Source organism: Streptomyces varsoviensis, assembly GCF_000718635.1.
Taxonomy (GTDB): Bacteria; Actinomycetota; Actinomycetes; order Streptomycetales; family Streptomycetaceae; genus Streptomyces; species Streptomyces varsoviensis.
In genome coordinates, this window is sequence record NZ_JOBF01000002.1 from 1 (window position 1) to 453,250 (window position 453,250).

A 453,250-nucleotide genomic window follows, 5' to 3' on the forward strand; every position below is an offset into this window, starting at 1 on the left:
GCCTTTCAGCGCCGATGGTACTGCAGGGGGGACCCTGTGGGAGAGTAGGACGCCGCCGAACAATTTTTAGCCGGTGTCCCGGACCAGTGATGGTCCGGGACACCGGCATTTTTGCGTTCACGGGAATTCCGTAATCGGCCCTTCGGGCCGTTCTGTCCGACCCCGCTGTTCGCCCCCGTGATGACTCCGGGTAAGGTCAGCACGCAACGTCGGCACGGTTCCCACAGGAGGCCCCCGGGTGGAGGTCCAGGAGACGCGCGTTCAGACAGATCGCGTGCTCACCATCCCGAACATCCTCAGCATGGCGCGCCTGGTCGGCGTACCCGTCTTCCTGTGGCTGATCCTCTGGCCGGAATTCGGGGGGCCGAAGCACGACGTCTGGGCGCTGGTTGTGCTGGCCCTGAGCGGAGTGAGCGACTACCTCGACGGGAAGCTCGCCAGGCGCTGGAATCAGATCAGCAGCCTCGGCCGGCTGCTCGACCCGGCCGCCGACCGGCTTTACATCCTGTCCACGCTCGTCGGCCTGACCTGGCGGGAAATTCTCCCTTACTGGCTGACCGGTGCCCTGGTGGCCCGTGAGCTGATGCTCCTGGTCATGGTGTGGATCCTGCGCCGCCACGGCTATCCGCCGCCCCAGGTGAACTTCCTCGGCAAGGCCGCGACCTTCAACCTCATGTATGCCTTTCCGTTGCTCCTTCTCAGTGAAGGAAGTACCTGGCTGCACTCGCTCGCTGCTATTTTCGGATGGGCGTTCGCCGGATGGGGTACAACGCTGTACTGGTGGGCAGGGATCCTCTACGTGGTCCAGGTCCGCCGGCTCGTGAAGGCGGACAACGCCGCGGCCGACTGAGCTTGACTCCTGTCATTGGCCTCATCGAGGCCGGATGGCCATAAGGGTTATCCATGGGCCATCCGGGCAAGCGAAGTCGGCAAAACCGTCGTCTCTTCAAGGAGGACGCTTCCGACATGAAGGCCGTCGTGATGGCCGGCGGCGAAGGCACGCGCCTTCGCCCCATGACCTCAAGCATGCCCAAGCCGCTCCTGCCGGTGGCCAACCGGCCCATCATGGAGCACGTGCTGCGCCTGCTCAAGCGGCACGGTCTCAGCGAGACCGTGGTGACTGTCCAGTTCCTCGCCTCCCTCGTCAAAAACTACTTCGGTGACGGTGAGGAACTCGGCATGGAGCTCACCTACGCGAACGAGGAAAAGCCACTCGGCACCGCAGGGAGCGTGAAGAACGCCGAAGAGGCGCTGAAGGACGATGCCTTTCTGGTCATCTCCGGCGACGCCCTCACCGATTTCGACCTCACCGATCTGATCGAATTCCACAAGGAAAAGGGCGCGCTCGTCACGGTCTGCCTGACCCGTGTGCCCAATCCGCTGGAATTCGGCATCACCATCGTCGACGAAGAGGGCAAGGTCGAGCGCTTCCTGGAGAAGCCGACCTGGGGCCAGGTCTTCTCCGACACCGTCAACACCGGCATCTACGTGATGGAGCCGGAGGTCTTCGACTATGTCGAGGCGGATGTGCCCGTCGACTGGTCGGGCGATGTCTTCCCGCAGCTCATGAAGGAGGGCAAGCCGATCTACGGCTATGTCGCCGAGGGCTACTGGGAGGACGTCGGCACGCACGAGAGCTACGTCAAGGCGCAGGCCGACGTGCTGGAGGGCAAGGTCGACGTCGAGATCGACGGCTTCGAGATCTCCCCGGGCGTATGGGTCGCCGAAGGCGCGGACGTCCACCCCGACGCCGTACTCCGCGGGCCGCTGTACATCGGCGACTACGCGAAGGTCGAAGCGGACGTCGAGATGCGCGAGCACACCGTGATCGGCTCCAACGTCGTCGTCAAGAGCGGCGCCTTCCTGCACAAGACGGTCGTCCACGACAACGTCTACATCGGACAGCAGAGCAACCTGCGCGGCTGTGTGATCGGCAAGAACACGGACATCATGCGGGCGTCCCGGATCGAGGACGGCGCGGTCATCGGGGACGAGTGCCTGGTGGGCGAGGAGTCCATCATCCAGGGCAACGTCCGCGTGTATCCGTTCAAGACCATCGAGGCGGGCGCGTTCGTCAACACGTCGGTCATCTGGGAGTCCCGGGGGCAGGCGCACCTGTTCGGCGCGCGCGGCGTGTCGGGCATCCTCAACGTCGAGATCACCCCGGAGCTCGCGGTGCGGCTCGCCGGGGCGTACGCGACGACCCTGAAGAAGGGCTCGACGGTCACCACCGCGCGTGACCACTCGCGTGGCGCCCGCGCGCTGAAACGGGCCGTGATCTCTGCCCTCCAGGCCAGCGCCATAGACGTACGGGACCTGGAGAACGTACCGCTGCCGGTGGCCCGCCAGCAGACCGCGCGGGGCAGTGCCGGCGGCATCATGGTCCGTACGACGCCGGGGGTCCCCGACTCCGTCGACATCATGTTCTTCGACGAGCGCGGCTCCGACCTCTCCGCCGGCGGCCAGCGCAAGCTGGACCGCGTGTACGCCCGCCAGGAGTACCGGCGGGCGTTCCCCGGCGAGATCGGCGACCTGCGCTTCCCGTCGAGCGTCTTCGACTCGTACACGGGGTCGCTGCTGCGGGCTGTGGACTCCTCCGGCGTCGCCGAGGCCGGGCTGAAGGTCGTCGTGGACGCCTCGAACGGCAGCGCCGGGCTGGTGCTGCCGAGCCTCCTCGGCCGGCTGGGCGTCGACGCGTTCACCATCAACCCCGGTCTCGACGAGTCGCGGCCCACGGAGAGCGCCGACGCGCGCCGGGCGGGGCTGGTGCGGCTCGGGGAGATCGTGGCGTCGGCGCGGGCGGCGTTCGGCGTGCGGTTCGACCCGGTGGGCGAGCGGCTGTCGCTGGTCGACGAGCGCGGCCGGATCATCGAGGACGACCGGGCGCTGCTGGTGATGCTCGATCTGGTCGCCGCCGAGCGGCGCAGCGGCCGGGTGGCCCTGCCGGTCACCACCACGCGTATCGCCGAGCAGGTGGCCGCGTACCACGGCACGCAGGTCGAGTGGACGACGACGTCGCCGGGCGATCTCACCAGGGTCGGCCGCGCGGACACGACGATCTTCGGCGGCGACAGCCGCGGCGGCTTCATCATCCCGGAGTTCAGCAGCGTCTTCGACGGCACGGCGGCGTTCGCGCGGCTGCTCGGGCTGGTGGCGCGGACGCAGCTCACGCTCAGTCAGATCGACGCGCGCATCCCGCGGGCCCATGTGCTCCGGCGCGACCTGGCGACGCCCTGGGCCGTCAAGGGGCTTGTGATGCGGCATGTGGTCGAGGCGGCCGGGGACCGGTCCGTGGACACGACCGACGGGGTGCGGGTCGTGGAGGCCGACGGGCGCTGGGTGATGGTGCTGCCCGACCCGGCGGAGGCGGTCACGCACCTGTGGGCGGAGGGGCCGGACGACGCGTCGGCCCAGGCGCTGCTCGACGAGTGGTCGGCGATCGTGGACAGCGCCGGCCGCTGACTCGCGCGGCGCGGTGGCGCCGCCTCCCGCCGGCGTGCCGCCTCGGACCGGCACGCCGGTGGGGCCGTTGGGAGACGACGCCACCGACGTGCGACGATGTGCGGCATGTCGCAGCAGCCCCCGTCCCGGAGCAGCGCATCGCCGCCCAAGCGTCCCGATGCCTCCATGTCGCTGCTGACCAACGTCATGGACCACAGCCTGGACGACGGCTACGCGGAGGCGGCGGCGCGCCGCCGCGCGGACGGCCAGGGCGGCCTGCCGCGCACGCTCCGCGCGAAGTTGGGGCTCGCCGCCGGGCTGGTCCTGGCCGCGGTCGTCGTCACGGTGGGGGCGGCGCAGGCGCGGATATCGGCTCCGACGCTGGCGAAGGAGCGGGAGCAGCTCATCGACCGCATCCAGCGGGAGACGTCGGCCGCGGACAAGCTGAAGTCGAGCGTCGACGCGCTGCGGGACAGCGTCGGGGCCACCCAGCGCGACGCCCTGAAGCAGCACGGCGGCGACAAGGCCGAGCTGGTCTCGCTCCTCGCGGGCGGCACGGCCGTGCACGGCCCCGGCGTCAAGCTCGTCGTCGACGACGCCAAGGAGGCCGACCAGGGGGGCGGCGGGCCGCGAGAGAGCAATGGCTTCTCCGATACGGGCCGGGTCCGCGACCGCGATATGCAGCGCGTCGTCAACGGCCTCTGGCAGTCCGGCGCGGAGGCCATCGCCGTCAACGGGCAGCGGCTCACGGCGCTGTCGGCCATCCGGGCCGCCGGCGACGCCATACTGGTCGACAACAAGCCGCTCGTACCGCCGTACACCGTGCTCGCGGTGGGGGACGGGAAGCGGCTGCGCGGCCGGTTCCAGGACAGCGCCGACGGCGCGTATCTGCACGTGCTGCAGAAGGACTACGGGGTCCGGGCGACCCTCTCCGCCGAGGACGAGGTGCGGTTGCCGGCCGCGCCGAGCCTGATAGTACGTACCGCACAACCGCAAGCCGGTGGCGCCGACAAGAGCGGCGCCGACACAGGGAAGGGCACATCGTGATCGCCGTATTGGGCCTCGTCGTGGGAGTCGTGGTCGGACTCGTGGTCCGGCCCGTCGTGCCGACTGTGGTCGAGCCCTACCTGCCGATCGCCGTCGTCGCGGCACTGGACGCGGTCTTCGGCGGCCTGCGGGCGATGCTGGACGGGATCTTCGACGACAAGGTCTTCGTCGTCTCGTTCCTGTCCAACGTCGTGGTCGCGGCGCTGATCGTCTTCCTCGGCGACAAGCTCGGCGTGGGGGCGCAGCTCTCCACCGGCGTCGTGGTCGTGCTCGGCATCCGGATCTTCTCCAACGCGGCCGCGATCCGACGGCACGTCTTCCGGGCGTGAGGCCGATGAACGCCGACGACACGCCCGAGCGGCCGAGGGAATCTCAGGAATCTCAGACGCCCCAGGACCCGCGAGAACCCCAGCCGCCTCACGAGGCGGCGCGGCCCGAGGAGAAGGGCGAAGAGGCGGCCCCCGCCCCCGCCATGACGGGCCGTCAGCGACTGAAGGCCGGGCTCTGGCCGCCCCGGGTGACGCGGGCCCAGCTCATCGTCGCCCTGCTGCTGGGCGTACTCGGGCTGGGCCTCGCCATCCAGGTCCGGTCGACCAGCGACAACAGCAATCTGCGCGGCGCCCGCCAGGAGGACCTCGTACGCATCCTGGACGAGCTCGACAACCGCACCCAGCGGCTGGAGGACGAGAAACGGGGCCTGGAGAACCAGCGCACAGAGCTGGAGAACAGCTCCAACCAGGCCGCCGAGGCCCGTAAGCAGACCGCCCAGAAGGAGCGGCAGCTCGGCGTGCTCGCGGGCACCGTGAAAGCGCATGGCCCCGGCATCGAACTCACGGTGAGCGACCCCAAGAAGGCCGTACAGTCGGACATGCTCCTCGACGCCATCCAGGAGTTGAGGGCGGCCGGCGCGGAGGCGATCCAGATCAACGGGGTGCGTGTGGCCGCGGACACCTACTTCTCGGACGCGGACCGCACCGTGGAGATCGACGGTCGGAAAGTGGCGCCGCCCTACCGGTTCAAGGTGATCGGCAAGCCGCAGGATCTGGAACCGGCCCTCAACATTCCGGGCGGGGTGGTGCAGACTCTGCAGAAGGAGCAGGCCACCGCGTCCGTCACCCGTTCTGAGAAGATCATCGTGGACGCCTTGCGGTCCGCTGAGCGGCCTGACTACGCTCGGTCGTCATCGCAGTGAGTCGTACCGGCCCGAGGGTTCCGCACCTGGGGCATGACGTTGCGGGGGGTCGGCGCACCAAGAGGGGGGTGCGTGGTGGAAACTGTCTGTTGACCACGGACGTTGTAAGGATGTCCGGGTCGGCTGGTGTGTGCATCGAGGGTTTGTCCTGCCCCACGGGCGGGTCTGTTTCGGTCAAGGGGAATCGCCCGTGAAGTTGTTTGCGAAGTTGTTCGGCAAGAGCTCGCGCCAGGAGGGCGGCAACGCCCGTCACCGCGCGCAGCGGCCGATGGAAGCCACCGAGGCGCAGGAAGAGCGCCCGCTGTTCCGGGACCAGGTGGGCGGCCCCGGCACGGCCGGCCGCATAGGTTCGCAGGGACCGTCGGCCCCAACTGCGGGTGGAGGCAACGCCTTGGTATGCACGAGGTGCGGAAACCGCAACGCGGAGTCCAGCCGGTTCTGCTCCAACTGCGGTGCGCCGCTGCGCGGCGGCGCGTCGTCCGAGCGGGCTTCGGAGACGACGTCGACCATCTCCATCTCCGGTCTTGAGGCGTACGACTCGGAGTCCACCGGCCAGACGCCGATGCCCTCGCTGTCCCCGGAGGCGCAGGCCGCCGTCGACGCGCTGCCGATGGGCTCGGCGCTGCTGGTGGTCCGCCGCGGCCCGAACTCGGGCAGCCGCTTCCTGCTGGACGGCGACCTGACCACGGCCGGCCGCCACCCGCAGGGCGACATCTTCCTCGACGACGTCACCGTCTCGCGGCGGCACGTGGAGTTCCGGCGCGGCCCGGACGGCGGCTTCACCGTCGCGGACGTCGGCAGCCTGAACGGCACGTACGTCAACCGCGAGCGGATCGAGTCGACCGCGCTGGCCAACGGCGACGAGGTGCAGATCGGCAAGTACCGACTGGTCTTCTACGCGAGCCAGCAGGGCATCTGACCCGCCAGGGAAGAGCTATGCGTCAGACACCGGCGGGTGGCGCGGACGGCGGCACCGCCACCGCGGACGGGCAGTTGGTGAGCATCGGCACGGTGCTCACCCTGCTGCGCGACGAATTCCCCGAGGTCACCGTCTCCAAGATTCGCTTCTTGGAGGCGGAGGGGCTCGTCGAGCCGCAGCGCACGCCCTCCGGGTACCGCAAGTTCAGCCAGGAGGACGTGGAACGGCTCGGGTGCGTGCTGCGCCTCCAGCGCGACCACTACCTGCCGCTGCGCGTCATCCGGGAGTACCTCGACGCGCTGGCCCGGGGGGAGCAGCTACCGCTGCCCGCGCCCGGCCAGCCGAGGGATCTGCTGGACGGGGCCGCGGAGCTGGACGCGGAGGGCCCCACGGCCGTCCAGGTGGGCCGTGAGGAGCTTCTCGGGGCCACCGGGGTCACCGAGCGTGAGCTCGACGAGTGGGAGTCGTACGGCCTGATCGAGCCGAATTCCGGCGGCGGCTACGACGTCGAGGCCGTGACGGTCGCCAAGCTCGTCGCGGACCTGGGCCGGTTCGGACTGGAGCCGAGGCATTTGCGCGCCATGAAGGCCGCCGCCGTACGCGAGGCCGGACTGGTCGAACAGGTGGTCGCGCCGTTGCGCCGCCACCGCAATCCGCAGACCAGAGCCCATGCGGAGGCCACCGCGCGGGAGCTGGCCGCACTGTCCGTACGTCTGCACGCGGCGCTCGTAGCGGCCGCGCTGCGGGCGTGACCACACCGACCGGCGGGTGCCCGACTACCCAAACCCGCCGGGCACGTCCTAGGGTTGCTGTGTGAACGAGCTCGATGTCGTGGGTGTCCGGGTGGAAATGCCCTCCAACCAGCCGATCGTGCTCCTGCGGGAAGTGGGAGGCGACCGCTACCTCCCCATTTGGATCGGCCCGGGGGAGGCGACGGCGATCGCCTTCGCCCAGCAGGGCATGGCGCCTGCCAGGCCGCTGACCCACGACCTTTTCAAGGACGTGCTGGAGGCGGTCGGCCAGCAACTGACGGAGGTCCGCATCACGGACCTGCGCGAGGGCGTGTTCTACGCCGAGCTGGTCTTCGCGAGCGGGGTGGAGGTCAGCGCCAGGCCGTCCGACGCCATAGCGCTGGCGCTGCGCACCGGGACGCCGATCTACGGCAGTGACGGCGTGCTGGACGACGCCGGCATCGCGATCCCGGACGAGCAGGAGGACGAGGTGGAGAAGTTCCGCGAGTTCCTCGATCAGATCTCGCCGGAGGACTTCGGCACCAACAGCCAGTGATCCGCCGGCCGAGGCCGTCGTAGGGCAGCGGGGCAACTAACCAGCCATTCCCCGCGGGCGGATACGCGAAACCACTCTTAGGGTGATTATCACTCGGCGTGGCGAGTGTGGCGATCGTTGACGCACCCCGGGTGACTGCCTACCGTCGAGACGGCAGGTCAAGGACGGAGGGTCGGCGTGAGAAGCACCGGCGACGGCACGGCGGCGGGCGGTCCGTATCCGCTTCATGGGGGAACGGCCGAACCGTTGCCCGGACACTCGGCGGCGCTCTCGGTGTCACCCGAGCCGGCGCCGGAGGCCATCGGTTACCGCGGTCCGACCGCCTGCGCGGCGGCCGGCATCACCTACCGGCAATTGGACTACTGGGCGCGCACGGGGCTCGTGGAGCCGTCCGTGCGGTCCGCGTACGGCTCGGGCGGCCAGCGGCTCTACAGCTTCCGCGACGTCGTCGTACTGAAGATCGTCAAGCGGCTGCTGGACACCGGGGTGTCGCTCCAGAACATCCGCGCCGCCGTGCAGCACCTGCGCTCGCGCGGCATCGGCGACCTCGGGCAGATGACGCTGATGAGCGACGGGGCGACGGTGTACGAGTGCGCGTCGCCCGACGAGGTCGTCGACCTGCTCCAGGGCGGGCAGGGCGTCTTCGGGATCGCCGTGGGGGTGGTCTGGCGGGACGTGGAGGCGGCGCTCGCGCAGCTCCACGGCGAGCGGGTGGACACCGGGGAGACCCTGATCGGCCACAACCCCGCCGACGAGCTGGCGCGCCGCCGCAACCGCGCGGGCTGACGCTCCGCTCCCGCTGCGGGGCCATTGTCAGTGGTGTGAGGCAGCATCTGTTGGTGTGAGAGGTTCACCGACGATCCTGCATCTGGACATGGACGCCTTCTACGCCGCGGCGGAACAGGCGGCCAAGCCCAGCCTGCGCGGGAAACCGGTCGTGGTCGGCGGCATCGGGCCGCGCGGGGTGGTCTCCACGGCCTCGTACGAGGCGCGGGTCTTCGGGGTGCACTCGGCGATGGCGACGGCCCAGGCGCGCCGGCTGTGTCCCAATGCCGCCTACCTGACGCCCCGGTTCACGCTGTACCGCCAAGTGAGTGAACGGGTCATGGAACTGCTCGGCGAGCTGTCGCCGCTCGTCGAGCCGCTCAGCCTCGACGAGGCGTTCGTGGACCTGGAGGCGGGCGGCTCGCTCCCGCCCGCGGCCACCTCGGCGCAGATCCGGGCCGTGGGCGAGCGGCTGCGGCGCGACATCCAGGCGGCCACGGGGCTCAGCGGGTCGGTGGGGCTCGCCGGGTCCAAGATGCTCGCCAAGATCGCCTCCGAGGCGGCCAAACCCGACGGGCTGGTCCTGATAGAGCCGGGCACGGAGCTGGAGCTGCTGGGGCCCATGCCGGTGCGCACGATCCCCGGCGTCGGACCGGCGACCGCCGAGACGCTGCGCCGGGCGGGCATCGGCACGGTCGCCGAGACCGCCGAGGCGGGGGAGGCGGAGCTGGTGCGGCTGCTGGGCAAGGCGCACGGCGCCGGGCTGTACGCGCTGGCCACGGGCCACGACGACCGGCCGGTCGTCGCCGAGCGGGACGCGAAGTCCATCTCCGTGGAGGACACCTTCCAGGAGGACGTGACCGACCGGACCCGGGTGCAACTGGAGATCATGCGCCTGGCCGACCGGTGCGTACAGCGGCTGCGGGCCGCCGGGCGGTCCGGCCGGACCGTGGTGATCAAGGTGCGGCGCTACGACTTCTCCACGCTGACCCGCTCGGAGACGCTGCGCGGGCCCACCGACGACCCGGGGGTGGTCCGGGAGGCGGCGGGGCGGCTCATCGAGGGCGTGGACACCACGGCGGGCGTGCGGCTGCTGGGCGTCGGCGTCACGGGGCTCGCCGACTACACCCAGGAGGACCTGTTCGCCCAGGCGGCCACCGCGCGCTCGGAGCGGGAGCGGGAGGAGGCCGCGGCGGCGCGCCCGGCGGGGGCTGCCGGGGAGCCGGCGGCCGCCGGGGGAGGGGCGGGCGAGGCGGAGCGGGAGGAGGCGCCGCCGCGCCGCTGGCTGCCGGGCCTGGACGTGCGCCACACCGAGTTCGGCGAGGGCTGGGTCCAGGGCAGCGGCGTCGGCCGGGTCACCGTGCGGTTCGAGACGCCCTGGTCCGCGCCGGGCCGCGTACGGACCTTCCCCGTCGACGACCCCGACCTCGAACCGGCGGAGCCACTGCCGCTCGTACGGGATGTCGAGGGCCGGCCTTCCGCCGAGGGCCGGGCTCCAGATTACCGGCCTCCCGCCGACGGTCAGCCCTCGGAGCCCGAGATCCGGCCGAAATCCGGGCCCGGGGAGGCGTCCGGGGCGGCGGGGGCCGGGGAGTCCGGGGCGGGGGACCGGCCCGGGGCGGAGGCGTCCAGGCCGTAGTGGTGGTAGAGCTGGAGCTCCTGCTCCGGGGAGAGGTGGCGGCCGACGCCGAAGTCCGGCGCGTCCTTGATCAGCGCCCGGTCGTACGGGACGCGCAGCGTGTCCGCGACGAGGTCGCTCGGTTCCAGCGGCACGAACGCGTCGCGGCTGAACAGGCCGGTGCGCACGGCGGCCCACTCGGGGGCGCCCGTGGCGTCGTCGAGGTACACCTCGTCCACCGTGCCGATCTTGGCGCCGTTGCGGTCGAACGCCTTGCGGCCGATGAGTCCGCGTGGATCGATGTCGGTCTGCAAGAGGTCCTCCAAAGTAGCCGGGCCCGGGGGCCCGCGAGATCACAACTACTGCCCGAGACCTACGAAAAGCCACATTTCGCCAACTGGCCACTTGAGGGATCAGCCGCAGATCGCGCTGGTAGGCTGGCAGGCGGCCGCAGACCCTGTGCGGGAGAGTCCTCCGAAGGCTTCGTCGGAGGCGCCGAAGGAGCAAATCCTCCCCGGAATCTCTCAGGCACACGTACCGCACGGACGAGGTCACTCTGGAAAGCAGGGCGGGCCACGCACCGGAACAGCGCCGAAGCCCCTCCTCACCGACGGTGAAAGCCGGTTCGCCCCGGGCGGCCCGGTGAAGCTCTCAGGTTGAGATGACAGAGGGGGAGGCCGTCCGGGTACCCGCGCCACGGTGCCCCTCGCAGGTCGCGACGACCAGGAGGCCCCCGCAGATGAACGACAACCGCATCCCTCTTTCCGCCCTTGAACGCGGCACGCCGTTCGAGCACCGCCACATCGGGCCGGACAGCGCCGCGCAGGCCAAGATGCTCGCCCAGGTCGGATTCGGCTCGCTCGACGAGCTCACCGCGGCCGCCGTACCCGATGTGATCAAGAGCGCCGAGGCGCTCCGGCTGCCCGAGGCCCGCGGCGAGGCCGACGTCCTCGCCGAGCTGCGCACGCTCGCCGACCGCAACCAGGTGCTCTCCCCGATGATCGGGCTCGGCTACTACGGCACGTTCACGCCGCCCGTCATCCTGCGCAACGTCATGGAGAACCCCGCCTGGTACACGGCGTACACGCCCTACCAGCCGGAGATCTCGCAGGGCCGCCTGGAGGCGCTGCTCAACTTCCAGACCGTCGTCGCCGACCTGACCGGGCTGCCCACCTCCGGCGCCTCCCTGCTCGACGAGGGCACCGCCGCCGCCGAGGCCATGGCGCTGGCCCGCCGGGTCGGCAAGGTCAAGGAGGGCGTCTTCCTCGTCGACGCCGACGCGCTGCCGCAGACCATCGCCGTCATACGCACCCGGGCCGAGCCCACCGGGGTCGAGGTCGTCGTCGCCGACCTCTCCGAGGGCATCCCGCAGGAGATCGCCGACCGCGGCGTCTTCGGCGTGCTGGTGCAGTACCCCGGCGCGTCCGGCGCCGTGCGCGACCCCCGCCCGGTCATCGAGCGGGCGCACGAGCTCGGCGCGATCGTGACGGTCGCCGCCGATCTGCTCGCCCTCACCCTGCTCACCTCGCCCGGCGAGCTCGGCGCGGACATCGCGGTCGGCACCACCCAGCGGTTCGGCGTGCCGATGGGCTTCGGCGGCCCGCACGCCGGGTTCATGGCCGTACGGGAGAAGTTCGCGCGCAGCCTGCCCGGCCGCCTCGTCGGCGTCTCCGTGGACGCGGACGGCAACAAGGCGTACCGCCTCGCCCTGCAGACGCGGGAGCAGCACATCCGCCGCGAGAAGGCCACCAGCAACATCTGCACGGCGCAGGTGCTGCTCGCCGTCATGGCCGGCATGTACGCCGTCTATCACGGCCCGGACGGCCTGGCCGCCATCGCCCGCCGTACGCACCGCTACGCCGCCGTGCTCGCCGAGGGGCTGCGCTCCGGCGGCGTCGACGTCGTGCACGGCGCGTACTTCGACACCCTCACCGCGCGAGTGCCCGGCCGCGCCGCCGACGTGGCCGCCGCCGCCCGTGAGAACGGCGTCAACCTGCGCCTCGTCGACGCCGACACCCTCTCGCTGGCCTGCGACGAGACCACCGGCCGCGCCCAGCTCGCCGCCGTGTGGGCCGCCTTCGGCGTCGACGCGAGCGCCGAGCGGATCGACGACCTGGACGCGTCTGTCGCCGACGCGCTCCCCGCCGGGCTGCTGCGCGCCGACGAGTACCTCGCCCACCCGGTCTTCCACCAGCACCGCTCCGAGACCGCGATGCTGCGCTACCTGCGCAAACTCGCCGACCGGGACTACGCGCTGGACCGCGGCATGATCCCGCTCGGCTCCTGCACCATGAAGCTCAACGCCACCACCGAGATGGAGGCGGTGACCTGGCCCGAGTTCGCCGCGCTGCATCCCTTCGCGCCGATCGACCAGGCCCAGGGCTACACCACGCTCATCACCGAGCTGGAGGAGCGCCTCGCCGAGGTGACCGGCTACGACAAGGTGTCGCTCCAGCCCAACGCCGGCTCGCAGGGCGAGCTCGCCGGGCTGCTGGCCGTACGGGCGTACCACCGGGCCAACGGCGACGACCAGCGCACCGTCTGCCTCATCCCGTCCTCCGCGCACGGCACCAACGCCGCCAGCGCGGTCATGGCCGGCATGAAGGTCGTCGTCGTCAAGACCGGCGAGGACGGCGAGGTCGACGCGGAGGACCTGCGCGCCAAGATCGAGCAGTACGGCGACGAACTGGCCGTGCTGATGGTCACCTACCCCTCCACGCACGGCGTCTTCGAGGAGCACATCAGCGAGATCTGCGCGGCCGTGCACGACGCGGGCGGCCAGGTCTACGTGGACGGCGCCAACCTCAACGCGCTCGTCGGGGTGGCCCGGCCGGGCCGGTTCGGCGGCGACGTCTCGCACCTGAACCTGCACAAGACGTTCTGCATCCCGCACGGCGGCGGCGGCCCCGGTGTCGGCCCGGTCGGCGTGCGCGCGCACCTCGCCCCGTACCTGCCCAACCACCCGCTCCAGCCGACCGCGGGCCCCGAGACCGGCGTCGGCCCGATCTCCGCCGCCCCCTGGGGCTCCGCGGGCATCCTGCCGATCTCCTGGGCGTACGTCCGGCTGATGGGCGGCGAGGGCCTCACGCACGCCACCCAGGTCGCCGTGCTCGGCGCCAACTACATCGCCAAGCGCCTGGAGCCGCACTACCCGGTGCTCTACACCGGGCCGAACGGGCTCGTCGCGCACGAGTGCATCGTGGACCTGCGGCCGCTGACCAAGGCGACGGGCGTCACCGTCGACGATGTCGCCAAGCGCCTGATCGACTACGGCTTCCACGCGCCGACGATGTCGTTCCCGGTGGCCGGGACGCTGATGATCGAGCCGACGGAGAGCGAGGACCTCGCGGAGCTGGACCGGTTCTGCGAGACGATGATCGCGATCCGGGCCGAGATCGAGCGGGTCGGTTCGGGCGAGTGGCCGAAGGACGACAACCCGCTGCGCAACGCCCCGCACACCGCGGCGGCGCTGGCCGGCGACTGGGAGCGCCCGTACCGCCGCGAGGAGGCGGTGTTCCCGGCCGGGGTGTCGGCCGCCGACAAGTACTGGCCGCCGGTCCGGCGCATCGACGGCGCCTTCGGCGACCGCAACCTCGTCTGCTCCTGCCCGCCGCTGGAGGACTACGAGGGCTGACGCCCTTCCCCTCATGAGTCGGGGCCGGTTCGGCGGGTTCGCCGGGCCGGCCCCTTCGGTTGCGCTGTGCGTCGCCTAGGCGGCGGTCATCACGTGCTCGGTGCCGAGCGGCCGGTGCGGGGCGATGATCTGCCCGTCCGGCAGCAGCTCACCGGTGTCCTCGAAGAGCAGGACGCCGTTGCACAGCAGGCTCCAGCCCTGTTCCGGGTGGTGCGCCACAAGATGGGCGGCCTCACGGTCGGTGGAGTCGGCTGTCGGGCACGGTGGCTGGTGCTGGCACATGGATGGGTTCTTTCGCTGCGGTGAGTTGAGTTCGCTGCGGCTGCTCGATGCGGTTTTCAAAGCCGCCCCCCGTTGTCAATTCAGTCGGTCAGTCCCAGTGTTGCCCTACGGGCGTGATTTCGCAGGGATTTCCCGGGAGCTCTCCTCTGCTGGAGGAAGACGCGTCACCCACGAGGACGGTTGCCGCCAACAGCCCGGTCTCTTCGGGTGGTTCGGGATGGTCATTGTGGACTAGTCCGCGTGATGGACACCCGGGGGACCGCTGGGGCGGGAGGGGCGGCGGTGCGGGCGCGACGAAGCGCCCCACGACCGAGAGCCGTGGGGCGCGCTCGTACGGGCCGGCCGTACGTCCGTTCAGGCGGGGGAGCCGAGCAGCGGCGTCGGGGTGAGCCGGTGGGTGAGCACCGGCAGCAGATCGGCGACGCGGTGCGGACGGTGCGCGGCGATGCCGGGCGGCGCGGGGGCCAGCGGCACCAGCAGGTCGCCGGGGGCCGACCGGCAGCTCGACGGGTCGGCGAGGTGGTCGCCGTGCAGCCAGAGCGTGACCATGTAGAGCTCGGGTACGGACAGCAGCCGGGGCTGGTAGGCGGTGGTCAGCGACTCGGCCTGGCGCAGGGCCCGTTCGGTCGAGGCGACGTAGGGGCCCTCGAAGAAGTGCGAGAACGCCCAGCCGTCGGGGGTGAGCATCGTCTCCGCCGCTGCCGCCGCGCCCGGTTCGGCGCCCCGGATGAGGAACCGCCAGCCCGTGAGCCGGGTTCGTGGCCGGCCGCCGAGCGCGGTGATCTGGTCCAGGACGTACACCGGGAGCGGGGAGACCGGGGTGGGCTGGCCCTGGAGGGCCTTGAGGGACGGGGTGCGCGCCGCGCGGACGGCGGTGGGGGAACCGAGGGCCGCGAGGACGCTGCGCAGTGCGGGGGCTGGGGCTGGGGGGACATGCAGCGGCATGGTGTATCGCCTCTCACTCAGGAGACACGGTGGTGCTGGGCAGGTGCGGACGGCGCTGTCAGCGTGCGGGGTCAGAGGGGGGCCGGAACCGACTGCCGGGGCGCCAACTCTCTGCCTCGTTCGCGAAGTTTATACGACAGGTGTTCATATGGTGTTTCACCTAGCCGTGTCGGGCATTGCTGACAAGGCGTATTCAGGACCGGCCTTCCAGGCGATTTCGTATATTCTGCGACCGGCCCGCGCCCGCCACCTCGTGTTATTCCTCCGGAACGGTAGGCCGGATAACGTCGGTGCTTATCGCCGAGAATGTGCGATGTCCTGGGACATGTCGCTATGCCGGTTGAATGTGCCGCCGTGCGATTCGTTGAGATCGTACCGGGCAACACATTTCGACGTAGCGTTATCGATCACATTCCTGGGCATCATCAGACGTGACACCAGCGGCTGACGTCGTGGTCGACCCAGTCGAGGAAGGACGCTTCGATGGGGGAGAAGGTCGTGGCCGCCGGGTTCGACCTGTCCGACCGGCAGCGCCACCGCGGAAAACTCCGGCAGTGTCTGGAGGGATTGGCGAGGCTGCTGGAGGACAGTCGCTTCGACCGCCCACGGAACCTCATGGGGCTGGAGATCGAGCTGAATCTCGCGGGCCCCGACGGGGCCCCGAGAATGATGAATGCCGAGGTGCTGGAGCGCATTGCGAGCCGCGATTTCCAGACCGAACTCGGTCAGTTCAACCTTGAAGTGAACGTCGTCCCCCACCGGCTGCGCGGCCGGGTTCTCGACCGGCTCGCGGAAGAGCTGGGCACCGGCCTCGGCTACGCCGACCGAAGAGCCCGGGAAATCGGCGCCGGAATAGTGATGATCGGCATCCTGCCCACCCTCGCCGCCGACGACCTCGTGCTCGGCAACCTCTCCGACGTCGACCGCTACATGCGGCTCAACGACGAGATGGTCGCCGCCCGCGGCGAGAACTTCACCATAGACATCGACGGCGTCGAACGGCTCACCTGCGCCTTCCGGTCCATCGCCCCCGAATCGGCCTGTACGTCCGTACAACTGCACCTCCAGGTGACGCCCGGCCGGTTCGCCGCCGTCTGGAACGCCGCCCAGGCGATCGCCGCCGCACAGATCGCCGTGGGCGCCAACTCGCCGTTTCTCTTCGGGCGCGAGCTGTGGCGCGAGTCCCGGCCGCCGCTGTTCGTCCAGTCCACCGACACCCGCCCGCCGGAGCTGAAGGCCCAGGGCGTACGCCCGCGCACCTGGTTCGGGGAGCGCTGGATCACCGACGCGTTCGACCTCTTCGAGGAGAACGTGCGCTACTTCCCGCCCCTGCTGCCGATCTGCGGCGACCAGGACCCGATGCGCGTGCTCGACGCCGGGGGCGTCCCCTCCCTCCAGGAACTCGTGCTGCACAACGGCACCGTCTACCGCTGGAACCGGCCGGTCTACGACGTCGCCGGCGGCGTCCCCCACCTGCGCGTCGAGAACCGCGTCCTGCCCGCCGGCCCCACCGTCGTCGACGTCATCGCCAACACCGCCTTCTACTACGGGCTGGTCCGCGCCCTCGCCGACGAGCCGCGACCGGTGTGGACGCGGCTCCCGTTCGCCGTGGCCGCCGACAACTTCGAGGCCGCCTGCCGGCACGGCATCGACGCCACGCTGCGCTGGCCGCGCCGGAGCCGGGGCGTCGGCGCGGGAATCACGGCGGTCCCGGCCGTACAACTCGTCCGCGAGGAACTGCTGCCGCTGGCCGCCGCGGGCCTCGACGCCTGGGGCGTCGAACCGGCCGACCGCGACCGCTATCTGAAGGTCATCGAGGAACGCTGCCGACGGCGCGTCAACGGCGCGTCCTGGCAGGCGGCCACCTACCACGACGCGCTGACATCGGGCCTGGAACGGGACGCCGCCCTCGCGGCCACCACGCGCCGCTACTGCGAACTGGCGCGGACGGGAGAGCCGGTGCATACGTGGCCGGTGGGGGCGGAGGGCTGAGGCCCGCGACCACCGGGCGCTGCCGCGGCGGGCGGTGTGCCCCCGTGTCGGCCGGGGCCGGGGCGTCGGGCAAGCTATGACGGTTCCCACCGTCTTATGGGGCGGGCTTACTCACGGTGCGGGACGGGGCGGGGCTTTGCGCGTGGGTCTCACGGGCGGAGGCAGGGCGCTGGTGAGATGGTGCGCGAGTGAAGCGGTTGTCGCAGAAGAGCGGTGTCGCGGAAGTGGAGCATGGTGTGCTGCGGGAGGCGCGTGACGTGGAGATGTCCCTGCCCGAACAGGGGTTGTCGCGGCGGGTCCTGCGCAACGAGACGCTCCTGGTGCTGGCCCTGTCGCTCGGCGCCAGCGGAGTATCGGCGCTGATCAGCTTCGTCGGCTCGGTCACCCGGCCCGGCGCGCTGAAGAACCAGGCCGCCACGCTCGTCGGCTCCCACGCCCCGGGCCGCCCCTGGCTGGACCTCGCGTGGCAGCTCTTCGGCATCGCCACGGCCCTGGTGCCGGTGTTCTTGGTGGCCCACCTGCTGCTGCGCGAAGGCGTGGGGCTGCGGGCGATCGGGTTCGACCGTCGACGGCCCGGTTTCGACCTGCGGTGGGGGATCGCGGTCGCCGCCGCCATCGGCGGCACCGGGCTCCTCTTCTACCTCGGCGTACGGGCCGCCGGCTTCAACCTCACGGTCGTACCGGAGTCGCTGCCCCACGTGTGGTGGAAGATCCCGGTGCTCATCGCCTCCGCCGTGCAGAACGCCGTGCTGGAAGAGGTCATCGTCGTCGGCTACCTGCTGCGCCGACTGGGACAGACGGGCTGGTCGCCGATGGCCGCCCTGGTGGCCAGCGCGGTGCTGCGCGGCTCGTACCACCTGTACCAGGGCATCGGCGGGCTGCTCGGCAACATGGCGATGGGCGTCGTCTTCGTCCTGCTCTACCGGCGGTGGGGGCGGGTCGGCCCGCTGGTCGCCGCGCACTCGCTCATCGACATCGTGGCCTTCGTCGGGTACGCGCTGCTGGCGGGGAAGGTGGGGTGGCTGCCCACCGCCTGAGCCTCGCCGCCCCCTCGTCGCGTCAGGGGCGGGGCAGCAGTTCGCCGTCGATGACGGTGACGGCCGTGCCGGTGAGGAGGGTGCGGTCGCCGCGCAGCCTGGTGCGTACGAGGCCGGTGCGGGCGGAGCCCTGAAAGCCGGTCAGGTCGCGGCGGCCGAGGCGGGCGGACCAGAAGGGGGCGAGGACGGTGTGCGCGCTGCCGGTGACGGGGTCCTCGTCGATGCCGACGTTCGGGAAGAAGCAGCGCGAGACGAAGTCGTAGCCGCGGGCCGGGTCCTCGGCGGCGGCCGTGGCGATCACGCCGCGCCGCGAGCAGCGGGCGAGCGCCGCCGAGTCCGGGGCCAGGGCCCGTACCGTCTTCTCGTCGGCCAGTTCCACCAGCAGATCGCCGACGTCCGGCCCCGAGTCGTGGACGGAAACCGGTTCGGCGCCGAGGGCCTGGGACAAGCCGGCGGGCGCCTCGAACGGCGTCACCGGCGACGTCGGAAAGTCCAGGGTGATGGACCCGTCCTCCCGCGCGGTCGCCGTGAGAACACCGCAGCGGGCCGCGAAGGAGACGGTCCCGGAGACGGCGCCCGTGGTGCGCAGGACATGCGCCGTCGCCAGCGTGGCGTGGCCGCACATATCGACCTCGGTGGCCGGAGTGAACCAGCGCAGCGCCCAGTCGGCATCGGACCCCTCGGGAAGCGGGTGGGCGAAGGCCGTCTCGGAGAGGTTGACCTCGGCGGCGACCCGCTGGAGCCAGGCGTCGTCGGGGAAGGCGTCGGCGTCGGGCAGGAACAGAACCCCGGCCGGGTTGCCGCCGAAGGCACGGTCGGTGAAGGCGTCCACGATTCGAATCCGCATGGCAGGGACCGTAGCCGCGCGAGGAACGCGCAGGCCACGGCCAATTCCCGGAAAGTGGCCCGGCTGTGCCATTGCCCTATGGGCCGCTGGGTTGCCCGGCTGCTTGGCCGTTCGTCTGCCTGGCTTCCCGGTCACCCGGTCACCTGGCCGCCTGGTGTCGGGCCCACGGTCCGTATCTGCGGAGCTACGGCGACGGCTACGGCTACGGCTGCGGCGCGGCGGCGAGTCGCTGAAGGCTACGGACGTCCACTCCGGTCGCTTCCCATACCGGGCTACGGGCCCTGCTCACCGCGAGCCGCGCCGCGGCGTGTGGTGCGACTACCGCTGCCCCGGGGACTATCGCGTGCCCGGGACTACCGCGTGCCCTGGGACGCGGCGGACTTCGCCGGGGTCGCCCGACCGCCCGTATCCGTGATCTCCCCGCCGGGGACGGCACGGGGGCGGAGGCCGCCGATCAGGCCCGCGATGACCAGGGCGATGCCGAGCCAGACCGACGGCCCCGGCATGGCGGTGCCCGTGGCGGCGCCGACGGCCGCGGCCGACAGGGGGACGACGCCGGTGAGCAGCCCCGCTCGGCCCGCTCCGACGGCGCGTACGGTCGAGTACCACAGGACGAAGGCGACGGCGGTCACCAGCAGCGCCAGGTAGCCGATGGCCGCCCACTGAGCCCCGGACAGCTCCCCGGCCGCCGTGGGCCCTTCCAGGGGGAGGGCCGAGACGGCCAGCAGTGCGCCGCCCAGCCATGTCGCGTGCACGGACACGCCCCAGGGGGAGTGGCGGCGCAGGACCGGCACCGCGAGCAGGGTGAACGCGGCCTCGCAGGCCAGGGTCAGGGCCGCCCAGGCCACCCCGGTGGCATCCGTGCGGCCGGTGCCCGCGACCAGGACCGCGCCCGCCATGACGGCGGGCGCGGCCAGCAGGACCTGGCGGCTCGGCCGACGCCCTTCCAGCAGCGGGCCCACCACCCCGAGCAGCACTGGTACGGCCGCCACCGCGACGGCGATGACCGCGGGCTCCGCGTGCGCGACGCCCTGGACCACGGCCACGTTGAACAGCACCAGGCCGGTGATCGCGAGCCCGGTCAGCCACAGCCACTCCCGTCCGCGCGGCCACGACAGCCGGGCGCGGGCGGGCCGGGCCATGGCCAGCAGGATCGCCGTGGCGGCCACGTAGCGGATGGCCTGGGCGGTGAGCAGCGGGGCGCCGACGAGCGCGTTCGAGACGGTGACGCTGCCGCCGACCAGCGCCATCCCGGCCATGCCGGGGAGGAGTGGGGTGACAGAAGTCGAGGGGTTGTCCATGCCGTCCACCCTGTCGGCACAATGGACGCCATGGACAGGTCCACAATGCCGTCGGTCGAGGGGTCCAAAACGGCGGCTCCTGGGCCGGCCGACCCGGCTTCCGTACGGGAGGGACGCGCGCTGCCCGCCGAGGCGCCGCTCCAGGCCATGGCGGAGGACGGCCCCTCGTCCCCCGGCTCGGCCATCGGCTCGGACTTCCTCCACCTGGACATCGGCGAGGCGCCGCCCGGCGGGCGCACCGCCTGGCTCGCCGACCGGTTGCGGGCGGCCATCGCCGACGGCCGGCTGCCCGTCGGCGCGCGGCTGCCCGCCAGTCGCGTGCTCGCCGCGGAGCTGCGCGTCACCCGGGGCGTGGTGACCGAGGCGTACCGGCGGCTCGCCGAGTCCGGGCAGATCGCGGGCCGCGGCCGGCTGGGCACGGTGGTCGTGGCGGCCCCGGCCGGACCTCGCGACCGGGCGCCCCGCGAAACCGCGCCTCCGTCCGCTACGGCCACAGCGGCGGCCATAGCCCCAGCGACACAGCGCGAGCCCGGCTCCGCGTCCGCGATCTTCGAGACGGCCGGCCGGGAGGACGTGGTCGACTCGCTGCGCACCCTGCCCTGCCGCATCGACCTCTCCCCGGGCGTGCCCGACCTCGCCGCTTTCCCCCGTGCCGCCTGGCTGCGTGCCGAACGCGCCGTACTCGCCGAGGCCACGCCGGCGGACTTCGGTTACGGCGACCCGCAGGGCGCCCCCGCCCTGCGCCGGGCCGTCGTCGGCTGGCTGGCCCGTAACCGCGGTATCCGCGCCGACCCGGACGAGGTGATCGTGGTCGCCGGGGTGGCGCAGGCCCTCAGCCTGCTCGGGCGGCTCCTGCGGGAGGAGGGAGTCGACCGGATCGCGGTCGAGGACCCCGGGTCGCTGGGCGGGCGCGAGCAACTGGCCTACGGCGGCCACACGATCGTGCCCGTCCCCGTGGACGAGGGCGGCCTCGATGTGGACGCGCTGCGGGCCGGCGGCGCCCGGGCGGTGGTGCTCACCCCGGCCCACCAGTTCCCGACCGGCGCCGTCCTCGACGGCCGGCGCCGCGGTTCCCTGCTGACCTGGGCGGCGGAGGGCGGGCTGGTCATCGAGGACGACTACGACGCCGAGCACCGCTACGACCGTCCGCCGGTGCCGGCGCTGCGCTCCCTGATGCCCGAGGGGGTCTGCTACACGGGGAGCGTCTCCAAACTCCTCGCGCCCGCCCTACGGATCGGCTGGCTTCTCGTGCCTCCGGACCGACACGATGCCGCGGTGAGCGCCAAACGGTACGCGGACCTCGGCAACGGCACCCTCACCCAGCTCGTCCTCGCCCGGCTGATGGACTCCGGCGAACTGGAACGGCATCTGCGCCATGTCCGGCTGCGCCACCGCAAGCGCCGGGACATGATGCTGCGGGCCATCGAGACGCGTCTGCCCGGCGCCCGCGTGCACGGCGCGGCCGCCGGCCTGCATCTGACGGTCACCTTCGACGACCGCGACGGCCGCGACGACCAGTACGGCGACCTGAGCGATGTCCGCCTGGCCACCGACGCTCTCGCCCTCGGGGTGAAGACGCACCCGCTGAGCTGGCACCGCATCACACCGGGCCCGCCCGGCCTGGTCCTCGGCTACGCGGCGGGCCCCGCCCACGAGATCGACGAGGGCATCGCCCTCATCGGCGCCGCTCTGCGCGGCCGGCGCTCCGCCACACTCCTGTAGACGGTTCCGTACGGGCCCCGCGGCATCGGCCCGGCATCGACTCGACATCGGCCGCGGCGGACCGGTCAGTCGAGGCAGAACTCGTTGCCCTCGACGTCCTGCATCACGATGCACGACTCGTTCTCCTCATCGGCCTCCAGCAGCCGCACCCGCACCGCCCCGAGCGGTACCAGCCGTGCGCACTCGGCCTCCAGCGCGGCCAGGCGCTCCTCGCCCACGAGCCCGGTCCCGACCCGTACGTCGAGATGCACCCGGTTCTTGACGACCTTCCCCTCGGGCACGCGCTGGAAGTACAGCCGCGGGCCCTCGCCCGTGGGATCGACGCAAGCGAACGCCGAACCCCGATCCTCGGGCGGCAGCGAGCGGTTGAACTCGTCCCAGGAGGCGAACCCCTCCGGCGCCGGCGGCACGGCATACCCCAGCACCTCGCACCAGAACCGAGCGACGCGCTCGGGTTCCGCACAGTCGAACGTGACCTGGAACTTCTTGATCGATGACATCGCCACACCATATGGCCACGCACCGCCCGAGGCCTCCGAATTTCCCCGCCGCCGTGCGGGCCGAGGACTCGCTTGGGGGAGGGGCTTGTCAGGCGACAGGTTCCGATATATCGTTGACGCATCGCGACTGATCGACGATAGGAGGGCGTCATGAAGCGCCATCACGGACATGAGCATGGACACGAGCACTACGGACCCGGCCAGCGTGGTCGGCGTGAGCGGGGCGAGTGGGGGGAGCGCGGGGACTTCGAAGGGCGTCGGGCGGCTTTCGGGCCGTTCGGGCCGCCGTTCGGGGAGCATGGCTTCGGCGGCGGCCGGGGGCGCGGTGGAATGCGCGGCCGGGCGCGGCGGGGTGATGTACGCGCCTCGATCCTGGCCCTGCTCAAGGACCGCCCGATGCACGGGTACGAGATGATCCAGGAGATCGCCGAGCGCAGTGGCGGGGCCTGGAAGCCGAGCCCCGGTTCGGTCTACCCCACGCTCCAGCTCCTGGAGGACGAGGGGCTGATCACCAGCGAGAGCGAAGGCGGCAAGAAGCTGTTCACGCTCACCGAGGAGGGGCGCGCCGAGGCCGACGCGGGGTCGCAGGCCCCGTGGGAAGAGGCCGGGCGCGGCATCGACTGGGAGGGCATGCAGGAGATCCGGCAGGCCGGCTTCGGTCTGATGGAAGCCTTCGGGCAGGTCTGGAAGACCGGGAGCCCCGAACAGCGCCAGAAGGCGCTCGCGGTCATCAACGAATCGCGCAAGAAGCTGTACCTGATCCTCGCCGACGAGGGCTGAGGCGCAGCGCACCGCAGATGACGGGGCCCCGCGGACATCCGCGGGGCCCCGTCGCGCGGTGGCCCCGGGGGGTCAGGCCACCAGTCCGTCGAGCTTGCGCAGCGATTCCCGCAGCGCCGCGGTCGCCGATTCCTTGAGCTTGCCCGCCATGAGCGAGACCGCCGCCCCCGTGAACTCCCCGTCGATCCGGACGGTCGTCGCGTCCCCGTCGGGCGTCAGCGCGTAGCTCATGGACAGGTTGACGCCCATCGGGCCCTTCCCCTTGGTGACGAGCAGCCGCGCGGGGTCGCAGGCCGCGACCGTCCAGGTCACCTCGGCCGGGAAGCCCATGAGCTTCATGTTCTCCTGGTACGTCGCCGCGACCGCGAGCGTTTCGGGCCCGCCGTGGGGGAAGCTGGTGTGGGTGGCGTTCCACTGCCCGTACGAGGAGAAGTCCGTGAGCCGGTCCCAGACCTTCTCGGCGGGCGCCTCGATACGTGCCTCTGCGCTGACCTCGGCCATGCGGCCACCCCTTTGGCGTCTTCGGCGTCGTCCGTGTTCCTGTGCCTATGTGTCCGTGCGCTTCCGCGGCTGTACGGGCCGTACGGTCTACGGCTGTCGGCTCTGGTGGTGCGGCGCCGGAGCCCCTGCGGTGTCGCGGAACGTAACCCCGGGGCGTCGAATATTCAATACTGATGAGCCGTCAGGTTTCCTGCGGCGCCGGGACCGGGGGTGGCGCGGCGGCGTCGGCGGGTGCGCCAGGAGGTGGTCCACATGGCCCCTGGTGAGCCCGTGACCAGGGTCGATCGGCAGAAGCAGCCGGTCGCGCCGTAGCCGCGCGCGGCGGACCAGCCGGGACGGTATGACATCGTCGATCCACGCGAAGGGGCGGCCGGCCGCGAAGCGGAGCAGAGGCGCCCATTTGCGGCCCTCGAAGAGTTCGCGGGCCGGCAGCCGCGGGTCGCCGGGCTGCGGGCGGTAGCCGGTGAACTCCACCACCGGCAGGCTCGGCAACTCCAGCAGCGGCGCGATGTGGCGGTTCGCCTCGTGTTCCCAGGTGGTGGCCCACACCAGGTCGTACGCGCCGGACAGCTCGCGCAGCCAGTCGGCGTGGTCGACGGACAGCAGCACCGTGAAGCCGAGCAGGTCGTGGGCGCTGAAGCCGGGGGTGGGTAAGACGGGGTTCAGGACCCCGTCGATGTCCAGGAAGAGCAGTGGTCTGGTGGCCATCGTTCTCCTTCTCCGCGTGGTGCGGATGGCGGTCGCCGTCGCCGGTGAGGGACGTGTGGCGTACGGGCCACGGTTGCTTCGGGAGCGCGCGCCGACGGAAGGCGCGCTCCTCGCGCGCCGTGTGCGCCGTGCGGGACCGCCGGGTGCGCCCCGGCTCGTAGCGCCGAGGCGGAACGGAACCCTGAGGCCGCGCCGGTACCGGCCCCTCAAACCTACGCTCCCGTCTCCTTCGCAGGGATGAGATCCCGGACATCTGTGCCCAACTATGGTGGGATGCGCAAATGCTCCCCGCCGGGGATGTTCCGACCGTCGGAGGCTGATGGGGTGTGAGTGTGCACAGTCGTATCCCCTCCACCGACCCCACCGGCGACGGGCGCCAGAGCCGGCTCAGCGTGGAGATGGCAGCGGTCGTCGCGGGCGCGCGCCGGCGCGCGGCGCGCGATGGTGACGCGCAGATCGATACCGCCCACCTTCTGCACGCCCTCCTCGAATCCGCGCCCGGCGCGCGCGACGCGTTCGACGGCGGGCCGCCGCAGATAGCGCGGCTGCTCGGCTATCTCGTCCAGCGCACTATCGGGTACGGGCTGCGGTGGTACGGCTCGGTCGAGGACTCCGGCGCCATCCCCGTCCTGGACGGCGCCGCCGCCCCCGGCTGGTCGCCCGCCGCCGCGGCCGCCATGGACGGCGCGATCGGCCGCGCCCACACGCGCGGCGCCGACGCCGCCACGGGCGTCGACCTCCTCGCCGCCCTCGCCCACGACCGCGAATGCCGCGCCGTGGAGGTACTGCACCGGGCGGGCGTCGACCTCGACTCATTGACCAAGCGGCTCGACGACGAAGCCGCCCACTGACCGGGGCGGTCCACTGACCGGGTGGCTCACGGACCGGGGGCGGCCCACTGGCAGGGCGGCTCACTGACCAAGCGGCTCGACGACGCGGTCCGCCGGGAGGCGGGCTGATGGCGCGCGGGCCTTGCCAGGTGGCACGCCCTGCTTGACGTTGGCGTGCCTCGCCCCTCAGGGCCCGCGCGGGCCATCAGGGCTTCTGGCCCGCGGTGACCGCGCCGGCCCCGGCGGCGGCGCGGAGTTCAGCCGTTCGCGCCCGGGACGGTGGCGCCGCGGCGCAGTTGGTGGGCGCGTGCGGCCGCGTCGCGGGGCGCGTCGCGGGCGGCGAGCGCGGCCGACATGCGCTGTCGGACCGCTTCGGGCTTGTGGCCCGCGTACTTGAACTTGGCCCGTACGTCCGTCACTTCGAGGCGCAGGCCGCGGATGCCGGAGAGCATCCGGCCGTACGGCTCCTCGCCGGCCGCCACGGGCGCGGAGACGCCCTCGGGCTGGAAGTGGCCGACCTGGGCCTCCAGCAGTTCGGCCTTCTCGTGCGGGTCGTCCACGACATGGGCGACGCAGCGCAGTTGTACGGCCGCGTAGAAGCTGGTGGGCACGCCGTGCTCGGGCGGCGCGCCCTCGGGGGCCTGCCAGGGGCCGGGGACGAAGACGTAGTCGTCGACGACGCTCAGCAGTACCCGCGGATCGGCCTGGAGCGCGGGCCAGATGGGGTTGGGGCGGGCCAGGTGGGCCAGCGCCGTGCCGAGTTCGCCGGGGGCCGGGTCGTAGGCGAAGTGCATCGGCTGTACGTGCGGGGGCTCGCCGGACAGGCCGTTGACCGCGAGCTGGCCGAAGTCGTGCCCGGCCAGCCACCGCTGCCACTCGGCGTCGTCCAGCGGGGCGTCCCAGGGGTGGATGAGCATGTCCGTGTCTCCCGTGCGCGGTGCGTCAGTGCTGTATGTGCTGCCGGATGTGGTGCAAAGGCGTCGTCTTGGCTGGTGGCGTCGGGCTCAGGCCCGACGCTTCCGCCCGAAGTCGGCCAGATAGTCCGGCACCGGGACCCCGGGCTTCAGGTCCTCGGCCGGTTCCAGCGCCCCGTAGACGGGGGCGACGGGCACGACGCCGCTCCAGTACGGCAGGTCGAGGTCCTCGGGTTCGTCATTGGGTCCGCCGGCGCGGACCTTCGCCGACACCTCCGCGAGGTCGAGGCCGAGCACGGCGGTGGCCGCCAGCTCCTTGGCGTCGGCGGGCCGGCAGTCGGCGGCGCGGCCCGGCACCACCTGGTCGACGATCGCGTCGAGGGCGGTGCGGCGCTCCCGCTCGTCGGTCACGGTCCGCGCGGTGCCGTGCACCACCACGGAGCGGTAGTTGATGGAGTGGTGGAAGCCCGAGCGGGCGAGGACGAGGCCGTCGACATGGGTGACGGTCAGGCACACCGGCATGCCGTCGTCGGCGCGCCCGGCCGCGCGCAGGGGCCGGGAGCCCGTCGAGCCGTGTACGTACAGGCGCTCGCCGATCCGCCCGTACAGCGTCGGCAGCACCACGGGCGCGCCGTCGCGGACGAAGCCGAGGTGGCAGACGTACCCCGCGTCGAGGATCGCGTGCACGGTCTCGCGGTCGTACGTGGCCCGCTCCCGGGCGCGGGCGGGGACCGCGCGGTCCGTGCGCGGGTACGCGGCGGCGGTGGCCGCCTGGTGCCCTGCGGGCTGCGGGGTGGTGGTCATGGCGCGACTCCATTGTATTAGTGCATAATGTTGTTTGTGCTAGGAGAGTATCGGATCGAAGGCCGGCGCGCAGCGGACATCTCGGCGAGCGTGGAACGGGCGGTGGGCGCCGGAGAGCTGGCCCCGGGCGAAACGCTGCCGCCCGTAAGGGAGTTGGCGGCCGAACTGGGGGTCAACCCCAATACGGTCGCCTCCGCCTACCGCGCCCTGCGCGACCGGGGCGTGATCGAGACGGCCGGACGGCGGGGGAGCAGGGTCCGCGCCCGCCCCGCCAGCGCGCCCCGCGACCTCATCCGCGTGGAGGCGCCCGAGGGCGTCCGGGACGTCGCGACGGGCAACCCCGACCCGGCCCTGCTGCCGCCGCTCGGCGCGGCGCTGGCCGCTGCCGCCGAGCGCGCCGCCGCCACGCCCACGCTGTACGGCGCGCCCGGCGTCGACCCGGAGCTGGAGCGGCTGGCCCGCGCCGCCTTCGCCGCGGACGGCGTGCCCGACGGCCCCATCGCCGTCACCTCCGGATCGCTCGACGCCATCGAGCGCGCCCTGGACGCGCACCTGAAACCCGGCGACGCGGTGGCCGTCGAAGACCCCGGCTGGGGCAGCCTCCTCGACCTGATCCCGGCCCTCGGCCTGCGCGCGGTGCCGGTCGCCCTCGACGACGACGGACCGCTGCCCGGCGAGGTGGACCGCGCGCTGCGGCAGGGCGCCCGCGCCATCGTGATCACCGCCCGCGCGCAGAACCCCACGGGCGCGGCGATCGGCGCGGCGCGCGCCCGCGAACTCCGCGCCGTCCTCTCCCGCCACCCCCAGGCGCTGCTCATCGAGGACGACCACGGCCACGGCATCGTGGACATCCCCCTCCGCCCCGTCGTCGGCGGCACGGCGCACTGGGTGCTCGTCCGCTCCGTGGCGAAGGCGTACGGGCCCGACCTGCGGCTCGCCGTGTTCACCGGCGACACCGTCACCGTGGACCGGGTGCGCGGCCGGCTCAGGCTGGGACCGGGCTGGGTCAGCCACCTGCTACAGCACGCGGTGGTGGAGCTATGGCGTACGGAGGCCGTGGACGCGCGGGCGGTCGCCGCCTCGTACGGGCGACGGCGCGACGCGCTCGTACGGGCGCTGCGCGCACGCGGCATCGAGGCGCGCGGCCGCAGCGGGATGAACGTATGGCTGCCGGTGCCGGACGAGACGGGCGTGGTGGCGCGGCTGTTGCAGGCCGGCTGGGCGGTCGCCCCCGGAGCCCGGTTCCGGCTGGCCTCGCCGCCCGGCGTGCGGGTGACGATCTCGCCCATGGGGGCGCGGGAGATGGAGCGGATCGCGGACGCACTGGCGTCCGCGACCGGATGGGTGCCTACGGGGCGTTATGACTGAGATGGTGTGGCGGGGATGGCGTGGCGGAGAGACGGCGGGCCCGGCGCGTCAGTCGGCCCCTCGCGGCCGAGGCCCCGCCGTGTCGCCCGAGCGGCGCCGGGGCGTGGTCCGGGCCGGCCGCCGCTTGCTCTGGGTGAGGGCCGCGCCCGCGAGCACGATCACCGCGCCGACCGGGGTGTTCCAGGTGAGCCGCTCGCCGAGCAGGGTGACGCCCGCGATCGTCGCGATCACCGGGGTGAAGTAGGTGACGAGCATCGCGGTGGTGGGGCCGACCTCGGTGACCAGCTCGTACTGCATCAGGAACGCGACGCCCGTGCCCAGCGCGCCGAGCGCCGCGATCGCGAGCAGCGGCACCACCGGGAACGACGTCGGGAAGGAGCTGAACAGCGGTGTCGCCACGGCCAGTTGGGCGGCGCCGGCCAGCAGTTGGGCGCCGGACAGCGAGAGGTTGGAATCGCCGGTGCCGGTGAGCGTGCGCCGGACGTAGATCCAGCCGACGGCGTAGCTGGCCGCCGCGACCAGGGCCATCGCCGTGCCCGCCGGGTCCTGGCCGGAGAACCCCTGCCACGCGCCGAGCACGGTCAGCACGCCGGCGAAGCCGAGGCCGAGCCCCGCGAAGCGGCGCCGTGTCGGCCGGTCCTCGGACAGGGCGACGAGCGAGAGGACCATGCTCCACAGCGGGGACGTGGCGTTGCAGATGCCGGCGAGGGTGGAGGAGATCGAGGTCTCGGCGTAGGCGAAGAGGCTGAACGGCAGGGCGTTGAGGAAGAAGGCCGCGACGAGCAGATGGGCCCAGGTGCGCCCGGCGCGCGGCAGCCGCTGCCGCTTGACGGCGAGCACGGTGACGACCACCGCGGAGGCGAACACCATCCGGCCGAACGAGACGTTGAGCGGCGGGTACCCCTCGGTGCCGACCTTGATGAACAGGAAGCTCAGGCCCCAGATGAGGCAGAGGACCGCGAACCGGATCCGCCAGTCGAGGGCGGCGCGGCGCGGCACGGCGGGCGAGTCCTCGGCGGGGGCCGGCGCGGCGGCGGCCGGGCCCGCGGGGCGGTCCGCGGCGGCGGCCGGGTCGGCGGCGGGGCCGGTGGGGCGGTCCGCGGCGGCCGAAGAATCCGGGGCGGGGGCGGCGGACGCCTCCCGATCGGCGTCGGTGATGCTCATGGGCTCCACGATGGTCGCCGCGATCACTTAGCACAAGCGAAAGAAAATGTGCTTTATCGCGTAGCATCACTTACATGTTGAACCTTGATCGCCTGCGGACCCTGCACGCCGTGGCCCGCCACGGCTCGGTGAGCGGCGCGGCGGACGGACTGCACGTGACGACCTCGGCCGTCTCCCAGCAACTGGCGAAGCTGGAGCGCGAGACGGGCCAGCAGCTCCTCGCCAAGAACGGCCGCGGCGTCCGCCTCACCGACGCCGGACGGCTGCTCGTCGACCACGCCTCCCGCATCCTCTCCCAGGTCGAACTCGCCCAGGCCGACCTGGAGGCGCAGCGCGGCGAGGCCGTCGGCGACCTGCTGCTCGGCGCCTTCCCGACGGCCGCCCGGGGCCTGTTCCCCGCCGCGCTCGCCGAACTGCGCCGCGAGCACCCCAAGCTCCGCAGCAAGCTGGAGGAGATGGAGCCGGACGCGGCGGTGCCGCGCGTGGTGCGCGGCGACATCGACATCGCCATCGTCCTCGACTGGTACAACAAGCCGCTGCCGCTCCCGGAAGGGCTGGCCAAGGCGCCGATCCTGGACGACCCCGCCGACGTCGCGATGCCCGCCGACCACCCGCTCGCCGACCGCGACCAGGTCGACCTGGAGGACTTCGCGCACGACGAGTGGGTCTCCTGGCCCAAGGGCGAGTTCTGCCACGACTGGCTGATGCTCACGCTGCGCGGCAAGGGCATCGAACCCCGCATCGCGCACATGGCCGAGGAGCACCACACCCAACTCGCCCTGATCGACGCCGGTCTCGGTGTCGCCGTCGCGCCGAGGCTCGGCCGGGGGCCGGTGCCGGCGGGGGTGCGCGTGGTGCCCGTACGGCACACCATGCGCCGGCACATCTACGCCATCTGGCGGGCCGACGCCGACCGCCGCCCGTCCATACGGGCGGCGGTGGCGGCGCTGCGCGCGGCGGGGGCGGCGATCGGCGACTGACGGCGGGCGTCGTTCCCGCGGTCGAGGGGCGTCATTCCGGCGGTGGGGGTGGTCATTCCCGCGGTCGGGGGGCAGTCCCGCGGCCCGGGGTGCGGCGAGGTGGAGGCCGGGGCGGTGGGCGCCACCGCAGCGGGGGCGTAGCCGAGGCGCGGGCGGGCGGGGCCGGGGGCCGGGGTCAGCGGGGCAGTTTCCGGAAGTCCCACGAGACGACGGTCTCCGGCGTCAGGCGCAGCCAGGCGTGCCGGCCGTCGTACGGCATGGCGTCCAGGCCGAAGTTCTTCGCGGCGAACAGCCGCTCCGCCGCGTCGAGTTCGGGGTGCGGCTCGCCGATGCGCGGTGCCTCGCCGACGAAGACCGCCGTGCCCGACAGCTCCACGCCGCGCAACTCGCCGTACTCCTCCCCGGCGTCGATCACCACCGCGATCCGGGCGTCCCGCCGCAGGTCGGCCCAGCGCTTGCTGCGGGTGACGGAGTACAGCCAGAGCGAGCCCTCGTGCCAGGCGAACCACAGGGTGCTGACGTGCGGCCGGCCGTCCCGGCCGACCGTCGCGACCCGGCAGGTGCGCTGCTCGGCGAGGAAGGCGTCCAGCTCCGCCTCCGACATCATGATCCGGCGGCCTCGCCGCTGCGTGAGGGCCATGTCCGCCTCCGTTTCACGTGGCCGGCTCCGTGGCCGGCCGCGCTTAGCTGACTAAGTGTCAGGAAAGCATGGGGTCTCTTCCCTCTCCGCGCAATGGCCGCTAACCTCGCCCGCTCCGGCCGGGGTCGGCGCGAAGCCCGCACACGCGGGGGAGAGTGGAGGGGCCAGTCATGGGGTCAGGGGAACGAACCGGCGAACCGCCGGCGGCCCGTCCCGACGGGCCGTCAGGTCGACGTTCCGACGAAGGGCCGGCGCGGCGCCGCGGCGAACCATCGGAGCAGCGCCCAGACGACCGGCTCGCCGCGCAGCTCGACCCCGCGACCACCGTGCTGCTCACCGTCGAATGCCAGCGCGGCGTGGTCGGCCCCGAGAGCGCGCTGCCCGAACTCGCCGACGCCGCACGGCGGTCCGGTGCGCTCGACCGGGTGGCCCGCCTCGTCTCCGGCGCGCACGCGGCGGGTGTGCAGGTGCTGCACGCCGTCGCCGAACGCCGCCCCGACGGCCGCGGCGCGAACCGCAACGCCCGCCTGTTCCGCGCCGCCGAGCGGCTGCCCGTACAGCAGCTCACCGGGACGGCGGCGGTGCGGATCGCGGAGCCGATCCCGGTCGCCGAAGCCGATCTGGTCGTACGGCGGCTGCACGGGCTGTCGCCGATCGCCGGTACGGACGTGGACGCCCTGCTCCGCAACCTCGGCTGCCGCACCCTGATCGTCACCGGCGTCTCCGCCAACGTCGCCGTCCCGGCCGCCGTCTTCGACGCCGTGAACCTCGGCTACACCGCCGTCGTCCCGGCGGACGCCATCGCCGGTGTCCCCGCCGACTACACCGCGGCGATGATCCGCAACACCCTCGCCCTCGTCGCCACGGTCACGACGGCCGACGCCGTACTCGACTGCTTCGAACGTGCGCGGAGCCGCCGCTGAGCGAGGCCGGCCAGGGGGCCGAAACCAGCAGAGGCCGAAGGCAGGTCCGGGCCCGAAAGGCCTGAATGCACGGCCGCGTCAGCCCAACTGGACCGAGTCCCCCTGGACGGAGATCCGCGTCGCGGGCAGCGGCTTGGTCGCCGGGCCGTGCCGCACGCTGCCGTCCTCGACGCTGTATTTCGAGCCGTGGCAGGGGCAGTTGATCGTCCCGTTCGACACGTCGCGCACCAGGCACCCCTGGTGCGTGCACACCGCGGAGAACGCCTTGAACTGGCCTTTCACCGGCTGTGTCACCACCACTTTCCGATCCTTGAAGACCTTTCCGCCGCCCTGCGGGATCTCCGAGGTCTTCGCCAGCGCCTGCCCGCCGCCGGGCGGGTCGGCCGCCTCGCCACCCGGGGTGGTGGCGGCGCCGTCCTTCGGCTGCTCGCTGTCCGGGGCGTCCTGGGAGTCGCTGTCCGGGGCGTCCTTGGCGTCGCTGTCCGAGCCGCCGCACGCGGTGAGCGCGGCCGCGAGCCCCATGCCGCCGACCGCGGCGATGACGGTGCGGCGGCACGGGGGAGCGGGCTCCTGGGGCTGGTGCGTCATGGTGGGCTTCCTCTTCCGTCTCTTCCGGCGCGTCCGTCGGTGGTTCACCGGTCTATACGGGCCCGGCGGCGCGGACGTTCAGCCGCCGGAGGCCGTACGGCCGTACGACGACACCCTCGTACGGGGGAGGCGGTGGGTGGCCGACGGTCAGCTGCCGAGCTGGGAAGCGAGCCAGGGGCGCAGGACGTGCAGGACGTTGGCGGGCTGCATGGCCTGGGTGTGGTCGAGCCCTTCCAGGACGCGTACGTCCCAGCCGGCGGCCTCCAGTTCGGCGCGCCGCTCCATGACCGCGCTCCCGATGCGCACGGTCACGCCGCCCCAGCGCTCGCCGTACGGGATCTCGTCCGCCGAACCCGCGAAGCACAGGCGGGGGCAGTCGACTCCGGCCTGCGCCGCCCGGTCGTCGAAGCCGCGCAGCGCTTGGTAGAGGGTGACGAACTGGCGGGTCTGCTCCGGCGTCGTCGACACCTCGACGGCCGACCAGTCGCAGCCCTCGGGGTCGTCGGTGGCGTCGGCGTTCCCGGCCGGCTGTGGAGCGCTCCCCGGCGTGCTCGGGGTCGGGGCCGGGGTCTTAACGGACATCTCGTGGGCGGCCGTGGTGACGCGGAGCATTTCGGAGTAGGGGCCGCCGATGGGCGGGAAGCCGCCCATGACGAGGGCCGAGAGGCGGTCGGTGCGCAGCGCGAGCTGGAGGCCGCTCAGGGCCAGCCACGAGTAGCCGTAGTAGGCGAACCGGTCGGCCGCCGCCGCGTCCGCGACCGCCAGCAGATCGGCGGCCACGTTATGCGGGGTGAGGGTGTCCGGCTTGGGCGCCGCCATCACGTGGCCCTCGTAGTCGAAGGCCACGACCCGGAACCGGTCGCGGAGCCCTTCGATCAGCGACCGGCCCAGCGCCGGGTCCATGCCCCACCGGCGCGCCTCCTCGGCCCGCGGACCCTCGGCCGGGCGGGGGTCGACGGGGAGCAGGACGGTGGGTCCGGCTCCGTGGATCTCCAGCGCGATGGTGTGTCCGTCGTGCAGCGTCGCCGCGGTCGTCGTCGTTGCGGGCACCGGGAACTCCTTAGGCTGTAAAATGTTATCGAGGAAGCAATACCTTACGGCATAAAGAGTTGGAAAAGTTGGAGTTGTTGTCTGTGACCGTCATCGCCGGCCAGGGGGACGCGGCCGCGTCCATGGCCCTGCTGTGGGCCGATCCGGAAGACCGGGACCGGCCCGCGCGGTCGTCCGCCAGGGGGCCGAAGCCCGCCCTGAGCGTCGATGCCATCGTGGCGGCGGCGATCGCTGTGGCCGACGCGGACTCCATGGCGGGGCTGTCGATGCGCGCGGTGGCCGAGCGGCTGGGACGCACCTCCATGGCCCTCTACACGTACGTACCGGGCAAGGCGGAACTCGTGGACCTGATGTACGACCGGGTGCACGCCGAACTGGGCCCCGGCCGCCCTTCAGACCACCTGCCCCACCCGTCCTCCGGCCAGGCTCCCGACGGCGACGACTGGCGGGCCGCGGTGATGTCATGGGCCACCCGGCTCAGGGCGTTCTACCTGCGCCACCCCTGGGTGCTCCAGGTCTCGTACGCGCGCCCGGTGCTCGGCCCGCACGAGCAGGCCGTACTGGAGTCGCTGGCGAGCCTCCTGTACGGGGCCGGGCTCCCGTCCCGGCCGCTGCGGGCCATCGTCAGCGCGCTGTTCCACTACGTCCGGGGCGCGGCGCAGACGGCCGCCGAGTCGCGGCGGGCGGCGGCCGAGACCGGCGTCTCCGACGAGGAGTGGTGGGCCGGCCGCTCGGCGCTGCTGCGGGAGGTCGCCCCCGACTTCGCGGAGCGATTCCCCATGTCCATACGGCTGGCGGCGGAGGCGACCCCCATGAGGGAGGGCGAGGGGGACGCCGACTCGGCGGCCTCGTGGGAGCGGGAGGTCGACGACACCTTCGCGGTCGGCCTGGGCGTACTCCTGGACGGGATCGCCGCCGCCCGCTGAACTGGCCGTACGCCGGGCCGCGGACGCGCTCCCGCCGCCGGGCCCGGCAGGCCCGGCGGCGGGAGCCCGGGAAACGGAACAGGGGCGGGGCGCGTCCTCAGCGAGCGGCCACGTGCCGTTCGAGGAAGATCCCGGTGAACACGGCGACTTTGGCGCGCAGCACCCACGGGTCGAACGGCTTGCCGATGTAGTCGACGGCGCCAGCGGCGTAACCGCGGGCGGAGTGCTCGGCGTCGGCCCCCATGGCGGTCAGGAAGATGATGGGGACGTCGCGGTCGCGGTTGCGGCGCTTGATGTGGGCGGCGGTCTCGTACCCGTCCATGTCGGGCATCTGGACGTCCATGATGATCACGGCGAAGTCGTCGTGGTCGAGGAGCGCCTTGAGGGCGTCGCGGCCCGAGGAGACGGCCACCACCTCCTGGTCGAGGGTGGACAGCACGGCGTTCATGGCGAGGAGGTTGTCGGCCTGGTCGTCCACGACCAGCACCTTGGGCATCCCGCGCCAGGTCGTGGCGGCGGCCGGTATCAGCGCGCGGGAGCCGTGGGCCCGCTGTGTGGCCTCGATGGTCTCCAACTGGCGCTCCAGCAGCTCGCACCGCTCCTCCGCCGCCTCGTGCAGCCGCCGGGCCTCGCACAGTTCCCCCGTCAGCTTCCGCACCTCCGTCCGCAGCGCGTCGCGCTCCCGCAGCAGCCCGTCCACGTCCGGCGCGGCCTCGGCGATGGCGTCCGCGCGGGCCCGCTCGGCGGACCACTCCGCCTCCAACTGGCTCAGCCGCACCTCCAGATCGGCGATCCGGTGCTGCCGGTCCAGCAGCGCGTCGCCCAGTACGTCCCCGTGGGCGGTGGTGCGCCGGGCCACCCGGTCGGCGTCGGCGAGCTGCTGCTCGATCAGCTCGACCGCGTGCTGCGGGGACCCGCCGTTGCGCACGGCGGTCTGGTGCAGCCCCCGTACCAGCTCGATGGCGGCCGGCGTCGCCGCCGTGCCCCGGTGCTCCGCGAGGTCGGTGAACAGGTCCATGATGACCTCCCAGGGCGGTACGCGCGTACCGCTGAGGTAGCGCGAGAAGGTCCCGGCATCCCGGTGGCGGCGGGCGGCGTAGCGGCGCACCGATACGTCCAGCCCGTCGAAGAGTTCGCGGAGCATCCGCGCCAGGGCCCGGGCGTCGCTGTTCAAGTCGTCGGCCAGGGGCCGCAGTTCAGCCACGGCGGCCCTCCGATCCCGCGCCGCGGGCCCGACCGGCCCCGCCCGCGGCCCGGCGTCCCGGCGCGGACCCGCGTCCCGGCGCAGATCCGCGTCCTGTCGCGGACCCGTGTCCCGGCGAGGACCCGCGGGCCTCCGGGCCGCCGCGGCCTCTCGCCTCCCCGCGATCTCCCGGCTCCCTGCGGCCCCCCGCCTCCCCGCGGTCTCCCGCCTCCCCGCGATCTCCCGCCTCCCCGTGGCCCTCCGCCGCGACCAGCCGGTCGAAGAACCGCACCGACACACCGGCGGCGGCCGCGCCGCACAGCACGCTCCGCGCGAGGTCGGTGCCGGCCAGGGCTGTCAGCACCCCGGCCCCTATGCCCGTCAGCACCGCCAGTGCGAGCACCAGCGCCGACCTCGGCGACAACAGTGATCGATCCACGTCATCCCTCTCGGACCGCGGCCGACCGGGCCGCGCCTCGTGCCCCGAATGGCTACTCGGGGGCACGGGACAGCATGGGGCGCTCGGCGCGCGTTGCGCCCGGCAACACCGGCACTGGCGGTTTCTGGCAACGTTCGCCCGTTGTTGCCGGGTCGCGGCAACGGGCGACGGCCGGGGGCCGCGCCGTGGCGGGGGAGGGGGGAGGTTCAGGCGGCGTCGGCGGCGGGCTCCAAGCGGACCACGACCCCCTTCGAGGTGGGGCAGTTGCTGATGTCGGCGACGCTGTCGAGCGGCACCAGGACATTGGTCTCGGGGTAGTACGCGGCGGCGGAGCCCCGGCTGGCGGGGTAAGCGACGACCGTGAAGTTCTCCGCGCGGCGCTCCTTGCCGTCCCGCCAGACGCTCACCAGGTCCACCGTGGAACGGTCGGCGACGCCCAGCGCGTCGAGGTCGGCGGGGTTGACCATGACGACCCGGCGGGCGTTGTGAATGCCGCGGTAACGGTCGTTCGGGGCGTACCAGATGGTGTTCCACTGGTCGTGCGAGCGCAGGGTCTGGAGCAGCAGATGCCCCTCGGGGACCTGCGGCATCGTGAAGTCGTTGCGGGTGAAGACGGCCTTGCCGCTCGGCGTGGGGAAGACCCCTTCGTTGGGCGGGTTGGGCAGCCGGAATCCGCCGGGCACGGCCACGCGGGCGTTGAAGTCCTCGAAGCCCGGCACGACGCGGGATATCCGGTCCCGAATGGTGCCGTAGTCCGCCTCGAATTCCTTCCAGGGAATGTGCGGCATATCGCCGAGGGTCTTCTCCGCCAGGCGGCCGATGATCGCGACCTCGCTGAGCAGATGCGGGGACGCGGGCGGCAGCTTTCCGCGGGAGGCGTGGACCTCGCTCATGGAGTCCTCGACGGTGATGAACTGCTCGCCCGTGGCCTGGAAATCCCGGTCGCTGCGGCCCAGCGTGGGCAGGATCAGGGCCGTCTCGCCGCAGACCGTGTGCGAGCGGTTGAGCTTGGTGGAGATGTGCGCGGTGAGCCGGCAGCCCCGCATCGCCTCCTCGGTGACCGCGCTGTCCGGGGTGGCCCGTACGAAATTGCCGGCGACGCCGAGGAACAGCTTCGCGCGCCCCTCGTACATGGCCCGGATGCCGTTCACCGCGTCCAGACCGTGCCGGGCGGGCGGGGTGAAGCCGAACTCCTTCTCCAGCGCGTCGAGGAACTTCTGCGGCATCCGCTCCCACACGCCCATCGTGCGGTCGCCCTGCACATTGCTGTGGCCGCGCACCGGGCACGCGCCCGAGCCGGGCTTGCCGATATTGCCGCGCAGCATCAGGAAGTTGACGATCTCGCGGATGGTGGGGACGCCGTGCTTGTGCTGGGTGAGGCCCATCGCCCAGCACACGATGATCTTCTCGCTCTTCAGGACCCGCTCGTGGACCTCCTCGATCTCCTCGCGGGACAGCCCGGTCGCTTCGAGCACGTGCTCCCAGGACAGTTGCCGGGCGTGCTCGGCGAACTCGGCGAAGCCGGTGGTGTTCCGCTCGACGAAGGAGCGGTCGAGCACGGTGCCGGGCGCGGCGTCCTCGGCTTCGAGCAGCAGCAGGTTCAGCGCCTGGAAGAGCGCGAGGTCGCCGCCCGCGCGGATGTGCAGGAACTGGTCCGCGATCTGCGTGCCGCGGCCGACCACGCCGCGCGGGCGCTGCGGGTGCTTGAACCGGTTGAGTCCGGCCTCGGGCAGCGTGTTGACCGCGACGATCCGGCCGCCGTTGCGCTTGGTCTCCTCCAGCGCCGACAGCATCCGCGGGTGGTTGGTGCCCGGGTTCTGCCCCACGACGAAGATCAGGTCGGAGTTGTGGATGTCATCGAGGGAGACGGTGCCCTTACCGGTGCCCAGGGTCTCCGACATCGCGCTGCCGCTGGACTCGTGGCACATGTTGGAGCAGTCCGGCAGGTTGTTCGTGCCGTACGCGCGGGCGAAGAGCTGGAGCAGGAAGGCGCCCTCGTTGCTGAGCCGGCCGGACACGTAGAAAAGGGCCTCGTCGGGCGAGGCCAGCGCCTTGAGCTCGCCGGCGAGCAGGTCGAGCGCCTCGTCCCAGCCGATCGGCTCGTAGTGGGTGCCGCCGGGCCGCTTGACCATGGGTTCGGTGAGCCGGCCCTGCTGGTTGAGCCAGTAGTCGGACTTGCCGTCCAGCTCGGCGATGGAGTGCTCGCGGAAGAAGTCCGGGGTGACGCGCCGCGAGGTGGCCTCGTCGTTGATGTGCTTGGCGCCGTTCTCGCAGTACTCGTTCAGGTGCCGCTTGCCCGGCGCGGGCTCCGGCCAGGCGCAGCCGGGGCAGTCGATCCCCTTGGCCTGGTTGATGTTCAGCAGCGTCAGCGCGGTGCGCCGCGGGGACGTCTGGCCCAGGGAGTACTCCAGCGCGTGCGCGACCGCCGGCACGCCCGTCGCCCAGGTCTTGGGCGGGGTGACCTTCAGGTCGTCGCTCGGGTCCTCGTTGCCGCTCATGATCTGGTCCGCCTCGTTTCCCTTTTTCGCCGGCCGGGCACTGTCCGTCGGCCGGGCCGTTTTTCGCAGGCCGTTTCGCGGGCCCGTTACGCAGGCCGGTTTCGCGGGCCGGATCGTGCGCCCGCGGATATCCGGCGCCCAGCGCGGAAGTCAGCTTCCGCCCGGCGTCCGGAGAATGTCAAAGAGGTTCGGTAAATGACTAGATAGACGCGGCTTATCAAGCGGACTTCCCGGCCGCCGGCGGGGCGCCGGCGGCGGTCTGCCCGGCACGGTCGCGGCGCTCTGCTGGTACGGTCGACGGTGCGAGGAATTCACCGAGGGCGGCACCGACGGCGGCCCGGAGGGCGGTTCGAGGGGATAACGGTGAATGTCCCGTCCCGATTCCGGAATTGTGATCGCGGAGCGAAAACAATCGGGGAACGAGTTGTCGGTGAATTCTATGGCTGGAATGGGGAGCACATGATGACCGTGGCCCACACCGCCGCACGGGCGGGCGCGACCCGCCGGACGGCCGCGGACTGGGAAGAGGCCCGGTCGGCCGCCCGGGACCACCGCGCCGTACGGCCGTTGCCGGTCGTCCACCGCGATCTCGGCGCGGCGCTCGGCCACGCGCTCGCCGAGCCGCTGGCGGCCCTCACCGACCTCCCGTCGTTCGACACGTCCGCGATGGACGGCTGGGCCGTCGCCGGGCCGGGCCCCTGGCGGCTGCGCGACGGCGGCGTACTGGCCGGCGGCGGACACCCCGAGCCGCTGAGCGACGGTACGGCCGTGCCCATCGCCACCGGCGCCCCGCTGCCGGCGGGGGCGAGCGCCGTGCTGCGCCGCGAGCACGGGGAAACCGGCGAGTACGCCGCGCACGCCGAGCACGCCGCCACGCTGTCCGACCGCTCTCCCGGCGCCGGACGGACGGTGCCGGGCCGTGATATCCGGCCCCGGGGCCAGGAGTGCCGCGCGGGCGAACTCCTGCTCCCCGCCGGTACGACCGTGACCCCCGCGGTGCTGGGCCTGGCGGCGGCCGCCGGATACGACCGGCTGCCCGTGCACCGCCGCCCCACCGTCGAACTGCTCGTCCTCGGCGACGAGTTGCTGGACTCCGGCCCGCCGCACGACGGCCGGGTCCGCGACGCGCTGGGCCCCCTCCTGCCGCCCTGGCTGCGCGACCGCGGCGCGCGGGTGACCGAACGCCGCCGCGTCTCGGACGACTTCGGACTCCTGCGGGCGGCCCTCCGCGACTCTGCCGCCGACGTCGTGGTCACCACCGGCAGCACCGCCGCCGGGCCGGTGGACTTCCTGCACGAGGCGCTCGCCGAGGCCGGCGCCCGGCTGCTGGTCGACTCCGTCGCCGTACGCCCCGGCCACCCCATGCTCCTCGCCGAACTGCCGCCGGCCGCCGACGGGCGGCCCCGCCGGCTGGTCGGCCTCCCCGGCAATCCGCTGGCCGCCGTCGCCGGTACGGCCACCCTGGCCGTACCGCTGCTGGGCCGCCTCGGCGGGCACGCGGACCCGGAACCCCTCCGGATGACCGCCGCCACGGCGCTGCCCGGACACCCCCGGGACACCCGGCTGCTCCCGGTGCGCCGCGCGCACCGGCACGCGGTGGCCCCGCTCCCGTTCGACGGCCCGGCGATGCTGCGCGGCCTGGCCCTCGCCGACGGCCTCGCGGTGGTCCCGCCCGGCGGGGCGCCCGCCGGGACCGACGTCGAGATCCTGGACGTACCGTCCGGTCGATGAGCGCGGCGCGCGTGCGCTCGTACGCGCCGCGAGGACGGTGCCCCCTCGTACGTACCGGCCGCGCCGCTGAGGGGCCGGGAAGAAACCATGCGGCACGGTGCCCGCGCGTACGTACCGCCCGCTCGACCAGCGACCTTGACGCGCCGCGCGCTCGGCCGCTCGCTCCGGGCGGTGTGGTCGACGAGCGCGCACAGCATGTTCCTCTCGGGCGTACGGCCGGCGGCGCGGCCCGCCGGGAGGGGCCGTACGGGCGGCGAGGCTGCCGTGTACCGGGGGAGCCGTGCGGAGCGGCGAGGCCGTCGCGCCGTCAGGCGGTCGGCACCGTGCGGGCCGGCTCCTCCTGCGCGACGGAGGCCGCGGCGGGGTGCGGCTCCGTGGTGCGGGGGCGGGCCCAGAAGTAGTAGACGGGGGCCGTCACGACCAGGCCGACCAGCCAGGACAGGTCCGCGCCGCCCAGCGGGGCGACCAGGGGGCCGGTGAAGAGGTCGGTGGAGACGAAGGGGAGCTGGACGACGATGCCGAGGACGTACGACGAGAGGGCCGTCCGGTTGAAGCGGCCGTAGCGGCCTCCGTCGGCGGCGAAGAAGTCCGTCATCGCGTACCGGCCGCGGTGCACGAGATAGAAGTCGATCAGGTTGATCGCGGTCCATGGGATCAGCACGATCAGCAGGACGCTCACCAGGTTCACGAACCGCGAGACGAAGTCGTCGGACACGCCGACCGCGACCAGCAGCGCGACCACCAGGACCGTCCCGGAGACCACGCCGCGCGCTGTGCGGCGCGGGGTCCAGTGGGCGCGGAAGGTCTGGCCGATCGTGATGAGGGACAGCACGGCGCCGTAGAGGTTGAGGGCGTTGTGGTTGATCACGCTGAAGAGGAACAGGACCAGCACCACGGGCCCGAACGCGCCCGCCGCGCTGTCGAAGCCCGCGACCGTGTCGTCGGCGCCCGGCGCGGCGAGCGCGACCACCGTGCCCGCCAGGAAGGACAGCGTCGAGCCGAGACACGAGCCGCCGTACGTCGCCCAGAACGTCGCGGGGGTGCGGACCGTACGCGGCAGATAGCGCGAGTAGTCCGATACGTACGGGGCGAACGCGAGCTGCCACAGCGCGCTCAGCGAGACCGTCGCCAGCCAGCCGGCGAAGGTGAAGCCGCCCCGGGTGAAGAAGTCGTCCGGCAGGCCGCGGAAGGCCACGACCGCGATGCCGACGGCGATCCCCAGGCCCAGCACCCACGTGGCGATCTTGTTGAGGGTGTGGATCAGGCGGTAGCCGACCCAACAGATCACCGCCGAGCCCAGCGCGCCCAGCACGATGCCCCCGTTGACGGGCACGGCGGGCGCGAGGCCGTGCAGCGACTTGCCGGCCAGCACGATGTTCGAGGCGAAGAACCCGACGTACATGGCCGCCGCGACGACCACGATGACCAGCGCCCCGATCACCCCGAACTGCGCCCGGCTCTGGATCATCTGCGGCACCCCGAGCTGGGGGCCCTGCGCCGAGTGCAGCGCCATGAAGATGCCGCCCACGAGCTGGCCGACGAGGATCGCCAGCACGCTCGACCAGAACGACTGATGGAAGACCTGCACCCCCATGGCGCCCGTGACCAGCGGCAACGGGGCGATGTTCGTCCCGAACCACATGGTGAACAGGTCTCTGACCCGCCCATGGCGCTCATGATCGGGGATGTGGTCGATCGTGTGCTGCTCCACCGTGGCGGGCGCGTCCACCGCGGCGGGCGCCTCGGCCGCGGCGGGGCTGTCGGGTGCGGAACCTCCGGGACCGGACATGCGGACTCCCTAGAACGTGAGGGGCGAAGAGCGGTGCGATGCTGCGGGACAGGCCGGACGAATCGGGCTGTCCGAACGAGCCGGGCGGGCCGGGCGAGCCGGGTGGGCCCGATGGGCGGGGCGGTCGGACGGGCCTGGTGGGCCGGATGAGCGGGGCGGTCGGACGGGCCGGATGGGCGGGCGGCGCGGGTAGGCCGGGTGGTTCGGAAGTCTCGAAGATTCCAAATCCCCGGTCAAACATTGTTTTCACGGGGGCTGCATCGGTTTTCCTGATGTAAAACTCCGGGCATGCCCCACGACACCAACTTCACGCTCGTACAGCTCCGCTACTTCCTCGCCGCCGCCGAGCTGGGCTCCATGACCGCCGCCGCTCAGCGCATCAACGTCTCGCAGTCCGCGGTCTCCACCGCCGTGACCCACCTGGAGCGCGAACTCGGCGTCCAGCTCCTCATCCGCAGACACGCCAAAGGGCTGGAGCTGACGGCGGCCGGCGAGCGCTTCCAGCACGAGCTGCGCGGCTTCCTCACGCACGCCGACGAGCTGGCCGAATCGGCCCGCAGCCTCGGCTCGGAACTCGTCGGCGACCTGGCCGTCGGCTGCTTCCAGACCTTCGCCCCGTTCTACCTGCCGCGCCTGCTACGTGGGTTCGCCGACCGCCATCCCGCCGTCCGCGTGGACGTGCACGAGGGCGACACGCCCGCCGTCCAGGGCCTGCTCCGCACCGGCCAGTGCGAACTGGGACTCCTCTACGACCTGGAGCTGGACGCGGACATCGAGCACGAGGTACTGGCCATGGCGCCGCCGTACGCGCTCGTGCACGAGGGGCACCGGCTCGCGGGCAGCCGCCGGGTCCGGCTCGCCGACCTCGGCGGCGAGCCCATGGTCCTGCTCGACCTGCCGGTCAGCCGCGACTACTTCCAGTCCGTGGCCGCCAAGGCCGGGGTCCGCCCGAAGATCAGCCACCGGACCACCAACTACGAGACCGTGCGCTCCATGGTCGCCGCCGGGTACGGCTGGTCGCTGCTCAACCAGCGGCCCGCGCACGACGGCACCTACGGCGGCTCCCGCGTCGTCTGCCTGCCGCTCGCCGACCAGTTGCCGGCCCTGCCCGTGGTCCTCGCCAAGCTCCGCGGCGTACGGCTGACGGGCCGTGCGCAGGCGTTCGCGGCGACCTGCCGGGAGACGCTGCGCGCATAGGCCCCGAGGCCACGAGCTCGCTGCATCTGTTCAACAGATGCAGTTGAGCGAAAACATCTGCTTTACGGAAGTACCCGGTCCGCCCATAGTGGTCGTCAGCCGAGCCCGCTCCACCGCTTCGAGCTCGCCCCACCGCACCGAGGGAGGCCGACCATGAGCATCGCCCCGGACCAACTCACCACCCCACGGCAGGACTTCATCGCGGCCATGGGCAATGCCGCCACCGGCGTCACCGTCGTCGCCACCGAAGGCCCCGCCGGCCGCTTCGCCCAGACCGTGAGCGCCATGTGCTCCGTCACCGCCGACCCGCCGTCGCTCCTCGTCTGCGTCAACGAACGCAGCCCCCTCGCCGGGGCCGCCGCCCGCAACGGCCACTTCGCCGTCAGCGTCCTGAGCGCCGAACAGGCCCACGTCTCCGACGTCTTCGCCGGCCGCCCCGCCGCCGGCGCGCCGTACGACTTCGGCTGCGCCGACTGGGACACCCTCGACACCGGCTCGCCCCTGCTGCGCGGCGCCGCCGCCGTCTTCGACTGCCGGCTCGGCGACGCCGTCGTCTCCGGCACCCACCGCGTCCTCTTCGGCACCGTCACCGCGGCCGCCGTCTCCCCGGACGCCCGCCCCCTGGTGCACCACGCCCGCACCTACGGCACCCACCGCCCCCTCTGACGGCTTGACGGCGCCCCTCCTCCCCAGGCCGGGCCTCGCCCTACGCCACAGCCCGCTTCACGGCGCCCCGCCGCCCCCTTCCCACAGCAGCCCAGGACAAGGAGTACGGACATGATCCGCACCGGTGAGCAGTACCGGGAGTCGATCCGCGACGGCCGCGAGGTCTGGATGAACGGCGAGAAGATCAAGGACGTGCCCACGCACCCCGCCTTCAAGCCGCTCGTCGACATCCGGGCCCGGATCTACGACATGGCGCACGACCCCGCGACCAGCGCCACCATGACGTACACCGACGAGGAGAGCGGCGAACTCAACGCCGTACAGCAGAAGCCGCCCCGTACCCGCCAGGACTGGGAGGACAAGCGGGCCGCCACCGACGCGGTGCTCACCGACGTCGGCGGCGTCGTCACCCGCGTCGGCGACGAGACCATCGGCGAGGTGTGGTCCCTCATCGACGGCCAGGACGTCCTCAACCAGATCAACCCGGCCTACGCCGAGAACGTCAAGCGCCATATCGACCTGGCCTGCTTCGGCGACCCGTTCCACGTCTCCGCCAACACCGACCCCAAGGGCGACCGCTCCAAGCGCCCCCAGGACCAGGACCCCGACATGCTGCTGCACGCCGTCCGCGAGACGGACCGCGGCATCGTCGTGCGGGGCGCCAAGTACGAGACCGCCGCCGCCTACTCCAACCAGGCGTTCGCCAAGCCGACCATCGCCAACTGGGGCGACTCCGAACTCTCCGACTACGCCCTCGGATTCATGCTCGACATGGGCGCGCCGGGCCTGAAGTACATCTGCCGCACCGGCTTCGCCGGCAGCGCCAAGCCCGTCGAGGACTACCCCGTCTCCAACCGCTTCGACGAGGTCGACACCCTCGTCGTCTTCGACGACGTGGAGATCCCCTGGGAGAACATCCTCTTCTACCGCGACACCAAGGCCGCCACCTTCATCCGCGCCACCCTGCACCGCTACAGCGCCTACGCCTTCACCCAGCGCAACCTGCGCCTCGCCGACCTGATGATCGGCGCCGCGCTGTGGAACGTGAAGCAGACCGGCCTGGAGAAGCAGCAGGCCGTCCAGGAGAAGCTGGCCACCCTCGCCTGCTACCGCGAGGGCATCAACGCGCACCTCACCGCCGCCATCGCCATGGCGGAGCCCAGCCCCGGCGGGCTGCTGATGCCCAACCAGTCGCTCCTCTACACCGGCCGGGTGCTGGCCTGCTCGCAGCTCCACGAGATGATGCACATCGCCCGCGAACTGTGCGGCGGCCAGATCTGCATCACCCCGGACAAGGCGTCCTTCGACGACCCCGAGACCGGGCCCTGGCTGGAGAAGTTCTACTCCGTCAACGAGCACTGGGTCGCCGAGGACCGCCGCAAACTCCTCGCGTACGCCCGTGACCTGCTCAACTCCGACTACGCGGGCCACCGGCTGACGTTCCAGCTCTTCGCCCAGTCGCCGCCCTTCGCCCACCTCGGCGCCGTCTACCGCAACTTCGGCTGGGACGGCCCGCTCGACCTGGTCAAGGACGCCGCCGGACTCTCCGACAACGTCCTCGCCACCCTGGGCAGGAAGGCCGCCAAGTGACCGTCCACGACCGCATCCGGCCCTTCGACACCGCCGTCACCTACCCCGAGCAGGACCTCTCCAACGACCTCGCGCAGGCCGTCGTGGCCGAGGGCACCGTCTATTTGCGCGGCCAGATCGGCCAGGATCTCGACACCCGCGAGAACGTCGGCGTCGGCGACGTGGCCGCCCAGGCCGAGCGGGCGATGGACAACATCGCGATGCTGCTGGGGGAGTGCGGCAGCCGCCTCGAAGAGATCGTCAAGATCACCGTCTATCTGACCGACATCCGGTTCCGCGAGGCCGTCTACCGCGTCATGGGCCGCCGGCTCAAGGGCGTCCACTACGTCTCCACCGGCCTCGTCGTCTCCGCGCTCGCCCGCCCCGAATGGCTCGTCGAGATCGACGCCACGGCCGTGATCCCCGCCGAGCGGCGCGCCGAGGCGGCCGCCGTCCGCGCCGCGGCCGTACGGGAAGGGAAGACGGCATGACCTTCTCGATCGCCGCGCGCTGCGAACGCACCGGACGGTTCGGGGTCGCCGTCACCTCCTCGTCCCCCGCCGTCGCCGCCCGCTGCGCGTACGTACGGGCCGGGGTCGGCGCGGCCTGCTCGCAGAACATCACCGACCCCCGGCTCGGCACCCATCTGCTGGACCTGATGGCCGGCGGCGCGTCCGCCGCCGCCGCGATCCACGACACCGCGCACGACCCGGCCCACCTGCCGCACATCCCCTACCGGCAGCTCACCGCCGTCGGGGCCGCCGGACCCGGCGCCGCCCACTCCGGGGCGCACACCCTGGGCCGGCACGCCCAGGCCGTCGGCCCCGACGCCGTCGCCGCCGGAAACCTCCTCGCGGACCCCGGCGTCCCACGCGCCATCCTCGACGCCTTCGCCGCCGACCCGGCCGCCCCGCTCGCCCGGCGCCTCGTCGACGCCCTCGGCGCGGGCGCGGCGGCGGGCGGCGAGGAGGGCCCCGTCCACTCGGCCGGCCTGCTCGTCGGCGGCGACGTGCCCTGGCCGGTGACCGACCTCCGCGTCGACTGGACCGACGGCGACCCGATCGCCGAACTGGCCGCGCTGTGGAAACTCTGGGAGCCGCAGGAACAGCCGTACGTCCAGCGCGCGCTCGCCCCCGGCGAGGCGCCCTCCTTCGGCGTGCCGGGGGACGCGTGAGCACCGGTACGGACCTGCGCGCCGAGGCGCGTACGAACGGAATCCGCCGGGCCGTCGCGGCGGCGGCCGACGACGTGCTGGCCCTTGGCCACCGCATCCACGCGCACCCGGAAGTCGCCTGGGAGGAGGAGAAGGCGGCCCGCTGGGTGGCCGGGGCGCTCGACGATCTCGGCTACACCGTCCGCACCGGAACCGCCGGCCTGCCCACCGCCTTCACCGCGACCACCGGAACCGGGCCGCTGCACATCGGGATCTGTGCCGAGTACGACGCGCTGCCCGGCCTCGGCCACGCCTGCGGCCACAACATCATCGCCTCGGCCGCCGTCGGCGCGGCGGCCGGGCTCGCCCCCTTCGCCGACGAACTCGGCCTGACCGTCACGGTCTTCGGCACCCCGGCGGAGGAGGGCGGCGGCGGGAAGATCCTCATGCTGGAGCGCGGCGCCTTCGACGGGGTGCACGCGGCGATGATGGTCCACCCCGGGCCCGTCGACGTGGCGGAGGCGGACCCGTTCGCCGTCGCCCACCTCAAGGTCCGCTACCACGGCAAGGCCGCGCACGCCGCCGCCTACCCGGAGCAGGGCCGCAACGCGGCGGACGCCTTCACCCTCGCCCAGGTCGCGATCGGCCTGCTGCGCCAGCAACTGCCCGGCGGCACACGGGTGCACGGCATGATGACGCGCGGCGGCGAGGCACCCAACGCCATCCCGGAGCTGACGGAGGGCCGCTGGTACGTACGCGCCGGAACCCTGGAACACCTCGACCGACTGCGCCCGCGCGTCGAGCGCTGCTTCGAGGCCGGCGCGCTGGCCACCGGCTGTGAGCTGGAGATCGAGCCGGAGAGCCCCCCGTACTCGGAGTTCCGCAACGACGCGGGACTCCTCGCCGTCTACCGGCGCACCGCCGAGGCGCTCGGCCGCCGCTTCGACACGGGGAGCCCGGCCGCCCGGATGAACCGCGCCTCGACCGACATGGGCAACGTCTCGCGCGTCCTGCCCGCCATCCACCCCTACCTCGGCATCGGCTCGCTCCCCGCCGTCAACCACCAGAAGGAGTTCGCCGCGCACTGCGTCGGCGCCGAAGCGGACCGCGCCGTCCTCGACGGGGCCGCGGCGATGGCCCTGACGACGGCCGCGGTCGCCGCGGACGCGGGGGAACGGGCACGGCTCATCGGCTGAAGGGACGGGAACGGCTCGTCGGCCGAGAGGCTGGCGGACGCGGGCCCCTGAGGGGCCGTTCGCGAGGCGGGGCCCTTCGCCGAGGGGCCCCCTCCAGCCGGCCCGCCGGGCGGCTCTACGGTGGTCCCACCGCTGAGCACGGGGGCGACCGGCCATGGCACACCGGGCCATGGCACCTCCCCGTACCGTCCACCCGGGAGGTTCCCCTTGAGCGAGCTGTATCCGCCGATCGAGCCGTACGAGACGGGGATGCTCGACGTCGGCGACGGCAACTCCGTGTACTGGGAGGTCTGCGGCAACCCGGCGGGCAAGCCCGCCCTCGTCGTCCACGGCGGCCCCGGCTCGGGGTGCTCCACCGGCGTGCGCCGGTTCTTCGACCCGGACCGGTACCGCGTGGTCCTCTTCGACCAGCGGGGCTGCGGCCGCAGCACCCCGCACGCCGCCGACCCGGCGACCGACATGCGCCACAACACCACCTGGCACCTGATCGCCGACATGGAACGGCTGCGGGAGCACCTCGGCATCGACCGCTGGCTGCTCCACGGCGGCTCGTGGGGCTCCACCCTCCTCCTCGCGTACGCGCAGCAGCACCCCGAGCGCGTATCGGAGATCGTCATCGCGAGCGTCACCACCACCCGGCGCTCCGAGATCGACTGGCTCTACCGGGGCGTGGGCCGCTTCTTCCCCGAGGAGTGGGAACGCTTTCTCGCCGGGGCCCCCGGCACCCCCCGCGACGGCGACATCGTCGGCGCGTACGCGCGGCTGATGGAGCACCCCGACGCCGCGGTGCGCGCCAAGGCCACCGCCGACTGGTGCGCCTGGGAGGACGCGGTCCTGTCGGGCGAGACGAACGGCGCCTCCCATCCGTACGGCGACCGCCCCTCGGCCGCCCGGCTGGCGCTGGTCCGCATCTGCTCCCGCTACTTCTCCCACGGCGCGTGGCTGGAGGAAGGGGCGCTGGTGCGCGACGCCGGCCGGCTCGCCGGGATTCCGGGCGTACTGGTCCACGGCCGCCTCGACATGGGCGGGCCGCTCCAGACGGCGTGGGAACTCGCCCGCGCGTGGCCGGACGCCGAGCTGATCACCGTCGAGAGCTCGGGCCACCTGGGGAACGAGACGACGCGGGGGCATGTGCTGGCGGCGCTGGACAGGTTCGGCGCGCCGGCCGCGGGCCGATCAGACGGCTGACGGGGCCGGGCGGATCAGGTGGCCGACCGACGCGGCCGGGCCGATCAGGTGGCTGACGCGGCGGGCGCGGGGCCCGTGGCAGCCGACGCGGACTCGGCGCTCGCGGCGGCCACTTCGGCCGCGGACGCGGGACGCGCGCTGACCGCCGCGGCCACGAAGGCGGCGACGAGGGGGCGGCGGTCCCGTTCGGGCCAGGCGATGGCGATCCGGCTGGGGCTCGCGTCGGTCACCGGGACGCAGACGAGACCGGCGGGGACGGGCTCGACGAGGGAGCGGGGCAGGACGGCGATCATGCGCCCGACGGTGATCAGGGGCGTCATCTGCGCCACGTCGACGACCTCCGGCCCGCTGCCGCCATCGGACACGCCCTTCCAGCGGGGCATCGTCTCGCCGGCGAGGTCGGCCATCCGCAGCTCGGCGTGGGAGGCCAGCGGGTGGTCGGCGGGGAGGATCGCGACGCGCCCCTCGACGTACAGCGTCTCGTGCGCGAGCCCGTCGAGGTCGTCGAACGGCACATAGAGCAGCGCCACGTCCGCCCGCCCGTCGCGGAGGTGGTCGACGCGGTCGGTGCCGCCGCTGAAGAGGATGTCCACCCGGCGCGCGTCGGGGCGGCGCGCGTACGCGGCGAGGATGCCGGACAGCAGATTGGCGTCGCCGCCGGGCTTGATCACCAGCCGCAGATGGGCTTCGGCGTCACCGGCCCGCTGCGCGTTGCGCACCGCGGCGCTGACCGCGTTCACCGCGTGCCGGCCGTGCTGGAGCAGCGCGGCGCCCGCCGGCGTGAGCGCGACATGACGGCTCGACCGTACGAACAGCAGCACCCCGAGCCGCGACTCGATCCGCCGGATCGCCTTGGACAGCGCCGGCTGCGCGATCGACAGCCGGACGGCGGCGCGGCCGAAGTGCAGCTCCTCGGCGACGGCGATGAAGTATTCGAGCTCTCGGGTCTCCAGTTCGGCCATGCCTACAGGCTATCGCCGTCGGTCTTGGCGCTGCGTTCTCGCTGACGCCGCTGTCCTGCTGCCCGCAGGTCGGGCGGGTCCGCGCGGCGCGCGGGGGAGCGGCTCGGCGTCTCGTCGGTCATGCCTCTCCGTCATCCGCGGCGGAGTGGCGGCTCCGGGTGAGGGCGCCCGCGCGGGCCGCGGCGAGGGTGATCCGTACGGCCCGCTCGGCGGTGTCCTCGACGGCCGGGTCGGCGCTGATCAGCAAGTGGAAGTAGACCGGCGCGGCCAGCGTGCCGAACAGCTCGGCCGGGTCGGTCTCCGCCGGGAGTTCGCCCCGCTCCACGGCGCGGACGACGACGGGCTCGGCCCGCCGGATCCGGTCGGCGAAGACCCGCCGCCGCGCCTCGGCGACCTCCGGCAGCCGGCCCGCGTCGGAGAGCATCGCGGTCTGCACGGCCTTGCCCACCGGGTCGGTCATGCTCTGGACGAGCGCCTGCGCGAGGGCCCGCAGGTCGCTTTCCAGGGCGCCGGTGTCCGGGGTGGGGATGTCGGTCGTGAAGTGCTCGGCGAGGGCGTCGACGACCAGGCTTTCCCGGGTCTTCCAGCGCCGGTAGACGGTCGTCTTGTGCACCCCGGCCCGCTGCGCCACGCCCTCGACCGTCAGCTCGGCGTACCCCCGGTCCAGCAGTTCGGCGAGGGTGGCGGCGCGCACCGCCGCCTGCGCCTTGCGGCCGCGCCCGACCGGGCGTGCGGGGGTGGAGGATGCCGACTCCATTGCAACTCCTAGTTGCGTTAGGGGGTGGTGCCGTGTCAGGCTCCAGCCTATCGCAACTTGGTGTTGCGATACGGGATCTCTGCTGGGCAGCGCACCGGGCCCTCGCCTCAGCCTGCCCCGATCACCTCGATCGCTCTGATCATCCCGATCGCCTCCACCACCTCCACCACCCCTACCGCCCCGATCATCTCGATCGACCCGAGAGAGGAAAGGCAATGCCCCCTGCCTCCCGCACCTGGACCGTTGATTCCATCCCCGACCAGTCCGGCCGCCTCGCCGTGGTGACCGGGGCCAACAGCGGCATCGGCCAGGTCACGGCGGAGACGCTCGCCCGCCGGGGCGCCCACGTCGTGCTGGCCTGCCGCAGCCCCGAACGGGGCCGGGCCGCCCTGGACCGGCTGCTCGCCGCGGCGCCCGGCGCGCGGGCCGAGGTGCGCCGGCTCGACCTGGGAGACCTCGCCTCCATCCGCGCCTTCGCCGACGGCTGGGACCACGACCGGCTCGATCTGCTGGTCAACAACGCCGGTGTCGCGATGGTGCCGTTCGCCCGGACCGCCGACGGCTTCGAGTCGCAGTTCGGCATCAACCACCTGGGCACCTTCGCCCTGACCGGGCTGCTGCTGCCCCACCTCGCCGCCTCCCCCGGCGCGCGGGTGGTGACCGTCAGCAGCGAAGGACAGCGGTTCGCCCGCCTGGACTTCGACAACCTCGACGCCGAACGCGGCTTCCGCACCACGGTCGCCTACGGGCAGTCCAAGCGCGCCAACCTGTACTTCGCCACCGAACTCCAACGCCGCGCCGACGCCGCCGGCCTGCCGCTGCGCAGCATGGCCGTCGCCCCCGGCCTCACCCGCACCAACGTCCTCACCGGCGGCGCCAACAGCCGGCGCGGCCGGCTCTACCGGACGCTGATCCGCTCGCTGATGCGCCTCGCCTTCCGCCCCACCCCCGAGGGCGCCAAGACCTCCCTGTACGCCGCGACCGTCGCCGACCTGCCCGGCGGCTCGTACGTCGTGCCCGACGGACCCTTCCAGCTACGCGGCGAGCCCGTCCCGCGCCACGGCGAGCGCGCCCAGCTCGACACCGGCACCGCCCGGCGCCTCTGGGACCTCTCCGAGAAGCTGACCGGCGTCCCCTTCCTCCCGTGGGACCACGGAGGAGCCGGGCGCCCCCTGCCGTAGGTCAGCGGGCAGCCGCCCTGGCGCCTCCGGGGACCGACGAGCTCAGCTCACCGCCTGCTTCACGAGCGCGCTGATGCGCGCCTCCACCTCGTCCGTCACCTCGGTCAGCGCGAAGGCGTTCGCCCACATCGTGCCCTCGTCGAGCTTCGCGAGGTCGCTGAAGCCGAGCGTCGCGTAGCGCGCCTTGAACTTCGCGGCGCTCTGGAAGTAGCAGAGCACCTTGTCGTCGAGCGCGTAGGCCGGCATCCCGTACCAGAGCTTCGGGGCCAGCTCGGGGGCGCTGGCCGTGACGACGGCGTGGACGCGCTCGGCCATGATCCGGTCCGAGTCCGGCATTTCGGCGATCTTCGCGAGGACGTCCCGCTTGGCCTCCGCCGCCTTCTCCGCGCGCGAGCCGCGACGGGCCGCCTTCTTCACCTCCTTGGCGTGCTCCTTCATCGCGGCCCGCTCCTCGGCGGTGAATCCCTCGTGCTTGCTGCTGTCGGCGCTGCTCATGGCGGATCTCCCCTTGAGGACTGCGGAAGCTCGATCTCGGACGCGGACGCGCCGGCGGCATGGCACACCACCCCGCCACCGGCTCGTGCCATACCGAGGGCGTCTGAAAATGGAGCGTAGCCGCGGGCACTGACAACGGCCCGTCGCGCGCCTCCGGGCAGGGGGCATAGCCGATCTTCGTGCGGGCCGTTAGCCTCGGCCTGCACGAGGAGGCCCCTCCTCGGGTGAAGAAGAGAAGAGCATCGAGCCGTACCCGCGTGTCCGCAAAACGGCGGTGGCCGCGGGGCCGTCGCGCGGGCCGGCGCGGGATGCCGGTCGGGCGCGGTCCGCGAGACCGCGGACGACCGGCCCGTATCCGCCGCGTACGTACGCCCCGTGGCGGCAGCCGCCGGCTGTCCAAGGAGTCGTACGTTGCTTCCGTTTCTCGACGTGCAGGGGATCACCGAAACCGTCTACCGGGCCATGCTCCAGCACCAGGAGCTGTCCGTCGAAGAACTCGCCGCCCACCTCTCGCTGTCCACCGACGACATTCGCGCCGCCCTGGACGAGCTCTTCGACTACCGGCTGCTCAGGGAGTCGTACGACAGCCCGGGCCGGCTCTTCGCCGTCGACCCGATCGTGGGTCTCCAGGAACTGCTGGCCAGAGAACGCCACGAACTGCACGAACGGCAGCAGCGGATCGCCGACAGCCAGCGCATGATCACCCGCATGCTCGCCGAGAGCGGGCGGCGCACCGTACGCGAGGGGGCCCTGCGCGACCGGGCCGCACGCGATCAGGCCATACCCGGCCGGGCCGTACGCGACCGGGCCGCTGACGGCCCGGCGGCCGACGGTCCAGCGGGTGACGGTCCAGCGGGTGACGGTCCAGCGGGTGGCGGCCCGGCGGACGGGGGAGGAGCGGGCGACGGCCGGGCCGCCGCCGGCGGGACCGGTGACGAGAACGGCGCCGAGCGGTTGGACGGCCTGCGAGCCGTCCGGCGACGGATCGAACGGCTCACGGGCAACGCCTCCCGCGCCGTGGTGACGTTCCTGTCCGGCGGCCCCCAGTCGGCGGCCTCCCTGGCGGCCGCGCGCCGCAATGACGAATCGGTTCTGCGGCGCGGCGCGACCGTCCGCACCATCGGTCCGGACGCCGTCCGCCGGGACCCGGCCACCCTGGAGTACGCCCGCTGGCTCACCGGCCAGGGCGGCGAGTTCCGTACGTCGGCGAGCCTGCCGCCCGCCATGGTCCTCGTGGACAGCGCCGTCGCCCTGGTCTCCATCGACCCCGCCGACACCCGCGAGGGCGCGCTCTGCCTCACCAGACCCGGCGTGGTCGCCTCCCTCGGCGCGCTCTTCGAGTGCGTCTGGGACGCCGCCACCCCCCTGGGCGCGGACCGCGCCGCCGACCGGGCCGGACTGTCCGAGCAGGAACGCGAACTGCTCCTGCTCATCGCGCAGGGCCACACCGACGAGTCCGCCGCCGCCCAGCTCTTCGTCTCGCCGCGCACCTCGCGCCGCATGATGGCCTCGATCATGGAACGCCTGGGCGCGCGCAGCCGCTTCGAAGCGGGCGTCAAGGCCGCGCGGCACGGCTGGCTCTGAGACGGCCCGGCCCCGCCCCGTACGCCGCGCGGGCGTACGGGGCAGGGCCCCGCGGTCGGAGTGATGCATGACGGGCGGACCCGTCCTGACCGGCCGTCAGAGCCGTGCGGTGATCACCTCGGCCAGCCGGTCGAGCCCCGTCTCGATCTGCTCCGTCGTCAGATAGCTGCACGACAGCCGCATCTGATGCGCCGCCGCGTCGCTGTCGTGGAAGTGGCGCATCGGCGTGAACAGCACGCCGTGTTCGTTCGCCGCGATGTCGAGCAGTGCGTCGGTGACCGGGAACGGCACCGTCAGCCCCACGAAGAAGCCGCCGGCGGGCGTGTTCCAGCGCACCCCGTCCAGACCGCCGAGGCGCGCGCCCAGCCCGCGCAGCAGGCAGTCGAGATTGCGCCGGTAGACGCCGATCTGCCGCTGGTTGGCCCGCAGCAGACTGCCCTCGTGCTCCAGCAGCATGCCGCCCACCAGGGCCTGGCTCACCGCCGGAGTGTTGACCGTGACCATGCTCTTGGCCTTCGACAGCTCATCGGCCAGCAGCCCGCCGTCCGGCCCCGCGACCCGCTGGTCCGCCACGGCGAACCCCACCCGCGCGCCGGGAAAGCAGGTCTTCGCCAGCGACCCGAGGTAGACCACGCGCTGCCCCGTGTCGAGCGCCTTGAGGGTCGGCGGCCGTTCGCCCTCCACCGCCTGGAAGAACCCGTAGGGATTGTCCTCCAGCAGGAGCAGATCCTGCTCGGCGGCGATCTCCAGCAGCCGGTGGCGGCCGCGTACGGTCATGCTGAGGCCGCTCGGATTGGAGAAGTCGGGCACGAGGTAGAGCGCCCGGGGCCGCAGCCCCTCCGCGCGGGCGGCCGCGACCACGGCGAGCAGATCGTCCGGGTCCACGCCGTCCGTTCCCTCGCCGACCGGACGGACGGGGAAGTCCAGCAGCCGCGCCGCGCCGGTCAGCCCGACGTACGTGGGCGCCACGGCCAGCAGCACATCGCGGTCCGAGGCCCGCAGCGCGCGCAGCACCAGCCACAGCGCCTCCTGGGCGCCGACCGTGACGAGGACGGCCTCCGGATCCACGGTGATCCCCTCGTCCACGGCGAGCTGCCGCGCGATGAGTTCGTGGACGATGCCCTTGGTACGTCCGTACTGGAACAGCTCCCGGTGGACCCGCGTCCGGTCGTACCCCTTCGTGTCCGTCAGATAGGCGGCGTAGGCGTCGAGATAGCGGTGCAGGTCGGCGAGGTCGAAGGTGTCCTCGCACGGCCGGCCGGGCGCGAAGGAGATCGCGTCCGGGAAGCGGTTCGCCACCTCGTTGAGGAAGTTCATCGACAGCAGTGCCGGGTCGCGCAGCGAGGCGTGCAGCTCGGCCGGGTCGAGCCGGACGGCCGCCGCGGGTTCGACCGTCGTCATCGCACACCGCCTCCGTACGTACGGGCGTCCGGGACCCGCGCCGTCAGCAGCCGGACGGCGTCGAGGTCGGCGCAGCCGGCCAGCTCCAGGGCCGAGCGCAGTTCGACGGCGAGCAAGTCGAGGACCTGGCGCACCCCCGCCTCGCCCCCGGCGGCCAGCCCCCACAGCGCGGGCCGGCCGAGCAGGACGCCGCTCGCGCCCAGCACCAGGGCCTTGAGCACGTCGGTGCCGCCGCGGACGCCGCTGTCCAGCAGGACCCGGCAGCGGGCCGGGGTCGCCTCGCGTACCGCCGGCAGCATGTCGACGGCGGCCACGGCGGAGTCGAGCTGGCGGCCCCCGTGGTTGGAGACCACCACGGCGTCCGCGCCGAGGTCGGCCGCGAGCGCGGCGTCCCGCGGGTCCAGCAGCCCCTTCACGATCAGCGGCAGCCGGGTCCGTTCCCGCAGCATGCTGATGTCGTCCCAGCTCAGCCCGGCCGCGAAGGCCCTGGCCGTGTGCTCCGCCACGGCCGAGACGCCGGGCCGCCGGTCATGCGTCTCCGCGACGCTCGCCGGGTCCAGATTGGCGGCCGCCACATCGGTCGGCAGGGCGAAGCCGTTGCGCAGGTCCCGCAGCCGCCGCGCCATCCGGGGCACGTCCACGGTGACGACGAGCGCCGCGCAGCCCGCCTCCTCGGCCCGTACGACCAGCTCGGCCGTGGCCCCGCGGTCCCGCAGGCAGTAGAGCTGGAACCACGTGATGCCGCCGAGGGCGGTGACGGACTCGATCGGCCGGCTGCTCAGCATCGACAGGGCGAACGGCACCCCGGCCGCCGCGGCGGCCCGCGCCGTCGCCAACTCGCCGTCTTCGTGCGCCAGTTGCTGATACGCCATCGGGGCCACCGCGACCGGCATGGCGGCCGTCGGGGCGCCGGGCAGCGCGGCCTCGGTGTCGCAGCCGGAGGCCCCGGCCAGGACACGGGGCACGAGGCCGATCCGGTCCAGCGCCGCCCGGTTGGCCGCGAGGGTCAGTTCGGCGCCGCTGCCGCCCGCGATGAAGTCCCACACCTCGGCGGGCAGCACCCGCTGGGCTACGGCCGCGAAGTCCGCTACGGCCATGGGCGCAGTGCCGACCGCCTCGCCGTCCGTGGCGGCGCCGGGGCCGGAGCGGGTGTCGGGATCGGGGCCGGTGCCGGCGGAGGTTCGCGTCAGGCCGCTCACCGGGCCTCCCCCGCGGGACCCGCCGAACCCGTCGGTCCCGCGAAACCGTCCGGCCCCGCGGAACCGTCCGGCCCCTCCGGCGCCTCGGCCCCCTCCGATGCCAGGCGCTCGGCCTCGACGGCCTCGTACAGGGCCTTGATGTTGCCGCTGCCGAACGTACTGGCGCCGAAGCGCTCGATCACCTCGTAGAACAGTGTGTTGCTCGGGTGCGTGGAGCGCGTGAAGATCTGGAAGAGCTGGCCGTCGTGGTCCTCGTCCACCAGCACGTTCCGCTCCCGCAGTTCCTCCGTGGTGTGCCGGGCCAGATCGAGGCGGCCCGGCAGCATCGCGTAGTAGGAGTCGGGCGCGGACAGGAAGCCGACGCCGCGCTCGGCCAGCGTGCCGACCGTCTCCACGATGTCCGCCGTGGAGAAGGCGAGATGCTGGACGCCGGCGCCGCCGTGGTCCTTGACGAAGCGGTTGATCTGGCCGGGCGCGGCGGTGGCCACCGGCTGGATCAGGGTGAAGGTGATCTCCCCGGACGGGCTCTGCACCACCTTCGACTCCATCGCCTGCGCCCCCACCGCGATGTCCTCGGTGAACGTCATCCGGAAGCCGAGCACACGGGTGTAGAACTCCACCGCCGGGTCGAGGTCGCCGGACTCCAGACAGACCGCGAAGTGGTCCACGTCCGCGAGGAGTTCGTCCGGACCGGCCGCGCCGGCCTCGGCGAGCGCGGTGAAGCCCGAGGGCACGGCGGGCCGTCCGGCCTCGGTCAGGGTGTGCACCACGTCCCCGAAGCCCGCGATCACCGCGGTGGTACGGCCGTCCGCGCGCCGCGACGGCGACGCGAGCGGCACCGCGCCGCGCTCCACGGCCCCGGCGAACGCCGCGGACACGTCGGACACGGTGAACGCGATATCCGCCACCGCGTCCCCGTGGGCCCGCACATAATCGGCCGCCGGGTGGCTGTCGGTACGGGCCTGGGTCAGTACGAGGGTGATCCGGCCCTGCTGAAGGGCGACGGATTCGCTGTCCGGTGAGTCGGCTCGGGCCACTGGGCGGAAGCCGTAGAGGTCGGTCATCTGGGCCGAGGCCGCCGCCAAGTCGGCGACGCGGAACTCGACATGGCCAAGGCCAAAATCGGGCGCGTAAGTCATGACAGAACCATTCGTCGGGCAATGGGGATGCCGGGAGGGATGAGGGGCGGTACGGGCGCCGGTGCCGGCGCCGGGAATTCGCCGGCGGAAGCGGAGAACGGCCTCCGTACTCCGGCCTCCGGACAGAACAGAGCGTCCTGCCGGGACTCGACGGCGGTCAAGGGCACCCGGCACGGGCCGGGGGCGGGTGTGGGGGATCGTCGGGCGTACGGTCGGATGGTCAGGGGGCCGGATCCAGGCCCGGATCCGGGCCCGGGCCGGGGCCTTCGGGCGCCGGCCCGAGGGCGGCCACCTCCCAGCCGCGCAGCAGAGGCGACGAGGCCAGCGCCCTGCGGCAGATCGCCGTGGTCGCCTCGGCGGCCGCCGCGCTGTCGAGGCGGCTGTAGAAACCCAGATGGATGCGGCAGGCGCCGGACCGGATGCTCACATGCTCCAGTTGGGCCTCCGGAGTGGCGAACACCCACATCACATCCGAGATCTCCGCGGCCCGCGGCTCGCCCGCCGAATACCGGCCGCGCGGGGCGAGCGTGACCATGATGAGACGCATAACGCAGCCCGGCCGAATCGGACAGCCGGATTACGCGGCGGGCGCTGCGGGTTCGCGGTCCGGGGCCACGCCGGCTTCGTCGCTCGCGCCGGCCCCGTGACGGCGGCGCATGACCGGTTCGGTGCGGGTGGTGCCAGGAATCCGAGCGGAAAGCGGCATGGAAATACCCCAGGGAATAGGCAGGTCGATGGGCCTTTCGAGAAGGGGGCTCCGGTGGTCCGGGGCCGCCGTCCCCCTTGATCAATAGTCACCGGGGCGACGGCCTCCGGGAAGACGAACCAACCGGCCGGAACCGTCCAGGCCGCTTCAGTCCACTCGGTGGGCGCCGGACCCTCGGGGCCGGGAGGCGGCTGGGCCGTTCGTCGTCCGGGGGCGGCCGTGCCGGCGCGGCAGCGTCAGCCGAGCCACTTGCGGAGCAGGGCCTCGCGTTCGGCGGGGCGCGGAGACTTGCCCTCCCAGGAGCGGCCCCAGTCGGACATCGCGGCGAGGGTGGTGGCCATCGTGGCCTCGCCCTCGGTGAGCCGGGAGAGGAGGGCGCGGGAGAGTTCGATCTCCGCTGGGGGGTAGCCGACGGCGGCCGCGACGAAGGCGGACAACGCGTGGGTGCCGGAGGGGGTTTCCACGCGCACCGTGATCAGTGGCGGGGCCTCGTCGACGTAGCCCGGGCCGTTCTGGACGACCAGGGTCAGCAAGGTGTCCAGGGCCGTGTGCCGGACGGAGTCGATCCGCCGCATGAGGGACTTCTCGGGGACGTCCGCCACGGTCAGGGCGCGCACATCCGCCCAGAGGTAGAGGCCGGACTGGTCGTCGCCGAGGGCCACCACGCCTTCTGGCGCCAGGCGCACCCCCGGCGCGGAACCGGACGGCTTCGCGCCTACGTACACGTCGCCGCCGGCGATCCAGAACAGGCCCACCATGGCCATGGGTTGCTCACTTCCCCCGGCGAACGGCACCGCCGCCGTGGCGTACATCGAATGGTCAATACATGCGGCCCGAACCGCCGAGGGGTGGCTCTCAGCGCGGCCCGTGCCGCTCAGTCTACCGTCCGCGCGAATCCCGCCGGAAAAAGGCGCGGAATTGTTGAGCGGGCATCGCCGTCCTCGTAACCTGTTGAACGAAAAGCGCGGCGCTACGGACATGGCCGCGCCCGTGTTCACCCCGGATTCCTTTCGTCCGCCTTGGGCCGGACGGCGAAGGCGCACGGATTTCCCCGTTCACCTCCGTACAACGCGCCGAATGACTTTCATCCGCTCCCAGGGGTCTTCGCGGCCCGGGAGCTCTCAGCGACGGGAGGAACCTCTCATGGTGGTGGTGATGGCCCCGGAGGCCACACAGGACGAAATCGACGCCATTGTCGGTCTGGTGCGCTCGGCGGGCGGTGACGCCTTCGTGAGCCGCGGGGTGACGCGCACGATCGTCGGGCTGGTCGGCGACGTGGACGCGTTCGAGGCGCTGAACCTGCGCAGCCGGGCCGGCGTGCTGGACGCGGTGCGGATCTCGGTGCCGTACAAGCTGATCAGCCGGGAGCATCACGCGGCCCGCTCGGTGATCAGCGTCGGCGGCGTGCCGATCGGCCCGGACACCCTGACGGTGATCGCGGGCCCGTGCGCCGTCGAATCGCCGGAGCAGACCCTGGCCGCGGCGCGGATGGCGCAGGCCGCCGGGGCGTCGCTGCTGCGCGGCGGCGCGTTCAAGCCGCGCACCTCGCCGTACGCCTACCAGGGCCTCGGCGAGGCCGGGCTGCGCGTCCTCGCGGACGTACGGGCCGAGACCGGCCTGCCGGTGGTGACCGAGGTCATCGACGCGGCCGGCGTCGACCTGGTCGCCTCCTACGCTGACATGCTCCAGGTCGGCACGCGCAACATGCACAACTTCGCGCTGCTCCAGGCGGTGGGGGCGGCGGGCCGGCCGGTGCTGCTCAAGCGGGGTTTCGGGGCGACGGTCGAGGAGTGGCTGATGGCGGCGGAGTACATCGCGCAGCGCGGCAACCTGGACATCGTGCTGTGCGAGCGGGGCATCCGCACCTTCGAGACCGCGACCCGCAACACCCTGGACATCAGCGCCGTGCCGCTGGCCCAGCGGCTGTCCCACCTCCCGGTGATCGTGGACCCGTCGCACTCCGGCGGGCGGCGGGAGCTGGTGCTGCCGCTGACCCGGGCGGCCCTCGCGGTCGGCGCGGACGGCGTGATGATCGATGTGCACCCCGAGCCCAAGAGGGCGCTGTGCGACGGCGACCAGGCGCTGGTCGACGGCGACATCGAGGACATCGCGACGGCCATCGGGGTGCTCGCGCCGCTGATGGGGCGCGTTCTGACCCGGCCCGCGGCACGGGACGGGGTGGGCGCCGCGGTCGCCCCGTAGCGACCGCTGTGCCACCTGTTCGCGCCGGCGCGGCAAGCCGCCGACGCGCGGCCCGGCAGGGGTGATTCCCTCGGCCGCGTCCGGCCCGCCGGCCCGCGCTTCCTTGGACGGGCGGGCCGCGGTTCTTCGAGGGTGCGGCCGGTACCCCTATCGGCGCGTGGCGGGCCGGGCGCGGCGGCGGCCGGGCGTACGAGGCCCCCGGTCCGCGCCCCGCCGAGCGGCACAAAGCCGTGGTGCGGGGGCGCGGCCGGGCAGGGGTCGGCCACCGCGCTCCGCCGACGGCGCCGGGCCCGGCCGTCGGCCATGTCTTACGCACAATGCAGTACCGACCCGTACCCAGCCGCGATTGCCCTCGACAGGCGAAGGGGAGCACCAGGATTTCGCCCTGTCCGGATAGGGGTCCCTGGCCGGTAAAGACGCTGTTAGAGTCGGAGCCCGAAAAAGGGGAAATTCGTCCGTCGAGTCGCGACGGAACGAGAATTGGCACGGGGGTAATTCGGCACCTTTCCGGCTTTCTCATCGCGGTCCGACCGGCTGTACGGCCCATGGCGCGTGGCCCACAGCCTTATGGCCCGGCAAACCGAACAGAGCGATATCAGGGACCGGTCCGAGCAACACCCGAGCCGCGCCCGTTCAGCGTCCAAGTGTGGAAGACGTCCGGATGGACGGCGGGGGCCGTCGACGCCGGGGCCGCCACGCCGGAGACGCCGCGGGCGCCGGGAATGCCGCGCGGGCCCGGCGGGCGCACGCGCGCCGCGGCCGCGGCCCGCCGACCTGTCGGCTCACCGGCCTGCCACATTCCAAAAAAGGGGGCAGTGGTATGGACATTCGTGCGATCGATCACGTCGAGCTCTATGTCGAGGACGCCGACGAGGCGGCCGCCTACCTGTGCGACTCCTTCGGGTTCGCCCCGCACGGCAGCGGCGGCCCCGAAACCGCCCTCGGGGCCTGCCGCACGCTGCTGCTGCGCCAGCGGGGCATCACCGTCCTCGTGACATCGGCGCTGCCGGGCGGCGGCCATCCGGCCGAGGCGTACGTGGAGCGGCACGGCGACGGGGTCGCCGTCATCGGGCTCGCCGTCGACGACGCGGACGCCGCGTTCACCGAGGCGGTCGAGCGCGGCGCCGCGCCGACCGTCCCGCCGATGGCGCTCGGCGCGGCGGGCCACCGGGTGACCTTCGCGTCGGTGCTCGGCTTCGGCGACGTGGAACACCGGTTCACCTCCCGCGAGGCGCGCGGCGCGCCGTTCGCGCCCGGTCTGATCCGGGAAGCCTCGCCGGCCCCGGCCGACGCGGGCCTGTTCGAGAGCGTGGACCACGTCGCGGTCTGCCTGCCCGCGGGCGAACTCGACGCGGCCGTCCGTCACTACCAGGAGGTCTTCGGGTTCGCCCAGACCTTCGAGGAGCGGATCGTGGTGGGGCTGCAGGCGATGGACTCGAAGGTGGTGCAGAGCGCGTCCCGGCAGGTCACCCTCACCCTCATCGAACCCGACACCACCCGCGAACTGGGGCAGATCGACGCCTTCCTCTCCGCGCACGGCGGCGCCGGCGTCCAGCACCTCGCCTTCCTCACCAAGGACATCACCACCGCCGTCCGCACGGTCGCCGACCGCGGCGCGCGCTTCCTGACCACCCCGCCCGCCTACTACGACACCCTGACCGACCGGGTGGGCGACGTGGGTGCCCCCGTCCCGACGCTGCGCGAGCTCAACATCCTCGCCGACCGGGACAGTTCGGGCGCGATGCTCCAGATCTTCACCGAGTCGCGCCACCCCCGCCGCACCCTGTTCTACGAACTCATCGACCGGCGCGGGGCCCGCACGTTCGGCAGCAACAACATCAAGGCCCTGTACGAGGCCGTGGAACGGCAGCGCCCGCTCTCCGACGCACCGGGCCCGGCGCCCTCGACCTGACCGCGGAACCGTACGGCCGGGGCCCGGATCACGCGGCCCCGGCCGTACGGCGCACGGTCCGGCCGTACGGCACGCGGCCCCGGTTGTACGGCACGCGGTCGCGGGGCGCGGAGCCCCCGGCCGCCGTGGTCGACCCCTTCGTGGCGGTACCGCCGCCGCGACGGCGCGTCAGTTCACGCCTGCTTGTTGCCTGTTGCCTGTTGCCTGACGCGGAGTCAGCCCGTACGGCCCATACCGACGTACAGCTCCCTCGCCTCCGCCACGTTCTGACACCCCGCCAGCCCCAGCGCGTCCCTCAACTCCTCGGACAGCAGGTCGAGCACCTGGCGGACGCCGTTCTCGCCGCCCGCCGCCAGACCCCATGCCGGCGGACGGCCGACCAGGACGCCGGACGCGCCGAGCGCCAGCGCCTTGAGTACGTCCGTACCGCCGCGTACCCCGCTGTCCAGCAGCACCTCGCAGCGGTCGCCCACCACCTCCACGACGCGGGCCAGCGCGTCGACGCTGGGCAGTGCGCCGTCCAACTGCCTGCCGCCGTGGTTGGACACCACGAGGGCGTCCACTCCCGACTCCAGCGCGTGCAGCGCGTCTTGTGGATCGAGCACGCCCTTGAGGACGAGCGGGAGGCGGGTATGGGCGCGCAGTTCGGCCACGTGCGACCAGGTGAGGGCGGGGGAGAGGGCCTGGCCGGTGTGGGCGGCGACCGCCGAGCCGTGGGCTGTGCCCCGGTGCGCCGTGGAGGCGGGCCCGGCGTCCAGATGGGCGGCCCGCACATGGTCCGGCAGCGCGAACCCGTTGCGTTCGTCCCGCAGCCGGCGGCCCATCCACGGCACGTCGACGGTCAGCATCAGCGCCTCGCACCCCGCGTCCTCGGCCCGGCGCGCGAGCTCCAGGGCCCGGCCGTCCTCGCGGAGCCAGTAGAGCTGGAACCACACGGACCCGCCGATCCCGGCCAGTTCCTCGACCGGCACGCTGCTCAGCGTGCTCACGGTGAACGGCACGCCCGCCGCCTTCGCCGCGCGGGCGCTCGCCGCCTCGCCGTCGGGGTGCAGCAGCCGCTGGTACGCGACGGGGGCCACGGCCACCGGCATGCGGACCGGCCGGCCCAGCAGGGTGGCGTCCGTCGTGCACCGCGAGACGTCCCGCAGGACCCGCGGCCGTACGAAGAGCCGGTCGAACGCCGCGCGGTTGGCGGCCAGCGTCCGCTCCCGGCCGCTGCCGCCCGCCACGAAATCCCACACGTCCGGGGGCAGCACCGCGGCGGCGGCCCGCTCCACGTCGTCGAGGGAGCGGGGCGGCACGGGCTCCGGCGGATTCCATTCCCGCGGGTCGACGGCCAGGCCGCGAAAGGAACTCTTCTGCTTCGGCGGGTCGGTCATGGGAGTCCTAGCGTGCGGGGAGTCCGGGGGCGAAGGGCTGCCCCCACCATGCCACCGGAGCGCTGCCGTGACTGCCCGTCAGAGCGCTGCGGCAAGTCGTTCCGGCGAGTCGCCGCGGCGAACCGCTCCAAGGCGCGTCCTTTCGGCCCCCTGCCCTTGTCGTCCGAGCTGAACGGACATTGCCGGGTGTGTGCTTCTGGGCGATGATATTGAAGCGGTGTGCTCTGCCGTGCCTTGTCCTGGCCCTGTCTCGTCCCGCCTTGTCCTGCCTCATCCTGTCGCCGCCGAGTCACCCTCCGAGTCATCCTCCGTGAGAAAGAATCGACCCATGGAAAACGTGCGATCGGAAATCGGGCAACCGGACGGCGTGCAACCGGGGCCCGCGTCCCCTGAGCCGGGCGCCACATTGGACGCGACCACGCTGCACACCTCGTTGGGCGACGCGTCGATGGAGTCCATGAATCTGCTGAACGAGATCGCCGGACGATATCCGGAGGCCATCTCGTTCGCCGCCGGCCGCCCCTTCGAGGGGTTCTACGAGGTGGACCAGGTACACGAATATCTGCGGGTCTTCTGCGACCACCTCAGAACCGAACGCGGAATGACGGACGCCCAAGTGGCCCGTACGCTCTACCAATACGGCGACACCAAGGGAATCATCACCGATCTCATCGCGCGCAGCCTCGCCGTGGACGAGGGGATCGAGGCCGCGCCCGCGTCCGTGGTCGTGACCGTCGGCTGCCAGGAGGCGATGTTCCTGGTGCTGCGCGCGCTGCGCGCCGACGACCGGGACGTCCTGCTCGCACCGAGCCCCACCTATGTCGGCCTGACCGGCGCGGCCCTCCTCGCCGACCTGCCCGTACGGACCGTGTGCACCGGCGGGACGGGGATCGATCTCGACGATCTCCTGGTCCAGTTGCGTGCCGCGCGGGCCGAGGGGAAGCGGGTGCGCGCCTGCTATGTGACGCCGGACTTCGCCAATCCGGTGGGCGTCAGCATGGAAATGCCCGACCGGCGCCGACTGCTGGACATCGCCGAGAGCGAGGACATCCTGCTCCTGGAGGACAACGCGTACGGGCTCTTTCACAGCGGCCCCGACCGGCCGGCCACGCTCAAGGCCCTGGACCGGCGACAGCGCGTCGTCTATCTGGGTTCCTTCGCCAAGACCGGTGTGCCGGGCGCGCGGGTGGGTTATGCCGTCGCGGATCAACGAGTGATCCGCGGAGCCGGGGACGGCACGGGAGGCGGGCTTTTCGCGGACGAGCTGTCGAAAATCAAGAGCATGCTCACCGTGAACACCTCGCCCATCGGCCAGGCGGTGATCGGCGGAAAGCTGCTCAGCAACGGTTGCAGCATGATCGCGGCCAATCAGCGTGAGGCGGCCGTCTACCGGGACAATCTCAATCAGGTGCTGCACGGCCTGGCCAAGCGGCTGGGCGACCGTCCCGAGATTTCCTGGAACGCGCCGACGGGCGGCTTCTTCGTGGTGGTCACCGTTCCGTTCACCGCGGACGACGAATTCCTGGAGCACGCTGCCGACCGCTATGGCGTGCTGTTCACGCCCATGCACCATTTCTACGGCAGCACGGCGGGTTTCCGGCAACTGCGCCTGTCGATCAGCACGCTCACCCCGGACCGTATCGAAGAGGGCCTGGACCGGCTCGCAGAGCTGATCCTCCAGCGGCTGCGCTGATCGTCCAGCGGCTGCGCGGATCGTCCAGCGGCTGCCGGCCTGACGCGCCGGGGCGAACAGCCCCCTTCCGCATTAGCGCCTCGGTCCCATCGGGTGTCTCGGTCCCACCGGGTGTGCGGGCCCGCGGCCGGCGAGGAGCCGTGGCACCTCGCCGGCCGCGCTCGCCTCCAGTCGGCCTCGCGGGCCCGGGGCCGGATCAGTGGACCGGCACCTGCTGGACGGTGCGGGTGTGCCGGGCCCGCTCCGCGGCGAAGGCGGCGAGGTGGCTGTTCAGGGACGCGTCCGTACCGGAACGGATCGCCTCCGGGTCGGCGGTCGCCACCGCCCGTACGAACGCGGCGACCAGCTCGATGTCGCCGCCGCCGTGCCCGTCGGCCGCGTTCGAACCACTCCCGCCGAGCTCGTGGACCTGGCTCTCGCCGGTGCGGAAGTCCTGCACGGTGACCCGTTCGCCGTCCCCGCTGAGCCAGCCGTGCGACCCGAAGATCCTGGTCTGCCGGTGGGTCTGCTCGGTGAAGGCCATCATCTGGAACGTCGCCGTGAGATTGCCGCTCAGCCGCATCGCGACCACCTGGTGGTCCACGACGTCGTTGTCGCCCGCGTACACGCACACGCCGTACGGGCCGGTGCGCAGCGCCTCCCGCAGCCCGGCCTCGTCGGTGGCGTCGGTGACATGGGTGACGGGCCACACCGAGCCCTCGTCGCGCAGGGTGGGCATGTAGAGCTTGGGCGCGCTGTACGGGCAGTCGGGTTCGACGGCGCAGTCCAGGCACCGGTCGGCGGCCCCGGCCGGCTTGTTCTCCGGCCGGAAGTGCTTGAGGCCGCCGAAGCTCGCGACCTCCTCGATCCTGGCATCGAGCACGTAGCTGATCCAGTCCAGGTCGTGGCAGGACTTGGCGAGGATCATCGGTGAGGATTCCGCTTCGCTGTGCCAGGGGCCGCGCACGAAACTGTGCGCGTAGTGCCACCAGCCGACGGGCTCCAGGTGCTCCATCGACACGAGTTCGCCCAGGACGCCCGAGGCCAGCACGCTCTTGACGAGGTCGGTGTACTCCGTGTAGCGCAGGACGTGGCACACGGCGAACAACACGCCGGCCTCGCGTACCCCCTCGACGAGCTTCCTGGTCTCCTCCTCGGTGGGGGCCAACGGCTTCTCGGCGAGGATCGCGTACCCGGCGCGCGCCAGGGCGAGGACGGGTTCGAGGTGGTCGCGGTCCTGGGTGGCGACGATGACGGCGTCGGCTATCCGCTCCTCGGCGAGGGGCCGCCAGTCCTCGAACTCCAGGGGCGCGCCCAGCGCCGCGCGGGCGCTGGGGCGCGGGTCGGCGACGGCGACGAGTTCGGCCTGCTCGGGGTGGTCCTTGATCCAGTCCGCGTAGGTGAGTCCGCGCTGGCCGGCGCCGACGACGGCGACCCGGACCGGGCGGTCGGTGATCGGACGGTGGATGGTCACGAATGCTCCAAAAAACCTTAGTCAAGCAACAATTACAAGATCCGATTGTGCACTCGGAGGCGGAGATTGCCGAGGGTGCGGGAGCCCCGGGCCTTCTCCCCGGACACCGCCGCACGGGCCGTACCGTCCTCGACGCCCCCGGTACGCACCCCCGCCGGCATGAGCGCGATGACGGCACACGCGGCCGCAGCAGAGGAGTCCTTCGGCCATGAGTCTCATCCGCACCGCCTGCCCCACCGACGATCCCGCCCTGCACGCCCTGTGGCGGGAATGCTTCGGTGCCGGTGCCGGTGCCGCCCCGCAACTCCCCGCGCTCTACGCCCTGGACCCCGACCGCCACCGGCGTACGTTCGTCGCCGTCCGCGCGGACGGCACGCTCGACGCCGTCGTCGTCTACGTGCCCCGCGCCATTCGCGACGCCCAGGGCACGCCCGTACGGGTCGGCGGGATCGGCAGCGTCGCGGCCCGCCCCGAGGCGCGCGGCCGAGGGCTCGTGCGCGCGCTGCTCGCGGAGGCGGCGGAGCTGATGCGGGCGGAGTCCTGCGCGTGGTCACTGCTGTTCACCGGAGTGCCCGGCGTCTATACGGGCTCCGGCTGGCAGACCTTCCCGACCCGGCTGCGGGCGGGCGCTCTCGGCAGCACACCGCTGGCCCGCTCCCCGTACAAGATCCGCCCCGCGCGCCCGGCCGACCTTCCGTTTCTGACTCAGCTCTCCCGCTCCGCCGCCCCCTTGAGCACGGTCCGCTCGGAGGCGGACTGGCACACCCGGCTGCCCGCCTGGTACGGGCCGCTCCGCGGCTGGCTGGTCGCCGAGGACCCGAACACCAACCGGCCGGTGGGCTGGGCGACCGCCGCACACCATGAGGGGGCCGGGAAGGCCGAAGGGGCCGTGGACGTACGCGAGTACGCGGCGACCGGGGCCGGCCCGCTGGCGGCGCTCTTCGCGGCCATCGCCGGACGCGCCCGCCGCGCGGGGCTGCGCTGGGCGCTGCTGCGGGGACCGGAGCCCGGGCCGGCCGTGCTGGAGGCGTTGCCCCACCTCATGACGGGGGCGGAGGTCCGTACCGAGCACGTGGGGATGGTCCGGCCGCTGCTGGCCGGCCCCGAGCGCGTGCACGCGGTGCCGCGTGCTCCCGGCGCTGTGCACTGGTTCGGGGATTCGTTCTGATCGGTCGCCCGTTCCTTATATTTCCTTGTGTTCGAGCCCTGTACGTCGCGCGAGAGGAACCACTACCGCATGAACACCGTTTCCGCCGCAGAGCCCGTCTGGTCCGACCGGCTCGACCTGGGCGAGGGCATCCGCTGGCTCCCCGGCGGCCCCGTTCTCGTGGACATCCTGAGCGGCCGGCTCCTGCGCGGCCCGCTCGGTCAGGAGGGCGGCCCGCTCGACGAGTTGGCGCGGCTGGACGTGCCGCTCGGCTCCGTGGCACCTATCGCGGGCCGCCCCGGCCAGTGGATCGCGGCAGCGGGCACGGGCATCTGCGTGTTCGGCACGGGCGAGTCGGACGACACGGACGCCACGGGTGGTCAGGGGGAGGCCGCGCCGCAGTGGCTCGCCCGGCCCGAGGAGGACGCGCCGGTCCCCGTCCGCATGAACGACGGCGTCGCCGACCCGCACGGCCGGTTCTGGGCGGGGAGCATGCCGTACGCCGCGGACCGGAGCGTCGGCAGCCTCTACCGCGTCGACCACGACGGCTCGGTGCACCGCGTCTTCGACGGCCTGACCGTGCCCAACGGCCCCGCCTTCACGGCGGACGGCACGGTGCTGTACCTCGCCGACAGCGTCCACGGCACGATCCTGACCTGCCGCGTCGACCCGCTCACCGGGGAACCGGCCCACCCCTTGGAGGAGTTCGCCTCGGTGCGGGCGGGCAACCCCGACGGCATGGCGGTGGACGTCGAGGGCGGGGTGTGGAGCGCGATCTGGGGCGAGGCCCGCGTCCACCACTACCGCGCCGACGGCACCCTCGACCAGGTACTGCCCCTCCCGGCCCAGCAGCCGGCCGGCCTCTGCCTCGGCGGCGACGACCTGCGCACGCTGTACATCACCTCGGCTCGAACGGACCTGACGGACCCGGGCCCGGCGGACGGAGCGGTGTTCAGCGTCCGAGTACCGGTCCCCGGCGTCCCCACGGCCGCCTTCCGCTGGAGCAAGGGCTCCTGAACGGGGCCGCCTGAAGGGGAGCGCCTATGTGAGGCGATGCGAGCGCGCCCGTTGAAGCATGGGCCGGCGCGGCGACCGTCAGTGGGACGACCGGCCGTTCGTCCCTTCCGGTGAGGGAAGCGTCACCGGGCCTGCGGCGAGCGGATGGGGGCGAGCATGGAAGGGCCGAATTCCGGTGCGATGTCCCGATGCGATACCCAGATGCGATCAGGAGCGTACGTATGACTGACGACGGAAAGCACAGCGGCCCGCCCTCCGACAAGCCGTGGACGCCGCCGCCCACCCCGCCGTCCCCCGATGGGTCGGGCGGGTCCGGTGGGGGGAAGACCACCGGGTGACCACGACCGACACCCCCGGGTGCGCGCCCCCGGGGTATGCCGCGCTCGTCCAGGCCCTGGACGGGCGCGGTCTGCTCTCCCCGGCGTGGCGCGCCGTGTGGGAGGAGTTGCCCAGGCACCGGTTCATCCCCCGGCGCGTGTGGCGGCAGGGTCCTGAGCGGTGCGAGCCGGTCACCACCGAGGGGGAGTGGTGGCGATTGGTGCACAGCGACGAACCGGTGGTGACGCAGGTCGATGACGGGCGCGAGGGCGGGCCGGGCGTCGCGACGTCCGCCAACTCGCAGCCGAGCATGGTCGCCGCCATGCTCGGCTGCCTGGACGTGCGGGGCGCCGAGCGGGTACTGGAGATCGGCACCGCGACCGGCCACGTAGCCGCCCTGCTGGCCCGCCGCCTGGGCGACGACCGCGTCGTCAGCGTGGAGATCGACCCGCTCCTGGCCGACGAGGCGGAGCGGAACCTCGCCGCCGTCGGCTCCCCTCGCGTCACGGTCGTACGGGCCGACGGGGAACACGGCTGGGCCCCTGGGGCCCCCTACGACCGCCTCCTGGCCACGTGCGCACTGCGGCACGTGCCGTACGAGCTGGTACGCCAGGTCGAGCCGGGCGGCATCCTGGTCGCCCCGATGGCCCGCGACTTCTGGAGCGGCGCCGTGCTGCGGCTCCGCGTCCACGAGGACGGCACGGCGAGCGGCCGGTTCCGGGGCGGGGCCTCGTACATGCCGATGAAGTCCCACCGCGCCGCCCCCTCCGGCCGCCCGGTGGACCAGTCGACGGCCCGCCCCGCCGACAGCGATCTCGACCCTCGCGCCCTGCTGAACCTGGGCTTCGCCCTGTACGCGGGGGCCGCGCTGCCCGGTGTGTCGATGGTCCACGCCGAGACCGGCGGCACCGACCGCGTCTGGCTGCTGGACCGCGCCGGCTCCGGCGCCATCGCGGACGCCGGCGAGCCGGTCTGGCAGTACGGCCCGCGCAGCCTGTGGACGGAGGTGGAGTCGGTCCACAGCGCCTACCGCGCCCTCGGCGAACCGCCCGCGACCGCCTTCGGCCTCACCGTCGGCCCCACCGGCCAGCACACCTGGCTGCACACCCCCGACCAGGTCATCGGAGCCTGAACTCCGCCGCCGCGCCGGGCCGGGGCCGGCCCGGCGCGGCGGCGGCCCGTCAGAGGTTCAGGGTGAGGCGGTCGGAGTGGGAGCGGGAGACGCAGGGGAAGATGCGGTCGGTGGGGGCGCCGATGTCGTCGCGGTGGTCCGGGTCGCCGTCGAGGACGGTGAGTTCGCAACTGCCGCAGACGCCTTCGCGGCAGCCGGACGGGACGGGGTAGCCGGCGTGGTTGAGGGCGTCGAGGAGGGTTTCGTCGGCCGGGACGGGGACGGTGCGGCCGGACCGGGCGCATACCGCCTCGAAGGGCGTGGCGGGGCCGTACTCCTTGGCCACGGGCTGGAATCGCTCCGCGTGCAGGCGGTCGGCGGGGAACGTGGCCTCTGCCTCGGCGAGCATGGAGGCGGGGCCGCAGCAGTAGACGAGGGCGTCGGGGCCGAGGGCGGCCGCGAGGGCGGCGAGGTCCGGCCGGCCCTGCTGCTTGGTGGCCACGATCCGTACCCGGTCGCCGTACTCGGAGCGCAGTTCGTCGGCGAAGGGCATGGTCTCGGCCGTCGCCCCCGCGTACACCAGCGAGGCGGGCCGGCCCGCGGCGGTCGCCGCGCGCAGCATGGGCAGGAGCGGGGTGATGCCGATGCCGCCGGCGAGGAACAGGTACTCGGGGGCGGGCGCGAGCGGGAAGTTGTTGCGGGGCTGCGAGACGGTCAGGGTCCGGCCCTGGCGCAGGAAGCGGTGGATGTACTCCGAGCCGCCCCTGCTGAGCGGGTCGAGCCGCACGGCGACGCGGTAGGCGTCCCGGTCCGCCGGGTCGCCGCACAGCGAGTACTGCCGGATCAGCCAGTTGGGCAGGTTCAGGTCGATGTGGGCGCCGGGCTCCCAGGGCGCCAGGGGTCCGGCGGCGCCGCGCAGGGTGAGGGCGACGACGTCCTCGGCGGCCCGCTCTATGCGCTCAATGGTGGTCTGTTGCGTCGGATGCATCGGAGGTTCCCTCGCGGCCTGGTCAGTAGAGCTTGCGGTAGACGTCTTCGAAGTCGTCGTCGATCAGCGCCGGGTCCACGTCGAGCCCGAACTGGCCGACGGCGATCTCGCCGACCGACGGCATCTCGTCGGCGAGGGCCTGGCTGGCGGGGTCCCACAGGCGGGACCGGACGAGCGCCCGCCCGCAGTGGAAGTACGCCTCCTCCACCTCCACGACGATCGCCAGCTCCGGCTGCTTGGCCTCGGTCCGCATCCGCGCGAGGACATCGGGCTCGTCGGTGACGTAGGCGCGGCCGTTGACGCGCAGCGACTCCCGCAGGCCCGGTATCAGGAAGAGCAGCCCGATGCCGTCGTTCTCGGCGATGTTGCGGAAGGAGTCGGCGAGCTTGTTGCCGGGCCGGTCCGGTATCGCGAGCGTGCGCTCGTCGAGGACCTTCGCGAAGCCCGGGTAGTCGCCGCGGGGCGAGCAGTCGACGTGTCCGGCCGAGTCCGCCGTGGCCATGGTCAGGAACGGCGAGTGGGCGATGAAGTGGTGGAAGTATTCGTCGATGTGGTCCCGGATCTTGGCCGAGGCCCTGTCGCTGGGCTCCCCGAGCCGCGCGCGGACCTCGGCTGGGGACACCCGCCGCGGGCGCGTTCCGGCAAATGTCATGGGGATACCTCCGGGAGGGTTGAGAACGGGCCTCGGGTGGCGCGGCGGACCGTGATCCACCGCTCCGCCGCAGTACAGGACACCATTGTGAGCAATTGCTCAGGTCCGCGCTACTCGTTTTCCGCCCCGCGCCGGAGCCGGCCCGCCGACCCGCCGGGGCGGGCTCCGTCCCTGGTGAGCGGCGTCGGCCGCCGGCCTACGGCCCCGCCCGGCGATATGTCCCTACAGGCGCTGCTCACATTCGTTCGTGTGCGCTCGTATTCGTGCCCGCACGGCCATCCGAGGGGTTCCGGCTCAGGATCGGTCGGCCGAGACGGGGCGAGAGACGTAGCCCGGGGCCGGCACGAGGTGGCTGGTGTCGCCGAGGGCCGCGACCTGGCGGTTGTGGAAGAAATCGTCCTCGTGCAGCGTCGTGATGCTGCCGGAAGGTGCCCGGAAACTTACGTAATCGGCCGACTCGACCGGCATCCTGATCCAGGACGCCACGACGAACGTCAGCGAGCCGCCGTGCGTCACGACGATCTGGTGGCGGACCGGGCTCCGCAGGATCTCGTCCATCGCCGCGTAGACGCGCCGCGCCCACGCCGCCTTCGTCTCCGCGCCCGGTACGCCCTCGTCGTGCTCCATCCGCTCACCGACCGCCGGCGGCCGTACGAACCGCTCGTCCAGCCATGCCTGCGGCCGCCCCTCCGCCTCGCCGTAGGACTTCTCCCGCAGCCGCCGGTCCACCACCGGCTCCACGCCGAACAATCGGGCCGCCTCCTCGGCCGTCCGCATCGTGCGCCGCAGATCCGACGAGAACAGCTCCACCTCGGCGCCCGCCGGGATACGGGACCGCAGCGCCCGGGCGATGGCACCGGCCGCACGGACGCCGGCGGACGTCAGCCGCGAGTCATGCCAGCCGCCCACGACGCCTTCGACGTGATGAGTGGCTTCGGGGTGTGTGACGACATACAGCGTGCGCATGGGTGCGGGCCTTCCTCGACGTGGCGACAACGTGGCGACAACCTGCCCGATCCGGCGGCCTCCCGCCCGATCGCGTCCGCAACTATGGGCGGGGCGGCTCGGCTTCATCAAGACAGCGGGTGAGTCGGGGAGACGCGGGCCCGGCGCGCGGCAGGCGGGGCGCCTGGCAGGCTACGGGCATGACCACGGAAGCTGCCACGGAGTTCGAGAGGCACCGGCCCCGGCTGTTCGCGCTCGCGTACCGGATGCTCGGTTCGGCGAGCGAGGCCGAGGACATCGTGCAGGACACGTATCTGCGGTGGAGCGCCGCCGACCGCGCCGCCGTCCGTACCCCCGCCGCCTGGCTGACCAAGGTCATGACGAACCTCTGCATCAATCACCTCACCTCCGCCCGCGCCCGGCGCGAACTGTACGTCGGGCCGTGGCTCCCCGAGCCGGTCCTCACGCACACCGCGACCGGACCGCTCGGGCCCCTCGGACCGCTGGGGCCGCTGGAGAGCGCCGAGCAGCGCGACTCGGTGTCGTTCGCGCTGCTCACCCTGATGGAACGGCTCACCCCGGCCGAACGCGCGGTGTTCGTCCTGCGCGAGGCGTTCGGCCACAGCCACCGGGAAGTCGCCGAAGCCGTCGGCATCGAGGAGGCCCACTCGCGCCAACTGCACCGCCGGGCCCGTACCCGCCTCGGCCATCCCCGACGCCGCTTCGACGTCGACGACGAACAGCGCAGGAAGATCGTCGAGCGCTTCTTCGCCGCCACCCTCGACGGCGATGTCGCCGGCCTCGAACGGCTGCTCGCCGACGACGTGGCCGCGTGGGCCGACGGCGGCGGCGAGGTGACCGCGGCCCGCCGGCCGATCACCGGGCGCGACAAGGTGCTCCGCTATCTGCTGGGCCTGGGCCACCGGCCCGAGGCGGCGCACATCACGGCCGAGTTCGCCGAGGTGAACGGCGAGCCGGCGGTCGTCGTACGGACCGGAGCGGCCCTGCTCGCCATCCTCGTGCCGGAGATCCGCGACGGCCGGGTCAGCGCCGTCCGTTCGGTGCTCAACCCCGGCAAGCTCGCCTTCGCCGCCCGCCAGCTCGCGTGATCCACTTCACGCCGCCGCGCGCCCCGCGCTGTCACGGAAGCGCCCGCCCGCCGGTTCAGGAGGCATGACGCATCACATCGTGGTCCTGGGAGCCGGATACGCCGGACTGTCCGCCGCCAAGGGCGCGGCCCGCCGACTGCGCGGCACCGGCGTACGCATCACCCTGGTCAACGCCGTCGGCCATTTCGTGGAGCGGGTGCGGCTGCACCAGCTCGCCGCCGGCCGGCCGCTCAAGGAACTGCCGCTCGCCCGGCTCCTCGCCGGTACGGGCATCGACCTGGTCGTCGCCCGGGTGACCGCCGTCGACGCCGCCGCCCGTACGGTCCGGCTGGACTCGGCCCCGTACGCCATCGGGTACGACACCCTCGTCTACGCCCTGGGCAGCGGGGCCGATACCGCGGCCGTCCCCGGAGCCGCCGCGCACGCGTCGGCGGTGGCCACCTACCAGGACGCGGTCCGGCTGCGCGAGCGCACGGCCGGCGCGCGGGGGGCGCTGGCCGTGGCCGGGGCGGGGCTGACCGGCATCGAGGCGGCCACCGAACTGGCCGAGAGCCACCCCGGCCTCACGGTGCACCTCGTCACCGACGGCGAGGTCGGCGCAGGGCTCTCCGAACGCGGCCGGCGCTACGTCCGCCGCGCCCTGGACCGGCGCGGCATCGCCGTCCGGGAGCACACCCGTGTCTCCGAGGTCGCCGCGCACGGCCTGGTCCTCGCCGACGGCGGCGAGATCCCGGCCGACAGCGTCGTATGGACGGCCGGGTTCCGGGTGCCCGCCCTGGCGCGCGAGGCCGGGTTCGCCGTCGACGCCCGCGGCCTGCTCACGGTCGGCCCGACGCTGCGCTCGACCTCCCACCCGGAGGTGTTCGCGGCCGGCGACGCGGTGGCGGCGTACGGGCCCGACGGCGCCCCGTCCCGCATGTCGTGCCAGACGGGGCTGCCGATGGGCGCGTACGTCGGGCGCGGCGTCGCCGCCTCGCTCACCGGCCGCGCCCTGAGGCCCCTGCGCCTGCGCTATGTCGCGCAGAACATCAGCCTCGGGCGGGACGACGGCCTCACCCAGTTCACCCGCCCCGACGACAGCCCGGTCCCCGCCATCCTCACCGGCCGCGCCTCGGCCCGCTTCAAGGAGACCGTCACACGGGGCACGGTGCTGGTCCTGCGCCGCTGACCCGGCCCGCGCCCGGCGTCCTCCCGGTAGCGCGGTTCCGGGCGTACGGGCCGGGGCTCAACGGCCGCCGGGCGGGCGTGTCCTACGCGTTCCTACGGGGTCGTCGCCATGGTCGGCGAGGTCCAGCGGGCGACCTCCTCCATGAACGCGGCCTCCTCCGCCGGCGCGTCCGCCGCCCCACCCGCCGACGTGTCCGCGCGCGTGCCGGAGACCGAGTCCGCATCCAAACCCGAACCCGAACCCGAACCCGAGGCCGCGGACCGGGCGACGGCGGCGACGTAGCCGTCCGGCCGGATCAGGGCCGCGTCCAGCGCGGACCAGGCCCCGGCACCGGGCCGGGCGTTCCGTACCGCGACGCGGCGCGCGGCGGCGCGGGCATAGCGGCCGTCGGGGGTGAAGTCGGCGAGGACGAAGGCGTCCTGGCGCAGGGCGTGCAGCAGCGACGAACCGGCGAGAGCGAGGTCGGGCGCCCTGGTGCCGACCAACGGCTGGGCGCCCTCCGGGGCCGGATAGGCGAGCCCCAGACCGGACAGCCATCCCCGCAACTCGTCGGCCGTGTCGCCGTCCTGGGCGATCAGGTCGCTGAACATCCCCCGCAGGGCCTCGCCCCCGGGCGTGAACGTGTGCATCAGGACGCCCTGCGCGAGGGTGTTGGCCGCGAGCCGCGTCGAGATCGGCCGGCGTTCGCTGTCGTAGTCGAACGGGCCGTCGGTCAGCCAGTCCGGCGCCCACCCCTGATGCTCGGCCGCCAGCTTCCAGGCCAGGTTGGCGGCGTCCTGGAGGCCGACGTTGAGGCCCTGGCCGCCCGCGGGCAGATGGATGTGCGCGGCGTCGCCGACGATGAGCGTCCGCCCGACCCGGTACCGGTCCGCGTTGCGGGTGCTGTCGGTGGCGGTCGAGGTCCAGGACATGGCGCGTATCCCGCAGTCGGTGCCGGTGATCCGCCGCACCTGGGCGACCACCTGCTCCAGCGACCGCGGCTCCGTACGCCGCGCGCGCACCTCGTCGGGGGTGAGCCCCGTGTCGACGGGCTCGGTGCCGAAGATCCGGTACTGGCCGTCGGGCAGCGGGACGATGCTCAGGCTGCCGGTCTCCAGATTCCAGCGGTGCATGGGGCCCTCGGGCGGAGCGGCGAGTTCCACGTCTGCGTTGAAGCCCACGAGCGAGGGGCCGGTGCCGGGGAACCCGATGCCCGCCAGCCGGCGGACCACGCTGCGGGCGCCGTCCGCGCCCACCAGATAGCGGGCCTCGTGCACCTCGTCCCCGGTGCGGACGCGCACCCCCGCCTCGTCCTGCTCGGCGCCGGTCACGGGCCGGCCGTAGTGCACGGGGACGCCGCGTTCGCGCAGGCAGTCGAGGAGCGCCCGCTCCGTGCGGGCCTGCGGGAGCATCAGGACGAACGGGAAGGGCGTGTCCAGGCCCGAGTAGTCCAGCATCGAGGGCAGCGCCGCGAAATGCGCGCGGGGAATCCTGCGCCCCTCGGAGACGAGGACGTCGGACAGCCGCCGGCCGCCGGACTCCAGCGCGGTGAGCACCTCCAGCGTGCGGGGGTGCACCGTGGTGGCCTTCGAGAAGACGCTGGGCCCGGCCTCGCTTTCGAAGACCCGGACGCTTAACCCCGCGCTGTCCAGCAGCGCGGCGGTCAGCAGCCCGACCGGACCGGCTCCGGCGATGATGACGTCGGAGTTCACCGGTCCGCCCCTGTGGGCCGCAGCAGCAGGATGCCGGCGGTCAGGCCGGTGGTGGAGGCGACATGGATGGCGAACGCGGCGCGGTTCGGCGCCCAGACACCGGTGGTCGGCCCGCCGGACCACATGGCGGCCGTGAACCCGGCCGCGGCGGCGGCCATGCCCCGCCACATCGTGCGCCCGCGCCCCGGCCCTGCCAGGACGCCGATCGCGAGGGTGCCCACGGCCCCGGCGGTGATCAGCGCCTCCCGCGCCATGTGGTACTGGACGTGGCCCTCGCCGTGCCGCGCCTCGGGGGCGCGGTAGGTCTCGTCCGTGATGTGGGTGACGGTCTGCCAGACGGACGGGGCGGCGGCAGCCATCCCGGCCGTCGTGATCAGGGCGCCGGCGATTTCCCGTGCGGTGCGCATGGACCCTCCAATAGGCGAACGTTAAGATAATGAACCTTACGGTAACTGATTCGACCGCATGACGAAAGGCCCCCATGTCCCAGGAACCCGCGACCGACTACGTCGACGGCGTCGTCGACGTCCTCACGCAGGTGCACACCCCCGCGGAGCTGGAGGCCAAGGCGCTCGCCTACCGCCTGCGCCGCATCGCCCACCGGCTGGAGACCGACGTCAAGCGGGAACTCGCTCCGCACGGCATCGAGTTGTGGGCGCTGGAGCTGCTGGCCTGCCTGCTCCGCGCGCCGGAGCACCGGCTGACGGCCAGTCAGCTCGCGACCGCGATGCAGCTCACCTCCGGAGCCGTCACCAACCGGGTGGCGAAACTGGAGGTCAAAGGGTGGGTCGTCCGCGACTTCACGCCGCACGACCGGCGCTCCGTCACGGTCGCCCTCACCCCGGAGGGGGCCGAACGCGCCTACGACGTCTTCGCCGTCAAGACGGAGGCCGAACTGAACCTCTTCGCCTCGCTCTCCGCGGAGGACCAGCACCGGCTCAACGGCTATCTGCGCACCGTGCTGCTCGCCTTGGGGGACCGGGAGACGTGAGGTGTGAGCCGTGAGACGGGGCTCGCATCGGTGGCGTGGCCCGGATCGGCGGCGGCGCCCGCTCGGCCATGGTTTCGGCCATAGATCGCGACACTGACTCTTATCGCTGACAGCTCTTGGACGCTATAGCCCCAGGCGATGCATGGTGAATCCCGTCGGCCGGCCCACCAGGGCCGGCCAGCACCGAAGGGAGTGATCGATGCCGGCCCTCGCCGAGGGCGTCGCCCGATTCCGGCGGGACGTCTTCCCGGCCAAGGCGGAGCTCTACGCCCGTCTGGCCACCCACCACGACCCGCACGCCCTCTTCATCGGCTGCTCCGACGCGCGCGTCGTACCCGAACTGCTCACCGGAGCCGAACCGGGCGACCTGTTCGTCATCCGCACCGCCGGAAACCTCGTGCCCGCCCACGGCCTCGCGGCCGACGGGGTGGCGGCGAGCATCGAGTACGCCGTCGCCGTGCTGGGCGTGCGGTCCATCGTCGTCTGCGGCCACTCCGCGTGCGGCGCGATGACCGCGCTGGCCGAGGGCCACGACCTCGGCGGCGCCCCGGCCGTCGCCGCCTGGCTGCGGCACGCGGACGCCTCCCGCGCCCGCGCCGCCAATGACGGCGGCGTCCCCGCCCTGGTGCGCGAGAACGTCCGCGCCCAACTGGCGAACCTGGCCACCCACCCCTCCGTCGCCCGCGCCCTGGCGGCGGGCGAGGTGGCGCTGCACGGCTGGGTCTTCGACATCGCCGCCGGCCGGGTCGAGGACCTGACCGGCGCCGACGACGGCGAAGGCCCGGCCACGCCCCAGCCCCGTCGAGCAGACCGCCGCCCCACCCCGCACCCCGGGCCGTGAAGCGGCCCAGGCCCCCTGAGAAAGGACGTACCGATCATGGTGCACGCCCAGTTCGACCCGAGCGCCCGCGAGGCCCTGGCCATCGCCGCCGTCGATGCCAAGACCCGTAAAGACCTCTCCTGGCAGGAGATCGCCGACGCCGCCGGGCTGTCGGTGGCCTTCACCACCGCCGCCGTCCTCGGCCAGCACCCGCTGCCCGAGGAGTCCGCGAAGGCGGTCGCCGAACTGCTGGGGCTGGACGAGGACGCGGCGCTGCTGCTCCAGACCGTCCCGACCCGCGGTTCGATACCCGGCGGGGTTCCCACCGACCCGACCATCTACCGCTTCTACGAGATGATCCAGGTCTACGGCACGACCCTCAAGGCGCTGATCCACGAGCAGTTCGGCGACGGCATCATCTCCGCGATCAACTTCAAGCTGGACGTGAAGAAGGTCGCCGACCCCGAGGGCGGCGAGCGCGCCGTCATCACCCTGGACGGCAAGTACCTGCCGACCAAGCCCTTCTGACCAGACGTCGGGGTCCCGCGGCCGGAGGAACGGCGGCCCGGCCCCGTACGCGCGTATCCCCGCCTCCACCCCCACACACCCGCCCCTCGCCCCTCGTCGTCCCCGGAGGACTTCCATGGACTTCGCTCAGCGCACCATCGACCTCGCCCGCCAGAACGTCGCCGAGGGCGGCCGGCCCTTCGCGACCGTCATCGTCAAGGACGGCGAGATCCTCGCCGAGAGCCCGAACCTGGTCGCCCAGACCAGCGACCCCACCGCCCACGCCGAGATCCTCGCCATCCGCGCGGCGTGTACGCAACTGGGCACCGAGCACCTGACCGGCGCCACCGTCTACGTGCTGGCCCACCCCTGCCCCATGTGCCTGGGCTCGCTGTACTACTGCTCTCCCGACGAGGTCGTCTTCCTCACCACCCGCGACGCCTACGAGCCCCACTACGTCGACGACCGCAAGTACTTCGAGCTGAACACGTTCTACGACGAGATCGGGAAGCCCTGGCAGGAGCGCCGGCTGCCCATGCGCCACGAGCCGCGCGACGCGGCCGTCGACGTATACCGCCTCTGGCAGGAGAAGAACGGCGGCGAACGCCGCGTCACCGGCGCGCCCACCGCCTGAGCCGCCCGAATTCGGGGTGCTCGGCCGGGCGCGGGGAGACGAGGTCGACGGCCTCCTCGGCGATCTCGTAGGACAGCGCGGTGTCGCCGGACAGCGTGGCCTCGCGGTACAGCACGGTGTCGCGCGGCCGCTCCACGGCGGGCCCGGTCCGTACCGCGTCGACCGTGGTGGTCACGGAGACGAGCAGCAGTACGGACAGGAGCGCCACGAGCCCGCGCAGCCGCGCGGCCTGCCGGCGGGCTCGGGCGCCGCGCGCGATCTCGGCGGCCTCGGCGGCCGAACTGGCCTCCAGGAAAGCCCGTTCGCGGACGCTCGGCCGCGCCCCGCCGGAGCGGGCGAGGCGGTGGGCCGCCGCGAGGCGGGCGCCCCGGTACAGGGCGCTGTCGTCGCGGCCCAGCTCCTCCCACTCGCGGGCGGCCTCGGCGAGCCGGCGGCGGGGCCGCAGGTCCGCGCGCTGTTCGTCGAGCCAGGCGCGCAGCCGGGGCCAGCAGTGGATCAGCGCCTCGTGGGCGAGGGCCACCCGGTCGCGGTCGAGGACCAGTAACCGTGCGCGGGCGGCGCGTTCGAGGACGGTCGCCGTGTCCTGTGGGCCGTCGTCGGGGCAGTACAGCTCCGCGCGCTCGACGCCGCCTCCGGAGCGCCCGCCGAGGGCGGCGAGGCGCAGGAAGACGTGCCGGGCGCTCTCGCGCTGCCCGCCGGTCAAGGAGGCGTAGAGGCGCTCCGCGGCCTGCGCGAGGGCCCCCTCGATGCCGCCGGCCGCCTGGAACGCGGCCAGGGTCAGCGCGTTGCCGCGTCTTCGCCGCCAGGTCTCCAGCAGCGCCTGCGAGAGCAGGGGTAACGCGCCCGCCTCGCCGCGCGCGTGCGTCAGCACCGTGGCGAGCAGGGCCCCTTCGACGCTGAGCCCGGCGCGCCGTGCCGGGCCCGTGACGGCGCTCCGCAGTTCGTCCGGGGTCATCGGCGCCACGAAGACCTCGGCGGCGGGCAGCGCCGCGCCCAGCTCGGGATGGCGGGCGCAGCGCCCGTAGAAGTCCGCCCGCACGCCCAGCACCACGCGGCAGCGGCTGTCCGGCGCGCGAAGGGCGGTGAGCAGGCCGGCGATGAAGGCGGCGCGCTGCGCGCGCGACACGCACCGCGTGAAGACCTCCTCGAACTGGTCGATCACCAGGACGACCTCGGCGCCGCCGCCTCCGGCCGCGGTGATCTGGCGTACGGCCCGGTGCAGGCCGAACCGCCCGTCCGTCAGCTCGTTCCACAGCGGGCCGGGGGTGGTGCGGGCGGCCGTGGCGAGGTGGATCGCGCACTCCTCCCAGGGGCTCGGCCCCGGCGTGAGGACGACGGCGGTACGCGCCCCCGGTGCGGCCCGCAGCCGCGGCAGCAGCCCGGCGCGCAGAACGGAGGAGGCGCCGGAGCCGGACGGCCCGAACAGGACCACGAGCCGCTGCCGCCCGAGCCGCGCGGCCAGCTCGTCGACGAGGCGTTCCCGCCCGAAGAACCAGTCGCGGTCGTCGGGCTGGTACGCCGCCGGGCCGGCGTAGGGCGGTCGCCGCTCGCCCCGCGCGCCGTCCGGCCCGGCGGCCGAGGGGCCGCCGGGCGCGGCGTCGGCGGCCGCGATCTGCGCGGCCGCCTCGTGCCATCTGCGCTCCCACTCCGGCACGTCGCCCGCGCAGGCGCGGACGTAGGCCAGGGTCACCGTCCGCGAGGGCAGCGACCGGCCCGCGGCGGCGCTCGACAGCGTCGCTATCGAATAGTGGGCGCGCTCGGACAGTTGCCGGTACGTCGGATTCCCGGCCGTTCGGCGCAGTTGTCGAAGGTCCGCTGCGAATCGCAGGGCCGGGGAGTCCCCGGCATCCAACGGGCGCTCCTTGCGGGGCACTGGCGACACCTCCCTCGTTGCCCCGAATTTTTCATCAGGGGGCACTCGGGCACCAGCGTTCTCGTTGTTTTCTTAATTCCGAAACCCCTGGCCGTCAGGCCAGTTGGCCGCCCCACAGGACGGTCTCGACCTTCTGCGTTCCCGGGTCCCAGTACCAATGGGAGAGCTCCCCGTCGGCGGCCTTGGAGAAGATGTGCTGCTGGTCGTACGGGGTGAAGGCGTAGGACGCCGGATCGGCGTGGCATTCGCCGCCCCAGTCCGCGTACGCGACGCCGCCCTGCGGGGTCCACCACCAGTGCGCCAAAGTGTTCTGGGGGGTCCGCGCGAACACGTGCTGCTGGTCGTGCCAGACGAAACCGGAGGGATTGCCGACGAACTTCTGCGGCCCCCAGCTCACCGTCTCCACGCGCTGCGTACCCGGGTCCCAGAACCAATGGAACAGCGTGTCATCCGCCGCCCGCCCGAAAATGTGCTGCTGGTTGTAGGGCGGGAACACATAGCTCACCGGATCGCTGAAGCACTGACCGCCCCAGTCCGCGTACGCGACGCCGCCCTGCGGCGTCCACCACCAGTGCGCCAGGGTGTTCTGCGGGGACCGCGCGAACACATGCTGCTGATCGACCCAGGCGAACCCCGAGGGGTTCCCGACGAACCCCTGACGGCCCCATTCGACTCGCTCCACCCGCTGCGTCGCCGGGTCCCAGTACCAGTGGAACAGCGAGTTGTTGGCGCCCTTCGCGAAGATGTGCTGCTGGTCGTACATTCCCCATACATACGTCGCCGGATCGCTGTAGCACTCGCCGGCCCAGTCCGCGTACGCGACGCCGCCCTGCGGCGTCCACCACCAGTGCGCCAGCGTATTGTCCGGGCTCCGGCCGAACGCGTGCTGCTGGTCGTGCCAGACGAACCCGTTCGGCTTGCCCACGAGCTTCTGCGGGCCCCACGTCACCAAATTGACCCCGGAATCCGGCGCCCAGTACCAGTGCGACAGCGTATTGTCCGGCGCCCGCCCGAACGCGTGCTGCTGATTGCCCCATTCATACGCCCACGACCCGGGCACCGTCGTCACCGGCGGCTGCGGGTGATTGAGCCGCGCGGCCTCGTCGATGAGCGCGCGGGCCTTGGCCGCGGACTGGTCATAGCGGTCCGGAAACGCCGACCGCTGTACGCCCTGCGCGACTTGGCCCGCGCTCCAGCCCGGATTGTTCCGGTCGACGCCGATGGCGCGGGTGAAGAAGGAATTCGAGGCGTACGCCACGTTCATGCACTGCTCGCGCGTGCCCCAGCCCTGGCTCGGCCGCTGCTGGAACACGCCGACCGAGTCGCGGTCACCGCAGCCGAGGTTGTTCATGTGCGACTCGACCCAGCCCGCCTCGAAACCGGCGAGCATGACCTTGTCGTTCACGCCCAGATCGCTGCCGACCTTGTAGACGGTCTTGATGACCTCGACATCGTGATTGGGCGGCACCGCGCAGGCTATGCGCGGGCCGAGCTCCGGCGCGGGCACGTGGTCGCCCGGCGGCGGCTTGCGAGTGCCCGCGTGCGCGATCGACGGCGCCCCGAGCGCCCACGCGCCGGCGGCGAGCCCGCCGAGCTGGAGGACGTTGCGTCTGGTGACCATGGGGAGTTCCTGCCTCTCGTGATGACGGCGACGGCCACGCCGGCGAGGGCGGGCCGCGCCGGTGAAAGACGGTCGCGCCGGTGACGGTTTCGAGTCCGCGCCGATGGCGGCCCTTCGGTTGGGTGATCGCTCAGCCGGCTGCCCCTTGCTTAGCAAAGGCGCGTTGTTCGTTGTCGGTGATCAGCACCGAACAATCAAGATCCGAACAACGCGGCGCGCACCGGGCGCTCGGCGCGCTCGAAGGCGCCCGGCGCGCCGGCTCGCGGGCGACGGTCGAGGCGTATCCGTACGGCGCCGGCAGCACCGCCATCGGCGCCGTCTTCCTCGACGACGCCGCGCCGGCGGCCCGGACGAAGGGCCGCCTCGGCATCGGCGCGGACGCCGACATCGTCCTCCTCGACCCCGCGGCCATCACCGATGCCGCCACCTACACCGACCCCACCACCGGCCCCTCCGCGGGCGTCCGGTACCTGCTTGGGCGGGGAGCCGGTGATCAGCGGGGGCGAACTGTTGCCCGACGCGCTCCCGGGGCGCCCGCTGCGCGGCGAGCCGCGGTGACGGCGGGTCAGCCGTCAGGAGCGGGGCGGTGGGGCACGGCGGCGGCCGGTGGTCGAAGCCGGTAGCAGACGGCCGCCGGCCGTATGGATCACGAGCGTCGCCGACAGTCGATAGGGGAAATCCGCACGGGCGCGGGAGGAAGTCTCGATACCGCCCGCCACCCGCCGCGCCCTAGCGTCGGGGCGGCCGGGAAATCTCCGGAGCGCCCAGGACCCGGCAGGAGCGAAGGTGGCAGACCAACCCGCCCGACTGGCCCCGACACAACGGCTGTTCCGCGACGCGATGGCGACGCTCTCCGCCGGCGTCAGCGTCGTCACCACCGACGGCCCCGGCGGCCGCGCCGGACTCACCGTGAGCGCGGTGTGCTCCGTCACGGACACCCCGCCCACCCTGCTCGTCTGCGTCAACCGGTCGAGCCGCAGCCACGGCGTCTTCCGCGCCAATGAACAGGTCTGCGTCAACGTGCTCGGCACGGGCCATGAGGACGTCGCCCTGGCCTTCGCCGGCCGCGTGTCGGCGGAGGAACGGTTCGCCGTGACCCGCGACGCGTGGGACGGCTCGTACGGCGCTCCGGTGCTGCGCGGCGCCGCGGCGTCGGTGCTGGGCCGCGTCGCGGGAGCGGTGGAACGCGGCTCGCACACCGTGATGTTCGTCGAGGTGGACCACGCCGTCCTCGGCGGGGAGGGCGAGGGCGGCCTCGTCTATCACCGGCGCCGGTTCCACCCCGTCCCCGCGCCGCCCTCGGCCAGGGAGCGGCGGCGGTAGTCGCGGGGCGTCTGCCCGTAGACGGACTTGAAGAGGCGGCTGAAGTGCCGGCCGTCGAGCAGCCCCCACCGGGCGGCGACCCTGCTGATCGGCTGGTCCGCCGCGGCCGGACTGGCCAGTTCGCGGGCGCAGTGCTCCAGGCGGCGGCAGCGGATCCAGCCCGCGACCGTCAGCCCCTCGGCGGCGAACAGTTTGAACAGGTAGCGGCGGGAGACCCCGTGGGCCGCGGCGATCGCGTCCGGCGTCAGATCCGGATGCGCCAGCCGCGCCTCGATATACGCCCTGATGCGTGCGAACATCGCGTTCTGCGGCACGGGCCGCTCCCGGGCCGCCAGCCGTTCCCAGGCCAGCGCCGTCACCAGCGACACGGCACCGTCCGTCAGACTCGTCACCGCCGCCTCGGAGCACGCCGCGCTCTGCCGGCTCAGCGACCGTACGAACGGCCCCACGACCGCCGCCACCCCGCCGTCCGCGCCGAGCCGGCGCCCCGTGATCGTGCGCATCAGCTCGGGACGGACCGGCAGCAGGGCGCGCGGCAGCAGCATGAGGACGGTACGGAAGCCGCGGTCGTACGTGAAGGAGTACGGCCGCGTGGTGTCGCACAGGGCGATGTCGCCCGGCCCCAGCGCCCCGCGCACACCGTCCTGCTCGACCAGGCACGCTCCGGCGATCTGCACGGCCACCTTGTAGTGGCCGCCGTGCCCGCCGTCGTCCCGTGCGGGCGCGGGTTCGACCCGCCGGACGGTCTGGGGCGCCGCGTCGATCTCGGCGAAGCGCAGCGGGCCCAGCGAGTCGCCGACCGCCCGCGCGTGGAAAGCGGACCGGTCCGCGCCGCCGGGGCGGCTCTCCAGCGCTCCGAATATCCTCGACACCTCGTGCGCCCAGTAGTCGAAACGCTCCGCCGCGGCGACGGATTCGGTATTCACGCTCACACGCAATCTGTGCTCCACCTGCCGGGCGCCGTTCATGTCACGAGGGCGTGCGGAAAGCCGCAGCGCGTTGGTCAATGTTTCATCCGGGATCAGTCCGCGTAAAGGCCCTGCTGCGGCACCGGGCCGTCAAGAGAAGTGCACGGGCTGGTGGTTGGCCGTGCACCGCGCCGCACATCGCGCGCGTGGCCGCCGCCTAGCGTCGGAGCCGCCGCCGCGCCGCGGAACGCGCCCCTCCGCTCGGCGTTCGCTGGAGGCGGGGCACCGGGCACGGGGCCCAGGACACAGGACACAGGACAGTGGGCGCCCGGAAGCGAGGAACGATGACCGCGACCGCGCCCGCGCAGGGCCCCCACGCCGGAGCCGCCCAGGCCGGCGAGCGACCGGCCGGCGCGGGCCGCCCGGCCGGTGCGCCGGCGGACCTCGTCTACGTCGTCGACGACGACCAGGAGCTGTGCCTCTCCCTGGCCTGGCTGCTGGAGTCGGTGCACATCCGCACCCGGTGCTTCACCGACGCCGACTCCTTCCTGGCCGCCTTCGACGCCGAACGCCCCGCCTGTCTCGTACTGGACGTACGCATGCCGGGTACCGGCGGCTTCCGCGTCCAGGAGCTGCTGAACTCCCGCGACGCCGTGCTGCCGGTGGTGTTCGTCTCCGCCCACGGCGACATCGCCATGTCGGTCAGGGCGCTGCAACGGGGCGCGGTGGACTTCCTGGAGAAGCCGTACGACCCGCAGCGCATGCTGGACGTCGTACAGGAAGCCCTGCGCACGGCGGGCCGCCGCTACGCCCGACGGGCCGAACGGCAAGCGGTCGAACGGCGGCTCTCGCGGCTGAGCCCGCGCGAACGCGAGATCCTCCGCCGGGTCATCGCCGGGGAGCCCAGCAAGCTGATCGCCCGCGGGCTCGGCATCAGCCTCAAGACGGTGGACGCCCACCGCGCCCGGATCAGGGAGAAGACCTCGGCGGACACCCTCGGCGCCCTCATCGGCGACATGATGCGCTGCGGGCTCGGCCAGTGCGAGGTGTGACGCGCGTGACCGACCTTCCCGCAGCCACCGCCGAGCACGCTGAGGCGCCCGCGTACGAGCCGTCCGGCTCGGCGCCCGCCTCCGCCCCGGCCGCTCCCTCCGCCCCGGCCGCCCCCTCCGGCCAGGCCGCCCCCTCCGGCCAGGCCCCGGACTTCGACCCGGCCGACCTGGCGCGGCTGCTCACCGCGATCGAGCACTGCGTGCTCGTACACGACGCGCGGACCAAGGACATCCTGTGGGCCAACCCGGCCGCCCGCGCGGCCCTCGGCTTCACCCTCGACGAACTGCTCCCGTTGAAGGCCCCCGACATGAGCTCCCGGGCCCGCCCCTACCGGCGCGAGGCCGGCCGGGCGTGGCTCCAGCGCGCGGTCGACGAGGGCGCCAGCGTGACGGAGTGGTGCTACCGGTCGAAAGCGGGCCACGACATCATCAGCGAGGCCCGCGCGGTGCGCGTGGACCTGGCGCGTGGCCCGGTCGTCATGGTGCAGTTCCGCGACATCGCGGAGGAGAAGGCCACACGCCGGGACCTGAGCCGCACGGAAGGCAGGCTCCAGGCGTTCCTGCGCGACCTCGACGAGGGCATCGTCGTCCTCGACGACGAGGGGCGCGCCGTGTTCGCGAGCGAGTCGGCCGGCGGGCTGCTCGGCCGGGACCCGGAGACCCTGCTGGGCACCCCGTTCGCCGCCTTCCTGGCCCCCGACTCCGCGTCCGTGCTCCGTGATCTGCTGGCCGCTTCCCGCAGCGGCGGCGGGCCCGTCGACGCCCGCTGCCGACTGGCGGCGCCCGCCGCGGCGGACGGGTCGGAGCGCTGGTTCGCCGTGCGCTGCCGCTACCTCGACATCGAGCACGACCTGCGCGGACTGCTGCTGCTCTGCCACGACGTCACCGCCGCGGTACGGGCCGAGGAGGAGCACCGGCGCGACGCGCAGTACCTCAACCACCTCGCCCGTTACAACGCCATGGGCGACATGGCCATGGCCATCGCGCACGAGGTCAGCCAGCCCATCGCCGCCGCCCACAACTTCGTGGCAGGCGTACGGAGCCGGCTCGCCGGGGACGCCGAGGGCTCCGCGCTCACCTGGGGGCTGGAGGCGGCCACCCGGCAACTGGACCGCGCGGCCCAGATCCTGCGCAGCCTGCGCGCGTACGTCGTGCGGCTGGAGCAGTCGAAGCAACGCGTCGACCTGAACGACATCGTGGCCGACTGCGCCTGCTTCATCGAGGTACGCGCCCGCGAACACGGCGTGACCCTGCGCTGGGACACCACCGACCGGCCGCTTCCGGTGCACTGCGAGAAGGTCCTGATCGGCCAGGTCGTGATGAACCTGGCCTTCAACGCCGTCGAGGAGATGGCCCGGTGGCCCGTCGAACGGCGCACCGTGGTCATCCGGACGCGGGAGCGGGCGGGCTCCGCCGAAGTCGAGGTCGTCGACGCGGGCAAGGGCCTGTCCGGCGTGCGGGTCGACCGGATCTTCGAGGGGGCGTTCAGCTCGAAGGGCGACGGGCACGGCATCGGGCTCGCCCTGAGCCACCGCATCATCAGCCGGCACGGGGGAGAGATCGAAGCCGCCGACAACGCGCCACGCGGGGCCGTCTTCCGCTTCCGGCTGCCGCTGTGCCGGCGCAGCCCGTGACGACGCGCCTTCTCGAAACCGAGGCCCGCTGAGTGACACTGCGGGACACTGCGGGCCGCCAAAGGGACACCGCGGGCCGCCAAGGGCCACCGCGAGACGGACACCGCGGGACGCCGCGGGAATCCGGAGGACGCCGCGGGAAACCGGGGGACGCTGCCGGAAACCGGGGGAAATCCCCTACACGGCGCGGCCGATTCCCGATTGTCGCGGCGCGTGACGCCCGCATAGCTTGCCGGTGAGGCGACGCACAGAAACAGTCAGGCCGCTGCCGGAGGACTTCTTCATGACGCATATGCTGGACAATTCCGTGAAATCGGCTGCCACGGCCGGGAATCCGGACGAGAAGGCATTCGACCGGGTACTGGAATCGGTGGCGCGGCGGCGCCAGGAATTCGAGGAGAAGCGGCACGTAACCCGGGACATGATCGACGAATTCAAGAAGGCGGGGCTCTACCGGGCGAGCACCCCACGGCGGTTCGGCGGCGAGCCGCTGCCCCCGGCCCGCTTCCTCCGCCGTATCGAGCGGATCTCCGAAGTCGACGCGTCGGCGGGGTGGGTCGCCAGCTTCGGCTCCTCGCTGGTCTACCTCGCCGCGCTGCCCCTGGACACACAGGCGGAGCTGTACGCGCAGGGCCCCGACGTCGCCTTCGCGGCCGGACTGTTCCCCGTCCAGCGGGCCGCGCCGGCGCCCGGCGGGGGACACCAGGTGACCGGGCGCTGGAAGTTCGCCAGCGGCTGCAAGGGCGCGGACGTGCTGGGCGTCGGCGTCACGGCCGGCGAGGACCGGGCCGGGCGGCCGCGCACCGCGCTGCTGCGGCCCGACCAGGTCGAGATCGCCGAGAACTGGAACGTCATCGGCATGCGCGGCACCGGCAGCCACGACCTCGTCGTCGAGGACGTGGTGGTCCCCGACGACTGGACCTTCGTGCGCGGCGGCCCGCCCACCGTCGACGAACCGCTCTTCCGCTACCCGGCCGTCCCCTACGCCGCGCAGGTCCTGGCGGTCGTCGGCCTCGGCGTGGCCCGTGCCGCCCTCGACCAGGTCATCTCCGAGGGCGGGCGGGCGAGTTACACCGGGGGCCCGGTCGCCGCGGACCGCGCCTCGTACCGCATCTCCGTCGGACGGGCCGAGGCGCGCCTGCGCTCGGTACGGGCCTTCTTCTACGAGGTCACCGACGAGGCGTGGCAGACCGTCGAACGCGGCGACGAGGCGACCGCCCATCAGGCGAGCCTGTTGCGGCTGGCCTCCGCCCACGCCGCGCGGGTCTCCTTCGAGGTCGTCCGGGCCGCCTACCAACTCGCGGGCATCCGCGCCATCGCCGACGACAGCACCATGCAGCGCTACCTGCGCGATGCCTCCGTGGTGCCCCAGCACGCCTTCCTCCAAGAGGGCATGTACGACGCCGCCGGCGCCGTCCTCACCGGCGTCCAGCCCTTCCCCGGCTACCTCTGACCCCCACGCGGGCCGGGCCCCTGGCCGTATACCTGGCCGTACGCCTGGGGGAGAGCCCCACCGCGCACAGTGGTGCCGGTTACACCACTGGCACGCGCCCCAGCCGGTTTCCGCGGCCGAGCCGTCCGCCGAATGATGGAGCGATCCACAGGTTCGACAACTCCCGTAACCGAAGGGTCAGTTCATGTTCCGCGCGACCATCGACCGGCGCCGCCCCGCACTCCGGGCCTCGGCGGCCCTCGCCCTGCTGGCGCTGACCGCCGGCGCCGTCACAGCCTGCGACGGCCACGGCTCCGCCGCCCGGCGCCCGCCCTCGGCGCACACCGTCTCGTCCGCGACCGGCCGGGCGGGCGCGGCGGAGTTGCACATGATCGAAAACGCCGGTCACCGGCTGGCCTTCCACGTCACGCCGGGCCGCGGAGCCACCGTCGTGCTGGACGCGGGCGGCGGCGAGGACTCCTCGTACTGGAACGGCATCGTTCCCCGGCTCCACGAGGCCACCGGCGCCACCGTCATCACCTACGACCGGGCCGGACTCGGCAAGAGCGACGCGGTGCCCGGCCCCTGGCGGGTCAAGAGCGCCGTCAGCGACCTCGAAGCGGGGCTCCGGCAGCTCGGCGTCACCGGGAACGTGACCCTGGTGTCCCACTCCCAGGCCGGCGAGATCGCGACCTACTTCGCCAGGAACAACCCGAAGCTGCTCTCGGGCGCCGTGCTCGTCGACGCCAGCCTGCCCCCGCTCTACACGGACGAGGAGATCGCCCGCCTCGTGGCCCTCAACCGGCCGCAGGTCGAGGAGGCGAGGAAGGACCCGGACGAGCCGCGGAACCGCCAGCTCCTCGCCATCGCGGCGAGCTACGTCCCGATGCACCGGGCCTACCACCGCGCCACGTGGCCGGACTCGGTGCCGGCGACCGTCCTCGTCTCGGAGAAGACACCGTTCGACGGGTCGCCCGAGGACGTACGGCGCTGGCTGGACGCCGCAGCCTCGTTCGCCCAGGACGGTCCGGGGCGAAGGCTCGTCACCGCCCGGGGCAGCTCCCACGACATCCCGAAGGACCGCCCCGGCCTCGTACTCAAGGAGGTGGAAAAGATGGTGGCCGCCCACCACTGACCCCCTTGCCCCTTCTTCGGCCGGATCGCCCGGCATCGTCCGGCGGAAGATCAAGGTGGATGATGCCGACGACGGGATCGGGGGGTCTGATGTCGTTACGAGGCCGTGGTCGCGGAGCGGTGGGCGGTGCCGTACTGGGGCTGGCCTTGGGGGTGCTGGCCGCTTGCGACGCGTCGGGTGGAGGCGAGAGCCGCACCACCGGGAGCGGACGACCGGCCGGCGCGGTGTCGAACGTGGCCCCGGTGCCCACGGGACGAGCGGCGGCGACGTGCCGGACCGTATCGCCCGACGAGAACGAGCCGCAGTCGGGCGGCGTGTACGCGGGCCCCTTCTACACCATGGACGCGGGTCTCGGCGGACCCATCAAGTTCTGGGTCGCGGTGGCGGCGGGGGAGTCCGCGCCCCAGGCCCTCCTCCGGGTCGAGGCGATCCCCAAAGGCGGGGGCGAGCCCTCGGAGCCGGCCTTCTACGTACGGACGGACAAGGCGACCCCCGTACCGGAGGACTCCACCGAGGCCGCCAGCGGGCCGACGCTCACCGCGTTCCCCGGCCAGATCTTCCTGCCCGGCAAGGGGCAGACCGTGAAGATCACCGTGACGATCGGCGACCACACGGGCTGCTTCCTCAAGGCCCTTTGAGGGCCCCTCGCCCAGGCGAGGCCCGCTGGGGCTGCCCGGCGCCCTACGTCGGCGACGGGCCGCGGTAGGTGCCGAAGGTCCACAAGTTGCCCTCCGGGTCCCGCACCGTGCACACGTACGCCGCGGCGCCCGACCCGAAGCGGGCCTCGTGCGGCGGTTCGAGAACCTCGCCGCCCGCGTCGACCACCCGCCGGTGCACCGCGTCCACGTCGTCGCTCACCACGTAGACCGCGCTGCTGCCCGCACGCATCCGCCCGTGCACGCTGTCCTTGTGCCGGGTCGAACCGAACACCAGCGCCCCGCCGCCGGGCCAGCGGAGTTCGGCGTGCCCGATCCCGCCGTGCTCGTCCGGCGCTGCGACCACCTCGGCGAAGCCGAGCACGTCGCGCAGGAACCGCAGCGCCGCCCTCGTGTCGTCGTAGTGCAGGACCGGCCATACGGAGGAGGGGGAGGCATCGCGCGACATGCGGCTCATCGTAGGCGGGGCGGGGAGGGGCCGGTCGTAGGGGATCTCTCCGAACGTCGCCGCCCCGCTCCGGCTGTTCAGCCCTCGCCGCCGGTCGGCAGGGTCTTCTCAAGGAGGGTGAACGACTTGGGCGCGCCGCCCGGTTGCGGCTTGCCCGTCTTCCGGCCGACGACCCGGTAGCCGTTGGCGACGTAGTAGGCGTTCAGCCGCGCGTTGCCGGCCAGGCAGTCCAGCCGTACGAGCGTCCGCCCCGCCTCGGCCACGCGGCGTTCCGCGGCTCGCAGCAGCCGGCGGCCGGTACCCGGCTCGGCGCTGCCGTGGTCGACCATCAGCCGGTGCACGTAACCGGCCTCCGGCGGGCGCGGCCCCCAGGCAGCCTCGTCCGACCACCACAGCTCCCACGCCCCGACCGGGCGGTCGCCGGCCTCGGCGATCCAGACCTCGCCGTGCGTCATGACGCGGCGGAAGTGGTCCTCGTCGAGCTCGCCGGGCTGCCACTGGCCGGCGACGCCCTGGGCGAGCATCCAGCGGGCGGCATCGTCGCGCAGGCGCACGAGAGCGGCTACGTCGAAGCCGTCGGCGCGGCGGAGGTGCAGATCGTTCACACGGCGATCCTCGCACAGGCGTTCGCTGGGAGGTCGCGGGCACCGGCGCCCAGCGGGACGCCGCGCTCACGGGGCCGGGCGTCAGGCGCCGGGGGCCGCGCTCACGCGGTCGGCGGCCAGGTGCCGGGGGCCGTGGTCAAGGCGGCGGCGGCCAGGCGGCGGGGGCCGCGGTCAGTTCCTCGTGCCCGGTGGAGACGTGCCGCCCAGCCCCCGAACGCGGTCCACAGCCACGGGCCCCGAGGGCGCCCTCACCAGCCCCCTCGCCCTCGCCTCCCTGGCGGCCCTGCGCTTCGACACCGCCGTCGTCGGCTGCTGCGGCCTGACCGCCGCCGACGGCCTGACCGCCTACGACCTCGACGACGCCGCGGTGAAGCAGGCGAGCATCGCCGCGGCCCGACGCGCCATCGCCGCCACGGACGGCGGAAAACTCGGCCGCACCGCCTACGCCCGCGTCGGCCCCTCCACCCTCCTGCACACCCTCGTCACCGACACCACCGCGCCCGCCGACGAGACCACGGCGCTCGAAGCCGCGGGCACCCGCGTCAGCCGCGTCTGAGGAGCCGCGGGCGACCGGCGGGCGAACCAGGCCGCCGAACCGTCAATCGCCGCGCATGAAGCGGTACATGCCGACGGAACCGTGCTCGGCGACGTCGGCGAAACCGAACTTCTCGTAGAGGAACCGCGCCGGGCCGTCCGCGATCAGCGAGACGTACGCGGTGGCGGGCGCCCGGCGCTCCAGCTCGTCGGTGAGCGCGGCCATGACGCGCCGGCCGAGACCGCGCCCCTGGTGCGCCGGGTGTACGCAGATGTCGACGATCTGGAACGCGGTACCGCCGTCGCCGACGATCCGCCCCATCCCGATGGGCTCGCCCTCGTGGTGCAGGACCACGCCGTGCCAGGTGCCGGCCAGTGCCAGGGCGACCGCCTCGGGGTCGCGGTCCGAGAGCCCGGCGTCGGTGCGCAGACGGCGGAAGGTCTCGACGGAGGGCACGCCTTCGCGCAGTTCGTACGGGTCGTTCATGTGGTTCACGTGCCTCATGGTAAGCGGGCCCGAACGGCCACCATCCGGACCTATTCGTTTTCCGCGACGTTAGCGACCGCACGCATCGGGAACCCGTCTTGTGCTGAACGGACGGAGACGTTCCGCGGTCCGCGCCGACCTGCGACGGAACTGTCCGCAGACGGAGAAAACGCAGAAGACGCAGAAGACGGCGGGTGCCGGTCGGACGAGGACGTGGTGATGGACGACGCGGGTCGCGACAGCGGAAGGCGCCGGGGAGCCGGCGGCCCGGCAGGACTGGACGTCAGAGCCCTGGAACGGGCGCTGCGCGCGCGGGTGCGCGGCGAGGTGCGCTTCGACGCCGGGAGCCGCGGGGCGTACGCGACCGACGCCTCCAACTACCGGCAGGTCCCGATCGGCGTGGTCGTCCCCCGCGACGTGGAGGCGGGCGTGGCGGCGGTGGCCGTGTGCGCCGAGTACGGCGCCCCGCTGCTGTCCCGCGGCGGCGGCACCAGCCTCGGCGGCCAGTGCACCAACGAGGCCGTCGTCATCGACTGGACGAAGTACTGCGACAAGGTCGTCTCGGTCGACGCCACGCGGCGCACCTGCGTGGTCGAGCCGGGCATCGTCCTGGACGAACTCAACCGGCGGCTCGCCGTCCACGGCCTGAAGTTCGGCCCCAAACCCTCCACGCACAGCCACTGCTCGCTGGGCGGGATGATCGGCAACAACTCGTGCGGCGCCTCGGCCCAGGCGTACGGCAAGACCGCCGACAACGTGCGGCGGCTGGAGATCCTGACCTACGACGGGGCCCGCTTCTGGGTGGGGCCGACATCGGCGGAGGCGTACGAGGAGGCGCTGGCCGCCGGGGGCCGCCGCGCGGAGATCCACCGCGGCCTGCGGGAGATCGTCGACCGCTACCTCCCGGACATCCGCACCGGCTACCCGCGCCTGCCGCGCCGGGTCTCCGGGTACAACCTCGACGCGCTGCTCCCCGAGCACGGCTTCGACCTCGCCCGCGCCCTCGTCGGCAGCGAAGGGACCCTGGTCACCGTGGTACGGGCGGAACTCGACCTGGTGCCGGTGCCGCCCGCCGACGCCATCGTGGTCCTCGGCTACCCGGACATCTGCGCCGCGGCCGACGACGTGCCGCGCCTCCTGGAGCACAGCGAGCCGACCCAACTGGAGGCCCTCGACGGGCGGATGGCGCAACTGATGCGCGAGGAGGGCGCGTACCTCGACTCCCTCGACGCGTTCCCGCGGGGCGAGAGCTGGCTGCTCCTCCAGTTCAGCGGCGCGGACCAGCAGGACGTCGACGAGCAGGGGCGCGCCCTGCTGCGCGCCCTGGGCAGGGCCGAGGACGACCCGACCGTCGCCTTCTCGGACGACACCGGGCGCGAGCAGCGCATGCTCAAGGCGCGCGAAGCCGGCCTCGGCGTCACCGCCCGGCCGCCCGACGACCGGGAGACGTGGGAGGGCTGGGAGGACTCGGCCGTGCCCCCGGAACGTCTCGGGGACTACCTGCGGGACCTCAAGAAACTGTTCGCGGAGTTCGACTACGACCACCCCGCGCTCTACGGGCACTTCGGCCAGGGGTGCGTGCACACCCGCATCCCCTTCGACCTCAAGAGCGCCGACGGGGTGGCCCGCTTCCGCGCGTTCCTCTCCCGCGCCGCCGACCTCGTGTGCTCCTACGGCGGCTCGCTCTCCGGCGAGCACGGCGACGGTCAGGCCCGCGGCGAACTCTTGCCGAAGATGTTCGGCGAGCGGCTGGTCGCCGCCTTCGGCGAACTCAAAGCGCTCTTCGACCCGGGCGACCGCATGAACCCGGGCAAGGTGACCAGCCCCTACCGCGTCGACGACAACCTCCGCCTCGGGCCGCGGTGGCAGCCCGGCGGCATAGGGGAGACGCGGTTCGGCTACCCCGACGACGACCGCTCCTTCACCGGCGCCGTGATGCGCTGCGTCGGCGTCGGCAACTGCCGCTCCCGCACCGGCGGCGTGATGTGCCCCTCCTACCGGGCCACCGGCGAGGAGGAGCACTCCACCCGCGGCCGGGCCCGGCTGCTGTTCGAGATGGTCAGCGGCCACCCGGACTCCCCGGTCACCGACGGCTGGCGCTCGACCGAGGTCCGCGACGCCCTGGACCTGTGCCTGGCGTGCAAGGGGTGCAAGTCCGACTGCCCGGTCGGCGTCGACATGGCCACGTACAAGGCGGAGTTCCTCGCCCACCACTACGCGGGCCGGCCGCGGCCCGCCGCCCACTACGCCCTGGGCTGGCTGCCGCTGTGGGCGCGGCTCTCCCGCCTCGCGCCCCGCGCGGTCAACGCATGCCTCGCCGCCCCCGGACTCGCCCGGCTCGGCAAGCGGGCGGCCGGAGTGGCGGCCGAGCGCCCCGCGCCGCCCTTCGCCCACGAGTCGTTCGTCCAGTGGTGGGAGCGGCGCGGCGGCGCCGAGCCCGACCCCGGGGACGAGCGGGCCGTGGTGCTGTGGCCAGACACCTTCAGCACGTACTTCCACCCGGGCATCGCCATCTCGGCCGTACGGGTGCTGGAGGACGCCGGGTTCCGCGTCGCGGTGCCGACACGGCCCGTGTGCTGCGCCCTGACTTGGATCTCCACCGGGCAACTGAACGTCGCGAAGCGCGTGCTCCACCGCACCCTCGACGTGCTGCGGCCGTGGATCGACGCCGGTACGCCCGTCATCGGCCTGGAACCCTCCTGCACGGCCGTCTTCCGCGCCGACGCCCCGGAACTGCTCCCCGACGACGAGGACGTGCAGCGGCTGTCCCGGCGGTTCCGCACCTTCGCGGAACAGCTCGCGGGCCACGCGCCGGAGGGCTGGCGACCGCCCGTACTCGACCGGCGGGCCACGACGCAGACCCACTGTCACCAGCACGCCGTCCTCAAGGACGACCCCGACCGCGAACTGATGCGCCGGGCCGGCATCGACGCGCGCGTCCTGGACGAGGGGTGCTGCGGCCTGGCCGGCAACTTCGGCTTCGAACGCGGCCACCACGACCTGTCGATGGACATCGCCGAACAGGGCTTCCTCCCGGCCGTACGCGACACCGCCCCCGACGCGCTCGTCCTCGCGGACGGCTTCAGTTGCCGCACCCAGATCGAACACGCCGGCACCGGCCGCCGCGCGATGCACCTCGCCGAGGCCCTGGCACTCGGCCTCGACGGCCGCGCCGGGCCGGCCGACCGCCCCGAAACGCGGACCGACAACCCCGAGTCTCGCGCCGACCACGCCGAATCGCCTGCCGCCCACCCCGAAACGCTCATCGAGCGCCCCACCGTGCCGCCCCGCGACGCCCGTCTCGCCACCGCCGCCGCGTCCCTCGCCGTCCTGGCCTCCGGGGCCGCGGCCCTGCGGACGCTGCGCCGACGCGGCGGATGAGTCCGGGCCGCGAATGAGTCCGCGCGCCGCCGCTCCGCGATCCGCCGTACGAAACCCCGACCCCGCGCCCCGTACGAAACCCCGGCCCCGCATCCCGTACGACCCGCCCCACCCCGCACCGAAAGGAAACACCATGTCGACCAAGGTCTCCGACCACCTCCTGCAGCGGCTGCGCGAGTGGGAGGTCGAGCACGTCTTCGCGTACCCGGGCGACGGCATCAACGAGTTGCTGGCCGCCTGGGAGCGCGCCGACAACACCCCCCGGTTCGTCCAGGCCCGGCACGAGGAGATGGCCGCGTTCGAAGCGGTCGGCTACGCGAAGTTCTCCGGCAAGGCCGGGGTGTGCGCGGCGACGTCCGGACCCGGCGCGATCCACCTGCTCAACGGCCTCTACGACGCGAAGCTCGACCACGTCCCGGTCGTGGCGATCGTCGGCCAGACCAACCGCAGCGCGATGGGCGGCTCCTATCAGCAGGAAGTCGACCTCATGAGCCTCTACAAGGACGTGGCGTCGGACTTCTGCGAGATGGTGACCGTACCCGAGCAGCTTCCCAACGTCCTCGACCGGGCGATGCGCACCGCGCTGTCCAGGCGGACCGTCACCGCGCTGATCATCCCCGCCGACGTGCAGGAGCTGGACTACTCGCCGCCCAAGCACGCCTTCAAGATGGTGCCCTCCAGCCTCGGCATCGCCCAGTACGCGCCGGTCCCCGCCCAGGAGGAGGTCGCCCGCGCCGCGGAAGTGCTCAACGCGGGCGAGAAGGTGGCCATCCTCATCGGCCAGGGCGCGCGCGGCGCCCGCGAAGAGGTCGAGGCCGTCGCCGACGCCCTCGGGGCCGGCGTGGCCAAGGCGCTGCTCGGCAAGGACGCCCTCTCCGACGAGCTGCCGTACGTCACCGGGGCCATCGGCCTGCTGGGCACCCGGCCCTCCTACGAGCTGATGCAGGGCTGCGACACCCTGCTCGTCATCGGCTCCAGCTTCCCCTACACGCAGTTCATGCCCGAACTCGACCAGGCGCGGGCCGTGCAGATCGACATCGACCCGCACATGATCGGGCTCCGCTACCCCTTCGAGGTCAACCTCGTGGGCGATGCCGGGGCCACCCTCCGGGCCCTCCTCCCGCAACTGAAGCGGAAGAAGCACGGGGCGTGGCGCAAGAAGATCGAGAAGGACAGCGCCCGCTGGTGGCAGGTGATGGAGCGGCGGGCGGCCGTGGACGCCGACCCGCTCAACCCCGAGTACGTCGTGCACGCCCTCGACGCGCTGCTGCCCGACGATGTCATCCTCGCCGCCGACTCCGGCTCGGCCGCCAACTGGTACGCCCGCCACCTGCGCCTGCGCGGCGCCATGCGCGGATCGCTGTCCGGCACGCTCGCCACCATGGGGCCGGGCGTCCCCTACGTCATCGGCGCCAAGTTCGCCCATCCCGAACGCCCCGCCGTGGCGATCGTCGGCGACGGCGCGATGCAGATGAACGGCATGGCCGAACTCATCACCGCCGCGAAGTACCGCAAGGACTGGCAGGACCCGCGGCTCGTCTTCGCGGTCCTCAACAACCAGGACCTCAACCAGGTCACCTGGGAGATGCGCGCCATGTCGGGCGCCCCGGAGTTCCGGGTCTCGCAGTCCATCCCGGACGTCCCGTACGCGGACTTCGCCCGCTCGATCGGGCTCGGCGGCGTACGGGTGGAGAAGACCGACGACGTGATCCCGGCCTGGCGCGAGGCGCTGGGGGCCGACCGGCCCTTCGTCATCGACTTCCGCACCGACCCCGACGTGCCGCCGATCCCCCCGCACGCCGACCTCGACCAGATCGAGGCCGCCGCCACCGCCCTCCTCAAGGGCGACCCCGACGCCGCCGGCGTGGTCCGGCAGGGGTTCAAGGCGAAGGTCCAGGAAATGCTCCCCGGCCACCGGCGGCGCGACGGGAAGGAAGGCGGCTGACCGTGCCCGCCGCCCGGCCGGCGGCGGCCGGCGAGCCGAGCGTGGACGAGATCACCTGCGCGGTCTACTCGGCGCCCACCGACGCGCCCGAAGGCGACGCCACCCTGACCTGGGACGCCACCACCCTCGTCCTCGTGCGGGCCCGCTCCGGCACCGTCACCGGGCTCGGCTACACCTACGGCGCGCCGGCCACCGCCCACGTCATCGGCGACCGCCTCGCCGGCGTGGTCACCGGCCGGTGCGCCTGGGACATCCCGGCCGCGCACGAGGCGATGAACCGGGCCGTACGCAACGAGGGGCGGCCGGGCCTCGTCGCCGGGGCGATCTCGGCGGTCGACATCGCCCTGTGGGACCTCAAGGCACGCCTCCTCGACCTCCCGCTGACCCGGCTCCTCGGCGCGGTCCGCCACGAGGTGCCCGTGTACGGCAGCGGCGGCTTCACCACGTACGGCGCCGAGCGGCAGGACGCGCAGCTCCGCGAGTGGGTGCACGGGCTGGGCATGCCCCGCGTCAAGATCAAGATCGGGGAGTCCTGGGGGACGCGCGAGCGCCGGGACCGGGAGCGCGTCGCCCAGGCGCGCCGCGGCATCGGCGCCGAGGCGGAGCTGTACGTCGACGCCAACGGCGGCTACACCCGCAAGCAGGCCGTCCGCCTCGGGCCGTTCCTCGCCGACCACGGCGTCACCTGGTTCGAGGAGCCCGTCTCCTCCGACGACTTGACGGGGCTGGCACGGGTACGGGCCGCCGTACCGGCCGATGTCACCGCCGGCGAATACGGCTACCACCTGCCCTACTTCGAGCACATGATCGCCGCCGGGGCCGTCGACTGCCTCCAGGCCGACGCCACCCGCTGCGGCGGCATCACCGCCTGGCTCCGCGTCGCCGCCCTCGCCGAGGCGTCCGGGCTCCAGATCTCCGGCCACTGCGCACCGCACGTCCACGCGCACGCCGCGGCCGCCGTCCCCAACCTCCGCCACCTGGAGTGGTTCCACGACCACGCCCGCGTCGAACACCTGCTGTTCGACGGGGCACTGGACCCCTCCGGCGGCACCATCCGCCCCGGAGCCGACGCCGCCCCGGGCCACGGACTGACCCTGCGCCCGGACAGCGAGGCGGCGCTGCGACACCGGGCGGTGACGAGCGGCGGGCCGCGGTGAACGGCTCCCTGCCGCCCCCGACGCGCCGGCCTCCCCGGCCTCCCCGGCCGCCCAGGGCGTCGATTTCTCGCGGCCCCTTGGGGAGCCGGTGGGCCGGGCGGCGGACGCCGGACGGCGGCGCGGCGCGGTTGCGGCCGCCGCCCGCAGCCGCGTGTGAGGCTGAGGGACAGGCGGCCGACGGGAGGAGGGACCACGGTGCGCATCGTGGCGGCCGTCGCCGAACTGGCGGGCTGGTGGGCGGCGCTGATGGCCCTCTGGCTCGTCCTGATCAGCAGCGTGGACACCCTGGAGGCCCTGGTCGGCGCGGCCGCCGCGCTCCTCGCCGCCTGCGCGGCCCGCGGCGCACGGCGGGCGGCACGTGGGCGGGACGCCGGATGAGGCGGGGGCGCGGAGTCCGGTGGCCCCGCCGGCCACGGCGGTTGCCCGTCTCCCGCGCCGCCGCGCTCCCGACCGCGGACGGCGAGCCATGAACGGCTGGCTCGCCGCGGCCACCGCGCTCCTGGTGTGCGGGGTCGGTCCGGCCGCGTACGGCGTGGTCACCGGGCCCGTCCACCGGCGCATCGCGGCCCAGAACCTCACGACCACCCTGGTCAGCCTGGTCCTCCTGCTGCTCGCCCAGGGCTACGCGCGCCCCGCGTACGTGGACACCGCCCTCCTCCTCGCGGTCCTCGGCCCCGCCGGCACGCTGGTCTACGTCCGGCTGCTCGCCCCCGACGTCGCCGAACGGCCGCCGCGGCCCCGCCGGCTGCGCGCGCTGACCCTGACCAACTACGTCGCCGTGGCCGCGGTGACGCTGCCGCTCTGCGCCGCCGCCGGACCCGGCCGCTCCCTGGCGAAGCTCCTGGTCATCGCCGTCCTACTGGGTCTCGGCAGCCATGTGACGGCCCGTGCGATGACGGCGGGCCCGGGCGGGCCGGCTGATGACGAGACGTCACCTGACGGGCCGGCCCCGGACGGGCCAGTTACGGGCGGGCGGGTTACGGGCGGGGCGTCCACGGACGGGCCGGTCACCGGCGCACCGGCCGATGACGGGCGGACACCCGGTGGCCCAGTCACGGACGGGCCCGTTGATGACCGACGGGCACCCGGCGATCCAGTCACGGACGGGCCCACTTATGACGGACAGCCCCCCGGTGCCCCCCTCACGAACGGGCCGGCCGCCGGCGGGCCAGGAGCGGGCCGATGACCGATCTGCCGCTGCTCGCCGGTCTCGCCCTCGTCGTCGCCGCCGCGACCGCGACGGTGCTGGTCCGCGACCCCGGCCGGCAGGCGTTCCCGCTGGCCCTGCTCGGGCTGGCGCTCGGCGTCCTCTTCCTCCTGCTCCAGGCCCCCGACGTGGCCCTGTCCCAGCTCGCGGTCGGCTGCGCCCTCACCCCGCTCATGGTCCTGCTGACCGTACGCAAGGCGCGGCGCCGAGCGCGCCCACGAGGCCGCGCCGACGCGGCGCCCGCGAGGCTCCGGCACGAGGAGGAGGACCGGGAATGAGCCGCGGACTACGGCGCTGGGTCCTGGCTCTCGGACTCCTCGGGACGGCCGTGCTCCTCGTCCTGGCCGCTCGCGGCCTGCCCGCGTTCGGCGGCTCGGCGCACCCCTACGGCGAGCGGGCGGTGCACGCCGCGCTCGACCGGCACACCGCCAACACCGTCGCCGCGGTCACCTTCGACCAGCGCTCCTTCGACACCCTGGGGGAGGAGTCGATCCTCTTCGGCGCCGTCCTCGGGACCGTCGTGCTGCTCCGCCAGACCCGCGACGAGAACCGGCTGCCGCCCCAGCCGGCGCGCGTCTCACCGCCCGTACGCCGCTACGCGCTGCTGGCGCTCCCCGTGACCCTCCTCGTCGGGCTGTATATCGTCGCGCACGGCCAGCTCAGCCCCGGCGGCGGCTTCCAGGGCGGCATCGTCGTCGCCACCGCGCTCCATCTCCTCTACATCGCCGTCGACTACCGCGCCCTGGAACGGATTCGCCCGATCGGGCTGTACGAGGCGGCCGACGCGGCGGGCGAGGCCGCGTACGTGCTCCTCGGCGCCGCCGGGCTGCTCGCGGGCACCGCCTTCCTCGCCAACGTCCTTCCGTACGGCACCCTCAACACCCTGGCCTCCGGCGGCACCGTGCCGCTGTTCAACGCCGCCATCGGGGTGGAGGTGGCCTGCGGTGTGGTCGTCCTGCTGGCCCGCTTCCTCGACCAGGCCGTGGAGATCGTGTCCACCGATGCCGATGCCGATGCCGATCCCGATGCCGACGCCGATAGCGACACCGACGCCGACGCCCGCTCCCACGACGCCGCCGGCGAGGAGGCCGACACATGACCGTTCTGCCCTACCTCGTCGCGGCATGGCTCTTCCTGATCGGCTGCTACGGGCTGGCCACCAGCCGCGACCTCATCCACGCCGTCGGCTGCCTCGCCGTCTGCCAGTCCTCGACCTATGTGCTGCTGCTGGCCGTCGGCTACCGCGACGGCGGCACCGCCCCCGTCTTCTCCGACATCGCCCCCGGCTCCCGGCCGGTGGTCGACCCCGTCGTGCAGGCCATGGTCCTCACCGATGTCGTCATCGGCGCCACGGTCACCGCGCTGCTGCTCGCCCTCGTCGTACAGATCGCCAAGCGGCACGGCACGGTGGACCCCGACGAACTGTCGGAGCTGCGCGGGTGACCGCCGGGACGCTGCTGCCGCTGATCGTGGCGGCGCCGCTGTTCGGCGCGGCGCTGCTCGTCGGCGCCGGGCGGCGGCTGCCCCGGTACGCGGCCGAGTCGCTGGGCTTCCTGTGCGCGGCGGCCGGGGCGGTCTCGGCGGTGGGCGCGCTCGGCCTGACGGGGCACCGGCCGGCCGTGGAATGGCTGGGCGGCTGGCGCCCGCACGGCGGCCCCGGCGTCGGCATCGTCCTGGTCGGCGACCGCGCGGGGCTCGGCCTCGCCGCGCTGATCTCGTTCCTGGTCCTGGCCTCCCTCGCCTATGCCTGGCGGTACTTCGACGAGCCGCCGCGCGGGCACGCGGGCTCGTTCCCGGCGCTGGTCCTGCTCTTCCAGGCGGGCATGTGCGGCTTCGTGCTCACCGGCGACCTCTTCAACGCCTTCGTCTTCTTCGAGCTGATGGGCGTGGTGGCGTACGCGCTGACCGGCTACCGGGTGGAGGAGGCCCGCGCGGTCCAGGGCGGCCTGGTCTTCGGCGTCGTCAACTCGCTCGGCGGGTACGCCACGCTGCTGGGCATCGGCCTGCTCTACGCCCGGACCGGGGAACTCGGCTTCGCGCGGATCGGCGAACGGCTCGACGCCCACCCCGGCGGCCCGGACGCCCTGGTGACGGCGGCGTTCGTGCTCATCGTCAGCGGACTGCTGGTCAAGGCGGCCGCGGTGCCGTTCCACTTCTGGCTGGCCGACGCCCACGCGGTGGCCCCCACCCCCGTATGCATGCTGATGTCGTCCGTCATGGTCGAACTCGGCCTGTACGGCACCGCCCGCGTCTACTGGACCGTCTTCGCCGGCCCCGGCGGCGTACCCGCTCCCGACGCGCACCGCGCGCTGCTGGTGCTGGGGGTCGCGACGGCCCTGCTCGGCGCCGTGATGTGTCTCCTGCAACGCCACCTGAAACGGCTGCTCGCCTACTCGACCGTCGCGCACGCCGGGCTCTTCCTCGTCGGCCTCGCGACGCTCTCCCCGGAGGCGGCCGGCGGCCTCGCCCTCTACGTGCCCGCGCACGCGGGGGCGAAGGCGGCCCTGTTCGCGTGCGCCGGCATCCTCCTGGACCGCTACGGCTGCGTCGACGTCCACCGGCTGCACGGCCGGGGGAGGGAACTCCCCTTCGTGGGCGCGCTGTTCGCGGTCGGCGGCCTCGCGATCGCCGGGCTGCCGCCGTTCGGGACGGCGACGGGCAAGGGGGCGATCGAAGAGGTGGCGGGCGGCGGGGCGACCGCCTTGTTCGTGTTCGTCTCCGCGGCCACCGGGGGAGCGGTCCTCCGGTCGGCGGGCCGCATCTTCCTCGGCCTCGGCCCTCCGCCGGAGCGCTCCTCGGACGGGTCGGCCGAGGAGACCGTGGGGGAGGAGGAGGCGCCGGAGACCCGCTGCCGTCTCACCCGCATCCCGCTGACCATGCTGGCGGTGCCCGCCGTACTCCTCGCCGGAGCCCTGGCGGCCGGCGTGCTCCCCGGCCTCGCGACGGCGGCGGGGCAGGCGGGCGCCGCCCTCACCGACCACGCCGGGTACGCCGCGTCGGTCCTGCACGACAGCGCCACCGCCGTCGCCGCGACCGCCCCGCACCCGACCGGCGCCGGTACGGCCTGGGCGCTGCTCTCCACCGCCCTGGCCCTGGCCTGCGTCCCGGCGGGCGCGTGGTCGCGGCGTCTGGCCTCGGCCCGCTGGGCCCGGTCCCTGCGCCGCCTGCACTCCGGCCATGTCGGCGACTACGTCGCGTGGTTCCTCGCCGGGGTGACCCTGCTGGCGGCGCTGATGGCGTGAGGGCTCCCCGGTGGCGTACGTACGCTCGTACCGGGACCGGCCTCACCCCGCCGCCCGCGGCCGTTCGCGTACGACCTGCTCGGCGGGCTTGTCGGTGCGCAGGCCGAGGAAGCGGGGGTGGCGCAGCTTGCCGTCCCCGGTCCACTCGGTGAAGGCGACCTCGGCGACGAGTTCGGGCCGTACCCAGTGCGCGCCGCGCTCACGGACCGCGCCGCCGGCGAACGGCTGCCGCTCGCGCTCCAGCGCGTCCATCCGCGCGCGCAGCTCGGTCAGGGTGCGGCGGTCGTACCCGGTGCCGACCTTGCCCGCGTAGCAGAGCCGGTCCCCCTGGTAATAGCCGACGAGCAGGGCCCCGAAGCCGACGCGGCTGCCCGCCGGTTCGGTGAAGCCGCCGATGACCAGCTCCTGCCCCTGGCCGCACTTGAACTTCAGCCAGTCCCTCGACCGCCTCGGCACGTACCGGCCGTCGGCCCGCTTGGCGATCAGCCCCTCCCAGCCCCACCCGCACGCCTGCCGCAGATACGCCTCGCCGCCGGCGTTGCGGTGGTTGGTGAACCGCAGCGGCGCGCGGAAGGACAGCGCTTCGCGCAGCAGCGCCTTGCGGGTGCGCAGCGGCAGGGCGGTGAGGTCGTGGCCGTCCAGGTGCAGCAGGTCGAAGACGTAGTAGACGACGGCGACCGGACTGCGCCGGGCCCGCGCGGCGTCATGGATGCCCATGCGCTGCTGCAACCGGGCGAAGCTGGTGCGGGTACCGCTGAAGGCGACCATCTCGCCGTCGACCACGAAGTCCTCGCGCTCCTGGGCGGCGAGGGCGTCGGCCACCTCGGGGTACGTATCGGTGAGGTCCTCCCCGCTGCGCGAGGTCAGCCGGGCCTCGGCACCCTTACGGAACCCCAGGCACCGCTCGCCGTCCAGCTTGCGTTCGAAGAGCCAGTCGGGGTCGGAGAAGTAGTCCTCGGTGAGCGTCGCGAGCATGGGCCGTACGGTGCGGGGCTGAGCGGCGGCGCGCAGGGCCGTGCGCTCGTCCTCGGACAGCCCGTTCCGCCAACCGGCCCCCGGCGATGCGGCGCCTTTATCGGTCATCTCTCCTGTGTACGGCCGTCCCGCCCGCCCCGCGACCGGGCGGGGGAGCGTGGACGGCGGGTTGGGATGTGTCGTCGCCGCCGGTCGGGTTACCCCTTAGGGGTACACAATTCGGGCGGAGCGGCAGGCTCGTCCGGGGCAGGAGGACGCTCATGCAGGCAATCTGGCACGCCCTGTCGATCACGGGGTCCATGGCGTGGGAGATCGCCTGGGCCCTGATCCTGGGCTTCACCCTCTCGGCCGTGGTCCAGGCCGTGGTCCGCAAGTCCACCGTCGTCTCCCTGCTGGGCGACGACCGCCCCCGCACCCTCGCCACCGCGACCGGCCTCGGCATCGCCTCCTCGTCCTGCTCGTACGCGGCAGTGGCGCTGGCCCGCTCCCTCTTCCGCAAGGGCGCGGACTTCACCGCCGCGATGGCCTTCGAGATCGCCTCCACCAACCTCGTCGTCGAACTCGGCGTGATCCTGGCCCTGCTCATGGGCTGGCAGTTCACCGCCGCCGAGTTCGCCGGCGGCGCGCTGATGATCGCCGCGCTGGCGGTGCTGTTCCGCCTACTGCTCCCCGACGCGCTGCTGCGCGGAGCGCGCGAACAGGCGGAACGCGGCGTGGCCGGCTCCATGGAGGGCCACGCCGCGATGGACATGTCCGTCAGGCGCGAGGGCTCCTTCGTCCGCAGGCTGGCCTCCCGCGAAGGCTTCACCTCCGTCTCCCACGTCTTCGTCATGGAATGGGCGGCGATCCTGCGCGACCTCGTCATCGGTCTGCTCATCGCCGGCGCGATCTCCGCGTGGGTCCCCGACTCCTTCTGGCGCGCCTTCTTCTTCGACGGCCACCCGCTGGCCGCCAAGGTGTGGGGGCCGCTGATCGGGCCCCTGGTGGCGATCGCCTCGTTCGTCTGCTCGGTGGGCAACGTGCCGCTGGCCGTCGTGCTGTGGAAGGGCGGCATCAGCTTCGGCGGCGTCGTGGCGTTCCTCTTCGCCGACCTGCTGATCCTGCCGATCCTGAACATCTACCGGAAGTACTACGGCGCCCGCATGGCGCTCTTCCTCCTTGGCACCTTCTACGCGGCCATGGTCCTGGCCGGATACGTCGTCGAGTTCGTCTTCGGCCCCCTCGGCCTCGTACCCGACCGGGCCCACGCCTCCGTCCCGGACAACGGCGTGAGCTGGAACTACACCACCTGGCTCAACATCGCCCTCCTGCTGCTGGCGGCCGCCCTGGTCGTGCGGTTCCTGCGCACCGGCGGGAAGGACATGCTCGGCATGATGGGCGGGGCGCCTGATTCCGACTCCGACTCCGACTCTGACTCCGACTCCGGTGACGGTCGCGGGCACGGCCACGGTCACGCCGGGCATGCCGGGCATGCCGGTCGCGAGGGCCGCGACGGCCGGGGGGAGGCCCGGCGCTGAGCGGGGGCGCGGAGGCGGGCGCGAGCCGGGGGCGGCGTCGTCCTCGCGGGCGCGCGTCGTGGGCTCGCGTCGTGGGCGCGCGGTCGGCGCGCTGCGGTCGCGCTCGATCGCGATGACAATGGAGCCGAGGCGTCCGGGGCCGCTGAGAACCGTCGGGCGTCCGGGCCGAGCCGGGGCGAACCGGAGCGATCGCGGGTCGCGCCCGAGCCCTGACGCTTTGCCGTTCGACGGAGTTATACGGAAGTCAACCCGGGCACCCGTGCCCCGGTGCCGAGGCCCGGCCGCGCGGGCGGAGGCCACCGGTCGCCGAGCGGCGGGCCGGTCAGGCCCGGGGAGGACCGATCCGGCCCCGGGAGGTCCGGTCAGGCCCGGAGCGGCCCGGTCGGGGCCGGCTGGAAAGAGAAACGCATCGCTTTCAAGGAGGCACACATCATGCCCGTGGCACGCGACATCATGACCCCTTCGGCCGAATGCGTCGGAGCGGAGGACAACATCCTGACCGCCGCCCGCAAACTCACCGACCTCGGCGTCGGCGCCCTGCCGATCTGCGGCACGGACAACCGGCTCAAGGGCGTGCTCACCGACCGCGACATCGTGGTGAAGGTGCTGGGGAAGGGCAAGGACCCGGAGAAGACCGTGGCCGGCGACCTCGCACAGGGCGAAGCCGTCACCATCGGCGCCGACGACGACGCGGACGAGATCTTCGCGACCATGGCGCAGCACCAGGTCCGGCGGCTCCCCGTCATCGACGGGCACACCCTCGTCGGCATGATCGCGCTGGCGGACGTCGCCCGCGCCCTCCCCGACCCGCAGACCGGCGACCTGCTCGAAGCCCTCAGCAGCAACTGACGGGACCTGCCCGGCCGCCGCCCGGCGGGGCGGGGCCGGACGCCGGTACGTTCCGGGCGCACGCGGCCGCCGTACGGACCGGAGGACCCGCTGCCGGGCGGCAGCCGGACAGGAGCCGGACAGAAGCCGGGCGGAAGCCGGACAGAAGTCGGACGGAAGCCGGGCGGCAGCCGGGCGGAGCGCCGTCGATGCGGCCCCGGCTCGGTGTGACGTCCGCGGCGGTGACCGGCCCCGTCCCACCCATGACCGACCTGAGGGGCAGACAGCCATGAAGGAGACCGTCGTCATCACCGGAGCCAGCGCCGGAGTGGGCCGGGCCACCGCTCTCGCCTTCGCGGCGCGCGGCGCGAACGTCGCGCTGGTCGCCCGCGGCCGGACCGGCCTGGAGGCGGCGGCCCGCGAGGTGGAGGCGGCGGGCGGACGCGCGCTGGTCCTCCCCGCGGACGTCGCCGACCACCGGCAGGTGGAAGCGGCGGCCATCGCCGCGGTGGAGGCGTTCGGCGGCATCGACGTCTGGGTCAACGTGGCCTTCACGTCCGTCTTCGCGCCGTTCACGGACATCGCGGCCGAGGAGTTCGAGCGGGTCACCCGAGTGGCCTATCTCGGCTTTGTGAACGGGACCCGGGCCGCGCTCGCCCGGATGCTGCCCCGCGACCACGGCACCATCGTCCAGGTGGGGTCCGCGCTCGGCGTACGCTCCATCCCGCTCCAGTCCGCCTACTGCGGCGCCAAGCACGCGATCAACGGCTTCACCTCGTCCGTACGCGTCGAACTCATGCACCGCGGCAGCAGCGTCCGCATCCCCGTCGTCCAACTGCCGGCCGTGAACACCCCGCAGTTCTCGTGGGTGCTGTCCCGGCTGCCCAGGCGTCCGCAGCCCGTGCCGCCGATCTACCAGCCCGAAGTCGCCGCCCGGGCGGTCCTCTACGCCGCCGACCACCCCGGACGCAAGCAGTACTACGTGGGCGCCAGCACGGTCGCCACGATCATGGCCGAAAAGCTCGCACCGGGGCTGCTCGACCGCTACTTGGCCCGCACCGGCTACGACTCCCAGCAGACCGACGAACCAGAGGACCCGCACCGCGACCACAACCTCTGGCAGCCGCTCGACGGAACGGCCGGCCACGACCACGGCGCACACGGCTCCTTCGACGAGAACGCCCACCCCCGCTCCCGCCAGCTCTGGCTCTCCCACCACCCCCTTTCGTTCGCCGCGCTGACCACGAGCGCCCTGCTCGGCGCCGCCGCGCTGCGTGCCCGGCGCCGCGGCGGCTCGCGAGGCCCGCGGCGGTGACGGTCGGGCGGCTCGTACGACGGACGAGTGCCGCACCGGCCCCCGCGAGAGACTGTCCGGGCTGGTCAGGCAGGTGTCCGGGGCGGCCGCCGGACAGCGGGGGCGTGGCGGAATTCGGCCTTGTGTCTTGTATCGATCGGCGAGCACGATGGTGCTCGTGGGGGAGCCCTGGGAACTGTCGCCTAATGTGGCGCAAGATGCTGCCGGTTTCGTCGAGTTGCTGCAGCGGCTCAAAGAGCACTCCGGGCTGACGTACCGCGAACTGGAGGAGCGCGCCGCCCGCAACGGCGACGTACTGGCGCGCAGCACACTGGCCGACGCCCTGAGGCGGAAGAGCCTGCCGAGGGCCAATGTGGTGGCCGCCTTCGTCCGCGCCTGCGGGGACGGTCAGCGGACCGACGCCTGGCTGGAGGCCAGGGCGCGGATCGCGGAGGAGAGCGAGGCGGCGGTACGCGAGGCCGACGCCGCCGCTGTTCCCGCGACTGACGCCGCCGCGAGTGTCGCGGGTGCCGTGAGCGATGTGGCCGTGGCGCTCGGCAGCGAGACCGAAGCTGCGGCCCGGCCCGCAGCTCAAGCCTGGTCCGAAGCCAAAGCCTGGCCCGAAGCTCAAGCCCGGCCCGAAACTCAAGCCCGGTCCGCAGCTCAACCCTGGCCCGAAGTTCAAGCCCGGTCCGAAGTCCCGGTCGCCCCGCCGTTCCGCCGGGCCAGGAACCGCGTGGTCACGCTCGCGACCGTGCTCATGGTCCCGTTGCTCGCCCTGGCCATCTGGGGGCTGCTCCCCGACAGTTCGGGCGACGCGGGCGTACGGCCCTCCCCGGCGGCCACCGTCGCGGCGCCCCCCGCCGGCGGCTGGGTCACGATCCACCCCGCCGGCGCACCCGGGCTCTGCCTGACCGAGGGGCGCGACCGCGGCGGCGCCTATGCCAGCGCGGTCGCCGTCCAGTTGCCCTGCGCCCGGGCCGCGATTCCGCGCACGTACCTGGAGCCCGTGAGCCAGGGGCTCTACCGCATCCAGTGGCACCACCCGCAGATGGGGAAGGGCTGCCTGACGATCATGGGCAGCGGGCCGGTGAAGGGCATGCTGGAGCCCCGCAACGACTGTGCCAAGGCCACCCAGTTCCACTTGGAAAGCCCTGCCACCGCCAGCCCCCCGGCCACTGCCGGCACCCCCGCCGCCGACCGCTCCCATGGCGGCGGATTCCTGCTGCGCCCGGCCCACGGCAGCCGGTGCGTCGGCGCGGCCGACAGTGCCACCGCCGCCGAAGGCGCCGAAGTGGTCGAAGAGCCGTGTACGGGCGCGGCCGACCAGACGTTCCTCTTCCGCACCGGCTGACCGGCTGATGGGCTGTCCGGCTCAAGTTCGGGCTGACGGCCCCCGTTCCGGCTGACGGGCCCCCGCCCCGGCCGGCCGGACGGTGTCCGGATCTTTCCCGGACTCCGGCTCCGACCAGGCCGGACAGGCGAAGATCCGTCCGGGACAACCGCATGGTGTTGTGCCCGCCATGCCCCCTCGGCAGGCTCTGCCGCGGCCCGCTCACCGGGCCGTGCACAGCGCTCTCAGCCGTGCTCAGCGCTCTCCGCTGCGCACAGCGCTCTCCGCCGCGCCCGGCACTTCGCCGTGCGCGGCACGCTTCACCCCTCGTCGCGCCGCCGAACGGTGCCGCGGCCTCGACCTCCAACTGAAGGAGTCTCATATGACCAAGATGGTGCAGGCGCTCACCGATCGCCTCGTGGAACGGCTGCTGCCCGGCGGAACGGCGCACGCGGTCAAGTGCCACAGGGCCGGCACGAAGTGCATCAACAGCAGTTGCGGTGGCAAGAAGAACTACCTCCAGTACCGCGTGAACTGCGACGACGGCAGCTACTACTACGAGTTCGCGCACTGCGGCTGCTGATATCGGCGCATACGCACGGATTTCAGATTCCTTGTCGGTTCCTCGGTCTTCACCGGACCAGCGACTGACGCGGTAGGCCGGAACAGGCCGGGACAGGCCGGAACAGCCAGGGCCCGGTGGCCCCCACGCGGGACCACCGGGACGCCGGTCTCCGCACCCTGGCCGGGCCGGCGGAAAGGTGTCTCTTTTCATGGAACTCGTCGCGGTGTCCTGCCGGACGCTGCTCGTCGTCGTCTTCGCGGTCGCTGTGGCGAGCAAACTCAGCGGCGCGGAGCCCTTCAACGCGTTCGTACGCTCCGTACGGGAATTCACCGCGCTCGCCCCGCGCCGCGCACGCGCCGCCGCCCATCTGGTCGTCGGCACGGAGGCGGTGGGGGCCGTCCTGCTGTCGCTGCCCCGGCCGGCGGCGGCGATCGCGGGGTTCGCGCTGGTGGGGTGCGCGCTCGGGGCGTTCACCGTCGGGATGGCGGCGTCCCGGCGGCGCGGCGTACGGGTGCCGTGCCGGTGCTTCGGCGCCTCCTCGCACAACACGGGCGCCCTCCCTCTCGTTCGGAACGGCTTTCTGATCGTCGTGGCGGTGACCGGCACCGCCGGGACGGCCCTCGGTGGGCCGCCCGCCGCACCGGGCGGCCTCGCGGTGGCGGCCGGCGCCGGCCTCGTACTCGGTGTCGTGGTGACCGTTCTCGACGACCTCTACGAGGTGCTGCGCGACCTGCTCCCCGTCGCCGCGCCGAAAGGACACAGGTGACCATGGCGTATCTCATCGCGGCCGTCGTGCTCGTCGGGGCGCTGTGCCTCCTCGACCTCCTGCTGACGGTGGGGCTGATCCGAAGGCTCCGTGCCCAGCAGGCCGCGCGCCCGCCCGCGGCCGGGGCCGTCGAGCGGGAGCTGGACGACGGGATGCTCCCGCCGGGCGCCATCGTCGGGGCCTTCGAGGTACGGACCGCCGACGGCGGGACCCTTCGCCGAGGCGACCTCGGCACCGGGACCGTCGTGGCGTTCCTGTCGCCCGGCTGTCCTCCGTGCCACGCGCAGTTGCCGCGCGTCGCGGCGGCGCTCGCGGCGGCGCCCGCGCCCGGCGCGGGAGGCCCGGGAGGCGCAGGGGGTACAGGGGGAACAGGGGGCACAGGAGGCGGGGGTGTGATCGCCGTCGTCGCGGGGGGAGCGGACGGGGACGCCGAGACCGAGCGGATGGTGAGCGAACTGGGGCCGCTCGCCAGGGTCGTACGGGAATCCATCGCCGGGCCCGTCACGGAGGCGTTCGGGGTCCGCGCCTTCCCGTCCATGTGCCGGGTCCGCGCCGCCGGTGACGTACTCGTGGTGGAGGCCGTCGGCGAACACGTGCTGCCGGCGCCCGCGCCCGTGGCCTCATGACGGCGGACGCGACCGCCTCGCCGGGGCCGCGGCGGCTGGCCGGCGTCTTCCGCGCGGCGACCGGACTCGCCGTCCGGGCGGCGCCCGGGCACATCGCGGCGCTCGCGCTGCTCACCGCCCTCGGCGCGGTGCTGCCCATCGCCGCCGCGTGGACGGTACGGACGGTGCTGGACCGGCTGGCCGCCGGCGGCGGGCTCGCCGCGCTCCTCGGGCCGGCCGGACTGCTCGCCGCGGCGGGCGTATGCGCCGCGGCCGTACCGCAGCTCGCCCAGTACGTACAGGCCCAGGCGCGGCGCGCGGCCGGGCTGCGCGCCCAGGACTCCCTCTACCGGGCCGTGGACGCGCTCACCGGGCTCGGCAAGTTCGAGGACCCGCGCTTCCTCGACCGGCTGCGCCTGGCCCAGCAGGCCGGGGGCATGACGCCGACGCAGGCGGTCGACAGCGGGCTGGGCGCCGTGCAGGCGGCGCTCACCATCGGCGGATTCCTCGGCTCGCTCGTGGTGCTGAGCCCGGTCCTGGCCGCCGCGGTGCTCCTGTCCGGCGTGCCGGTGCTCCTCGGCGAGCTGGTCATGAGCCGCCGGCGGGCGGCGATGCTCTGGGACATCGGCCCGGCGGAACGCCGGGAGATGTTCTACTTCCAGCTCCTGACCAGCTCGCGGGCGGCCAAGGAGATCCGGCTGTTCGGCATCGGCGGCTTCCTGCGCGGACGGATGCTCACCGAACGCCGCCGGGCCGACGCGGCCAAGCAGGCGGTGGACCGCCAGGAGGCGGCGATCCAGCTCGGCCTCGGCGTGCTGGCCGCGGTGGTCGCGGGGCTCGGCCTGCTGTGGGCGGTACGGGCCGCGGGCCAGGATCGCGTCAGCGTCGGCGACGTCTCGCTGCTCATGACCGCGCTGCCCGCCGTACAGGCCGCCCTCGCCTCACTGGCCGGCGAGATCGCCGCCGGCCACCAGGCCCTGCTGCTCTTCGACCACTACGTCGCGGTCCGTGAGACCAAGGACGACGTGCCGGTACCCGCCCACCCGCGCCCGGTGCCCCGCCTCGCCGAGGGCATCGAACTGCGGGATGTGTGGTTCCGCTACGGCCCGGACCAGCCGTGGGTGCTGCGCGGCGTGAACCTCACGATCCCGGCGGGCCGGGCCGTCGGCCTCGTGGGGCTCAACGGAGCGGGCAAGACGACCCTGATCAAGCTGCTGTGCCGGCTGTACGACCCGGCCCGCGGCCAGGTGCTGTGGGACGGGACCGACCTGCGGGAGTTCCACCCGGCCGAGGTGCGCGGACGGATCGGCGCCACGTTCCAGGACTACATGGAGTACGACTTCACCGCCGGCGAGAACATCGGCCTCGGCGACCTGGACCGGCTGACCGAGCAGCACAGCATCGAACAGGCCGCGCGCCTGGCCGGAATGCACGACTCCATCACCGCCCTGCCCGGCGGCTACCGGACCCTCCTGAGCCGTACCTTCTTCTCCGAGGAGGACAAGGACGACCCGGTCACCGGCGTCGTCCTGTCGGGCGGGCAGTGGCAACGCCTCGCCCTGGCCCGGTCGTTCCTCCGCGGCGACGCCGACCTGCTGATCCTCGACGAACCCAGTTCCGGCCTCGACGCCGAGGCCGAACACGAGATCCACCTGCGGCTGCGCGACCACCGCGCAGGCCGCACCAGCCTGCTGATCTCGCACCGGCTGGGCGCGCTCCGCGACGCCGACCACCTGGTGGTGCTGGAGAACGGGCGGATCACCGAACGCGGCACGCACGACCAGCTCATGCGGGACGGCGGGGCCTACGCCCGGCTGTTCACGGTGCAGGCCAGCGGCTACCGGCAGGGGGGCTCGACGCCGTACGAGGCCGGTGCTGGCCTCGGTAGTGCTCCTGCTCCTGCCCTCGGCCTCGGCCTCGGCCTCGGAAAGGCGTCCCCATGAGGTCGGCGGGCCGACGCCTGGCCCCGTTCGCTTTCGCCCTGCTCGCGGCACCTTTGCTGAGCCTTCTGCTGGCCCGGCGCCGCTTCGCCGTGATCACCGTGGCCGGCGCGAGCATGGAACCGGCCTATACCAGCGGCGACCGGGTGCTGATCCGGCGGCTCGGCCGACGTGGTGGGGGTGGCGTCGGCAATCGGGCCGACGAGTGGGTTGGTAGGCGGATCGGCAAGGGGAGCGTGGTGGTGGCGACGTGGCGACCGCCCTCCGGCCACCCGCCGGAAGACCTCGCGAGCACGTCGGCGACGCCGACTCCCCACCAGACGGCCGACCAACAACCTGACGTCCCGTCAACTGCCCGAAGCCGGCTGATCAAACGCGTTGTGGCAGGCCCAGGCGACCCGGTGCCCGAGGGGCTCGGCCCCGCACTCGGCGCCGAGGCCGGTCGGCCCGTACCGCCGGACAGCTTCGTGGTCCTCGGCGACAACGCGGCCCACAGCCACGACTCCCGTCACACCGGTTATCTGCGCCGCGACGACATCGTGGGCCTGGTGGTCCGCCGGCTTGCACGGGGCCGTTGACAGCAGGGCTCTCCGCGTCCGTCCCCTTACGCGCGTCCGTCCCCTTACGCGCGTCCGTCCCCTTACTCGTTCGTCCCCTTACGCGTCCGCCCCCGCCCCGACCGGTTCCGCCTCTCTGGCAGGCCGGCGCTGGGCGCGGTTGCGCAGGTGGACGGCGGTGCCCACGAGCCCGGCGACGGCCAGGGCCTCCAGCCCGATGAGGTAGTAGGCGGGGGAGAGGCGGTCGCCCGTGGAGTCGATGAGGGCGGTGACGATGTAGGGCGCGAACCCGCCGAACGCGGCGTTCGCGATGGAGTAGACGATCGACAGGTACGAGTTGCGGACGTTGCCCGCGGTGAGTTCGGAGAGCATGGCGGGCGTCGGGCCTGCGGTGAGGCCGAGGAAGGCCGCGAAGAGGACGACCGAGAGGCCGATGCTGAACGACCCGCCGTGGATGAGGAGTTGGTAGCAGGGGACGGCGAGTACGGTCAGGCCGATGGCGCCGGTCATCATGACCTTCCAGCGCGCGACGCGGTCGGAGAGCCAGCCGCCGAACACGATGAACCCGGCGTAGGCGGTCAGTCCGACGAGGGAGGCGGTCAGGCCCGCGGACAGGCTCCGGTCCAGTACGCCGTCGAAGAAGGTGGGCAGGAACTGGAGGGTGACGTAGCCGCCGGCGGTCCAGGACACGATGGCCGCGGTCCCCGCGATGATCATGCGCCAGTGGCCGCGGAAGACCTCCTTCACCGGACTGTCGGCGACTTCGCCCTGTTCCCGCATCTCGGTGAAGGCGGGGGTCTCCTCGACGTGGCGGCGGATGTACCAGCCGCCGACGCCGAGGGGGAGGCCCAGCAGGAAGGGGATGCGCCAGCCCGTCGAGTACAGGAAGTCGTGGCTCATCCAGCTCGTGAGGGCCGTGCCGAGCCCCGCGGAGAGGGCCAGGGCCACGGCGATGCTCGCGGCCTGGGTGGACCCGAACAGGCCGCGCCGCCGGGCCGGGGCGTGCTCGAACAGCAGCGAGGCGGCCCCGCCGAACTCACCGCCCGCCGAGAACCCTTGGACCAGGCGCAACACGGTGAGCAGGGCCGGCGCGAGAAGCCCGACCGAGGCGAACGAGGGCAGCGCGCCGATCAGCGTCGTCGCGCCGGACATGGTGAGGATGACGACGGACAGCACCCACTGCCGCCCCCTCTTGTCGCCGAGGTGCCCGAAGACCAGCGCGCCCACCGGGCGGAGGGCGAACGCCGCGCCGAAGATGGCGAGCGTCGCGAGCAGGCCGGTCAGCCCGTCGCTGTCGGGGAAGAACGTCTTGGCGAGAACGGGCGAGAAGTACCCGTAGATGGCGAAGTCGTACCACTCCACGAAGTTTCCGATGGCAGCCGCAACCACGGTTCTGGCCTTGCCGGGCCCCTTTGTCTCCACCGGGTCTCCTTTGACGGTCGGACGGGCGCCACTACCGCGCGAGATGGTGCGGATGCCGGTCGCTCGATGCTCGGAACCAGATCGTCCCCCGACCTGGTATGACGTTTTACCAACGTCGACGTAAGTCAACGTAAGCGCCGGACCATGGACCGTCAAGCGCCGTTGCGACCTGCGCACCGGCGCCGGTTCGGGCAGGGGTGCCCTGGCGGGGGCGGGGCGGGGCGGGCGCGGGTGCGGGTGCGGGGGTGGTGGGGTGGCGGGCCGGTGGTCCGCGCGGTCGTGGAGCGGTATGCCGGGCGGCCGGGGGCTGGTACCCCGGGGCGGTTGTGCACCGGCAGCCGGGGCGGCAGCCGTGGGCCGGCACTCCGGGCGATCTTGGGCCCGCCCCCGGGCGTCATGGGCCGGTGACCTGGGCGATCCTGGGCCGCCCCCGGACGTCATGGGCCGGCGGCCGGGGCGGTCGTGGGCCGGCGCCCTTGTGCCGTCGGGGGGCGGCGCCCCGTGCCGTGGTGGATCGGTGTCCTGTGTAGTAGGGGACTGGCTTCCCGCGCCGTCGCGGGGCGGCGTCCGTGCCGTAGGGGACCAGCATTCCGTGCCCTGGCGGAGGGGTGTCCCGTGCCGTAAGGGACCGGCATTCCGCGCCCTCGCGGACCCGCGTCTTGGGCCGTAGCGGATCGGTGTCCCGCGCCGTAAGGGACCGGTGGCCCGTGCCGTCGAGGGGCGGCATTCCGTGCCGTAGCGGACGGGCCGCCTGTGCCGTTGAGGGGCGGCATTTCGTGCCGTCGGGGGGCGTCCGTGCCGTAGCGAATTGGCGGCCCGTGCCGTAGCGGACCGGTGTTCTGTGCTGTCCGGGACCGGCCGTTCGTGTCGTTGAGGGGCGGCATTTCGTGCGGCAGCGGGGAGTCGTCCTTGCCGTAACGGAGCGGTGTCCCGTGCCGTCGGGGGCGGGCGGGTGTCCTGTGCCGTAGCGGACCGGCGGCCCGTGCCGTAGCGGACCGGTGTTCCGTGCTGTCGGGGACGGGCCGTTCGTGTCGTTGAGGGGCGGCATTTCGTGCGGCAGCGGGGAGTCGTCCTTGCCGTAACGGAGTGGTGTCCCGTGCTGTCGGGGGCGGGTGTCCTGTGCCGTAGCGGACCGGCGGCCCGTGCCGTAAGGGACCGGGGTCCCATGCCGTAGCGGACCGGCGACCCGTGCCGTAAGGGACCGGGGCCCCGTGCCGTAGCGGACCGGCGACCCGTGCCGTCGCGGGGTGGCAGTACTCGGGGCGCGAGTGCGGCGGTGGTGGTGCCTGCGGCGTGGGCGTGGGCGTGGGCGTGGGCGTGGCGTGGGGTGTGGTGGCGATCAAGCTAGGGTCGTGACCGGCAATGTTTGCCTGGTGGAGCGTTGGCCGGTGCGTGTGAGCGTAAGGCGGCCGGAAGTCCTTGTAGCGGAGCTAGCGAAGCTATCAGGGTTCTTGGTCGACGCCGCCGGGGGCGCCTCCCAGCGGTAGCTGGGGGCGAGCGTGTCGGGCGGCGCGACGTGGCAAAGCTTGCCGGGAGGGGCACTGGTGTGGGCGTCAGGTTTGGGGAGGAAAGCAGGCGATGGCCACTCTCGCGGATGTAGCGAAGCGGGCCGGGGTGTCGGTCGGGGTCGTGTCCCGGCTGCTCAACGGCGACGAGACCCTCCGCGCGCGGGACGAGACGAAGCAGCGGGTCAGGGCCGCGGCCGCCGAGCTCGGATATACGCCGAACTACGCGGCGCGCGCCCTGCGCAAGGCCAGGGTCGGCGTGATCGGCCTGGCCGTGCACGACGCGAGCAACCCCGTCTACAGCGAGATCATCGCGGGCGCCCAGGCCGAGGCGGCGAAGGCCGGTTACGCGCTCATGCTCTCCGACGTCAACGCGCTGGCGACGGATGACGAGATGTTCAAGCGGTTCGTCTCCGGCGGCGCGATCGACGGCCTGCTCCTCCAGCGGGCCGGCACCGCCGCCGACTCCCTGGTCTCGAAGATCGCCTCCGGCCAGGTGCCGACCGTACTGCTCAACGACCACACGCGCGGCCCCATCGGCAGTGTGGCCGTCGACGACTACACGGCGGCCCACCTGGCCGTCTCCCATCTCATCGAACTCGGTCACGAGAGCGTCGGGCTGCTCCACGTCGACGGCCCCCGCAGCCGTGCGGCCCGCCGCCGCAAGGGCTGGGCCGACGCGCTCGCGGCCGCCGGGCTGGACGCGCCGGCGTCGCGCGTCTTCCGCGGCGGCCACACCGCCGACGAGGGGTACCGCGGCATGCGCGAACTCCTCGCGGCGCCCGAGCCCCCCACGGCCGTGTTCGCCGCGAACGTCCTCGCCGCGGTCGGCGCGCTCAGCGCGGCCCACGACATGGGGGTACGGGTCCCCGACGACGTCTCGCTCGTCGGTCTCCACGACGTCTTCGTCGCGGACTTCCTCCAGCCCCGGCTCACGGTCGTGAAGCTCCCGCTCTTCGAACTCGGGGCCAGAGCGGTGACGCTGCTGCTGAGCCAACTGAACAACGACCCGGCCCGGCACGAGAGCATCACCGCCCCGGCCCCCGTCATGGTCCTCCGCCAATCCAGTACCCCACCCCCGAGCCACTGACCGGGCCCCAGGGTGTGTGTCGAAAGTCGATCTCGGACTGTGTTTGACCACGGTCCATGGGGCGGGGAGATCTCACGGATGAGCAGCGGGCGGCGCTGGAGCCGCTGCTGCCGGCGGAAGGTGCGATCGTGTGGGACTTGAGCGTCGACTCCACCGCCTACCGCGCCCATCAGCATGCGGCCGGAGCTCGCGAACAAGGCGACCTGCAGAAGGAATCACCGGGCTACAGAAGGAATCACCGGGCGCATCTTCATCGGGTCCCGTGGTCACGGGCTGGGACGCTCGCGTGGCGGGTTCCCCACCACGCTCCACCTGCCCGTCGAGCAACGGCCTCGGGGAACATCGGTACGGCGGTTGGCGCTGAGAAGGATCATGGTCAGGGTGCGAGTGCGCTGACCCGGTTCTCGTACTCGCGGCGGGCCTTGCGCTGGGCCGGGATTGCGGGGAGGCCCTGGCCGCCGTCGAGCGGCTGGCAGCGGTCGAGGAACTGGCGGTGTACGGCGGGGACGGCGCTGACGCGCAGGGTGTGGCCCTGGCCGCGCCGCACGGTGACGCCCTGGTCGAGCGCGGCGCGCTCGGCGGGCTTCAGCTCGGCCGAGCGGAGGAAGTCGGCGACCTTGCCCGGCATGTCGAGGACGACCGGCAGCTCCGGGGCCGGGACGCCCGGGTCGCCGGCCGTGTGCTCGGGCAGGAGATCGGCGACGGCGGTGCGGATCGCGCCGCGGCTGACGCCGTGGTCGCGCGCGAGGGCGGCGATGGGCCGGCCCTCCAGGTACGCGGTGCGGACGGCTTCGGTCCTCGCGGCCGCCACGGCGGGACGGCGTCCGCCCTTGCTGCCCCTGGCCTCGGCGGCGCGCAGTCCGTCGTAGGTCAGCTCGCGTTGGAGGTCGCGTTGGAGCTCGCCGGCGGCGGCGAGGGTCTGCACCATGAACTTCACGGTGGACAGCGGCTCGCCGGTGCGCGGGCGGCGGGCGGTGAGGTCCATCGCGGAGAACGCGCCGTCGTGGATGCGCAGCGCGAGGCGGTCGCGGTGGAGGGCGTCGAGCACGTCGAGGGTGTGCTGGTTGCCGCGTACGAGGCGGAACATCTCGGAGATGTGCACGGTGTCGCCGGGCCGCGCGCAGGTGAGCAGTTCGCGGAACTTCGGGCGCTGGAGGGGGTGGAGGCGGCTGGAGGTGGCCGGGCCCTCCTCGAAGACGACCGGGTCCTCGATTGTCGGCCTCGTCCAGGACGAGGTTCTGCCGGGCGGTGGACTGCTGGTCGGTCGAGACCCGCTTGTAGACCAGGTTCGCCACCGAGGGGCCCTTTCCGTGCGGAGGATCGGAGCCTGTCTGCCGTCGAACCCTGTCAGCAATCATCATCGGATCTGATGGGATTCGCGCCGCCGCAACCCCCTGATTGCACGGGTTCATTGGACGCGCCGCTGCCCTGTCGTCAAGGGATCGTTGACGACAGGGAGCTCTGCTTCGCTGGGCAAGGAGCATGCCGTGGCGGTCTCACCCGGTGAGGGTCTGTGTCCCTATGACGGAGAGCAGGGCGAGGCGTTCGGCGTCCTGGGTGCCGGGTTCGGCTGTGTAGGCCATGATCCGCAGGTGGTTGCCGGCGACGTGGAGGACGTCGCAGTCCAGGGTGATCGGGCCGATGGCGGGATGGTCGATGGTCTTGCGGCTGGACTGGTGCTCGGCGGTCGCCCCGGACTCCCACAGTTCACTGAACAGTGTGCTGCGGCGCCGCAGTTGGGTGATCAGGTCGGCGAGCACGGCGTCCTGCGGATACAGGGCGCTGCTGCGGCGCAGGTCGGCGGCCAGGAGCCGTTGCAGGGCTCCGTTGGACTCCGGGGTGTGGCGTACGCGGGTGGTGGAGGTGACGAAAGCCCGCCAGGCGGCGTTGAGGTCCGGCCCGGACCATGCTCCTATCAGCGCGGTGTACAGCGGGTTGGCCAGTAGCTGGGTCCACGTGGCGTCGTAGACGGCGACGGGGGTGGAGTCCAGACGGTCCAAGATGCGGTGCACACCGGGGGTGATGTGGCGGGGCACGGTGCCGGGTCCTGGCACCGCGAGTCCGGCGAGGCGGAAGAGGTGCTCGCGTTCACCGCTGTCCAGGCGTAGGGCGCGGGCGAGCGATTCGATGATTTGAGGGGAGGGGTTTCGGGCCCGTCCCTGTTCGAGGCGGATGATGTAGTCCGCGGAGACTCCGGCGAGCTGGGACAGCTCTTCGCGCCGCAGTCCGGGGGTGCGTCTGCGGCCACCGCTGGAGAGTCCGGCCTGGTCGGGGGTGACTCGGTTGCGCCAGGCGTGCAGGGCCTCGCCGAGTTCGGTGGTGGACATGCCGCCATCGTGACAGATAGGTCTTTTACCTATCCTGGTACTGATAATCCCAGGAAAGAGAGTCGACTACCTATTCATCCGAATAGTGCTGATGCTGGGGTTCATGAACGGAACCACAGCACCCAAGGACACTCCCGTCGTCGGGTTCATCGGCCTGGGCGACCAGGGTCTGCCGATGGCCCGCGCGGTAGCCGAGGCCGGCTTGCCCCTGCGGGTCTGGGCCCGGCGCCCCACCTCCCTGGAGTCCCTCGCGGGGACCCCGCACGAGGCGGCGGACTCGATCGAGGATCTGGCGGCCGCATGCGATGTCGTTGCCCTGTGCGTGGGTACGGACGACGACGTCGAACGGCTTGTAGCCCAGATGCTGCCGCACCTGCGCCGCGGGGCCGTCGTCGTCAACCACGGCACCGGCCTCCCGGCCACTGCCATCCGTCTGTCCGAGCAGTGCGCGGCCCAGCAGGTCGCCGTGCTGGACGCGCCGGTCAGCGGCGGCCGTCCGGCGGCCGAGGCGAAGCGGCTGACCTGTATGGTCGGCGGGCCCGACGCGGCTTTCGAGCAGTGCCGCCCGGTGTTCGAGGCGTTCTCCGCCCACGTCGTGCACCTCGGGCAGGCCGGCGCGGGGCAGACGGCGAAGCTGTTCAACAACGCGCTGCTGATGCTCAACCAGCGCTCGATCGCCGACATCGTCGCCGTCGCCGCCGAGCTGGACCTCGACCTCGGCTCGCTGGTGGACGTGCTCAAGCTCGGCAGCGCCGCCAGCGCCGCGCTGAGCCTGCTGAACACCATGGTCCGCACCGACAACGTCGAGCACTTGTCCAAGGTGGAAGCGCTGGACATGGAGCTGTTCGACCAGGCCATGCGCGATGCGGGCATCGATGCCGGGGAGGTCACCGACCGGGGTCTGTCCGGAGCCCGCGGCCTGCCCACACTGCTGACCCGCCTCAATGGCTGAGGCCGTCATGGACAGCATCAGCCAGGCCACCCAGCTCGTCCTGCGCGAGCGCCACAGCCGCGACCGCCGCTGGTACACGCGGATGGCCGCCTGCTACATGGCCGACAGCAGCGTCCGGATGAGCTGCCGCCTGCTAGATCGTCGACAGCAGCATCCGGATGAGCTGGTTCTGCGGCAGCGGCGCCGGCTTCACCGCCCGCACCCGCGAGATGGCGCACCACGGCGACATCACCGTGCACCGGCTGGGCCCCGCCCGCCGTCAGGTGGCGGGCGACCGGGCGCCGGCCGAACTGCCGCTGATCATCGAGTTCCTGTCCTGGTTCCCGAACAGCCAGGGCTACCCCCTGGCTGGCGACGACCTGGGCGACGACCAGCCCGAACGCGCCGCCGCCGAGCAGTACCGCAGCGAGTTCGCCTGGCTGCACCAGACCCCCACCGACCCGGCCGCCTGAGCCGCGTCCCCGAAAGGACATCCTCCTCATGAGCAAGCTCGCCCTCGTCACCGGCGCGACCTCCGGCATCGGCAAGGCGTTCGCCGAACGCTTCGCCGCCGACGGCTACGACCTCATCATCGTCGGACGCCGCCAGGAGCGCCTGGAGGAGTTCGCCGCCGCCCACCCCGAGACCACCGTGCGCACCGTCACCGCCGACCTGGCCACCACCGAAGGCATCAACGCCCTCACGGAGATCTGTGCCACCGAGCCGCTGGACATGCTCGTCAACAACGCCGGCGTCTCCCACTACATGCCGTTGGCCGACCTGCCCGCCGACAAGGCCCAGGAACTCGTCAACGTCAAGGTCCTCGCCCCCACCCAGCTCATGCGCGCCGCGGTCGGCCCCATGCAGCAGCGCGGAAGGGGCACCATCCTCAACGTCGCCGGAATGATCGCCTTCTCCGGCCCGGCGGGACCGGAAGTCATGCCGCGCCGCGCCGTGTACGCCGGAACCCTCGCCTACCTGGTCGCCATGACCCAGACCCTCGCCGCCGAGGTCGCGGACTCCGGCGTCACCGTCGCAGTGGTCTGCCCCGGTGTCGTGGCCACCGAGTTCCACTCCTCCCAGGGCCTGGACATGAGCGCCGTTCCCCGCATGAGCGCCGACGACCTCGTTACCGGCGCCCTGCGCGGCTTGGAGCTCGGCGAGACCGTCAGCGCCCCCGGTGTCGAGGACTACCAGCTCCTCCAGGACGTGTTCACCGCCGACCTCGCCGCCTTCGGCGGCCAGTCCCCGGCGCTCGCCACCCGCTACACCAAGTAGCCGCGGCCGACGGCGCCCCTGCGGCCAGCACCATCGCCCCGTCCGGGCGCCGCACCCCTCGGGGGTACGGCGCCCGCCGCCTGCTCAGGAGGCGCGAGATCCGGAAGCCTCGTCGGCGATCTGCGCCGTGAGCAGTACGGCAAGCACCACGCAGACTGCCGCCAGCGCCCACACCTGACCCCACGAGATCCGCGAGATCGCCGACGCCGCAGACCTCGGGCAAGGAAGCACTCGTCTTCGACCAGTAGGAGCAGATGTAGGCCCACCAGCTCGATGCCGTACGTAACCGCCCAGAAGGGCTGTCCGTCCCCTCAGCCCTGCCCGAGCACACTCTGAACTACCGTCTGCTGACCCCCGGGACGCCCCCGGCATCAAGGCCTTCCTCAACCTGGTGACCAGCACCCCAGTACTGTGCGACTACCTGGCTGGAGCACAACGCCCCCTGGCCCAGGTCATCGCCGAGGAGAGCTGGTCCTCCATGCCGTCGCGGTACGCCTGGTCGATGGTGCCGCGCTTGCCGTGGCCCACATCCCGGGCCAGCTTGTGGCGGGACTCCTGCACGGTGAGCTGCCGGTTCATCTGCCGGCGGTAGGTGTCGTCGACCGGGTCGACGACGCGCAGCAGGTGCTCGGTCTTGGCGATCCGCCCGTACTCGGCGAACGCCGCCCCGAGAGGGGCGGGGCGGCCGTCGCGGCCGAACAAGCGCAGCAGGTCGTAGGCGCGGACTTGGTTGGTGACCAGGGAACCGGCGACCTTCAGCATGTCCGGCCAGTGCGTGATCACCTCGTTCAGGTTCACGCGGTTGCGGGCCAGGTCCTCCACCGCGCCGTACGTGCCTCTCGACGCCGGGCATCGTGGCCCGCCAGAACCGCTGGTCGTCCAGGTCGCGCAACCGCGGGCTGAAGTTGATCTCGGTCGGCGTAACCGCGAGCCGATTCGGTGTGTCGGTGCCCAGAAGCCCCGCCCGGCGGGGGCGCGAGTCGCCGGATCAGCGTTCGCCTTTGCTCGACATCCAGTGCAGAGGCTAGTCTGGTAAGACGTTTTACCAAGCCGAGGTGGCAGCGTACCGACGAGTCCGGTGCGCCGTGCCCGACGAGCCGGACGAGGAGGTCTTGATGCGGAACGATCCGAGCCGCCTTCAAGGAATGACCTGGGATCACCCGCGCGGCATCGACGCGCTCCGGGCCTGCGGCGAGGCGTTCGAGCGCGGGACGGGGGTGGCCATCGACTGGACCGTCCGTTCGCTGCGGGAGTTCGAGGACACCCCGGTGGCCGAGCTGGCGGCGGCGTACGACCTCGTGGCGCTGGACCACCCGTTCATCGGGGACGCGGTGGAAGCTGGCGCCCTGCTGCCGCTGGACAGCGTGTTCCTCCCCGAGGAACTGGCCGAGCGCGCCGAGGACTCGGCCGGAGCGAGCCATTCCAGCTACCACTGGAACGGGCGTCAGTGGGGCGGCGCCGTCGACGCCGCGTGCATGGTCAGCGCCTGCCGGGCCGACGCCGTCGCCCGCGCGGAGATGCCCGTCCGATGGGAGGAAGTCGGCGAGTTCGCGCGGCGCCACGGACGGGACGCGGTGCTGCTGGCGGCCAACCCGACCCACCTGTGGGGCACGGTCCTGTCCCTGTGCGAGGCCGTCCGGAACACCGCCGTCGGCCCGCGCGACCACTGGCGCCGGAGCGGCGACGGCCGCCCGGAATGGTGGGGGAACGCCGGCATCGACCCCGAACTTCTGGAGGAGGCCATCGAACGGGCTGTCCGCCTCCTCGCGCTCTGCGCGCCCGCGTCGCTGGTCAGCGACCCGATCACCGTGCACGAACGCCTCGCCCGCCCCGGCGACCCCGCCCTCTACTGCCCGCTGGTGTTCGGCTACGTCACCTACGCCCGGCCCGGCGCGCGCCAAGCGCTCGTGGCGTTCGGCGACGCCCCGCGTCTCGGCGACGCCCCCGTCGGCACGCTGACCGGCGGAGTGGGGCTCGCCGTCTCGGCCCGTGCGGCCGGCTCGGCGGCGGGGCGGGACGCCGCCGCCTTCGTACGGTTCGCGACGTCGGCGCGGACCCAGGCCGGGTACGCGCACGAGGCCGGCGGGCAGGCGGGCCGCCGCTCCGTCTGGCTGGACGAACGGGTCGACGCCGAGGTCACGCACTTCTACCGCGACACGCTCGCCACGATGGACCGCTCGTTCCTGCGGCCACGCCTCCCCGGCTACCCCGACTACCAGCGCGCGGCGGCGCACACGCTGCACAACGGCGTGACCGGTGGCGTACGACCGCGAGCGCTCGCGGCCGAGCTGACAGCCCTGTGGCACAAGCATGTCCGCGTCTGAACCCCGCCCGGGCGGCCTTCACCCTCACCCCCGCCCCCGCACCATCGCCGAACAGTTCGCGCGGGTCGAAGCCGCGTACGGCGACCGCCCGGCGCTGTGTTCGACGGAGGCCGGGGGAGCGGCGGCTGACACGGCGGCGCCTGGGAGAGAGGCCCGCCGGGACCCCCGCTGGCTGACCTTCGCCGAGGTCGCCTCCCTCGCCCGAGCGGCCGTCTCCCGGCTGGCCGCGCTGGGCGCCGCCCCCGGCGACCGGATCGTGCTGGCGCTGCCGAACAGCGTGATCCTCCGCGTACTCGACCGCGCCGTGCTCGGGGCCGGGCTCGTACGCGTGGCGCTCTCCCCGCGGCTGCACGCGCGCGAGATCGCCGACATCGCCGCCGACTGCGACGCCCGAGTGGTCTGCTGCCGCGCGGAAGCGGAGGCCGACATCCACGCGGCCCTCGCCGAGGCCGGCTCCGCAGCACGCGTGGTGGTCTGCTCCGACGCGCCGGGGAGCCCGGCCGGTGGGCCCGAGAGGCCCGGCGACGCGCCGAAGAGCCCCGATGATGCACCCGAGAGGCCCGGCCACGCGCCGAAGAGCCCCGCCGATGGGCCGGAGAGTTCCGGCGACGCACCAAACAGCCCCACCGACGCGCCGAACGGTCCCGGCGATGCGGCGAACGCTCCCGCCGACGCGCCGCAGGGCCCCGATGACGCGCCGAATAGTCCCGGCGATACGCCGAACAGTTCCGCCGACGCGCCGCAGGGCCCCGCCGACGCGCCGAACCATCCCTGCGACGCGCTGGAAGGTCACGGCGATACGCCGAAGAGCCCCGCCGCCGCGCCGGAGAGGCCCGCCGACGCGCCCACCAACCCCACCGATGCGCCGGAAGGTCCCGCCGATGCACCGGAAGCTCCCCGCGACGCGCCGAACAGTCCCGACAACACCCCCGAGGGCCCCGGCCGGACCGCCACGCACCTCCTCTCCCCGGACGCGTTGGCGGCAGCCGCGGCGGACTCGGCTCCAGGGGAGGCCGCGTGGCCCGCGCCGGCCCCCGCCGACGTCGCGATGCTGATGTACAGCTCGGGGACGACGGGCCGCCCCAAGGGGGTCGTCGTCACCCATGCGACGTGGGTGGCGCAGACCGCCCGCGCGCTGCGCGAGCTCCCCGCGATCGGCCCCGGGGATGTCGTCCTGGCCGTGGCCCCCATGAGCCACTTCGGCGGCTCGATCGGCCTCGACTGCGCCGTGAGCGGCGCGGCCACGGTCACGATGGCGCACTTCGATCCGCGCGAGGTCCTGGCGGCCGTCGACGCGTTCGGGGTGACGGTCCTTCCGCTGGCGCCGATCATGCTCGACCGTGTGGCGCGCGCCGCCGAGGAGTCGGCGGGGGCGCCCCCGCCCCGGGGCATCAGGGCCGTCCCGTACGGCGGCTCGCCCATCGACATCGCGGCGCTCGAACGGGCCGAGCGGGTCTTTCCCGGAGTCCTCACCCAGTTCTACGGGCTGGCCGAGGCCCTGGCGCCGCTCACGGTGCTGACCCCCGCCGACCACGCCTCCGGGATGCCCGGCCGGCTGGGATCGGCGGGGCGGGCCGTCGACGGCATCGGGCTGCGCCTGGTCGACGGGGAGGTCGTGGTACGCGGCGACACCGTGATGGAGGGGTACTGGAACCGCCCCGAGCTGACCGCCGCCGCGTTCGCCGACGGGTGGTTCCGTACCGGCGACCTGGCGGAGATCGACGCCGACGGCTACGTACGCCTGTTGGGCCGCTCCAGCGAAATGATCGTCACCGGGGGGTTCAACGTCTACCCCGCCGAGGTGGAACGGGTCCTCTCCACGGTCGACGGCGTCCACGAGGCGGCCGTCCTGGGCATGCCCCACCCGGTATGGGGCGAGGGCGTCACCGCCGCGGTCGTACTCGACGGCGGCGGCCCGCCCGACGGCGGCCTCCGCGCTCAAGCCGGCGCCCCACAGGCCCTCGGTGCCCCACAGGCCCCCGGCGCCGAGATCCTCGACGGCATCGCGCGCGCCTGCGCCGCCGCCCTGGCCGGCTACAAGAAGCCCGTCGCCGTCTACGCCGTACCCGAGATCCCGAGGAACGCCGCGGGCAAGACCGACCGGCAGGCGCTGCGGCGAAGCCTGCCCCGCCACCTCAACTGACTCGACCACCTCAACTGACCCGACCACCTCAACAGCTCCAAGAGACATGCCCCAACAGACATGCCTCAAGAGACATGCCCCAACAGACCGAGAGGAACAACAAGACGATGCAAGCGCTCGACGCCATCCGCGTCCTCGACTTCACGCAGATGATGCTGGGCCCGTTCGCCACCCAGATCCTCGCCGACCTCGGCGCGGACGTGATCAAGGTGGAGCGCCCGGAGGGCGAGTGGGAACGCGGCCTCGCCATGATGGGCGAGTACGTCGACGGGCAGTCGGCGGCGTTCCTCGCCATGAACCGCAACAAGCGCTCGGTGGCGCTGGACCTCAAGGACCCGCGGGCCAGGGAGGCGCTGCTCAGGCTGGGGGCGACGTGCGATGTCGTCGTCGAGAACTTCCGCCCCGGCGTGATGGACCGGCTCGGACTCGGCTACGACGACTTCAAGGCCGTACGGGAGGACATCATCTACTGCTCGGGCTCCGGCTGGGGCCAGGACACCCCGTTCGCCCGGGCGGGCCGGCCGGGCCAGGACCTGCTCATTCAGTCGATGTCCGGGCTCGCGGCCGCGACGGGGCGCGCGAGCGATCCGCCGACGCCCGCCGGTACGGCCATCGTGGACCACGCGACCGCGCTGACCCTGGCCAACGGCATATTGGCGGCCATCGTCGCCCGCGCCACCCACGGCATCGGCCAGCGGGTGGAGGTGGACCTGTACTCGACCGCCATCGCGATGCAGTGCCAGGAGATCTCGACCTTCGTCAACCAGGGCACGGAGTATCAGCGGTCCGATTCCGGCATCGGCCAGGCGTGGCTGTCGGCGCCGTTCGGGGTCTACGAGGCGAGCGACGGGTGGCTCGCCGTGGCGATGGCGCCGCTCGACACGGTCGCCGAGGCCGTAGGAGACCCCGCCCTCGCCGACTTCGACGCCTGGACCGAACGCGACGCGGCCAAACGGGCGTTGGAGGACATCACGCGTACGGACACGGTCCAGCACTGGCTCGACGCGCTGCTCCCGAAGGGGATTTGGGCGGCGCGCGTGCGTACCACCAAGGAGGCGGTGGACGAGCTGCGGGAGGAGGGCTCCGACCTGCTGGTCACCCTCGACGGGCCGGCGGGGACGCCGATCGAACTGGTCGGCTGCCCCATATCGCTCAGCGCGACGCCATGGCGGCAGCGCCTCGCGCCGCCGCGGACCGGTGAGCACACGGCGGCCGTCCTCGGCGAAGTCCTCGACCCGGAGAACCTGACCGCCCTGGTGGGTGAGGGCCGATGACCGCGCGAGAGGAGCGGCGACCCGCCGTCGTGGCGGGCGAGACCGACCACCCGCACCAGAATCTGGCGGTCCAGGACCACGCCATCGACGGCGGCGGCATCGGCGGCGGCGTCGTACGCGTCCTGCGGATCGACCGGGAGGACAAGCTCGGCGCGCTGTCCGGCGCGCTCGTCGCGGCCCTCGGCGAGCAGATCGTACGAGTCCGGCAGGACCGGGAGGTCCGCGCGGTCGTCCTCACCGGCACCGGCCGCGGCTTCATCGCGGGCGCCGACGTGGGCGAGTACTCCGGCGTCGGCACCGAGGCGTTCCTGGAGTACCAGCGCGCGTCGCGCCAGGTCTTCGACGCCCTCGAACGGCTGCCGCAGCCCAGCGTCGCCGCCGTGAACGGATACGCCTTCGGCGGCGGCTTCGAGGTCGCGCTGTGCTGTGACTTCATCCTGGCCGCCACCCGGGCCAGGTTCGCCCTGCCCGAGGTCACGCTCGGTCTCATCCCGGGCGGCGGCGGCACGCAGCGGCTGGCCAGGGCCGCCGGGACCCGCTTCACCAAGGAGCTGGTGATGACCGGCCGCAGCGTACGGCCCGACGAGGCCGTCCGGCACGGTCTGGTGACCGAGGTCGCCGAGCCGGAGGCGCTGATGGAGCGGGCCCTGGCCTTCGCCGCGCTCCTCGCGACGCGGGCGCCGCTCGCGGTCCGCGAGGCCAAGCGCGTTATCGACGGCGGGGTGGCCCAGGGGCTCGACGCGGCGCTCACGGCGGAGCAGGCGGCACTCGGCCACCTCTTCGAAACAGCGGACGGGCAAGAGGGCATCAGCGCCTTCCTCGACAAGCGCCCGGCCCGCTTCACGGGGGCCTGACCCCTCGGTCTCGGTCACGCTCACGGCCTCGGCCACGGCCAGGGCCACGGCGAGGGGCGGCGAATCCGGCCAATATATTCGATCGCCGAATGCTCTGCCGTGACCTGAAAATGGTCGTTTAGGGGGAGCGTGGAGAGGAAACGCCTCGCCTGCGGAATAGGAGAACCGAGGCGATAACGGCCGGTGGGTCGGCGCGGAATTCTCGAACGTCTGCTCTCGACTGGACGCGCCGCACTCACCGAATCAGAATTTTTACCATACGAATTGACGCCGCGTCAAGAAGTGGATCGAAGCCCGCGAATCCCTGCGGGAACCCCCGAGGGGAGCCCCTTGCCCGGCCCGCAGGGAGATCGCGGTGATAGCGTTCCGCGATGCGTTACGTGCCCGAGTGCCCGCGCCGGCCGATCGGCTGCACGGCGCCGATCGGTGGGTGCTCGGCCCTATGAAGGGCGACGCCGTGTCAAGAACAAGTTGAGGCGGCCGAAGGGCTCTGCGGAACCGGGCTCTCTCCAGTGTTCCGGGTAGTGTTCTCGGAGGAAAAAGAGCCTTGTGTGCAGGTGAAATGAGGGAAGAATGGCCAGCGGGAACCGCGAAAGCAGGCGTGCGGCTGCCCTCGCTCAATTCCTCCAGCAGCCCTCCTTCGGCCGCGACCGCGCATTCGTCAGCCGTGCGATTCCGGTGAACGACTGAGATGGCCCAGGCGATGGAGACGGCCGGGGCGCCCGAGCCGCGCGGGGCGGCCCAGGAGGCTGCGACAGCCGAGGCGGCCGGACCACGGCAGGTGGTAGGAGCGCTGATCCGCGACCGGCACGACCGTATCTTCGTCCAGCGGCGCTCGCCCGACCGGCGCCTCTTCCCAGGCTGCTGGGACGTCGTCGGCGGCGCCGTGGAGGACGGGGAGTCCCTGCTCGACGCGGTCCGCAGGGAGATAGCGGAGGAGACCGGCTGGCGGCTGCGGCGCGTCCTCGCGCGGGTGGCGCACGGGGAGTGGACGGCGGACGGCGTACGGCACGTCGAGTCCGACTACGTCGTCGAGGTGGACGGGGACCTCTCCGCGCCCGAACTCGAATGGGACAAGCACACCGAGTTCGCGTGGATAGCGGCCGATGATCTCTCGCCGCTCGACGAGAACGTCCGGTGCGGCGCCGGCACCTTTATCAAGGACGTGGTGACCGCGGCGCACGCCTGGCTCGCCGACGCCTCCGCGGAACGCCGCGAAGCGCGCTGAACGGCCGGCGGCCCAGCCCTCGCCCGTAAACTCCACGAGCCTTTCCCCGCCGCCTCCACCGAACCCGCCCCCGCCGCTGCCGCCCCCGCCCTCCCCGCCATCATCTATTGATCTTCTGCGAGGGGAAATTCCGCATGCCCGAAGACGAGTGGAAGAACGAGCGACCGCGACCACGGGTCCTGGTGGTCGGATTTGTGGGACACCAAGGAAAGGAGTATCTGCCGATCGTGCGGGAGAACGCGGATATCGTCGGCGGCGTCGACCCCGCGCCGGCGGCCCCCACCCTCGCCGCCGAGTGGGGGTTCCCGCATTACGAACTCCTCGGCGAGGCACTCGAAAAGGCCGACTTCGACGCCGCGCTGGTCACCGTGCCGCACAGCGAGCACTTCCCGGTCTGCGCGAAACTCCTGGCGCACGGCAGGCACGTCATCAAGGAGAAGCCGTTCGCCGTGACCGAACAAGAGGCCCGGCACCTGATGCACTTGGCGCAACGGGCCGACCGCAGCGTCTACACGCTGTTGCAGCGGAATTTCAACCCGGTGTTCCAGTTCGCCCAGGAGAACCTCGCGCGGATCGGGGACGCCTACTGGTTCTCGTACGACTACCACTTCAACCTGGCCGATCCGACGACGGGCTGGCGGGCCTCGCGGGAACAGGCGATGGGCGGGGTGCTCCTCGACATGGGCTACCACCTCATCGACGTGCTCAGCGGGATGTTCCCCGAGCCGCCGCGCGTGCACTCCGCCTTCGTGCACCACTACCAGGAGATGCGGGAACGCCGGCTCGAAGACCTCGTCAGCCTCATGTGCAGCTACCCCGCGACGGGGCTGGCGGGCTCGCTGCGCATCTCACGCCACAACTACGAGAAGATCGAACACCTCTGCGTGCTCGGGACGAAGGGGGCGTTGAGCGTCGGCCCCGGCGTGGCGGTCCTGCACTCCACCGGAGGGCCGCCGCTGGAGCGCTGCGTCTGGAAAGGCCCCAAGTCCGACGCCGTACGGTCCATGATCGCCCACCATCTGGGCCACCTGGAGGATCGCTACTACCGCCAGGACCACTTCCAGCGCCAACTCGCCACCGTACGCGTGATCGACGGGATCTACCGGGACCGGTTACGGGAACAGGACGAACTCGCCGAGCAGTGCGCCTGACCCGCCGCCACGACGCCGCCCCCCCCGTACGAGGCCGACGCCCCCCGTACGAGCCCGGCACCCGCCGTACGAGCCCGCCACCCGCCGCACGGGCGCGGTCGGCCGTACGGGCAACGAGGCGCCCGGCCCCGCCTCCCCAGCCCACCCGCGAACGCAGGAAGGACATATGACCAGCGACGAACGACTCGCCCTCCTCGGAGGCGCACCCGTCATCGAACAGCCGCTGCCGCACGAGGTCTGGCCGCCCCCCGCCGACCAGACGGAGCTGTCCGAACTGGCCGGGCAGCGGAACACCGACATCTCCATCAAGGGCAACAGCGGCCCCATCGGCCGGCTGGAGGCCGACTTCCTCGCGTTCCTCGACAACCGGGCCCGCTTCGCGGTCACCTTCAACTCCGGCACCAGCGCCCTCCTCGCCGCCTACTTCGCGCTCGGCGTCCGCGAAGGCGTGGACGTCGTGGGGCCGGCGCTCACCTACCACGCGGCGCTGAGCCCCGTCTTCGCGCTCCGCGGCGACGTCGTCCTGGCCGACATCGACCCTGCCACCCGCGGCCTGGACCCCGCCGCGCTCCAAGCCGCGATCACCGAGCACACCAAGATCGTCACGGTCGTCCACCAATGGGGCCACCCCTGCGACATGGACGCCATCCTGCGGATCGCCGAACGCCACGGGCTGCGCGTCCTGGAGGACTGCTCCCACGCCCACGGCAGCCACTACAAGGGCAGGCCCGTCGGCACCTTCGGCGACGCCGCCGTCTTCTCCCTCCAGGCCAACAAGGCCATTTACGCGGGGGAGGGCGGCATCCTCGTCACGAGCGACCCCGGCGTGCACGACCGCGCCACCCTCCTCGGGCACTACCGGGACCGTTCCCGCGACAGCGTCCTCGACGAGGGCCTGCGCGCGCACTGGGTCACCGGCTACGGGCTCAAGCTGCGCATGTCGCCGTTCAACGCCATCGTCGCCCGGCACGCGCTCGCCGCGTTCCCGGCCCGCAAGGAAGCCCGCCACCGCTGTCTGCGCTACTTCGGCGAGCAACTGCGCGACGTGCCCTACCTGGAGCCGGTCCACGTCGCCGACCACGTCGACATGGGCGCCTGGTACGGCTACAAGCCGCTCTACCGGACCGAGGCGCTGGGCGGCGTCCCGCGCTCCGTGCTCATCGACGCGCTGCGCGCCGAAGGCATGGAGGTGGGCGCCCCCTCCGGCCCCCGGCTGTCGACCCTGCCGCTCTACGCCCGCCCGGAGAACCCCCTCTTTCCCGGAACGCCCAAGAAACGCGCCGCGCCACGGGCCGGCTCGCACGCCGAACACGTCGAGCGGCACGCCCTGTCCCTGCCCACCTTCACCAACTGGCCCGAGGACATGAAACTCATCGACCAGTACGCCGAGGCCTTCCGCAAGGTCGACCGGCACTGCGACGCGCTCGTACGGTACGCGGTCGAATCGCGCCGATGACGGTACGCGGCCGACTCGGCCACCGCCGGCCCGGCCCCGGCACTCTGCCCGCACCGCCGGGGGCCGGGCCCCGAAACCTACGACGCGTGCAGTGAGGCGCTCCATGTCACGACAGGCCGACCTCGAACTGGCCCTGCGGCTCGGCGACATCGCCGACAGCATCACCGGCCGCCGCTTCGGCGCCCGCGACCTGCGGGTCCGGGAGAAGCTGGACCGTACGCCCGTGACCGACGCGGACACCGCCGTCGAGACGGCCGTACGCGAGGCGCTGCGGTCCGACCGCCCGGAGGACGCCTTCGCGGGGGAGGAGACCGGCGGCTCCGTCACCGCCGGCCGCACATGGATGGTCGACCCCATCGACGGCACCAAGAACTTCCTGCGCGGGGTGCCGGTGTGGGCCACGCTGATCGCCCTGCTGGAGGACGGCCGGCCCACCGTCGGCGTGATCAGCGCCCCCGCCCTGCGCAGCCGCTGGTGGGCGGCGGCCGGGCAGGGCGCCTGGCTGCGGCGCGGCGCGGCCGACAGCGCCGCCGTGCCCCTGCGGGTCTCCGCCCACACCCGCCTCGACCACGCCTATCTGTCCACCACCAGCACCCGCACCTGGGACGCCTTCCACTCCCGGGCGGCCTATCTGCGCCTGGCCGAGGAATGCTGGGAGGACCGCGCCTTCGGAGACTTCCTCCAGCACTGCATGGTCGCCGAGGGAACCCTCGACATCGCCGCCGAACCGGTCGTGAACCCCTGGGACATCACCGCCGTCCAGATCCTCGTGACGGAAGCCGGCGGCGTCTGCACCGATCTCCTGGGCGCCTCGCCCCGAGGCGGCACCGGAGCCCTGTCCGCCAACCCGCGGTTGCACCAACTCGCCCTGACCGTCCTGGCGGCCCCGCGTCCGTGACGGCCCATCACACCGTCCCGTAGCAGGGAAGGCGACCGCGCAGGGACCAGAGGCATGTGACCGGCATCACTCCCAGGTGAAAACCTCGCCGACGGCGCGGGCGTCTAGGGGGTGTGAGATCAGTGAGGAAAGACCCGGGCGGCGAGGTGGACGAGGAACGGCTCGTCCGGCTCGTGGCCAGGGGCGACCGCGCCGCGTTCGAGGAGCTGTACCGGCGCACCGCCCCATGGATGGCCGTACGGCTGCGCCGCCGCTGCGCGGACGAGCAGATCGTCGCCGAGGTCATGCAGGAGACCTATCTGGCCGTGTGGCGCGCGGCGGGCGCGTTCGCCGGAGCGGCGGTGGGCGGCAGCGCCGTCGGCTGGCTGTGGACGATCGCGGCACGCCGCCTCGTCGACGCCTTCCGGCGCAGGGCCCACCACGCCGACCCGCCGTCGGCCGCCGCGCTCCCGGGAGCCGCGCCCGCCGCCGAGGACGAGGCGCTGGCGTCGACCGTCGGCGGTGACGTCGGCGACGCCCTGCGGCGACTGGCGCCCGAACTCGGGCAGGTGCTCCAGGCCATGGTGGTCGACGGGCTGACGGTCAGGGAGACCGCGGCCCTGCTCGGCGTGCCCGAGGGCACGGTCAAGACCCGCGCCCGCCGGGCCCGGATCGCGATGCGGAAGGCGCTGACATGAGTGGTGCGGACAGGGGCGCCGGGAGCGCCGACACGAGCGGTGCTGACATGAGTGGTGCCGGCACGAGCGCCGGAAGCGCTGACAGGAGGGCCGGCTCGCGGGCGGGCTTGAGCGCCGGCGGCGCCGACACGGCGGGCGGCCACGCCTCGATGCGGATGATCGACGATTACGCGCGCGGCGACACCGGCATGGCCACCGACGAGGTATGGGCCCTGGAGACCCACCTGGAGACGTGCCCCGTGTGCCGGGAGCGACTGGCGGTCGCCGCCACCACCCGGGCGCCCGCCGTCACAGCGCTGGTCGACGCCGTCTGGTCGGACCTCGAACCCCGCCTCGCGGCCACCGCCACCGCCCCCCGCCGGCGGCGCCGGCCCGCCTGGCTGTCCGGATGGCTGGCGCCCGCGGCGGTGCCGTGGCTGGCCACCGCCGTGAGTGTGACCGTGCTCGCACTGCTGCTGGACCTGGCCGACATCCGCCTCGGCGGGGTGTCGCTGGTCCTGCTGCTCGCCCCGGTCCTGCCCGTACTCGGCGTCGCGGCGTCCTGGTCGCGCGGCCTGGACCCGGCGTACGAGCTGACCACCGCGGCCCCCAGAGCCGGCCTCCACCTCGTGCTGCGGCGCACCGCGGCCGTGCTCGCCGTGGTCGTACCCGCGCTGCTGGTGTGCGGATGGGTGACCGGCGTGATGGTGGCCCAGGGGCTGCTGCCCTGCCTGGCCTTCACCTCGGCCACCCTGGCGCTCGGCGGCGTCATCGGGATGACCCGCGCCGCGCTCGCCCTGGTGGGCGCGTGGGCCGCGGCCGTCGTCGCGCCCGCCGTCGCCGTCAGCCACGCACCCTTGGCGCTCCGGCCGGACGGTCTGCCCGTGTGGGGGCTGGTCCTCGTGCTCGGCGCCGCCGTCGTCACCGCCCGCAGGGGCGCGTACACCGTGCTGGGAGCCCGACGTTGAACCTCGGAAAGGAACGACACATGACGCGCGCGGTGAGCGCGGCCGACCTCGCACCCACGACGTACGCCTGGCAGATCCGGGCCACCGGGCTGAAGGTCAGGGTCGGCGGGAACCGGATGGCCGTCGACGGGCTCGACCTGTCGCTGGGCACGGGCGTGCACGGCCTCCTCGGCCCCAACGGCGCCGGCAAGACCACCCTCATCCGGGCCCTGGCCACGGTGGTGCGGCCCACCGCGGGCAGCCTGGAACTGCTCGGCGAGTCCGCCGGCGGCAGGGGCGAACACCGGGCGCTGCGCCGCCGGATCGGCTACCTGCCGCAGGAGTTCGGCTACTACAAGCGCTTCACGGTGCGCGAGTTCGTCGAGTACATGGCCTGGCTCAAGGAGGTACCCAAGGCGGACGTGCCCGGGGCCGTACAGCGCGCCGTGGAGCGCGTGGGCCTGGCGGACCGCGCCGACGACCGGATGAAGGCGCTGTCCGGCGGCATGGTGCGGCGCGTCGGCATCGCCCAGGCCATCGTCAATGACCCGGCCGTCCTGCTGCTGGACGAGCCGACGGTCGGTCTGGATCCGGCGCAGCGGCTGCGCTTTCGCGAACTGCTCCAGGAACTGGGCCGGGACACCTGCGTGGTCGTCTCCACCCACCTGGTGGAGGACGTCGCCGCGGCCTGCACCGACGTGGTGCTCTTCGCCGAGGGGCGGCTCGTCTTCCAGGGCACGCCGGACGAACTGGCCGCGGCGGGCGGCCCCGAGCACGTGGGCGACAGCCCGCTGGAACGCGGCTACTCGGCGCTGCTCGCCGGCTCCGGCCGGGAAAGGGGAAGCTGGTGAACGGCCGCGTCGCACGCATCGAACTGCGGAGGTCCGTCGCCCCCTGGGCCGGGGCCCTCGTCCCGGTGTTCGCGCTCGCGCTCCTCTACCTGATCCCCGGCCCGTGGGCCTGGGACACCGTGCGGTGGACGGAGCAGTGGACGTCCCTGGCCATGTGGACCCGCTCCCTGCTGGTCTTCCTGTGGCCGCTGGTCCTGGGGCTCGGCGCGCTCCAGGGGCTGCGCGACCACCGCTCCGCCATGGGCGAACTGCTGACGAGCACGCCGCGGCCCGCCTGGCACCGCGCGGCGACCCTGGCGGGCACGATCGCGCTCACCCTGGTCGCCGGCTTCGCCCTGCTCCTCGTCGTGGGCGGGGCCCAGGTTCTCGCCGGCGGCGCGTACCAGCACCTCGGCTGGCTGCCGATCTCGCTCGTCGCGGCCCTCGCCCTGATCGCGGCGGCCGTGCTGGGCATGGGGCTCGGCCGGACGCTGCCGTCCCCGCTCACCCCGCCCGCGCTGACGGTCGCCGCCTTCGTGTTCACCAACCTCCTGCGCACGGCGGAGGGACCGGCGATCCCCAGCCCCGCCGCGCCGAACCGGCTCGTGCTCCTCTCCCCGGCCGTCTCCCAGGTGCGCGAGGTGCTGCTCACCCTCTCCGCCCCCGTACACCTCGGCCAGACGCTCTGGCTGCTGGGCCTGGCCGCGACGGGCTTCGCGCTGCTGGCCGCCGCGACCAGGCGCGGCCGGCTGCTCGCCGTAGCGCCCGTCCTGGCCGGGTCCGTGCTCGCCCTGCTCGTGCTGCCCTCCGACCCGCGCCGCACCTACGTCGTCGACACGGCCGCCGCCGCCATGGTCTGCGAGGGCCGGGTGTGCGTGACGAAGCTGCACGAGGCGCGGCTCCACGACCTCGCGGGCCCCGGCGAGAAGGCGCTGCGCCTGCTGCACGGCGCCTTGGGCGCCCGGGCGCCCGTCGAGATCCGGGAGAGCACCGGCCTGCGGGACCTCCTCGACACGCCCGAACGGTCCCGTACGGCCGTACTCGTCGACTTCGGCGACGGCGCCATCGGCAAGGCCAAGGGCGAGGAACTGACCCGGGCCCTGCTCGGTCAGGGCCTGGCACCGGCCTGCGCGCCCCGCAGCGAGCGCGAGGGCGGCTCGATGTCGGACATCGTCGCGCAGGACATCGCGGCGGCCTGGGTCCTCGGCGACCTCAAGCCGCTCCCCGGCACGGCCCAGGACCCCGACCGGCAGACCGCGCGCGCCCTCCCCGTCTGGAAGCGGTTCCGGGCCCTGCCGCCGGCCGAACAGCGCGCACGGATCGACGCCGTGCACGAGGCCGCGCTCGCCTGCGGCGACAGCGGCGCGCTCGACCAGTTGCCCGGGGGTGCGTCCCGGTGAGATGGCTGACGCTGTACTCCCGTTCGCGCCAGATGCCCGCGTCGTTCGCCGCGACGGTGATCGCCGCCGTGGGGATGTGGGCCCTCGGGCGGGGCGGCGGGGGATCGGGGGCGGCCTCGGCTTCAGGCTCGGGCCCGGGCGATCCCCAGTTCGCCGCGCTCGCCCTCACCGCGGGCGTGGCGGCGGCCTCCGTCGGCCTCGGCGGCCAGGACCTCGCCCTGGACCGTACGGCCGCGATCCGCTGGGTGCCCCGCCGCGCGGCACACGTGCTGCTCGCGGCCGCCGTCGTGGCGGCCGTGGCGCTGGCCGTACGGACCTTGGGCGACGAGATGGCCGGCACCGAGTTCATCGTCCGGGACAGCGCCGGCCTGATGGGCCTCGCCGCCCTCGGAGCGGCGGCCTGCGGGGGAGCGTACGCCTGGACCCTCCCGGTCCTCTGGACCGCCGTCGGCCTCTTCGTCCCGCCCCCGACGAACACCCCGACACGCGTCGCCGCCTGGCTGCTGCTGCCCCCCGGCACCCCGACGGCCACCTGGACCGCCCTGACCCTGACCGCGACGGGCACCGCGGCCTACGCCCTCGCGGGCCCGCGGGGCCGGCACGTCGCGTGAACCGGACGGCGGGCTTCGAGCGGTGGGCCGGTCATCCTCCAGGGCGCTTTACCGCAGGGTCGCCAACTTGGCGTTGACCTTGATGACCCTGGGGTGGTCCCGGTCGATTTTCTTGGCCTCAGGAACGAAATTCAGCTTGACGGAGGGCCCGAAGACGAGGCAGTGCGATGAGCCGCCGTACTGGAACATGCCCAGCTCCTGGCCCTTCCGCACGGTGTCGCCAGGCTTGACCGAGAGGACACAGGACGAGACCTCGGCCATGCCGATGGCGACGAAACACAGCGTGCCGAGCTTGTTGTTGTCGGCTTCGATGAAGATGAGGACGCGGGTGCCGACGTGCGAGATATACCCCTGCGAAATGTCCGGCGCCGCGGGATCGCAGAGGGAGGAGGGCGCCTCTGCGTAGTACGCGCCGGGGATCTGGCGGCATGCCCTGATCTTGCCCTTCACAGGGCTGTGCCACCGGTGATAGGCGAGTGCGCTCAGGAAACCCTGGTAGACCGTGCCGTCCACATAGTCCTCGGCCTTCGGCTCGTCCGCCCCCCTGTGGGCGGTGTCGAGCAGGTGCGCGAGGGAATACGGCTGGCCCTTGATCGAGAAGTGCCGGTGGAGCTGCACTTTCTCGCTCAGGCGGTAGGGGAACGCCTCGCAGGCACTGACGACGACATCGTCTCCGTCGGCGACGGGACGGGGGTCGGGCGCCTCCTTCCTGATTTTGCGGGTGAAGAAATCGTTCCACGAAGTGAACCCGTAGTAGGCGTCCTCCGGCTTGCAATCGAAGAGATCCTCGAACTTCTTGCCCGGGTCGGCCATGGCTTTCAGCGCTTCAGGGGTGAGCCACTTTCTCCTCTTGAGTTCCTCTTTGGACTTGTTCGACTTGAGGTACTTCGCCCACTCGTTGAGCACCACTTTGAGCTGCTTGTTCACGTCCTTGTTCAAGAAGGCGGCGAACCCGGCCTGGGTTCCCATGGCCCAGTTCAGAATGACGTTGATCGGGAACCCGATGAGACCTGCCGAGTTGCTGGACCCCGGAGGGATGAACTCCGGTGTCGTTCTGATGATCGCGTCCAGCAGGTGCAGCATCTGCTTGAACGACTTGACCTGCGGGTATCCGGTCGGGGTCTCCTTCAGGGACAGTTGCTCGAACATGTCCGTGAAGAGGACGTAGACCTCGGGATTGTCGTAGACGAATTTCTCGAAGTCCTTGACCACTTTGGCGTGTCCCGGGGCCCCGCCAGTGCGCTGCTCTTCTTCGGTCTGCTCGATGAGGTCGTCGAGCCACCGCGCCAGGAATACCTGATCCTCGGGCAGCCAGCGTCCCGTCTGCTTGACCACATCAGTCGCCATGATGAAACTCCTTTGTCGGACCATCGACTTGACTGCCGGGTCCCGGGACCGTTTTGACCGGGGCACCCGGGTGCAGACTGGCACAAAGGCGCGTCAAATGGACGGACCCCGCAGCGCGGTGGAGGTGGCGGCACTTGTGGTCGGCGCGCCCCCGTTCACTACCCATGTGACGAATAACCGGTACGGGTGGCGTTCCTGATCATGCCTGGTTGCGGGCCCGCCGCCGCTGCCAACGTCGTCGGCGGGCGGGAAGCCCCGGACCGCTGCCGGGCCGGGGCGACGTACGGTGCGCAGACGGCGCTCCGCGGCCCGCCGCGTATGAGGGAGAAGCGTCATGAAGAAGACCGCCGCCTGGGCTGCCGCCGCGATGATGGCCGGGGCCCTGCTCACCGCGACGGGTTCGGCTCAGGCCGAGGCGTCGACGGGGAGCGTGCGAGCCGTGGACACCGCCCACTCGTCGAAGCGCGTGGCCGGGCGCTACTGCCTCGCGAACGACTGGGGCACTTCCAGGGTGTCCGCGAAGCCGTGCAACCCCTCTGACCAGGGCCAGCAGTGGGTGGTCTCGGGCCATCAGATCGCCCTGGCCCACGCCCGCGCCTACTGCCTGGCCAACACCTGGGAGACTCCGGAGGTCGCCGTCAAGCCGTGCAGCTCCGGCGACCAGGGGCAGTACTGGAACGTCTCGGGGCAGCAGGTCTCCCTCAACTTCGCCCCCGCGTACTGCCTGGCCAACGCCTGGGGGACGCCGGCCGTCTCCACCAAGCCGTGCGCCGCGTCCGACAACGGGCAGCACTGGGTGATCTTCAACGACCAGATCAGCCTCGCGCTCGCCTGACGCTCTGACGCTCTGATGCCCTGACGCCGTGGCGCCCTGAGGCATTGAGCCCCTGACACCGCGGCGTCCTGACGCCCTGTCACCGTGCCCGCCCCGGCAGACCTCGGGCGGGCACGGCCGACAACGACAGAAACGCACGTTGCTCGGCCGACCGGCCGACCGGCCGGCAGACGGATGGCCGCGAGCCTCGCCCACGTCGTGGCGGGGCGGTCCTCGACTGATCGCCGGAGCCCCTGTGCGGTGGCGTCGATACGGTGGCAGCGCGCCGGGAAGTCGCAGGTAAAGTAGGGATCTTCGGCTGGCGTGAGCCCCGGAGCCCTCGAAAGCGAACGCTGTGACGCAACCTTTCCAGCAGACGGCCGCACGACGCCGTCTGGACGATGCCCTGGACCACCTGGCCGTCGTATTCCGTGGGATGACGGCCCACCCCGACGAGCACAACTGCGAGTGCCACTGGGGGAGCGAGGAAGACCTCGCGCTGCTGAAGACGCCGGACACGGAACTGAGCGCCGACCTGCTGCGCCGTACGTGGCAGGCCACCGACTGGGAATACGAGGCACCTGTACTGCGCCGCGTCCTGCCCCAGTTCGCGTCCGCTCTCACCCGCGGTCTCATCGAGCCCTTCTGGGGCATGCACGAGGTGGGGCTCAAGTTCCACCGCGCCAAGTGGGAGCAGTGGCCTGCCGAACAGGCCGCAGCGGTACAGGAATTCCTGGGCGCCTGGTGGGACGTCACGCTCATCGATCCGGAACCCGCTGTGTCCGCGGACGAGGTATTCGCCTTGTGTGCGGAGGCCACCGGCATGCTCGGCCCCTGGCTTCGCGCCTGGGAGAGGCACGATCACGGTACGGCCGACCAGCACCTGGCCCGGGCCGTGGGCTCCTGGGAGTACGACCTCTTGGACGACCAACTCCCCTGGGACACCTGGCACAACGCGGACGATATGCGCGACGAGTTGACGAGCTGGCTTCTGCGCCACGCCTCCGCCCGGCTCCGGGCCCACGGCGCCCCTTCGGAACTCCTCCACCGGATACGGCTCTTCGGCCTCAGCGGCCTCGACCGCTGGGAGGACCCGCACTACCCGCGCTGGCCCGGACCCCGCTGCTGAGCACCTGAACCGCGCGAAACCACCGGTCCGTATCGACGACACCCATACGCCGCCGCCGGCTGGCTCCCATTTCTGGCCGGATTCCTCAGGGTCGGGGCCGGAACGCGCGGGCGTGAGAAAAATTTCACTGCCGAGCGATGTTTCGCATTCCGCCGTTCAGGTTTCCTGCCGTCCGATGGGTCGTGAAAGAGCGGTGAATGGGCGATGAGAAGGCGTTGCAGGGGCGAAGGGAGGCCGAAGAGCGGGCGAAGGGCGGAGGACGGGCGGGCGATGAGCGGGGGTGGGCGGAGAGTGGGCGGGGAGTGGGCAGGGAATGGGCGATGGAGTGGTGTTTGGAATCGGGCGGTGTGGAGCCGATTGCGCCTCGAATTGCTTGGTGCCGGCCGTCCTTGACAGGGGATTGGGCCGGTAGGCAGACTGCTTCGCATCTGAGATCGATTCGCCCAGCCGGATAGCGCGTCACTCGCGCGAGTCCGGTCTTCGAGTGCGCAGTGCGCCGTTCCCCGGAATGTTCGCGCCATTTTTTCGGGGCCGGCCCGATATCCCCCTTGTCGTCGCGCGGGCCGTTGGTGGCCCGCTGCCAGCAGGCTGGAGATAAAGTGTCTGACATCGAACGCGCGGACCTGCTCGAAAAGCTCATCGGTTTTGTCCGGGACGACCTGCTGAACGGGCAGGCGGGCGCCGAATTGACGCCGACCACCCCGCTGCTGGAGTGGGGGGTGCTCGACTCCATAAAGACGGCGCGGCTGCTCGCCTTCATACGCGATGACATCGGGGTGCGGGTGCCGCCGAAGAAGATGGTCGGAGACCACTTCAAGGACCTGGAACACGTGACGGATCTGGTGCTGGAACTCCAGCAGCCGGTCGGCTGACCCGACACGTCGAGAGGTTTCCTTCCGTGAAAACGAAAGACGTGTTCGTCGGCGGCCTCGGCGTCTATGTGCCGGAGAAGATGAGTATGGAGACGGCGGTGGCGGAGGGGATGATCGACGCCGCCGCCGCGAAGGAGTACGACTTCGCCGGCATCGCGGTGGCCGGTGAGACGCCGGCCCCCGACATGGCCCTGCACGCGGTGCGCGAGGCGCTGCACCGCTCCGGCAAGGACCAGTCCGCGCTGGGGATGCTGCTGTACGCCAGCGTCTGGTACCAGGGCCCGGACGGCTGGTGCCCGCAGTACTACATCCAGCGGCACGCGGTCGGCGGCAACGTGGTGGCGGCCGAGGTACGGCAGGGGTGCATGGGCATGTTCAGCGCCCTGGAACTCGCGGCCGGCTATCTGATGGGCGTACCGGAGCGCGACTCCGCGGTCATCACGAGCGCCGACAACTTCAATTCGCCGCGCATCGACCGCTTACGTTTCAGCCCGCACTTCCCCATGGCGGACGCGGGCTGCGCCGTGGTGCTCAGCAGGACCCCGGGATTCGCCCGGCTCGAATCCGTCAACGCGGTCACCCTGCCCGAATATGAGGGAATGCACCGCAGCGGTGAGCCGATGTTCCCGCCGGGGGAGACCCTCGGGCGACCGCTGAACTTCGCGGCCACCAAGAAGCACTGGATGGAGAACGCGGAACAGCCGCCCGGCGGCCCGCTTCCCATCATCGCGGCCCAGGACGAACTGGTGAACCGCACGCTGGAGGAATCCGGAATCGGCATCGACGACGTCACCAAGGTCGCCTATGTCAACGGATCGCGCGGACGGGTCGAGGGCCGGGGCATGATTCCGCTCGGACTGCCCATGAGCCGGTCGACGTGGGATTTCAGCCGCACCATCGGCCACGCCGGCGCGAGCGACCAGTTCATCTCGCTGGAACACCTCGTCAGGACCGGGGAACTGGGTCCGGGCGACCATTTCCTCATGCTCGGAGTCGGTCCGGGATTCAACATCGCATGTGCGGTCTTCAGCATCCTCGAACGTCCTTCGTGGGCGGAATGACATGGAATTCGGCTGGAATACCGAGCAACGGGCCCGGTACGCCACGACCCTGGCCGGGGTGCGCGCCGCATTCCCGCTGGACCGGGAGCGGGACGAGCGACCCTTCACTCGGGAGGACTGGCTGCGACTGGGAAAACTCGGCGTACTGGGCGCGAGCGTTCCGGAGCGATTCGGAGGCGGCGGACTCGGCGCCCTCGACACCGCCCGCGTGATCGAGGCGGTGGGTGAGGGCTGCTCCAGCACGGGGCTGGTCTTCGCCGCCGCCGCCCACCAGTTCGCCTGCGCCAGACCGATCCTGGACTTCGCCGAACCGGCCGTACAGGAAAGGCTGCTGCCCGGCATCTGCTCCGGGGCCCTGATCGCGGGCAACGCCATGACCGAGGCCGACGCGGGCTCCGACGTCTCCCGGCTCGCCGTCACCGCCACCCCGACGGACGGCGGTTACGTTCTCGACGGCACCAAGTCCTTCGTGAGCAACGGCCCCGTCGCCGACGTCTACGTCACCTACGCCACCACCGACGCCAAGGCGGCGCACCTGGGCCTGACGGGTTTTGTCGTGGACCGCGACGCACCCGGCGTCGTGGCCGGCCCGCCGTTCGAGAAGACCGGCCTGCTGGGCTGCCCGGCCGGTACGGTCTCCTTCGACGGCTGCTTCGTACCGGATTCCCAGGTCCTGGGCGCCCCCGGGCTGGGCAGCACGGTCTTCCAGACCTCCATGGCCTGGGAGCGGGCCTGCCTGTTCGCGCTCTACCTCGGCGTACAGCAGCGGCTGCTCGACGCCTGTACGGACCATGTGCGCCGGCGTCGCCAGTTCCAGCGGCGGCTGTCGGAGTTCCAGGCGGTCTCCCATCGCCTCGCGGAGATGAAGCTGCGCCTGGAGAGCGGCCGCCTCCTGCTCTACCGCGCCTGCTGGGAACTCGACCGCGAGGTCGGCGGCGACGACGGCGAGTACGGCGGGGACGACCGCGAGTACGACGGGGACGTCCGTAACGACTCCCGCGAGGACGACCGCGAGTACGGCGGGGACGTCCGTGACGACTCCCGCGAGGACGACCGCGACGGCTCCGGCGGCGACGACCGCCACGACCAGGACGAGGGCCGCGAGGACGGCGTCCTGTGGGCGGCGCTGTCGAAGCTGGCGGTCTCGGAGGGCGTACTGGAGACCGCGATGGACGCGGTACGGCTGTTCGGCGCGCGCGGCTATCTGCGGGAGGACGGCATCGAGGCGGCCCTGCGCGACGCGGTGCCCGGCACCCTCTTCTCCGGAACCTCCGACATCCAGCGCGAGATCATCGCCAGGGAGCTGGGCCTGTGAGACTCCATGAACTCCTGATGCGCTCGGCCCGCCGGACCCCGGACGCGCTCGCCGTCGACGACCTCTCCGGCGGCGTCAGCTACCGCGAACTGGACCTGCTGGCCGACGCGTTCGCCGCCGCCCTGCACGCCGCCGGGGTCACCCCCGGCGACCGGGTGGTGATCTGGAGCGGCAAGGACATCGACTCGGTGGCGCTGATGCAGGCCGCCCTGCGGATCGGCGCGGTCTACGTACCGGTCTCGGCGGCCAATCCGCTCGCCCGGCTCGTCCAGATCACCCGGGACTGCCGCCCGGCCCTCGTCGTCGCCGACGCGGACGGGCTGCGCCGCGCCGCCACCGAGAACTGGCCCCGGGGTGACGACGAGCCGAGCATGGTCGGCGCCACCGAACTGCTGGCGGCCCCCGCCCCCTCCGCGCCCCCGATCCACCACGGCACGCCGGACGATGTCGCGTACGTCCTCTACACCTCGGGCTCGACCGGGGTACCGAAGGGCGTCGCGATCAGCCACCGCAACGCGCTGGCGTTCGTCACCTGGGCAGCCGCCGAGACCGGCCTGCGCGCCGCCGACCGGCTCGCCAACCACGCACCGTTCAACTTCGACCTGTCCGTGTTCGACCTGTACGCGGCGTTCCTGGTGGGCGCCTCGGTGCACCTCGTGCCGCCCGGCATGGCGTACGCGCCGGGACTGCTGACCGAGCTGCTGGAGAGCCGGCGGATCACGGTCTGGTACTCGGTGCCTTCCGTCCTCGTGCTGATGCTCCACCAGGGCGGGCTGCTGGACGGCGCCCCGCCGCCCGCCCTGCGGGTCTGCGCCTTCGCCGGCGAGCCCTTCCCTCTGGCGGACGCCCTGCGGCTGCGCGCGGCGTGGCCGGATGTGCGGCTGTTCAACTGGTACGGGCCCACCGAGACCAACGTCTGCACCTCGTACGAGATCACCGCCGACGACCTGGGACGCATCAGCCCCCTGCCCATCGGCGCCCCGTGCGCCGGCGCCGACGTCTGGCTGGAGCCGCGGGACGGGCCGGAGGGCGAGATCACCGTCGCGGGACCCACGGTGATGACCGGGTACTGGGGCGCCGTACCGCACACCGGCCCGTACCGCACCGGCGACATCGGCCGCTACGACGCGCGGGGCAACCTGGAGTACGTGGGCCGCCGCGACCACCTGGTCAAGGTGCGCGGGCACCGCGTCGAACTCGGCGAGATCGAGGCGGCGCTGGACGCCCACGAGGCGATCGGCACGGCGGCCGTCGTCGTCATCGGCTCCGGCCTGAAGGCCCGTATCCACGCGGCCGTGGTGCCCCGCCGCAGCGCGAGCCCGCCGACCCTGCTGAGCGTCAAACGGCACTGCGCGGACCGCCTCCCGCTCTCCATGACGGTCGACGCCCTGCACGTGATGGCGGACCTGCCCCGCACCCCGAACGGCAAGACCGACCGGGCCGCGCTGACGGCCCGGCTGACGACGGCGCCCCGCGGCTGAACCCGTACCGCGACGCCCCGGCACCACCAATCACCCCCGGCACCACCAACCACCCTCGGCCCCAATCACCTGGCGCCGGCCACCGAGCAGACGAGCAGAAGGGAACACGGCACATGACCATGGACCGGGAAGCGCTGTGGGACACGTACTGGGCCGACCTGCCGGAACAGAGCGGCGAGGCGTTCTGGGACTCCGACCCTGCCCACAACGCGGTGCGCCACCTCCCGATGCTGCGGCCCCACTTCGACCCGGCGCTGCCGGTGATGGACCTGGGCTGCGGCAACGGCACCCAGAGCCCCGTACTCGCCGAACACTTCGAGCGGGTCATCGGCGTCGACATCGCCCAGGCCGCGATCGACATGGCATGCCAGAGCAACGCCCGCCCCAATGTCGAGTACTTCCGCTTCGACGTCATGGAGACCGGTGAGGCGCACGCCCTGCACGAGCGCATCGGCGACGTCAACGTCTATATGCGCGCTCTCTTCCACCAACTGCCCTACGACCACCGCGCACCCGCGGTGGAAACGCTGGCGGCGCTCGTCGGCCGGCGCGGCCGCGTGTTCTGCCAGGAACCGACCAAGGTCACCTGGTCCGTGGTGCACCGACTGCTCTTCGAATCCGAGGAATCACTGCCGAAACTGGAACGGCTCTTCAACCAGTTCCAGTTCGGCCTCTCCCCGGGCCAGGAAGTCGACACCGAACTGGAAGACCTCTTCGAAAAGACCGGCTTCGAGATCATCGAAGCCGGCGACATCCACATGCGAACCACCGAAACCCTCGCCGACGGCACCCCCCTAGACCTCTCGACCCGCTACGTCATCGCCCACCTCGCCTGACCACTGTGCCCACCACCGCCCCCGCGCTCCCAGGCGCCCGCTCGCGCTGAGCGTCATGCGCGGTGGTTCGGGCACTCTGCGTCGGCTGTCACGCTCGGTTACTATGCTCACTTCATGCCGGAGGCCGGAGGCAGGGGCTTGCCGCGAGTGACGGGCTGTTCGGGGAGGGGCGGGGAGGCCGGCAGGCTGGACGGGACTCCCCGGCTTCTCCCCAGGGTCGGTCCCGGCGATTCTCCGGTGCTCGGGCCTCCGAAGTCGATCGTCGGTTATTAGGCTGAACACTTATGGAGCCTGGGAAAGTGCTAGAGAAAGTCACGGCCACCCGCTATATCACGCCCTTGCGTGAGGGTGGCTCGCTTCCGGGGCTCGTCGAGGCCGACGACCTGGGTACGTACGTCATGAAGTTGTCCACGTGTTGGCGCTGACCAGCGTCGATGGGGCTGAATCCGTATCTGACCTGCGGAAATGATTCTTTCGGCGTCTTTCGGCATGGTGCTGCGTTACGTAGCCGATTCTCCCCACGCGCTCCCCAGCGCCGTCGATACTCCCCAGATTCTCCCCAGGGAGCGTTGGCGCAGCGGGCTGTGACGGTATGAAGGTCAGCCCATCGGAGGCGCTGCTCGGGGCACACTGAGTGATGCCGTACGCGGGTAAGAGCTGGCTCTACGCCTACGACGACGCCCTGCCGACTTGCTCCGATGGGGCGACCCACGCTCTTCGATCTCCACAAGCCGAACGCCTGGGTGGCGTCCGTCGACGCTCGCGGTTCCGCTCCAAGTGGTGTGGCTGTGCTCGGGGCCGAACGTGGCGTGATGCGTTTCGCTGCTCTGGCTGGGCATTCCTGTCAGCGGTGCCTTTCGGGCTTGGTCGCTTCCGGTGGCGGGAAGCGGGGAGAGGCGATGGACTGCCAGTAGTCCGAGGAGTCGCCGGTTTCGGTAACCGGTCATCGGCGGATACTCTGCCCCGCTCAGCGTTAGAGATGAGTTTGCAACGGGTCCGATCGACATCGTAGGAAGTGATGGTGCGGGCTTCTTCTTCCGGGCTGACTGCCATGGCCGGCGTCGTCGGGGCGCCCGCCATCTGGCCGCGGTGATCGCCGGCCCGGGCCGCTTGGGAGCAACCTTCCCCGGCTCTTCGTCGTCGATCTCTGTGGGACCCGGCGGAGCGAGCGACGGCAGGCTTCGCTGGGTCCGCACGCGCGTCGAACACGGGGGGACGGATGCTGCGGATACATTTCACGGACGCCGACTACGCGGCTGTCGGTCTGTGCGACCACCCGGATGTCATGTGGGAGTCCCTGCTGAGTCTCCACGCTTTGCAACAGCCTGATGCATCAGCGGGGTTCGGGCGCTGGCGGACGGAAGTGGCCAGGGAGCTGGACCCGGTGGCCGTCGGCGGCCTCTTCTCGCTGGCGCCGCCGGTCGGCTACTCGCCGGACTTCCTCACCCCGGCCGGGACCAAGGGCTTCGAACAGGGTCTGGAACGGGTGCTGGCGACACCAGCCCGCCGTATGGCGCGCGAACTCGGTCGGCTCCACCCCGCACGGGCGTCAGCTCCCTACGTACGGAGTCTCGCCGCTGCCGAGTCCAAGGCGCTCCGGCTTTTGCGGGACGCGCTGCACCACTACTACACGACGGCTCTCGCGCCCTACTGGTCGCACATCCGGCAGAGCGTCGGGGCGGAGTCCGCAATGCGGCTGCGGGTGCGCGAGGAGCTCGGGGTGCGGGAGCTGCTGCGGGGCATTCACCCGGCCGTCCGGTTGCAGGAGGACGTCCTCCAGGTGCCGTATCCCGGTCCGGACCGCGATGTCCATCTCCGCGGCCGGGGCCTGTTGCTCATCCCGTCCTTCTTCTGCCGCAAACGCCCCATCTGCCTGCACGACCAGAAGCTGCCGCCGGTTCTCGTCTACCCCTTCGAACGCGAAGCGGACTGGCGTACGCCCACGCGCGCCGACGGCAGCCTCCCCACCCGCGCCCAACTCGCCGCCCTCACCGCCCTGCTGGGGCACACCCGGACCCGCGTCCTCGCGGAGATCGGCTCCGGGTGCACCACGGGCGAGCTGGCGCGGCGGCTGCGCATCTCCGCCGCGGCCGCCAGCGAGCACACGACCGCGCTCCGCCGGGCGGGCCTGGTGTCGACCGTGCGCAGCGGACGTACCGCGCGGCACGCCCTCACCGTCCTCGGCGCGGACCTGCTGCACCAGCGGCACCGGCCGTCCCACCCGCACAACCCTTCGGCCACAGCCGAAACATAGGAAAGCCGGTTGAGCGACCGCCGCCGCGCCGGGACAGTGACCCCGGGGCTGCTCCTGACGAGACGGGACAGCGTGTCGTACGGGGGTTTCCATGCACATGGCCGTCATACGCGTCGGCCGGGTCTGGGCGGCGGTACTCGCCGTTCTGGCCTCGGTCCTCGTCGCCGGGGCGGGGCAGGCGATGGCGGACGACCTTCCGCCGCTGCCGTTGGGCGGCAACTGCAATGTGGCCAGTGAGACCCAGGTCGGTCCCGGCACCATGGACTTCAGACCCACCGCCCTGCAGCCGACACGCATCGAGGCGCCCGGTGGCACGGCCAAGACGAGCATGACGGGCACCCGCACCGAAAGCGTGACGACCACGGCCACGATCAGCGTGAGCGCCAAGCTCTCGGCCGCCGAGGTCGAGGCGTCGGCCTCGACCGGGCGCACGGCCCAGACGAGCCTCACCTACGGGACCGAGGTCCAGCAGAACGTCTCCGTGCGGCCGGGCCAGTACGCCTTGGTCTCCTACGGCGTCTACTTCTGGAAGACCACGTACGCGCGGACGTACACGATCCCCGGGTGCAACAAGGACTCCACCTTCTTTCCGTGGTTCGCCGACTACTCCTACATGCTGGTCCCGATGTACGCCGGCTGGAGGATCGAGTACTTCCCGCCGGGCGGTGGGGGCGGCAGCGGCGGCAACCCGCCCGGTCCTGTCACCGTGCCGACCAAGCCCCAGCTGGTGACGTCGGTGTACGGGTTGCCCGACGGCACCGTGCTCAGCACCAACGACACCCACCGCGTCTACAAGATGGCCGGCGGCGCCCCGATCTGGCAGTCCACCTGCGACGGCGGCCTGTGCCCCGACGCCAGGCCCACCACACAGGCGGTCATCGACGCCGGCCCCTCGGCACCGTCGGACGGCGCCACCGTGCAGGACCAGCAAGGTCAGATCTTCAAGTTCGTCGGCGGCGCACCCGTCCGGCTCGCGACCTGTGACGGGGTCGGCTGCGGCAGCCCCGTGAAGGTGTCCACCTGGAGTGTCGCCGCGCTCGACCACATGCGGCCCGAGCCGTCGGACGGCGCCACCGCCCAGGACCAGCAAGGGCAGATCTTCAAGTTCGTCGGCGGTGCGCCCGTCCACATGGCCACCTGCGACGGCAGCGGCTGCGGCACCCCCGTCAAGCTCTCCACCTGGAGCATCTCGACGCTGGAGCACATGAGAACCGTGCCCGCCGACGGCGCCACCGCGCAGGACCAGCAGGGGCAGATCTTCAAGTTCGTCGGCGGTGCGCCCATTCACATGGCCACCTGCGACGGCAGCGGCTGCGGCAGCCCCGTCAAGGTGTCCACCTGGAGCGTGGCGACGCTCGACCACATGAATCCGGCACCGGTGGACGGTGCCACCGCGCAGGACCAGCAGGGGCAGATCTTCAAGTTCGTCGGCGGCGCACCCGTCCGGCTCGCGACCTGTGACGGGGTCGGCTGCGGCAGCCCCGTGAAGGTGTCCACCTGGAGCATCTCCTCGCTGGAGCACATGCGGCCGTATCCCACGGACGGGACGACGGTACGGGACCAGCAGGGTCAGATCTTCAAGTTCGTCGGCGGCGCGCCCGTCCACATGGCCACCTGCGACCCGGGCTGCGGTGCTCCGATCCCGGTGTCCACCTGGAGCATCTCCCACCTGGACCACATGCTGGCCGTACCGATGGACGGGACGACCGTGTCCACCGAGAACGGGACCGTCTACAAGTTCGCCGCCGGATACCCGTTCCGGCTGTCGGGCTGCTCCTCGGGCTGCGGCTTCCCGGTGCCGGTCACTCAGTGGAGCGTGGACCACCGCGAACACATGGCCGACAAGCCGGTCGATGGCATCAGCCTCGTCGCGGTGGACACCGGCACGCTCTACCGGACGAGCGGCGGGTTCACCGACCCGGTGGGTCCGTGCCCGCAGACCAGCGGCTGCCAGTGGGCGCCGCGTGTCGACCAGTCCTCGGTGGAGTTCCTCACCGACCCCAGCGCCAACCACGGCCCCCTCTACGGCCAGCTCACCCGGTACGTCAACGCCGGCGGCGACCACTACAGCGCCACCGGTTCCGTACCGCCCGGATACCGGGCGGAGGGGGCGCTCGGCCAGCTCGACCTGGTGCAGGAGCCGGGCACGCACCCGCTGTACGCCTGCCAGAACGGCGCGGAGGAGTTCAGCTCGGTCCGCGACGACTGCGAGGGCTCGTCCCGCATCGCCCTGCTCGGCCACCTCTACGACGCCCCCGCCCCCGACGGGCCGCCGATGCTCGCGGTGTACCGCTGCAAGGACGGCACCGCCGGTGAGCACTTCGACTCGACCGACCCGAAGTGCGAGGGCAAGGTCCAGGAGAGCCGGCTCGGCTACACCATCGGCTACGGGGCGCTGACCCGATACGTGCACCAGGGCGCGCCCAGCGACCACTGGACCACCACCCGGGCGGCCGGGGCCGGTTACCGACCCGAGATCGCCATGGGCATGGTGTCCCTGGTCGGCGGTCCAGGAACCCACGCCCTGTACAGCTGCCGCAGCGGCAGCGACGAGTTCACCTCGCTCCAGGCCGACTGCGAGGGCGCGACGAAGCTCGCCGGGATCGGCTGGGCCTGGGACGCGCCGGTCGCGGGGGTGCCGAGCCTGCCGCTGTACCGCTGCCGGATCGCGGGCGGCGAGCACTTCGTCTCGCACGACGCGAAGTGCGAGGGCATGCAGCAGGAGGCCCACCTCGGCTACGTCGTCGCGCGTGCCGCCGTGACCCGCAGCATCCGGGGCAACGACCACGCCGAGGGCACGGCGGCCCTGTCCGCCGGATACCGGGCGGAGGCCGTGCACGGATACCTCTCCCTCGTCGCCGAGCCGGGCACCAGGGCGCTGTACCAGTGCCGCGCGGGCGGGGACGACTTCACCTCGCTCGACTCCTCGTGCGAGGGCCAGACCGTGCAGCGCACCCTCGGCTATCTCTGGAGCGACCCGCCCGCCGGCCGGCCCAGCACCCCGGTCTACCGTTGCAACACCGGCGGCGGGGACCACTTCGACTCGGTGCGCGAGGGCTGCGAGGGGCAGCACGCCGAAGGGATCCAGGGCTATCTGCTGACCACGCCCTGATTCGGTCCGCCCGCACTCGCTCCCCGGCCGGGACCCGTCCCGCCCCCGGACCGTCACCGCATTTGTCCGACACCGACCGCCGTCGTAAGGCAAGGAGACCGCGATGAGACGTGGGGCACCCGCCCGGTGGACCTGGCCGGCCATCCTGTGCGCGCTCGTCCTGCTGCTCGCCCCGGGCACCGGGGCGGCGGCCGAGCCGCACTCCCCTCCGGCACCGCTCGCCTACCCCGAGCGCGGTGACTACCGGATCAAGGCTGTCCAGCCCGACGACTGGCCGAACAAGGACGAGATCGCGGGCAACAATACCGGCGGCGTCGCTATGAACCTGGTCTGGGCGCAGTGGCAGCCCACCGCGCAGTCCCTGCCGTGCTCGGCCGGCCAACAGCAGTACGACGGGCAGTGCTTCACCGTGCCCGCGCACCTGGACGCCGACATCCGCGACTGGACCGAGCGCGGTCTCGTCGTCACCGGCGTTGTCTACGGAACACCGGCCTGGGCCCGGACCGGCAGGACGTGCGTACCCTCCGCCCCGGGCATGGAGATCTTCTGCGCCCCGGACCGTGCGACCGACTACGCCCGCTTCGCCGGCATGCTCGCCCAGCGGTACGACGGCCTGCACGGTCACGGCCGGGTCGCCGACTTCGTCATCGGCAACGAGGTCAACACCAACACCTGGTTCAACATCGGCTGCGGCCACGGCACTCCGTGCGGCACCACCGCGTGGCTCGACGAGATCGCCGCCCTCTACGACACGGCCTACGACCGGGTAGCCGCCGAACAGCCCACCGCCCGCACCTATCTGTCGCTCGACCACTCCTTCGGCAGCGCGCTGGACGCACCCGCCGCGACGGAACCCCTCCTGTCCGGCATGACCGTGCTGCGCGGCCTGGCCGCCCGCGCCGGAAGCCGCCACTGGCGGGTGGCCATGCATCCCTATCCGCGCGACCTGCGCGGTCCGGTGTTCGGTCCGGACGACACGCCGTACGTGACGTACGGGACGCTCGGCCATCTCGTGGGCTGGCTGCGCCAGAACTTCCCGGCGAACACCGATGCGTGGTCGGACGTGCAGCTGACCGAGAGCGGCATCACCTCGGCGGGGTCCTCCTCGCCGGAGCGGCAGGCGCAGGCCGTGTGCGAATCCTTTCGGGACGTGCTCGGCACGCCCGGCATCAACAACTACGTCTACCACCGCATGCTCGACAATCCCACGGAGACCGCGGCCGGGCTCGCCCTCGGGCTGCGCGCCCCCGACGGCAGCGCGAAGCCCGCGTGGCGGACCTGGGCCCTGGCCAACCGCGCCGACCTGGCGCCCGCGCAGTTGTCCTGCGGCTTCGAGGACCTGCCGTACACGCGTCTGGTCCGCGCCCACTCCCCGACCCGTGGCCACTGGGCCTCGACCCGCGGCCTGCCCTCCGGGTTCACCGCCGAGAACGCCTGGCGGCTGCTGCGCCACGAGGCGTCCGGCACCCGTCCGCTGTTCGAGTGCCGGGTCGGCGGCCACAACATGGTCAGCACGGAGGCCGGCTGCGAGGGTCAGGAGCCGCTCGGCCCTCTCGGATTCGCCGGAACCGCCCCGGCGCCAGGCACCGTCGCCCTCTACCGGTGCCAGGTCCCGTCCACGGGAGACCACTTCGTCTCCGAACAGCCCACCTGTGAGGGCCAGCGGACCGAGGGCCTGCTCGGGTACGCCTGGCGGACCTGAGCAGGCGCGGGGGCCGGCCGCTGCAACCTCTGTGCCTGCGAGGGCTGGCTGATGTGCCATCAAGACTGCGGCGTCAGCGCCTTCGGCCGGTCCAGGTCCCGTACCCGATCCTCTACCAGGGGCGGACCGGCTGCCGGTGGGCCTACCTCCCGCACAACCTGCCGCTGAAGAGCGCGACGTACTCCTACTTCGTCTGCTTCGTCACCGGTGACGGCGGAGGTCTCTTCCGACGTCCCACGGAAGAGACGGTCGGAGTACGACTTCGTCGGGGGTTGATGTGCTCGGCCGCCACTGCCCAGCTCTCTTTACCCGCATACCGGTCCTGGGTGGAAGCAGACACGGCCAGGATTCGTCCAGGGCCTGATGGACGGGGTTCCGCCGTGGCGATCGCGTGTCCACCTGTGCTCCGTACTCTGGCCGCGCGCCCTGTCGGCCACCGACGACCAGGCCCTGCCGAACCAACACCCCGTGCTCAGCGCAGCGTGTGCGTGCCCACCCCGGCGAACCACCAGCCGGAGGCGAGCGTGACCACAGGTGTCACACACTGGGCCGGCCGGGAAGCCGCCCTGTTCCGCAGCCTTCGCCGTCTTACCGGCGATGGCTCCCTCGTCCCGGATTTGGACGGTGCGACGCCGACCCGCAGCTCATACCGGCTCGCGTCCTGAGCCCTGCTCGGCGCAGGAGCTATGCGGGGAAAGGCATGTCGTCCGGCATCGCCCGCATATAACCAACGATCCCCGGTTGGCCAAACCGGGGATCGTCCACACCACGGACGGAGTCCGCACCGGCTGTGCTTGGCGGCGGAGCTGGCCTGGACGTAGTGGACAATGCCGCGTAGGCACACGGCGCCGATCTGGATGCCTGGTGGGACGCGTGCATGACGGCGGCGCGCGAGGGCGAGCCGTTCGGCGAGCACACGGGGCTGCGCACTATCAAGCAAGGGACGGCCTGGTACGACCTGGCCCACGACGACCTCGAACAGCGGTGGAACCGCACACCGGGAAACACTCGCCGCACTCTGGCTGACGCATTCGCCACCATCACGCCGGCCCTGGTGGAGCCCCGTCCAGCGCGGGCGTGGCCCCCACCTTGAGGCGATCTTCTGCTGTGGTGGTACAGCCGCAGTAAGGGCACTGACGTGCAAGTCTGGTGGTTTTGCGGTGACTGGGCGGGATGGTGGACCGTGGATGGTCCGGATCTTGGCCGCGGCAGAGCGTAGGTCCGCCGGCAGGTAGCACCCGTGGAGCTGCCAAAGACCGCTGTACGGTCACCCCGCAGATAGATACGCGGCCAAGGCACACGGCGCATGCTTGAGGTGGTCTTTTTACTCGGGCCCCGCGGCCGACATGACCTGGAGGCCGGCGGGAGGCGGTGCCGGGATTTCCCGCAATGGCGCTCGCCGCTGGAGGTCCGGCGGCGACGGTTTGCCGTTGCCTGTCGACAGGCTGAGGCCGAACGGCCGCTACTCCGTGCCGGGCGGCCCTCGCGGCGGAGGGGTCTCCCCATGCCATCTTTCCCTCAGGAGTCGGGAGGGGGCGGATCGATGCGGAGTGCCCGGTACTCGAAGGTGATGCTGTGGCGATGGCGGAGCAACCCGCTCCGGCGGCGAGTTGACGCCATCGAGGCATGGGGTGTGTTGGCCATGTGGACGCTGGTCGCGGTCGGTGGGGTCTGCGTCGGCTGGTCGTCCGCACACGCCGTGGATATGACGACCACTCGGCAGCGGGCGGGGGCTCATGTCGTGTCGGTGGTCCTCGCGGAGGACGCGCCGACCGTGCCGGCCATGACGGCCGGCAAAGGGAGCGACGGGTGGGTGCGTGCGCGGGTGACGTGGGCGGCCCCGGATGGCTCTCGGCGGGTGGGGGAGGGGTGGGTGGAACCCGGTGGCGAAGCCGGTTCGAAAGTCGCCGCCTGGCAGGGGCGGCGGGGCCAGATGATCACGCCGCCCGCTACTGATGTCGAGGCGACGGCCCAGGCGGTGGGCACGGGGGTCTTGGCGGCCGGGGGCTGGGGCGGTGCCGTGCTGATGGGCGGCTGGTGCGTACGGATGCGACTGGACCGGCGGCGGATGGCCGCGTGGGCGCGGGAGTGGCATGAGGTCGAGCCGCGATGGCGACGCATGGCCGGCTGACCGGGCCGTACGGGCCCCGGCGCGTGGGCCGGTCGGCACTTTCGGGCCGGCGGCGGTGGGCGTGATGCTGGGAGAGGCTTCAAGAGTGTCCGAAGGAGGGGCAGATGAGCTTGATGATGGAGCGGTGGCCGAGCCGGCTGCCGCTGCCCGAACTGATCGGCTGGATCGAGTCCGGCATCCCCGGCCTGCACCAGGCCCCCGGCGTGCACAGTATCCGCATCGAACAGCAGGTCACGGAGAGCACCTACGTGCTCCGTGCCGAACTGCCGGGCATCGACCCCGCCGACGTCGAGATCAGTGTCACCGGCGATGTCCTGACGCTGCGGACGGAGCGCACGGAGCGCACGGAGACGGAGGCGCGGTCCGACCACAGTGAGTTCCGATACGGCGCGTTCGCCCGCGCGGTCCGGCTGCCCGTCGGCGCGCGTGGAGACGAGGCCACCGCCGACTACAAGGACGGCGTGCTGACCATCACGATCCCGCTGCCCGAGACGAAGACGGGCACCACGACCATTCCAGTGCGGCACGGCTGAACGCGGCCCGACGGACCCGTGCTCACCGGTTGTGACAAGCCGGCCCCGGACGCGGGTTCGTGGCCGGCCGAGCCCTCCCGGAGGGCTCATGGTGCCGCTCCGCGGCGGCTCAGTCCGACGGGAACCGGTGGGGGACCGTGCGGGCGTATGAGCACGGGTGCGGGCAGCCGGTCCGCCGGACAACCGCCTTCGGGGCCGTACGGCCCCTTTCCCGGCGCGGGCCGTACGGGAAGGCTGGGTCGCGTCGCCGCACGCGTCGGCGGCCATGGCAGCGGAGGGGATGTGGCGCGATGGGGACAGCGGTGCCGGGGGCCGAAGCCGTCATACGGGTGTTCCTGCTGGACGACCACGAAGTGGTGCGCCGAGGGATTCGTGAACTGCTGGACGGCGAAGAGGACATCGAGGTCGTCGGGGAGGCCGCGGACAGTAGGGAGGCGCTCGCTCGTGCCCCGGCTGTACGGCCGCACGTGGCGGTGCTCGACGTTCGGCTCGGCTCTCCGGCGGCGGGCGGCGACCACGGCGGCATCGAGGTGTGCCGGGAGCTGCGGGCCCGGCTGCCCGAGCTGGCCTGCCTGATGCTGACGTCCTTCGATGACGATGAGGCCCTCTTCGACGCCATCATGGCGGGAGCGGCTGGGTACGTCCTCAAACAGATCAGAGGATCCGACCTGGTCGCCGCGGTCCGCACGGTGGCGGTCGGCCGTTCCTTGCTCGATCCGGGCGCGACGGCGCGGGTCATGGCCCGCGTGCGCGCACAGGAAGAACAGGCGGAACGCGGGGAGATGGGAGACGGCGGCGCGGGGCCGCCGGAGCTGGCCCGGCTCTCGCCGCGGGAGCGGGAGATCCTGGAGCTCGTCGGCGAGGGGCTGACCAACCGGCAGATCGCACAGCGGCTCTTCCTCGCGGAGAAGACCGTGAAGAATCGCATCTCGGCGATCCTCGGCAAGCTGGGGGTCGGCCGCCGTGTCCAGGCCGCTGTGCTCGCCGAACGCGTCCGCGAACGGGAGGAGCCCCACGGAGCTTAGGGCGCTTCTGACGGGTCTCCGCGGCGTCACGACGTCCGGCACGCACTCTCGCCGCACCGGCCGAAAGCCCAAGTACGTCCAGTATGCGGGCCTCCGGCCGGCACGCCGAGAGCACGCACCGGACGTCGCTCCTCCACCCACGGAGATCCATCAGAAACGCTCTGGCCGGAGGGGGCTTACGCGCTTGGCGACGGCACGCGCCATATCAACCGCGTTCCGCCGTCCGCGAGGGTCTGCGTCTCCAGGGTTCCGCCGAGGAGCTCCGCTCGCGTGCGCATATTGGTCAGACCGCCGCCGGGCGGGCTGCCGCCCAGGCCGACGCCGTCGTCGGTCACGGTCAGCACCGTCTCGTCGCCGGCGGCCAGGACGACGTCGACCCTGTGGGCGTGGGCGTGGCGGGCGGTGTTGCTGAGCGACTCCGCGAGCACCGCGAGGAGATGTTCCGCGGTGCTCTCTGGTACGTCGGTGTCCAGGGGGCCGTCCATGCGCAGAGAGGGCGTGAAGCCGAGCGGCTCGCCGGCTGCCGCGACGGTGTCGACAACGCGGCGGCGCAGGCTCCTCGCCCCGGCGTGGCCGATGTCCGTACGGAGGGCGAAGATGGTAGTGCGAATGATCTTGATGGTTTCGTCGAGGTCGTCCACGGCCCGCTCGACGCGTTCCGCCGCCTCCGGGTTTTCGATGAGCCGGCCGGCGCTCTGCAGCGTCATGCCGGTGGCGAACAGCCGCTGGATCGCGAGGTCGTGCAGGTCACGGGCGATTCGATCACGGTCGCGCAACAAGGCGAGCTGCTCGGACTCGCGCCGGTGCCGCCCGAGTTCGAGGGCGAGGGCCGCCTGGGCGGCGAAACCGGAGAGGAGCTCGATGTCGCTGTCGTCGAATACCGGCCGTCCCGCCACCCGGCTCAGCCGTAGCGCGCCCGATACCTGGTCCTCCACCAGCAGCGGCATGGCCACGGTAGGCCCGTGCGGCGGATCGATATCGGGGATGGCGTGGGCCCGCGGGTCCGTGCGCACGTCGGACGTGACCGCTGGTTTCCCCGTACGGGCCGCCACCCCCGCCAAAGAGCCCAACGCCGGGACGAGGCGCCCCCGCAGCGCGTCGGCGCTCCGGCCGTGCGCCACCTCGACGCGGAGATCACCCGTGTCGCGTACCGGGAGCAGAACCGCCGCGGAGTCGGCCTCGGCGACCTCCAGGGCGCGCCGTGCGACAAGGCTGAGGACGTCGTCCGAGCCGGTACCGGACAACAGGCTGCGGGCGATCTCGCCAAGGGATTCGAGGCGCCGTTCCCGGCGGAGGCTTTCCCGGTAGAGGCGGGCGTTGTCGATGGCGACGCCCGCCGCGACGGCGAGGGTGCTCAGCATGGCCTCGTCGTCGGCGTCGAACGGAACGCCGCCGTGCTTCTGGGTGAGATAGAGGTTGCCGAAGACCTTCTCGCGGACACGGATCGGTACGCCGAGGAATGTGCGCATCGGCGGATGGTGCTCGGGAAATCCGTAGCTTGAGGGGTGCTCTGTCAGGTCGGCCAGGCGCAGCGCTTCGGGGTGCCGGATCAGCTCGCCCAGAATGCTGTGACCCGATGGCAACGGCCCTATCTTGGCGGCGAGTTCGGGAGATATGCCGACGGGCAGGAAATCTGACAGGCTGTGCTTCTCGCCGACCACCCCCAGCGCGCCGTACTCGGCGCCCACCAGTACCACGGCCGCCTCGACGATGCGCCGCAGCACCTGGTTCAGGTCGAGTTCGCGGCCGACGCTCAGCACCGCCTCCAGCAGCCCGTGCATGCGGCTCTGAACACCCCGTGCCACGTCCAGGCGGCTCTGGAGCTCCGCCAGCAGCCGGTCCAGCCGCAGTCGCGGCAGCGCGGACGCGGCCTCGTCCGGTGAGTCCGGCATGGCACCCTCCCGCCCCGAATCACCCCGCGGCGCAGCCTAGCCGGGAGCGGGGCAGCGCGGGAGCGCCCGCGGGAGGAGCGAGACGGGAAGCCGCTGGTTCCGGCCAGCCCCTTCAGGCGTGCGGCACCACGGCGACCGGGCACGGCGCGTGGTGCAGCACGGCGTGCCCGACGAGGCCGAGCTGCAGTCCGTACCACGCGCGTCGGCGCAGCGCGCCGACCACGATCAGGTCGGCCGAGGCGGCGGCCGTCAGCAGCGCCTCGCGGGCGGAGCTCTCGATGGGGCTGCTGACCAGCGGCACCTTCGGGTGGGCCGCGAGCGCGCCGCGCAGTTCGGAGTCCAGCAGGGCCTGTGCCCGCCGCTCGTGCTCCGCGCGCCGGCCGCCGTGCGGCCCGTGCTCCTCCGGTACGTCCTCGCCCGCGCACCGCCACGCGTGCACGGCCGCGACCTCGCACCGGCGCAGCTCCGCCTCGGCGAAGGCGAATTCCACCGTCGCTTCCGCCGGCCGTTCCCCCACGCCCACGACGACCCGCCCCAGCGCCCCGCCGATGTTCTCCGGCCGGCCCCGGACCACGATCACCGGACAGGTCGCGCGTGCCGCGAGCGCCAGGCTCACCGAGCCCAGCAGGGCCGAGACGAGCCCACCCCGCCCCCGGCACCCGACCACGACGAACGCGGCGTCCTCGGACTGGGCCAGCAGCGTTGTCACGGGGTCCGCCGAAGCGACGTGGGTCAGCACCTTGAGTCCGGGCGCCCGCCGGACGGCGCGCTCGGCGCCCGCGGCCGTGATCGTCTCTTGGGCCTCCCGATCCGTGGGGCCCTCCGGTGACCCCGCCAGGGACAACCCTCCGTATGGCTCCCAGAGCGAGGCATGCACGACGCGGAGCGGCAGACCGCGGCGGACTGCCGCGTCGGTCGCCCAGTCCACCGCGTCGAGGCTCGCCCGCGAGCCGTCGATCCCCGCCACCACGGGCAGTTCCATCGCGTCCTCCGCCCTCCGACTCCGGTCGTCCTCACCACGTTCGATGCCGCGCGCGAAACCGAGGAGGGGCGAATCGGCCCCTTCCGGGGCCGTTCGGCCCCCGACGCCGCGCCCATGGAAGTCGACGACCGCCCCTGATGACGCCCGCACGGGCCGTATGGCCCCTGGGAGGCCGGCCCGGAGCGACGGACGCTGAGGACAGGGCCCGCCGGCGCTATGCGGGGGCCGTGATGACCATCGGCCGCCAGTCGGAAGGCGGGAGCCCGGACGGCTGCTGGGGCGGCTTCGGCCGGCCTGTGTCCCGCCGGAGATCGCCGGACCCGGCCGGCCCGGCTGGGCCCCGCTGGACGTCCGAACCGACTGTTTCCGCACGCGGACCGCGGCCCTTGGGCGTAGTGCCTGCGTGACCTTTGAGATGAGCGAACTCGGGAGGAGAGCCCCATGACACAGGCGCACTTTCGCCGGCGCGGTCGGGTGGTGGTCGGATTCGACGGCTCCGACCCCGCGGTACGGGCTCTGGACCATGCCGCCGGGGAAGCCGTCCGCCGGGAGGCTTCGTTGGAGATCGTGTGCGGCTGGCCCTGGGGCGTGCACCCTGCGCCGGACTTCGGCCTGGCCGAGGGGGGCGGCGCTGATGACGCGGCGGAAGGGCCGGGGAACTCGCTCTACGGCCGGGCACGGCGTGCCATGGATCTGGCCACCGAACGCGTCCGAACCCGCTTCCCGCACCTGGCCGTGACCCCTGCGCTCACCACCGAATCCGCCGCACACGCTCTGCTGCGCTGCGGGAGGAGCGCCGCCCTCACCGTGGTGGGCACGCGCGGCCACGGCGGCTTCACCGGACTGCTGCTCGGCTCCGTCAGTCTGCGCGTCGCGGCGCACTGCACGGGCCCCTTGACGGTGGTGCGCGGCACCGCCGACGCCGAGCACGGCACCGTTCTCGTCGGTCTCGCGTCCGACGCCGACGCCGACGCGCTGAGGTTCGCCTTCGAGGAAGCGGAGCGCCGCGGGGCCGGGCTGAGGGTGCTGCACGCGTGGCACTTCCCGGCGGCGCCGACCGGCGGGCCCCCGTCCCTGGACCACTCGTCCTGGGAGGATGTGGCAGCGCTGCGCAAGGCCGCCGAAGCCGTCCCGCGCTACGCGGCGGCGCCGTTGCGCGATGCCTTTCCCGGCGTCGACGTCCGAACCGATGTCGTCTGCCAGAGCGCGGGCCACGCGCTCGTCGAAGCGAGCCTGGACGCCGATGTGATCGTGCTGGCCGCTCACCGCCGACCGCGCCGCATGGGGCTGCAGTTGGGGCCGGTCACCCACGCGCTGCTCCATCACGCCCACTGCCCCGTCTCCCTCGTCCCCACCGACTGACGCAACGAGGAGCGCCGAGATGAAGCACCGTCTGATCGGCCAGGTCATGACCCGGGACGTCATCAAGGCCGGGTACGGAACGGCCTTCAAGAGGATCGCCGAATCCCTGGGCCGGTACGGCATCAGCGGCCTGCCCGTCGTGGACGACGACGGGCAGGTGCTGGGCGTGGTCTCCGAAACCGATCTCATGCTGCACCAGTCCGCTCGGAGCGACGCCCACCGCCCCTGGTATGCCAGGGCGCACGTCACCCGGAGCGGCCGGGCGGCCCGCGAGAAGGCCCGGGCCCGCACAGCGGGACAGCTGATGTCGACGCCGGCCGTCACCGTCGGCCCGCACGAGACCGTCGTCGCCGCCGCCCGGCTCATGGCCGCCCGCCGCGTCGAGCGGCTGCCCGTCGTCGACGACGGGGGCCATCTGGTGGGCATCGTCACGAGGGGCGGTCTGCTGAGCGTCTTCCGCCGGCCCGACGCCGAGATCCGCGGGGAGGTGATAGAGGAGGTGCTGGTCCGCACCCTGTGGCTGGCCCCGCGGGCCATCGGCGTCGACGTGCACCAGGGAGTGGTCGTCCTCTCCGGCACAGTCCAGCGGCGCAGCGAGGCAGCGCTCGCGGTCCGCCTCGCCGGACGGGTGGACGGAGTGGTGAGCGTAGTCGACCAGCTCGGCTATCAGGAGGACGATTCCCATCTGCGTCCGTCCGAGCAGGCCCTGCGCGGCATCACGGAGGAATGGATCCGCAAACTCTGAACGGCAGCACCCACTCGGTGAGCACGAAGGGGGCGGCCGTGCTCGCGTACGGCACGAGGCACGGTTCCCCCGGCGCCGCCCGGGCGGGACCGGCCGTCGGCTCGTTCCGTCCCCGTCCGGCCCGAGCGGCCGGCGGCACCGCCACCGGACGGTCCGGGCGGCCCGGACGGCGGAGAACGCGACGGACGGCGCAGAAGCCGCCGCGGAGGTCAGCGCGGCAGACCGCTGCCGTACGGTCCGTAGAGGTCGAGTAACCGGACGCGGGCCTGCTCCAGCCGGTGCCCGATCACCTCGGCACACGCGAGCACGAAGACGTACCCGAACTCGGGGTTCTCACGGCAGACTGCCCGTACGGCCGCGGCGTCGAACTCCCAGGCCCGCACCGGGCTCTGCCTCTCCGCCCCAAGGTGCCAGGCGCGTGGCGGGAAGAGCCAGGACCAGCCCACCAGGTCCCCCTGCCCGAGCGTCTCGATCACAGCGGACCGGCGGCCGGGGACGTGCAGGTCCAGGTTCACACCGCCGGAGCGAATGATCCAGAACCGGTCGGCGCTGCAGTGCTCCTCGAACATACGCGCCCCGGCGGGGAAGGACACTTCACGCGCCAAAGCCATCAACCGGTCGTGGTGTTCGTCGGACAGGGCACCGAGCCGCCCGGTCATGGTCCTGAGTCCGGTCCTGCTCTTCATGGGGTCACCTCCGTGGACGGTGCGCGGGGAGGCCAGCGGGCTTCCTCCCGCCCGCCGACGTCCGCGGCTTCATCGTCGGCCGGAAGTCCCTGTCCGGGCAGGGGCCGAAGAGCCCCTGCCCGGGACCGCTCGGTGCACCGAAGGCCCTGCCCGGAGCGGGGCCGCTCGACGCCTCCCCCGCTGCCTTCACCGGCTGCGAACGGTCGCTCGCGACCTACGGACGTACCGCCCTCGAACAGGCGGAGAGGTTGCGACTTGAGCACGGGCCCCCAGCCCGACAGGGTGCGGATCGGCGGCATCATATTTCCAGACCCATTTGCTTTTTCAGTCTGGGGAGCCATTCATCCATGCGGAGCCGCATCTCTCTTGCCAGAGAGGACAGCCGCTCGGCGTCGTCTGCCATACCCCGCTGTCGGATCGGATTATCGCGTACCTGAATCTCCGCTTGATCGAATGACGTAAGGCAATGATCCACCTCGTCGAGTAGCCGGAGAATTCCTTCCAGCTCGCTGGCGTACCTGCCGATCACCACACGGTGTTCACGCACCTTGTTCTCGAATTGCTTCGAGAGGCTCGGCTCACTGAAATCCGGCGAACTCGATGCCGCGACACGGCTCAACCGGGCGTTGGCATCAGCGATGATGGAACGAATCTCCGACAGGGCCATCCAGCACGCCCGTGACGCCGCGGTGAAACCCGCGTTCATTTCGATGTCCTTGACGTGTTTCGCGTTGTCCCTGGCCATCTTGAGCTGGAATCGATTGGTGCTGAGCACCCCCACCAGGGTGAGCAAGCCGACGATCACTGTCCCGAATGTTATGAGGACGTCACTGCCCATGACAGAAGGTGTACCAGGCCACAGGAGGCATGAGGCGGTGAACCGGTGAAGACCTCAACGTGTTTCGGTCGACCCGTTCTTCGGCTTGGCCGACGCGACTGGGGCAGAGGCCGGCCGTGGCCCAGGAGCCATCGACGGTTCGGCCCTCCAGCAGACGGACGGCGGGACCGGCAGGGGCCGAAGGGCCCCGGGACGGGGCGAACCGCCCATGCCGCCCGCGCGCCAGGGGTGCGAAGGTGGCTGTACGGCCCCGCGCTGGACCGCCACTTGTCGCAGTCACAGAGTGGCCGCGTGGTCGGGTACGCAGGACTGCGTCTCACGCGGTGGCCGGTGATAGTCCGTGGCGGCCTTTGCGCGGAGCGGGAGTTCCAGGGCGGGCGGCGGCTTCACGTCCGATGGCGCTGTGCTTCCCGGCCGCCGCATCACGCCCTTCGAAGACCACAACGACGTCATGGAGGCAGCCATGCGCAAGGTCAAGCGCTCGGATCGTGCCGTGCCGGGCACCGAGGAACTCGCGGCACTCGACGCGCACTGGCGTGCCGCCAATTACCTGTCCGTCGGACAGATCTACCTGCTGGGCAACCCGCTGCTGCGGGAGCCGCTGCGGCCCGCGCACATCAAACCCCGGCTGCTCGGCCACTGGGGCACCTCACCCGGCCTCAACCTCATCCACACCCACCTCAACCGTGTGATCAAACAGCGCGACCTGCGGGCCCTGTGCGTCTGGGGCCCCGGCCACGGAGGCCCCGCCGTCCTCGCCAACTCCTGGCTGGACGGCAGCTACAGCAGGACGTATCCGGACGTGAGCCGGGACGATACCGGCATGGAGCGGCTGTTCCGGCAGTTCTCCTTCCCCGGCGGAGTGCCCAGCCACGTCGCCCCCGAGACGCCCGGCTCCGTGCACGAGGGCGGTGAGCTGGGCTACTCCCTGGCCCACGCGTACGGCGCCGCGTTCGACAATCCGCGGCTGCTGGTCGCCTGCGTCATCGGTGACGGCGAGGCCGAGACCGGACCGCTCGCCGCCTCCTGGCGCTCCCACACCTTCCTCGACGCCGTGCACGACGGCGCGGTCCTGCCGATCCTGCACCTCAACGGCTACAAGATCGCCAACCCGACGGTGCTCTCCCGGCTCCCCGAGGACGAACTCGACGAGCTGCTGCGCGGGTACGGGCACGAGCCCCTGTACGTCGCCGGCGACGAACCCCTCCAGGTGCACCGCGAACTGGCCGCCGCGCTCGACCACGCCCTGGACCGCGTCGACGACATCCAGCGGACCGTCCGTGCCGAGGGCGCCCAGGCCCCCGCGACGGACGGCACGCGCCCGCGCTGGCCGCTGATCGTGCTCCGTACGCCCAAGGGCTGGACGGGCCCCGCCGAGGTCGACGGCACGCCCGTCGAAGGGACCTGGCGCGCCCATCAGGTCCCCCTCTCCGAGGTACGGGACAACCCGGCGCACCTGGCCCGGTTGGAGGAGTGGCTGCGGTCCTACCGTCCGGAAGAACTCTTCGACGAGCGGGGCCGCCCCCTGCCCCAGGTGCTGGCCTGCGTGCCCGAAGGCGACCGCGGGCTCGGCGCGAGCGCGCACGCCAACGGCGGGCTGCTCACCAGGGAACTGCCCATCGCGCCCCTGGAACGCTTCGCCGTGCCCGTCGACAAGCCGGGCGCCACCCTCCACGAACCCACCCGGGTGCTCGGAGAACTGCTCGCGCAGATCATGAAGGACACCGCGCGGCGCCGGGACTTCCGCGTCGTCGGCCCCGACGAGACGGCCTCCAACCGGCTCGGCGCGCTCTTCACCGTCACCGGCAAGGCATGGCAGGAACGAATACTGCCCACCGACGAACACCTCGCCCGCGACGGACGCGTCATGGAGGTGCTCTCCGAACACCTCTGCCAGGGCTGGCTGGAGAGCTACCTCCTCACCGGCCGGCACGGCCTGTTCTCCTGCTACGAGGCGTTCGTGCACATCGTCGACTCGATGGTCAACCAGCACATCAAGTGGCTCAAGACGTCCCGCTCGCTGTCCTGGCGCGCCCCCGTACCATCCCTGAACTACCTGCTGACCTCGCACGTCTGGCGCCAGGACCACAACGGCTTCTCCCACCAGGACCCCGGCTTCGTCGACCACGTCCTCAACAAGAGCCCCGACGTCGTACGCGTCTACCTGCCGCCGGACGCCAACACCCTGCTGTCCGTGACCGACCACGTGCTGCGCAGCCGCGACTACGTCAACGTCGTCGTGGCGGGCAAACAGCCCTGCTTCGACTGGCTGTCCCTCGACGAGGCGCGCGTCCACTGCGCCCGCGGCGCCGGAGTGTGGGACTGGGCCGGGACGGAGACCGGCGGCCGGGAGCCGGACGTGGTGCTGGCCTGTGCGGGCGACGTACCCACTCAGGAAGTGCTCGCCGCGGCCGGCCTGCTCCGCGACCGGGTACCCGACCTCGCCGTCCGCGTGGTCAACGTCGTCGACATGACACGGCTGCTGCCGCGCGAGGAGCATCCGCACGGCATGCCGGAGGCCGAGTACGACGCGCTGTTCACCCGGGACAAGCCGGTGATCTTCGCGTACCACGGCTACCCGTGGCTGATCCACCGGCTCGCCTACCGCCGGGCGGGCCACCCCCGCCTCCATGTGCGCGGCTACAAGGAGTCGGGCACCACCACCACGCCCTTCGACATGGTCGTCCGCAACGACCTCGACCGCTACCGGCTCGTCATGGACGTCATCGACCGCGTACCCGGTCTCGGGGCGCGCGCCGCGGCGGTGCGCCAGTCGATGGCCGACGCCCGCGCCCGCCACCACTTCTGGATCCGCGAACACGGCACCGACCTGCCCGAGGTCGCCGCCTGGTCCTGGTCCGGCTGACCCACTGCCCTTTCCCGCCCCCGGAGCACACCATGCCCATACGGATAGGAATCAACGGTTTCGGCCGCATCGGCCGCACCTACCTGCGCGGTGCACTGGAGCGGGCCGCGGCGGGCAGCGCGGCGGTCGAGGTCGTCGCCGTCAACGACATCGCCGCGCCCGCCACCCTGGCCCATCTGCTGGAGTACGACTCCACGTACGGGCGGCTCGGCCGTACCGTCTCATGCGATGCCGCCTCGCTCACCGTGGACGGCCGCCGCATCGCGGTCACCGCGGAGCGCGACCCGGCCGCCCTCGCCTGGCGCGAACAGGGCGTGGACCTCGTCATCGAGTCCACCGGCCGCTTCCGCGACCGCCAGGCCGCGGCCCTGCATCTCAAGGCCGGCGCCCGGAAAGTGCTGCTCTCCGCACCGGGGAAGGGGGCCGACGCGACCATCGTCATGGGTGTCAACCAGGACACCTACGACCCCACGCACCATCACGTGATCTCCGCCGCCTCCTGCACCACCAACTGCGTCGTCCCCATGGTCACCGTCCTCAACGAGCGCTTCGGCATCGTCAAGGGCCTGATGACGACCATCCACGGCTACACCAACGACCAGGCGCTGCTCGACGGCCCGCACAAGGACCTGCGCCGCGCCCGGTCCGCCGCGCTGAGCATCGTCCCGACCAGTACGGACGCCGCCCGCGTCGTGGGCACGGTCGTCCCCGAACTAGACGGCGCGCTGGACGGCCTCGCGGTGCGCGTGCCCGTCGAGGACGGTTCGCTCACCGACCTGACCGCTGTGCTCCGCCGCGCCGTCACGACCGCGGAGGTCAACACCGCCTTCACGGAGGCGGCCGACCGGGGCCTGCGCGGCGTCCTTCGCGTGTCCACCGCCCCGATCGTCTCCCGCGATGTCATCGGCGACCCGGCCTCTTGCGTGTTCGACCCCGCCCTGACCCAGACGCACGGCGAACTCGTCAAGGTCTTCGGCTGGTACGACAACGAATGGGGCTACAGCAACCGGCTGCTCGACCTCAGCGCCTACCTGGCCGAGCGGCTGTGACCGCCGCGGCGCTACGAGCGGTACGGGCCGTGGTGTTCGACACCGACGGGGTGATCACCGACTCGGCGCGGGTCCACGCCGCCGCCTGGAAGGCCGCCTTCGACGTGTGCCTGCGCGAGCATCCGCCCGAGGAACCGGTGTGTCGAAGGCCGTTCGACGCCGAGGCCGACTATCTGCGGTACGTGGACGGCAAGTCCCACCTCGACGGGGCCGCGTCCTTCCTGGCCTCCCGCGGCCTGCGGCTGGCGGAAGCGGCCGTCGCGGAGGTCGCCGCGCACAAGGAGCGGCTGTTCACCGAGCGGCTCCGGGACGGCGAAATAGGCGCCTATCCGGGCACGGTGCGGCTGTTGCGGGCACTGCACGGCGACGGCGTCCCGCTCGCCGCCGCCTCCGCCTCCCGGCACGCCCGCGAACTCCTCACCCGCTCCGGCGTTCTGGACCTCTTCGACGCCCTGGTGGACGGTGCCGAGGCCGCCCGCCTGCGGCTGCCCGGCAAGCCCGACCCCGCGCTGTTCCTGGAGGCGGCCCGACGGCTCGGCCCGCCGCCAGTGCGTACCGCGGTCGTAGAGGACGCGCTGGCCGGCGTGGAGGCGGGCCGGCGTGGAGGCTTCGGACTGGTGATCGGCGTCGACCGCACCGCGCGACCCGCAACCAGGGACGCGCTGCTGCGGCACGGCGCCCACCTCGTCGTGCGCGATCTCACCGAACTGCTCGTCGAAGCGGCCGAAGGAGGCTCTCCGTGACGGGTCCGATGAAGCCGACGGAGCGAGCTGAGCGGTCGGACTGGGACTGGGAGTACGAGGGGTACGACCCCGCCGAGGAAGCCCTCCGGGAGTCGCTGTGCACCCTCGGCAACGGCCGCTTCGCCACCCGAGGCGCGGCCCCGGAATGCGCCGCGGACACCGTGCACTACCCGGGAACGTACGCGGCGGGCTGCTACAACCGGCTCATCTCCGATATCGCGGGACGCCAGGTCGAGAACGAGGACATGGTCAACCTGCCCAACTGGCTGCCGCTGCGCTTCCGCTTCCACGGTGAGGAGGGCGGGGCCGGTGAGGGCGGCGCGGGGCCTTGGCTCACGCCGGATTCCGACGCCCTCGCCGGCCACCGGCAGTCGCTCCACCTGGCCACGGGGACGCTGGAACGCCGGACGCGGTACGAGGACGCGTACGGGCACGCGCTGTCCGTACGGCAACTGCGCCTGGTCCATATGGCCGACCCCAACCTCGCGGCCCTGCGCACCGAGTTCACCGCCGAGACCCCGGTCCTCCTCGACGTCGAGGCGGCGCTGGACGGCACCGTCCGCAACAGCGGTGTGGCCCGCTACCGCGACCTCGCCGACACGCACCTCACCCACCCGCACACCGGCACGGCGGACGCCCCGGACACCGTGTGGCTGCGCTGCCGCACCACGACGTCCGACGTCCGCATCGGCATGGCCGCCCGTACCACCACAGACGCGCCCGGTGCTCTCGCCACCGTCCGGAACGCCCCGGCGCGAGCAGCGCAACGGTTCCGGCTGCGTCTCGCTCCTGGCCGTACCGCCACCGTCGACAAGACCGTGGCCCTGCACACCTCGCGCGACCCCGCGATCGGCGACCCGCTGCACGCGGCCGTCGACCGGGTGGGCAGGGCGGGCGGCTTCGATGTCCTGCTGGACCTGCACGCCGCGGCCTGGCAGCGGTTGTGGCGCCGGGCCGAGCTGGACGTTCCCGGAGAGGCCGGCCGCGTCCTGCGGCTGCACCTCTTCCATCTGCTGCAGACCCTCTCGCCGCACACCGCCGACCTCGATGTCGGCGTGCCCGCCCGAGGGCTGCACGGCGAGGCGTACCGCGGCCATGTCTTCTGGGACGAGCTGTTCATCCTGCCCTACCTCAACCTGCACTTTCCCGAGGTCTCCCGCGCATTGCTCACCTACCGACACCGTCGATTGGAACGGGCCTGCTCCGCCGCTCGGGATACCGGCCGCGCCGGCGCCATGTACCCCTGGCAGAGCGGCAGCGACGGTCGGGAGGAGACCCAGCGGCTGCACCTCAACCCGCGCTCAGGGCGCTGGCTGCCCGACCACTCGCACCTCCAGCACCACGTCGGCTCGGCGATCGCGTACAACGTGTGGCAGTACTGCGAGGCGACCGGGGACGCGGAGTTCCTGCACACCAAGGGCGCCGAGACGCTGCTGCAGATCGCCCGTTTCTGGGCGGACACGGCCACCTACGACAAGAGCTCGGACCGCTACCGGATCCGCGGAGTGGTCGGCCCGGACGAATACCACGACGGCTACCCGGACGCCGCCGGACCCGGACTCGACGACAACGCGTACACGAACGTCACCGCGGCCTGGGTACTCGCCCGCACCCTCGGCGTCCTGCGGGCCCTCCCCGCCCCACGCCACCGGGAACTCGCCGAGCGCACCGCCCTGGACGCCACGGAACTCGCCCACTGGGAGGAGGTCTCCCGCAAGCTCCGGGTGCCCTTCCACGCGGGTGTCATCAGCCAGTTCGACGGCTACGGCGACCTCGCCGAGCTCGACTGGGACGGCTACCGCGCCCGCTACGGGGACATCCGCCGGCTCGACCGGATCCTGGAGGCCGAGGGCGACACGGTCAACCGCTACCAGGCGTCTAAGCAAGCCGACGTCCTCATGCTCGGCTACCTCTTCTCGCCGGCCGAACTCCGCTCCCTCTTCCGGCGGCTGGGCTACCGGCTCGACGACGACCTCTGGCGCCGGACGGTCGACCACTACCTGCGCCGCACCAGCCACGGCTCCACCCTCAGCGGCCTGGTCCACGCCTGGGTCCTGGCCCGGGTACGGCGCGCGGAGGCGTGGACGTACTGCCAGGAAGCCCTGGCGGGCGACATCGCCGACGTACAGGGCGGAACCACCGGCGAGGGCATCCACCTCGGTGCCATGGCCGGCACCCTCGACCTCGTACAACGCGGCCTGACCGGACTGGAGACGCGCGGCGGCGCGCTGTGGCTGGACCCCGTTCCCCTGCCCGGCCTGTCCGCGTACGGCTTCTCCCTGCGCTACCGCGGTCACTGGGGCATCCGGCTGCGAGTACGGCCGGGCCGCCTGGAGATCGAGGTTCCGACATCCGACCGTTCGCCGATCGAGATCGAACTCCGTGACCGGGCGGTCTGCCTGGAGCCGGGCGAGTCCTGCGTGCTGGCCCTGACATGACGACGGCCGCGAAGCCGGCGCCTGCGTCATGTCAGGGCCCCTCCCACGCCGCCAACGGCTCCCTGCCGCGAGCCTCGGCCCTCAGGGCGTGGTGTCGCTCCCGTGCTCGCCCGCCGGCCGTTTCGCGGGCCGGTCCGAGTCCGCGGACGCGGCGGGCAAGTCTTGGGCGATGCGTGCCGCCCAGGCGTCGACCTCCGACCAGTCCCGGAAGTCTCCGTAACGGCAGCCGAGCAGGCGGAAGACGATCCGTCCGGTTCGGTCGAGGTGCTCGGGCCGTATGACGCCCGAGAAGCAGTGGTAGTCCCGTGGAGAGAGCTGTCGGCGCAAGGCTTCGATCTTCGGCTGTTCGCTTCGGCTCGCCAGCCGCCGCGCCGGGCCGCGCAGCGCGGCGGTCATCCCGACGCTGAACATCCACACCGGCCGGGCGGCCAGTACGGTGTGGTGATCGCGTACGAACCGGACGGCGTCCGGCAGCCAGGCGCCCTGGTGCACCGCGCTCCCGATCACCAGCGCCTCATGGACCGCCGCTGCCGGCACCCGGTCGAACGGCAGCAGCTCCACGTGGCGCCCCGGTGCGTCCAGATGCCCCGCGATGCGCTCGGCCACCGACCGCGTGGAGCCGTGCTCGGTGGCGTAGCCGATCAGGACGGACATGATGACCCTCCTTCGTCGCTCTCAGCCTCCTCCAGGGACCGGCCGGGAACCGCTGCCCACCGTGAAGGCGCGAGGGAAGGACATCATCGGCTCGGCAACGGCGTGCCTGCCCTGGGAAGCGCAGCGCGGGTGCTCCGGTCACCCATGCTGCGGTACTACGGCCACCGGGCAGGCGGCGTGGTGCAGTGCCGCGTGGCCGACCCGGCCGAGCTGGAGGCCGAAGTGGCCGTGCCGCCGCCGGGCGCCGACGACCAGGAGCCCGGCGTCGGCCGACAGGTCCAGGAGGATCTTGCGGGCGGGGCCTTCCACGACGAGCCTTCTCACCTCGACCTCGGGAAACTCGCGCACCGCGTCGCCCAGGGCTTCGTCGAGCAACGCCGAGGCGCGTGAGAGGTGAGCGCGGGCCGGGTCCTCGGCGAGGTGCGGATGGTCGACCGTCTCGTGTGCCGGGCACCGCCAGGCGCGTACGGCGTCGAGGCCGCACCGTCGGGCCGCAGCCGCGCGGAAGGCGAACCGCACGGCGGCGCTCCCGCTCGCGGGTTCGCCCACGCCGAGCAGGACGGGCCCCCGCGCGAGGTCGCCCGGGGGCGACGAGCCGCGCACCACGACGACCGGGCAGCGCGCCCGCGCGGCCAGGGCCAGACTGACGGAGCCGAGCAGCAGCTCCGCCACCGGGCCCCGCCCGCGGTGCCCGACGACGAGCGTCGACGCGTTGCGCGCCTCGCGCAGGAGCGCGGTCGGCGCGTCCTCCGGCAGCACCTCGGTGGAGACCTTTACACCGCCGCGGCGCCGCCGGGCCCGCTCGGCGGCCGAGGCCAGAATGCGCTCCGCCATGGCCCGCTCGGAGGGCCGGGCCACATAGTCCACCAGGTCCGTCGCCGCTTCGTACCGCTCCCAGAGAGAGGCTTGTACCAGGCGCAGCGGCAGCCCCAGCCGTGCCGCCTCGTCCACGGCCCAGTCGACCGCCGCGAGCGAGGACTCCGATCCGTCGACCCCTACCACCAAGGGAAGGTCCACCGTCCACACCGCCTCTCACGCGCGACATGCCTGGGCGACAGGCACTCCGGAGGCACTCCGGGGGTTCTTCTCCGCCCAGCCTGACACCGGTCGCCCGGACGGCCAACGGGCCGTTCGGACTCATCGTTCGGGAACTCCGGCCCGTAGTTTCGAGCCGTGCTGCCACGACGGCGCGCCCCGGTCGCGGCCGCCCTCGCGGGGCACGTCAGCCGACGTGGATGCTCACTTCCGGCGGTGTGCGCAGTGAGTTGTGCACGGTGCAGCGACTCACCACCGCGTGCAGAACCTCGCGTTGGGCACTGCTGAGTTCCACCGGCAGGAGGATCCGCAACCGTACGGCGATCACGCGTGGCGGTCCGTCCTCGGCCATGTCGAACCCCGCCGTCACGCGCAGGTTTTCGCGTGGCAGGTGATAACGCCGGAGGAACCCGCCCGTGTAATGGGCGACGCACGCGGCGAGCGAGGCGATGAACAGCTCCACCGGCGTGGGACCGAGATCATCGCCGTTCGCGTCGCGTGGCTGATCGGCCTTCATCTCGTGGCCGCGCACCGCGATGGTGTAGGTGTTCGCCGACGCGTGGGTCACCTCGACGCGCCCCGAGTGGCGCGCGCCCTGTGGCGGCGGCTTCAGCGGACGCAACCCGCGCGCCGTGTCCGTACCGGTCATGATGGCTCCTCCTCGAACGCGTCGCGTACCCGCGATGGTCGCTGTGCTGCCTGTCAGCGAAGTCCTCGGGCGGCGGGCCGGCCAGGGGCCGGTAGGGCGACGCGGAGGGCCGCCCGGCCCGTGCCGCGACGGCTGGCGGCACACGCGATGAGGCGTGCTACCGGAAGGGTTCGTTTCGCACCCACGGATCGCCGGTGGCGGAGGGGCTGTTCGTCGAGCCCTCCGGGCCATGCGGCCCGGGGCGTAGCGGCGCGGCCACGAGCAGCATGGCAGCAAGGAATACGAGGTATCCGCTCTGAGAGGCGGTAGCCATGATCGCGCTCATTCTGATCGCCGCGACAGTCATCGGCGCATTCATCGTCTTCGGCAACAGTCTGTTCGTCCTGGGCTTCGCCCTCATGGCGTGCGGGCTCCTGGGGCTGATGGTCTTCCTCGCCACGACGGCCGGCGCGCACAAGCAGCCGGGCGAGACCGGGGCGATCGTGGAGGAGAGGCACTACATCGGCGACCCCTACGGCCGGCATCGCCTCCGGTGACGCCAGGGCGGTTCGGATGTGATCCGGGCCACCCGAAGCGGCTCCGGGCCGCCCCGGCTTCGGGAGGGAACGGACAGGCGCGGCGGGGAAACAGGCCATCATGGCCGCGCGTTCCCGCCGCTCCGGGACCGCCCGGCAGCCAACTGGCCGGGCGGCGGCCGTACGCGCGGGCGTCCGGGCCGTCGGCCCGCCCCTGCCCAGCGGCCCAGCGCCGGGCCGACGGCCGCCGCTGGGTCCGCGTCCCGGACCCAGCAGACGGCTCGCGGTACGCGCCGAGGCGCTTCACCGTGGCGGCGGAGCGGAAGCCGGCTCATCGAGCTCCACGCGGACATCGACGACGCCCTCGACACCGCGGGCGAGGCGGGCGATGACGGGGACCAGTGAGCGGTCGCGGAGGGCACCGCCGAAGGTGACCACGCCCTCGGCGACGTCGACGGTGACGGTCTGACGGAGGCAGGGACGCGCGACGACGGTACGGGTCACTTCCTCGGCGATGTCCTCGTCGTCCCTCAGGAAGACCTTGAGCAGGTCGCTGCGGCTGACCACGCCTTCCAGCAGCCCGTGCCGGTCGACGACCGGGAGACGCTTGACACCGCGCCGGGCCATGACGCGGGCGGCCTGGGCGAGGGTGGCATCGGCGTGGACGGTGATGGCGGGGGTCGTCATCAGCTCGCCGGCGGTCAGCGCCCCGGCCTTGACCAGGTCGTCCGGAAGCCGCGGCCTGGGGAAGGCCCCGTCCGGGCCGGCGCGGCCGATCTCTTGGGAGAGGGCCGGGTCGCTGTCCCGGTACTCCTCCTTGGGCAGCAGGTCCGCCTCGGAGACGACGCCGATGACCTGTCCTTCTCCGGCCAGGACGGGCAGGGCGCTGATCTTCCACTGTTCCATCAGCCTGGCGATCTCCTTGAACGGGGCGTCGCGGCCGACGGCGACGGCGGTATGGGTCATCACATCGCTGACGGTGTACGGGGTCGTGCTCATGGCCAGTCACCTCGGGTACGTTCGTCGGTCGGCTCCAGGAGGCGCGCGGAGCAGGAGAAGCGCTTCTCCACGGGCGAATCCGGCAACTCAAGCGTCCTTCATGGCAAGTCGCCGGGGCAGGGGCCGGATGACCCTTCGTCGCGCCGAAGCGGCCGGCCAGGACGCACGATGGCCACCGGGCCCATGGCAGGCCGGCCCCCGGTGACTCTCCGCCCCCGTCACTCTTTGAGCAGGTCGGCCGCGATGGTGTGGGCCCACGAGCGGATCTGGTCGAAATCGCGCCAGTCGTGGGCCATTCCCCGCTTGGCCATCGAGCGGGCGAGTCGGCCCTGGGGGTCGGGGTCGAGACGGCCGCCGAAGGTCGTGTGACCGCGTGCCCCGACGCGGGACATCTCGCGCCGCACCGCCCGGGTGGGCGGCACCTCCTTCTGGCCGGCGGTGGCATCGAGCGGACCGCTGCTGAAGCACCACACCGGGACCTCCCGCAGCGGGGACTTCAGGCGGCGGGTGAAGCGCCGGGCATCGCGCTGCCATCGGCCCGCGTACAAGCCTCCGCCCAGCACGACCGCGTCGTAGGGGGACAGATCGTCGACGTCGGCCGCCGAGCGGACCTCGGCGCTCAGACCGTCCTTCGTCAGCGTCGCCGCGATCTCCTCGGCGATGCCCGCTGTCGCTCCGTTCTGTGTTCCGTAGGCGACGAGAACACGCTCTCCGGTCATGGGCGTTCAGCTCCGTCCAGGGTGCGTCCGTCCGAGGGCGGACGAGGTCAGTTCTTTCGCAGCCATTCCTCGGTGATGCCGTGCAGAGCCTGCTCGGTAGGGCGTAGGTGGGAGTCGTCCTCCTGGTAGCCGAGGCGGTCGGTGACGCTGACGACACCGTCGACGCGGCCGGCGAGCCGTACGGCTATGGGGACTTCGCTGCGGCGTTGGAGCTTGCCGGTGAGGGTGACGACGCCCTCGCGGACGCTCACGTCGATGGTGTGCGGGGCGAGCCACAAGGTGCGTACGAGAACTTCCCCGACGATCTCGGCGCGGATCTCCTCGTCCGCGCGGCGGAAGACGGACAGCAGATCGCTGCGGGTCACGATGCCCATGAGCCGACCCTCTTCGTCGGCGACCGGAAGGCGTTCGACGCGGTGAGCGGCCATGGTGCGGGCGGCTTCGGCGACGGTCTGCCGGGGGCCGATGGTGACGGCGGGGGAGGACATCAGGTCGCCGGCCGTCCGGCCGCCCGCCTTCGTCCGTGCCGCGCGGGTGCTCTTGGGGCGACGGCGCGGCGCGTACCACGGGCGCGGGGCGTCGTCCTCCTGAGCGGCCTGATGGTACATCAGGTCGGTTTCGGAGAGGACGCCCAGCACCTTGTCGTCCCGGTCCACGACGGGCACCCCGCTGATGGCATGCCGCGCGAGCAGATCGGCGACCTGCTTGAAAGGGGCGTCGACAGTCGTCGTGATGACATCCCGGTTCATGACGTGGTCGATCAACCGGTGCTTCATTTCTCATCTTCCTTCCGGAACCGGCGACGGCGTGCCGCGATCGGTGCCGTCGAATCCGACGGTCACCCGGCGGGGGGAGAGGGACGGTGTCCGGACCATCACAGCCTCCTGGCACGGAGTCGTTCAGCGGGCGCGCAGGCGGCGCAGGTATGGATCCTGGACGGTACGGGGCATCAGCCGGATGCGGACGTCCAGGGGGAGGACCGCGTCCGGACGGGCGAGTACGGGATTGAGGTCGGCCTCGGCGAGCTGCGGAAGATCGCACGCCATACGGGACAGACGCAGCAGCAGTTCTTCGAGTCCTTCGAGGTCCACGGCCCGACCGGTGCGGTGGCCGAACAGCAAGGGCGCGCACCGGGGAGTGGTGATCAGGGCGTGGGCGTCGCGGTCCGTGAGAGGGGCGAGGCGGGCGGCGTGGTCGGCGAGGACCTCGGTGGCGGTGCCGCCGAGCCCGAAGAGGACCAAGGGGCCGAACACCTGGTCCTGGGCGACGCCGGCGACCAGTTCGATGCCGCGGGCGGCCATCGGCTGCACCACCGCTCCCGTCATCACGCCGGAGAAGCGCCCGGCCAGCTCCGTGTACGCGGCGTGGACGGACCGCGGCCCCGCCAGGTCCAAGCGCAGCGCGCCCACTTCGGTCTTGTGCAGCAGACCGGGCCAGTACGCCTTGAGCGCCATCGGGCCGCCGCCGAGCCGTTCGGCCGCGGTCACCGCCGCGTCGGCGTCGGCGGCCCACTCCCAGGGCGACTGTGATATGCCGTAGGCGTCCAGTAGCGCTCCGCACAACTGGGGATCGGCCCAGCCGCCCTCGGGGTTGCGGGTCAGGAAGTCGGCCACGAAGGCGGCGGCCGTCGCGCTGTCGATGCCCGCCAGGACCGGCACGGTGCCCAGCGGTTCCGCGCGCCAGCGGGCGTAGGAGACGGCGTGGGCGAGCGCCCGGGCGGCGGAAGCCGGTTCCGCGTACGCGGGGACGTGGGTGGTGGAGCCCGGGAGCAGCCGCACGGGCACGGCCTGGTCTAGGAGGACCGCGGCGACGGGCCGGTCCCTGGTGCCGGACGGCGGGACGAGGGCCCGCGCCGGATCGTCCCCCGTCGCGGCGGAGAGCGCCGTGGGGACCAGCGCCACGAGTACGGCGTCCACGGCGCCGTGCCGGGCCAGCAGGTCCAGGCAGGAGGCGAGTTGTTTCCCGGAGACGGCGGCGGTGGTGTCCACCGGATTGACGGCACGGGCTCCGGAGGGGAGGGCCCCGAGCAGGTCGGCGATGAGCGGTCCCGGCAACTCCGGGATCGTCAGACCCGCTTCCGCGCAGGCGTCGGCGGCGAGGACGGCCGCGCCGCCCGCGTTGCTGACCACGGCGACGCGCGCACCGGTCGGCAGCGGCTGGGAACGCAGCAGGGCGGCGGTCGCCACGAGGTCACCGACGCTGTCCGTGGCGATGACCCCGGCCTGGTGGAACAGGGCCCGGCGGGTCATGGTCGGGGTGGCGATCGCGGCGGTGTGCGAGGCGGCGGCGCGGCGACCGGCCTCCGAACGGCCCGCGTCCACGGTCAGAACCGGCATCGTGCGGGCCACCCGGCGAGCGGTACGCGAGAAGCCGCGTGGATTGCCGAACGACTCCAGATGCAGCAGCGCCAGGTCGGTGCGGCCGTCGCTCTCCCACCACTGCAGCATGTCGTTGCCGCTCACGTCGTACTTGTCGCCGAGCGAGACGAAGGAGGAGACACCGATGCCGAGCCGGGACAGCGCGCCCAGGAGCGCGATGCCCACCCCGCCGGACTGCACGGCGACCCCGGCCGTGCCCGGCCGGGCCGGCGCCGCGGCGAAGGTCGCGTCGAGCCCTACGGCAGGGTCGGTGTTGGCCAGGCCCAGGCAGTTGGGGCCCACCAGCCGCATCCCGTGGCGGCGGCAGGCGGCCAGCAGCCCAGCGGCCTGGCCGTCGTCGAGCCCTGAGCTGACGGTGAGCAGGGCCCGCACCCCGTGCTTCCCGCACTCCTCGGCGACCTCGGGCACGGCCTCGGCGGGCACGGCCAGCACCGCCAGGTCCGGTGCGTAGGGCAGGTTCTCGACGGAGGGGTGACACGGCATGCCGTCGATGGCCTCGGCGTGCGGGTTGACGGCGGCGAGCCGCCCCGTGAAGCCGTGGGAGCGGACGTTGTTCAGGAGCGCGCGGCCGATGGAGGACGGTGACTGGCCGACACCGATCACCACAGCCGAGGCGGGCCGCAGCAATGGCCCCAAACTGGCGACGTCGGCGGTACGCCCCCGCTCGTCCACCGCGGACAAGTAGGGCTCGTCCTGGGCGAGCTCGATGGTGCAGTGGACTTCGGGTCCGTTGAAGCGCCGGGCCGTGCGCAGCCCCAGGTCGGAGATCACCTTCAGCATCAGGTGGTTCTCGGTCAGGGCATCGGCGGTGAACCTTCGGACGCCGGCGGCGCGGGCGGCGTGCACCAGGTGTTCCAGCAGCAGGGTTCCGACGCCGCGACCGTGCCAGGCGTCGGCGACCGCGAGTCCGATATCCGCCGTCTCCGGGTCCTCGGAGGAACGGTGGAACTCGGCGGTGCCGGTGACCTCGTCGCCCATCAGGGCGAGCAAGGCGACATCGTCCGTTCCGCCGGAGGAACTGATGCGGTCCGCGGCCGCCGCGCCGGGCCCGGGGCCTACGGTGAAGAACCGCAGCCGCAGGTTCTCCGGGGACATGCCGGTGAACAGGCGCAGTACGCGTTCCCGGTCCCCCGGGCGGGCATCCCGCACAGAGACCGTGGTGCCGTCGGACAACAACGCGTACATGCTGTTTCCGGGCCGCTCGGTGCTCGTCATCGCAGCTCCTCCGAGGGGACGGTTCCTGCCGACAGGGTCCATGGCTCCGCGCGGGGCCTCCCAGGGGCCGTACGGGGCCGTTCCGGGCCGTTCGGCCCTGTGCTGAGGAGGCGCTGATCCACTCGTCCGGCCCTGCCCGTGGTCTCAGGGGGCGTACGTCAGGCGGACGGCAGCAGCTCGGTCAGACCGCGCACCACGTGATCGGCGCCCCGCTCGTAGAGTTCGACCGCGTGGTCGGTACGGCCCGCCCGGTCCAGGCCGAACACGGTCCCGAAACCGCCTCGGCGGGCCGCGGTCACCCAAGTGGGCGCGGCGACCACCACGGCGGTGCGCAGCGGCGTGGCCCGCAACCGCCCGGCCGCTTGCCGCAGCGGGGCCGGGTCCGGCCCCGACGAGCGGTGCCAACGCTCGCGGTCGTCGCCGTCCACGACGGTATCGAAGCGGTGCTGTATGCCTGCCGTGGCCAGCAGGGCGCGCGAGCGGTGGGAGGCGGAGACCGCGGCGACGGGCACGGCGTGCCGGCGCATGGCGCCCGCCAGCCGCAGGCTGTCGGGCCAGACGGGCACGCCGTGCCGGCGCAGGTACTCGTCGAAAAGGCGGTCCTCCAGAGCGGTGAGCCTCCGGACGGTGTCACTGTCCTGCGCCCAGATGCCTTCGCCGCCGGGCGGCGGGATGCCGCGTGCGGTGAGGAACGCCTGAACGCCCTCGGCGGGCGTGCGCCCTTGGAAGAACCGGCGGAAGTCGAGGTCCGGGTCGAAGGGCCGGGTGGGGAGCGGGAGGTGCCGGAGTTGCCGGAGGAAGGTGTCGCAGGCGCGTTGCCAGGTCGCGGCGTGGATGCGCGCGGTGTCCGTGATCACGCCCTCGACGCCGATGATCAGTGCGTGGCAGCGGGCGAGCGTCGCGGGACGGGGCTCGGCGTCCATGAGGTCCCCGGCGACTTGGCGGCGAACGGCCGTGCCGTGGGGGAGCGCGGACCGGTCCGGTCGGGGTGAGACGGTGGTCATCGTCCTGCCTCCTCGGAGGGTTTCTCGGCGGGCAGCGGTTCTCCCAGCTCCGCCGCCACGGCGTCCGACATGGCCCGCAGGACGTCGAGCGTGCGGGCCGCCTCGGTCTCGTCGACGGTGGTGATGGCGAAGCCGACGTGCACCACGACGTAGTCGCCCACGGCGGCCTCCGGGGTGCATTCGAGGCAGGCGTCGCGACGGACTCCGCCGAAGTCCACGCGGGCCATGCGCAGTCCGGCGTCCTCGTATGTCTCCAGGACACGGCCGGGTATGCCCAGGCACATCGGTGTCAACCCCCTCCGAGGCGGGCGGCGGCGACCGCCGCCTGGCCGTAGCTGATGCCGCCGTCCCCGACGGGCACGGCGTGGGGCACCATCACCCGCATCCCCTGGGCGCGCAGCAGCCGGGACACGTCCGTCAGCAGGCGGCGGTTGACGAAGCAGCCACCGCCCAGGCAGACGGTGCGCGGCGCACCGTCGGCGACGGCCCGCTCGGCGAGCGCGACGGTCACTTCGGCGATCGTCGTATGGAAGGCGGCGGCCAACACCGGTACGGCCGCGCCGTCGGCGAGTCGCTCCAGCAAGGCGGTCAGGGTCGGCGCCGGGTCGTAGATCCACAGCCCCTCCGCGTGCGCCAACCGCCAGGGGAGGGAGGCGTGGCGGGCCGTACCGGCGGCGTTCTCCAAGGCCGCGGCGGCCTGCCCTTCGTAGGTGATGTGGTCGGCCAGTCCGAGCAGCGCGGCGACGGCGTCGAAGAGACGGCCGGCGCTGGAGGCGCGGGGGCAGTTGAGGCGGCGCCGGACCATGGTGCGGACCGTCGCCGCCTCGCGGGGGTCCAGCCCCTCGGCGAACCGGCGGGCGAGTTCGGGTGACACAGGCGGCGTCCCGAGCGGTTCGAGGCCGTGCAGGTAGCCGAGCGCCATCCGCGTCGGGTGGCGCACCGCGGCGTCGCCGCCGGGCAGCGGCGCCGTGGCGAAGCGGCCGACGCGGCGGTAGCCGGTGTAGTCGGCGATCATGATCTCGCCGCCCCACAGCGTGCGGTCGTCCCCGAAGCCCAGGCCGTCGTAGGCGATGCCCAGGAACGGCCCGCGCAGCCGGTGCTCGGCGGCGCAGGCGGCGACGTGGGCGTGGTGGTGCTGGACCGCGACGCGCCGTTCGGGCGGGAAGAGCCCGGTCGCCCACCGGGTGGACAGATAGCCGGGGTGCAGGTCGTGGGCGACGACCCGCGGCAGCACGCCGGTCAGCGCCAGGAGGTCCGCGTAGCAGCGCTTGAAGGCTTCCAGGGAGCGGGCGTCGGACAGGTCTCCCGTGTGCGGGCCCATCACGGCGCGGTCTTCCTCGGCCACCGCCGCGGTGTGCTTGCTCTGCGCGCCGGCCGCGGCGAGCGGCGTGCGGACCGCCACCGGCATGGGCAACGGGGCGGGGGCGTACCCGCGGGCACGGCGGATGGTCAGCACACGTCCGCGCACGGCCTGTGTCACGGAGTCGTCGTAACGGGCGGCGATGGGACGGTCATGGGTCAGGAAGCCGTCGGCGACCTGGGCCAGGCGTCCGAACGCGTCGGCGTCGCCCGTCGCGATCGGCTCGTCGCAGAGATTCCCGCTGGTGACCACCAGCGGCCGGTCGAGGTCGCGCAGGAGCAGGTGGTGGAGGCCGGTCGTGGGCAGGAAGAGCCCGAGGCGTCCGGTGCCGGGGTGCACGGCCTCGGCGGCCGTCTCGCCGCCATGCCCGGCCGCGACCAGTACCACGGGCCGGGCGGATGAGGTGAGCAGGCGGATCTCGGTCCGGGTGGGCCGGGCGACGCGGCGCGCCCAGGCCAGGTCGGCGACCATCACCGCGAACGGCTTGTGGGGCCGGTGCTTGCGCCGGCGTAGCAGGAGGACGGACGGCTCCCGCCGTGCGTCGCAGACGAGTTGGTAACCGCCCAGACCTTTGACGGCGACGATCCCGCCCGCAGCGATCAGCTCCTCCGCGGCCCGCAGGGCGGCGGGGCCGCCGGCGTACCGGCCGTCCGAATGCCATGCCAGCCGGGGGCCGCAGGCGGGGCAGGCCAGGGGCTCGGCGTGGAAGCGCCGGTCGGACGGGTCACGGTACTCGGCCCCGCACGCCGGACACAGGGGGAAGGCGCGCATCGTGGTGCGGGGACGGTCGTAGGGGAGGCCCGTGATCACGGTGGCGCGTGGGCCGCAGTCGGTGCAGTTGATGAACGGATAGCGGTAGCGGCGGTTTGGCGGGGAGAACGGCTCGGCCAGACAGGCGTCGCAGGTCGCCGCGTCCGGGGGAATCTCGCGGGGCGCCCGTCCCTGGTGGGTTCGGGCGCTGGACCGAACCGTGAAACCGCTGTCCGGCTCGGGAAGTTCGGTGACCCGGGAGGAGATACGGATGTGGCGGACGGCGGACAATGGCGGCCCCTGGGCGCGCAGGGCGGCGGCGAACCGACGCAGCGTCCGGGTGGTCCCGGCGGTTTCGATGACGACGTGGCCGTCGACGTTGCGTACCCAGCCGTCCAGGCTCAGTCCGGAGGCGAGGCGTTGGACGAACGGGCGGAAGCCGACGCCTTGGACCGTGCCGTACACCTCGAAACGCCGTGCCTCCCGGTCGCTCCCCACGGCACTCACCCGCCTGTCGGCCGGGGCCCGCCGCCGCCATGGCGGCCCGCGTTCCGCGCGCGTGCGTCCCGGTGCAGGGTGATCTCGGCTTCCACCGTCTCGGCGAGACGCTCGACGGTCGCGGCGACGGCGGGTGTGAGCCCGGTGCCCAGAGAACTGTCCGCCCCCTCGACGGCGAGGACGAGCAGCTTGCCGGGCAGACGCCCGAGCGCGTCGGACAGTTCGACGGCCTCCCCGAGGCCCAGGCCGTGCGAACTGGTGGCGGCCGGCCGGGTGTAGGGGCCCTCGTGGTCGAAGCGGTGAACACGACCCGGGTGACCGGGGTGGGCATGGGCCGCGTCCACCACGATGGCCAGCTCCGCGCCCTCCCACGCGGACATCAACCGCCCGGTCTCACCGTCGCAGTCGATCAGGGCGACCGAGGGCGGCAGCGGGCGGACCGAGGCCCGCTCGCGCAGCCGTCGCACGAGCGCCGGGCCGATTCCGTCGTCGCGCCGGAACGCGTTGCCGACGCCGATGACCACGACGCGGGGCGTCTGTGACACGGGACTCTCCTGTCCGAGAGACAGCCGACCGGAGCGCCGGGGCCGGGCACCGGCAACCGCCGGAGCACCGGGACACCGGGCCCTTCCCCGTCAGAGTGCGGTCTCGCACCGCCTCCTGGCTTGGGGTCGAACGGCCCTCGCCGGGTGCCGGTCCGCCCCTGCCCGGCCGGAGCCCAAGGGCGGACAGCGAACGCTCCCCGCCCGCTCGGCTCGTCAGCAGATGCGGGGGAGCTGCTCGCCCAGCGGCATGTCGATGACGCGCCGGGAGCCCACGCGGGTGGACAGCTCCACGCGTCCAGGGTGGGCGGCGGTCGTCCGGCCCACGCGCACCGCCGACGCGCCCTCGGGTACGCCGCGCATCGCGCGCAGGGCGTCGTCCGCCCGGGGCTCCGGAACGTAGGCGACCAGACAGCCTTCGTTGGCGACATGCAGCGGGTCCAGGCCGAGCAGGTCGCAGGCGGCGGCCACGGGACCGGGTACGGGCAGGGCCGCCTCGTCGATCTCGGCTCCGGTGCCCGACGCCTCGGCGATCTCGTTGAGGGCGGCGGCCAGACCGCCGCGCGTGGGGTCGCGCAACGTGTGGACGCCGCCGCCCAAGGGCGCGAGAGCGCGTACGAGCCGGTGCAGGGGACAGGAGTCGGAGGCGATGTCGGCATCGAAGCCCAGCCCCTCACGGGTACTGAGTACGGCGGTGCCGTGCAGGCCGATGGGGCCGGAGAGCAGGACCGCGTCGTTTGGCCTGGCCCGCGCCGCCGATGGTTCAAGGCCGGGCAGCCGCCGGCCGATGCCGGTGGTGGTGATGAACAGCCGGTCGGCGGCGCCGCGCCCCACCACCTTGGTGTCCCCGGTGACCACCGGCACCTCCGCGTCGGCCGCCGCCTTGCCCAGCGACTCCATGACGGACCGCAGTTCCGCCAGCGCCATGCCCTCCTCGATGATGAGGGAGACGGCGAGGGCGACGGGTTCGGCGCCGCGCATGGCGAGGTCGTTGACCGTGCCGTGTACGGCGAGGGAGCCGATGTCGCCGCCCGGGAAGAACAGCGGGCTGACGACGAAGCTGTCGGTGCTGACGACCGGCGATTCCAACGGCGGGAGTGTGGCGGCGTCCTCCAGCGGGCCCGGTCGCGCCCCGAGGGCGGGCAGGACGAGCGTCGCCAGCAGTTCGGCGGTCAGCCGGCCGCCCGCGCCGTGCCCGAGCAGCACTCGCTCGGTCTCCTGCCGTGGTGTGGGGCACTGGATGGTCATGGCGGGCTTCCTGTGGGTGTGGCGGTGCGTCCGGCGGCGTGGTAGGCGGCGCAGGTCCCCTCGGCGGAGACCATGGGAGCGCCGAGGGGCGTGCGCGGGGTGCAGCGGGTGCCGTAGGCCGTGCAGTCGGTCGGCTCCCGCGCGCCGGTGAGGATGGCCCCCGCGATGCACCCGCGGTGCTCGGCGGAGCGCAGGCCGCTCACCCCGAAGCGGCGGGCCGCGTCGAAGGCGGCGTACTCCGGCGCGAGTTCGAGTCCGCTCGCGGGGAGCGGGCCGATGCCGCGCCAGGTGCGGTCGGTGATCCGGAACACCTGCTCGACGAGGTGCTGGGCGCGGCGGTTGCCGGCGCGCTGGACGGCGCGCGCGTACTGGTTCACCACCTCGGTGCGGCCTTCCTCCAGTTGCTCGACCGCCATCAGCACGCCTTCCAGGAGGTCGAGCGGCTCGAAGCCGGTGACGACGATGGGGACGCGCCAGCGCGCGGCGATCGGCTCGTACTGCCGCCAGCCCATCACGGCGCACACATGCCCCGCGGCGAGGAAGGCTTGCACCTCACAGTCCGGGTCGGCCAGCAGCGCGGTCATGGCCGGGGGCACGAGGACGTGGCTGACCAGCAGGGAGAAGTTGGCCAGCCCCAGTCGGCGGGCGTGCAGGGCGGCCATGGCGTTGGCGGGCGCGGTGGTCTCGAAGCCGACGGCCAGGAAGACGACCTCTCGCTCCGGCTCGGCCTCGGCGATCCGTACGGCGTCCATCGGGGAGTAGACGACCCGTACGTCCGCGCCACCGGCCCGCAGGGCCAGCAGGTCGGTGCGGGTCCCCGGGACGCGCAGCATGTCCCCGAAGCTGGCGAAGGTCACCTCGGGGCGGGCGGCGATGGCCATGGCCCGGTCCAGGGTCTCCAGGGGTGTCACGCAGACCGGGCAGCCGGGGCCGTGGACCATGCGCATGCCGGCGGGCAGCAACGCGTCGATGCCCTGGCGCACCAGCGTGTGGGTCTGCCCGCCGCAGACCTCCATGACGCGCCATGGACGGGTCGCGGTGCGCCGGAGCCGGTCCAGTACGTGACGCGCCAGTTCGGGGTCCCGGTATTCGTCGAGGTAGCGCATTACGGCCTCGCTGATCCCGGAACCGACCCGTCGTGCCCGCTCACCTCGCAGACGACGTCCACGACGCCCTCCACGGCGCGGCACAGCCGGGCCGCGACCGGTACGAACGAGGTGCTGCGGATGTGCCCGGCGAGGGTGACGACGCCGTCCTTCACGGTGACGTCGACGTTCTGTTCGGGGAAGACCCGGTCGATCACGACCCGACGCGTCTCCTCGGCGATGTCGGCGTCGGTGCGCAGGAACACCTTGAGCAGGTCCCCCCGGCTCACCATGCCCTGCAGCAGCCCTTCGGCATCGGTGACCGGCAGGTGCTTGACCCGCCGTACGGCCATGATGCGGGCGGCCTGGGGGAGTGTGGCATCGGTGGGCACACAGATGGCGGGCGCGGTCATCAGCTCCCTCGCCGTCAGCGCTCCGGCTTTGGCCAGGTCCTCCAGTCGCCGGCGGTGCTCGAAGAGCGACGGGTCGCTGCCGCGGAACTCTTCCTTGGGCAGCAGGTCGGCCTCCGATACGACGCCGACCACCCGGCCCGCGCCCTCCAGCACCGGCAGGGCGCTCACCTTCCACTGCTCCATCGTCTGGACGATCGTCTTGAAAGGGGCATCCTGGCCGACGGCGACGACGGTGTGGGTCATCACGTCGCTCACCGTGTGCAGGCCGTGTTCCTCCGGGCCCTCGGGCTGGGTCACGGGCATGGCGGGCTCCTTCGGACATGGTCGACGGTGAGGTCCAGAAAGTGGGCGGAGCAGGAGATGCACGGATCGTGGTTGCGGATGCCGCGCTCGCACAGGGCGGTCAACTCCGCGTCCGTGTCCTGTTCGCCGGCGTCCAGCCGGTCTTGGACGAGCCGTCGCAGGTCTTCCTCCATCGCGCCCTGGTTCTGGGACGTGGGCGGCACGAGCGTGGCGGCGGTGACGATGCCGTCCGCGTCCAGCGTGTAGCGGTGGTAGAGCAGGCCACGCGGTGCCTCGGTCGCACCGTGTCCGGTGCCGGCGCGCGGACGCACGTCCACGTACGGGCGGTCCGGCGGCTCGTACGCGTCGATGATCCGCAGCGCCTCGTCGATTGCGTACAGCGCCTCGACGGCCCGCACGACGATGCTGCGGAAGGGATTGCGGCAGACGGCGCCGGCCAGGGGGTCGCCCAGGCCGCCCTCGCGTGCCGCCTCCTGGGCGAGCGGAGACAGCCACCGCCCGCTGATCGCAAAGCGGGCCATCGCGCCGGTCAGATAGCGCTCGCCGCCGAGCGTCGCCTGCAGTGCGGTCGAGTACGGGACCTGGTGTTCGGTGGTCTCGTCCGAGAACGCGTACACGGGGAACTGGCGAATCGGGAGCGACGCGGGGGTGCCGGCCGAGACTCCGCAAGATCCGGGGGCGGCCATGACGGTGGGGGTGCCGGAGTCGATCGCGTAGCGGCCGGGTTCGGCGAGCGCCAGCAGAGCGTGATCCAGTCCCGCGTCGGGGAAGTCGAAGCCCGCGACCCAGCGCACGGTCTCCCACGCGTCGTCGCGGGCCCGGCGCAGCCGTTCGGCCAGCGGCTTCAGTTCCCCGCAGGTCGGTGCGCGGTGAAAGCCGCCGAGCCGGACGTTGACGGGGTGGATGGCGCGCCCGCCGAGCTGTTCGAGGATCGCGTTGCCCGCCTGCTTGATGCGCAGCCCCCTCTCGACGTGGGCGCGTTGGGTGCGGGCGAGTTCGACCGCGCCGTCCACGCCGAGGAAATCCGGGGCGTGCAGCAGGTAGATGTGCAGCACCTGGCTCTCGATCCACTCTCCGCAGTACAGCAGCCGCCGCAGCGCCGCCCGTTGTCCGTCGACCGTCACCCCGCAGGCGTCTTCGAGGGCCCGGCAGGCGCTCATCTGGTACGCGACCGGGCAGATGCCGCACACCCGCGCGGTGATGTCGGGCGGCTCGGTGTACGAGCGGCCGCGCAGGAACGCCTCGAAGAACCGCGGCGGTTCGTAAATGCGCAGCTCGGCTCCGCTGACCGTGCCGCCGTCGACCGTCAGGTGCAGCGCTCCCTCCCCCTCGACCCGGGCGAGGGAGCCGACATGCAGGACCCGCGAGCCGCGGTGGGTCATGACGGCGCCCCCTCGACCTCTGCGAAGGACGCGGCGTTGTACGTGCGCAGGGCGCGCCGCACGTCGTCGTCGCTCATGCCGTCCCGCCGCAACAGGGGTATCAGAGCGGGCAGGTTGACCGAGGCGGACGGTCCGAAGCAGCCGTAGCAGCCGCGCCCGTACGCCGGGCAGATCGCGCCGCAACCGGCATGGGTGACCGGTCCCAGACAGGGCGTGCCGTGGGCGACGGTCACGCAGACGGTGCCGCGGCGCTTGCAGGCGAAGCAGACGCTGTGATTCGGCACATCCGGCTTGCGGCCCGCCAGAAAGGCCGTGATCACTTCGAGGAGCTGTCCGCGGTCGATGGGGCAGCCGCGCAACTCGAAGTCGACGGGGACGTGGGCCGATACGGGGGTGGAGGTGGTGAGCGTGGCGATGTAATCCGGCCGCGCGTAGACGGTGGCACGGAATTCCTCGACGTCGGCGAAGTTGCGCAGCGCCTGGATACCGCCCGCCGTGGCGCAGGCGCCGATGGTGACCAGGAACCGCGCAGCGGACCGGATCTCCCGTACTCGTTCGGCGTCGGCGGGCGTGGTGACGGAGCCTTCCACGAGGGCGAGGTCGTACGGGCCGGGGCGCACGGCGCTGGATGCCTCCAGGAAGTGCGAGATGTCCAGCCGCCCGGCCACCGCGAGGAGCTGGTCCTCGCAGTCGAGCAGGGTCAGTTGGCAGCCGTCGCACGAGGCGAGCTTGAAGACGGCGAGCGTCGGGCGGGCGCCGCCGTCGTACGGAACCGGCTGGGGCCTCATGTCACAGCTCCTTCACGGCGAGGAGGGGCTCGGCGCGCCCCCAGTCGGTTACCGGCCCGTCCCGGCACAGCAGGACGGAGCCCAGTTGGCAGTGGCCGCAGAAACCTTCTCCACAGCGCATGTTCCGCTCCAGCGACACCTGGACGCGGTGCGGCGGGGTCCCGGCCCGCACCAGTTCCCCAGCCACCGCGTGGATCATGGGCTCGGGCCCGCACACGAAGGCGCACACACGGGAGGGGGACCATGTGCCGCGGGACAGGAGCCGGGTGACCACACCCACGTCCCCGCGCCAGTCCGGTTCCGGGTGGTCCACCGTGACGTCGATGTGAGCCTCGGCGCCCCACGCCCTGGTCTGTGCCCGGTACAGCAGGTCACTCGGTGTACGGGCGCCGATCAGTACGGTGAGCCGACCGTAACGTCCGGGTTGTGCGAGTCCGTCCAGGATCAGTGGCCGCAGCGGTGCGAGCCCGATGCCACCGGCGACCACCAGCACGTCGAGCCCCGCGGCCGAGGCCAGATCCCAGCCGACGCCGTAGGGGCCGCGCACCCCCACGGTGTCGCCCACCCGCAGCCCGTACAGGGCCCGGGACACCGCGCCGACCGCCCGCACCGTGTGCACCAGCGTCGGCTCCCCGTCGTCCAGGCCCGACACCGATACGGGGATCTCGCCGACCCCGAACGCGTAGACCATCGCGAACTGCCCCGGCCGGAACGGCGGCAGCGCGTCGCCGACCGGGCTCAGCTCGAACGTGGCGACGTCCGCGGTCTCCCGAGCGCGCCGTACGACCCGGTAGGGGAAGGGCCGGCTGCTGGGGCGCGCTGCTGCGGGATTCATCGGGGCGGCTCGCTCCCGTACGGTCCGTACAGGTCCAGCAGCCGGGTGCGCGCACACTCCAGCCGGTGCCCGATGACCTCGGCCACCGCCAGCACCAGCGGGTATCCCAGCGCCGGGTCCCGCCCGCACAGGCGGCGCACCGCTTCGGCGTCGAACTCCCGGGCTCGCACCGTGCTCCGCGCCTCGGCCCCCATGTGCCACTGTCGTGGCGGGAACAGCCAGGACCAGCCCACCAGGTCTCCCGGTCCCAGCGTCTCGATCACCGCGGCCCGGCAGCCGGGGACGTGGAGGTCCAAAGCGACGCTGCCGGTTTTGATGATCCAGAACTGGTTCGCCGCCCGATGCTCTTCGAAGAGCCGCGCACCCGCCGGGAAGGACACCTCCCGGGCCAGCCCCATCAGCCGGTCGTACTGCTCGTCGGGCAGGGCTTCCAGCCGGCCGGCCACGGTCCTCGGACCCATTCCGGTGTCCATCAGGGGGTCTCCTCGGCAGCGGCCTGTCGGTCTGCGGATTCCGCGTGCAGGGCGGCGGCCTCCTCGGTGATGTCGATGCCGACCGGACACCACACGATGCAGCGTCCGCAGCCCACGCAGCCCGACTCGCCGAACTGGTCGTGCCAGGTGCCGAGCTTGTGTGTCAGCCACTGCCGGTAGCGGCTGCGCGCGGAAGCGCGGACCGGGCCGCCGTGCAGGTGGCTGAAGTCCAGGTCGAAGCAGGAGTCCCAGCGTTGCCACCGCTCCGCGTGATCGCCCGTCAGGTCGGTGACGTCCTCGGTGGTGGTGCAGAAGCAGGTCGGACAGACCATCGTGCAGTTGCCGCAGGTCAGACAGCGCGCGGCGACATCGTCCCAGCGTGCGGCGTCGAGCGAACCCGCCATCAGGGCGTGCAGGTCGACCGGCGGCATGGCGCGTTCCATGTGCTGTGCCGCCGCTGCGACGGCCTCGCGGGCGGCGACCCGCGAGGGCGCGTCGCCGGGACGGTGGGGGAGCCGTCCGAGTACGCGCTCACCCGCCGGGCTGCCCGCGCGAACCCAGAAGCGGTGCCCCTCGTCGTCCAGCACCTCGGTCAGCGCCAGGTCGTACGCCGCGGCGTCGCCGTCCTCCCTCCCCACCCCCGGTCCGCTCCCCATCGACGTGCAGAAGCAGGTGGCGCCGGGGTCGGTGCACTCGACGGCGACGACGAAGGCGCGCTCGCGGCGGCGCCGGTAGGCGGTGGCGGTGTGCGGGCCACCGCCGAGGACTCGGTCCTGGACCGCGATGGCGCGCAGGTCACAGGGGCGTACACCCAGGAACGCGTACGCGGGGGGTGCGACGTCCTCCGCCTGGAAGGCGAGCCGGCCCCGCGCATCCCGGTCCACGGTCCACAGCCGCTCGCGCTGCGGGTGCAGATAGGTCTTCCAGGACTGCGGTCCGGCACTGTGCGCGAAGATCATCGCGTCCGGCCGGGAGACGAGCCGGTACCGGCCGGCCTCCAGCTCCACACCGCAGCCATGCGGCAGTTCGTCCGCCGTGGAGATCTCCGCGAGGACGATCGCCCCGTCGCGGCACGTGGGGCCGATGACGGTACGGTCCTCGGCGAGGACGTCGACCAGCGCGGCCAGGCCCTCCGACGCGGAGATCACCGCGCCCGGTACGGATGAACTTGTGGTCATCAGAGCCTCCCGCCGGCCGTCCCATGGGGACCGTCTCCTCATCGTCGGCCCGAGAACTCGTGCGGGGAGGGGGCCGAACGGCCCCCGGCACGTGCTGCCAGTGCCTTCCCGCCTCCGTTCCGCGCTCCCGGCATCGGAGGTCTTCCCGGAGCGGCGGGGATGCCTTCGAGCCATCTCCGGGAAGATCCCCTCCCTGACCTGGCGCGGCTCGTTCCCTGCCACTATGAGGCCGGAGCGGAACGTCCCGCACGGGGCCTGCGGCCTCTTTTCCTGCCTTCCCGGCCCCTTGACGGCAAGGGCGCGTGCCCGGATAACTGCCGCCATGCGTCAGCGATGAGGAGGAGCCGTGCTTCAGGAGATCGCGAGCACGACGCGGGAGTGGGCCGCCGCATTACTGAACCGCCGGTCCATCGGAGGACTGGCGCTGGGGGTGGTGCACGACGGTCGCCTTGAACATGCGTTTCTGCACGGATTCGCCGACTTGGAAGCGCGCGAGCCGGTCGGCGAGGACACGGTCTTCCGTGTCGCGTCGATCAGCAAGACCTTCACCGCCATCGCGGTGATGCAGTTGTGGGAGCGCGGACAGGTCGACCTGGACACCCCGGCCGCCGACTACCTCAGCGCCTACCCGCTCCTCGCGGCCGAGCCGGGCTTCCAGCCCCCGACGCTGCGCCATCTGCTGACCCACACCGCGGGCATCGGCGAGCTGCGCACCCCCTACGACCTGCTGCGGCCCAACGCTGGAGAGGGCGTGCGGGCGGGCCGTCCCGTGCCGTCGCTCGCCGAGTACTACCGGCGGGGACTGCGGATCGACGCGGAGCCGGGCACGCAGTGGACGTACGCCAACCACGGATTCGCCACCCTCGGCCAGATCGTCGCGGAGGTCAGCGGCGTCCCCTTCGACCGCTACCTGCGCGAGCGCGTCTTCACCCCGCTCGGCATGGCCGACACCGACCTGATCCGCACCGCACGCCTCAGCGGACGCCTGGCGACCGGGTACGAGCTGCGTGCCCGGGGGCTCAAAGCGGTAGTCGACCGGGAACGGACCACTCCGGGAGCCTCGTCCGTCTACTCGACACCGCGGGACATGACACGCTACCTGTGCGCGCTCCTCGGCGGCGGCGCCAATGAGCACGGCTCGGTCCTCTCACCCACGACCCTCGCCACGATGTACGCCGCCCACTACCAGCCTGACCCCCGCGTCCCCGGCATGGGCCTCGCCTTCTTCCGCGGCGCGGCCGACGGCCACCGCTTCGTCGAACACCAGGGAATCCTCCCCGGCTTCAACTCCCAGATGTTCGTGGCCCCGGACGACGGGCTCGCCGTGTTCGCCCTGACCAACGCCGCTCACCGCGCGCTGCTGTGGCTGCCCGGTGAGATCGAGGGGCTTCTGCGGCGCCTGCTCGGCCTGCCCGAGCAGGCGATCCGTACCGATGTGCCGCGACGCCCCGAGGCGTGGGGAGAGATATGCGGTTGGTACAGCCTCGCCGGCCGGGTCACGGACATACGGGCCCGGGCCATGGCCGGCTCCGCGGTGGAGGTCTTCGTGAGCGGTGGCCGGCTCATGCTGCGGAGCCTGATACCCGTCCCCACGATGGTGCGCGGCCTCCCGCTCCACCCCGACGACGAGAACGATCCCTACGCGTTCCGCATCGACCTGTCGCGGTTCGGGATCGGCAAGGCGCGCGTCGTGTTCAGCCGCGGGCCGGTGCCCGGAGCCGCCGCGCTGCACTTCGTACCCATCCCCCTCTCCCTGCACAAGCGCGCGGCTCCCCGGCTCAGCCGACGCTGACAGGCCGGGGCCGGGCCGCGCCTCCGGACGTAGAGGACGGGCTCGCCCCAAGACACCCTGTTCTCCTGGCACATCGGCCGTCCGGTGCTGCCGTGGGGCGTCCGACGGGCGGCCGGTGGAGTGCGAGAGCGGCCGTGTCACTCGCCCTCGTCGCGCTCACGGCGCGCGGGGCGCCCGATCGGCCTGCGGTGCGCTCGCGCCGCCCGGTCACGGCGGTCGAGGTACCAGGCGAGGAGGGTCAGCAGCACGGCGGCGGTCAGACACAGCAGCGCTCCCAGGAGCGGCCACCCCACGAACGGCACATCTTCCCAGTAGATCGTTCCGGTGCCGTATCCGTACATGACTCCGCCTCCTCGCGGCACGAGCGCAACGGTCGGCAGCGCTCGGGGTGTTACTTCTTCGGCCTCGCGAAGTAGCTGCTGATGACGGCTGCGAGAGCGAACAGCGCGGCGATGACGACCAGTGCTGTGGGCCAGTTCATCGATTCCTCCTCGGGCTCGTACACGCGATGGACCAGGGGCTACGCCTGGGGCCTGGCGGACACCCGGCCGGCACGGTCCCGAGTGGGCGTGGCCCGTACCTTCATCGTCGGTCCGGTGCGCGGGGGCGTTGATAGGTGCCGAACGGCCCTGCCCGGTCCCGACGGGCCCCTGTACGCGGCGGCGCGGCGGCGTGACGCTGAGGCCATGAGCGGAAAACGGCCGGTACCTCGGGTCCCCCCTCGCGCGGGCGTCGTCGTGGCGGCGACCGCCTATGGAGTCGTCGTCCGTCCGCACCTGCTGACCTGGGGCGCGACGCGTGCCGAGGCCGCCGGTGACTGGCCCGGCGACGACTTGGTCCCTGCGTATGACGGCCAGTCGACCATGGCCACGACACTGCCGGCACCGCCGGAGCGGGTATGGCCCTGGCTGGCCCAGATGGGCTGCGACCGCGGCGGGTGGTACAGCTTCGACCGGCTCGACAACGCCCGGCGGCCGAGCGCCGACCGCGTCGTCGCCGCATGGCAGGGCCTCAAGGAAGGGCAGCACCTGAACGCGAAGCCCGGCGGCGGGGCGTGGTTCACGGCCGTGGTCGTCGATCCGGAGCGGACCCTGGTACTGCGGATGTCCGTGGAACTGCCGTCCGGGCGCCCCTTCGACGCGCGCTTCGGGCCGCTGTCCGCAATGTACTTGGACGCTGTGTGGGGCTTCCATCTCCGGCCCACCGCGGACGGCCGCACCCGCCTCGTGGTCCGTACGCGTGGCCGAAGCCGGCCGCGAGTGCTCACCCGCCCTGTGGACATCGTGCTGTGGGAGCCGGTGCATCTGCTCATGCAACTGCGGCAGTTCAGGAACCTGAGGTCACGCGTGAGCGCCGCTCCCGGAGAGTGAGCAAGCCGCCGCCCGCCGCCCGGCCGCCCTGCCCAGCCCGTCGCCGGACGGAGATGTCACACCGCGGCCCGCGCGTTCCCGCTCGTCGCCGACAGGGCTGCCCGCCCGGCCTCCAGCCGTGCCACCGGGACCCGGAACGGCGAGCAGGAGACGTAGTCCAGTCCGGCCGTGTGGAAGAAGTGCACGGAATCGGGGTCCCCGCCGTGCTCCCCGCAGACGCCGATCTTCAGGTCGGGACGAGCGGCGCGGCCCTCTTCGACCGCGATCCGCACCAGGCGCCCCACTCCCTCGCGGTCGATGGTCTCGAACGGCGAGGCGGCGAAGATGCCCTTGTCGAGGTAGGCGGAGAAGAACGCCGCCTCGACGTCGTCACGGGAGAAGCCCCAGGTCGTCTGGGTGAGGTCGTTGGTGCCGAAGGAGAAGAACTCGGCCTCCTCGGCGATCCGGCCCGCCGTCAATGCCGCCCTGGGCAGTTCGATCATGGTGCCGACCGGGCAGCGCACCGGAACGCCGGACTCCTGGGACACCTCGGCCAGGACGCGTTCCACCTCCTCGCGTTCGATGCGGAGCTCCTCGACGGCGCCGACCAGCGGCACCATGATTTCCGCCTCGGGAGAGCCTCCTGCCTTCGTGCGCTGCGCGAACGCTTCGGCGATCGCCCGTACCTGCATGGCCACCAGGCCCGGCACGATCAGGCCCAGACGGACGCCGCGCAGGCCGAGCATCGGGTTCTCCTCGTGCATGCGGTTGACCGCGTCGAGGAGTTCGGTGTCGTGTGAGTCGGGCGCCGCGCCCCGGGCCTCGGCGGCGGCGATGCGCACGGCGAGTCCGGTGCGGTCGGGCAGGAACTCGTGCAGAGGCGGGTCGATGAGCCGGATGGTCACCGGCAGTCCGTCCATCGCCTCGAAAATGCCGATGAAGTCCTGCCGCTGGAGGGGCAGCAGCGCGCCCAGGGCCTTGTCACGTCCGGTCGCGTCGCCGGCCAGGATCATCGCCTCGACCAGCCTGCGCCGCTCACCGAGGAACATGTGTTCGGTGCGGCACAGCCCGATGCCCCGCGCGCCGAATCGGCGGGCGCGAGCGGCGTCTTCGGGCGTGTCGGCGTTGGCCCGCACCTCCAGGCGCCGGACGGTGTCGGCCCGCGCCAGGGCGTGGGCCACCGCGTCGATCAGACCGGGCGCGCCCCCGTCCGCGGAGCCGTTCTCCAGGAAACGGATGACCGCCGAATCCCTCAGCGGCACCGGACCCGCGTACACGGCACCGATGGAACCGTCCACGGAGACGATCATGCCCTCCTCCACCACGGTGCCGTCGGGAGCGGTGAAGCGGCGCTCCTCGGCATCGACGGCCAGTTCCTCGGCACCGCACACGCAGACCTTCCCCATGCCGCGGGCCACCACGGCCGCGTGGCTGGTCTTGCCGCCGCGGCTGGTGAGGACGGCCTGAGCGGCGATCATCCCGGGTAGATCGTCGGGGGTGGTCTCCTGGCGGACCAGGACGACTTTCTCGCCGGCGGCCGCACGGCGCACCGCCTCGGCGGAGTCGAAGACCGCGGCGCCGACCGCCGCGCCGGGGGAGGCGGGAAGGCCGGCGGCGAGCGGATCACTGGCCGCCGAGGTGTCGAACCGGGGGAACATCAGCCGGGCCAACTGATCGCCGCATACCCGCGTGAGAGCCTCGTCGGAGGTGATAAGTCCCTCCTCCGCAAGCTGGGCGGCGATCACGAAGGCGGCATCGGCGGTGCGCTTGCCGACCCGCGTCTGAAGCATCCACAGGGTGCCGCGCTCGATGGTGAACTCGATGTCGCACAGGTCGCGGTAGTGCCGCTCCAGAGTGTCCATGTGCCCGCGCAGCCGGGCGTACGAGGTGGGGTCCAGGCGTTCCAGCTCGGTGAGCGGCACCGTGTTGCGGATGCCCGCCACGACGTCCTCGCCCTGCGCGACGGGCAAGTAGTCGCCGTACAGGCCGGCCCGGCCGGTGGCCGGGTCGCGGGTGAAGGCCACACCGCTGCCGGAGTCGGAGCCGAGGTTGCCGAACACCATGCGCTGTACGTTGACCGCGGTGCCGAGATCGTCGGGGATGCGCTCGCGCCGCCGGTACAGCCGGGCGCGCTCGCCGTTCCAGGACGCGAAGACGGCGCGGACGGCCCGGCGCAACTGCTCGGTGGGCGATTGCGGAAAGGGCTCGCCGGCCTCGCCGCGGATCAGTTCTTTGAACGTTCCCACGAGCCGAGCGAGGTCACCGGCGTCCAGGTGCACATCGTCCGGGGCTCCGCGCGCCTCTTTGAGCGCCGCGAGGGCACGCTCGAAGTGCGCGCTGTCGACACCCATGACCGTACTGCCGAACATCTGCACGAGACGCCGGTAGGAGTCCCAGGCGAAGCGCTCATCGCCGGAGACCTCGGCCAGGCCGTGGACGGACTCGTCATCGAGCCCGATGTCGAGGATCGTCTCCATCATGCCGGGCATGGAGAAGCGGGCGCCGGACCGGACGGACAGCAGCAACGGGTCCTCCGGCTGTCCCAGCCGCCGTCCCGCGGCCGACTCCAGGGCCGCCAGGCGGCCGGACACCTCCCGCCACAAGCCCGGGGGCTCACCGCCGGTGTCAAGAAAGACGCGGCACGCCTCGGTCGTGACGGTGAACCCCGGCGGCACGGGCAGGCCCAGCCGGGTCATCTCCGCGAGGTTCGCGCCCTTGCCGCCGAGCAGGCCGGCCATGGACCGGTCACCCTCCGCGAAGTCGTACACGTAACGGACCATGACACGCGCTCCTCCACCACGGGGTCGGAACCTTCAGCGTCGGAACCACCGCTACCGTGCGCAAGATGCCGACGGCCCCCTCGGAGATGCCGAACAGCCCTGTGTCCCGCCCCGCCCGACACGCCGGGCCTCTCGTCCAGGAGCCACCGTGCGTGCCGGGGGCCGAACGGCCCGGCCGAACAGGGCCGTAGGGGCCGTCAGGGTGTCCCGTCCGGCACTCCGCGCCGCTCGTGCGCGGGATGAGTATCGACAACGAAGGGGAAGCCCCACGAGAGGACCTGCGATGACCGCAACGGTGACAGCCGGCCTGGCGACCGGCGCCTGGCGACGGTTCGCAGGAAGGGGGTGGCGCGGGCGCATCGACGTGCGCGACTTCATCCAGGCCAACTACACCCCTTACACGGGCGACGCGTCCTTCCTCACCGGGCCGACGGACCGCACCCGCGCGGTGTGGGGGAAGGTCAGCGCCCTGTTCCCGGAGGAGCGCGGCCGGGGCGTCCTCGACGTCGACGCCGCCACGCCGTCCACGATCACCTCGCACGCCCCCGGTTACATCGACCGGGAACGCGAGCTGATCGTCGGCCTGCAGACCGATGCCCCGCTCAAACGCGCGATCATGCCCAACGGGGGCATCCGCACGGTGGAGAACAGCCTGAAAGCGTACGGCTATGAACCCGACCCCTTCGTCACCAAGGTCTTCGGCACCTACCGCAAGACCCACAACGACGGGGTCTTCGACGCCTACACCCCCGCGATGCGCACCGCCCGCAAGGTCGGCATCATCACCGGACTGCCCGATGCCTACGGGCGCGGACGCATCATCGGCGACTACCGCCGCGTCGCCCTCTACGGCACGGACCGCCTCATCGACGCCAAGCGTGCCGAACGCGCCCTGCTGGACGCCCGGCCCTCCAGCGCGGACATCATCCGGGACCGTGAGGAACTCGCGGAGCAGATCAAGGCCCTGCGGGAACTGACCGAGATGGCCGCCGCCTACGGATGCGACGTCTCCAGGCCCGCCGCCACCGCCCATGAGGCGGTGCAATGGCTCTATCTGGGATACCTCGCGTCCGTGAAGGAACAGAACGGCGCCGCCATGTCGCTCGGCCGGACCTCCACCTTTCTGGACGTCTACCTCCAGCGCGACCTGGACGCAGGGCTGATCGACGAGCGGCGTGCGCAGGAGCTCGTCGACGACTTCGTGATCAAGCTGCGGATCGTGCGCTTCCTGCGCACCCCCGAGTACGACGCGCTGTTCTCCGGCGACCCGACCTGGGTGACGGAGTCCATCGCCGGCATCGGCCGGGACGGCCGCCCACTGGTCACGCGCACCTCCTTCCGCTTCCTGCAGACCCTGTACAACCTCGGCCCCGCCCCCGAGCCCAACCTGACCGTGCTGTGGTCGCCGCGGCTGCCCGCCGCCTTCAAGGAGTTCTGCGCCCGGGTATCCATCGACACCAGCGCCGTCCAGTACGAGTCCGACGATCTCATGCGCCCGCGCACGGGCGACGACACCGCCATCGCCTGCTGCGTCTCCGCCATGGCCGTGGGCAGGCAGATGCAGTTCTTCGGAGCCCGGGTCAACCTCGCCAAGGCGCTGCTGTACGCGGTGAACGGCGGCCGGGACGAGGTGACCGGGGAACAGGTCACTCCCGAGCTGCCGCCGCTGACCGGCGAGTACCTCGACTACGGCGAGCTGACGACCGCCTACGACCGCGTCCTGGACTGGCTGGCCCGGACGTATGTCGACGCGCTCAACGTCATCCACTACATGCATGACAAGTACGCGTACGAGCGCATCGAGATGGCCCTGCACGACTACCCGGTCCACCGCTTCATGGCCTGCGGCATCGCGGGCCTCTCCGTCGCGGCCGACAGCCTCTCCGCGGTCAAGCACGCACGGGTGAAGGTCTTCCGCGACGCTACAGGGCTGGCCGTGGACTTCCGTACCGAGGGCGAGTTCCCGGCGTACGGCAACAACGACGACCGCGCCGACAGCCTCGCTGTCGGCCTGGCGGAGTCGTTCATGGCGAAGGTGCGCAAGCACCCCGCCTACCGGGACGCCGAGCACACCCAGTCGGTGCTCACCATCACCTCCAACGTCGTCTACGGCGAACACACCGGCAACACCCCGGACGGCCGCCGCGCCGGGGCGCCCTTCGCCCCCGGCGCCAACCCCATGAACGGGCGTGACGAGCACGGTGTCATCGCCGCCGCGCTGTCCGTCGCGAAGCTGCCGTACGAGCAGGCCCGCGACGGGATCTCGCTGACGACGACGATCACACCCGAGGGCCTCGGACACGCTCCCGAGGAACGCGCCGGACACCTGGTCGGCGTCCTCGACGGCTACATGGCGGCCGGCGGCTTCCACATGAACGTCAACGTCCTGGACCGGGGCACGCTGGAGGACGCCATGGAACACCCGGAAAAATACCCGGAATTGACGATCAGGGTCTCCGGATACGCCGTCAACTTCGTCCGCCTGACCCGCGAGCAGCAGCTCGACGTGATCAGCCGCACCTTCCACGGATCGCTGTGAGCCCCCTGACCGCAGGGCCTGCCACCGGCCGGATCCACTCCTGGGACCTGTCCACCGGCGTGGACGGACCCGGGACCCGGTTCGTCCTCTTTCTCAGCGGGTGCCCATTGCGCTGTCTGTACTGCGCCAACCCCGACACCTGGCACCTGCGCGACGGGCGCGGAGCGACTGTCGACGAGGTCATGGCCGAGATCGACAAGTACCGGCCGTTCCTCACCACGACCGGCGGCGGCGTGACCCTCACCGGCGGGGAGCCTCTGCTCCAACCCGCCTTCACCGGCGCCGTGCTGCGCCGCTGCAAGGAGGCAGGTCTGCATACCGCCCTCGACACCTCCGGTTTCCCGGGCGCCCGCGCGACCGGCGAACTCCTCACCGACACCGACCTGGTCCTGCTGGACATCAAGTCCTTCGACCCGGCCGCCTACCGCGGGCTGACCGGCGGTGACCTCGCCCCCACCCTGACCTTCGCCACCCGTCTCAACCGGCTCGGCGTGCCGATGTGGATCCGGTACGTCCTGGTCCCCGGCTGGACCGACGACCTGACGGCCGTGGACGGACTCGCCGAGTTCGTCGCGGGCCTGGACACCGTAGATCGCGTGGACGTCCTGCCGTTCCACAAGCTCGGCGCGGCGAAGTACGAGGCCCTGGGCATCCCGTTCCCGCTGAAAGATACTCCCACTCCGGACGCCGGACTCACGAGGCAGGTCTGCGAACGGTTCCGTGCACGGGGGAAGGCGGCGTACTGATCGCACGGCCGCGCACGCACTTCCGCCCACGCGGCGGAAGAAACGAGCCCGTCGGCGGTCCAGGGAACGACGGCATGTTTTCGCCGTAGCAGATATGGGGTGCCCTTCGGTAGAGCCCATGGGGCATGCTGACCCCACGGTCGGTCGAGGAGGCGAAGACGAGGGAGCGAAGGACCGGTTGGAAGCGGGCCGTCCTGGCGCCGTCGCGCCGCTGCGGATGGATGCCCTGCTGAGCGAGTTGCAGGAGCACGTGGAGCGGGTGCGTCGTGGTCAGGACCGCATGCAGACACTACTGGACGCGGTGGTGACGATCGGTAGCGACCTGGATCTCAAAGACCTGCTGCGAAGGATCGTTGGGCCTGCGGTCGACCTGATCGACGCCGAATACGGGGCGCTGGGGGTGCTGGGGGAGGAGGGTACGATCCGGCAGTTCATCACGGTCGGCATGGATCAGGAGACCATCGAGCGGATCGGCCACTACCCCGAAGGCCACGGCATTCTCGATCTGCTGATACGCGAGCCGCACCCGCTGCGGCTGGAGAACCTCGGGGAGCACCCGGAATCGGTGGGCTTCCCATCCGGGCATCCGCCCATGCGCACGTTCCTCGGAGCCCCCGTACAACTGCGGGAGAATACCTTCGGGAATCTCTACCTGACCGACAAACGCGGTGGGCTGCCCTTCGACGCCGACGACGAGGCAGTGCTGCAAAGCCTGGCAGCCGCCGCGGGCGTGGCGATCGACAACGCCCGTCTGTACGACGACAGCCGCCACCGTGAGCGGCGCCTTGCCGCGAGTGCGGACATGACCCGCGACCTGTTGTCCGGGGCGCCTCCGGAGGAGATCCTGCGCTCGCTGGCCGCGACCGTCCAGGAGATGACCGGATCCGACCTGGTCACCCTGGCCCGGCCGCTGAGCACGGGAGGCGAACTGGCCGTGGAGGCGGCGGCCGGTGAGAGGGCGGATCAAGTATTGGGACTCGCACTGCCGGCGACCACCCTGGCGGCCAAGGTGGCTGGCGTTCGGTGGAGGGGGGCACAGGGTCTCCAGGACGTCGTGGTCGAGGGTCGGGGTGGGCCGGGGCAGGGATACGTTTCTCCCCGCACCGGCCCTTGGCGTCGCTCGAGGCGTTGGATGGGTGTTGCTGCTGGGAGCAGGGAGCGGCGGCTCTCAGGCGGCGGGTGGCGTCTCGTGCTCGGGGGTGGCCCGAGGGGAGAGGCTGCGGAGGCCGCCGTGGCCGGGATCTCGCGGGTGTCGCGCCCGGCTCATGCTGAACTGCGGCCGTCGCCTGGGCACCCGCGCGGCGGCGCAAGGGGCAAGATGCCGGTCACGCTGCCTTCGTGCCGTGGGTGTTGAGGGGCATCGCGGTGTGGGCTTGCTCGTTGAGCAGGCCCGCGAGAGTGTCGGGGTCGAGGGTGAGGCGGACGATGTGGTGGTCCGACAGGTCGCGGGGCACCTCGATGACGTCCACGCCGCGCACCGTGGGCAGCAGGGTTTCGGTTATGTAGATCCGGTCGATGCGGGCGTCGGGGCCGTGGGTGGGGCTGCCGTCGGAGGTGCGGGCCAGGGCCGAGGGGCTGCCGTGGTGGGTGGTGGCCCAGTGGCGGGCGGTGTCTTCCATGCCGGCGGTGCGCAGGGCTTCGTCGGGGCGGGTGTGCATGAGCCGGGTGCCGTACTGCGCCACGTACGAGCGGTGGGCGCGGTGCGGCTTGTCCTTGATCGCCTTGAGGAGGGGCAGTTCGAGGTCGGTTTCGAGGCGGGCTGAGGGGTAGCTGTTGTTGTCGCCTCCGGCGAGTGCGGGTAGCTGGACGGTTCGGCCGTCGGGGCGGGGCCACCATTTGTCGGCCCAGGTGGTGAGCCATTCGGCCTCGATGGTGCGCAGCGTCGGCGAGGCGTAGTTGAGGTGGTAGGAGAGGACGTTGAGGGGCAGTGCCTCGCGGCCTGCGGGCCGGTACCGGAAGGTGAGGGCGGTGGGTGGCAGGACCCACATGGGGCCGGTGTCGGGCCATTCGCGCAGGGGCTGGAGGACGGCGGGGTCGGCGAAGACGGCCGTGCACGAGCGCGGGCCGAGCCAGCCGCGCAGACCCAGTACGTCTTCCACCTCGTACACGGTCTCGTTGCCTCTGGCGTCGGCGCCGGGCATCTCCTGGCGCAGCACCAGGTGCGGGTCCAGGGAGGCCAGCAGTTCATGGCCGGTGCGCCGTTTGGCGGGGTCGCCGCCGCCGTTCTTCTCGAAGTTCCAGCACAGCACCGTCAGGGGGCGCTTCATGAGGTTCCGGTTCCTTTCTTCTGGGGGTGGCGGTGCGGGCCGCCGCGTGGGCGGAGGGCGACGTGTTGCTGGGTCAGGGCACGGTGGATCGCGTTGAATGAGCGGCCGGATTCGGCGGCGATGGCGCGGATACTGGCCTTCTTGCCGACGTAGGCGGCGGCCGCCGCCTGGGCGAAGGCTTCCTTCTCCGCGCCCCGCAGACGGTGGCCCCGTGGGATGGCCGGTAGGCCCAGAGGGCCCCTTTCTTCCGGCCGGAAGCCCTCGTTGGGGTTCACTTGGCCCTGCCGTTGTCGTTCTTGGGGGTGTGCTGGCGCACGTGCCGGTCGGCCAGGGCTCCCTGGGTGCGCTCGGCGGCCTTCTTGGTGTCGCCGCGGTCCGCCTTGATCGTCTGGTTGGCGGCGGCGATGGTGTTCTTCTTGTTGGTGTTGCCCACGTGGTGGTCCTCGGTTCTCGGGCGTGCGATGGTCGGTTCGGGCGCGGGATGGTGGGGTGGGCCACGGGCCGGCGGCGGGGCAGCGGTCATCGGCCCAGTTCTGCGGCGGCGCGTTCCGCCGTCAGGTCGATGACGGTCACCCCGCACAGGCGTCGGACGAGCTGGGTGGCGAGGTACCAGCGGATGCGGGGGTCCCGGTAGGACACGATGTCTGCGTCGTTGTCATCGGGCACGTCGTCTTGCTCTGCGTCCCAGTGCGTGGTGAAGGGCAGTCCCTTGATGCCGTAGAGGCGCGGCATCTTCACGCGCACCGCGACGTGGCCCCGCCGCAGGGGCGGGCACCGCTTCACGGAGACCTTGGCGTGCGGGAGGCACAGCGGCGGGTGGCGCGTCAGCTCGCCCTCGGGCCACCCCGCGCGCATGCCGTCGTCGGGCTGTTCCAGCAGGAAGAGGTAGCCGAGCGAGGTGCGGCTGGCGGGTTCCCGGCAGCAGATTTGGCACCGCAACTCGTACATGCATTCCCGCTGTCGGGAGGGGTGCACCTTGGCGTAGAGCGGCTCGCCGGTGGGCTGGCCCGCGTTGTCGCGGGGGTTGTGCGAGCGGCGCGCCCACAGAGCACCACTGGAATCCCGGTCGTTCGCAAATTCAGGGGCGTAGCAGAGCCCCCGCGTCGGATGGATGCGGAGGTTCATGCCAACACCAAGTCGCTCGCCGACGCGGGTGGTGATGTAGGGGACGATCGCGTTGTTCGAGGTGGTGGGCTGGTGCATGGGTGGTCTTTCGCTGATCGTGAGGCTGGTGGCCGGTCAGGCATGTGGCCGATGCCGGCGACGGCGGTGCCTCATGCCGGGTTCCATCCCGCTGTGGCGGCGGGGGCGGCCAGGGGGGCGGGGGCGCCCGGGTGGTGGCTGATGGCCCAGGTGGTGCGCTGGCCGTGGGCGCGGACTTCGACGCTGAGCGTCATGTGGCGAAAGCGCAGGGCGTAGTGGTGGGCGCGGGCGGCGGTGGGGCTGCCGACCCAGAGCTTGAGCAGGGCCGCCTGCGAGGGCGGGAGGTCCCGTGCGCTGTGGAGGATGCTGGTGTGCAGCCAGTGGATCGCGGCGGTGGCGGACTGTGCCCAGTGTCCGCCCACGGCTGCTTTGGCTTTCGGGTCGTCGAGGCCGGTGCGGTGCTCGCACCACAGCGGAGCGGCGGGTGCGGTGCCTTCGACCGGGGCGGGGTCTTCCCAGGAGACGGTGAAGCTGCCCCAGGTGAAGCCGCCGGTGTCGGGGGTGATGTCGTCGGCCTCGTCGAGGTGAAGGGGGCGCAGGCAGAAGTCGTCGGCCGGGGTGGGCGGGCGCTGGAGGCAGTCGGGCAGCGGAAGATGCACTGGAGGGTCACCCGGCCGTGACGAGGGTGTCGGCGAGGCGGGTGAGGGCGTCGGCGTTGGCGGCGGCGTCATGGCCGAGGACTACCGACTGGCAGGGCAGCGCGGCCAGGTGTTCTCGTACGGGGCCGGGGTCGGGGTGGGTGTCGTGGGCGAGGTGGAAGAGGTCGGGGTAGCGGTCCTCGGTCGCGGCGGAGAAGAAGTCGCTCTCCCCGAGCTCGGCGACTTCCCCGGCTTCGGGGGTGGTCAGTGCGGGGGAGATGCGGGGGTGCAGGACGGCGGCGGCGGTGGCGTAGGTGGTCAGGGTGCAGCCGAGCCAGGAGGCGAGCTGGTCGGGGAAGAACTGGCACTTGAGCTCTTTGCTCTTGGCCGAGTTCCACTGCGGCGCGCGGTCGCCGACGGTCAGGGCGTGGGTGACCTGGTGGTGCTGGGTGGGGTGGAGCTGCTCGCCGCTGAGGAAGAGGTCGCGGACGCTGTCGTAGAGGCCGAGTCCGTCGAGGAGGCCGAAGCCCAGGGCGGCGGCTGCGGGCCAGGGCAGCAGCCGCACGGTGCCGTCCTGTTCGGGGCGGGCGAAGACGCGGTCGTTGGCGAGGAGGTCCCAGCCGTCCTGGCGGGCGAGGGTGGTGGCGACCGTGCTCTTGCCCGCGCCCTTGGCGCCGAGGGTCAGCAGGGCGCGGCCGTCGCGGGCGACGGCGGAGGCGTGCAGCAGCACCCAGCCTTCGGCCAGGAGCTGGGCGCGGATCAGGTCGCGGGCCAGGCGGGCGGCGGCCAGGGCGACGGGTTCGTTCCACTGTCCGGAGACGGACAGCATGCGCCGGTCGGAGGTGGCGTGGTAGGCGAGGCGCTGGGCGGGCTGGGCGGCGTAGACGGTGCCGTCGTCCTCGCGGTGGACGAGGGTGCGGGCGCCGGCGTAGGTGAGGTCGTCGTGCCCGCCGTAGTCGGTGATCATCCGGGTGATGGCGGCGCGGTGCGAGGCGTCCACCCGGGCATCGACCGTGGGGTGGGCCCCGGGGCGCAGGACTTCGGTGGCGGTGGTGGTCCACCACGGGGCGAAGTAGCGCAGCGACCAGGACGTGATGGTGGGGCGGTTGCTGACGACGAGCGCGTGGGCGTCCTCGGCGGCGGGGGCGATACGGACCGCGGTAGTCACGGGAAGCTCCTTAAGGGTGCAGGTGGCGGATCTGGTGGTAGGCGGCGGCCAGCTTCCGGTCGGCGCCGGCCAGTTGGCGGGCCTCGGAGCGGTCGAGCGGGGGCAGGCAGGGGGCGGGGGCGCCGGCGGTGAAGCGCAGCGGGATGCCGTGCCAGGCGCCGCCATGCTCGGTGCACAACTCGACCGTGGTGTCGGTGAGTCCGAGGGCGGCGCGCAGCGCGGTCAGGACGGCCGCGGCGGGGCCGAACCGGGCCCGGCCGCCTTCGGTGATCCGCAGGGGGCGGGCGGCGAGCTCGGCGCGTACCTGGCGCAGTGGCACGGGCAGCGGCAGTCCGCCCACGCGGGTGGCCGTGGCGCAGATGACGGCGTGGTCGCCGTGTTCGCCGATCACATGCCCGTCCACCGCTGAGGCCGGGACGCCGAGGAGGCGGGCGAGGGTCAGGCGGTAGCGGACGGAGTCGAGGTTCGACCCCACCCCGAACACCCGGCGCACCCCGGAGACCTCGGCGAACAGCCGCGTCATGACGTCCACGGGGTTGGTGACCACGATGACGGTTCCCCGGTAGCCGGTCAGGCGTGTGGCGAGGGCGGCGATGTGGGGGGCGTTGGCCTGGAGCCCGGTCATCCGCACGTCCTGCTTCGCGGTGTTGGTGAAGGTGCCGCGCAGGCAGATGACGATGGCCTCGCAGGCGGTGAGGTCGGCGGTCTTGCAGGACTCCGCCCGCACGGGGGAGCCGCTCAGGTGGGCGAGGTCGTCGAGGTCGGTGACCAGCGAGGTCGCGCGGGCCGGCTTCCAGGAGGTGACCTGGATTCGGCGGCTGAGCCCGGCGGCGACCAGGGCGGCGGCCACGCTCTGGCCGACCGCTCCAGCCCCCACGATGCCCACCGCTTCTACGGTTCCTCGGCTGCCCGCTGGGCCCGGCGGGGCGAGACACAGGGCGCTCACCGCTCGGCCCCGGCCCCGGAGCGGACCGCCGCCTGCACACTCTCCAGGAACGGGGGCCACAGGCGGCGCATCGGCTGCTGCTCATCGAGCAGCGCGGTGCCCCGCTCCACCAGCGCACCGACCGCGAGCGTCCGCTCCAGGAGGCCCGGGGCGGGGGCGGGCAGCGGCAACGCGGCGGGGGCGGAGAGGTAGCTGGAGGTGATGTTGACGGTGTCCATCAGCCACGTGGTCACGAGCTGCCGCAGCCACAGATCCTGGACCGCCGCGCGGACCAGGCCCCGGACCTGATCACGGACGAACGCGTCGATGCCCTCCACGATCTCCCGGCCGGCTCCAGGCGCGGGCGGGGCGGCCAGGAGGTGGAGCAGGGTGCGCGAGAGGAGCTTGGCGGTGTCGGTGCAGCCACTGCCGTACTGAAGGCCCGGGTCGAGGAAGACCGGCCTGGCGGAGGGGCCGTGGGGGAAGAGGAGATGTTCGGGTTTGAGGTCGCCGTGCAGCAGGGCCGGGCACCGGGGCTGGGGCAGCTTGCGCAGCCGCATCAGCCGCTCCACCGCCATGCCCAGCAGGAGCCGGGTCTGCTCGCGCACCTGATCGTCCGGGAGGCGTTCTTCGCCGAGCTGCCGCAGGTAGAGCTGGCCGGCGGCACCGCGCATCTTGCGGGCGAAGACGGGGCCGACCCCCCGCTCGGGCGTCTGCGGCACGGTCGCACCGCGCGGCAGCGCCGGGGACTGAAGGCGCCGGAGCGTACACACGACGCTGCTGAGCAGTTCGGCGCTGTGCTTCGGAGCAGCGGCCAGGAGGTCGGCCAGGGTCGGCCCGGCCACCCGGTCGGTGAACAGGACGCCGCCCCGGAGCCCGGCGACCGAGGCGACGTCGAGCCCCGGTGTCTGGCCCATCAGGCGCAGTTGGGTGGCCTCGCGCTCCAGCAGGGCGCTCGGCGCGGTGAGGTAGGCGGCCTGGGCCGCCCGCACGGTCGGCCAGTCGCCGCGCACCCCGCGCAGCAGGGAGACGAGAGAGACGCCGAGGTAGGAGACCTTCGCGACCAGGGCGCGGCCGCCGACGTCGACGTGCTGGACGTAGCAGGTCACCGACGGAAGGTGCGCGCCCAGGCGCACCGGCAGGCCGGGCCACAGGGCCCGCGCACTCGCCTCGATCCGCGCGGCCGCGTCGGCGAACAGCACGTCAACACTGAGCTGCGGGCGGGGGTTTGCTGTCATCGGATCTCCACGGGACGTCGTACGCGGCGGGAAGATGGGCGGCACCGGGCACAAGGCGGTCAGCGGCACCTGGGCCCGGCGCCCGTCAAAAGGAGCGCGGCTCGGTCGGCGGTGCGTCAGGCGGCGCGGCGGAACCGGCCGGCCGCCCTCCGGCCGCACGCCGGGTCGCACACCGCCCGCAGCGCGGCCCACAGCACCTGGGCCGCAGGCAGAGAGCAGTAGGTGGTCAGCTCCGCCGGCCGCGCCCAGACGTAGTGGTCGAACGGCGGCGGCCCCCCGACGGCGGACCGGCCGGGCAGCCGGATGGCGGACGCCTCACGCAGCGGACCGACCAGATAGACGCGGGACCGACCGGCAGCCAGGAGCGGCCTCATCTGCCGCTGGGACACGGACAGGCCGGTCTGCTCCCGCACGGCACGGGCCAGCGCCCGCTGCCCCGACTCCCCGGCACCGACCGGCCCGCCGGGCGCCTCGTACCAGCGCGGATCGCCCTCCCGCCGGTGCGTACGGCGCACCAGCAGTATCGCCCCCCGCCCACTGAGCAGCAGGCCCTGGCACCTGCTCGTCGCGGGCTCGGCTCTCTCGTCGTGCACAGCGCCTCCAGACAGAACGGACAAGAGCATCGCAAGGAAAGGAGAAGGGACAGAGACCGCCCGCGATCCCCACCGGCGCGGGCGGCCCCGCCCCGGCAGCGACCGGGGCGGCCAAGGGCCGGTAGCGGCTGCCCCGCTGTGACGGGGTGGGAGACGGGGCAGCCGTCGCGGCCCGGGGCTCCCGAGGCCCCGGACCACTCCCGTCCACGCGAACCGGCGCGGGTCACACGCCCGCGGGACGGACCGGCGACCGCGCCACGGAGCCCGGACTGGGGATGGCTCCGCTCGTGGCGACGGCCGGTCTGAAAACCCCCCGTACCTGTCGGCACAGGCGGCTGAGCAAGAAGATGATCTCTACACGGCGGGTACAGCCTCGGGAGGCCGCGTCAGCATGAATCCGCTTCGTCCCCGTGGGGGAATCAACGCCCACGCCCCCGACGCATGCCCTGCGTCAGGAGGAAGACCGTGCCGCCCCCGAGGAACGCGACGAGCACCAGCAGCCACAGCACGCTCACCGAAGTCCCGCGCCGGCGTGCCGCTGAATGAGCTGGAGATCACCGACCTTGGCACCCCAGCCGGGACCCTCTCCGGAGGCCCGGCGCAGATACACCTCGTCCAGCGCGTACGTACCAGGCGGGGTCACCACGATCGCGTCCCGATCGGTGCGCTCATCGTGCACCAGATCAGTGGCCTCAGGAACGTATGGGTCCGCCCTGGGCACACTGGGGCTGTTGAACTCCGGACCTGCATCGAGCACTTCGAACTCATCAGGAACGGGCATTGCTGTGACGCCTCCTTCGGGCAGGGCGGCGGTCGTCGGGGGCGGTGAGCCCACCTGCGGCTTCCGAGCCGCAGGTGCGAGCCGCACCGCTCTTCGTGGTCCGCAACCTTTGCCGCAGGGGAGGCTCTGTTCAACCGACGCTTCCTTCGGAAACGACGTTGCCCGTCGGCGATCTGACCGGGCCGCGGGAATTCCCGACGGAAAGCGTCGGAAAGGTTCGCGGCGTCGCACCGGGGAGGGCAGTAGGGGGAGCATCATCGACTCAGGGAGGTGGTGGTCCGATGCCCAACAACGAGGAATCCCACAAGCCTTCTTGCGCCCGCCGAATGCGTGTCGAAGGGGCGGAAGCAGGGTGGTCGCAGGCGCAGATCGCTGTCGCGATCTACGAGTGCTGTCACGTCAGCAGGCTACGGGCACATCGCTTGGCACGTGGGTTGACCCTGGCTGAGGCCGGACAGGGACTGCGGCAGCTTGGACACGGTCAGTCGACACGTAGGTCACGGGCCTCGGATGATCAACTTAGGTTGTGGGAAAGGGGAGAGAGGACGCCCCGCTCGCAGACAGTGGACCTGTTGTGCCAGTTCTATGACAGCACTCCGTACGATCTGGGGCTCGGTGCTGCTGGTGGTCCTGTCGCTGAGGCGCCCGTCCCTCGCCGTCCCTCCAAGTTGTACGAGGTCGAGTCGACTGATGTCCTCCTGGTCGACCGAGTCGACTCGGTTCGTCGCTCCGTAGACCGCAGTCTCGCCGCGGGCAGTGTCAGTTCAGGACAGATGGATCTCCTTGAAGAACGGCTGCTCTTGGTCCGGCAGGAGTACGTCTACACTCCGCCTGTTCCGATGCTGAGACAGATGCTGCTCGACCTTGAAGAGATTGAGAACCTCGCACAGGAGAGGCAACCACCGTCCGTGCTGGTGAGGTTGGCGGAAATGACTGCCGTGCTGGCCACGCTCATTGCCGACGCGCTCATGAAGATGGGGGACCTGCGCCGCTCACGGGCCTGGTACAACACGGCCAGGAACGCCTCCGACGAGAGCGGCAACGTTGGCCTGCGGGCGCGCGTGCGAGTGCAAGCAGCGATGCTGCCCTACTACTACGGCCCTTTGGATGCTGCCGTTTCGTTGGCGCGCGAAGCCCGCATAATGCTCCGTGGCCGACGGCCTTCACCCACACTCGCCTTCGCGGCAGTGGCTGAAGCGCGAGCTCTGGCCCAACAAGGTAATAGGGATGGAGCCGAAGAACGTATCCGAGACGCCCAGGGGGCGTTCGACCAGCTACCGGCCGGATCGGACGGTGATGCCTTCGCCTTTCCGGAACGCCGGTTCCTGCTCTATCTCAGTGGTGCCTATACCGCCATGGGGCGGAGTTCCAGGGCGCGAGCAGTGCAAGAAGCGGCGCTTGCCCTCTACCCCACGCGCACAGGCATCGATCCCGCGCTTCTCCACCTCGAAGCCGCCATCTGTCTCGTGCATGACCGCAGCGTGACCGAAGCATGCCAACTCGCCGCGGCTACCTACTTGCGCGTCCCCGAAGACCATCGCACTCCGATCATCGGGGCCCGGGCGCGGCGAGTGATCGAGGAACTGCCTGGCACGAATAGCAGGACCGCCGCTGCGAGGGAGCTCCATGAGCTCTTGGAGCTTCCCCGAGGCGTGAAGTGACAGCTGACCGCTCGTCCGTCAGCCTTGACCTCATGACACTCGCACCTTTGCACGGCGGCTACGAAGAAGGCGAACTCCAGTACATCCTCGACAGCGCATGCACGGCTGTGGGTCTTGACGCCGCAGGGGCACAGCTTCTGCGTGGCCATACGAATGCCGTCGTCCGGCTGAGCACATCGCCTGTAGTGGTAAAGGTGGCGCGCCGAGGCACCAAGCCTGAGGCCGTCCAGCGAACCGTGGACTTCGTCCGCTGGCTCATGGAGAGCGGGTTCCCCACCGTGGCCTTGCATCCCGTACGGCAGCCGGTCGTCGTCGCTCGCCAATCTGTCACCTTCTGGGCTTACCTCCCCCAGCTCGACCGTCCCGTCGCGGCCTCGCAAATCGCAAAGCCTCTCTGCATCCTGCATACCCTTCCCACTCCGCCAGTCCAGTTGCCGCGCCACGACAACGTCGCAGCCATCCGAGCCTCCATCGACGCCATCACCTCACTGCCCACAGCTATGATGCAGTTCCTCACGGAGCAAGTGGACCGGCTTGCAGCGGAATTGACCGAAGTGGAATTTCGACTGCCGGAGTCGGTAATCCAAGGTGACCCGCAGCATCGCAATGCTCTTCACGATGGAGGTACTGCGGTCCTGTGTGACTGGGACACGGTTGGAGTGGGCCACCCCGAATGGGACCTCGTCACGATCGAGATTCACTGTCGCCGCTTCGGCTACGGGCGCTCGCATTACCAGGAGTTCGCCGACACGTACGGGTTCGACGTATGCGATTGGCCCGGATTTAGGACGCTACGCGATATACGTGAATTGCGGATGATCACCACCAATGCGAGGAAGGCGGCGCACAACCCGGGAACCTTGGAAGAGGTTGAGCGCCGCATCAATGGTCTTCGGCAAGGAGACATCGCATTGCCGTGGCGTATCCTCTAGCCCCTTGTTCCCGCGCTGGGTCTGCTGGAAGGTCGGTGTAGCGTCGGCATCATCGGTTCTGCGCGGTGAGTACGGAGGGCCTTTCTGAGTGGTCCCGTGCGGGACTCGGTAGTGGCTCGGGACCTTCGTGAGGAGGGCGTTGAGAGTTCAGTTTGCGTCCCACGCCGGCCCTGCCCGGCTGCAGCGCGGCAGCAGTAGAGTCCTCGGCTATGTACCCGATTGCCCGTGAAAGCACTCGCCTCGCGCTGCGCGAACTCACAACTGATGATGTCGACGCGGTACTCGCCATCTACGGGGACGCTGAGGCGACTCGTCACCTCAGCTTTACCCCGCGCTCGCGTGAGGACGTGGATGGAATCGTTACTCGCTCTATTGCCTCAGCTGGGGCATCGCCGCGCGAAGAGTATGCTCTGGCCGTCGTGTGCCGGGCAGGCGGCTTGGTCGGATTCGCACGCTTGGCTATAGACCCCCACCAGCAGCGCGCTGCGACCATTGGCTTCGCGCTCCGCCCCGATGCGTGGGGTGTAGGGCATGGGGTCGAGACCGTCCACTTGTTGCTGGGGCTGGCCTTCGAGGACCTTGGCCTGCATCGGGTCTGGGGAGCCCGGTCTCCGCTGAACATCAGCTCGCAGAGGACCATGCTCGCGGCGGGGATGGTGGAAGAGGGCCGTATCCGGGAGCACGTCTTCGTTCGTGGGCAGTGGCGTGACTCCGTCGTCCACGCCATCCTCGAAAGCGAATGGAAGGCCCCAGCTAGGTGAGAATCAGGCGAAGCCCATAAGTTAGGGCAATTGCCGTCCCTGTCGGGGGGAGCAGTTTTCGCGCCGCGAAGAGCAAGCTCGCCTGCTGGTTGACGAGAGCGTCGAAGTGAGGCGCTCTACCTCCGAGGGGTGTGGAGTCCCACACTGATCACCGATGCCGATGCGGGACGCTTCCGGTGGCAAAGCTGACTCAAGCGGGGCGCTGAGCGCGCACCAAGAGCGTGCCGACGTCCCGCGGGTCGGGAGCCGCGAGGATCTGGGCGTCGATGTCGGTGAAGCCGTGGCGTTTGAGGAGGTCGGCCCACCACGTGGGCGAGTAGGCCCAGCGCACCACGACGATCTTGCGGCCGGCGAGGCCGTTGCCGTACATCGGGTCGGGCCCGTAGTACCCCTCGATGGGCTCGGCCTGGGAGAAGGCGAAGACGCCGCCGGGGTTGAGGCGCTGGGTGATCAGGGGGACGAGCTGGTCGGGGTCGGTGAACCACACGGCGCCCCAGATCGAGTAGATCGCGTCGTACGACGCGGTGGTGGAGGCCAGGTGCGCGCACGCCTCGGCCTCGACGAACGTCAGTCCCGGGGTGTCCTGCCACCACCGGCGGGCGCGAGCGGTCTGTGTGGCGGAGAAGTCCAGGCCGGTGACCTCGACGCCGTGGCGTTGGGCGAGGTAGGCGGCTTCCTTGCCCTCGGCGGAGCCCAGCTCCAGCGCGGTGCGGGGGCTGCCCAGTAGCTCGGCGCCGGGGCCGTGGCCCTCGTACTGGGTCCATGCGAAGGCGTCGGCGGCCGGGCGCGGCTGCTCGCCCTCCCCCCGGTACGGGCGGTAGGTATCCCAGTACTCGGTTAGGGATGTCGCGGCACGGGTCATGGCACTCCTCGGGGCGGGTGCGCCACACCGTACCCGCACGCCCCGCGCCGATTCCGGCAGTTGCCATTACGTCACCCCTCGGGGGCGCGGCGGCGCGCCGAGGCCCGGCAGCGGGCGAGCTGCTGCCGGGCCAAGGGGGTGCGGGCGGTCAGTGGCAGTTCGCGCCGGGGCGGCACGGGCCGCACTTGGCGTAGTCCCGCTCCCACAGCTTCCAGTCCACCGCGAAGCCGTGGTCGGCGATGACGCGTGCGGTGCGCTCGACGGAGCCGTCATACTTGAACGCGATCTCGGGGATGTGTTCCAGGAACCGGCCGTCGAAGTGCTCCGCGCACCATTCGCGGTAGTTGCGGGTGTCCAGGATGGAGACGTGGACGGCCGTGTCGACCAGCCGGCCGCAGCACAGCTCCAGGCCCTGGCCCCACGTCTCGATCGCGGTGATCAGGTACGAGACGGCCGCGCCGAACAGGCGCTCGGCCATCACCTCGTCGAAGGGGTGGTCGCGGATGAGGAGCTGGATCTCGCGGTCCCAGACCTCGGGCTTCACGTAGTCCCGCGGGTCACGGACGCGAGTCTCGACTGCTGTCGCCATGCTGTCCTCCGGGCTCGGGGCCCCGGCGCTGGATGCGGGGCCGCCCTCCCACCAAACCGCCTGCGACCGTCCGCCAGTGGTCAACTCCCGTTGCGCGCACGCCGTTTGCAGGTCCCGCACATGCCGTGTACACGGCGTCAGGCGGCTACTACTGTGGGTAGACTGTCCGGCTGCCGGCGTGCGGAGGCCAGATGAGCGCGAACGCACTGTGGAGCACCGACCGGGCCCGCACCCTCATCGCGCGACGCGACCCCGGGGCCTGATCCGCCTCGGCAGAGTGGACCGCGGCTGGCGGCAGGCGGAACTCGGCGCCCGCCTCGGCTGCTCCGCCTCGGCCATCTCCCGCCTGGAGCGCCACGGCCACCACGCCGACCTGGCCCTCCTGCGGCACGCCGCCGACCGGGTGGGCATGCCGACGCATGTCCTGGCCGCGTCGCTCGGACTGGGGCCCTGCCCAGCCACTACAGTTGCGGCGCAAGAACGCTGTGCCGAGGAGGACTCCATGCGCCGCCGCACCCTGCTCGGCGCCGCCACTCTCGCGCCCCCTCTGACGCTCCTCACCGGCGTGGACACGGCACTGGCGAGCGTGCCCGCCCCCACCGGCTCCGTCACCGCCATCGCCGCGCGCCTGGCCGCCGCCCGCCGCCTCTTCGACACCGGACAGCATGCCCGCCTCCTCGCCGAACTGCCCGGCCTCCTCGGCGACGCCCACGAGGCCGCGCACTCGCGCGAGGAGATCGCACTGGCCCGCCTCTCCTCGTGCTACCGCCTGGCGGCCGAAGTCCTCCTCAAGATCGGCGAGTACGAGCGCGCCCGGCGCGCCGCCGACCGCGCCACCATCACCGCCGACCTCTCCGGCTCCCCCCTCGCGGCCGTGGCCGCCGCACGCTCGATGAGCATCGTCCTGCGCCACCAGGACCAGCCCGACGCCGCCCAGGACCTCATCCTCGACGCCGCGACCCGCACCGAAGCCACCGGCCTCAAGACCGACGCCCAGACCTCCGCCTACGCCCAGGTCCTGTGCACCACCGCCTACACCGCGGCCCGCTCCGGCGACCGCGGCCAGGCCCTCTCCCTGCTCGGCGAAGCCGCCCGAGCCGCCCGCCGCCTCCCCGACCGCGCCCCCGCCGAGGGCCGCTTCCTCCCCTTCACCCCGGCCCAGGCCACGCTCTACCAGGTCAGCGTTCGCTGGGCACTCGGCGACGCCGGCGCCGCCCTGGACGCCGGCCGCACCCTGCACGAGGACCAGTTCGCCACCCACGAGCGGAAGGGGCGCATGCACACCGACCTCGCGCGCGCCTGGTGGCAATGGGGCAAGGCCGAGCAGACCGCCACCGAACTGCTGCTGGCCCTGCGCGTCTCACCAGGCGAAGTCCGCGACCGCCCCTCGATCCGCAAGGTCGTCACCGAGCTGCGCTCCCGCCACCCCCGCGTACCAGGAGTACGCGAACTCGTCGCCGCCACCGGACCGAACACCAACTGAGAAACGCCGCTCAACCCGGCAACCTCCCACGCTGTTGGAGCACGTAGGTCTGCCCCTCGGCCAAGTGGGTCACGACGTACCGGTGCTGGGCACAGCGGAGAGCGGCTTCCTCGATGGCGGGCAGTAGTCGGCCTTCCGCGTGCACGACGACGCCAGCGAATGACGTCGTCGACGAGCCGCGCGGACACGAGTCTGGCTGTGCGGCAGCGCCACCCCGTGGCACTGGTGACGCCAAGGCGCTCGGCGACCTCTTCGGGCGAGTGCTCCGGCGCACCGGCGTCGTACCCCTCCCGCAGGCCGAGACCGACGAGCACACCACCGTCGGCCTGCCCGACGGTCAAGGCCCACCCGGTCGTCGCGACCAGCCGACGTACGGCGGCGTCACACGCCGCCGTGTCCGGCGTGCCGTAGCTGCGGCTCGGGTCCCGGTACAGCACCACCTCGCTCACCGGCTCGTCGGCTTCGCCCGGCAGGAAGGCCGCCACAGGCCAGGTCTGCGCCAGGGCCGCGAGCGAGTGGCGAACGTGCTCGACGGGAGCGGCGGCGGGCAGCAGCAGCGCCCGCATCCATGCTCCCTCTACGGTCCTGACCTCGATGTAGGGCGTCGTCATAGGACGACTGTGCACCGCCAACTGGGGCTGTCCGTCACCGGCCCTAGGGTCGATGAGATGGACCATGGCAAGGAAGTGCATGAGGTGCGGGTCTCCGCGCGAGGAGAGCGCGCCTCCATCGACATCGACGGACATCCGGTGGGCGAGCAGGTCGCCGCCTACCGGATCGATCAGGCCGCCGGTGAGCCGCCGCAGGTGCTGGTGCATCTGGCCGCGGAGCACAGTGAGGTGGAGTGGGCCGGGGCGGCGCGGGTCCACGTCGCGGGGCCGGTGGATCCGGGCCCGAGGGCGGCGCAGTTCCTGGCGGCGATCGACCCGGTGGAACTGGAGACGGCCGCCCTGGCGCGCCTGGACCTCGACAGCGGTCCCCATGCCCTGACGCGGGCGATGCTGGCCCAACTGGGGGAGTGGGCCAGTGGCGCTTGACCTTGATGGCGCGCGCCGGGTGGTCGAACGCGTCCTGGACGACAAGCTGGAGGCGTGGCGCGACAGCGCGGGCCGCACCGACGACGTGCTGGACGAGGCGACGGGCGCACTGGTGGCGCCGGTGCCCGACGAAGTCCTGCTGTGGGACGGTCTCGGCGCCCTGCTGCCGCTGGGCCGCCCGGCGATCACCAAACCCCTCGACGGGGCCGTCGCCCAGACGCCGCCGACCACGGACTACCAGGCCGTGCTGCCGGTCCGAGCACCGGAACTGCGTCCGGACGACGTGATCCGCGTCGCCGGATCACTACGGCGCGGCGATCCCCGCGACCCGCAGCTCGTCGGCCGCCGCTTCCGCGTCTCGGACGCCGCCGTCGGCACCTACAGCGTGGTGCGCATCGTGCGGGTGCAGGTGATCGACTGATGCCCGCCGAAGCGCACCCGAACGCGCACCCCGAGGCGGCGGCGTTCCGCGACCCGATCGCGCTGGCGGCCGCGCTCGCCCGGCTCGGCCCGGCCGCCCGCGCCCGCACCCGTACGATCACCCGTCACCACGCGATGCTGTTGCGCGTGCGCATCCAGCGAAATGCTTCGGGGCGGCCGGGGCCGCAGGCCATCACCGGTCAGTACCGCGCGTCGTGGGACGTGCGGGTGCGCGGCGGCGCAGGGCAGGTCACGGCGGAGGTGTGCTCCGACGCGCCGCAGGCGAGGCGGCTGGAGTACGGCTTCGTCGGGGTTGACGCGCTCGGCCGCCACTATCGACAGCCGCCCTACCCGCATGTCGAGCCTGCGTGGAAGCGGACCCGGCCCGGGTTCCTCCGGGCCCTGGCGGACGGGGTCCTGCCGTGACGGCCCGGCGTCTGCCGGTGACGCGGGCCCTGGCCGCGCTCGTCGCACGGGCGAGTGGCCGGCCGTGTGGAATCGGTGAACTGCCTCTCGTGCTCGATGAGACCGCGGGCCAGTGGCGGCTTCTCTGGGGGCTGGTCCTGTGTGGTGGGACGTTGTACCGGAGGGCTATGTTGATCTTCTGGAGGTCGTTCTCTGGGGGTGCGGCTCTGTGGCGGGTTGTTGCATCAACCGTCGGATCGTGGAGTTGCATTGCGTGCCTTTCCTGTCAGACTGCCCTCTGGCCTGCGGTATTGGACGGTCGTCGATGACGGCTACGAGGTCGTGTTCATCGCTGATCAGTGGCTGAGGTTCTTGCGGTTCGAACGAAGCCGTTCCGAGTTGACGACGAAGGCGTACGCCGGCGGCATAGCGCTGTACCTGCGGTGGTGCCGGTCAACAGGGCGCGAATGGTCCGTCGCCGCGCGGGACCTGGGCCTGTTCATGGTCTGGCTGAAGTACACGCCGTCATCGCCGGATGACGATCCGACGCCGGTGGTGCTGGGGCCCGGCGCCGACCCGGCTCGCAGAGAGCGGAGGGTCAATGGCGTTCTGACGGCGGTACGGGGGCTGCTGTCCTACGCGGTGTCGGTTGGTGAGGCACCAAGGTCGGTGCTCGGACAGATCTACGAGCTGGCCGACAGCCGGGACCTGCCGGTCGAGGCCCAGGGCGAAGACTCCGGCCTGACCTACCGGTTGCGAGCTGTCCACCGCGGCCAGGAGCCGGAAGCCGAGGTGGACCGGGCCACCGACGAAGAGCTGGTGGCGATGTTCCTGGAGTGCCGCAACGCCCGTGACCGGCTGATCGTGCTGCTGCTCGGCCGGGTCGGGCTGCGCCGCGGCCAGGCGTCCGGCCTGCACCGCAGTGACTGCCACCTGCTTCCCGGCTCCCGGGCGCTGGGCTGCGACTACAGCGGCGCCCACCTCCACGTTCGGCGACGGGACGACAGCAACCGGGCCTGGTCGAAGTCGAAGCAGGCATGGACACAGCCGTTGGACTTCCTGGTGGTCCAGGCTTTCGACCAGTACATCGATGAGCGCCACGAAGTACTTGGGGCAGGCGGCAGCGACTTCCTGCTGGTGAACCTGTTCCGCGAGCCGCTGGGGGCACCGATGCCGCCGAACGCGTTGGGCGAGCTGTTCGAGCGGCTGAGCCAGCGGGCCGGGCTGTCGCGGAAGGCCGGCCCCCACATGGCCCGCCGGGCCTTCGGCAGCAACGTTGCGGACGCCGGCGGATCGGCGGACGAGGTGCAGGCCCTGCTCGGGTAGGCACACCCGGAGTCGCCCAGGCCCTACCTGATTCCCGACCGGGCCCGATTGCGCGAGGCGATCGAGCGCGTTCCCTCCCCGCGGTCCGTGCACTGGACGAGGGAGAAGTGATCGCTACACCGCTGCCGCTGGCCCATGAGCTTCAGGACCTGCGGACCAAGGTCATGATCGACGCCTTGGACACCGAGTTCCTGAGCCTGGTGAGCTGGGACTGGGAGTCACGCGTCGTGCGCTACCCCAGGGTCCATCCGGTGCTGGGCATGCCGGACTGCGTAATCCCCGGCTGCACGAAGGGCTCCGCGCTCGGCGAACCGGTCTGTATCGGCTGCATCGGCCGCTGGCGGCGCTCCGGCCTGTCCCTCGAGGAGTTCGCGGCGGTCCCGAGAGAGAGTGTCTATCACCGCTCCGACGGACAGACCCTCTGTCGCGTCCCGGGCTGCCAGCGGCCGCCTCGGCTGGTCACTGACGGTCTTTGCACCGCTCACCAGTCCCGCTGGCGCGCCTCGTCCGAGCCGACCGTGGAGGACTTTCTGCGGAACTCCCCGCAGCAGGGGTTGCCCGGGTTCGGACCCTGCCAGGTCGCCGCCTGCTACCGGCTCCGCGGTTCGGAGCGGACCCGCTACTGCGAGGTCCACCGAAGCCGCCTCCACCGTGAACGGCAGTCGGGGACCTTCGACGGAGACGAGGAGCGATGGCGCCTGACGTCGTCGTCGGTGCCGGTCAACCGCGAAGTCAGCCTGCGCGGACTGCCTGACCGGCTGGTCGCGGAGCTCCTCTACTGCCTTCAGGGCCGCACCGCCCGGGAGACGAAGACCAAGGATCACCGGTTGCGGCACATCAGCGATCAACTGCGTCTGCTCCAGGTCCCGAGCCTGGAGACGCTGGGAGAGGACGACCTGATCCGCGCAGGGCTGGTCGATGACCTGCGGATGATCAGCCGGGGGGCACAGACCGCGCTGCGCAGGCTGGGGGCGACTGCGGAGACCGAGCGACTCAAGGACGTTTGGGACCTGTTTGTCTTCGGCCACCACGGCACGCTCACGTTCAGCCGGATCCGCCAGCACCCCCTGCGGGAGGCGGTCAAGGTCTGGGCCTATGACGAACTTCCTCGGCGTCGGGGCCGGCATGTCGCCAGTTCCGTGCAGAACATGATCCGCGGCATGGAACAGCTCTCGGACAGCCTGCGGCTGCAGCGAGACGACGAGGGGCATAAGCCGCGGCTTCTGAGCCGTACGGACATGGTCAGTTTCTGCAACCGCATCGCCTTCCTCGCCGAGACCGGCGTCTTCGGGGCTCACCACCGGGTCAACGTCACCCGCTACGTCCGCAAAATCATCAACCGAATCCGCGTCCTGGGTCTCACCGGCCCCGGCCAGATGCTGGAGGGCCTGCCGGCGGACTTCTCCCTGTCCATGGAGAGTATCCCCGACGAGCCCGAGGACACCGAGGCGGGACGGGACCTGCCGGATGAGGTGATGCGGGAGCTCTGTGACAACTTCGATCTGCTGGAGAAGATGAGCAATCGCGAGTACCGCGTCGCGGCCGAGTTGCTTGTCGACACCGGCCGGGGGCCGGACGAGATCAGCACGCTGGCGCTGGAGTGCCTGGGCAAGAACCCGGACGGAACCCTGGTCCTGATCTATGACAACTCCAAGAACTACCGGCTGGGCCGTCGTCTGCCGATTGCGAAAGCGACCGCCGCGATCACGGAACAGCAGGAACGGGTGTGGGCACGCTTTCCCGGCACTCCGGCCGACAAGCTCAAGCTGCTGCCGAGCCCGATGACCACCCCCGAAGGAACGAAGCCGATCGGTTCGATCGGCGACGCTCACCGGACCTGGGTCAACGCTCTTCCCGACATCATGATTCCGGTCGTCGTCAAGGTCGAGGGGTAGCTGGTGACGAAGCTGCTGCCGTTCGACAAGTCCAAGATCTTTCCCTACGCCTACCGGCACTCCTTCGCTCAGCGGCACGCGGACGCCAACGTCGACCCCGACGTGCTCATGGATTTGATGGGCCATCGTGAACTCTCCACAACTCAGGGCTACTACAACCCTCGGGAATTGCATCAGACGGGCGTGAAGTTGCAGGTCACCTGGTCGCGACGGAAATCGGAAGGAGTTCGCGGAGCCTGCGAACTGGACTTCTGAGCAGGGGTGTTGCCGAGCTACTCCCTTCTGATGCATGATCTGCCCTCCAGAAGGGAGGGTCTGGAGTGGTGCATCAGCGCAAGGTGGCCCTGGCCGGGTCGGCCCATATGGAGCTCGTCTCCGGGGTGGTCCAGCTGCGTCCCGAGGACGCGATGTTCGACGCGATGCTGCGGGGCTGGCGTGCTCAGCAGAAGTCGCGGGGGCTGAAGGACGACACGATCGACCCGAGGGAACGGCTGATCCGCCGATTTCTGGACTTCACGAACGAGTACCCGTGGCGGTGGACGCCGGCCCACCTGGACGAGTGGTCGGCGTCGCTGACGAGCGAGAAGCACTTGGCGCCGTCCACGGTCCGCAGTTACCAGGGCATCGTTCGGCTGTTCACCGAGCTCCTCATCGACGCCCGCTACGGCTGGGGTCCGGCCTGCGAGGAAGCCTTCGGCACCTTCCCGGTGGCGATCTGTCACGAGTGGAATACCCTCCCTCACCTGCAGGATTACGAAGGAGGCCCGGAGGCGAGGCCCTTCACGCGGGAAGAGCTGCAGCTCTTCCTCGACTACGCCGACGACCAGGTCGAGCGAGCGATCCGGGCGAAACGCAAGGGAGCCCTGGCGGCCTACCGCGACGCCACGTTGTTCAAGGTGATCTACGGGTGGGGGCTTCGCCGGACGGAGACGTCCAAGCTCGATGTGGTCGATTTCGGGCGCAATCCGCAGGCCCGGCAGTTCGGCCGGTACGGCACGCTCAACGTCCGCTACGGCAAGGCGAAGAAGGGCCAGCCGCCGCGGCGGCGGAACGTGTTGTCGGTGATGGACTGGGCCGTCGAGGCGGTTGCCGACTACGTCGAGAACGTCCGCCCGCGCTTCGGGTTCCCGATCATGCGGCTCTGTGGATCACCGAGCGCGGGGGCCGCCTGCAGCCCGGCTCGATCAACGACCGGTTCGAGGCATGCCGGGACGCTCTCGGGCTGACGAAAGAGCTGACCCCGCACAGTCTTCGGCATTCGTATGTGACGCACCTGACCGAGGACGGGGTGGACCGGCGCTTCATCCAGCAGCAGGTCGGCCACGAGTGCGACAGCTCCCTGGCCATCTACACGCACGTCAGCGACGACTTCTTGAACACTTCCCTGCACAAGGCACTGGCCCCGGCATTCGCCGGGGCCTGATGAGGAGGGATCCGGCGATGGCCGCCAAGCTCGACTACCACTGGCACCTGCGCAAGGTCATGGCCGACCGCGGGATGTTCTCCACCACCGACCTCCTGCCTCCGCTCGCCGAACGCGGCATTACGCTGTCCACGAGTCAGGTCTACCGGCTCGTCGTCGAGCGACCGGAGCGACTGAGCCTGAAGATCCTCATGGCTCTGCTCGACATCCTCGACTGCACCATGGACGACCTCATCGAGCCGATCACGGCGGCCGGGGCGGTGAAGAAGCCGAAGAAGGCCGCCGCCGGCGGCCCGGCGCCCGATGCGGAGGGACTCGGCGGACTGCGTCCCAAGCGAGCTCGGATCAGAGGAGTTGACCGGCCTTGACCACGGCTGACGAGCTTGATCGCGCCGTCACGGACCCGATCGGCTTGATCACAGACCTCGTCACTGATCTCGAAAAGGGCCTCGGCGCCGAGAGGATCCGGGCCGTGGTCACCGCGGTCGCGGGCGGCCGAGCGAAGTCGCGCCAGCTGGCCAAGGCCCTGGCGATGCGGTCCGCCGTCCTGACCGACGGCCGGTCCCCGGCGCCCCGGGCCATCGGCGATCTACTTATCGAGCTCCGCAAGGCCGGCGCCTCGGCGATCGCGGCACCGGTCTGCGCGGGGTGCGGCAAGCATCTGCGAACCCTCCAGCGCAAGGGCCAGGACTGGTACTGCTCGGTCTGCGGGCAGGAGAGAGCCGAGTGCACCACCTGCGGGAACGTCCGACGCGTCAGCTTCCGGGACCGCAAGGGCCTGCCCCGCTGCAAGATGTGTCCCGACCACGACGACCGTGATCCAGCCGCGGTCGTCCACGAACTGATCACCGCGATCGCCCCGGGCGCCGACCGTGACGCGGTCGCCGAGGCCCTCCGCCGGTCGGCACCCCACCGTCCTCACTATCTCCAGAGAGTGGTCTGGGCCCTGGAGGAGAACCCTCGCCTGCTGACCGGGGAGGGACACCTGGCGCCGCATCGCGCCATCCTGCGGTTCATCGACCTGCTGCACGAGGCCGGGGTCGCCGGGATCGTCCGGCCCGCCTGCCCTCGCTGCCACCGGGTGGTCCGCATCGACAAGCCGCTCGACGGGCAGCGAGTCTGCCGCAACTGCATCGCCAAGTCCCGCTTCGAAGAATGCGTACGCTGTGGTGCCCGGCGCGAGCCGGCCACCCGCGACGCCGAGGGGCGACCACTGTGTCCGAGCTGCCTGGTCAGGGACCCGGCGAACCTGGAGACCTGCATCGTCTGCGGCGAGTCGCGCATGGTCAGCAGCCGCACTGCGGATGGGCCGATCTGCCCGAACTGCCGTCCCCTGCCCATCCTGCTCTGCACGATCTGCGGCCGCACCGCACCCTGCATGCTCTCGAAGCTCACCGGCCTGCCCCGCTGCGGCGGCTGTGACAGGCGCCAAGCTCACTGCACCGTCTGCGGACGAATGCGCGGCATCCACTCGGGCACCGCCGACGCCCCCGTCTGCGGCCCCTGCACCACGCCGGACGCCGAGCTCTGGCGTCCCTGTCCCACCTGCGGACAAGCCGAGCGGCTACACGCGCCGGGACCGTGCCCTCGCTGCACCCTCAAGCAGCGGCTCCACGAACTCCTCGCCGATGACACCGGCTCCATAAACCCGAAGCTCCAGTCCCTTCACGACGCCTTGGCCGATACCGAACGGGCCGGCACCGCGATGCGCTGGCTCTCCAAGGGCATCGTCTCCACCGTCCTGTCCGATCTCGGCTCCGGCCGCCGGCCTCTGACCCATGAGGCCCTGGACGAGCTCCCTGAAGGCAAGGCCGTCGAGCACATCCGCAGCGTTCTCGTCGCCACCGGAGTCCTGCTCCGGCGGGACGAGCAGATGGTCCGTCTCGAACGGCACGTGAAGGACCTCGTCGCCTCCCACGCAACGGCCGAGGGCAGGAATATCCTGCACCGTTACGCGACGTGGCATCTCCTGCGTCGGCTTCGCCGACGCAGCCGCGGCAAGGAGATCACGCACTACCAGCTCGCGGGCGCACGGCAACATCTGCGGGCGGCCGTCCATCTCCTGGACTGGCTCGAAGAGCAGAGTCTGACTCTTTCGACCTGCCGTCAGGCCGACCTTGAACGCTGGATGACCCGCGATGACGCCCGCCACCGCCGGGAGGCAGGCCACTTCGTGCGCTGGGCCCTTTCCCAGAAGATCGCCCGCGATCTCAGCTTCCCGGCCGTCAGATGGAACGGCCCCGCCCAGGCGATGGACGACGAAGCCCGCTGGGGCACCGCCCGCCGCCTGCTGCATGACGACACCCTCACTCCCGTTATGTAGTTAGTCAACCTGTCTCCGGGGCGTGGTGTCTCATTAGGGTGGACGCACCGAGGGGTTGACGTAGTCGCGGTCTCGCCTCACGGAGGCCCTGGAGCCGTGAACGCTGAGCGGTGCGTCACACTCGCCGGCGACACGCAGTAAAACCGCTGGTCACGCCCTGTAGCCGGGCCAGGATGGGCCGTGTGTCCCCCGGATGCAGGAAGGATGGTCATGACTCTGCTGCCCACATTGACCCCGTCCAACGCCAAGCCGCCCTGGAAAAGGCCGCCGCGGTCCGCAGGGAACGCGGTGCTGTGCTCGCCGACTTGAAGGGCGGACGCATCGGCTTGAAGGAAGTCCTCGACCGGCAGGACGACGTAATCGGCAAGACACATGTCAAGAGGCTGTTGGCGGCGTTGCCGGGCATCGGCAAGACCCGCGCCATGCAGTTGCTAGACGAGATCGGCGTCTCCGAGCGTCGCCGTGTGCAGGGCCTCGGGCACCGTCAGCGCGAGAAGCTGCTCACACTGTTCCCGCACCAGCGTTGAGCTTGCCCTACCGTTCTAGCGCGGGCCCACGCCGACCAGGGAGGGCCGGGGGCTGTCGCCGACGAAGTGGTCCGCCGCGCCCCGGCCGCGCGGAGGCGCGGAGGCCATACTCAACATCGCGGTCAGCTGATGCCCCGCCGCCTGACCCGGCCCCGCTGCTACTGAGGGTTTCGGCTCAGGGTGACGCTTCGTCGGTGTGGTGACGTTGATCCGGTGAAGCCAGCGTGCGTCAACTGGCTTATGGACGTGACCTGTTGGGCTATTCCGGGCGGCCTCCTCCGGTGGCAGGATCGTGGGCGAGTGAACGGTACACAGCGGAGATCCTGCCCGGGATGTTCCCGGGGCCGTGGCCCTAAGGGCACGGGCGGATCGGCTGGCGAGGACGGCGCACCGGGCCCGGCGGCCCCTCCTGCCGAGGGGCGGCAGGTGGGTGTCGGGCCGCGGCACCTGCCGCGTTCAGTCGGCCCGAGGGGGGCCGCCGGGGCAGGGCTGCACCCCCAGAAGGGGGATGCTCCTCATGTCACACACCACTCTTCCCGCGCGTTGTGCCGGGTCAGCACCATCCGGGCGGCGCCGGGGCAGCCTGCGCAGGCGGCTGACCGGGCTGGCGCTGCCCGGCACGATGGCGCTCGCGCTCGTCGGCGCGGGCCTGATCGCGTTCGCGCCGGCGGCTGAGGCCGCCACGACGGTGAACTTCTCCTACACCGGCAGCGCGCAGACCTTCACGGTGCCCGCCGGGGTGACCTCGATCAGTGTGGACGCCTTCGGTGCGCAGGGCGTGGCCGGGGCCTCGGGCGGTAACCCGGGCGGAAACGGCGGGGAGGCCCAGGGCACCCTGGCCGTCACGCCGGGAGCCGTGCTCCAGGTCAACGTCGGCGGATCGGGTGGCTACGGGGGTGCGGGCGCCGGAGCCCCAGGCACCCAGAGCGGGCTCAACGGCGGCGCCGGAGGGGGCGCCTCGGACGTACGCTCGGGCAGCTACGGCCTGGGTGACCGGCTGCTGGTGGCCGGCGGCGGAGGCGGCGGCAACTTCTACGGTCCCGGGGGACCGGGCAACGGCGGCACCGGAGGCGGCGCCAGCGGCACCGCCGGCGCCAACGGCAGCGGCGGAGCTGGCGGCGGCGGGGCAGGCACCGCCAGTGCCGGCGGCAGCGGCGGGGCCGGCGGCGCCGGTGCCGCGGCCGGGGCCAGCGGAGCATCAGGCACTGGAGGCGCGGGCGGCTCCGGTGCCGGCGGGACCTCCGGCTCCGGAGGCGCCGGAGGCGGCGGCGGAGGCGGCGGCTGGTTCGGCGGCGGCGGAGGCGGCGGCTTCCTCAATCCGTTCAACATGTCGTCCGTCGGCTCCGCAGGGGGCGGCGGAGGCAGCGGCTACGGTCCGGCCGGCACCGTCTTCAACACCGGCGTGCGCTCCGGCGACGGCGCGGTCGCCATCACCTACGAGCTCGCCGCGGACATCGACGTGAACGTCACGGCGCAGCCGCACCTGGGCATCCTGGTGCCCAACCTGACCTACACCCTGACCGCGCACAACCTCGGCCCGGCCGCCGTCACCTCGGCGACGATCACCGCGACCCTGCCGCCGGGTGCGAGCGCCACGAACCTGTCCGCCGGTTGCACCACCAGCGCGGGGACGGTGACCTGCACCTACGGGGCCATCGCCAACGGCGCGAGTGCGTCCAAGTCCTTCAGCATCCCGCTGAGTCTGCTGTCGCTGGGACCGGTATCGGTCACCGGCACGCGCACCGCGTCCACCCCGGCCGATAACAACCCGGCCAACGACAGCGCCACGGCCACCTGCACCGTCATCTCCGTCATCCTGGCCACCTGCCCCTGACACTCCCAGAAGGCTGAACAGGGTGGGCCCGCGCCCTGCGGGCCCACCCCGGGTGCTGCGGAGTGGTGCTTCGCCACCGGCTGCCCCGCCTCCCAGAGTGTCACCTGCGGCACCGAAGGCCCCACCTCGCCCGTGGAGGAGACCACCGGCGCCGGCCAGTCGAGCCTGTCCTACGACTCGGGCAGCGACACCTACACCTACGTGTGGAAGACCGGCGGCACCTGGGCCAACACCTGCCGTGTCTTCCACCTCGGGCTGAACGACGGCAGCGACCACACCGCCAACTTCGAGTTCAGCTGCCCCGCCCCACACCTCGCGGTGCCCGGCCCGGCCGGGCACCGCACTTCTGTGCCCAGCACGGCCCTGGCCATGGCGGCCGCAGCCGGGGTGGAGTACGGCGTGCTCTTGCAGGTGGTGTCGGAATGCGCTACGCCGACACGCCGAACGCGTCACTCGTTTGCCTTGAAATGTGGGCTAAGAGGGGCTGCGGCATTGCGTTCCGTTGCGCCTGGTCGTAATTCTGTAGCAGACGGCTCCAGGTGGATCCGCTGGCATGACATTGGCCACCCCGCCTTCAGTTTCATTCCTCGTATCGGCATTCCCCCGGGCTGTTCTCGGCATGGCCAGATTGGTGCCAGATGTCTGCAGATGGCGTACAAGACGCAATGCAAAAAGGGCAGGGCAAGTCACTGTCCGATCTCGCCGAGCAGGTGGACGGACTGTTCTTGCCGGGCGACTGGGATTTTCATCTTCAGGACGTCTTCGTCAAGACGATCGACGGCTCGGGCTCTGACGACAAAGGGGGGTGGGTGGGAACAGCAGCCCTCAAGCGGTCAGACGCTCAGGCGGCGCGTCTGTCCCAGCTGTACGTCATCGGTGTGCCGGTGCCGAAGGGGGAAAAGGATGTCTGGCGCCATGTGGTCGTGGTGGATGTCGATGTGAACTTCGGTCTCAAGGACGTGCCGGTCGTGGGCCAGGCTCTGAAGCAGGTGACCATCAGGCATGTCAATCTGCTGTGCAACCGGGTGGTCCTCACGGAGCAGTCGTCCAAGAAACTCAACGAGCTCCTGAAGAAAGCCGGGGTGACCAAGTTCACCTTGCCGGTGCCGAAGTTCACCCAGTTTGACGACGATATCGCCATTGGTACGCACCTGCTGGTGACCTACGCGATCGGTTCGGCCGAGCAGCCGGCTCTGAGCGTGGATCTGGTGAAGGGGGATGGTAAGCGGGACCTGGTGGTCGGCGCGGGGGGCGGTGCGACGGGGGGCGGCTCGTCGTGGGGGAGTCTGAGCAAGGTCGCCAAGGGGGTGCGGCGCATCAATTTCGCCTATGTGCCGGCGGTGCCGGCAGCCAAGGGCAGCACGCCGGCCCGGCCGGGGCGGATCGTGGTGAGCGTGGACGCGGCGGGCGAGCTGGGGCCGCTGACGCTGGAATTCAAGGGTGCCGGGGTGATCTGCCCGGTGGATACCTTCACGCCGTCGGCGACCCTGAGCGGAGTCGGCGTCAGTTTCGTGTGGGGCACGGCGGAGCTGGGGATCCGGGTCGCCGGCGGGCTGGTGCTCAACCCGCTGGCGTGGGCCGACGACCATCTGGTGCAGCTGGACGGCGCGGTGATGGTGTACCTGCCCGCCATCGCGGCGACCGTGGCCGGGTCCTACCGGCAGATGAAGGGGCAGGACGACCCCTCGGTGTTCCTGTTCGGGGAAGTGGACTTCAGCCAGATGGTGGGGGGCGGGTTCGGGCCGCCGTGCTTCACGGTGCGGCGGGTGATGCTGGGCGGTGGCTACAACAGTGAGGTGCGGCTGCCGAAGCCCGATGAGGTGGAGAAGTTCCCGCTGGTGGCCGGGCTGACGGACGAAACGGCAGTGGGCAAGGACCCGACCCCGCTGCAGGTGCTGGACAAACTGACGAGCGGCGATACGCCGTGGATCACACCGAAGGCCCAGAACTTCTGGGCGGCCGGCGGCCTGGAGTTCGAGACCTTCAAGATCTTGGCCAAGGTCTTGCTGCTGGTGGAATTCGGCAACGACTGGTCCGTGTCCGTTCTGGGACTGGTCACGCTCCAGTTGCCCCTGGACTCGAAGAATCCGGCCGCCAAACTCGTGGGCCAGCTTGCGGGACAGCTCGAACACCGCTCGGTGAAGGTGCAGCAGAAGGATGCGGGCGGCAAGGACGTCGCGGTCGGTGACGAAGAGACGGTGCTCACCGCATCGGTCGTGCTGGGCCTCAACTCGTACCTGTTCACCGAGGACGCCAAGTTGACGGGCGGGGTCGCGATGCGGGTGTGGACGCAAGGCCCTCATGAGGGCGATTTCGTGTTCACGCTCGGGGGGTACGCACCGAGCTACAAAGTGCCCGACCATTACCCCAATGTGCCGCGCGTGGGGGTGACGTTCAACATCGGCCCGGTGACGATGCGCGCCGAGGTGTATTTCGCGTTCACGCCGCGTGCGGTGATGGCCGGCGGAAACCTGTCGATGGTCCAAAACCTCGGCTGGCTGCGGTGGTGGCTGAATGTGCATGTGGACGGCTGGATCGACTGGGACCCGTTTACGGCGTATCTGACGCTGGGGGCATCGGTCGGCATCGCGGCAGACATCAACATCGGGCCCGTGCATGTGCGCCCGTCGGTGGAGCTCGGGGTCGACCTCGCCTTGTGGTGGTGCCCGGACTTCGGCGGCCACTGGAGCGTCTCGCTGTGGTTCGCCTCCATCTCGGGAGATTTCGGCAGCGACCTGCAAAAGAAACTCCCGGTCGACTGGGACCAGTTCAAGCGCACGGTCCCCAAGCCGGTCATCCTGCCCCGCAAAAACACCGAGCTGCCGGAAGAAGGCACGGCCGGCTCGAACAAGCCTGTCCCGGACCAGGACACCGCACCGATCGCGGGCGAGGAAGCCAACGGGCAGGCCATCAACGGTTCGCAGAACGGTTTCACGTTCTCGGCCACCATCCAGGCCCCGGCCAAGGAGGTGTACGTGTGCCCGCCCACCGGGGAGCCGGTGTGCAAGGCATCGATGACGGACGTGGTGCATATCCGGGAGATGGACCGCTCCGACGTCGCCTCACGGCTCGACGTGCAGTTCAGCTACCTGCCGCGCGAGGGCGAGCCGCTGCCGGCCGCCCACCCGGTCTTCCAGGACGCCTTCTGGGAGGCATGGACCTACAAACCCACCTACGCGAACCTGCCGTTCGCCAAATGGGGAGACCCGAAGGTGGAAGCGGCCAAGTCCACCTCGGACTTGGTGCCCCACCAGCTGACCGGCCTGGAGATCACGGTACCGGCGCCCACCGCGCGGTGTGCCGCAAGGCCCGACAACCGCCCGCTGCAGGCGGACGCGGCCGACATCGAAAAAGAGACCATCTATGCCTACGACGACGAGCGGGACGCCGGCATGCCGCTGACCGCGCAGGCGCCTGCCCAGGGCAGTGCCGCAGCGCTCTCGCCGGGAGCCGCCCATGTGGTCAAGGAGGGCATCGCCTCCTCGCCCATCCAGCAGACGCGCGGCCAGCTGTTCGAGGCGTTGAAGGGGGCGGGCTGCCTGCGGACGTCGAAGAACGACGGGCTCGACAGGTACGCACGTGAGGTGCTGACCACCTTGACCGATGACCCGCTGCTGGACGCAGCGGCCTGACCGAGCTCGGAGCTGTGATGTCGCAAGCCGCCATGTCGCTGGTCGGCACCCCGTTGAGCGTGTCGTTCTACGACAGCTATGTGCCTCAGATCCCGCCCGGGGAATACACCGTCCGCTCCCTCCACACCCTGGACGGAAAGAAGCTCGACCCCACCGATCAGACGTTCACCATCGCCGCGCCCCGGTTCCTGGTCGGCCAGGATCTGGTCGAGGCGGTGTATCCGGCGCAGGGAGCGCTGGGGGACTACCAGCTGGTGGCCCCGCACATCACCCTCAGCCGGGAGCTGCTGCCCTGGACGCGTCCGCTGACCGTGAGCGGCAGCGAACTGGGCGAGCCCTGGATGACGCTGCTGCTGCTGCGCGAGGAGGAGATCGTGCGCAGCGCCCCCGCGACGGCCAAGGAGGCGCTGCAGGCCACGGCGGAGGTCGCCGTGCCAGCGCTGGGGGACATCGGGACCGAGGCCGAGACGATCGCCTGCCAGATCATCGAGATCAGCGCGCAGACCTTCGACCGCATCGCCCCCCGGCGCCCGGAGCTGCCCTACCTGGTGCACGCCCGGGAGGTGGAGGAGAAGCTGCCGCACCATCTGGGGCTGTTCCGCGAGGACGGCGAGCGGATGCGCACGGGCAAGTTCGCGGTCGCCTTCACCTCCCGGCTGCCGCGGCTGAGCGGCCGCTACCAGGCCCACCTGGTGTCGCTGGAGGGCTGCGACAGCTACTTCACGGCCGCGGGCCGCCCCCCGCGGCTGCGGCTGATCTCGCTGTACTCCTGGTCCTTCGAACAGGTAACGGGCGACCGCAGCGGGTTCACCGCCCGGATGCGGCACCTGGCGGCGCCCGCCGCTCCCCGCGGCGAGCACGCCGCGGCCCTGGGACTGCGCCTTGCGCCGCCGAGCCCGACGCCCTCCGGTGATCTGGGCCGGCACATCAGCGACCGCCTGGAGTGGGGCTACACCCCGATCAGCTACCACACCCTGGGATCCGAAGGCACTTTCGCCTGGTACCGGGGCCCATTCACCCCCGCCCCCGCGCTGAAGGCGCCGTGGGCGGATGCTACCGGCACGCTTCGGCATCTGGAGCGTCCCGACAGCGCGTTGATCTACCTCAAACGCTATGGCATCTATGACCTGAGCTACGCGGCCGCCTGGACGCTGGGCCGTCTGCTGGCCCTCTCCAGCGGCGATGTGTCGGCTCCTTTGCTGCGGGCCCGCAACGCGGCCTGGCGGGCCCTGCACCTGAGTGCGGCCGATGCCGCCAGCCCCTTCACCCGGTGCGCGCCGGCCACGGAAGAAGATCCAGCGCCCGCGCCGCTGAGCGGCCTGGAGCTGATGGACCACCTGATGGCCACCCACCTTCCCGACCTGCTGGCGAGCCTGCCCGCGCCACCGGGCGACGCCGACCGGCCCGTCCCGGCGGAGCCGGCCGTGGCTCCGGCGCCCTGTCACCAGCACGATGAGCAGCCCTGCCCACCACGCCCGGCCCTGTCGGCCGCCGTGCAGCAGGCTGCCGCTGACCCCGACATCCGCCACCGCATCCGCCGGGCCATCGCGCCCCACGTGCACGTCCCCGCCCCCAGCGGCGCCCCCGACGCCGCCCCGGAAGCCCCAGGAGCAGGAGCGGCCCAAGACGTCTACAGGGACGCGCCGTTCCTGTCCGCGGCCCACCTCGACGCCTGGACGCTGCTGTGCGCGGTGCCCTTCCACTACCTGGTGCCCGATGCCCGCGCCCTGCCCGAGGAGAGTCTGCGCTTCTTCTACCTCGATGCCGCCTGGCTCCAGGCCCTGGTCGACGGCGCCGTCAGCGTGGGGGTGGCCACCACCTTGGACAGCGTGATCACCGCCGCGCTGCGGGAGGCGGTGGCCGCCACCACCGACGTCCTGCCCTGCGGGATGCTGTTGCGCAGCCAGCTGACCCTCGACATCCCCAACCTCTTGATCACGGCGACCCACAAGGGCGAGCCGGTGACCACCTTCCGGCGGAACATGGGCAGCGGCGTGTGGCTGCTGCTGTTCGCCGACGTCCCCGACAAGGTCGTGTTCGCGGAGCCCTACCACGGCCTGCACTTCGGGCTGGATGAGTCCGACGAGGGCGCTGCCGCTACCGCCCAGATCAACCTGCGGGCCCTGAAGGACGGCGACGCGGCGCACCGTGTCGGCACCAACCTGAGCCGGCAGCTCAAGGACGTCCAGCGGTTCCTGCGGCCGGTGCCCGACGGGACACCGGACGTGCTGTGCCTGCTGTCGGCCAAAGACGCGCCCAAGGCCCCCGCGCCGCCCGGCGAGGAGCCGGCAGCCGGCGGTCTGGTGGCCGCCCTGGCCCAGGCCCTGGCGGAGGCCGGCCAGTTCGACACCGCCCAGCGCCCTCTGCTCTCGCCGGCCGAGTTCGCCCTGCAGTGCATCGACGGCCCGCAGACGATGACCTTCAGCTACCCGAGGTGACTTCCCCATGTCTTCCCAGCCTGTCCTGGTGCCCATCCAGGTCGACGCCCTTGTGGTGACCACCGATGCGCTGGCCGCGGGACACTTCAAACGCTGGCACCCCGACTTCCAAAACCTCCTCAACCACCAGGACCCCGAAGACGCCAGTCTGGTCGATTTCACCAGCCCGAAATGGCACTGCGGCATGTACCTGCACTGGCGGCTTCCGGAAAGCCTGTGCGAGGGCAAGCAGCAGCCGGACGGCTCACTGGCCTTCCCCAAGATCCCCAACAGGTGGCTCATCATCCGCACCAGCGGAAAAGACGCCGCCGCCCGCACCGTCAGCGGCGCCTGGGTCATCGAAAGCGACTACCTCGACAGCCAGCACCCGAACCCGGTGGACGGCATGGACGAGGGCACCTCGCCCTACCTGCTGACCCGCATCGACGGCCGTGACATCTCCCCGCCCCAAAGGGATTCCCTGGGCGCGCGCACCGTCGGCACCGACCCGAGCGCCTGGCAAGAGCGCAACCCCGACGGGGAGCTGTTCCTGGACATCCTCGGCCCCGGCCTGCCGACCTTCTCCGCCTTCCAGCCCTACAACGAAAACGTCCTGTCCTTCCACGACAGCAGTATGGACTGGCCCAGCGACGACGTGCAGCATCCCGAAGAGAAGTGGACGCTGAGCTACTGCGTCCTGGGCTGGTATTCCAACGCCGCTTACGACCCCGCCCGCACCAAGAACGCCAAAGGCGCGCTCGAGGACCTGCGCTGGCAGCTGGAGCGGCCGGACGCGGCGGGGGCCGGCTCCGTCTACTACGGCACGGTCTTGGCGCTGAGCGGGTCGGGAGCCGGCGAGGCCGTCAACCGGCCGAGCTCCGGGAACGTGAACATCGCCATCGGCAGCAACATCGATGACGCGTGGACCGCGCTGCCTCCCACCGACGGCCCCGAGGCCGGGCCCGGCGAGCGCAGCACCGCCGGCGAACGCCGCCACCAGGCCCTGGCCGCCCTGCTGGCCGGCACCTGCGAATACCTCAACACGCCCGACGGGCCCGTCAAGACCGCCTTCGCCCAGCACGCCGCCGGGTTCGGCACCGCGCCGACCACCCCGCAGTGGTCCCTGACCGGCCCACCGACCCCGGGCCCGCCCCAGACCCCGGACGCCCAGCCGCCCAGCTCCGAGGAGCTGGCCGACCTCAACCACCGGCAAGCACAGCTGCGGCAAGCGGACGCCGCACTGGCCCAGGCCCGCCAGCGCCTGGCCGACCTGTGGCGCCTGAGAGGCATCAGCGAACACGAGGGCCAGGCCGAGAAGGCCGAGGCTTTGAAGGCGGAGCTGCACCACGCCCTGGAGGAGGCCACCCGCCAGCGCGAGGCCACCGCCACGCTGCGCCAAGACCTCGCCCGCCAGCACGCCAGCGTGCAAGCGGCCGCCCAGGCCGCCGGTCTGTCGCTCGCCTCGTCCCCCGCGGCCCCCTTCGAGCGCCCCCAAGACCCCACCATCCTCCTGCAGGGCCCCGGCATCGACCAGCCCCTGACCCCCGACGGCCCGCTGGCCTGCCGCCTGCCTGACGAGGTGCTCCCCGATCTGCCCGGCCTGCCCGCCCCCGACCGCGTCGATCCCCCCTACACCGACCTTTTGCCTCAGCACCTGCGCAGCCTCGCCGCCAAGGCCTTCGCCGAGTTCACCGCCCTCGACCAGGCCGCCCACCACCCCGTCCCCGGCCAGGACGCCGACAGCCTCCTGCAGCACCTGCTGAGCGCCCCCGAGCACACCTCCACCGCCCAAGCCCTCTCCCCCCACACCCGGGCCTGGAAACCGCCCTGGTTCCCCCTGCTGCTGGAATGGAAAGGCCGCTGCGCCCCCATCCCCTTCAGCTCGGCCGAGCACAAGCCGCTGTGGAGCTTCAACGGCACCAATTACGCCTGGAACGGCAGCGGCGACCACACCCCCGGCACCCTCGGCGGGCGCCTGCCCCTGACTCCCCTGCCCGGATTCGTCGCCTCCCGCAAGGCCGACCACATCGCCCGCAATCGGCCCGAGGACATCACGCCCGCCTACCGACGCTTTTCCGACACCGCCAACCGCTGCGACATGCTCTCCCAGAGCCTGCAGGGCCTCAATGCCTGGTTCCTCCAGCGCAGCCCCATGCCCTACTACCTGCCCTCACCCGACACCACCGACGACACCGACCGGGCCGTCGCCCAGCATCTGACCGAGACCACGCCCGGCACCTCCACCGCCCGTACGGTGCGCCTGCCCCAGCCCGCGGCCGACCCCGCCCACCCCGGCTTCCAGCCGGTGCGGGCCGGCCAGATCTACCTGGAGGAAGTCACCCTCATCGACCGCTTCGGCCAGACCACCTCCCTCATGCTGGACCAGACGAAGGTCTACACCAACAGCCCGCCCGCCCCGGACAAGATCGCCAAGGACATGACGTCCTTCCGCAGCAAAGTCGTCCAGCTGCCCCCGCGCCTGCTCCACCCGGCCCGCCTGCGCCTCGATGCCGTCGACCCCGACGACGACCGCAACCTCGCCCCCGACATCCCCGACACCCCGCCCACCCTCGCCGGCTGGATCCTGCCCAACCGCCTCGACCACTCCCTGGTCCTGTACACCGGCACGGGCATGCCGTTGAGCGAATACCGCCGCGGCGCCGACCCCGCCCAGGCCGCCCACCTGACCCTGCCCCTGCCCGCCGGCCGCACCCTCGACACCAACACCACCCTGGACAAAGTCCACGCCTACCTCGACGGCCTGAGCACCACCGCCCTCGAAGACCTGATCACCCTCATCGACGCCGGACTGACCACCACCGCCCGCACCGACCAGGACACCGCCGCCCTCGCCCTCCTGGCTGGCCGCCCCCTCGCCCTGCTCCGCCTGCGCCTGGCCATCGAACTCGACGGCCCCCCGCCCACCCCCGCGGTCCCCGGCACCACCCCCACCGACACCCTCACCACCCAGTGGCCGCTGCGCCTTGGCGCCGCCGACCTGACCGAAGACGGCCTCATCGGCTACTTCCTCGACGACCACTACGACCAACTGCGCACCCCCCACCCGGTCCCCGCCGAGTGCGCGGTCCTCAAGCATCTGCCTGCCGGCGATCCGGACCTGACCGTGCCCTGCGCCGCCAGTCCGCTGCCCGCGACCACCGGCCGCTACGTCACCGTCCTGATCGACCCCTGGCAAAAACTCCACGCCGTCACCGACATCCTGCCGACGCAGTCCTACCGCATCCCCGAACCCGCCGTGCGCACCGGCCTGGACGCCCTGAGCATCCCCTTCTCCACCGACCCCCTGCTCACCCCGCCCGACCCCGACCAGAACACCATCTACATGCCCAAGCCCAGCGCCTTCACCGGCCAGTGGCAATGGGCCCAACGCGCCTCCGCCACCCAGTGGAGCAGCCGGCCCAACCTCACACCCCCCACCGCCGACGCCGTCTTCCCGCCCGACCCCGCCCAGGCCCGGGCCGGCTTCCTGCAGCTCCTGGAAGCCTTCACCCGCCACACACCCCCCTCCTGACCCCAGCACAGCACCCCGCCCAGGACAGAAGGCCGACATGTACACACTCGTTCAGTCCGACTCGGGTTTCAGCATCGGTGTCATCACCACCCCCAACCCGCTCCAGGCCAATGGGGCCACCGGCCTGGGCATCGGCGACATCGAAATCCGCATCGCGCCCCTCACCCCCACTGCCCAGTGCGACAGCGTCCGCATCACCATCCCCTGCGGAAGCACCCCGGAGGACCTGACCGAACGCGGCGGGAAGGACGACTTCCAGCGCAGCGTCAGCCTGCTGCACAGCAACACACGCTGGACAGCGAGCCCCCCGGTCCTGAGCCCGGACACGAAGACGAGCAGCTTCACCGTCCACCCGGACAAGGACAAGGACAAGACCCTCACCGCGGCCGACCCACTGTGCATCAAACTCTCCAAGGTCCAGATCAACAAAATGGTCGGCACTACCTGGGTCGAGGTCGCCATCAACAAGGACGCCGCCGTGCGCCGGCAGGTGACCAAGGCGCCCCCCGGATTCGAGTTCCACAGCCTGGAGGCCAAACCCCAACTTGTCGACAACGGCAAGTCCACCCGCCTGAGCTGGCACCTGAACAAGCCGGCCAAACTCGAACTGAACTGGGTCGGCTTCGACGAGCAGGGCTACGCCCACGAAAGCATCCGCACCATCACCGACGGCTCCCAGGGCATCGTCCTCACCGCCGACACCGAAGCCCTGCACAACCACTCGTTCTTCCGGCTCACTGCCGAAGTCGGCGACAGCGCAGGCAACAACAAGGTCCACTGCTCCCTGAGCACCATGGTCTTCGTCAACCGCGGCACCTTCCAGACCGGCCCGCTCATCGTCACCGGCACCACAAAAGTCATGGGCCAGGCCCAACTGCTCGCAGGCAGCGTCAAGGCGACCGGAACGGACCCCAACGCACGCAAGACCTACACCCCTGACACTGACGGCATCGTCTGCGCCAGCCTCACCGGCAACGGAAAACCCGCACAGATCACCTTCATCGTCAGCGATGCCCCCTCGGACAAGACGATGACGGACCCCAATGACCCGCCAGGTACGCCCCTGGAAGCCCGCCGCGTCACCCTCACCAGCGCCGGAGACTGGAACTACACCGAATTCTTCGTCGCGGCAGGAAACTACTTCACCATCGGCGGCGTATCGGAGAAGGGTTCAGGAATCAGCATCCGGTGGATCCCCCTGGGCGCCGGCACCATCACTCCCTCCGGTTGACGCTTCACCGGCCGACCTCGCACGGCAACACACCCCGGCAGCCGCCGAAAGCAGCCCCGCAGCCAGCTCGCGCGGCGCTTGCAAGCCACCCACCCGGGCAGCAAGCCCGCCGCTCGGCACCTGCCAGCCCGTAGAAACAAACAGCAAACCAGGAGCCTGCAGGCCAGCCCCCGCAACCGGGCATCCCCGAACCCAGCCCACCAGCTGTGCCGCCCGCTTCCAGAAGGCTGGCGTGCTCGTCAGCACAGGCGGCGGCCCCCAACTCCAGACCCGTCACCGCAGCGCCCGGCCCGGCCCACCCGAAAGCCGGCAATGCCATCCGCAGACATCTCCCACTCAGGCTCTCCAGGCCCGCGCCGAACGCACGCACCCGCATTCGTGTCCGCCCCAGAAAGGGATTCGCTATGACCATCTCAGGACCCGAGGGCCTCTCCGATGTCTGCGCCGCCTTCTACCTCGCCAACCCCACCGACACCGCGCCCGCGCAAGACGCCGAACTCGGAAAAGCCTTCTTCCTCACCACAAAAAACACCGCTTACATCCGCTCCCTGAAAAACACCGCATCCCCCACCTGGGACTCCAGCCACTACGGCCCGAAGGACCGCCCCATCAAGACACTCTGGGTCGGCTACGGCGACTACCTGGCACCGAGTAAGACCACGCTCGCCGCCATCGTGAAGAAAGACCTGCCCTACTTCATCCAGAGCAGCACTACCGGACGCACGGTCCTGGCCCCCAACAAGAACGCCAAACCCTACGACCCGCAGGACGAGAAGAACAAGAACGCCTGGTACCGGCTCCAGCCCCGCCCCGACCAGCCGCTCAGCGGCCTGCTCCCCGACCTGCCCGCAGCAGCACAGCAGTTCACCGCGGCCACCGCCCTCGTCGAACCCAGCCGCGCCCTCGCCGTCGTCTTCGACGGCAACAAGTACTGGCTCACCGACACCGACACCGGCACCAGCTCCCTGTCCGCGGACCCCAAGACCCTCACCGTCGACGTCCGCGCCGCCGTGGCCATCGACAGCAAGACCATCCTGCTCCTCGATGCCGCCCACACCTGGTACACCGTCACCCCCCACGCCGAAGAGGACGAACAGACCGGCGCCATCGACTGGGACACCTTCCAGCTCAAGAACAGCTAAGGAAACCGCCATGAGCAAGCTCACCCTGTACACCCCCTCGCCGTTCCGCATCCGCACCATCGACACCAGCACGAATGCCCTGTTCTGGCACACCAGCAGCACAGGGGGCAGGGTGCCGTCCGACGCACGCCTCCTGCTGGATGCTCCCCGGTCGCTGGTCTACCGCACCACCGGCTCCTCCAACGTCGATGAGTTCGATGTCAGCAACCCCAAGAGCCCCACCGTGACCCAGCTGAGGACGAACAAGGGGGTGGACCTGATGTGTGCGGCTCTCGCCGGCGGCTTCGGCCAGCCCTCCCACGTCGACCAGCGCCTGTACTGCGGAGGCAGCGACGGGTTCATCTACACCTTCCCCCTGGACTCCAGCGGCAAGACCCGCAAAACCACCTCCGACCCCGCCCCCTACGAAGTCCTCGAAGCCCACCACAGGCCCATCATCGACCTCGCCATCACCTCCGACGGCACCCACGCCTTCGCCCTCATCCAAACCATCGACGGCAAAGCCTCCGCCGTCACCAAAGACCTCAAACCCATGCCCCACAACCCCCAACCCCACTACTTCGCCGACCGCCCCCAATGGGACACCATCCCCACCCCCCGCCACATCAACCTCACCCCCGACGAAAACCACATCATCGTCACCGGCGACGAGCAGTCACAAAAATGCACCATCATCGACCCAACGAAAACCGAATCACGTGAATACTCGCTCCGTTACCCTGTCGGGAAGGGTGGAACACTGCACCTTGACAACTATGCCGCATACTTTTCTTTCATGGGCATGTTCCATAACATCGCCCTCGCTGACGGTCTGGCGAACCGAGGTTTCGATGCGAACACCCCGGCCGAAAGCAATTTCGTCGCGGCCGGGGCAGGGCACATTTTGTACACTAAGCCCTCCACCACGGACGTGTCGGGCTGGCCATTTTTGTATTGCCGCCTCGCTAATTTTCGCGGGGGTGGAGAAGTCGATATCCTCTGGAGCGGCAACAAATGGCTGCCTGGCGACCATTGCGAAGACATGTTCGACGGAATCGGCTTGCTTGCCGAAGGTGGCTGAGGTGTCGACGGTGTCCGTCGTCGGGTTGCTTGTTGATTACGGCAGAGACGCGGTTGCGAATTGCGCGTAATCAAATCTTGCGGATACACGCAGCAGGCCTGTGTTTCAGCATCGGCAAGATCTGCACCCAGCCGTTTGTCGAGTGCGAAGATGCTCAGATCTGGGCCTTCGGCCAGGTAGGTAGACGGAACTCCTGACGGAAATACCTTCAGGCATCGACGGCAGACGAGTGCCACAACCGAGAGTGAGGAACGCTCCATGGATGTCAACGCAAGGCCCAACGCCACGTCCCGGGCTATACCCGTACCAGCCCTCCTGATGGCCGCCGCCCTGGCCGCAGCCGCCACCCCGATGGCGACCGCCGCCCCCGGCGCCACCTACTACCTCGACTGCCAGAGCGGTAACGACACTGCGTCCGGCACCTCGCCCGCCACCCCCTGGCGCACCCTCGCCCAGGCCAGCGCTCATACCTATGCCCCCGGTGAGCGCCTGCTCCTCAAACGCGGTACGGAATGCAAAGGCGTGCTGGCGCCCAAGGGAAAGGGAGCGGACGGGGCCCCCGTCCAGATCGACGCCTACGGGAGCAAGAGCGAGAGCAAGCCGCACATCGAGGGCGGGGGCACCCGCGCTGCGCTGCTCCTCGTCAACACCGAACAGTGGGAGATCCGCAACCTCGACCTCTCCAACACCGGACCCAAGACGAAAACCGACCGCCGCGCGGGCCTGTACGCCGAGCTCACCGACTACGGCATCGCCCGCCACTTCGTCGTCGAGGGCATCGATGTCCACGACGTCCTAGGGGCCGACTTCAAGGACCCGGACCCGAGCGGGGGAATCCTCTTCACCGTAAAGGGGACCAAGACTCCCACCCGGTTCGACGACCTCCGCGTCAGCCGCTCCACCGTCCGCCATGTCGACCGAACCGGTATCGCCACATCCTCCACCTGGGAGCGCGGTGACGAGACCGGGCTCGTGCAATCCACCGGAGTCGTGTTCACGCACAACAAGGTGTACGACGTCGGGGGCGACGGCATCGTCGTGCAGAAGTCGCGCGGCGCCCTCGTCGAGCGCAACTACGTCGACGGATTCAACAGGCGGTCGGACGGCTACAACGCCGGCGTCTGGGCCTGGGACTCAGATGACGTCCTGTATCAGTACAACGAGGTTACCGGGGGCCACGGAACGCGGGACTCCATGGCGTACGACATCGACGGCGGCAACAACCGCAACGTCTACCGGTACAACTACAGTCACGACAACGAGGGCGGGTTCCTCCTCGTCTGCAACGCCGCTGGGAGGGTGAGCGACGGGAATCGCGTCCACGACAACATCAGCATCAACGACCGGAACACGGCCTCGCCCTACGGTGTGATCTCCGTTGTGTGCGGTGCTTCCACCGATACGCGCGTCTACCGCAACACCGTCGTCACCAACCGGTCCGACACCGCGCTTGTCTCCAACCGCGACAACCTCACCGGCGTCACTTTCCAGGACAACGTGTTCGTGGGCGCGGCCGGCCAGGACTCTCCCATCCACGACACGGTCAGCGCCTACCACAACAACCTCTACTGGCGCACCGCTCAGCCCCGTGATACGGCGGGCCTTCGCACCGATCCGCTGCTCAGGTCCGCCGAGCCGGGCGTCCCGGACGATGTACGCCTGAGGGCCGGCTCACCCGCGCGCGGGGCCGGATCCGTGAAAGAAGGCGGGAAGGACGGGACCGCGTACGACTACTTCGGGAACCCTATTTTGGAGCCGCCCAACATCGGAGCGGACCAGTCGAAGTGAAGAGGGACAGCGCCTGCAGCGGGCCTGTGCCGCCGCCGACAACGCCCCCCTCGCCTTCTGGGCCAACCTCCGCTACAGCTCCGGCGCCCCCTACGGGGCGCTGGGCCTCATCGAGCGGGCCCTGGACCACCGACACAAGATCACATCCGGGCGGGTCATCGCGATGCTGCCCGCCCGGCAGGCCCGCGCCCACTCCACGGCCGGCGAACCCAAGACCGCCTACCGGGCCATCGACGCGGCGTTCGCCGCCTACGACCGCGCCGGGCCCGCCGCACACGACCTGCCCTCGATGTACTGGCTCTCCCACGGGGAGGCCCATGAGGTGGCCGCCTCGTGCGCACTCTCCCTCGGCGAGCCCGGCCGCGCGCTGGAGCACTTCTACGCCGCCCTGCGGCACGAGGGCCCCTACGACACCACCACCGAGGCACGCGGTACGGGCATCTACCTCGCCCGCCAGGCCGAGGCCCACCTCACACTCGGCGACCTGGACGCCGCCATCGCCGAGCGCGCCATCGAGCAACTCGGCGGAGCCGACTCCGCCCGCGGTACCAGCACCCTCGCCGAGTTGCGCGGGCAGCTCGCCATCCACCGCAAGGCCCGCCCCGTCGCGGACTTCCTCGACCTCACGGCGTGACCGCTTCCCGCTCGGACAGGGTGGTGACGTTCCCGCCCGCCTGCCGGAGCTGAGCGATCAGGCGGGCGTTGTCCTCCTCCAGCTCAACGGTGCGCAAGGTCAGGACCTGGATCTGGTTGGCGTACGTGGCGAGGGTGTCCTTCAGCTCGCGGACCTCACCGGCATGCGCGCTGCGCAGCTCGCGCTCCGCCTTCTTCAACCGGGACACTTCCGCGCGCAGTTCCTCCGGTTCCGGACGGCGGGTCTGCGGTGCTTCCAGGATCTCTTTCACCGCCTGTGCCACCGGCGAACGGTAGTAGGACGCGCGGGACACCCCGGCCTCGGTGCACACATTGACAACTGTGATCTTGCCGTCGGTGAGCTCGGGCAGGCCGTGCATCAGCCGCTCGAATGCCTCCATGAGCGCGCGGTCGATGTCCGTCAGCACCCGGCCGCCGGCCGAGAGCCGCTCGAAGGTGTGCCGGATCCGCAGGCGGGTCTCGTCATTCACGCAGCCACCTCAGCCTTCTCCTGCTCATCGTCGACTGGGTGGATGCCGTCGATGACCTCGTCGAGCTCGGCTGCGTACGAAGAGAGGGCAGCGATCTGCAGACGGGTGAGCGAGCTGCGCTCCTTCACGTCCGTCTCCAGCTCCCGCGCCGCCTGGTCTCTCGCTGTGATCAGTCTGGGCAGGTGAATGGCCGACCGGCGGGCGTTGGGGCAGGACAGGCACATGTTGTGCAGGGGCAGCGGGCGACCCAGCGCCGTAGCCCGGCTGCGGCAGACGGCGGTGGCCGACTGGTAGAAGCAGTCGTTGAGGACGCCCGGGTGGAGGGTCTTGGTGAGGTGCTTGAGCATCGTCCGTAGCCGGGACGGGCTGGCGACGACGCCCGGCAGGTCGCCGAGTTCACGGCGGATGCGTTCGAACTCGGCGTCGATGCGCTTGGCGGCTCCTCCCGTGGAGCCGCCGCCCTCGTTCCAGTCCCGGTACAGGTCCTCGACGTAGTCGAGCTTGGCGATGGCTTCCTCGGTCGCCACCTCGGCGGCGAAGCCGGAGGCGGAGGTGCCGGCATACCCCTCGAACATGGTGATCTTGGCATGCTGAAACTGCCGGGCACCTGCCACGATGCCGAACGGCTGATGGGCAATGTACCAAGCCAATGTTCGACGAAATTGACGCGAATCGAACGACCATGGGACGCCGTCGTCGCCCAGGCCGTCCTCGGCTTCACCGTCGTGGTCGGGGTCGCCGCTGACCCGTTCGTTGGGAATGAACGGGCCATCGGCGGTGCTGAACAGCTCGTTGACGTGATCGCGGAAGCGGTCGAGCTGACCGCCCTTCGTCGGTGCGGCAAGGACAAAACCATCTCCCAGCCGGTAGCCGAACAGGTGTGTCGGATCGTCGTTGAGCTGCCGAAGCACAGCGACGGCGCGGTGGACAATCTCCAGGACCACCCACTCGGCCTCGTCGCCGGACAGCGCGCGCCCCTTGAAGACGCGACCGCGGATCTTGAAGCGGGCCCGGCCCTCCTCCCCGGCCCCCGTGAACGCGCAGTCGGGCCCAAGCTCGCGCACTTCAGCGCCACGCATGCCACTCAGGAAGGAAAGCACCAGCCAGCAGGCCGTCCGCAGGAACGCGATCTCCTCCCGCAGCTCCCTGGGACCCAAACCCGCACGCCACGGCTTGCCGCTGTCGGGCCACAGCGACACCGCGGTGTGCAGGCCGCCGGGCCCGTAGCCGAGTTCCTTGGCGGCCTCGCTCAGCATCCGCCGAAGGGCCGGATTCGTTTCGATCACTCCGCACTGGAGGCCGGCCAACCTGGCGTTGGGGGCCTGGACCACACCATCGACGACCTCAGCGTCCGGGCAGGTGTGGTGCTCCTTGTAGGGGAGGGCGGGAACGGGGCGGCCTGACGCACGCAACTCGTCAATGTACTGAGCGACCTTGCCCTTTGCGGTCCCTCGCCAGTTGCGGCCGCGAGCCTTGTCCGCGGCCTTCAGGTCGGCGAGTTCGCGTCGGGCGGCCAGGATGTCGCGGCTGGCCGTCTCCACGTAGAAGACGGCAGCCTTCAGCAGAGGGCTGCTGATGTACTCCGGAATGCGGAGCGTGGAGTTCTCGCTGTCCCTCTTCAAGCCCGCGACATGGAGTGCCGACCGACCGGCCCATGGGCTGATCGCCAGTCGGTCGGCGCTGAGGAAGGCGCCGTGGGCGAAGAGGTGCTGCGTTGCCAGGACATGCAGGGCAGCGGCATTCGCGGAGGTCTTCTTCCACTGCTCCAGTGCAGCCTTGAAGTCCTTCCGGGTCGCCGCTGCAAGGCGCGGAACGCCGAGGTCCTGCAGCGTCGTGATGACGGAGCGTGCGTACCAGAAGGCGCTGTAGAAGTTGGTGAGCTTCATCGGCCGGCCGCTGCGATGCCCTGGCTTCGGTGATCCCGTGCCCCTGCGCAACCGGGAATAGAGGTACTCCTTGACCGTCAAGACGGTCACCGGGTCCTCGGTGTCGATGAAGGTGAGCCGGTATCGATCCATGCTGCGCGGCAGGAACGGACGAAAATCCCACACGTCCTCACCAAACCGTGGGCCGCGGCACCCGGCGGACTCGCTGAGGTGTTCGGGAAGCACATACGCGTCGTCGGGCACCAGCGTGGAGGGGCGCCTCGCGTCAGCGGGGATGGCGGTGGTCATGTCGTCAGCTCCAGGAACTGGGCGGGCAAGGCGTACGGGGCAGCGGATTCGGCAATCGCCTGTGCAGTGATCCGCTGCTGGCGGGTGAACTTCGGCAGGATCCCGGAGATGATGCGTTCCCAGGCCAGCCCGTAGCGGACCTTCCACTCGGCGATGGACAGCTCATCGCGCTGGCGGTCGAGGAACGCGGCGAAGCTGTAGATGCTGGGCAGGTGCCGGGTGGTGAAGACGGCGTTGGGGCACTCCATGCAGCCCCAGATCGCTGTCGGGCATCCGGAGCCCTTCTTCAGCGCGTACGGCGAGTTGTAGAAGTCCTTGCACGAGGCAAGCCACACGTCGTTCTCGCCGGACAGCGCGGCCGCGACCTCCGGAGGCGTCAGCTGTGCGCGGCCCTCATCGGCCCGCTCGCCCTGGCCGGTGAGAACCACCGGCGGCGCGAGCGCGGTGTCCAGGACCTCGCGCAGACCATTTTCGACGGCGACTTCGTGCAGTTCACGGTGGGCTTCGATGTCGGCGTAGTGACGGGCCGCGACCTGCGTGGAGTGGCCCTCGGCGAAGTCCTCCAGGATGCCGGCCGCCTGCCGGTAGCGGCGCGACTTGTAGGTCTTGCGCAGACGCCGCATGTCCAGGACGACGGGGCGTCCATCGGTGTCCTTCATCTGATCGATGCCGTGGCCGGCGGCCCACGCCGCCATCTCCTCACGCAGCGGCGATCGCACCCCGGGGCGGAATCCGGCCTGCAGCCCCAACCGTCCCGTGTGGGCCCACAGCACGTCGCTGTCAGTGTGCTGGCGACCGCGGGCGGTCAGCCGCAGAGCCAGGCGGATGACCCCGGCCGGGTGGTGCAGGGCCCCTCCGTCGGCCACGCGCAGCGTCTTGTGGGAGTTGTTGCGGGCCCGCTTCTTGACGTAGGCGATGCTGACGTAGCCGCGCGCCGGGTTGACCAGGCAGTCGGCCTTGAGCGCACGGGCGCACTCCGGCTCCAGACCGGTCTGGCAGGTCAGCAGCACGAGGAAGGCCAGCACATCGGTGCGCGTCAGAAACATCCGGGCGTTGGTCCGCAACTGGCCGCCGAACAGTCCCACCCCGCCGCGGACCCTGTTGTCCGCGCGGTCCTCCTTCGTCAGCGGGCCATGGCGGGCGATGTGCCACAGTACGTTCTCCGGTTTCCGCCAGCCGCCCGTCGCAGGATCCTCACCGAGGGCGGCGAGGCGCTCACCCTCCAAGATGCGGTCGCGCACCTTGCGGATGTCCGCCAGCGCGGCCGCTTCGACGGCTTCGAAGACAGGGGTCGGATACGCGTCCAGCGGCCTGTGCGTGACGGTGGCCTTCACGACGGCGAAGCCCAGCCGGGCCTGCATCGCCAGGCCGAACGCATCAGGATCCTCGTCACGGACCAGCCGCAGCAGCCGCAGGAGGCCGGACATCGTCGCGTACGGGATGTTGGAGTTCGTCTCCCGGTAGTCGGCGATGAGTTTGAGCTCGAACGCTTCGAGCAGTTCCGGGGTGAGGTCGTCCACGTCGAAGTGCTCGGCATCGTCGGGCTCCGCCTGCGCTATGAAGCGGACGAACCCCTCGATCTGCCGGACGGTTGTCTCGGTGGTGAACACGGCGCGCTGTTCCCGCTCCCGCCCGGCGACGCCGGCCAGGGCCCGCACCAGGTGCCGCACCAGTCGGGGGCACGGCAGGTGCGAGAGGTCGAAGCGGCGCTCGATGCCGTCGTCGAAGTGCGCCGAGAACGCGACCGGCCCGATCTCGGGCACGGGATCAGGCGCCGGGGGGAGGTTGTCCGGGGAGGGGAACCGTACGCGTCGGCCGGGCCGGCGGCTCATGCAGCCACCTCCACCCGGTCCAGCACTGCGGCCTGGGCGTCCCACTCCGCCATCGCTGCCAGGACGATCTCCTGGGCCTCGTCCAGGAGGTCCAGGTAGATGTAGACCGTGGACTCGTGGGTGTGTCCCAGCAGTTGCTGCAGCTTCCGCATCGGGTTGCCGATCAGCAGGCGCCTGAGCTCGGCTCGCGCCAGGCGTTGGTCGTCGCGTCGGCCGAGCGCCCGGATCGTCTGCCGCAAGAGCAGCCCCAGCATGTGAACGGCGTAGAGGTGGCGCAGGGTATGCGGGGAAATCGCCAAGTCGATGCCGAATTTCGCGCACCGCTCGTTCGCTCGCCGGAAGGCCGACTGCCAGGTCGATGGGCTCAACGGCTGGCCGTCCTCGCCGAGCCACAGCCACAACGGTTCCCCGGCGCTGCCATCGGGGCACACCCTCGCCAGCCGTCTCCGCTCCGCGGGCCCGATTTTCGCGTAGGACCAGCCGCGGCCGGTGCCGAGCGTGAGAGCGTGTCGGCCCGCTCGCCGCACCAGCACGGCGCTGTCGCCCCTGGCGTAGGCGCCCTCGGCGAGTCGTCGGGTCACGAGCTCGTCACGCTCGATGTCGATGAAGTGGTGCAGCGACCGCAGCATCCGCAAGGTCATGAACACAGTGCGGGCCTTATTCCGCTTGGTGACGGCCTTCGACAGGTGCACGTCGCCCGTTATTCGACGACCAGTGACCAGCGGTGGAATCTCCGGGACGAGCAACGACGATGCCTCGCTCAGCCGCATGCCCGTGTAGACGATGAGGTCGGCGAACATGGCGTTCCGCTCGCCGTTGCGGCCCCGCCACCGAGGGTCGCGTCCGCCTTCGGGAAGCTCGCCCCTCAGCCCGACGTCCCTCCACAGGAGGTAGTCCTCGAAGGACACAAACCGCACCGGTTCGTCCTCCGGGCCGGCGACATGCTCAGCGTTGACCCGCATGGTGCGGGGCCCGTCGTGCGTCATCACCGTCTTGTCGGCGTACCGGAAGGGCTCCTTGGTCAGCAGCTCCTCGTAGAGCGCCCAGGCCACCCACTTGTCCAGGGCGGCTATCGAGCGGTTCCAGGTTCCCACCGACACCGAGTCCAGCCCGGAGAAGAGACGAACTCGCTTGTAGGCGCGCAGATCCTCGCTGTCGCACTCCCAGATCGTCTTGCCGTTGCGTGACTCGCTCAGGAACCGGCAGAAGAGCATCACGTCTCTGCTGTAGCTCTCGATGCTGTTGTCGGCGGTGACGCCCCAGCTATCCAGCTCTCGAAGGAAGCGGTTCAGGTGCACGTCGTACGAACCATCGGCGCCGAGGATGAAGGGCTGCCCCTCCTTGACGCCAGCTCGGTCCAGGACAGTGCACGGTCTGACCGTCCAGGCGTCGAGTCTGAGCCCTGCGGTGCGGGTACGCCTCGTCGTACGAAGCTCGACCGTTGCGGACATCGGCGGCAGCATGCATCTCCCTGCGGGCGGGGGTGGAGTGGTGCCGAGACGGCTCTCACGACTGGGTAGTCAGTCGATCATTGAGACAGCGGCAAGCGCCAACATAAAGCCCGAAGACCGCCTCGCCGGCTTGCTGTTGCTCCTCTATGCCCAGTGGCCCGCCGCGATCTCCCGGCTCACCGTCGACCACATCGAGGAGACTGACGGAGCCGTTCGCATCCGCCTCGGCGCCGTTCCGGTCGAGCTTCCTACACCCGTCGCTGCCCTGGCCCGACAGCAGGTCGCGGCCCGCCGCAGTCACGCCGTCCTCGGCCGACAAGAATCACCTTGGCTCTTCCCCGGCGGCCAGCCCGGCCGACCGATCAGTGCCTGGGCCATGGGCGAGAGGCTCCGCAAACTCGGCATCCGGCTCGCGGAAGCCCGCTCGACCGCACTGTTCCAGCTCGCCACCGAGCTGCCCGCCGCGGTCCTCGCCCGCACCCTCGGCCTCGACATCACCGTTGCCGTCAAATGGCAGCGAGCCGCCGCCGGAGACTGGGCCGCCTACGCAGCAGAGATCAGCCAACGAGCCACCCGCCATCTCCAAGGAGAAGACGTACATGCCCCTCGATGACCAGAGCACCTGGGCTCTGCTCCGACAGCTCGATGACCCGCAGCACATGGAGTTTCCCCGTGGCTACGACCCTGGCGCCACCCGAGCCCGGTTTGAGCAGCTCGCAGTCCGTTTGGACGCGCGGTTCCAGTGCACCTGCACCGTCGACCGCCAGGTCCAGGACGCCAGCCACCACGGGACGATCGTGGTCCCGGCAACCGCCGCCGACAGCGCCGAACACATCACGGTGACCATCAGCAACTTCGGGAACCTGGCCGTCGTGACCTTGGGCAACCCCGGGAGCTACAACGAGGAAGAAGAGCGCGAGCTCTTTCACCCCAGCGACCGACTCCGCGTCGAGGAAGAACTCGAAGCCCTCGGCTACACCGTCATCTCAGAGCACCTGCTCTGGACGAGATACGAGGGCGTCAGCGACCTCGTCTCCTACTACCCGCCCGAGCACCCCCCGACGTGGTGGATCCGCTTCTTCGACTACCTGTGATTCCCGCCTGCGGTGTCCTCGGCAGAGGCATTCCGAGAGTTCCAATACCCGAGCCCACCATTACGGGTCAGCCAGGAGCGACGCCGTGAGGCTGTCGACCGGGTCACCGCGTTGCAGTTCGACCGCCGCGGCACCCGCGTCTGGCGCAAAGCACAAGGACTCCTGGACTCCGAGCACGTGCGGCGGGCCATCGGCGAAGTCGCCACGGCCTACGGCATCTGCCTGGAACCCCACAACGTCGCGGCCGGCGGCCAAAGCTGCCCACTGCGCTTCCGCTGCATCGGCTGCGACCACTTCCGCACCGACGTCTCCTACCTACCTGACCTGGAGCGATACCTCTCAGATCTCCTCCGCAGCCGGGAGCGGCTGATGTCGGCCTTCGAGGCCGACGACTGGGCCCGCAGCGAAGCGATGCCCTCCGAAGAGGAGATCAGTCGGGTCCGCCGTCTGATCAACCGGGTCAAGGCAGACCTGGACGACCTCTCGGACGAAGAACGTGCCCAGATCGAAGTCGCGGTCGCCGTGGTCCGCCGCGGCCGCTCAGTGATGCTGGGCATGCCCCGCGTCGGCCAGCCACTTCCCGACGTCAGGCCCTGGAGGCTGCCGTGATCCCTGCCCTGCGTAACGGCCGTCAGGCCGACACCGAGCGGCGCCGACAGCGGGTCGCCAGCGCAGTGAAGAGCGCCGCGGGGAACGGCACGCCCACCAGCGTCTCGGCCATCGCCCGGCAAGCCGGAGTAGACCGCAGCTTCCTCTACCGACACCGCGACCTCCTGGAGATCGTGCACGCGGCCGAGCTCGAACCTGCGGCTCAGGACCCGGTAGGCACTTCGCCGGTGAGCCGAGCCTCGCTTCAGGCCGACCTCGCGAACGCCCAGGCTCGCAACACTCGCCTGGCCTCCCGCATTCAGCAGTTGGAGAGGCGGCTCTCGCAGGTGCTGGGAACGCAGGCATGGCAGGAATCGGGCCTCGGAGCCCCAGCAGACATCGACGAGTTCCAACGCAAGATCACGAGGCTGGAGCAGTAGAACGTGGAGTTGACCGCCTCGCTGGAGGAGGACCGATCCGGTCTCGATGCCGCGAGGGAGGCCAACCGGGACCTGACCAGAGCTCTCAACCAGCGCGGTTGAGACGCCCAGCCGTCACCGCCTCTTGCATGCGACCCGCCCGCCGAATGAGGCCACAAGTGCCGACAGCAAGCGTCCAGAACAGGAGAGGAAGAGCAGCGACCCGTTCCATACCTCCCATGCCCAGACCGAGGTAGTGGTGGGAGAGGAACAGCCCGAAGGCCGTGAGTGCGGTGACCCCCAGCAAGCTGGTGCCCCACCGCAGGGGGGTCGGTACGTGTTCTGCCAGGCTGAACCCCGCCACGCCGAGACCGATGTTGCCCGCTGCCATGATGAAGAGGGCGCCCAAGAGATGCTGGTTCTCGTTGGCGTCCGCAGGAGCCAGCCCGGCCAATACGAATCCCACGCCGGCACCGGCGAGCAGCAGACGGGCCACGGCAGCGGCCCGTCCCCTGCGCCAGAGGACACCACCGGTCAGGGCAGCACCGACAACGAACAGCACTCCCAGGGCGACGAACGAAACATTCATCAGACCGTGCTCGGGGGAACAGATATACCGCGGCTCGGGCTCTGGCTGCAGAGCGCAGTGAGCGTTGCCTAAGTCGCTGATGTTGTTCTGCGCCCAGCTATACGGTCTGGCCCAAGCCGACTCGACAATCCAGTGGGTGACGAAGAATTGCACCACGCCCACGATCCATGCCGAGCACCCGATCCGGACTCTCACCTGTCCACCTTCCGCCACGCGAATAACGTGCGGACAGCCGATCATGCGGCGCCGGACTCAGGCGCTCCGACAAGCCCCCCGGAACGGGGTGGGGGAGACCCTACTGCGGCCGGGAGCAGGGGTCCGCGGAACGAGTGTCATCACAAGTAGCGCCACAGGTGTTGCACACGGTATTGTCGCTCACACCGGCGCTGAGCTGCACAAAGTGACCTCCACTCGCCTCGCGCCACACGGTCGCCCCCAGAGAAGGCGGTCGGCCCCGGTCCCGTACGCGATCCTCGACAGCCTGCCCGCCACGTTCAGCGGCAGGCCGCTGTGGGACTGGCATGCCGATGCCGCGTGGACCTACCAGGTGACCTCGGTGGGGGAACGCGACGACCAGGTGCAGTGGCTCGCCGACCGCGTGCGCCACGGTGTGGTGGGGCGCAGCGGCGACCGCTGGTCCTACGACTTGGATGTTCCTGAAGCCCGGGTCATCGACCGGGCGTTGGAGCACGACAGCGGTGGCGAGCCGTCCGTGTCGGCGGCAGGCAGTATCGTTTCCTACGTGCAGCGGTTCACGATCACCGTGTCCTCTGCCGCATAACTGATTGCCCTCACCGCGGAGGCCCGCGCGGACGCCAGGCCCAAGGCCAGGCGCACCCCCTGGAGTTCAAGGGGCAGGGCCTCGGCGCGGGACGCTGCCCCAGAAATGGGAGCGGACCTGTGTCCCCGAAGAAGCCTGCCGCCCAGACCCGATTCCTGCGGCGCGGCCGCCGCCACCATCCACGAGCACGGCGAGGACTGACGGTGGCCCGCCCCGCACCGGGCCCCGCCTCCGCCGAGGGCGCGCCCCTCCGCCGGCGGAGGGGGCGTGGGCAGCCAAGATGGATCGCCTGCGTCAGCGCGCCCGTCCCCGCGACAAGCTACGGATCTGCGATGACGAGCAGCTACGCGAGAAGGCCGACGAGGCCGAGCGGGCGGCGGAGCGGGCCCGCTCCGCCGCCCGCTCGGCCTCGTCGGCGACGGAGCGGCGGCCCGGCGCGCGGCCGACGCGGAAGCGGCCAGCCAGGCCGCCCGCGCCACTGTGGACGACGCATCCGACGTCCTGACCTCCCTGGCACTGCCGCGCCCCGTCCTGGAGGAGCTGATCGCCGCGCACCCCCTACGGACGAGCAGGCCCAGGAAGGGGCGGTGTTCAACCACGAGAGCTTTCCCCCGGCGCTGATCTCGAAGAGGACCGCCGATGCCGGCGAGCTGTCAATGTTGGTTCCGCTCGGTGGTTGCACAGCTAAAGGAGGGCGGTAAGCGAGGTCGGTATCCCGGTGCCGTCACGGTCACCAACCTTGTGCGCTGGGAGTGGATTCGCTCACGGCAGAGATGCAATAGCTTCGAAGGACTGGAACCTGCTGCGGAGTCCATGTCAACGTACAACGTCCCCGGAAAATGTGTCCATTAAGGGACGTGAGGCGCTGCTCTAAGTTGAGTGCCTGCCGACTGGGCGCAGACAAAGTCGAGATGGCCCTTCGACGCTGAAGGCTTCCACGAAGCCCTGACGTGAGGATTACTCCTGTCCGAAGCCACCGTGCGTTCCCTGCGGTTTACCGCCCCGGTTCTCTTCATCCTCGGCGTCTTGGAAGGCTCGACCGCGTCACGACGCTGGGATCATGGCACTCTCGCCACCGCCCTGTGCCTCTGCGTCTGCTCAGCCTTCCTCTTTGTGGAGGACCAGATACAGCGCGGCTATCGCTGTGATCGCACGGTTCTTGCGCATATCGCTGCTCACCCTGGTGCCTTCATTCTGCAAGTTGCTCGCGCCGTCGGTTTCGGCGAGCGAGTGGTGGTCCGTAGCCTTCGCCGCCCCACTGATGAAGGCTTCCTCGTTTTGGAATCGGACGGTGCGATGCCAGCTCTCCGGTCGCACCGACTGGCTTCGTAGACCCTCGGCCTCGGGTCGGGCAGAGGATTCCGTGCAGCATAGTCCTGTATATAGCCGATGAGCCGCGGTTAGCCAAACCGGGGATCATCCACACCCTGGATGTAGTTCGCACCGGCTGCTAGGCGGTGGACCGGAAGCGAACTGCGCCCTGCTGGCCCGCACTCGGCACCTACCGCCGCAATGAACGGCAAGATGGCGGCTGAATCGTCATACACCTTCCCGAGTGCGGGAACGGCTGGCGACTGTTGTCAGCCGAGCGGGTGGGGGGCCTGCTTCTCTTCTCCAGGCGGGTCCCTCGCTCACATCTCACAGAAAGCTCTCATGCCCACACAGTACGAACCCACTCTTGGCGCAGCGTTCCTGACCGTCAAGGATGCCGCTGCGTATCTTGGTCTGTCGCCGCACACGCTCTACGTCTGGCGGCATCGGCGGCAGGGCCCGCCGAGTTTTCGGATGGGGCCGCGCGGCCGTGTCGTGTACAGACGTGATTCCCTCGACGGCTGGATTCACGAACAGGAGCAAGCCGACTCCCGTTCCAATGAGGCTCTCAACCCGTTGAATACTTGAGTGCGGTATCGATTTGGTCGCCCCCCAGCCCCTGACGCACAACGTTGTAGGGGGCGTCTGCATTGTCGAAAGAGAGAGGTTCTCCTGGCCGGCTACATCGAAGACCGCTGGATCAAGAAGAAAAAGGACCCGATAACGGGTAGGAGAGAGAGGACCGCTCGGTACGGCAAAGGGAAGCGGTACAAGGTCGCCGGTATACCGGGGGTCAGGGATCGTTCTTTCGACACCTTTGAGGACGCTAAGGCGTGGTTTCGCCGGTCGGCTACGGACGAGGAGCGCGGGGAATTCGTGGACCCTCGCGACGGGTCCCTCACGCTGGCTGACTACATCGCGACGTACTGGGCCCCGGGCGGCGGGGGAGTTCCGAAGACTCGGGATGGCCAGGAGCGTCGTGCCCGGCTTCATATTGTCCCGCACCTGGGTGAACTGCCGCTCAGGGACATTACCGCGGCGGAACTACGCGCGTATATGGCGAAGTTGGTCGACACGGTCTCGTCGGTCGACTACCGGCGCGGCATCCTGTCCGAGCTGTCGAGCATTCTGGAGGCGGCCGTCGATGACAAGCGGCTGGCCAGGAACCCGATGCGCGCGAAGTCCGTACGGTGGCCCACAGCGTCCAAGGAGCGGCGGGACGCATGGCCGCTGGAGACAGCACTACGGGTTCGGGACGCGATCAGCCCGCGGCGCCGGATAACTGTCGTGGTCGGTCTGGGGTGTGGGCTCCGCCAAGGGGAAGCGTTTGGCTTGAGCCCCCGGGACATCGACTGGGCGAGGGGCGTGCTTCACGTTCGCCGGCAGGTGCAGACGATCAAGGGGAAGAAGTACTTCGCCTTGCCGAAGGGCGCGAAAACGCGCACGGTTGACATGCCCCCAGCGGTCGCCGAGGAGCTGAAGCGCCACGCCGAGGCGTTCCCGTCGTTGGAGGTGGAGCTTCCATGGGAGGCGCCGGGACCGGACCGGCCGACACGGAAGGTCTCGCTCCTTCTCACCACGCGCATGGGTAATGCCGTCTCCGTGAACACGTGGAACACCTATACGTGGAAGCCGGCGCTCGCCGCGGTGGGCATCATTCCGCCGCTCCCCGAGGGGGCGAAACCGTGGCAGTGGGCGGCGGCGCCGAAAGACGGGTTCCATGTGCTGCGGCACACCTATGCCTCGATCATGCTGGAGGCGGGTGAGTCGGTGGTGACGTTGGCACGGTGGCTCGGGCACTCTTCGCCGGCTGTCACGCTCGGTTACTATGCTCACTTCATGCCGGAGGCCGGAAGCAGGGGACGTGCCGCGATCGACGGGCTGCTCGGGGACGAGGGAGGGGGCGGTGTGCCGGCCGAAACTCCCCAGATTCTCCCCAGGGCTGATTCCGGCGATTCTTCAAGGCTCACACCTCCCGAAGCCCGTCGTTGATTATTAGGCTAAATACTCATGGAGCCTGGGAAAGTGCTAGAGAAATTCACCGCCACCCGCTATATCACGCCCTTGCGTGAGGGTGGCTCGCTGCCGGGGCTCGTCGAGGCCGACGACCTGGGTACGTACGTCATGAAATTCACCGGTGCCGGTCAGGGGCGCAAGACGCTCGTGGCCGAGGTGATCTGCGGGCAGCTCGGGCGCAGGCTGGGGCTGCGGGTGCCGGAGCTGGTGGGGTTGGAGCTGGATCCCGTCATCGGGCTGGGGGAGCCGGACGAGGAGGTGCAGGATCTGCTCAAGGCCAGCGGCGGGCTGAACCTCGGGATGGACTACCTGCCCGGGTCGCTCGGGTTCGACCCGCTGGCCTTCGAGGTCGGCGCGGCGGAGGCCGGGCGGGTGGTGTGGTTCGACGCGCTGATCAACAACGTCGACCGGTCCTGGCGCAACCCGAACCTCCTGGTCTGGCACGGTGAGCTCTGGCTCATCGACCACGGGGCCACCATGATCTGGCACCACAACTGGCCCGGCGCCCGGCAGTCGGCCGCCAAGCCGTACGACGCCTCCGACCACGTGCTCGCCCCCTTCGGCCCGGACATCGCCGCGGCCGCCGCGGAGCTGGCGCCCCTGGTGACCGAGGAACTGCTCACCGAGGTCGCCGCCGACGTGCCCGACGAGTGGCTCGTCGACGAGCCGGGTTTCGACAGCGCGGACGCGCTGCGCCGCGCGTATGTCGAGGTGCTGCTGGAGCGCGCCCGTACGGTCACCGAGGGGATCACGCTCGGCGCGCCCACGAAGGACAAGCCCTCGCAGGCCCCGGAGTGGCTGGCCGCCCGACTGCACCGGAAGGCCGTCAAGTGACCGCAGCGAACCATGGCCGCGATGTCTTCGAGTACGCCCTGCTGCGCGTCGTACCGAACGTCGAACGCGGCGAGATGATCAACGCCGGTGTGCTCGTCTACTGCCGCGCGAAGCGCGTCGTCATCGCCCGTACGCACCTGGACGAGGCGCGGCTGCTGGCGCTGGCCCCCGCCGTGGACGTCGAGGGCGTACGGGTGGCGCTCGGCGCGGTCGAGGGGGTCTGCCTCGGCGGCGAACGGGCCGGGCAGGCCGCGGGGGACGACGCGGGCCGGCGCTTCCGCTGGCTGATCGCGCCGCGCTCCACTGTCGTACAGCCCGGCCCCGTGCACACCGGGCTGACCACCGATCCGGAGGCGGAAGCGGAGCGCCTGCTCGACCTGCTGGTGAGGTGAGCGGGGGAGGCCGTTGACAGCCGGTGGCCCGGCTTCTAGCGTCAGCTCTGCTGAAGGTACTAAGCGGTTGCTCACCCATCGGCGGGCCGGGTGGTGCGCCGCTCCAGACGGACCGGGGCGGTGCGCCGCCTCCGAGGTGAGGAGATCCGGCATGTCCACCACTGAGCAGCGCGTAGCCGTCGTGACCGGCGCGGCCCGCGGCATCGGCGCGGCCACCGCCGTCCGGCTGGCCGCCGAGGGCCGCGCCGTCGCCGTGCTCGACCTCGACGAGGCCGGCTGCGCCGCCACCGTGGAGAAGATCACCGCCGCGGGCGGCACGGCCCTCGCCGTCGGCTGCGACGTCGCCGACCCGGCGCGGGTCGAGGCCGCCGTCGAGCGGGTCGTGGCCGGACTCGGCGCCCCGACCATCCTCGTCAACAACGCGGGCGTGCTCCGCGACAACCTCCTCTTCAAGATGAGCGAGTCCGACTGGGACACGGTCATGAACGTGCACCTGCGGGGCGCCTTCCTGATGTCGCGCGCCTGCCAGAAGCACATGGTGGACGCCGGCTTCGGCCGTATCGTCAACCTCTCCAGCTCCTCCGCCCTCGGCAACCGGGGCCAGGTCAACTACGCCGCCGCCAAGGCCGGGCTGCAAGGCTTCACCAAGACCCTCGCCAAGGAACTCGGCAAGTTCGGCATCACCGCCAACTCCGTTGCCCCCGGCTTCATCGTCACCGACATGACCGCCGCCACCGCCGAGCGCGTCGGCATGGGCTTCGAGGAGTTCCAGGCCGCCGCCGCCACCCAGATCCCCGTCCAGCGGGTGGGCGTGCCCGACGACATCGCCAACGCGATCGCGTTCTTCACGGGCGACGCGGCCGGATTCGTCTCGGGACAGGTCATGTACGTGGCCGGCGGCCCCCTCAACTGACCCGGGCCAACCGATCCCGGTCCACCGACCCCGCCCGGTCCACCGACCCCGCCCGGTCCACCGATCCAGGCCGACGAACGAGGAACGACACACCACATGAGCGCACAGAACCAGGAGCACACCGCGGACACCGGAGAGCACGGCTCCGGGCGGGTCGCCATCGTCACGGGCGCGAGCCGGGGCATCGGATACGGCGTCGCCGAGGCGCTCGTGGCGCGCGGCGTCCGCGTCGTCATCACCGGGCGCGGCGAGGAGGCCCTCAAGGAAGCCGTGCGGCGGCTCGGCGAGGACCGCGCGATCGGCGTGCCCGGCAAGGCCGCCGACGAGGCCCACCGGGCCGCCGTCGTCGAGCGCACCATGGAGACCTTCGGACGCGTCGACTACCTCGTCAACAACGCGGGCACCAACCCGATCTTCGGCCCCATCACGGAGCTGGACCTCGGCGTGGCCCGCAAGGTGTACGAGACCAATGTCCTCTCCGCCCTCGGCTTCGCCCAGTCGACGTGGCAGGCGTGGCAGAAGGAGCACGGGGGCGCGATCGTCAACATCGCCTCCGTCGCCGGCGTCTCCGCCTCCCCGTTCATCGCCGCGTACGGCATGAGCAAGGCCGCCATGGTGAACCTCACGCTCCAGCTCGCCCACGAGATGGCGCCGAAGGCACGGGTCAACTCGATCGCCCCGGCGATCGTCAAGACCAAGTTCGCGGCCGCCCTCTACGAGGACCGCGAGGAAGAGGCCGCCGCCCGCTACCCGATGGGGCGGCTCGGCATCCCCGCGGACATCGGCGGCGCGGTCGCGTTCCTGCTCTCCGACGCGGCGGCCTGGATCACCGGCCAGAACCTCGTCGTCGACGGCGGACTGTTCCTCAACGCCGGGGTATAGCCCCGCACAAGGGGACGGCGGGCCCCGGTCCGCCGCTCCCGGCCGCCCGTTGTCAGTGGTCGCCGGTAGGTTCTGTGGTCGACAGCGGATCACACACCGGAGGTTGTTGAACGTGACCGACATGCTGCCCGAGTCCTGGACGGGCGTCCTCGGCGACGAGCTGGAGAAGCCCTACTTCAAGGAGCTGATGGGCTTCGTCGAGGAGGAGCGGGCCAAGGGCCCGGTCCACCCGCCGCGCGAGGAGGTCTTCGCGGCCCTCGACGCGACGCCGTACGACCAGGTGAAGGTGTTGATCCTCGGGCAGGACCCGTACCACGGCGCGGGCCAGGGGCACGGCCTGTGCTTCTCCGTGCGGCCGGGCGTCAAGACCCCGCCGTCGCTGCGGAACATCTACAAGGAGATGCACGCCGAGCTGGGCCACCCCATCCCCGACAACGGCTATCTCATGCCGTGGGCGAAGCAGGGCGTCCTGCTGCTCAACGCGGTGCTGACGGTGCGCGGCGGCGAGGCCAACTCCCACAAGGGCAAGGGCTGGGAGAAGTTCACCGACGCCGTGATCCGCGCGGTGGCCGACCGCCCCGACCCGGCCGTCTTCGTCCTGTGGGGCAATTACGCGCAGAAGAAGCTGCCGCTCATCGACACCGAGCGGCACGCCGTCGTCAAGGGCGCGCACCCCTCCCCGCTGTCCGCCAAGAAGTTCTTCGGCTCCCGGCCCTTCACGCAGATCAACGCGGCGGTCGGGGCCCAGGGCCACCAGCCCATAGACTGGCGGATCCCGGACCTCGCCGCCTGACCCGACCCCGCTCGGCCGTCCGCCCCAGCCCCGCTCGGCCGTCCGGCCCGGCCAGGGCGCGGGGCCCGGCTCAGCCGAGGTCGTAGTCGAGGGTGTAGGCGATCTCCTGCTCGCCGCGCCGGGCGGTGAACGCTCCCTGGCCGGTCAGGCCGGTCAGCTCGCCGCCGGACGCCCCGGCCAGCACCTCGAAGGCGCAGTGCACGGTGCCCTCCTCGTCGAAGTGGCCGCGCTGGGTGAGCACGAAGCTGCCCTTGCGGCCGTCGAGGGCGCCGTCGATCTGCTCGTAACCGGCGAACACCCCCGTCGTCCCGCCGGTGTAGACGATCGTGTACTCGCACGAGGTGCCGGCCGCCTCGATCGCGCCCGTGAAGCGGTTGGTCACTCGCGCGTGGGCGAGCCGGGCCGCGCCCTCGACCTCGCCGGCCGGGTGCTCGTCCCAGCCGGCGTAGGTGAAGGCGCCGGTGGCGTGCGTGGTCATGGTGGTTCCTTTCCCGCTGCCGTACGGGCTGTCCGTACGGCGACGGGCCCAGCGTGTCCGCCGTACCTGACACCTTCTGTCAGGTATGGCGGACGGCGGCGGACAATGGTGGCCATGCGCGCGGACCGACTGCTCTCCCTGCTCCTGCTGCTCCAGAACCGCGGCCGGATGACCGCGCCCGAGCTCGCCGCGGAGCTCGACGTCTCGGTCCGCACGGTCTACCGCGACGTCGAGGCGCTCAGTACGTCCGGCGTGCCCGTCTACGCGGACCGGGGGCCGGCCGGCGGCTACCGGCTGCTGGACGGCTACCGCACCCGGCTGACCGGGCTCACCGGCGACGAGGCCGACTCGCTGTTCCTCGCCGGGACGCCGGGCGCGGCCGCCGAGCTGGGCCTCGGCGCGAACCTCGCCACCGCGCAGCTCAAGCTGCGCGCCGCCCTGCCGCACGGGCTCGGCGAGCGCTCCCGCCGCATCCAGGAGCGCTTCCATCTCGACGCCCCCGCCTGGTTCCGCGACGCCGATCCCGTGCCGCACCTCGTCACGGTCGCCGAGGCGGTCTGGCAGCAGCGCGCGCTGCGCGTCCACTACCGGCGCTGGAACGGCGAGGTGCACCGCGAACTCCAGCCCCTGGGCCTCGTCCTCAAGGGCGGCATCTGGTACCTGGCGGCGCGGGCGGAGGGCGGCGGCGTCCGTACGTACCGGGTCTCCCGAGTCCTCGCCGCCGACGTCCTCGACGAGCCCTTCGAGCGCCCCGCCGATTTCGATCTGGCCGACTACTGGCAGCGGTCCTCGCGGCGGCTGGAGGACGCGCGCTTCCAGGGCGAGGCGCTGCTGCGGCTCTCCCCGCGGGGGCTGCGGCTGCTGCCCGCGCAGTTCGGCGCGGTGGGCGGGGCGGCCGCCGACGCGGCGGGGGAGCCGGACGGCGACGGCTGGGTGCGGGTGACGCTGCCGGTCGAGTCCCTGCCGGTCGCGGTCCACGACGTACTGCGGCTCGGCGTGGAGGCCGAGGTGCTCGGCCCGCCGGAGCTGCGCGCCGCGCTCACCGAGGCGGTGCGGGAACTGGCGCGCCGGTACGGGGAGCAGGCGTGAGACCGGGCGCCGCCCGCGTGACGTTCACACCGCCCGTACGCCCGTACGTACGCGAGCCCGTGCCCGTACGCCCGTACGCCCGTACGCCCGTACAACCTTGCCCAAGCCCCCGTCACCAGGCAGGCGTCAAGAGGCGGGCGCCCCGCCCGGCAAGGCGTCCACGGCAGCCGTCAAAGCCTTGATCACCCGCTCGGTGTCGTCCGCGGTCGTGCGCCAGTTGCTGAAGGCCGCGCGCAGCGCCGGCCGCCCGGCGTACACCGTGGGCGTCAGGAAGGCCGTATCCGACATCTCCCGGGCGAGCGCGGCGAGGCGGTCGGCGGTCGGGTTCTCGGCGAGGGTGAAGCAGACGACGTTGAGCCGGACCGGCGCGAGGAGGCGCAGGCCGGGGTGGGCGGCGACGGCCTCGCCCATCGTGTGCGCGCAGGCCGCGCACCGTTCGACGATCTCGCGGTAGCCGTCCCGGCCGTACGCGCGCAGGGTGAGCCAGGCGGTGAGCGCCCGCAGCCGGCGGGAGTTCTCCGGGGTGAGGTGGACGGCCTCGGGGGTGTCGCCCAGCGGACCGAGGTAGGCCGCGGCGTTCTGGAAGACGCGGGCCTGAAGGTCGCGGCGGCGGGTGAACTGCACCGCGCTGTCGTAGGGCACGTTCAGCCACTTGTGCAGGTCCACGCAGAGGGAGTCGGCCGCGTCGACGCCGTCGACCAGGTGCGCGTGGGCGGGGGAGAGGGCGGCGAACGCGCCGAAGGCGGCGTCCACATGCAGCCAGAAGCCGTACTTCTCGCGCAGCGCGACGAGGGCGCGCACGTCGTCGAAGTCGACGGTGTTGACCGTGCCCGCGTTGGCGACGACGACGCAGGGGCCGGCGCCCTCGCGCAGGGCCCGTTCCAGGGCGGCGGGGTCGACAGCCTCCCGGCCGGGGAGGGTGGCCACCGGCACCAGGGCGGAGCGGCCGAGGCCCAGCATCGACAGGGTCTTGGCGACGCTGGAGTGCGGGCTGCCCGACAGGACCCGCACCGGGCCCAGGGCCGCGGCCCCGTCCTCGGCGGGCGAGACGCCGAGCCGTTCGCCGAGCCACTCGCGGGCGATGGCCAGGCCCACGGTGTTGGACATCGTGGCACCGCTGACGAAGTTCCCCTCATGGCCGTCCGACAGGCCGAAGAGTTCGCGGAGCCAGCCGACCGTCTCCCGTTCCAGGAGCTGCCCGGCGGGGTCCAGCGACGACATCGGGTTCTGGTCGACGGTCGAGGTCAGCCAGTCGCCGGCGAGGGCCGCCGGGGTCACCCCGCCCGTGACGAAGCCGAGGTAGCGCGGGCCCGCCCCGGCCGAGAGGCCCGGCTCCCAGCGCTCCGCGAACCCCCGCAGCGCCGCGCTCAGCCCGTCCCCGCGTGCGGGCAGAGGGACGGCGGCGGGGGTCCGGGCGAGTGGGACGACCGGTCGCTCGTCCAGCCCTTCGAGGAAGGCCACGGCGTGCCGGCGCGCGTCCTCCAACAGGTCCGGCAGCCGTTCGAGGTCTGCGGCGAGGAGAGGGTGCACTACGGGCTCCGGTCGTCGGTGTTCGTCGGATGTTCGTCGGATGTTCGTCGGTGTCTGTCGGTTCGCGCGTCCGTCCGTCGGTTCGCGCGTCCGACGCTAGCCCGGCGACCGCCCGCGGGGCCCGGTCCAATCGCCGACGACTGGACTGGTCGAACCGGAGGAAGTGGACCCGATACGCGCGGTTCAGTCGCCGGTGGCGCCGTCGATGGCCTGGCGGATGAGATCCGCGTGGCCGTTGTGGCGCGCGTACTCCTCGATCATGTGGGTCATGATCCAGCGGAGGTTGAAGTCCTCGCCGCTGCGGTGGGCGCCGAGATTGGGGTCGTCCAGCGACCGGGACGCCGCCGCCTCGCGGGCCCGCTCGATCTCATGCTGCCAGGTGGCGTAGGCGGCCTCGAACGTGTCCTGCTCGGTGACGCGGAAATCCCCGTCCAGATCGTCGTCGCTGTAGTGGATCGGAGGGGCGTCCTCCCCGGCGAGCACCCGCCGGAACCAGCCGCGCTCCACGTCCGCCATGTGCCGTACGAGCCCCATCAGCGTGAGGTCCGACGGCGGCACGGACGCCTCGCGCAGTTGCGCGTCGTCGAGCCCGGCGCACTTGGCGGCCAGGACGGCCCGGTGCTGTTCGAGCCAGCCCTCCAGCATGGCGCGCTCGCCGCCGGTCGTCGGCGGGGAAGGGATCTTCGCGGGGATCTCGGGAATCGTCATGCGCCCCATCCTGACCGTTCGAACGGCGCCGGGGCCAGGGAAATATCTCAGGGGGCGGGGCCCCTGGGCGCCGCGGCATTATCCGGCCCCCGGACCCGCCGCGGACCCGCCGCGGCGTACTGGACCGGCGGTCGCCGGGACGCCCGTATGCTGCCGGGGCAAAGATCGCACAGCACGCGCACCAGGGAGCACTCGTGAAGGTCGGCTGCATCGGGCTCGGAGACATCGCGCGGAAGGGCTACCTGCCGGTGCTCACCGCCCAGCCGGGGGTGGAACCGCACCTGCACACCCGCACCCCCGCCACCCTCCACCGCGTCGCCGACGCCTACCGCGTGCCCGCCGCCCACCGCCACACCGACCTCGACTCGCTGCTCGCCGCGGGCCTCGACGCGGCCTTCGTGCACGCCCCCACCACCGCCCACCCGGAGATCGTCGGCCGTCTCCTGGAGGCCGGGGTGCCGACCTACGTCGACAAGCCCCTCGCCTACGACCTGGCCACCAGCGAGCGGCTCGTCCGCCTCGCCCACCGCCGCCAAGTCGGGCTCACCGTCGGCTTCAACCGCCGCTACGCGCCCGGCTACGCCCAGTGCGCCGAGCACCCGCGCGAACTGATCCTGCTGCAGAAGAACCGCGTCGGCCTCGCCGAGGCGCCGCGCACCCTCGTCTTCGACGACTTCATCCACGTCATCGACACCCTCCGCTTCCTCGTCCCCGGCACCGTCGAGCACGTCGACGTACGGGCCCGGATCCGCGACGGCCTCATGCACCACGTCGTGCTCCAGCTCTCCGGCGACGGCTTCACCGCCATCGGCACCATGAACCGGCTCAGCGGCTCCACGGAGGAGATCCTCGACGTCTCCGGGCAGGACGCCAAGCGCCAGGTGCTCAACCTCGCCGAGGTCGTCGACCACGCCGGGACGCTCGGCGTGCGCCGCCGCGGCGACTGGGTGCCGGTCGCCCGGCAGCGCGGCATCGAGCAGATCACCCTGGCCTTCCTCGACGCCGTACGGGCCGGGGAGCCCTGGGACGCCGAGGACGCCCTGCGCACGCACGAGATGTGCGAGCGCGTCGTCAACCTCGCCCTCGACCAGGCCTCCTGACGGCCCGTACGCCCACGGCCGCGCCGGACACCGCGAGCGCGGCCAGCGCCCCGTACACCGTCCAGTCGCCGAACCGCACGTACAGGGTCGTGCCGCGCGCCAGCGGTACGTCGTAGACCGCCGCCGTGCTGCGCGACGTCGACAGCCGGGCGCCGACCGGCTCGCCGCGCGGCCCGGCCACCGCGCTCATCCCCGTCAGCGTGGCGTGCACCATCGGCCGCCCGGTCTCGGCGGCCCGCAGCGCGGCCAGCGAGGCGTGCTGCTCGGGCGCCCAACTGTGCTGGAAGGTCGAGGTCGACGACTGCGCGACGAGTATCCGCGCCCCCTCGCGCACCAGATGCCGGCTCATGTCGGGGAACGCCGACTCGAAGCAGACCAACGGGCCCGCGGGCAGCCCGTCCGCGCTGCCGATCCGCATCACCACCGGGCGCTCGCCCCGCCGCCGGTCCTCGCCCGCCGCCCTGCCCACGGAGGTGGCCCAGCCCAGCACCGACCGCGCCGGGACGTACTCGCCGAACGGCACCAGCCGCATCTTGTCGTAGCGGTCGCCGGTCGGCCCGTCCGGCCCGACCAGCACCGAACTCTTGAAGATCCCCGGCTGGTCCGCGCGCCGCGCGTCGACGTTGACCAGCAGCTCCGCGCCCACCGTCCGGGACAGCGCGGCGAGGCGCGCCCGCAGGTCCGGCCGGGTTCCCAGGTCCTGGCCCACGCTGCTCTCGCCCCACACCACCAGTTCCACGCCGCGCCCCGCGAGCCGCCGGGTCAGCGCTTCCTCGCGGTCGAAGCGGCGCCGCCCGTCCGTACCGCCGTCGATCACCCCGGGCTGTACGACCGCGATACGGACCGTGCCCGCGGGCGTCGGCGGCGGCGCCCACGCCCACGCGCAGCCGCCCGCCGCCGCGCACACCAGCAGCCCGGCGAGCGCGGCCGTACGGGCCCGGGCGAGCGCGATGACCGCGGCGAGGGCCGTGTTCACCGCCACGAGGAGGAAGCCGACCAGCCACACCCCGCCGACGGACGCGAGCCGCAGCGCGGGCGCGACCTGCCACTGGCTGGCGCCCAGCAGCCCCCACGGGCCGCCCAAGTACTGCCAGGAGCGGACCAGCTCGACCATCAGCCACCCGGACGGCACGAGGACCAGTGCCGCCGCCACCGTGCCCGTACCGGGCGCGCCGCCCAGCAGCCGGCGCACCAGCCAGCCCCACGGCGCCCACAACACCCCGAGCAGGGCGGCCAGCACGAGGATGAAGACGTGCAGGCTCGGCAACAGCCAGTGGTGCACGGCCAGCAGGAACCCGGCGCCGCCGAGCCAGCCGTCCAGCGCCGCGCGACGGCCCGTGCCGGCCGACCGGATCAGCAGCAGCCACGGGACGAGGGCGATGTAGGCGAGCCACCACAGGGAGGGGGCCGGGAACGCCAGGGCGGGCAGCGCGCCCGCGAGGAGCGCGGCGGCGCCCCGCCACCACGGCGACGCGAGCCGCTGCCGTCCGTCGACCGTCCCCGCCATGCATGCCTCCCTCGCGCCGGCCGATCACCAGTGTGCGGGAGGAAGACGATCAGGCACAGGGCGCGGTGGGCGCGACACGCGGCGGCGCTTCGCGGTCGCATACGATGGCCGCCATGATCGAGAACGCCCCCGCCCATGAGCCCGCGCCGAGCCCGGCGGCGGCCGAGGCGCCGGCGAGCAACGGCGCGGGGACCGAGGAGTACAAGGAGCGCGGGGTCGCGCTGCGGGTCTTCGTCTATGTGGTGGCGGGCCACTTCTTCGCCGCGTTCATCTGGCTGCTCTTCTATCTGGGGGCGCACGCCGAGTAGGAGCGCCGTATGCCACGGAGCGCACGCCGCGAACAATGGCTCCCGTCATATGCATATCCACCCGTTCCGTGAGCGGTATCCGGCCATTCCCCCTCTGGCCAGATTGAAGCTCGCCGGACGGAAAAAACCCCGACAACGATGCGCAATATTCAGCGATTTTGGTCTTGAAGAAAACCAAATAAGCCACATCGTGGGCCAAAGTGATCTGAACCGAGCCGCATTCGCCATGCTGGAAAGGTGTGCGCTGGCGCACGGCGCGGGTTATCCGCGAGACGGCTTGGGCAGGTACCGCGCAAAAGTGGACAGGAACGTTGGCCAAAGGTCACGGGGGAGACGGCGCGACGGACATACGTGACCGGATCTGTTTCCGGCTACGGAACGAGTCCGTCCGCGCCCTGCCTCGCGCCGACCCGCCCGGGCCCTGTCCACCGGGAGCCGACGTCTCGGAGGGGACTCCATGGACAACAGCATTGTGGCCGAGGCTACCGCTGATCGTGGCACGGTGATCGGCGAGGCAAAGGTGCCCTCGTACTATTCGAGGAAGACCACTGACATCCTGCACAAGTACGGTCCCGGCCCCCGCGTGCACTTCCACATGGGGCTCTTCGACGCCGGCGCCGCCCCGAACACCACGGTGGCCCAGCGCGTCCTCAAGGACCGCCTCCTCGTCTCCCAGGAAACCGCCATCCAGCACGCCGACCGCGCCTGGAACGTGGCCGCCGACCGGCCGGCCGCCCTCCTCGACATCGGCTGCGGACTCGGCGGCGGCTCCCTCTACTGGGCACAGGAGCACGGCTGCGCCGTCACCGCGATGACCGTGGCCGCCCAGCACGTACCGCTGGTGGCGGAGTTCGCCGAGCTGGCCGGGGTGGGCGAGCTGGTCACCCCGGTCCTCGCCGACATCCACGACCTCCGGGAGGAACGGGCGTACGGCGCGGCCGTCGCCTTCGAGAGCTCCGGCTACATGGACCGCGAGCGGCTCTTCGGCGTCGTGGCCAAGGCGCTGGAGCCCGGCGGCTGGTTCGGCATCCAGGAGCACTTCCTCTGCCGCCCGGAGTGGACCCGGTTCATCGACGGCTACTACAAGACCCGGCTGGGCACCCTGGCCGAGTACATAGCCGCCGCGAACGCCGCGGGGTTCGAACTGGAACAGGACGAGGACATCACCGACCGGGCGGCCGAGTTCTGGGTGCAGTCCATGGCCTGGACCACGGCCGAACTGGACATGGCCAAACGTTCGGGCAGGCCCTCGCCGATCGCGGTCGAACGGCTCACGGAATCGGCCCTCACCCACGGCAAGCTCTTCCGCATCTGGCGCGACCACGCGGTCGAGACCCGGCAGCTCCTCTTCCGCCTCCAGGACCGCTGACCCACCGCACCGCCGTCTCCGGAGGGAGGCCACAGCCCTCCGGAGGAACGCGGAAACCCCGCTGAGAACGGACGAGGACCCCTGACGCCGCAGGCGCGCCCCGCCGCCCAGTCCCCCCGCCCCTCGCGAGCGCTTGCCCGCAGGACCCCTCGCCGTACGCATTGCCGAACACCGACGAAGACCCGCCCAGCACCGCCGAACACCGACGAAGACCCGCCCAGCACCGCCGAACCCAGGAGCCGAGATGCCCGTCAGCGCGCCGCTCACCGGCCGGCGACTGCCGCCGTTCTACTGCCCGATCGAATCCCTCGTCCATCCGCGGGCCGACCGGATCGAACGGCGCGCCATCGCCTGGCTCGACGCCAGCGGCATCTTCGCCAACGATGTCGACCGGGCCTGGAACATCGCCTCCCACGCCACGGAATTCAGTTGCCGGGTCGCCCCGCACGGCGAGGAGGAACCCCTCTTCCTCTTCGCCATCTGGAACCACTGGATGTTCGCCCTCGACGACGTCCGGCTCGACACCGGATCACCGGCCGCCCGCCACCTCGACATCGTCGACCTCGGCTTCCGCATGACCCGCTGCGTCGAGGCGCCCCGCTCCGGCATGCTCGGCACGGGCCCCGTCGCCGCCGCCCTCGACGACCTCGTCGCCCGCACCCGGGCGCTGACCACCCCCGTACAGTTCCAGCGGCTCGCCGAGGGCGTCCGGGACTTCCTGCTGGGCGTCGCCTGGCAGAACGGCAACAGCGCCCGCGGCATCATGCCGACCCTGGCCGACTACCTGCCGGGCCGGATCTCGGACGTCGGCGGCCGGTTCGACGCGGCCTTCATCGAGATAGCCAACGACATCGAGGTGCCCGCCGAACAGCTCTGCTCCGACGCCGTACGGGCCATGACCGAGGCCACGGGGCTGATCGTGGCCTGCGACAACGACCTGCTCTCCTACGCCAAGGAGGAGAGCAGGCGCGCGAGCGGCCAACAGCCCGCCCAGAACGTCGTCAACGTCCTCATGCACCACAACCGGTGCACCCTCGACCAGGCGGTCGCCGACGCCCAGGCCGTCCGTGACCGCACCATGACCCTCTTCCTGACCCTGCGCGACCAGCTTCTCGACGGCGCGGGCCCGGCCCTGCGCCGCTACCTCGAAGGGCTGGGCCACTTCATCGCCGGGAACATCCGGTGGTCCGACACCGCCCCGCGCTACGCCAGCCCCCGCAATCGCCACGAACTCCCCGTACCCGGCGCGAGACTGGGCGTCACCTGGCGGGACGGCCCCACCGACCCGAGCACCGAGCCGCTGCCCCTACCGACCCTGGCCTGGTGGTGGGACCAACTGCGCGTACCGCGTCAGAGCCCGCGCCACCACCGGACCAGCGACCGCCACCAGGACTTGACCAGCAGTGCCGCGCCGGCCGGCGGCCCGGGGTCCGCCGCGGCCGGCTGACGGGGCGCCGCGGCCGACTGGCGGGGCGCCCCGTCCTGTTCCGCGAACGGCGCCTCCGGCTCGGCGCCCCTTCCGGTCCCGGCGGGCTGCTTCGGCTGCCGGGAGAACCGCACCGGCAGGCCGTCGAGATGGCGGACCATCAGGGACGAGGTCCACGTCAGCTCCGCCTCCTCGCAGGTGATGTCGAGATCGGGCAGCCGGGTCAGCAGCGTCTCGATGCCCGTCTCCGCGATGGCCCGGCCGATGTCCTGGCCGGGGCACTCGTGGGTGCCGCCGCTGAACGCCAGATGGGACCGGTTGCCGTGGATCGGCGCCATCGGGTCGGGGCGGATCACGGCGTCCGTGTTCGCCGCCGCGAGCCCGATCACCAGGGCGTCGCCCGCCTTGATCTGCTGGCCCGCCAGCTCGGTGTCCTGCGCCGCCCAGCGGCCGAGGATCGTCATGAACGGCGGCTCGTCCCAGAGCACTTGCTCCACCGCGTCCGGCCACGTCAGATGGCCGCCCGCCAGGTGGGCGTGGAAGCGCGGATCGGTGAGCACCGTCTTCAGCGTGTTCGCGATCAGGTTCGCGGTGCTCTCGAACGCCATGATGAGCACGAGCCGCAGATGGTGCTCGACCTCCTGGTCGGAGAGGCCCGAGGGGTGCTCGATCAGCCAGCTCGTGAGGTCCATGCCGGGCGTGACGTGCTTGCGCGCCACCAGCCTGCTCAGCGTCTCCTCGAGGTACGCGTTGCTGGCGACCGACGTCTTCGTGCCCTTGACCATGTCGCGCGCGGCCTCCACCAGCCGCGGACCGTACTCGCCCGGCATGCCGAGCAGCGTCGTCATCACCAGCATCGGCAGCGGCTCCGCGAAGTGGTGCACCAGGTCGCCGGTGCCCTTGGTGCAGAACGCGTCGATCAGATCATGGGCGGCCCGCGTGATGTGGCGCCGAAGGCTCCGGCGGTCGAAGCGGTCCAGGCTGTCGTTGACCGCCCCGCGCCAGCGCTCGTGCACCTGTCCGTCGGCGAAGACGCAGATGGGCTGCCAGGCGGAGACCGGCGCCAGCGGATGGTCCGCGGTGAGCCGGCCCTCGCGCGCCGCGCTCCAGTGCCGCGAGTCGCGGGAGAACCGGGTGGGGGTGCGCACCACTTCCAGATTCTCGCGGTAGCCGAGCACCAGCCAGGCCGGGAGGTCGCCCTCCAGCAGGACGGGCGCGACGGCGCCGTGCCGCTCGCGCAGCCGCTCGTACAGCTCCAGGGGGTCGGTGTCGCCCTCCGGCCCGTACAGCCGGGTGATCCCGTCGGGGGGGCCGCCGTGCGCCGGGCACTGCGGCGGCGGCGCGAGGGGGGGCTGGGCGCGGGCGTGTTCGTCGGGGAAGGTCACTGTCGCTCCGGGGGTGCGGTCGTCAGGGAGTGGAGGTATCGCATGAGCGCCATCAGGGTGTCGCGGCACGAGCCGCGGTCGCGGGCGTCGCACTCGACCATGGGCACCTCGTCCGGCAGGTCCATGGCGGACCGCAGATCGCGCATCGGATAGGAGGGCGCTCCGGGAAAGGTGTTGATGGCGACCACGAAGGGCACGCTGCGCTCCTCGAGGTGGCCGACCACCTCGTAACTGACCTCCAGCCGACGCGTGTCGACCAGTACCACGGCGCCCAGCGCGCCCTCGAACAGCCCGTTCCACAGAAACCAGAAGCGCTGCTGGCCCGGGGTGCCGAACAGGTAGAGCACCAGCCGCTCGTTGATGCTGATCCGGCCGAAGTCCATCGCCACGGTGGTCTCGGTCTTCTCCTCGACCCCGGCGAGATCGTCCACCCCCACCCCGGCCTGCGTCATCGTCTCCTCGGTGGTCAGCGGGCGGATCTCGCTCACCGAACCGACCAGGGTCGTCTTTCCGACGCCGAACCCGCCGACGATCACCACCTTCACCGCCGTGGCGGCGGAGGCGGGGAGATAGTCCTCGCTCCTGGGGCCGGCGTACGCGTCAGAGATTCTGTAGTCCATGCATCACCGCCTCAAGAAGCTGGATATCGGGGAGCGCGGCGGCCGGTACCGGAGGCCGCGCCTCTACGTGCTCCTGGGCCACCAGGTCGTTCAGCAGCACGAGCAGGGCGCTGACGGGCAGGGAGAGATACGCGGAGATCTCGGCCACCGACAAGGGGTAGTCGCACATCCGCAGGACCGCGGCCTGCTCGGGCTGTAACCCCGAGTCCGGCACGGAGCGGGTGACGATCAGCGTCACCAGGTCGAGGGGGCCCTTGTACCGCGCCGGGCCGCCGTCCTCGGAGAGGGCGAACAGCCGTTCAGGGCTGCCCGGTTCCCAGCATTGTCCCGCCTCGCTCATGTCACCGGTCCACTGACCCGCGGCGGGCTCGTGAGGTGCTCTCCGATACGGGCCACCAGGTCGCGCATCTGCGCCCCCATCAGCCCCGTGTCCACGTCGTCGTCGGCCAGCACCGCGAGGTACGCGCCCGGGCCGGCCGCCATCATGTAGAAGAAGCCGCCGCTGACCTCGATCACGACCAGTCTCATCTGGCCGTCGCCGTGCGGGAACTCGGAGGCGACGGCCGTCGACAGGCTCTGCAGGCCCGCGCAGGCGGCGGCGAGCCGGTCGGCGGCGTCGGTGTCCGGGCCGTGCTGGGCCATGCGCAGGCCGTCGGAGGACAGCACGATCACGTGGCGGGTCTGGGGCACGCCTGCCGCCAGGTCCTGGAGCATCCAGTCCATGTTGAACCGCTGCATCACTTGGCTACTCTTCCTTGTCTGACATTGCGTCGCTGTTCGGCCGGCCCGAATCGGCCTCGGGCGCGGGTCCGTTGAAGCCGCTCATGAAGGAGTCGATCCACAGCCCCGGCTCCCGGGGCGGCAGGCTCTCGGCGGAATCGCGCGGCGGGTTCTCGGATGCGCGGGTCGCGCGGATGCGCGGGGTGTTGGGCATGTGGCGCCGCCGCTGCGGGAGTCCTTCTCCGTGGTACTCGGCGATCGGCGGGTCTTCCATGGGCGGCGGCACCTTGGGAGGCGCCGAGCCCGGACGCCTCTTGATCTTGGGGGGCGGGAAGACGGCGGCGCTGGCCACCTCGCCGCCGGGCGCGTGGGTCGGCCGGATGATCTCCTGCGGGGCGACCAGCACGGCCCGGACACCGCCGTAGGAGGAGGGGCGCAGGGAGATCAGGAAGTCGTGCGTCTTGGAGAGCCGGCTGACCACGGCCAGGCCGAGCCGCGGCGCCTCGCCGAGGTCGTCCAGGTCCAGCCCGCCGTGCATGGAGTTCAGCACCGCCTCGGCCCGCCGCCGGGTCTCTTCGGTGAGGCCCACGCCGGAGTCCTCGACCTCGATGGCCACGCCGGACTGGACCTGGGTCGCGGTGAGATGGACCCGGGTCTCCGGCGGGGAGTAGCGGGTGGCGTTGTCGAGCAGCTCGGCGACGGCGTGGATGAGCGGCTCCACCAGGGGCCCCTCGATCGCGACATCGGCCACCGAGTGCAGCTTGACCCGGCGGTAGTGGAGGATGCGCGACATCGCCCCGCGCAACACGTTGTACAGCGGGATCTGGCGATTCCACTGGCGCCCGGGCCGCGACCCGCCGAGTACGGCGACACTGTCGGCCAGCCGCCCGATCAGCGCGTTGCCGTGGTCGAGGTGGAGCAGGTCCGCGAAGAACTCCCGCTGGTTGCCGTGCCGGTGCTCCATCTCCCGGATGTCCGTCGCCTGCTGGTTGACGATGGCCTGCACGCGGCGGGCGATGTTCACGAAGGCGCGCTGCGCGGTTTCGCGCATGTCCTCCTCGATGTGGACGGCGGTCACGACGGCGCGCAGCAGCTTGCGGTGCGCCGTCGCGTACTCCGGTTCGAACTCGACGGCCGGCGTGACCTGGATGATCACGTCCTCCAGCGGAATGCTGCGCCGCAGCAGGGTGACCGCCCGCGGCAGCATCTCCTGCGTCAGCCGGTGGATCTCGGCCACGTGCTGGTCGAGCCGGTCCTGGAGGACGGCCTCCCGTTCGGCGGACCGCCTGCGGAGCGCGTCGATGAGCCGCCCGCGACGGACCGCCTCGGCGGCGGCCAGTGCGACGGCGAGGGCGGCCACCGTGCCGCACCAGGCCACCGGCGGGCGCGCCTCGGGCGTGACCGACGCCACCGCGACCACCGCGCAGACCGCGACCACGGCGGGCGGCAGCAGCCATATGAGAGCGGAGGTGGGCCGCCTGGCGTGAGATGACGAGCCAATACCAACCATCGAGATCCTTGAACTCTTGGAAAGGGAGGTGGGGAGAGGGGGGAGGGGACGGAAAACGGGGTATGGATGGGTGGGGAGCCGCGTCTGCGAATGGCGCCGGCCCGTTCTACCTCGAAGAACAGTGGCAGCGCAGCAGTTGGCAGCGGTGCGCTGGGGTCACTGCGACCCACTTCGCGCCATGGAGCGTAGCCTGCCACGCCGGTGCGCGGGACGAAGATGTCATATTCGGAGTGACGCACTGATGAGTGAATTCGCGGGGGTTCATAATGCCCCCCCCGCTTTCGCGTGCGAATTCTTTTGCGAATTCACGGCACGGGTGTTCGTTCGACGGTCGGCGTCACCCGTGCCGGTGCTCCTGCCCGGAACCCCGCCCGCGTGACACCCGGCGCGACTAGGATCGCCGCACCAGGTACCGGCAGAGACCGTCGGGAGACACCGCCATGACGGGGCACCAGCACGAACAGCGGCACGCCGCCGCACTGTTCGAGCGCGAGAGGGAGATCGCCGCTGCCGAGCGGGCGGTGGACAGCTTCTGCGGACACGCCGCCGCAGGGGACGCGCCCCTCGGCGGACTGCTGCTCTACAGCGGCGAAGCCGGGCTGGGCAAGACGGCGCTGCTGACCGAGGTGCGGCGCATCGCCATGGAGCGCGGCCACTGCACCGTACTCTCCGCCCGCGGCAGCGAATCCGTACGGTCCGTGCCCTTCCACGTCGTACGGCAACTGCTCCAGCCCGCCATCGCGCCGATGTCGGCCGCCGCGCGCAAGGACCTCTTCGGAGCCTGGTACGACATCGCCGGACCGGCGCTGGGAGTCGCGCCGCCCGGCGAGGGGCAGCCCGACCCGCAGGGCGTGCGCGACGGCATCGACTGGGTCATCACCCGGCTCGCCAGGAACACCGCCCCACTGGTCCTCGTCATCGACGACGCGCACTGGGCCGACGGCGAATCCCTGGCCTGGCTCACCTCGTTCGCCGTGCGGCTGCCCGAACTCCCGCTCCTCGTCGTCGTCTCCTACCGCCCCGACGAACTGCCCGAGCACGACCCCGCCTTCGCCGACCTCGTCGGCGGACGCGACGCCCGCCCCGTCGTGCTCCGCGAACTCACCCCGGCCGCCGTCGCCGACCTCGTGCGCGCCACCCTCGGCGACGGCGCCGACGCCCCCTTCTGCCGCGAGGTCTGGGCCGTCACCGGCGGCAATCCGTACGAGACCGTCGAGCTGATCGCCAAGGCCCGGGACCGCGCCATCGAGCCGGTCGAGGAGCGCGCGGCCCTCCTGTACGAACTCGGCTGCTCCACCCTGCTCACCTCGCCGCACACCACCATCGGCCACCTCCGCGAGGCGCTCGCCCTGCCGGACCTGCCCGAGGAGCTGCGCGTCGACGCCGCCTACCGGCTCTCCCAGGCGTACGGGCACAACAGCCAGCTCCCCGAAGCGGCCGAAGTCGTGGCCGTCCAGGCCGCCCGCACGCCCAACGGTCCCGGACTGATGCGGCTCCAGGTCGCGCACTGCCTCTGGAAGAGCATGCGGGCCGACGACGCGGACAGCTTCGGGCGGACGCAGCGGATCGCGGACGTGGCCGACCGGCTCGACGGCGGCTGCGACGCCGAGCGGGCCCTGCTCGCACTGCGCGCCTTCGAGGGCATGCTCCGCGGCGAGGACGCGCTGCGCGTCACGGAGGTCAACGACCGCGCCCTCGTGGACGGCCGGCTCGCCCCGGGCATGGGCTGGACCAATACCGAGTGGGGCTTCGAGATCCCCAGCATCATCTGCCTGACCTTCGCCTACACCGACCGGCTCGACCACGCCGAGGAGCTGTCCAGCGAGGCCGTCCGTGCCTTCGAGATCTCCGGCTGGAGCGGCGCCCATCTCGCCTTCGCCCACGACCTGGCGGGTCTCGTCCGCCGCCGGCGAGGCAGCCTCGCAGAAGCTGAGACGTTTCTCCGCGAGGGCCTGCGGCTCGCCGGCCGCCTCGGCCCCGGCCTGCCCGTCCAATGGGACGGCACCTGCCTGCTCATCGACACGCTGCTCGCCCGCGGCCATGTGGCCGAGGCCCAGGCCGTCGCGGAGGCCAACTCCTTCCGCGCGCCCTACTCCCCGGCCGTCGTCATGCCCGACGCCGCCTGCCTCGCCGGACGGCTGCTGCTGGCCCGCGGCCGCCGCGCCGAGGCCGTCACCGAACTCGAAGCCGCTGGGCGCAAATTGGCGGAGCGCGGCCGCAACAACACGCTGTGGGCGCCCTGGGCCCTCGACCTCGCGGACGCGCTGGCCGACGACGACCCCGAGCGCGCCCGCACCCTGTCGGCGCAGGCCGTCCAGCACGCCGCGCGGTTCGGCACCGACACCGCCATAGGGGAGGCGCTGCGCCGGGCCTCGGCGCTCGCCGAGGGCGGCCGGGCCCTGTCCATGCTGGAGTCCGCCGTCGGCCATCTGCGCCGTTCCCCGAGCCGGTACGAGTACGCCGCCGCCCTGGTGGACCACGGCGCCGCGCTGCGGCGCGACGGCCAGTGCGGCAGGGCCGCCGACCGGCTACGCGAAGGGCTCGGCCTCGCCGAGGAGTGCGGGGCGGACGGCGTCGCGAAGAAGGCGCGCGAGGAACTGGCCGCCGTGGGCCTGTGAGGGGGGAGCGACGGCCGGCCGGCAACTCGGCAAGGCCCGGCGCCCGTACGCCCGCGAGCACTTGTACGCCCGCAAGCGCCCGTACGCCCGTACCGGTTCGTACGTGCCGGACGCGCTCCGCTCCGCGTACGGCGCGCGGAGCGGAGCGGGGGCTGCGGGGCCCCCGGCCGGGCGGGGCGGGCGGGGTCAGCCGGTCCAACGCCAGTCGGCGACCTCCGGCAGGTCCGTGCCGTGCTCGCGGATCCAGTCGTGGTGCCGGGCGCGCACGTCCGCCATGGTCTGGCGCACCCCGGTGGCGCGCACGGCCAGGCCCGGCACCCGGTCGATGACGTCCATGACGAGCCGGTAGCGGTCCAGGTCGTTGCGGACGACCATGTCGAACGGCGTGGTCGTCGTGCCCATCTCCTTGTAGCCGCGTACGTGCAGATTGGCGTGGCCGGGCCGCCGGTAGGCGAGCCGGTGGATCAGCCAGGGATAGCCGTGGTACGCGAAGATCACCGGCCGGTCCGGGGTGAAGAGGGCGCCGAAGTCGCGGTCGGTCATGCCGTGCGGGTGGTCCTCCCGCGGCATCAGGCGGGTCATGTCGACGACGTTGACGACGCGTACGGCCAGCTCCGGCAGGTGCTCGCGGAGCAGGCCCGCGGCGGCCAGCGTCTCCTGCGTCGGGACATCGCCGGCGCAGGCGAGGACGACGTCGGGACCGTCGCCGGGCCGCTCGGTCCCCGCCCACTCCCACACGCCCGCGCCGCGCGCGCAGTGCGCCCGGGCCTGCTCCAGATCGAGCCAGTCGAACGCCGACTGCTTGCCGGCGACGACGACGTTGACGGTGTCGCGGGTGCGCAGCACATGGTCGGTCACGCACAGCAGGGTGTTGGCGTCCGGCGGCAGATACGCGCGTACGGCGTGCGGGCTCTTGTTGAGGATGTGGTCGATGAAGCCCGGGTCCTGATGGGAGAAGCCGTTGTGGTCCTGACGCCAGACATGCGAGGTCAGCAGGTAGTTGAAGCTCGGCACCGGGGCTCGCCAGGGGACCGCGCGGGCGCTGTTGATCCACTTCACATGCTGGGTGGCCATCGACGCGACGATGTGGGCGAACGCCTCGTACGAGGAGAACAGCCCGTGTCGCCCGGTGAGCACGTACCCCTCCAGCCACCCCTGGCACATATGCTCGGAGAGCACCTCCATCACCCGGCCGTGCGGCCCCAGGTGCTCGTCCGTCGGGAGCGTCTCGGCCTGCCAGGCCTTGTCCGTCGCCCCGTACAGGTCCTGCAGCCGGTTGGAGGCGGTCTCGTCCGCGCCCACCACCCGGAAGTCGCGCCGCGTGGCGGTGTCGGCCATCACCTGGCGCAGCAGCCCGCCGAGCACCCGCGTGGGTTCGTGCGACTGGTCGCCCGGCTTGTCGACGCGTACGGCGAAGTCCTTCAGGTCGGGCAGCGGGAGCTCCCGTACGAGCCGGCCGCCGTTGGCGTGCGGGTTGGCGCCGAGCCGGCGGTCGCCCGCGGGCACGCAGGCCAGCACCTCGGGGCGCGGGCGGCCGTCGGGGTCGAACAGCTCGTCGGGCGCGTAGCCGCGCAGCCAGCTCTCCAACTGCCGCCGGTGCTCGGCGTTCTCCCGCACCCCGGCGAGCGGCACCTGGTGGGCCCGCCAGGTGTTCTCGACGGGCTGCCCGTCCACCTCGGCCGGGCCGGTCCAGCCCTTCGGGGTGCGCAGCACGATCATGGGCCAGCGGGGCCGCCGCTTCTCGCCGTCGACGCGGGCCGCCCGCTGGTGGGCGGCGATCCGGTCGAGGGCGAGGTCCATCGCCGCGGCCATGTCCTGGTGGACGCGGGCCGGGTCGTCGCCCTCGACGTGCAGCGGCTCGTGGCCGTAGCCGCGCAGCAGGGAGTCCAGCTCGTCCCGGGGGAGGCGGGCCAGCACGGCGGGGTTGGCGATCTTGTAGCCGTTGAGCTGGAGGATCGGCAGGACCGCGCCGTCGTGCACCGGGTCGAGGAACTTGTTCGCGTGCCAGGAGGCGGCGAGCGGCCCCGTCTCGGCCTCGCCGTCGCCGATCACGCAGGCGGCCAGCAACTGGGGGTTGTCGAGCGCCGCGCCGTAGGCGTGCGCGAGGGAGTAGCCCAGCTCGCCGCCCTCGTGGAAGGAGCCGGGCACCTCGGGCGCGGCATGGCTCGGCACCCCGCCGGGGAAGGAGAACTGCCGGAACAGCCGGGCCATCCCGGCCGCGTCCCGGCCGAGATCCGGGTTCACATCGCCGTACGAACCGTCCAGCCAGGCCCCCGCGAGCACGGCCGGCCCGCCGTGGCCCGGACCCCACACGCAGACCGCGTCGAGGTCGCGGGCGCTGATCACCCGGTTGAGGTGGGTGTAGACGAGGTTGAGGCCGGGGCAGGTGCCCCAGTGCCCCAGCAGCCGGGGCTTGATGTGCTCGGGCCGCAGCTCCTCGCGGAGCAGGGGGTTCCCGGTGAGGTAGAGCTGGCAGGCGGCCAGGTAGTTGAGGGCGCGCCAGTGTGCCAGTAGCTGGTCGAGTTCGTCCGCGTCGAGCGGTGTACGCGTCTCCATGAGCAGCCCTTCGTCGGGTACGGGCGACTATGGCCCGCCTCCCCGCGGCGCGCCCGGCCATGCCCCGGCCGGGCGGAGCGGTCGGCCACATTTCAGGAGGCGCGCCGGGTCGACTTCTTGGCGGCGGTCTTCTTCGTGGCCTTGGCGGAGCCCTTCTTCGCCGTGCTCTTCTTGGCTTCGGTGCTTTTCGCGGTGGTCTTCGATGCGCTCTTGGCCGTGCTCTTCGACGTGCTCTTCGATGTGCCGGTGCTCTTCGCGCCGTCCTTCGTGGTGCTCTTCTTCGCGGCGGACTTCCTGGCCGACCCGGAACCGCCGGACCTGGCGGTCTTGCGGGCCGCCCGGCCGCCCTTCCCGCCTTGTTCCTCCTGCTCGTCCTGCTCGCCCTTGTCCGCCCGGTCGATCGACGCCTGGAGGGCGGACATCAGGTCGATGACATTGTCCGGCGCGGCGGTGGTCTCCGTCTTGGTGGTGGGCGTCTTCTTGTCCAGCCGGGCGGTGACCAGCTCGTCGAGCGCGCGCTGGTACTCGTCCTCCAGGTCCTCGAAGTCGAAGTCCTCCGAGAGGGTGTCCATGAGGCTCGTCGCCATCTTCAGCTCCTGCGGCCGCACGGTCACGGAGTCGGGCGGGGCGAGGCCGCCGGCGTCGCGGATCTCGTCGGGCCAGTACATGGTGTGCACCATCATGAGGTCGTCCTCGACCCGCAGCAGGGCCAGCGACTCCCGGGTCCGGATCGTGATCTTGCTGATGGCGACCCGGTCGGTCTTCTTCAGCGTCTCGCGCAGCAGGACGTACGGCTTGTTGGCGCCGCCGCTCTCGGGGGCCAGGTAGTAGGAGCGGGCCAGTTGCAGCGGGGTGATCCGGTCGGCGTCCACAAAGGCGAGCACGTCGATGAGGTTCTTGCTGGGCAGCGGCAGATCGGCCAGATCGTCCCTGGTCAGGATCGCGGTACGGCCCTCGTCGTCCTCGTAGCCCTTGGCGATGTGCTCGTAGCCGACCTCCTTGCCGCACACGGAGCACACGCTTCTGCGGCGGATGCGCCCGCCGTCCTTGTCGTGGACCTCGTGGAGCCGGACACCATGGTCCTCGGTGGCCGCGTACAGCTTGACCGGCACGGAGACCAGCCCGAAACCAATCGCCCCTTTCCACATGGTTCGCATAATTTTCTACCTCCATGGGGAATTTCCACACTATGCCCACATCGCCGGACCGGCAGGCCGTGGAGTTCGACGGCCACCGCCTCTCCCTGACCCACCTGGACCGCGTGGTCTTCCCCGCCTCCGGCCACACCAAGGCCCAATTGCTGCACTACTACGCCACGGTCGCCGCCGCGATGGTGCCGCACACCGCCGACCGCGCCGCCTCCTTCGTCCGCGCCCCGGAGGGCCCCGCCGGGCAGTCCTGGTACGCCAAGAACCCGCCCGGCGGCACCCCCGACTGGGTGCGCCTGGTGCCCGTACCCGGCAAGGACGGGCCCGTCGACCACATCACCGTCGACTCCACGGCCACGCTGGTGGCCATGGCGAACCTCGGCGCGTACGAGTTCCACGTGCCGCAGTGGACCGGCGCGGCGGGCCCGGACGGCCACGACCGCCTCGTACTCGACCTCGACCCCGGCCCCGGCACGGACCTGGTGGTCTGCTGCCGGGTCGCGCTGCGACTGCGGCAGCTCCTGGCCGACGACAGGCTGACGGCCTGCCCCGTCGTCTCCGGCTCGAAGGGCATGCACCTGTACGCGCCCCTGCGCCCGGCGGCGGGCCGGGCCGTGAGCACCTACGCCAAGGAGCTGGCCACCCGAATGGAGGACGAGCACCCCGGACTGGTCGTCGTCACGATGGCGCGCGAGGCCCGCGCCGGGAAGGTCTTCATCGACTGGTCGCAGAACACCACCGCCAAGACGACGGCCGCGCCGTACACGCTGCGGCTGCGCGAGCACCCGCACATCGCGACACCGGTCGACTGGGACGAGGTCGACGCCTGCCGCGCGCCGCGGGACCTCACCTTCACGCCGGAACAGGTCCTGGACCGAGTGGCCGACCGCGGCGACCTGCTGGCCCCGCTGGCCGACGAGGAGGCCCGGGCACCGCTGCCGTGAAACCGCCCGAAGGTGCCGCGAAACCCCCGCGGAACCGCGCTGACCAGGCCGTACGCCGTCCGGGGGACAAGGCCGCCGACCGCGTGTGAACCCCGCCGGACCGGGCGACACCTCGGCCATGGCCCGCCCCTCGCCGCCCGCGCCCCTGCCCCGTATCGCCCCCATGCTCGCGACCGCGGGGCGCCTGCCGGTCCCGGGGCCCGCGGAGCGGTGGGCGGCGGAGACCAAGTACGACGGCCAGCGCAGCGTCGTGTATCTGCCGGGGGACGGCTCGGCGGAGCTGCGGGCCCGCTCCGGCGCCGACATCACCCGCGCCTACCCGGAGCTGAGCGCCCTCGGCGGCGCGGTCGCCGGCGTCGCCGCCGTGCTGGACGGGGAGATCGTCGCGCTCGACGCCCGCGGCCGCCCCGACTTCGAGCGGCTCCAGCCCCGCATGGCGCTCTCCGGATCGCCCGCCAAGGCCGCCCGCCTGGCACGGGACGTCCCCGTGCGGCTCATCCTCTTCGACGCCATGTTCCTCGACGGCCGCGACCTGACCCGCCTCCCGTACGCCGAGCGCCGCCGCCTGCTGGAGGGGCTGGACCTGCGGGGCTCGCACTGGTCGACGCCGGCCGCGGTCGTCGGCCACGCGGAACGGGCCCTGGACGCCACCCGCGAGCAGGGGCTGGAGGGCGTGGTGCTCAAACGGACCGACTCCGCCTACGAACCAGGGGTCCGATCCCGCGCCTGGATCAAGATCCGGCACGTCCGCACGGTCGACGCCATCGTCGGCGGATGGGTGCCGGGCAAGGGCAGACTGACCGGGCTCCCGGGCGCGCTGCTCGTAGGACAGCGCCAGGACGGCGGCGCGCTGCGCTACCTGGGGAGCGTCGGAACCGGGTGGAGCGAGCGCGAGCGCGCCGCCCTCGCCGACCTGCTGCGGATCTCCGCGATCGAGCGCTGCCCCTTCGAGACGGTGCCGCCGGTGGCCGGCGCCCGGTGGGTGCTGCCGCGCCTCGTCGGCGAGATCGGCTACGCGACCCGCACCCGCGCCGGGCTCCTGCGCCACCCGTCCTGGCACCGGCTGCGGCCCGACCTGGCGCCCGAGGACATCGACTGAAGCGGCTGCGCGGTGGGGAGCAGAGGGCGTACGCGCGTATGTACGGGACCGAGGGTGTATCCGCGTACGTACGGGATCAGAGGTGTACGTACCCTCACGCCGTCTCGGCCGCGCTCCTCAGCATGTCCCCGGCCGCGTCGATGGCGGCCTCCAGCGCCTTCGGCTCGGGCGTCAGCGCGGCCAGGATCGCGTCGACGCCGCGCAGCCCCGCCCGGTCGAGCAGGGTCTTCTCGTTGGTGACCCACTCGCCCCGAGCCGCCAGCACCGCGTGCGCCGCCTGGCAGGCGGCGGTGGCGATGGCGCCCGCGCAGTCGGTGAGCCGGCCGTGCTCGGCGTGGGCGGAACGGGCGTACGCGAGGGTGAGCTGGGCCGTGCCCCACCACTGGTCGAAGGCCGCGCGCCGCAGGGGAGCGGGGTACTCGGGGCGGGGCAGCTCGCCGTGCAGCACCTTGTTGACGGCCAGCTCGGCGACGACCAAGTACGTGGGGATTCCGGCGAGATGGAACATGAGCCGCTCGATGCCGAACCGCCCCTCCCGGGCCTCCGCGAGCTGGTGCTCGACGTCGTCGAGGTCGCGGTAGTGCACGTCCACGCGGCGTTCGCCGACCGTGAGCCACGCGCCGCCGTTGAAGACCCCGCCGCCCCACGCGCCGATCTCCGAGACCTCCCCGGGCCAGCCGAGCGCGCGCAGGGCCTCGGGGGAGAACTCTCCCCGGTAGTAGACGGCGAAGTCCCAGTCGCTGTCGGGCCGATGGGTGCCGGTGGCCCGCGAGCCGCCCAGGGCCACCGCCCGCACGCCGGGCAGGCTCGCGAGCTGTTCGGTCAGATGGGAAGCGAAGGCTTCGTCGTCGTCCGGGTACATGGGGGAGAGGATAGGGGGCGGCCTCGGCGGGACGTGATCAGGGGGGCGGAGGCCGGGCCGCCGCTCACGGCGAGCGTCGGGTGCGGGTCCAGTCCAGCAGTTGGCGGGCGGTCCAGGTGTTGATGACGCGTTCGGCCGGGATGCCGCACTCCTCGGCCCGGGCGCAGCCGTAGACCTGCCAGTCCAGTTGGCCCGGCGCGTGGGCGTCGCTGTCGATCGCGAAGAGGACCCCGGCGTCCAGGGCCTGGCGGATCAGGCGCCGCGGCGGATCGAGGCGGTCCGGGCGGCTGTTGATCTCGACCGCGGTGCCGAACCGCGCGCACGCCGCGAACACCATCGCCGCGTCGAACCGCGACTCGGGGCGCCCCTTGCCGGTCACAATCCGGCCGGTGCAGTGCCCGAGCACGTCCACCAGCGGGCTGGCGGCGGCCGCCACCAGCCGCCGCGTCATCGCGTCCTCCTCCATCCGCAGCTTGGAGTGGGCCGAGGCCACGACCAGGTCCAAACGCTCCAGGAGCGCCGACTCCTGGTCCAGCGAGCCATCGGCGAGGATGTCGCACTCGATGCCGGTCAGCAGCCGAAAGCCCTTCCCGAGCCGCTTGTCGACCCCGTGCACGGTCTTGATCTGGTCCCGCAGCCGCTCGGCCGTCAGCCCGTTCGCGATCCGGAGGCTGGGGGAGTGGTCGGTGAGCACGGCCCACTGATGGCCCACCGCCTTCGCGCCGCCAGCCATCGCCTCGATGGGGCTGCCACCGTCCGACCAGTCCGAGTGCAGATGGCAGTCGCCGCGCAGCGCCTCGCGCAGCTCGCCGCCGCCCTCCACGAGCGGTTTCTCGGCCTCTTCCTCCAGCCGGGCCAGGTACTCCGGCACGTCGCCCGCGAGCGCCTCGGACACCACCCGCGCGGTCTTGGGGCCGATGCCCGTCAGCTCGGTCAGCGTCCCGGCCTCGGCGCGCTCGGCCGGTTCCCCCGCCGGAAGGCCGGCGACGACCTCCGACGCGGTACGGAACGCCTGCACCCGGTACGTGGGGGACTGCCCGCGCTCCAGCAGGAACGCGATGCGGTCCAGCGCCTCCACCGGTTCCATCGCTCACCCGCCTACCGCCCCGGCGGCTCGCCGGGGCGGGGCGTATCGCCCGTCGGCCCCGTTGCCCGAGGCCATGACCATGATCCGGCCGGGCGGGCCACTCGGCAACAGCGACAACGGACGTCCGGGCGGCGCGGGCCATCAGACCGGCTAGCCGCCCGCGCCAGTGCCGCCGCTGTCCGCGCGGCCGCGGCCCCCGGCCCGCCGCACCTCCAGCCCGTCCAGCAGCCGGCGCGTCGCCTCGGCCACCGCGTCGACGGCCTCGTCGAACACGGCCCGGTTGTGGGCGGCCGGCGCGTGGAACCCGGAGACCTTGCGCACGTACTGCAACGCCGCCGCCCGGATGTCCGCGTCGCCGACATCCGGGGTCATGGGCGGCCGGAGAGCCTTGATTCTTCGGCACATACGCTCAGCGTAGGGCGGGGACCCCGGGGGCGCGCCCGCTCGCGGAGATGGCATGTCCGCGCCCGTACACGGGTTACCGGCGGGACTCCGGAGGGCATCACCTGAGTGACGAGGCGTCATCGCGCACCGCGGGTCACCCGCGCGGCCCGTCCCCACGAACGTCCCCCCACGTACGCCGACCCCACGCACGCCGACCCCACGCACGTATCCCGCGAACGTCATCCCTCCACGATCGTCCGTCCCCCCACGCTCAGGAGCAGTACGTGATCCACGGTACGCCCGTGCCCGGAGACATCGGGCTCACCCAGATATCCGGTACGACCGGGAAGCTGATCCGCTTCGGCCAGTGGCTGAACGGCAATGGATTCGCCGACTACGAACACGCCTTCCTCGTCCTCCCCGACGAGCGGCTGCTGGAGGCCGAGCCGGGCGGCGCCCGCGTCAAGCCCCTCTCGGAGTACGCCGACGCGGACGTCGTCTACGCCTGCCCGCCCGGCCTGACCGACGAGCAGCGCGGCGCCGTGTGCGAGGCGAGCGGCCGCTACGTCGGGGTGGAGTACAGCTTCCTCGACTTCCTCGCCATCGCCACGCACCGCGTCCACCTGCGGGTGCCCGGACTGCGCCGCTATGTGGCCAGCACGAAGCACATGATCTGCTCCCAACTCGTCGACCAGTGCTACCAGGACGCCGGAGTGCACCTGTTCGCCGACCGGCGCTGGTCCGGGTATGTCACGCCGGGAGCGCTCTACACCCTCCTGGCCGGGTCCGGCGCGCAGACGCGTGACGCCGCCGGGGAGCCCCAGGGCGCCGCCGACGCGGAGCCGGGCCGGACGCGCCGGGCGGCGTAGGGCGCGCCAAGAGGCCCATCGACCGCTGCCCGTCGGGCTCCGCGTCAGGCCCCGCCAAGTTCCGTCAAGCTCCGTCAGGTTCAGGCGGGTTCAGGCGGGGACGATGTCGATGCCGCCGTCCTCGATCACGCCGTTGGTGTCGCACCACGCGGTGGAGACGCCGGACTTGTCGGCCTTGATGACGTTGCCGAAGTGCCGGTAGTGGACCCCGTTGCCGTAGCAGTTGATGGCGATCTTCCACTTCACGCCCATCGCGTCGCAGCTCGCGTACGCGCCCTGGTGCCCGGCGCTTCCCGTGATGCGGGCGATCCCGCAGCTCAGCGCGCCGGCGGAGGACGCCGGTGCGCTGATGACGACGAGCGCGCCGGACGCGACGACGAGCGAGGCGGCGGTGGCGGCGAGGCGGCGACGGGTGTGCATGGAATTCCCCCTGCGGTCGGTGGTGCGTTGAAGTCGACGAGATCTTGGCATGGGCACGCGGCGGTGACCTCCCGCTAACGCGCCAACCTTCACGGTGGGCAATCGGCCATTCCGCTTCTCCCGCGGTCTCGGGGGCGGCGTTACGGGTGTATGCGGCTTCCTGATGCCGCGGTGCGACCCTCCTGTCCAGAGGAATTCCGGTCGCGGTGGAACTCACCCCTTCGAACGAATTGACCAAGCGCCCGCCACCTGGCGATCCGCGGTCATATGCCGAAGGCGGGCAATCGGATTCTCGCATTCAGTCCCCAACGGGCCCTGAAATAAGGTTCATTGGGGACGGGAGTCCCGCGCTCTCCCGCTGACGTCAACGTCTGTTCAAGGGCGCAGAGCGGCGGTGACATGGAACGAGGTGCCTCGTGACCGCGGATCGGGTCCGTTCCCTCTCGCTCTGTACTGTGGCGCGGTCGGCCGCCGGCGACATACGGAGGCCCGCGCTCCTGGCCTCATCCGGCGGAGCGCCGCTGGTGGCGGCCCCCGCGACCGCGAGCCGCGCGGTCGACCGGGGCGGTCCGTACGGCGCCGAGGGGCGGCCGTGACCGGTGGTCCCGACCGGCCCGCGGGCGGCGGTGTGCCGTCGCGACGCCCCAGCCGCCGACTGGAGATCTCCTTCGAAGCGTTCCATGTGTTCCACGCCCGCAAGTGGCTGGAATACGCGCGCCTGCACACCGGCGACGCGCTCGTCGCGGAGAAACTCACCCAGGCCGTCTACCAGCAGCTCGCCGACCACTGGGCGCATGTCCTGCTCCAGCCCTCCGTGGACTCCTACGCCTGGACGGTGTTCAAGGAGCACATCGCCGAGTGGTTCCTGACCAACGGCCGGAGCCCGGACGCCGCCCGGTCCGCCGTTCTCGCCGCCGTCACCCGCGCCCTGCTGCGGAAGTACGGGCAGCAACTCGCCCTGCTGGAGGAGCGCGGGAACCCGGCCGGCGGCGCGGTCTCCCGGCTGTCCGAGCGGCAGTGCGACGTTTTGGTGCTGCGCTTCGCGATCGGCTACTCGGACGACCGGATCGGCGCGCTCCTCAACGTGCACGAGACCGTCGTCCGCTCCCATATACGGCACGCGAAACGCCGGCTCGTCGCGGACTTCGGGGTGGCGCAGGGACCGTACGACGAGGGCTGACCGCGCGGCGGGCGGGGGCCGGGGAGGGCCCGGCACATCTCCCGACCCCGGCGCGTACCGCCGTGCGGTGTCGCCGGCGACCCCCGCCCCCGGTCCGTATCGCCCTGCGCCGCTGCCGTCGAAGGCTCACGCCGACGGCCGGGGGCGCGGGCCGCCGTCCGGTTCGCCGTGCCACGAGTGCCACAGGGCGGCGTACGCGCCGCCGCCCGCCACCAGTTCGTCGTGCGTGCCCAGTTCGGTCAGCCGCCCCCCCGTCCATCACGGCCACCCGGTCGGCGTCGTGGGCCGTGTGCAGCCGGTGCGCGATGCTGATCACGGTCCGGCCTTCGAGTACGGCCGCCAGCGCCCGTTCCGTATGGCGCGCCGCCGTCGGATCGAGCAGGGCGGTGGCCTCGTCGAGTACGAGCGTGTGCGGATCGGCCAGGACGACGCGCGCGAGGGCGAGCTGCTGGGACCGCGCGCCGTCCGGCCGGTTCCCGTCGGCCCCCAGGTCCGTGTCCAGGCCGTCCGGCAGCTCGGCCGCCCACTCGGCGCCGACCGCCGCGAGCGCCGCGTGCAGCTCCGCGTCCGTGGCGTGTGGCGCGGCGATCAGCAGGTTGTCGCGGACCGAGCCGAGGAAGACGTGGTGTTCCTGGGTGACGAGGACGACGTGCTCGCGCAGCGCGTCCGGGGCCAGCCCGGCGATCGGCACGCCGCCGACCGTCACCGTCCCGGCGTCCGGCGCCTCGACGCCCGCCAGCAGCCTGCCCAGCGTCGACTTCCCCGCGCCGGACGGGCCGACCAGCGCCAGCCGCTCGCCGGGCCGCACCGTCAGGTCGACGCCGCGCAGGAGATCGGCGCCGCCCTCGTACGCGTAGCGCGCGCCGGCCACCTCGATCCGGTCGCCGGCGGGGACGGCGGAAGCCTCCCGCGCCGGCCGCTCCGCCCCGGCCAGCCCCTCCACCCTGGCGAAGGAGGCGCCGCTGCTCTGCAACTGCTCGATCCACAGCAGGATCGTGTCCAGCGGCGTGGACAACTGCCGCAGATACAGCGCCGCCGCGACGACCGTGCCCAGGCTCATCGCCCCGTGGGCGTGCAGCGCGCCCCCGACCAGCAGGACGGCGACCGGGGGAAGCACGTACGAGACATCAACGGAGGGGAGCAGCACGGTGCGGAGCGCGAGCGTCCGGGTCCGCGTGCGCCGGCACCGCTCCACGGCCTCCTGGCACGCGACCAGCCGACGCTCCCCCAGACCCAGGGCCTCGACCGTACGGGCGCCCGACGCGGAGGCCGCCAGCACCTCCGCCAACGCGGAGTTGGCCGCCCCCTCGTCGAGGTAGGCGGTACGGGCCCGGCGCAGGTACCAGCGCGTGGCGTACCGGATGCCGATCAGCGCGAGCGCCCCGCACACGCCGAGGCGGGGGTCGAGGAAGAAGACCGCGCCGAGGATGAACAGCGCCTCGACCGCGGCGACGGACACCTCCGGCGCGGCGTCGCGCAAGGCGGTGCCGACGCCGGCGACATCCGTCGTGCCGCGGGCCGTCAGGTCGCCCGTACCGGCGCGCTCCACGACCGCGGCGGGCAGCGCGAGGGCGCGGTCGACGAACTGCTCGCGCACGCGCGCCGAGGTCCGTTCGCCGAAGCGGTGCCCGACGCGGCGGGCGAAGCGCGCCAGGACGAGCTGGACCAGGGCGAAGACCAGGATGACGAGCGCGTACCGGTCCACGGTCCCCACGCCCTCGCCGGCCCCGACCGCGTTGATGATGCGGCCGAGCAGCCACGGGCCGACGAGCCCGGCGGCCGCGGCCAGCCCGTTGAGGGCGAGCATGGCGGCGAAGGCGCGCCGGTCCAGGCCGATCAGCCGGAACGCGGCGCGGCGCACCTGGGACGGTTCGGCGACGGGCAGAGGGCCGTGGCCCGCCGCCTCGTCCGCCGGTGCCGTGCCGGCTGCCGTCCCGGTGGCGCCCGGCCCTGCGGAGTCGTCGGTCGTGGTGCCGGGGGCGGTCGTCATCGGACGGCCTCCCGCGAGCGGAGGTCCGCGCTGTCGGACGTGCCTATGCCGTCCGTGGCCTCGGGCTCCGGGTCCCCCGCGCCCCGCGCCACCAGCGAGCGGTAACCGGGGTGCTCGCGCAGCAGCTCCCCGTGGCCGCCCACGGCGGCGACGCGGCCGTCCTCCAGGTAGTACACGGTGTCCGCCCGGTCCAGCAGAAGCGGGGAGGAGCCCGTGACGACGGTGGTACGGCCCGCGCGGAACGCCCGCAGCCCGTCGGCGACGGCCGCCTCGGTATGCGCGTCCACGGCCGAGGTCGGCTCCACGGCCAGCAGCACCTCGGGGTCGGCGAACAGCGCCCGGGCCAGCCGGACGCGCTGCCGCTGCCCGCCGGAGAGGTTGCGGCCCTGCGCGTCGATGTGCGAGTCCAGCCCCTTCGGCAGGCCCAGCACGAGGTCCTGCGCGGCGGCGGCACACAGCGCCCGGCCGACGGCCGTCGCGTCGAGCGCGTGGGGGCCGAGCGCGTGGGGGCGGACGGCGGTCTCGGCTCGTACGGCGGCCGTATCGAGCCCGGCGGTGGTGTTGGGGCCGTGGCCTGCGTCGGGCTCGGTGGGGTGGTCGGGCGAGGCGGTTGTGCCGGGCGCGGCGGTTGCGCCGAGTCCGCCGGTGGCGTCGGCTCCGTCGGGTTCGTCGAAACGGCAGGTTCGAGCGAGCCTGGCATCGTCGTCGGGTCCGCCGGGTGCGTCGAACCGGCGGGTTCGGGCGAGCCTGGCGTCGTCGAACCCGCGGGTTCGGGCGAGCCTGGCGTCGTCGGGTCCGGTGGCGTCAGCGAGCCCGGCGTCGTCGTCGAGCCCAGTGGCGGCAGCGAGCCCCGTGGGGCTCGCACGGCCCGCGACGACCTCGCGCAGCGTGCCGGAGAACAGGTCGGCCTCGTTGTCCGCGACCAGGATGCGGTCGCGCACCCGCGCCAGGTCGATGTCCCGGAGGGGCACATCGCCCCAGGTCGCCGCCGACTCGGTGAACCGGCCGAGGCGCTCGACGACGGCCGCGGTCTCCGCGGGCCGGGCGCTCACCAGCGCGGTCAGTTTTCCCGGCGCCACCTCGACGCCGGAGTCCGCGTCCCGCAGCACGGCCGGCGTCGCGGGGGCGTCCAACGCGGCGCCGCTGCCCGCGAGTTCGGGCTCCAGGTCCAGGAGGCGGAGGACGCGCCGGGCGGCGACCAGGCCGCGGCTGAGGTCGTAGCCGCCCTCGATGAAGAACGCCACCGGCACCACCAGGACCGCGACATAGCCGTAGACCGCGACGAGTTCGCCCACGGTGATCGCGCCCTGCGCGGCCATCCGGGCCGCGAGCCAGGTGACGGCGGCCAGGAACAGCGTCGGCAGCCCGATGCCGAGGGCCTGGATCCAACTCGTCACCGACCCCACGCGGTACCCCTCCGCCTGAAGCGCCCGGGACCCCTGCCGGTACCGCTCGGCGAAGACCTCCTTGCCGCCGAGACCGTTGAGGACCCGCAGCCCACCGACGAGGTCCGCGAAGCGGGCGGCGAGCGCGCCCTGGTGCTCCCGGTACGCGCTCTCCCTGCCCTGCAGCCGTTCCAGCAGCGGGCCGAGCACCACCGCGAGCAGCGGCACACCGAGCAGCACCACGACCGCGAGCAGCCAGGAGACGGACAGCAGCAGCGCGGCGACGACGAGGTAGGACAGGACCGCGCCGACGCCCGGGCCGGTGATGGTCAGGGTCTGGCTGATGCTCTGCACGTCGCCCATCCCGATGGTGACGATCTCGCCCGCGGTGACCCGGCGGGGCAGGGCCGCGCCCAGCCGCACCGTCTGGAGCGCCACGACCCGTACGGTGCGGAACGACGCGTCCATCCGGATCCTGGTCATGGTGCGGTGCCGCATGATGGCCAGCCAGGCGTTCAGGACCCCCACACCCAGCAGCGCGGCGGACCAGCCGAGCAGCGCGGAGGCCCGGCCCGGCCGCAGCCCGTCGTCGATCGCGCGGGAAAGGACGTACGGCGGCAGGGTCAGGCACACCATCCAGAGACCGCCCAGCAACGCACCCGCGGCGACTCGGCGACGCTGACTGGTGACCAGCCACCAGAGGTAACGTCCGGCACTCCGGCGGTCAGGTGTACCAGGATTCATCCCCGAATCTGTCATCTGCCGAACTCTAGTAAGCACCAAACGTAAATGGCTACAAGAGATTGGCGGGGGATCGGTCAGGGAACAACAAGAGGAACACGCGAGGGGCGCGCGGACGCTTGGAGAGCGCCGCAAGAAGAAGAGCACGGCCGGGCCTTCGGGCGTATCCGCCTTTATCCCGAGTACGTCTCGCGAAACCTTTGTTGCTGTCCCTCGTACGAGGGACAGCGCTCTCGCTCCGCCGCGGCGTCAACGCCGATACTGCTATAGCGAGTTGTCGCTGTCCGCAACCCTGGAGGAGACCGGCATGCTTCACGGCATTGACGTCAGCAGTTACCAGAGCGAGAAATATCCGGTGGACGACATCGACTTCGCGTTCGTCAAGGTGACCGAAGGCACCTCGTACACGAACCCGAAGTGGGTGGCCCAGCGCGACCGGGCCCGCAAGGCGGGGCTCGTCGTCGGCTATTACCACTTCGGCAGCGGGGGCTCGATGACCGCGCAGGGGGATTACTTCCTCGGGAAAATCAAGCTGAGGGCGGGTGACATCCTGTGTTTCGACTGGGAGAGCACCAGCGTCACGTGCGCGGAAAAGGACGCCTGGCTCGCCCATGTGAAGCGCAAGGCCCCCGGACACAAGGTCGTTCTCTACTGCAACCGTGATTACTGGCTGCACCGGGACACCACCAGCGAGGCCGGCGACGGGCTGTGGATCGCGGACCCGGAACACGCCGCCGGGCACCCGGCGGTGAAACACCCGTGGACCTTCCACCAGTACAGCTCTGCCGGAAATCTCGACCGGGACGTGGCGAATTTCGCCGACGTGGCCGCGCTGCGCTCCTGGGCCGGGGCGCCGAGCGCGGCGGCCGAGACGGACGAGGCGCCGCCCGAGGGCGAGCCCGTCTCCGGCTGACCCAGGAGGGCCCCGCCCGCCCCCACCCGGCAGGGCCCTCCTTTTCAGCTCGCGATGTCGCCCGCGTGCGGGCTCAGCGCGTCGAATCCGACCAGTGCGAAGAGGATCACGCCGAGCAGAATCCGGTAGATCACGAATGGCATGAAGCTCTTGGTGGTAATGAAGCGCATGAACCATGCGATCACCGCGTAACCGACCGCGAAGGCGATGACGGTGGCGAGGACCGTCGGCCCCCACGCCGTATGCCCGCTGCCCGCGTCCTTGAGTTCGAAGAGGCCGGAGGCCAGCACGGCCGGGATCGCCAGCAGAAAGGAGTACCGGGCGGCGGCTTCGCGGGTGTAGCCCAGCAGCAGACCGCCGCTGATCGTCGCGCCCGACCGGGACACTCCGGGCACCAGCGCCAGCGCCTGGCACGCGCCGTAGATCAGCCCGTCCCTGACGTCGAGATCCGTCAGGTCCTTGCGCCGCCGCGCGGCCCGGTGCCGCCCGCCGCCCTCGTCACGCGCGGCCCGGCGGTCGGCGAAGCCCAGTACGAGGCCCATCACCACCAGCGTGGTGGCGATCAGCCGCAGATCGCGGAACGGCCCCTCGATGGCGTCCTTCAGCAGCAGGCCCAGCACCCCGATGGGGATCGAGCCGATGATGACGAGCCAGCCCATTCGCGCGTCGGCGTCGTCCCGCTCGCCCCGCCCGCCCCGTTCGCCCTTTCCGACTCCGACGACCGAGCGGAACCAGGCCGAGACGATGCGCGCGATGTCCTTGCGGAAATAGATCAGAACGGCCGTCTCGGTGCCGATCTGAGTGACCGCGGTAAAGGCCGCGCCCGGGTCGTTCCAGTCCGCGAACGCGGCGGTGAGCCGCAGATGGGCGCTGGAGGAGATCGGCAGGAACTCGGTCAGCCCCTGGACGAGCCCGAGGACGAGGGATTCGAACCACGACATGAGGCTTGTGCCATCCAAATGATGATCACGGCCGGACCGGCGACGGCGCGATCGAGCCGCATTTCCGGCTTGCCGGCCTTCCGGCTCTCTGGCTTTCCGTCATTCCGTCGTTCCGGATTCCGGGGCCCCGGTTCCGGTTCCTGACCGGCGTTGTGCGGCGGTCGCCGGCGATGATCCACCGAGCGGAAGTCAGCCTAGCGTCGTGAAGTGAACATTTCGGTGAATCCCCGAAGCTCGCGTCGGCCGCGAGGAAGGCCGAGGAAGGCCGAGGAAGGCGGGGGCGTGTCCGGGCCGTGGCGGGGGCACGGGACGGCGCGAGACTGCCGGGGTGCCGGGCCGCCGGCCTGACGTGCCGTCAGGCCGGTTCGTCCGTCTCGGAGGCCGCGCCGGCGGACTCGCCGGGAAGCGAGAACACCCCGGCGCGGGCCGCGTGATACGCCGCGTCGGCGCAGACCAGGGGCAGCCGGTCGTCGAGCGGACGGCGGGAGACGAGCAGCCGGTAGTACAGCGGTGCCGCCATATACGCGATGACCTCTTCCGCGTCGGTGTCCGGAGGCAGTTCGCCGCGTTTGATCGCCTGGTGCACGATCTCGGAGGCGAGCCGCAGGCGCACGGAGAGGGTGTCGCGCAGCGCGTCCTCCGCGAACGAGTCGCGGCCCGCGGCGGAGACGATGCCCCCGAGGAACGCCTTGTTGCGCTCGACCATGTAGTAGCCGCCGATGCTCTGCGCGATCTGGCGCAGATCCTGCCGGAGGCTGCCCGTGTCGGGGATGACGATCGCCCGCCCGCTGTCCTGGGTCAGGGCGTCGCACATGATCCCTTCGACCGTGCGCCAGCGCCGCCGGATCGTCGCCGGGTGGACGCCGGAGCGCTGGGCGACGCCTTCCACGGAGAGGGCGGCGTAGCCCTTCTCCGCGAGCTCGTCCAGAGCGGCGCTCAGGACCGCCTCGCGGGTACGGGCCGTGCGTCCGCCGGGGCGGACCGAGCCTGGGGAGTGTGATCTGTCGTTCATCGCCCTGCATTGCGTGACGCGGTCAGTCCGGATAGTGTCCCACGGAGCTTAATGCGTGATTGCGCGCATTAATAGGGGTGCTTCCTCAAGGTTCCGTACCCGCTCCGCGTGCTCTCCTCATACGGGGGTTGAGGGGGGCGCGCGGAGGGGGCACGGAACCCGCCCGCACCCCCCACGCCCGGAGTCGGCTCGGAGTCCGTTCGGAGCGCTCAGGGTGTTCAGAGTTCGAGCCGGAAGGCCACCCGGTCCAGCGACGGCCCGTCGTAATCCGCGATCGGGGCCGAGGGCACGAACCCGAGGGCGCTGTGGAAGGCGATGGAGCGCTCGTTCTGCGGCGACGTGACCGCCTTGACGACCGTACGGCCGTCCGCCCGCGCCCGGTCGAAGAACCGCTCGTACAGGAAGCGGCCCAGACCGCTGCGGCGCCAGGCGGGCGCGACCCCGGTGAAGTGGATGTACGCCTCGCGCGGTGCCGACGGCGACAGGAAGCCGATGACGAAGCCCGCCAGCTCGCCGTCGCGCTCGGCGACCAGGCTCGTGTCGTAGAAGTGGTTCACGAAGACCCGCGTCAGATCGCGGGAGGCCGGGCGGCCCCACCACTCGTCGACGACCGAGACGACCCTGTCGAAGTCCCCCGGCACCGCGGCGCGCGTCGTGAAGGGCTCCAGCGTGCGCACCTCCGGAGCGCCGAGCTTCCTGCGGAAGGCGACCCGGTCCTGGCCCGGCCCGTCGTAGTCGCTGTGCACCGGCACACCGTCCGCCTCGCGGTCACCTGCCTCCAGCGCGAACCCCATCGCCCGGTGGAAGGCGATGGACCCGGCGTTCCCCGGCGACGTGATGGCGCGCACCTCGGTACGGCCGGCCGCCGCCGCGCGCTCGAAGAACACGGTGTACAGCCGGCGCGCCACCCCCTGCTTGCGCAGGGCCGGGTCCACGCCGACGAAGTGGATGTACGCCTCGTGCGCGCGGTCGGCGGAGTGGAAGCCGACCAGGAACGCGCGGATCCCCGTCTCGTCCTCCAGCACCAGACTGGTCTCCGCGAAGTGCTGGAGGAACAGCCGGGGCAGCAGCAGCGACAGCTCCCGCGCCTGCTCAGGGGTGCGAGAGTCACCCCACCACCGCTGTACGCACCCCACGAGCGTGGGGTAGTCGGCTGTACGGGCCGGGCGTACGTCGTGCATGTCCTGCCTCCCAGTCGCTGCCGACGCCCCTGCCGGCGTCGACCGTGAAGCCGAACCTTAGTCCGAACGGGAGGCCGGTCCGCGGGCGTGCCGGGTGTGGCGGTTCCGAGCCGGAGGCGCGGCGCCGGAGCGCGTACGGGCGCGAGGGCGGTGGCCACTGGCGCACGTACGGCCGGGGGCCGGCGCTCGTACGGGCACGGGCGTGGTGGGGACCGGCGCTCGTACGGGCACGGTGCGTACGACCGTACGGGCTCGTCAGCCGGGTGCCGTGCGCGGGCGGGGGGAGCCGTCGATCTTCGCGAGTATCCGGTGGAACTCCCTGCGCTCGGCCTCGTCGAGGACTTCGAAGATCGCGTGGAGCGCCTGGTCCTTGGAGTGGGAACCGCCCGTGATGAGCGCGCTGCCGCGCGGCGTCAGGTCCACGAGCACCGCCCGGCCGTCCGTGCGGTCCGTGGCGCGGCTGATCAGGCCGTCCAGTTCAAGGGTGTCGAGCGATTCCGTCACGCTGCGGGCGGTGATCCCGAGCGTCTGGGCGAGCGCCGTCACCCGCGTGGGGCCGCTGCCGGACAGGATCGTCAGGATTCTGCCGCGGGCGGGCGTCAGCCCGTGTCGCGCGAGGCGGGCGTGGGCCTGGCTCTTCGCCCAGTCCGCCACGGACAGGAGCAGTTCGGCGAGTTGAGCCGGAGCTGGGGTGTGGGAGGGCTGCATCAAATGGCAGTCAGTGTAGGGGCGGCGTACGAGGCGCCGGCCGCCGCGAAGCCTCGGTGGGGCGGGTCGGCAGCGCCTTCCGCGGCGGGCTTGTGAGCTTCGCCAGGGCTCTCACGTGGCCGATCGCGGTGCCGAGCGGTGCGGGGGCGGGGCTCTCGCGCAACCGGCGTTGCGGGGCAGGGTCGCACTATCGGGTGGCCGGTGGGGCGAGACCGAGGTTGATCTGGGGCCGGGGGCCCGGGTCGCGGTCCGTGGTTGGGGGTCCGGGGTCCGGGGTCCGGGGTCCGTGGTCCGGGGTCGGAATTCCGGTCAGGGCTGCGATGACGTGTTCTCGCCGGGCCCGGAACGCGGCGTCGTGGGCGCGCCGGCCGAGGCGCGTAGCCGGGCCCGCTTCCGCCAGGCGACGGTCATCGCGCCGAGTGCGCTGAGCGCGATGAAGCCCATAGAGGCGAGGAAGACGGGCGAGCCCGGCTCGGCGGCGGCGCTGCCCGCGATCACGTACGCGGCCGTGTTCGGGATGGAGCCGAGGGCCGTCGCCAGCAGAAACGCGAACCAGCCCATCCGGGAGACGGCCGCGCAGTAGTTCGCGGCGGCGAACGGCACGCCGGGGAACAGCCGGATCGCCAGCATCGAACGGAACCCGTGCCGGCTCAACAGCCGGTCCGCCCCCGTCAGCCACCGCCCGCGCACCAGCGGCCGCAGCGCGCTCTGCCCCAGCACCCGGCCCAGGCCGAAGGCGATGCCCGAGCCCAGGACCGTGCCCGCCAGCGCCGATACGGTCCCGGCCTGCGCGCCGAACAGCGCGCCCGCCGCCAGATTGAGGAACGGGCGCGGTACGAACGCCGCCGTGCACAGCCCGTACGCCACGCCGAACAGCACCACGGCCACCCCGCCCGACACCTGCGGCGGCCAGCCCTCGGCGAGCAGCCGCTGTGGCTGGGCCACCAGAACGGCCGCGGCGGCGCCGCCGAGCAGCACGACGAGCAGGCCCAGCCGGGACCACGGGGAGAGGAGAACGCGAGCGCAGCGCGCGGCGAGGCCGGGGGAGGGCGCGGCGAGATCGAGCACCGCTGGAGCCTAACCGACGGCGTGGCGGGGCGCCTCCGCTGTGCACCGGGAACAGCCGGCACCCGGGGCGCCGCACCGAGATTTCGCGCGGCCGCCGTTCCGCGCTCACCCGCCATATGCCGCACCGGCGCCGTACGGACGCCGGTCGCTGTTCGTACGGACCGGGCCGGGCCGGTCCGGGGCAGGGCTGGCCGGGCAGGGCCCTGGGTCGTCGCCCCCGCCGGCTCGATCTACTATTCGACGGGCACGAGGCAGGCGAGGCGGGCAGGGGTGCGGTGGGGATATTCAACCGGGGGAGCGCCGTGGCCCGCCGGCCGTCCTCGCTGCTGGCGGCCGTGGTCCTGACCGTAGCCGCCAGTGGCTGCTCGTCGGCCGGCGGCAGCGCCGTGCCGGCCCCCACGCCCTCGGGCGATCAGGCCGGTCCTTGCCGTGCGCTGCACGACAAGCTGCCCGCGACGGTGAACGGGAAGAAGCGGCGGGCCACGCATCCGGTTTCGGACTTCACGGCTGCCTGGGGCGCTCCTCCGATAGTGCTGCGCTGCGGTGTGAATCGGCCGCTGGTCGTCACGCCCGGCGACAAGCACTTCGACCCCAACGCGGACACCGTGGAAATCGACGGCGTCGAATGGCTGCCCGAGCGGCAGCCGGACGGCGGCATTCGCTGCACGACGTCGAAGCGGCTGGCGTGGGTGGAAGTCACATTGCCCGAGAAAACCGTCCGTGACGGAGATTTCGGTCTGTTCGCCGATCTGTCCGCGACGGTCGGGAAAACCATCCCTCTCGGCATCATCTGACAGCCGCCGGTCCGCCCGGAACAGCCAATTCGACCGCTCCGGTCAGGCCGGCCGCGCCAGGCGAGTGGACAGGTGCCGAGCCGCGGCTGCGGCATGTGGATCGCTGCTAATCTCCGACTGCACGTCATGTCCAGGATTCATCATGTCCAGGATTCATCACCGACGACGAGGACGGCGACCAGCGGGGCTTGCCGGGGGAAGCTGTGGTGTTGCTGCACGATGACCGTTGAACTGCGCGTACGTGTGAATGACGGCGGACGGCTGGAAGACCTCCGCGAATGGATGGGCGGGCACCCGGGAGTCACGGTGCGGCCCGTGGCGCGGGCGCCGGAACGCAATAGCCAGGGCACGGTCTGGGATTTCCTCGCGGTGGTCTGCGCGACCGGCGGGCCGGTCGTGGCCGCGGTGCGGGCGCTGCAGATCTGGATCGAGGCCCAGGTGACGGAGATCGAGATCGAGGTGGGCGACCGGCGGATCAAGGTGACCAGCCGCACCGCGGGCGCCGTACTCCCGCAGGTACTCGCCGCGGCCCAGGCCCTGGAGACGGCGCCGGAGCCCGCGGAGGGCGCGGATGATTCCGCGTGACGACATCGACTTCGGTCGGTCGCGGGCGATTCTGCTGGGGAACTCGGAGTACACGGCCGGTTTTGAGGGACGCAGGCCCATGCCGGCGGCGCTCAACAGCCTCGCGGCAATGCGGGAGGTCCTGACCGGACTCTGCGAATGGCCGCCGGAGCGCGTCAGCGAACTCCCGAATGAACAGGACAGCGGAAAGCTGCTGCGCACCGTTACCTCGCTCATCCATGGTGTCGATGACGTGCTGCTGTTCTACTACGTCGGCCATGGCCTGCCGCTCCCCGAGAATGGCCGGTACGACCTGGGGCTCGCCCTGACGGATACGAGCGACGACCCCGCACAGCGCTTCTTGACCTCGCTCCGCCTCCGCGAACTGCGGCAGCACATGGAACGCAACAGCGCGGCGCGCATCAAGATCCTGATCCTGGACTGCTGTTGCTCGGGAATCGCCACGAAGTACGCCGAATCCGCCGCCAATGTCACGGAGTACGCCGAGAGCGCCACCCCGCTGCGCGGCGCCGGCACGTACATCTGGACGGCCTGCGGGCATTCGCAGGAGACGTACTTCGAAGAGTCGGGCGGCGGGCTGACCTATTTCACCAAATTCCTGGCCGAAGCCGTCCGCTGGGCGCACGGTGAGCAGTCGATCGGCGCGACCGTCGCCAATCTCCACGACGAGGTCAGGCGTCGGCTGCGCGAGACGCGCATTCCGGACGCGGACGTTCAGCCGTTACCGGACCTGCATCACAGCGGCCGCCCCGACCAGTTCCTCTTCGTACGTGGCCGGGCCGCCGCTCCCGCTATCCCCGCCTTCCACTTCGAACCGCTGAAGGACGACGATCCCCGCGACGCCGGTCCGTACGAACTCCGGGCGCGCCTCGGCGCCGGCGGCCTCGGCCGGGTCTTTCTCGCCATCACGCCCGACGGCCGCCCGGTCGCCGTCAAGCTGCTGAAACCGGAACTGGGCCGCGACCCGCAGTTCGCCCAGCGTTTCGCCCGGGAGATCGACGTCGCCCGGCGCGTACGCGGCGATCACGTCGCGCGCCTCCTCGACGCGGACCCGGACGCGCCCGAACCCTGGCTGGCCGCCGAATACGTCTGCGGACCGTCCCTGCTCGAACTCGTCGCGGCAACCGGCCCGCTGCCGAGCCGCGACGTCCTGGCGATCGCCCGCGGGATCGCCCGGGCGCTCAAGGACATCCACGCGGCCGACGCCGTACACCGCGACCTGAAACCCGCCAACGTCATGCTGGGCGAGACAGGGCCGCGGGTCATCGATTTCGGCATCGCCAAATCCGTGGCGGCGACCTTGATGACGCGCACCAACACGCAACTGGGCACACCGGCCTATAAATCCCCCGAGCAGGCGACGGGAAAGCAGCCGGTCACTCCCGCGTCGGACGCCTTCACGCTGGGCGCCACGATCTATTACCTCGCCACCGGGCAGGACGCCTTCGCGGCCGAGGACCCGCTCGGCACCATCAATCTCATCGCGCACGAGGAACCCGACCTGCGTTCCCTGGACGCGGACGTTCGCGGCCTCGTACAGGCGTGTTTGGCCAAGGCGCCCGAGGCGCGGCCGACCCCCGCCCGCGTCATAGAACTCTGCTCCGCCGCCATCGGCCCTGCTACGTCCGGAGCCCACCCGCCCATCGCCCAAGCCATTCCCCTGATCCAGGCACGGGCCGGCGCCCTGCGCGCCCTCATGACGCCGCAGCCGGAACCCGAGCGTGAAAGTGAGAGCGAGTCGAGGGACGATGCCCCGGAGAAACCCCAGGCATCGTCCACGCCGCCGCCCTCATCACCGCCTCCGCCCCAGCCCGTGAATTCACCGGACGCGAAGACCGAGGCGAAGCCCGGAGCCAAGGCCCAGGCGCGGAGCGAGGCGAAAACCGAAGCGAAAACCGAGGCGAAGCCCGGGACCGATGCCGCCGCACCCGGCCCCACGCCACCCGCCAAACCGGCCGTACGCGGCGCCGTCACCGCGGTCGTGCTGCTCTGCCTGGCGACCCTGATATGGCTGCCGATCCACCTGTCCAAAAGCGAATCCGACAGCGCCAAGAACTCCGGGGGAAGCTCCGAGAGTTACGAGCCGTCGACACGGGACACGGACTCGGCCGCGGACTCGGACACCGAATCGCCCACGCGCTCGGAGACCACGTCGGCGGATTCCGGGACCGCGGCGGATGACGCGACCGATTCGCCGAGCCCGACCGCCGCCACGATGAGCGTGATCAAGGCGGCGCGGGTCGGGGACTGCCTCACCAACGACGGTACGTACCAAAAGCCGGTGCTCAGGGCGGCGAACTGCCAGTACCGCGCCTTCAAAGTCCTCCGGGTACTCGAAGGCACCTCGGACACCAGCGGATGCCGGGATACGCCGGACATCGACTACACCGTGGGCAATTCCGGCGACCGTCGCGCGCTCTGCCTCAGCTATCTGTACGGCAGCGCCTATCACGCGCGGACCGGCGAGTGCGTGTACGGCCCGAACACCGCCGGCAGCAATTGGACCGAGTCGACGTGCAGGGTCGGTAATTTCACCGTGAAAGCACGGCTCACGGGCACATCCGACACATCGCGCTGCAACGCGTACCCGAATGCCGACCAGGGCCTCCAGGTCTCGACCCGCTGGAGCGAACTCGACCTCGCCTTCTGCCTCTCGATGAACTACCCGGACGCCGCCGGCCGCGCCAAGACCGGTGCCTGCCTGTTCCGCACCGGATCAGGCGAGCAACCGCACTTCCAAGCCGTCTCCTGCGACGCCGCCAACGTCGTCGTCACCGGCCGCACCTCCACCTACCGCGACGCGGCCGCCTGCGGTTCCTACGGCTGGGCCACCTGGAGATCGAGCGAATTCCCGACCCACTCCTACACCATCTGCTACCGGAAGGCGTGACGAGCGGGGGGTACGGCCGGTACCGCACCCTGCGACCGCCTCAACCGATGTCGGCCAGCCGCTTGAGGGCCGCGTCCACCGCGGCGCGGCCGGCCGGCAGCAGCGGCAGCCGCACGTCAGGGGTGGGAATCACACCGCGCGCGTGCAGCACCCCCTTGATCACCGCGGGGTTCGGCTCGGCGAACGCGGCCGCCGACACGGCCGCCAGCGCGTGCCCCAGGGCCCGGGCCCGTACGAGATCCCCATCGCGCCACGCCGCGGCCAACTCCACGAACCGCTCCGGGGCCAGATGCGCCGACGCCAGCACGCCGCCCGCCGCCCCGAGCGCCAGCATCGGCGACACGAAGGCATCGTCCCCCGCCAGCACCGCGAAGCCCGCGGGCGCGTCGCCGAGCAGCTCCACCGCCGCCTGGTCGACGCCGCCGGTCGCGTACTTGACGCCGGCCACCCCGGGCAGCTCGCCCAGTTCCCGCAGAGTCCGCGCGTCGAGCGGCCGGCTGGTGCGGTACGGGACGTGGTAGACGATCAGCGGAACAGGGCTGCGGGCCGCCAGTTCGGCGAAGTGCGCCCGTACGCCCTCCGGTGTGGGCCGGGTGAAGTACGGAACGGGCACCAGGGCGCCGGTCGCCTCGGGCCACCGGGCCAGTTCCGCCAGGTCGGCCGCGCTGGACATGGTCGCGTTGGTCCCCGCCCCGACGGTCAGCGCCGCCCCGCGTGCCCGGCAGACGCGAGCGCAGACGTCCACGACCGCGTCCTTCTCCTGGCGCGTCAGCGCCGCGGGCTCGCCGGTGGTCCCGAGGGCCACCAGGCCCGCGGCGCCCGCGTCGAGCATGGAGCACGCGAGCCGTTCCAAGGCGTCCTCGGCGATCCCTCCCTCGGCGGTGAACGGCGTGATGAGCGGTATGTGGACCCCGTGCGGGGGAGTGCGAGTCGTCATGCCGACGAGCCTGACCGCACCCGATCATGCAGGTCCAGTTCGCTTTTCCGACGGCGAGCGTAAGCTCATCCGATGCTCGATGTCCGTCGCCTTCGCCTGCTGCGGGAACTCGCCCTGCGCGGCACCATCGCCGCCGTCGCCGAAGCGCTCGCCTTCACCCCCTCGGCGGTCTCCCAGCAACTGAGCGTCCTCGAACGCGAGGCGGGGGTGCCGCTGCTGGAACGCACCGGCCGACGCGTGACGCTGACCCCGGCCGGACGCCACCTGGTCGACCACGCCGAAGCGGTGCTCGAACGCCTGGAACAGGCCGCTGCCGACCTCGCCGCGGCCCGCCAGGGCCCGGCGGGACCGCTGCGCGTCGGCGTCTTCCCCACCGCCGCCCGCGCGCTCGTCCCCGCCGCGCTGGCCGACCTCGCCACGCGCCATCCGGCGCTGGAACCCCTGGTCCGCGAGGTCGACCCGGCGGCCGTGGGCGACGCGCTGCGCGCCGGCGAACTGGATGTCGCGCTCGTCCATGACTACGACTTCGTCCCCTGCCCGCCCGAACCCGGACTCGTGACCGAACCGCTGTGCGTCGAGGCGATGTACCTCGCGACCGCCGCCGCGTCGGCTCCCGGGTGGGCAGCCGGCACCGAACAACCGGAGGGGATGACGGAAACGGCAGGACCCGCAGAGCCGACGATCAGCGGCTGCGCCGACGCCCCCTGGATCACCGCGTCCCCCGGAACGATGTGCCACACGATGACCGTGCGGTCCTGCCACGCCGCCGGATTCCGGCCACGGATACGCCATCGGGTGGACGACTTCGCCACCGTGCTCGCGCTCGTGGCGGCCGGACAGGGCGTGGCCCTGGTGCCGCAGCTCGGCGCCTCCGACCCGCCGGACGCCGTGCGGCTCACGCGGGTACCGATCCATCGGCACACGAGGATCGCCGTCCGCGGCGGAGCGGGCGGGCACCCGGCCGTAGCCGCTGCGGCGGACGCGCTACGCGCCGCCGTCCCCGCCGCCCTGCGCCCGGCCGAATGACGTCATAAGCAGCTCCTGCCACCACGATGAGGCTTACGTCCCCAACACCCCCCGCGCGGTAAATCATTCGACGTGGCGGAGGCCGTCGGCGACCATTGGCGCATGGTCCGGTACGCCTTCCTCGCGCTCACGTCCGCTGTCGCGGACGGGCTGAAGGCTGCCGTCGGCCCGGTTGATTTCCACGCGTCGCTCTCCACGGCCCACTGCACCCGAGGCTGACCCTTCCCGGATTGTCCGGCGGACCCCGTAGGGGGAGGGTCGGTCGGTCCTCGGGGTCCTCGTGTCTTCGCAGCTCTCACCGGAACCGAGGGAATCAGCCGTGTCCAAGCAGGCATACGTACGCACCAAGCCGCACCTCAACATCGGCACCATGGGCCATGTCGACCATGGCAAGACCACGCTCACCGCGGCCATCACAAAAGTGCTCAGCGCGCGCGGTACGGGCGCGTTCGTGCCGTTCGACCGCATCGACCGGGCGCCCGAGGAGGCCGCTCGCGGCATCACCATCAACATCGCGCACGTCGAGTACGAGACCGACACCCGGCACTACGCCCACGTCGACATGCCCGGCCACGCGGACTTCGTCAAGAACATGATCACGGGGGCGGCGCAGCTCGACGGGGCGATCCTCGTCGTCTCCGCGCTGGACGGGGTCATGCCGCAGACCGCCGAGCACGTCCTGCTCGCGCGCCGGGTCGGGGTGCGGCACATCGTCGTCGCGCTGAACAAGGCGGACGTGGGCGAGGACGACCTCATCGACCTCGTGGAACTGGAGACGCGCGAGCTGCTGACCGCGCACGGCTACGACGGGGACCACGTACCGGTGGTACGGGTCTCGGGGCTGCGCGCCCTGGAGGGCGACCCGCGCTGGACGGGCGCCATCGAGGCGCTGCTCGACGCCGTCGACACCTATGTGCCCACCCCGATGCGGTACACGGACGCGCCGTTCCTGCTGTCCGTGGAGAACGCCCTGACCATCACCGGCCGCGGCACCGTGGCGACCGGCGCCGTCGAACGCGGCCGGGTGCGCGTCGGCGACCGCGTCGAACTGCTCGGCTCCGCCGGGGGCGCCCGGAGCACGTACGTCACCGGCGTGGAGACGTTCGGCAAGCCGATGGAGTCCGCCGAGGCGGGGGACAGCGTCGCGCTGCTGCTGCGCGGCGTGCAGCGGGCCGACGTCCGGCGCGGCGATGTGATCGCGGCGCCGGGCAGCATCGCCCCGCTGCGGCACTTCACCGCCCGCGTGTACCTGACCACGGCGGCCGAGGGCGGCCGGCGCACGCCCGTCGCGACGGGCTACCGCCCGCAGTTCCATCTGCGCACCGCCGACATCGCCGGCGAGGTCGACCTCGGCCTCCGAGGCGTCGCCCGGCCTGGCGAGACCGTCACCATGACGGTCTCGCTCGGCCGGGACGTGCCCCTCGAAATCGGCCTCGGATTCGCCATCCGCGAGGGCGGACGCACCGTCGGGGCGGGCACGGTCACGGCCGTCGCCCCGTAGCCTGATCAGCGGCGCGGGGCCCCGCGACACAGGGGTGCGGAGCCGTACCCCGGTGGCTCGGGGGCACGTCGAAGTGGCGGGCCCCGCTGCCGGGGGCCGTGCGCGGGCGCGCACGGCCCCCTACGCGTGGCGCGGTGTTCCCACGCGCCGCCGGATGCGAAACTGCGCCCCGACAGGCCCCGCGGCACCCGGGCGGCACCGGGAAGGCCGCGGCCGGAGCTGAGAGGCGGTCGCGATGGCGGACACGGCACTGGTACTCGGCGGAGGCGGCATCACCGGCATCGGCTGGGAGAGCGGCATGCTCGCGGGCCTCGCCGCCGCGGGCGTGGACCTGACCACCGCCCACACGGTCATCGGCACCTCGGCCGGCTCCATCGTCGGCGCCCAGCTCGCCAGCGGACTGCTCGACCTCGACGCGCTGTACGAGCGTCAGCTCACCGACCCCAAGGACGAGGTGGCCGTCCGCGTCGGCACCGCCCTCGCCTCCCGCTACGTCTGGGGCGCCCTGCGCTCCCGCGACGCGCGGACGTTCGGCGCCCGCATGGGCCGGATGGCCCTCGCCGCCCGCACCGTCCCGGAGAGCGACCGCCGCGCCGTCGTCGAACGGCGGCTGCTGTCCCACGAATGGCCCGCCCGACGCCTCCTCGTCACGGCCGTGGACGCCGCCACCGGGGAGTTCACGGCCTTCGACGCCGCCAGCGGCGTCGGGATCGTCGACGCCGTCGCGGCCAGTTGCGCGGTGCCGGGCGTCTGGCCGCCGGTGACGATCGGCGCGAAGCGCTACATCGACGGCGGCGTACGGTCCGCCGCCAACGCCGACCTCGCCGACGGCTGCGGCCGCGTCGTCGTCCTCGCCCCGATCCCCACGGGCGGCGGCCCGATCGCCACCGCCCGCGCCCAGGCCGCCGCCCTCACCGCCGCCGGCGCCCGCGTCACCGTCCTCATGCCGGACCGCGCCTCCCGCGCCGCCTTCGGCCGCAACCCCCTCGACCCCGCCCGCCGCGCCGCCGCCGCCCGCGCCGGCCGCACCCAAGCCGCCGCCCACGCCGAGGCCGTCGCCGGCGTCTGGGCCGGGTAAGCCACCGCGGTTCCTACGAACCGGCCACCCGCCCGGGCCCGGCCCGCGTCGGTGGCCCGCCGCCCTGGCTCCTGGCCCCGGCCTCCCGTACGCCTGCACCCGCCCCGGCCGGCCCCGGCGGCCCGATGGGCCCGTACGCCCGTACGCCGGTAGGCTCCGTACATCCGTCGGCCCGTCCGGTGCAGGCTTGTATAGCTGCCCCGGCGCTCCAGGCCGGCCCGGCACAATGGGGGAGTGGATGAGCCGATACCCGTGACCCGCGCCGTGGACCATGGCACCGCGAAGTTGATGCCGGATGTGGACCGGCCGCGGGCGTGGTTGCTCGCGGTGGACGGGGCGCCGCAGTCGTATGTGGATCTGGATGATCCGGCGCACTTGGAGTTCGAGTACGCGCGCAGGCTCGCGCACGTCCTGGACGTGGCCGGGGAGCCGGGCGAACCCCTTGATGTGCTGCATCTCGGGGGCGGCGCGCTGACCCTGCCCCGGTACGTGGCCGTCACGCGTCCGGGTTCCCGGCAGTGGGTGATCGAGGCGGACCGCGGGCTGCTCGACCTGGTGGCGGAGCATCTGCCGCTGCCGGGCGGTTCGGGGATCGAGGTGCGGGCGGCGGACGCCCGTACGGCGCTGGGGGAGGCGCCGGACGGCTCGGCGGACGTGATCATCGCGGATGTCTACGGCGGCTCGCGGGTCCCGGCGCACCTCACCTCCGTCGAGTACGCGCGTTCGGCGGCCCGTGTGCTGCGGCCCGGCGGCCGTTATCTGGCCAACCTCGCCGACAGCGCCCCCTTCGGCTTCCTCCGGTCCCAACTGGCCACGCTCGCCACGGTCTTCGAGGAACTGTGTCTGATCGCGGAGCCCTCGGTGCTGCGCGGTCGGCGGTTCGGCAACACCGTCGTCGTCGCCTCGCACGCCGAGCTCCCGGTGGCGACGCTGGCCCGGCGGACCGCGGCGGACGCCTTCCCGGCCCGCGTCGAGTACGGGGACGCGCTGGCGCGCTTCGTCGCCGGGGCGGCGGCCGTGCACGACGCCGACGCGGTGCCCTCGCCGAGACCGCCGGACGGGGCGTTCAGCATCGGTTGACCCCCGGCCGGGCCGGGCCCGTCCCCCGGGCACCCCGCGCGGCTGCCTCCGCCCCCGCCTCAGCCCTCGGCGCAGGCGCTCGCCCTGCCGCTCCCGTCCTCCCGCGCCCCGTCCTCCCGCGCCCCGTTCTCCTCCTCGGAGCCTCTTCCCGTGGCCGTCGTCGGCAGCCCCGGCGTCGGCAGCCCCGTCGCCGGCTCCGCCGGCCTCCGCACGAGGCCGCGCACCTCCGGCACCATGAGCACCGCCGCCGTCAGCAGCACGATCAGCGCGGAGCACCCCCACAGCGCCGCCGGCCGGCCGACGAGCTCCTCCATCGGCCCGGCCAGGGCGGTGGCCACCGGCAGCATCGCCACCGACCCGAACCAGTCGTACGCCGAGACCCGCGAGAGCTTGTCCTCCGGGATCTCCTGGTGCAGCGCGGTCATCCAGGAGACGCCGAACACCTCCAGCGTCACGCCCACCGCGAACATGATCGTGATCAGCGCCGGTACGGGCACCGGGACCGCCAGCCCGGCCGAGGGGAGGGCGAGGGGGAACACGCACAGAGTGCCCGCCAGCAGCAGCCGCCGCGGCCGCCACCGGGTCATCAGGAGGCCGCCGCAGATCGTGCCGGCGCCGAACGCGGCGAGCGCCAGGCCCCAGGGCCGGGCCCCGCCCAGCTCGTCGCGGGCGACCAGCGGCCCGTACACCGACTCGGCGGCCCCCACCACGGCGTTGACCACCGCGAACTGCACGACGATCGTCCACAGCCACGGCCGGCCGGTGAACTCCCGCCACCCCTCGCGCAGATCGGACAGCATGCCGCCGCCGGGCTCCCGCTTCGGGATGTGGCCGACGTCGAGGAAGGCGCGCAGCGCGCCCGCGACCGCGAAGGCGACGGCGTCCACGGCGAGCACCCAGCCCGGCCCGAAGGCGGCGATGAGCGCTCCGCCGAGGGCGGCGCCGCCGATCTGGGCGCCGTTGGTGCCCATCCGGAAGAACGCGAACGCCTTGGCCGCCTGCTCGCCGGTGACCGTCGACATGAGCATGCCCTCGGCCGCGGGGGCGAAGAACGCCTGCCCCGTGCCGCCGAGCGCCGCGAGCAGCGCCATCTGCCACAGCCGCGGCTCGCCGGCCAGGACGAGCACGGCGAAGGCGGCCTGCGAGAGGCAGTTGAGGGCGTTGGCGGCGACCATCACCCGGTGCCGCGGCAGCCGGTCGGCTATCGCCCCGCCGACCAGCAGGAAGAGGACGAGCGGTACCGTACGGGCCGCGGCCACCAGCCCCGCGTCCGTGCCGTCGCCGCCGGCCTGGAGCACCGCGAACGCCGCCGCGATCAGGGCGCCGGAGTTGCCGAGGCCCGCGACCACGGCGGCGGCGGTCAGCAGGGAGTAGTTGCGGCCCGCCCAGGCGGGGCGGCGTCTGCGATCGGTGGCGGAGGGTTCGGTCACCGGTCGGACTATCCCTGGGCGCGACCCCGGATGCCAACTCGGATACGGTCCGAATCCGACCCCGCACGATCAGACAACGCTCCCGTACGACCAGGGCGCGCGCCCGTACGACCAGGCAACGCGCCCGTACGGTCAGGGCACGGGCCCATACGGCCGGGGCGCGGGCCCGTACGGTCAGGAAACCGGCAGCGGGCGCAGCGTGCTCATGATCTTCTTGATGGTGGCGTCCGACAGCTCGTCCTTCACGCCGACTTCGGTGTAGAGCACCCACGTCGCGAGGTCGCCCGCGGTGTCCTTGTAGGAAACGGTGAACGCCTTGCCGTCCGAGGAGCACTTGTCGGTCTTCTTCACGCCGGTCACCTTCGCCGACGACCAGAACCCGGTCAGCCCGTGATCGCTCTTGAACGGCTGCGACTTGGTGCCCGACAGATGGCCGGTCCTCTTGGTGTCGTAGGCGTAGTAGACCCAGTTGAGCGCCTCGACCTCCGCCGCCTGGGCCGGGCTCTTCGCGCTCTGCGCGCCCTTCGTGCCCGCGCCGCCCTGGCGCGTGCCCTTGGCGCAGACGTCCGGCTTGTAGAAGGCGGGCGCGGTCATCCCCACGCCACCTTGCCCCTTGTCGTCCTGGAACCCGGTGGTCAGTCCGGGGGAGGCCACGTGCCAGTCCGGCGGTACGTCGAAGGCGTCGTGGCGCAGCGGGTTGGCGACCGCCTTCCACCCGGAGATCACCGGCTTGACGTCGCTGCTGCCGCTGCGCGGATTGTCGGCCGGGTCCTCCTCGCTCCCGCCCTGCGAGTCCGAGCCCCGGCCCGAATCCGAGTCCGATCCCGAAGCGGAAGAGGACGGACCGGCGGTCGGCGAGGCGTTCTGCCCGCCCTTGGCCTCCTCCTTCTTCTTCCCGTCGCCGTCCTGGAACAGGAACATCCCGGCGACCACGGCGGCGGCGACCACGGCGACGGCCGTGCCGATCGCGATGGCGGTGCGCTTGCGCTTGCCGTCGGGGGGCCGAGGCGCGCCCGGCGGCATGGGCGGGCCCCACTGCCCGCCCGGCTGCGGGCCGCCGGGCTGCTGGTACGGGTTCGGCTGCTGGAACCCCGGCTGCTGATACGGGTTCGGCTGGTACTGCCCCGCCTGCTGATGGCCCGCTTGCTGGTATCCCGGCTGCTCGTACCCGGCCTGCTGATACCCCGGCTGCGGGTATCCCGGCTGCTGGTACGGGTTCTGATTCGGGTCCTGCGGGTTCTGCTCGCCCCCGGGCGGCTGCTGTCCTGGCCACATGGCCGATAACGATAGATGGCGGGCGGGGGCGCTGCTACGGCCGTACCGCCCGTCCCTCCCGCGACCCCACCCGCTCCCTCGCCCCGCCCCTCCCGCGACCCCATCCCCCCTCCCGCGGCCCCGTCTCTTCCGTGATCCCGCCCCTTCCGCGACTATCTACCGGCTGGTAACTTCACGGCATGTCTGAAACCCCGCCGTCGATCGGCGCGATGCTCACCGCCACCGTGCCCATGGCCCGCACCCTGGGCCTCGAATTCACCGAGACCACCCCCGAACGCGCCGTGGTCCGCCTCCCCGACCAGGAGGAATTCCACAACCACGTCGCGGGCCCGCACGCGGGCGCCATGTTCACGCTCGGGGAGACCGCGAGCGGCGCGATCGTCCTCGCGGCCTTCGGGGACCAGCTCTCCCGGGCCGTACCGCTGGCCGTACGGGCCGAGATCGGCTACCGCAAGCTCGCCATGGGACCAGTCACCGCGACGGCCGAGATAGGCCGCCCCGTCGCCGACGTGGTCGCCGAACTCGACTCCGGCCGGCGCCCCGAATTCCCGGTGAACGTCGCGATCACGCGCGAGGACGGCGCCGTGACCGGCGAGATGACCATCGTGTGGACCCTGCGCCCCAACGCCTGACCCCGCGCCCCGCCGCGTGGCCCCGCCCGTCCCGCGCGTAACCTCTCTCGTCCCACGGACCACCTCGCCGGTCACCTCGCTCAACCCGAGGCCGGCGGAGCGAGTCCCCTACTCCAGTAGGCTTCCCGGCGTACGCCCACGGGGGCGCGCCGGGCATGACGTGGGAAAATCTGGGAGGAACGGGCGTTGCATATCGACGGGCTGCTAGAGACGGTACCCGCGGTCGCGGTGTACCTGCTGGTCGGCGGGGTCATCGGACTGGAGAGCCTGGGCATCCCGCTGCCCGGCGAGATCGTGCTCGTCAGCGCCACGCTGATGGCCGCCACTCAGGACCACATCAACCCGTACGTGCTCGGCGCGTGCGCGGTCGCGGGCGCGATCATCGGCGACTCCATCGGCTATCTGATCGGCCGCAAGGGCGGCAAACCGCTGCTGGAGTGGCTCGGCCGCAAATTCCCCAAGCACTTCGGCCCCAAGCACGTGGCCACGGCCGAGCGGCAGTTCCAGAAGTGGGGCATGTGGGCCGTCTTCGTCGGCCGCTTCATCGCCCTGCTGCGGATCTTCGCCGGCCCGCTCGCGGGCGTGCTCAAGATGCCGTACTGGAAGTTCCTGATCGCCAACGTCCTCGGCGGCATCGTCTGGGCGGGCGGCACGGTCGCGGTCATCTACTCCGTCGGCAAGGTCGCCGAGAAGTGGCTCAGCAGCTTCGCCTGGGTCGGCCTGGTCCTCGCGCTGCTCTTCGGCCTCGGCTCGATGCTGGTGATGAAGCGGCGGCAGAAGAAGGCCGAGGCCGCCGAGGAGGCGGCGGCCGGGACCAAGGCCGCACCGGAGGCGGCCACGGTCGTCGACTGAGCCGGACCCTTTCGCGGTTTTCTCGGTTTTCTTGGTTTTCCCGGCCCCCTTCCGGGCTTTCTCGTTCGCAGGCGACGCCCCGCGGCTCCCACCGGGCCGCGGGGCGTCGCCTACGGTGCGTACGGACAGGTGCGTGCGGACACGTACGTACAGGCAGGGTGTGTACCGGGCAGGGTGTGTACGGCCGGGCGCGTGGGCGCGGCGTACGGCCGGCACGTTCCTGCCCGGCGATACCTACCCGAGAGAGCACCGGACGGCGGTGCGGGAGCGAGGAGAAGGCGATGGCGGAGCGGGCACTGATCGCAGGGGTGGGCGGCGCGGAGCCGCGGATCGATCCGCAGGCGTTCGCGGCGCCGACGTCCGTCGTGGTCGGCGATGTCACGGTGGCCGCCGGCGCCAGCCTCTGGTACCACGCCGTGCTGCGCGCCGACTGCGGGCCGATCATCCTCGGCGCTGACAGCAACATCCAGGACAACTGCACCGTGCACGTGGACCCGGGCTTCCCGGTCACGGTCGGCGAGCGCGTATCGGTGGGGCACAACGCGGTGCTGCACGGCTGCACCGTCGAGGACGAGGTGCTGATCGGCATGGGCGCCACGGTCCTCAACGGAGCGCACATCGGGGCGGGCTCGCTGATCGCGGCGCAGGCCCTGGTCCCGCAGGGGCTGCGGGTGCCGCCCGGCTCGCTCGTGGCGGGAGTGCCCGCCAAGGTCAAGCGGGAGCTGACCGAGGAGGAGCGCGAGCACATCAGGGAGAACGCGGCGATGTATCTGGAGCTGGCCAAGGCGCACCGGGCGGCGCTCCACGAGTGACCCGTCGGGGAACCGGCCGTACGGGGGCCGGGCGGCCGCCCACGAGCGTTCCGCCCGGCCCTCGCCGCCCGGCCCACGTCGCCCGGCCCGCGTCGCCCGGCCCTGGCCGCTCGGCCCTCGCCCGTACGAGCCCGAGCGCTCCGTCCGGCGGAACCGCCCGCTCCCTCCGCGAACCCGCTGGTAGCGCGTTTACGCAGGTCATCACGGGTGGCGTAACACTGGCGTAATGGCGCTCGGCTAGTGTCACCGGCCTTGAACGCACCACCACCGCCACCGGCGGCAGGCGCGAGGGAGGACGTATGAGCGGGCGGAGACCGTACGGAGCCGACACCGGCGGCTCGCCCCGGCCGGGCTCTTCGCAGCCCCGGGCGCGACGGGCCCGGCAAGTGGCGGACGTACTGCGCCAGCAGATCACCGGCGGCGCCTTCGACAGCGGGACCCTGCCCGACGAGCGCGCCCTGGGCGCGCAGTTCCACGCCTCGCGCAACGCGGTCCGCGAGGCGCTGGGCATCCTGCGCGACGAGGGGCTGATCGCCCGCCGCCGAGGCGTCGGCACCACGGTTCTGATGCCCAAGTACGGGCACGGGCTGGACCGGCTGGCCGGACTGGCCGAGACCCTGACGGGGTACGGCCCGCTGACCAACGAGGTGCGCGCGGCCCACCGCGTGGCGGAGCCGCCGGCGGCCGTAGCGGAGCGGCTGAGCCTCGCGCCCGGCACGGGGGCGGTCTACATCGAGCGCGTACGGCGCATGGGCGGGCTTCCGCTGTCGCTGGACGCGACCTACCTCGCCGCCGACATCGGGGTGCCGCTGCTGGACCTGGATCTGGCCGGCCGCGACCTGTTCGCGCTGATCGAGGAGACGACCGGCGGCCGGCTGGGCCGCGCGGAGGTGGCGGTGCACGCCGTCACGGCCGGCCCGGATGTCGCCGGGCTACTGGACGTCCCCGTGGGCGCGGCTGTGTTCGCCATCGACCGGCTCACGCACCTCGCCGACGGCCGCCCCGTCGACGCGGAGTCCCTGCACATCCGCGCGGACCGGCTCACTCTGCACGCCACCTTGCACCGGGGCGCGCCCCACCCCGGTTGACGCCGAGCCCGAGCCCGCGGCTCCGGGAGGGGCCGCTCTTCTCTCACCCGCGCCGCGTACGCGCGCGCCTGTCCGTAGCGCTCCCTGCACGCGCGCGCTCGTACGCCCTGCCCGACCGGAGGCCGACTCGTGGCCGATCTGAACACCTGGACCCTCGCCCTGCTGGCTCTCTTCGGCCTCGCCGGAGGCATCGGCATCACCGCGCTCGGGCCGGGCGGCGTGCTGCCGACGATCGGGCTGTTCGCGCTGACCCGGCTCGCCCCGGCCGAGGTGGCGGGCACCGCGATCGTCACGCATATCGCGACCGGCGCGCTGGCCACCGCCGCCTACACGCGCTCCGGGCAGTTGCGCGACCCCGCCACCCGCCGCACCGCGCTGATCCTGGCCGGCGCCGCCGTCATCGGTACACCGCTGGGCGTGCTGGTCAACACCATGGTCTCCAAAGGGGCGTTCGGGCTGTTGCTCGGGGCGTTCGCGGCCCTCGTCGCCGTGCTCGTCTGGTACCGCGAACGCCACGGCGGGCCCGGCGAGGGGGCGAGCCACCCGGCGGCGTCGTGGATCGCGGCGCTGGGGTTCGCGGTGGCGGCGGCGAGCGGCATCGTGGGCATCGGCGGACCGATGCTCACGGTCCCGCTGCTGGTCGCCGCGGGCGTCCCCATGCTGGAGTCGCTGGCGGCGGCCCAGGCCCAGTCGGTGGTCATCGCGGGCATCGGCACGCTGGGCTACGTGGCCCACGGGGCCGTCGACTGGCGGCTCGCCGCCCTGGTCGGCGTGCCCGAGATCGCGGGTGTCCTCATCGGCTGGAAGATCGCGCGGGCCCTGCCCACGCGCACCCTGAAGTACGCCCTCGTCGCGGCGTTGCTGGCGGTGGCCCCCTACCTGGCGCTGCACGGCTGAGCGAGGGCGGCGCCGGGGTGGGGTGAAGATCACAGCTCACGGGTCTGAACGCCCCTGACGCCGCCGACTACCGTGAGCGGGTGCCGAAGGACCGGAACACGTTCTCATTCAACCCGGCGGCTTCGCTCGCGGCCTGGCGGCGGCGGACCGTGTCGCGCGCCGTGCACCGCGGCTGGCGCTGGGTGCAGCAGGCCGGCGCCGTCACCGCCGAGCGCCCGGGCCCGTACCGCTTCCGGGCCATCGGCCACGGCACCCGGCTCGCCTTCCCGCTCGGCACGGTCTTCGGCGAGCCCTGGATCGAACTCGGCGCCCATTGCGTCATCGGCGAACAGGTCACCCTCACCGCCGGCCTGATGCCCGGCGTCGACCTCGGCCCGGACCCGGTCCTGCGCCTGGGCGACGGCGTGGTGCTGGGCCGGGGCAGCCATGTGGTGGCCTCCCGGCCCGTCACGTTCGGGAACGACGTGTTCTGCGGCCCGTACACCTACGTCACCAGCGACAACCACTCCTACGACGACCCGGAGCGGCCCGTGGGGAAGCAGTGGCCGCGCTCCGCGCCCGTCGAGATAGGCACCGGCAGTTGGCTCGGCGCGGGCGCGGTGATCCTGCCGGGCGCCCGGCTCGGCCGCAACGTCGTCGTCGCGGCGGGCGCGGTGGTCCGCGGCGAGGTCCCCGATCACGCCGTGGTCGCCGGGGCCCCCGCCCGGGTCGTACGGCGCTGGGACCCGGAGGCGGGCTGGCAACCGCCCCTGCGGACCCCGCCGCCCACCCCGATCCCGGAGGGCGTCACCCCCGAACAGCTCCTGGCGCTGGCGGCATCGGAGCTGGAACCCGAGCCGGAGCCGGAGCCGGCGTCGGGACCGGGGTCGGCATCGGCCTCGGCGCCTGAGCTGACGCCAGCGTCGGAGCTGGGGCCGGCGTCGGAGCTGGAGCCGGACGGCTCCGGCGCGCCGGCCTTCCCGGCGGACCGCTGACCGGGCCACGCACGGCACGCCTGCCTCGCACGCTCCCGGGCTTCAGCGGGCTCACTTTTGCGGGGCTCGCGCCCGTACGAGCGTGCCGGCGGCGAGCAGGGCGAGCACGGCGAGCACAGCGGGCTCCGGGTGCGATGGCTCGGGCTCGACTCTAGCCTGGCCGTAAACGCCCCGGACCACGGAGACGATCATGGAACGGTCCACGAGAGCCGCCGAATCCACAGCGCGGGACAGCGGTCCGACGCGGCCCGGGGAAGAGATCTCCGCGTACAACAGCGTCGCCCAATTGCAGACCGATATCTGGTGGTCGCTCTCGGACGCCGCGCGCAGGCTGGCGATCCCCGACCTCGACCCCGCCGAACGGACCGAGGCGACGGCCGCCGTCGACCGGAACCTCGCGGACATCGAGGTCCTCACGCACTACTACAGCCATCCGGGGCGGCAGGTGGCGGAAACCCTGCGCGGGCTGGCCTCCGAGCCGGCGTACGCCGAACTGAGCCGGACGGCCGCCCAGATCGGCCGCGGCCTGCTCGCCGACGTGCCGGACGCCACGGCCGCGGTGGCACAGGACGGGACGGGCACCGTCGCCGACCGGCGGCCGCGGTTCGACGTGCTGGTGGTCGCCGACCTCTCCGAGACTGAGGAGGCGAAGGTCCACCGTGATCTGCGCGCGTCGCGCCGCCGCGAGGACCCCTTCGTCTACGGCGTGGTCGCCGTGTCGAATTTCGTCGACGCGATGGTGGCGATCCTGGTCAACCCGTGGATCCAGGCGGTCGTCGCCCGGCCTGACTTCCACACCCATTCGGACTTCGACCTGACGCTGCTCGACCGATTGCTGCCGCCGGTCGGACCGCCCGACCTCGACCGCCTCACCGCGGCCGACCGGGCCCGCGCCCTCGCCCACCGCATCCGGCGGGAACGGCCCGAGCTGGATCTCTACCTGGTCGAACAAGCCTCGATCGAACAGCTCGCCACGCAGATCGGGGACGAATTCGACTCGGTCTTCCTGCAACAGGAGGACGTCCTGGACCTGCATCTGACGATTCTGCGCGGCGTCGGCCGACGCTACCGGACGCCGTTCTACTCGGCGCTGCTGGAATACGCCCGTAAGCCGAGCGGAGTGTTCCACGCCCTGCCGGTCTCCCGCGGGAACTCGGTGGTCCGCTCGCCGTGGATCCACGACATGTGCGACTTCTACGGGCTGAACATCTTCCTGGCCGAGACGTCGGCGACGGCCGGTGGACTGGACTCGCTGCTGGAACCGCATGGCCCGATCAAGGAGGCACAGGACCTGGCCGCCCGTGCCTTCGGCGCGCGGCGGACCTACTTCGTGACCAACGGGACGTCCACCGCGAACAAAATCGTCACCCAGTCGCTGGTGGCGCCGGGCGACGTCGTCCTGGTCGACCGCAACTGCCATAAATCCCACCACTACGCGCAGGTGCTCGCCGGTTCCCACGTCTCCTATCTCGACAGCTACGCGATCGACGAATTCTCCATGTACGGCGCGATTCCGCTGTCCGACATCAAACGGACGCTGCTGACGTACCGGCGCGAGGGCAGACTCGACCAGGTGGCATTGGTATCGCTCACGAACTGCACCTTCGACGGCGTCGTGTACGACGTGGAACGCGTGATGGCCGAATGCCTCGCGATCAAGCCCGACCTGGTCTTCCTGTGGGACGAGGCGTGGTTCGCGTTCGCCCGTTTCCACCCCGTGTACCGGCGGCGGACCGCGATGGCCGCGGCGGCCCGCCTGGCCGAACGCTTCGGCACGGCGGAATACCGCGCCGAGTACGAGCGGCATGTCCAGCGGATGCGCGGCATGGCGGACGACGACCTGGTGCGCGAGCCGCTGCTCCCGGACCCGGACAAGGTCAGAATTCGCGCCTACGCCACACAGTCGACGCACAAGACCCTGACCTCGTTGCGACAGGGATCGATGATCCACGTCCACGACGAGGAATTCGGCTGGCGGAACGAGGAGGCATTCCACGAGGCCTATATGACGCACACGTCGACCTCTCCGAACTACCAGGTGCTGGCGTCCCTCGACGTCGGCCGGCGCCAGGTCGAGCTGGAAGGGTTCGAACTGGTGTCGCGCCAGGTCGAGCTGGCGATGACGCTGCGCGACCGGATCGCCGGGCACCCCCTGCTCGCGAAGTATTTCCGGGTGCTCGGCAGCAGCGAGCTGATCCCCGACGAGTACCGGCGGCGGGGCGGCGACTGTCCGCTGCACGCCGGGCCGGTGGCGATGGAAGAGGCGTGGAACACCGATGAGTTCGTCCTCGACCCCTGTCGGCTGACCATCGAGATCTCCGCGACGGGCATCGACGGCGACACCTTCAAGCACGCGCAACTCATGGACCGCTGGGGCATTCAGATCAACAAGACCACCCGCAACACGGTATTGGCGATGACGAATATCGGCACGCCCCGCACGGCCGCCGCGCATCTCCTCCGGGCGCTGCTCGGCATCGCGGTGGAATTGGAGGCCGAAACCGGCCAGTTGACGCCTGAGAAGAAGCGCGCTTTCGACCTCCGGGTCGACGCGCTGACCCACGACCACCCGCCGCTCCCCGATTTCTCCCGGTTCCACGACACTTTCCGTGCCGACCCCGCCGGCGCGGCGGGCGACGGGGACATGCGTAAGGCCTATTACATGGCCTATCGAGAAGAACTGTGCGAGTTCGTGTCGCCCGGTGAGGCGCGACGCCGGGTCGAGGCCGGTCAGCCGGTCGTTTCGGCGATCTTCGTCACCCCGTATCCGCCGGGCTTTCCGATCCTGGTGCCGGGTCAGGAGTTCAGCGAGGATATTCTCGATTTCATGGATGCCTTGGACACCAAGGAGATCCACGGATTCGACCCGGAATGCGGGTACCGGGTGTTCGTACGGTCGGCCCTCGTCGGCGCCGGCGACGGTGGCGGGACGCCCGCTGGTACGGGGGAGGGCGGGGGCCCGGCGGCCGGGAAGCGCTGACGTACGCGGGAGGGCGAGGGGCCGGCGGTTGGGGAACGCTGAAGCACGCGGGGGAGCGAGGGGCCGACGGCCGAGGCGACGCCGGCCGGGACCGCGTCACCTCGACGCCAGCAGCACCGTGCCCACCAGCGCCAGCCCCGCGCCCGCCGCCTGGACGACGCGCAGCCGCTCGTCGAGGAAGCCGCGGGCGGCGAGCGCGGTGACCACCGGGTAGAGGGAGGCGAGCACCGCCGCCACCGTCACCGGGCCGCTGTGCGCGGCCAGGTTGTACGTGCCGTTGGCCGCCACGTCCGCGAGGCCGACGAAGGCGAGGGCGGGCAGCGCGGCCCGTACGGCGCTCGTGCCGCCCTCGGGGAGGGCCGGGGTGCCGCGGCGTACGGAGGCGTACAGCGCGGTGCCGCCGACCGCCACATTGCACACGCGCTGGACGAAGAGGGCGAGGAAGAGGCCGGTCAGGGTGTGGGACGCCGCGGCGATCAGCGCCATCACCGAGCCGAAGCCGAAGGCCGCGACGAGCGTGAGCGCCAGCGTCTGCCGCGCCACGGGAGCGCCGCCCACCTGGGGGCCGCTGGCGAGCACGACACCCGCCACGGCGATCGCGATGCCGGCGAACTGGAGCAGGCCGGGCCGTTCGCCGAGCATCAGCCCGACGCCGAGCGGCACCACGACGCCGCCCAGCGCCCCGACCGGCGAGACGACGCCCATCGGGCCCATCGCCAGGGCGCGGTAGAAGCAGAGCATCGCGGCGGGCCCGACCACTCCGGCCGCCGCCGCGAACCACAGCTCCGGGCCGGCCTCGCGCCAGCCGCCGGTGGCGACGACGATCGCGCCGAGCACCGCCACGGCCAGGGCCTGGGAGACGACGACCACGGTCAGGGCGGGCATGCGGCGGGTGAGCAGGCCGCCGCCGAAGTCGGCGAGCCCCCACAGGAAGCTGGTGGCCAGGGCGTAGAGCACGGTCATGCGGGGCCTCGAAGTACAGTGTGGTGGACGGTGTGGTCCAGCACACCGTAGTGCACTTCATTGGACTGTGTCATTGAGTATATTGGACGGACGATGACGGACCTCGATCAGCTCACGCAGTCGCTCGCCCGCAATCTCAAACGCTGGCGGGGCGAGCGCGGCTTCACCCTCGACGCCCTCGCGGCACGCTCCGGCGTCAGCCGCGGCATGATCATCCAGATCGAGCAGGCCCGTACCAACCCCAGCGTCGGCACCACCGTGAAGCTCGCCGACGCTCTCGCCATCAGCATCACCACGCTCCTCGACCACGATCAGGACGCCCGGGTACGCGTCGTACCGGCGGCACGGGCCGTACGGATGTGGTCCACCGAGGCCGGCAGCCACAGCACGCTGCTCGTCGGCGCGGAGGCGGACGGGCCGCTGGAGATGTGGGAGTGGCGGATCGAGCCAGGCGAGGGCAGCGAGTCCGATCCGCATCCGCCCGGCACCACCGAACTCGTCCACGTCGCGGCCGGCGAACTCACCCTCGTCGTCGACGGGACGGCGCACACCGTCCCGACCGGCGCCTCCGCGTTCTTCGAGGCGGGCGCCCCGCACGCCTACCGCAACGACGGCGGCGAACCCGTCGAGATGACGATGGCGGTGTCCGTGCCGCCCGTGCGCTGATGCCACCGGCTCCGAGGCCGCCGGATCCGGCGCGGGCCGTGCCCGCGAGGGCTGTTAGCTTGACGCGCATGAGTACGCCGATGGACGCCTTCGACAAGGTCCGCCCCGCGACGGAATGCCTCGACCTGCTGACCGCGCCGGTCGCCGAGGCCGTACGCGGCTGGCGCGGCACCGTGCCCGCCGAGCAACTGCTGTACGTGGACACCGACCCCGAGAAGGCCGACACCGCGGTCTTCGTGGAGACCTACGGGCCGTGGCTGCTGGAGCAGTCCGCGAACTGCGTCGTCATCTCCGCCAAGCGCGGCGGCGAGGCCACGCTCGCCGCCGCCCTCGTGCTCGGCCGCGCCCGCGCCGACGTCAACGGCGTCGTACGCCGCCACCTCGGCGCCCGCAAGGCGTCCTTCGCCGCCATGGACACCGCGCTCGGCGCCACCGGCATGGAGTACGGCGGCGTCACCCCGATCGGGCTGCCCGCCGGCTGGCCGGTGCTGGTGGACGCGGCCGTCGCCGACAGCCCGCACGTCCTCATCGGCAGCGGCAGCCGCCGCGGCAAGCTGATCGTCCCCGGCCGGGCGCTCGCCGAACTCCCCGGCGCCACGGTGCTGGACGGACTCGGCATCTGAAGCCGCTCGGCATGGGAAGGGGCCGGCATGCGAAGGGGCTCGGCATCCGGACGGGCCGCCGATCGCCCGTCGCTCGCCCGCTACCGGCCCCGCCCCGAGACATCGAGGGACAGCGCGATCGAGTGCTCGTGGAAGCCCAGGCTCCGGTACAGCGGCTCGGCGTCCTCGCTGGCGTGCAGATCGACGCGGGACACCCCCTGCTCCGCGAACCAGTCGAGCAGCGCCTCCGTCGTCGCGCGGGCGTAGCCGCGCCCCCGGTACCGCGGATCGGTGCAGACATTGAAGATGAAACCGAAGAGCCCCGTGGGGCGGCGGGGGCCCGGCAGCCGCGTCTCGACGCTGCCCACCGCGCAGGCGGCGAGCAGCGGCCGCCCGTCCTCGTCCGTCCCGTCCACGACGAACGCCCCGAGGCGCGGGCTGGGGACCGACAACTGCTCGCGGGCCATCTCCACGGCGTCGGCCTCCCACGCGCCCGGGGCGCCCTCGCCCTCCATGTCGCCGAACATCAGACGGCGCAAGCGGACCAGTTCCGGCGCGTCGGAGGGGCGCGCCACGCGTATCTCGATCATCGACCGACGGTAGCGCAGGTCCCGCCGGCCGTCGCGGTCTCGTCGACGCCCGCCGCGCCGCCCGTCGCGGAGACCGTCACCCCAGCCGCGGGATCTCGATCGCCGGGCAGCGGTCCATGACCATGTCGAGGCCCGCCGCGCGGGTACGCTCGTACGCAGCCTCGTCGACCACTCCCAACTGGAACCAGACGGCCTGCGCGCCGATCGCCACGGCCTCGTCGGCCACCGGACCCGCCAGACGGGAGTTGACGAACACGTCCACCACGTCGACGGGAAAGTCGATCTCCGACAGGGAGGCGTAGCCGCGCTCCCCGTGCACCGTCTCGGCCTTGGGGTGTACGGGCACGACGCGCTTGCCGTAGCGCTGGAGGACCTCGGCGACGCGGTAGGCGGCGCGTCGCCGGTTGGTGGACAGGCCGACCACCGCCCAGGTGTCGCCCGTGGCGGTCAGAATCCGGCGGAGCGTGGCGTCGTCTGCGTACATGCCCGGTCAACGAGGGTCCGCGACCGCGCATTCCCGCCGTTCCCCCGGTCGGCGGCGGCGTCCGGCGGGGTTCGGCATAGGGTGACGGGATGCAGGAGCAGTACCGGACGGTGGCGCGCGAAGGCGTCCACGAGATCGAGATCAACAAGTCGCGCTTCATCTGCGCGCTCGCGCCCGCCGCCACCGAGGAGGAGGCTCAGGGCGTCATCGAGCGCGTCCGCAGGGAGCACCCCGCCGCCCGGCACCACTGCTTCGCGTACGTCATCGGGGCCGACGGCGGCGTCCAGAAGGCCAGCGACGACGGCGAGCCCGGCGGGACGGCGGGCGTGCCGATGCTCCAGATGCTCGTACGGCGCGAGATCCGGTACGCGGTCGCCGTCGTCACCCGCTACTTCGGCGGCGTCAAGCTCGGCGCGGGCGGGCTCATCCGCGCGTACGGCGGGGTGGTCGGCGAGGCCCTCGACGCCCTGGGCACCGTCACCCGGCAGCGGTTCCGGCTGGCGACGGTGGTCATCGACCACCAGCGGGCCGGGCGGCTGGAGAACGACCTGCGCGCCACCGGCCGCACGGTGCGCGACGTCGGCTACGGCGCCGACGTGCGCATCGAGATCGGGCTCCCGGAGGCCGACATCGAACCCTTCCGGGCCTGGCTCGCCAACACCACCGCCGGGACGGCGCACTTCGAACTCGGCGGTGAGGCGTACATGGACGCGTGAGGCCCAGATGGGAGGCGTCGGCGCCGGCTCACCTCGGGTTGTGCTGGATCGCCGCCTCGATCAGCCCGGACGTGGCGGTCGGGAAGTCCATGGGCACGATGCCGAGCCCGGTCCAGCCCTGGGCCTCCGTGCTGCCGAGGAACGCGCGGACCTGGGGGTTGAGGCGGTTCGCGTTCCATACGGGCGGCATCAGGGCCGCGGTGCTCACATAGTTCATGTAGAGCTTGCCGGGCTCCCGCGCGGCCTTGCGGAACTGGGCCTCGATCTTGGGGTACTTGGCGAAGGGCTCCGCCATGTAGTCGTCCTGGATGTCGAAGAGCCGTCCGTCCCCATAGCGCACCCCGGGCAGACCGCCATTGTCGCCGAGGAGCACGACCTTCCCCCGCGCCTCGCCCAGCGTCGGCAGCGTGCCGTCCAGCCGGAACAGCGAACGCCAGCCCTTGCCGTCCAGATAGACGTCGAAGATCTTGCGGAACTCCGCGTCGGCGACCTCCGAGTACTCCTGCTTGACGCGCATCAGTACGGTCTCCGAGGGGTGTGCGCGCAGGAAGTCCCGGCAGGCTATGAGGACATCGCCGAACATCAGCTTCTGGTAGAACGCCGCGTGGTGGATGGCGAAGACACCGTCCACGGCGCGGCAGCGGACGTCCAGGAACCGGATGCCCGCGGCCAGTTGCTCCGCGATGGTCAGGGTCTGGCACGCCACGTACGCGCCGCCGTGCCGCGCGCCCGAGTCGTGCGTGCCCGGCAGCGTGAGGCGCTGTACGGGGACGCTGTCCGCGATCCCGGACAGCCAGTCCTGGCCGGAGAGGGTACGGGCGCGGGTGCGGGCGGGCCCGCGCGCCGGGGCGGCCGGGGGAGCGGCCGAGGCCGGGGCCCCGCCCGCGTACGCCAGCAGTCCGGCGGCCGACAGCGCCGTCGCGCCCCGCAGGAATCCGCGCCGGTCCACGCTCATGTATCCGTCCCCTCGACGATCGGCTGACGGGCCGTCGAGTCACGGGCCGTCGGATGACTGGCCGTCGGATTATGGCCTGAACAGGCCCGTGGCGTTAAGGGGGCGAAACCGGCCGCTCAGCGTGGTCCGTGCGATCAGGGTGGTCAGGGTGGCTTACGGGGCGCGTGTGACCCGCTCGGCCCCGGCCCGGCCCGACCGCCGCCGTCCTCGCTCGCGGCGTGTCGTCGGACCCCGGCTGTGTGGTCGGGGCGTGCCATCGGACCCCGGCTGTGTGGTCGGGGGGGTGTTGTCGGGCCCCGGCTGTGTGCTCGCGGCGTGTTGTCGGACCCTGGCTATAGAGTCGTGTGCATGGCTTCAGACGAGGGGACCGTGCGGGTCGACAGTTGGATCTGGTCCGTACGGCTCACGAAGACACGCGCGCTGGCCGCCGCCGCGTGCCGCGCCGGTCATGTTCGCGTCAATGGTGAGCGCGCCAAGCCGGCCCAGCCGCTGCGGCCCGGGGACGAGGTGCGGCTGCGCCAGGCCGGCTTCGAGAAGACCGTCGTCGTCTCGCGCCTCGTGCGCAAGCGGGTCGGCGCGCCCGTCGCCGCCCAGTGCTTCGTCGACAACAGTCCGCCAGCGCCGCCCCGCGAGGCCACGCTGCCGGTCGCCCAGCGCGACCGCGGCGCCGGGCGGCCTACGAAGCGCGACCGCCGGGACATGGAGGCGCTGCGCCGCGAGCGGCCATAAGGCCGCGGGGGCGCGGACCGCACCGGCCCGCGCCCCCGCCGTGGAACCCCCCGCGGGCTCTGTCCCCGAGACCCGCCCCCGGCTCACCTGCCCCGCCCCGCCCCCGGCTCAGTCGCGGTCCACGTGCTCGCGCAGGACCTTCCCGTTGGCGGCGTCCACGTCGAACGTCGTCTTGTTCCAGTTGTCGGTGTTCACCAGGTCCACGGACCAGATGAGGGTGCCGTCGTCCCTGTCGTCGATCTCCACGGCCGTGGTCGTGCCCGGCTTGCGCTCGGCCGAGGTGCGTACGGCCTGCTGGGCGGAGATCTTCGCCTTGTTCAGCCGGTCGGCGAGCTTGCGCTTGTCGTCGCCGTCCTGGTCGGGCTCCTTCCGTGACCGGGTCACCTTGCCGGAACCCGCGTCCACGCGCACGTCGTGCGCCGTGCCGTCGCGCTCCGCCACCTTGGACCGCCACTCCGACCCGCCGCCGGTGATCCGCTTCAGCTCGATATGGGCGACCTTGCCGTTCGGCACCGCCCCCGCCGCGGTCTTCGCCGCCCGCTCGTAACCCACCTTGGCGGTCGGCAGCAGGGCCTTGCGTTCGGCCTGGTCCTCGGTGAGCCCGGCGGTCCCCGACGCCGAATTGGAGGCCGGGGCGGAGGACCCGGCCGAGCCGGGAGCGTCGGAGGTGACGGCCGCGCCGGAAGTGGCGGACGAGCCGCCCCCGCCCCCGCCGTCGTCCCCGCACCCGCTCACCAGGGCCGCCGAGACGACGACGCCGCACAGGACGCCCGCCGCGCGGCCCCACCGGGTGCGGCCCACGCCGCGTTGCAGATTCACAGATCCGGGTTCAGCACTCATAGCCGCAGCCTTTCCCCGCAAAACGGCGCTCTCACCCCTATGCGGCTAAATCACCCGAGCGGCACCGTCGCTGACCGGCCCCGACGCGAGGGACCGATCGAAACCGCCCGAAAGCGGAGGCCTGTGGTGGTCCAGGGGCGCCTGGGCGTTAGCGTGGTCGACGGCCATGGTGCGATCCCGCGCGGGCCCGGGCCGGCCACAGCGGCGAAGAAGGGGAGAACATGCGGAACATGCAGGTCGGAGCGGTTTCTTGAGAATTCTGCACACGTCCGACTGGCATCTGGGACGTTCTTTCCACCGGGTGAGCATGCTGGACGCCCAGCGCCGCTTCATCGACCACCTCGTCGAGACCGTGCGCGAACGGCACGTCGACGCGGTGCTCGTCGCGGGCGACGTGTACGACCGGGCCGTGCCGCCGCTCGCCGCCGTCGAACTCTACGACGAGGCCCTGCACCGCCTCGCCGGACTCGGCGTCCCCACCGTCATGATCTCCGGCAACCACGATTCGGCGCGCCGGCTCGGCGTCGGCGCCGGGCTCATCGAGCGCGCCGGCATCCATCTGCGCACCGACCCGGCCGGCTGCGCCGACCCCGTCGTGCTCACCGACGAGCACGGCGACATCGCCTGCTACGGACTGCCCTACCTCGAACCCGCGCTGGTCCGCGACGCGCTGGCCGCCCCGAAGGCGAACCACACGGCGGTCCTCGGCGCCGCCATGGACCAGGTACGGGCCGACCTCGCCGCCCGCCCGCCCGGCACCCGCTCCATCGTCCTCGCGCATGCCTTCGTCACCGGCGGCACCGCCAGCGACAGCGAGCGCGACATCACCGTCGGCGGCGTCGCCGCGGTCCCCGCCGAGACCTTCGCCGGCATCGACTACGTCGCCCTCGGCCATCTGCACGGCTGCCAGCGCATCACCGAACGGGTCCGCTACTCGGGCTCCCCCCTCGCGTACTCCTTCTCCGAGACCGACCACCGCAAGTCGACATGGCTCGTGGACCTCGGCCCCGGCCCCGCGGACCCGGGCGCCGGCTCTGGCGCCGAACTCAGCGCCCAGCGCATCGACTGCCCCGTCCCGCGCCCCCTCGCCCGTATCCGCGGCCCCCTCGACACGCTCCTCGACGACCCCGCCCTCGACCGGCACGAGGACGCCTACGTGGAGGCGACGCTCACCGACGCGCACCGCCCCCACGAGCCGATGGCCCGCCTCGCCAAGCGGTTCCCGCACGTCCTCAGCCTGGTCTTCGAGCCCGACCGGGCCCCCGAGGACCCGCTCGCCTCGTACGCCCGGCGGCTGCGCGGCCGCAGCGACCAGCAGATCGCCGAGGACTTCGTGGCCCACGTCCGGGCCGGCCGCGGCCCCGACCCCGTGGAGCGCGCCGTGCTGACCGACGCGCTCGACGCGGTACGAACCGCCGAGGCCGCCGAGAACGGAGAAGCCGCGGATAACGCGGGGGGCGCCGGGAATGCCAAGACCGCCGAGAGAGCGGCCGAGGTGGCGCGATGAGACTCCACCGGCTCGACCTCACCGCCTTCGGCCCGTTCGGCGCCACCCAGCACATCGACTTCGACGAACTCTCCGCCGCCGGGCTCTTCCTGCTGCACGGGCCGACCGGCGCGGGCAAGACCTCCGTCCTGGACGCCGTCTGCTACGCCCTGTACGGCAGCGTGCCCGGCGCCCGCCAAGGACCGGGCCTCACCCTGCGCAGCGACCACGCGCAGCCGCTCACACCGACCGAGGTGACACTCGAACTCACCGCCGGCGGACGGCGGCTGGAAATCACCCGGCGGCCCGAACAGCTCCGCCCCAAGAAGCGCGGCAGCGGCTTCACCAAGGAGAAGGCGTACTGCGCGCTGCGCGAACAGGACGCCGAGACCGCCGAATGGAAGGCGCTGAGCCGCTCCCACCAGGAGATCGGCGAGGAGATCAGCCAACTCCTCGGCATGAGCCGGGAACAGTTCTGCCAGGTCGTCCTCCTCCCGCAGGGCGACTTCGCCCGCTTCCTGCACGCCGAGGACACCGCCCGCGGCAAGCTGCTGGGCCGGCTCTTCGACACCGGCCGGTTCGCCGCCGTCGAGGACCGGCTCGCCGAACTGCGGCGCGCCGCGGAGCAGCGGGTACGGGGCGGCGACGAGCGGCTGCTGGCCGCCGCCCACCGCATGGCGCAGGCCGCCGGCCCCAGCACGGAACTACTGGAGAACCCGCTCCCCGACCTCGCCCCCGGCGAACCGGGACTCGCCGCCGCCGTCCTCGCGTGGGCGGCCCTCGCCCGTACGAGCGCCCGCGAGCGCGCCACCGTCGCGGCCGCCGCCGTGCTCGCCGCCGAACACGCCCACCGCACCGCCCACGAACACGCCGACGCCGCCCGCGAACTCGCCCGCCTCCAGCGCCGGCACGCCGACGCCCGCGACCGCGCCGCCGAACTGGAGCGCCGCCGCACCGGCCACGAGGAGACCCGGCGGCGGCTGGAGCGCGCCGCCGCCGCCGAGACCGTCGCCCCCGCCCTCGCCCTGCGCGACGACGCCGAACGCGCCTGGCGCGCGGCCGGCGACGCCGAACGCCGCGGCCGCGCCGGCCTGGACCCCGCCCACGCCGACGCCGGAGCCGACCGGCTCGCCGCGCTGGAACGGCGGCTCCGCGAGGACCTGGGATCGCTGACCGCCGCCCGCCGCGCCGAGGAACGCGCCGCCGCCCTCGCCGCCGAACACGCCGCCCTCGACCGCGAGGCACGGGCCGACGAGGACACCGCCGCCGACGCCGCCGACTGGCTCGCCGGCTGGGAAACCGCCCGCCACGGCCACCAGCAGCGCATCGACGCCGCGCAGGAAGCCGCCGCCCACGCCGAGCAGCTCCGCGCCCGCATCGACCCCGCCCGCGACCGGCTCGCCGCCGCCCAGCGCCGCGACGGCCTCGCCGGCCAGGCGGACACCGCCGCCGAACGCCTGCGGCAGGCCCGCGACGCCGCCGCGGCCGCCCGCGAGAACTGGCTCGACCTCAAGGAACGGCGGCTCCTCGGCATCGCCGCGGAACTCGCCGCCGACCTCACACCCGGCGAACCCTGCAAGGTCTGCGGCGCCGCCGAACACCCCGCGCCCGCCCGCGCCGCGGCCGGACAGGTCGACCGCGCCGCCGAGGACGCCGCCCTCGCCGCCTCCCAGCGGGCCGACGCCGCCCGCGACGAGGCCGACCGGCAGGCCCAGGCGCTGCGCGAAGCCCTGGCCGGCGCCACGGCCGCCGCGGGCGACGCCACCGTCGCCGAACTCACCGAAGCCCTCGACGAACTGCGGCGCTCCCACGACACCGCCCGCACCGCCGGAGCGGACGTGCACGCCGCCCGCGAAGCACTCGACCGCGCGGAACGCGAGTACGAGCGCCGCCGCGCCGCCCAGCAGGAGGCCGAGCGCCGCACCGCCGCCCGTACGTCCCGCAGAGAAGCCCTCGACCGCCAGCACGCCGAACTGGCCGAGGAAGTCACGCGCGCCCGCGGCGGCGCCACCACCGTCGCCCACCGCGCCGAACTGCTGGAGCGGCAGCTCACCGCGCTCGCCGCCGCCGCGGAGTCCGTACGCGCCGCCCAGGACGCGGCCGACCGCCTCAAGGAAGCCGACGCGCGGCTCGCGGACGCCGCCTACCGCGCGGGCTTCGACACCCCGCGCGACGCGGCGCGCGCCCGCCTCGCCGAGGACGAACACCAGCGCCTGCGGCACCGCGTCGAGCAGTGGCAGCACGAGGAGCGCGCCGTCGCCGCCGAACTCGCCGACGAACAGACCGCCGCCGCGGCCCAGCGCCCCGCCGCCGACGTGGAAGGCGCGCGGAACGCCGCCGAGGCCGCCACCCGCCGGCTGCGCGAAGCCTCCGCCGAGGACGCCGCCGCCCGCGCCCGCTGCGCCCAGCTCGACGAACTGTCCGCCCGAGCCGTCGCCGACGCCCGCGCCCTCGCCCCGCTCCGCGAGGACCACGACCGCCTCGCCCGCCTCGCCGCGCTCGCCGCCGGCACCGCCGCCGACAACGAACGCAAGATGCGCCTGGAGTCGTACGTCCTCGCCGCCCGCCTCGAACAGGTCGCCGCGGCCGCCAGCGTCCGGCTCGGCCGCATGTCCGCCGGCCGCTACACCCTCGTCCACTCCGACGCCCGCACCGGCGGCCGCGGCCGCTCCGGCCTCGGCCTCCATGTCATCGACGCCTGGACCGGCCGCGAACGCGACACCGCCACCCTCTCCGGCGGTGAGACGTTCTTCGCCTCCCTGGCCCTCGCCCTCGGCCTCGCCGACGTCGTCGCGGACGAGGCGGGCGGCGCGCGCCTCGACACCCTCTTCATCGACGAAGGGTTCGGCAGCCTCGACGAGCAGACCCTCGACGAGGTCCTCGACGTCCTCGACTCGCTCCGCGAGCGCGACCGCGCCGTCGGCATCGTCAGCCACGTCGGTGACCTGCGGCAACGCATCCCGGCCCAGTTGCAGATCGTGAAGGCCCGGTCGGGCTCGGCGGTCCGGCACCACGTGGCGGGCGCGCCGGGCTGAGCCCGCGTCCCCAGGCCCCGGCGTGGCCCCCGCCTCCAGGCCCCCGGCGCGGACCGGCCCACCGGGCCCGCCCGCGCCGGGCGCGGGCGTTACAGCGCCGACAGCTCCGCCACCAGGTCGTCCAGGCCCAGGGAGCCCTGGGAGAGGGCGGCCATGTGCCAGGCCTTGGCGTCGAAGGCGTCGCCGTGGGCCTCGCGGGCCGCCTCGCGCCCCGTCAGCCAGGCGCGTTCGCCGAGCTTGTAGCCGATGGCCTGGCCCGGCATGCCGAGGTAGCGGACGAGTTCGCTGTCGACGAAGTCGGCGGGGCGGCCGCTGTGCATGCCGAAGAACTCGCGGGCCAGCTCGGGGGTCCAGCGCTCGCCCGGGTGGAAGGGGGAGTGGTCGGGGATCTCCAGTTCCAGGTGCATGCCGATGTCGACGATCACCCGCAGGGAGCGCATCATCTGCGCGTCGAGGTAGCCGAGGCGGCGTTCGGCGTCGGTGAGGAAGCCGAGTTCGTCCATGAGCCGCTCCGCGTAGAGCGCCCAGCCCTCCGCGTTGGCACTGACCATGCCGATGGTGGCCTGGTAGCGGGAGAGCTGGTCCGCCACATGCGTCCACTGCGCGAGCTGGAGGTGATGGCCCGGCACGCCCTCGTGGTACCAGGTGGACACCAGGTCGTACACGGGGAAGCGGGTCTCGCCCATCGTCGGCAGCCAGGTGCGGCCCGGCCGGGAGAAGTCCACGGAGGGCTGCGTGTAGTACGGGGCGGCCGCGCTGCCGGGCGGCGCGATCATCGACTCGACGCGCTTGACGCGGTCCGCCAGCTCGAAGTGGGTGCCGTCCAGCGCCTCGATCGCCTCGTCCATGAGCGACTGGAGCCAGACGCGGGTCTCCTCGACGCCCTCGATCGCCTCGCCGTGCGTGTCGAGGTGGCTCAGCGCCTCCCAGGGGGTGGCCCCGGGGAGGATCTTCTCGGCCTCGGCGCGCATCTCGGCGTGGATGCGGTGGTACTCCGACCACCCGTAGGCGTACGCCTCGTCGAGGTCGAGGTCCGTGCCGTTCCAGTAGCGGGACCAGCGCGCGTACCGCTCGCGGCCGACGACCTCGGGTGACCCCTCGACGGCCGGCTGGTACACGTCACGCAGCCAGTCGCGGAGTTCGGCGACGGCGGCCGTCGCGTCGGCCGCGGCCTCGTCCAGTTCGCCGCGGAGCGTCTCGGGCCCCTGGGCCGCGAACTCCGCGAACCAGCCGCCGCCCTCGCCGATCCACTCGCCCAACTGGCCGATGAACGTGGAAACCTGCCGCGGACCGGCGTACAGCTTGCGGTCGAGCCCCTCGGCCAGCGACGCCCGGTAGCCGTCCAGGGAGTCCCGTACGACGCGCAGCCGGGCCGCGATCGCCGCCCACTCCTCGGGGGTCCCGGTCGGCATCAGCGTGAAGACCTGGCGGATGGAGTGGGCGGGGGAGTGCAGGTTGCTGATGGCGCGCAGCGACTCCTGGGCCTCGTGCACGGCCAGTTCGGCGGTGAGCCGCTCGCGCAGCAGCCGGGCGCAGCGCCGCTCGGCGTCGCTGTCCCCGCCGGGCCGTCGCTCGGCCTCGGTCAGCCGGTCGAGGGTCGTACGGGCGAGAGCGGCGAGCGCCTCCTGACCGTCGGGGGAGAAGTCGGGCAGGAACCGGGCGCTCTCGGCGATCCCCATGTGGGTCCCGGTGATCGGGTCGAGTGCGATGAGCGCGTCGACATAGGCGTCGGCGACCTGGCGCGGCAGCGGATTGGCAGAGTTCTGGAGCATGCCGCCCATCCTCGTACGGAACCGTCCGCCTCGTCACGGCCATTGCCCGTCACGCGACTGATGCGCACGTCACACTCGCCGCCCCCCCCGGGCACGCGTTCCCCACGCCGCCGTTCCGGCACGGGCGCGCTCAACGGTCGGGGGAGTCCTGCCGTACCACAGCTACGGACGCTCCTTCGGCGGCCGGCAGCGTGGACGGACGGGCGGTCAGGCGCGCGGTGATGACCAGCGTGCCCTCCTCGATCTGATAGTCCAGCGGCAGCTCCAGGCCGCGCATGGCCGCGACCATCCCCGTGTTGGCCGCCCGGGTGACGGCGTAGACGCTCTCGCACCCCGCGTCGCCCGCCAGCGCGACCAGCCGCGCCAGCAGCAGCGCGCCCACCCCACGGCGCTGCCAGGCGTCCTCGACGAGCAGCGCGACCTCGGTCTCGTCGCCGTCCCACAGCAGATGTCCCAACGCCACCAGCCGCCCCGACGCCGTGTACGCGGCCAGCGTGCGGCCGTGCCGCGGGCCCAGCAGATGGGGCAGATAGCGGTCGGCGTCCCCGGCCGGGCCGTGGTAGCGCATCGCCAGCGTCTCGGGCGCGCACCGCGCGTGCATCTCGCGCGCCGCGCCGAGGTCCTCCGGGCCCGCCCGGCGCACGGTGATCGCGTTGCCCTCCGGCAGGGTCAGCACGTCCCGGCGGCGCGGCACCCGCGGCCCGAGCCGGGCGTCGAGTCCGACGAGCGCGTGCGCGCGGGCGAACTCGGCCGGCGTGAACGGCAGATACGGCCGCTCCACGGCGATCGTCCCGCCGGACGGGTCGCGCAGCCGCATGACGGTCTCCTCCAGCACGCCCTCGGCGGGCGGCGCGGGTTCGGAGCCCCGCTCGGGCAGCGAGCGGATCGTGCACCGGCCCAGCAGTTGGCGCAGCGCGAGCGGCAGCTCCGCCGCGTCCAGCGCGGTGCGCGTCGCGAGCGCCAGGACGCGCGTCGGGGTGTCCACCAGATCGTGCGCGTCGGCCCGCTCCACCCAGGTGCCGCTGCCGCCCCCGGCCGCCGCGGCCCGCGTCAGCTCGGCGGGCAGCAGCCCGGCCGGGGCCCGTACCAGCAGCTCGTCGACGGTGCCGTCCGCCAGCGGGTGGGTCTGGAGGGTCAGGATGTCGACCCGCTGGTGGGCGAGGGCCTGGCACAGCGCCGCGAGGGTGCCCGGCTCGTCCCGTACGGTCGTACGCATCCGCCACAGGGCGAAGTCGGCGGTGGAGGGGGCGAGGGCGGGGGCGAGAGCGGGGACGGGGGGCTCACCGGCCGTACCGGCCCCGGCGGCGGGGCTGGTATCACCGGCATCACCCGCCTCGTCCGCCGGCGGCGAATGGCCCCGGCGGCGGGCGAACCAGACGTGGAACCCGGCCGTGGCCAGCAGCGCCGCCGCCGACGCCACCAGCAGCACCGGCCCCTCGGGACCGTGGGCGACCACATTGGCGGCGCAGTCGGCGACCGCCACCGCCGTGAACAGGGCGGCCAGCTCGACCGCGGCGCGCCGCCAGTGGTGGCCGCCCTGAACGTGGCCGCTCTGTCGGACGTTCTGCCGGACGTTCTGACGGGCGTTTTTCCGGACATTCTTCGCGGGCGTCGTATCACTCATGCCGCCACCCTGGCGGAGAGGTGTTGCGTGATCACGAACGTCCTGTGACCGATGGGTAAAGGATCACGCTGATCCCTTAACCACCCTTTATCGGCCGTTTTCCGCGAGTCGCGGCCCCTGGCCCGCCATCATCTCTACTCGTCTCTCTGATCGGCCTAATCGGACTCATGGGCCTGATCGGACTCATCGGACTCATCGGAACGGAGGTCGGTGAGCGCGTCCTCCACGCCCCGGTGGAACGTCGGATACGCGTAGATCATGTGCCGCAACCGGTCGACCGGCACCTCCGCGTGCACCGCCACCGCGAGACCGTACAGCACCTCGCCGCCCATCGGCCCCGCCGAGGTCGCCCCCACCAGCACCCCGCGGTCCATGTCCTCGACGACCTTCACCAGGCCCTCGTTGCCCGCCTTGTGGATCCAGCCGCGCGCCGTCGACGGCACCTGGGACAGGCCCGTACGCACCCGCAGCCCCCGATCGCGCGCCTGGCTCTCGGTCAGCCCGACCGCGCCGATCTCGGGGTCGCAGAAGGTCACCCGAGGCAGCGCCCGGTAGTCCGCGGCCGGTCCGGGCTCGCCGAGCACGCCGCGGATCGCGATCGCCGCCTGGTACATCGCGACGTGCGTGAACGCGCCGCGGCCCGTCACATCGCCCACGCCCCACAGCCCCGGCGCGGCCAGCAACTGCTCGTCCACCGCCAGCGTCCGCGCCGTCGGATCGAGGCCCACCGTCTCCAGCCCCAGCTCCGAGAGGTCCGCCCGCCGGCCGGTGGCGACCAGCAGTTGATCACCGCTGATCTCCTCGCCGCCGTCCAGCACCACCGTGAACCGGTCACCGCTGTGCCGGACCTCCGACGCACGCGCGTCCGTGCGTACGGTCACCCCCTCCGACTCCATGACATCGGCCAGCAGCTTTCCGGCCTCCGGCTCCTCGTTCGCGAGCAGCCGCTGGGCCGCCTCGATGATCGTGACCCGCGAACCGAACCGGGCGAAGGCCTGCGCCAGTTCGGACCCGATCGCCCCGCCGCCGAGGACGATCAGGTTCCGCGGCGGCTCCTTGGCGGCGATCGCGTCCCGGTTCGTCCAGTACGGCACATCCGCCAGCCCCGGCACCGGCGGGATCTGCGGCCGGGTCCCCGTGGCGATCACCACCCCGCGCCGTGCCTCGAACACCTCGCCGCCCGCCGCCACCTGCCCGTGGCCCGTCAGCTTCCCGCGCCCGCGCACCAGCCTGCCGCCCTTGCCCGTGAAACGGTCGGCGGCCACCTGGTCGTTCCAGTCGGTCGTGGCCTCGTCGCGAATCCGCGCGGCCACCGGCCCCCAGTCGGGTGAGACCTGCGCCGACCCCGCCATACCGGGCACCCGGCGCGCCTCGGCCAGCAGGTTCCCGGCCCGGATCATCATCTTGCTCGGCACGCACGCCCAGTACGGGCACTCGCCGCCGACCAGCTCCGCCTCCACGCCCACCACGCTCAGCCCCGCCTCGGCGAGCGTCCCCGCCACATGCTCGCCGCCCGGCCCCATACCGATGACGACGACATCCACCTGCTCGGTCATTGCACCGCACCTCTCACCCTCGGGTTACCCACCCCACCTTGCTGCGTACAAGCCCCCCGAGCCAGCCGAACGCCGCGCCAGGCCGCAATCGACCACCCCGCCCCACCCCCGCCAGCCACGGCGGGCCGTCGCCTACGCCCGCCCCATCGGACCCGCAGCCCGACGCGATACGGCGCCCCGCCGGGGCGCGGGGAACCGCGCGACCAGCCACGACGACCGCGCGGACGGACACGCCCTACCCTGCCGGGCACGCGGGGAGCCCCGTGACGGCGGCCGGGGAAGCGTGCGCTGGCCCTCGGCCGGCCGGCTGGGGAGCAGCGGGGGCGCTCCGCGGTGGGACTACGGGGGAGTGCGGCCCAGCCCTGGGCCGACCGGCCGGGGACGGTGGGGGTTTCGGCGGTGGGGTGGGTTGCGCGGGGACCAGGTGCCCCTGGGCCGACCGGCCGGGGAGCGTACGCCAGCCGTCGGCCGACCGCCCGGGAGGCGACGCGGGCTCTCGGCGGCGAGGCGGCCGGGCGCCCTGGGGGGCTGGGGGCGGCCCAGACCTGGACCGACCGGCCGGGGGCAGCGGGGGCCCTCGGCGGCGGGGGGTTGCGGGCGGCCGGGTGCCCCTGGGGTGGGGGCCTGGGGAGTGCGGGTCAGCCCTCGGCCGACGAGCCGGGGACGGTGGGGGTTTCGACGGTGGGGTTGCGGGCCAGCCGGGTGCCCCTTGGGGCGGTGGCCGGGGGCGGGCCAGATATCGGCCGATCGGCCGGGGGGTTGCGGGGCGGCCAGCGCCCTTGGGGCGGCGGCAGGAGGGTACGGGCCAGGCCTGGGCCGACCGGCCGGGGACGGTGGCGGCTCTCGGCGGTGGGGCTGCTGAGCGGCCGGGTGCCCTTGGGGCGGCGGCCGGGGGAGCGTACGCCAGTCCTCGGCCGACCGGCTGGGGGCGGTGGGGGTTTTCGGCGGTGGGGTTACGGAGCGGCCAGGAGTCTCTGAGGCGGCGGCCGGGGAACGTACGCCAGCCCTCGGCCAACCGCCCGGGACGGCGGGGGCTTTCGGCGGTGGGGCTGTGGGGCGGCCGGGTGCCCTTGGGGCGGCGGCCGGGGGAGCGCGGGCCGGCCCTCGGCCGACCAGTCGGGGAGCGGCGCTGGGTTTCGGCGGTGGGGTTGCGGAGCGGCCGGGTCTCCCTGGGCGGTGGTCGGGGGCTGGCCCTCGGCCGACCGGCCGGGGAACGGCGGGGCTGCGGAGTGGCCCGTAGTCCTTGGGGGCGGTCGGGGGAGTGCGAGCCAGAACTCGCCCGACCGGCCGGGGACGACGGGGGTTCGGCGTCGGGGCGGACGTCCGTACTCCGTAGCGCGGCCCGACTGCCCCGGCCTGCCGACTACCGGCCGCTGGCGGCCGTGGTGCTGGCCGCCGACCGCCGAGGCGCCCGGCGTCGGCGTCAGGCGTCGCTGTCGACGCCGACCGCCTTCGCCGTGGCCGGTGCGCCGCCCGGAACCGGGTGCGTGGCGTCGAGGATGACGCGGGCGACCAGAGCCGGGTTGTCGTTCATGGGGACGTGCCCGCAGCCGGGCAGTCGCACGAGCCGGGCCCCCGGTATGGCCCGCTTGGCGCGGAGCCCCTGCCGAGGCAGGAGCAACCGGTCGGCGCTGCCCCAGCCGATGGTGACCGGAACGTCCGGCACGTCGTCGCGGAAGACCACCGAACGCCCGGCGGCGAGCGTCGCGGCGAAGCCGGTCGCCGTGCGCAGCGCCCTGGTCTCGGCGACCACCGCCTCGGGCGAACGCCGCCCCGGCCGCGCGTAGATGGGGCTGACCAGCGCCGCCCGCCCCACCGCGGTACGGGCCAAACGGGCGACGATCGGATCGGGCAGCACTTGCGCGCCGCGCCGCATGCCGAGCAGCACCCCGAACGCGTACCGCCGCTCGGCCGGCGACCAGAACCCGCCCGGAGACAGCGCGGTGACGGTCCGTACGAGCCGGAGCCGCCCCAACTCCAGAGCGAGCAGCCCGCCGAGCGAATTGCCCACCACATGCGGGCGGTCCACGCCGAGCGCCGTGAACAGCCCGTCGAGCGCGGGAGCCACGCCCGCCAGGTCGTACGGAACCCCGTCCGGCAGCGCGGGCGACGCGCCGAACCCGGGCAGGTCGACGGCGATGACGTCCCGCTCGACAGCCAGGATCTCGCTGACCGGATGCCAGGCCTGGAGGTGATGGCCGATGCCGTGCAACAGGACGACGGGCTCCCCGCCGCCGCTCCGTTCGTACGCGACCTCGACCGTGCGCCGGCCGGTCGGCGTCTCGACGGGGTAGGAGATCGTCTCGATCATGGGGCAGCTCCTCGGCCTCCGCGAACGCTTGCCGAGACAGGATGTCAGCAACAGTTACCGCTGGGTAGACCCCGCGACCAGCCCCCCGTGGCGGCCGACTCGGCCGGCCCCCCGCCCGATGCTGTTGTTGAACGGTTCTGTTGTCGAACGACGCTGTTGCCGGACAACGGCGCGGCTGTCGGACGGCGACGCCGTTGGGCGACGCCGTGATGCGGAGACGCCGCTGGGCGTGGGCGACGGCGGCGCCGTGCGGAGAGGCCGCTGTGCGCAGACGGCGTCGTCGGGCGCCACGGCTTGGCCCACCGGCGCCTCCGCCGGTGCCCCCTGCCGACGGCCCAACCCGCTATCCGTGCACGCCCGTCAGCCCCTGCGCCAGTCGGCGCCCTCCCCGGCGTCCCGACCCGCTGTCCGTGCACGCTCATCGGCCCGCACCCGTCAGCCCGCCCCGCCGCGGCGCCCCCGTCGGGGCCCGACCCGCTGCCCGTGCGCGCCCTGCTGTCTGTGCCCGCCGGCGCCCCCTATCGGCGCCCCCTATCGGCGCCCCCTATCGGCGCCCCCGCCGGCGGCCGCCCGACCCGCTGTCCGTACATGCCCGGCGGCCCCCGTCCGTCGGCCCGCGCCCGCCGCGGCGCCTGGTGAGAGCGGGTTCACGTGGATGAGAGCGTGGATGAGAGCGGGTTCACGTGGACAAGCCCGCTCGGCGTCGGGTGGGATGGAGCGGTGACTCACAGCGACGCGATGCTCGACACCTTCGAGGCGCACCGGACCACGCTGACCGGCGTCGCCTATCGCATGCTCGGCCGCGTCGCCGACGCTGAGGACATCGTTCAGGAGGCGTGGCTGCGCTGGTCCGCGGCCGATCGCGGCGAGGTTCGCGAGCCGCGCGCCTTTCTCGTACGGATCACCACCCGCCTCGCCATCGACCGGCTGCGGCACGTCCAGTCCCGGCGCGAGGCATATGTCGGGCCCTGGCTGCCCGAGCCGATCGCGACCGCGTACGGGGATGCCTCGACCACCGTCCCCGACACCGCCGAGCGGGCCGTGCTCGCGGATTCCGTCTCCTTCGCCGTGCTCGTCGTCCTGGAGTCCCTCTCCCCTCTGGAGCGCGCGGTGTTCGTACTGCGCGAGGCGTTCGGTTTTCCGTATGCGGAGATCGGCATCGCCCTCGACCGCACGGAGGCGGCGGTGCGTCAGCTCGCCGGGCGGGCCCGCCGCCATGTCGAGGAGCGCAAGCCGCGCTATGACGTGGACCCGGCCCAGCAGCGGGATCTGACCGAGCGTTTCCTGGCCGCCGCCACCCACGGCGACCTCGCGGGGCTGCTCGAACTCCTCGCCCCCGATGTCCGGCTCGTCAGCGACAGCGGCGGCAAGGCCAAGGCGCCGCTGCGGGTGATGTGGAGCGCCGACAAGGTCGGCCGCTTCCTCGCCGCCGTCGCCCAGGAATCCCTCGTGGGGCTGGACTTCCGCTTCGCGGAGGTCAACGGCGCTCCGGCGCTGGTCGTCCTGGCCGACGGCCGCCCCGACTCGGTTGTCGCCGTCGGCGTGGCCGACGGGAGGATCGCGGACATCTACCTCGTCCGCAACCCGGACAAGCTCACCGGACTCGATCGGTAAGGCGGCGCTCAGCAGCCCTTCTGAATTTCGCGATAGTCGCGGTAGTGATTCGCGGTGTACCAGACCCGTTTATTATTGATGTCCCGGACCAGACGGAGTGCGCCTCGGCCGTCTTTCTTTCCGTAGTGCTTCCAGACCGTGCCGTCTTTGTAGGGCTCGTACGGGACGTCGTATTCGTGATAGTTGCCTCCCTTCGGAAGCTGCCCTTCTTGATTGCCGAACTTTCCGCCCGTATAGATTTCCTGCCCGGCCAGCGGGCCACCTCCCTTTGGAACGACGAGCCATTCGCCGGTCTGCCCCGACTTCCATTTCAGGGTCTGCCACGCCTTGCACGCGTCGCGCGCCACCTTGGGGGCGTTGGTGACATTCGGGTAGGGAGGCCCGATTTCGAAGGGTGCCGGGGGAGCGGAGGCGGCAAAGGCCGCGGGGGCCGCCGGGCCGAGCGCCAGCAGGGCCGCCGCCGACGCCGCCAGCGCTGCCGCCGCCGGCCTTCGGGACTGGGGAGCGTTCGCGGCCGCCGTCTTCTTGCCGAGCACCTTCAGCATTCCGTTCTCCTCACTCGCGACTCGCGCGCACGCCATGCGGAAGAAGACCGGTTTTCTCGCGGGGTGGGTGAAATTTTCGAAATTCCCCGCGGGTCTTCCGGCTCCTCTATTGAACTGGCGAGCGAGTGTGTCGCACAAGAGCGTCCGGGGTCACCCAAAGAGTGAATCGGGAGGAGTAGCGGACCGTTTATCGTACTTACTGGGTACCCGGTTGGTGCCCGGTATTTCGGCATTTCGGAACGGAAATGCAACCCACACGAAACATCAACCGCAAAGGTGTCAGTAGATGATTAACGCATCTCGTTCATCGCGCTCACCTCACGTACCGCACGCACCGTGGCGCCTCATGCGTCGCCTCACATGCCGCCCGCCACGCGCAGCACCGCGCCCGTCGTGTACGACGCCTCCGGCGAGAGCAGCCAGGCGACCGCGCCCGCGACCTCGTCCGTCTCGCCGGGGCGGCCCATCGGCACCCGGCCCCCGGTCCGCCACGGCCGCTCGGGGTCGCCCATCGTGGCGTGGATGTCGGTCACGATCATCCCTGGCTGCACGGAGTTGACCCGGATGCCCTCCGGAGCCAGCTCCTTGGCCAGTCCGAGCGTGAGCGCGTCGATCGCGGCCTTGCTCGCCGCGTAGTGCACGTAGGCGCCGGGGCTGCCGATGGTCGCGCCGGCGGAGGAGATGTTCACCATCGCGCCGCCCTGCCCGCCGTGGCGCGTCGACAACTCCAGTGCCGCCCGCCGCGCGCACATCATCGCGCCCATCACATTGATGTCCACGACCCTGCGCATCTCCGCCACCGGCGTCTCGGTGAACCGACCTAGCGGGCCCGTGACGCCGGCGTTGTTCACCAGCCCCGTGATCGGCCCGAGCTCCTTCTTCACCGCGTCGAACAGCGCGTCCACCTCGGCCTCGACACCGGTGTCGACCTGGACGGCCACACACGCGGTGCCCTCGGCCCGTACCGCCTCGGCCGTGCGCTCCGCGGCCTCCCGGTCCCGGACGTACCCGATGCCGATGTCGTGCCCGGCGCGCGCCAGCCGCACGGCCACCGCCGCCCCGATCCCCCGGCTGCCGCCCGTGACCACCGTGACCTGTCCCATCCCCGCGCTCCTAACTTTCCTGGCTTTCCTGGCCTTCTTGCGGTCGTTTGCGGCCGCCCATCGGCCGCGGGGGCGCGGATCTCGCACCCCTTGCGTCATGACGCTATCCGAGGCGACGGAGCGTCATATCGGGAGGTAGGAGGTCAATATCGCGTGAACGCACTGCGGGACCACTTGTGTGCGCTGTGTGACGGATTGAGGATTGGTCTTGACCAAGGTGGCGTGCCGTCCTATTGTCCGAGTCATACTGCAACAACCTTTAATAAAGAAGCGCGCATAAGTGCCGTCGGGGCGGAGGACAGGGTGGGGACCACGCAACTCGAAACGGTGCCGGAGCCGAAGTACTGGCACCTGAAGACCGTGCTGAGCAACGCGCTCGACTCGGAGTTCGCCGTAGGGGAGATCCTCCCCAACGAGCGGGATCTGGCGGCGCGGTTCGGCGTCGCCAGGGCCACCCTGCGGCAGGCCCTGGAACAGCTCGAACTCGAAGGCCGGCTCCAGCGCCGCCGAGGCGTCGGCACCACCGTCGCCCCGCCCCGCGTGGGCGTGGCCGTCGGCGAGGCCCCGCACGCCTGGCCGGGCTCCGGCGGCGACGCCTGGCAGCCCGTGGACAGCAGCCTGCGCCGGCCGCCCGCCGCCGTCGCCCGCCTCCTCGGCCTGCCCGCCGACGAGGAGGCGCACGCCGTCCGTCGCACCCGTGTGACGCACGGTCAGCCGGTCGCCGCCGAGGTCCTGTACGTGCCGGTGGCCACCGTCCCCGCGCTCGCCGCGCTCGACACGCCGCCCGGCCCGGCCCGCGCCCGCGCCGTGCTGCACGAACTCCAGCGGCTCGAACTCGCCGGCCAGGACCGTTCCGTGGAGCTGGGCTCCGCCCCCGCCGACGACGCCAAGCAACTCGACCGACTGCCGGGCGCCCCCGTCCTCGTCGTCACCACCCGCTTCGTCGCCGACGGCCGCACCGCCGCCGTAGCCGTAGCCACCTACCGCGCCGACACCTGCCGCCTCACCTTCGACGACAACGGCGTGGAACTCCTGGCGAGCTGACGATCCGCTCACCGCTGCGGCGACTATGGCCTGCCGGCGGCGTTACGGCCATGGCTTAGCCGGTGGCCGACCGTTGCCGCGCGCACTGCTCGCCGCCACGGCGGGCGGCTGGCCGCTGCCGCGACCACGGACTGTCGACGGCGGTTCGCCGCTGCGGCTGTGGCCCACCGACCGCTGGAGCGCCCACGCTCCGCCGCTGCGGCGGGTGGTCGGCTACCGTGGCGATCACGACCTGTCGACGACAGTACGTCGCTACGACCACGTGACCTGCCGATGGCCGACCGCTGCCGCGCCCATTGCTCGCCGCCGCGGTGGCGGCTAGTTCCCGTGGCGACCACGGCCTACCAACGGCGGTTCGCCGCTACGGCCATGGCCTGCCGACCGCTGGAGCGCCCACGCTCCGTTGGGACGGGCGGCCGGACCCTGCGGTGACGGCCCACTGACAGCCGACCGCTGTAGCGCCCGCTGCTCGCCGTTGCGGCGAGTGGTTGGCTGCCGTGGTGACCACGGCCTACTGGCGGCGGTGCGGCGTTACGGCCATGATGTGCCGACGGGCGACCGGCTGCCGTGTTCAGTGCTCGCCGCCACGGCGGGCGACCCGCCCCCGGCGCGCCCATGGAGGCGCACGCCGCTACCGAGGCCGCTGACTCCGGGGCCGGCTCGGACGGCTTCATCGGTCGTGAGCTGCTCGATGAACGCTTCATCCGCGTCGACCCGGCGCTGACCGCTACCGGCGACCACCGCGCGCAGGACATCTCGGTGGGCCACGGTGACCGCGGCCCACTGACGGCCGACCGGTGTAGCGCTCATTGCTCGCCGTTGCGGCGAGTGGTTGGCTGCCGTCGTGACCACGGCCTACTGGTGGTGCGGCGTTACGGCCCTGGCCTAGCGACGGGTGACCGGCTGCAGCGGCCACCGCTCGCCGGCGGGCGGCTGGTCCTCGTGGGGGACACGGACTACCGGCCGTGGTATGGCGTTACGGCCGTGACCTACCGACGGCCGACGGCTACCGTTCCCACCGCTCGCCGCTGCGGCCGGCGGCTGCCCCGCGGCGACCACGGACTACTGGCGGCGGTGCGGCGTTACGACCACGACCTACCGACGGCCGACCGGCTACCGCTCCCACCGCTCACCGATGCGATGGGTGAGCGGCTGCCGTCATGAACAGGGCGTATCCCATGGCGGTACGTCCTTACGGCCTCGGTCGGCCGAGGGTTGGCCGTCACCTCGGCTATGGCGGTCGATGGCAAACAGCGATCACGACCAGGGGCCATGGACGGCCGGCTGTCGGCATGCCGACTTGCCTCCGCCCACCGGCGGCCAGTGGCCTTCCTCCCCCTGCCACTGACGACCGGTCGCCGTCTCAACCATGGCCTGCGCGGCCTGCGGCTTGCGCGGCCTGCGGCTTGCGTGGCCTGCGGCCGGGTGCGAGCCCGCGCCACCCGCCGGTCGACCCCGGCGGGAGGCCCCGGGTCACGACCAGCCCCGCCCCGCTGGCAGGCGCCCGCCCCCAACTTGCGGGGCCCAACGGCCGGTGGGCCACGACGGAGGCCGCCTGCCGGGCCTGACGGCCGGTGGTTGACGTCCGGGGCCCGGTGGCCGAGGGTCAACGACCGGAGCCCGGCGGCCGGTGATTGACGGCCGAGGCCCAGTGCCAGGACTCAACGGCCAGGACTCAACGGCCAGGACTCAACGGCCGGGCCTGGCGGCCGGGGCCCAGTGGCTGGTGCCGACCACCGGGCCCGACAACCGAGGCCCAGCGGCGGGTGCCGACCACCGGGCCCGACCACCGGGCCCGACCACCGGGCCCGACCACCGGGCCCCGACAACCGGGCCCGACAACCGATCCCAACGGCCGGGCTCGACAACCGAGGCCCAGCGGCGGGTGCCGACCACCGGGCCCGACAACCGGGGCCCAACGGCCGGGCCGACAACCGGGGCCCAGCGGCGGGTGCCGACCACCGGGCCCGACCACCGGGCCCAACGGCCGTGGTTGCCGGCCGTGGCTGACGGCCGGACCCCGCCGCCCGCGGCCCCGCGCCCGGCGCCCCGCCGTCGGCTCAGTGGCGGGCCGTGACGGTGCCTTCGACCGCGAAGAGTTGTTCTTCTACGTGGTCGAGGGCTAGGCGGAGGGCGCCGGTGGCTACGGCGGCTTCGCCTAGGGCGGATTGGACTACTTGCGGGGGGCGCAGGCAGTAGCGGGCGAGTTCTGAGCGGAGGGGTTCGAGGACTCCGTCGAGGCCGGCGGCCCAGCCGCCGACCACTACCAACTGCGGGTCGAGGGCGAGGACCAGCGCGGCCACGTCGTGCACCAGCCGCCGCATGTAGCGGTCCTGGGCCGCACGCGCCCCGGCGTCGCCCTCGCCGGCCAGCGCGAACACCCGCGCCACCTGGGCGTCGTCGAGGGGGTGCAGCGGCTCGCCGGTCGTGGACAGGACCACTTCCGGGGTGGCTTCCCGGCCCAGCAGGTGCAGCGCGCCGATCTCCCCGGCCGCGCCGCCGAAGCCGCGGTGCAGCCGGCCGCCGATCAGCGAGCCCGCGCCGGGGCTCAGCCCGGCGCGTACGAAGACCATGTCGTCCGAACCCGTCGCGGCCCCCGACCAGTGCTCCGCCACCGCCGCCGCGTTCGCGTCGTTCTCCAGCAGCAGCGGACACGTGAACCAGCTCCGCAGCCGTTCACCGAGCGGCAGCCCCGTCCACTCCGGCAGCGCCGTGCACAGTCGCACCGTCCCGTCGGCCTCGACGATGCCGGGGCTCGCCACCCCCACCGCCCGCAGCGATTCGCGCTCCACGGACGAGCGGCGCAGCACTTCGGCGACCGCGCGGCCCACGCCCTCCAGCCGCTCGGCCGCCGGGGCCGCCACCCGGACGTCCAGGGAGACCGAGTCGAGGACCCGGCCGCTCAGGTCGGACAGGAGGGCCGAGGCGCGGTGCGGGCCGATCTCCACACCCATCAGATGCCCGGCCTCGACCCGGAACCGGAAGCGCCGCGCCGGCCGGCCCTGGCGGCGCGCACCGCCCTCCTCGGCCGACGCCTCGGCCACCAGACCCGTGTCGATCAGCCCCTCGACGACGCCCTCGACCGTCGGCCTGGACAGGCCCGTGGCCTGAACGAGGTCGGTGAGGGTGGGTGCGTCGGCCGCGCGCAACGCGTGCAGCACGACCGCGGAGTTGATCCGCCGCAGCAAAGACGGGTCTCCACCGGTGAGCCGCCCCACGTACCGCCTCCTTCGTCTCCCCCGTCACGCACATGATCAACCATCTGTTCGACCGGCTGTTCATGTGAGCCGGATGTTATCCGGATCAGGGCGGCGCGGCGAGCCTTCGAAGTCATCCAGGCGCAACGAACCCCGATTCGTAGGCGGCGATGACCGCTTGCGTGCGGTCCCGCGCCCCGAGCTTCGCCAGCACGGCGCTGACATGCGACTTCACCGTCTCGGTGCCGAGGACGAGGCTCCGCGCGATCTCGGCGTTGGACATGCCGCGCGCCATCAGCCGCAGCACGTCCGCCTCCCGGCCGGTGAGCGCCGCCCGTTCCATCGTCGCGCGGGCCCGCTCGTTGCCGTACGAGGCGGCGAGCGCCCGCAGCGCGGCCGGGAACAGCAGCGACTCGCCCGCCGCGACCAACCGCACGGCGTGCACGATCTCGTCCGGGCGGGAGCGCTTGAGCAGGAAGCCGTCCGCGCCCGCGCGCAGCGCGTCGTAGACGTAGGAGTCGTTCTCGAAGGTCGTCACGACCAGGATCTTCGGCGGCCGGTCGACCGAGCGCAGGACGAGCTGCGTCGCCTCGATGCCGTCCAGCAGGGGCATGCGTACGTCCATCGCCACCACGTCCGGCCGCAGCGACCGCACCAGCGGCAGCACCGCGGCCCCGTCGGCGGCCTCGCCCGTCACCTCGATGTCCGGCTGAGCCGCGAGGATCGCCCGCAGCCCGGCCCGTACGAGCGGTTCGTCGTCCACCAGCAGCACGGATATCGGCACGCGATCACCTTAGGCCCCTCATCGAACTCCCGCCCCGCCCCAGCTAAGAGACGCCCCCACCCCAGCTACGGAGACGCCTCCGCCCCGGCTCAGAAGCCTCTGCCCTGGCCCAGAAGCGCCCCCGCCGCAGCTCAGCAGCGTCGCCGCGCCGGGCGGGAGAGCGCACGGTCCGGCGTCCGGTCGGGCGAAGGGAGTTCGGGGAGGGGGCCCAGGCCGTCGAGCGGCAACCGCACGTGGACGCGCCAGCCGTTCTTGTACGGGCCGCGCTCGTACGGGCCGGTGTCGGCGTGACCGCCGAGCAGGGCGGCGCGCTCGCGGATGCCGCGCAGCCCGCTGCCGCCGCCACCGGGCCGCGCCTCTGCCGCCGCCTTCTCCTCCAGCGGGTTGCGCACGTCCAGTTCCAGTACGTTCCCGGCGACCGCGACGCGTACCGTCACCGGCACCGGGCCCGCGTGCCGCAGCACATTGGTCAGCGCCTCCTGCACGATGCGGTAGCCCTCCCGCGACACCGGCCCCGGCACCGTGCCGAGCGCGCCGCCGAGGTCCGCGCTCACCTCGGCCCCGGCGCCGCGCGCCGCCGACAGCAGCCGCTCCGCGTCGGCGAGCGTCGGGCGCGCGGCGGGGTGCGGCGTGTCCTCGCGCAGCACGGCGAGAACGCGTTCCAGGTCCTCCAGCGCGTGCCGTCCGCTGTCCTCGATGGCCGCCAGCGCCTGCTCCGTGAACTCCGCGGACCCCGCGGCCCGCGCCGCGCCGGCCTGCACCACCGCGACCGTCAGCGCGTGCCCGATCGAGTCGTGCTGTTCGCGCGCCAGCCGGTTGTGTTCCAGCAGCCGGTCCGTACGGGCCTCCAGCGCCGCGATCCGCTCGGCCGCCGAGGGCCCCAGCAGCCACCGCGCCGCGGCGGCCGCTGCGTTCCCGCCGAGCACCACCACGGGGTACAGCGCGATCAGCGGCAGCGGGGCCAGCAGCGCCAGCCATCCCGGCCCCCCGCCGCCCGGCCTCAGCACGCTCACCTCGGTGCCGCGGATCAGATCGAAGGCGAGCACCGGCAATTGGACGGAGGAGGCCCCGACGGCGCAGCCGAGGACCAGCCTGATCACCAGCCACAGGGCGGTGCGCCGGCGGTCCCGCCAGGACGCGGACGGCGCCGTGGAGATCCCCGAGTCACCCACGGGCCGCCGTCGCCCGCCGACCGGGCGCGCCGGATCGTGCCCGTACGCGACGGACTCGCCCCCACCCTCTCCGTACGCGCCGGACTCGCCCCCGCCGTTCCCGTACGCGCCATGCCCGCCCCCGCCCTCTCCGTAGACGCCATCCGCGTACGCCCCATACGCCCCGTACGCACCATGCCCGTACATCCCGTGCGACTCGTCCGTCAGCAGCAGCCGCGCCTGCAAGCCCTCCGCCGTCCGCATCGCCGGCACCAGCGCGGCCACCATCAGCAGCGACACCGAGCAGCCCACCACGACCAGTCGCCGGTCCGGGAAGACGAAGACGAAGCCCCCGACGATGACCGTGCTGATGAACAGATGCAGCCACCGGGTGTAGGTGACCGTGCGGGTCAGCGGGCGCAACGGCGCGGGCAGTGACATGCCGTCATCCTGCCAGCGCGCTCCGCGCCGCCGCCTCCCCCGGCCGGGGGAGACCGGGCCCCCGCGCCGAGGGAGGCCCGACCCCCGCACCGGGGAGGCCCGGCCCGGCCGGTGCGGGCCAGCGTGGAGCCATGACCTCGATCGACGTACAGGAACTGACCAAGGTGTACGGGCCGACGCGGGCCCTGGACGGGCTGACCGTCCACGTCCGGCCGGGGCGCGTCACCGGCTTCCTCGGCCCCAACGGCGCCGGGAAGTCCACCACGATGCGCGTGGTGCTGGGTCTGGACCGGCCCACCGCCGGCTCGGCGACCATCGCGGGGCGCCCGTACCGCGACCTCGACGAACCGCTGCGGCACGTCGGCGCGCTGCTCGACGCCGGCGCCGCGCACCCCGCCCGTACCGCCCGCGCCCACCTGCTGACCCTGGCGCTCAGCAACCGCGTCCCCGCCGCCAGGGCCGACGAGGTGCTCGAAGAGGCCGGCCTGGCCAAGGCCGCGCACCGGCGCGTGCGGACCCTGTCCCTCGGCATGCGGCAGCGGCTGGGGATCGCCGCCGCCCTGCTCGGCGACCCCGAGGTCGTCATGCTCGACGAGCCCACGAACGGCCTCGACCCCGAAGGCATCGTCTGGATCCGGCGGTTGACCCGGCGGCTCGCGGACGAGGGGCGCACCGTCCTGATCTCCAGCCACCTGATGAGCGAGACCGCGCTGACCGCCGATCACCTCGTGGTCCTCGGCCGCGGCCGGCTGCTCGCCGACACCCCCATGGACGAGTTCATCGCGGGGCACAGCGACCGGCGGGCGTACGTACGGACCACCGAGCCGGAACGGCTGCGCGAACTCCTCGACCGGACGGGGCTCAAGGGGGAGGGCGACGGCGACGGCCGCTGGTCGGTCGACGCCACGAGCGCCGCCCACCTCGGGGCGCTCGCCGCGCGCGACGGGGTGCCGCTGCTGGAACTCGGCGACGAACAGGCATCCCTGGAGGAGGCCTACCTGCGGCTCACCGCGGACGCGGCCGAGTTCGCGGCCACCGCCTCCCACGCCGCGAAGGAGCACTGAACATGTCGGCCACCGCACCCCACGCCGCGAAGGAGCACTGAACATGTCGGCCACCGCACCCCGCCCCGCGAAGGAGTGCTGAAGATGTCCGTCACCGCGGTACTGCACTCGGAGTGGGTCAAGATCCGCTCCCTGCGCCCAGTTCTCGGCGCGCTCCTCGGCGTCCCCCTCGTCACCACCGGCATCACCCTGCTCGTCTGCGCGAACGCGGACGGGAACCCCGCCGGCGGCGTCGAGTTCGACCCGGTCTTCACGTCGTTCCTCGGCGTCACCTTCGGGCAGATGGCGGCCCTGTGCTTCGGCGTCCTCGCCGTCTCGGCGGAGTTCCGGGGCGCGGCCCTCGGCAGCTCCCTCGCGGCGGTGCCGCGCCGCGGCCTGTTCTACTCCTGCAAACTCGCCGTCGCGGCCGTTCTCGCCCTCGCCGTCGGCCTCGTCACCGCCCTGGCCTCCTTCCTCGGCGGCCAGGCGGCGCTGGGCGACTGCGGTGTCGGCCTGGGAACGCCCGGCGCGCTGCGGGCCGTACTGGGCTGCGGGGCGTACCTCGCGCTGCTCGCCGTCCTCGCGGCGGGGTGCGCCGCCTTGCTGCGCGGCCCGGTCCTCTCGCTCGGCGTCCTCATCCCGGTCGTCTGCCTCGTCTCGCCCGTCCTCGGCGAGATGTCCGGTGCCGTGGGCCGCTACCTGCCCGACCGGGCGGGCCAGGAGGCGCTGCACACCACCGCCTCCGACGGCCTCGGGCCCTGGCCGGGCCTGGCCGTTCTGGCCGGCTGGGCGGCGCTCGCGGCCCTCGCGGGGTGGCGCGCCCTGGAGCGCCGCGACGCGTGAGGCCGGCGGCGGGGTAGAGGGGCGGCAGGGTAGAGGGGTGGAGGGGTCGGAAGGGGCGGAGACGCTGCCCGTACGTATAAGGGGTGGGCGCTCACCCGTCCGTACGGCACCGGGCGGCGCTCCTCGTCCCACGGGGAAGGCGAGGGGGCGCCGCCCGGCGTGTTCAGACCCGCTGCCAGAGCGCCGGAACTGACGGCGGCTCCCACCCCGCGCGGGCCGTGTGGGGCTGGAGGCAACGATAGGTGTCGCCTCCGTAGGTGACCTGGTCGCCGGTCTTGTAGTCGGTGCCGGCGGCCCAGGTGCCGCCCGGTTGGCTCGGTCCGCCGGTGGGCTCGCCGGTCGGGTTCGGCTGCTGCCGGACGTTGAGGACGAAGTCGAACGTGCCTTGCTTCGCGTTGCCGTCCTGGCGCACGTTCATCAGCAGCGCCGGGTTGAAGATGGAGTCGGTCTGGTTGCGCGGTTCGCCGGGGAAGTAGAGCTGCGTGGTGAGGATGCGCTGGTTGGGCGCCTGGACCTTGACGTGGATGTGGCGGGTGCGGCCGGGGTAGAGGCCGGGGACGATCGTCTCCAGCTTGAACGCGCCGTTGGCGTCGGTGAATTGGTGGCCGCGGAAGCGGAAGCCGACGTTGTCGTAGGCGCCGTTGACGTCCGCCTGCCAGAAGTCCAGGAGGGCGTTGGCGATGGGCCGGCAGGCCAGCCCGAAGACGTAGCCGCTGACCGTGAGCCGGGTGCCCTTGGTGCCGGGCTCCAGCAGCGAGGTCCGCAGTGGGGAGTTGGGCTTGAAGTAGGGGCCCTCGGTCTGCTGCGGCGTGGGGTCGTCGCCGTCGTCGCAGTACGGGGTGGGGACCAGGGGTTCCTGCGTCGTCCGGGCGTCGCGCGCCAGCGCCACTCCGCCGAGCACCATCGGTAACGGCACGGCCGCGAGGGCGACCTTGAGCAGCTTCTTGCGGCTGATGCCCGTCCTCTGCTCCGGCTGTCCGTCCTGTCCGTCCTGCCCGTCCTGCTGTACGTGGTCGTCGTCCATCGGGCCCTCCAAGTCGGTAGTGGCCGTTCCGGCAACGAAGTTAGGCGGGCTGTCCGGCGGGGTCGATGGACTCGATGCGGCGAACGTGGTGATTCCCATGTGCCTCGCGGCGGAAGTCGCCGGGGCTGACGCCGGTCTCCCGGCGGAAGAAGCGGCAGAAGTAGGCGGGGTCCGCGAACCCCACCTGACGCGCTACCTGACGTACCGTCAACTCTGTGCTGGCGAGCAGCCGTTTGGCCTCCAGCGTGCGGGCCCCGCGGATCAGCCGGCCCGGCGTCAGCCCCGTGCTCTGCTTGACCGCCTCGTTCAGATAGCCCACGGAGACGCCGAGCCGGCCGGCGAGCGTGCCCACGGACTGCTCGGCGGCGCCGGGCAGCGACAGCAGCCGCGTGAACTCCCGCGACACGGTCGACGCCCGGCCCGTCTCCGTCTCCGGGAGGCGCGCCCCGCAGAGCCGTACGGCCCGGGTGAGCAGGACGTGCAGATGTGCCTGGAGGACCGAGACGAACCCCTCCGCGCGCTGCCCGAACTCCCGCCGCATGTCGAGCACCAGCGCCGTCAGCCGGTGGGCCTCCTCGCCGTCGAGGCAGAGCCAGGGACGCTCCGCGAGCCGGCGCAGGAGCTGCCGGTCCCGGCCGTGGCCGAGCAGGAAGTCGTCGGTGAACAGGATCACCCACCCGCGCAGCCCCGTCGCCCGGTCCCAGTAGTGCACCTGGCCGGGGGAGATGAGACACAGATGCGGGGGCACCAGCGGCAGCCGGACGAGGTCGACGACATGGTGTCCGGTGCCGCCGGTCACGTACGCGATCTCGTAGAAGGTGTGCCGGTGCGGGAAGTCGGCCCGCGACATCGGTCCGATCGTGTCGAAGGAGCCCACGGCGAACGGCAGCAGCCCAGGCATGGGCACGTCAAGTCGATGCAGCGGCACCGGGCCGTCCGCCGCGGGTCGCGTCTCCTGCGTCCCTCGCGTCACCCCATCAGAGTACGACGGCGGAGCGCAGCCGTCCGTACTCCTCGGCCATCGCCGCCGGCGACCAATGGGCGTTGAGGCCGCTGGGGTTGGGCAGCGCCCAGATCCGCGTGGCACCGATGGTGCGCTCCTGCGGGCCGATCTTCGCGCGCTTGTCGTCGAAGGCGAGGCGGTACGCGGTGACCCCGACGACGGCCAGCCACTGCGGCCGCAGCCGCGCCACCTTCTCGGCCAGCAGCCGCCCGCCCTCCCGGTACTCCTCGACGCTCAGCTCGTCGGCCCGCGCGCTCGCCCGCGCCACCACATTGGTGATGCCGAGCCCGTACGTCAGCAGCTCCGCCTCCTCGTCCGGGCGCAGTTGCCGCGGCGTGAATCCGGAGCGGTGCAGCACGGGCCAGAAGCGGTTGCCCGGCCGGGCGAAGTGGTGGCCCGTCGCCGCCGACATCAGACCGGGGTTGATGCCACAAAAAAGCACCCGAAGACCGCTCGCGGCCACGTCCGGGACGAGGCGGTCGCGAGCGGCTTCCAGCTCTTCGGGCGTGAAGCGCCGGCCGGCGGGCGCCCTGTCGGAGGGCTTCCTGTCGGAGGGGGCCATGTCAGAGGATGGCGCCCGGCGTGTACGCCGCCGCCTCGGGGCGCTGCTTCGCGATCTCCTCGATCCGCGACACCACCGCCGCCACCTGGTCGGCCGCGGCCCCGGTGAACGACAGCTTGTCGGCCATCAGCTCGTCCAACCGCGCCCGGTCCAGCGGAATCCGCTCGTCCGCGGCCAGCTTGTCCAGCAGCTCGTTGCGCTCCGCGCCCTGCTCGCGCATGGCGAGCGCCGAGGCCACCGCGTGCTCCTTGATGACCTCGTGCGCCGCCTCCCGGCCGACCCCGGCCCGTACGGCCCCCATCAGCACCTTCGTCGTGGCGAGGAACGGCAGATAGCGGTCCAGCTCACGGGCGACGACCGCCGGGAACGCGCCGAACTCGTCGAGGACGGTCAGGAACGTCTCCAGCAGCCCGTCGAGCGCGAAGAACGCGTCCGGCAGCGCGACGCGGCGCACCACCGAGCAGGACACGTCGCCCTCGTTCCACTGGTCGCCGGACAGCTCGCCGGTCATCGACGCGTAGCCGCGCAGGATCACCATCAGGCCGTTGACGCGCTCGCAGGAGCGGGTGTTCATCTTGTGCGGCATCGCGGACGACCCCACCTGGCCCGGCTTGAAGCCCTCCGTCACCAGCTCGTGCCCGGCCATCAGCCGGATCGTCTTGGCGAGCGAGGACGGCGCGGCGGCGAGCTGCACCAGCGCGGTCACCACGTCGTAGTCCAGCGAGCGCGGGTAGACCTGGCCGACCGAGGTGAACGCCTGGGCGAACCCGAGGTGCCCGGCGATCCGCCGCTCCAGCTCGGCGAGGTTCGCGGCGTCGCCGCCCAGCAGGTCCAGCATGTCCTGCGCCGTGCCCACCGGGCCCTTGATGCCGCGCAGCGGATAGCGGGACAGCAGGTCCTCCAGCCGCCCGTACGCCACCAGCAGCTCGTCGGCGGCGGTCGCGAACCGCTTGCCCAGCGTCGTCGCCTGCGCCGCCACATTGTGCGACCGGCCCGCCATCACCAGCTCGGCGTGCTCGCCCGCCAGCTTCCCGAGCCGCGCCAGGACCGCGACGCTCCGGTCCCGTACCAGCTCCAGGGAGAGCCGGATCTGGAGCTGCTCCACGTTCTCGGTGAGGTCGCGGGAGGTCATGCCCTTGTGTACGTGCTCATGGCCGGCGAGGGCGTTGAACTCCTCGATCCGGGCCTTCACATCGTGCCGGGTGACCTTCTCGCGCTCGGCGATCGAGGCCAGGTCCACCTGGTCGAGGACGCGCTCGTAGTCGTCGAGCGCGGCGTCCGGTACCTCGATCCCGAGGTCCTTCTGGGCGCGCAGCACGGCGAGCCACAGCCGCCGCTCCAGCGTCACCTTGTACTCGGGGGACCACAGGACGGCGAGCTCCGCGGAGGCGTAGCGGCCGGCCAGGACATTCGGGATGCGGGGCTTGGCAGTCACAAGACCTCAGTCTACTGGCGGTTTACGCAGGCCAGCGCACCGGCCTGAGTTGTACATTGCTACGAACGCACGCCGTTACGGAGCGGAGCCCGGGCCCAGTGGCTCGTACGGCAGCAGCTCCGCGCGCTTGGCCGGGCGGCCGTCCCCCGAGGATCGGCCCGTGAGCCGCCGGCCGATCCACGGCAGCAGGTGCTCGCGCGCGAACCGCAGGTCCGAGCCGAGCCGCGCCGCCCAGCCGGGCCGTATGTGCGGAGGCAGCGCGGCGTTCCAGTCCGACTCCGCCTCGTGCCCCAGCGCCTGCCAGACCGCCTCGGCGACCCGGCGGTGGCCCTCGGCGTTCAGATGCAGCCGGTCGTCCGCCCACAGCCGGGTGTCGCCCAGCGCCTCGGCCCCGTACAGGTCCACGACCAGCGCCCCGTGCTCCTCGGCCAGCGCGTCGATGAAGGAGAACAGCCGCTCCATCCGCGGCCGGTACCGCTCCAGCACCGGCCCGCGCCGCCCCGGACTGCGCATCAGCGCGAGCTGCTTGCAGCTCGGCGCGAGCGTCTCGACCGCCTCCCGCAGCCGCGCGCACACCGCGTCCACGTCGCACCCCGGCCGCAGCACGTCGTTCAGCCCGCCGACCAGCGTCACCAGGTCGGCCCGCATCGCCGCGGCGGCCCCCGCCTGCTCGTCCGCGATCTGCCCGATGAGCTTCCCGCGCACGGCGAGGTTCGCGTACCGGAATCCGGGCGTACGGGCCGACAGGCGAGCGGCCAGCAGATCGGCCCAGCCGCGGTACGAGCCGTCCGGCAGCGCGTCCGACATGCCCTCGGTGAAGGAGTCGCCGACCGCGACGAAACTGGTGTAGCTGGTGTAGGTGGCATTCATGTGCATGGCGCGGCGATCCTACTCCGCGACGGAACGCGGGGCCGGGTGAGCCGCCCCCGGGCGGCGACGGCGGGGGAGGGGGAGGCCCCGGGGCAGCCGCCGGGCGGTGGCGGACGGGCGAGGAGGCGCGGGTCAGCCGGAGCCCGGCGGGGCCGCGCCGGCGAGCAGTTCGGCCGTCTCCAGATAGGGGCGGGCGGACCCCTCCGCGCCGTGGTCCAGCAGGTACAGCCCCGTCGTCACGCGCTCCAGGAAGCCCCACTCCCAGATCGCCGCCGCGTCCACGCCCGTACGCGCCGCCAGCCGGGCGCAGAACCCGCGGGCCCGCCCGGCCGCGTCGCCGGCCGTCAGCTCGGCGCACCAGCCGCGCAGCGCGACGCCCAGGTCGTAGGCGGGTTCGTCGAGAAAGCCGTCGGGGTCGACGAAGACGAAGCCGGTCTCCGCGCCGTGGCGCGGGGCCGTGGCGCGGAGCGCGTTGCCCGGGTGCGGGTCGCCGTGCACGACGACGCACCGGGCGGGGGCGAAGGCGGCGGCCCGGCGCGCGGCGCACTCCAGCGCGCGGTCGGCGACGCGCTCCGCACACGGCCGGCCGAGACCGTCCCACAGGCGCTCGACCAGCGCGGCGAGCGCGTGGGCCCGGTCCGGCCGCGGCACGGCCTCGGGCGGCGGCACGCGCCAGGCGCGGCGCAGGGTGGCGCACAGGATGTCGAGCTGCCGGGGCACGGGGAGCCCCGACTCGTCGAGGGGCGCCCCGAGCGATTCCAGGAGGACCGCGTGCCGCTCGGCATCGTGGGCCAGCGGCCTGACGTATCCCTGGCCGTCGGCGAGGCGAAGGGTCCGCAGCGCGCTCGGGAAGCCCGGGTCCGGGACGGCGAGCTTGAGGACGGCGGGCCTCCCGTCGCGGGTCCGTGCGCGCAGGACGTACGCGCTCGTCGCACGGTCCAGGGGTTCGCCGGCGGTGACCGACCACCGCTGTTCCAGCTCCGCGACGAGGCCCGGCAGGCCGGTCAGCCACTCCTGGCCGCGCCGCCCGAGCCGCTGGGCCTTCGCCCGTACGACCGGCGACAGCTCGATGGCGGGCCGGGTCATGACACGCGTCCGTTCCTCGACTCGTCAGTCCGTCAGTCCGTCAGTTCGTCAGCTTGTGGGCTTGTCGGTTGATCCGTTCGTCAGGGTCTTGCGGAGGTGCACCTTCGCGTGGCCGTCGGGGAGACCGCCGTTGCGGCCGAACTCGGTGTAGCCCTGGCGCTCGTAGAAGCCGGGCGCCTGGAAGGTGAAGGACGAGACGATCGCCCGGTCACAGCCGCGGCGCACCGCCTCCGCCTCGGCCGCCGCCAGGATTCCGCTGCCCCAGCCGCCCGCGCGGAAGTCCTCGCGCACCCAGAGCAGTTCGATGTCGAACAGGCCGCCCCAGGTCCAGCCGGTCAGGCCGCCGGCCAGCCGCCCCTCCGCGTCGGTCATCCTCACGGACAGCGAGGCGGCGTCGCCCGCTCCCGCGGCCGCGTTGTTGTAGGCGATGAGGCCCTCGTTCAGGCGGTCGGTCAGTTCGGCGTCGAGGCCGCCGACGGTCAGGGCCGGCGGCGGGGCGTGTTCGGTCGTCATGCCGCGGAGCATGCCAGCCCGTACGGCCTCCGAGCACGCCATTTTCGTCCCGCTCAGGGCGAGGTGGGGCGGGGCCCCGCCCCACCCCACCCGCCGTCACACCGACGGCGGTCGGCCGACCAGCTCGCGCAGGACGTCCTCCATCGTGACGAGGCCGGCCAGCCGCCCCTGGTCGCCGATGACGGCGGCGATGTGCGTGCCCGTGCTGCTCATCGCCGTGATCACGTCGTCCAGCGGCGTCGCGGCCCGTACCCGCGCGATGGGGCGCACCCGGTCGACGGGCAGCGGCAGGTCGCGCGGTTTCGCGTCGAGCGCGTCCTTCACATGCAGATAGCCCAGGATGCGGCCGCCCGCGTCGATCACCGGGAACCGCGAGAAGCCCGACTCGGCCGACAGCCGCTCCAATTCCTCGGGTGTCACCCCGATCCGCGCGGACACCACCCGCTCCACCGGCAGCACCACGTCCTTCACCGGACGGCGGCCCAGCTCCAGCGCGTCCCGCAGCCGTTCGGTGGCCCGGTCGTCCAGCAGCCCGGCCTCGCTGGAGTCGGCGACCATACGGGCCAGCTCGTCGTCCGAGAAGGTGGCCGGCACCTCGCCCTTAGGCTCCACGCGCAACAGCTTGAGCAGCCCGTTGGCGAAGGCGTTGATCGCGAAGATCGCCGGGCGCAGGGCGCGCGCCAGACCCACCAGCGGCGGCCCGAGCAGCAGCGCCGTACGGACCGGCTCCGCGAGCGCGATGTTCTTCGGCACCATCTCCCCGAAGAGCATGTGCAGATACGTCGCCACGGCCAGCGCGAGGATGAACGAGACCGGATGCGTCAGCCCGTCCGGCACGCCGACGGCGTGGAAGACCGGCTCCACCAGGTGCGCGATGGCCGGTTCGGCCACCACACCGAGGATCAGCGTGCACAGCGTGATGCCGAGCTGCGCCGCCGCCATCAGCGCCGACACATGCCGCAGCCCCCACAGGACGCTGCGCGCCCGCCGGTCGCCGTCCTCGGCGCGCGGCTCGATCTGGCTGCGCCGCACCGAGATCAGCGCGAACTCGGCCCCGACGAAGAACGCGTTGACGACCAGCGTCGCCAGGCCGATCAGCAGTTGCACCGCGGTCACCGGCCGACCCCTTTGTCGTTCTTGTCGTTCTTGACGCGCTTACCGCTCTTGTCGTGCTTGTTATTCGGGTTGCTCTTGTTGTCGTGCGCCTGCGCGTGCTCGTCCTCGTCGTCGGCGCCGGGCACCGGCGCCGTCAGCCGTACGCGGGCCGCCCGGCGGCCGGTGGCGTCCACGACCTCGATCTGCCAGCCCGCCGACTCGACGGTGTCGCCCGCCGCCGGGATGCGCCCCAGCTCGGTGGCGACCAGCCCGGCGAGGGTCTCGTACGGGCCGTCCGGCGCGCGCAGCCCGATCGCCTGGAGCTGGTCGGTACGGGCCGCGCCGTCCGCGTCGTACAGCTCGCGCCCCTCGGCGTCCGTGCCCGCCGGGACCAGGTCGGGCGTCTCGTCGGGGTCGTGCTCGTCGCGAACCTCGCCCACGACCTCCTCGACGATGTCCTCCAGCGTGACGACCCCCGCCGTGCCGCCGTACTCGTCGATGACGACCGCCATGCTCCGCTTCGCGGAGATCCGGTCCAGCAGCCGGTCCACGGTCAGCGACTCCGGTACGAGCAGGGGTTCGCGCAGCAGCGACGCCACCGGGTGGCGGGGCCGCCGCTCGGCGGGCACGGCCAGCACGTCCTTGATGTGCGCGACGCCCACGACCGTGTCCAGGCTGCCCCGGTACACCGGGAAGCGCGACAGGCCGGTGGCCCGCGTCGCGTTGGCGACGTCCTCGGCGGTGGCCTGGATGTCGAGCGCCATCACCTGGACGCGCGGCGTCATGACGTTCTCCGCCGTGAGATCGGCGAGGTTCAGCGTCCGTACGAACAGCTCGGCGGTGTCCGCCTCCAGCGCGCCCTCCTTGGCGGAGTGCCGGGCGAGCGCTATCAGCTCGCGCGGGCCGCGCGCGGAGGCCAGCTCCTCGGCGGGCTCCAGGCCCATCCGGTGCAGCACGCGGTTCGCGGAGTTGTTGAGGTGCCTGATCAGCGGCCGGAAGACGGAGCTGAATGCGCGCTGCGCCCCCGCGACGCGCCGGGCGACCGGCAGCGGCCGGGAGATCGCCCAGTTCTTCGGCACCAGCTCGCCGACCACCATCAGGATCACCGTGGAGAGCACGGTGCCCAGGACGAGCGCGGTGGAGGCGGCGGCGGAGGCCGGCAGGCCCGCCGCCTTCATCGGCCCGGTGAGCAGCGCGGAGATGGACGGCTTGGAGATCATGCCGATGACCAGGCCGGTGACGGTGATGCCGAGCTGAGCGCCGGAGAGCTGGAAGGTGAGGCCGCGCACGGCCTTGAGCGCGCCTTCGGCCTTGCGGTCGCCCCGCTCGGCCGCCCGCTCCAGCTCGCTGCGCTCCACCGTGGTCAGGGAGAACTCGGCCGCCACGAACACCGCGCACGCGAGGGTGAGCAGCAGGGCGACCACCAGGAGGATCACTTCGGTCATCGGTTCACCTCCGTCCCATGATCGGGCAAGGGCGGAGGGATCGCTCGATATCGACTATGAGGACTACTGGGGGGATCGCCCATGGACGGACGCTCACACCTTTCACAAGAGGTTGACGTTGAGTGGTTCATACATGGTAAAGGACCGGCAAAGCACGGCAGGGGGCCAAAAGACCCCGATGGCCCGGCCGCGCGGCGGCTACGAACCGGACCCGGCGCGATCGGGGCAGCGGCCGGCCACGAGTACGGGGCCGCCGGGCACCGTGGGGATCTCGCGCAGGTCCTGGAACCCCAGGTCGTCCAGCGCCCGGCGCATCCGGTGCGCGGTCAGGGCGCTCCCGCCGTTGCGCGCCGCGGTCCAGTCGGCGACGGCGGCGAGCAGCGGCTCGCGCGGTGCCGGGTTGGTGCCGGCCACCAGCCACCCCCCGTCGGTAAGTGCGGCGGCCACGCGCGGGAGGCAGGCGTCCAAGGCGTCGTCGGAGAGGAAGGGCGCGGGCAGCCAGATCAGGTCGTAGCGGTCCCGTTCGCGCAGCTCGGCGGCGTCCTGGTGGCGCACCTCCACGCGGTCGGCGGCTCCGGGGCCCGCCTTGTCCAGCTCTCGGCGGGCCAGCCGGACCGCCCGCTCCAGCTTGTCGATCCCGGTCACGTGGACGTGCGGCAGGTCCTGCGCCAGCGCGAGGGCGAGCGCCCCGGTCCCCGTGCCGATGTCCAGCACCCGGCTGCCCGCGGTGGCGAGCCGGTCGGCGAGCCCCGGCAGAGCGGGCGCGAGGCGGGTGGCGAGCGCGTGCCCGGTGCCCGCGGAGGCGCGCCCCTGGTCGAGGAGTACGTCGTCGCTCTGCGCGGCCCACCCCGTCACGGCCTCGCCACCGGCGGCGGCGACCGCCTGCCGCATCGAGCTGAGCCGGGCGGCCGCCGCGTTGGCGGCGCCGGGACCGAGCCGCAGCGCGGGGGCGGCGGTCACCTCCGCGCCGTCCCGTCGCACCACGCCGGCCGCCTCCAGCACCGCGGTACGCGCCGGGTCCGCCGCCAGAGCCTCCTCCAACGAGCCCGTACCCGCTTCCCGCAAGGTCGCGACCACCGCGGCCAGCGCCCACACCTGTCCTTCCAGTATGGCCACCGGATCGCTCTGCTCGACGTCGTTCATGCCTCACCCTTTGCTCGCCGCGCCGTGGCCCGGACCCGGTCCGGCCGACGGGGCCGGCGGGCACGAAATCGGGTGCGAGACAGGGACGTTGCGACGGCCGCCGGTCTCACGCTCCACGGCTTCGTGACGCATCCTAACGATCACGTCTGGAGCGCTGCCGACCGCTGCCCGGGGCCGACCCTCGGGCCTGTCCGGGCGCCGGACAGGGGTCAACTCGTCCCACTCCGCAGGTTCACGCCAAGAGGGGCGGACGCCTGGCCTTGCCCAGCACGCAGGGCGAGGAGGGAATCCGGGTACTGCCCTCCGGCACTCGCAGCCTCCGGTGGGAGACGACCTCGAAACCCGCCGCCTCGATCGACGCCAGCACGTCCCGCGCGGTGTGGCAGCCGCCGAACAGCACCGGCCACACCGTACGGTCCACAGCGCGCTGCACCGCCGCCTGCACCCGGCCCGGCGCCCGCCCGTGCTCGAAGAACCGCAGTTCACCGCCCGGCCGCAGCACGCGCAGCAGCTCGGCGAGGGACCGTTCCACATCCCGCACCGAACACAGCACCAGCGAGCTGACCGCCGCGTCGAACGCCTCGCTCTTGACCGGCAGCGCCTCCGCCGCCCCCGGCACCACGTCCACCGGGACCTCGGCCCGCCGCGCCGCCTGCAGCGCGGCCTGTCGCAGCCGCCGCTCCGGCTCGATCGCCACCACCTCGGAGACGGCCCCCGGGTAGTGCGCGAAGTTCAGCCCGCTGCCCGCCCCGATCTCGATCACCCGGCCGGACACGCCCGCCAGCAGTTCCCGCCGCCGCGCGCCCACCCCCGCCCGCTCGTCGGCGATCGGACCGACCTTCTCGTAGACGCGCGCGAAGAGCGGGTGGTGCACGGCATCGCGTGGGATTTTCCTGGTGCGCCCGGTCATGGCGGTGGCCTTCCCCGTAAGTACAGCAGTGGATACGGCAGTACGGGGTTTCTGCCCCGCCGCGCCCGTTCCAGCCGCCGGCGGCCCGCTGAGCGGGGCCGCGGACCGGAGCCCGGCGCACCGGTACGGCTCAGCCGTGCCGCCGACCCCGCATGGCCCAGCCATGCCGCCGCGCCCGTACGGTGGGCCCCGGCGTCGCGAGCGGAACCGCGCTCGTACGGCCGACCGGCGTCGCGCCCGTAGGACCGCCGTCCCTTTCGACACGCCCGTACGGTCGCCCCCTACGACACGCCCGTACGGCCGCCATCCCCGCGCCACGCCCCTACCGTCAGCCCTGCGCCGCCCCGAACCGGCCCGCGTCCCACGTCCCGCCCAGTTCCGGGGCGAGCCAACCGGCCGCCGCCGCGCGGAAGCCGGCGGGGGAGAGGGCGGCGGCCCGCTCGGGGAGGGCGCCCAGCAGCGGGGCGCCGGCGGCGCGCGGGAAGTCGGCCAGATTGCAGCGGGCCGCGAGGTCCGGGTCGCCCGGCCAACTGCCGATCACCACGCCGCGGCAGCGCAGGCCGCGCGAGCGCAGGGCCTCGGCCGTCAGCGCCGTCGCGTTGAGCGTGCCGAGCCCGGCGGGTGCCACGACGAGGAGCGGCGCGTCCAGCAGCCGCGCCGCGTCGGCCAGGGTGGCCCCTGATTCATCGAACGGTACGAGCAGCCCGCCCGCCCCCTCCACCAGCACCAGGTCGTGTTCGGCGGCCAGCTTGCGGGCCGTCCGCCCGATCTCGTCGGGGCGTACGGGCATAAGCCCCGCCCGGCGGGCCGCGGTCGCCGGGGCCAGCGGCTCGGGGAAGCGGGCCAGCTCCACCCCCGTCACCGGGCCCGCCAGCCGCCGGACCTCCGCGACATCCCCGGGCTCGTCCGCCGTCACGCCCGTCTGCGCGGGCTTGAGCACGGCCACCGAGCGGCCCCGAGCCAGCGCCGCGGCGGCCACCGCCGCCGTGGTGACGGTCTTTCCGATCTCCGTGCCCGTCCCCGTGACGATCAGCACCGACATTGCTCAACTCCCCCGTATTCATCGGCTGTTTCATTCCTGCCGACCGGTCAGGCGGCCTGTGCGGCGGCGCACACCGCGGCGCCGATACGGGCCAGGTCCCGCTCGTCGGTGATGTACGGCGGCATGGTGTAGAGCAGATCCCGGAACGGGCGCAGCCACACCCCTTCGCGGGCCGCCGCCCGGGTGGCCGCCGCCACGTCCACCTCGTGGTCGAGCTGGACCACGCCGATCGCGCCGAGCACCCGCACGTCGCGTACGCCCGGCAGCTCCGCCGCCGGTGCCAGGCCCGCGCGCAGGCCCGCCTCGATCCGCCCCACCGCGCTCCGCCAGTCCTGGGCCAGCAGCAGCTCGACGGAGGCGGAGGCGACGGCCGCGGCCAGCGGGTTGGCCATGAACGTCGGCCCGTGGGCGAGCACCGGCACCTCGCCCCGCGAGATGCCCTCGGCGACGCGCGGCGTGCAGAGCGTGGCCGCCATCGTCAGATAACCGCCGGTCAGCGCCTTGCCGACGCAGAGCACATCGGGCGTGACCCCGGCGTGCTCCGCCGCGAACAGCCGTCCCGTACGGCCGAAGCCGGTCGCGATCTCGTCCAGCACCAGCAGCACGCCGTGCTCGTCGCACGCCTCGCGCAGCACCCGCACATACGCGGGGGAGTGGAAGCGCATGCCGCCCGCCCCCTGCACCACCGGCTCGACGATCACCGCCGCCAACTCGTCGGCGTGGCGCGCGATCAGGGCACGCAGACGGTCCGCGTACCCGGCGTCGGGCTCTGCGGCGAACCCCGCCGGCGGCGCGTCCGCGAAGACCTGCCGGGGCAGCGCCCCCTGCCACAGGCCGTGCATGCCGCCCTCCGGGTCGCAGACGGACATCGGCTGCCAGGTGTCCCCGTGGTACCCGCCGCGCCAGGTCAGCAGCCGCCGCTTGCGCGGCCTGCCGACGGAGCGCCAGTACTGGAGGCACATCTTCACGGCGACCTCGACGGACACCGATCCGGAGTCGGCGAGGAAGACGTGTTCGAGCCCGGCCGGGGTGGTCTCCACGAGCCGGGCGGCGAGCCGCACGGCGGGCTCGTGCGTGAGCCCGCCGAACATCACATGGCTCATCCGCCCCAACTGTTCGCGGGCCGCCGCGTTGAGCACCGGGTGGTTGTAGCCGTGGATCGCGGACCACCACGACGACATGCCGTCGATCAGCTCCTCCGCTCCCCAGGCCGGTTCGGCCAGCCGCAGCCGCACCCCGGCCGCCGACTCGACGACCAGCGGGTCCTGGCGGCCCGGCATCGGCCCGTACGGGTGCCAGACGTGCCGCCGGTCCAGCTCCAGCAGCCGGTCGGGGGCGAGCGGCTCAGGCATTGGGCGGCAGATCCGTGCCCGCGCCCCGCCGGCGCACCGCGACGAGGTCCGTACGGGCGTCAGCGCCGTCGGTACGGGCGTCAGGGATGTCGGTACCGGCGTCAGGGCCCGTCCCGGCGTCAGGGGCCGTACGGGAGCCGTCGGCCGTACGGGCGTCGGGACCCGTACGAACGTCAAGTGCCGTACGGGCCTCGGCCTCGGCGTCGGCGGAAGCCGTGGTCGCCGCGCGCTCGGCGAGCGTGGTGACGCGGTGCGCGGGCAGCGTCGTGGTGTCCGCGGCCTCCACCTCGAACCCCGCGTCCGCGATCATCGCCAGGTCGGCGCTGCCCTCCTGGCCCTCGCTGGTCAGGTAGTCGCCCAGGAAGACCGAGTTGACCAGGTGCAGCGCGAGCGGCTGAAGACTCCGCAGGTGCACTTCGCGCCCGCCGGCCAGGCGCACCTCCGCGTCCGGGCAGACGAACCGCACCATGGCGAGCACCCGCAGGGCGCGCCGCGGCGTGAGGTTCCACTCCCCGGCGAGCGGCGTCCCCTCCATCGGGATGAGGAAGTTGACGGGCACCGAGTCGGGGTTCAGCTCGCGGAGCGCGAAGACGACGTCCACCAGGTCCGCGTCGCTCTCGCCCATGCCCGCGATCAGCCCGGAGCACGCGGAGAGGCCCGCCGCCTGCGCCTGCTGGACGGTCGAGACCCGGTCGGAGAAGTCATGGGTGGTGCAGATGTCGCCGTACGCGGCCTCGGAGGTGTTGAGGTTGTGGTTGTACGCGTCCGCGCCGGCGGCCCGCAGCCGTTCGGCCTGCCCCTGCGAGAGCAGCCCGAGGCACGCGCAGATCTCGACGTCCGCGTGCTGTTCCTTGATGGTCTCGATGGTCCGCGAGACGCGGTCCACGTCCCGGTCGGTCGGGCCGCGCCCGCTGGCCACCAGGCAGACCCGCTTCGCGCCGCCCGCCACCCCGGCGGCCGCGGCCCGCGACGCCTCCTCGGGCTTCAGCCAGGTGTATTTGAGGATGTCGGCCCGGGAGCCGAGCCGCTGCGAGCAGTACGAGCAGTCCTCGGGGCAGAGCCCCGACTTGAGGTTGACGAGGTAGTTGAGCTTCACCCGGCGGCCGAACCAGTGGCGGCGCACCCGGCCCGCCGCGGCCACCACGTCGAGGAGTTCGTCGTCGGTGGTCGCGAGGACGGCGAGGGCTTCCTCACGGGTCGGCCGCTCGCGCCGCAGCCCCTTGGCCACCAGTGTGTGCAGAAGATCCATGCCGCCGATCCTGGCCCATGCCCGAATCTCGCACTATGGAGGATGATTACAAGAGCCTTCGAGCGAGGTGTGTGTATTGCCGCACCTTGACCCCGCATCGCCGGGGCTACGTTCTATGCGAACCCCACAGAACGACGAGGGACGGTCGATGCATCAGGACCCGTTCGAATGGATCGACGCGCAGCACCGCCGGCGACGGCGGGCGGGGCTCGTACGGACCCTGCGGCCGCGCCCCGCCGACTGCCCGCTCCTCGATCTGGCGGGCAACGACTACCTCGGGCTGGCCCGGCACCCCGAGGTCACCGCGGCCGCGGCGGACGCCGCGCGGCGCTGGGGCGCGGGAGCGACCGGCTCCCGGCTCGTCACGGGCACCACCGAACTGCACGCGCGGCTCGAAGACCGGCTCCGCGCGTTCTGCGGATTCGAGGCCGCGCTCGTCTTCTCCTGCGGCTACGCCGCCAACCTCGCCGCCGTCACCGCCCTCGCCGGCCCCGGCGCCCTCATCGTCTCCGACGCCGGCAACCACGCCTCGCTCATCGACGGCTGCCGGCTCTCACGGGCCCGGACGGCGGTCGTCGCGCACGCGGCCCCGGACGCCGTCCGCGCGGCGCTCGCCGCGCACGGCGGCCCGGCGCTGGCCGTCACCGACTCCGTCTTCTCCGTGGACGGCGACGCGGCGCCGCTGCCCGCGCTGGCCGCGGCCTGCCGCGAGCGCGGCGCGGCCCTGCTCGTCGACGACGCCCACGGGCTGGGCGTGCTCGGCGCGGGCGGGCGCGGCGCCCCGTACGCGGCCGGGCTCGCGGGCGCCCGCGACGTGGTCGCCACGGTCACGCTCTCCAAGTCGCTGGGCAGCCAGGGCGGCGCGGTGCTGGGCCCGGCCAAGGTCATCGACCAACTGGTCAACGCCGCCCGTACGTTCATCTTCGACACCGGCCTCGCGCCGGCCGCCGCGGGGGCCGCGCTGGCCGGGCTGGAACTGCTGGCCGGGGAGCCGGGGCGGGCGGCCCGGGCGCGTACGGTCGCGGGCGAGCTGCACGAGCGGCTGACGGCGGCGGGGCTCGCGGCGCCGAGGCCGTCGGCCGCGGTCGTCTCCGTACGGGCCCCGTCGCCCGAGGCGGCGGTGCGGTGGGCGGCGGACTGCCGCGGCGCGGGGCTCGCGGTGGGGTGCTTCCGGCCGCCGTCGGTGCCCGACGGCGTGTCCCGGCTGCGGCTGACCGCGCGGGCGGACCTGACGGAGCAGCAGGTGGAGCGGGCGGTCGCCACGGTCGTGGGGACCGCGCCGCTCGCTTGACGGGGCGTCAACTCGTTGTCGGTTCGCCGGTTCGCCGGTTCGCCGGTTCGCCGGGCGCCGGCGCCCTCGGTGCTGTCGGTGCGGCCGGCGGGCCGCCGGCGCCGCCGGGTTCGTCAGAGGGAGCCGGCGCGGACGGCCTCGACGAAGGAGCCCCAGGCGGCGGGGGACAGCAGCAGGACGGGGCCCGTGGGGGCCTTCGAGTCGCGCAGCGCGAGGAGTCCGGACCCGAGTTCGGCGGTCTCGACGCAGTTGTTCGTTCCGGTGCTGTGGCTGCTACGACGCCAGGCGGCGGCGCGCAGCGCCGGATCACCGGACAGTGGACACGATGCGGTGGACATGGTGCCTCCTTACGCGCCGACGTTGATCGCGGCGATGAATTCCAGTGAGTCGTCGTGCGGCAGGGCGCGGGCCCGCAGGGTTTCGAACGCGGTGCCGTACGTCTGGAGGTCCTCCGTCCGCTCAAGGTAGATGCTGCTCGTCAAATGGTCGACAACGACCACATCCAGATCGGCCATGGGCGAAAAAGAGAAAATAACGAAAGGGCCGCTCATGCCGATGTGCCCGCCATGAGTGAACGGCAGCACATGAAGGCTCACATGGGGGAGCGCGCCGAACTCCACCAACCGCCGCAACTGCCCCGCCATGACCTCCGGCCCACCCACCGAGCGCCGCAGCGCCGCCTCGTCGAGCACCGCGCACACCCCCATCGGCGCCGCCCCGCGCAGCACCGCCTGCCGGGTGAGCCGCACCGCCACCAACTCCTCGACCTGCTCGTCCGGCAGGTCGCCCAGCGCCGCCCGGGTGACCGCGCGCGCGTACTCGGGCGTCTGGAACAGCCCCGGCACCACGGTCGTCTCCAGCGTGCGCGCCAGCGAGGCCGCCGACTCCAGCGAGATGAAGTCCCGGTACCCGACCGGCAACAGGTCGCCGTACGCGTACCACCAGTCGTGCCGCGTCCCCCGCCGGCCCACGGCATCGGGGGTGCACAATGCCGCCAGCAGAGCGCGCCGGCCGGCGTCCACCACCTCGTACGCGTCCAGCAGTCGCACCACGTCGGTGGGTTTCACGCCGCTGCGACCGGTCTCGATACGGCTGACTTTCGACTGGTGCCAGCCCACGGCCGTCGCGGCCTGACGGCTCGTGAGCCCGGCGGTCTCGCGCTGCCGCCGCAGTTCCGCGCCCAGCTTGCGGCGGCGCACCGCGGGACCGTTCGGCATGGCGACTCCTTTCACTCGACGTCAATGCGTCAGTGTGGCGCGCAAATGCGGTCTTCCGTAGCAGAGTTCACCGCTTTGAGCGACAGATATATGCATGCCCGGCGGGATTGCCGCAGGGTCGACACAATCGATGGCACTCTGTCGCGAAGAGCCGACCGGGGCCGCTCACACCACTGCGCAACGCCTCGACAGCCGGCCTGGTGGGAAAGGGACAAGGTCGCCATGGCAGATCTGCAGGAAGCTTCCGTCGTTCTGCCGAGCGTGCCCGGCTCGGTCTCCGCGGCCCGGAAGTTCGTGGCGCGCGTGCTCGCCGAATGGGGGCTGCCGGAGGGTGCCGAGACGGTCGACACCGTGCGGCTGATCGTCTCCGAACTCGCCACCAACGTGGTGCAGCACACGTCGGGCCGGTCGCCCGTCTTCACGGTGGCCGTCCAGCTCGACCGGGGCGAACGGATGCGCGTCGGGGTCACCGACAGCCACCCGCGCTGGCCCCGGCGGCTCCCGGCCGCCGTCCAGCAGGACAACGGCCGCGGCATGGTCATCGTCCGCACCCTCACCAAGGAACTCGGCGGAGCCCTGGCCGTCACGCCGACAACCGAGGGCGGCAAGACCGTAGCGATCGACGTGCCATGGGCCGGGCCGGGCGGCGGCCGGTGACGGCCGCTGGTGAACGGCGGGCGCGATGCCGGGGCAGGCGCCGCGGAGGAAGGGGAGGCCGGACCCGGGCGCACGCCGGAGGCCGCTCGTCCGGCCGGGGCGTCCGTCGACGAGGACGGGCGGGTGGCGGTCGGTGAGGGCGCCCGGGCGGCAGTCTGGGGAGAGTGACCAGCCGACGGCCGGTGAGAGCGCCCCGCCGGCGGCGGTCCGTCGTCAGGCCGGGCGCTGGTCGATGAGGACGGCCAGGCCGTCCAGGATGCGCCGGAGCCCGAACTCCCACGCCTCGTCCTGCCCGCCGGTCTCCCGCGTCGAGTCGAGCGCGGCGGTGAGCGCCGGGAAGCGCCCGCCGTGCTCGGCCAGCAGTGCGCCCAGCACGGCCCCCAACTGAGCCTCGGTCCCGCTCGTCGGGGCCGCCGCGCGGGCCTGCTGGGCGATGGCACGCACATGTCCGGTGAGCAGGACGGCCGCGTCCATCCGCTCGGCGCCGGTGAGCCCCGTGCCGTCCAGCGCGGACACGGCCTGTTCCATCCAGCCCAGCTCGGCGGGGCCCATGACGCGCGGCCCGACGGTGGCCTCCAGGAGCCACGGATGCAGCCGGAAGACGTCGAACAGCCGGCGGGCCCAGCCGTCGAGCTCTTCCCGCCAGCCCGGAGCCGTCGCCCCGGCGGCGTCCTGCTCCGGTGGCCGGCCGATCGCCGCGTCCACCATCAGGGCGATGACCTCGGCCTTTCCGGGTACGTACCGATAGAGCGCCATCTTGGTGACGCCCAGCAGCGCGGCGGCCCGCTGCATCGACACGCCGCCCAGCCCCTCGGCGTCCGCGATCTTGATCCCGGCGTGCGCGATGCGGTCCAAGTCGAGCCCCGGCTTCGGTCCGCGCCCCGGCTTGGGGCGCGGCCCCCACAGCAGCCGTACGGCGTCGTTCCCCGCCGCCACCCCCACGGCCTCCGCCGGCCCCGCCGCTCCCTCAGGCCCTTCGTTCTTCTCGCTCTTCTCGCCCTTCTCGCCCCTCACTCGCGCCACTCCGTCCTCGCCGCCTTGCCGAAACCAGCCAACTGTGTCTAGCGTACGCAATGCTTTTAGTGTCCGCTGGACACAGTTGACTGAACAGGGACTCCCATGACCTCCACGACCCGGAACATCCTCATTTCCGGCGCCGGTGTCGCCGGCCCGGCGCTGGCCTACTGGCTCGCGCGCTACGGCTTCGAACCCACCGTCGTCGAACTCGCCGACGCCCCGCGCGGCGGCGGCCAGGCCGTCGACTTCCGCGGCGAAACGCACCTGACCGTCCTCGACCGCATGGGCGTCCTGCCCGAGCTGCGCCGCCTCGGGACCGGCGGCAGCCCCATCCGCTTCGTCGACGCCGCAGGCCGCGAACTCCTCTCCCTGCCCGCCGAGTTCATGGGCGGCGACGTGGAGATACCTCGGGGAGACCTGGCCCGGATGCTGTACGAACGCAGCCTGCCCCGCACCGCGTACCGCTTCGGCGACTCGATCACCGGCCTCGCCGAGACCCCCGCCGGGGTGCGGGTCACCTTCCGGCACGCTGCCCCGCGCACGTACGACCTCGTCATCGGCGCGGACGGGCTCCACTCCAACGTCCGCGCGCTCGCCTTCGGCCCCGAGCGGCAGTACGTCCGACACCTCGGCCACTACGCCGCCACCTGGCAACTCCCCAACCACCTCGGCCTGGCACGCGGCTCCATCGGCTACAACGCGCCCGGCCGCCTCGCCTCCGTCGGCGTGGGCCACCGCGACCCCGAACGGGCCGGGGCGTTCTTCGTCTTCGCCGCGCCGGAGTCGACCTATGACCGCCAGGACCCCGAACAGCACAAGCGGCTCGTCGCCGACGCCTTCGCCGGACTCGGCTGGGAGGTGCCCCGCCTGCTCGACTCCCTGCGTCACGCCCCCGAGCTGTACTTCGACTCCATCAGCCGCGCGGACGTGGACCGCTGGTCCAAGGGGCGCGTAGCGCTCGTGGGCGATGCCGCGTGCGGCGCCACCATCGGCGGCATGGGCACGGGAACCGCGATCGTCGCCGCCTACGTGCTCGCCGGCGAGCTGGCCCGCGCCGCAGGCGACCACGTCACGGCCTTCAGCCGCTACGAGTCCATGCTGCGCGACTACGCGCGGGGCTGTCAGAAGGGCGGCGACCGCACCGGGCCGTTCCTCGCCCCCGCCACCGCCGCCCGGCTGCGGATGCGCAACGCACTGCTCTCCCGGCCCTTCTTCCTGAACTGGATGCTGCGGCAAGGGCGCGAGGTCAGCACCGTGGCCCTGCCCGACTACTCCGCCTTCGACGCGGCCGACATGACCGGAGCGGCCGTCGCCGGTTCCACCGCCGGTTCCACCGCCGGTTCCGTCGCCGGGGCGGACCGGCCCGTACGGTCGTCCCACCGCGACGAGGCGCCGTGATGCTGATCGCGGGGCGACCGCCGACAGCGGGCGGTGACGCGAGGTCAGCCCACGTCGTCCTCGCCCTCCCCTCCCGTCACCAGTAGCGCCTCCGCGCCCACCGGCGCGAACCCGGCCGCGAGCAGGGCCCGTACGCTCGCCGCGTTGCCCGGCGCGACCTGGGCCCACAAGGGCTCGCCGCCCGGGACCAGATGGCGCGCGGCCGTCGCGAGTCGCCGCCCGAGGCCGGTGCCCCGGGCTCGCGGGTCCACCTCGACGGCCAACTCCCAGCGCCCCGCGACGCCGCGGCCGAGCAGGACCGTGCCGCCGGGATGCGTCCACGCCCGAACGTCATCCCGGTGGCGTAACGCCCGTACGATCCGCGGGTGATCGCGGTCGCGCGCGGGAGCGAGCGCGGTCGCGAGCGGAGGCGGACCGGGGAGGGCCGGGGCGACGGCGAGCAGGTCGATGTTGTCCACCGTCCGGCCCATCCGGGCGCACAGGGCGGTCAGAAAGGGCGGGTTGAGCGGGGCGGAGAGGTCTCCCGGCGGCAGCCGGCCCCGCACCCAGTCGGCCTCGGTGTCGGCGAAGACCACGGTGTGACCCGTCACCGCGAGGACCCCGCAGTCCCGGCGCGAGGGCTGCGGCACGACGTCGACGCGGCCGTCGGAGGGCGGGAAGACCCCCTTCGCCAGGTCGGTGAGCAACGAGGCGAGCGGGTTCATCCCACCCCCGGACCGGGAAACGGCATGGGGCTCCTCAAGGGCCGAGCGGGCACTGTCCTACCGCGCTCAAACTACCCTCGGCCACTGACAGCGGGGTTGGCCGCCCCGTCAGCCCCCCGTGAGCCCCCCGTCAGCCCACGCGGCCGTAACTGACGCTCCGTGACCAGATCTTCTCCAGGCGCACCACCGTCCCGCTCTTCGGCGCGTGCCAGATCCGGCCCTTCCCGGCGTAGATGCCCACGTGGTAGACGCCGCCGCGGGAGTGGAAGAAGACCAGGTCCCCGCTCTTGCGGGCGGAGGAGGAGACATGCCGGGTGCGGTTGTACTGGCCGGCCGCCGTGCGGGGCAGCCGCTTGCCGACGCGCTTGAACGAGTAGAGGGTCAGGCCCGAGCAGTCGAAGCGGTAGGGGCCGGCCGCCCCGTAGCGGTAGGGGGAGCCCTTCTTCGACGCCGCCACGCGCAGCGCCTTGGCGGACGCCGAGGCGGCTTCGGCCTCGTAGGCGCCGCTCGGCAGGAGGTTGGTGGCGCCGAAGGCGGCCAGGGTGAGTACGGAGGCGGCGCCGGTCCTGGACAGCAGTCGGGGACGTGTGTGCGCTGTCATGCGCGACCCTTCGTCAACCGCCTGTGAAGGGTGACCTGTCGGGTTCGGGCTGGCGAAGTTGCCCGGCCGCCACGGCGGCTTCACCCCGAGGGAGTCACCTCGTCGTACCTCGTCGATCTCGTCGATGAGGCGACCCCCGCCGTGCTCGGGTCCTCCACTCCTGCCGATGCACTCCTGTCGACCAGACGCCCGGTACGGCGGCAGGACTCGGCGTCCGCCCGGACCGCCCCGCGGAGGCGGGGGCTTGTCGTCTCAGGGATCTTGGCGCATGCCTGGTACGAATTCCGAGCGGAAAACGCCTTATGTGAGGCTGATCACGACTGACCTGTTCGGGTGGACACGCGGAGATCCCGTTCCGTGTCCCGAAGCGTACGCAGCCCGGCACCAGCGGCGCGGTATCGCCGCCCGACCCGTACCCGCGCGTGTCGCGCAAATCGATCACTGCGTACCGTCCAGGCCCGCCTACGCCTATCGAGGGATGGGCGGTGAGCTGTCTGCGGGTCAACGCGTCGGCCCCGGTGGGAGCGAGATCCGGCCGGTCCGCCGCTCCCCGTCCAGTACCCGCATCGCACGCGCCAGCGTCGTCGCGTGCAGTTCGCGCTCGCCACGCTCGTGCATCACGGCCAGCGCGTCACGCAGCTCGGCGGCCTTGGAGACCAGGGCCTGCGCCGCGCGCAGGGCGCCGTAAGTGTCGTGCCCCCGCGCCGGATTGGCGCGGCCCAGCAGGTCGGCGGCCTCCAGATAGCGGTCGACGAGTTCGCTCTCCGCGCGCGTCAGCGAGGGCAGCGGCGGCAGTTCCGGCGGCAGCACCGGGGCTCACCGGGCGCCCGGCGCGGCGGGACCGGGCGCGCCGGTTCCGGTCTTGCGGCTGCTGACGAGGTGATCCACCAGGCCGTACGCGACCGCGCCCGCGGCGTCGAAGATCTTGTCGCGCTCGATGTCCGCGGCGACTTGCTGGGCGCTCTGCCCGGTGTGCCGTACGAGCATCCCCTCCAGTTGCTCGCGGGTGCGCAGCAGTTCCTTGGCGTGGATCTGGAGGTCGGAGGTCTGCCCCTGGATCGGCTCGCCGAAGGACGGCTGGTGGATGAGGACGCGGGCGTTCGGCAGCGCGAACCGCTTGCCGGGCGTGCCCGCCGCCAGCAGGACGGCCGCGCTGGACGCCGCCTGGCCCAGACAGCCCGTCTCGATGTCGCACGACACGTAGCACATCGTGTCGTAGATGGAGGTCATGGCGGAGAACGAGCCGCCGGGGGAGTTGATGTAGAGCGAGATGTCCTGGTCGGGCGCGGCGTGTTCGAGGTACATGAACTGCGCGATCACGTCGTTGGCCGAGGTGTCGTCGATCTGGGTGCCCAGGAAGATGATCCGTTCGGAGAGCAGCTTGGAGTACGGGTCCATGGTCCGGGCCCCGTTGCTGGTGCGCTCGGTGAACTCGGGAAGGACGTAGCGGGCGGTGGGTCCGGTCATGGCTGCACCTTTCGTCTGCGCTCGCGCGCGCCGACGGGCCGTGTGTCACCTCTGTAAAAAATGTACAGGATGTACGTCCCGTTATGATGGGGAGCATGGCCTACGAGATTCCGGTGACGCAAGCCCGCGCCGAGCTGGCGGAACTGATCAACCGCGTCGTCTACGGCGGCGAGCGCGTCGTCGTGACGCGCCACGGCAAACCCCTGGTCGCCCTGGTATCCGCCGCTGACCTGCAACGACTTGAGCAGGAGGAGACGGCGGCGGAGGACGAGGTGATCAGCACGGTGTCCGTGACGCGCCCCTTGACGTCCGCTCCGGGCGAACGCCAGCGCTTCGGCATCGCGGCACACCACCGCGGCCCGGACACCGGTGACCGGCGTCCGGGCCGCGAGAGGTGACGGCGCGCTGGGGGGGCGTCAGGAACTGAGCTCCCAGACGGCGTTCGCGATCGCGTCCGTGTTCGTGTCGAGCGCCTTGTCGTCGATGTTCTTGAGGGTGTCGCAGGAGCGGTGGTAGCAGGCGTCGAACTCCTCGCCGGCGGTGCCGCCCCACTGGGCGGCCTGCCGCTCCGTCTTGGTCCGCTCGCCGCCGGAGTACAGCCCGCCGACCTTCACGCCCCGGTCCTTGAACGGCGCGTGGTCGGAGCGCCCGTCGCCCTCCGTCTCCGGCTCGGTCGCGATCTTCTTGGCCGCGAACCAGTCGGTGAAGACCTTCTCCAGGCGCGCGTCGTCGTCGTACACGAAGTAGCCGGGGTTGGGCGAGCCGATCATGTCGAAGTTGAGATAGCCGTCGATTTTCGCGAGGCCGTCCGCGCCCAGGGCGTCGACATAGTGCGAGGAGCCGACCATGCCGGCCTCCTCGTCGCCCCACCACGCGAACCGCAGGTGCCCCGCGGGCTTGAGGTCCGCCTTGGCGACGGCGAGCGCGACCTCCAGTATCCCGGCCGCGCCGGACCCGTTGTCGTTGATGCCCGGCCCGGCGTCGACCGAGTCCAGGTGCGCGCCCGCCATGACGACCTTGTCGGAGTCGCCGCCCGGCCAGTCCGCGATGACGTTGTACCCCTTGGCGCCGCCGCTGGTGAACTCCTGGAGTTTCGTGGTGAACCCGGCCGCCTCCAGCTTGGCCTGGATGAAGTCCACGGACGCTTTGTATCCGGCGGTGCCGTGGGCCCGCGTGCCGCCGTTGGCGTCGGCTATCTTCTGCAACTCGCCGAGGTCCGCCTTGACGGCCGCGCCGTCGATGTCGGGCGCGGAGAGGGTACGGGCGGGGGCGGCGGTGGGGGGCGACGCCTGGGCCCCGGCGGCCGAGCCGAGCAGAGCGGCGACGAGGGCGGTGCAGGCGCCGGCGGCCAGCGCGGCACGGCGCAGCGGTGACGTTGTGACAGCGGTGAACACAGTGGGCTCCGTAACTGAAGTGGGGGGTGGTGCGGAGCAATTGATGCGGACATGAGGATTTAAGGTTCGCCGCGATCCGTCAAGAGCGATTAAAGAACAGCCTGTTCCGCGGAACGGACGCGAGCGGACGCGAGTGGACGCAAGGAGGCGCGGCGAGGGCACGGCAGGGACGCGGTGGGGACGCAGAGGGGGACACGGCAGGGACGCAGAAGGGACACGGCTGGGACACGGCGGGACGGCCCGCCGCCGACATCGGTCCCGTGCCCGGTGGGACGGCGCCCCATGCCCGGTAAGGCGACCACCACCTGACCAGCGGTCGGACGGTGGAGCGGCCCCCTGGGCGGGTATGACACTGATGCGGGCATGACCGGCCGGCTCGGCACGGCCCCGGTCTCACGTCCCGCACCCATCCACGCGCCCGCGCCGGCCCGCGCCGTCGCCAGCCGCGTCACAGCCATGCCCGCACCCGGCCACAGGGAAGGGGCCGTCATGCCCGCAGGACCACAGAAATATCCCGGCGCGTCCACCGCACAGTGGTGGCAGTCCAGATGGGGCGGCGACCCCATGGAGGTCAACACCGTCGTCTGGCACTCCACCGAGGGCACCGGCCTGCCCGACTACGCCGGGGGCTCGGTGGCGCCCAACTTCACCGCGCTGCCCGACTTCGACGCACAACGGCTGAACTGGCACCAGCACTTCGACTTCGACACGTCGTCGCGGGCGCTCGCCAACAAGCCGGGCGGCGTCGAGACCAACACCCTCAACGTCTGCCAGGTCGAGATAGTCGGCACCTGCGACCCGGCCGCGCACGGCAAGTGGACCGTGCGCCACCTCTACACCCCCGAGCTGCCCGACTGGGCGTTACGCGACCTCGCCGCCTTCGCGCGGTGGGCCCACGACCAGCACGGCGTGCCGCTGGCCAGCGGCGTGACGTTCAAGGCGTACCCCGGCTCGTACGGGGCCAACGGCGTGCGGATGGGGGCCGCGAAGTGGAACGCCTTCCGCGGGCACTGCGGCCACCAGCACGTACCGGAGAACGACCACGGCGACCCCGGCCTGCTCCCGATGGCCGCGATCCTCGCGCGCGCCGGCGAGGCGACCGGGGCCCCGTAGCGCACCCGCCGCAGGCCGCGAGGCCAGGAGGCCGTCGAGGCCGTCAGGCAACCGGGCGGCGAGGCCGCGCCCACCACCACACCGCGGAAGGAGAAGAGAAGTGCCGTACACCCTGGGCGAGATCAGCAACCAGGGCCAGGAGCTGGTGCCCAACTCCTGGAAGACCCTGACCATCAACCGCGTCGACCTGATATCCGGGGCCGGTTCGTACACGGCCACCGTCTATCTGACGCTCGAAGCGCCCGCCGGGGCCACGATCCAAGGCCGCTTCTACCACCGCCGGGCGAACGGCTCCCGCTGGGACGGCCCGATCGTCGAACGGCTCACCACGCCCGGCCTGTCCTTCGTCGACTTCACCCACACCGGCTCCATCAGCAAGGGCGAAACGGTCCGCTTCGAGGTCAGCTACGGACCCGACGCCCTCGACGACACCACCCACGCCCTGCTGCACACCGCCCGCGCCCGCGGGCTCTACTGGAAGTGAGACCCCCATGGCCCGACTGCCCCGCCTCCTCCTCGACATCGCCGAGCGCACCGTCGCCGCGTACGTGACGACCCTCGTCGGCCTCCTCCTCGCCGACGGCTTCGACCTCACCAGCATCCCCGCCCTCAAGGCCGCGGCGATCGCCGCCCTCCCGGCCGCCCTCTCCGTCCTCAAGGGCGCGATCGGCGGGCTGGCCGGCGACAAGGCGAGCGCCGCCTGGCTGCCGCGCCGCAGCAGCCAGGCCCCACCGAACGGAACGTGACCCCGCGGCACCGCGCCGCCCGCGTCACGGCGGGCTCTCGTCTCGCCCCGACCTCCTGGGACGGTACGCCGACGGGTTCGGCGGACCGTCCCGTTCCCGCGCTCCCCACCCGCCTCGCGTCCGGACGCGCATGTCAAAGACATCGATGTCACAGGATTCCTGACAGCTTTGGCTATGGATGCGCAAAGCGTCAGTTAACGCGGTGGAAAAGCTTGAGTATTAACCTGCAATACCGGTCGCGAGACGGAGAACCGCAGGTCAAGTCCGGATTCTCGACCGATATGGTCCAACTGCGTTCAGTCGGAACGACGCGGTCCACGCACCACTCGCCTGCCCGCCTACCGGCCGGAACGCGGGTTCCTCCTGCCCAATTGTGAGCGGAGGAAGGAACGACAGTGAGGTGGGACGCGTGCAACTTTCCCCGCACGAACAGGAACGATTGCTGATCCACGTGGCGGCCGACGTCGCCGAGCGGCGCAGGGCCCGCGGGCTGCGGCTCAACTACCCCGAGGCGGTCGCGCTCATCACCGCGCACATCCTCGAAGGCGCCCGCGACGGCCACAGCGTCGCCGAACTGATGGCCTCCGGCCGCAAGGTGCTCTCCCGCGACGAGGTCATGGACGGCATCCCCGAGATGATCCACGACGTGCAGGTCGAGGCCACCTTCCCGGACGGCACCAAGCTCGTCACCGTGCACGAGCCCATCGCCTGGCAGGGGGAGCGGACCGCATGATTCCCGGAGAGATCCTCTTCGCCGACGAGCCCGTACGTTTCAACGAGGGCCTCCCGCACATCAGCCTCACCGTGCTGAACGCCGCCGACCGGCCCGTACAGGTCGGCTCCCACTACCACTTCGCCGAGGCCAACCCCGGCCTCGACTTCGACCGCGCCGCCGCGTACGGCAAGCGGCTCGACATCGCCGCGGGAACCGCCGTCCGCTTCGAACCGGGCATCCCCGTCGAGGTCGACCTCGTGCCCATCACGGGCAAGCGCATTGTCGAGGGCCTGCGCGGCGAGACCGGAGGACCCCTCGATGTCTGAGCTCACCCGCCCCGCCTACGCCGACCTCTTCGGCCCCACCGCCGGCGACCGCATCCGGCTCGCCGACACCGACCTCGTCGTGGAGATCGAGGAGGACCGCTCCGGCGGCCCCGGCCACTCCGGCGACGAAGCGGTCTTCGGCGGCGGCAAGGTCATCCGCGAGTCGATGGGCCAGTCCCGCGCCACCCGCGCCGAGGGCGCCCCCGACACCGTGATCACCGGCGCCGTCATCCTCGACCACTGGGGCATCGTCAAGGCCGACATAGGACTGCGCGACGGCCGGATCACCGGCATCGGCAAGGCCGGCAACCCCGACACCATGGACGGCGTCCACCCCGACCTCGTCATCGGCCCCGAGACCGAGATCATCGCCGGCAACGGCAAGATCCTCACCGCCGGCGCCATCGACACCCACGTCCACTTCATCTGCCCGCAGGCCGTGGACGAGGCCCTCGCCTCCGGCATCACCACCCTGGTCGGCGGCGGCACCGGCCCCGCCGAGGGCAGCAAGGCCACCACCATCACCCCCGGCTCCTGGCACCTGGCCCGGATGTTCGAGGCGCTGGAGGGCTCCCCGATCAACATCGGGCTGCTCGGCAAGGGCAACACGATGTCGTACGACTCGATGCGCGACCAACTGCGCGCGGGCGCCGTCGGCTTCAAGGTCCACGAGGACTGGGGCGCCACCCCGGCCGTCATCGACGCCTGTCTGAACGTCTGCGAGGAGAGCGGCGCCCAGCTCGCCATCCACACGGACACCCTCAACGAGGCCGGATTCGTCGGCGACACCCTCGCCGCCATCGGCGGGCGCTCCATCCACGCCTACCACACCGAGGGCGCGGGCGGCGGCCACGCACCGGACATCATCACCGTGGTCTCCGAGTCCAACGTGCTGCCCAGCTCCACCAACCCCACCCGGCCGCACACCGTCAACACCGTCGAGGAACACCTCGACATGCTGATGGTCTGCCACCACCTCAACCCGGCCGTCCCCGAGGACCTCGCCTTCGCCGAGTCCCGCATCCGGCCCAGCACCATCGCCGCCGAGGACTTCCTGCACGACCTCGGCGCGATCTCGATCCTCTCCTCCGACGCCCAGGCCATGGGCCGCATCGGCGAGGTCGTGCTGCGCACCTGGCAGACCGCGCACGTCATGAAGAAACGCCGCGGCGCCCTGCCCGGCGACGGCCGCGCCGACAACCACCGCGCGCGCCGGTACGTTGCCAAGTACACGATCAACCCGGCCGCGGCCCAGGGCCTCGACCACGAGATCGGCTCCGTGGAGACCGGCAAGCTCGCCGACCTCGTGCTGTGGGACCCGGTCTTCTTCGGCATCCGCCCGCAGCTCGTCATCAAGGGCGGGCAGATCGCGTACGCGCAGCTCGGCGACGCCAACGCCTCCATCCCCACCCCGCAGCCGATCCTGCCGCGCCCCATGTTCGGCTCGGTCGGCCGGGCCCCCGCGGCCACCTCCATCAACTTCGTCACCCAGGCGGCGATGGACGACGGCCTCCCCGAACGGCTCGGCCTCGGCAAGCGGTTCGTCCCGATCCAGTCCACCCGCGGCGTCTCCAAGGCCGACATGCGCAACAACGACGCCCGGCCACGCGTCGTGGTCGACCCGGACACCTTCACGGTCACCATCGACGGCGACCCCGTGGAACCGGCGCCGGCCGCCGAACTGCCCATGGCCCAGCGTTACTTCCTGTTCTGATATGGCCATCCACCACGTGACGGCCCCCGTCGCCGGGGCGGCGGCGCGGACCCGGCCGCCGGAGCCCTTCAAGGAGCGCGCCGCCCGCCCGCCGGAGCCCGGGCCCGTACGCAGCGGGCGCCCGCCGGAGCCCTTCGGGAACCGGGCCGCGCGCCCGGCGGGCAGCCGCGCCGCCCTGCTCGTCCTCGCCGACGGCCGCTTCCCGGCCGGCGGGCACGCCCACTCCGGCGGGGCCGAACCGGCCGTCAAGACGGGCCGGGTCAGGGACGCCGCGACGCTGGAGGAGTTCTGCCGGGGCAGGTTGCACACCGCCGGGCTCACGGCCGCGGCGCTCGCCGCCGCGGCCGCCGCGGGACTCGACCCGCTCGTCCTCGACGAGGCGGCGGACGCCCGTACCCCCGCGCCCGCGCTGCGGGCCGCCGCCCGCCGCCTCGGCCGGCAGATGATGCGCGCCGCGCGGGCCGCCTGGCCCTCGCCCGAGCTGGACGCCCTCGCGGCGGCCCGGCCGCGCGGCGCCCACCAGCCCGTCGTGCTCGGCCTCGCGGCCCGCGCGGCCGGGCTCGCCCCGCTCGACGCCGCGTACGCCAGCGCCTACGAGGCGGTGAGCGGCCCGGCGACCGCCACCGTGCGGCTGCTGAGCCTCGACCCGTTCGACGCCACCGCCGTCCTCGCGCACCTCGCCGTCGACCTCGACCAGGTCGCCGGGACCGCGGCGGAGGCGGCGGCCCGCGCCGTACGGGAGGGCGCGGAAGCGCTGCCCGCGCCCTCCGCGCCGCTGCTCGACATCACCGCCGAACAGCACGCGACCTGGCCCGTACGGCTCTTCGCCTCATGACCGCCGCTTGACCATCGATCGCACCACCTGAACCACCCACAGAGAACACCAGGAGCGACATGCACCTCGACCACGGCAACGACTTCCCCGAGCGGCACACCCACAGCGCCGAGGCGATCCGCCCCGACGGCACCCGCCGCGCGCTGCGCATCGGCCTCGGCGGCCCGGTCGGCACCGGCAAGACCGCCACCGTCGCCGCGCTGTGCCGCGCCCTGCGCGACGAACTCTCCATCGCCGTCGTCACCAACGACATCTACACCCGCGAGGACGCCGAGTTCCTGCTCCGGGAGGCCGTGCTGCCGCCCGAGCGGATCAGCGCGGTGGAGACCGGCGCCTGCCCGCACACCGCCATCCGCGACGACATCTCCGCCAACCTGGAGGCGGTGGAGGACCTGGAGGACCAGGTCGGGCCGCTCGACCTGGTCCTGGTGGAGTCCGGGGGCGACAACCTCACCGCCACCTTCTCGCGCGGCCTCGTCGACTTCCAGATCTTCGTCATCGACGTGTCCGGCGGCGACGACATCCCGCGCAAGGGCGGCCCCGGCGTCACCACCGCGGACCTCCTCGTCGTCAACAAGACCGACCTCGCCCCGTACGTCGGCGTCGACCTGGAGGGCATGGCGCGCGACGCCAAGGCGCAGCGCGGCGACCTCCCCGTCGCCTTCACGTCCATCAAGGCCGAGGGCGGGGTGCGGCCCGTCTCGGACTGGGTGCGCGAGCGCCTCGCCGCCTGGACCGCGGAGAACGCGGCGGCGTGAACGCCATGACCGTACCGACCGCCCCGCCGCCGGCGGCCCTCGCCACCGGATTCGGCGTACGGGCCGCGGCGCGGGTGGTCGCCGTCCCGGACGGGCGCGGCTCCACCGGCCTGCCCGTGCTGGAGGGCGAGGGCCCCTTCGCGCTGCGCCGGCTGCGTTCGGCCGGCCGCGAGGCCCGCGCCTGCCTGGTGGGGGCGATGAGCGCGCCGCTCGGCGGCGACGCGCTCGCGCTCTCGGCCACCGTCGCCGACGGGGCGGCGCTGCGCTTCACCACCACCGCGGCCACCATCGCGCTGCCCGGCCGCACCGGCGCCCCCGCCGCCTACGACACCCGGCTCGACGTGGGGGAGGACGCCGTGCTGCGCTGGCTCCCCGAGCCGCTGATCTCCGCGGGCGGCAGCGATCTGCGCATGACGACCCGGATCGACCTCGCGCCGAGCGCGCGGCTGGTCTACCGCGAGGAACAGGTGCTGGGCCGCGCGGGCGAGGACACCGGGCGGCTCGTCACCCGGCTGACCGTGCGCCGCGCGGGCCGTCCGCTCTTCGACCAGGAACTGGCGTACGGGCCGGGGGCGCCCGGTTGGGCGGGCGGCGCGGTGCTCGGCGGGTACGGGGCGGTCGGCCAACTGATCGTCGTGGACCCGGCGTTCGAGGAGCGCCCCGTGGAGCGGACGCTGCTGGGCGAAACGGCCGTCCTGACCCCGCTGGCGGGGCCCGCCGCGCTGGTCACAGCCGTCGCACCGGACGCTCTGTGCCTGCGCCGTCACCTGGACGCGGCGGCGAATCTTATGGATTGGTAAAGAAACACCTGTGCGATCTGTCCATGTGGGTGACAGAGACGAAAGTATTCCCTCGCAGCTCCGTGATCATCGCCGTCCCCGGAGGCGGCGCACCCAGCAGGGGGAGTTCCTTCGTGAGACGTACAGCGATACTCGGCGCGACCGGCACCGTGGTGACCGGCGCGCTGATAGCCGGGTTCATGGCCGCCCCGACCGCCTCCGCCGGCGAGCGCTCGCACGACAACGGCGCCCGCGAGGCGTACGGCGTACGGGTGGCCGCGGCCCAGGCGGCGAAGACCGGCATCAAGTGGCAGGACTGCCCCGCCTCCTGGGGCCTCGCGGCCCCCATCCAGTGCGGCTATGTGACGGTCCCCGTCGACTACGCCAAGCCGCACGGCCGCACGATCAAGATCGCCGTGGACCGCGCCCGCGCCACCGGCGACGCGAACGAGCGCCAGGGCTCCCTCGTCTACAACCCCGGCGGCCCCGGCGCCTCCGGGATGCAGTTCCCCGCCCGGGTCACGAAGAAGAACCCGCTCTGGACGAAGAGCTCCAAGGCGTACGACTTCGTCGGCTTCGACCCGCGCGGCGTCGGCCACTCCGCCGCCATCTCCTGCGTCGACCCGCAGGAGTTCGTCAAGGCGCCCAAGGCCGACCCGGTCCCCGACAGCGAGGCCGACAAGCGCGCGCAGCGCAAGCTCGCCAAGGAGTACGCGGACGGCTGCAAGGAGCGCAGCGGCGCGATGCTCCCGTACATGACGACGCCGAACACCGCCCGCGACCTCGACGTGCTCCGCGCCGCCCTCGGCGAGAAGAAGCTCAACTACCTGGGCGTCTCCTACGGCACGTACCTGGGCGCCGTCTACGGCACGCTCTTCCCGGACCACGTCCGCCGCATGATCGTGGACAGCGTCGTCAACCCGGCGCAGTCGAACATCTGGTACCAGGCCAACCTCGAACAGGACGTGGCCTTCGAGAGCCGCTTCGCCGACTGGAAGAAGTGGGTCGCCCAGCACGACTCCGTCTACCACATCGGCGACACCCCGGCGAAGGTCCAGCGCGCGTGGGAGAAGCTGCGGGCCACCGCCAAGAAGAACCCGATCGGCGGGGTCGTCGGCCCGGCCGAGCTCATCGGCTACTTCCAGAAGGCCCCGTACTACGACTCGTACTGGATCCCCGTCGCCGACGCGTGGAGCAAGTACCGCGCGGGCGACGAGAAGCCGCTCGTCGCCGCCGCCGGACCCGACATGTCCGACACCGCCGGCAACATCGCGGCGGAGAACAGCAACGCCGTCTACACCGCCGTCGAGTGCGCCGACGCCAAGTGGCCGACGAGCTGGAACAAGTGGAACCGCGACAACACGCGGATCGACAAGAAGGCCCCCTTCATGACCTGGGCCAACGCCTGGATGAACCTGCCGTGCGCCACCTGGGGCGGCCCGCAGCGGACCCCGGTGAACGTCACCTCCCACAAGGGCCTGCCGCCGGTCCTCATCGTGCAGAGCACCCGTGACGCCGCGACGCCGTTCGCCGGCGCCGTCGAACTGCACAAGCGGTTCAAGGGCTCCCGCATGATCATCGAGAAGGGCGCGGGCTCGCACGGCGTCACCGGCCTCCTCAACCCCTGCATCAACAGCAAGGTCGACGCCTACCTGGTCGACGGCAAGACCGACCCCAGGGATGTGACGTGCACCCCGCACGCCACCCCGGAGCCGAAGGCCGCCGCGGCCAAGTAACACCCCGCCGGAACGCCGTGCCCCCGCCCCTTTCGCGACGAAGGGACAGGGGCACGGCGCATTCGTATCTACAGCGGCTCGACGCCCAGCAGGCGCGCGGTCTCCGCCAGGTCGGCGGTGTACGTGCTCGGGGGAGCGGCGACCCGGCCGGCGGGCGCGGGAGAGCGCAGGCTCTCGGCCGCGGCGGCGGTGCGCGCCGCGTCCCGGCCGACGAGGACGACGCGCTGCCCGGCCGCGACGAGGTGACGTGCCGTCACCAGACCCAGCCCCGAACTGCCGCCGGTGATCACGGTGGTGGCCATGGTGCTCAGCCCCGTTCCTCGCGGTGGTGGCCTTCGGCGGCCGGTGCCGACGGGGAGCCGTCGGCCACCTCGCGCAGCAGGGCGTGCAGGCGGAGCCGGCTGTCGCGGTCGAGCCGGGCGAACGGCGAGTGCTCGGCGCTGTGCCGGATGACGCCGTCGCGCAGCGCGCACCCCTCCTCGGTGAGCTGGACGACCTTCACCCGGCGGTCGGTGGGGTGCGGCACGCGGCGGACCAGGCCGCGCTTCTCCAGCCGGTCGATCATCGAGGTGGCCGTCGAGGCGTCGCACCCCAGCCGGTCGGCCAGCCGGCGCCGGTCCGGTGAACCCCGGTGCCGAAGCCCGGTCAGGAGGGCTGGGCGGGGCGGGCGCGGAGATGGGCGCGCTCGCCCTGTTTGCCGAAGATGACGAGGAGTTCGACGGGCTGGTCGTCGTCCGGCCCGAGCCAGTGCGGTACGTGCGTGTCGAACTCCGCCACCTCGCCGGGCGCCAGCACCAGGGACCGCTCCCCGAGGTGCAGCCGCAGCCTCCCGTCGAGCACGTACACCCACTCGTAGCCCTCGTGCGTCTTGAGGTCGGGCTCCCCGGTGCTGGGGCGGATGACGAGCTTGTGCGCGTGCAGCCCGCCCGGCCTGCGGCTCAGCGGGACATAGGTCATGCCGCCCTGTGTGACCGGGCGCAGATAGACCCGCGGGTCGCCCGTCTCGGGGGCGCCCACGAGCTCGTCCAGCGACACGCCGTACGCGCGGGCCAGCGGCAGCAGCAGCTCAAGGTTGGGCTTGCGCCCGCCGCCTTCCAGACGCGAGAGCGTGCTCTCGGAAATGCCGGTGGACTCCGCCACCGCGGCCAGCGTGACGCCGCGCCGTCGGCGCAGCTCCCGAAGCCGGGGCCCGATGGCCGTCAGCGCCTGTTCGATTCGGTCCATGCCTCTACCTTGCCGAAATGGCATGAGGCTTTGCAACCCTCCGCGCGGGGCGGCGGGGCGGTCTACGCGGGCGGCCGGTCAGCGCATGAGGGCGCCGCCGTTGATGTCGTACGTCGCGCCGGTGATGAAGGAGTCCTCGGCGGAGAGGAACACGGCGAGCCGGGCGACGTCCTCCGGGGTGGCGATCCGGCCGAGCGGCACCTGGGCGGTCATCTCGGCCAGGGTCTCGGGGGAGACGGAACGCACCATGGGCGTGTCGATCATCGCGGGCGCCACGGCGTTGACATTGATGCCGTGGGAGGCCAGTTCGGCGGCGAAGACGCGGGTCAGCGAGATCAGCCCCGCCTTGGTCGTGCCGTAGGCGGCACCCGTGGGCCGGGGCGCCTGGCCCGCGATCGAGGACATGTTGACGACGCGCCCGAACCCCCGCTCGCGCATGTCGGCGGCCACCATGCGCGTGAGGAAGAACGCGGCCCGCAGATTGACCGCGAACACGTCGTCCCACTCCTCCGGCGTGATGTCCCAGAGCGACTTGACCAGCGGCCGGGCCGCGTTGTTGACCAGTACGTCCACGGGGCCCCACTCGCTCGCGGCGCGGTAGCCGGCGGCGAGGGCGTCGAGGTCGCGCAGATCGGCGTGGATCGCGAGGGCGCGCTCCCCGCTCGGGTCCACCTCGGCGACCAGGGCGCGGTTGCGCTCGTCGTCCACGTCGAGCGCCGCGACCCGCGCGCCCTCGTCGTGGTACGCGCGGACCAGGGCGGCCCCGAGCCCTTGGGCGGAACCGGTGATCAGGACGGTGCGTCCGGCGAGGCCGGTGGGGAGCATGTGGCGGGTCCTTTCAGGAGCTGCGGTGCGGGGAGGCGGCGGAGGGGAAAGGGGCGCGGGGGCCGTCAGCGCGTGCCGAAGAACAGCGGGCGGCCGAGCCGCGCCTCGACGCGCAGGTAGCGCCACAGGCGGCTCTCGCCGACCGGCGTCTCGCGGACGATGCCGCAGACCTCGGCGGCGGTGGCCACGTCGGGCACGTCGGCGAGGATGTAGGAGGTCCACGGCCAGCCCGGCGTCGCGCCGACCATGAGCTGGTCGTCGTCGAGGGTGCCGAGCACCGTGATGCCGAAGCGCTCGGCGAGCCGGTCGAAGGCGGGCGTGATCGCGGCGGCCACCGCGGCGCGCTCGTCGTCACCGGCGTTGAAGAACTCCTGGGTGACGGCGATGCAGAACAGTGTCCGCAGCGGCGCGCCGCCGCCGTCCTGCCCGGGGCCGCCGGCCGCGGGCGCCGGGGTGGTGGGGGAGTCGGTGGTCTCGTGCACGGCGTCTTCCGTCTCTGTGGGGGAGCGGCTCCGCGGGAGCGCTCGGCGGGCGGTGGCTGCGTGCCCGGCGGCGCGGCCGGGGGCGGGGAGGCGCCCAGGGCGCGGCGTTGCACCGCCAGAACATTTACAGGATCATCGAAATGACAGTCCGCACGCTAACACCCAGTTTGAGAGATCTCTAAATGTCTCCCTCCGCGCGCACGCCGGCCGCGCCGCCCACCGACTCGCCGCCGGCCGACGCCGACCAGCCCGACACCGCCGACCTGTGCCTCGGCGCGCTGCTCCAGGCGTTCAGCGAGCCCCTGCGGCAGCACATCGTCCGGCGGCTGGCCGTGGAGCTGGAGGTGGGCTGCGGCGACATCGAACTGCCCGTCACACGGGCCACCGGCTCGTACCACTTCCGAGTCCTGCGGCAAGCGGGCTGGACGCACACGCGGCGGATCGGGCGGGAGCGCTACATCTCCCTGCGGAGCGCCGACATCGAGGAGCGCTTCCCCGGGCTGCTGCCGGCGCTGCTCAAGGCGGCGGAGGCGGACGAGGCGCGCAGGCGGGGCCGGGGTCGCGGCTGAGGCCGGCCCGCCGGGCGCCCCCGTGTCCGCCGTCTTGCCCCTCCGTGGTGTCGCGATATAGCGTGAGTGCGAAGTTGGGTTCGTATCGCTGAGGAGACCGTCCATGCCCGATCACGCCGCGACGCCGGAGCCGGTCCGCGAGCCCGCACGACCCGCCGCCCAGGCCCCCGCGGCCCAGGCACCCGCCGTCCCGGCGCCCGCCGCTCAGGCCCCCGCCGTCCGCGCCTCCGACCAGGAGCGGGACGCCGCCGCGGCGCTCCTCGCCGACGCGCTCGCCCTCGGCCGGATCTCCGCCGAGGAGCACTCCGACCGCCTGGAGGCCGTCTACCAGGCCCGCACCCGCGCCGAACTCGTGCCGCTCACCGCGGACCTGCCCGCCCCCGAGCCCGGCCGGGCCCTCGCCGACCCCGTCGACAGCGAGCCGCTGACGGCCCTCTTCAGCAAGATCCGGCGCGGCGGCCAACTGCCCGTGCCCCCGCACTCCGTCGTGCACGCGCGGTTCGGCGCGGTCGTCCTCGACCTGCGGCACGCCGTCTTCACCCGGCGCGAGGTCGTGATCGACGCCAACTCCTTCTGCGGCAAGATCGAGATCCTGCTGCCCGACGAGGCGCAGGTCTACGACACCGGCACCGCCCTCTTCGGCAAGCGCTCGCTGCCCGGCAAGCCCCCGCAGGGCGGCACGGAGGGCCCGGTGGTGCGCATCACCGGACGCTCCGTCTTCGGCCATGTGCGGCTCATGCGGAACTTCAAGTGGCCTTGGCGCGAGTGGCGTTGAGCCAGGCGTCCTCGGTCGCGTAGTCGAAGAGCCCCGGGTAGACCCCGGCCAGCACCGGGAACGCCGTACGCCAGTCCCGGGCCGCCAGTTCCCGGGTCAGCCACTCCACGGTCGGCGGCAGCGACTCGGCATAGCCCGTCACCGCCCGGTAGCCCAGCTCCCGTTCGGCCGCCGACGTGTCGAACACCACCGGCCGCTCCACACTCCACGGTGTCTCCCCGACGCCCGGCCGCGGGGGCGCCCCGTCGACCGGCACCATCTCGCTGCGCACCCCCATCACCGCGTCGACCGCCGCCGAGATCTCCGCCACCGACGGCGCCTCGGGGTCGCCGGTGTTCAGCACCCGCGATCCGGGCCGGGCCGCCGCGAGCCGCACCAGCTCCGCGAGATTGTCGACATGAACGGTGTGGAAGCGGCTCTCGCCGCGCCAGGCGAGCACGCGCACCGGACGGCCGTCCAGCGCCCGCTTGACGAAGTACAGCTCCCGGGGCAGCGGGCTGTGCGGGCCGTGGATGGCGCCCGCCCGCAGCAGCGTCGTCGGCAGCCGGTCGCCGGCCGCCAGCAGCTCCTGCTCCAGCGCCGCCTTCCTCGTGCCGTACGTCTGATCGCTCGGCGCGACCGTGCGGCACGACTCGGTGATCGGCACCGGATAGGCCGGGAAGCCGTCCGGTTCGCCCTGCGTGTCGAAGCTCCGGCCGCGCTCGTCCTCGTACACCGCGCCGCTGGAGATCACCACGGCCGACCCGACGCGGTCCGCCAGTCCCCGTAGCTGCCGCGCGTGCTCCCGCCCGTACGCGACGCAGTCCAGCAGGACGTCGCACCCGTCCCCGAGGGCCGCCCCGAGCGCCGCGCCGTCCTCCCGGTCCACGGCCACCGCCTGTACGTCCCCGGGCCAGCCCGCGTCCCGGCCGGCGCTCCTCGACGCCGCCCGTACGCGCCACCCGTCGGCCGCGAGCGCGCGCACCGCCACCCTTCCGATCTGCCCGGTCGCGCCGAGCACGAATGCCGTTCCGTTCGCCATGGCCGGGACGGTACGGCCCCCGCGAGCGGCGCGCCCACCCCCTTACGCCGTGCGCTGATTCGCCGTCAGCGCAATGGGGTCAGCGCGAGGGCCGCCCGGACCGCCGCGTCTGATCGGCCTTCTTCGCCTCGGTCGCGTACTGATCCACGTACTCCTGCCCGGAGAGCCGCAGGATGGCGTACATGATCTCGTCGGTCACGGCCCGCAGCGCGACGTGCTCGTCGCTCAGCCCCACGAACCGCGAGAAGTCCAGCGGCTCCCCGAACCGGATCGTCACCGGCCGGATCCGGGGCAGGGCCCGGCCCGGCGGCTGGACCTCGAACGTGCCGACCATCGCGCACGGCACCACCGGCACCCCCGCCCGCAGCGCCATCGCCGCGACGCCCGTACGCCCCTTGTACAGCCGCCCGTCATGCGACCGGGTGCCCTCCGGATAGACGCCCAGCAGCCGGCCCTTGCCCAGCACCGCCAGCCCCGAGCGCAGCGCGGCCTGAGCCGCCTTGCCGCCCGAGCGGTCCACCGGGATCTGCCCGGCGCCGCGGAAGAAGGCCGCCGTCAGCCGGCCCCGCAGCCCCCGGCCCGTGAAGTACTCCGACTTCGCCAGGAACGTGATTCTGCGCGGCAGGATCACCGGCATCAGGAAATGATCGGAGAACGACAGGTGATTTCCCGCGACAATCGCCGCGCCGTCGTCCGGGATATGGCCGATCCCCTCGATTCTCGGCCGGAACAGCAGCCTGAGCGGCGGCCCCAGGAACACGTATTTGAGCAACTGGTAGAACACGGCGGCAGCCTCCCCCTCTTGCCCCCTCTTCCGCCTTCTTCCCCCTCTTCTGGGGTTCCCCCCTCAGTTCCCGCGCGCCACCACCACCCCCACCGTCAGCAGCCCCAGCACCACCCACGTGAACCACAGCCAGCCGTTGCTGCCCAGCGCCACGCTGTAGCCGGTCACCACGACCAGGCCGCCCACCGTCATCGCTGCCATCGTCCGTGCAGATCCGGGCATGTTCCGCACCTCCCTCAGGCGGCCCGGCCGGGAAAACGCGAGGACCGCGGTCAGGGGACCATCGTCACCCCGCCGCGGTCCTCACCGCCAGACGGCTACTGCCCGCCGCGCGCCTGAAGCGTCGCGAGATAGGCGTTGTACGCCGCCAGCTCCTGGTCGCCGCTGCGCGCCTCCATCCGGTCCGAGCGCCGCGCCTGCCGCTGCTCGGACTTGTACCACTGGAAGACCAGCGCGATCAGCACGACCACCGAGGGGATCTCGCTGAACGCCCACGCGATGCCGCCCGCCGCCATCTGGTCCGACAGCGGATCGACGCCGAGCGAGGCCGCCGGATGCATATATGTGCCGATCATCGGCTGCGACGCCATCATCAGCGCGATGCCGAAGAACGCGTGGAACGGCATGCCCGCGAACAGCTCCAGCATCCGCATCACATAACCCGGCCGGTGCGGCCCCGGGTCCACGCCCATGATCGGCCAGAAGAACACCAGACCCACCGCGAGGAAGTGCACCATCATCGCGATGTGCCCGACCCGGCTGCCCATGAGGAAGTCGAAAATAGGCGTGAAATACAGCCCGTAAAGGCTCGCGATGAAGATCGGAATCGTGAATACGGGGTGCGTGATGATCCGCATGTAGCGGCTGTGCAACAGCGCCACCAGCCATTCGCGCGGGCCCTTCCGGCCGCGCGCCGCCGTGGGCAGCGCCCGCAGCGCCAGCGTCACCGGCGCCCCCAGCAGGATCAGGATCGGGGAGAGCATGCTGATGACCATGTGCTGCACCATGTGCACGCTGAACATGACCATGCCGTAGTCGTTCAGCTTGGTGCACATCACCAGCGCCACCGTGAGGACGCCGATGACGTACGAGACCGTGCGCCCCACCGGCCACTCGTCGCCGCGCCGCCGCAGCCGCACCACGGCCCAGCCGTAGAGCGCGAGCCCCAGCAAGCAGCCGACCATGAAGAAGGCGTCGCCGCTGAACTCCAGGCTCCGTCCCAGCGTGAACGGCGGCAGATCCATCATCATCATGCCGTGACCGCCGTGGTCCATCCGCTCTCTCCTACTTCGTACCAATGCGCCCGCACCAGACTAGAACCGCCCCCGGCCGGGGGTCCGGCCGGGGGCGGCTTTCGGCGCTGATCACGTCCGTAACGGCGCTGATCACGTCCGTAAAGGTGGGAACGGACGAAAACGGCGCGAGGTCAGCTCGCGGTACGGGTCACAGCACGCACTCCACCTCGCCGTACCGCTCCGCCGGCACCGTCTTGAGCGTCTCCACGGCCTCCGCCAGCGGCACCAGCGTGATGTCCGTGCCGCGCAGCGCCGTCATCATCCCGAACTCGCCGCGGTGCGCCGCCTCCACCGCGTGCCAGCCGAACCGGGTCGCCAGCACCCGGTCGTACGCGGTCGGCGTGCCGCCCCGCTGCACATGGCCCAGGATCACCGGACGCGCCTCCTTCTCCAGGCGCCGCTCCAGCTCGACCGCCAACTGGCGGGCGACGCCCGCGAAACGCTCGTGCCCGTAGACGTCGGTACCGCCGATGTCGAAGTCCATCGACCCCTCGCGCGGCTTCGCGCCCTCCGCGACCACCACGATCGCGAACTTCTTGCCCGCCGCGAAGCGCGCGCCCACCAGCGCGGTCAACTCGTCGATGTCGAACGGCCGCTCCGGCACGACGATGGCGTGCGCGCCCGCCGCCATCCCCGAGTGCAGGGCGATCCACCCCGTGTGCCGCCCCATCACCTCGACGATCAGCACCCGCTGATGCGACTCCGCCGTGGTCTTGAGCCGGTCCAGCGCCTCGGTCGCGACGCCGACCGCCGTGTCGAAGCCGAACGTCACATCCGTCGACGCGATGTCGTTGTCGATCGTCTTGGGCACCCCCACGATGGGCAGCCCCGCGTCCGACAGCAGCCGCGCCGCCTTGAGGGTGCCCTCGCCGCCGATCGGGATGACCGCGTCCAGCCCCAGGTCCCGGACGTGGCCGCGGGCCCGCTCCACCCCGTCGCGCAGGTGCGCGGGCTGCACCCGGGACGAGCCGAGAATCGTTCCGCCGCGCGCCAGGATGCCGCCCACCGCGTCCAGGTCCAGCTTGCGGTAGTCGCACTCCAGGAGCCCCTTCCACCCGTCGTGGAAGCCGATGACCTCGTCACCGTGGTCGACGACCGCGCGGTGCACGACGGACCGGATGACGGCGTTCAGGCCGGGGCAGTCGCCACCGGAAGTGAGCACACCAATTCGCATGGCAGGAAAACCTTTGCAACAGGGCCGGATGACCGGACCCCGTCGTCCGGCTGGATCATCCCCGCCACCCTACAAGCGCGGGTGGCGGGAGAACCGATCCGTCCGTCATACGGGCCACTTGGCCGAGAAGACCCGCGCCCCGGCCGTCACGCGGGCTGCGTCGCCGCCGCGATCCGCTCCGCGCGCAGCGCCTCGTACCACTGCTCGTCCACCGGCGGCAGCGCGTTCACATCGAGCGCCAGCTTCAGCAGCAGGTCCGCGATGAGCGGGTTGCGGGCCAGCACCGGGCCGTGCATGTACGTGCCGAAGACGGTGTCGTTGAACGCGCCCTCGGTGCCGTCGCCCGTGCCGTTGCCCTTGCCGAACCGCACCCGCGCCAGCGGCCGCGCGGTCGGGCCGAGGTGCGTGACGCCCTGGTGGTTCTCGAAACCGGTCAGCGGCGGCAGCCCCAGCCGCTCGTCGATGTCGCCCAGCACGTCGCCGACGCACCGTTCGCCCTCGCCGCGGGTGCTGACCACGTCCAGCAGCCCCAGGCCCTGCTCGCGCTGGCCGAGGTCGTTGATGAACTCATGGCCCAGGATCTGGTAGCCCGCGCACACCGAGAAGACGATCGCGCCGTTGGCCACCGCCCGGTTCAGCCCGCCGTCCCGGCGCAGCCGCTCGGCCGCCAGCCGCTGCGGCCGGTCCTCGCCGCCGCCGATCAGGTAGATGTCCCCGGAGGTCGGGATCTGCTGGTCGGAGCGGACGTCCAGGCGCTGGACGTCCAGCCGGCGCTGGCGCGCACGCCGCTCCACCACCAGGGCGTTGCCCTGGTCCCCGTACGTGCTCAGCAGGTCGGGGTAGATCCACACCAGGCGCAGACTGCTCTGGCTCATGGGTTAAGGCTCCTTTAGCGGGTGTCAGTTGCCGACGCGGCGGCGTACGTCCTGGAACGCGGTGTAGTTCGCGATGACCTCGATCCGGCCGGGCGGGGCCATCCGCACCGCCTCGTCGACGTCCTCGCACACCCGGAAGTCCAGCCCCGCGACCTCCAGCCGCACCGCGAGGTCCAGCTTGCGGTCGCCGATGACGAGGATCGGGTGGCCCGCGAGGCGGGTGTAGTCCACGTCCCACAGCCAGGAGGTGTCCGTGCCGTCCGCGCCGCGCGCGTTGACGCCGAGGATCACCGGCGTGGGCGGCGGGTCGATCAGCGAGAACGTCTCCAGCCAGCCGGCCGGGTTCTTCGCCAGCAGCAGCCGCAGCTCCCGCTCCAGGAACGTCACCACGTCGTACCGGCCGGCGACCGCCTGGACCTGGTACATCCGCTCCAGCGCCACCTGCGGCGGCACCCCGAAGGCGGCGGCCACGGCCGCGGAGGTGGTGGCGTTCGCCTTGTTGGCCCGGCCCGGCAACTGGAGGTGGATCGGCCACGCGCTGCCGTGCGGGTCCAGCACGTAGTCGCCGGAGAGCGCCCAGCTCGGGGTGGGGCGCCGGAAACCGCACTCGCCGCAGAACCAGTCGTCGCCGGGGCGCTGCATCACGCCGCCGCAGGACGGGCACGACCAGGCGTCGTCCTTCCATTCCTGGCCGGCCGCCACCCACACCACGTTCGGGGAGGAGGAGGCCGCCCACACGACGAGCGGGTCGTCGGCGTTGGCGATCACCACGGCCTTGGTGCCGGCCAGGCCCTCGCGCCACTTCTCGGCCAGCATGCGGGTCTCCGCGGCCCGGTCGAGCTGGTCGCGCGAGAGGTTCAGCAGCGCGATGGCCTTGGGCTCCACGTCGCGCGCGACGCCCGCCAGATACTTCTCGTCCACCTCGATCACGCCGTACCGCGCGTCGGACCCGCCGGCCAGCGCGGAGGTGATGCCCGCGGGCATGTTGGCGCCCAGCGCGTTCGAGACCACCACTCCGCTGGCCCGCAGCGCCTCGGCGATCAGCCGGGTCGTCGTCGTCTTGCCGTTGGTCGCCGACACCAGGACCACGTCCAAGTGGACGGCCAGCCGGGCCAGCAGGTCGGGGTCGAGCCTGAGCGCCACCTTGCCGCCGATCACCGATCCGCTGCCGCGGCCCGCGGCCCGCGATACCGCCGCCGCGGCCCTGCCCGCCGTCACGGCCAGCTTGGCCCGCGGGGACAGCGGCTCCGTGTTCCCTGCCATCGTCCTAGCTCCTCCTTGCATCCGGCGCCGCGCCTGCCTCTGGGTCCGCCGGCGGGACGCCCCCTCCGCGCCGAATCGCCAGCCGGGAGGCATCGGTCAGGGATCAGCCTATCGAGATCCGGCCGTGGGCCCGAACCTGCCGCCCGCGGACCGTACGCTGGAACGTATGCGAAACGGCACGATCCCCGGCAGCACCGGACGCGTACGGCCCATGCGGCTGCTCGGGGACCCGGTCCTCCAGGCGCCGTGCGCCGAGGTCGAGGAGTACGGCCCGGGCCTCGCCGCGCTCATCGAGGACATGTTCGCGACCATGTACGCGGCCCGGGGCGTCGGGCTCGCGGCCAATCAGATCGGCGTGCCGCTGCGGGTCTTCGTCTACGACTGCCCCGACGACGAGGACCGCCGCCACCTCGGACACGTCGTCAACCCCCGGCTCGTCGAGGCCGACGGGGTGCGCGTGCGCGGCCCGGAGGGCTGCCTCTCGCTGCCCGGCATCGAGGCCGGCACGCCCCGCTTCGACCGCGCCGTCGTCGAGGGCACGACGCGGGACGGCGCGCCGGTCCGGGTGACGGGGACGGGCTTCTTCGCCCGCTGCCTCCAGCACGAGAGCGACCACCTCGACGGGGGCCTGTTCACGGACCGGCTGACGGGGCTGCGGCTGCGCCGCACGCTGCGGGCGGCCCGGCGGGCGCCATGGTCGAAGCCCGGGGCGCCCGCCGAGGCCGCCGAGGACACCGGGCCCGCCGAGGACACCGGGCCCGCCGAGGCCGCCGGGCCCGCCGGGTCCGCGGTTTCTGAACGGCCCGCGGTGTCCTGACGGCCTACGGCCTCTTCGCGGGACCCACGAGGCCGGCTGTCAGAAGCCGGGGCCGTCCAGCCGGTCCCCGGCCGCGGCCAGCCGCCCCCACAGCAGGTCGGCGAGGTGGCGTACCAGCTCGGCGCGGGGGAACGGACGCTCGCGCAGCCACCAGTCGCCCGCCGCGTGCATCATGCCGACGATGCCGTGGCCCCAGGCCCGCGCGAGCTGTTCGCCGCCCGGTCCGAGGTCGACGCGCTCGGCGATCACCTCGGCCAGCTCCTCGCCGAGCCGCCGCAGCAGCGGCGCGGAGTGCCGGCCGACGTCGAACCCCTGCTCCGAGGGCTGCTCCTCGTCGGCGGGGTGCATCAGGAAGCGGTACACCTGGGGCCGGGTCTCGATGGCCACCAGATAGGTGTCCAGGGTGGCCTCGACGCGGTCGCGGCGGGGGACGGGGGAGTCGAGGGCCGCGCGCAATCCGTCGAGCAGGGCGTCGGTGTGGCGTACGGCCAGCGCGCGGTAGAGCCCGCCCTTGTCGCCGAAGTGCCGGTACAGGATCGGTTTGGTGATCCCGGCCTCGGCCGCGATCGCGTTCATGGACGCTCCCGGTCCGTCCCGCATGACCACCCGGTCCGCGGCCTCCAGCAGCTCCTTGCGCCGCGCCCGCGCGGCCCGCTGCTGATCTTCCCGCTGACTGGTCTCCACCATGTGTGCCTCCCCGCCCCCGTGACTCTTGACGCATGCGCAACGTAACACCCGTTCCACTGAGCGGATCGGGGTGTCGTCCGAGCTTGACAGCCCTTACTGGCGAGTAACACACTCATGTTACCGCTAGTAACAAGTAGTTGGAGGGGTCATGGCCGAGTTCACCATGGAGCTGAACGAGGACCAGAGGGAGGTGCGCGACTGGATCCACGGATTCGCCGCCGACGTGATGCGCCCGGCGGCGGCCGAGTGGGACGAGCGCGAGGAGACCCCCTGGCCCGTCATCCAGGAAGCGGCCAAGATCGGCATCTACTCCCTCGACTTCTACGCCCAGCAGTTCTTCGACCCCACCGGCCTCGGCATCCCCATGACCATGGAGGAGCTGTTCTGGGGCGACGCGGGCATCGGCCTGTCCATCGTCGGCACCGGCCTCGCCGCCGTCGGCGTCCTCGCCAACGGCACCGAGGAGCAGATCGGCACCTGGGTCCCCCAGATGTACGGCGACGCCGACGACGTGAAGCTCGCCGCCTTCTGCTCCTCCGAGCCCGACGCCGGCTCCGATGTCGCCGCGATGCGCACCCGCGCCGTCTACGACGAGGCCAAGGACGAATGGGTGCTCAACGGCACCAAGACGTGGGCGACCAACGGCGGCATCGCGGGCGTCCACGTCGTCGTCGCCGTCGTCGACCCCGAGCTCGGCTCCAAGGGGCACGCCTCCTTCATCGTCCCGCCGGGCACCCCCGGCCTCGCCCAGGGCCAGAAGTTCAAGAAGCACGGCATCCGCGCCTCGCACACCGCCGAGGTCGTCCTGGAGGACGTACGCGTCCCCGGCCACTGCCTGCTCGGCGGCAAGGACAAACTCGACGAGCGCCTCGCCCGCGCCCGCGAACGCGCCCGGAGCGACGGCGAGCGCGTCAAGAACGCGGCCATGGCCACCTTCGAGGCGTCCCGCCCGGCCGTCGGCGCCATGGCCGTCGGCACCGCGCGCGCCGCCTACGAGGAAGCCCTCGACTACGCCCGGACCCGCACCCAGTTCGGCCGGCCCATCATCGACAACCAGGGCGTGGCCTTCCAGCTCGCCGACATGCGGACCCAGATCGACGCGGCCCGGCTGCTGGTGTGGCGCGCCTCCTGGATGGCCACCACCGGCAAGCCCTTCACCTCCGCCGAGGGCTCCATGTCGAAGCTGTTCGCCAGCGAGACCGCCAAGAAGGTCACCGCCCAGGCCGTCCAGATCCTCGGCGGCAACGGCTTCACCCGCGAGTACCCGGTCGAGCGCATGCACCGGGACGCCGCCATCTACACCATCTTCGAGGGCACCAGCGAGATCCAGCGCCTGGTCATCGCCCGCACCGTGTCGGGCATGCCGATCCGCTGACCACGCGCCGCGCCCCGGCCCGCTCCCACCGGGAGCGGGCCGGGGCGCGGCCTTTCTCAGTGCTGCCGCAGCAGCTCCAGGACGGCCGCCGCCGACCACGAGAAGTTCGAGGAGTTGCGCCCCGCGCCCGTGAGCGGCTGGTAGTTCTCATGGATCGGCCCGTTGCCCAGCAGACCGCGGGCGTGGCGCAGAAGGTTCTCCTTGGTGCGCTCCGCGTCGTGGTGGTAGCCGTACTCGCGCAGCCCGAGGATCGCGAAGTACGCCTGGTCCAGCCAGACCAGCCCGCGCCAGTACCCGGTCGGGTCGAACTTCGGGTTGTTCCGCGCCACCGTCGGCAGCGGCATATGGGTGGCGAACTGCTTCGGGTCGACGAGCGCGGCCCGCACCGACGCCGCCTGCCGGCCCGTCGCGACGCCGGCCCACAGCGGGATGGCGCCCTCGATGCCCTTGCCCGCCGAGGTGAGCGGCCCGCGGCCGTGCGTGCCGTAGTCGTGGAAGAAGCCGTCGGCCGGGTCGTACATCCGCTGCTGGACCTGGCGCTTGAGCCGGTCCGCCTGCCGGTGCCAGTCCGCCGACTCCGCGAACCGCCCGAGTGCGTTCGCCGTACGGGCCAGATAGCGCTTCTCCGCGTACAGATAGGCGTTGAGGTCCACGGACTCCTGGGCCAGCGAGTAGCCGACGGTGCGGCCCCGGCGGTCGGTGTTGGTGTCGACGCCCGCGCCGTCGAAGCGGGGCGCGTTGTCCATCCCGCTCTCCCAGGCCGCGGCGAGCCTGCGCTCCTTGGTGCTGTCGTTGGCCGGGTCGACCGTGGCGCCGTACTCCGCCAGGCCGTTGTGGTCGTGGTCCCGGTTCCGGTACCACCACGCGTGATACGCCGTCAGCTTCGGGTACATGCGGCGCAGGAACTCCCGGTCCCGGCCCCGCTCGTACACCTGCCACACCGCCCAGGCGGCCAGCGGGGGCTTGGAGTTGCGCTCGTTCCAGTTCTGGCCGCCGGTGCTCGCCTTGTTGTAGAACACCGCGTCCGGGACCATCCCGGCGTCCTGCGGCCGGTCCTTGGAGGCCGCGGTGATCTGGTAGTCGAACATCGACTCGATGGTGGAGGCGGCCAGCCGGGGCGCGAACAGCGCCGTCGAGGCGGCCTCCTTCCACGAGTCCCACGCCCAGAAGCCGCCCGCGAAGTCCTTGTTGGTGAGCGACGGAGTGATGCCGTCGGAGCGGAGCGCGCCGGCCGGGCTGCGCCAGTTGGTCACCAGGGTCTGCACCGCCTTGGCCGCCGTGCGGCGGCGGTCCGGTGCGACGCCGTGCAGCGCGCGGGAGAGGTACTCCCGCCAGCGCTCGTCCCCGCGGAACGCGACCCGCTCCGGGTGCGCGAGCGCCTCCCGTACGGCCGGCCGGTCCCTGCGCCGCTCGGCCTCGGTGAAGGTGTACGACTCGCTCCAGACGAACGTCGCCGTCCTGCCCGGCCGTACGGTCACCGCCTCGCGGGCGACGGTGCGGTAGCCGTCGCCGTGGACCGAGGTGTGCACCGCGGTGGCGTGCGTGACCTCGAACCGGGCGGCGGTGGTGGTGAGGTACTCGGTGTACGAGCGGACCCGGGCGAAGCCGACCGCGACGCCCGCGGGGGTCGCCCGGAGCCGGGGCGCGCTGCGGATCGGCTCGTCGGTGTGCCGCAGCAGCGTCCCCGACCAGGAGGCCCGCAGTGTGCGGGCGCGTCCGCCGTCGTTGTGGACCTTCGCCTCGACGAGCGCGGTGCGGTTGCTGGCGTAACGCAGCGTCAGGGTGATCCGCAGCCCGTCGACGCGGAAGGACTGGAGGAGGAGGCCGGGGGCGGACTCGATGGTGGGGGAGCGGTCCTCGGAGAGCGCGATGGTCCGGTGCGCCCGGGTGTCGAGGAGCGCGAATCGGGAGAAGGCGCGGCTGAGGTACCAGGGGTACTCCTCCGCCAGGTACATCGGTCCGCTGAATCCGCCGAGCTCGTCGTGGTCCGTGGCGGCGGGGAGGCCGTACGCGTGCCAGGCGCCCAGGTCCGCGAAGACGTTGAGCGGATTGTCGCCCGGCGGCTCGGCGGTCGCGGGGACGCCGTGGAGGTCCAGCAGGTCGCTGAGGCCGTGCCGGAACTCGGGGGTGTGCACTGCGCCGCCGGTGGTGGACCGCGGCCGCGTCGTCTGCTGGTCCTCGGGCTGCTGGTGCTCCGCCGCGAGCGCCGGTGCGACGGGCAGCAGCGCGGCTCCCAGCGGTACGAGCGACGACGCGGCGAACCGCCTGCGAGATAGGTCCGACATGGGCATCCTCACGTGACGAGGGGGTCTGGCAGGGCAGACCCTAACTCCGGCGAGGCGTCACTTTAAGCCCCTGACTCTCGTCTGCCTCTGGGTTCACTCCTGTGACATACCGGGGTGTTCCGGAACAGGCTCGCGCCGCCTCGAACGGCCGAATCGCCGCGCCGCCGCCTTCACCCCGAACCTCGCGTTCCGTTTACTTGAATTTCCTCCGACGTCGCCCGTAGGTGTGCGGACGTTTCCCCTTCGCCATTCAAAACGGCCATTTCGTGCGGGTGTGTTGCGGCATCACAGATGGGCCGTCGATCGTCAAGAGGATCTTTTGCGAACAAGACTCGAACAGGCCTCAGTCGTCGCACGCCGCTGAGCTGGGCGTACGCGGGGTGTGTCGGATTTTGTCCGCCGGAGGACTGGGGGAGATCTTTCCCTGCGCGCCGAAGATCGACGCAAAGACGTCTCTCATCAGCCGACTTTACGATAGTCAGGTTGTCGCATGACCTTCCCTTGGCTTAACTGTGGGTGAGGGGGCGTCAGCGGCCCGTGTGGGCCCCGGGCGTGCCGACCCCTGACCGGCCGCCTGTGCTCGGCGGGCCGCAGCCGGTGGAACACATCGACGCGACCAACCGCTGGAGGGTTTTCATGGATTATCCGAATCGGCTCCGTGACGCTATTGCTCAAGCCGAGACCACGCCCCTGATCGGCGTTTTCGACATGTTCTCCGCCTCCGTGGCGGCCCAGCACTACGACGGAATGTTCGTCTCCGGATTTGGTTTCGCCGCCTCCCACTACGGGCTGCCGGACATCGGATTCATCGCGTGGCCGGACATCGTCGCGTTCGTCCAGCGGCTGCGGCTCGCCTTCCCCCGGCAGCACCTCCTCGTCGACATCGACGACGGTTACGTAGACCCGGAGACGGCCTGCCACGTCGTCCAGCACCTGGAGGCGATCGGCGCCTCCGGGGTGATCCTGGAGGACCAGCAGCGCCCCCGGCGCTGCGGCCATGTCGACGGCAAGCAGGTACTCCCGCTGGAGGCGTACCTGGAGAAGCTGGAGATGGTCCTCTCCGCCCGCCGCGAACTGGTCGTCGTCGCCCGCACGGACGCCACGGAGGAGGGCGAGATCCTGCGCCGCGCCGAGGCGCTGGCCGCCACGGACGCCGATGTGATCCTGGTCGACGGGGTGCGCAGCGTCGACTGGATCCGCAAGGTCCGCGAGGTCATCGGCGACAAGCCGCTGCTCTTCAACCAGATCGCGGGCGGCAAGTCGCCGCGCCTCTCGCTGCCCGAGCTGAGCGAGCTCGGCGTCGACGTGGCGATCTACAGCACGCCGTGCCTGTTCGCGGCCCAGACCGCGATCGACCAGGCCCTCTCGGAGCTGAAGAAGGCCGAGGGCAGGCTGCCGCAGTTCACCGCGGAGAGCGTCGGCGTCGCCGAGTCGCTGGCCCTCTTGGAGCGGAACATCAGCCGGCACCACACCCCGGCCGGCGCGGCGCTCTGACCCGGCGCGGGCCCACGTCGCCCGCGCCCCTCGCGGAACGGGAGGCCCCGGTCGGCAGGACCGGGGCCTCCCCCCACGCCCGTACGCGCCGCCTGAAGCGCCGCCCGTACGCGCCGCGTGAGCCCACGCCCGTACGCGACGTGCTAACCCCCGGCCGTACGGGCGCGAGCGCCGCGCCCGCGCCCGTACCGCCCCGCCGCGACCCCCGCGGCCCATCGGAAAGGAAGAGGGAGACCCCGTATGCCGCTGTCGTCCCCATCCCGTGGACCGCGCGCCCTGCGCGCCCTGCGCGGCCGCGTGGACTGGTACATCGTGGCCCTGCTCGGCACGGTCGGCCTGGCCGCGCTGCTGCCCGCCGACGGCACGCCCGCCGAGGCCCTCGGCATCGCCACCAAGGTCGCCGTGGGCCTGCTGTTCTTCCTCTACGGCGTCCGGCTCTCGCCCCAGGCGGCGCTGGGCGGGCTCGCCCACTGGCGGCTGCACCTGCCCATCCTGCTGTGCACCTTCGCGCTCTTCCCGCTGCTGGGCCTCGCCCTGCGGCAGCTCCCCGAGTCCGTGCTGGGCGCGGAACAGGCCACCGGCATCCTCTTCCTGTGCCTGCTGCCCTCCACGGTGCAGTCCTCCGTCGCCCTCACCTCGATGGCCCGCGGCAACGTGGCCGCCGCCATCTGCTCCGCCTCCTTCTCCACCCTCCTCGGCGTGGTCCTCACGCCGCTGCTCGCCGCGCTGCTGCTGAGCGGCGGCGCGAGCGGCACCGTCCCCTTCTCCATGGGGCAGGTCACCGACATCGTGGTGCAGCTCCTGCTGCCCTTCCTGGCCGGGCAGTTGGCCCGCCCCCTCCTCGTCGAATTCGTCACCCGCCACCGCATGCTGACGCTGGTCTGCGACCGCGGCTCGATCCTGCTCGTCGTGTACGCCGCGTTCAGCAAGGGGATGACGGCCGGCATCTGGCAGCGGACCTCCGTGGGGCGGCTGCTCGTCCTCCTCGCCCTGTGCTGTGCCCTCCTCGCGCTGATACTGACCATCGCCGCGAAGGGCGCGCGCCTGCTGCGCTTCGACCGCGAGGACCAGGTGACGGCCGTCTTCTGCGCCTCGACCAAGAGCCTCGCCAGCGGCCTGCCCATCGCCACCGTGCTCTTCGCGGGAGAGGAAGTCGGCCTGGTCATCCTGCCGCTGATGCTCTACCACACGCTCCAACTGATGGTCTGTACGGCCCTGGCCCGCCGGCTCGCGCGCCGCGCCCCCGAACCGGCCGAGCCGGCCGAGCCGCGCCCGGCCCCCCAGGACGCCGCCCCGCGTACGGACGTGGCACCGGGGGCCTGAACGCCGACTACTCGCGGGGCCCGACGACCTCCGTCCCCTCCGTGATCGTGATCGCCATCGCCGGGCAGGAGTCCGCCACGTCCAGCGCGGCCTCCTGCGGCTCGATCTCCTCCTGGACCGGGCGGGCGCGCTCGCCCTCCAGCCGGAACAGTTCGGGCGCCGACCCCGCGCAGATCCCCGAACCGATGCACACGCTCCGGTCCACGTCGACACGCCAGGTCATCGTCACCACCCCACCGGCATCGAGCGCGGCCCGCGCACCAGCATCTCCGTCTTCCACACCAGGTCCCCGGCGATATGCAGCCCGGGCAACCGCAGGACCAGCGCCCGCAGCGCCTCCTGGAGTTCGAGCCGGGCCAGCGGCGCGCCCAGGCAGTGGTGCGCGCCGTGGCCGAACCCGAGGTGGCCGTTGCCCTCCCGCCGCACGTCGAGCTTGCCGGCGTCGGTGAAGCGCAGCGCGTCGCGGTTGGCCGCGCCGACGGCCACCACCACGGGCTCGCCGGCCCGTACCAGCGTGCCGCCCACCTCGACGTCCTCGGTGGCGTACCGGGCCTGGCTCGCGCCGATGCCCAGCGGTACGAAGCGCAGCAGCTCCTCGACGGCGGCCGGGATCAGCTCCGGGTCCTCGCGGAGCAGGGCGAGCTGCTCGGGGTGGTCGAGCAGGGTGCAGACGAAATTGGGGATCTGCGACGCGGTGGTCTCGTGCCCGGCGACCAGGATGCCGACGCAGAGGTCGACCAGCTCCAGCTCGGAGAGGCGGTCGCCCACGTCGCGCGCCTCGATCAGGGAGGTCATCAGGTCGTCGGCGGGGTGGGCGCGGTGCTGCTCGATCAGGCCCCGCATGTAGTCGCGCAGCTCCTCCCGGCTGGCGTGGAACTCCTCGGCGGTCAGGGAGCTGGTGGACAGCGCGTTGTCGCTCCAGACCCGAAAGCGCGGGCGGTCCTCGGTGGGCACCCCGAGCATGCGGCAGATGACGCCGACGGGGATGGGCAGCGCGTAGTCCTCGACGAGGTCGGCGGGCGGACCGGCCGCGATCATGTCGTCGATGAGGCTGTCCGCGAGCGCGCGTATGTCCGGTCGCAACTTCTCGACCTGGTGCACCGTGAAGGCCTTGGCGGAGAGCTTGCGGAGCCGGGTGTGGTCGGGCGGGTCCATGCTGAGGATGCCGGTGGTGGTCTGGGCCTCGGCCTGCCGGGGCTCGTCGTGGCGGCCGGCCTCGGCGCGGCTGAACCGGCGGTCGCCGAGGACGAGGCGGGCGTCGGCGTAGCGGGTCACCAGCCAGGCGGGTTCGCCGTACGGGAGGCGGACGCGCAGCAGCCCTTCGCGGGCGCGCGCGTCCTCGTAGCGCTCCGAGAGTGTCAGGGCGGTCGCTTTGTTGAACGGGTAAGCCGCGGGTTCTATGTCGGTGGCGGTCACCGGTGCCCCTTCCGTCTTCCGTTGTAAGCGTCTGCTTACATACGGTAGGACCGGTGGCGCGGGCGGTCAACGGTGCGTAGGACCAATTCCGGGTTATATTCCAGGTCTTGATCGGGGCCATGCTGACGGCCATTTCGGGGAGGCTCGCGGGATGACCGACGACCGGCCGGAGCGCCGACGGGACGCCGAGGCGACCAGACGGGCCCTCATCGACGCGGCGACCGCGCTGTTCACCGAGCGCGGCTACGAACGCACCACGGTGCGCGACATCGCCGCCCGCGCGGGCTTCAACCAGGCCCTGCTCTTCCGCTACTTCGGCTCCAAGAAGGCGCTGTTCAGCGAGGTCGTGGCCCGACAGGGCTGGCAGCAGGTGCGCGACACCCCGCCCGAGCGGCTGCTGGAGGTCGCGCTGCGCGGCCTCCTCGCCCCCGGCGACGGCCCCCGCGACCGGACGCTGGAGGTGTATCTGCGCTCCACCGGCACCGGCGAGGCGCGCAGCGAGACGCGTCGGCTGCTCGGCCGGGAGTACACGAGCGTGCTGGCCACCCTCACCGACGCCGACGACGCCGAGCTGCGCTCCGACCTGATCCTCGCCTGGCTGCTCGGCATCGGCCTCACCCGCACCGTGATCGGCAAGGACCCGATCGCGAGCGCCGACCCCGACGACATCTGCCGGCTCATGCTCCACGCGTCCCGCACGCTCCTGGAGAAGCTGCCCGACGACGGCTCGGCGTGACCGGCCGTCAGCGGCCGTTTGCCGCGCGGTGCTTCACCCCGAAGCGCTGATCACGGAGAACAGGGCGCCGTCCGGATCGCGCAGCCCCGCCGTCCGGCCGTGCAGCGAGTCCCGCGGCTCGTCCATCAGCTCGCCGCCCAGCTTCTCCGCCTCGCGCACCGCCTCGTCGACGTCCGGCACCGGGAAGAAGACATGCCACCGGGGCCGGACGCGGGGGTCCACCGCCCCCTCGGTGCCGCCCCCGTGCAGGGCCGCGACGCTGCGCCCGTCCACGTGCAGCACCACATGGTCGTACTCCCACCGCACCTCGTAGCGGGCCGGGTCCCGGCCGTCCCAGTCGAAGACGTTGCCGTAGAAGATCGCCGCGTCGAAGGCGTCCCGCGTGCGCAGCTCCGTCCAGACGGAGGCCACCCCCGACCGCAGGCCGCTGCCCGCGCTGCCGGTCGCCTCCCAGATGCCGAACGCGGCCCCGGCCGGGTCGGCGACCAGCGCGATACGGCCCGCCTCGAACTCCAGGGGGCCCACCGCCACGGTCCCGCCGCGCTCGCTGATCGACGCGGCGGTGTCGTTCGCGTTCTCCGTGCCGAAGTACGTCGTCCACGTGACCGGGTACTCCCAGTCGCGGGCCACCTCGCCCACGCCCGCGACCTCCCGGTCCCCGGCGAAGGCCCGCAGATAGCGGCCCCACGGTTCGGGCCCCGTCACAAACCGCCAGCCGAGCAGCGGACCGTAGAAGTCCGCCGCCCCGTCGAGACTCCGCGCCATCAGGCTGACCCAGCACGGGGCGCCTGTCATACACCCAGCCGTCACACCGGACACCTCATATCTTTCCGCCCAAAAAGGCGCATTCAGTCTATGCCCGTCGCCGCCGCGACCTCAGGTGGAGCGGCCGAGACCGGCGAGGATTCTGTCCGGATGCAACGGCAGCTCACGGAACCGGACGCCCGTCGCGTGGTACACGGCGTTGCCGATGGCCGCCGCCGTCCCCACGATGCCGATCTCGCCGATCCCCTTGCTGCCCATGGGGTTCAGCCGCCCGTCGTCCTCGTCCAGCCAGTGCGCCTCCATCCGCGGCAGATCCGCGCAGGCGGGCACATGGTACGAAGCCAGATCGCGCTCGGCGAAGTCGCCGAAGACCGGGTCCAGGGTGCTCCCCTCCAGCAGCGCCATGCCCAGCCCCATCGTCATCCCGCCGATGAACTGACTATGCGCGGTACGGGAGTTGAGGATGCGGCCGGCGGCGAAGACGCCCAGCAGCCGGCGCACCCGCGCCTCCCCGCTGTCCACATCGACCTGCACCTCGGCGAACTGTGCCCCGAAAGAGTGCTTCGCGTACGGCGACGCCGCCTCCTTCTCCAGCTCCGCCGACGTGTCCGCGACCGCCGTCAGCCCCGCCGCCGGCACCTCGCCCCCGAACTCGTCGAGCCGCGCCCGCAGCGCACGGCACGCCTTGTCCACCGCCCAGCCCCACGACGCCGTCCCGGACGACCCCCCGGCGAGCGGCGCGGCGGGCAGCGAACTGCTGCCGATGTCGATGGACACCCGGTCCAGCGGCACGTCCAGCGCGTCGGCCGCGACCTGCGCCAGCACCGTACGGGCGCCCGTACCGATGTCCGTGGCGTTGACGCGCACCCGGAACACGTCCCCGGGCTCGGTACGCGCCTCCGCCCGGGAGGCCGTCATCAGCACCGGATAGGTGGACGACGCGACACCGGTCCCGATGAGCAGCCGCCCCTCCCGCCGCGACCGCGGGCGCGGATCACGCTCGTACCAGCCGAACCGCCGCGCCCCCTCCCGCAGGGCGGCGATGAGCTGCCGGCTGCTGAACGGCTTCCCGCTGTCCGGCTCCACCTCCGGCTCGTTGCGGACCCGCAGCTCCACCGGGTCCAGCCCGGCCCGCTCGGCGAGCTCGTCCATCGCCGACTCCAGCGCGTACATCCCCGACGCCTCGCCCGGCGCCCGCATCCACGACGGGGTCGGCACGTCCAGCGCCGCGACGCGGTGCGTGGTGCGGCTGTTCGGCGACGTGTACATGGTCCGGGCCGGGACCGCCGCCTGCTCCACGAACTCCTTCACCTTGGAGGTCTGCGTGACGACCTCGTGTGCGAGCGCCGTGATCACCCCGTCCTCGCCCGCGCCCAGCCGGACCCGCTGGATCGTCGGCGCGCGATGGCCCACGGCGCACGCCATGTGCGCCCGCGGCAGCGCCAGCTTGACCGGGCGCCCGGTGTGCCGCGCCGCCATCGCCGCCAGCACCACCTGCGGCCGCGGCGTGCCCTTGGCCCCGAAACCGCCCCCGACGTGCTCCGAGATGACCGTGACCCGCTCCTCCTCCAGCCCGAACAGCGGCGCCAGCATCCGCTGCACGGTCGTCGCGCCCTGACTGGAGTCGTGCACCGTCAGCGCGCCGCCCTGCCACTCGGCCGTCGCGGCGTGCGGCTCCATGGGGTGGTTGTGCAGGGCGCCCATCGTGTACGTGGCGTCGATCCGGACCGGCGCGGAGCCGTACGAGGCGTCGAAGTCGCCCCGCTCCCGGCTCCCCACGGCGCCGCCGTTGGCCTCCTCGCACGCGTACAGCCCGGGATGGTCGGCGGTGAGCACGGTGTCGGGCTCCCACGTCTCGTACTCCACGCGGACGGCGGCGGCCATGGCGCACGCCGCCTCCGGGGTGTCGGCGACGGCCAGCGCCACACACCACCCGCGGTGCGGCACCCGGTCGTCCTGGAGGACCCACAGGATCGGGTCCTCGCACTCGCCGAGCCGCGGCGCGTTCACATGGGTGAGGACGGCGACGGCCCCCGGCTCGGACAGCGCCTCGTTCACGTGCACCTCCGTCACCCGGCCGCAGGGCACGGTGGCGGCCACCGGCCAGGCGTACGCGGCGCCCGCCGGGGTGTGCTCGAACGCGTACCGGGCGGTGCCGGTGACCTTCGCCATGCCCTCCAGGCGGACGGCCGGCGCGCCGAGGGCCGGTCCCGCGCTGTGCGTACGTTCCATCCGAGCGCTCCTCAACTACCGCTGTTCGGACCGGGGGGCCGGGCGCCGGGAGCGGGCCCGGCGGCCGGGGCGTCCGGCCCGCCGGGCGCGGCCAGCGAGGCCAGCACCCGGACCGCGAGATTCCGGGCGAGCTCCACCTTGAACGCGTTGTCCCGCAGCGGCTCGGCCGCCGACAGCTCCGCGTCGGCCGCCCGGCCGAAGGACTCCTCCGTCGCCTCCGCGCCCACCAGCGCCTCCTCGGCCGCGCGGGCCCGCCAGGGCTTGTGCGCCAGGCCGCCGAAGGCGAGGCGCGCGGAGCGGACCGTACCGCCGCGCACATCGAGGGCGGCGGCGACGGAGACGAGGGCGAAGGCGTACGAGGCGCGGTCGCGGGCCTTGCGGTAGGCGGAGCGGCCCGGGGCGGGCGCGGGCAGCTCCACGGCGGTGATCAGCTCCCCGTGCTCGAGGACGGTGTCCCGCTCCGGACTGTCGCCCGGCAGCCGGTGGAAGTCCGTCACGGGCACGGTCCGCTCGCTCTCGTCGGGACCGCGCAGCCGGACGGCGGCGTCCAGGGCGGCGAGGGCGACGGCCATGTCGGAGGGGTGCGTCGCGACGCAGTGCGCGGAGTGGCCGAGCACCGCGAGGTCCCGGTGCACGCCCTCGCGGGCGGGGCAGCCGGTGCCGGGCTCCCGCTTGTTGCACGGCTTGCCGACGTCCTGGAAGTAGAGGCAGCGCGTGCGCTGGAGCAGGTTTCCGCCGGTCGTCGCCGCGTTGCGGAGCTGCCCCGACGCGCCGGCCAGCAGGGCCTGCGACAGCGCGGGGTACCGGGCCCGGACCAGGGGGTGCGCCGCGAGGTCGCTGTTGCGGACGTTCGCGCCGACCGACAGGCCGCCCTCGGGCGTCGGCGTCACCTCGGTGAGCGGCAGCCCGGAGACGTCGACCAGCAGCCCCGGGGCGGCCACGCCGAGCTTCATCAGGTCGACCAGGTTCGTACCGCCCCCGAGATAGCTGCCCGCGGGATCGGCGGCGACGGCGGCGATGGCGGTGTCGACGTCGCTCGGACGCACATAGGAGAAGGACTTCACCGGGCCACGTCCTCTACGGCGGCGATGATGTTGGCGTACGCCCCGCAGCGGCACAGGTTGCCGCTCATGCGCTCACGGATCTCCTCGGGTGTGAGCGGTACCGGCGGCGGGGTGCCGCCCGCGGCGCCGGACGGCTCGGAGGGCCCAGGGGGTACGGACTGTCCGGCCGCTTCGGAGGCCACCGGCGTCACATACGAGGGGTGGCCGTCCGCGGCCTCGGCCAGCACCCCGATGGCGGAGCAGATCTGGCCCGGAGTGCAGTAGCCGCACTGGAAGCCGTCCCGGTCGAGGAAGGCCCGCTGCACCGGGTGCGGATTCTCCCCGTCGGCCAGCCCCTCCACCGTCGTGATCTCCGCGCCGTCACAGGCCACCGCCAGCTTCAGACAGCTATTGGTGCGCCGGCCCTCCATGAGCACCGTGCAGGCGCCGCACTGCCCGTGGTCGCAGCCCTTCTTCGAGCCGGTCAGGGCCAGGTGCTCGCGCAGCGCGTCGAGCACGGTCGTGCGGTTGTCCAGGGTCAGGCGGTGCCGGACGCCGTTGACATGGAGGGTGACCGCGGAGACGGCCGGAGGATGTTGCGCGGTTCGCGGTACCACATGCCACACCTTTCACTCGAAACCCCCCTCGGCACCGTGGTCGGGTCCCCCACACCGCGGTGGACGAAACCCTTCCACCGCGCTCGCCACTCCTTCGGCGCACGGCCGAGGGAGCCCTCCGGGCGGGACCACCGGCCCCGCACCGGCCGGGACCGCCGCCGAGCGCCGTGTTTAGGTGTGGTCATGGCTGAGATGACACCTTCTGACACCGGGGCGGACACGCCGCCCATAGCTCTGTCGGCCGCGCCCGGATACCAGGTGCGGCGGCTGTACCAGGCGTACGTGGCGGCGTGGGTGCGCCTGGTCGACCCGGTGTTGACGGGGCCGCAGTTCGCGGTGTTGACGGCGGTGGGCGCGGCGCCGGGCGAGGACCAGTCATCCATGGCGACGGCGGTGGCCCTGGACACCTCCACGATGGCGGACGTGGCGCGGCGGCTGGAGGGGCGCGGCCTGCTGGTCCGGCGCACGGCCCCGGACGACGGACGTCGCAAACTGCTCTTCCTGACGGAGGCGGGGGAGGAGGCGCTGGCGGAGGCGGATCGGCGGGCGCGGCTGCTCGACGAACGGCTGCTGGAGCCGTACGGGCCGGGGGAGCGCGCACGGCTGCTGGGCGAACTGACGGCGCTGGCCGACCACTGGGAGGGCCTGACGCGGGACGCGTGACCGACGGGCGGGCAGGGGGCCGACCGGCCGCTGGGTCCGGCTCTCCCCGAGAAGCGGCGGCGCGCCGGGCACCCGGCCGCGCGCTTCCTCCACCGCGAGGGAAGGGCCGGTACGGGCGTCAGGCGCCTTCCTTGGCGAGGCTCACGGCCGCGGCGACAGGTGTCAGGCGCCTTCCTTGGCGAGGCTCGCGGCCGCGGTGACCGGCGCCGGGTGGGCGGGCGCCCGTACCTCCTCGGCCGCCGCGCGCGTCGGCGGGGTCCGTTCGAGGAGGGCGGTGGCGCGCTCGCCGCGGAGGGACGCCAGCGCCGCGGCGAGCCCGACCACCGTGCCGAGGACGAGGCCGGCGGCGTACAGGGCCATGGCGGCGGCGGTGCCGTGATTGCCGGTCAGCAGCGGCAGCAGCGACCAGCCCGCCTTGCCCTGGGCGACCGCGCCGACCGTGTAGCCGTACTGGTTGAAGGCGCCGAGGAACGCCCCGCCCGCCGCGCCGCCGAGGCAGCCCATCACATAGACCCGGCCGAGGGGGAGGGTGACGGTGTAGTACATGGGCTCGCCGACGCCGAGCAGCGCGGCGGGCGCGGTGGCGCGGATGGCGCCGCGCAGCGCGTTGCCGGGCCGGGCCCGCAGATACACGGCGAGGGCGGCGCCGACCTGCCCCGCCCCGGCCATGTCCATGATGGGCAGCAGGGCGGAGGAGCCGTGCTGCTGGATGAGGGTGCTGGTGACCCCGATCAGTGCCTGGTGCAGGCCGGGTATGAAGACCCCGCCGAGGATCGCGCCGCCGACCGCTCCGTTGACGCCGAGCGCCCAGGAGGCGAGGGTCCCGGTCGCCGAGGCGGCCGCGCCGCCCAGCGGCATGAGGACGAGAACGGTGACGAGCCCCGCCGTCAGGACCGTGAGCAGCGGCGTGAACAGCTCGTCCACACTGGCCGGCACCACTCGCCGCAGCCTGCGTTCGAGCCAGGCGGTGACCAGGCCGATGGCGAGCGCGGTCAGCGGCCCGCCCTCGTTGTGGCTGGGCGAGACATGGCCGATCAGCGGGAGGCTGTAGTGGATGGCCGCGACCTTCGGGTGCAGCATCACCGCCGCGGTGGCGCCGCCGAGTACGGGCGTGCCGCCGAGCGCCCGGGCCGCGCTGTAGCCGACGAACACCGAGAGGACGGCGGTGAAGCCGTTGCTCAGCGGCAGCAGCACGGTGACCGCCCCGGCGGCCCACGGCAGATGGCCGGTGTGGACGAGGTTGGCGAGCAGCCCGGTGAGCCCGGCGAGCAGACCGCAGCCGGTGAGCGCGGGGATGAGCGGGATGAAGACGCCGCCGACGAGATCGAGGACGCGGCGCGGGAGCCGGGGCGCGGGGGCCGGTGCAGTGGCGGTGCGGGAAGGGGACATACGGGCTCCGGCTGTCTCGGGTGACGCTGCTGCTCTGACGGCCCAGCGGCTTACTTAGGTAAGCCTTGGCTTACGTCGAGTGAGGGTATCCCATATTCTGTATACATATCGCTCGACCCCGGTCCCGACCTCGCTCCGGCCCCGTTCCGAACTGGTTGGGCCCCGCGCCGGAGCCCCGCCGGGGGCGGCGGTGGGGGCGGCGGAGGTGGCGGTGAGGGGACCGGCGGGGGACCGTGGCGCACGTCACCGACGGGTCCCGGATTTTTTCGACGCCGGTTTGAACGCACCCCGCCGCCGGCGCGTATTTCGCTGTGACCGAATGACGACCGGAGCCCCGATCCCGGCATCAGGGGCACCGGCAGGGGCGAAATGCGACAGGGGGACGAAAAAATCATGAGTGAAGTCATGAGTATTTCCTCGCGAGGAAAGCACGGGCGGCGCGCGGTGACCGTGCTTGCGGCCGCGGGCATTGCCACGGGACTGGGGTTCGGGCTTTCCCCGGCGGCCGGCGCGGCGACGGCCGCAAATGAGCGCGTGGCGGCGAAGGTGACGGTTCAGGTCACCCAGAAGGGCAATTACACGGCGGCGATATGCGTCACCGACAACCTGGGCGGGACCTGCCAGTCCGACGTGCGCAAGGGGCAGACGAAGACCTTCACCGTCACCCCGGCCAAGGGGACGCCGGTCAATGTGCGCGTCGTCCCCGACGGCGGCGGATCCGCCGAGAAATCCGTCGTGTCGGACAAGACGAAGCTGAAGTTCGAGACCGCGGGCAGCAAGGCGAAGCCCACCGTCAAGCAGGTCTCCTGACCCGGAATCCGACAGCACGCGCCGACCGGTCCCGTCGCCCCGCGACGGGACCCCGGTGTATTCGGGCGCGTTGTCCCAATACACCGGGCCAGTCGCGTATCAGCCGCTTTCCGTACGGGCGTTAGCGCCGTGTTAGCGAATCGTGAGCGGGCAGACGGAGAGTGGAGACGTAAGCGTTCGGTCTGCCGTACTCCCGTAAGGGGCGTTCTCATGTCGTCTGCCACTCTCGTCGCTCGCCGTGCCCGTCGTGCCGCCGCGGTCTCGCTGGTCGCTGTCGCGGCGCTGTCGCTCTCCGCCTGCGGGAACGACAAGGACGACAACGGGGCCGCGGCGAACGGCTCGTCGTCCGCCGCCTCGGCCGGTGCCTCCGGACCGGACGAGGCGTCCGGCTCGCACTCCGGCACCGGATCGGGCTCCGAGTCGGCCGGTACGTCCGCAGGAGGCGGTGGCGGGCACGGCAAGGGGACCGCCGCGGCCCCCGCCTCGAACCTGTCCCCGCGGTCCGCCTCGGACCGCTGCGCGGCCGCCGACATGTCGCTGCGCGTGGGCGACGCGGACGCGGGAGCGGGCAACATCCACTACCCGCTGGTGTTCACGAACACGGGCAAGAAGACCTGTTCGCTCGGCGGATACCCCGGAGTCTCGCTGCTCGCCGGGGACGGACAGCAGGTGGGCTCGCCCGCGAAGCGCGAGGGCGGCAAGGGGAGCGTGGTCCGGCTCGCCCCCGGCAAGAGCGCGTACGCGGCGCTGCGCACGATCAACGACGGCCTCAAGGACGCCCCGTGCTGGAAGACGGGCAAGATCGTGAAGGCGTACGCGCCCGGCTCGAAGGACGCCATGACCGCCCGGACCTCCGGCCTGCGGGTGTGCGGCGACACCTTCACCGTCGGCGCCCTCCAGCCGGGGACCGGCCCCCAGGGCTGACCCGCGGCCGCCGATGAAGCGATCAACTCACCTGTCCCGTGGGGACATCGGGCGTAGGGGGCTTATCGGGGCTGCGCGCTCTGGCCGGGACCGCCGGGGCGAGCGAGGATGAACCCCCACGACCGACCCCGCGACGGAGGTGCGTTGACCGTGTTCCGCAGACCGTTACGACACGCGTTATGGGCGGTGGGCGCGGCGACGGGGGCGGTGATCTGGGCGGGAGCGGCGGTGGCCGCGCCCGCCCACGCCGTTCCGCCCGCGGCTGCTGCCTCCTCGTCCGTACGGGCCGACGCCTGCCGCCCGGACACGGACGCGGCCGGGTCGGCCAGCCGGCCCATGGACGGCAGCCTGGTGTCGGTGCCGCGCGAGGACGGGCGCGTCGACCTGTTCCAGTACTTCGCCGACGACTCGGTGCCCCAGGGCCCGCGCTGGTTCCTGTGGCACCGCGCCCAGGACGTGCCGGGCGGCTCCTACGGCGACTGGGAGCGCGTCAGCGCCGTGCCCGTCGGCCCGAAGATCTCGTACGTGAGCGCCGCCGAGGACGCCGACGGCCGGCTGGAGGCGTTCTTCCCCTCGTACGGCGTCTTCTGCCACACCGCCCAGGCGACCGCCGACGGCGAGGACTGGAGCGCTCCCGCGGACTTCGGCCTGAACCCGGCCCCGTACCACGGCGGCGTCGTGCTGTTCGCGACGCGCGACGGGCGGCTGCACGCCTTCGCCTCCAGCGTCGCCGACGCCTCCTCGATGAACGTACGGAGCCAGGACCGCCCGGCCGGGCCGTGGGGCCCGGTGCGGTCCATGGGGAAGGTCCCCGAGGCCAACGTGGGGCTCGGGGCGCCCGGCGGCATCACCGAACTCGCCGACGGCCGGCTGCGGGTGTACGCCCGCGAATGGAACCGCGACCGGTTCTGGCAGACCACCGAACGCGCTCCCGGCGGCGGTTGGGAACCGTGGCGGTTGTGCCCCACGGCAGCAGCCCGCGCCTGAGGCCGGAGCCGCCGCGCGGCGGACCGAGCGGCGGACCGACCGGCGGGCCGAGCGAGCGGCCCATCCGCACCCCCGTGGCGGGTGGGCCGCTCCGGCGCGGCCGCGAGACCCGGAGCGGAGCGCTGTCGCCGTCCGGCCCTCTGGCTTCCGTTCGCGGTGAAAGGGACGCCGCCGGGGGAGGGGATGGTTGACGCACGCCCCGCGGCCCGGGGCGCACGCCGGTGTGCGGCGAAAGGCCGCCCCGGCCCCGTCACCCGCACCCCTGATGTAACGCGGGCGCGGACCACCACAACAAGGCCGCATCCGGGCGTAGTTCGCGATCCTTCACGATCCGGATGGCCGGCACCTCCCCGGGGCCGCCGCCGACGCCCACTGGCGGGCCCGCGGAATCCCGGCCATCGTGGGGGCGACACCGGCACACCGCCCTCAAGCGCCGCACCCGCTCCCAGGTCCGTACTCACGTCCGTACTGACGCCCGTACTGCGGCCATGCCTGCCGCCCGGGTGGCCCGCGCGGCACCCCCGCTCGGACGTACGTACGGCGAACCGTGACACAGAAGGAGGCAGCAGCCCATGGACGCCGCCCGCCCCGGCCCCGACGACCAGGACGACCTCGTACTGCGGCTGAGCGAGCACGCTCTGGCCTATCTCCACTCCGCGACACTGCGCGCCGCGGCCCGCCTCGGGGTCGCCGACCACCTCGTCGACGGCCCGTGCACCCCCGACCAGCTCGCCGCCCTGACCGGCGCCGACGCCGGCCACCTGCGCCGCGCCCTGCGCCTGCTGGCGACCCGCGACGTCTTCCACGAGGACGAGACGGGCGCGTTCGGCCTGACGCCGCTGGCCCAGTTGCTGCGCTCGGACGCGCCGTCGTCCATGCGGGAAGCGGTCGGCATGCTGACGGACGAGACGTTCTGGCGCCCCGCCGGGCGGCTGGAGGAGACCGTACGCACCGGGCACACCGTCTTCGACGACCTCTTCGGCGCCCCCTTCTTCGACTACCTGGCCGGCTCGGCGGAGCTGGGCGCCGCCTTCGACACGGGCATGGCCGCCCTCTCCGACGGCGAGAACGCCGCCATCGCCGCCGCCTGCCCACTCCCCGCCGCCGGCGTGGTCGCCGATGTCGGCGGCGGCCGCGGCGGGCTGCTGCGCGAGGTGCTGCTGCGCGGCCCGAAGCTCACCGGAATCCTGTACGACCAGGAGGCGGTGGTCCGCGCACACGCGCTGGAGGGGGAAGAGCTGGCCGGGCGCTGGCGGGTGGAGGGCGGGGACTTCTTCACGGCCGTGCCGCCCGCGGCCGACGTCTACCTCCTCAAACGCGTCCTGCACGACTGGCACGACGACGACTGTCTGCGCATCCTGCGCGCCTGCCGCGCCGCGATGACGGCGGACAGCCGGCTGCTGGTGATCGACGCCGTACTCCCACGGGACAACGCGCCGCACCACGGCAAGACCCTCGACGTGCTGATGATGGCGTCGCTGAGCGGCCGCGAACGCGGCGCGGACGACTTCCGGCGGCTGCTGACGGACGCCGGGCTGGCCATGGTCCGCGTCCACCCCACCGCCTCCTCGCTGTCGGTGGTGGAGGCGGCGGTGGCGTAACGAGAGCGGGGGAGGCGCGGCGCTGGAGAGGCGGCCGGAGGGGCAGCCCCCGGCAGAGGCCGCCGCCCCCGGCACGGACGGCTCATTGGGCGGCGACGGCCTCGATCTCCACCAGCATGTCCGGGTCCGAGAGCGCGTCCACCCCGGCGAGCAGGCTGGTGGGGCGGCAGCCGCGGCGTTCGAGTTCCGTGGTGAGCGCGTCGTAGTTGGCGGTCATGGCGGGCAGATCCACGGTGAAGACGCGGATCTGGACGACATCGGAGAACTCGAACCCCGCCTCCGCCAGCGTCTCGCCGAGGCGCCGGCACGTCAGCTCGATCTGCCCGCGGATGTCGCCCCGGTGGGCGATGCGGCCCTCTTCATCACGGGCCTCGTGGCCCGAGAGCAGCAGCCAGCGGCGGGGCTCCTCCACGACCACGGCCCGGTGGTACGCGAGGTGCCCACCGATCATCCGCGGCCCGATGTCGTGACGCTTCATGCTCTTCTCCTCCTGAGGGCGGACGGCTCTACAGCCCGCGACCCTACGGCTCATTCGCGAACGTCTTCACCATCTTGGCCGCGATCCACTGCCCACTGGTCATGCCGTCCGTGGGCGGGCGTTCGTATTCCGGTATCGCGATGGCGGCGATCGGCTCCACGGGGGCGTCGTGGTTCGGCTGGTGGAAGAACGGGATGGAAAGACGCGAGGAGTGGTTTCCGCGCTCCGGATTCAGGACGCGGTGCATGGTCGAGACCCACCGCCCACTCGTCCACAGCGCCATCAGATCGCCGATGTTGACCACGAAGCTCCCCGGAATGGCCGGGACGTCGCGCCATTCGCTCGTTTCCCCGGAGTTCCGGAGCACCTGGAGACCGCCGCGGCCGTCCTCCTGGTGGAGGATCGTGAGGCTGCCCCAGTCGGTATGCGCGCCCCGCCGCAACTGCCCCGGCATGGGGGCCGCGAGCTGCGGATAGTAGTAGTTGGCGATGAGCGCCGACGTGTGGCGGTCGAACCTGTCGTCCCAGAAATCCTCGGCCAGCCCGAGCGCCGACGCGAACAGCCGCATGATGTCGCTCGCGAGCTCCGTCATGGCACTCAGGTACGCCTGCCACGTGTCGCGGAAGCCCGCGGGCGCCTCGGGCCAGATGTTCGCCGCCTGCCACGGCGCCCAGTAGTCGCCGAGCCGGGCGCGCTCGTCCTCGGGCAGCTCGCCCGTCACATGGCAGGTGAAGACTTCACAGAGGTCCGGCGGGGTCCGCTGATCCAGACTCAGGGCGCTGGTGCCGCCGAAGCGCCGGAATCCGGCGACGCCGGGCCGGTTCGCCACCAAGTCCATCGACCCGTCCGGAAGTTCGAAGAACGCGTTCGTCGTCGTGTGCATACGGTCGATGAGTTCCTGCGGCACGCCATGACCCACGATGGTGAAGAACCCGGAACTCTCGCAGGCTGCCCCGATCGCCTCGGCTATGAGACCGCGCCCATGCGCGCTCCTTCTGGCGGACAGATCGATGACCGGTACGAAACCGTCGACCACGGCGGCGGATTCTCGATGGTGACCCATAGTGCTTTTCCCTTCTGACGGGAATTCCTTGAGGCGGTGAACGGTGAGCGGTGCCGGCGGGCGGCGGGAACGTCGGGGCCGGCCCGGACGGCGAGGCGCTGAACGCCCACCCCCGCCGGCCTCGCCGTCCCGCCTGCCCCTGCCTTCAAGTGTTCCGTTGAATCCGCCCCGGAGGCTTTTCTCCGCCCGCGTCCGCCAGCGCTGGGCCGGTACGCGCGAAACCTTCAAGCCACGATCGAACCGCCAGGGCCCGGGCCGCCTGCCGGCCGCCACTCGGTACGGCCAGCGGCCGGCCAGCCAGAGCAGGTCATGTCAGGTCAGGATCTCGACGTACCCGTCGGTCCCGTGCACGCGGACGCGCTGTCCGTCCCGGATCAGCCGGGTGGCCTGCGCCACGCCCACGACGGCCGGCAGTCCGTACTCGCGGGCGATCACCGCGCCATGGGTCATCAGGCCGCCCACCTCCGTCACCAGCCCGGCGATGCCGACGAACAGCGGCGACCAACTGGGGTCCGTGAAGGTCGTGACCAGGATGTCGCCCGCTTCGAGATCGGCGTCCGCCATGTCCAGGACGACGCGGGCCCGACCCTCGACGGTCCCGGCGGACACCGGCAGCCCGGTCAGCGCGCCGTCCGGCACGTCGTCGCGCCCGTACGACCCCATGACGGCCTCGCCGTCCGAGGTGAGCACGCGGGGCGGGGTGAGCGCGTGGTACGACCGGAAGGCGTCCTTGCGCCGCTGGATGAGCCGGCCATCCACCCGATGCGTCCGCACGGCGTCGTGGAACTCCTCGAACGTGAGGTAGAAGACGTCCTCCCGCTCGGGAATCACCCCGGCCCGTACGAGGCGGTCGGCCTCCGCCGACAAGGCCCGCTTGTAGACGAAATAGCGGCTGATGATGCCGTACTTCGGGTACTCGCGGTATCCGATGAAGGTCCGCACCCGGTCGATCATCCGCTTGGCCTCGGCGGCCTTGTCGGCCCCGCCCGGCAGGGCCCGCAAGCGGGCCAGCACGTCCTGTTCCTTCTCCCGCGCCTTCGCCCGCCCCTCCTCGAACCGCCGCTCGGCGGCGCCCGGTTCGAAGTTGCGGACGTTGTCGAGGATTACGGGCACGAGCGTGGCGGGACGCTCGCGCCACCGCGGCCGGGTGATGTCGATCTCGCCGACGCAGCGCATGCCGTACCGGTCGAGGTAGGTCTCGATGGCCTGGCGTGCCACTGTCCCGCCCGAGAGCTTCGCCAGCTCGTCGAGGAAGGACGAGTCGTCGGCGGGCCCCTCGGCGGGCTCGACGCTCCGCAGGAATTCCACCACCTCCGGCAGCGGGCGGATCACGTCGGCGACGTCGAGCAGCGCGAGCCCCATCTCGGAGGTGATGTTGTCGGGGGCGGACAGCGTGAGCGTGTCGGCCGCGTTCTTCTCGCCCAGCCAATCGAGCAGCTTGTCGTTGAGCCACCAGGTGGCCTCCATCCCCGCCATGATCGCCCGCATGCTGAGCGGATCGCCGAGGACCCGCTTGTGCTCCTCGAAGGCCTCCAGCAGGAAGTCGAACAGCGCTGGTCCGCTCTTCGTCCGGATCTCCCGCTCCAGGGCGGCGAGGGACGCCTGGCTGCGCTCGATCAGCGCGCTGACGATGGCCGGGTCGGTCTCGATCGGAGCGGGCGGTGCGGGCGGAGCGGGGGGCGCGGCGCCGGGCGGCGGCCCGGCGGGGGTCGCGTCGGGGAGCGTCGGTACGAAGCCGTCGTGGCCGAGTACGGTCTCCAGGGCGTCCCTGACCAGCGGGTCGCCCTTGCCCACCAGGTCCAGCAGCGCGGCGCGGCTCGCGGGCGCGGCCAGCCGCCGGGTGACATCGACGAACAGCCTGCCGCCGGCCTCCAGCATCGGCACCATGGCCGTCAACTGCCACACGGAGATGCCCAGGGGCTTCATCGGGTCGGTCATCATCTGCTGGTGGCCGACGGAGACGTAGACGTGGTTCTCCTCGTCGTCGGCCTCCGGGACGGGGAAGAGCGTCGTGATCGGCCGGCTCTGCACGTTCTGGAAGCCGTCGTCGACCAGGCACCATTCGATGTCCTGCGGCCGGCCGAAGTGCGCTTCGATCCGCCGCCCGAGCCGTACGAGCCGCACGGCCTGCTCGTCCGTCAGCGCCGGCTCCTCCCGCCGCCGCGCGTCGACCGCCGTCTCCCGCGTACCGCCGGCCGGCAGGGCGTGAAGGGCACGCCGCTTGGCGGCGATGGTCCGTGCGACGACCTCGCCGTCGCGGACCGTGAAGACGTCCGGGTCGACCTGGCCGGAGACCAGTGCCTCGCCGAGGCCGAAGCCGGCGTCGATGGTGGCGGACCGGCGGTCGCCCGTGACGGGGTCGGCCGTGAACAGGACGCCGGCCGCGTGCGGGGCGACCAACCGCTGCACGACCACGGCCATGTGGACCGTACGGTGGTCGATGCCGTTCTGCCGCCGGTAGGCCACGGCCCGTTCGGTGAACAGCGAGGCCCAGCACCGGCTGATGTGCTGAAGGATCTCCGCCGCGCCCACCACGTTGAGGTACGTGTCCTGCTGGCCGGCGAACGAGGCCGACGGCAGGTCCTCCGCCGTCGCGCTGGACCGGACGGCGTAGCCGTCCCGCTCGCCGAGCCGCGCGAGCGCGCGGGTGACCGCCGCCGCGATGTCGGCCGGGATCGCGACCCCCTCGATGCCCCGGCGGATCTCCGCGCTGAGTTCGCGGGCCCCCTCCCGGTCGTCCGGCTCCAGGCGCGACAGCCGGTCGATCAGGTCGCCGACCGCCGGCGCCTGCGCCAGGACCTGCCGGTAGGCGTCCGTCGTCACACAGAAGCCGTCCGGCACGCGGACGCCCTCGATCCGCGACACCCCGCCCAACTGCGCGCCCTTGCCGCCGACGGCCGCGACCCACGTCTCGTCGACGTCCCGGAGCCCCAGTACGTACCGCTCGGCCGTCGCGGCCTGCGCGGTCTTCTCGGCCTTCGCGGTCTTCTCAGTCATGTCTGTCATCTCTGTCATTTCAGTCATCGCGATACCTCTGAGGCGGCCGTGCTCCGTCGTACCGCGGTGGCTGATCGCATCACTGGCGCCTCCCCCTCTGTCGAACCCTTGTCGAGCACGGCGCCGCGTCCCCGTACGTCGCCGCGTCCCCCGTACGTCGGCGGCGACCCACGCACGCCGTGCCCCCGTTGCCACAGGCAGTGGCATCGGCCGACGATTGTGCGCCCTCCCCGGGGCCTTGCGGCAAGCCCCCCTGTGCGCTATATGTTGAGAATGGCAGGGAGAGTCGTTTCTTCCTGCCTTTGTCGTATGCCGTGCCAGAGGCCCGACAAGCTCGTCGGTGGGCGGTCCGCGTCAGCGGTGCCCGTCCCATACGGCCAGTTCCGGGCCGCCCCGGTTCTCCTCCGGCCCGTACCGCTCGATATGCAGCCGCTGCGCGACGTGACGCTTCGGCGCGCAGGACGGCCAGCCGGGGTCGCTGGCCGTCGCGAAGCGCGTCCAGGCACCGTGGACGCGGGTGAAGAGGTCTGCCACGGCGGGGTCCCGCAGCGTGGCGGCCGGGCCGAGCAGCCCTCGCGGGCCCGTCAGATCGTCGCCGCGGTAGTCGAAGACGAACGGCAGCTCCAGCGTGTGGCAGGCGCCGAGGCGGCCGTCGAACTGCGGGGAGGGCCAAGCGAATTCATACGCCCAGGTCCCCCCGCCCCGCTCGGTCTCGGTGGCCTCGGCGGCGGCGTGCCCGGCCTCGGCGCGCCGGGCCCCCGCCTGCCCGGCGTCCATCTGCCCGGCCTCCGCGTGTCCGGCCTCGGCGTGCGCCTCGATGAGCCGCCGGGTCGGGACGGCGAACACGTAGTCCGTGATGACGGCGGACAACACCGAGGCCGGCGTGTCGGCGCGCCCCGCGCTCCGGTACGCGGCGATGACCGCCTCGGGCTCGGGATGGAGGCCGCGCACCTGACGTACCAACTGGTCCTCGTCCGGGGCGGCGGCCAGCGGGCCGGTGGTGTAGAGGTTCGCCTCGTCCGCGTTGGTGCCCGCCATCAGCCGCACGCCGGCCGCCGCCCCGGCGCGTACGGCCTCGACGGGCTGCGTGCCGAGCAGTTCCCCGTCCAGCACCGGCCCGAACGGCGACAAGCCGCACAAGGGGTCGCGCTCCCCGTCAATGTGCAGATCCAGCCCCAGCGTGCGGAGTTGGAGTGCCCCCTGGGCCAACTGCTCATCGGTGAGCGATTCGAAACCTTGCCGCGTGGCGGGCACGCCCAGACGTGCCGCCAGGGCCTCTGTCACGTACGCGGCCTGACGGGGGCTCAGGGCGTGCGAGGCGCCGCCGCTCTGGCTGATGGCCGCTCGGAACAGCCCGCACGCCTGCGGGGCCGCGAGCAGCGAGCAGACGCTGATGGCCCCCGCGGACTCCCCGAAGACGGTGACGCGGTCCGGGTCCCCGCCGAACGCGCCGATGTTCTCCCGCACCCAGGTCAGCGCCGCGATCTGGTCCCGCAGTCCCAGGTTGGCGGGCGCCCCCGGCAGGGCGGTGAAGCCGTGCGCGCCGAGCCGGTAGTTGAGGGTGACCAGGACGACGCCGTCCTGCGCGAAGCGGGTCCCGTCGTACGCGCGCGAGGCGCCGGAACCGCTGACGAAGCCCCCGCCGTGGATGAACACCATGACGGGGAGCCCGGACGTGGCGGGGTCGGGGGTCCAGACGTTGACGGTCAGGGAGTCGGGGCCCTCGGCCCCGGAGACGCCCACGACCGGCGTCAGGTCGAGCCCGGAGTCCTCCGTGAGGCGGGCCTGCGGCGCGCTCGGACCGAAGCGGTCGGCCTCGCGCGTGCCGTCCCAGGACGGTGCCGGGGCGGGCGCGGCGAAGCGCAGCGGCCCGACGGGGGCGGCGGCGTAAGGGATGTTCTTGAACGCGGTGACGCGTGCGGAGGGACCGTGGCTGCCGCCGTCCCCACCGCTGCCGCTGCCGCTGACGCCGCCGCGCAGGGCGCCCTGCCCGATCCGTACGACTGGCCGCGCATCCCTCATGACCGCTCCTCGACTGGCAGACGCTTACACGGGCCCGGCGATCGTCTCGCCGACCGGCTCCGCGGTCACCCCCTGCACGCCGACGACCTTCCCCGGGTTGAGGATGCCGTGCGGATCGAGCGCCGTCTTGACGGCGTGGTGCAGGGCCAGCACCCCCGGCCCCAGCTCGCGTTCCATGCCGCGCCGTTTGAGCAGTCCGACGCCGTGTTCGCCGGTGACGGTGCCGCCCAGGTCCAGGGCGTCGTCGAGTATCGCCTCGAACGCGCGCTGCGCGCGGGCGCGCGCCGCGTCGTCGCCGGGCGGCGTGATGATCAGGGGGTGCAGATTGCCGTCGCCGGCGTGTGCGATGTTGGCGATCAGCAGGTCATGCGCGGCGGCGGTCCGGTCGATACGGGCCAGCATCTCCGGCACCTTCGCCCGGGGCACGCAGACGTCCTCGGTGAGCACCGGGCCCAGCCGTTCCAGCGCCGGGTAGGCGAGACGGCGGGCGTCGAACAGCGCGTCGGCCTCCTGCTGGTCGGTGGAGACCGCGGCCCAGGTCGCCCCGGCCCCGCGGAAGCAGTCGACCATCAGTTCCGCCTCGGCGTCCCCGGCCGCCCCCGGCGTGTCCAGACGCCCCAGCAGCACCGTGTCGGCCTCGGCGGAGAGCCCCATGTTCTTCCAGGCGTCGACGGCGGCCAGGCAGTGCCGGTCGACGAGTTCCAGCGCCGAGGGCACCACCCCCGCGGCGGCCACCGCGGCCACCGCCTCGCCCGCCGCGACGGCCGAGTCGAAGTGGCCGACCACCGTACGCTCGGCCGGGCGCCGCGCCCGCAGCCGCACCGTCACCTCGGTGATCACCCCGAGGGTCCCCTCCGACCCGACCAGCAGCGAGCACAGGTCGTAACCGGCCACGCCCTTGGCGGTGCGCCGCCCCAGCCGGACGATCTCACCGCCGCCGGTGACCACCTCAAGCCCCAGCACGTAGTCCCGGGTGACGCCGTACTTCACGCAGCACATCCCGCCCGCGTTGGTCGCGACGTTGCCGCCTATCGTCGACCAGGGGGAGCTGGCCGGGTCCGGCGGGTACCACAGCCCGTGCTCGGCGCAGGCCCGGCGCAGATCGTCGTTGACGACGCCGGGCTGCACCACGGCCAGCCGCTCGCCCGCGTCGATCTCCAGCACCCGGTCCATGGCCTCGAAGGACACCACGACGGAGCCGTCCAGCGCGTTCGCGCCGCCGGACAGGCCGGTGCCCGCGCCGCGCGGCACCAGCGGCACCCGGTGCTCCAGGCACCACCGCACCAGGGTGCGCACCTCGGCGGTGGACCGGGGCCGGACCACCGCCAGCGGCTGCCCGTACGGGGCCCACTCCGCGTCGTCGTGCCGGTAGCCGTCCATGCTCTCCGGCGCCGTCAGGACCCGGCCCTCGGGCAGCGCTTCGGCCAGCGCCCGGGCGAGGGCGGGGACGTCGGCCGCGCCGCGTCCGCCGCCGATGGGGTGAGTGTGCTGGTCCATGGGCCGTCCTCCGCTGCTGCGTGCTGCGTGCTGCGTGCTGTGCTGAGCTGTGCGTTTTCATCATCGCCGGGGGCGGCGGCGCGGGACGCAGGGGGGTGGTGAGGGAGCGGGACCTGACCATCACCAGGCGAGGCTCACTCCGCCGCGCCGCCCGTACGGGAGAGTTCGTCCGAGAGTTCCGCGGCGGCGGCGCGTACGGCGTCCGCGATCGTGTCGAGCCGCGCGGCGGTACGGGGGGTGGGGCCGGCCACCGCGAGGCAGGCGACGAGCCGGCCGCCCGCGAACACCCCGGCCGCGGTGGCGCTGACGTCCGGCAGGGTCTCCCCGCGGTTGAAGGCGACGCCCTCGGCGGCGACGGCCGTCAGCTCCTCGCGGACCCGCGCGCGGCGGCCCTCGTCCGGGACGTGGGCCCGCAGGTAGGCGTTGCGGCGCGCCGTGTCACGGTGGGCCAGCACCACCTTGCCGGTACTGGTCGGGTACAGCGGGCGGCGGGTGCGCAGGGGAGCGGAGTAGCGGATCACCTGGCTGGATTCGAGGACCCGCACGTAGACGATCGAGTCGCCGACGGGCTCGCCCAGCATCACCGTCTCGTCGAACTCCCGCCGCAGCCGCTCCATCGCCGGGCGGGCGAGGTCGGCCAGGGCGGGCCGAACGGCCGCTAGCAGTGCGCCGGCAGCCGGGCCGAGCACGTAGCCGCCGCGCCGCTCGGTGAGGTAACCGGTGGCCACGAGCCCCTGGACGAGCCCGTGCACGGAGGATTTCGGGGCGTCCAGTACGGCGCAGAGCGCGGCCAGCCGCACGCCGTCCGAGGCGGCGGCGGTCTCCAGGATGGTGGTCACCCGCGTGACGGTCCGGTGCTCTTTGGGCGTCTGCTCCTTTGCCCCCTCGTCCTTTGCCAACTGGTCCTGTGGTGTCTGTGATGCCTGGTCTCTGGACGCCCGTTCCCTGGCCGCCCGTTCCGTGGGCGTCCCGTCGTGACCTGCCACGTCGCCTCCGTGCTCGTTCGCGCCGCTGCCCGGCCGTCGCTGCCGCGGTCGTCGTCGGGGCCATATTGTCGCAGCCCGCGCGGGCCGGACCCGTGCCTCGGCTCTCTTGACAGGGGTCACAACCGTACCTAGCTTCGTTCCTACTGACGAACTCTCGTTCCTATATACGAACTTCGGGAACGGTACGAGTGAGCGGAGCGGCACATGGATTTCGACCTCACCGAACAGCAGCGGGACATTCAGGCCGGCGTCCGCGACCTGGCCCGGAGCTTCCCGCCCGAGTACTGGGCCGAACGCGACGACCGGGGCGAGTTCCCGTGGAAGTTCTACGACGCCTTCGCCGCCGCCGGCTGGCTGGGCATCGCCGTCCCCGAGGAGTACGGCGGCGGCGGGCTCGGCGTCCTGGACGCGGCGCTGCTCTTGGAGGAGGTGGCGGCGTCCGGCGCCGGCATGAACGGGTGCAGCACGATGCACCTGACGATCTTCGGGCTCAACGTCCTGGCCCGGCACGGCAGCGAGGAGCTGCGCCGCTCGGTGCTGCCGCACGCCGCCACCGGCGAACTGCACGTGTGCTTCGGGGTGACCGAACCGGACGCCGGGACCGACACCACCCGGATCTCCACCGTCGCCCGGCGCGACGGCGACGACTACGTGATCGACGGCCGCAAGATATGGATAACCAAGGCCGGAGACGCGCAGAAGATGATCCTGCTCGCCCGCACGACCCCGCGCGACGAGGCGGCCCGGCCCACGGACGGGCTGTCGGTCTTCCTCGCCGACGTCGACCGCCGGGCCATGGACATCCGGCCGATCCCGAAGATGGGCCGCAACGCCGTGGCCTCCAACGAGATCTTCATCGACGGCCTCCGGGTCCCCGTGTCCGCCCGGATCGGCGAGGAGGGCGAGGGGTTCCGCTATCTGCTGGACGGCCTCAATCCGGAGCGCATCCTCCTCGCCCACGAGGCGCTGGGGCTCGGCCGCGCCGCCCTCGACGCGGCGACCCGCTACGCCAAGGACCGCGTCGTCTTCGACCGCCCCATCGGGCAGAACCAGGGCATCGCCTTCCCGCTCGCCGAGGCGCTCACCCGGCTCGACGCCGCCCGGCTGATGGCCCGTCAGGCGGCCTGGCGTTACGACCAGGGGCTGGCCTGCGGGCGCGAGGCGAACATGGCCAAGTGGCTCTGCGCGGACGCCGGTTTCCAGGCCGCCGACCGGGCGGTGCAGACCCTGGGGGGTATGGGATACGCGCGGGAGTACCACGTCGAGCGCTATTTCCGGGAGGCCCGGCTGCTGCGGCTCGCGCCGGTCAGCCAGGAGATGGTGCTCAACTACGTCGCACAGCATGTGATGGGCCTGCCGCGCTCGTACTGACCGAACTGATCCGCCCTTACGACCCGTTCGCGCGGTGGTCTGTCCGTACAGCCGGTCCGCACGGTTCGTCCGCCGGCCGCGGCCCGGCCGTACGTACTCCTCCCAGCACGCTCGTACGGAACCCACGGAACGTCCGGAATCGCCTCGCCACGCCTCTGGAGGAACCATGCGCGCACTCGACGGCGTCACCATCGTCAGCCTGGAGCAGGCGGTGGCCGCCCCGATCGCCACCCGCCACCTCGCCGACCTCGGGGCCCGTGTCATCAAGATCGAACGGCCCGACGGCGGCGACTTCGCCCGCGGCTACGACGAGGCCGTGCGCGGCATGTCCTCGCACTTCGTCTGGCTCGACCGGGGCAAGGAGTCGGTCGCCCTGGACCTCAAGAGCGCGCCGGGCCGGGAGGCGCTGGGCGCGCTGCTGGCCCACGCCGACGTGTTCGTACAGAACCTCGCCCCCGGCGCCGCCGATCGGCTGGGCTTCGGCTCGGCCGCGCTGCGCGCCGCGCATCCCCGCCTGGTGGTGGTGGAGATGTCCGGGTACGGCAGCAGCGGCCCGCTGCACGCCAAGCGCGCCTACGACCTGCTCGTACAGGGCGAGACGGGGCTGGCCTCGGTGACCGGCACGAAGGACGCGGCGGTGAAGACCGGCATCCCGGTGGCCGACATCGGGGCCGGCCTCTACGCCTTCTCCGCGGTCCTGGCGGCGCTGCTGCGCCGGGAGCGCGGCGGGGGCGGCGCGTGCGTGGAGGTGTCGATGTTCGACGCGATCGCCGAATGGATGGGCCACCCCCTCTACACCACCCTGCACACCGGGGCGCAGCCGCCGCGCGCCGCGCTGGGCCACCCGGCGATCGTCCCCTACGACGCGTATCCGACGGCGGACGGTACGGACGTGCTGATCGGCGTGCAGAACGACCGGCAGTGGCGCAGCCTGGCCGCCGACGTGCTCGGCCGCCCGGACCTGGCGCGCCACCCGGACTACGCCACCAACGTCGCGCGCTGCCGCCACCGCGCGGCCGTGGACGCCCTCATCGGCGAGGTGACCGAGCGGCTGCCGGTGGCGGAGCTGGTGCGGGCGCTCGACGACGCGGGCATCGGCAACGCCCGGGTCAACTCCGTGCACGGGCTGGCCGAGCACCCGCAGCTCGCGGCCCGCGACCGGTGGCGCACGGTGGAGACCCCGGTCGGGCCCGTCGATGCCCTGCTGCCGCCGATCACCTTCACGGACGCGGAGGCGCGGATGGACGCGGTCCCGGCGCTGGGCGAGCACACCGAGGCGGTCCTGGCCGAGTTCGGCATCGACGCGTGACGTATGAGGTGCCATGTGACACGTGAACGGTCATGGGGCGGTGAGGACGATTCCGGTTATGGCGTTGTAAGCGCTTGACGACACCCAGTAGTCACCCTAGGTTGACGGCCGTGGATGAAGTGGACGGAGTGGATGAAGCAGAGGTGAAGCGGCTCGTGGCCGTCGCGGCGTCCGGCGCGATCCGGGAAGGGCTGGCCGCCGTACGCCTGTTGCGCCGGCTCGTCGAGGAGATGGAGGCCCAACAGGTGGACCGGGCCCGCGAACTGGGCTGGGCCTGGGGCGACATCGCCGAACCGCTCGGAGTGTCCCGGCAGTCCGCCCACAAGAAGCACGCCCGGCGTCGGCGCCCGGTACGGCCGTGACCCCGCCGCGCCGCGCTTCCGCCGGGCCGGGCCACGGCCGTACCGGGTCGGCCGCGGGAGAGCGTCCAACGCCTTCCGGCCACCGCTCCCGCGCGTTCGCGCCGCCGCCCCGGCACCTTTCCGCCGCCTCCTACGCCCTCCCACCCGCGCACCATCGGGACTCGACCGGTCGCTGGCACCCTGCGGCCATGCCCAACGCAGGGATCAGACACCACATGGCCGCCCGACTTCTGCGTCCCTTGTGGCGTCCTCTGTGGGAGGGGCTGGTCGCCTTCGGCACGCTGCACGTGACCGGCCAAATGCCCCCGCCCGACCGCTCCACGCGCCGCGCCCTGACCGGCCCGCCCCCGGGCCACCCCGAACGCGTCCGCGCCGACGTGCCGCTGACCGCCGAGGAAAGAGGACTCGCGGGCCGCCTCCCGCCCCTCGTCTGGCCCGAGGGCCGATGAGGTGAAGGCCGTGCGCCCCCGCGCGGGACCAGCGCCTGCGCGGGGGCGCGCATCACCTGCCGGGCGGCACCCGTTCCGTACGGCCCGGCGACAACGCGCGGGGCGTGGCCGACGGCGCCGTACGGTCGAGGGCGGCGGCCCGGCACCGCACCCGGGTCAGCAGGACTGTACGGAGCTGACCTGGTTGGCGATGTCGGCGTTGAGGTCGATGGCCGCGCCGTCCGGGATGAGCTGGATCTGGTTCTGGTAACCCGCGTCGCGGTACAGGCACCAGTTGCCGCCGGAGATGTTCTTCACCGAGTACACGTGGTCATTGAGGTTGCCGGCCACGCCGCCGAGGTCGTAGACGCCGTCCGACAGCGACAGGTGGCTCCCGCCGCCCTGCGTGTCGTGGTAGACGCAGAACTCCGAGGGGTCGCACGGCCACTGGGCCGGGTCCGCGCTCGCCGTGCCCGGTGCCGCGAACAGCGCGGCGGCTCCGGCGAGTGCCGCCGCGACGACGGCGATGCGGCTGCTGCTGCGGTTGTTGCGGATGCTCATGGTGTTTCTTCCCTTCTGATGAGGGAGCCTTTCTCCCCGTTACCGGCGGCGCGCGGATCGTCCCCCGTCGCGCCGCCCGCACAAGCATCGTCACATCGCGGCAGCCGCATGTGAGCCTCAGACGTCTCAGGCCGGTCAGGCATCCGAATCCACGGGCGCCGCCATTCCGCGGCGGGCGCGGCGGGTCGTCGTGCTCCGAGGCGCGCGGCCGTCGAGGGGCGGGCGGGATGCGGCGGAGAGAAAGACGCCGGCGGCCTCCGTGTCGGAGACCGCCGGTCGGTGCGGTGCTTTTGGGCCGGCCCTGGGCGACGGCGGGATGCCGTGCCCGCGCGGCGCGGCCCGGGTGAACCGCGAGGCGGCCGTCAGTTCAGGACTGAGGACGGCTACCGTGGTTGGCGCCGTTCTTGCGGCGGGCCTTCTTCTTGCGGCGTCGCTTCGAGGACATGCCGCCTCCTTTCAGAGTTGGTTTCAGCCAGTTTTCACCCTTTCATATCGATATCCGCCGCGTCGATTCGACGGAACCCGCCGAGCGCCGAGTCCGCCGAGCGCTGAGTCCGCGCGGGTCGCGGACTCCCCGCGAAAAGGTCAGGGCCGCCACACCACCGCGTGGTGCGAACCAGCCAGATAGGTGTAGATCGGGGTGCGGATCGATACCCCCGCGATGGTGCCGCCCGAGTTGACGAACCGCGCCGAGCTGTACGGATCGGAGGGCGCGCTCCCCAGATCGACGCCGGCCCCGTCGGCACCCCAGCGCATGGCGCGCTGGTTCTCGCGGCTCGGATTGCCGCTCCAGGAATGCCCCACGACGGTGCCCGCGTCGTTGACCCCGAACGCGGTGGCGTCGGCGGACCGGCCGACCGGTGGTGTCAGAGCGGTCGCCGTCCCGTCGGGCGCCCAGCGCACGGCGGTCTGCCAGACCGCCCCGTCGAGCCGGCGGGAGCCGGCCATGAGCCCCTGGGGGCTGATCGAGGCGGCCCCGGCGTCCGGCCCCAAGTCCGTTATGGTGCCGTCGTTCTCCCACTTGACGGCGTGCGGCTCGCTCCGGCTCGCCGGGTACGCCTTGAAGGCCTGCCCGATGACGGTGCCCGAGTCGTTGATGCCGAAGGCGTCGCTCGCGTCGTGCTGAGGCCACCGGGCGCGGGCGAGGGCGCCGAGGTCGGTGACGGCGCCGCCGGGACTCCACTTCACCGCGTGGGTGGCCGACAGGCGGCCGTTCCAGGAGTATCCGACGGCCTCGCCGGCGCCGTTCACGGCCGTAGGCACGCTGTAGGCGTCGCCGGGCAGCGCGGGCAGGAGGAGGGGCGTGCCGTCGGGCCGCCACAGCACGCCGTGGCCCTCGTCGGGCGAGACCTCGTCGCCGCTCCAGGACGTGCCCACGACGGCGCCCGCGTCGTTGACGGCGACGGGCCGGGAGAACGTGTCACCGGCCAAGGGGGCGAGCGGCGTGCTGCCGCCGTCGCTGTCCCAGCGCACCGCGTGCCCTTGCCGCGCGGACCGCGCGGTCGCCGCGGGCCAGGAGTACCCCGCGGTCGTACCGGCGTCATTGATCGCGACGGCCCTGCCGTACAGATCGCCGGGGAGGGGCGGCAGGGCGGTGATGGTGTTGTCCGGTTCCCAACGCACCGGCCGATCGCGGTAGTTGGCCGAGTAGATGCCGTCCGAGGGGGTCGAGTACCCCGAGATCGCGCCCTCCTCGTTCAGCCCGGTCGGCTCGCTGTACCAGTCGCCCGGCAGAAACGGCAGCGCCGTGAGCGCCGGGGCGGGCGGCGGATCGGCGACGGCGGCCGGCGCTGACACGATGAGTGCGCCCGTCATGAGCAGGGAAGAGGCGGCGGCGCTGCCGAGCCGCAGGGCGCGGCGCCGTGCCGCGCGCCGTATCCGAAGCGCCGCTGTAGCGCCGGGTCTCGATGAGGCGTCGTCCTGGTCGGCCATGCGTGTGATCACAGTTTCTCCAGGGGGAGTTGGTGAAGGGGAGCTGTGAAGGAGTGGAGCGACCGGGGCGATAGTACGGGCGAAGGGGGCGTTCCGCGCTCTCGCGTACGAGTCGGCACACGGTGAGGTGAAGCCGGCGCGGTCGTCGCCCAGGACGGCTCGACCCGGGCCGCCAAGGGCGTCGAACAGCTCAGGCGCCTCGCCACCGACGAGTACCGCGTGACCTTCAAGGACGCGAACTACTCGCCGTTGAAGCCCCTCACCAGCGTCTCCTCGCTCATCGCCGGAAAGGTCGTCAGCTACAGCAACCGGTAAGGACCCCGACGCCGCGTCTCACGCGTCGGGGCCCCTTTTTCGCGCCGCGAAGACCGCCCGCGAAGGCCCCGCCCATCGCGTCAACGCGACGGGCGGGGGAGTCGGATCAGCAGGTGACGACCTTGCCGTACGAGCCGCGGCCCCAGTGCCACTCCCACTGCTCGCCGTGCTGGTACGTCAGACACCGCGAGTCGGGCCCCCAGTCGATGACGACCTTCAGATGCATCGCCCGGTGGCACCTGTTCGTGACCTTCACGTACTTCTTGTGCTTGATGACGTCCCGCTTGACGCAGGACGGGGCAGTGCCCGCGATCTTGACGGCGGAGGCTCGGGCCGTACCGGCTGCGGCGGCGCTCGCGGCGGTGGGGGTGGCGCTCGCGGCGGGAGCGAGGGCCAGGCCGCTGCCCAGCAGGATCGCGGCCGTCAGGCCGACGGTGGCGCGCTTGCGAAAGTTCACAGTGCGGAATTTCCTTTCTCGGTGATCTCGGTGATCTCGGTGATCTCGGTGATCTCGGTGATCTCGGGGATCGCTGCGGCCGAGGCCGGTCCCGGCGGACCGGCGCAGGCAAGATTCGCCGACGCGCGGCGGCTCCGTGCCGAAACGACTGTCAAGAGACCCGATGGGATGACAGCACCCGGGACGTCAGGGCCGACGGCGGGCCGGGGTCAGTTCGAGGAGCTGGAACTCCACGGTCATGTGCAGTTCGCGCACCTCGGAGCGGAGGGTGCTGAGCCCGAGTCCGTACGTATCGCAGAGCCGCCGCAGACGCTCCTGGTTGCCGACGTCGCTGAAGCCGAGCAGAAGGCGGCCGCCTGGGGTCAGCCGGGCCGGGGCCTCGGCGAGGAAGCGCTCGTGCGCCGCGTATCCGGGGTCGAAGAAGGCGTGGTGGAGCATGGTGTCGAGGGGATAGTCGGCGGGGGGCTCCACATAGTTGGAGTTCCAGAAGACGACGTCGAACGCGGCGTCGGGCGGCAGCGCGGTGAACAGATCGCTGTGCAGAACGGTGAGCCGGTCGGATACGCCGTGCCGGTGCGCGTTGGCGCGGGTGTTCTCCACGGCGGCGGGGTTGATGTCGAGGGCGACGACGGAGCGGCAGCCGTGCAGCGCGGCCCAGACGGCCGTGACTCCGGTGCCGGAGCCCACCTCCAGGAAGGAGCCGCCGGGCGGATAGGGGAGCCAGGTGGTGAACATGGCCGTCACGGGGGTGAATTCGGGGGAGAAGACGCCGGGGTGGACATCCCACTCCGTGCCCAGGGCGGTGAAGGTGTGGGGCGCGCGGATGGGGTGTTCCTGATGGCGGCGCAGCAGTTCCCGGCTGCGCTCCATCCCCGGGTCCCGGTCGTCGTTCACTCGCGGCCACGCTGTTCGCCGTCGGGGCCGTCCGCCTCGACCAGTTCGGTCAGCGTGTCGGCCAGGGCGTCGGCAGGCGCCTCGACGAGCGCTGCGAGCAGCGACTCGGCCGTCTCCTCGGCCGGTGTCCCGCCCGGCTGCCCGGCCGGTCTCTCGACGAGCGCGAGGACGCGCGCCGGACTGCCGGAGCCGCCGACGATGGGCAGTGGCGCCGCGAGCACCATGGAGCCCGTGACGGGCAGCCGGTCGAGGTTGCGGAGCTGGGTGAGCCCGTACTTCCCCGCGCCGAGCAGGTGCCAGTGGCAGGGGAACGGCCGGTCGGCGAAGGTCGCTGCCGCCCCCGCGTCGATGCCGACGGTCTCCACGCCGATGCCCAGCACCGATGTCTCCTCGGCCAGCCAGCGGGCGCACTCGGGGCCGATGCCGGGGCTGTGGCCGTCGTTGAGGTAGCTCCGGCGGTCGGCCGCGCGGGCGTCCCAGCCCGTACGGACGAGCAGCCAGCCGTGCTCGGGCAGCGGGCCGTGCCGTTCGGCCCAGCCGTCGAGGTCTTCGCGGGTGACCAGGTAGTCGGGGTCCGCGGCGGCCTGGGCGCGGAAGTCGAGTACGGCCGCGGGGCCCAGCAGCCGGGCCGGCGGTACCGCCGCGACATCGTCGAGATCGCGGCCGGAGAGCCAGTGGACGGGGGCGTCGAAGTGGGTGCCGGTGTGTTCGGAGAGCCGGATGTTGTTCCAGTAGAACTCCGGCCCGGCCGCGTCGTACCGGCTGATCAGCTCCCTTTCGAACGGTCGGGCCTGCCCCAGTTCGGGAGGCAGCTCGATGACGGGGGTGTGTTCGCTCAGCGGGGTGGTGAGGTCGACCACCTCCACCGCGCCGCTCAGCAGCGCCGATACCAGCTCAGCCAGCAGGGCCATGTTCAGGTCACGCCTTTCCGATGTCGGGTGTCCGCTCGGGTTGCTGAGTCATGCCCGGGATGCCAGGACGGTGCACCCGTGGACCCGATTGGTCGATACATCGGTCAGGGGCGCGGTCGTGGTCACGGTCGGGCCGGGTGCCGGGTGCCGGGTGCCGATGTCGACGCCCGTACCCGTGCCCGTACCCGTGCGGCTGATTGAACGGCGGATTCAGGGGCACGAGCACCTGCATGCCCCGAAGAGGTACGAATGGCGGAAGCAATGCCTTCTCGTGACACAGAACCTCAATGGACCAAATAGAGGTATTTGTACTACTTTGGGTGTGTCAGTGATCCCAACCGTGAGGAGTCTCCCGTGGGTGACAACAGCGCCATGGACAAGATCAAGGGCAAAGCGAAGGAGGCCGTCGGAAACGCCACGGGCAACGACCGTATGAAGTCCGAGGGCAAGACCGACCAGGCCAAGGGGAAGGCCAAGGGCGCGGTCGACGAGGCAAAGGACCGCGCCGATGGAGTGAAGGACTCATTGCGCGGTGAACGCGACGACTCCTGAACGCGGACGAGGGGCGCTGCCGGCCGGCAGCGCCCCTCGCGCTCAAACTCACCAGTGGTAAGGCAATAGCCGCTCTCGCTCAAAAGTTCAAACAGCGGCGTGCTCAGTACTCAGTGTTCCGTGCTCAATCGTCGACGTGCGACGCTCGGTGCTGAATGCTCAATGCTCAATGTCGAATGCTCAATGAGCGGTGCGCGCTCAGCAGCGCTCGGAGACGTAATCCTCCTTGGTGGGCGGGTGGACATCGCGGTCGCGCAGGTTGATGGACAGCTCCTTGCCCCAGGCCTTGCAGGCCGCCGCGTAATCCTTCTTCTCGTACTCGATGGCGAAGACCTTGTTGTCGTAGGCCTTCATGAAGGCCGGGCACTCCTTGTAGTGGGCGCATTCCTCGGCGACGGCGAAGTCGAAGCCGATGTCCTTGCGCTGGTCCAGGAGGTCGGTGGTGTTCTTCTGGGCGACGGCCAGGCCCTTGGCGTGCGCGCGGGTGGCCAGGAGCTTGGCGAAGGCCGCCGTGTCCTCCTTGGTGAGCATGTCCTGGGAGCGCTCGAAGGAATCGAGGTTGTCGAGTTCCACGGCGTCGTAACCGGAAGTCGCGCAGCCGTCGACCCACGGGCCGATGATGTCGAGGAGATCCTTGCGTTTGTCCTCGTCGGAAACGTCCAGGAGCGGTTCCTTCCAGGGCCCGTCCACGACGAGTTCCCCGTCGTCGTTGCGCAGAAGGAGATCGTCATGCTTCTCCTTCCACCATGCGATGTCCTTGGCGTTGGGCTGCGTCTGGAAGGCGTTCACGTAACAGACGTTGTAGAGACCGGGGGCCGGCTTGGCCGTACGGTCGCGCGACACCGCTCGTACGCCGTCCGGGGGCGTGTACGGAGCGCCGATCTGGTAATCGAAGGAGGCATTGGCCTCCGGCAGACGGATTCCGTCCTTGCCTGACTTCACAGTCATGCTCTGCTCGGCGGCCGTCGAAGGCTTTTCCGGCTCGGACTTGGACGCGCCGGAGGAGCAGCCGGTGATGACCGCCATGGACAGGGCTAGGGTTCCGGTGTACCGGATGGTCTTGGAAAGCACACGCTCAGCTTTCCACATTGATCGTCCGGATTCGAACATAACCTGTGTGATTCTGACTTCGTGGCGCCGCCCGTACCGCCCTCGCCGGGTCTCGTCCGCCACGTTCCGCGGTGGTCGCCGGCCGGTGTCGAACTTCCCGGTCATGAGGGGTGGTCGAACGGCGCCGGGGCCGCCCGACGGAGCCCGGGGCGCGGCTGAGCGGGTCCGCGACGCGGCTGCTCAGCGCGCGGAGGGGGCCGATTCCCGCGCCGGGTCCCGCGGCCCGTTCGATTCTGGCCGGGTCCCGCGGCGCGACGTCGGCAGGTCCCGGGACCGTCCGACCGGCGAGCAGAGCAGGATCACACCGGCCAGCGGGATGCCCGCCGTAGTGATCCACATCGCCGCGCGGAGGCCGAGCGCGGTGCCGAGCGCCCCGCCCAGCAGCGCGCCCAGGGGAATCGTCCCGTAATTGAGGAACGCCGTGGTCGCGGTCAGGCGGCCCAGCAACTCGGGCGGGCAGTAGCGCTGCTGGAAACTCGCCTTGATGACGTTGCCGGCCACCACGCCCGCCGAGACGCAGAACCCGCCCGCCACGAAGAACAGGACCCCGGCCCCGTCCGTGGCCAGCGGGATGAGCAGGGCGAAGAGGGCGAGCCCCAGCTCGAACAGGAGCGTCGCACGGGCCGTACCGACACGCTCGGCGACCCGGCGCGCGGCGAAGGCGCCCACGACGCCGCCCGCACCGGCCGCCGCCACGAGCGCACCGACCGAACCGGCGGGCAACCCGACGGTCCGGACCAGAAAGACCACGTTGATCGACTGGTACCCCATGAGCGCCAGATTGGAGGCCGCGCCGAAGAGCGTCAGCGTACGGAGCCAAGGGTCGCCCCCGACCAGCCGCAGCCCCTCCGCCAGCTCACCGGCCAGGGCGCCGCGCCGCCGCTTCCCGTCGGAGGCCGCATTCGACGGCCGGGCGGCGCGCGGCTCCGCGTGCCGGATGCCGGATACACAGACCAGGGACACGAGGAACGTCGCGACATTGGCGAATATCCCGTTGACCGCGCCCGCCCACTGCGCGACGAGACCACCGGAACTGAGCCCGGCGATCTGCGCGGCGGAAGCGCTGCCGTGCAGCTTGGCGTTGCCCTCGGGCTGGTCGGCCGGGTCCAGCAGGGTGGCGAGATAGGCCGTGTAGGCGGTCTGGAAGAACACCGCCGCCGTACCCGTCAGCAGCGCGACGGCCAGCAGCAGGCCGACGCTCAGCAGGCCCGTACCGGCCGCGACCGGAACGGCGGCGAACAGCGCGAGGGAGACCGCGGCGGCGGCCAGCATGATCGGCCGACGCCGCGTCCGGTCCACCCACACGCCGACCGGCAACCCAATGATCAGCCACGGAGCCCAGCTCGCGGCGGTCAGCAAACCCACGTCGAACGTACTGGCGTGGAGCACGGACACGGCGATCAGCGGCATCGTCACCTTGGTGACGGACGCCCCGAACTGGCCGGCGGTCTCGCCGCACCACAGCAGCCGGAAGTCGCGGTGGCGCCGCAGCAGACCGCCGCGCACGACCGCGCTCACGAGTTGCCGTGTTTGTGGCGGGGAAAGGACTGGAGCTGTACGACCACGGGCAGCGCGCCTGGTGCGGGCGGTGCGTCCGGGGCGGGGGTGTGGCGGGCGACGACGGCCATCAGCTCCGCGTTGAGCGCCGCCAGTTGCTCCGGCGTCAGGCGCAGGTCCGGCCAGTCGGCCACGGTGCCGGCGTTCCGCCAGACGTCGTCCCAGTCCTCGCTGATGTAGTTCGTGACGCGGTCGAAGTACTGCTGTACGAGCTCGTGGAGGTAGACGGACAGCGCGCCTCGGGAATCCGGCTTGTCGCGGAAGTCGGCCATGTTCAGCTCGTTCGTGGCGTCGGCCCGCCGCCACCAGCGCTCGCGCTTCGTACCGCGCCCAGTCTCCTCCTCGATGAACCCGTGCTCGGCGAGATGGCGCAAGTGCCAGCTCACGGTCCCGGTGTTCTGCCCGACGCGCTCGGAGAGGCCGGTGGCGGTCGCGGGCCCGTCCAGGCTCAGCAGCTCGAAGATCCGCATCCGTAGCGGGTGGGCGAGCCCCCGCAGGCTGTGGGCGTCGAGGCGCCGGGTGGGCTGGAGGGGGCGCGGCGGACCGTCGTAGGGGGAGACGACGCTGGTGGGGCCGTTGGGGCCCTCGGAGCCTTTGGGGTCCTTGGAGCCCTGGGAGTCCATGGGCTCGTTGGGGCCTTGGGAGGCTGCGGAGTCTTCGGAAGGCATAGCGGGACAGTACGCAATGCAGAGAACTCTCTGCAAAGGGTTATCTGCAAAGTTCCGTCTGCAAGGGGTGATCGGCGGAGGTCTCTGCCGCGCTGCTCTGGAGAGCCCCGCGGTCGGCAGCCCCCTGGAAGGCCGTGCGATAGGCGTGCGGGCTGGTGCCGACGACGCGTTTGAAGCGTTCCCGGAAGGCGGTGGGGGAGCCGAACCCGACCTGCCCGGCGATGCGGTCGACCGCGTGGGCGGTGGTCTCCAACAGGTACTGAGCCTGCCGGATGCGAGTCCGGTGCAGCCATTGCAGGGGAGTGGTGCCGGTCTGTTCCCGGAAGCGGCGGTTGAGGGTGCGGGTGCTCATGCCGGCGTGGGAGGCGATGTCGTCCAAGGTGAGGTCCCGCGCCGTGTTGTCCTCCATCCACCGCAGCAGGGGCTCCAGCAGCGAGCCGCGCGGCGCCGGGGGCTGGTCGTGGACGATGAACTGGGCCTGCCCGCCCTCGCGTTCCAGCGGCATGACGGACAGCCGCGCGGCGTCCGCGGCCACGGTCGAGCCGTGGTCGTTGCGGATGAGGTGCAGGCACAGGTCGAGCCCGGCGGCCGCGCCGGCCGATGTCAGGAACTGGCCGTTGTCGACGTAGAGAACGTCCGGGTCGACCTCGATGCCGGGGTGCCGCGCGGCCAGGGCCGGGGCGGCGGCCCAGTGCGTGGTCGCCCGGAGGCCGTCCAGCAGCCCGGTGGCGGCGAGTACGAACGCCCCGACGCAGATGGAGGCGATGCGTGTACCGCGGGCGGCGGCGTCCCGGAGCGCGTCCAGGACGTCGTCCGGTACCGGATCGGTCGGGTTGGCGCTGCCCGGCAGGATGATCGTGTCGGCGTCGGCCAGCGCGTCGAGCCCCCACGGCGGCCGCAGCGTGAACGCTCCGGCGTCGACGCTCGCCGCGTTCCCGCAGACCCGGACCCGATAGGCGGACCGGCCGTCGGGCAGCCGCGTGCGGGAGAAGACCTCGATCGGGGTGGAGAGGTCGAAGGGGATGACCTGGTCCAGGGCGAGTACGGCCACAGTATGCATGGCCACACCGTACGTAGGGGTGCCATTCCCGCCAAGGCTATTGAGAAGGAAGAAATACACATCACGGCAGGTCAACGCGTTGGCGAGAATCTGTTGGGTTCTGGCAATCCAGCCTGTGTCCATCGTGCCGGGCGGTGGCTAGCGTCGGTGCGGTGCCGTGCCGTCGCGGTGCCGGCGGCGAGGCCGTCGGCGTCGCCTTGGAGCATGAAGCGCGAAGCCTGAGGCACGAAGCATGAAGCATGAAGCTTGAAGGATGAAGAGGGACTGATTCGCTTGTTCGCGCAGAACGTGTTGTCCGACGGGCTCGATCCGTTGGATGTCGCCGTGCCGTTCGGGGTGCCGGTTATGGTGCCGTTCGGGATGGCAGGGGCGGAGCCGGGCGGTGTCCGGGCCGGCTCAGGAGCGCCGGAGGCGGCCGGCTCGTGACGAAGCTGCTGCTCTCCATTCACGTACTCGCCGCGATCGTGGCGATCGGGCCGGTGACCGTCGCGGCCAGCATGTTCCCCGCCGTCCTCCGCCGGGCGCAGGCCGAGCCGGGGGCCGCGCAGCATGTCACCACCTTGCGGCTCCTGCACCGCATCAGCAGGATCTACGCCGCCGTGGGGATCGTCATCCCGGTCTTCGGAGTGGCGACCGCGAAAAGCCTCGGCGTGCTGGGGGACGCGTGGCTGATCGTCTCGATCGTGCTGACCGCGGTCGCCGCGGGTGTGCTGATGCTGCTGGTCCTGCCCCGCCAGGAAAGCGTCCTCGCCGACTTCGCTACGCCCGAGGGCGACGCGCCGCGTGCGGCCGAGACGGGTGAGTCCGCCTCATTCAAGGCACCCGGGCCGCCTGCTGATGCCGCGGTGCCATCTGCTGATGCCGGGGCGGCGGCCGTAGCCCCCGACCGCCGCCTGAGCGGACGACTGGCCATGTATACGGGCATGTTCAACCTTTTGTGGGCCACGGTGACGGTCCTGATGATCATCCGCCCCGGCTCCACGACAGGAGCATGAGACGTGCGACCCACCTGGCAGCCCCTGCCGATCGCGGCCCGAGCCGAACTCACCTCCCTGATCCTCATGCTGCTCAACCTCGTGACGGTGCACTGGCCGGCGGTGTCTTCCGTGATGGGGCCCTTGCACGGATGCTCCTACCTCTTCGTCATCATCGCCACCGCCCGCCACCCCCAGAGCGCCGGCCGACTGACGGCGCTCGCCCTGATCCCCGGCATCGGCGGCCTCTTGGTCACACGACAACTCGACCGCCCGCGGCCGGTGGCACCGGAGCCCGTCGACAACAACCAGACCTGACTGGGGCTGCGCCGCCTCCCGCCCCTCCCGCTTCCACGGTCGGAACTCTGGCGGTTGCCCGTTGACGAATCGGAATCGCGTTCCGTATAGTAATCGGAACGACGATCCGGTTTCGGGTATCCGAGATCGGTCGGTCGCTCCTGGCTGCCTCGTGGGCCGCCGGTTGGCTGCGGTCAGCCGGAGGTGGGGGCGGTTGACGTTGATGTTGAGGGAAACTGAATGGAAGTGCGCACCATGACCGAATCGATCAACCGCGCCGACGCCGCGAGTGCCCCCGTGCCTGTCCTCTCGGTCAGTCCCGTGGCGCTGTCGGCACCGGACCGAGCGGTGGACTTGGAGATGCGGGTTTCCGCGCCTATGACGGGGGACGGTCTGCCGGTCATTCTCCTGTCGCATGGGCAGGGGCATTCGAACCACCTCTCCTCGCTTAATGGCTACGCGCCCCTCGTCAACTACTGGGCCGCGCACGGCTTTGTCGTGATTCAGCCGACTCACCTGAGTTCGGCGACGCTGAGCCTGGACCCCGCCACCCCCGGGGCTCCTTTGTACTGGCGCTCGCGGGCCGAGGATATGAAGCGCGTGCTCGACCGGCTGGACGAGGTCGAGGCCGCTGTCCCGCAGCTTCGCGGGCGGCTCGACCGGGGGAGGGTCGCCGTGGCGGGGCACTCGATGGGCGGGCACACCGCGAGTCTGCTGCTGGGCGCCCGGCTCACCGATCCGGACGACGGGAGCGAAGTGAACCTGTTCGAGCCCCGGATCAAGGCGGGCATCCTGCTGGCGACGACCGGCAGGGGCGGCGACGCCCTCACCGAGGCCGTGGCCGAGAGCTTCCCGTTCCTCCTGACCACGGACTTCTCCGAGATGACGACGCCCACCCTCGTGGTCGCCGGCGACAAGGACGACTCGGCCCACCTGACGGTCAACGGCCCGGACTGGCACGCCGACCCGTACGTCCTGGCCCCCGCGCCCAAGGCGCTGCTCACCCTCTTCGGCGGGGAGCACGGCCTCGGCGGCGTCTCCGGCTACGACGTCGCCGAGACCACGGACGAGAGCCCCGAGCGTGTGGCCGCGGTCCAGCGGCTCACCAGCGCGTACCTCCGTACCGCGCTCTACCCCGGCGACTCCGCGCGGAAGGCGGCGTGGGACGAACTGGCCGCAGAGGCCCACCCGTTCGGCCGGATAGAAACCAAGTAAGCCGCCGGGCGCCGTCCTCAGTCGCCCGCCTGGTTCCCCGCCCACACCGCCGGGGTCCGGTCCGCCCACGGGCTCGCCTGCTCCAGTTGTCCGGCGAGCCGGAAGAGCAGCCCCTCACGTCCGTAATCGGCGGCGAACTGCATGCCGATCGGAAGCCCCGTTCCGGCGTCGGTCATCACCGGGACGGACGCGGCGGGCGTGCCCGCGAAGTTGAACGCCATGGTGAACGGCGAGCGGTCGTTGAGGCGGTCGATCCAGCCGTGGCCGTCGAGCGCTTCGGCCCCCTCGCCGTACGTTCCGAGGTGCGGGGGAAGTTCCGGCAGGGTCGGGGTGAGCAGGAGGTCGTACGACTCGAAGTGGCGTGCCAGGGCGCGGGCGACCCGGTTGCGCATCGCGAGAGCGGTGACGAATTCGGTGCCGCTGACGCGCTGCCCGTAGCGGTAGCCGGCCAGGGTCTCCGGCTCCAGGGTCGAGGAGTCGATGGGCCGGCCGAACGCGGCGGCCAGCTCGTCGATCGAGGCCGCGAGGTTCACCGTCATCAGCCGGGCGGCGGCAAGGACGAACTCCTCCCAGCCGGCGCCGAGTTCCACCTTGGCCTCCTCGACCCGGTGGCCGAGGGATTCGAGCAGGCGCACGGTACGGCCGAGGGCCTCGGCCACCGGCGCGGCGGTACGGCGCCCGCCCCACGCCTGGGGGAGGACACCGATCCGCAGCACACCCGGGGCGCGGGAGACCTCCTGCGTATAGGGCCGGTACGGCTCCGGGGCGACGTAGGGGTCGCCCGGCTCCGGGCCGCGGATCTGGTCGAGCAGCGCGGCGCTGTCGCGAACGGTGCGGCTGACGCCGTTCTGTACGGCCAGAGCGCTGAATATGTCGTCGGCCCCGGGGCCCATGGAGACCCGGCCACGGGACGGCTTCAGACCGAACAGGCCGTTGTAGGCGGCCGGGATGCGGAGGGAGCCCGCGGCGTCGGTGGCATGGGCGATCGGGACCACTCCGGCGGCGACCGCCGCGCCGGCGCCCCCGCTGGATCCGCCGGCGGTCCGCTCCGGGTCCCACGGGTTGCGCGTCGACCCGTACAGCACGGGTTCCGTCGTGATGCTGTACGCCATCTCCGGCGTCGTGGTCCGCCCGAACGTGACGAGACCGGCGCGGCGCAAGCGCCGCATCAGAAAGGAGTCCTCGCCGGCGACGTGGCCGACGGCCAGGCGGCTGCCCAGTTCCAGCCGCCGCCCGGCCATGGTGACCCCGAGATCCTTGATCAGGAAGGGGACCCCGGCCAGGGGCGCGCTGCCCGGGGTGGGCTCGTCGTCGGTCGGCCAGGTCTCCACGATGGCGTTGAGACGCGGGTCGACCGCCTGTGCGGCCTCGCGTGCGACGTCTTCCAGTTCGGCGGGGGACACCTCGCCGCTCGCCACCAGTTCCGCCAGCCCGACCGCGTCGAAGCGTACGTATTCGGCAACTTTCACTGTCACTCCTCAGGAGAGATGGATACCGCCTAGTCCTGAACGATACCAAGCGGTATCGCTCGGGACGGACTGGTACCGTAGCAGGGATCGAAGGTTCAGCAACCCCAGCCGGTCGACCGGCACACGACCCACCGGACAGACGGAGCAGCCATGGAAACGACCGCGAGAAGGCCGAGCAGAGTGGCGAAACTGCCACCGCGTGAGCGCATCCTCGATGCCGCGGAAGAGCTCTTCCAGAGCGAGGGCATCCGGCGGGTCGGCGTCCAGGCGATCGCCGAAAAGGCCGAGACCACCAAGATGGCGATCTACCGGCACTTCGACACCAAGGACGCACTGGTGGCGGAATGGCTGCGGATCGTCGCCGCCGACTACCAAGCCGCCTTCGACCGGGTCGAGGCCGAATTCCCTGACGAGCCGAGGGAGCAGATCCTGGGCCTCGCCCGGTTCATCGCCGAGGGCCTACCGGCGATCTCGCACCGGGGCTGCCCCTTCATCAACTCCCTCGCCGAGCTTCCCGACCGCTCCCACCCCGCCCGCCAGGTGATCGAGCAGCACAAGGCCCACCAGGCCCGCCGCCTGACCGCCATGTGCACCGCGGCCGGCCTCCCCGACCCGGAGCAGGCCACAGCCGAGATCACCTTCCTACTCGAAGGGGCCCAGGTCAGCACGCAGAACGGCAGCATCGCTCACCCCGGCGACCACCTCATGAACATCGTGCGCGCAACCCTCGACCGCCACCAGCCCACCCCTGCCACTCCTGGAACGCCCTCTGGTCGACCACCTCGCGGCTGAGCTCAGCTGACCGTTTCCGACGAGCCCAGCCACTTCCCGAGGACGGAGAAGTCGTGGGGTGTTATGCCGAGGCGGGGGTCCACGCGGTGCAGGAGGGCAGGCCCGGGGCTGTGGTGCTCGATCCAGGTGCGGTCGTGGTCGGTGATCTCGTCGTCGACCCAGGCGAACGGGCGTCCGGCCGCCCAGCTCAGGAGGGTGCGGGTCTTCCAGTGGAGACCGTCGCGCCCGTCTTCGGCGGTGGGCTCGGGCCAGGCCACCACGGGCAGGTCCGGCAGGCCGAGCCATGGGGCGATGACCGCGTTGGCGTCGGACATCCAGGTGGTGGCCCACACCAGCTCGCACGGCAACGCCATCAGCCGTGGGCCGTGCGCCGGGTCGACCCTGGTGATCAGCGGATGCGCCTCGGCTTCGCGTGGTACGCGGTGCGCCGCCTCGTAGGTCGGGTAGCCGTTCGGAAACAGTTGCCGTGTCGCCCCGAAGGGGATGAGAGGGCCGTCGATGTCGAGAAAGAGCAGGGGGAGGGGAGAGTCGGGCACGACAGAACGTTAGCCGCCGTCAGGCGCACACCGAGCGCCGAGCACCGGCCGGCGAGCGCCGAAGGCCGAGCGGTGAAGGCCCAGCGGTGAAGGCGCGGTCGGCCTGCTCGCGGCCTACGGGCGTCGCGTCGGGACCGGCTGGAGTGCGGGCCAGCGGGTGAGGAGGTGGCGGCGCATGGTGGCGGTGAGAGCGCTGGTGCGGGAGAGGGCGGGGTGGGCGGTGGTGAGACGGCTGACGACGGCGAGACGGTGGGCCAGGCGTTGGCGGGCCGTGGCGGTGCCCCACGCCCAGTCCTGGTGGGGGAGCCGGGCGAGATGGTCGGTACCGTCGCGGTGGGCGCGTTCGACGAGGGCGTCGCCGCGGAGCAGCCAGCCGGCGCACGCGTCGGCGAGGTCGCCTTCGGGCTCGGAGCCAGTGGCCGCGCGCCAGGCCGTACGGTACGCGTGCTCCGCGCGGCGCAGCAGCGGCGCGGGGGCCGAAGTAACGCACCAGCAGGTCGGGAAGCCGACATGGAGATAGGCCAGTTCCATCAGACCGTTACCCAGAGAGGCCTGCTCGAAGTCGATGAATTTGATGCCCGCGGCGGTGTGCAGGTCGTTTCCGGGACACGGGTCCCCGTGCAGCAGAGCGGTGTGGCCGGGTGCCTGGCCGAGGCGGGACACGAGGTCGTGGAGTTCCCCCGAAGCCCCAGGCGGTACGGGGGCCTTCAAGGTTTCGGCCAGGGCCAGAAAGGCATCGGCGTCGGCCTGGCTCGGGCCCTGCCAGCGGGGGAGCGCCCCCGCGTCCTCGGGCCGGGCCGTGGCGTGCAGCCGTGCCAGCGCGGTCGCGTAACCGACGATCCAGTCCTCGGGCGGTCGCTGGTGCGCCAGGTCTTCCAGTACGAGCATCCGCTCGCCGGCGTCCGTGGCCAGCAGGGCGGGCGCCACGGGGGCCTCGGCGCGGGAAGCGAGGCGCAGAGCGGCGACCTCACGCGCGTACCGCTCATCCGCGCCCGGCCCCTCGACGAGCTGCTTCACCACTACCGATCCCCTGGAAGCCCCCGGCGTCCCCAGCGTCCGGGAGGCCCCCGAAGCCCTCGACGTACCTGACGCTCCCGACATCTCGCGCGCCTCCGACTCGCCCGGCGGTCGCGACAGTTCGACGCGCCACACCCGCGAGCGAGGGCTGCTCTCCAGCCGTCGGGAACGCTTCGGCACCCCCAACCCGGCCTCCAACTCGGCCCGCAACACGTCCCCGAACACCAGCCGCGCTCTCATGACGGATCATCCTTCCACGCCCCACCCCCGCCGCGAACAGGGCGACCAAGGACGGGAATTGGCGGGGCGAGGCGGCCGTACCGGCGGCGGATTCTCCGCTTCCCCGCGCACATGACGTCGCGCCAGCCGCAGAAGACCAGCGGACGACCAGGCGTTGAACAGCCCATGCACTCCCTGTGGTCCCTACAACCGCAGCCGTCACCACGGGTGTCGAAGCAAGTGCCGGAACCCACCGGCACCCGACGACACCAGCGGAGTTCCCGTGAATACGCGCATACCGCTCGCCCGGCTGACGACCGCCGCCGCCCTCGCCCTGGCCACCACGGCCATCGGCGTGCCGGCTACCCACGCGGCCGGCACACCCGAGCCGCCGGACCCCTTCAAGGTCACCCTGACCAGCAGCGCCGCGGCCACCGACTTCACGCACCGCACCGTCGACCTCACCGGGACGGTGACCCGCGCCGACGGCACCCCCGCCGCGGGCGTACCGGTCCAGCTCAGCCAGAACGTCACGTTCGAGACCTGGAACCCGTGGGGCGACCCCATCGACCCGACCGAACGGGAAAGCCGCGGCCTGGGCACCCTCCGCACCGACGCCGAGGGACGGTTCGCGCTCTCGGGCGTGCCGGCGGACCGCTGGGAGAAGGAGGACAGCAAGTTCCCGTCCCCCAGCCATGAGGTGGAATTCCGGGCGGCGTACGACCCCGGCGACCCTGACGACGGCCACTTCTTCTTCGCCGACACCTCCGTGACCGTTCAGCCCGTCGCCAGCACCCTCAGCTACAAGGTCGACAAGACCAAGGTGCACCCCGGCGACACCCTCACCGTCACCGGAAAGGTCGCCTGGCCCGCCGGGCACGGGCCGGTCAAGGGCACCCGCGTGCTGCTGCGCACGTACTACGAGACCGAGTTCAACGCGCAGACCACCGCTGACGCGAACGGCAACTTCACCGTCCGCGCCAAGATCCGCAAAGATGACCACGACTTCGTGCTCTTCTCCGCGCCCAAGGACTACTACATCGCGGGAGCGACGAAGGAACTCCCGGTCAAGAACGTCCCCCGCTGACGCGGCCATCGCCGCCTCCCGACCGGAACGCCCAGCCGAAATGCCTGGCCGAAATGCCCAGCCGAAACGCCCGGCCGCAATGCCTGGCCGAAACGCCCCCTATGGGGCGGCCCCGGTAGCCCATCACTGGCACCGCGGACGCGGAGTCAGCCTCACCGCTCCAGTTCGGCGGCCTTGGCCGCGCGCCGGGCGTAGACCTCCTCGCGGCGGTTCTCCATCTGCCGCAACGCGTCTTTGCGGTCACGCTTGGAGAGCCGGTCGAGATACGTGTGGCCGAGGAGATGGTCGCACTCGTGCTGAAGGCACCGGGCGAAGTAACCCGTGCCCTCGATGACGACCGGTTCGCCGTCCTTGTCGAAGCCCCGCACCACCGCCCGGTCGGTGCGGGGCACCGGCATGGTGGCGCCCGGCACGGACAGGCACCCCTCATGGTCGTCGATGAGCCGCCGACTGCCGGGGTCCGGCAGTTCCAGCACCGGGTTGAGGACGTGGCCGACATGCCGGACCCCGTCGTCGTCCGGGCAGTCGTAGACGAAAAGTCGCAGGTCGACGCCGACCTGATTGGCGGCGAGGCCCGCGCCGTCGGCCACGTACATCGTCCGGAACATGTCATCGATCAGCGTCGACAGCTCGGCGGAACCGAACTCGGTCACATCCCGGCACCGACGGTTCAGGACCTCTTCGCCGACCTCCGTGACACGGCGCGCCGAACCGCGCACCGCCTCCGCCGCCAGCGCCGGATACGAGTCGACGGGCACTCCCTGCACGCGGACCCGCCGGTCGACGGAGTGGGATCGGTCGTGATGAACGGACATGGTGGGGGTTTCTCTCCTTTTCGTACGCCGCGACAGGCGGTACGCGCATCACGGCACAGCGGCGCAGCGGTACGCGCATCACGGCACAGCGGTACGTACGCAGGCGACGGCAGTAGCCGCGCAGGCCACCGCAGCGGTAACGCACGCCACCACGCACCACGCACCACGCACCATCACCGTCGTCCGACACGCCAGAGTTGATCGACAAGTTGCCAGGTGCTTTGCAAAGTAGCAGACTTTGCAAAGTGACCGAAGACGACCTCACCTATCAGCCCGGCCGGACCCGCGACAGCGACGGACTGCGCGAGCACGAGGTGCGTACCGCCCTGCTGGCCCTGCTGGCGGAGGTCGGGACCGTCACCGCGACCGAGGCGGCGACCCGGCTCGGCTACAGCTCCGGGCTCTGCTCGTTCCACTTCCGTCAGCTCGCCCGCCACGGCCACGTCGAAGAGGCTCCGCACAGCGGAGGACGGGCCCGCCCCTGGCGGCTGCGGCGCCCCGGCCGTGATCACGACCGCGACGCCGATGTCGCCGCGTCCGCCGATGACGCGACACCCATCGACGACGCAACGCCTGCCGAGGGGTTCAGCGACCTGGCCCGAGGGCTGGAGGACGAGAGCTGGCGCCGATGGCTCGGCCAACGCGAGCAGGCGCCGGCCGAATGGCGCCGCGACGAAGCCTTCAGCGCCGTCGCCTATCTGACGCCCGACGAGATGAGCCGGGTGGCCGGCGTGCTCCGCCGCGCGCTCGCCCCCTATCAGGACCGCGAACAGCGCCCGTTGGCCCGTCCCGAAGGCGCCCGACCCGTGGCCCTCATCTCCCGGCTGTTCCCTCTCCTGCCCGAGGCGGGGGAGGGGGAGGGGGAGGGGGAGTCCTCCGACGCGGCGGACGACGGCTGAGGTGTGGATGGGCGTACGGCCATCGGTCATGGGATCGTTCCGGGCCAAACTCATCACATAAATCCGCCAGTTCCGGATAGTTGTGCCCATTGGGGGTTGTGAGGCGGCTGGAGTTCATGGCACTCATGTGATCGGGAGGCTCCGAGGGCTGCCGTCGACGGCAGTGGCTCGGCGGTCTCCCGCCGTTGTGCACCGCCGGACGCACCACCGTCCAGGCAACGGCACCTGCCCGAGCAAGACCCCGGTACCACCCGGATGAACTCGGATGAGGAGAAGCCATGCGCGCATCCATACGCTGGAGATCCACGGTCTGCGGCGTGATCGCCGTCACCGGCATAGCCCTCGGCACCGGAACGGCACACGCCGACGTCCCCATCGGCAAGGCCATGACCGGCAAGATGACCTACTACAACGACAAGGGCTACGGCGCCTGCGGCACGTACATCGACCCCACCGCTCAGGATTTGGTCGCGGTCTCCGCGTCCTGGTGGACCTCGGCCAACCCCAACAACGACCCGCTCTGTTCCGGCATAAAGGTGCAGGTCACCTACAAGGGCAAGACGATCACGGTGCCGGTCAGGGACAAGTGCCCCTCCTGCGCCTCGACCCACATCGACCTCGGCCAGGCGGCCTTCCGCAAGCTGGTCCCGGCGGGCACCGACATGGTCCCGCAGGTCAATTGGAAATTCGTGCGCTGAAACGGCGGCCCCGGCCGACCGTACTGAACTGACATAACGGCCACCTTGACTTGACGGCCACCCTGAATTGACAGCCCCATCGGTCCTGTCGACGGCATCGACCTGAACCACGTCGACCCGATCCACGTCGATCCGATCCACGTCGATCCGATCCACGTCGATCCGATCCACGTCGATCCGATCCACGTCGACCCGATCCACGTCGACCCGATCCACGAGAGACCAGTACTCCTGACGCAAGGCGCGACGCGGGCCCGATGGACGGCGGCACATATGCCGCACGGCCATCGGGCCCGCTGCTGCACGGGCCTACTGCTGCATGGGCCCGCTGCTGCACGGGCCTGCTGCGGCACCGGCCCGAACCGGGCGAGGACAGCGAGCCGACAGACCGACAACCGCCACCTTCCCCTGACGAGGAAGCAAGCAGCGCAAGCGACTTGCAAGGCTTGCGCTAGTGTTGCGTGTATGACGCGACGACTTGCGCTGGTGGCGAAGAAGGTGGGCGTCTCCGAGGCGACCGTCAGCCGGGTGCTGAACGGCAAGCCCGGAGTCTCGCAGGCCACCCGGCAGGCCGTGCTCACGGCGCTGGACGTGCTCGGTTACGAGCGGCCGACCCAACTGCGCGGGGAGCGCGGCAAGCTCATCGGGCTGGTGCTGCCCGAACTGTCGAACCCGATCTTCCCCGCCTTCGCCGAGGTCGTCGGCGGCGCGCTCGCCCAGCGCGGGCTCACGCCGGTGCTCTGCACCCAGACGCCGGGCGGCATCCAGGAGACGGACTACGTGGAGCTGCTGCTCCAGCAGCAGGTCTCCGGCGTGGTCTTCGCCGGCGGGCTGTACGCGCAGGCGGACGCGGCGCACGACCACTACCGGCTGCTGCACGCCAGGAACCTGCCGGTCGTCCTGGTCAACGCCCCGATCCCGGGGCTCGACTTCCCCTGCGTCTCCACCGACGACGCGGTCGCCGTCCAGCAGGCGTGGCGCCACCTCGCCTCGCTCGGCCACGAGCGGATCGGCCTGGCGCTCGGCCCGGCCGACCACGTGCCCTCGCGCCGCAAACTGGCCGCCGCGGAGGCGGTGGCGCGGGCGGCGGGCGCCGAGTTGCCGGGTGAGCGCGTGGTGCGCGGCATGTACTCGATGGAGGGCGGTCACACGGCGGCCGCCCGGCTGCTGGACGCCGGGGTGACCGGCATCGTCTGCGCCAGCGACATCATCGCGCTGGGCGCGGTGCGGGCCGCGCGCCGACGCGGGTTGCGGGTCCCGGAGGACGTATCCGTGGTGGGGTACGACGACTCGCCGCTGATGACCGTGACGGAGCCGCCCCTGTCGACCGTACGGCAGCCGATCGACGCGATGGGCCGTACCGCGGTGCAACTGCTGACGGCGCAGATCGACGGCAGGGAAGTGGTCCGCGACGAGATCATGTTCGAGCCGGAGCTGGTCGTACGGGGCTCGACGGGCCCGGCGCCGGCGAGCTGAGGGCCCGATCCCGAGGTCTTGGAGCCCAGCCCGTCGCTCTGAGGTCTCGACCTTCACACGGCGCGAGGCCGCCCCCGCCGCGTATCGAAACCAGCCCTACCACCTGTCAATATTTTGCAAGTTACGCGCGACATCTTGCCCTCCTCTGACCCCAGTGCTTGAGTGTGCGCCACCGCTCACCGCACCGCTCACGCTCAGAGGGGTCCACCGATGTCGTCCACATCGTCCACGTCGTCGTCCACGAGAAGCCGCCGTTCCCTCATACGCGCCTCCGCGGCCGTCCTCTCCCTGGCCGCGCTCGCCGGGCTCTCCGCCTGCGGCACCAGCAGCGACGGCGGCGATGGCGGCGACGGCGCGCCGGGCGGCAAGGTGAAGCTCTCCGTCAACGGGCAGCCGCCCACGACGCAGGCGTTCGAGCGCAAGCTCTTCGACAAGCATGTCCGCGAGTTCGAGCAGGCCAACCCCGATATCGACATCGTCCCCCACGAGGGCTTCATGGACCCGAAGACCTTCAACGCCAAGCTGGCGGGCGGCAAGCTGGAGGATGTCTTCTACGTCTACTTCACCGACACCCGCGGCCTGATCGCGAAGAAGCAGGCGGCCGACATCACCGACTACGTCAAGGACATGCCGCACCGCGGCGACGTCCAGGACGAGTTGATGAAGGTGTTCCAGGACGACAAGGCCCGCCAGTACGGCCTGCCGACCGCCAACTACTCCATGGGCCTGCTCTACAACCGCGCGCTGTTCAAGAAGGCCGGACTCGACCCGGACAAGCCGCCGCGGACCTGGGCGGAGGTGCGTGCCGCGGCGCGGCGGATCGCCGGGCTCGGCGACAACACCACGGGATACGCGGACTTCTCCAAGAACAATCAGGGCGGCTGGCACTTCACCGCCGAGCTGTACTCGCGCGGCGGCCGGATGGCCACCGAACAGGACGGGAAGTGGAAGGCCGCGTTCAACTCGGCGGCGGGCAGGGCCACCCTCCAGGACCTGCACGACATGCGCTGGAAGGACGGCTCCATGGGCAGCAAGCAGTTGCTCCAGGCCGAGGACGTCCAGCGGATGATGGGCAGCGGAAAGCTCGGGATGTACGTCTCCGCCGCCGACAACATCGCCGTCATCGCCAAGCAGTTCGGCGGCGAGTACCAGGACTACGGCCTCGCGCCCGTACCCGACGCCAAGGCCACGCTGATCGGCGGCGAGGGGTACATGGTCAACCCCAAGGCCTCGCCGAAGAAGATCAAGGCCGCGGTGAAGTGGCTGCAGTGGAAGTACCTGAACCCCGATCTCGTCGAGCGGAACATCCAGGACAACCTCGACGCCAAGCTCCCCATCGGACTGCCCATGCCGCCCACGCCCGACATCTGGAAGGGCTCCGTCCGCGACCGGGTGGAGAAGGCCAAGCGCGCCCACGCCAACGTCCCCGTCGGCAACTACCAGTCCTTCATGGACGCGGCGCCCCGCGTCCCCGGCCTCATCGAGCCCCCGGAGGCGCAGCAGGTCTACGCGGCGCTCGACAACGCGATGCAGGCCGTCCTCACCGAGAAGGACGCCGACATCGACGCGCTGCTCGCCGCCGCCCAGAAAAAGGTCGACCAGATCTACAGCGCCCTGTGATGGCCGCCGCCCCCGCGCTGGAGACCTCCGTGGCCCCGCCCCAGCCGCCGGCCTCGCCCGCCGCCGTGTGTCGGGAGCGCCGCGCCGCCCGCCGACGCCGCGCGGTGCGCGAGCACCTGACCGCGTACGGGTTCCTGTGCGCCGCCGTGGTCGTCTTCGCGCTGTTCTCGTGGTGGCCGATCATCCGCAACGTGCTGCTGAGCTTTCAGAACGTCAACTTCGCCACCGCCAACACCTGGGCGGGCACGGCCAACTTCGCGAAGCTCTTCCGCGACCCGCTGCTGGTCACGGCGTGGCGCAACACCGCCCTGTTCACCGCCTACGCGCTGGTCCTGGGCTTTCTCGTGCCGTTCCTCACCGCGGTGCTGCTGAACGAGTTCCGGCACGCCCGCGCGTACTTCCGCGTCCTCGTCTACCTCCCCGTGATGCTGCCGCCCGTCGTCGTGGCGCTGATGTGGAAGTGGTTCTACGATCCGGGGCCCGGGCTGCTCAACGAGGTGCTGCGCACCCTCCACCTGCCGACGTCCGGCTGGCTGGACTCCTCCTCCACCTCACTGGTCTCCCTGGTGATCGTCTCCACCTGGGCCAACATGGGCACCGCCACCCTGATCTACCTGGCGGCCCTCCAGACCATCCCCGGCGAGCTGTACGAGGCGGCGGAGCTGGACGGCGCCAACCTCTGGCAGCGGCTGCGCCACGTCACGATCCCGCAGACCCGGTTCGTGCTGCTGGTCCTCCTGCTGCTCCAGATCGTCGCGACGATGCAGGTGTTCACGGAGCCGTACGTGATGACCGGCGGCGGGCCCGACGACTCCACGGTCACCGTGATGTTCCTCGTCTACCGCTACGCCTTCGTCTACAACGACTTCGGCACCGCGAGCGCCCTGAGCCTGCTGCTGCTCGTCGTGCTCGCCGCCTTCTCCGCCCTCTACCTGCGCGCCACCCGCGGCGCCAAGGAGGACTGATGGCCGCCTCCACCCGTACGCTCGTCCGCCCCGGCGTGCTGCGCACCCGCAAGGGGAAGCTCGTCTACTGGACGGCGCTGGCCGTGGCGGTGGCCCTGTTCGCCGTCGCCTTCCTCGTACCGCTCTACTGGGCCGCGACGGGCGCGATGAAGTCGTCGGCGGAGCTGGCGCGGAATCCGCCCACGTACGTCCCCGAGCACTGGCACCCGGAGAACTACGCCCACGCCTGGCGCGAGATGGACCTCACCCGCTACTTCCTCAACACGGTGCTGCTGGCGGGCGGCGCCTGGCTGATCCAGCTCGCGGTGCAGGTCCCCGCCGCGTACGCGCTGTCCAAGCTGCGGCCCCGGTTCGGGAACATCGTCCTGGGCCTGATGCTGGTCACGCTGATGATGCCGGCCACGGCGCTGCTGGTGCCCGCCTACCTCACGGTCGTCGACGTGCCGCTGGTCAACCGGAACCTGATCAACAGCCCCAGCGCGGTCTGGCTGCCCGCCGCCGCCAACGCCTTCAACATCTACCTCCTCAAGAACTTCTTCGACCGCGTCCCCGACGAACTGCTGGACGCCGCCCGCATCGACGGCGCGGGCCCGATCGGCACGATGTGGCGGATCGTGCTGCCGCTGTCCCGGCCGATCCTCGCCGTGGTGTCGATCCTCTCCGTCGTCGCCGCGTGGAAGGACTTCCTCTGGCCGCTGCTCGTCCTGCCCGACCCGGCGCGGCAACCGCTGAGCGTCTTCCTCCAGCGCGTCTCCCAGGACACCCCGCTCAACAGCCTGGTGGCGGGCCTGGTGATGGCCTCGCTGCCGCTGATCGCGCTGTTCCTGGTCTTCCAGCGGCAGATCATCGCCGGCCTCGGCGCGGGCGGCCTCAAGGGCTGAGCCCGCTGCCCCCGCCTGCCCCGGCCGCTCCGTTCGCCCGTACGTCCATCAGCACGAGCCCGGCCCCGTACGCCCCCACGCATCGCGCATGAAACCGTACACACCCGTACGAAAGGACCCCTCCTTTGCCCCGCACGGACTGGTGGCGCACCGCTGCCATCTACCAGGTGTACGTACGCTCCTTCGCCGACGGCAACGGCGACGGGACCGGCGATCTGGCCGGGGCCCGCGCCCGGCTGCCGTACCTGGCGGAGCTGGGCGTGGACGCGCTGTGGTTCACCCCCTGGTATCTCTCGCCGCTCGCCGACGGCGGCTACGACGTCGCCGACTACCGCACCGTCGACCCGGCCTTCGGCACCCTCGCCGAGGCGGAGCGGCTGCTGGCCGAGGCGCGCGAGCTGGGGATGCGCACCATCGTCGACATCGTGCCCAACCACGTCTCGGACCAGCACCCGTGGTTCAAGGCGGCGCTCGCCGCCGGCCCCGGCTCGCCGGAGCAGGACCTGTTTCACTTCCGGCCGCCCTCCGACGAGCCGCCCAACGACTGGGTGGGCGAGTTCGGCGGCGTCCCCTGGTCGCGCACCGAGAGCGGCCAGTGGTACCTGCACCTCTTCAGCCCCGAACAGCCCGACCTCAACTGGGGCCACCCGGCGGTGCGTCAGGAGCACGAGGACGTGCTGCGGTTCTGGTTCGAGCGAGGCGCCGCGGGCGTACGGATCGATTCCGCGGCGCTCCTCGCCAAGGCAGACGGGCTCCCCGACATGCCCGGCGACGGAGCCTCCGGCGGGCACCCCTTCCACGACCGGCCCGAGCTGCACGGCATCTACCGCTCCTGGCGGCGGCTGGCCGAGGAGTACGGCGCCGTGCTCATCGGCGAGATCTGGCTGCCCGACGCCGAACGCTTCGCCCGCTACCTGCGCCCCGACGAGCTGCACACCGCCTTCAACTTCGACTTCCTGGCCCGCCCCTGGGACGCGGCCGAACTGCGCGCCTCCATCGACCTGACGCTCGCCGCCCACGCCCCGGTCGGCGCCCCCGCGACCTGGGTGCTGGCCAACCACGACGTGACCCGTACGGTCACCCGCTACGGACGGGCCGACGACACCGGCTTCGCCTTCGAGCGCAAGCGCTTCGGGGTGGCGAGCGACCTCGCCCTGGGCACCCGCCGGGCGCGCGCGGCGGCGCTGCTCACCCTGGCCCTGCCCGGCTCCGTCTACCTCTACCAGGGCGAGGAACTGGGCCTGCCGGAGGCGGAGATCCCGCCCGAGCTGGTGCAGGACCCGATGTACGCCCGCTCCGGCGGCGTGGACCCGGGTCGCGACGGCTGCCGGGTGCCGCTGCCCTGGCGCTCCGGCGGCGACGGCCCGAGCTGGCTGCCGCGCCCGGCCGGCTGGGAGCGGTACGCGGCCGACCGGCAGGCCGCCGACCCGCACTCGATGCTCGCCCTCTACCGCACCGCGCTGCGCACGCGCCGCTCCTTCCGCGACGCGGGCCCGCTGCGCTGGCTGCGTACGGACGCCGAGCACGCGCTGTCGTTCGCGCGGGCCCTGCCGGACGGCGGCGGCAGCGTGCTGTGCGTCGTCAACCTCGGCGCGGCGGACGTGGCGCTTCCGCCGCACCGCGAACTTCTGCTGGCCAGCGGCCCCTTGACAGCACGGGGCGCGCTGCCGCAGGACACGGCGGTCTGGCTGCGGGGCTGAGCGCCCCGGGCCGGGCCGCCGCCCACCCTCCCATCGAAGGGAATGTCATGGGCACAACAGAAAAACGCACCACAGAAAAACCCACCACAGAGAACACCGCTCATCGCACCGCACACCGCTCCAGAGCCTGGCGACCCGTGCTGGCCGCCCTGCTCGGCACCGGACTCCTGCTGGCCGCCGGCCCCACGGCCGTCGCGGGCACCGCACCGGACCCCGGCCCGGCCGGCGGCTCCCCCCTCCCCGTCCGGCTCAGCGCCGACGAGGACGCCGACCGCGCGCTCGACGGCGACCCCGGCTCGTACGCGCGGGGCACCGCCTCCCGCTGGGTACGGGCCGACCTCGGGTCGACCCGCCGCCTGGACCGGGTCGAACTCCGCCTGCCCGGCGCGGCCCAGCGCGTCCAGCTCCAGGGCTCCGTCAACGGCCGCGACTTCGTGGACCTCTCCGACGCCCGCCCCCGCGCCGGCCACGTCACGCTGCGCCTCGGCGGCACCCCGCTGCGCTACGTCCGCGTCGCCGGAGCGCAGCGCGTCGGCGAAGTCGCCGTGTACCCCGCGGCGTCGGGCGACACCACACCCCCGAAGGCGCCGGGCGGCATCCGGCTGAACGGCGCCACTCTGAGCTGGGCACGCGTCGCCGACGCGGCCGGATACGACGTCTACGCCGACGGCCGGCTGCGCACCAGGCTCCCCGCGACGGCGACGAGCTGGCAGGACACCACGGCGCCCGGCGGCAGCGAGCACACCACCGCGTACCGCGTACGGGCCCGCGACGCCGCCGGCAACGAGTCGCCCGACAGCCGCACGGCCAACCGCACCGTCGCGGCCGGCAAGGGCTCCACGCGCCCCGCGTTCACCCCGTCGGCCGGCAAGCCCGCCCCCGCCCCGGCCCAGCGGCAGGGCAAGGCGGCGACCGGCGCCACCATGCCGTACCGGACCGTCGAGGCGGAATCCGCCGCGACCGGCGGCGGCGCCCAGGTCGTCGGGCCCAACCGGAAGATCGGCGATCTGGCGGGCGAGGCGTCGGGCCGCAAGGCCGTGACCCTCAAGGAGACCGGCCAGTACGTCGAGTTCACCACCCCCGTGGAGACCAACACCCTCGTCACCCGGTTCTCCATCCCGGACGCCCCGGGCGGCGGCGGCA

The 453,250-nt window shown here is 72.3% G+C and carries 415 protein-coding genes, 8 pseudogenes and 2 riboswitches (1 of these 425 cut by a window edge); of the genes and pseudogenes, 231 read left to right on the top strand and 192 right to left on the bottom strand.

Annotated elements, in window-relative coordinates; translation table 11 throughout:
• Window positions 1-238: 238 nt before the first annotated feature.
• The 10 genes from clsA (at window position 239) to IF55_RS02595 (ending at window position 10,290) form a co-directional block, all read left to right on the top strand.
• On the top strand, window positions 239-850 hold the full coding sequence (gene clsA, locus IF55_RS02550; protein WP_030874899.1) for a cardiolipin synthase ClsA: 612 nt from the start codon (window positions 239-241) through the stop codon (window positions 848-850).
• A gap of 116 nt (window positions 851-966) precedes the next feature.
• On the top strand, window positions 967-3,462 hold the full coding sequence (locus IF55_RS02555; RefSeq protein ID WP_030874896.1) for a mannose-1-phosphate guanyltransferase: 2,496 nt from the start codon (window positions 967-969) through the stop codon (window positions 3,460-3,462).
• Between the two features lie 105 nt (window positions 3,463-3,567).
• Window positions 3,568-4,488 (top strand): DUF881 domain-containing protein, encoded by a 921-nt coding sequence (locus IF55_RS02560; protein WP_037962362.1) that lies wholly within the window; start codon window positions 3,568-3,570, stop codon window positions 4,486-4,488.
• On the top strand, window positions 4,485-4,817 hold the full coding sequence (locus IF55_RS02565) for a small basic family protein (RefSeq protein WP_030364457.1): 333 nt from the start codon (window positions 4,485-4,487) through the stop codon (window positions 4,815-4,817). Before IF55_RS02560 ends, IF55_RS02565 begins: the two co-directional genes overlap by 4 nt.
• A gap of 5 nt (window positions 4,818-4,822) precedes the next feature.
• Complete coding sequence (locus tag IF55_RS02570) at window positions 4,823-5,680, top strand: DUF881 domain-containing protein (RefSeq protein WP_030874891.1); 858 nt, start codon at window positions 4,823-4,825, stop codon at window positions 5,678-5,680.
• An 82-nt stretch (window positions 5,681-5,762) separates the two neighbouring features.
• On the top strand, window positions 5,763-6,599 hold the full coding sequence (locus IF55_RS02575) for a zinc-ribbon and FHA domain-containing protein (protein WP_078643492.1): 837 nt from the start codon (window positions 5,763-5,765) through the stop codon (window positions 6,597-6,599).
• Window positions 6,600-6,616: 17 nt separating this feature from the next.
• A complete protein-coding gene (ftsR, locus tag IF55_RS02580) occupies window positions 6,617-7,351 on the top strand; it encodes a transcriptional regulator FtsR (protein ID WP_030874885.1) in 735 nt (244 codons plus the stop codon).
• A gap of 61 nt (window positions 7,352-7,412) precedes the next feature.
• A complete protein-coding gene (locus tag IF55_RS02585) occupies window positions 7,413-7,886 on the top strand; it encodes a bifunctional nuclease family protein (RefSeq protein WP_030874883.1) in 474 nt (157 codons plus the stop codon).
• 177 nt (window positions 7,887-8,063) lie between these two features.
• The gene (locus IF55_RS02590; protein ID WP_030874881.1) at window positions 8,064-8,672 is read left to right on the top strand and encodes a MerR family transcriptional regulator; all 609 of its coding nucleotides are present in this window, start codon (window positions 8,064-8,066) and stop codon (window positions 8,670-8,672) included.
• A gap of 55 nt (window positions 8,673-8,727) precedes the next feature.
• Window positions 8,728-10,290, top strand: coding sequence for a DNA polymerase IV (locus tag IF55_RS02595; RefSeq protein WP_078643495.1), 1,563 nt, complete (start codon window positions 8,728-8,730; stop codon window positions 10,288-10,290).
• Here the strand turns inward: IF55_RS02595 and IF55_RS36670 are convergent.
• On the bottom strand, window positions 10,173-10,583 hold the full coding sequence (locus tag IF55_RS36670) for a PRC-barrel domain-containing protein (protein WP_157854247.1): 411 nt from the start codon (window positions 10,581-10,583) through the stop codon (window positions 10,173-10,175). The genes IF55_RS02595 and IF55_RS36670 overlap by 118 nt on opposite strands.
• Window positions 10,584-10,721: 138 nt before the next feature.
• Window positions 10,722-10,819, top strand: a riboswitch (glycine riboswitch).
• A 189-nt stretch (window positions 10,820-11,008) separates the two neighbouring features.
• Between IF55_RS36670 and gcvP the strand changes: the two genes are divergently transcribed.
• Window positions 11,009-13,903, top strand: coding sequence for an aminomethyl-transferring glycine dehydrogenase (gene gcvP, locus IF55_RS02600; protein WP_030874876.1), 2,895 nt, complete (start codon window positions 11,009-11,011; stop codon window positions 13,901-13,903).
• A 75-nt stretch (window positions 13,904-13,978) separates the two neighbouring features.
• Here gcvP and IF55_RS02605 read toward each other — a convergent pair whose 3' ends face one another.
• Window positions 13,979-14,185 (bottom strand): DUF5999 family protein, encoded by a 207-nt coding sequence (locus IF55_RS02605; protein WP_030874875.1) that lies wholly within the window; start codon window positions 14,183-14,185, stop codon window positions 13,979-13,981.
• 354 nt (window positions 14,186-14,539) lie between these two features.
• A complete protein-coding gene (locus tag IF55_RS02610; RefSeq protein ID WP_030874874.1) occupies window positions 14,540-15,130 on the bottom strand; it encodes a hypothetical protein in 591 nt (196 codons plus the stop codon).
• A gap of 483 nt (window positions 15,131-15,613) precedes the next feature.
• On the opposite strand from IF55_RS02610, the gene IF55_RS02615 reads away from it, so the two are divergent.
• Both IF55_RS02615 and IF55_RS02620 read left to right on the top strand, forming a co-directional pair.
• On the top strand, window positions 15,614-17,122 hold the full coding sequence (locus IF55_RS02615) for a glutamate-cysteine ligase family protein (protein WP_030874873.1): 1,509 nt from the start codon (window positions 15,614-15,616) through the stop codon (window positions 17,120-17,122).
• A gap of 263 nt (window positions 17,123-17,385) precedes the next feature.
• On the top strand, window positions 17,386-18,159 hold the full coding sequence (locus IF55_RS02620) for a CPBP family intramembrane glutamic endopeptidase (RefSeq protein ID WP_037962485.1): 774 nt from the start codon (window positions 17,386-17,388) through the stop codon (window positions 18,157-18,159).
• A gap of 22 nt (window positions 18,160-18,181) precedes the next feature.
• Here IF55_RS02620 and IF55_RS02625 read toward each other — a convergent pair whose 3' ends face one another.
• Together IF55_RS02625 and IF55_RS02630 are read right to left on the bottom strand one after the other, a co-directional pair.
• Window positions 18,182-19,006, bottom strand: coding sequence for a PhzF family phenazine biosynthesis protein (locus IF55_RS02625; RefSeq protein ID WP_030874871.1), 825 nt, complete (start codon window positions 19,004-19,006; stop codon window positions 18,182-18,184).
• Window positions 19,007-19,359: 353 nt separating this feature from the next.
• Window positions 19,360-20,307 (bottom strand): DMT family transporter, encoded by a 948-nt coding sequence (locus tag IF55_RS02630; RefSeq protein WP_078643604.1) that lies wholly within the window; start codon window positions 20,305-20,307, stop codon window positions 19,360-19,362.
• Between the two features lie 147 nt (window positions 20,308-20,454).
• Here IF55_RS02630 and pdxR point away from each other — a divergent pair, with 147 nt between their 5' ends.
• Window positions 20,455-22,029, top strand: a complete 1,575-nt coding sequence (gene pdxR / locus IF55_RS02635) for a MocR-like pyridoxine biosynthesis transcription factor PdxR (protein WP_030874868.1) — start codon at window positions 20,455-20,457, stop codon at window positions 22,027-22,029.
• Window positions 22,030-22,094: 65 nt separating this feature from the next.
• Here pdxR and IF55_RS02640 read toward each other — a convergent pair whose 3' ends face one another.
• Window positions 22,095-22,529: a VOC family protein gene (locus IF55_RS02640; RefSeq protein ID WP_030874866.1), complete on the bottom strand. Its 435-nt coding sequence runs from the start codon at window positions 22,527-22,529 to the stop codon at window positions 22,095-22,097.
• A gap of 150 nt (window positions 22,530-22,679) precedes the next feature.
• On the opposite strand from IF55_RS02640, the gene IF55_RS02645 reads away from it, so the two are divergent.
• A complete protein-coding gene (locus tag IF55_RS02645; RefSeq protein WP_030874863.1) occupies window positions 22,680-23,309 on the top strand; it encodes a PadR family transcriptional regulator in 630 nt (209 codons plus the stop codon).
• A 72-nt stretch (window positions 23,310-23,381) separates the two neighbouring features.
• Here IF55_RS02645 and IF55_RS02650 read toward each other — a convergent pair whose 3' ends face one another.
• Both IF55_RS02650 and IF55_RS02655 read right to left on the bottom strand, forming a co-directional pair.
• A complete protein-coding gene (locus IF55_RS02650; protein WP_030874860.1) occupies window positions 23,382-23,810 on the bottom strand; it encodes a type II toxin-antitoxin system Rv0910 family toxin in 429 nt (142 codons plus the stop codon).
• Window positions 23,811-23,897: 87 nt separating this feature from the next.
• The gene (locus tag IF55_RS02655; RefSeq protein ID WP_063763834.1) at window positions 23,898-24,518 is read right to left on the bottom strand and encodes an HAD domain-containing protein; all 621 of its coding nucleotides are present in this window, start codon (window positions 24,516-24,518) and stop codon (window positions 23,898-23,900) included.
• A 332-nt stretch (window positions 24,519-24,850) separates the two neighbouring features.
• On the opposite strand from IF55_RS02655, the gene IF55_RS02660 reads away from it, so the two are divergent.
• Window positions 24,851-25,369 carry a Clp protease N-terminal domain-containing protein gene (locus IF55_RS02660; RefSeq protein WP_398244528.1) on the top strand — a complete coding sequence of 173 codons (519 nt, stop codon included), beginning with the start codon at window positions 24,851-24,853 and terminating at the stop codon, window positions 25,367-25,369.
• A 236-nt stretch (window positions 25,370-25,605) separates the two neighbouring features.
• On the opposite strand, the gene IF55_RS02665 is transcribed toward IF55_RS02660, so the two are convergent.
• On the bottom strand, window positions 25,606-26,265 hold the full coding sequence (locus IF55_RS02665; protein WP_030874854.1) for an FMN-binding negative transcriptional regulator: 660 nt from the start codon (window positions 26,263-26,265) through the stop codon (window positions 25,606-25,608).
• Between the two features lie 87 nt (window positions 26,266-26,352).
• Complete coding sequence (locus tag IF55_RS02670; RefSeq protein WP_030874852.1) at window positions 26,353-27,066, bottom strand: pyridoxamine 5'-phosphate oxidase family protein; 714 nt, start codon at window positions 27,064-27,066, stop codon at window positions 26,353-26,355.
• Window positions 27,067-27,102: 36 nt separating this feature from the next.
• On the opposite strand from IF55_RS02670, the gene IF55_RS02675 reads away from it, so the two are divergent.
• Window positions 27,103-28,434, top strand: coding sequence for an aminotransferase class I/II-fold pyridoxal phosphate-dependent enzyme (locus IF55_RS02675; RefSeq protein WP_063763836.1), 1,332 nt, complete (start codon window positions 27,103-27,105; stop codon window positions 28,432-28,434).
• 48 nt (window positions 28,435-28,482) lie between these two features.
• On the opposite strand, the gene IF55_RS02680 is transcribed toward IF55_RS02675, so the two are convergent.
• Complete coding sequence (locus IF55_RS02680) at window positions 28,483-29,598, bottom strand: DMT family transporter (RefSeq protein WP_048831528.1); 1,116 nt, start codon at window positions 29,596-29,598, stop codon at window positions 28,483-28,485.
• Between the two features lie 74 nt (window positions 29,599-29,672).
• On the opposite strand from IF55_RS02680, the gene IF55_RS02685 reads away from it, so the two are divergent.
• On the top strand, window positions 29,673-30,578 hold the full coding sequence (locus IF55_RS02685) for a LysR family transcriptional regulator (RefSeq protein WP_030874848.1): 906 nt from the start codon (window positions 29,673-29,675) through the stop codon (window positions 30,576-30,578).
• A gap of 175 nt (window positions 30,579-30,753) precedes the next feature.
• On the opposite strand, the gene IF55_RS02690 is transcribed toward IF55_RS02685, so the two are convergent.
• Window positions 30,754-31,218 (bottom strand): pyridoxamine 5'-phosphate oxidase family protein, encoded by a 465-nt coding sequence (locus tag IF55_RS02690; protein WP_030874847.1) that lies wholly within the window; start codon window positions 31,216-31,218, stop codon window positions 30,754-30,756.
• A 170-nt stretch (window positions 31,219-31,388) separates the two neighbouring features.
• Between IF55_RS02690 and IF55_RS02695 the strand changes: the two genes are divergently transcribed.
• The gene (locus tag IF55_RS02695; RefSeq protein ID WP_078643498.1) at window positions 31,389-32,141 is read left to right on the top strand and encodes a cysteine hydrolase family protein; all 753 of its coding nucleotides are present in this window, start codon (window positions 31,389-31,391) and stop codon (window positions 32,139-32,141) included.
• A gap of 78 nt (window positions 32,142-32,219) precedes the next feature.
• Here IF55_RS02695 and IF55_RS02700 read toward each other — a convergent pair whose 3' ends face one another.
• Together IF55_RS02700 and IF55_RS02705 are read right to left on the bottom strand one after the other, a co-directional pair.
• Window positions 32,220-32,729 carry a Rieske (2Fe-2S) protein gene (locus IF55_RS02700; protein ID WP_030874844.1) on the bottom strand — a complete coding sequence of 170 codons (510 nt, stop codon included), beginning with the start codon at window positions 32,727-32,729 and terminating at the stop codon, window positions 32,220-32,222.
• Window positions 32,730-32,876: 147 nt separating this feature from the next.
• Window positions 32,877-33,779: an alpha/beta fold hydrolase gene (locus tag IF55_RS02705; protein ID WP_030874842.1), complete on the bottom strand. Its 903-nt coding sequence runs from the start codon at window positions 33,777-33,779 to the stop codon at window positions 32,877-32,879.
• An 83-nt stretch (window positions 33,780-33,862) separates the two neighbouring features.
• Here IF55_RS02705 and IF55_RS02710 point away from each other — a divergent pair, with 83 nt between their 5' ends.
• The gene (locus IF55_RS02710; protein ID WP_030874841.1) at window positions 33,863-34,705 is read left to right on the top strand and encodes a TetR/AcrR family transcriptional regulator; all 843 of its coding nucleotides are present in this window, start codon (window positions 33,863-33,865) and stop codon (window positions 34,703-34,705) included.
• 97 nt (window positions 34,706-34,802) lie between these two features.
• Here IF55_RS02710 and IF55_RS02715 read toward each other — a convergent pair whose 3' ends face one another.
• Together IF55_RS02715 and IF55_RS02720 are read right to left on the bottom strand one after the other, a co-directional pair.
• A complete protein-coding gene (locus IF55_RS02715; protein WP_030874840.1) occupies window positions 34,803-35,909 on the bottom strand; it encodes a response regulator in 1,107 nt (368 codons plus the stop codon).
• A gap of 624 nt (window positions 35,910-36,533) precedes the next feature.
• Window positions 36,534-38,825, bottom strand: a complete 2,292-nt coding sequence (locus IF55_RS02720; protein ID WP_030874839.1) for an FdhF/YdeP family oxidoreductase — start codon at window positions 38,823-38,825, stop codon at window positions 36,534-36,536.
• Window positions 38,826-39,287: 462 nt separating this feature from the next.
• Here IF55_RS02720 and IF55_RS02725 point away from each other — a divergent pair, with 462 nt between their 5' ends.
• Window positions 39,288-40,556: a molybdopterin molybdotransferase MoeA gene (locus IF55_RS02725; protein WP_030874838.1), complete on the top strand. Its 1,269-nt coding sequence runs from the start codon at window positions 39,288-39,290 to the stop codon at window positions 40,554-40,556.
• Between the two features lie 307 nt (window positions 40,557-40,863).
• Here IF55_RS02725 and IF55_RS02730 read toward each other — a convergent pair whose 3' ends face one another.
• Window positions 40,864-42,345 (bottom strand): purine-cytosine permease family protein, encoded by a 1,482-nt coding sequence (locus IF55_RS02730; protein WP_063763838.1) that lies wholly within the window; start codon window positions 42,343-42,345, stop codon window positions 40,864-40,866.
• A 288-nt stretch (window positions 42,346-42,633) separates the two neighbouring features.
• Here IF55_RS02730 and IF55_RS02735 point away from each other — a divergent pair, with 288 nt between their 5' ends.
• The 7 genes from IF55_RS02735 (at window position 42,634) to pip (ending at window position 49,314) form a co-directional block, all read left to right on the top strand.
• A complete protein-coding gene (locus IF55_RS02735; protein ID WP_030874835.1) occupies window positions 42,634-43,542 on the top strand; it encodes a LysR family transcriptional regulator in 909 nt (302 codons plus the stop codon).
• 153 nt (window positions 43,543-43,695) lie between these two features.
• The gene (locus IF55_RS02740) at window positions 43,696-44,208 is read left to right on the top strand and encodes a flavin reductase family protein (protein ID WP_030874834.1); all 513 of its coding nucleotides are present in this window, start codon (window positions 43,696-43,698) and stop codon (window positions 44,206-44,208) included.
• A 111-nt stretch (window positions 44,209-44,319) separates the two neighbouring features.
• Entirely contained in the window at window positions 44,320-45,798 is a 1,479-nt protein-coding gene (locus IF55_RS02745; protein WP_030874832.1) for a 4-hydroxyphenylacetate 3-hydroxylase family protein, read from the top strand.
• Entirely contained in the window at window positions 45,795-46,268 is a 474-nt protein-coding gene (locus IF55_RS02750) for a RidA family protein (RefSeq protein ID WP_048831460.1), read from the top strand. Before IF55_RS02745 ends, IF55_RS02750 begins: the two co-directional genes overlap by 4 nt.
• The gene (locus IF55_RS02755) at window positions 46,265-46,951 is read left to right on the top strand and encodes a DUF1028 domain-containing protein (RefSeq protein WP_030874828.1); all 687 of its coding nucleotides are present in this window, start codon (window positions 46,265-46,267) and stop codon (window positions 46,949-46,951) included. Before IF55_RS02750 ends, IF55_RS02755 begins: the two co-directional genes overlap by 4 nt.
• Window positions 46,948-48,126: an amidohydrolase gene (locus IF55_RS02760; protein ID WP_245661035.1), complete on the top strand. Its 1,179-nt coding sequence runs from the start codon at window positions 46,948-46,950 to the stop codon at window positions 48,124-48,126. The genes IF55_RS02755 and IF55_RS02760 overlap by 4 nt, the downstream gene beginning before the upstream one ends.
• Window positions 48,127-48,333: 207 nt before the next feature.
• Window positions 48,334-49,314, top strand: coding sequence for a prolyl aminopeptidase (gene pip, locus IF55_RS02765; RefSeq protein WP_030874824.1), 981 nt, complete (start codon window positions 48,334-48,336; stop codon window positions 49,312-49,314).
• Window positions 49,315-49,358: 44 nt separating this feature from the next.
• Here the strand turns inward: pip and IF55_RS02770 are convergent, their stop codons facing one another.
• Together IF55_RS02770 and IF55_RS02775 are read right to left on the bottom strand one after the other, a co-directional pair.
• Window positions 49,359-50,276: a LysR family transcriptional regulator gene (locus IF55_RS02770; RefSeq protein WP_048831461.1), complete on the bottom strand. Its 918-nt coding sequence runs from the start codon at window positions 50,274-50,276 to the stop codon at window positions 49,359-49,361.
• Between the two features lie 118 nt (window positions 50,277-50,394).
• Window positions 50,395-51,033: a TetR/AcrR family transcriptional regulator gene (locus IF55_RS02775; RefSeq protein WP_048831462.1), complete on the bottom strand. Its 639-nt coding sequence runs from the start codon at window positions 51,031-51,033 to the stop codon at window positions 50,395-50,397.
• 215 nt (window positions 51,034-51,248) lie between these two features.
• On the opposite strand from IF55_RS02775, the gene IF55_RS02780 reads away from it, so the two are divergent.
• Window positions 51,249-52,214, top strand: a complete 966-nt coding sequence (locus tag IF55_RS02780) for an oxidoreductase (protein WP_048831463.1) — start codon at window positions 51,249-51,251, stop codon at window positions 52,212-52,214.
• Window positions 52,215-52,256: 42 nt separating this feature from the next.
• On the opposite strand, the gene IF55_RS02785 is transcribed toward IF55_RS02780, so the two are convergent.
• Window positions 52,257-52,709, bottom strand: coding sequence for an iron chaperone (locus IF55_RS02785; protein ID WP_030874816.1), 453 nt, complete (start codon window positions 52,707-52,709; stop codon window positions 52,257-52,259).
• Between the two features lie 411 nt (window positions 52,710-53,120).
• Here IF55_RS02785 and IF55_RS35890 point away from each other — a divergent pair, with 411 nt between their 5' ends.
• A complete protein-coding gene (locus IF55_RS35890; RefSeq protein ID WP_030874814.1) occupies window positions 53,121-54,293 on the top strand; it encodes a helix-turn-helix transcriptional regulator in 1,173 nt (390 codons plus the stop codon).
• A 96-nt stretch (window positions 54,294-54,389) separates the two neighbouring features.
• Here IF55_RS35890 and IF55_RS02795 read toward each other — a convergent pair whose 3' ends face one another.
• The 5 genes from IF55_RS02795 to IF55_RS02815 all read right to left on the bottom strand — a co-directional run bounded on the left by IF55_RS02795 (window position 54,390) and on the right by IF55_RS02815 (window position 59,550).
• Complete coding sequence (locus IF55_RS02795) at window positions 54,390-55,694, bottom strand: aminotransferase-like domain-containing protein (RefSeq protein WP_030874812.1); 1,305 nt, start codon at window positions 55,692-55,694, stop codon at window positions 54,390-54,392.
• On the bottom strand, window positions 55,691-56,791 hold the full coding sequence (locus tag IF55_RS02800; protein ID WP_048831533.1) for an alpha-hydroxy acid oxidase: 1,101 nt from the start codon (window positions 56,789-56,791) through the stop codon (window positions 55,691-55,693). The genes IF55_RS02795 and IF55_RS02800 overlap by 4 nt, the downstream gene beginning before the upstream one ends.
• Before the next feature lie 98 nt (window positions 56,792-56,889).
• Window positions 56,890-58,032: a 4-hydroxyphenylpyruvate dioxygenase gene (gene hppD / locus IF55_RS02805; RefSeq protein WP_063763840.1), complete on the bottom strand. Its 1,143-nt coding sequence runs from the start codon at window positions 58,030-58,032 to the stop codon at window positions 56,890-56,892.
• A gap of 220 nt (window positions 58,033-58,252) precedes the next feature.
• Window positions 58,253-58,567, bottom strand: coding sequence for a hypothetical protein (locus IF55_RS02810; RefSeq protein WP_157854246.1), 315 nt, complete (start codon window positions 58,565-58,567; stop codon window positions 58,253-58,255).
• A 407-nt stretch (window positions 58,568-58,974) separates the two neighbouring features.
• Window positions 58,975-59,550 (bottom strand): hypothetical protein, encoded by a 576-nt coding sequence (locus IF55_RS02815; RefSeq protein ID WP_048831464.1) that lies wholly within the window; start codon window positions 59,548-59,550, stop codon window positions 58,975-58,977.
• Window positions 59,551-59,881: 331 nt separating this feature from the next.
• On the opposite strand from IF55_RS02815, the gene aroF reads away from it, so the two are divergent.
• Together aroF and hppD (IF55_RS02825) are read left to right on the top strand one after the other, a co-directional pair.
• The gene (aroF, locus tag IF55_RS02820) at window positions 59,882-60,940 is read left to right on the top strand and encodes a 3-deoxy-7-phosphoheptulonate synthase (protein ID WP_030874801.1); all 1,059 of its coding nucleotides are present in this window, start codon (window positions 59,882-59,884) and stop codon (window positions 60,938-60,940) included.
• Between the two features lie 820 nt (window positions 60,941-61,760).
• Window positions 61,761-62,852, top strand: a complete 1,092-nt coding sequence (hppD, locus tag IF55_RS02825) for a 4-hydroxyphenylpyruvate dioxygenase (protein ID WP_030874799.1) — start codon at window positions 61,761-61,763, stop codon at window positions 62,850-62,852.
• 215 nt (window positions 62,853-63,067) lie between these two features.
• Here hppD (IF55_RS02825) and IF55_RS02830 read toward each other — a convergent pair whose 3' ends face one another.
• On the bottom strand, window positions 63,068-64,231 hold the full coding sequence (locus tag IF55_RS02830) for an alpha-hydroxy acid oxidase (RefSeq protein ID WP_078643501.1): 1,164 nt from the start codon (window positions 64,229-64,231) through the stop codon (window positions 63,068-63,070).
• 328 nt (window positions 64,232-64,559) lie between these two features.
• Here IF55_RS02830 and IF55_RS02835 point away from each other — a divergent pair, with 328 nt between their 5' ends.
• A complete protein-coding gene (locus IF55_RS02835; protein ID WP_078643503.1) occupies window positions 64,560-65,924 on the top strand; it encodes an aminotransferase-like domain-containing protein in 1,365 nt (454 codons plus the stop codon).
• A 196-nt stretch (window positions 65,925-66,120) separates the two neighbouring features.
• Here IF55_RS02835 and IF55_RS02840 read toward each other — a convergent pair whose 3' ends face one another.
• The gene (locus tag IF55_RS02840; protein WP_030874793.1) at window positions 66,121-67,377 is read right to left on the bottom strand and encodes a Gfo/Idh/MocA family protein; all 1,257 of its coding nucleotides are present in this window, start codon (window positions 67,375-67,377) and stop codon (window positions 66,121-66,123) included.
• Between the two features lie 208 nt (window positions 67,378-67,585).
• On the opposite strand from IF55_RS02840, the gene IF55_RS02845 reads away from it, so the two are divergent.
• The 3 genes from IF55_RS02845 (at window position 67,586) to IF55_RS02855 (ending at window position 70,991) form a co-directional block, all read left to right on the top strand.
• Entirely contained in the window at window positions 67,586-68,545 is a 960-nt protein-coding gene (locus tag IF55_RS02845; protein WP_030874792.1) for a GNAT family N-acetyltransferase, read from the top strand.
• A gap of 69 nt (window positions 68,546-68,614) precedes the next feature.
• Window positions 68,615-69,541, top strand: a complete 927-nt coding sequence (locus IF55_RS02850; protein WP_030874790.1) for an SMP-30/gluconolactonase/LRE family protein — start codon at window positions 68,615-68,617, stop codon at window positions 69,539-69,541.
• A 334-nt stretch (window positions 69,542-69,875) separates the two neighbouring features.
• Window positions 69,876-70,991: a methyltransferase domain-containing protein gene (locus IF55_RS02855; RefSeq protein ID WP_030874788.1), complete on the top strand. Its 1,116-nt coding sequence runs from the start codon at window positions 69,876-69,878 to the stop codon at window positions 70,989-70,991.
• Window positions 70,992-71,040: 49 nt separating this feature from the next.
• On the opposite strand, the gene IF55_RS02860 is transcribed toward IF55_RS02855, so the two are convergent.
• The 3 genes from IF55_RS02860 to IF55_RS02870 all read right to left on the bottom strand — a co-directional run bounded on the left by IF55_RS02860 (window position 71,041) and on the right by IF55_RS02870 (window position 73,576).
• The gene (locus tag IF55_RS02860; protein ID WP_030874786.1) at window positions 71,041-71,958 is read right to left on the bottom strand and encodes a PDR/VanB family oxidoreductase; all 918 of its coding nucleotides are present in this window, start codon (window positions 71,956-71,958) and stop codon (window positions 71,041-71,043) included.
• Window positions 71,959-71,980: 22 nt separating this feature from the next.
• Entirely contained in the window at window positions 71,981-72,610 is a 630-nt protein-coding gene (locus tag IF55_RS02865; protein WP_030874784.1) for an MSMEG_1061 family FMN-dependent PPOX-type flavoprotein, read from the bottom strand.
• A gap of 294 nt (window positions 72,611-72,904) precedes the next feature.
• On the bottom strand, window positions 72,905-73,576 hold the full coding sequence (locus tag IF55_RS02870) for a histidine phosphatase family protein (RefSeq protein ID WP_048831465.1): 672 nt from the start codon (window positions 73,574-73,576) through the stop codon (window positions 72,905-72,907).
• Between the two features lie 179 nt (window positions 73,577-73,755).
• Between IF55_RS02870 and IF55_RS02875 the strand changes: the two genes are divergently transcribed.
• Together IF55_RS02875 and IF55_RS02880 are read left to right on the top strand one after the other, a co-directional pair.
• On the top strand, window positions 73,756-74,664 hold the full coding sequence (locus tag IF55_RS02875; protein WP_030874780.1) for an RNA polymerase sigma-70 factor: 909 nt from the start codon (window positions 73,756-73,758) through the stop codon (window positions 74,662-74,664).
• A 64-nt stretch (window positions 74,665-74,728) separates the two neighbouring features.
• Complete coding sequence (locus IF55_RS02880) at window positions 74,729-75,832, top strand: NAD(P)/FAD-dependent oxidoreductase (RefSeq protein WP_030874778.1); 1,104 nt, start codon at window positions 74,729-74,731, stop codon at window positions 75,830-75,832.
• A 92-nt stretch (window positions 75,833-75,924) separates the two neighbouring features.
• Here the strand turns inward: IF55_RS02880 and IF55_RS02885 are convergent, their stop codons facing one another.
• Both IF55_RS02885 and IF55_RS02890 read right to left on the bottom strand, forming a co-directional pair.
• The gene (locus IF55_RS02885) at window positions 75,925-77,523 is read right to left on the bottom strand and encodes an FAD-dependent monooxygenase (RefSeq protein WP_051776010.1); all 1,599 of its coding nucleotides are present in this window, start codon (window positions 77,521-77,523) and stop codon (window positions 75,925-75,927) included.
• Window positions 77,520-77,930 carry a hypothetical protein gene (locus tag IF55_RS02890; RefSeq protein WP_030874774.1) on the bottom strand — a complete coding sequence of 137 codons (411 nt, stop codon included), beginning with the start codon at window positions 77,928-77,930 and terminating at the stop codon, window positions 77,520-77,522. Before IF55_RS02890 ends, IF55_RS02885 begins: the two co-directional genes overlap by 4 nt.
• Window positions 77,931-78,004: 74 nt before the next feature.
• Between IF55_RS02890 and IF55_RS02895 the strand changes: the two genes are divergently transcribed.
• The 4 genes from IF55_RS02895 to IF55_RS02910 all read left to right on the top strand — a co-directional run bounded on the left by IF55_RS02895 (window position 78,005) and on the right by IF55_RS02910 (window position 80,475).
• Window positions 78,005-78,514, top strand: coding sequence for a MarR family winged helix-turn-helix transcriptional regulator (locus IF55_RS02895; protein WP_030874773.1), 510 nt, complete (start codon window positions 78,005-78,007; stop codon window positions 78,512-78,514).
• Between the two features lie 199 nt (window positions 78,515-78,713).
• Window positions 78,714-79,355, top strand: a complete 642-nt coding sequence (locus IF55_RS02900) for a carbonic anhydrase (protein ID WP_048831466.1) — start codon at window positions 78,714-78,716, stop codon at window positions 79,353-79,355.
• Window positions 79,356-79,391: 36 nt separating this feature from the next.
• Entirely contained in the window at window positions 79,392-79,862 is a 471-nt protein-coding gene (gene cynS, locus IF55_RS02905; protein WP_030874771.1) for a cyanase, read from the top strand.
• A 115-nt stretch (window positions 79,863-79,977) separates the two neighbouring features.
• The gene (locus tag IF55_RS02910; RefSeq protein WP_030874770.1) at window positions 79,978-80,475 is read left to right on the top strand and encodes a nucleoside deaminase; all 498 of its coding nucleotides are present in this window, start codon (window positions 79,978-79,980) and stop codon (window positions 80,473-80,475) included.
• Here the strand turns inward: IF55_RS02910 and IF55_RS02915 are convergent.
• Window positions 80,453-82,348 carry an nSTAND1 domain-containing NTPase gene (locus IF55_RS02915; RefSeq protein WP_157854245.1) on the bottom strand — a complete coding sequence of 632 codons (1,896 nt, stop codon included), beginning with the start codon at window positions 82,346-82,348 and terminating at the stop codon, window positions 80,453-80,455. The two genes, IF55_RS02910 and IF55_RS02915, sit on opposite strands and share 23 nt — an antisense overlap.
• A 94-nt stretch (window positions 82,349-82,442) precedes the next feature.
• Window positions 82,443-83,969, bottom strand: a complete 1,527-nt coding sequence (locus IF55_RS35895) for a PLL family lectin (RefSeq protein ID WP_051776005.1) — start codon at window positions 83,967-83,969, stop codon at window positions 82,443-82,445.
• Between the two features lie 170 nt (window positions 83,970-84,139).
• Between IF55_RS35895 and IF55_RS39935 the strand changes: the two genes are divergently transcribed.
• Both IF55_RS39935 and IF55_RS02930 read left to right on the top strand, forming a co-directional pair.
• Window positions 84,140-84,592 carry a hypothetical protein gene (locus tag IF55_RS39935; RefSeq protein ID WP_211269932.1) on the top strand — a complete coding sequence of 151 codons (453 nt, stop codon included), beginning with the start codon at window positions 84,140-84,142 and terminating at the stop codon, window positions 84,590-84,592.
• 163 nt (window positions 84,593-84,755) lie between these two features.
• Window positions 84,756-85,292, top strand: a complete 537-nt coding sequence (locus tag IF55_RS02930) for a flavin reductase (RefSeq protein ID WP_030874765.1) — start codon at window positions 84,756-84,758, stop codon at window positions 85,290-85,292.
• Here the strand turns inward: IF55_RS02930 and IF55_RS02935 are convergent.
• Entirely contained in the window at window positions 85,232-86,218 is a 987-nt protein-coding gene (locus tag IF55_RS02935; protein ID WP_169767182.1) for an AraC-like ligand-binding domain-containing protein, read from the bottom strand. The two genes, IF55_RS02930 and IF55_RS02935, sit on opposite strands and share 61 nt — an antisense overlap.
• A gap of 326 nt (window positions 86,219-86,544) precedes the next feature.
• Between IF55_RS02935 and IF55_RS02940 the strand changes: the two genes are divergently transcribed.
• The 5 genes from IF55_RS02940 (at window position 86,545) to IF55_RS02960 (ending at window position 92,091) form a co-directional block, all read left to right on the top strand.
• Window positions 86,545-87,252, top strand: a complete 708-nt coding sequence (locus tag IF55_RS02940; protein WP_078643509.1) for a response regulator transcription factor — start codon at window positions 86,545-86,547, stop codon at window positions 87,250-87,252.
• Between the two features lie 5 nt (window positions 87,253-87,257).
• Complete coding sequence (locus IF55_RS02945) at window positions 87,258-88,886, top strand: PAS domain-containing sensor histidine kinase (protein WP_245661036.1); 1,629 nt, start codon at window positions 87,258-87,260, stop codon at window positions 88,884-88,886.
• Between the two features lie 283 nt (window positions 88,887-89,169).
• Entirely contained in the window at window positions 89,170-90,339 is a 1,170-nt protein-coding gene (locus tag IF55_RS02950; protein WP_030874755.1) for an acyl-CoA dehydrogenase family protein, read from the top strand.
• 184 nt (window positions 90,340-90,523) lie between these two features.
• Entirely contained in the window at window positions 90,524-91,453 is a 930-nt protein-coding gene (locus IF55_RS02955) for an alpha/beta fold hydrolase (protein WP_048831469.1), read from the top strand.
• Window positions 91,454-91,695: 242 nt separating this feature from the next.
• Window positions 91,696-92,091: a hypothetical protein gene (locus tag IF55_RS02960; RefSeq protein WP_157854244.1), complete on the top strand. Its 396-nt coding sequence runs from the start codon at window positions 91,696-91,698 to the stop codon at window positions 92,089-92,091.
• A gap of 43 nt (window positions 92,092-92,134) precedes the next feature.
• Here the strand turns inward: IF55_RS02960 and IF55_RS02965 are convergent, their stop codons facing one another.
• Complete coding sequence (locus IF55_RS02965; RefSeq protein ID WP_030874748.1) at window positions 92,135-92,557, bottom strand: VOC family protein; 423 nt, start codon at window positions 92,555-92,557, stop codon at window positions 92,135-92,137.
• 77 nt (window positions 92,558-92,634) lie between these two features.
• Window positions 92,635-93,162, bottom strand: coding sequence for a GNAT family N-acetyltransferase (locus IF55_RS02970; RefSeq protein WP_030874747.1), 528 nt, complete (start codon window positions 93,160-93,162; stop codon window positions 92,635-92,637).
• A gap of 163 nt (window positions 93,163-93,325) precedes the next feature.
• On the opposite strand from IF55_RS02970, the pseudogene IF55_RS02975 reads away from it, so the two are divergent.
• A pseudogene (locus tag IF55_RS02975) lies at window positions 93,326-93,718 on the top strand (DeoR/GlpR family DNA-binding transcription regulator); the annotation flags it as partial.
• 42 nt (window positions 93,719-93,760) lie between these two features.
• Here the strand turns inward: IF55_RS02975 and IF55_RS02980 are convergent.
• Window positions 93,761-94,183, bottom strand: coding sequence for a GNAT family N-acetyltransferase (locus IF55_RS02980; protein ID WP_030874745.1), 423 nt, complete (start codon window positions 94,181-94,183; stop codon window positions 93,761-93,763).
• A gap of 219 nt (window positions 94,184-94,402) precedes the next feature.
• Here IF55_RS02980 and IF55_RS02985 point away from each other — a divergent pair, with 219 nt between their 5' ends.
• The 9 genes from IF55_RS02985 to IF55_RS03025 all read left to right on the top strand — a co-directional run bounded on the left by IF55_RS02985 (window position 94,403) and on the right by IF55_RS03025 (window position 105,115).
• Entirely contained in the window at window positions 94,403-97,564 is a 3,162-nt protein-coding gene (locus IF55_RS02985) for an FAD-binding and (Fe-S)-binding domain-containing protein (protein WP_048831470.1), read from the top strand.
• Window positions 97,565-97,697: 133 nt separating this feature from the next.
• Window positions 97,698-99,509: a thiamine pyrophosphate-requiring protein gene (locus IF55_RS02990; protein WP_030874742.1), complete on the top strand. Its 1,812-nt coding sequence runs from the start codon at window positions 97,698-97,700 to the stop codon at window positions 99,507-99,509.
• Window positions 99,510-99,511: 2 nt separating this feature from the next.
• Window positions 99,512-100,666 (top strand): enolase C-terminal domain-like protein, encoded by a 1,155-nt coding sequence (locus IF55_RS02995; RefSeq protein WP_048831471.1) that lies wholly within the window; start codon window positions 99,512-99,514, stop codon window positions 100,664-100,666.
• 195 nt (window positions 100,667-100,861) lie between these two features.
• The gene (locus tag IF55_RS03000; RefSeq protein WP_030874737.1) at window positions 100,862-101,044 is read left to right on the top strand and encodes a hypothetical protein; all 183 of its coding nucleotides are present in this window, start codon (window positions 100,862-100,864) and stop codon (window positions 101,042-101,044) included.
• A gap of 88 nt (window positions 101,045-101,132) precedes the next feature.
• A complete protein-coding gene (locus tag IF55_RS41305) occupies window positions 101,133-101,852 on the top strand; it encodes a monovalent cation/H+ antiporter complex subunit F (protein ID WP_078643511.1) in 720 nt (239 codons plus the stop codon).
• The gene (locus tag IF55_RS03010; protein ID WP_030874733.1) at window positions 101,849-102,151 is read left to right on the top strand and encodes a DUF4040 domain-containing protein; all 303 of its coding nucleotides are present in this window, start codon (window positions 101,849-101,851) and stop codon (window positions 102,149-102,151) included. Before IF55_RS41305 ends, IF55_RS03010 begins: the two co-directional genes overlap by 4 nt.
• Complete coding sequence (locus tag IF55_RS03015) at window positions 102,148-102,972, top strand: MnhB domain-containing protein (protein ID WP_048831472.1); 825 nt, start codon at window positions 102,148-102,150, stop codon at window positions 102,970-102,972. Before IF55_RS03010 ends, IF55_RS03015 begins: the two co-directional genes overlap by 4 nt.
• Entirely contained in the window at window positions 102,969-103,316 is a 348-nt protein-coding gene (locus tag IF55_RS03020; protein WP_030874729.1) for a sodium:proton antiporter, read from the top strand. Before IF55_RS03015 ends, IF55_RS03020 begins: the two co-directional genes overlap by 4 nt.
• Window positions 103,313-105,115 (top strand): complex I subunit 5 family protein, encoded by a 1,803-nt coding sequence (locus IF55_RS03025; protein ID WP_030874727.1) that lies wholly within the window; start codon window positions 103,313-103,315, stop codon window positions 105,113-105,115. Before IF55_RS03020 ends, IF55_RS03025 begins: the two co-directional genes overlap by 4 nt.
• A 42-nt stretch (window positions 105,116-105,157) precedes the next feature.
• Here IF55_RS03025 and ligD (IF55_RS03030) read toward each other — a convergent pair whose 3' ends face one another.
• Window positions 105,158-106,198, bottom strand: a complete 1,041-nt coding sequence (gene ligD, locus IF55_RS03030; RefSeq protein WP_048831473.1) for a non-homologous end-joining DNA ligase — start codon at window positions 106,196-106,198, stop codon at window positions 105,158-105,160.
• Window positions 106,199-106,350: 152 nt separating this feature from the next.
• On the opposite strand from ligD (IF55_RS03030), the gene IF55_RS03035 reads away from it, so the two are divergent.
• From IF55_RS03035 to IF55_RS03070, 9 genes are all read left to right on the top strand, one after another.
• Window positions 106,351-107,607 carry a permease gene (locus IF55_RS03035; RefSeq protein ID WP_078643514.1) on the top strand — a complete coding sequence of 419 codons (1,257 nt, stop codon included), beginning with the start codon at window positions 106,351-106,353 and terminating at the stop codon, window positions 107,605-107,607.
• A 432-nt stretch (window positions 107,608-108,039) separates the two neighbouring features.
• Window positions 108,040-108,456 (top strand): CBS domain-containing protein, encoded by a 417-nt coding sequence (locus IF55_RS03040; RefSeq protein WP_030874721.1) that lies wholly within the window; start codon window positions 108,040-108,042, stop codon window positions 108,454-108,456.
• Window positions 108,457-108,724: 268 nt separating this feature from the next.
• Window positions 108,725-109,750, top strand: coding sequence for an SDR family oxidoreductase (locus IF55_RS03045; RefSeq protein WP_030874719.1), 1,026 nt, complete (start codon window positions 108,725-108,727; stop codon window positions 109,748-109,750).
• 187 nt (window positions 109,751-109,937) lie between these two features.
• Window positions 109,938-111,083 carry an RICIN domain-containing protein gene (locus tag IF55_RS40320; RefSeq protein WP_245661037.1) on the top strand — a complete coding sequence of 382 codons (1,146 nt, stop codon included), beginning with the start codon at window positions 109,938-109,940 and terminating at the stop codon, window positions 111,081-111,083.
• A gap of 361 nt (window positions 111,084-111,444) precedes the next feature.
• A complete protein-coding gene (locus tag IF55_RS38150) occupies window positions 111,445-111,645 on the top strand; it encodes a hypothetical protein (protein ID WP_030874715.1) in 201 nt (66 codons plus the stop codon).
• Between the two features lie 190 nt (window positions 111,646-111,835).
• Entirely contained in the window at window positions 111,836-112,393 is a 558-nt protein-coding gene (locus IF55_RS38155; RefSeq protein ID WP_030874712.1) for a MauE/DoxX family redox-associated membrane protein, read from the top strand.
• A 2-nt stretch (window positions 112,394-112,395) separates the two neighbouring features.
• Complete coding sequence (locus IF55_RS03060; RefSeq protein ID WP_037962351.1) at window positions 112,396-113,019, top strand: hypothetical protein; 624 nt, start codon at window positions 112,396-112,398, stop codon at window positions 113,017-113,019.
• Complete coding sequence (locus tag IF55_RS03065; RefSeq protein WP_078643517.1) at window positions 113,016-114,941, top strand: ABC transporter ATP-binding protein; 1,926 nt, start codon at window positions 113,016-113,018, stop codon at window positions 114,939-114,941. Before IF55_RS03060 ends, IF55_RS03065 begins: the two co-directional genes overlap by 4 nt.
• Entirely contained in the window at window positions 114,938-115,516 is a 579-nt protein-coding gene (locus IF55_RS03070) for a S26 family signal peptidase (protein ID WP_048831474.1), read from the top strand. The genes IF55_RS03065 and IF55_RS03070 overlap by 4 nt, the downstream gene beginning before the upstream one ends.
• A 78-nt stretch (window positions 115,517-115,594) precedes the next feature.
• Here IF55_RS03070 and IF55_RS03075 read toward each other — a convergent pair whose 3' ends face one another.
• Window positions 115,595-116,917 (bottom strand): MFS transporter, encoded by a 1,323-nt coding sequence (locus IF55_RS03075; protein WP_051776002.1) that lies wholly within the window; start codon window positions 116,915-116,917, stop codon window positions 115,595-115,597.
• Between the two features lie 1,578 nt (window positions 116,918-118,495).
• Between IF55_RS03075 and IF55_RS03080 the strand changes: the two genes are divergently transcribed.
• Window positions 118,496-119,512, top strand: a complete 1,017-nt coding sequence (locus tag IF55_RS03080; RefSeq protein ID WP_030874705.1) for a LacI family DNA-binding transcriptional regulator — start codon at window positions 118,496-118,498, stop codon at window positions 119,510-119,512.
• A 376-nt stretch (window positions 119,513-119,888) separates the two neighbouring features.
• On the opposite strand, the gene IF55_RS03085 is transcribed toward IF55_RS03080, so the two are convergent.
• Complete coding sequence (locus IF55_RS03085; protein WP_245661057.1) at window positions 119,889-120,644, bottom strand: recombinase family protein; 756 nt, start codon at window positions 120,642-120,644, stop codon at window positions 119,889-119,891.
• 364 nt (window positions 120,645-121,008) lie between these two features.
• The gene (locus tag IF55_RS03090) at window positions 121,009-121,839 is read right to left on the bottom strand and encodes a helix-turn-helix transcriptional regulator (protein ID WP_030874702.1); all 831 of its coding nucleotides are present in this window, start codon (window positions 121,837-121,839) and stop codon (window positions 121,009-121,011) included.
• Between the two features lie 103 nt (window positions 121,840-121,942).
• Between IF55_RS03090 and IF55_RS03095 the strand changes: the two genes are divergently transcribed.
• The 3 genes from IF55_RS03095 (at window position 121,943) to IF55_RS03105 (ending at window position 124,048) form a co-directional block, all read left to right on the top strand.
• A complete protein-coding gene (locus IF55_RS03095; RefSeq protein WP_245661038.1) occupies window positions 121,943-122,791 on the top strand; it encodes an NAD(P)-dependent oxidoreductase in 849 nt (282 codons plus the stop codon).
• Window positions 122,792-122,949: 158 nt separating this feature from the next.
• On the top strand, window positions 122,950-123,243 hold the full coding sequence (locus tag IF55_RS03100) for a hypothetical protein (RefSeq protein ID WP_030874698.1): 294 nt from the start codon (window positions 122,950-122,952) through the stop codon (window positions 123,241-123,243).
• A gap of 28 nt (window positions 123,244-123,271) precedes the next feature.
• Entirely contained in the window at window positions 123,272-124,048 is a 777-nt protein-coding gene (locus IF55_RS03105; protein ID WP_030874696.1) for an SDR family NAD(P)-dependent oxidoreductase, read from the top strand.
• Between the two features lie 459 nt (window positions 124,049-124,507).
• On the opposite strand, the pseudogene IF55_RS03110 reads toward IF55_RS03105, so the two are convergent.
• Window positions 124,508-124,952: pseudogene (locus tag IF55_RS03110) on the bottom strand (Tn3 family transposase); the annotation flags it as partial.
• A gap of 211 nt (window positions 124,953-125,163) precedes the next feature.
• On the opposite strand from IF55_RS03110, the gene IF55_RS03115 reads away from it, so the two are divergent.
• The 13 genes from IF55_RS03115 (at window position 125,164) to IF55_RS03175 (ending at window position 139,820) form a co-directional block, all read left to right on the top strand.
• The gene (locus tag IF55_RS03115) at window positions 125,164-126,372 is read left to right on the top strand and encodes a type 2 periplasmic-binding domain-containing protein (protein ID WP_037962455.1); all 1,209 of its coding nucleotides are present in this window, start codon (window positions 125,164-125,166) and stop codon (window positions 126,370-126,372) included.
• Window positions 126,359-128,515 (top strand): AMP-binding protein, encoded by a 2,157-nt coding sequence (locus IF55_RS03120; RefSeq protein ID WP_048831477.1) that lies wholly within the window; start codon window positions 126,359-126,361, stop codon window positions 128,513-128,515. Before IF55_RS03115 ends, IF55_RS03120 begins: the two co-directional genes overlap by 14 nt.
• A 74-nt stretch (window positions 128,516-128,589) precedes the next feature.
• Window positions 128,590-129,789: a CaiB/BaiF CoA transferase family protein gene (locus tag IF55_RS03125; RefSeq protein ID WP_048831478.1), complete on the top strand. Its 1,200-nt coding sequence runs from the start codon at window positions 128,590-128,592 to the stop codon at window positions 129,787-129,789.
• On the top strand, window positions 129,786-130,643 hold the full coding sequence (locus IF55_RS03130; RefSeq protein ID WP_078643524.1) for an enoyl-CoA hydratase/isomerase family protein: 858 nt from the start codon (window positions 129,786-129,788) through the stop codon (window positions 130,641-130,643). Before IF55_RS03125 ends, IF55_RS03130 begins: the two co-directional genes overlap by 4 nt.
• Window positions 130,644-131,334: 691 nt before the next feature.
• The gene (locus IF55_RS03135) at window positions 131,335-131,871 is read left to right on the top strand and encodes an NUDIX hydrolase (RefSeq protein WP_245661039.1); all 537 of its coding nucleotides are present in this window, start codon (window positions 131,335-131,337) and stop codon (window positions 131,869-131,871) included.
• A 134-nt stretch (window positions 131,872-132,005) separates the two neighbouring features.
• Window positions 132,006-133,022 carry a Gfo/Idh/MocA family protein gene (locus IF55_RS03140; protein WP_030874686.1) on the top strand — a complete coding sequence of 339 codons (1,017 nt, stop codon included), beginning with the start codon at window positions 132,006-132,008 and terminating at the stop codon, window positions 133,020-133,022.
• 166 nt (window positions 133,023-133,188) lie between these two features.
• Entirely contained in the window at window positions 133,189-134,478 is a 1,290-nt protein-coding gene (locus IF55_RS03145) for a DegT/DnrJ/EryC1/StrS aminotransferase family protein (RefSeq protein WP_030874684.1), read from the top strand.
• A 103-nt stretch (window positions 134,479-134,581) separates the two neighbouring features.
• On the top strand, window positions 134,582-135,376 hold the full coding sequence (gene hisN, locus IF55_RS03150; protein ID WP_030874682.1) for a histidinol-phosphatase: 795 nt from the start codon (window positions 134,582-134,584) through the stop codon (window positions 135,374-135,376).
• A 122-nt stretch (window positions 135,377-135,498) separates the two neighbouring features.
• Entirely contained in the window at window positions 135,499-136,053 is a 555-nt protein-coding gene (locus IF55_RS03155) for an RNA polymerase sigma factor (protein ID WP_398244403.1), read from the top strand.
• Between the two features lie 155 nt (window positions 136,054-136,208).
• Entirely contained in the window at window positions 136,209-137,000 is a 792-nt protein-coding gene (locus IF55_RS03160) for a zf-HC2 domain-containing protein (RefSeq protein ID WP_030874678.1), read from the top strand.
• 20 nt (window positions 137,001-137,020) lie between these two features.
• Window positions 137,021-137,830 (top strand): ABC transporter ATP-binding protein, encoded by an 810-nt coding sequence (locus tag IF55_RS03165; protein WP_030874675.1) that lies wholly within the window; start codon window positions 137,021-137,023, stop codon window positions 137,828-137,830.
• The gene (locus IF55_RS03170; RefSeq protein WP_030874673.1) at window positions 137,827-139,209 is read left to right on the top strand and encodes an ABC transporter permease; all 1,383 of its coding nucleotides are present in this window, start codon (window positions 137,827-137,829) and stop codon (window positions 139,207-139,209) included. Before IF55_RS03165 ends, IF55_RS03170 begins: the two co-directional genes overlap by 4 nt.
• Window positions 139,206-139,820: a hypothetical protein gene (locus IF55_RS03175; protein WP_030874670.1), complete on the top strand. Its 615-nt coding sequence runs from the start codon at window positions 139,206-139,208 to the stop codon at window positions 139,818-139,820. The genes IF55_RS03170 and IF55_RS03175 overlap by 4 nt, the downstream gene beginning before the upstream one ends.
• 48 nt (window positions 139,821-139,868) lie before the next feature.
• Here IF55_RS03175 and IF55_RS03180 read toward each other — a convergent pair whose 3' ends face one another.
• Window positions 139,869-141,167 carry a phosphatidylserine decarboxylase family protein gene (locus tag IF55_RS03180; protein ID WP_048831479.1) on the bottom strand — a complete coding sequence of 433 codons (1,299 nt, stop codon included), beginning with the start codon at window positions 141,165-141,167 and terminating at the stop codon, window positions 139,869-139,871.
• A gap of 334 nt (window positions 141,168-141,501) precedes the next feature.
• On the opposite strand from IF55_RS03180, the gene IF55_RS36185 reads away from it, so the two are divergent.
• From IF55_RS36185 to IF55_RS03245, 14 genes and pseudogenes are all read left to right on the top strand, one after another.
• Entirely contained in the window at window positions 141,502-142,002 is a 501-nt protein-coding gene (locus IF55_RS36185) for a ricin-type beta-trefoil lectin domain protein (protein WP_063763846.1), read from the top strand.
• 334 nt (window positions 142,003-142,336) lie between these two features.
• Entirely contained in the window at window positions 142,337-143,110 is a 774-nt protein-coding gene (locus IF55_RS03190; RefSeq protein ID WP_030874662.1) for a hypothetical protein, read from the top strand.
• Window positions 143,111-143,709: 599 nt separating this feature from the next.
• Complete coding sequence (locus IF55_RS03195; protein ID WP_048831480.1) at window positions 143,710-143,982, top strand: acyl carrier protein; 273 nt, start codon at window positions 143,710-143,712, stop codon at window positions 143,980-143,982.
• Window positions 143,983-144,008: 26 nt separating this feature from the next.
• A complete protein-coding gene (locus IF55_RS03200) occupies window positions 144,009-145,043 on the top strand; it encodes a ketoacyl-ACP synthase III family protein (RefSeq protein ID WP_030874657.1) in 1,035 nt (344 codons plus the stop codon).
• A 1-nt stretch (window position 145,044) separates the two neighbouring features.
• The gene (locus IF55_RS03205) at window positions 145,045-146,358 is read left to right on the top strand and encodes an acyl-CoA dehydrogenase family protein (protein WP_037962344.1); all 1,314 of its coding nucleotides are present in this window, start codon (window positions 145,045-145,047) and stop codon (window positions 146,356-146,358) included.
• 17 nt (window positions 146,359-146,375) lie between these two features.
• Complete coding sequence (locus IF55_RS03210; RefSeq protein ID WP_037962342.1) at window positions 146,376-147,839, top strand: amino acid adenylation domain-containing protein; 1,464 nt, start codon at window positions 146,376-146,378, stop codon at window positions 147,837-147,839.
• Between the two features lie 113 nt (window positions 147,840-147,952).
• Window positions 147,953-148,675, top strand: coding sequence for a class I SAM-dependent methyltransferase (locus tag IF55_RS03215; RefSeq protein WP_030874652.1), 723 nt, complete (start codon window positions 147,953-147,955; stop codon window positions 148,673-148,675).
• A 299-nt stretch (window positions 148,676-148,974) separates the two neighbouring features.
• Window positions 148,975-149,085 (top strand): annotated as a pseudogene (locus tag IF55_RS41405) (HipA family kinase); the annotation flags it as partial.
• An 809-nt stretch (window positions 149,086-149,894) separates the two neighbouring features.
• Complete coding sequence (locus IF55_RS03220) at window positions 149,895-150,929, top strand: ArsR/SmtB family transcription factor (protein ID WP_030874650.1); 1,035 nt, start codon at window positions 149,895-149,897, stop codon at window positions 150,927-150,929.
• A 91-nt stretch (window positions 150,930-151,020) separates the two neighbouring features.
• Complete coding sequence (locus tag IF55_RS03225; RefSeq protein ID WP_030874648.1) at window positions 151,021-154,041, top strand: hypothetical protein; 3,021 nt, start codon at window positions 151,021-151,023, stop codon at window positions 154,039-154,041.
• 103 nt (window positions 154,042-154,144) lie between these two features.
• Window positions 154,145-155,743, top strand: a complete 1,599-nt coding sequence (locus tag IF55_RS03230; protein WP_030874646.1) for a DUF5722 domain-containing protein — start codon at window positions 154,145-154,147, stop codon at window positions 155,741-155,743.
• A 1,543-nt stretch (window positions 155,744-157,286) separates the two neighbouring features.
• Window positions 157,287-157,874 (top strand): Rv1733c family protein, encoded by a 588-nt coding sequence (locus tag IF55_RS03235; RefSeq protein WP_030874645.1) that lies wholly within the window; start codon window positions 157,287-157,289, stop codon window positions 157,872-157,874.
• 104 nt (window positions 157,875-157,978) lie between these two features.
• Window positions 157,979-158,407 carry an Hsp20/alpha crystallin family protein gene (locus tag IF55_RS03240; RefSeq protein WP_030874643.1) on the top strand — a complete coding sequence of 143 codons (429 nt, stop codon included), beginning with the start codon at window positions 157,979-157,981 and terminating at the stop codon, window positions 158,405-158,407.
• A gap of 290 nt (window positions 158,408-158,697) precedes the next feature.
• Window positions 158,698-159,432 (top strand): response regulator, encoded by a 735-nt coding sequence (locus tag IF55_RS03245; protein ID WP_030874641.1) that lies wholly within the window; start codon window positions 158,698-158,700, stop codon window positions 159,430-159,432.
• A 176-nt stretch (window positions 159,433-159,608) separates the two neighbouring features.
• Here the strand turns inward: IF55_RS03245 and IF55_RS03250 are convergent, their stop codons facing one another.
• Entirely contained in the window at window positions 159,609-161,324 is a 1,716-nt protein-coding gene (locus IF55_RS03250) for a sensor histidine kinase (protein WP_078643534.1), read from the bottom strand.
• 112 nt (window positions 161,325-161,436) lie between these two features.
• Window positions 161,437-162,306 carry a universal stress protein gene (locus tag IF55_RS03255; protein ID WP_030874637.1) on the bottom strand — a complete coding sequence of 290 codons (870 nt, stop codon included), beginning with the start codon at window positions 162,304-162,306 and terminating at the stop codon, window positions 161,437-161,439.
• Window positions 162,307-162,747: 441 nt separating this feature from the next.
• On the opposite strand from IF55_RS03255, the gene IF55_RS03260 reads away from it, so the two are divergent.
• On the top strand, window positions 162,748-163,668 hold the full coding sequence (locus IF55_RS03260; protein WP_030874635.1) for a universal stress protein: 921 nt from the start codon (window positions 162,748-162,750) through the stop codon (window positions 163,666-163,668).
• A 19-nt stretch (window positions 163,669-163,687) separates the two neighbouring features.
• Window positions 163,688-164,413 carry a CBS domain-containing protein gene (locus tag IF55_RS03265; protein WP_030874633.1) on the top strand — a complete coding sequence of 242 codons (726 nt, stop codon included), beginning with the start codon at window positions 163,688-163,690 and terminating at the stop codon, window positions 164,411-164,413.
• A gap of 209 nt (window positions 164,414-164,622) precedes the next feature.
• Here IF55_RS03265 and IF55_RS03270 read toward each other — a convergent pair whose 3' ends face one another.
• Together IF55_RS03270 and IF55_RS03275 are read right to left on the bottom strand one after the other, a co-directional pair.
• Window positions 164,623-165,099, bottom strand: a complete 477-nt coding sequence (locus tag IF55_RS03270; protein WP_106980299.1) for a Crp/Fnr family transcriptional regulator — start codon at window positions 165,097-165,099, stop codon at window positions 164,623-164,625.
• A 298-nt stretch (window positions 165,100-165,397) separates the two neighbouring features.
• A complete protein-coding gene (locus IF55_RS03275) occupies window positions 165,398-165,904 on the bottom strand; it encodes a hypothetical protein (protein ID WP_157854243.1) in 507 nt (168 codons plus the stop codon).
• A 496-nt stretch (window positions 165,905-166,400) separates the two neighbouring features.
• Between IF55_RS03275 and IF55_RS03280 the strand changes: the two genes are divergently transcribed.
• From IF55_RS03280 to IF55_RS03295, 4 genes are read left to right on the top strand one after another with little or no spacing between them, the layout of a single operon-like run.
• Entirely contained in the window at window positions 166,401-168,803 is a 2,403-nt protein-coding gene (locus IF55_RS03280) for a phosphoketolase family protein (RefSeq protein ID WP_030874628.1), read from the top strand.
• Between the two features lie 32 nt (window positions 168,804-168,835).
• Window positions 168,836-169,852 (top strand): type I glyceraldehyde-3-phosphate dehydrogenase, encoded by a 1,017-nt coding sequence (gene gap / locus IF55_RS03285; RefSeq protein ID WP_030874626.1) that lies wholly within the window; start codon window positions 168,836-168,838, stop codon window positions 169,850-169,852.
• Window positions 169,795-170,595 (top strand): HAD family hydrolase, encoded by an 801-nt coding sequence (locus IF55_RS03290; RefSeq protein ID WP_030874624.1) that lies wholly within the window; start codon window positions 169,795-169,797, stop codon window positions 170,593-170,595. Before gap ends, IF55_RS03290 begins: the two co-directional genes overlap by 58 nt.
• 8 nt (window positions 170,596-170,603) lie before the next feature.
• Window positions 170,604-173,033: a glycoside hydrolase family 65 protein gene (locus IF55_RS03295; protein WP_030874621.1), complete on the top strand. Its 2,430-nt coding sequence runs from the start codon at window positions 170,604-170,606 to the stop codon at window positions 173,031-173,033.
• 81 nt (window positions 173,034-173,114) lie between these two features.
• Here the strand turns inward: IF55_RS03295 and IF55_RS03300 are convergent, their stop codons facing one another.
• The 3 genes from IF55_RS03300 to IF55_RS03310 all read right to left on the bottom strand — a co-directional run bounded on the left by IF55_RS03300 (window position 173,115) and on the right by IF55_RS03310 (window position 175,371).
• A complete protein-coding gene (locus tag IF55_RS03300; RefSeq protein WP_063763848.1) occupies window positions 173,115-173,687 on the bottom strand; it encodes a flavodoxin domain-containing protein in 573 nt (190 codons plus the stop codon).
• Window positions 173,688-173,825: 138 nt separating this feature from the next.
• Window positions 173,826-174,704, bottom strand: coding sequence for a universal stress protein (locus tag IF55_RS03305; protein WP_398244417.1), 879 nt, complete (start codon window positions 174,702-174,704; stop codon window positions 173,826-173,828).
• 205 nt (window positions 174,705-174,909) lie between these two features.
• Complete coding sequence (locus IF55_RS03310) at window positions 174,910-175,371, bottom strand: OsmC family protein (protein ID WP_078643536.1); 462 nt, start codon at window positions 175,369-175,371, stop codon at window positions 174,910-174,912.
• A gap of 311 nt (window positions 175,372-175,682) precedes the next feature.
• Between IF55_RS03310 and IF55_RS03315 the strand changes: the two genes are divergently transcribed.
• Window positions 175,683-175,907: a hypothetical protein gene (locus IF55_RS03315; RefSeq protein ID WP_030874613.1), complete on the top strand. Its 225-nt coding sequence runs from the start codon at window positions 175,683-175,685 to the stop codon at window positions 175,905-175,907.
• A gap of 282 nt (window positions 175,908-176,189) precedes the next feature.
• Here the strand turns inward: IF55_RS03315 and IF55_RS03320 are convergent, their stop codons facing one another.
• From IF55_RS03320 to IF55_RS03395, 16 genes are all read right to left on the bottom strand, one after another.
• Window positions 176,190-176,885, bottom strand: coding sequence for a CBS domain-containing protein (locus tag IF55_RS03320; RefSeq protein ID WP_030874611.1), 696 nt, complete (start codon window positions 176,883-176,885; stop codon window positions 176,190-176,192).
• Between the two features lie 218 nt (window positions 176,886-177,103).
• Entirely contained in the window at window positions 177,104-177,604 is a 501-nt protein-coding gene (locus IF55_RS03325; RefSeq protein ID WP_030874609.1) for a flavodoxin domain-containing protein, read from the bottom strand.
• Window positions 177,605-177,651: 47 nt separating this feature from the next.
• Window positions 177,652-178,380 (bottom strand): CBS domain-containing protein, encoded by a 729-nt coding sequence (locus tag IF55_RS03330; protein WP_030874608.1) that lies wholly within the window; start codon window positions 178,378-178,380, stop codon window positions 177,652-177,654.
• A gap of 123 nt (window positions 178,381-178,503) precedes the next feature.
• Window positions 178,504-181,197, bottom strand: a complete 2,694-nt coding sequence (locus IF55_RS03335; protein ID WP_030874606.1) for a bifunctional acetate--CoA ligase family protein/GNAT family N-acetyltransferase — start codon at window positions 181,195-181,197, stop codon at window positions 178,504-178,506.
• A 158-nt stretch (window positions 181,198-181,355) separates the two neighbouring features.
• Window positions 181,356-182,201, bottom strand: coding sequence for an HAD family hydrolase (locus tag IF55_RS03340; protein WP_048831483.1), 846 nt, complete (start codon window positions 182,199-182,201; stop codon window positions 181,356-181,358).
• On the bottom strand, window positions 182,198-182,485 hold the full coding sequence (locus tag IF55_RS03345; protein WP_030874603.1) for a HypC/HybG/HupF family hydrogenase formation chaperone: 288 nt from the start codon (window positions 182,483-182,485) through the stop codon (window positions 182,198-182,200). The genes IF55_RS03340 and IF55_RS03345 overlap by 4 nt, the downstream gene beginning before the upstream one ends.
• Window positions 182,486-182,490: 5 nt before the next feature.
• Entirely contained in the window at window positions 182,491-184,809 is a 2,319-nt protein-coding gene (gene hypF, locus IF55_RS03350) for a carbamoyltransferase HypF (RefSeq protein ID WP_030874601.1), read from the bottom strand.
• A 5-nt stretch (window positions 184,810-184,814) separates the two neighbouring features.
• Window positions 184,815-185,354 carry a hydrogenase maturation protease gene (locus IF55_RS03355; RefSeq protein ID WP_030874599.1) on the bottom strand — a complete coding sequence of 180 codons (540 nt, stop codon included), beginning with the start codon at window positions 185,352-185,354 and terminating at the stop codon, window positions 184,815-184,817.
• Between the two features lie 213 nt (window positions 185,355-185,567).
• Window positions 185,568-186,599: a hydrogenase expression/formation protein HypE gene (gene hypE, locus IF55_RS03360; protein WP_030874597.1), complete on the bottom strand. Its 1,032-nt coding sequence runs from the start codon at window positions 186,597-186,599 to the stop codon at window positions 185,568-185,570.
• A complete protein-coding gene (hypD, locus tag IF55_RS03365) occupies window positions 186,596-187,705 on the bottom strand; it encodes a hydrogenase formation protein HypD (RefSeq protein ID WP_030874594.1) in 1,110 nt (369 codons plus the stop codon). Before hypD ends, hypE begins: the two co-directional genes overlap by 4 nt.
• Window positions 187,705-188,400, bottom strand: coding sequence for a CBS domain-containing protein (locus IF55_RS03370; RefSeq protein WP_030874592.1), 696 nt, complete (start codon window positions 188,398-188,400; stop codon window positions 187,705-187,707). The genes hypD and IF55_RS03370 overlap by 1 nt, the downstream gene beginning before the upstream one ends.
• Window positions 188,391-189,782 carry a Ni/Fe hydrogenase subunit alpha gene (locus IF55_RS03375; RefSeq protein WP_030874590.1) on the bottom strand — a complete coding sequence of 464 codons (1,392 nt, stop codon included), beginning with the start codon at window positions 189,780-189,782 and terminating at the stop codon, window positions 188,391-188,393. The genes IF55_RS03370 and IF55_RS03375 overlap by 10 nt, the downstream gene beginning before the upstream one ends.
• Entirely contained in the window at window positions 189,779-190,570 is a 792-nt protein-coding gene (locus tag IF55_RS03380; protein ID WP_030874589.1) for an NADH-quinone oxidoreductase subunit B family protein, read from the bottom strand. Before IF55_RS03380 ends, IF55_RS03375 begins: the two co-directional genes overlap by 4 nt.
• A 1-nt stretch (window position 190,571) precedes the next feature.
• Complete coding sequence (locus tag IF55_RS03385) at window positions 190,572-191,405, bottom strand: FAD/NAD(P)-binding protein (RefSeq protein WP_030874587.1); 834 nt, start codon at window positions 191,403-191,405, stop codon at window positions 190,572-190,574.
• Window positions 191,402-191,878 (bottom strand): Crp/Fnr family transcriptional regulator, encoded by a 477-nt coding sequence (locus IF55_RS03390; RefSeq protein WP_078643539.1) that lies wholly within the window; start codon window positions 191,876-191,878, stop codon window positions 191,402-191,404. The genes IF55_RS03385 and IF55_RS03390 overlap by 4 nt, the downstream gene beginning before the upstream one ends.
• Complete coding sequence (locus tag IF55_RS03395; protein WP_030874584.1) at window positions 191,878-193,056, bottom strand: 4Fe-4S dicluster domain-containing protein; 1,179 nt, start codon at window positions 193,054-193,056, stop codon at window positions 191,878-191,880. Before IF55_RS03395 ends, IF55_RS03390 begins: the two co-directional genes overlap by 1 nt.
• A 346-nt stretch (window positions 193,057-193,402) precedes the next feature.
• On the opposite strand from IF55_RS03395, the gene IF55_RS03400 reads away from it, so the two are divergent.
• Window positions 193,403-194,848, top strand: coding sequence for a serine hydrolase domain-containing protein (locus IF55_RS03400; RefSeq protein WP_245661040.1), 1,446 nt, complete (start codon window positions 193,403-193,405; stop codon window positions 194,846-194,848).
• A 137-nt stretch (window positions 194,849-194,985) separates the two neighbouring features.
• On the opposite strand, the gene IF55_RS03405 is transcribed toward IF55_RS03400, so the two are convergent.
• Window positions 194,986-195,189: a hypothetical protein gene (locus tag IF55_RS03405; protein WP_030874580.1), complete on the bottom strand. Its 204-nt coding sequence runs from the start codon at window positions 195,187-195,189 to the stop codon at window positions 194,986-194,988.
• Window positions 195,190-195,534: 345 nt separating this feature from the next.
• On the opposite strand from IF55_RS03405, the gene IF55_RS03410 reads away from it, so the two are divergent.
• On the top strand, window positions 195,535-196,218 hold the full coding sequence (locus IF55_RS03410; RefSeq protein WP_037962333.1) for a hypothetical protein: 684 nt from the start codon (window positions 195,535-195,537) through the stop codon (window positions 196,216-196,218).
• A 56-nt stretch (window positions 196,219-196,274) separates the two neighbouring features.
• Here IF55_RS03410 and ppdK read toward each other — a convergent pair whose 3' ends face one another.
• Window positions 196,275-198,977 (bottom strand): pyruvate, phosphate dikinase, encoded by a 2,703-nt coding sequence (gene ppdK / locus IF55_RS03415; RefSeq protein ID WP_030874576.1) that lies wholly within the window; start codon window positions 198,975-198,977, stop codon window positions 196,275-196,277.
• 283 nt (window positions 198,978-199,260) lie between these two features.
• On the opposite strand from ppdK, the gene pflB reads away from it, so the two are divergent.
• The 3 genes from pflB (at window position 199,261) to IF55_RS03430 (ending at window position 203,616) form a co-directional block, all read left to right on the top strand.
• Entirely contained in the window at window positions 199,261-201,516 is a 2,256-nt protein-coding gene (pflB, locus tag IF55_RS03420) for a formate C-acetyltransferase (protein ID WP_030874574.1), read from the top strand.
• 5 nt (window positions 201,517-201,521) lie between these two features.
• Window positions 201,522-202,262 (top strand): pyruvate formate-lyase-activating protein, encoded by a 741-nt coding sequence (gene pflA, locus IF55_RS03425; protein WP_106980308.1) that lies wholly within the window; start codon window positions 201,522-201,524, stop codon window positions 202,260-202,262.
• Window positions 202,263-202,380: 118 nt separating this feature from the next.
• Entirely contained in the window at window positions 202,381-203,616 is a 1,236-nt protein-coding gene (locus IF55_RS03430; protein ID WP_078643622.1) for a GAF domain-containing protein, read from the top strand.
• On the opposite strand, the gene IF55_RS03435 is transcribed toward IF55_RS03430, so the two are convergent.
• From IF55_RS03435 to IF55_RS03475, 10 genes are all read right to left on the bottom strand, one after another.
• A complete protein-coding gene (locus tag IF55_RS03435) occupies window positions 203,588-204,529 on the bottom strand; it encodes a hypothetical protein (RefSeq protein WP_048831484.1) in 942 nt (313 codons plus the stop codon). The two genes, IF55_RS03430 and IF55_RS03435, sit on opposite strands and share 29 nt — an antisense overlap.
• The gene (locus IF55_RS40335; RefSeq protein WP_048831486.1) at window positions 204,526-204,804 is read right to left on the bottom strand and encodes a helix-turn-helix domain-containing protein; all 279 of its coding nucleotides are present in this window, start codon (window positions 204,802-204,804) and stop codon (window positions 204,526-204,528) included. Before IF55_RS40335 ends, IF55_RS03435 begins: the two co-directional genes overlap by 4 nt.
• Complete coding sequence (locus tag IF55_RS39130) at window positions 204,801-204,962, bottom strand: hypothetical protein (RefSeq protein ID WP_157854242.1); 162 nt, start codon at window positions 204,960-204,962, stop codon at window positions 204,801-204,803. Before IF55_RS39130 ends, IF55_RS40335 begins: the two co-directional genes overlap by 4 nt.
• Before the next feature lie 86 nt (window positions 204,963-205,048).
• Window positions 205,049-205,732: a hypothetical protein gene (locus IF55_RS03445; protein WP_037962331.1), complete on the bottom strand. Its 684-nt coding sequence runs from the start codon at window positions 205,730-205,732 to the stop codon at window positions 205,049-205,051.
• A gap of 71 nt (window positions 205,733-205,803) precedes the next feature.
• On the bottom strand, window positions 205,804-206,331 hold the full coding sequence (locus tag IF55_RS03450) for a hypothetical protein (protein ID WP_030874562.1): 528 nt from the start codon (window positions 206,329-206,331) through the stop codon (window positions 205,804-205,806).
• Window positions 206,332-206,338: 7 nt separating this feature from the next.
• Window positions 206,339-207,478 (bottom strand): hypothetical protein, encoded by a 1,140-nt coding sequence (locus tag IF55_RS03455; protein WP_030874560.1) that lies wholly within the window; start codon window positions 207,476-207,478, stop codon window positions 206,339-206,341.
• 10 nt (window positions 207,479-207,488) lie between these two features.
• A complete protein-coding gene (locus tag IF55_RS03460; RefSeq protein WP_030874558.1) occupies window positions 207,489-208,364 on the bottom strand; it encodes a lactate/malate family dehydrogenase in 876 nt (291 codons plus the stop codon).
• A 56-nt stretch (window positions 208,365-208,420) separates the two neighbouring features.
• Complete coding sequence (locus IF55_RS03465; protein ID WP_157854241.1) at window positions 208,421-209,641, bottom strand: protein kinase family protein; 1,221 nt, start codon at window positions 209,639-209,641, stop codon at window positions 208,421-208,423.
• Between the two features lie 116 nt (window positions 209,642-209,757).
• A complete protein-coding gene (locus IF55_RS03470; RefSeq protein WP_030874555.1) occupies window positions 209,758-210,234 on the bottom strand; it encodes an NUDIX hydrolase in 477 nt (158 codons plus the stop codon).
• Window positions 210,235-210,745: 511 nt separating this feature from the next.
• A complete protein-coding gene (locus tag IF55_RS03475) occupies window positions 210,746-211,015 on the bottom strand; it encodes a hypothetical protein (RefSeq protein WP_030874554.1) in 270 nt (89 codons plus the stop codon).
• 326 nt (window positions 211,016-211,341) lie between these two features.
• On the opposite strand from IF55_RS03475, the gene IF55_RS03480 reads away from it, so the two are divergent.
• The 3 genes from IF55_RS03480 to IF55_RS03490 all read left to right on the top strand — a co-directional run bounded on the left by IF55_RS03480 (window position 211,342) and on the right by IF55_RS03490 (window position 214,369).
• Window positions 211,342-212,676, top strand: a complete 1,335-nt coding sequence (locus IF55_RS03480; RefSeq protein ID WP_482700670.1) for a helix-turn-helix domain-containing protein — start codon at window positions 211,342-211,344, stop codon at window positions 212,674-212,676.
• Window positions 212,677-212,708: 32 nt separating this feature from the next.
• Window positions 212,709-213,608 (top strand): phosphotransferase, encoded by a 900-nt coding sequence (locus tag IF55_RS03485; RefSeq protein ID WP_030874550.1) that lies wholly within the window; start codon window positions 212,709-212,711, stop codon window positions 213,606-213,608.
• Window positions 213,609-213,817: 209 nt separating this feature from the next.
• Window positions 213,818-214,369: a GNAT family N-acetyltransferase gene (locus tag IF55_RS03490; protein ID WP_030874548.1), complete on the top strand. Its 552-nt coding sequence runs from the start codon at window positions 213,818-213,820 to the stop codon at window positions 214,367-214,369.
• Window positions 214,370-214,559: 190 nt separating this feature from the next.
• Here the strand turns inward: IF55_RS03490 and IF55_RS03495 are convergent, their stop codons facing one another.
• Together IF55_RS03495 and IF55_RS03500 are read right to left on the bottom strand one after the other, a co-directional pair.
• On the bottom strand, window positions 214,560-215,231 hold the full coding sequence (locus tag IF55_RS03495) for a class I SAM-dependent methyltransferase (protein WP_030874546.1): 672 nt from the start codon (window positions 215,229-215,231) through the stop codon (window positions 214,560-214,562).
• 148 nt (window positions 215,232-215,379) lie between these two features.
• Window positions 215,380-215,820 (bottom strand): glycine-rich domain-containing protein, encoded by a 441-nt coding sequence (locus tag IF55_RS03500; protein ID WP_030874544.1) that lies wholly within the window; start codon window positions 215,818-215,820, stop codon window positions 215,380-215,382.
• Between the two features lie 277 nt (window positions 215,821-216,097).
• On the opposite strand from IF55_RS03500, the gene IF55_RS03505 reads away from it, so the two are divergent.
• From IF55_RS03505 to IF55_RS03600, 22 genes and pseudogenes are all read left to right on the top strand, one after another.
• A complete protein-coding gene (locus IF55_RS03505; protein WP_342668263.1) occupies window positions 216,098-217,303 on the top strand; it encodes a helix-turn-helix domain-containing protein in 1,206 nt (401 codons plus the stop codon).
• Between the two features lie 668 nt (window positions 217,304-217,971).
• Entirely contained in the window at window positions 217,972-218,340 is a 369-nt protein-coding gene (locus IF55_RS41130; protein ID WP_157854240.1) for a hypothetical protein, read from the top strand.
• Complete coding sequence (locus IF55_RS03515) at window positions 218,330-218,761, top strand: DUF6093 family protein (RefSeq protein ID WP_157854239.1); 432 nt, start codon at window positions 218,330-218,332, stop codon at window positions 218,759-218,761. Before IF55_RS41130 ends, IF55_RS03515 begins: the two co-directional genes overlap by 11 nt.
• The gene (locus IF55_RS03520; RefSeq protein ID WP_030874538.1) at window positions 218,761-219,186 is read left to right on the top strand and encodes an HK97 gp10 family phage protein; all 426 of its coding nucleotides are present in this window, start codon (window positions 218,761-218,763) and stop codon (window positions 219,184-219,186) included. Before IF55_RS03515 ends, IF55_RS03520 begins: the two co-directional genes overlap by 1 nt.
• A gap of 249 nt (window positions 219,187-219,435) precedes the next feature.
• Complete coding sequence (locus IF55_RS03525; RefSeq protein WP_245661042.1) at window positions 219,436-220,491, top strand: tyrosine-type recombinase/integrase; 1,056 nt, start codon at window positions 219,436-219,438, stop codon at window positions 220,489-220,491.
• A gap of 107 nt (window positions 220,492-220,598) precedes the next feature.
• Window positions 220,599-222,386 carry a hypothetical protein gene (locus IF55_RS03530; RefSeq protein ID WP_048831488.1) on the top strand — a complete coding sequence of 596 codons (1,788 nt, stop codon included), beginning with the start codon at window positions 220,599-220,601 and terminating at the stop codon, window positions 222,384-222,386.
• 3 nt (window positions 222,387-222,389) lie between these two features.
• Entirely contained in the window at window positions 222,390-222,641 is a 252-nt protein-coding gene (locus IF55_RS03535) for a tyrosine-type recombinase/integrase (protein WP_048831489.1), read from the top strand.
• Window positions 222,642-222,706: 65 nt separating this feature from the next.
• On the top strand, window positions 222,707-223,612 hold the full coding sequence (locus IF55_RS03540; RefSeq protein ID WP_342668268.1) for a site-specific integrase: 906 nt from the start codon (window positions 222,707-222,709) through the stop codon (window positions 223,610-223,612).
• A complete protein-coding gene (locus IF55_RS41315; protein ID WP_342668267.1) occupies window positions 223,570-223,809 on the top strand; it encodes a tyrosine-type recombinase/integrase in 240 nt (79 codons plus the stop codon). Before IF55_RS03540 ends, IF55_RS41315 begins: the two co-directional genes overlap by 43 nt.
• A 17-nt stretch (window positions 223,810-223,826) precedes the next feature.
• Complete coding sequence (locus IF55_RS03545) at window positions 223,827-224,177, top strand: helix-turn-helix domain-containing protein (protein WP_030874537.1); 351 nt, start codon at window positions 223,827-223,829, stop codon at window positions 224,175-224,177.
• Window positions 224,174-226,132 carry a hypothetical protein gene (locus tag IF55_RS03550; RefSeq protein ID WP_051775993.1) on the top strand — a complete coding sequence of 653 codons (1,959 nt, stop codon included), beginning with the start codon at window positions 224,174-224,176 and terminating at the stop codon, window positions 226,130-226,132. The genes IF55_RS03545 and IF55_RS03550 overlap by 4 nt, the downstream gene beginning before the upstream one ends.
• A gap of 173 nt (window positions 226,133-226,305) precedes the next feature.
• Window positions 226,306-226,659, top strand: a complete 354-nt coding sequence (gene mihF / locus IF55_RS03555) for an integration host factor, actinobacterial type (RefSeq protein WP_211269933.1) — start codon at window positions 226,306-226,308, stop codon at window positions 226,657-226,659.
• A gap of 517 nt (window positions 226,660-227,176) precedes the next feature.
• Complete coding sequence (locus tag IF55_RS40345) at window positions 227,177-228,493, top strand: DUF11 domain-containing protein (protein WP_245661043.1); 1,317 nt, start codon at window positions 227,177-227,179, stop codon at window positions 228,491-228,493.
• Window positions 228,494-228,574: 81 nt separating this feature from the next.
• Window positions 228,575-228,775 (top strand): annotated as a pseudogene (locus tag IF55_RS41410) (PxKF domain-containing protein); the annotation flags it as partial.
• A 356-nt stretch (window positions 228,776-229,131) separates the two neighbouring features.
• Complete coding sequence (locus IF55_RS40350) at window positions 229,132-232,125, top strand: DUF6603 domain-containing protein (RefSeq protein ID WP_157854238.1); 2,994 nt, start codon at window positions 229,132-229,134, stop codon at window positions 232,123-232,125.
• 17 nt (window positions 232,126-232,142) lie between these two features.
• Window positions 232,143-234,563: a hypothetical protein gene (locus IF55_RS03570; RefSeq protein ID WP_030874530.1), complete on the top strand. Its 2,421-nt coding sequence runs from the start codon at window positions 232,143-232,145 to the stop codon at window positions 234,561-234,563.
• Between the two features lie 7 nt (window positions 234,564-234,570).
• Window positions 234,571-238,074 carry a hypothetical protein gene (locus tag IF55_RS03575; protein WP_157854237.1) on the top strand — a complete coding sequence of 1,168 codons (3,504 nt, stop codon included), beginning with the start codon at window positions 234,571-234,573 and terminating at the stop codon, window positions 238,072-238,074.
• A gap of 37 nt (window positions 238,075-238,111) precedes the next feature.
• On the top strand, window positions 238,112-239,305 hold the full coding sequence (locus IF55_RS03580; RefSeq protein ID WP_030874526.1) for a hypothetical protein: 1,194 nt from the start codon (window positions 238,112-238,114) through the stop codon (window positions 239,303-239,305).
• Window positions 239,306-239,709: 404 nt separating this feature from the next.
• Window positions 239,710-240,447 carry a hypothetical protein gene (locus tag IF55_RS03585; protein WP_030874525.1) on the top strand — a complete coding sequence of 246 codons (738 nt, stop codon included), beginning with the start codon at window positions 239,710-239,712 and terminating at the stop codon, window positions 240,445-240,447.
• Window positions 240,448-240,457: 10 nt separating this feature from the next.
• Window positions 240,458-241,507 (top strand): hypothetical protein, encoded by a 1,050-nt coding sequence (locus tag IF55_RS03590; RefSeq protein ID WP_030874522.1) that lies wholly within the window; start codon window positions 240,458-240,460, stop codon window positions 241,505-241,507.
• A 258-nt stretch (window positions 241,508-241,765) separates the two neighbouring features.
• Complete coding sequence (locus IF55_RS03595) at window positions 241,766-243,295, top strand: right-handed parallel beta-helix repeat-containing protein (protein ID WP_157854236.1); 1,530 nt, start codon at window positions 241,766-241,768, stop codon at window positions 243,293-243,295.
• A 13-nt stretch (window positions 243,296-243,308) separates the two neighbouring features.
• On the top strand, window positions 243,309-243,929 hold the full coding sequence (locus tag IF55_RS03600) for an NsdA family TPR-like regulatory protein (RefSeq protein WP_482700672.1): 621 nt from the start codon (window positions 243,309-243,311) through the stop codon (window positions 243,927-243,929).
• Here the strand turns inward: IF55_RS03600 and IF55_RS03605 are convergent.
• Genes IF55_RS03605 through IF55_RS39135 form a run of 5 tightly spaced genes read right to left on the bottom strand, consistent with a single transcriptional unit; the run spans window position 243,919 to window position 250,195 of the window.
• Complete coding sequence (locus tag IF55_RS03605; protein WP_037962328.1) at window positions 243,919-244,419, bottom strand: hypothetical protein; 501 nt, start codon at window positions 244,417-244,419, stop codon at window positions 243,919-243,921. The two genes, IF55_RS03600 and IF55_RS03605, sit on opposite strands and share 11 nt — an antisense overlap.
• On the bottom strand, window positions 244,416-246,593 hold the full coding sequence (locus tag IF55_RS03610; protein ID WP_030874514.1) for a hypothetical protein: 2,178 nt from the start codon (window positions 246,591-246,593) through the stop codon (window positions 244,416-244,418). Before IF55_RS03610 ends, IF55_RS03605 begins: the two co-directional genes overlap by 4 nt.
• Window positions 246,590-248,425 carry a hypothetical protein gene (locus IF55_RS03615; RefSeq protein ID WP_030874512.1) on the bottom strand — a complete coding sequence of 612 codons (1,836 nt, stop codon included), beginning with the start codon at window positions 248,423-248,425 and terminating at the stop codon, window positions 246,590-246,592. The genes IF55_RS03610 and IF55_RS03615 overlap by 4 nt, the downstream gene beginning before the upstream one ends.
• A complete protein-coding gene (locus IF55_RS03620; protein ID WP_106980309.1) occupies window positions 248,422-249,876 on the bottom strand; it encodes a tyrosine-type recombinase/integrase in 1,455 nt (484 codons plus the stop codon). Before IF55_RS03620 ends, IF55_RS03615 begins: the two co-directional genes overlap by 4 nt.
• 55 nt (window positions 249,877-249,931) lie before the next feature.
• Window positions 249,932-250,195: a hypothetical protein gene (locus IF55_RS39135; RefSeq protein ID WP_157854235.1), complete on the bottom strand. Its 264-nt coding sequence runs from the start codon at window positions 250,193-250,195 to the stop codon at window positions 249,932-249,934.
• 57 nt (window positions 250,196-250,252) lie between these two features.
• Between IF55_RS39135 and IF55_RS39140 the strand changes: the two genes are divergently transcribed.
• From IF55_RS39140 to IF55_RS03640, 4 genes are all read left to right on the top strand, one after another.
• Window positions 250,253-250,489 carry a hypothetical protein gene (locus IF55_RS39140; RefSeq protein WP_157854234.1) on the top strand — a complete coding sequence of 79 codons (237 nt, stop codon included), beginning with the start codon at window positions 250,253-250,255 and terminating at the stop codon, window positions 250,487-250,489.
• Window positions 250,476-250,970 carry a hypothetical protein gene (locus IF55_RS03630; RefSeq protein WP_030874506.1) on the top strand — a complete coding sequence of 165 codons (495 nt, stop codon included), beginning with the start codon at window positions 250,476-250,478 and terminating at the stop codon, window positions 250,968-250,970. Before IF55_RS39140 ends, IF55_RS03630 begins: the two co-directional genes overlap by 14 nt.
• A 111-nt stretch (window positions 250,971-251,081) precedes the next feature.
• Window positions 251,082-251,579 carry a hypothetical protein gene (locus tag IF55_RS03635; RefSeq protein ID WP_245661044.1) on the top strand — a complete coding sequence of 166 codons (498 nt, stop codon included), beginning with the start codon at window positions 251,082-251,084 and terminating at the stop codon, window positions 251,577-251,579.
• Entirely contained in the window at window positions 251,576-251,998 is a 423-nt protein-coding gene (locus IF55_RS03640) for a DUF6262 family protein (RefSeq protein ID WP_245661045.1), read from the top strand. Before IF55_RS03635 ends, IF55_RS03640 begins: the two co-directional genes overlap by 4 nt.
• A gap of 85 nt (window positions 251,999-252,083) precedes the next feature.
• On the opposite strand, the gene IF55_RS03645 is transcribed toward IF55_RS03640, so the two are convergent.
• Window positions 252,084-252,722, bottom strand: a complete 639-nt coding sequence (locus IF55_RS03645) for a DUF998 domain-containing protein (protein ID WP_157854233.1) — start codon at window positions 252,720-252,722, stop codon at window positions 252,084-252,086.
• A gap of 244 nt (window positions 252,723-252,966) precedes the next feature.
• Here IF55_RS03645 and IF55_RS03650 point away from each other — a divergent pair, with 244 nt between their 5' ends.
• Window positions 252,967-253,347 carry a hypothetical protein gene (locus IF55_RS03650; protein WP_030874499.1) on the top strand — a complete coding sequence of 127 codons (381 nt, stop codon included), beginning with the start codon at window positions 252,967-252,969 and terminating at the stop codon, window positions 253,345-253,347.
• A 280-nt stretch (window positions 253,348-253,627) separates the two neighbouring features.
• The gene (locus tag IF55_RS39145) at window positions 253,628-253,852 is read left to right on the top strand and encodes a hypothetical protein (protein WP_157854232.1); all 225 of its coding nucleotides are present in this window, start codon (window positions 253,628-253,630) and stop codon (window positions 253,850-253,852) included.
• 593 nt (window positions 253,853-254,445) lie between these two features.
• Here IF55_RS39145 and IF55_RS39150 read toward each other — a convergent pair.
• Window positions 254,446-254,664, bottom strand: coding sequence for a hypothetical protein (locus IF55_RS39150; RefSeq protein ID WP_030874497.1), 219 nt, complete (start codon window positions 254,662-254,664; stop codon window positions 254,446-254,448).
• A gap of 336 nt (window positions 254,665-255,000) precedes the next feature.
• On the opposite strand from IF55_RS39150, the gene IF55_RS36720 reads away from it, so the two are divergent.
• The 7 genes from IF55_RS36720 to IF55_RS03685 all read left to right on the top strand — a co-directional run bounded on the left by IF55_RS36720 (window position 255,001) and on the right by IF55_RS03685 (window position 260,488).
• Window positions 255,001-255,246: a helix-turn-helix transcriptional regulator gene (locus tag IF55_RS36720; protein WP_078643550.1), complete on the top strand. Its 246-nt coding sequence runs from the start codon at window positions 255,001-255,003 to the stop codon at window positions 255,244-255,246.
• The gene (locus tag IF55_RS03660; protein WP_245661046.1) at window positions 255,247-256,650 is read left to right on the top strand and encodes a tyrosine-type recombinase/integrase; all 1,404 of its coding nucleotides are present in this window, start codon (window positions 255,247-255,249) and stop codon (window positions 256,648-256,650) included.
• Window positions 256,651-256,683: 33 nt separating this feature from the next.
• Entirely contained in the window at window positions 256,684-257,508 is an 825-nt protein-coding gene (locus IF55_RS03665; RefSeq protein ID WP_030874493.1) for a HipA family kinase, read from the top strand.
• Window positions 257,505-257,900: a DUF3037 domain-containing protein gene (locus tag IF55_RS03670; RefSeq protein WP_030874491.1), complete on the top strand. Its 396-nt coding sequence runs from the start codon at window positions 257,505-257,507 to the stop codon at window positions 257,898-257,900. Before IF55_RS03665 ends, IF55_RS03670 begins: the two co-directional genes overlap by 4 nt.
• Before the next feature lie 151 nt (window positions 257,901-258,051).
• Window positions 258,052-258,813 carry a 3-oxoacyl-ACP reductase FabG gene (gene fabG / locus IF55_RS03675; protein WP_030874489.1) on the top strand — a complete coding sequence of 254 codons (762 nt, stop codon included), beginning with the start codon at window positions 258,052-258,054 and terminating at the stop codon, window positions 258,811-258,813.
• Window positions 258,814-258,909: 96 nt separating this feature from the next.
• On the top strand, window positions 258,910-259,695 hold the full coding sequence (locus IF55_RS03680) for an SDR family oxidoreductase (protein WP_030874487.1): 786 nt from the start codon (window positions 258,910-258,912) through the stop codon (window positions 259,693-259,695).
• 121 nt (window positions 259,696-259,816) lie between these two features.
• Window positions 259,817-260,488: a uracil-DNA glycosylase gene (locus IF55_RS03685; protein WP_030874485.1), complete on the top strand. Its 672-nt coding sequence runs from the start codon at window positions 259,817-259,819 to the stop codon at window positions 260,486-260,488.
• 70 nt (window positions 260,489-260,558) lie between these two features.
• Here the strand turns inward: IF55_RS03685 and IF55_RS03690 are convergent, their stop codons facing one another.
• Window positions 260,559-260,966, bottom strand: a complete 408-nt coding sequence (locus IF55_RS03690; RefSeq protein WP_030874483.1) for a DUF3224 domain-containing protein — start codon at window positions 260,964-260,966, stop codon at window positions 260,559-260,561.
• Window positions 260,967-261,080: 114 nt separating this feature from the next.
• On the opposite strand from IF55_RS03690, the gene IF55_RS03695 reads away from it, so the two are divergent.
• On the top strand, window positions 261,081-262,055 hold the full coding sequence (locus IF55_RS03695) for a helix-turn-helix transcriptional regulator (RefSeq protein WP_482700373.1): 975 nt from the start codon (window positions 261,081-261,083) through the stop codon (window positions 262,053-262,055).
• Between the two features lie 126 nt (window positions 262,056-262,181).
• Here IF55_RS03695 and IF55_RS03700 read toward each other — a convergent pair whose 3' ends face one another.
• Together IF55_RS03700 and IF55_RS03705 are read right to left on the bottom strand one after the other, a co-directional pair.
• The gene (locus tag IF55_RS03700; RefSeq protein WP_030874479.1) at window positions 262,182-263,585 is read right to left on the bottom strand and encodes a pyridoxal phosphate-dependent decarboxylase family protein; all 1,404 of its coding nucleotides are present in this window, start codon (window positions 263,583-263,585) and stop codon (window positions 262,182-262,184) included.
• A 183-nt stretch (window positions 263,586-263,768) separates the two neighbouring features.
• Entirely contained in the window at window positions 263,769-264,293 is a 525-nt protein-coding gene (locus tag IF55_RS03705) for a DinB family protein (protein WP_048831492.1), read from the bottom strand.
• 194 nt (window positions 264,294-264,487) lie between these two features.
• Between IF55_RS03705 and IF55_RS03710 the strand changes: the two genes are divergently transcribed.
• On the top strand, window positions 264,488-265,393 hold the full coding sequence (locus IF55_RS03710) for a Gfo/Idh/MocA family protein (RefSeq protein WP_030874475.1): 906 nt from the start codon (window positions 264,488-264,490) through the stop codon (window positions 265,391-265,393).
• On the opposite strand, the gene lnt is transcribed toward IF55_RS03710, so the two are convergent.
• A complete protein-coding gene (lnt, locus tag IF55_RS03715; protein WP_030874474.1) occupies window positions 265,365-266,900 on the bottom strand; it encodes an apolipoprotein N-acyltransferase in 1,536 nt (511 codons plus the stop codon). The two genes, IF55_RS03710 and lnt, sit on opposite strands and share 29 nt — an antisense overlap.
• Window positions 266,901-267,013: 113 nt before the next feature.
• Here lnt and IF55_RS03720 point away from each other — a divergent pair, with 113 nt between their 5' ends.
• From IF55_RS03720 to IF55_RS03730, 3 genes are all read left to right on the top strand, one after another.
• Window positions 267,014-267,208 carry a DUF6126 family protein gene (locus IF55_RS03720; RefSeq protein ID WP_157854231.1) on the top strand — a complete coding sequence of 65 codons (195 nt, stop codon included), beginning with the start codon at window positions 267,014-267,016 and terminating at the stop codon, window positions 267,206-267,208.
• A gap of 457 nt (window positions 267,209-267,665) precedes the next feature.
• Complete coding sequence (locus tag IF55_RS03725; protein WP_048831493.1) at window positions 267,666-268,577, top strand: SAM-dependent methyltransferase; 912 nt, start codon at window positions 267,666-267,668, stop codon at window positions 268,575-268,577.
• 244 nt (window positions 268,578-268,821) lie between these two features.
• Window positions 268,822-270,024: a terpene synthase family protein gene (locus IF55_RS03730; RefSeq protein WP_063763850.1), complete on the top strand. Its 1,203-nt coding sequence runs from the start codon at window positions 268,822-268,824 to the stop codon at window positions 270,022-270,024.
• Here the strand turns inward: IF55_RS03730 and IF55_RS03735 are convergent.
• Genes IF55_RS03735 through IF55_RS03755 form a run of 5 tightly spaced genes read right to left on the bottom strand, consistent with a single transcriptional unit; the run spans window position 269,928 to window position 274,238 of the window.
• Complete coding sequence (locus IF55_RS03735; protein ID WP_037962322.1) at window positions 269,928-271,388, bottom strand: cytochrome P450; 1,461 nt, start codon at window positions 271,386-271,388, stop codon at window positions 269,928-269,930. The two genes, IF55_RS03730 and IF55_RS03735, sit on opposite strands and share 97 nt — an antisense overlap.
• The gene (locus tag IF55_RS03740; protein WP_030874464.1) at window positions 271,385-272,008 is read right to left on the bottom strand and encodes a GTP-binding protein; all 624 of its coding nucleotides are present in this window, start codon (window positions 272,006-272,008) and stop codon (window positions 271,385-271,387) included. Before IF55_RS03740 ends, IF55_RS03735 begins: the two co-directional genes overlap by 4 nt.
• Window positions 271,989-272,348 (bottom strand): DUF742 domain-containing protein, encoded by a 360-nt coding sequence (locus tag IF55_RS03745; protein WP_030874462.1) that lies wholly within the window; start codon window positions 272,346-272,348, stop codon window positions 271,989-271,991. Before IF55_RS03745 ends, IF55_RS03740 begins: the two co-directional genes overlap by 20 nt.
• Complete coding sequence (locus IF55_RS03750) at window positions 272,345-272,746, bottom strand: roadblock/LC7 domain-containing protein (RefSeq protein ID WP_030874459.1); 402 nt, start codon at window positions 272,744-272,746, stop codon at window positions 272,345-272,347. Before IF55_RS03750 ends, IF55_RS03745 begins: the two co-directional genes overlap by 4 nt.
• A 7-nt stretch (window positions 272,747-272,753) precedes the next feature.
• Complete coding sequence (locus tag IF55_RS03755) at window positions 272,754-274,238, bottom strand: sensor histidine kinase (protein ID WP_106980303.1); 1,485 nt, start codon at window positions 274,236-274,238, stop codon at window positions 272,754-272,756.
• A 440-nt stretch (window positions 274,239-274,678) separates the two neighbouring features.
• On the opposite strand from IF55_RS03755, the gene IF55_RS03760 reads away from it, so the two are divergent.
• Window positions 274,679-276,856, top strand: coding sequence for an ATP-binding protein (locus IF55_RS03760; protein ID WP_030874454.1), 2,178 nt, complete (start codon window positions 274,679-274,681; stop codon window positions 276,854-276,856).
• A 186-nt stretch (window positions 276,857-277,042) separates the two neighbouring features.
• On the opposite strand, the gene IF55_RS03765 is transcribed toward IF55_RS03760, so the two are convergent.
• A complete protein-coding gene (locus IF55_RS03765; protein WP_030874453.1) occupies window positions 277,043-279,412 on the bottom strand; it encodes a phosphoketolase family protein in 2,370 nt (789 codons plus the stop codon).
• Between the two features lie 92 nt (window positions 279,413-279,504).
• Window positions 279,505-280,560, bottom strand: coding sequence for a non-homologous end joining protein Ku (gene ku, locus IF55_RS03770; protein ID WP_245661047.1), 1,056 nt, complete (start codon window positions 280,558-280,560; stop codon window positions 279,505-279,507).
• Between the two features lie 41 nt (window positions 280,561-280,601).
• Here ku and ligD (IF55_RS03775) point away from each other — a divergent pair, with 41 nt between their 5' ends.
• Window positions 280,602-281,504, top strand: a complete 903-nt coding sequence (ligD, locus tag IF55_RS03775; RefSeq protein WP_030874447.1) for a non-homologous end-joining DNA ligase — start codon at window positions 280,602-280,604, stop codon at window positions 281,502-281,504.
• Window positions 281,505-281,622: 118 nt separating this feature from the next.
• A complete protein-coding gene (locus IF55_RS03780) occupies window positions 281,623-282,603 on the top strand; it encodes an ATP-dependent DNA ligase (protein ID WP_030874444.1) in 981 nt (326 codons plus the stop codon).
• A 94-nt stretch (window positions 282,604-282,697) separates the two neighbouring features.
• Here the strand turns inward: IF55_RS03780 and IF55_RS03785 are convergent, their stop codons facing one another.
• The 3 genes from IF55_RS03785 to IF55_RS03795 form a co-directional block, all read right to left on the bottom strand.
• Window positions 282,698-283,465: a nucleotidyltransferase domain-containing protein gene (locus IF55_RS03785; RefSeq protein ID WP_030874443.1), complete on the bottom strand. Its 768-nt coding sequence runs from the start codon at window positions 283,463-283,465 to the stop codon at window positions 282,698-282,700.
• 64 nt (window positions 283,466-283,529) lie between these two features.
• The gene (locus IF55_RS03790) at window positions 283,530-284,552 is read right to left on the bottom strand and encodes a PHP domain-containing protein (protein ID WP_030874440.1); all 1,023 of its coding nucleotides are present in this window, start codon (window positions 284,550-284,552) and stop codon (window positions 283,530-283,532) included.
• Between the two features lie 150 nt (window positions 284,553-284,702).
• Window positions 284,703-284,957 carry a DUF2277 domain-containing protein gene (locus IF55_RS03795; RefSeq protein WP_030874438.1) on the bottom strand — a complete coding sequence of 85 codons (255 nt, stop codon included), beginning with the start codon at window positions 284,955-284,957 and terminating at the stop codon, window positions 284,703-284,705.
• A gap of 281 nt (window positions 284,958-285,238) precedes the next feature.
• Here IF55_RS03795 and IF55_RS03800 point away from each other — a divergent pair, with 281 nt between their 5' ends.
• Complete coding sequence (locus tag IF55_RS03800; RefSeq protein WP_245661048.1) at window positions 285,239-285,805, top strand: C40 family peptidase; 567 nt, start codon at window positions 285,239-285,241, stop codon at window positions 285,803-285,805.
• 90 nt (window positions 285,806-285,895) lie between these two features.
• On the opposite strand, the gene IF55_RS03805 is transcribed toward IF55_RS03800, so the two are convergent.
• Window positions 285,896-286,225, bottom strand: coding sequence for a hypothetical protein (locus tag IF55_RS03805; protein WP_037962319.1), 330 nt, complete (start codon window positions 286,223-286,225; stop codon window positions 285,896-285,898).
• Between the two features lie 592 nt (window positions 286,226-286,817).
• Between IF55_RS03805 and IF55_RS03815 the strand changes: the two genes are divergently transcribed.
• The gene (locus IF55_RS03815; RefSeq protein ID WP_030874432.1) at window positions 286,818-287,405 is read left to right on the top strand and encodes an RNA polymerase sigma factor; all 588 of its coding nucleotides are present in this window, start codon (window positions 286,818-286,820) and stop codon (window positions 287,403-287,405) included.
• A 126-nt stretch (window positions 287,406-287,531) separates the two neighbouring features.
• On the opposite strand, the pseudogene IF55_RS03820 reads toward IF55_RS03815, so the two are convergent.
• Window positions 287,532-289,395 (bottom strand): annotated as a pseudogene (locus tag IF55_RS03820) (ABC transporter ATP-binding protein).
• Window positions 289,392-291,539: an ABC transporter transmembrane domain-containing protein gene (locus tag IF55_RS36725; RefSeq protein WP_037962317.1), complete on the bottom strand. Its 2,148-nt coding sequence runs from the start codon at window positions 291,537-291,539 to the stop codon at window positions 289,392-289,394. The pseudogene IF55_RS03820 and the gene IF55_RS36725 overlap by 4 nt, the downstream one beginning before the upstream one ends.
• A 289-nt stretch (window positions 291,540-291,828) precedes the next feature.
• Between IF55_RS36725 and IF55_RS03830 the strand changes: the two genes are divergently transcribed.
• The gene (locus tag IF55_RS03830; RefSeq protein WP_048831495.1) at window positions 291,829-292,434 is read left to right on the top strand and encodes a glycoside hydrolase family 25 protein; all 606 of its coding nucleotides are present in this window, start codon (window positions 291,829-291,831) and stop codon (window positions 292,432-292,434) included.
• A gap of 44 nt (window positions 292,435-292,478) precedes the next feature.
• On the opposite strand, the gene IF55_RS03835 is transcribed toward IF55_RS03830, so the two are convergent.
• The 5 genes from IF55_RS03835 to IF55_RS03855 form a co-directional block, all read right to left on the bottom strand.
• Window positions 292,479-293,375 (bottom strand): undecaprenyl-diphosphate phosphatase, encoded by an 897-nt coding sequence (locus tag IF55_RS03835; RefSeq protein WP_030874424.1) that lies wholly within the window; start codon window positions 293,373-293,375, stop codon window positions 292,479-292,481.
• A gap of 355 nt (window positions 293,376-293,730) precedes the next feature.
• On the bottom strand, window positions 293,731-294,387 hold the full coding sequence (locus tag IF55_RS03840) for a TetR/AcrR family transcriptional regulator (protein WP_030874423.1): 657 nt from the start codon (window positions 294,385-294,387) through the stop codon (window positions 293,731-293,733).
• Window positions 294,388-294,605: 218 nt separating this feature from the next.
• Window positions 294,606-295,568 carry a GNAT family N-acetyltransferase gene (locus IF55_RS41320; protein WP_030874421.1) on the bottom strand — a complete coding sequence of 321 codons (963 nt, stop codon included), beginning with the start codon at window positions 295,566-295,568 and terminating at the stop codon, window positions 294,606-294,608.
• A gap of 255 nt (window positions 295,569-295,823) precedes the next feature.
• The gene (locus IF55_RS03850; protein WP_051775987.1) at window positions 295,824-296,276 is read right to left on the bottom strand and encodes a MarR family winged helix-turn-helix transcriptional regulator; all 453 of its coding nucleotides are present in this window, start codon (window positions 296,274-296,276) and stop codon (window positions 295,824-295,826) included.
• A 309-nt stretch (window positions 296,277-296,585) separates the two neighbouring features.
• Complete coding sequence (locus IF55_RS03855; RefSeq protein ID WP_048831496.1) at window positions 296,586-297,344, bottom strand: TVP38/TMEM64 family protein; 759 nt, start codon at window positions 297,342-297,344, stop codon at window positions 296,586-296,588.
• 275 nt (window positions 297,345-297,619) lie between these two features.
• Here IF55_RS03855 and IF55_RS03860 point away from each other — a divergent pair, with 275 nt between their 5' ends.
• From IF55_RS03860 to IF55_RS35905, 3 genes are all read left to right on the top strand, one after another.
• On the top strand, window positions 297,620-298,138 hold the full coding sequence (locus IF55_RS03860) for a DUF3515 domain-containing protein (RefSeq protein WP_063763851.1): 519 nt from the start codon (window positions 297,620-297,622) through the stop codon (window positions 298,136-298,138).
• Between the two features lie 219 nt (window positions 298,139-298,357).
• Window positions 298,358-298,723: an effector-associated constant component EACC1 gene (locus tag IF55_RS03865; protein ID WP_030874413.1), complete on the top strand. Its 366-nt coding sequence runs from the start codon at window positions 298,358-298,360 to the stop codon at window positions 298,721-298,723.
• Complete coding sequence (locus tag IF55_RS35905; RefSeq protein WP_051775984.1) at window positions 298,710-301,613, top strand: caspase, EACC1-associated type; 2,904 nt, start codon at window positions 298,710-298,712, stop codon at window positions 301,611-301,613. Before IF55_RS03865 ends, IF55_RS35905 begins: the two co-directional genes overlap by 14 nt.
• Window positions 301,614-301,653: 40 nt before the next feature.
• Here IF55_RS35905 and IF55_RS03875 read toward each other — a convergent pair whose 3' ends face one another.
• Window positions 301,654-302,550, bottom strand: coding sequence for a dihydrodipicolinate synthase family protein (locus tag IF55_RS03875; protein WP_030874408.1), 897 nt, complete (start codon window positions 302,548-302,550; stop codon window positions 301,654-301,656).
• A gap of 72 nt (window positions 302,551-302,622) precedes the next feature.
• On the opposite strand from IF55_RS03875, the gene IF55_RS03880 reads away from it, so the two are divergent.
• The 5 genes from IF55_RS03880 to IF55_RS03895 all read left to right on the top strand — a co-directional run bounded on the left by IF55_RS03880 (window position 302,623) and on the right by IF55_RS03895 (window position 307,235).
• Window positions 302,623-303,576, top strand: coding sequence for a LysR family transcriptional regulator (locus IF55_RS03880; RefSeq protein WP_030874406.1), 954 nt, complete (start codon window positions 302,623-302,625; stop codon window positions 303,574-303,576).
• A 72-nt stretch (window positions 303,577-303,648) separates the two neighbouring features.
• On the top strand, window positions 303,649-303,795 hold the full coding sequence (locus IF55_RS39155) for a hypothetical protein (RefSeq protein ID WP_157854230.1): 147 nt from the start codon (window positions 303,649-303,651) through the stop codon (window positions 303,793-303,795).
• Window positions 303,796-303,895: 100 nt separating this feature from the next.
• Complete coding sequence (gene tuf / locus IF55_RS03885; RefSeq protein WP_030874404.1) at window positions 303,896-305,077, top strand: elongation factor Tu; 1,182 nt, start codon at window positions 303,896-303,898, stop codon at window positions 305,075-305,077.
• 235 nt (window positions 305,078-305,312) lie between these two features.
• On the top strand, window positions 305,313-306,155 hold the full coding sequence (locus IF55_RS03890) for a patatin-like phospholipase family protein (protein ID WP_030874401.1): 843 nt from the start codon (window positions 305,313-305,315) through the stop codon (window positions 306,153-306,155).
• 234 nt (window positions 306,156-306,389) lie between these two features.
• Complete coding sequence (locus tag IF55_RS03895) at window positions 306,390-307,235, top strand: spermidine synthase (RefSeq protein WP_030874399.1); 846 nt, start codon at window positions 306,390-306,392, stop codon at window positions 307,233-307,235.
• 59 nt (window positions 307,236-307,294) lie between these two features.
• Here the strand turns inward: IF55_RS03895 and IF55_RS03900 are convergent, their stop codons facing one another.
• Window positions 307,295-308,665, bottom strand: coding sequence for an MFS transporter (locus tag IF55_RS03900; protein ID WP_078643558.1), 1,371 nt, complete (start codon window positions 308,663-308,665; stop codon window positions 307,295-307,297).
• 174 nt (window positions 308,666-308,839) lie between these two features.
• Entirely contained in the window at window positions 308,840-309,940 is a 1,101-nt protein-coding gene (locus IF55_RS03905; protein ID WP_030874395.1) for a DUF8017 domain-containing protein, read from the bottom strand.
• Window positions 309,941-310,119: 179 nt separating this feature from the next.
• On the opposite strand from IF55_RS03905, the gene IF55_RS03910 reads away from it, so the two are divergent.
• From IF55_RS03910 to IF55_RS03935, 6 genes are all read left to right on the top strand, one after another.
• Window positions 310,120-310,572, top strand: a complete 453-nt coding sequence (locus tag IF55_RS03910) for a DUF4442 domain-containing protein (protein ID WP_030874393.1) — start codon at window positions 310,120-310,122, stop codon at window positions 310,570-310,572.
• Between the two features lie 186 nt (window positions 310,573-310,758).
• Complete coding sequence (locus tag IF55_RS03915; RefSeq protein ID WP_030874390.1) at window positions 310,759-311,424, top strand: DedA family protein; 666 nt, start codon at window positions 310,759-310,761, stop codon at window positions 311,422-311,424.
• Between the two features lie 281 nt (window positions 311,425-311,705).
• Window positions 311,706-312,236: a gamma carbonic anhydrase family protein gene (locus IF55_RS03920; RefSeq protein ID WP_030874389.1), complete on the top strand. Its 531-nt coding sequence runs from the start codon at window positions 311,706-311,708 to the stop codon at window positions 312,234-312,236.
• Window positions 312,237-312,535: 299 nt separating this feature from the next.
• Complete coding sequence (locus IF55_RS03925; RefSeq protein WP_048831501.1) at window positions 312,536-313,324, top strand: GntR family transcriptional regulator; 789 nt, start codon at window positions 312,536-312,538, stop codon at window positions 313,322-313,324.
• 129 nt (window positions 313,325-313,453) lie between these two features.
• Window positions 313,454-314,221 carry a sulfite exporter TauE/SafE family protein gene (locus IF55_RS03930; protein WP_030874383.1) on the top strand — a complete coding sequence of 256 codons (768 nt, stop codon included), beginning with the start codon at window positions 313,454-313,456 and terminating at the stop codon, window positions 314,219-314,221.
• 80 nt (window positions 314,222-314,301) lie between these two features.
• Window positions 314,302-315,195: an acyltransferase gene (locus IF55_RS03935; RefSeq protein ID WP_078643561.1), complete on the top strand. Its 894-nt coding sequence runs from the start codon at window positions 314,302-314,304 to the stop codon at window positions 315,193-315,195.
• A 51-nt stretch (window positions 315,196-315,246) separates the two neighbouring features.
• Here the strand turns inward: IF55_RS03935 and IF55_RS39160 are convergent, their stop codons facing one another.
• Window positions 315,247-315,387 (bottom strand): hypothetical protein, encoded by a 141-nt coding sequence (locus tag IF55_RS39160; protein WP_157854229.1) that lies wholly within the window; start codon window positions 315,385-315,387, stop codon window positions 315,247-315,249.
• Here IF55_RS39160 and IF55_RS03940 point away from each other — a divergent pair.
• Window positions 315,386-318,175: an aminotransferase class I/II-fold pyridoxal phosphate-dependent enzyme gene (locus IF55_RS03940; RefSeq protein ID WP_063763853.1), complete on the top strand. Its 2,790-nt coding sequence runs from the start codon at window positions 315,386-315,388 to the stop codon at window positions 318,173-318,175. The genes IF55_RS39160 and IF55_RS03940 overlap by 2 nt on opposite strands.
• A 96-nt stretch (window positions 318,176-318,271) precedes the next feature.
• Here IF55_RS03940 and IF55_RS03945 read toward each other — a convergent pair whose 3' ends face one another.
• Window positions 318,272-319,138: a DMT family transporter gene (locus tag IF55_RS03945; protein WP_030874377.1), complete on the bottom strand. Its 867-nt coding sequence runs from the start codon at window positions 319,136-319,138 to the stop codon at window positions 318,272-318,274.
• A gap of 93 nt (window positions 319,139-319,231) precedes the next feature.
• On the opposite strand from IF55_RS03945, the gene IF55_RS03950 reads away from it, so the two are divergent.
• Window positions 319,232-319,804: a helix-turn-helix domain-containing protein gene (locus IF55_RS03950; RefSeq protein ID WP_030874375.1), complete on the top strand. Its 573-nt coding sequence runs from the start codon at window positions 319,232-319,234 to the stop codon at window positions 319,802-319,804.
• 68 nt (window positions 319,805-319,872) lie between these two features.
• Window positions 319,873-320,427, top strand: coding sequence for a YbaK/EbsC family protein (locus IF55_RS03955; protein ID WP_030874373.1), 555 nt, complete (start codon window positions 319,873-319,875; stop codon window positions 320,425-320,427).
• Between the two features lie 80 nt (window positions 320,428-320,507).
• On the opposite strand, the gene IF55_RS03960 is transcribed toward IF55_RS03955, so the two are convergent.
• Together IF55_RS03960 and IF55_RS03965 are read right to left on the bottom strand one after the other, a co-directional pair.
• Window positions 320,508-320,996, bottom strand: a complete 489-nt coding sequence (locus tag IF55_RS03960; protein WP_030874370.1) for a GNAT family N-acetyltransferase — start codon at window positions 320,994-320,996, stop codon at window positions 320,508-320,510.
• A gap of 76 nt (window positions 320,997-321,072) precedes the next feature.
• Window positions 321,073-321,480 (bottom strand): CoA-binding protein, encoded by a 408-nt coding sequence (locus IF55_RS03965; protein WP_030874368.1) that lies wholly within the window; start codon window positions 321,478-321,480, stop codon window positions 321,073-321,075.
• 89 nt (window positions 321,481-321,569) lie between these two features.
• Between IF55_RS03965 and IF55_RS03970 the strand changes: the two genes are divergently transcribed.
• On the top strand, window positions 321,570-322,196 hold the full coding sequence (locus IF55_RS03970) for a YigZ family protein (RefSeq protein ID WP_030874366.1): 627 nt from the start codon (window positions 321,570-321,572) through the stop codon (window positions 322,194-322,196).
• Window positions 322,197-322,224: 28 nt separating this feature from the next.
• On the opposite strand, the gene IF55_RS03975 is transcribed toward IF55_RS03970, so the two are convergent.
• Window positions 322,225-323,151: a phosphatidylinositol-specific phospholipase C gene (locus IF55_RS03975; protein ID WP_030874364.1), complete on the bottom strand. Its 927-nt coding sequence runs from the start codon at window positions 323,149-323,151 to the stop codon at window positions 322,225-322,227.
• A gap of 348 nt (window positions 323,152-323,499) precedes the next feature.
• Here IF55_RS03975 and IF55_RS03980 point away from each other — a divergent pair, with 348 nt between their 5' ends.
• Window positions 323,500-323,880, top strand: a complete 381-nt coding sequence (locus IF55_RS03980; RefSeq protein WP_030874361.1) for an RNA-binding S4 domain-containing protein — start codon at window positions 323,500-323,502, stop codon at window positions 323,878-323,880.
• Between the two features lie 108 nt (window positions 323,881-323,988).
• Here the strand turns inward: IF55_RS03980 and IF55_RS03985 are convergent, their stop codons facing one another.
• A complete protein-coding gene (locus tag IF55_RS03985) occupies window positions 323,989-324,720 on the bottom strand; it encodes a PepSY domain-containing protein (RefSeq protein WP_063763855.1) in 732 nt (243 codons plus the stop codon).
• Between the two features lie 250 nt (window positions 324,721-324,970).
• On the opposite strand from IF55_RS03985, the gene IF55_RS03990 reads away from it, so the two are divergent.
• Both IF55_RS03990 and IF55_RS03995 read left to right on the top strand, forming a co-directional pair.
• On the top strand, window positions 324,971-326,227 hold the full coding sequence (locus tag IF55_RS03990) for an exonuclease SbcCD subunit D (RefSeq protein WP_048831503.1): 1,257 nt from the start codon (window positions 324,971-324,973) through the stop codon (window positions 326,225-326,227).
• A complete protein-coding gene (locus tag IF55_RS03995) occupies window positions 326,224-329,241 on the top strand; it encodes an AAA family ATPase (protein WP_030874354.1) in 3,018 nt (1,005 codons plus the stop codon). Before IF55_RS03990 ends, IF55_RS03995 begins: the two co-directional genes overlap by 4 nt.
• Before the next feature lie 89 nt (window positions 329,242-329,330).
• On the opposite strand, the gene IF55_RS04000 is transcribed toward IF55_RS03995, so the two are convergent.
• From IF55_RS04000 to IF55_RS04015, 4 genes are all read right to left on the bottom strand, one after another.
• The gene (locus IF55_RS04000; RefSeq protein WP_030874352.1) at window positions 329,331-331,013 is read right to left on the bottom strand and encodes a DUF885 domain-containing protein; all 1,683 of its coding nucleotides are present in this window, start codon (window positions 331,011-331,013) and stop codon (window positions 329,331-329,333) included.
• A gap of 130 nt (window positions 331,014-331,143) precedes the next feature.
• Complete coding sequence (locus IF55_RS04005; RefSeq protein WP_078643564.1) at window positions 331,144-332,637, bottom strand: GNAT family N-acetyltransferase; 1,494 nt, start codon at window positions 332,635-332,637, stop codon at window positions 331,144-331,146.
• Window positions 332,638-332,792: 155 nt separating this feature from the next.
• Window positions 332,793-334,193: a dihydrolipoyl dehydrogenase family protein gene (locus IF55_RS04010; RefSeq protein WP_048831504.1), complete on the bottom strand. Its 1,401-nt coding sequence runs from the start codon at window positions 334,191-334,193 to the stop codon at window positions 332,793-332,795.
• Between the two features lie 1,423 nt (window positions 334,194-335,616).
• A complete protein-coding gene (locus tag IF55_RS04015) occupies window positions 335,617-336,504 on the bottom strand; it encodes an alpha/beta fold hydrolase (protein WP_078643567.1) in 888 nt (295 codons plus the stop codon).
• 738 nt (window positions 336,505-337,242) lie between these two features.
• On the opposite strand from IF55_RS04015, the gene IF55_RS04020 reads away from it, so the two are divergent.
• Window positions 337,243-338,118 carry an RNA polymerase sigma-70 factor gene (locus IF55_RS04020; protein ID WP_030874343.1) on the top strand — a complete coding sequence of 292 codons (876 nt, stop codon included), beginning with the start codon at window positions 337,243-337,245 and terminating at the stop codon, window positions 338,116-338,118.
• An 8-nt stretch (window positions 338,119-338,126) separates the two neighbouring features.
• Here the strand turns inward: IF55_RS04020 and IF55_RS04025 are convergent, their stop codons facing one another.
• Complete coding sequence (locus tag IF55_RS04025; RefSeq protein WP_030874340.1) at window positions 338,127-338,663, bottom strand: ribonuclease domain-containing protein; 537 nt, start codon at window positions 338,661-338,663, stop codon at window positions 338,127-338,129.
• Window positions 338,664-339,019: 356 nt separating this feature from the next.
• A complete protein-coding gene (locus IF55_RS04030) occupies window positions 339,020-339,766 on the bottom strand; it encodes an SDR family oxidoreductase (protein WP_030874338.1) in 747 nt (248 codons plus the stop codon).
• 303 nt (window positions 339,767-340,069) lie between these two features.
• Here IF55_RS04030 and IF55_RS04035 point away from each other — a divergent pair, with 303 nt between their 5' ends.
• Both IF55_RS04035 and IF55_RS36730 read left to right on the top strand, forming a co-directional pair.
• On the top strand, window positions 340,070-340,810 hold the full coding sequence (locus IF55_RS04035) for a GntR family transcriptional regulator (RefSeq protein ID WP_030874336.1): 741 nt from the start codon (window positions 340,070-340,072) through the stop codon (window positions 340,808-340,810).
• Between the two features lie 606 nt (window positions 340,811-341,416).
• Window positions 341,417-341,578, top strand: a pseudogene (locus tag IF55_RS36730) (protein-tyrosine-phosphatase); the annotation flags it as partial.
• A 1,292-nt stretch (window positions 341,579-342,870) separates the two neighbouring features.
• Here IF55_RS36730 and IF55_RS04045 read toward each other — a convergent pair.
• From IF55_RS04045 to IF55_RS04055, 3 genes are all read right to left on the bottom strand, one after another.
• A complete protein-coding gene (locus IF55_RS04045) occupies window positions 342,871-344,028 on the bottom strand; it encodes an ROK family transcriptional regulator (protein ID WP_030874332.1) in 1,158 nt (385 codons plus the stop codon).
• A 112-nt stretch (window positions 344,029-344,140) separates the two neighbouring features.
• Complete coding sequence (locus IF55_RS04050) at window positions 344,141-344,791, bottom strand: response regulator (RefSeq protein WP_030874330.1); 651 nt, start codon at window positions 344,789-344,791, stop codon at window positions 344,141-344,143.
• Window positions 344,792-344,922: 131 nt separating this feature from the next.
• On the bottom strand, window positions 344,923-346,377 hold the full coding sequence (locus IF55_RS04055; RefSeq protein WP_398244535.1) for a sensor histidine kinase: 1,455 nt from the start codon (window positions 346,375-346,377) through the stop codon (window positions 344,923-344,925).
• A gap of 137 nt (window positions 346,378-346,514) precedes the next feature.
• On the opposite strand from IF55_RS04055, the gene IF55_RS04060 reads away from it, so the two are divergent.
• Together IF55_RS04060 and IF55_RS04065 are read left to right on the top strand one after the other, a co-directional pair.
• Complete coding sequence (locus tag IF55_RS04060; RefSeq protein ID WP_030874326.1) at window positions 346,515-347,447, top strand: ATP-binding cassette domain-containing protein; 933 nt, start codon at window positions 346,515-346,517, stop codon at window positions 347,445-347,447.
• Window positions 347,448-347,531: 84 nt separating this feature from the next.
• Window positions 347,532-348,269 (top strand): hypothetical protein, encoded by a 738-nt coding sequence (locus tag IF55_RS04065; protein ID WP_030874324.1) that lies wholly within the window; start codon window positions 347,532-347,534, stop codon window positions 348,267-348,269.
• A gap of 163 nt (window positions 348,270-348,432) precedes the next feature.
• Here the strand turns inward: IF55_RS04065 and IF55_RS04070 are convergent, their stop codons facing one another.
• From IF55_RS04070 to bioB, 14 genes are all read right to left on the bottom strand, one after another.
• A complete protein-coding gene (locus tag IF55_RS04070) occupies window positions 348,433-349,293 on the bottom strand; it encodes a dioxygenase family protein (protein ID WP_030874322.1) in 861 nt (286 codons plus the stop codon).
• 40 nt (window positions 349,294-349,333) lie between these two features.
• A complete protein-coding gene (locus IF55_RS04075; RefSeq protein WP_211269938.1) occupies window positions 349,334-350,194 on the bottom strand; it encodes a helix-turn-helix domain-containing protein in 861 nt (286 codons plus the stop codon).
• A 76-nt stretch (window positions 350,195-350,270) separates the two neighbouring features.
• Complete coding sequence (gene mug, locus IF55_RS04080; protein ID WP_048831505.1) at window positions 350,271-350,858, bottom strand: G/U mismatch-specific DNA glycosylase; 588 nt, start codon at window positions 350,856-350,858, stop codon at window positions 350,271-350,273.
• A 1-nt stretch (window position 350,859) separates the two neighbouring features.
• On the bottom strand, window positions 350,860-352,293 hold the full coding sequence (gene purB, locus IF55_RS04085; RefSeq protein WP_030874315.1) for an adenylosuccinate lyase: 1,434 nt from the start codon (window positions 352,291-352,293) through the stop codon (window positions 350,860-350,862).
• A 75-nt stretch (window positions 352,294-352,368) separates the two neighbouring features.
• Complete coding sequence (locus tag IF55_RS04090; RefSeq protein WP_030874313.1) at window positions 352,369-353,169, bottom strand: SGNH/GDSL hydrolase family protein; 801 nt, start codon at window positions 353,167-353,169, stop codon at window positions 352,369-352,371.
• Window positions 353,170-353,295: 126 nt separating this feature from the next.
• A complete protein-coding gene (locus tag IF55_RS04095; protein ID WP_030874310.1) occupies window positions 353,296-354,249 on the bottom strand; it encodes an aminoglycoside phosphotransferase family protein in 954 nt (317 codons plus the stop codon).
• 48 nt (window positions 354,250-354,297) lie between these two features.
• Window positions 354,298-354,762 carry a GNAT family N-acetyltransferase gene (locus IF55_RS04100; RefSeq protein ID WP_037962402.1) on the bottom strand — a complete coding sequence of 155 codons (465 nt, stop codon included), beginning with the start codon at window positions 354,760-354,762 and terminating at the stop codon, window positions 354,298-354,300.
• 96 nt (window positions 354,763-354,858) lie between these two features.
• On the bottom strand, window positions 354,859-355,878 hold the full coding sequence (locus IF55_RS04105; RefSeq protein WP_030874306.1) for a hemolysin family protein: 1,020 nt from the start codon (window positions 355,876-355,878) through the stop codon (window positions 354,859-354,861).
• The gene (locus tag IF55_RS04110; RefSeq protein WP_078643576.1) at window positions 355,875-357,302 is read right to left on the bottom strand and encodes a hemolysin family protein; all 1,428 of its coding nucleotides are present in this window, start codon (window positions 357,300-357,302) and stop codon (window positions 355,875-355,877) included. Before IF55_RS04110 ends, IF55_RS04105 begins: the two co-directional genes overlap by 4 nt.
• Before the next feature lie 198 nt (window positions 357,303-357,500).
• The gene (locus IF55_RS04115) at window positions 357,501-358,445 is read right to left on the bottom strand and encodes an SAM-dependent methyltransferase (RefSeq protein ID WP_037962311.1); all 945 of its coding nucleotides are present in this window, start codon (window positions 358,443-358,445) and stop codon (window positions 357,501-357,503) included.
• A gap of 232 nt (window positions 358,446-358,677) precedes the next feature.
• Complete coding sequence (locus tag IF55_RS04120; RefSeq protein ID WP_030874299.1) at window positions 358,678-359,355, bottom strand: class I SAM-dependent methyltransferase; 678 nt, start codon at window positions 359,353-359,355, stop codon at window positions 358,678-358,680.
• A gap of 328 nt (window positions 359,356-359,683) precedes the next feature.
• Complete coding sequence (bioD, locus tag IF55_RS04125) at window positions 359,684-360,397, bottom strand: dethiobiotin synthase (protein WP_030874297.1); 714 nt, start codon at window positions 360,395-360,397, stop codon at window positions 359,684-359,686.
• Window positions 360,398-360,444: 47 nt separating this feature from the next.
• A complete protein-coding gene (locus IF55_RS04130) occupies window positions 360,445-361,749 on the bottom strand; it encodes an adenosylmethionine--8-amino-7-oxononanoate transaminase (RefSeq protein WP_030874293.1) in 1,305 nt (434 codons plus the stop codon).
• Complete coding sequence (gene bioB, locus IF55_RS04135) at window positions 361,742-362,998, bottom strand: biotin synthase BioB (protein ID WP_030874291.1); 1,257 nt, start codon at window positions 362,996-362,998, stop codon at window positions 361,742-361,744. The genes IF55_RS04130 and bioB overlap by 8 nt, the downstream gene beginning before the upstream one ends.
• Window positions 362,999-363,146: 148 nt before the next feature.
• Between bioB and IF55_RS04140 the strand changes: the two genes are divergently transcribed.
• Window positions 363,147-364,289 (top strand): 8-amino-7-oxononanoate synthase, encoded by a 1,143-nt coding sequence (locus IF55_RS04140; protein WP_030874289.1) that lies wholly within the window; start codon window positions 363,147-363,149, stop codon window positions 364,287-364,289.
• Between the two features lie 113 nt (window positions 364,290-364,402).
• Here the strand turns inward: IF55_RS04140 and IF55_RS04145 are convergent, their stop codons facing one another.
• Window positions 364,403-364,627 carry a DUF397 domain-containing protein gene (locus IF55_RS04145; protein ID WP_030874286.1) on the bottom strand — a complete coding sequence of 75 codons (225 nt, stop codon included), beginning with the start codon at window positions 364,625-364,627 and terminating at the stop codon, window positions 364,403-364,405.
• A 9-nt stretch (window positions 364,628-364,636) separates the two neighbouring features.
• Window positions 364,637-365,506: a helix-turn-helix domain-containing protein gene (locus IF55_RS04150; protein WP_030874285.1), complete on the bottom strand. Its 870-nt coding sequence runs from the start codon at window positions 365,504-365,506 to the stop codon at window positions 364,637-364,639.
• Between the two features lie 222 nt (window positions 365,507-365,728).
• Between IF55_RS04150 and IF55_RS04155 the strand changes: the two genes are divergently transcribed.
• Window positions 365,729-366,163 (top strand): ATP-binding protein, encoded by a 435-nt coding sequence (locus IF55_RS04155; RefSeq protein ID WP_030874283.1) that lies wholly within the window; start codon window positions 365,729-365,731, stop codon window positions 366,161-366,163.
• Between the two features lie 213 nt (window positions 366,164-366,376).
• Here the strand turns inward: IF55_RS04155 and IF55_RS04160 are convergent, their stop codons facing one another.
• On the bottom strand, window positions 366,377-367,177 hold the full coding sequence (locus IF55_RS04160; protein WP_342668264.1) for a TetR/AcrR family transcriptional regulator: 801 nt from the start codon (window positions 367,175-367,177) through the stop codon (window positions 366,377-366,379).
• A gap of 105 nt (window positions 367,178-367,282) precedes the next feature.
• On the opposite strand from IF55_RS04160, the gene IF55_RS04165 reads away from it, so the two are divergent.
• Entirely contained in the window at window positions 367,283-368,578 is a 1,296-nt protein-coding gene (locus IF55_RS04165) for an FAD-dependent monooxygenase (protein WP_078643578.1), read from the top strand.
• A 44-nt stretch (window positions 368,579-368,622) separates the two neighbouring features.
• Here IF55_RS04165 and IF55_RS04170 read toward each other — a convergent pair whose 3' ends face one another.
• From IF55_RS04170 to IF55_RS04185, 4 genes are all read right to left on the bottom strand, one after another.
• Entirely contained in the window at window positions 368,623-369,282 is a 660-nt protein-coding gene (locus IF55_RS04170; RefSeq protein WP_030874277.1) for a GNAT family N-acetyltransferase, read from the bottom strand.
• Between the two features lie 130 nt (window positions 369,283-369,412).
• On the bottom strand, window positions 369,413-369,883 hold the full coding sequence (locus IF55_RS04175; protein WP_030874275.1) for a C40 family peptidase: 471 nt from the start codon (window positions 369,881-369,883) through the stop codon (window positions 369,413-369,415).
• Window positions 369,884-369,886: 3 nt separating this feature from the next.
• A riboswitch (cyclic di-AMP (ydaO/yuaA leader) is annotated at window positions 369,887-370,064 on the bottom strand.
• 320 nt (window positions 370,065-370,384) lie between these two features.
• Window positions 370,385-370,693 (bottom strand): hypothetical protein, encoded by a 309-nt coding sequence (locus IF55_RS04180; RefSeq protein WP_030874272.1) that lies wholly within the window; start codon window positions 370,691-370,693, stop codon window positions 370,385-370,387.
• Between the two features lie 6 nt (window positions 370,694-370,699).
• The gene (locus IF55_RS04185) at window positions 370,700-371,350 is read right to left on the bottom strand and encodes an ATP-dependent Clp protease proteolytic subunit (RefSeq protein WP_030874270.1); all 651 of its coding nucleotides are present in this window, start codon (window positions 371,348-371,350) and stop codon (window positions 370,700-370,702) included.
• A gap of 95 nt (window positions 371,351-371,445) precedes the next feature.
• Here IF55_RS04185 and IF55_RS04190 point away from each other — a divergent pair, with 95 nt between their 5' ends.
• The gene (locus IF55_RS04190; RefSeq protein ID WP_030874268.1) at window positions 371,446-371,748 is read left to right on the top strand and encodes a type II toxin-antitoxin system Phd/YefM family antitoxin; all 303 of its coding nucleotides are present in this window, start codon (window positions 371,446-371,448) and stop codon (window positions 371,746-371,748) included.
• Between the two features lie 18 nt (window positions 371,749-371,766).
• On the opposite strand, the gene IF55_RS04195 is transcribed toward IF55_RS04190, so the two are convergent.
• Window positions 371,767-372,744 (bottom strand): M28 family metallopeptidase, encoded by a 978-nt coding sequence (locus IF55_RS04195; RefSeq protein WP_245661049.1) that lies wholly within the window; start codon window positions 372,742-372,744, stop codon window positions 371,767-371,769.
• Between the two features lie 489 nt (window positions 372,745-373,233).
• Between IF55_RS04195 and IF55_RS04200 the strand changes: the two genes are divergently transcribed.
• From IF55_RS04200 to IF55_RS04245, 10 genes are all read left to right on the top strand, one after another.
• Entirely contained in the window at window positions 373,234-373,857 is a 624-nt protein-coding gene (locus IF55_RS04200) for a hypothetical protein (RefSeq protein ID WP_048831549.1), read from the top strand.
• A 100-nt stretch (window positions 373,858-373,957) separates the two neighbouring features.
• Window positions 373,958-374,341 (top strand): hypothetical protein, encoded by a 384-nt coding sequence (locus tag IF55_RS04205; protein ID WP_030874260.1) that lies wholly within the window; start codon window positions 373,958-373,960, stop codon window positions 374,339-374,341.
• Between the two features lie 7 nt (window positions 374,342-374,348).
• Window positions 374,349-374,603, top strand: coding sequence for a holin (locus tag IF55_RS04210; protein WP_030874258.1), 255 nt, complete (start codon window positions 374,349-374,351; stop codon window positions 374,601-374,603).
• A gap of 409 nt (window positions 374,604-375,012) precedes the next feature.
• Window positions 375,013-375,336, top strand: a complete 324-nt coding sequence (locus IF55_RS04215) for an urease subunit gamma (RefSeq protein WP_030874255.1) — start codon at window positions 375,013-375,015, stop codon at window positions 375,334-375,336.
• Entirely contained in the window at window positions 375,333-375,644 is a 312-nt protein-coding gene (locus IF55_RS04220; protein WP_030874253.1) for an urease subunit beta, read from the top strand. The genes IF55_RS04215 and IF55_RS04220 overlap by 4 nt, the downstream gene beginning before the upstream one ends.
• Complete coding sequence (locus IF55_RS04225; RefSeq protein ID WP_030874251.1) at window positions 375,637-377,358, top strand: urease subunit alpha; 1,722 nt, start codon at window positions 375,637-375,639, stop codon at window positions 377,356-377,358. The genes IF55_RS04220 and IF55_RS04225 overlap by 8 nt, the downstream gene beginning before the upstream one ends.
• A 1-nt stretch (window position 377,359) precedes the next feature.
• On the top strand, window positions 377,360-378,193 hold the full coding sequence (locus IF55_RS04230; protein ID WP_078643581.1) for an urease accessory protein UreF: 834 nt from the start codon (window positions 377,360-377,362) through the stop codon (window positions 378,191-378,193).
• A 59-nt stretch (window positions 378,194-378,252) separates the two neighbouring features.
• Window positions 378,253-378,951, top strand: a complete 699-nt coding sequence (ureG, locus tag IF55_RS04235; RefSeq protein WP_030874248.1) for an urease accessory protein UreG — start codon at window positions 378,253-378,255, stop codon at window positions 378,949-378,951.
• A 5-nt stretch (window positions 378,952-378,956) separates the two neighbouring features.
• A complete protein-coding gene (locus IF55_RS04240) occupies window positions 378,957-379,751 on the top strand; it encodes an urease accessory protein UreD (protein WP_037962389.1) in 795 nt (264 codons plus the stop codon).
• A gap of 113 nt (window positions 379,752-379,864) precedes the next feature.
• Complete coding sequence (locus IF55_RS04245; protein WP_030874246.1) at window positions 379,865-381,466, top strand: alpha/beta hydrolase; 1,602 nt, start codon at window positions 379,865-379,867, stop codon at window positions 381,464-381,466.
• A 68-nt stretch (window positions 381,467-381,534) separates the two neighbouring features.
• Here IF55_RS04245 and IF55_RS04250 read toward each other — a convergent pair whose 3' ends face one another.
• The 5 genes from IF55_RS04250 to IF55_RS04270 all read right to left on the bottom strand — a co-directional run bounded on the left by IF55_RS04250 (window position 381,535) and on the right by IF55_RS04270 (window position 383,997).
• Entirely contained in the window at window positions 381,535-381,768 is a 234-nt protein-coding gene (locus IF55_RS04250) for an SDR family NAD(P)-dependent oxidoreductase (RefSeq protein WP_030874245.1), read from the bottom strand.
• A gap of 5 nt (window positions 381,769-381,773) precedes the next feature.
• Window positions 381,774-382,214 carry a MarR family winged helix-turn-helix transcriptional regulator gene (locus IF55_RS04255; protein WP_078643644.1) on the bottom strand — a complete coding sequence of 147 codons (441 nt, stop codon included), beginning with the start codon at window positions 382,212-382,214 and terminating at the stop codon, window positions 381,774-381,776.
• Window positions 382,112-382,690, bottom strand: a complete 579-nt coding sequence (locus IF55_RS04260; protein WP_030874240.1) for a helix-turn-helix domain-containing protein — start codon at window positions 382,688-382,690, stop codon at window positions 382,112-382,114. The genes IF55_RS04255 and IF55_RS04260 overlap by 103 nt, the downstream gene beginning before the upstream one ends.
• Window positions 382,691-382,768: 78 nt before the next feature.
• On the bottom strand, window positions 382,769-383,515 hold the full coding sequence (locus tag IF55_RS04265) for an SDR family NAD(P)-dependent oxidoreductase (protein WP_030874237.1): 747 nt from the start codon (window positions 383,513-383,515) through the stop codon (window positions 382,769-382,771).
• Window positions 383,516-383,580: 65 nt separating this feature from the next.
• A complete protein-coding gene (locus tag IF55_RS04270; protein WP_078643584.1) occupies window positions 383,581-383,997 on the bottom strand; it encodes a hypothetical protein in 417 nt (138 codons plus the stop codon).
• Between the two features lie 182 nt (window positions 383,998-384,179).
• On the opposite strand from IF55_RS04270, the gene IF55_RS04275 reads away from it, so the two are divergent.
• Both IF55_RS04275 and IF55_RS04280 read left to right on the top strand, forming a co-directional pair.
• Complete coding sequence (locus IF55_RS04275) at window positions 384,180-384,566, top strand: ArsR/SmtB family transcription factor (RefSeq protein WP_030874232.1); 387 nt, start codon at window positions 384,180-384,182, stop codon at window positions 384,564-384,566.
• Window positions 384,567-384,669: 103 nt separating this feature from the next.
• Window positions 384,670-385,341, top strand: coding sequence for a DUF1707 SHOCT-like domain-containing protein (locus IF55_RS04280; RefSeq protein ID WP_106980304.1), 672 nt, complete (start codon window positions 384,670-384,672; stop codon window positions 385,339-385,341).
• Here IF55_RS04280 and IF55_RS04285 read toward each other — a convergent pair.
• From IF55_RS04285 to IF55_RS04315, 7 genes are all read right to left on the bottom strand, one after another.
• A complete protein-coding gene (locus IF55_RS04285; protein ID WP_030874228.1) occupies window positions 385,313-386,362 on the bottom strand; it encodes an NAD-dependent epimerase/dehydratase family protein in 1,050 nt (349 codons plus the stop codon). The genes IF55_RS04280 and IF55_RS04285 overlap by 29 nt on opposite strands.
• A 79-nt stretch (window positions 386,363-386,441) precedes the next feature.
• Window positions 386,442-387,146 carry a lysophospholipid acyltransferase family protein gene (locus tag IF55_RS04290; protein ID WP_030874226.1) on the bottom strand — a complete coding sequence of 235 codons (705 nt, stop codon included), beginning with the start codon at window positions 387,144-387,146 and terminating at the stop codon, window positions 386,442-386,444.
• A gap of 63 nt (window positions 387,147-387,209) precedes the next feature.
• Window positions 387,210-387,368 carry a hypothetical protein gene (locus IF55_RS39670; RefSeq protein ID WP_030874224.1) on the bottom strand — a complete coding sequence of 53 codons (159 nt, stop codon included), beginning with the start codon at window positions 387,366-387,368 and terminating at the stop codon, window positions 387,210-387,212.
• Window positions 387,369-387,463: 95 nt separating this feature from the next.
• Window positions 387,464-388,420: a cytochrome c oxidase assembly protein gene (locus IF55_RS04300; RefSeq protein ID WP_030874223.1), complete on the bottom strand. Its 957-nt coding sequence runs from the start codon at window positions 388,418-388,420 to the stop codon at window positions 387,464-387,466.
• Window positions 388,421-388,589: 169 nt separating this feature from the next.
• Window positions 388,590-389,615, bottom strand: a complete 1,026-nt coding sequence (locus IF55_RS04305; protein WP_030874222.1) for a 6-phosphofructokinase — start codon at window positions 389,613-389,615, stop codon at window positions 388,590-388,592.
• A 146-nt stretch (window positions 389,616-389,761) separates the two neighbouring features.
• Window positions 389,762-390,490: a type 1 glutamine amidotransferase gene (locus tag IF55_RS04310; protein ID WP_030874219.1), complete on the bottom strand. Its 729-nt coding sequence runs from the start codon at window positions 390,488-390,490 to the stop codon at window positions 389,762-389,764.
• 24 nt (window positions 390,491-390,514) lie between these two features.
• Complete coding sequence (locus IF55_RS04315) at window positions 390,515-391,753, bottom strand: MurT ligase domain-containing protein (RefSeq protein ID WP_030874217.1); 1,239 nt, start codon at window positions 391,751-391,753, stop codon at window positions 390,515-390,517.
• A 166-nt stretch (window positions 391,754-391,919) separates the two neighbouring features.
• Here IF55_RS04315 and def (IF55_RS04320) point away from each other — a divergent pair.
• Window positions 391,920-392,456, top strand: a pseudogene (def, locus tag IF55_RS04320) (peptide deformylase); the annotation flags it as partial.
• A gap of 153 nt (window positions 392,457-392,609) precedes the next feature.
• On the opposite strand, the gene IF55_RS04325 reads toward def (IF55_RS04320), so the two are convergent.
• Window positions 392,610-393,257, bottom strand: coding sequence for a TetR/AcrR family transcriptional regulator (locus tag IF55_RS04325; protein ID WP_398244495.1), 648 nt, complete (start codon window positions 393,255-393,257; stop codon window positions 392,610-392,612).
• A gap of 148 nt (window positions 393,258-393,405) precedes the next feature.
• Here IF55_RS04325 and IF55_RS04330 point away from each other — a divergent pair, with 148 nt between their 5' ends.
• Entirely contained in the window at window positions 393,406-394,632 is a 1,227-nt protein-coding gene (locus IF55_RS04330) for an acyl-CoA dehydrogenase family protein (protein WP_030874210.1), read from the top strand.
• Between the two features lie 56 nt (window positions 394,633-394,688).
• On the opposite strand, the gene IF55_RS04335 is transcribed toward IF55_RS04330, so the two are convergent.
• Window positions 394,689-396,917 (bottom strand): MGH1-like glycoside hydrolase domain-containing protein, encoded by a 2,229-nt coding sequence (locus tag IF55_RS04335; RefSeq protein ID WP_245661050.1) that lies wholly within the window; start codon window positions 396,915-396,917, stop codon window positions 394,689-394,691.
• Between the two features lie 636 nt (window positions 396,918-397,553).
• Here IF55_RS04335 and IF55_RS04340 point away from each other — a divergent pair.
• Together IF55_RS04340 and IF55_RS04345 are read left to right on the top strand one after the other, a co-directional pair.
• The gene (locus tag IF55_RS04340) at window positions 397,554-398,411 is read left to right on the top strand and encodes an isocitrate lyase/PEP mutase family protein (RefSeq protein ID WP_030874205.1); all 858 of its coding nucleotides are present in this window, start codon (window positions 397,554-397,556) and stop codon (window positions 398,409-398,411) included.
• Between the two features lie 240 nt (window positions 398,412-398,651).
• Window positions 398,652-399,734: a bile acid:sodium symporter family protein gene (locus IF55_RS04345; RefSeq protein WP_048831509.1), complete on the top strand. Its 1,083-nt coding sequence runs from the start codon at window positions 398,652-398,654 to the stop codon at window positions 399,732-399,734.
• Window positions 399,735-399,741: 7 nt separating this feature from the next.
• Here IF55_RS04345 and IF55_RS04350 read toward each other — a convergent pair whose 3' ends face one another.
• Both IF55_RS04350 and IF55_RS04355 read right to left on the bottom strand, forming a co-directional pair.
• A complete protein-coding gene (locus tag IF55_RS04350; RefSeq protein ID WP_030874200.1) occupies window positions 399,742-399,957 on the bottom strand; it encodes a ferredoxin in 216 nt (71 codons plus the stop codon).
• 2 nt (window positions 399,958-399,959) lie between these two features.
• Window positions 399,960-401,150 carry a cytochrome P450 gene (locus tag IF55_RS04355; protein ID WP_030874198.1) on the bottom strand — a complete coding sequence of 397 codons (1,191 nt, stop codon included), beginning with the start codon at window positions 401,148-401,150 and terminating at the stop codon, window positions 399,960-399,962.
• 151 nt (window positions 401,151-401,301) lie between these two features.
• On the opposite strand from IF55_RS04355, the gene IF55_RS04360 reads away from it, so the two are divergent.
• Entirely contained in the window at window positions 401,302-401,886 is a 585-nt protein-coding gene (locus IF55_RS04360) for a TetR/AcrR family transcriptional regulator (RefSeq protein WP_030874196.1), read from the top strand.
• A 33-nt stretch (window positions 401,887-401,919) separates the two neighbouring features.
• Here IF55_RS04360 and IF55_RS04365 read toward each other — a convergent pair whose 3' ends face one another.
• The 4 genes from IF55_RS04365 to IF55_RS04380 form a co-directional block, all read right to left on the bottom strand.
• On the bottom strand, window positions 401,920-402,681 hold the full coding sequence (locus IF55_RS04365; RefSeq protein ID WP_245661051.1) for a VOC family protein: 762 nt from the start codon (window positions 402,679-402,681) through the stop codon (window positions 401,920-401,922).
• Between the two features lie 81 nt (window positions 402,682-402,762).
• Window positions 402,763-404,883, bottom strand: a complete 2,121-nt coding sequence (locus IF55_RS04370) for a xanthine dehydrogenase family protein molybdopterin-binding subunit (protein WP_030874191.1) — start codon at window positions 404,881-404,883, stop codon at window positions 402,763-402,765.
• 11 nt (window positions 404,884-404,894) lie between these two features.
• Window positions 404,895-405,947 carry an FAD binding domain-containing protein gene (locus IF55_RS04375; RefSeq protein WP_078643586.1) on the bottom strand — a complete coding sequence of 351 codons (1,053 nt, stop codon included), beginning with the start codon at window positions 405,945-405,947 and terminating at the stop codon, window positions 404,895-404,897.
• Window positions 405,944-406,552: a 2Fe-2S iron-sulfur cluster-binding protein gene (locus IF55_RS04380; protein ID WP_048831510.1), complete on the bottom strand. Its 609-nt coding sequence runs from the start codon at window positions 406,550-406,552 to the stop codon at window positions 405,944-405,946. The genes IF55_RS04375 and IF55_RS04380 overlap by 4 nt, the downstream gene beginning before the upstream one ends.
• A gap of 174 nt (window positions 406,553-406,726) precedes the next feature.
• Here IF55_RS04380 and IF55_RS04385 point away from each other — a divergent pair, with 174 nt between their 5' ends.
• Window positions 406,727-407,206, top strand: a complete 480-nt coding sequence (locus tag IF55_RS04385) for a MarR family winged helix-turn-helix transcriptional regulator (protein ID WP_030874186.1) — start codon at window positions 406,727-406,729, stop codon at window positions 407,204-407,206.
• A gap of 162 nt (window positions 407,207-407,368) precedes the next feature.
• Here IF55_RS04385 and IF55_RS04390 read toward each other — a convergent pair whose 3' ends face one another.
• Window positions 407,369-408,595, bottom strand: coding sequence for a PTS sugar transporter subunit IIC (locus tag IF55_RS04390; RefSeq protein ID WP_051775982.1), 1,227 nt, complete (start codon window positions 408,593-408,595; stop codon window positions 407,369-407,371).
• 393 nt (window positions 408,596-408,988) lie between these two features.
• Here IF55_RS04390 and IF55_RS04395 point away from each other — a divergent pair, with 393 nt between their 5' ends.
• The 4 genes from IF55_RS04395 to IF55_RS04410 all read left to right on the top strand — a co-directional run bounded on the left by IF55_RS04395 (window position 408,989) and on the right by IF55_RS04410 (window position 412,917).
• Window positions 408,989-409,405 (top strand): hypothetical protein, encoded by a 417-nt coding sequence (locus IF55_RS04395; RefSeq protein ID WP_157854228.1) that lies wholly within the window; start codon window positions 408,989-408,991, stop codon window positions 409,403-409,405.
• Window positions 409,406-409,615: 210 nt separating this feature from the next.
• Window positions 409,616-410,329: a DUF4232 domain-containing protein gene (locus IF55_RS04400; RefSeq protein WP_030874182.1), complete on the top strand. Its 714-nt coding sequence runs from the start codon at window positions 409,616-409,618 to the stop codon at window positions 410,327-410,329.
• A gap of 108 nt (window positions 410,330-410,437) precedes the next feature.
• Window positions 410,438-411,316, top strand: a complete 879-nt coding sequence (locus IF55_RS04405; protein ID WP_482700413.1) for a DUF8189 domain-containing protein — start codon at window positions 410,438-410,440, stop codon at window positions 411,314-411,316.
• A gap of 572 nt (window positions 411,317-411,888) precedes the next feature.
• Window positions 411,889-412,917 carry a methyltransferase gene (locus IF55_RS04410; protein WP_030874179.1) on the top strand — a complete coding sequence of 343 codons (1,029 nt, stop codon included), beginning with the start codon at window positions 411,889-411,891 and terminating at the stop codon, window positions 412,915-412,917.
• 82 nt (window positions 412,918-412,999) lie between these two features.
• Here IF55_RS04410 and IF55_RS04415 read toward each other — a convergent pair whose 3' ends face one another.
• The 6 genes from IF55_RS04415 to IF55_RS04440 all read right to left on the bottom strand — a co-directional run bounded on the left by IF55_RS04415 (window position 413,000) and on the right by IF55_RS04440 (window position 421,960).
• Window positions 413,000-413,395, bottom strand: coding sequence for a RidA family protein (locus tag IF55_RS04415; protein ID WP_030874178.1), 396 nt, complete (start codon window positions 413,393-413,395; stop codon window positions 413,000-413,002).
• A gap of 43 nt (window positions 413,396-413,438) precedes the next feature.
• A complete protein-coding gene (locus tag IF55_RS04420; protein WP_030874177.1) occupies window positions 413,439-414,458 on the bottom strand; it encodes an isopenicillin N synthase family dioxygenase in 1,020 nt (339 codons plus the stop codon).
• 312 nt (window positions 414,459-414,770) lie between these two features.
• Window positions 414,771-417,455, bottom strand: coding sequence for a rifamycin-inactivating phosphotransferase (gene rph / locus IF55_RS04425; protein ID WP_048831513.1), 2,685 nt, complete (start codon window positions 417,453-417,455; stop codon window positions 414,771-414,773).
• A 354-nt stretch (window positions 417,456-417,809) separates the two neighbouring features.
• Window positions 417,810-419,477, bottom strand: coding sequence for a carboxylesterase/lipase family protein (locus IF55_RS04430; protein ID WP_048831514.1), 1,668 nt, complete (start codon window positions 419,475-419,477; stop codon window positions 417,810-417,812).
• 24 nt (window positions 419,478-419,501) lie between these two features.
• Window positions 419,502-420,857 (bottom strand): FAD-binding oxidoreductase, encoded by a 1,356-nt coding sequence (locus tag IF55_RS04435; RefSeq protein ID WP_245661059.1) that lies wholly within the window; start codon window positions 420,855-420,857, stop codon window positions 419,502-419,504.
• Window positions 420,858-421,108: 251 nt separating this feature from the next.
• A complete protein-coding gene (locus tag IF55_RS04440; protein ID WP_245661052.1) occupies window positions 421,109-421,960 on the bottom strand; it encodes an IclR family transcriptional regulator in 852 nt (283 codons plus the stop codon).
• 204 nt (window positions 421,961-422,164) lie between these two features.
• Between IF55_RS04440 and IF55_RS04445 the strand changes: the two genes are divergently transcribed.
• The 4 genes from IF55_RS04445 (at window position 422,165) to IF55_RS04460 (ending at window position 425,451) form a co-directional block, all read left to right on the top strand.
• Window positions 422,165-423,331 carry an acyl-CoA dehydrogenase family protein gene (locus IF55_RS04445; RefSeq protein WP_030874165.1) on the top strand — a complete coding sequence of 389 codons (1,167 nt, stop codon included), beginning with the start codon at window positions 422,165-422,167 and terminating at the stop codon, window positions 423,329-423,331.
• Window positions 423,332-423,497: 166 nt separating this feature from the next.
• The gene (locus tag IF55_RS04450; protein WP_030874163.1) at window positions 423,498-424,640 is read left to right on the top strand and encodes a CaiB/BaiF CoA transferase family protein; all 1,143 of its coding nucleotides are present in this window, start codon (window positions 423,498-423,500) and stop codon (window positions 424,638-424,640) included.
• 110 nt (window positions 424,641-424,750) lie between these two features.
• Window positions 424,751-425,002 carry a hypothetical protein gene (locus IF55_RS04455; protein ID WP_425428513.1) on the top strand — a complete coding sequence of 84 codons (252 nt, stop codon included), beginning with the start codon at window positions 424,751-424,753 and terminating at the stop codon, window positions 425,000-425,002.
• A gap of 188 nt (window positions 425,003-425,190) precedes the next feature.
• The gene (locus IF55_RS04460; RefSeq protein WP_157854227.1) at window positions 425,191-425,451 is read left to right on the top strand and encodes a DUF6059 family protein; all 261 of its coding nucleotides are present in this window, start codon (window positions 425,191-425,193) and stop codon (window positions 425,449-425,451) included.
• A gap of 156 nt (window positions 425,452-425,607) precedes the next feature.
• Here the strand turns inward: IF55_RS04460 and IF55_RS04465 are convergent, their stop codons facing one another.
• The 7 genes and pseudogenes from IF55_RS04465 to IF55_RS04485 form a co-directional block, all read right to left on the bottom strand.
• Window positions 425,608-425,991, bottom strand: a complete 384-nt coding sequence (locus IF55_RS04465) for a peptidase inhibitor family I36 protein (protein ID WP_030874158.1) — start codon at window positions 425,989-425,991, stop codon at window positions 425,608-425,610.
• A gap of 367 nt (window positions 425,992-426,358) precedes the next feature.
• Entirely contained in the window at window positions 426,359-426,436 is a 78-nt protein-coding gene (locus IF55_RS41415; RefSeq protein ID WP_370443954.1) for a 50S ribosomal protein bL37, read from the bottom strand.
• A gap of 140 nt (window positions 426,437-426,576) precedes the next feature.
• Entirely contained in the window at window positions 426,577-427,935 is a 1,359-nt protein-coding gene (locus tag IF55_RS04470; RefSeq protein ID WP_048831516.1) for a hypothetical protein, read from the bottom strand.
• Between the two features lie 409 nt (window positions 427,936-428,344).
• Window positions 428,345-428,695, bottom strand: a complete 351-nt coding sequence (locus IF55_RS04475; protein WP_030874154.1) for a hypothetical protein — start codon at window positions 428,693-428,695, stop codon at window positions 428,345-428,347.
• Window positions 428,692-428,850, bottom strand: a complete 159-nt coding sequence (locus tag IF55_RS39675) for a hypothetical protein (RefSeq protein WP_169767183.1) — start codon at window positions 428,848-428,850, stop codon at window positions 428,692-428,694. The genes IF55_RS04475 and IF55_RS39675 overlap by 4 nt, the downstream gene beginning before the upstream one ends.
• 31 nt (window positions 428,851-428,881) lie before the next feature.
• A complete protein-coding gene (locus IF55_RS04480) occupies window positions 428,882-429,565 on the bottom strand; it encodes a methyltransferase (RefSeq protein ID WP_030874151.1) in 684 nt (227 codons plus the stop codon).
• Between the two features lie 173 nt (window positions 429,566-429,738).
• Window positions 429,739-430,500: pseudogene (locus IF55_RS04485) on the bottom strand (cyclase family protein); the annotation flags it as partial.
• A 372-nt stretch (window positions 430,501-430,872) separates the two neighbouring features.
• Between IF55_RS04485 and IF55_RS04490 the strand changes: the two are divergent.
• On the top strand, window positions 430,873-431,052 hold the full coding sequence (locus IF55_RS04490) for a CsbD family protein (RefSeq protein WP_398244540.1): 180 nt from the start codon (window positions 430,873-430,875) through the stop codon (window positions 431,050-431,052).
• A gap of 198 nt (window positions 431,053-431,250) precedes the next feature.
• Here the strand turns inward: IF55_RS04490 and IF55_RS04495 are convergent, their stop codons facing one another.
• From IF55_RS04495 to IF55_RS04510, 4 genes are all read right to left on the bottom strand, one after another.
• A complete protein-coding gene (locus IF55_RS04495) occupies window positions 431,251-432,123 on the bottom strand; it encodes an endo alpha-1,4 polygalactosaminidase (RefSeq protein ID WP_037962303.1) in 873 nt (290 codons plus the stop codon).
• Between the two features lie 219 nt (window positions 432,124-432,342).
• Window positions 432,343-433,680, bottom strand: coding sequence for an MFS transporter (locus IF55_RS04500; RefSeq protein ID WP_030874143.1), 1,338 nt, complete (start codon window positions 433,678-433,680; stop codon window positions 432,343-432,345).
• Window positions 433,677-434,189, bottom strand: a complete 513-nt coding sequence (locus tag IF55_RS04505) for a helix-turn-helix domain-containing protein (RefSeq protein ID WP_398244542.1) — start codon at window positions 434,187-434,189, stop codon at window positions 433,677-433,679. The genes IF55_RS04500 and IF55_RS04505 overlap by 4 nt, the downstream gene beginning before the upstream one ends.
• 238 nt (window positions 434,190-434,427) lie before the next feature.
• Window positions 434,428-435,447, bottom strand: a complete 1,020-nt coding sequence (locus IF55_RS04510; RefSeq protein WP_048831552.1) for a GlxA family transcriptional regulator — start codon at window positions 435,445-435,447, stop codon at window positions 434,428-434,430.
• 246 nt (window positions 435,448-435,693) lie between these two features.
• Here IF55_RS04510 and IF55_RS04515 point away from each other — a divergent pair, with 246 nt between their 5' ends.
• The 4 genes from IF55_RS04515 to IF55_RS04530 all read left to right on the top strand — a co-directional run bounded on the left by IF55_RS04515 (window position 435,694) and on the right by IF55_RS04530 (window position 437,933).
• Entirely contained in the window at window positions 435,694-435,873 is a 180-nt protein-coding gene (locus IF55_RS04515) for a hypothetical protein (RefSeq protein WP_030874137.1), read from the top strand.
• Window positions 435,870-436,442, top strand: a complete 573-nt coding sequence (locus IF55_RS04520; protein ID WP_030874135.1) for a hypothetical protein — start codon at window positions 435,870-435,872, stop codon at window positions 436,440-436,442. Before IF55_RS04515 ends, IF55_RS04520 begins: the two co-directional genes overlap by 4 nt.
• Window positions 436,443-436,445: 3 nt before the next feature.
• Window positions 436,446-436,739 carry a hypothetical protein gene (locus IF55_RS04525; RefSeq protein ID WP_030874132.1) on the top strand — a complete coding sequence of 98 codons (294 nt, stop codon included), beginning with the start codon at window positions 436,446-436,448 and terminating at the stop codon, window positions 436,737-436,739.
• 234 nt (window positions 436,740-436,973) lie between these two features.
• A complete protein-coding gene (locus IF55_RS04530) occupies window positions 436,974-437,933 on the top strand; it encodes an alpha/beta hydrolase family protein (protein WP_030874130.1) in 960 nt (319 codons plus the stop codon).
• 17 nt (window positions 437,934-437,950) lie between these two features.
• Here IF55_RS04530 and IF55_RS04535 read toward each other — a convergent pair whose 3' ends face one another.
• A complete protein-coding gene (locus IF55_RS04535) occupies window positions 437,951-439,402 on the bottom strand; it encodes an amidase (RefSeq protein WP_030874129.1) in 1,452 nt (483 codons plus the stop codon).
• A gap of 150 nt (window positions 439,403-439,552) precedes the next feature.
• On the opposite strand from IF55_RS04535, the gene IF55_RS04540 reads away from it, so the two are divergent.
• Entirely contained in the window at window positions 439,553-440,194 is a 642-nt protein-coding gene (locus IF55_RS04540; RefSeq protein WP_048831519.1) for a TetR/AcrR family transcriptional regulator, read from the top strand.
• 2 nt (window positions 440,195-440,196) lie between these two features.
• Here IF55_RS04540 and IF55_RS04545 read toward each other — a convergent pair whose 3' ends face one another.
• On the bottom strand, window positions 440,197-440,730 hold the full coding sequence (locus IF55_RS04545) for an HAD domain-containing protein (protein WP_030874124.1): 534 nt from the start codon (window positions 440,728-440,730) through the stop codon (window positions 440,197-440,199).
• 114 nt (window positions 440,731-440,844) lie between these two features.
• Window positions 440,845-441,987 (bottom strand): phosphotransferase family protein, encoded by a 1,143-nt coding sequence (locus IF55_RS04550; protein WP_030874122.1) that lies wholly within the window; start codon window positions 441,985-441,987, stop codon window positions 440,845-440,847.
• A 262-nt stretch (window positions 441,988-442,249) separates the two neighbouring features.
• Here IF55_RS04550 and IF55_RS04555 point away from each other — a divergent pair, with 262 nt between their 5' ends.
• Window positions 442,250-443,053: a hypothetical protein gene (locus IF55_RS04555; protein ID WP_030874119.1), complete on the top strand. Its 804-nt coding sequence runs from the start codon at window positions 442,250-442,252 to the stop codon at window positions 443,051-443,053.
• 152 nt (window positions 443,054-443,205) lie between these two features.
• Here IF55_RS04555 and def (IF55_RS04560) read toward each other — a convergent pair whose 3' ends face one another.
• A complete protein-coding gene (gene def / locus IF55_RS04560) occupies window positions 443,206-443,868 on the bottom strand; it encodes a peptide deformylase (RefSeq protein WP_030874116.1) in 663 nt (220 codons plus the stop codon).
• A 245-nt stretch (window positions 443,869-444,113) separates the two neighbouring features.
• Between def (IF55_RS04560) and IF55_RS04565 the strand changes: the two genes are divergently transcribed.
• The 8 genes from IF55_RS04565 to IF55_RS04600 all read left to right on the top strand — a co-directional run.
• Entirely contained in the window at window positions 444,114-444,767 is a 654-nt protein-coding gene (locus tag IF55_RS04565) for a helix-turn-helix domain-containing protein (RefSeq protein WP_030874114.1), read from the top strand.
• 278 nt (window positions 444,768-445,045) lie between these two features.
• Window positions 445,046-445,465: a cysteine/serine endopeptidase inhibitor gene (locus tag IF55_RS04570; RefSeq protein ID WP_030874111.1), complete on the top strand. Its 420-nt coding sequence runs from the start codon at window positions 445,046-445,048 to the stop codon at window positions 445,463-445,465.
• 465 nt (window positions 445,466-445,930) lie between these two features.
• Window positions 445,931-446,941, top strand: coding sequence for a LacI family DNA-binding transcriptional regulator (locus tag IF55_RS04575; protein ID WP_030874109.1), 1,011 nt, complete (start codon window positions 445,931-445,933; stop codon window positions 446,939-446,941).
• 210 nt (window positions 446,942-447,151) lie between these two features.
• Window positions 447,152-448,561 (top strand): ABC transporter substrate-binding protein, encoded by a 1,410-nt coding sequence (locus tag IF55_RS04580; protein ID WP_030874104.1) that lies wholly within the window; start codon window positions 447,152-447,154, stop codon window positions 448,559-448,561.
• Entirely contained in the window at window positions 448,561-449,526 is a 966-nt protein-coding gene (locus tag IF55_RS04585) for a carbohydrate ABC transporter permease (protein WP_030874102.1), read from the top strand. Before IF55_RS04580 ends, IF55_RS04585 begins: the two co-directional genes overlap by 1 nt.
• Window positions 449,526-450,407, top strand: a complete 882-nt coding sequence (locus IF55_RS04590) for a carbohydrate ABC transporter permease (protein ID WP_030874100.1) — start codon at window positions 449,526-449,528, stop codon at window positions 450,405-450,407. Before IF55_RS04585 ends, IF55_RS04590 begins: the two co-directional genes overlap by 1 nt.
• A gap of 125 nt (window positions 450,408-450,532) precedes the next feature.
• Window positions 450,533-452,107 (top strand): glycoside hydrolase family 13 protein, encoded by a 1,575-nt coding sequence (locus tag IF55_RS04595; RefSeq protein WP_030874097.1) that lies wholly within the window; start codon window positions 450,533-450,535, stop codon window positions 452,105-452,107.
• Window positions 452,108-452,154: 47 nt separating this feature from the next.
• A protein-coding gene (locus IF55_RS04600; protein WP_030874095.1) for a galactose-binding domain-containing protein crosses the window boundary here: on the top strand, window positions 452,155-453,250 show its 5' end (the start). It continues 1,445 nt past the right edge of the window; 1,096 of the gene's 2,541 nt are visible here — the first part of the coding sequence; the start codon lies at window positions 452,155-452,157; its stop codon lies beyond the right edge, outside the window.

Excerpts from the sequence above, each read along its gene's own strand:
- IF55_RS04020 (WP_030874343.1), top strand. The coding sequence starts at position 337,243 with ATGCTCGACACCTTCGAGGCGCACCGGACCACGCTGACCGGCGTCGCC.
- IF55_RS03475 (WP_030874554.1), bottom strand. The coding sequence starts at position 211,015 with ATGCCCGTTCCTGATGAGTTCGAAGTGCTCGATGCAGGTCCGGAGTTC.
- IF55_RS03465 (WP_157854241.1), bottom strand. The coding sequence starts at position 209,641 with ATGACAGCAAACCCCCGCCCGCAGCTCAGTGTTGACGTGCTGTTCGCC.
- IF55_RS03315 (WP_030874613.1), top strand. The coding sequence starts at position 175,683 with ATGATCGCGCTCATTCTGATCGCCGCGACAGTCATCGGCGCATTCATC.
- IF55_RS04275 (WP_030874232.1), top strand. The coding sequence starts at position 384,180 with ATGTCTCCCTCCGCGCGCACGCCGGCCGCGCCGCCCACCGACTCGCCG.
- IF55_RS03520 (WP_030874538.1), top strand. The coding sequence starts at position 218,761 with ATGCCCGCCGAAGCGCACCCGAACGCGCACCCCGAGGCGGCGGCGTTC.
- IF55_RS02770 (WP_048831461.1), bottom strand. The coding sequence starts at position 50,276 with ATGGCCGAACTGGAGACCCGAGAGCTCGAATACTTCATCGCCGTCGCC.
- IF55_RS03385 (WP_030874587.1), bottom strand. The coding sequence starts at position 191,405 with ATGAATCCCGCAGCAGCGCGCCCCAGCAGCCGGCCCTTCCCCTACCGG.
- IF55_RS40345 (WP_245661043.1), top strand. The coding sequence starts at position 227,177 with ATGTCACACACCACTCTTCCCGCGCGTTGTGCCGGGTCAGCACCATCC.
- IF55_RS36185 (WP_063763846.1), top strand. The coding sequence starts at position 141,502 with ATGAAGAAGACCGCCGCCTGGGCTGCCGCCGCGATGATGGCCGGGGCC.
- IF55_RS03790 (WP_030874440.1), bottom strand. The coding sequence starts at position 284,552 with ATGGAACCGGTGGAGGCGCTGGACCGCATCGCGTTCCTGCTGGAGCGC.
- IF55_RS04310 (WP_030874219.1), bottom strand. The coding sequence starts at position 390,490 with ATGAGCCAGAGCAGTCTGCGCCTGGTGTGGATCTACCCCGACCTGCTG.
- IF55_RS04590 (WP_030874100.1), top strand. The coding sequence starts at position 449,526 with ATGGCCGCCTCCACCCGTACGCTCGTCCGCCCCGGCGTGCTGCGCACC.
- IF55_RS02860 (WP_030874786.1), bottom strand. The coding sequence starts at position 71,958 with ATGCATCCGACGCAACAGACCACCATTGAGCGCATAGAGCGGGCCGCC.
- IF55_RS04405 (WP_482700413.1), top strand. The coding sequence starts at position 410,438 with ATGAACCCCCACGACCGACCCCGCGACGGAGGTGCGTTGACCGTGTTC.
- IF55_RS03250 (WP_078643534.1), bottom strand. The coding sequence starts at position 161,324 with ATGCCGGACTCACCGGACGAGGCCGCGTCCGCGCTGCCGCGACTGCGG.
- IF55_RS03090 (WP_030874702.1), bottom strand. The coding sequence starts at position 121,839 with ATGTCCACCACCGAACTCGGCGAGGCCCTGCACGCCTGGCGCAACCGA.
- IF55_RS02655 (WP_063763834.1), bottom strand. The coding sequence starts at position 24,518 with ATGGCCACCAGACCACTGCTCTTCCTGGACATCGACGGGGTCCTGAAC.
- IF55_RS03615 (WP_030874512.1), bottom strand. The coding sequence starts at position 248,425 with ATGAGCCGCCGGCCCGGCCGACGCGTACGGTTCCCCTCCCCGGACAAC.
- IF55_RS02640 (WP_030874866.1), bottom strand. The coding sequence starts at position 22,529 with ATGTCATCGATCAAGAAGTTCCAGGTCACGTTCGACTGTGCGGAACCC.
- IF55_RS04300 (WP_030874223.1), bottom strand. The coding sequence starts at position 388,420 with ATGGACCACGGCGGTCACGGCATGATGATGATGGATCTGCCGCCGTTC.
- IF55_RS04585 (WP_030874102.1), top strand. The coding sequence starts at position 448,561 with ATGGCCGCCGCCCCCGCGCTGGAGACCTCCGTGGCCCCGCCCCAGCCG.
- IF55_RS03945 (WP_030874377.1), bottom strand. The coding sequence starts at position 319,138 with ATGACCGTGCTCTACGCCCTGGCCACCAGCTTCCTGTGGGGGCTCGCC.
- IF55_RS04240 (WP_037962389.1), top strand. The coding sequence starts at position 378,957 with ATGACCGTACCGACCGCCCCGCCGCCGGCGGCCCTCGCCACCGGATTC.
- IF55_RS03720 (WP_157854231.1), top strand. The coding sequence starts at position 267,014 with ATGATCGAGAACGCCCCCGCCCATGAGCCCGCGCCGAGCCCGGCGGCG.
- IF55_RS03430 (WP_078643622.1), top strand. The coding sequence starts at position 202,381 with ATGGGGCATGCTGACCCCACGGTCGGTCGAGGAGGCGAAGACGAGGGA.
- IF55_RS04260 (WP_030874240.1), bottom strand. The coding sequence starts at position 382,690 with ATGGACCGAATCGAACAGGCGCTGACGGCCATCGGGCCCCGGCTTCGG.
- IF55_RS03840 (WP_030874423.1), bottom strand. The coding sequence starts at position 294,387 with ATGAACGACAGATCACACTCCCCAGGCTCGGTCCGCCCCGGCGGACGC.
- IF55_RS04315 (WP_030874217.1), bottom strand. The coding sequence starts at position 391,753 with ATGGCAGGGAACACGGAGCCGCTGTCCCCGCGGGCCAAGCTGGCCGTG.
- IF55_RS03760 (WP_030874454.1), top strand. The coding sequence starts at position 274,679 with ATGACGGGGCACCAGCACGAACAGCGGCACGCCGCCGCACTGTTCGAG.
- gap (WP_030874626.1), top strand. The coding sequence starts at position 168,836 with ATGCCCATACGGATAGGAATCAACGGTTTCGGCCGCATCGGCCGCACC.
- IF55_RS04210 (WP_030874258.1), top strand. The coding sequence starts at position 374,349 with ATGGCCCGACTGCCCCGCCTCCTCCTCGACATCGCCGAGCGCACCGTC.
- IF55_RS04340 (WP_030874205.1), top strand. The coding sequence starts at position 397,554 with ATGGATTATCCGAATCGGCTCCGTGACGCTATTGCTCAAGCCGAGACC.
- IF55_RS04395 (WP_157854228.1), top strand. The coding sequence starts at position 408,989 with ATGAGTGAAGTCATGAGTATTTCCTCGCGAGGAAAGCACGGGCGGCGC.
- mihF (WP_211269933.1), top strand. The coding sequence starts at position 226,306 with ATGGGCCGTGTGTCCCCCGGATGCAGGAAGGATGGTCATGACTCTGCT.
- IF55_RS04465 (WP_030874158.1), bottom strand. The coding sequence starts at position 425,991 with ATGAGCATCCGCAACAACCGCAGCAGCAGCCGCATCGCCGTCGTCGCG.
- IF55_RS04540 (WP_048831519.1), top strand. The coding sequence starts at position 439,553 with ATGGAAACGACCGCGAGAAGGCCGAGCAGAGTGGCGAAACTGCCACCG.
- ftsR (WP_030874885.1), top strand. The coding sequence starts at position 6,617 with ATGCGTCAGACACCGGCGGGTGGCGCGGACGGCGGCACCGCCACCGCG.
- IF55_RS03835 (WP_030874424.1), bottom strand. The coding sequence starts at position 293,375 with ATGTCGTGGTTCGAATCCCTCGTCCTCGGGCTCGTCCAGGGGCTGACC.
- IF55_RS03955 (WP_030874373.1), top strand. The coding sequence starts at position 319,873 with ATGAGTACGCCGATGGACGCCTTCGACAAGGTCCGCCCCGCGACGGAA.
- bioB (WP_030874291.1), bottom strand. The coding sequence starts at position 362,998 with ATGGATCTTCTGCACACACTGGTGGCCAAGGGGCTGCGGCGCGAGCGG.
- IF55_RS04415 (WP_030874178.1), bottom strand. The coding sequence starts at position 413,395 with ATGAAGCGTCACGACATCGGGCCGCGGATGATCGGTGGGCACCTCGCG.
- IF55_RS03695 (WP_482700373.1), top strand. The coding sequence starts at position 261,081 with ATGCGCGCGGACCGACTGCTCTCCCTGCTCCTGCTGCTCCAGAACCGC.
- IF55_RS02845 (WP_030874792.1), top strand. The coding sequence starts at position 67,586 with ATGAGTCTCATCCGCACCGCCTGCCCCACCGACGATCCCGCCCTGCAC.
- IF55_RS03380 (WP_030874589.1), bottom strand. The coding sequence starts at position 190,570 with ATGAGGCCCCAGCCGGTTCCGTACGACGGCGGCGCCCGCCCGACGCTC.
- IF55_RS04100 (WP_037962402.1), bottom strand. The coding sequence starts at position 354,762 with ATGACGACCGAACACGCCCCGCCGCCGGCCCTGACCGTCGGCGGCCTC.
- IF55_RS02875 (WP_030874780.1), top strand. The coding sequence starts at position 73,756 with ATGACCACGGAAGCTGCCACGGAGTTCGAGAGGCACCGGCCCCGGCTG.
- IF55_RS03495 (WP_030874546.1), bottom strand. The coding sequence starts at position 215,231 with ATGACCCGTGCCGCGACATCCCTAACCGAGTACTGGGATACCTACCGC.
- IF55_RS02880 (WP_030874778.1), top strand. The coding sequence starts at position 74,729 with ATGACGCATCACATCGTGGTCCTGGGAGCCGGATACGCCGGACTGTCC.
- pdxR (WP_030874868.1), top strand. The coding sequence starts at position 20,455 with ATGGCGGAGGACGGCCCCTCGTCCCCCGGCTCGGCCATCGGCTCGGAC.
- IF55_RS04090 (WP_030874313.1), bottom strand. The coding sequence starts at position 353,169 with ATGCACATGAATGCCACCTACACCAGCTACACCAGTTTCGTCGCGGTC.
- IF55_RS02620 (WP_037962485.1), top strand. The coding sequence starts at position 17,386 with ATGTCCCTGCCCGAACAGGGGTTGTCGCGGCGGGTCCTGCGCAACGAG.
- fabG (WP_030874489.1), top strand. The coding sequence starts at position 258,052 with ATGTCCACCACTGAGCAGCGCGTAGCCGTCGTGACCGGCGCGGCCCGC.
- IF55_RS03180 (WP_048831479.1), bottom strand. The coding sequence starts at position 141,167 with ATGGCGACTGATGTGGTCAAGCAGACGGGACGCTGGCTGCCCGAGGAT.
- IF55_RS03865 (WP_030874413.1), top strand. The coding sequence starts at position 298,358 with ATGACCGTTGAACTGCGCGTACGTGTGAATGACGGCGGACGGCTGGAA.
- IF55_RS02605 (WP_030874875.1), bottom strand. The coding sequence starts at position 14,185 with ATGTGCCAGCACCAGCCACCGTGCCCGACAGCCGACTCCACCGACCGT.
- IF55_RS03245 (WP_030874641.1), top strand. The coding sequence starts at position 158,698 with ATGGGGACAGCGGTGCCGGGGGCCGAAGCCGTCATACGGGTGTTCCTG.
- IF55_RS04155 (WP_030874283.1), top strand. The coding sequence starts at position 365,729 with ATGGCAGATCTGCAGGAAGCTTCCGTCGTTCTGCCGAGCGTGCCCGGC.
- IF55_RS02895 (WP_030874773.1), top strand. The coding sequence starts at position 78,005 with ATGTCCCAGGAACCCGCGACCGACTACGTCGACGGCGTCGTCGACGTC.
- IF55_RS03570 (WP_030874530.1), top strand. The coding sequence starts at position 232,143 with ATGTCGCAAGCCGCCATGTCGCTGGTCGGCACCCCGTTGAGCGTGTCG.
- IF55_RS03310 (WP_078643536.1), bottom strand. The coding sequence starts at position 175,371 with ATGACCGGTACGGACACGGCGCGCGGGTTGCGTCCGCTGAAGCCGCCG.
- IF55_RS03040 (WP_030874721.1), top strand. The coding sequence starts at position 108,040 with ATGCCCGTGGCACGCGACATCATGACCCCTTCGGCCGAATGCGTCGGA.
- IF55_RS02810 (WP_157854246.1), bottom strand. The coding sequence starts at position 58,567 with ATGGTCACGCTCGCCCCGCGCGGCCGGTATTCGGCGGGCGAGCCGCGG.
- IF55_RS03035 (WP_078643514.1), top strand. The coding sequence starts at position 106,351 with ATGCAGGCAATCTGGCACGCCCTGTCGATCACGGGGTCCATGGCGTGG.
- IF55_RS03680 (WP_030874487.1), top strand. The coding sequence starts at position 258,910 with ATGAGCGCACAGAACCAGGAGCACACCGCGGACACCGGAGAGCACGGC.
- IF55_RS03215 (WP_030874652.1), top strand. The coding sequence starts at position 147,953 with ATGACCATGGACCGGGAAGCGCTGTGGGACACGTACTGGGCCGACCTG.
- IF55_RS41130 (WP_157854240.1), top strand. The coding sequence starts at position 217,972 with ATGGACCATGGCAAGGAAGTGCATGAGGTGCGGGTCTCCGCGCGAGGA.
- IF55_RS03235 (WP_030874645.1), top strand. The coding sequence starts at position 157,287 with ATGCGGAGTGCCCGGTACTCGAAGGTGATGCTGTGGCGATGGCGGAGC.
- IF55_RS02685 (WP_030874848.1), top strand. The coding sequence starts at position 29,673 with ATGTTGAACCTTGATCGCCTGCGGACCCTGCACGCCGTGGCCCGCCAC.
- IF55_RS03135 (WP_245661039.1), top strand. The coding sequence starts at position 131,335 with ATGGCCCAGGCGATGGAGACGGCCGGGGCGCCCGAGCCGCGCGGGGCG.
- IF55_RS04165 (WP_078643578.1), top strand. The coding sequence starts at position 367,283 with ATGACCTCCACGACCCGGAACATCCTCATTTCCGGCGCCGGTGTCGCC.
- ppdK (WP_030874576.1), bottom strand. The coding sequence starts at position 198,977 with ATGGTCCGTTACGTGTACGACTTCGCGGAGGGTGACCGGTCCATGGCC.
- IF55_RS04185 (WP_030874270.1), bottom strand. The coding sequence starts at position 371,350 with ATGACCGGACCCACCGCCCGCTACGTCCTTCCCGAGTTCACCGAGCGC.
- IF55_RS03205 (WP_037962344.1), top strand. The coding sequence starts at position 145,045 with ATGGAATTCGGCTGGAATACCGAGCAACGGGCCCGGTACGCCACGACC.
- IF55_RS41320 (WP_030874421.1), bottom strand. The coding sequence starts at position 295,568 with ATGCACGACGTACGCCCGGCCCGTACAGCCGACTACCCCACGCTCGTG.
- IF55_RS41305 (WP_078643511.1), top strand. The coding sequence starts at position 101,133 with ATGAACGGCTGGCTCGCCGCGGCCACCGCGCTCCTGGTGTGCGGGGTC.
- IF55_RS03225 (WP_030874648.1), top strand. The coding sequence starts at position 151,021 with ATGCACATGGCCGTCATACGCGTCGGCCGGGTCTGGGCGGCGGTACTC.
- IF55_RS04490 (WP_398244540.1), top strand. The coding sequence starts at position 430,873 with ATGGACAAGATCAAGGGCAAAGCGAAGGAGGCCGTCGGAAACGCCACG.
- IF55_RS02630 (WP_078643604.1), bottom strand. The coding sequence starts at position 20,307 with ATGGACAACCCCTCGACTTCTGTCACCCCACTCCTCCCCGGCATGGCC.
- lnt (WP_030874474.1), bottom strand. The coding sequence starts at position 266,900 with ATGGCGGGGACGGTCGACGGACGGCAGCGGCTCGCGTCGCCGTGGTGG.
- IF55_RS02850 (WP_030874790.1), top strand. The coding sequence starts at position 68,615 with ATGAACACCGTTTCCGCCGCAGAGCCCGTCTGGTCCGACCGGCTCGAC.
- IF55_RS03485 (WP_030874550.1), top strand. The coding sequence starts at position 212,709 with ATGACACTCGCACCTTTGCACGGCGGCTACGAAGAAGGCGAACTCCAG.
- IF55_RS03960 (WP_030874370.1), bottom strand. The coding sequence starts at position 320,996 with ATGATCGAGATACGCGTGGCGCGCCCCTCCGACGCGCCGGAACTGGTC.
- IF55_RS03875 (WP_030874408.1), bottom strand. The coding sequence starts at position 302,550 with ATGACGACTCGCACTCCCCCGCACGGGGTCCACATACCGCTCATCACG.
- IF55_RS03300 (WP_063763848.1), bottom strand. The coding sequence starts at position 173,687 with ATGTCCGTCCTGATCGGCTACGCCACCGAGCACGGCTCCACGCGGTCG.
- IF55_RS04325 (WP_398244495.1), bottom strand. The coding sequence starts at position 393,257 with ATGGTGGAGACCAGTCAGCGGGAAGATCAGCAGCGGGCCGCGCGGGCG.
- IF55_RS04230 (WP_078643581.1), top strand. The coding sequence starts at position 377,360 with ATGGCCATCCACCACGTGACGGCCCCCGTCGCCGGGGCGGCGGCGCGG.
- hppD (WP_063763840.1), bottom strand. The coding sequence starts at position 58,032 with ATGACTTACGCGCCCGATTTTGGCCTTGGCCATGTCGAGTTCCGCGTC.
- IF55_RS03390 (WP_078643539.1), bottom strand. The coding sequence starts at position 191,878 with ATGGACACCGGAATGGGTCCGAGGACCGTGGCCGGCCGGCTGGAAGCC.
- IF55_RS04430 (WP_048831514.1), bottom strand. The coding sequence starts at position 419,477 with ATGAGGGATGCGCGGCCAGTCGTACGGATCGGGCAGGGCGCCCTGCGC.
- IF55_RS03230 (WP_030874646.1), top strand. The coding sequence starts at position 154,145 with ATGAGACGTGGGGCACCCGCCCGGTGGACCTGGCCGGCCATCCTGTGC.
- IF55_RS04360 (WP_030874196.1), top strand. The coding sequence starts at position 401,302 with ATGACCGACGACCGGCCGGAGCGCCGACGGGACGCCGAGGCGACCAGA.
- IF55_RS02965 (WP_030874748.1), bottom strand. The coding sequence starts at position 92,557 with ATGTCGCGCGATGCCTCCCCCTCCTCCGTATGGCCGGTCCTGCACTAC.
- IF55_RS02815 (WP_048831464.1), bottom strand. The coding sequence starts at position 59,550 with ATGTACGCCACGGCGGCGGTGCCGTTCGCCGGGGGAAGTGAGCAACCC.
- IF55_RS03410 (WP_037962333.1), top strand. The coding sequence starts at position 195,535 with ATGAGCGGAAAACGGCCGGTACCTCGGGTCCCCCCTCGCGCGGGCGTC.
- IF55_RS04265 (WP_030874237.1), bottom strand. The coding sequence starts at position 383,515 with ATGCTCCCCACCGGCCTCGCCGGACGCACCGTCCTGATCACCGGTTCC.
- IF55_RS04225 (WP_030874251.1), top strand. The coding sequence starts at position 375,637 with ATGTCTGAGCTCACCCGCCCCGCCTACGCCGACCTCTTCGGCCCCACC.
- IF55_RS04285 (WP_030874228.1), bottom strand. The coding sequence starts at position 386,362 with ATGGCGAACGGAACGGCATTCGTGCTCGGCGCGACCGGGCAGATCGGA.
- IF55_RS03595 (WP_157854236.1), top strand. The coding sequence starts at position 241,766 with ATGGATGTCAACGCAAGGCCCAACGCCACGTCCCGGGCTATACCCGTA.
- IF55_RS04420 (WP_030874177.1), bottom strand. The coding sequence starts at position 414,458 with ATGGGTCACCATCGAGAATCCGCCGCCGTGGTCGACGGTTTCGTACCG.
- IF55_RS02990 (WP_030874742.1), top strand. The coding sequence starts at position 97,698 with ATGTCGACCAAGGTCTCCGACCACCTCCTGCAGCGGCTGCGCGAGTGG.
- IF55_RS04075 (WP_211269938.1), bottom strand. The coding sequence starts at position 350,194 with ATGCCTGGGCTGCTGCCGTTCGCCGTGGGCTCCTTCGACACGATCGGA.
- IF55_RS02665 (WP_030874854.1), bottom strand. The coding sequence starts at position 26,265 with ATGCTCATCCACCCCTGGGACGCCCCGCTGGACGACGCCGAGTGGCAG.
- IF55_RS03145 (WP_030874684.1), top strand. The coding sequence starts at position 133,189 with ATGACCAGCGACGAACGACTCGCCCTCCTCGGAGGCGCACCCGTCATC.
- IF55_RS02785 (WP_030874816.1), bottom strand. The coding sequence starts at position 52,709 with ATGAGCAGCGCCGACAGCAGCAAGCACGAGGGATTCACCGCCGAGGAG.
- IF55_RS03345 (WP_030874603.1), bottom strand. The coding sequence starts at position 182,485 with ATGTGCCTGGGCATACCCGGCCGTGTCCTGGAGACATACGAGGACGCC.
- IF55_RS02910 (WP_030874770.1), top strand. The coding sequence starts at position 79,978 with ATGGACTTCGCTCAGCGCACCATCGACCTCGCCCGCCAGAACGTCGCC.
- IF55_RS03320 (WP_030874611.1), bottom strand. The coding sequence starts at position 176,885 with ATGAGCACGACCCCGTACACCGTCAGCGATGTGATGACCCATACCGCC.
- IF55_RS02610 (WP_030874874.1), bottom strand. The coding sequence starts at position 15,130 with ATGCCGCTGCATGTCCCCCCAGCCCCAGCCCCCGCACTGCGCAGCGTC.
- IF55_RS02830 (WP_078643501.1), bottom strand. The coding sequence starts at position 64,231 with ATGACCGACCCGCCGAAGCAGAAGAGTTCCTTTCGCGGCCTGGCCGTC.
- IF55_RS02740 (WP_030874834.1), top strand. The coding sequence starts at position 43,696 with ATGAGCATCGCCCCGGACCAACTCACCACCCCACGGCAGGACTTCATC.
- IF55_RS03740 (WP_030874464.1), bottom strand. The coding sequence starts at position 272,008 with ATGGACTACAGAATCTCTGACGCGTACGCCGGCCCCAGGAGCGAGGAC.
- IF55_RS04390 (WP_051775982.1), bottom strand. The coding sequence starts at position 408,595 with ATGTCCCCTTCCCGCACCGCCACTGCACCGGCCCCCGCGCCCCGGCTC.
- IF55_RS04280 (WP_106980304.1), top strand. The coding sequence starts at position 384,670 with ATGCCCGATCACGCCGCGACGCCGGAGCCGGTCCGCGAGCCCGCACGA.
- IF55_RS39145 (WP_157854232.1), top strand. The coding sequence starts at position 253,628 with ATGGATCGCCTGCGTCAGCGCGCCCGTCCCCGCGACAAGCTACGGATC.
- IF55_RS02755 (WP_030874828.1), top strand. The coding sequence starts at position 46,265 with ATGACCTTCTCGATCGCCGCGCGCTGCGAACGCACCGGACGGTTCGGG.
- IF55_RS03015 (WP_048831472.1), top strand. The coding sequence starts at position 102,148 with ATGAGCCGCGGACTACGGCGCTGGGTCCTGGCTCTCGGACTCCTCGGG.
- IF55_RS03780 (WP_030874444.1), top strand. The coding sequence starts at position 281,623 with ATGGCCCGCCCCTCGCCGCCCGCGCCCCTGCCCCGTATCGCCCCCATG.
- ligD (WP_048831473.1), bottom strand. The coding sequence starts at position 106,198 with ATGACCGATAAAGGCGCCGCATCGCCGGGGGCCGGTTGGCGGAACGGG.
- IF55_RS04175 (WP_030874275.1), bottom strand. The coding sequence starts at position 369,883 with ATGACAGCGCACACACGTCCCCGACTGCTGTCCAGGACCGGCGCCGCC.
- IF55_RS03830 (WP_048831495.1), top strand. The coding sequence starts at position 291,829 with ATGCTTCACGGCATTGACGTCAGCAGTTACCAGAGCGAGAAATATCCG.
- IF55_RS03610 (WP_030874514.1), bottom strand. The coding sequence starts at position 246,593 with ATGACCACCGCCATCCCCGCTGACGCGAGGCGCCCCTCCACGCTGGTG.
- IF55_RS02870 (WP_048831465.1), bottom strand. The coding sequence starts at position 73,576 with ATGCGCACGCTGTATGTCGTCACACACCCCGAAGCCACTCATCACGTC.
- IF55_RS03985 (WP_063763855.1), bottom strand. The coding sequence starts at position 324,720 with ATGAGTGCTGAACCCGGATCTGTGAATCTGCAACGCGGCGTGGGCCGC.
- IF55_RS04070 (WP_030874322.1), bottom strand. The coding sequence starts at position 349,293 with ATGGACGACGACCACGTACAGCAGGACGGGCAGGACGGACAGGACGGA.
- IF55_RS02800 (WP_048831533.1), bottom strand. The coding sequence starts at position 56,791 with ATGGCCGTAGCGGACTTCGCGGCCGTAGCCCAGCGGGTGCTGCCCGCC.
- IF55_RS03925 (WP_048831501.1), top strand. The coding sequence starts at position 312,536 with ATGAGCGGGCGGAGACCGTACGGAGCCGACACCGGCGGCTCGCCCCGG.
- IF55_RS03140 (WP_030874686.1), top strand. The coding sequence starts at position 132,006 with ATGCCCGAAGACGAGTGGAAGAACGAGCGACCGCGACCACGGGTCCTG.
- IF55_RS02775 (WP_048831462.1), bottom strand. The coding sequence starts at position 51,033 with ATGGAGTCGGCATCCTCCACCCCCGCACGCCCGGTCGGGCGCGGCCGC.
- IF55_RS03335 (WP_030874606.1), bottom strand. The coding sequence starts at position 181,197 with ATGACGAGCACCGAGCGGCCCGGAAACAGCATGTACGCGTTGTTGTCC.
- IF55_RS03260 (WP_030874635.1), top strand. The coding sequence starts at position 162,748 with ATGACACAGGCGCACTTTCGCCGGCGCGGTCGGGTGGTGGTCGGATTC.
- IF55_RS04305 (WP_030874222.1), bottom strand. The coding sequence starts at position 389,615 with ATGCGAATTGGTGTGCTCACTTCCGGTGGCGACTGCCCCGGCCTGAAC.
- IF55_RS03745 (WP_030874462.1), bottom strand. The coding sequence starts at position 272,348 with ATGAGCGAGGCGGGACAATGCTGGGAACCGGGCAGCCCTGAACGGCTG.
- IF55_RS03980 (WP_030874361.1), top strand. The coding sequence starts at position 323,500 with ATGGCTTCAGACGAGGGGACCGTGCGGGTCGACAGTTGGATCTGGTCC.
- IF55_RS03705 (WP_048831492.1), bottom strand. The coding sequence starts at position 264,293 with ATGACGATTCCCGAGATCCCCGCGAAGATCCCTTCCCCGCCGACGACC.
- IF55_RS03785 (WP_030874443.1), bottom strand. The coding sequence starts at position 283,465 with ATGTACCCGGACGACGACGAAGCCTTCGCTTCCCATCTGACCGAACAG.
- IF55_RS03125 (WP_048831478.1), top strand. The coding sequence starts at position 128,590 with ATGCCCCAACAGACCGAGAGGAACAACAAGACGATGCAAGCGCTCGAC.
- IF55_RS03080 (WP_030874705.1), top strand. The coding sequence starts at position 118,496 with ATGGCCACTCTCGCGGATGTAGCGAAGCGGGCCGGGGTGTCGGTCGGG.
- IF55_RS03850 (WP_051775987.1), bottom strand. The coding sequence starts at position 296,276 with ATGCAGCCCTCCCACACCCCAGCTCCGGCTCAACTCGCCGAACTGCTC.
- IF55_RS03765 (WP_030874453.1), bottom strand. The coding sequence starts at position 279,412 with ATGGAGACGCGTACACCGCTCGACGCGGACGAACTCGACCAGCTACTG.
- IF55_RS02985 (WP_048831470.1), top strand. The coding sequence starts at position 94,403 with ATGGACGACGCGGGTCGCGACAGCGGAAGGCGCCGGGGAGCCGGCGGC.
- IF55_RS03940 (WP_063763853.1), top strand. The coding sequence starts at position 315,386 with ATGGAACGGTCCACGAGAGCCGCCGAATCCACAGCGCGGGACAGCGGT.
- IF55_RS03975 (WP_030874364.1), bottom strand. The coding sequence starts at position 323,151 with ATGAGCGTGGACCGGCGCGGATTCCTGCGGGGCGCGACGGCGCTGTCG.
- IF55_RS02555 (WP_030874896.1), top strand. The coding sequence starts at position 967 with ATGAAGGCCGTCGTGATGGCCGGCGGCGAAGGCACGCGCCTTCGCCCC.
- IF55_RS03065 (WP_078643517.1), top strand. The coding sequence starts at position 113,016 with ATGACGGCGGACGCGACCGCCTCGCCGGGGCCGCGGCGGCTGGCCGGC.
- def (WP_030874116.1), bottom strand. The coding sequence starts at position 443,868 with ATGTCCGTTCATCACGACCGATCCCACTCCGTCGACCGGCGGGTCCGC.
- cynS (WP_030874771.1), top strand. The coding sequence starts at position 79,392 with ATGGTGCACGCCCAGTTCGACCCGAGCGCCCGCGAGGCCCTGGCCATC.
- IF55_RS03725 (WP_048831493.1), top strand. The coding sequence starts at position 267,666 with ATGGACAACAGCATTGTGGCCGAGGCTACCGCTGATCGTGGCACGGTG.
- IF55_RS04060 (WP_030874326.1), top strand. The coding sequence starts at position 346,515 with ATGACCTCGATCGACGTACAGGAACTGACCAAGGTGTACGGGCCGACG.
- IF55_RS04145 (WP_030874286.1), bottom strand. The coding sequence starts at position 364,627 with ATGTCCACCGCATCGTGTCCACTGTCCGGTGATCCGGCGCTGCGCGCC.
- IF55_RS03370 (WP_030874592.1), bottom strand. The coding sequence starts at position 188,400 with ATGCCCGTGACCCAGCCCGAGGGCCCGGAGGAACACGGCCTGCACACG.
- IF55_RS04140 (WP_030874289.1), top strand. The coding sequence starts at position 363,147 with ATGCATCAGGACCCGTTCGAATGGATCGACGCGCAGCACCGCCGGCGA.
- IF55_RS03280 (WP_030874628.1), top strand. The coding sequence starts at position 166,401 with ATGCGCAAGGTCAAGCGCTCGGATCGTGCCGTGCCGGGCACCGAGGAA.
- IF55_RS03120 (WP_048831477.1), top strand. The coding sequence starts at position 126,359 with ATGTCCGCGTCTGAACCCCGCCCGGGCGGCCTTCACCCTCACCCCCGC.
- IF55_RS04015 (WP_078643567.1), bottom strand. The coding sequence starts at position 336,504 with ATGATCGAGACGATCTCCTACCCCGTCGAGACGCCGACCGGCCGGCGC.
- IF55_RS40350 (WP_157854238.1), top strand. The coding sequence starts at position 229,132 with ATGTCTGCAGATGGCGTACAAGACGCAATGCAAAAAGGGCAGGGCAAG.
- IF55_RS03100 (WP_030874698.1), top strand. The coding sequence starts at position 122,950 with ATGAGCTGGTTCTGCGGCAGCGGCGCCGGCTTCACCGCCCGCACCCGC.
- IF55_RS03620 (WP_106980309.1), bottom strand. The coding sequence starts at position 249,876 with ATGTCCGCAACGGTCGAGCTTCGTACGACGAGGCGTACCCGCACCGCA.
- hisN (WP_030874682.1), top strand. The coding sequence starts at position 134,582 with ATGTCACGACAGGCCGACCTCGAACTGGCCCTGCGGCTCGGCGACATC.
- IF55_RS03010 (WP_030874733.1), top strand. The coding sequence starts at position 101,849 with ATGACCGATCTGCCGCTGCTCGCCGGTCTCGCCCTCGTCGTCGCCGCC.
- IF55_RS04025 (WP_030874340.1), bottom strand. The coding sequence starts at position 338,663 with ATGCTGAAGGTGCTCGGCAAGAAGACGGCGGCCGCGAACGCTCCCCAG.
- IF55_RS02695 (WP_078643498.1), top strand. The coding sequence starts at position 31,389 with ATGGGGTCAGGGGAACGAACCGGCGAACCGCCGGCGGCCCGTCCCGAC.
- IF55_RS03020 (WP_030874729.1), top strand. The coding sequence starts at position 102,969 with ATGACCGTTCTGCCCTACCTCGTCGCGGCATGGCTCTTCCTGATCGGC.
- IF55_RS03290 (WP_030874624.1), top strand. The coding sequence starts at position 169,795 with ATGGGGCTACAGCAACCGGCTGCTCGACCTCAGCGCCTACCTGGCCGA.
- IF55_RS03265 (WP_030874633.1), top strand. The coding sequence starts at position 163,688 with ATGAAGCACCGTCTGATCGGCCAGGTCATGACCCGGGACGTCATCAAG.
- IF55_RS03070 (WP_048831474.1), top strand. The coding sequence starts at position 114,938 with ATGAGGTCGGCGGGCCGACGCCTGGCCCCGTTCGCTTTCGCCCTGCTC.
- IF55_RS03750 (WP_030874459.1), bottom strand. The coding sequence starts at position 272,746 with ATGCAGCGGTTCAACATGGACTGGATGCTCCAGGACCTGGCGGCAGGC.
- IF55_RS02730 (WP_063763838.1), bottom strand. The coding sequence starts at position 42,345 with ATGTCCGGTCCCGGAGGTTCCGCACCCGACAGCCCCGCCGCGGCCGAG.
- IF55_RS04005 (WP_078643564.1), bottom strand. The coding sequence starts at position 332,637 with ATGAGTGATACGACGCCCGCGAAGAATGTCCGGAAAAACGCCCGTCAG.
- IF55_RS02690 (WP_030874847.1), bottom strand. The coding sequence starts at position 31,218 with ATGGCCCTCACGCAGCGGCGAGGCCGCCGGATCATGATGTCGGAGGCG.
- IF55_RS02835 (WP_078643503.1), top strand. The coding sequence starts at position 64,560 with ATGGAAAACGTGCGATCGGAAATCGGGCAACCGGACGGCGTGCAACCG.
- IF55_RS02680 (WP_048831528.1), bottom strand. The coding sequence starts at position 29,598 with ATGAGCATCACCGACGCCGATCGGGAGGCGTCCGCCGCCCCCGCCCCG.
- IF55_RS04450 (WP_030874163.1), top strand. The coding sequence starts at position 423,498 with ATGCGCGCACTCGACGGCGTCACCATCGTCAGCCTGGAGCAGGCGGTG.
- IF55_RS02900 (WP_048831466.1), top strand. The coding sequence starts at position 78,714 with ATGCCGGCCCTCGCCGAGGGCGTCGCCCGATTCCGGCGGGACGTCTTC.
- IF55_RS03910 (WP_030874393.1), top strand. The coding sequence starts at position 310,120 with ATGTCTGAAACCCCGCCGTCGATCGGCGCGATGCTCACCGCCACCGTG.
- IF55_RS02700 (WP_030874844.1), bottom strand. The coding sequence starts at position 32,729 with ATGACGCACCAGCCCCAGGAGCCCGCTCCCCCGTGCCGCCGCACCGTC.
- IF55_RS03395 (WP_030874584.1), bottom strand. The coding sequence starts at position 193,056 with ATGACCACAAGTTCATCCGTACCGGGCGCGGTGATCTCCGCGTCGGAG.
- IF55_RS03375 (WP_030874590.1), bottom strand. The coding sequence starts at position 189,782 with ATGACCCACCGCGGCTCGCGGGTCCTGCATGTCGGCTCCCTCGCCCGG.
- IF55_RS02865 (WP_030874784.1), bottom strand. The coding sequence starts at position 72,610 with ATGACATTTGCCGGAACGCGCCCGCGGCGGGTGTCCCCAGCCGAGGTC.
- IF55_RS02780 (WP_048831463.1), top strand. The coding sequence starts at position 51,249 with ATGCCCCCTGCCTCCCGCACCTGGACCGTTGATTCCATCCCCGACCAG.
- IF55_RS04550 (WP_030874122.1), bottom strand. The coding sequence starts at position 441,987 with ATGAGAGCGCGGCTGGTGTTCGGGGACGTGTTGCGGGCCGAGTTGGAG.
- bioD (WP_030874297.1), bottom strand. The coding sequence starts at position 360,397 with ATGTCGGTGCTGATCGTCACGGGGACGGGCACGGAGATCGGAAAGACC.
- rph (WP_048831513.1), bottom strand. The coding sequence starts at position 417,455 with ATGACTGAGAAGACCGCGAAGGCCGAGAAGACCGCGCAGGCCGCGACG.
- IF55_RS02650 (WP_030874860.1), bottom strand. The coding sequence starts at position 23,810 with ATGGCCGAGGTCAGCGCAGAGGCACGTATCGAGGCGCCCGCCGAGAAG.
- IF55_RS03045 (WP_030874719.1), top strand. The coding sequence starts at position 108,725 with ATGAAGGAGACCGTCGTCATCACCGGAGCCAGCGCCGGAGTGGGCCGG.
- IF55_RS03490 (WP_030874548.1), top strand. The coding sequence starts at position 213,818 with ATGTACCCGATTGCCCGTGAAAGCACTCGCCTCGCGCTGCGCGAACTC.
- IF55_RS41415 (WP_370443954.1), bottom strand. The coding sequence starts at position 426,436 with ATGTCCTCGAAGCGACGCCGCAAGAAGAAGGCCCGCCGCAAGAACGGC.
- IF55_RS04385 (WP_030874186.1), top strand. The coding sequence starts at position 406,727 with ATGGCTGAGATGACACCTTCTGACACCGGGGCGGACACGCCGCCCATA.
- IF55_RS39140 (WP_157854234.1), top strand. The coding sequence starts at position 250,253 with ATGGGCGAGAGGCTCCGCAAACTCGGCATCCGGCTCGCGGAAGCCCGC.
- IF55_RS03130 (WP_078643524.1), top strand. The coding sequence starts at position 129,786 with ATGACCGCGCGAGAGGAGCGGCGACCCGCCGTCGTGGCGGGCGAGACC.
- IF55_RS04120 (WP_030874299.1), bottom strand. The coding sequence starts at position 359,355 with ATGACCGGGCGCACCAGGAAAATCCCACGCGATGCCGTGCACCACCCG.
- IF55_RS04115 (WP_037962311.1), bottom strand. The coding sequence starts at position 358,445 with ATGAACGACGTCGAGCAGAGCGATCCGGTGGCCATACTGGAAGGACAG.
- IF55_RS04365 (WP_245661051.1), bottom strand. The coding sequence starts at position 402,681 with ATGACAGGCGCCCCGTGCTGGGTCAGCCTGATGGCGCGGAGTCTCGAC.
- IF55_RS04435 (WP_245661059.1), bottom strand. The coding sequence starts at position 420,857 with ATGGACGGCTACCGGCACGACGACGCGGAGTGGGCCCCGTACGGGCAG.
- IF55_RS03500 (WP_030874544.1), bottom strand. The coding sequence starts at position 215,820 with ATGGCGACAGCAGTCGAGACTCGCGTCCGTGACCCGCGGGACTACGTG.
- IF55_RS02940 (WP_078643509.1), top strand. The coding sequence starts at position 86,545 with ATGACCGCGACCGCGCCCGCGCAGGGCCCCCACGCCGGAGCCGCCCAG.
- IF55_RS02890 (WP_030874774.1), bottom strand. The coding sequence starts at position 77,930 with ATGCGCACCGCACGGGAAATCGCCGGCGCCCTGATCACGACGGCCGGG.
- IF55_RS02795 (WP_030874812.1), bottom strand. The coding sequence starts at position 55,694 with ATGACGACGGTCGAACCCGCGGCGGCCGTCCGGCTCGACCCGGCCGAG.
- IF55_RS04400 (WP_030874182.1), top strand. The coding sequence starts at position 409,616 with ATGTCGTCTGCCACTCTCGTCGCTCGCCGTGCCCGTCGTGCCGCCGCG.
- IF55_RS04445 (WP_030874165.1), top strand. The coding sequence starts at position 422,165 with ATGGATTTCGACCTCACCGAACAGCAGCGGGACATTCAGGCCGGCGTC.
- mug (WP_048831505.1), bottom strand. The coding sequence starts at position 350,858 with ATGGCCCCCTCCGACAGGAAGCCCTCCGACAGGGCGCCCGCCGGCCGG.
- IF55_RS03730 (WP_063763850.1), top strand. The coding sequence starts at position 268,822 with ATGCCCGTCAGCGCGCCGCTCACCGGCCGGCGACTGCCGCCGTTCTAC.
- gcvP (WP_030874876.1), top strand. The coding sequence starts at position 11,009 with ATGAACGACAACCGCATCCCTCTTTCCGCCCTTGAACGCGGCACGCCG.
- IF55_RS02720 (WP_030874839.1), bottom strand. The coding sequence starts at position 38,825 with ATGAGCGGCAACGAGGACCCGAGCGACGACCTGAAGGTCACCCCGCCC.
- IF55_RS03575 (WP_157854237.1), top strand. The coding sequence starts at position 234,571 with ATGTCTTCCCAGCCTGTCCTGGTGCCCATCCAGGTCGACGCCCTTGTG.
- IF55_RS38150 (WP_030874715.1), top strand. The coding sequence starts at position 111,445 with ATGACCAAGATGGTGCAGGCGCTCACCGATCGCCTCGTGGAACGGCTG.
- IF55_RS04350 (WP_030874200.1), bottom strand. The coding sequence starts at position 399,957 with ATGACCTGGCGTGTCGACGTGGACCGGAGCGTGTGCATCGGTTCGGGG.
- IF55_RS04130 (WP_030874293.1), bottom strand. The coding sequence starts at position 361,749 with ATGCCTGAGCCGCTCGCCCCCGACCGGCTGCTGGAGCTGGACCGGCGG.
- IF55_RS38155 (WP_030874712.1), top strand. The coding sequence starts at position 111,836 with ATGGAACTCGTCGCGGTGTCCTGCCGGACGCTGCTCGTCGTCGTCTTC.
- IF55_RS03405 (WP_030874580.1), bottom strand. The coding sequence starts at position 195,189 with ATGTACGGATACGGCACCGGAACGATCTACTGGGAAGATGTGCCGTTC.
- IF55_RS03060 (WP_037962351.1), top strand. The coding sequence starts at position 112,396 with ATGGCGTATCTCATCGCGGCCGTCGTGCTCGTCGGGGCGCTGTGCCTC.
- IF55_RS39160 (WP_157854229.1), bottom strand. The coding sequence starts at position 315,387 with ATGATCGTCTCCGTGGTCCGGGGCGTTTACGGCCAGGCTAGAGTCGAG.
- IF55_RS04220 (WP_030874253.1), top strand. The coding sequence starts at position 375,333 with ATGATTCCCGGAGAGATCCTCTTCGCCGACGAGCCCGTACGTTTCAAC.
- IF55_RS02745 (WP_030874832.1), top strand. The coding sequence starts at position 44,320 with ATGATCCGCACCGGTGAGCAGTACCGGGAGTCGATCCGCGACGGCCGC.
- IF55_RS03995 (WP_030874354.1), top strand. The coding sequence starts at position 326,224 with ATGAGACTCCACCGGCTCGACCTCACCGCCTTCGGCCCGTTCGGCGCC.
- IF55_RS04095 (WP_030874310.1), bottom strand. The coding sequence starts at position 354,249 with ATGACCCGGCCCGCCATCGAGCTGTCGCCGGTCGTACGGGCGAAGGCC.
- IF55_RS04170 (WP_030874277.1), bottom strand. The coding sequence starts at position 369,282 with ATGAACCCGCTCGCCTCGTTGCTCACCGACCTGGCGAAGGGGGTCTTC.
- IF55_RS04000 (WP_030874352.1), bottom strand. The coding sequence starts at position 331,013 with ATGCTCCAGAACTCTGCCAATCCGCTGCCGCGCCAGGTCGCCGACGCC.
- IF55_RS04370 (WP_030874191.1), bottom strand. The coding sequence starts at position 404,883 with ATGGAACGTACGCACAGCGCGGGACCGGCCCTCGGCGCGCCGGCCGTC.
- IF55_RS04250 (WP_030874245.1), bottom strand. The coding sequence starts at position 381,768 with ATGGCCACCACCGTGATCACCGGCGGCAGTTCGGGGCTGGGTCTGGTG.
- IF55_RS03580 (WP_030874526.1), top strand. The coding sequence starts at position 238,112 with ATGTACACACTCGTTCAGTCCGACTCGGGTTTCAGCATCGGTGTCATC.
- IF55_RS03970 (WP_030874366.1), top strand. The coding sequence starts at position 321,570 with ATGCAGGAGCAGTACCGGACGGTGGCGCGCGAAGGCGTCCACGAGATC.
- IF55_RS03805 (WP_037962319.1), bottom strand. The coding sequence starts at position 286,225 with ATGCACACCCGTCGCCGCCTCGCCGCCACCGCCGCCTCGCTCGTCGTC.
- IF55_RS03220 (WP_030874650.1), top strand. The coding sequence starts at position 149,895 with ATGCTGCGGATACATTTCACGGACGCCGACTACGCGGCTGTCGGTCTG.
- IF55_RS03340 (WP_048831483.1), bottom strand. The coding sequence starts at position 182,201 with ATGACCACCGTCTCACCCCGACCGGACCGGTCCGCGCTCCCCCACGGC.
- IF55_RS03295 (WP_030874621.1), top strand. The coding sequence starts at position 170,604 with ATGAAGCCGACGGAGCGAGCTGAGCGGTCGGACTGGGACTGGGAGTAC.
- IF55_RS04530 (WP_030874130.1), top strand. The coding sequence starts at position 436,974 with ATGACCGAATCGATCAACCGCGCCGACGCCGCGAGTGCCCCCGTGCCT.
- IF55_RS03330 (WP_030874608.1), bottom strand. The coding sequence starts at position 178,380 with ATGAAGCACCGGTTGATCGACCACGTCATGAACCGGGATGTCATCACG.
- IF55_RS04030 (WP_030874338.1), bottom strand. The coding sequence starts at position 339,766 with ATGGGACAGGTCACGGTGGTCACGGGCGGCAGCCGGGGGATCGGGGCG.
- IF55_RS03480 (WP_482700670.1), top strand. The coding sequence starts at position 211,342 with ATGCGTGTCGAAGGGGCGGAAGCAGGGTGGTCGCAGGCGCAGATCGCT.
- IF55_RS36720 (WP_078643550.1), top strand. The coding sequence starts at position 255,001 with ATGCCCACACAGTACGAACCCACTCTTGGCGCAGCGTTCCTGACCGTC.
- IF55_RS03905 (WP_030874395.1), bottom strand. The coding sequence starts at position 309,940 with ATGTGGCCAGGACAGCAGCCGCCCGGGGGCGAGCAGAACCCGCAGGAC.
- IF55_RS03105 (WP_030874696.1), top strand. The coding sequence starts at position 123,272 with ATGAGCAAGCTCGCCCTCGTCACCGGCGCGACCTCCGGCATCGGCAAG.
- pflB (WP_030874574.1), top strand. The coding sequence starts at position 199,261 with ATGACCGCAACGGTGACAGCCGGCCTGGCGACCGGCGCCTGGCGACGG.
- IF55_RS02955 (WP_048831469.1), top strand. The coding sequence starts at position 90,524 with ATGTTCCGCGCGACCATCGACCGGCGCCGCCCCGCACTCCGGGCCTCG.
- IF55_RS02625 (WP_030874871.1), bottom strand. The coding sequence starts at position 19,006 with ATGCGGATTCGAATCGTGGACGCCTTCACCGACCGTGCCTTCGGCGGC.
- IF55_RS02950 (WP_030874755.1), top strand. The coding sequence starts at position 89,170 with ATGACGCATATGCTGGACAATTCCGTGAAATCGGCTGCCACGGCCGGG.
- IF55_RS35905 (WP_051775984.1), top strand. The coding sequence starts at position 298,710 with ATGATTCCGCGTGACGACATCGACTTCGGTCGGTCGCGGGCGATTCTG.
- IF55_RS02670 (WP_030874852.1), bottom strand. The coding sequence starts at position 27,066 with ATGACCACCACCCCGCAGCCCGCAGGGCACCAGGCGGCCACCGCCGCC.
- IF55_RS04570 (WP_030874111.1), top strand. The coding sequence starts at position 445,046 with ATGCGCGCATCCATACGCTGGAGATCCACGGTCTGCGGCGTGATCGCC.
- ku (WP_245661047.1), bottom strand. The coding sequence starts at position 280,560 with ATGTGGAAAGGGGCGATTGGTTTCGGGCTGGTCTCCGTGCCGGTCAAG.
- IF55_RS02560 (WP_037962362.1), top strand. The coding sequence starts at position 3,568 with ATGTCGCAGCAGCCCCCGTCCCGGAGCAGCGCATCGCCGCCCAAGCGT.
- IF55_RS03950 (WP_030874375.1), top strand. The coding sequence starts at position 319,232 with ATGACGGACCTCGATCAGCTCACGCAGTCGCTCGCCCGCAATCTCAAA.
- IF55_RS03630 (WP_030874506.1), top strand. The coding sequence starts at position 250,476 with ATGCCCCTCGATGACCAGAGCACCTGGGCTCTGCTCCGACAGCTCGAT.
- IF55_RS02570 (WP_030874891.1), top strand. The coding sequence starts at position 4,823 with ATGAACGCCGACGACACGCCCGAGCGGCCGAGGGAATCTCAGGAATCT.
- ligD (WP_030874447.1), top strand. The coding sequence starts at position 280,602 with ATGCCCACATCGCCGGACCGGCAGGCCGTGGAGTTCGACGGCCACCGC.
- IF55_RS04065 (WP_030874324.1), top strand. The coding sequence starts at position 347,532 with ATGTCCGTCACCGCGGTACTGCACTCGGAGTGGGTCAAGATCCGCTCC.
- IF55_RS02615 (WP_030874873.1), top strand. The coding sequence starts at position 15,614 with ATGGGGGAGAAGGTCGTGGCCGCCGGGTTCGACCTGTCCGACCGGCAG.
- IF55_RS04505 (WP_398244542.1), bottom strand. The coding sequence starts at position 434,189 with ATGCGGATCTTCGAGCTGCTGAGCCTGGACGGGCCCGCGACCGCCACC.
- IF55_RS03585 (WP_030874525.1), top strand. The coding sequence starts at position 239,710 with ATGACCATCTCAGGACCCGAGGGCCTCTCCGATGTCTGCGCCGCCTTC.
- IF55_RS03920 (WP_030874389.1), top strand. The coding sequence starts at position 311,706 with ATGGCGGAGCGGGCACTGATCGCAGGGGTGGGCGGCGCGGAGCCGCGG.
- IF55_RS04580 (WP_030874104.1), top strand. The coding sequence starts at position 447,152 with ATGTCGTCCACATCGTCCACGTCGTCGTCCACGAGAAGCCGCCGTTCC.
- IF55_RS04575 (WP_030874109.1), top strand. The coding sequence starts at position 445,931 with ATGACGCGACGACTTGCGCTGGTGGCGAAGAAGGTGGGCGTCTCCGAG.
- IF55_RS04200 (WP_048831549.1), top strand. The coding sequence starts at position 373,234 with ATGCCCGCAGGACCACAGAAATATCCCGGCGCGTCCACCGCACAGTGG.
- IF55_RS03255 (WP_030874637.1), bottom strand. The coding sequence starts at position 162,306 with ATGGAACTGCCCGTGGTGGCGGGGATCGACGGCTCGCGGGCGAGCCTC.
- IF55_RS03240 (WP_030874643.1), top strand. The coding sequence starts at position 157,979 with ATGAGCTTGATGATGGAGCGGTGGCCGAGCCGGCTGCCGCTGCCCGAA.
- IF55_RS03880 (WP_030874406.1), top strand. The coding sequence starts at position 302,623 with ATGCTCGATGTCCGTCGCCTTCGCCTGCTGCGGGAACTCGCCCTGCGC.
- IF55_RS04335 (WP_245661050.1), bottom strand. The coding sequence starts at position 396,917 with ATGTCGGACCTATCTCGCAGGCGGTTCGCCGCGTCGTCGCTCGTACCG.
- IF55_RS36725 (WP_037962317.1), bottom strand. The coding sequence starts at position 291,539 with ATGACAGATTCGGGGATGAATCCTGGTACACCTGACCGCCGGAGTGCC.
- IF55_RS03325 (WP_030874609.1), bottom strand. The coding sequence starts at position 177,604 with ATGACCGGAGAGCGTGTTCTCGTCGCCTACGGAACACAGAACGGAGCG.
- IF55_RS04345 (WP_048831509.1), top strand. The coding sequence starts at position 398,652 with ATGCCGCTGTCGTCCCCATCCCGTGGACCGCGCGCCCTGCGCGCCCTG.
- IF55_RS03545 (WP_030874537.1), top strand. The coding sequence starts at position 223,827 with ATGGCCGCCAAGCTCGACTACCACTGGCACCTGCGCAAGGTCATGGCC.
- IF55_RS03690 (WP_030874483.1), bottom strand. The coding sequence starts at position 260,966 with ATGACCACGCACGCCACCGGCGCCTTCACCTACGCCGGCTGGGACGAG.
- IF55_RS03210 (WP_037962342.1), top strand. The coding sequence starts at position 146,376 with ATGCGCTCGGCCCGCCGGACCCCGGACGCGCTCGCCGTCGACGACCTC.
- hypD (WP_030874594.1), bottom strand. The coding sequence starts at position 187,705 with ATGCGCTACCTCGACGAATACCGGGACCCCGAACTGGCGCGTCACGTA.
- IF55_RS03685 (WP_030874485.1), top strand. The coding sequence starts at position 259,817 with ATGCTGCCCGAGTCCTGGACGGGCGTCCTCGGCGACGAGCTGGAGAAG.
- IF55_RS04110 (WP_078643576.1), bottom strand. The coding sequence starts at position 357,302 with ATGACCGAAGTGATCCTCCTGGTGGTCGCCCTGCTGCTCACCCTCGCG.
- hypE (WP_030874597.1), bottom strand. The coding sequence starts at position 186,599 with ATGACCATCCAGTGCCCCACACCACGGCAGGAGACCGAGCGAGTGCTG.
- IF55_RS02980 (WP_030874745.1), bottom strand. The coding sequence starts at position 94,183 with ATGAACGACCCGTACGAACTGCGCGAAGGCGTGCCCTCCGTCGAGACC.
- IF55_RS03095 (WP_245661038.1), top strand. The coding sequence starts at position 121,943 with ATGAACGGAACCACAGCACCCAAGGACACTCCCGTCGTCGGGTTCATC.
- IF55_RS39670 (WP_030874224.1), bottom strand. The coding sequence starts at position 387,368 with ATGCCCGGATCTGCACGGACGATGGCAGCGATGACGGTGGGCGGCCTG.
- ureG (WP_030874248.1), top strand. The coding sequence starts at position 378,253 with ATGCACCTCGACCACGGCAACGACTTCCCCGAGCGGCACACCCACAGC.
- IF55_RS03165 (WP_030874675.1), top strand. The coding sequence starts at position 137,021 with ATGACGCGCGCGGTGAGCGCGGCCGACCTCGCACCCACGACGTACGCC.
- IF55_RS03965 (WP_030874368.1), bottom strand. The coding sequence starts at position 321,480 with ATGTACGCAGACGACGCCACGCTCCGCCGGATTCTGACCGCCACGGGC.
- IF55_RS03435 (WP_048831484.1), bottom strand. The coding sequence starts at position 204,529 with ATGAAGCGCCCCCTGACGGTGCTGTGCTGGAACTTCGAGAAGAACGGC.
- IF55_RS03445 (WP_037962331.1), bottom strand. The coding sequence starts at position 205,732 with ATGCACCAGCCCACCACCTCGAACAACGCGATCGTCCCCTACATCACC.
- IF55_RS03590 (WP_030874522.1), top strand. The coding sequence starts at position 240,458 with ATGAGCAAGCTCACCCTGTACACCCCCTCGCCGTTCCGCATCCGCACC.
- IF55_RS02645 (WP_030874863.1), top strand. The coding sequence starts at position 22,680 with ATGAAGCGCCATCACGGACATGAGCATGGACACGAGCACTACGGACCC.
- IF55_RS04330 (WP_030874210.1), top strand. The coding sequence starts at position 393,406 with ATGGCCGAGTTCACCATGGAGCTGAACGAGGACCAGAGGGAGGTGCGC.
- IF55_RS04190 (WP_030874268.1), top strand. The coding sequence starts at position 371,446 with ATGGCCTACGAGATTCCGGTGACGCAAGCCCGCGCCGAGCTGGCGGAA.
- IF55_RS35895 (WP_051776005.1), bottom strand. The coding sequence starts at position 83,969 with ATGGTCACCAGACGCAACGTCCTCCAGCTCGGCGGGCTCGCCGCCGGC.
- IF55_RS04150 (WP_030874285.1), bottom strand. The coding sequence starts at position 365,506 with ATGCCGAACGGTCCCGCGGTGCGCCGCCGCAAGCTGGGCGCGGAACTG.
- IF55_RS02725 (WP_030874838.1), top strand. The coding sequence starts at position 39,288 with ATGACCGTGGCCCACACCGCCGCACGGGCGGGCGCGACCCGCCGGACG.
- IF55_RS03160 (WP_030874678.1), top strand. The coding sequence starts at position 136,209 with ATGATCGACGATTACGCGCGCGGCGACACCGGCATGGCCACCGACGAG.
- IF55_RS04460 (WP_157854227.1), top strand. The coding sequence starts at position 425,191 with ATGCCCAACGCAGGGATCAGACACCACATGGCCGCCCGACTTCTGCGT.
- IF55_RS04480 (WP_030874151.1), bottom strand. The coding sequence starts at position 429,565 with ATGGAGCGCAGCCGGGAACTGCTGCGCCGCCATCAGGAACACCCCATC.
- IF55_RS03890 (WP_030874401.1), top strand. The coding sequence starts at position 305,313 with ATGGCGGACACGGCACTGGTACTCGGCGGAGGCGGCATCACCGGCATC.
- IF55_RS04510 (WP_048831552.1), bottom strand. The coding sequence starts at position 435,447 with ATGCATACTGTGGCCGTACTCGCCCTGGACCAGGTCATCCCCTTCGAC.
- IF55_RS02735 (WP_030874835.1), top strand. The coding sequence starts at position 42,634 with ATGCCCCACGACACCAACTTCACGCTCGTACAGCTCCGCTACTTCCTC.
- IF55_RS04010 (WP_048831504.1), bottom strand. The coding sequence starts at position 334,193 with ATGACCGAGCAGGTGGATGTCGTCGTCATCGGTATGGGGCCGGGCGGC.
- IF55_RS03795 (WP_030874438.1), bottom strand. The coding sequence starts at position 284,957 with ATGTGCCGAAGAATCAAGGCTCTCCGGCCGCCCATGACCCCGGATGTC.
- aroF (WP_030874801.1), top strand. The coding sequence starts at position 59,882 with ATGGTGGTGGTGATGGCCCCGGAGGCCACACAGGACGAAATCGACGCC.
- hppD (WP_030874799.1), top strand. The coding sequence starts at position 61,761 with ATGGACATTCGTGCGATCGATCACGTCGAGCTCTATGTCGAGGACGCC.
- IF55_RS03755 (WP_106980303.1), bottom strand. The coding sequence starts at position 274,238 with ATGGTTGGTATTGGCTCGTCATCTCACGCCAGGCGGCCCACCTCCGCT.
- IF55_RS03115 (WP_037962455.1), top strand. The coding sequence starts at position 125,164 with ATGCGGAACGATCCGAGCCGCCTTCAAGGAATGACCTGGGATCACCCG.
- IF55_RS04410 (WP_030874179.1), top strand. The coding sequence starts at position 411,889 with ATGGACGCCGCCCGCCCCGGCCCCGACGACCAGGACGACCTCGTACTG.
- IF55_RS03270 (WP_106980299.1), bottom strand. The coding sequence starts at position 165,099 with ATGAAGAGCAGGACCGGACTCAGGACCATGACCGGGCGGCTCGGTGCC.